Origin of the sequence: Staphylococcus sp. 8AQ (assembly GCF_902506595.1) — a bacterium.
Taxonomy (GTDB): domain Bacteria; phylum Bacillota; class Bacilli; order Staphylococcales; family Staphylococcaceae; genus Staphylococcus; species Staphylococcus pasteuri.
On sequence record NZ_LR733871.1, the window covers coordinates 1 to 461373 of the forward strand.

481 protein-coding genes, 10 tRNA genes, 4 rRNA genes, 1 other RNA gene, 4 pseudogenes, 1 riboswitch and 1 other annotated feature (1 of these 502 only partly in view) are annotated in these 461373 nt (G+C 31.6%); of the genes and pseudogenes, 381 read left to right on the forward strand and 119 right to left on the reverse strand.

Annotated elements, in window-relative coordinates:
• The first annotated feature begins 141 nt into the window (after positions 1 to 141).
• From GVY01_RS00005 to rrf (GVY01_RS00255), 51 genes are all read left to right on the forward strand, one after another.
• Positions 142 to 218: transfer RNA gene (locus GVY01_RS00005), tRNA-Ile, on the forward strand.
• A gap of 139 nt (positions 219 to 357) precedes the next feature.
• Positions 358 to 472, forward strand: a 5S ribosomal RNA gene (gene rrf, locus GVY01_RS00010).
• Between the two features lie 221 nt (positions 473 to 693).
• Complete coding sequence (locus GVY01_RS00015) at positions 694 to 1221, forward strand: GNAT family N-acetyltransferase (protein WP_017638159.1); 528 nt, start codon at positions 694 to 696, stop codon at positions 1219 to 1221.
• 35 nt (positions 1222 to 1256) lie between these two features.
• On the forward strand, positions 1257 to 2594 hold the full coding sequence (locus GVY01_RS00020; RefSeq protein ID WP_108017037.1) for an aminotransferase class V-fold PLP-dependent enzyme: 1338 nt from the start codon (positions 1257 to 1259) through the stop codon (positions 2592 to 2594).
• 2 nt (positions 2595 to 2596) lie between these two features.
• Positions 2597 to 3208: a dTMP kinase gene (tmk, locus tag GVY01_RS00025; protein WP_017638157.1), complete on the forward strand. Its 612-nt coding sequence runs from the start codon at positions 2597 to 2599 to the stop codon at positions 3206 to 3208.
• Positions 3209 to 3242: 34 nt separating this feature from the next.
• The gene (locus GVY01_RS00030; RefSeq protein ID WP_017638156.1) at positions 3243 to 3572 is read left to right on the forward strand and encodes a cyclic-di-AMP receptor; all 330 of its coding nucleotides are present in this window, start codon (positions 3243 to 3245) and stop codon (positions 3570 to 3572) included.
• Positions 3573 to 3750: 178 nt separating this feature from the next.
• The gene (locus GVY01_RS00035; RefSeq protein WP_017638155.1) at positions 3751 to 4677 is read left to right on the forward strand and encodes a DNA polymerase III subunit; all 927 of its coding nucleotides are present in this window, start codon (positions 3751 to 3753) and stop codon (positions 4675 to 4677) included.
• Positions 4678 to 5481 (forward strand): PSP1 domain-containing protein, encoded by an 804-nt coding sequence (locus GVY01_RS00040; protein ID WP_017638154.1) that lies wholly within the window; start codon positions 4678 to 4680, stop codon positions 5479 to 5481.
• Between the two features lie 16 nt (positions 5482 to 5497).
• A complete protein-coding gene (gene yabA, locus GVY01_RS00045; RefSeq protein WP_017638153.1) occupies positions 5498 to 5845 on the forward strand; it encodes a DNA replication initiation control protein YabA in 348 nt (115 codons plus the stop codon).
• Between the two features lie 94 nt (positions 5846 to 5939).
• Positions 5940 to 6665: a tRNA1(Val) (adenine(37)-N6)-methyltransferase gene (locus GVY01_RS00050; protein WP_017638152.1), complete on the forward strand. Its 726-nt coding sequence runs from the start codon at positions 5940 to 5942 to the stop codon at positions 6663 to 6665.
• Positions 6658 to 6906, forward strand: coding sequence for a GIY-YIG nuclease family protein (locus GVY01_RS00055; protein ID WP_017638151.1), 249 nt, complete (start codon positions 6658 to 6660; stop codon positions 6904 to 6906). Before GVY01_RS00050 ends, GVY01_RS00055 begins: the two co-directional genes overlap by 8 nt.
• 1 nt (position 6907) lies before the next feature.
• Positions 6908 to 7747, forward strand: coding sequence for a 16S rRNA (cytidine(1402)-2'-O)-methyltransferase (gene rsmI, locus GVY01_RS00060; RefSeq protein ID WP_017638150.1), 840 nt, complete (start codon positions 6908 to 6910; stop codon positions 7745 to 7747).
• Positions 7748 to 7975: 228 nt separating this feature from the next.
• Entirely contained in the window at positions 7976 to 9946 is a 1971-nt protein-coding gene (gene metG / locus GVY01_RS00065; protein ID WP_017638149.1) for a methionine--tRNA ligase, read from the forward strand.
• A gap of 27 nt (positions 9947 to 9973) precedes the next feature.
• Positions 9974 to 10750: a TatD family hydrolase gene (locus tag GVY01_RS00070; RefSeq protein WP_017638148.1), complete on the forward strand. Its 777-nt coding sequence runs from the start codon at positions 9974 to 9976 to the stop codon at positions 10748 to 10750.
• Between the two features lie 142 nt (positions 10751 to 10892).
• On the forward strand, positions 10893 to 11441 hold the full coding sequence (rnmV, locus tag GVY01_RS00075) for a ribonuclease M5 (RefSeq protein WP_017638147.1): 549 nt from the start codon (positions 10893 to 10895) through the stop codon (positions 11439 to 11441).
• Positions 11442 to 11445: 4 nt separating this feature from the next.
• Positions 11446 to 12336 (forward strand): 16S rRNA (adenine(1518)-N(6)/adenine(1519)-N(6))-dimethyltransferase RsmA, encoded by an 891-nt coding sequence (rsmA, locus tag GVY01_RS00080; protein ID WP_017638146.1) that lies wholly within the window; start codon positions 11446 to 11448, stop codon positions 12334 to 12336.
• 99 nt (positions 12337 to 12435) lie between these two features.
• A complete protein-coding gene (gene veg / locus GVY01_RS00085; RefSeq protein ID WP_002451728.1) occupies positions 12436 to 12699 on the forward strand; it encodes a biofilm formation stimulator Veg in 264 nt (87 codons plus the stop codon).
• Between the two features lie 300 nt (positions 12700 to 12999).
• Positions 13000 to 13848 carry a 4-(cytidine 5'-diphospho)-2-C-methyl-D-erythritol kinase gene (gene ispE / locus GVY01_RS00090; protein WP_017638145.1) on the forward strand — a complete coding sequence of 283 codons (849 nt, stop codon included), beginning with the start codon at positions 13000 to 13002 and terminating at the stop codon, positions 13846 to 13848.
• Positions 13849 to 13861: 13 nt separating this feature from the next.
• Positions 13862 to 14686: a pur operon repressor gene (purR, locus tag GVY01_RS00095; protein ID WP_026083525.1), complete on the forward strand. Its 825-nt coding sequence runs from the start codon at positions 13862 to 13864 to the stop codon at positions 14684 to 14686.
• A 16-nt stretch (positions 14687 to 14702) separates the two neighbouring features.
• The gene (locus GVY01_RS00100) at positions 14703 to 15077 is read left to right on the forward strand and encodes a RidA family protein (RefSeq protein ID WP_017638143.1); all 375 of its coding nucleotides are present in this window, start codon (positions 14703 to 14705) and stop codon (positions 15075 to 15077) included.
• Positions 15078 to 15148: 71 nt separating this feature from the next.
• Positions 15149 to 15451 carry a septation regulator SpoVG gene (gene spoVG / locus GVY01_RS00105; RefSeq protein WP_029056247.1) on the forward strand — a complete coding sequence of 101 codons (303 nt, stop codon included), beginning with the start codon at positions 15149 to 15151 and terminating at the stop codon, positions 15449 to 15451.
• Positions 15452 to 15770: 319 nt separating this feature from the next.
• Positions 15771 to 17135, forward strand: coding sequence for a bifunctional UDP-N-acetylglucosamine diphosphorylase/glucosamine-1-phosphate N-acetyltransferase GlmU (gene glmU / locus GVY01_RS00110; RefSeq protein ID WP_017638141.1), 1365 nt, complete (start codon positions 15771 to 15773; stop codon positions 17133 to 17135).
• A gap of 104 nt (positions 17136 to 17239) precedes the next feature.
• Complete coding sequence (locus GVY01_RS00115) at positions 17240 to 18205, forward strand: ribose-phosphate diphosphokinase (protein WP_017638140.1); 966 nt, start codon at positions 17240 to 17242, stop codon at positions 18203 to 18205.
• A gap of 153 nt (positions 18206 to 18358) precedes the next feature.
• Positions 18359 to 19024 (forward strand): 50S ribosomal protein L25/general stress protein Ctc, encoded by a 666-nt coding sequence (locus GVY01_RS00120; protein WP_017638139.1) that lies wholly within the window; start codon positions 18359 to 18361, stop codon positions 19022 to 19024.
• A 231-nt stretch (positions 19025 to 19255) separates the two neighbouring features.
• Positions 19256 to 19828, forward strand: coding sequence for an aminoacyl-tRNA hydrolase (pth, locus tag GVY01_RS00125; RefSeq protein ID WP_017638138.1), 573 nt, complete (start codon positions 19256 to 19258; stop codon positions 19826 to 19828).
• Positions 19825 to 23334: a transcription-repair coupling factor gene (gene mfd, locus GVY01_RS00130; RefSeq protein WP_017638137.1), complete on the forward strand. Its 3510-nt coding sequence runs from the start codon at positions 19825 to 19827 to the stop codon at positions 23332 to 23334. Before pth ends, mfd begins: the two co-directional genes overlap by 4 nt.
• The gene (locus tag GVY01_RS00135; protein WP_017638136.1) at positions 23324 to 24850 is read left to right on the forward strand and encodes a polysaccharide biosynthesis protein; all 1527 of its coding nucleotides are present in this window, start codon (positions 23324 to 23326) and stop codon (positions 24848 to 24850) included. Before mfd ends, GVY01_RS00135 begins: the two co-directional genes overlap by 11 nt.
• On the forward strand, positions 24850 to 26037 hold the full coding sequence (locus GVY01_RS00140) for a MazG nucleotide pyrophosphohydrolase domain-containing protein (protein WP_029056250.1): 1188 nt from the start codon (positions 24850 to 24852) through the stop codon (positions 26035 to 26037). Before GVY01_RS00135 ends, GVY01_RS00140 begins: the two co-directional genes overlap by 1 nt.
• Positions 26037 to 26303 (forward strand): RNA-binding S4 domain-containing protein, encoded by a 267-nt coding sequence (locus GVY01_RS00145; RefSeq protein WP_017638134.1) that lies wholly within the window; start codon positions 26037 to 26039, stop codon positions 26301 to 26303. The genes GVY01_RS00140 and GVY01_RS00145 overlap by 1 nt, the downstream gene beginning before the upstream one ends.
• Positions 26304 to 26323: 20 nt before the next feature.
• Positions 26324 to 26722, forward strand: coding sequence for a cell division protein DivIC (gene divIC / locus GVY01_RS00150; protein WP_017638133.1), 399 nt, complete (start codon positions 26324 to 26326; stop codon positions 26720 to 26722).
• Between the two features lie 93 nt (positions 26723 to 26815).
• Complete coding sequence (locus GVY01_RS00155; RefSeq protein ID WP_017638132.1) at positions 26816 to 27223, forward strand: S1 domain-containing RNA-binding protein; 408 nt, start codon at positions 26816 to 26818, stop codon at positions 27221 to 27223.
• Positions 27224 to 27380: 157 nt separating this feature from the next.
• Positions 27381 to 28679 (forward strand): tRNA lysidine(34) synthetase TilS, encoded by a 1299-nt coding sequence (gene tilS, locus GVY01_RS00160; protein WP_017638131.1) that lies wholly within the window; start codon positions 27381 to 27383, stop codon positions 28677 to 28679.
• 3 nt (positions 28680 to 28682) lie between these two features.
• Positions 28683 to 29219 carry a hypoxanthine phosphoribosyltransferase gene (gene hpt, locus GVY01_RS00165; protein ID WP_017638130.1) on the forward strand — a complete coding sequence of 179 codons (537 nt, stop codon included), beginning with the start codon at positions 28683 to 28685 and terminating at the stop codon, positions 29217 to 29219.
• Positions 29220 to 29497: 278 nt separating this feature from the next.
• Positions 29498 to 31558 (forward strand): ATP-dependent zinc metalloprotease FtsH, encoded by a 2061-nt coding sequence (gene ftsH, locus GVY01_RS00170; protein WP_017638129.1) that lies wholly within the window; start codon positions 29498 to 29500, stop codon positions 31556 to 31558.
• Between the two features lie 248 nt (positions 31559 to 31806).
• Positions 31807 to 32688: an Hsp33 family molecular chaperone HslO gene (hslO, locus tag GVY01_RS00175; RefSeq protein WP_046467538.1), complete on the forward strand. Its 882-nt coding sequence runs from the start codon at positions 31807 to 31809 to the stop codon at positions 32686 to 32688.
• A gap of 195 nt (positions 32689 to 32883) precedes the next feature.
• Entirely contained in the window at positions 32884 to 33816 is a 933-nt protein-coding gene (gene cysK, locus GVY01_RS00180; RefSeq protein WP_017638127.1) for a cysteine synthase A, read from the forward strand.
• A 197-nt stretch (positions 33817 to 34013) separates the two neighbouring features.
• Positions 34014 to 34817 carry a dihydropteroate synthase gene (folP, locus tag GVY01_RS00185; protein WP_017638126.1) on the forward strand — a complete coding sequence of 268 codons (804 nt, stop codon included), beginning with the start codon at positions 34014 to 34016 and terminating at the stop codon, positions 34815 to 34817.
• Complete coding sequence (folB, locus tag GVY01_RS00190) at positions 34795 to 35160, forward strand: dihydroneopterin aldolase (RefSeq protein ID WP_017638125.1); 366 nt, start codon at positions 34795 to 34797, stop codon at positions 35158 to 35160. Before folP ends, folB begins: the two co-directional genes overlap by 23 nt.
• Positions 35161 to 35640 carry a 2-amino-4-hydroxy-6-hydroxymethyldihydropteridine diphosphokinase gene (gene folK / locus GVY01_RS00195; protein ID WP_017638124.1) on the forward strand — a complete coding sequence of 160 codons (480 nt, stop codon included), beginning with the start codon at positions 35161 to 35163 and terminating at the stop codon, positions 35638 to 35640.
• Positions 35641 to 35933: 293 nt separating this feature from the next.
• Positions 35934 to 37421, forward strand: coding sequence for a lysine--tRNA ligase (gene lysS / locus GVY01_RS00200; RefSeq protein ID WP_017638123.1), 1488 nt, complete (start codon positions 35934 to 35936; stop codon positions 37419 to 37421).
• 382 nt (positions 37422 to 37803) lie between these two features.
• Positions 37804 to 37918: ribosomal RNA gene (rrf, locus tag GVY01_RS00205) — 5S ribosomal RNA — on the forward strand.
• A gap of 11 nt (positions 37919 to 37929) precedes the next feature.
• Positions 37930 to 38005: transfer RNA gene (locus GVY01_RS00210), tRNA-Val, on the forward strand.
• 7 nt (positions 38006 to 38012) lie between these two features.
• Positions 38013 to 38088 (forward strand) — tRNA-Thr (locus GVY01_RS00215).
• Positions 38089 to 38094: 6 nt separating this feature from the next.
• Positions 38095 to 38167: transfer RNA gene (locus GVY01_RS00220), tRNA-Lys, on the forward strand.
• A gap of 35 nt (positions 38168 to 38202) precedes the next feature.
• Positions 38203 to 38277 (forward strand) — tRNA-Gly (locus tag GVY01_RS00225).
• 7 nt (positions 38278 to 38284) lie between these two features.
• Positions 38285 to 38373 (forward strand) — tRNA-Leu (locus GVY01_RS00230).
• 10 nt (positions 38374 to 38383) lie between these two features.
• Positions 38384 to 38460 (forward strand) — tRNA-Arg (locus tag GVY01_RS00235).
• Positions 38461 to 38483: 23 nt separating this feature from the next.
• Positions 38484 to 38557 (forward strand) — tRNA-Pro (locus GVY01_RS00240).
• A gap of 13 nt (positions 38558 to 38570) precedes the next feature.
• Positions 38571 to 38646 (forward strand) — tRNA-Ala (locus tag GVY01_RS00245).
• 249 nt (positions 38647 to 38895) lie between these two features.
• Positions 38896 to 39010: ribosomal RNA gene (gene rrf / locus GVY01_RS00250) — 5S ribosomal RNA — on the forward strand.
• A 362-nt stretch (positions 39011 to 39372) separates the two neighbouring features.
• Positions 39373 to 39487 (forward strand): 5S ribosomal RNA (rrf, locus tag GVY01_RS00255).
• 615 nt (positions 39488 to 40102) lie between these two features.
• Here the strand turns inward: rrf (GVY01_RS00255) and pdxR are convergent.
• Positions 40103 to 41485, reverse strand: a complete 1383-nt coding sequence (gene pdxR / locus GVY01_RS00260) for a MocR-like pyridoxine biosynthesis transcription factor PdxR (RefSeq protein ID WP_017638469.1) — start codon at positions 41483 to 41485, stop codon at positions 40103 to 40105.
• Between the two features lie 96 nt (positions 41486 to 41581).
• Between pdxR and pdxS the strand changes: the two genes are divergently transcribed.
• Together pdxS and pdxT are read left to right on the forward strand one after the other, a co-directional pair.
• A complete protein-coding gene (pdxS, locus tag GVY01_RS00265) occupies positions 41582 to 42469 on the forward strand; it encodes a pyridoxal 5'-phosphate synthase lyase subunit PdxS (RefSeq protein ID WP_017638468.1) in 888 nt (295 codons plus the stop codon).
• 3 nt (positions 42470 to 42472) lie between these two features.
• Positions 42473 to 43030 carry a pyridoxal 5'-phosphate synthase glutaminase subunit PdxT gene (gene pdxT / locus GVY01_RS00270; RefSeq protein WP_017638467.1) on the forward strand — a complete coding sequence of 186 codons (558 nt, stop codon included), beginning with the start codon at positions 42473 to 42475 and terminating at the stop codon, positions 43028 to 43030.
• A 65-nt stretch (positions 43031 to 43095) separates the two neighbouring features.
• Here pdxT and GVY01_RS00275 read toward each other — a convergent pair whose 3' ends face one another.
• Positions 43096 to 44310 (reverse strand): NupC/NupG family nucleoside CNT transporter, encoded by a 1215-nt coding sequence (locus GVY01_RS00275; RefSeq protein ID WP_017638466.1) that lies wholly within the window; start codon positions 44308 to 44310, stop codon positions 43096 to 43098.
• Between the two features lie 158 nt (positions 44311 to 44468).
• Between GVY01_RS00275 and GVY01_RS00280 the strand changes: the two genes are divergently transcribed.
• The 28 genes from GVY01_RS00280 to tuf all read left to right on the forward strand — a co-directional run bounded on the left by GVY01_RS00280 (position 44469) and on the right by tuf (position 75380).
• On the forward strand, positions 44469 to 44930 hold the full coding sequence (locus GVY01_RS00280) for a CtsR family transcriptional regulator (protein WP_002451197.1): 462 nt from the start codon (positions 44469 to 44471) through the stop codon (positions 44928 to 44930).
• 20 nt (positions 44931 to 44950) lie between these two features.
• Positions 44951 to 45505, forward strand: coding sequence for a UvrB/UvrC motif-containing protein (locus GVY01_RS00285; RefSeq protein WP_017638465.1), 555 nt, complete (start codon positions 44951 to 44953; stop codon positions 45503 to 45505).
• Positions 45498 to 46502, forward strand: coding sequence for a protein arginine kinase (locus GVY01_RS00290; RefSeq protein WP_017638464.1), 1005 nt, complete (start codon positions 45498 to 45500; stop codon positions 46500 to 46502). Before GVY01_RS00285 ends, GVY01_RS00290 begins: the two co-directional genes overlap by 8 nt.
• Positions 46503 to 46517: 15 nt before the next feature.
• On the forward strand, positions 46518 to 48971 hold the full coding sequence (locus tag GVY01_RS00295) for an ATP-dependent Clp protease ATP-binding subunit (RefSeq protein WP_017638463.1): 2454 nt from the start codon (positions 46518 to 46520) through the stop codon (positions 48969 to 48971).
• A gap of 351 nt (positions 48972 to 49322) precedes the next feature.
• On the forward strand, positions 49323 to 50687 hold the full coding sequence (radA, locus tag GVY01_RS00300; RefSeq protein ID WP_017638462.1) for a DNA repair protein RadA: 1365 nt from the start codon (positions 49323 to 49325) through the stop codon (positions 50685 to 50687).
• Positions 50688 to 50713: 26 nt separating this feature from the next.
• On the forward strand, positions 50714 to 51787 hold the full coding sequence (locus tag GVY01_RS00305; protein ID WP_017638461.1) for a PIN/TRAM domain-containing protein: 1074 nt from the start codon (positions 50714 to 50716) through the stop codon (positions 51785 to 51787).
• A gap of 284 nt (positions 51788 to 52071) precedes the next feature.
• Positions 52072 to 53526 (forward strand): glutamate--tRNA ligase, encoded by a 1455-nt coding sequence (gene gltX, locus GVY01_RS00310; RefSeq protein WP_017638460.1) that lies wholly within the window; start codon positions 52072 to 52074, stop codon positions 53524 to 53526.
• A gap of 365 nt (positions 53527 to 53891) precedes the next feature.
• Positions 53892 to 54521 carry a serine O-acetyltransferase gene (cysE, locus tag GVY01_RS00315; protein WP_176745279.1) on the forward strand — a complete coding sequence of 210 codons (630 nt, stop codon included), beginning with the start codon at positions 53892 to 53894 and terminating at the stop codon, positions 54519 to 54521.
• Positions 54505 to 55905, forward strand: a complete 1401-nt coding sequence (cysS, locus tag GVY01_RS00320) for a cysteine--tRNA ligase (protein WP_017638458.1) — start codon at positions 54505 to 54507, stop codon at positions 55903 to 55905. The genes cysE and cysS overlap by 17 nt, the downstream gene beginning before the upstream one ends.
• A gap of 1 nt (position 55906) precedes the next feature.
• Entirely contained in the window at positions 55907 to 56296 is a 390-nt protein-coding gene (locus tag GVY01_RS00325; RefSeq protein ID WP_026083540.1) for a Mini-ribonuclease 3, read from the forward strand.
• Positions 56297 to 56300: 4 nt separating this feature from the next.
• The gene (gene rlmB, locus GVY01_RS00330; RefSeq protein WP_017638456.1) at positions 56301 to 57047 is read left to right on the forward strand and encodes a 23S rRNA (guanosine(2251)-2'-O)-methyltransferase RlmB; all 747 of its coding nucleotides are present in this window, start codon (positions 56301 to 56303) and stop codon (positions 57045 to 57047) included.
• The gene (locus GVY01_RS00335; protein WP_017638455.1) at positions 57047 to 57574 is read left to right on the forward strand and encodes an NYN domain-containing protein; all 528 of its coding nucleotides are present in this window, start codon (positions 57047 to 57049) and stop codon (positions 57572 to 57574) included. Before rlmB ends, GVY01_RS00335 begins: the two co-directional genes overlap by 1 nt.
• 70 nt (positions 57575 to 57644) lie before the next feature.
• A complete protein-coding gene (locus GVY01_RS00340; RefSeq protein WP_108017004.1) occupies positions 57645 to 58226 on the forward strand; it encodes a sigma-70 family RNA polymerase sigma factor in 582 nt (193 codons plus the stop codon).
• 118 nt (positions 58227 to 58344) lie between these two features.
• The gene (gene rpmG, locus GVY01_RS00345) at positions 58345 to 58488 is read left to right on the forward strand and encodes a 50S ribosomal protein L33 (protein WP_026083498.1); all 144 of its coding nucleotides are present in this window, start codon (positions 58345 to 58347) and stop codon (positions 58486 to 58488) included.
• 53 nt (positions 58489 to 58541) lie between these two features.
• Positions 58542 to 58724 (forward strand): preprotein translocase subunit SecE, encoded by a 183-nt coding sequence (gene secE / locus GVY01_RS00350; RefSeq protein WP_017637530.1) that lies wholly within the window; start codon positions 58542 to 58544, stop codon positions 58722 to 58724.
• Positions 58725 to 58734: 10 nt separating this feature from the next.
• Positions 58735 to 59283 (forward strand): transcription termination/antitermination protein NusG, encoded by a 549-nt coding sequence (gene nusG / locus GVY01_RS00355; RefSeq protein WP_002451213.1) that lies wholly within the window; start codon positions 58735 to 58737, stop codon positions 59281 to 59283.
• 181 nt (positions 59284 to 59464) lie between these two features.
• Positions 59465 to 59887: a 50S ribosomal protein L11 gene (gene rplK / locus GVY01_RS00360; RefSeq protein WP_017637531.1), complete on the forward strand. Its 423-nt coding sequence runs from the start codon at positions 59465 to 59467 to the stop codon at positions 59885 to 59887.
• Between the two features lie 219 nt (positions 59888 to 60106).
• Positions 60107 to 60802, forward strand: coding sequence for a 50S ribosomal protein L1 (gene rplA, locus GVY01_RS00365; RefSeq protein ID WP_017637532.1), 696 nt, complete (start codon positions 60107 to 60109; stop codon positions 60800 to 60802).
• A 128-nt stretch (positions 60803 to 60930) separates the two neighbouring features.
• Positions 60931 to 61075 (forward strand) — a sequence feature (ribosomal protein L10 leader region).
• A 38-nt stretch (positions 61076 to 61113) separates the two neighbouring features.
• Positions 61114 to 61614 (forward strand): 50S ribosomal protein L10, encoded by a 501-nt coding sequence (rplJ, locus tag GVY01_RS00370; protein ID WP_017637533.1) that lies wholly within the window; start codon positions 61114 to 61116, stop codon positions 61612 to 61614.
• A gap of 39 nt (positions 61615 to 61653) precedes the next feature.
• The gene (gene rplL, locus GVY01_RS00375; protein ID WP_017637534.1) at positions 61654 to 62022 is read left to right on the forward strand and encodes a 50S ribosomal protein L7/L12; all 369 of its coding nucleotides are present in this window, start codon (positions 61654 to 61656) and stop codon (positions 62020 to 62022) included.
• A 157-nt stretch (positions 62023 to 62179) separates the two neighbouring features.
• On the forward strand, positions 62180 to 62788 hold the full coding sequence (locus GVY01_RS00380) for a class I SAM-dependent methyltransferase (protein ID WP_017637535.1): 609 nt from the start codon (positions 62180 to 62182) through the stop codon (positions 62786 to 62788).
• Positions 62789 to 63005: 217 nt separating this feature from the next.
• Entirely contained in the window at positions 63006 to 66557 is a 3552-nt protein-coding gene (rpoB, locus tag GVY01_RS00385) for a DNA-directed RNA polymerase subunit beta (RefSeq protein WP_017637536.1), read from the forward strand.
• Between the two features lie 158 nt (positions 66558 to 66715).
• Positions 66716 to 70312: a DNA-directed RNA polymerase subunit beta' gene (rpoC, locus tag GVY01_RS00390; protein WP_176745280.1), complete on the forward strand. Its 3597-nt coding sequence runs from the start codon at positions 66716 to 66718 to the stop codon at positions 70310 to 70312.
• 145 nt (positions 70313 to 70457) lie between these two features.
• Complete coding sequence (locus GVY01_RS00395) at positions 70458 to 70718, forward strand: ribosomal L7Ae/L30e/S12e/Gadd45 family protein (RefSeq protein WP_017637538.1); 261 nt, start codon at positions 70458 to 70460, stop codon at positions 70716 to 70718.
• 89 nt (positions 70719 to 70807) lie between these two features.
• Complete coding sequence (gene rpsL, locus GVY01_RS00400; RefSeq protein ID WP_002451222.1) at positions 70808 to 71221, forward strand: 30S ribosomal protein S12; 414 nt, start codon at positions 70808 to 70810, stop codon at positions 71219 to 71221.
• Between the two features lie 71 nt (positions 71222 to 71292).
• A complete protein-coding gene (rpsG, locus tag GVY01_RS00405; protein WP_002451223.1) occupies positions 71293 to 71763 on the forward strand; it encodes a 30S ribosomal protein S7 in 471 nt (156 codons plus the stop codon).
• Positions 71764 to 71882: 119 nt separating this feature from the next.
• Entirely contained in the window at positions 71883 to 73964 is a 2082-nt protein-coding gene (gene fusA, locus GVY01_RS00410) for an elongation factor G (RefSeq protein WP_017637540.1), read from the forward strand.
• Between the two features lie 231 nt (positions 73965 to 74195).
• Positions 74196 to 75380 carry an elongation factor Tu gene (gene tuf, locus GVY01_RS00415; RefSeq protein WP_017637541.1) on the forward strand — a complete coding sequence of 395 codons (1185 nt, stop codon included), beginning with the start codon at positions 74196 to 74198 and terminating at the stop codon, positions 75378 to 75380.
• A gap of 252 nt (positions 75381 to 75632) precedes the next feature.
• Here the strand turns inward: tuf and GVY01_RS00420 are convergent, their stop codons facing one another.
• Positions 75633 to 76799 carry a M20 family metallopeptidase gene (locus GVY01_RS00420; RefSeq protein ID WP_108000041.1) on the reverse strand — a complete coding sequence of 389 codons (1167 nt, stop codon included), beginning with the start codon at positions 76797 to 76799 and terminating at the stop codon, positions 75633 to 75635.
• 171 nt (positions 76800 to 76970) lie between these two features.
• Between GVY01_RS00420 and GVY01_RS00425 the strand changes: the two genes are divergently transcribed.
• The 3 genes from GVY01_RS00425 to GVY01_RS00435 all read left to right on the forward strand — a co-directional run bounded on the left by GVY01_RS00425 (position 76971) and on the right by GVY01_RS00435 (position 79950).
• The gene (locus GVY01_RS00425) at positions 76971 to 78158 is read left to right on the forward strand and encodes a glycine C-acetyltransferase (RefSeq protein ID WP_159333599.1); all 1188 of its coding nucleotides are present in this window, start codon (positions 76971 to 76973) and stop codon (positions 78156 to 78158) included.
• 66 nt (positions 78159 to 78224) lie between these two features.
• On the forward strand, positions 78225 to 78743 hold the full coding sequence (locus tag GVY01_RS00430) for a GNAT family N-acetyltransferase (RefSeq protein ID WP_017637544.1): 519 nt from the start codon (positions 78225 to 78227) through the stop codon (positions 78741 to 78743).
• Between the two features lie 259 nt (positions 78744 to 79002).
• Positions 79003 to 79950 carry an ornithine cyclodeaminase family protein gene (locus tag GVY01_RS00435; RefSeq protein ID WP_017637545.1) on the forward strand — a complete coding sequence of 316 codons (948 nt, stop codon included), beginning with the start codon at positions 79003 to 79005 and terminating at the stop codon, positions 79948 to 79950.
• 75 nt (positions 79951 to 80025) lie between these two features.
• Here the strand turns inward: GVY01_RS00435 and GVY01_RS00440 are convergent, their stop codons facing one another.
• From GVY01_RS00440 to GVY01_RS00450, 3 genes are all read right to left on the reverse strand, one after another.
• Positions 80026 to 80796, reverse strand: coding sequence for a DeoR/GlpR family DNA-binding transcription regulator (locus GVY01_RS00440; RefSeq protein WP_017637546.1), 771 nt, complete (start codon positions 80794 to 80796; stop codon positions 80026 to 80028).
• Between the two features lie 157 nt (positions 80797 to 80953).
• The gene (locus GVY01_RS00445) at positions 80954 to 82189 is read right to left on the reverse strand and encodes an MFS transporter (protein WP_017637547.1); all 1236 of its coding nucleotides are present in this window, start codon (positions 82187 to 82189) and stop codon (positions 80954 to 80956) included.
• Between the two features lie 27 nt (positions 82190 to 82216).
• The gene (locus tag GVY01_RS00450) at positions 82217 to 83284 is read right to left on the reverse strand and encodes an alcohol dehydrogenase catalytic domain-containing protein (RefSeq protein WP_017637548.1); all 1068 of its coding nucleotides are present in this window, start codon (positions 83282 to 83284) and stop codon (positions 82217 to 82219) included.
• Positions 83285 to 83495: 211 nt separating this feature from the next.
• Here GVY01_RS00450 and GVY01_RS00455 point away from each other — a divergent pair, with 211 nt between their 5' ends.
• The 5 genes from GVY01_RS00455 to GVY01_RS00475 all read left to right on the forward strand — a co-directional run bounded on the left by GVY01_RS00455 (position 83496) and on the right by GVY01_RS00475 (position 89559).
• Positions 83496 to 85130, forward strand: coding sequence for a ribulokinase (locus GVY01_RS00455; protein WP_017637549.1), 1635 nt, complete (start codon positions 83496 to 83498; stop codon positions 85128 to 85130).
• A gap of 121 nt (positions 85131 to 85251) precedes the next feature.
• Positions 85252 to 86091, forward strand: a complete 840-nt coding sequence (locus GVY01_RS00460; RefSeq protein ID WP_029056357.1) for an SDR family oxidoreductase — start codon at positions 85252 to 85254, stop codon at positions 86089 to 86091.
• A gap of 256 nt (positions 86092 to 86347) precedes the next feature.
• Positions 86348 to 87307 (forward strand): NAD-dependent epimerase/dehydratase family protein, encoded by a 960-nt coding sequence (locus tag GVY01_RS00465; protein ID WP_017637551.1) that lies wholly within the window; start codon positions 86348 to 86350, stop codon positions 87305 to 87307.
• Between the two features lie 252 nt (positions 87308 to 87559).
• Positions 87560 to 88636, forward strand: coding sequence for a branched-chain amino acid aminotransferase (locus GVY01_RS00470; protein WP_017637552.1), 1077 nt, complete (start codon positions 87560 to 87562; stop codon positions 88634 to 88636).
• 224 nt (positions 88637 to 88860) lie between these two features.
• Positions 88861 to 89559 carry an HAD family hydrolase gene (locus GVY01_RS00475; RefSeq protein WP_017637553.1) on the forward strand — a complete coding sequence of 233 codons (699 nt, stop codon included), beginning with the start codon at positions 88861 to 88863 and terminating at the stop codon, positions 89557 to 89559.
• 71 nt (positions 89560 to 89630) lie between these two features.
• Here GVY01_RS00475 and GVY01_RS00480 read toward each other — a convergent pair whose 3' ends face one another.
• Positions 89631 to 90293, reverse strand: coding sequence for a deoxynucleoside kinase (locus GVY01_RS00480; protein ID WP_017637554.1), 663 nt, complete (start codon positions 90291 to 90293; stop codon positions 89631 to 89633).
• Position 90294: 1 nt separating this feature from the next.
• Positions 90295 to 90903, reverse strand: a complete 609-nt coding sequence (locus GVY01_RS00485) for a deoxynucleoside kinase (protein WP_017637555.1) — start codon at positions 90901 to 90903, stop codon at positions 90295 to 90297.
• A 66-nt stretch (positions 90904 to 90969) separates the two neighbouring features.
• Here GVY01_RS00485 and tadA point away from each other — a divergent pair, with 66 nt between their 5' ends.
• The 7 genes and pseudogenes from tadA to GVY01_RS00520 all read left to right on the forward strand — a co-directional run bounded on the left by tadA (position 90970) and on the right by GVY01_RS00520 (position 103908).
• Positions 90970 to 91452, forward strand: coding sequence for a tRNA adenosine(34) deaminase TadA (tadA, locus tag GVY01_RS00490; protein ID WP_017637556.1), 483 nt, complete (start codon positions 90970 to 90972; stop codon positions 91450 to 91452).
• 97 nt (positions 91453 to 91549) lie between these two features.
• Complete coding sequence (locus GVY01_RS00495) at positions 91550 to 92416, forward strand: Cof-type HAD-IIB family hydrolase (protein ID WP_017637557.1); 867 nt, start codon at positions 91550 to 91552, stop codon at positions 92414 to 92416.
• Positions 92417 to 92443: 27 nt separating this feature from the next.
• On the forward strand, positions 92444 to 93010 hold the full coding sequence (locus GVY01_RS00500) for an NADPH-dependent FMN reductase (RefSeq protein WP_017637558.1): 567 nt from the start codon (positions 92444 to 92446) through the stop codon (positions 93008 to 93010).
• A gap of 635 nt (positions 93011 to 93645) precedes the next feature.
• On the forward strand, positions 93646 to 97839 hold the full coding sequence (locus GVY01_RS00505; RefSeq protein WP_159333600.1) for an MSCRAMM family adhesin: 4194 nt from the start codon (positions 93646 to 93648) through the stop codon (positions 97837 to 97839).
• Between the two features lie 696 nt (positions 97840 to 98535).
• Positions 98536 to 101865: pseudogene (locus GVY01_RS00510) on the forward strand (fibrinogen-binding adhesin SdrG C-terminal domain-containing protein); the annotation flags it as partial.
• Positions 101866 to 102038: 173 nt separating this feature from the next.
• Entirely contained in the window at positions 102039 to 103652 is a 1614-nt protein-coding gene (locus GVY01_RS00515; protein WP_108017248.1) for a poly(glycerol-phosphate) alpha-glucosyltransferase, read from the forward strand.
• A 19-nt stretch (positions 103653 to 103671) separates the two neighbouring features.
• Positions 103672 to 103908, forward strand: coding sequence for a hypothetical protein (locus GVY01_RS00520; RefSeq protein WP_029056365.1), 237 nt, complete (start codon positions 103672 to 103674; stop codon positions 103906 to 103908).
• Positions 103909 to 104052: 144 nt separating this feature from the next.
• On the opposite strand, the gene GVY01_RS00525 is transcribed toward GVY01_RS00520, so the two are convergent.
• Positions 104053 to 105003, reverse strand: coding sequence for a glycosyltransferase family 2 protein (locus GVY01_RS00525; RefSeq protein WP_029056366.1), 951 nt, complete (start codon positions 105001 to 105003; stop codon positions 104053 to 104055).
• Positions 105000 to 107066, reverse strand: a complete 2067-nt coding sequence (locus tag GVY01_RS00530; protein WP_159333602.1) for a Mur ligase family protein — start codon at positions 107064 to 107066, stop codon at positions 105000 to 105002. Before GVY01_RS00530 ends, GVY01_RS00525 begins: the two co-directional genes overlap by 4 nt.
• A gap of 246 nt (positions 107067 to 107312) precedes the next feature.
• On the opposite strand from GVY01_RS00530, the gene GVY01_RS00535 reads away from it, so the two are divergent.
• Complete coding sequence (locus tag GVY01_RS00535) at positions 107313 to 108614, forward strand: MFS transporter (RefSeq protein WP_017636403.1); 1302 nt, start codon at positions 107313 to 107315, stop codon at positions 108612 to 108614.
• Positions 108615 to 108708: 94 nt separating this feature from the next.
• On the opposite strand, the gene folE2 is transcribed toward GVY01_RS00535, so the two are convergent.
• The 3 genes from folE2 to GVY01_RS00550 are packed head-to-tail and all read right to left on the reverse strand — an operon-like array spanning position 108709 to position 110642.
• On the reverse strand, positions 108709 to 109587 hold the full coding sequence (gene folE2 / locus GVY01_RS00540) for a GTP cyclohydrolase FolE2 (protein ID WP_017636402.1): 879 nt from the start codon (positions 109585 to 109587) through the stop codon (positions 108709 to 108711).
• A gap of 12 nt (positions 109588 to 109599) precedes the next feature.
• Positions 109600 to 110265, reverse strand: a complete 666-nt coding sequence (gene bshB2 / locus GVY01_RS00545) for a bacillithiol biosynthesis deacetylase BshB2 (RefSeq protein WP_017636401.1) — start codon at positions 110263 to 110265, stop codon at positions 109600 to 109602.
• A gap of 14 nt (positions 110266 to 110279) precedes the next feature.
• The gene (locus GVY01_RS00550; protein ID WP_176745285.1) at positions 110280 to 110642 is read right to left on the reverse strand and encodes a YojF family protein; all 363 of its coding nucleotides are present in this window, start codon (positions 110640 to 110642) and stop codon (positions 110280 to 110282) included.
• Between the two features lie 237 nt (positions 110643 to 110879).
• On the opposite strand from GVY01_RS00550, the gene nagB reads away from it, so the two are divergent.
• The 9 genes from nagB to GVY01_RS00595 all read left to right on the forward strand — a co-directional run bounded on the left by nagB (position 110880) and on the right by GVY01_RS00595 (position 118530).
• Positions 110880 to 111611: a glucosamine-6-phosphate deaminase gene (gene nagB, locus GVY01_RS00555; RefSeq protein WP_017636399.1), complete on the forward strand. Its 732-nt coding sequence runs from the start codon at positions 110880 to 110882 to the stop codon at positions 111609 to 111611.
• Positions 111612 to 111705: 94 nt separating this feature from the next.
• The gene (hxlA, locus tag GVY01_RS00560) at positions 111706 to 112338 is read left to right on the forward strand and encodes a 3-hexulose-6-phosphate synthase (RefSeq protein WP_029056369.1); all 633 of its coding nucleotides are present in this window, start codon (positions 111706 to 111708) and stop codon (positions 112336 to 112338) included.
• Between the two features lie 2 nt (positions 112339 to 112340).
• On the forward strand, positions 112341 to 112889 hold the full coding sequence (gene hxlB / locus GVY01_RS00565) for a 6-phospho-3-hexuloisomerase (protein ID WP_017636397.1): 549 nt from the start codon (positions 112341 to 112343) through the stop codon (positions 112887 to 112889).
• 120 nt (positions 112890 to 113009) lie between these two features.
• On the forward strand, positions 113010 to 113657 hold the full coding sequence (locus tag GVY01_RS00570) for an HAD family hydrolase (protein WP_017636396.1): 648 nt from the start codon (positions 113010 to 113012) through the stop codon (positions 113655 to 113657).
• Positions 113658 to 113812: 155 nt separating this feature from the next.
• Positions 113813 to 115186: an AMP-binding protein gene (locus GVY01_RS00575; RefSeq protein ID WP_159333603.1), complete on the forward strand. Its 1374-nt coding sequence runs from the start codon at positions 113813 to 113815 to the stop codon at positions 115184 to 115186.
• Positions 115186 to 116334, forward strand: coding sequence for a thiolase family protein (locus GVY01_RS00580; RefSeq protein WP_017636394.1), 1149 nt, complete (start codon positions 115186 to 115188; stop codon positions 116332 to 116334). The genes GVY01_RS00575 and GVY01_RS00580 overlap by 1 nt, the downstream gene beginning before the upstream one ends.
• Positions 116300 to 116674: a hypothetical protein gene (locus GVY01_RS00585; RefSeq protein WP_017636393.1), complete on the forward strand. Its 375-nt coding sequence runs from the start codon at positions 116300 to 116302 to the stop codon at positions 116672 to 116674. The genes GVY01_RS00580 and GVY01_RS00585 overlap by 35 nt, the downstream gene beginning before the upstream one ends.
• A gap of 29 nt (positions 116675 to 116703) precedes the next feature.
• Entirely contained in the window at positions 116704 to 116934 is a 231-nt protein-coding gene (locus tag GVY01_RS00590) for a hypothetical protein (protein ID WP_236549861.1), read from the forward strand.
• Between the two features lie 183 nt (positions 116935 to 117117).
• Positions 117118 to 118530 (forward strand): MFS transporter, encoded by a 1413-nt coding sequence (locus tag GVY01_RS00595; RefSeq protein WP_017636391.1) that lies wholly within the window; start codon positions 117118 to 117120, stop codon positions 118528 to 118530.
• Between the two features lie 298 nt (positions 118531 to 118828).
• Here GVY01_RS00595 and vraX read toward each other — a convergent pair whose 3' ends face one another.
• The 3 genes from vraX to GVY01_RS00610 all read right to left on the reverse strand — a co-directional run bounded on the left by vraX (position 118829) and on the right by GVY01_RS00610 (position 121147).
• Complete coding sequence (gene vraX, locus GVY01_RS00600) at positions 118829 to 119002, reverse strand: C1q-binding complement inhibitor VraX (protein WP_017636390.1); 174 nt, start codon at positions 119000 to 119002, stop codon at positions 118829 to 118831.
• Positions 119003 to 119226: 224 nt separating this feature from the next.
• Entirely contained in the window at positions 119227 to 120057 is an 831-nt protein-coding gene (gene thiD, locus GVY01_RS00605; RefSeq protein ID WP_017636389.1) for a bifunctional hydroxymethylpyrimidine kinase/phosphomethylpyrimidine kinase, read from the reverse strand.
• A 109-nt stretch (positions 120058 to 120166) separates the two neighbouring features.
• On the reverse strand, positions 120167 to 121147 hold the full coding sequence (locus GVY01_RS00610; RefSeq protein WP_017636388.1) for a choloylglycine hydrolase family protein: 981 nt from the start codon (positions 121145 to 121147) through the stop codon (positions 120167 to 120169).
• A gap of 149 nt (positions 121148 to 121296) precedes the next feature.
• Here GVY01_RS00610 and GVY01_RS00615 point away from each other — a divergent pair, with 149 nt between their 5' ends.
• The 4 genes from GVY01_RS00615 (at position 121297) to GVY01_RS00630 (ending at position 124335) form a co-directional block, all read left to right on the forward strand.
• A complete protein-coding gene (locus tag GVY01_RS00615; RefSeq protein WP_017636387.1) occupies positions 121297 to 121965 on the forward strand; it encodes a uracil-DNA glycosylase in 669 nt (222 codons plus the stop codon).
• Entirely contained in the window at positions 121958 to 122353 is a 396-nt protein-coding gene (locus GVY01_RS00620; protein ID WP_017636386.1) for a DUF5327 family protein, read from the forward strand. Before GVY01_RS00615 ends, GVY01_RS00620 begins: the two co-directional genes overlap by 8 nt.
• A 24-nt stretch (positions 122354 to 122377) precedes the next feature.
• Positions 122378 to 122746 (forward strand): DUF423 domain-containing protein, encoded by a 369-nt coding sequence (locus tag GVY01_RS00625; RefSeq protein ID WP_096807881.1) that lies wholly within the window; start codon positions 122378 to 122380, stop codon positions 122744 to 122746.
• A 107-nt stretch (positions 122747 to 122853) separates the two neighbouring features.
• Entirely contained in the window at positions 122854 to 124335 is a 1482-nt protein-coding gene (locus GVY01_RS00630; protein WP_017636384.1) for an APC family permease, read from the forward strand.
• A gap of 65 nt (positions 124336 to 124400) precedes the next feature.
• Here GVY01_RS00630 and GVY01_RS00635 read toward each other — a convergent pair whose 3' ends face one another.
• The 3 genes from GVY01_RS00635 to hemQ all read right to left on the reverse strand — a co-directional run bounded on the left by GVY01_RS00635 (position 124401) and on the right by hemQ (position 126881).
• Positions 124401 to 124853: a threonine/serine exporter family protein gene (locus tag GVY01_RS00635; protein ID WP_017636383.1), complete on the reverse strand. Its 453-nt coding sequence runs from the start codon at positions 124851 to 124853 to the stop codon at positions 124401 to 124403.
• A 12-nt stretch (positions 124854 to 124865) separates the two neighbouring features.
• Positions 124866 to 125630 (reverse strand): threonine/serine exporter family protein, encoded by a 765-nt coding sequence (locus GVY01_RS00640; protein ID WP_017636382.1) that lies wholly within the window; start codon positions 125628 to 125630, stop codon positions 124866 to 124868.
• A 501-nt stretch (positions 125631 to 126131) separates the two neighbouring features.
• Positions 126132 to 126881: a hydrogen peroxide-dependent heme synthase gene (gene hemQ / locus GVY01_RS00645; protein ID WP_017636381.1), complete on the reverse strand. Its 750-nt coding sequence runs from the start codon at positions 126879 to 126881 to the stop codon at positions 126132 to 126134.
• 171 nt (positions 126882 to 127052) lie between these two features.
• Between hemQ and pta the strand changes: the two genes are divergently transcribed.
• The 6 genes from pta to GVY01_RS00675 all read left to right on the forward strand — a co-directional run bounded on the left by pta (position 127053) and on the right by GVY01_RS00675 (position 132969).
• The gene (gene pta / locus GVY01_RS00650; RefSeq protein ID WP_017636380.1) at positions 127053 to 128042 is read left to right on the forward strand and encodes a phosphate acetyltransferase; all 990 of its coding nucleotides are present in this window, start codon (positions 127053 to 127055) and stop codon (positions 128040 to 128042) included.
• Positions 128042 to 128884: a lipoate--protein ligase family protein gene (locus GVY01_RS00655; protein ID WP_026083429.1), complete on the forward strand. Its 843-nt coding sequence runs from the start codon at positions 128042 to 128044 to the stop codon at positions 128882 to 128884. The genes pta and GVY01_RS00655 overlap by 1 nt, the downstream gene beginning before the upstream one ends.
• A 498-nt stretch (positions 128885 to 129382) precedes the next feature.
• Positions 129383 to 130303, forward strand: coding sequence for a mevalonate kinase (gene mvk / locus GVY01_RS00660; protein ID WP_017636378.1), 921 nt, complete (start codon positions 129383 to 129385; stop codon positions 130301 to 130303).
• A gap of 4 nt (positions 130304 to 130307) precedes the next feature.
• Positions 130308 to 131291 carry a diphosphomevalonate decarboxylase gene (gene mvaD / locus GVY01_RS00665; RefSeq protein ID WP_017636377.1) on the forward strand — a complete coding sequence of 328 codons (984 nt, stop codon included), beginning with the start codon at positions 130308 to 130310 and terminating at the stop codon, positions 131289 to 131291.
• A gap of 12 nt (positions 131292 to 131303) precedes the next feature.
• Complete coding sequence (locus GVY01_RS00670) at positions 131304 to 132380, forward strand: phosphomevalonate kinase (RefSeq protein WP_017636376.1); 1077 nt, start codon at positions 131304 to 131306, stop codon at positions 132378 to 132380.
• A gap of 247 nt (positions 132381 to 132627) precedes the next feature.
• Positions 132628 to 132969: a DUF1450 domain-containing protein gene (locus GVY01_RS00675; RefSeq protein WP_017636375.1), complete on the forward strand. Its 342-nt coding sequence runs from the start codon at positions 132628 to 132630 to the stop codon at positions 132967 to 132969.
• Between the two features lie 42 nt (positions 132970 to 133011).
• On the opposite strand, the gene merA is transcribed toward GVY01_RS00675, so the two are convergent.
• The 3 genes from merA to GVY01_RS00690 form a co-directional block, all read right to left on the reverse strand.
• A complete protein-coding gene (gene merA, locus GVY01_RS00680) occupies positions 133012 to 134334 on the reverse strand; it encodes a hypothiocyanous acid reductase MerA (protein ID WP_017636374.1) in 1323 nt (440 codons plus the stop codon).
• The gene (gene hypR, locus GVY01_RS00685) at positions 134321 to 134764 is read right to left on the reverse strand and encodes a redox-sensitive transcriptional regulator HypR (RefSeq protein ID WP_017636373.1); all 444 of its coding nucleotides are present in this window, start codon (positions 134762 to 134764) and stop codon (positions 134321 to 134323) included. The genes merA and hypR overlap by 14 nt, the downstream gene beginning before the upstream one ends.
• Before the next feature lie 106 nt (positions 134765 to 134870).
• The gene (locus GVY01_RS00690) at positions 134871 to 135542 is read right to left on the reverse strand and encodes a type 1 glutamine amidotransferase (protein ID WP_017636372.1); all 672 of its coding nucleotides are present in this window, start codon (positions 135540 to 135542) and stop codon (positions 134871 to 134873) included.
• A 121-nt stretch (positions 135543 to 135663) separates the two neighbouring features.
• On the opposite strand from GVY01_RS00690, the gene GVY01_RS00695 reads away from it, so the two are divergent.
• The 5 genes from GVY01_RS00695 (at position 135664) to GVY01_RS00715 (ending at position 140101) form a co-directional block, all read left to right on the forward strand.
• Positions 135664 to 136602: an aldo/keto reductase gene (locus GVY01_RS00695; RefSeq protein WP_017636371.1), complete on the forward strand. Its 939-nt coding sequence runs from the start codon at positions 135664 to 135666 to the stop codon at positions 136600 to 136602.
• 211 nt (positions 136603 to 136813) lie between these two features.
• Complete coding sequence (locus tag GVY01_RS00700) at positions 136814 to 137353, forward strand: flavodoxin family protein (RefSeq protein WP_017636370.1); 540 nt, start codon at positions 136814 to 136816, stop codon at positions 137351 to 137353.
• Positions 137354 to 137601: 248 nt separating this feature from the next.
• Positions 137602 to 138078 (forward strand): GNAT family N-acetyltransferase, encoded by a 477-nt coding sequence (locus GVY01_RS00705; RefSeq protein WP_017636369.1) that lies wholly within the window; start codon positions 137602 to 137604, stop codon positions 138076 to 138078.
• Between the two features lie 143 nt (positions 138079 to 138221).
• Entirely contained in the window at positions 138222 to 139520 is a 1299-nt protein-coding gene (locus GVY01_RS00710; RefSeq protein WP_017636368.1) for an HD domain-containing protein, read from the forward strand.
• Positions 139521 to 139594: 74 nt separating this feature from the next.
• Positions 139595 to 140101: a YwhD family protein gene (locus GVY01_RS00715; RefSeq protein ID WP_017636367.1), complete on the forward strand. Its 507-nt coding sequence runs from the start codon at positions 139595 to 139597 to the stop codon at positions 140099 to 140101.
• A gap of 68 nt (positions 140102 to 140169) precedes the next feature.
• Here GVY01_RS00715 and larC read toward each other — a convergent pair whose 3' ends face one another.
• From larC to larA, 4 genes are read right to left on the reverse strand one after another with little or no spacing between them, the layout of a single operon-like run.
• A complete protein-coding gene (gene larC / locus GVY01_RS00720; protein ID WP_108017120.1) occupies positions 140170 to 141348 on the reverse strand; it encodes a nickel pincer cofactor biosynthesis protein LarC in 1179 nt (392 codons plus the stop codon).
• A 16-nt stretch (positions 141349 to 141364) separates the two neighbouring features.
• Positions 141365 to 142123, reverse strand: a complete 759-nt coding sequence (larB, locus tag GVY01_RS00725) for a nickel pincer cofactor biosynthesis protein LarB (RefSeq protein ID WP_108017119.1) — start codon at positions 142121 to 142123, stop codon at positions 141365 to 141367.
• Positions 142124 to 142157: 34 nt separating this feature from the next.
• Positions 142158 to 142982, reverse strand: coding sequence for an ATP-dependent sacrificial sulfur transferase LarE (gene larE, locus GVY01_RS00730; RefSeq protein ID WP_017636365.1), 825 nt, complete (start codon positions 142980 to 142982; stop codon positions 142158 to 142160).
• A gap of 28 nt (positions 142983 to 143010) precedes the next feature.
• Positions 143011 to 144276 (reverse strand): nickel-dependent lactate racemase, encoded by a 1266-nt coding sequence (larA, locus tag GVY01_RS00735; RefSeq protein ID WP_017636364.1) that lies wholly within the window; start codon positions 144274 to 144276, stop codon positions 143011 to 143013.
• Positions 144277 to 144555: 279 nt separating this feature from the next.
• Between larA and GVY01_RS00740 the strand changes: the two genes are divergently transcribed.
• The 16 genes from GVY01_RS00740 (at position 144556) to GVY01_RS00810 (ending at position 158183) form a co-directional block, all read left to right on the forward strand.
• Entirely contained in the window at positions 144556 to 144795 is a 240-nt protein-coding gene (locus tag GVY01_RS00740) for a hypothetical protein (RefSeq protein WP_017636363.1), read from the forward strand.
• 173 nt (positions 144796 to 144968) lie between these two features.
• Positions 144969 to 145361, forward strand: a complete 393-nt coding sequence (locus GVY01_RS00745) for a hypothetical protein (RefSeq protein ID WP_017636362.1) — start codon at positions 144969 to 144971, stop codon at positions 145359 to 145361.
• 93 nt (positions 145362 to 145454) lie between these two features.
• Positions 145455 to 145580 (forward strand): hypothetical protein, encoded by a 126-nt coding sequence (locus tag GVY01_RS12705; protein WP_017636361.1) that lies wholly within the window; start codon positions 145455 to 145457, stop codon positions 145578 to 145580.
• A 149-nt stretch (positions 145581 to 145729) separates the two neighbouring features.
• On the forward strand, positions 145730 to 146143 hold the full coding sequence (locus tag GVY01_RS00750) for a DUF1934 domain-containing protein (RefSeq protein WP_017636360.1): 414 nt from the start codon (positions 145730 to 145732) through the stop codon (positions 146141 to 146143).
• The gene (gene argS / locus GVY01_RS00755; RefSeq protein ID WP_017636359.1) at positions 146143 to 147804 is read left to right on the forward strand and encodes an arginine--tRNA ligase; all 1662 of its coding nucleotides are present in this window, start codon (positions 146143 to 146145) and stop codon (positions 147802 to 147804) included. Before GVY01_RS00750 ends, argS begins: the two co-directional genes overlap by 1 nt.
• 90 nt (positions 147805 to 147894) lie before the next feature.
• The gene (locus GVY01_RS00760; RefSeq protein WP_017636358.1) at positions 147895 to 148527 is read left to right on the forward strand and encodes an endonuclease III domain-containing protein; all 633 of its coding nucleotides are present in this window, start codon (positions 147895 to 147897) and stop codon (positions 148525 to 148527) included.
• 177 nt (positions 148528 to 148704) lie between these two features.
• Positions 148705 to 149217 (forward strand): DUF805 domain-containing protein, encoded by a 513-nt coding sequence (locus tag GVY01_RS00765; protein ID WP_017636357.1) that lies wholly within the window; start codon positions 148705 to 148707, stop codon positions 149215 to 149217.
• Between the two features lie 2 nt (positions 149218 to 149219).
• Complete coding sequence (locus tag GVY01_RS00770) at positions 149220 to 149729, forward strand: DUF805 domain-containing protein (protein ID WP_017636356.1); 510 nt, start codon at positions 149220 to 149222, stop codon at positions 149727 to 149729.
• Positions 149730 to 149946: 217 nt separating this feature from the next.
• Positions 149947 to 151293 (forward strand): MATE family efflux transporter, encoded by a 1347-nt coding sequence (locus GVY01_RS00775; RefSeq protein WP_017636355.1) that lies wholly within the window; start codon positions 149947 to 149949, stop codon positions 151291 to 151293.
• Between the two features lie 308 nt (positions 151294 to 151601).
• Positions 151602 to 152498 carry an ABC transporter substrate-binding protein gene (locus GVY01_RS00780; protein WP_017636354.1) on the forward strand — a complete coding sequence of 299 codons (897 nt, stop codon included), beginning with the start codon at positions 151602 to 151604 and terminating at the stop codon, positions 152496 to 152498.
• Positions 152499 to 152646: 148 nt separating this feature from the next.
• Positions 152647 to 153597: a FecCD family ABC transporter permease gene (locus GVY01_RS00785; protein ID WP_017636353.1), complete on the forward strand. Its 951-nt coding sequence runs from the start codon at positions 152647 to 152649 to the stop codon at positions 153595 to 153597.
• A gap of 52 nt (positions 153598 to 153649) precedes the next feature.
• Positions 153650 to 154372, forward strand: a complete 723-nt coding sequence (locus tag GVY01_RS00790) for an HAD family hydrolase (protein WP_029056399.1) — start codon at positions 153650 to 153652, stop codon at positions 154370 to 154372.
• Positions 154356 to 155144, forward strand: a complete 789-nt coding sequence (locus tag GVY01_RS00795; protein WP_108017118.1) for an alpha/beta fold hydrolase — start codon at positions 154356 to 154358, stop codon at positions 155142 to 155144. Before GVY01_RS00790 ends, GVY01_RS00795 begins: the two co-directional genes overlap by 17 nt.
• 155 nt (positions 155145 to 155299) lie before the next feature.
• A complete protein-coding gene (locus GVY01_RS00800) occupies positions 155300 to 155806 on the forward strand; it encodes an SA0570 family protein (RefSeq protein WP_159333604.1) in 507 nt (168 codons plus the stop codon).
• Positions 155807 to 156179: 373 nt separating this feature from the next.
• Positions 156180 to 156896 carry a hypothetical protein gene (locus GVY01_RS00805; RefSeq protein ID WP_070452627.1) on the forward strand — a complete coding sequence of 239 codons (717 nt, stop codon included), beginning with the start codon at positions 156180 to 156182 and terminating at the stop codon, positions 156894 to 156896.
• A 483-nt stretch (positions 156897 to 157379) separates the two neighbouring features.
• Complete coding sequence (locus GVY01_RS00810) at positions 157380 to 158183, forward strand: alpha/beta fold hydrolase (RefSeq protein WP_017637323.1); 804 nt, start codon at positions 157380 to 157382, stop codon at positions 158181 to 158183.
• Positions 158184 to 158403: 220 nt separating this feature from the next.
• On the opposite strand, the gene sarA is transcribed toward GVY01_RS00810, so the two are convergent.
• From sarA to sroA, 5 genes are all read right to left on the reverse strand, one after another.
• Positions 158404 to 158778, reverse strand: a complete 375-nt coding sequence (gene sarA / locus GVY01_RS00815) for a global transcriptional regulator SarA (RefSeq protein WP_108000727.1) — start codon at positions 158776 to 158778, stop codon at positions 158404 to 158406.
• Between the two features lie 353 nt (positions 158779 to 159131).
• Positions 159132 to 160085 (reverse strand): hypothetical protein, encoded by a 954-nt coding sequence (locus GVY01_RS00820; RefSeq protein ID WP_017637183.1) that lies wholly within the window; start codon positions 160083 to 160085, stop codon positions 159132 to 159134.
• A gap of 149 nt (positions 160086 to 160234) precedes the next feature.
• Positions 160235 to 161164, reverse strand: coding sequence for a DMT family transporter (locus GVY01_RS00825; protein ID WP_017637184.1), 930 nt, complete (start codon positions 161162 to 161164; stop codon positions 160235 to 160237).
• A gap of 189 nt (positions 161165 to 161353) precedes the next feature.
• Positions 161354 to 161575 (reverse strand): DUF2922 domain-containing protein, encoded by a 222-nt coding sequence (locus GVY01_RS00830; protein ID WP_017637185.1) that lies wholly within the window; start codon positions 161573 to 161575, stop codon positions 161354 to 161356.
• Positions 161576 to 161585: 10 nt separating this feature from the next.
• The gene (gene sroA, locus GVY01_RS00835) at positions 161586 to 161792 is read right to left on the reverse strand and encodes a sigS mRNA-stabilizing protein SroA (RefSeq protein ID WP_017637186.1); all 207 of its coding nucleotides are present in this window, start codon (positions 161790 to 161792) and stop codon (positions 161586 to 161588) included.
• 141 nt (positions 161793 to 161933) lie between these two features.
• Here sroA and GVY01_RS00840 point away from each other — a divergent pair, with 141 nt between their 5' ends.
• The 9 genes from GVY01_RS00840 (at position 161934) to GVY01_RS00880 (ending at position 170943) form a co-directional block, all read left to right on the forward strand.
• Positions 161934 to 162491 carry a tyrosine-type recombinase/integrase gene (locus GVY01_RS00840; protein WP_159333605.1) on the forward strand — a complete coding sequence of 186 codons (558 nt, stop codon included), beginning with the start codon at positions 161934 to 161936 and terminating at the stop codon, positions 162489 to 162491.
• Between the two features lie 19 nt (positions 162492 to 162510).
• Positions 162511 to 164913, forward strand: coding sequence for a Na+/H+ antiporter Mnh2 subunit A (mnhA2, locus tag GVY01_RS00845; protein ID WP_017637188.1), 2403 nt, complete (start codon positions 162511 to 162513; stop codon positions 164911 to 164913).
• Positions 164900 to 165325, forward strand: a complete 426-nt coding sequence (gene mnhB2, locus GVY01_RS00850) for a Na+/H+ antiporter Mnh2 subunit B (RefSeq protein WP_017637189.1) — start codon at positions 164900 to 164902, stop codon at positions 165323 to 165325. The genes mnhA2 and mnhB2 overlap by 14 nt, the downstream gene beginning before the upstream one ends.
• Positions 165322 to 165666, forward strand: coding sequence for a Na+/H+ antiporter Mnh2 subunit C (gene mnhC2, locus GVY01_RS00855; RefSeq protein ID WP_017637190.1), 345 nt, complete (start codon positions 165322 to 165324; stop codon positions 165664 to 165666). Before mnhB2 ends, mnhC2 begins: the two co-directional genes overlap by 4 nt.
• Positions 165656 to 167155: a Na+/H+ antiporter Mnh2 subunit D gene (gene mnhD2 / locus GVY01_RS00860; RefSeq protein WP_156094007.1), complete on the forward strand. Its 1500-nt coding sequence runs from the start codon at positions 165656 to 165658 to the stop codon at positions 167153 to 167155. Before mnhC2 ends, mnhD2 begins: the two co-directional genes overlap by 11 nt.
• Entirely contained in the window at positions 167156 to 167638 is a 483-nt protein-coding gene (gene mnhE2, locus GVY01_RS00865) for a Na+/H+ antiporter Mnh2 subunit E (RefSeq protein WP_029056408.1), read from the forward strand. It abuts the gene before it with no gap.
• Positions 167635 to 167937 (forward strand): Na+/H+ antiporter Mnh2 subunit F, encoded by a 303-nt coding sequence (gene mnhF2 / locus GVY01_RS00870; RefSeq protein ID WP_017637193.1) that lies wholly within the window; start codon positions 167635 to 167637, stop codon positions 167935 to 167937. The genes mnhE2 and mnhF2 overlap by 4 nt, the downstream gene beginning before the upstream one ends.
• Positions 167912 to 168367 carry a Na+/H+ antiporter Mnh2 subunit G gene (gene mnhG2 / locus GVY01_RS00875; protein ID WP_017637194.1) on the forward strand — a complete coding sequence of 152 codons (456 nt, stop codon included), beginning with the start codon at positions 167912 to 167914 and terminating at the stop codon, positions 168365 to 168367. Before mnhF2 ends, mnhG2 begins: the two co-directional genes overlap by 26 nt.
• Positions 168368 to 168900: 533 nt before the next feature.
• On the forward strand, positions 168901 to 170943 hold the full coding sequence (locus tag GVY01_RS00880) for a cation:proton antiporter (RefSeq protein ID WP_017637195.1): 2043 nt from the start codon (positions 168901 to 168903) through the stop codon (positions 170941 to 170943).
• Positions 170944 to 171386: 443 nt separating this feature from the next.
• Here GVY01_RS00880 and mntC read toward each other — a convergent pair whose 3' ends face one another.
• The 3 genes from mntC to GVY01_RS00895 are packed head-to-tail and all read right to left on the reverse strand — an operon-like array spanning position 171387 to position 173893.
• Positions 171387 to 172316: a manganese ABC transporter substrate-binding lipoprotein MntC gene (mntC, locus tag GVY01_RS00885; protein ID WP_017637196.1), complete on the reverse strand. Its 930-nt coding sequence runs from the start codon at positions 172314 to 172316 to the stop codon at positions 171387 to 171389.
• Complete coding sequence (locus GVY01_RS00890; protein WP_017637197.1) at positions 172317 to 173150, reverse strand: metal ABC transporter permease; 834 nt, start codon at positions 173148 to 173150, stop codon at positions 172317 to 172319.
• Positions 173147 to 173893, reverse strand: a complete 747-nt coding sequence (locus tag GVY01_RS00895) for a metal ABC transporter ATP-binding protein (RefSeq protein ID WP_017637198.1) — start codon at positions 173891 to 173893, stop codon at positions 173147 to 173149. The genes GVY01_RS00890 and GVY01_RS00895 overlap by 4 nt, the downstream gene beginning before the upstream one ends.
• Positions 173894 to 174014: 121 nt before the next feature.
• On the opposite strand from GVY01_RS00895, the gene GVY01_RS00900 reads away from it, so the two are divergent.
• A complete protein-coding gene (locus GVY01_RS00900) occupies positions 174015 to 174659 on the forward strand; it encodes a metal-dependent transcriptional regulator (RefSeq protein WP_029056415.1) in 645 nt (214 codons plus the stop codon).
• 114 nt (positions 174660 to 174773) lie between these two features.
• Here the strand turns inward: GVY01_RS00900 and GVY01_RS00905 are convergent, their stop codons facing one another.
• Positions 174774 to 175520 (reverse strand): M50 family metallopeptidase, encoded by a 747-nt coding sequence (locus tag GVY01_RS00905; protein WP_017637200.1) that lies wholly within the window; start codon positions 175518 to 175520, stop codon positions 174774 to 174776.
• A 278-nt stretch (positions 175521 to 175798) separates the two neighbouring features.
• On the opposite strand from GVY01_RS00905, the gene tarA reads away from it, so the two are divergent.
• A complete protein-coding gene (gene tarA / locus GVY01_RS00910) occupies positions 175799 to 176551 on the forward strand; it encodes an N-acetylglucosaminyldiphosphoundecaprenol N-acetyl-beta-D-mannosaminyltransferase TarA (RefSeq protein WP_017637201.1) in 753 nt (250 codons plus the stop codon).
• Between the two features lie 100 nt (positions 176552 to 176651).
• Here tarA and tagH read toward each other — a convergent pair whose 3' ends face one another.
• Positions 176652 to 177446 carry a teichoic acids export ABC transporter ATP-binding subunit TagH gene (gene tagH, locus GVY01_RS00915; RefSeq protein WP_017637202.1) on the reverse strand — a complete coding sequence of 265 codons (795 nt, stop codon included), beginning with the start codon at positions 177444 to 177446 and terminating at the stop codon, positions 176652 to 176654.
• A gap of 482 nt (positions 177447 to 177928) precedes the next feature.
• On the opposite strand from tagH, the gene GVY01_RS00920 reads away from it, so the two are divergent.
• The 4 genes from GVY01_RS00920 (at position 177929) to tagD (ending at position 181580) form a co-directional block, all read left to right on the forward strand.
• Entirely contained in the window at positions 177929 to 178741 is an 813-nt protein-coding gene (locus GVY01_RS00920) for an ABC transporter permease (RefSeq protein WP_017637203.1), read from the forward strand.
• A 155-nt stretch (positions 178742 to 178896) separates the two neighbouring features.
• Positions 178897 to 179991 (forward strand): teichoic acid glycerol-phosphate primase TarB, encoded by a 1095-nt coding sequence (tarB, locus tag GVY01_RS00925; protein WP_026083478.1) that lies wholly within the window; start codon positions 178897 to 178899, stop codon positions 179989 to 179991.
• Positions 179988 to 181055, forward strand: a complete 1068-nt coding sequence (locus GVY01_RS00930; RefSeq protein WP_017637205.1) for a glycosyltransferase family 2 protein — start codon at positions 179988 to 179990, stop codon at positions 181053 to 181055. Before tarB ends, GVY01_RS00930 begins: the two co-directional genes overlap by 4 nt.
• 126 nt (positions 181056 to 181181) lie before the next feature.
• On the forward strand, positions 181182 to 181580 hold the full coding sequence (gene tagD, locus GVY01_RS00935) for a glycerol-3-phosphate cytidylyltransferase (protein WP_002451030.1): 399 nt from the start codon (positions 181182 to 181184) through the stop codon (positions 181578 to 181580).
• A 60-nt stretch (positions 181581 to 181640) separates the two neighbouring features.
• Here the strand turns inward: tagD and pbp4 are convergent, their stop codons facing one another.
• Positions 181641 to 182927: a penicillin-binding protein PBP4 gene (pbp4, locus tag GVY01_RS00940; protein ID WP_017637206.1), complete on the reverse strand. Its 1287-nt coding sequence runs from the start codon at positions 182925 to 182927 to the stop codon at positions 181641 to 181643.
• A gap of 191 nt (positions 182928 to 183118) precedes the next feature.
• Between pbp4 and GVY01_RS00945 the strand changes: the two genes are divergently transcribed.
• From GVY01_RS00945 to GVY01_RS01005, 13 genes and pseudogenes are all read left to right on the forward strand, one after another.
• Positions 183119 to 184846, forward strand: coding sequence for an ABC transporter ATP-binding protein (locus GVY01_RS00945; RefSeq protein WP_159333606.1), 1728 nt, complete (start codon positions 183119 to 183121; stop codon positions 184844 to 184846).
• A gap of 44 nt (positions 184847 to 184890) precedes the next feature.
• Positions 184891 to 185085, forward strand: a pseudogene (locus GVY01_RS12745) (hypothetical protein).
• 310 nt (positions 185086 to 185395) lie between these two features.
• Positions 185396 to 186625, forward strand: a complete 1230-nt coding sequence (locus GVY01_RS00955) for a NupC/NupG family nucleoside CNT transporter (RefSeq protein WP_017637208.1) — start codon at positions 185396 to 185398, stop codon at positions 186623 to 186625.
• A gap of 493 nt (positions 186626 to 187118) precedes the next feature.
• A complete protein-coding gene (locus GVY01_RS00960) occupies positions 187119 to 187952 on the forward strand; it encodes a YitT family protein (RefSeq protein ID WP_017637209.1) in 834 nt (277 codons plus the stop codon).
• Between the two features lie 218 nt (positions 187953 to 188170).
• Positions 188171 to 188971: an ABC transporter ATP-binding protein gene (locus GVY01_RS00965; protein ID WP_017637210.1), complete on the forward strand. Its 801-nt coding sequence runs from the start codon at positions 188171 to 188173 to the stop codon at positions 188969 to 188971.
• A 45-nt stretch (positions 188972 to 189016) separates the two neighbouring features.
• Positions 189017 to 190021, forward strand: coding sequence for a FecCD family ABC transporter permease (locus GVY01_RS00970; protein ID WP_026083479.1), 1005 nt, complete (start codon positions 189017 to 189019; stop codon positions 190019 to 190021).
• Complete coding sequence (locus GVY01_RS00975; protein ID WP_017637212.1) at positions 190018 to 191034, forward strand: FecCD family ABC transporter permease; 1017 nt, start codon at positions 190018 to 190020, stop codon at positions 191032 to 191034. Before GVY01_RS00970 ends, GVY01_RS00975 begins: the two co-directional genes overlap by 4 nt.
• 116 nt (positions 191035 to 191150) lie before the next feature.
• Positions 191151 to 192119, forward strand: coding sequence for a dihydroxyacetone kinase subunit DhaK (dhaK, locus tag GVY01_RS00980; protein ID WP_017637213.1), 969 nt, complete (start codon positions 191151 to 191153; stop codon positions 192117 to 192119).
• Between the two features lie 29 nt (positions 192120 to 192148).
• Positions 192149 to 192727 carry a dihydroxyacetone kinase subunit DhaL gene (gene dhaL / locus GVY01_RS00985; protein ID WP_017637214.1) on the forward strand — a complete coding sequence of 193 codons (579 nt, stop codon included), beginning with the start codon at positions 192149 to 192151 and terminating at the stop codon, positions 192725 to 192727.
• Positions 192727 to 193089 carry a dihydroxyacetone kinase phosphoryl donor subunit DhaM gene (gene dhaM / locus GVY01_RS00990; RefSeq protein WP_017637215.1) on the forward strand — a complete coding sequence of 121 codons (363 nt, stop codon included), beginning with the start codon at positions 192727 to 192729 and terminating at the stop codon, positions 193087 to 193089. The genes dhaL and dhaM overlap by 1 nt, the downstream gene beginning before the upstream one ends.
• Before the next feature lie 115 nt (positions 193090 to 193204).
• Positions 193205 to 193705, forward strand: coding sequence for a hypothetical protein (locus tag GVY01_RS00995; protein ID WP_017637216.1), 501 nt, complete (start codon positions 193205 to 193207; stop codon positions 193703 to 193705).
• Between the two features lie 254 nt (positions 193706 to 193959).
• Entirely contained in the window at positions 193960 to 195027 is a 1068-nt protein-coding gene (locus GVY01_RS01000; protein WP_017637217.1) for a YkvI family membrane protein, read from the forward strand.
• Positions 195028 to 195181: 154 nt separating this feature from the next.
• Entirely contained in the window at positions 195182 to 196231 is a 1050-nt protein-coding gene (locus GVY01_RS01005; RefSeq protein WP_017637218.1) for an alpha/beta hydrolase, read from the forward strand.
• Between the two features lie 130 nt (positions 196232 to 196361).
• On the opposite strand, the gene GVY01_RS01010 is transcribed toward GVY01_RS01005, so the two are convergent.
• On the reverse strand, positions 196362 to 196868 hold the full coding sequence (locus GVY01_RS01010) for a GNAT family N-acetyltransferase (protein WP_017637219.1): 507 nt from the start codon (positions 196866 to 196868) through the stop codon (positions 196362 to 196364).
• Positions 196869 to 196992: 124 nt separating this feature from the next.
• Between GVY01_RS01010 and GVY01_RS01015 the strand changes: the two genes are divergently transcribed.
• From GVY01_RS01015 to GVY01_RS01035, 5 genes are all read left to right on the forward strand, one after another.
• The gene (locus GVY01_RS01015) at positions 196993 to 197916 is read left to right on the forward strand and encodes an NAD-dependent epimerase/dehydratase family protein (RefSeq protein WP_017637220.1); all 924 of its coding nucleotides are present in this window, start codon (positions 196993 to 196995) and stop codon (positions 197914 to 197916) included.
• A gap of 13 nt (positions 197917 to 197929) precedes the next feature.
• Positions 197930 to 198604 (forward strand): response regulator transcription factor GraR/ApsR, encoded by a 675-nt coding sequence (graR, locus tag GVY01_RS01020; RefSeq protein WP_017637221.1) that lies wholly within the window; start codon positions 197930 to 197932, stop codon positions 198602 to 198604.
• Complete coding sequence (locus GVY01_RS01025) at positions 198597 to 199637, forward strand: sensor histidine kinase (protein WP_017637222.1); 1041 nt, start codon at positions 198597 to 198599, stop codon at positions 199635 to 199637. Before graR ends, GVY01_RS01025 begins: the two co-directional genes overlap by 8 nt.
• Before the next feature lie 192 nt (positions 199638 to 199829).
• The gene (locus GVY01_RS01030; RefSeq protein WP_017637223.1) at positions 199830 to 200591 is read left to right on the forward strand and encodes an ABC transporter ATP-binding protein; all 762 of its coding nucleotides are present in this window, start codon (positions 199830 to 199832) and stop codon (positions 200589 to 200591) included.
• Positions 200581 to 202470: an FtsX-like permease family protein gene (locus GVY01_RS01035; RefSeq protein ID WP_017637224.1), complete on the forward strand. Its 1890-nt coding sequence runs from the start codon at positions 200581 to 200583 to the stop codon at positions 202468 to 202470. The genes GVY01_RS01030 and GVY01_RS01035 overlap by 11 nt, the downstream gene beginning before the upstream one ends.
• Before the next feature lie 75 nt (positions 202471 to 202545).
• Here the strand turns inward: GVY01_RS01035 and GVY01_RS01040 are convergent, their stop codons facing one another.
• A complete protein-coding gene (locus tag GVY01_RS01040) occupies positions 202546 to 202935 on the reverse strand; it encodes a DUF1398 domain-containing protein (protein WP_017637225.1) in 390 nt (129 codons plus the stop codon).
• A gap of 429 nt (positions 202936 to 203364) precedes the next feature.
• Here GVY01_RS01040 and GVY01_RS01045 point away from each other — a divergent pair, with 429 nt between their 5' ends.
• Positions 203365 to 203982 carry a DUF47 domain-containing protein gene (locus GVY01_RS01045; protein ID WP_017637226.1) on the forward strand — a complete coding sequence of 206 codons (618 nt, stop codon included), beginning with the start codon at positions 203365 to 203367 and terminating at the stop codon, positions 203980 to 203982.
• Positions 203983 to 203996: 14 nt separating this feature from the next.
• On the forward strand, positions 203997 to 205007 hold the full coding sequence (locus GVY01_RS01050) for an inorganic phosphate transporter (protein ID WP_017637227.1): 1011 nt from the start codon (positions 203997 to 203999) through the stop codon (positions 205005 to 205007).
• A 505-nt stretch (positions 205008 to 205512) separates the two neighbouring features.
• On the opposite strand, the gene GVY01_RS01055 is transcribed toward GVY01_RS01050, so the two are convergent.
• On the reverse strand, positions 205513 to 206337 hold the full coding sequence (locus GVY01_RS01055; RefSeq protein ID WP_159333607.1) for a LysM peptidoglycan-binding domain-containing protein: 825 nt from the start codon (positions 206335 to 206337) through the stop codon (positions 205513 to 205515).
• Between the two features lie 377 nt (positions 206338 to 206714).
• Between GVY01_RS01055 and GVY01_RS01060 the strand changes: the two genes are divergently transcribed.
• The 9 genes from GVY01_RS01060 to GVY01_RS01100 all read left to right on the forward strand — a co-directional run bounded on the left by GVY01_RS01060 (position 206715) and on the right by GVY01_RS01100 (position 215274).
• Positions 206715 to 207359, forward strand: coding sequence for a Bax inhibitor-1/YccA family protein (locus GVY01_RS01060; RefSeq protein WP_017637229.1), 645 nt, complete (start codon positions 206715 to 206717; stop codon positions 207357 to 207359).
• 281 nt (positions 207360 to 207640) lie between these two features.
• A complete protein-coding gene (locus GVY01_RS01065; protein ID WP_159333608.1) occupies positions 207641 to 209824 on the forward strand; it encodes a helix-turn-helix domain-containing protein in 2184 nt (727 codons plus the stop codon).
• Positions 209825 to 209936: 112 nt separating this feature from the next.
• Positions 209937 to 210296 (forward strand): transcriptional regulator, SarA/Rot family, encoded by a 360-nt coding sequence (locus GVY01_RS01070; protein WP_046466428.1) that lies wholly within the window; start codon positions 209937 to 209939, stop codon positions 210294 to 210296.
• A 190-nt stretch (positions 210297 to 210486) separates the two neighbouring features.
• Positions 210487 to 211203 (forward strand): YebC/PmpR family DNA-binding transcriptional regulator, encoded by a 717-nt coding sequence (locus GVY01_RS01075; RefSeq protein ID WP_026083539.1) that lies wholly within the window; start codon positions 210487 to 210489, stop codon positions 211201 to 211203.
• Complete coding sequence (locus GVY01_RS01080; protein WP_017638416.1) at positions 211203 to 211682, forward strand: cupin domain-containing protein; 480 nt, start codon at positions 211203 to 211205, stop codon at positions 211680 to 211682. Before GVY01_RS01075 ends, GVY01_RS01080 begins: the two co-directional genes overlap by 1 nt.
• A gap of 302 nt (positions 211683 to 211984) precedes the next feature.
• The gene (locus tag GVY01_RS01085; RefSeq protein ID WP_017638415.1) at positions 211985 to 212590 is read left to right on the forward strand and encodes a DUF402 domain-containing protein; all 606 of its coding nucleotides are present in this window, start codon (positions 211985 to 211987) and stop codon (positions 212588 to 212590) included.
• An 84-nt stretch (positions 212591 to 212674) separates the two neighbouring features.
• Positions 212675 to 213529 (forward strand): LysR family transcriptional regulator, encoded by an 855-nt coding sequence (locus tag GVY01_RS01090; RefSeq protein WP_017638414.1) that lies wholly within the window; start codon positions 212675 to 212677, stop codon positions 213527 to 213529.
• A 41-nt stretch (positions 213530 to 213570) separates the two neighbouring features.
• Positions 213571 to 214779 carry a sugar efflux transporter gene (locus tag GVY01_RS01095; RefSeq protein WP_159333609.1) on the forward strand — a complete coding sequence of 403 codons (1209 nt, stop codon included), beginning with the start codon at positions 213571 to 213573 and terminating at the stop codon, positions 214777 to 214779.
• Positions 214780 to 214785: 6 nt separating this feature from the next.
• Positions 214786 to 215274, forward strand: coding sequence for a DUF456 domain-containing protein (locus tag GVY01_RS01100; RefSeq protein ID WP_159333610.1), 489 nt, complete (start codon positions 214786 to 214788; stop codon positions 215272 to 215274).
• A gap of 109 nt (positions 215275 to 215383) precedes the next feature.
• Here GVY01_RS01100 and GVY01_RS01105 read toward each other — a convergent pair whose 3' ends face one another.
• Entirely contained in the window at positions 215384 to 216073 is a 690-nt protein-coding gene (locus GVY01_RS01105; RefSeq protein ID WP_017638411.1) for a DUF1129 family protein, read from the reverse strand.
• A 143-nt stretch (positions 216074 to 216216) separates the two neighbouring features.
• Here GVY01_RS01105 and GVY01_RS01110 point away from each other — a divergent pair, with 143 nt between their 5' ends.
• From GVY01_RS01110 to GVY01_RS01125, 4 genes are all read left to right on the forward strand, one after another.
• Entirely contained in the window at positions 216217 to 216645 is a 429-nt protein-coding gene (locus tag GVY01_RS01110; RefSeq protein WP_236549862.1) for a GNAT family N-acetyltransferase, read from the forward strand.
• Between the two features lie 69 nt (positions 216646 to 216714).
• A complete protein-coding gene (locus tag GVY01_RS01115) occupies positions 216715 to 217005 on the forward strand; it encodes an SA0632 family lipoprotein (protein ID WP_017638409.1) in 291 nt (96 codons plus the stop codon).
• Positions 217006 to 217256: 251 nt separating this feature from the next.
• Positions 217257 to 217553, forward strand: a complete 297-nt coding sequence (locus GVY01_RS01120) for a hypothetical protein (protein ID WP_017638408.1) — start codon at positions 217257 to 217259, stop codon at positions 217551 to 217553.
• Between the two features lie 116 nt (positions 217554 to 217669).
• Positions 217670 to 218215: a GNAT family N-acetyltransferase gene (locus GVY01_RS01125; RefSeq protein ID WP_017638407.1), complete on the forward strand. Its 546-nt coding sequence runs from the start codon at positions 217670 to 217672 to the stop codon at positions 218213 to 218215.
• A 72-nt stretch (positions 218216 to 218287) separates the two neighbouring features.
• Here the strand turns inward: GVY01_RS01125 and GVY01_RS01130 are convergent, their stop codons facing one another.
• From GVY01_RS01130 to GVY01_RS01145, 4 genes are all read right to left on the reverse strand, one after another.
• Positions 218288 to 218854 (reverse strand): TIGR00730 family Rossman fold protein, encoded by a 567-nt coding sequence (locus GVY01_RS01130; protein WP_017638406.1) that lies wholly within the window; start codon positions 218852 to 218854, stop codon positions 218288 to 218290.
• A 12-nt stretch (positions 218855 to 218866) separates the two neighbouring features.
• Entirely contained in the window at positions 218867 to 219313 is a 447-nt protein-coding gene (locus GVY01_RS01135; RefSeq protein WP_017638405.1) for a YaiI/YqxD family protein, read from the reverse strand.
• Positions 219314 to 219319: 6 nt separating this feature from the next.
• Entirely contained in the window at positions 219320 to 220003 is a 684-nt protein-coding gene (locus GVY01_RS01140) for a hypothetical protein (RefSeq protein ID WP_017638404.1), read from the reverse strand.
• A gap of 224 nt (positions 220004 to 220227) precedes the next feature.
• Positions 220228 to 221100: an undecaprenyl-diphosphate phosphatase gene (locus tag GVY01_RS01145; RefSeq protein ID WP_017638403.1), complete on the reverse strand. Its 873-nt coding sequence runs from the start codon at positions 221098 to 221100 to the stop codon at positions 220228 to 220230.
• A gap of 218 nt (positions 221101 to 221318) precedes the next feature.
• Between GVY01_RS01145 and GVY01_RS01150 the strand changes: the two genes are divergently transcribed.
• Together GVY01_RS01150 and cydC are read left to right on the forward strand one after the other, a co-directional pair.
• The gene (locus tag GVY01_RS01150; RefSeq protein WP_017638402.1) at positions 221319 to 222956 is read left to right on the forward strand and encodes an ABC transporter ATP-binding protein/permease; all 1638 of its coding nucleotides are present in this window, start codon (positions 221319 to 221321) and stop codon (positions 222954 to 222956) included.
• Complete coding sequence (cydC, locus tag GVY01_RS01155; RefSeq protein WP_017638401.1) at positions 222953 to 224632, forward strand: thiol reductant ABC exporter subunit CydC; 1680 nt, start codon at positions 222953 to 222955, stop codon at positions 224630 to 224632. The genes GVY01_RS01150 and cydC overlap by 4 nt, the downstream gene beginning before the upstream one ends.
• A gap of 133 nt (positions 224633 to 224765) precedes the next feature.
• On the opposite strand, the gene GVY01_RS01160 is transcribed toward cydC, so the two are convergent.
• Positions 224766 to 225209, reverse strand: a complete 444-nt coding sequence (locus tag GVY01_RS01160; protein ID WP_017638400.1) for a MarR family winged helix-turn-helix transcriptional regulator — start codon at positions 225207 to 225209, stop codon at positions 224766 to 224768.
• A gap of 224 nt (positions 225210 to 225433) precedes the next feature.
• On the opposite strand from GVY01_RS01160, the gene GVY01_RS01165 reads away from it, so the two are divergent.
• The 6 genes from GVY01_RS01165 (at position 225434) to GVY01_RS01190 (ending at position 232051) form a co-directional block, all read left to right on the forward strand.
• On the forward strand, positions 225434 to 226360 hold the full coding sequence (locus GVY01_RS01165) for a CobW family GTP-binding protein (protein ID WP_017638399.1): 927 nt from the start codon (positions 225434 to 225436) through the stop codon (positions 226358 to 226360).
• A 63-nt stretch (positions 226361 to 226423) separates the two neighbouring features.
• Entirely contained in the window at positions 226424 to 227332 is a 909-nt protein-coding gene (locus tag GVY01_RS01170) for an aldo/keto reductase (RefSeq protein ID WP_017638398.1), read from the forward strand.
• A 27-nt stretch (positions 227333 to 227359) separates the two neighbouring features.
• Positions 227360 to 227668 carry a hypothetical protein gene (locus GVY01_RS01175; RefSeq protein WP_017638397.1) on the forward strand — a complete coding sequence of 103 codons (309 nt, stop codon included), beginning with the start codon at positions 227360 to 227362 and terminating at the stop codon, positions 227666 to 227668.
• Positions 227669 to 227769: 101 nt separating this feature from the next.
• The gene (gene mdh / locus GVY01_RS01180) at positions 227770 to 228717 is read left to right on the forward strand and encodes a malate dehydrogenase (protein WP_017638396.1); all 948 of its coding nucleotides are present in this window, start codon (positions 227770 to 227772) and stop codon (positions 228715 to 228717) included.
• 181 nt (positions 228718 to 228898) lie between these two features.
• Entirely contained in the window at positions 228899 to 230455 is a 1557-nt protein-coding gene (locus tag GVY01_RS01185) for an SLC13 family permease (protein WP_017638395.1), read from the forward strand.
• Between the two features lie 222 nt (positions 230456 to 230677).
• Positions 230678 to 232051, forward strand: a complete 1374-nt coding sequence (locus GVY01_RS01190; RefSeq protein WP_017638394.1) for a cryptochrome/photolyase family protein — start codon at positions 230678 to 230680, stop codon at positions 232049 to 232051.
• Positions 232052 to 232122: 71 nt separating this feature from the next.
• On the opposite strand, the gene GVY01_RS01195 is transcribed toward GVY01_RS01190, so the two are convergent.
• Positions 232123 to 232401 (reverse strand): hypothetical protein, encoded by a 279-nt coding sequence (locus tag GVY01_RS01195; protein WP_017638393.1) that lies wholly within the window; start codon positions 232399 to 232401, stop codon positions 232123 to 232125.
• Complete coding sequence (locus GVY01_RS01200) at positions 232398 to 233015, reverse strand: DUF1361 domain-containing protein (RefSeq protein ID WP_029056448.1); 618 nt, start codon at positions 233013 to 233015, stop codon at positions 232398 to 232400. Before GVY01_RS01200 ends, GVY01_RS01195 begins: the two co-directional genes overlap by 4 nt.
• A gap of 325 nt (positions 233016 to 233340) precedes the next feature.
• Here GVY01_RS01200 and norA point away from each other — a divergent pair, with 325 nt between their 5' ends.
• From norA to GVY01_RS01250, 10 genes are all read left to right on the forward strand, one after another.
• Positions 233341 to 234501, forward strand: coding sequence for a multidrug efflux MFS transporter NorA (gene norA, locus GVY01_RS01205; RefSeq protein WP_017637345.1), 1161 nt, complete (start codon positions 233341 to 233343; stop codon positions 234499 to 234501).
• A gap of 357 nt (positions 234502 to 234858) precedes the next feature.
• Positions 234859 to 235347, forward strand: a complete 489-nt coding sequence (locus tag GVY01_RS01210; RefSeq protein WP_026083487.1) for a hypothetical protein — start codon at positions 234859 to 234861, stop codon at positions 235345 to 235347.
• 107 nt (positions 235348 to 235454) lie between these two features.
• Entirely contained in the window at positions 235455 to 235937 is a 483-nt protein-coding gene (gene ybaK / locus GVY01_RS01215; protein ID WP_017637343.1) for a Cys-tRNA(Pro) deacylase, read from the forward strand.
• Between the two features lie 185 nt (positions 235938 to 236122).
• Positions 236123 to 236881, forward strand: coding sequence for a DeoR/GlpR family DNA-binding transcription regulator (locus GVY01_RS01220; protein WP_017637342.1), 759 nt, complete (start codon positions 236123 to 236125; stop codon positions 236879 to 236881).
• Positions 236878 to 237798, forward strand: a complete 921-nt coding sequence (gene pfkB, locus GVY01_RS01225; protein ID WP_017637341.1) for a 1-phosphofructokinase — start codon at positions 236878 to 236880, stop codon at positions 237796 to 237798. Before GVY01_RS01220 ends, pfkB begins: the two co-directional genes overlap by 4 nt.
• Positions 237799 to 237803: 5 nt before the next feature.
• Positions 237804 to 239768: a PTS fructose transporter subunit IIABC gene (locus GVY01_RS01230; protein WP_046466440.1), complete on the forward strand. Its 1965-nt coding sequence runs from the start codon at positions 237804 to 237806 to the stop codon at positions 239766 to 239768.
• Positions 239769 to 239907: 139 nt separating this feature from the next.
• Positions 239908 to 241083, forward strand: coding sequence for an N-acetylglucosamine-6-phosphate deacetylase (gene nagA, locus GVY01_RS01235; protein ID WP_026083486.1), 1176 nt, complete (start codon positions 239908 to 239910; stop codon positions 241081 to 241083).
• Between the two features lie 249 nt (positions 241084 to 241332).
• Entirely contained in the window at positions 241333 to 242682 is a 1350-nt protein-coding gene (locus GVY01_RS01240) for a hemolysin family protein (protein ID WP_017637338.1), read from the forward strand.
• Between the two features lie 126 nt (positions 242683 to 242808).
• On the forward strand, positions 242809 to 243651 hold the full coding sequence (locus GVY01_RS01245) for an aldo/keto reductase (protein WP_017637337.1): 843 nt from the start codon (positions 242809 to 242811) through the stop codon (positions 243649 to 243651).
• A gap of 160 nt (positions 243652 to 243811) precedes the next feature.
• Positions 243812 to 244918, forward strand: coding sequence for a glycosyltransferase family 2 protein (locus GVY01_RS01250; protein WP_108000668.1), 1107 nt, complete (start codon positions 243812 to 243814; stop codon positions 244916 to 244918).
• Between the two features lie 119 nt (positions 244919 to 245037).
• Here the strand turns inward: GVY01_RS01250 and GVY01_RS01255 are convergent, their stop codons facing one another.
• The 4 genes from GVY01_RS01255 to queC all read right to left on the reverse strand — a co-directional run bounded on the left by GVY01_RS01255 (position 245038) and on the right by queC (position 247532).
• Complete coding sequence (locus GVY01_RS01255; protein WP_029056457.1) at positions 245038 to 245622, reverse strand: hypothetical protein; 585 nt, start codon at positions 245620 to 245622, stop codon at positions 245038 to 245040.
• A 103-nt stretch (positions 245623 to 245725) separates the two neighbouring features.
• Positions 245726 to 246439, reverse strand: a complete 714-nt coding sequence (gene queE, locus GVY01_RS01260; protein ID WP_017637528.1) for a 7-carboxy-7-deazaguanine synthase QueE — start codon at positions 246437 to 246439, stop codon at positions 245726 to 245728.
• Positions 246439 to 246858 carry a 6-carboxytetrahydropterin synthase QueD gene (queD, locus tag GVY01_RS01265; protein WP_029056459.1) on the reverse strand — a complete coding sequence of 140 codons (420 nt, stop codon included), beginning with the start codon at positions 246856 to 246858 and terminating at the stop codon, positions 246439 to 246441. Before queD ends, queE begins: the two co-directional genes overlap by 1 nt.
• 2 nt (positions 246859 to 246860) lie before the next feature.
• Positions 246861 to 247532: a 7-cyano-7-deazaguanine synthase QueC gene (queC, locus tag GVY01_RS01270; RefSeq protein WP_017637526.1), complete on the reverse strand. Its 672-nt coding sequence runs from the start codon at positions 247530 to 247532 to the stop codon at positions 246861 to 246863.
• A 408-nt stretch (positions 247533 to 247940) separates the two neighbouring features.
• On the opposite strand from queC, the gene GVY01_RS01275 reads away from it, so the two are divergent.
• From GVY01_RS01275 to ltaS, 7 genes are all read left to right on the forward strand, one after another.
• Positions 247941 to 248534, forward strand: a complete 594-nt coding sequence (locus GVY01_RS01275; protein ID WP_017637525.1) for an anthranilate synthase component II — start codon at positions 247941 to 247943, stop codon at positions 248532 to 248534.
• Complete coding sequence (locus GVY01_RS01280) at positions 248518 to 249663, forward strand: chorismate-binding protein (protein ID WP_017637524.1); 1146 nt, start codon at positions 248518 to 248520, stop codon at positions 249661 to 249663. Before GVY01_RS01275 ends, GVY01_RS01280 begins: the two co-directional genes overlap by 17 nt.
• Positions 249663 to 250271 carry an aminotransferase class IV gene (locus GVY01_RS01285; RefSeq protein WP_017637523.1) on the forward strand — a complete coding sequence of 203 codons (609 nt, stop codon included), beginning with the start codon at positions 249663 to 249665 and terminating at the stop codon, positions 250269 to 250271. The genes GVY01_RS01280 and GVY01_RS01285 overlap by 1 nt, the downstream gene beginning before the upstream one ends.
• Before the next feature lie 43 nt (positions 250272 to 250314).
• Positions 250315 to 250521 carry a hypothetical protein gene (locus GVY01_RS01290; protein ID WP_017637522.1) on the forward strand — a complete coding sequence of 69 codons (207 nt, stop codon included), beginning with the start codon at positions 250315 to 250317 and terminating at the stop codon, positions 250519 to 250521.
• A gap of 20 nt (positions 250522 to 250541) precedes the next feature.
• The gene (gene pxpB / locus GVY01_RS01295; protein ID WP_017637521.1) at positions 250542 to 251249 is read left to right on the forward strand and encodes a 5-oxoprolinase subunit PxpB; all 708 of its coding nucleotides are present in this window, start codon (positions 250542 to 250544) and stop codon (positions 251247 to 251249) included.
• On the forward strand, positions 251237 to 252241 hold the full coding sequence (locus tag GVY01_RS01300; protein ID WP_017637520.1) for a biotin-dependent carboxyltransferase family protein: 1005 nt from the start codon (positions 251237 to 251239) through the stop codon (positions 252239 to 252241). The genes pxpB and GVY01_RS01300 overlap by 13 nt, the downstream gene beginning before the upstream one ends.
• 418 nt (positions 252242 to 252659) lie before the next feature.
• Entirely contained in the window at positions 252660 to 254600 is a 1941-nt protein-coding gene (gene ltaS / locus GVY01_RS01305) for a polyglycerol-phosphate lipoteichoic acid synthase LtaS (RefSeq protein ID WP_029056464.1), read from the forward strand.
• Between the two features lie 141 nt (positions 254601 to 254741).
• On the opposite strand, the gene GVY01_RS01310 is transcribed toward ltaS, so the two are convergent.
• Complete coding sequence (locus tag GVY01_RS01310; RefSeq protein ID WP_017637518.1) at positions 254742 to 255557, reverse strand: ZIP family metal transporter; 816 nt, start codon at positions 255555 to 255557, stop codon at positions 254742 to 254744.
• Between the two features lie 102 nt (positions 255558 to 255659).
• Between GVY01_RS01310 and GVY01_RS01315 the strand changes: the two genes are divergently transcribed.
• The 6 genes from GVY01_RS01315 (at position 255660) to GVY01_RS01340 (ending at position 263936) form a co-directional block, all read left to right on the forward strand.
• Positions 255660 to 257549, forward strand: coding sequence for an ABC-F family ATP-binding cassette domain-containing protein (locus GVY01_RS01315; RefSeq protein ID WP_181299852.1), 1890 nt, complete (start codon positions 255660 to 255662; stop codon positions 257547 to 257549).
• Between the two features lie 10 nt (positions 257550 to 257559).
• Positions 257560 to 259341, forward strand: coding sequence for a DNA helicase RecQ (gene recQ / locus GVY01_RS01320; protein ID WP_029056466.1), 1782 nt, complete (start codon positions 257560 to 257562; stop codon positions 259339 to 259341).
• A gap of 241 nt (positions 259342 to 259582) precedes the next feature.
• Positions 259583 to 260548 carry an ABC transporter ATP-binding protein gene (locus tag GVY01_RS01325; RefSeq protein ID WP_017636668.1) on the forward strand — a complete coding sequence of 322 codons (966 nt, stop codon included), beginning with the start codon at positions 259583 to 259585 and terminating at the stop codon, positions 260546 to 260548.
• Complete coding sequence (locus tag GVY01_RS01330; protein WP_017636669.1) at positions 260541 to 262058, forward strand: ABC transporter permease/substrate-binding protein; 1518 nt, start codon at positions 260541 to 260543, stop codon at positions 262056 to 262058. The genes GVY01_RS01325 and GVY01_RS01330 overlap by 8 nt, the downstream gene beginning before the upstream one ends.
• A 195-nt stretch (positions 262059 to 262253) precedes the next feature.
• The gene (gene hisC / locus GVY01_RS01335) at positions 262254 to 263309 is read left to right on the forward strand and encodes a histidinol-phosphate transaminase (RefSeq protein ID WP_017636670.1); all 1056 of its coding nucleotides are present in this window, start codon (positions 262254 to 262256) and stop codon (positions 263307 to 263309) included.
• Positions 263310 to 263399: 90 nt separating this feature from the next.
• Entirely contained in the window at positions 263400 to 263936 is a 537-nt protein-coding gene (locus GVY01_RS01340) for a 5' nucleotidase, NT5C type (protein WP_017636671.1), read from the forward strand.
• A 79-nt stretch (positions 263937 to 264015) separates the two neighbouring features.
• On the opposite strand, the gene GVY01_RS01345 is transcribed toward GVY01_RS01340, so the two are convergent.
• The 4 genes from GVY01_RS01345 to GVY01_RS01360 form a co-directional block, all read right to left on the reverse strand.
• Positions 264016 to 264945 (reverse strand): diacylglycerol/lipid kinase family protein, encoded by a 930-nt coding sequence (locus tag GVY01_RS01345; RefSeq protein WP_017636672.1) that lies wholly within the window; start codon positions 264943 to 264945, stop codon positions 264016 to 264018.
• Between the two features lie 148 nt (positions 264946 to 265093).
• Positions 265094 to 266599: a peptide MFS transporter gene (locus GVY01_RS01350; protein ID WP_159333611.1), complete on the reverse strand. Its 1506-nt coding sequence runs from the start codon at positions 266597 to 266599 to the stop codon at positions 265094 to 265096.
• A gap of 331 nt (positions 266600 to 266930) precedes the next feature.
• On the reverse strand, positions 266931 to 267431 hold the full coding sequence (gene queF / locus GVY01_RS01355) for a preQ(1) synthase (protein ID WP_017636674.1): 501 nt from the start codon (positions 267429 to 267431) through the stop codon (positions 266931 to 266933).
• Positions 267432 to 267448: 17 nt separating this feature from the next.
• Complete coding sequence (locus GVY01_RS01360) at positions 267449 to 268327, reverse strand: DMT family transporter (protein ID WP_017636675.1); 879 nt, start codon at positions 268325 to 268327, stop codon at positions 267449 to 267451.
• An 800-nt stretch (positions 268328 to 269127) separates the two neighbouring features.
• On the opposite strand from GVY01_RS01360, the gene nrdI reads away from it, so the two are divergent.
• The 7 genes from nrdI (at position 269128) to GVY01_RS01395 (ending at position 277005) form a co-directional block, all read left to right on the forward strand.
• The gene (nrdI, locus tag GVY01_RS01365) at positions 269128 to 269526 is read left to right on the forward strand and encodes a class Ib ribonucleoside-diphosphate reductase assembly flavoprotein NrdI (RefSeq protein ID WP_026083473.1); all 399 of its coding nucleotides are present in this window, start codon (positions 269128 to 269130) and stop codon (positions 269524 to 269526) included.
• A complete protein-coding gene (gene nrdE, locus GVY01_RS01370; protein WP_017637113.1) occupies positions 269489 to 271594 on the forward strand; it encodes a class 1b ribonucleoside-diphosphate reductase subunit alpha in 2106 nt (701 codons plus the stop codon). Before nrdI ends, nrdE begins: the two co-directional genes overlap by 38 nt.
• A gap of 390 nt (positions 271595 to 271984) precedes the next feature.
• Positions 271985 to 272959: a class 1b ribonucleoside-diphosphate reductase subunit beta gene (nrdF, locus tag GVY01_RS01375; protein WP_002450939.1), complete on the forward strand. Its 975-nt coding sequence runs from the start codon at positions 271985 to 271987 to the stop codon at positions 272957 to 272959.
• 209 nt (positions 272960 to 273168) lie between these two features.
• Positions 273169 to 274137, forward strand: coding sequence for an ABC transporter permease (locus tag GVY01_RS01380; RefSeq protein ID WP_017637112.1), 969 nt, complete (start codon positions 273169 to 273171; stop codon positions 274135 to 274137).
• Entirely contained in the window at positions 274127 to 275086 is a 960-nt protein-coding gene (locus GVY01_RS01385; protein WP_017637111.1) for an iron chelate uptake ABC transporter family permease subunit, read from the forward strand. Before GVY01_RS01380 ends, GVY01_RS01385 begins: the two co-directional genes overlap by 11 nt.
• Entirely contained in the window at positions 275083 to 275856 is a 774-nt protein-coding gene (locus GVY01_RS01390) for an iron ABC transporter ATP-binding protein (RefSeq protein WP_017637110.1), read from the forward strand. Before GVY01_RS01385 ends, GVY01_RS01390 begins: the two co-directional genes overlap by 4 nt.
• Positions 275857 to 275970: 114 nt before the next feature.
• The gene (locus tag GVY01_RS01395) at positions 275971 to 277005 is read left to right on the forward strand and encodes a ferrated catecholamine ABC transporter substrate-binding lipoprotein SstD (protein ID WP_017637109.1); all 1035 of its coding nucleotides are present in this window, start codon (positions 275971 to 275973) and stop codon (positions 277003 to 277005) included.
• A gap of 62 nt (positions 277006 to 277067) precedes the next feature.
• Here GVY01_RS01395 and GVY01_RS01400 read toward each other — a convergent pair whose 3' ends face one another.
• The 3 genes from GVY01_RS01400 to GVY01_RS01410 form a co-directional block, all read right to left on the reverse strand.
• Positions 277068 to 277382: a CHY zinc finger protein gene (locus GVY01_RS01400; RefSeq protein ID WP_017637108.1), complete on the reverse strand. Its 315-nt coding sequence runs from the start codon at positions 277380 to 277382 to the stop codon at positions 277068 to 277070.
• A gap of 23 nt (positions 277383 to 277405) precedes the next feature.
• Positions 277406 to 278332, reverse strand: coding sequence for a UDP-N-acetylmuramate dehydrogenase (murB, locus tag GVY01_RS01405; RefSeq protein ID WP_026083472.1), 927 nt, complete (start codon positions 278330 to 278332; stop codon positions 277406 to 277408).
• Between the two features lie 233 nt (positions 278333 to 278565).
• On the reverse strand, positions 278566 to 279093 hold the full coding sequence (locus GVY01_RS01410; RefSeq protein WP_017637106.1) for a GrpB family protein: 528 nt from the start codon (positions 279091 to 279093) through the stop codon (positions 278566 to 278568).
• 114 nt (positions 279094 to 279207) lie between these two features.
• Between GVY01_RS01410 and GVY01_RS01415 the strand changes: the two genes are divergently transcribed.
• The 3 genes from GVY01_RS01415 to GVY01_RS01425 all read left to right on the forward strand — a co-directional run bounded on the left by GVY01_RS01415 (position 279208) and on the right by GVY01_RS01425 (position 282059).
• Positions 279208 to 280098, forward strand: a complete 891-nt coding sequence (locus tag GVY01_RS01415; protein ID WP_046466459.1) for an EMYY motif lipoprotein — start codon at positions 279208 to 279210, stop codon at positions 280096 to 280098.
• A 147-nt stretch (positions 280099 to 280245) separates the two neighbouring features.
• On the forward strand, positions 280246 to 280566 hold the full coding sequence (ytxJ, locus tag GVY01_RS01420) for a bacillithiol system redox-active protein YtxJ (RefSeq protein WP_017636805.1): 321 nt from the start codon (positions 280246 to 280248) through the stop codon (positions 280564 to 280566).
• 368 nt (positions 280567 to 280934) lie between these two features.
• Positions 280935 to 282059, forward strand: coding sequence for a glycerate kinase (locus GVY01_RS01425; RefSeq protein ID WP_017636806.1), 1125 nt, complete (start codon positions 280935 to 280937; stop codon positions 282057 to 282059).
• Positions 282060 to 282127: 68 nt separating this feature from the next.
• Here GVY01_RS01425 and pepT read toward each other — a convergent pair whose 3' ends face one another.
• The 4 genes from pepT to gdpS all read right to left on the reverse strand — a co-directional run bounded on the left by pepT (position 282128) and on the right by gdpS (position 285939).
• Positions 282128 to 283357 carry a peptidase T gene (gene pepT, locus GVY01_RS01430; protein ID WP_017636807.1) on the reverse strand — a complete coding sequence of 410 codons (1230 nt, stop codon included), beginning with the start codon at positions 283355 to 283357 and terminating at the stop codon, positions 282128 to 282130.
• A 13-nt stretch (positions 283358 to 283370) separates the two neighbouring features.
• Complete coding sequence (locus GVY01_RS01435; RefSeq protein WP_017636808.1) at positions 283371 to 283865, reverse strand: threonine/serine exporter family protein; 495 nt, start codon at positions 283863 to 283865, stop codon at positions 283371 to 283373.
• Between the two features lie 15 nt (positions 283866 to 283880).
• Positions 283881 to 284642: a threonine/serine exporter family protein gene (locus GVY01_RS01440; protein WP_159333612.1), complete on the reverse strand. Its 762-nt coding sequence runs from the start codon at positions 284640 to 284642 to the stop codon at positions 283881 to 283883.
• A gap of 226 nt (positions 284643 to 284868) precedes the next feature.
• Positions 284869 to 285939, reverse strand: coding sequence for a GGDEF domain-containing protein GdpS (gene gdpS / locus GVY01_RS01445; RefSeq protein ID WP_108017202.1), 1071 nt, complete (start codon positions 285937 to 285939; stop codon positions 284869 to 284871).
• Positions 285940 to 286393: 454 nt separating this feature from the next.
• On the opposite strand from gdpS, the gene GVY01_RS01450 reads away from it, so the two are divergent.
• Positions 286394 to 287473 (forward strand): glycosyltransferase family 4 protein, encoded by a 1080-nt coding sequence (locus GVY01_RS01450; RefSeq protein WP_017638186.1) that lies wholly within the window; start codon positions 286394 to 286396, stop codon positions 287471 to 287473.
• Positions 287474 to 287550: 77 nt separating this feature from the next.
• On the opposite strand, the gene GVY01_RS01455 is transcribed toward GVY01_RS01450, so the two are convergent.
• Complete coding sequence (locus tag GVY01_RS01455) at positions 287551 to 288192, reverse strand: YigZ family protein (protein WP_017638185.1); 642 nt, start codon at positions 288190 to 288192, stop codon at positions 287551 to 287553.
• 138 nt (positions 288193 to 288330) lie between these two features.
• Here GVY01_RS01455 and fakB1 point away from each other — a divergent pair, with 138 nt between their 5' ends.
• From fakB1 to whiA, 19 genes and pseudogenes are all read left to right on the forward strand, one after another.
• The gene (gene fakB1 / locus GVY01_RS01460) at positions 288331 to 289197 is read left to right on the forward strand and encodes a fatty acid kinase binding subunit FakB1 (protein ID WP_017638184.1); all 867 of its coding nucleotides are present in this window, start codon (positions 288331 to 288333) and stop codon (positions 289195 to 289197) included.
• A 22-nt stretch (positions 289198 to 289219) separates the two neighbouring features.
• Positions 289220 to 290557, forward strand: coding sequence for a DEAD/DEAH box helicase family protein (locus tag GVY01_RS01465; protein WP_017638183.1), 1338 nt, complete (start codon positions 289220 to 289222; stop codon positions 290555 to 290557).
• A complete protein-coding gene (locus tag GVY01_RS01470) occupies positions 290558 to 291232 on the forward strand; it encodes a ComF family protein (protein WP_017638182.1) in 675 nt (224 codons plus the stop codon).
• A gap of 62 nt (positions 291233 to 291294) precedes the next feature.
• Positions 291295 to 291870 (forward strand): ribosome hibernation-promoting factor, HPF/YfiA family, encoded by a 576-nt coding sequence (gene hpf / locus GVY01_RS01475; protein ID WP_017638181.1) that lies wholly within the window; start codon positions 291295 to 291297, stop codon positions 291868 to 291870.
• Positions 291871 to 292441: 571 nt separating this feature from the next.
• Positions 292442 to 294976 (forward strand): preprotein translocase subunit SecA, encoded by a 2535-nt coding sequence (gene secA / locus GVY01_RS01480; protein ID WP_017638180.1) that lies wholly within the window; start codon positions 292442 to 292444, stop codon positions 294974 to 294976.
• A 286-nt stretch (positions 294977 to 295262) separates the two neighbouring features.
• A protein-coding gene (prfB, locus tag GVY01_RS01485; protein ID WP_159333613.1) for a peptide chain release factor 2 occupies positions 295263 to 296370 on the forward strand; the annotation gives its coding sequence in 2 pieces (ribosomal slippage) (positions 295263 to 295334 and positions 295336 to 296370; 1107 coding nt in all).
• 402 nt (positions 296371 to 296772) lie between these two features.
• Positions 296773 to 297570, forward strand: a pseudogene (locus GVY01_RS01495) (COG3942 and LysM peptidoglycan-binding domain-containing protein).
• A gap of 202 nt (positions 297571 to 297772) precedes the next feature.
• Entirely contained in the window at positions 297773 to 298414 is a 642-nt protein-coding gene (locus tag GVY01_RS01500) for a YfbR-like 5'-deoxynucleotidase (RefSeq protein ID WP_017638176.1), read from the forward strand.
• A gap of 5 nt (positions 298415 to 298419) precedes the next feature.
• Positions 298420 to 298647, forward strand: a complete 228-nt coding sequence (locus GVY01_RS01505) for a CsbA family protein (protein WP_017638175.1) — start codon at positions 298420 to 298422, stop codon at positions 298645 to 298647.
• A gap of 339 nt (positions 298648 to 298986) precedes the next feature.
• Positions 298987 to 300972, forward strand: coding sequence for an excinuclease ABC subunit UvrB (gene uvrB, locus GVY01_RS01510; protein ID WP_017638174.1), 1986 nt, complete (start codon positions 298987 to 298989; stop codon positions 300970 to 300972).
• 7 nt (positions 300973 to 300979) lie between these two features.
• Positions 300980 to 303820, forward strand: a complete 2841-nt coding sequence (gene uvrA / locus GVY01_RS01515; protein ID WP_017638173.1) for an excinuclease ABC subunit UvrA — start codon at positions 300980 to 300982, stop codon at positions 303818 to 303820.
• Positions 303821 to 304092: 272 nt separating this feature from the next.
• Positions 304093 to 305025: an HPr(Ser) kinase/phosphatase gene (gene hprK / locus GVY01_RS01520; protein ID WP_017638172.1), complete on the forward strand. Its 933-nt coding sequence runs from the start codon at positions 304093 to 304095 to the stop codon at positions 305023 to 305025.
• A 7-nt stretch (positions 305026 to 305032) separates the two neighbouring features.
• Positions 305033 to 305869, forward strand: a complete 837-nt coding sequence (gene lgt, locus GVY01_RS01525; RefSeq protein ID WP_017638171.1) for a prolipoprotein diacylglyceryl transferase — start codon at positions 305033 to 305035, stop codon at positions 305867 to 305869.
• 7 nt (positions 305870 to 305876) lie between these two features.
• Positions 305877 to 306359: an acyltransferase gene (locus GVY01_RS01530; protein WP_017638170.1), complete on the forward strand. Its 483-nt coding sequence runs from the start codon at positions 305877 to 305879 to the stop codon at positions 306357 to 306359.
• 18 nt (positions 306360 to 306377) lie between these two features.
• On the forward strand, positions 306378 to 307817 hold the full coding sequence (locus tag GVY01_RS01535; RefSeq protein ID WP_108017229.1) for a tetratricopeptide repeat protein: 1440 nt from the start codon (positions 306378 to 306380) through the stop codon (positions 307815 to 307817).
• Positions 307818 to 307881: 64 nt separating this feature from the next.
• Positions 307882 to 308823, forward strand: a complete 942-nt coding sequence (gene trxB / locus GVY01_RS01540; protein ID WP_017636951.1) for a thioredoxin-disulfide reductase — start codon at positions 307882 to 307884, stop codon at positions 308821 to 308823.
• A gap of 175 nt (positions 308824 to 308998) precedes the next feature.
• A complete protein-coding gene (rapZ, locus tag GVY01_RS01545; protein ID WP_017636950.1) occupies positions 308999 to 309910 on the forward strand; it encodes an RNase adapter RapZ in 912 nt (303 codons plus the stop codon).
• Positions 309907 to 310902 (forward strand): YvcK family protein, encoded by a 996-nt coding sequence (locus GVY01_RS01550; RefSeq protein ID WP_017636949.1) that lies wholly within the window; start codon positions 309907 to 309909, stop codon positions 310900 to 310902. The genes rapZ and GVY01_RS01550 overlap by 4 nt, the downstream gene beginning before the upstream one ends.
• A gap of 152 nt (positions 310903 to 311054) precedes the next feature.
• A complete protein-coding gene (gene whiA, locus GVY01_RS01555) occupies positions 311055 to 311999 on the forward strand; it encodes a DNA-binding protein WhiA (RefSeq protein ID WP_017636948.1) in 945 nt (314 codons plus the stop codon).
• 134 nt (positions 312000 to 312133) lie between these two features.
• Here whiA and GVY01_RS01560 read toward each other — a convergent pair whose 3' ends face one another.
• From GVY01_RS01560 to GVY01_RS01590, 7 genes are all read right to left on the reverse strand, one after another.
• Positions 312134 to 313171, reverse strand: a complete 1038-nt coding sequence (locus tag GVY01_RS01560; RefSeq protein WP_017636947.1) for a tyrosine-type recombinase/integrase — start codon at positions 313169 to 313171, stop codon at positions 312134 to 312136.
• Between the two features lie 1063 nt (positions 313172 to 314234).
• Positions 314235 to 314495, reverse strand: coding sequence for a transcriptional regulator (locus GVY01_RS01565; protein ID WP_017636944.1), 261 nt, complete (start codon positions 314493 to 314495; stop codon positions 314235 to 314237).
• Positions 314496 to 314668: 173 nt separating this feature from the next.
• The gene (locus GVY01_RS12765; protein WP_371106434.1) at positions 314669 to 314818 is read right to left on the reverse strand and encodes a hypothetical protein; all 150 of its coding nucleotides are present in this window, start codon (positions 314816 to 314818) and stop codon (positions 314669 to 314671) included.
• Positions 314819 to 314880: 62 nt separating this feature from the next.
• Complete coding sequence (locus tag GVY01_RS12770; protein WP_414075530.1) at positions 314881 to 315180, reverse strand: hypothetical protein; 300 nt, start codon at positions 315178 to 315180, stop codon at positions 314881 to 314883.
• Entirely contained in the window at positions 315155 to 315556 is a 402-nt protein-coding gene (locus GVY01_RS01575) for a sporulation protein (protein ID WP_017636942.1), read from the reverse strand. The genes GVY01_RS12770 and GVY01_RS01575 overlap by 26 nt, the downstream gene beginning before the upstream one ends.
• 760 nt (positions 315557 to 316316) lie before the next feature.
• Positions 316317 to 316988 carry an ImmA/IrrE family metallo-endopeptidase gene (locus GVY01_RS01585; protein WP_017636939.1) on the reverse strand — a complete coding sequence of 224 codons (672 nt, stop codon included), beginning with the start codon at positions 316986 to 316988 and terminating at the stop codon, positions 316317 to 316319.
• 13 nt (positions 316989 to 317001) lie between these two features.
• Complete coding sequence (locus GVY01_RS01590) at positions 317002 to 317340, reverse strand: helix-turn-helix domain-containing protein (RefSeq protein WP_017636938.1); 339 nt, start codon at positions 317338 to 317340, stop codon at positions 317002 to 317004.
• Positions 317341 to 317603: 263 nt separating this feature from the next.
• Here GVY01_RS01590 and GVY01_RS01595 point away from each other — a divergent pair, with 263 nt between their 5' ends.
• From GVY01_RS01595 to GVY01_RS01610, 4 genes are all read left to right on the forward strand, one after another.
• Positions 317604 to 317798, forward strand: coding sequence for a helix-turn-helix domain-containing protein (locus GVY01_RS01595; RefSeq protein WP_009382133.1), 195 nt, complete (start codon positions 317604 to 317606; stop codon positions 317796 to 317798).
• Positions 317798 to 318589, forward strand: a complete 792-nt coding sequence (locus tag GVY01_RS01600) for a phage antirepressor Ant (protein WP_017636937.1) — start codon at positions 317798 to 317800, stop codon at positions 318587 to 318589. The genes GVY01_RS01595 and GVY01_RS01600 overlap by 1 nt, the downstream gene beginning before the upstream one ends.
• A gap of 11 nt (positions 318590 to 318600) precedes the next feature.
• Positions 318601 to 318819 carry a type II toxin-antitoxin system antitoxin TscA gene (tscA, locus tag GVY01_RS01605; RefSeq protein ID WP_017636936.1) on the forward strand — a complete coding sequence of 73 codons (219 nt, stop codon included), beginning with the start codon at positions 318601 to 318603 and terminating at the stop codon, positions 318817 to 318819.
• 289 nt (positions 318820 to 319108) lie between these two features.
• Positions 319109 to 319342 carry a hypothetical protein gene (locus tag GVY01_RS01610; protein ID WP_017636934.1) on the forward strand — a complete coding sequence of 78 codons (234 nt, stop codon included), beginning with the start codon at positions 319109 to 319111 and terminating at the stop codon, positions 319340 to 319342.
• Here the strand turns inward: GVY01_RS01610 and GVY01_RS12710 are convergent.
• Positions 319332 to 319454, reverse strand: a complete 123-nt coding sequence (locus GVY01_RS12710; protein WP_017636933.1) for a hypothetical protein — start codon at positions 319452 to 319454, stop codon at positions 319332 to 319334. The two genes, GVY01_RS01610 and GVY01_RS12710, sit on opposite strands and share 11 nt — an antisense overlap.
• A 58-nt stretch (positions 319455 to 319512) precedes the next feature.
• On the opposite strand from GVY01_RS12710, the gene GVY01_RS01615 reads away from it, so the two are divergent.
• Positions 319513 to 319830: a DUF771 domain-containing protein gene (locus tag GVY01_RS01615; RefSeq protein ID WP_017636932.1), complete on the forward strand. Its 318-nt coding sequence runs from the start codon at positions 319513 to 319515 to the stop codon at positions 319828 to 319830.
• Positions 319831 to 319956: 126 nt separating this feature from the next.
• On the opposite strand, the gene GVY01_RS01620 is transcribed toward GVY01_RS01615, so the two are convergent.
• Positions 319957 to 320271: a hypothetical protein gene (locus tag GVY01_RS01620; RefSeq protein ID WP_017636930.1), complete on the reverse strand. Its 315-nt coding sequence runs from the start codon at positions 320269 to 320271 to the stop codon at positions 319957 to 319959.
• A gap of 110 nt (positions 320272 to 320381) precedes the next feature.
• Between GVY01_RS01620 and GVY01_RS12485 the strand changes: the two genes are divergently transcribed.
• From GVY01_RS12485 to GVY01_RS01645, 6 genes are all read left to right on the forward strand, one after another.
• On the forward strand, positions 320382 to 320555 hold the full coding sequence (locus tag GVY01_RS12485; protein ID WP_017636929.1) for a hypothetical protein: 174 nt from the start codon (positions 320382 to 320384) through the stop codon (positions 320553 to 320555).
• A 75-nt stretch (positions 320556 to 320630) separates the two neighbouring features.
• Positions 320631 to 320849, forward strand: coding sequence for a hypothetical protein (locus GVY01_RS01625; protein WP_017636928.1), 219 nt, complete (start codon positions 320631 to 320633; stop codon positions 320847 to 320849).
• Entirely contained in the window at positions 320821 to 321048 is a 228-nt protein-coding gene (locus tag GVY01_RS01630; protein ID WP_017636927.1) for a DUF2483 family protein, read from the forward strand. The genes GVY01_RS01625 and GVY01_RS01630 overlap by 29 nt, the downstream gene beginning before the upstream one ends.
• The gene (locus GVY01_RS01635; RefSeq protein WP_017636926.1) at positions 321041 to 321664 is read left to right on the forward strand and encodes a Sak single strand annealing protein; all 624 of its coding nucleotides are present in this window, start codon (positions 321041 to 321043) and stop codon (positions 321662 to 321664) included. Before GVY01_RS01630 ends, GVY01_RS01635 begins: the two co-directional genes overlap by 8 nt.
• Entirely contained in the window at positions 321664 to 322077 is a 414-nt protein-coding gene (locus tag GVY01_RS01640) for a single-stranded DNA-binding protein (RefSeq protein WP_159333615.1), read from the forward strand. Before GVY01_RS01635 ends, GVY01_RS01640 begins: the two co-directional genes overlap by 1 nt.
• 13 nt (positions 322078 to 322090) lie before the next feature.
• Positions 322091 to 322756, forward strand: a complete 666-nt coding sequence (locus GVY01_RS01645; protein WP_017636924.1) for a putative HNHc nuclease — start codon at positions 322091 to 322093, stop codon at positions 322754 to 322756.
• Between the two features lie 23 nt (positions 322757 to 322779).
• On the opposite strand, the gene GVY01_RS01650 is transcribed toward GVY01_RS01645, so the two are convergent.
• Positions 322780 to 323262 (reverse strand): hypothetical protein, encoded by a 483-nt coding sequence (locus GVY01_RS01650; protein WP_017636923.1) that lies wholly within the window; start codon positions 323260 to 323262, stop codon positions 322780 to 322782.
• A gap of 44 nt (positions 323263 to 323306) precedes the next feature.
• On the opposite strand from GVY01_RS01650, the gene GVY01_RS01655 reads away from it, so the two are divergent.
• The 46 genes from GVY01_RS01655 to GVY01_RS01855 all read left to right on the forward strand — a co-directional run bounded on the left by GVY01_RS01655 (position 323307) and on the right by GVY01_RS01855 (position 355762).
• Positions 323307 to 324053 carry a DnaD domain protein gene (locus GVY01_RS01655; protein ID WP_026083463.1) on the forward strand — a complete coding sequence of 249 codons (747 nt, stop codon included), beginning with the start codon at positions 323307 to 323309 and terminating at the stop codon, positions 324051 to 324053.
• 5 nt (positions 324054 to 324058) lie between these two features.
• Positions 324059 to 324412 carry a hypothetical protein gene (locus GVY01_RS01660; RefSeq protein WP_017636921.1) on the forward strand — a complete coding sequence of 118 codons (354 nt, stop codon included), beginning with the start codon at positions 324059 to 324061 and terminating at the stop codon, positions 324410 to 324412.
• Entirely contained in the window at positions 324402 to 325649 is a 1248-nt protein-coding gene (locus GVY01_RS01665; RefSeq protein ID WP_017636920.1) for a DnaB helicase C-terminal domain-containing protein, read from the forward strand. Before GVY01_RS01660 ends, GVY01_RS01665 begins: the two co-directional genes overlap by 11 nt.
• Complete coding sequence (locus tag GVY01_RS01670; RefSeq protein ID WP_017636919.1) at positions 325646 to 325876, forward strand: hypothetical protein; 231 nt, start codon at positions 325646 to 325648, stop codon at positions 325874 to 325876. Before GVY01_RS01665 ends, GVY01_RS01670 begins: the two co-directional genes overlap by 4 nt.
• Positions 325845 to 326072: a DUF3269 family protein gene (locus GVY01_RS01675; protein ID WP_017636918.1), complete on the forward strand. Its 228-nt coding sequence runs from the start codon at positions 325845 to 325847 to the stop codon at positions 326070 to 326072. Before GVY01_RS01670 ends, GVY01_RS01675 begins: the two co-directional genes overlap by 32 nt.
• Positions 326073 to 326081: 9 nt before the next feature.
• Positions 326082 to 326489: a RusA family crossover junction endodeoxyribonuclease gene (locus GVY01_RS01680; protein WP_017636917.1), complete on the forward strand. Its 408-nt coding sequence runs from the start codon at positions 326082 to 326084 to the stop codon at positions 326487 to 326489.
• On the forward strand, positions 326490 to 326648 hold the full coding sequence (locus tag GVY01_RS12490) for a hypothetical protein (RefSeq protein WP_017636916.1): 159 nt from the start codon (positions 326490 to 326492) through the stop codon (positions 326646 to 326648).
• Positions 326649 to 326659: 11 nt separating this feature from the next.
• A complete protein-coding gene (locus GVY01_RS01685) occupies positions 326660 to 327010 on the forward strand; it encodes a helix-turn-helix domain-containing protein (protein ID WP_017636915.1) in 351 nt (116 codons plus the stop codon).
• 1 nt (position 327011) lies between these two features.
• Positions 327012 to 327269 (forward strand): hypothetical protein, encoded by a 258-nt coding sequence (locus tag GVY01_RS01690; protein WP_017636914.1) that lies wholly within the window; start codon positions 327012 to 327014, stop codon positions 327267 to 327269.
• A gap of 4 nt (positions 327270 to 327273) precedes the next feature.
• Complete coding sequence (locus GVY01_RS01695) at positions 327274 to 327708, forward strand: DUF3310 domain-containing protein (protein WP_017636913.1); 435 nt, start codon at positions 327274 to 327276, stop codon at positions 327706 to 327708.
• A gap of 6 nt (positions 327709 to 327714) precedes the next feature.
• Positions 327715 to 328395: a hypothetical protein gene (locus tag GVY01_RS01700; RefSeq protein ID WP_159333616.1), complete on the forward strand. Its 681-nt coding sequence runs from the start codon at positions 327715 to 327717 to the stop codon at positions 328393 to 328395.
• Positions 328392 to 328592, forward strand: a complete 201-nt coding sequence (locus tag GVY01_RS01705) for a hypothetical protein (protein WP_017636911.1) — start codon at positions 328392 to 328394, stop codon at positions 328590 to 328592. Before GVY01_RS01700 ends, GVY01_RS01705 begins: the two co-directional genes overlap by 4 nt.
• On the forward strand, positions 328589 to 328945 hold the full coding sequence (locus GVY01_RS01710; protein ID WP_017636910.1) for a thermonuclease family protein: 357 nt from the start codon (positions 328589 to 328591) through the stop codon (positions 328943 to 328945). The genes GVY01_RS01705 and GVY01_RS01710 overlap by 4 nt, the downstream gene beginning before the upstream one ends.
• Positions 328946 to 328966: 21 nt before the next feature.
• Positions 328967 to 329287: a MazG-like family protein gene (locus GVY01_RS01715; protein ID WP_017636909.1), complete on the forward strand. Its 321-nt coding sequence runs from the start codon at positions 328967 to 328969 to the stop codon at positions 329285 to 329287.
• Between the two features lie 36 nt (positions 329288 to 329323).
• On the forward strand, positions 329324 to 329581 hold the full coding sequence (locus GVY01_RS01720) for a hypothetical protein (RefSeq protein WP_017636908.1): 258 nt from the start codon (positions 329324 to 329326) through the stop codon (positions 329579 to 329581).
• A 51-nt stretch (positions 329582 to 329632) separates the two neighbouring features.
• Complete coding sequence (locus tag GVY01_RS12775; RefSeq protein WP_422066964.1) at positions 329633 to 329989, forward strand: DUF7448 domain-containing protein; 357 nt, start codon at positions 329633 to 329635, stop codon at positions 329987 to 329989.
• On the forward strand, positions 329989 to 330141 hold the full coding sequence (locus tag GVY01_RS01730) for a DUF1381 domain-containing protein (protein ID WP_017636906.1): 153 nt from the start codon (positions 329989 to 329991) through the stop codon (positions 330139 to 330141). The genes GVY01_RS12775 and GVY01_RS01730 overlap by 1 nt, the downstream gene beginning before the upstream one ends.
• Positions 330134 to 330307 carry a transcriptional activator RinB gene (rinB, locus tag GVY01_RS01735; protein WP_017636905.1) on the forward strand — a complete coding sequence of 58 codons (174 nt, stop codon included), beginning with the start codon at positions 330134 to 330136 and terminating at the stop codon, positions 330305 to 330307. Before GVY01_RS01730 ends, rinB begins: the two co-directional genes overlap by 8 nt.
• Positions 330307 to 330510: a DUF1514 family protein gene (locus tag GVY01_RS01740; RefSeq protein WP_017636904.1), complete on the forward strand. Its 204-nt coding sequence runs from the start codon at positions 330307 to 330309 to the stop codon at positions 330508 to 330510. The genes rinB and GVY01_RS01740 overlap by 1 nt, the downstream gene beginning before the upstream one ends.
• Before the next feature lie 85 nt (positions 330511 to 330595).
• The gene (locus GVY01_RS01745; RefSeq protein WP_017636903.1) at positions 330596 to 330970 is read left to right on the forward strand and encodes an SA1788 family PVL leukocidin-associated protein; all 375 of its coding nucleotides are present in this window, start codon (positions 330596 to 330598) and stop codon (positions 330968 to 330970) included.
• A 108-nt stretch (positions 330971 to 331078) separates the two neighbouring features.
• Complete coding sequence (locus GVY01_RS01750) at positions 331079 to 331510, forward strand: hypothetical protein (protein WP_017636902.1); 432 nt, start codon at positions 331079 to 331081, stop codon at positions 331508 to 331510.
• A gap of 183 nt (positions 331511 to 331693) precedes the next feature.
• Positions 331694 to 331963 (forward strand): HNH endonuclease, encoded by a 270-nt coding sequence (locus GVY01_RS01755; protein WP_225307056.1) that lies wholly within the window; start codon positions 331694 to 331696, stop codon positions 331961 to 331963.
• Between the two features lie 201 nt (positions 331964 to 332164).
• Positions 332165 to 332524, forward strand: a complete 360-nt coding sequence (locus GVY01_RS01760) for a hypothetical protein (protein ID WP_017636900.1) — start codon at positions 332165 to 332167, stop codon at positions 332522 to 332524.
• A complete protein-coding gene (locus GVY01_RS01765) occupies positions 332521 to 334182 on the forward strand; it encodes a terminase TerL endonuclease subunit (protein ID WP_159333617.1) in 1662 nt (553 codons plus the stop codon). Before GVY01_RS01760 ends, GVY01_RS01765 begins: the two co-directional genes overlap by 4 nt.
• A gap of 20 nt (positions 334183 to 334202) precedes the next feature.
• The gene (locus GVY01_RS01770) at positions 334203 to 335369 is read left to right on the forward strand and encodes a phage portal protein (RefSeq protein WP_070452448.1); all 1167 of its coding nucleotides are present in this window, start codon (positions 334203 to 334205) and stop codon (positions 335367 to 335369) included.
• Positions 335350 to 336219: a head maturation protease, ClpP-related gene (locus GVY01_RS01775; RefSeq protein ID WP_017636898.1), complete on the forward strand. Its 870-nt coding sequence runs from the start codon at positions 335350 to 335352 to the stop codon at positions 336217 to 336219. Before GVY01_RS01770 ends, GVY01_RS01775 begins: the two co-directional genes overlap by 20 nt.
• Before the next feature lie 63 nt (positions 336220 to 336282).
• Positions 336283 to 337473: a phage major capsid protein gene (locus GVY01_RS01780; RefSeq protein WP_017636897.1), complete on the forward strand. Its 1191-nt coding sequence runs from the start codon at positions 336283 to 336285 to the stop codon at positions 337471 to 337473.
• A 17-nt stretch (positions 337474 to 337490) separates the two neighbouring features.
• Positions 337491 to 337787, forward strand: coding sequence for a hypothetical protein (locus GVY01_RS01785; protein WP_017636896.1), 297 nt, complete (start codon positions 337491 to 337493; stop codon positions 337785 to 337787).
• Positions 337771 to 338136 carry a hypothetical protein gene (locus GVY01_RS01790; RefSeq protein WP_017636895.1) on the forward strand — a complete coding sequence of 122 codons (366 nt, stop codon included), beginning with the start codon at positions 337771 to 337773 and terminating at the stop codon, positions 338134 to 338136. Before GVY01_RS01785 ends, GVY01_RS01790 begins: the two co-directional genes overlap by 17 nt.
• Complete coding sequence (locus GVY01_RS01795; RefSeq protein ID WP_017636894.1) at positions 338133 to 338534, forward strand: hypothetical protein; 402 nt, start codon at positions 338133 to 338135, stop codon at positions 338532 to 338534. The genes GVY01_RS01790 and GVY01_RS01795 overlap by 4 nt, the downstream gene beginning before the upstream one ends.
• Positions 338531 to 338938 (forward strand): hypothetical protein, encoded by a 408-nt coding sequence (locus GVY01_RS01800; protein WP_017636893.1) that lies wholly within the window; start codon positions 338531 to 338533, stop codon positions 338936 to 338938. Before GVY01_RS01795 ends, GVY01_RS01800 begins: the two co-directional genes overlap by 4 nt.
• Positions 338938 to 339552 (forward strand): major tail protein, encoded by a 615-nt coding sequence (locus tag GVY01_RS01805; protein ID WP_051009442.1) that lies wholly within the window; start codon positions 338938 to 338940, stop codon positions 339550 to 339552. Before GVY01_RS01800 ends, GVY01_RS01805 begins: the two co-directional genes overlap by 1 nt.
• A gap of 73 nt (positions 339553 to 339625) precedes the next feature.
• Positions 339626 to 339793, forward strand: a complete 168-nt coding sequence (locus GVY01_RS12500; RefSeq protein ID WP_017636891.1) for a hypothetical protein — start codon at positions 339626 to 339628, stop codon at positions 339791 to 339793.
• Between the two features lie 13 nt (positions 339794 to 339806).
• The gene (gene gpG, locus GVY01_RS01810) at positions 339807 to 340166 is read left to right on the forward strand and encodes a phage tail assembly chaperone G (protein WP_017636890.1); all 360 of its coding nucleotides are present in this window, start codon (positions 339807 to 339809) and stop codon (positions 340164 to 340166) included.
• A gap of 35 nt (positions 340167 to 340201) precedes the next feature.
• Complete coding sequence (gene gpGT, locus GVY01_RS12505; RefSeq protein WP_017636889.1) at positions 340202 to 340369, forward strand: phage tail assembly chaperone GT; 168 nt, start codon at positions 340202 to 340204, stop codon at positions 340367 to 340369.
• A gap of 90 nt (positions 340370 to 340459) precedes the next feature.
• On the forward strand, positions 340460 to 346954 hold the full coding sequence (locus tag GVY01_RS01815) for a phage tail tape measure protein (RefSeq protein ID WP_443028794.1): 6495 nt from the start codon (positions 340460 to 340462) through the stop codon (positions 346952 to 346954).
• Positions 346954 to 348444, forward strand: coding sequence for a phage distal tail protein (locus GVY01_RS01820; protein ID WP_017636887.1), 1491 nt, complete (start codon positions 346954 to 346956; stop codon positions 348442 to 348444). Before GVY01_RS01815 ends, GVY01_RS01820 begins: the two co-directional genes overlap by 1 nt.
• A 12-nt stretch (positions 348445 to 348456) precedes the next feature.
• Positions 348457 to 351987, forward strand: a complete 3531-nt coding sequence (locus GVY01_RS01825; RefSeq protein WP_159333619.1) for a phage tail spike protein — start codon at positions 348457 to 348459, stop codon at positions 351985 to 351987.
• Positions 351977 to 352123, forward strand: a complete 147-nt coding sequence (locus GVY01_RS12510) for a hypothetical protein (RefSeq protein ID WP_017636885.1) — start codon at positions 351977 to 351979, stop codon at positions 352121 to 352123. Before GVY01_RS01825 ends, GVY01_RS12510 begins: the two co-directional genes overlap by 11 nt.
• Before the next feature lie 43 nt (positions 352124 to 352166).
• On the forward strand, positions 352167 to 352454 hold the full coding sequence (locus GVY01_RS01830; RefSeq protein ID WP_017636884.1) for a hypothetical protein: 288 nt from the start codon (positions 352167 to 352169) through the stop codon (positions 352452 to 352454).
• A 38-nt stretch (positions 352455 to 352492) separates the two neighbouring features.
• The gene (locus GVY01_RS01835; RefSeq protein WP_017636883.1) at positions 352493 to 352909 is read left to right on the forward strand and encodes a hypothetical protein; all 417 of its coding nucleotides are present in this window, start codon (positions 352493 to 352495) and stop codon (positions 352907 to 352909) included.
• A complete protein-coding gene (locus GVY01_RS01840) occupies positions 352896 to 353297 on the forward strand; it encodes a hypothetical protein (protein ID WP_017636882.1) in 402 nt (133 codons plus the stop codon). The genes GVY01_RS01835 and GVY01_RS01840 overlap by 14 nt, the downstream gene beginning before the upstream one ends.
• A 51-nt stretch (positions 353298 to 353348) precedes the next feature.
• Positions 353349 to 353600, forward strand: coding sequence for a phage holin (locus GVY01_RS01845; protein ID WP_017636881.1), 252 nt, complete (start codon positions 353349 to 353351; stop codon positions 353598 to 353600).
• An 11-nt stretch (positions 353601 to 353611) separates the two neighbouring features.
• A complete protein-coding gene (locus GVY01_RS01850) occupies positions 353612 to 355024 on the forward strand; it encodes an N-acetylmuramoyl-L-alanine amidase (protein ID WP_017636880.1) in 1413 nt (470 codons plus the stop codon).
• Between the two features lie 219 nt (positions 355025 to 355243).
• Positions 355244 to 355375 (forward strand): hypothetical protein, encoded by a 132-nt coding sequence (locus GVY01_RS12715; protein WP_017636879.1) that lies wholly within the window; start codon positions 355244 to 355246, stop codon positions 355373 to 355375.
• Positions 355376 to 355564: 189 nt separating this feature from the next.
• A complete protein-coding gene (locus GVY01_RS01855; protein ID WP_017636877.1) occupies positions 355565 to 355762 on the forward strand; it encodes a hypothetical protein in 198 nt (65 codons plus the stop codon).
• Positions 355763 to 356935: 1173 nt separating this feature from the next.
• Here the strand turns inward: GVY01_RS01855 and GVY01_RS01860 are convergent.
• Positions 356936 to 357007: transfer RNA gene (locus GVY01_RS01860), tRNA-Arg, on the reverse strand.
• 189 nt (positions 357008 to 357196) lie between these two features.
• Here GVY01_RS01860 and clpP point away from each other — a divergent pair.
• Positions 357197 to 357787, forward strand: a complete 591-nt coding sequence (gene clpP, locus GVY01_RS01865; RefSeq protein ID WP_017636876.1) for an ATP-dependent Clp endopeptidase proteolytic subunit ClpP — start codon at positions 357197 to 357199, stop codon at positions 357785 to 357787.
• 125 nt (positions 357788 to 357912) lie between these two features.
• On the opposite strand, the gene GVY01_RS01870 is transcribed toward clpP, so the two are convergent.
• Both GVY01_RS01870 and GVY01_RS01875 read right to left on the reverse strand, forming a co-directional pair.
• The gene (locus tag GVY01_RS01870; protein WP_017636875.1) at positions 357913 to 358131 is read right to left on the reverse strand and encodes a hypothetical protein; all 219 of its coding nucleotides are present in this window, start codon (positions 358129 to 358131) and stop codon (positions 357913 to 357915) included.
• 16 nt (positions 358132 to 358147) lie between these two features.
• Positions 358148 to 359047, reverse strand: coding sequence for a TIGR01777 family oxidoreductase (locus GVY01_RS01875; RefSeq protein WP_017636874.1), 900 nt, complete (start codon positions 359045 to 359047; stop codon positions 358148 to 358150).
• A gap of 776 nt (positions 359048 to 359823) precedes the next feature.
• Between GVY01_RS01875 and GVY01_RS01880 the strand changes: the two genes are divergently transcribed.
• A complete protein-coding gene (locus GVY01_RS01880; protein WP_159333620.1) occupies positions 359824 to 360501 on the forward strand; it encodes a DUF4887 domain-containing protein in 678 nt (225 codons plus the stop codon).
• A gap of 107 nt (positions 360502 to 360608) precedes the next feature.
• Here the strand turns inward: GVY01_RS01880 and GVY01_RS01885 are convergent, their stop codons facing one another.
• Positions 360609 to 360830: a hypothetical protein gene (locus GVY01_RS01885; protein WP_017636871.1), complete on the reverse strand. Its 222-nt coding sequence runs from the start codon at positions 360828 to 360830 to the stop codon at positions 360609 to 360611.
• Positions 360831 to 361261: 431 nt separating this feature from the next.
• Here GVY01_RS01885 and GVY01_RS01890 point away from each other — a divergent pair, with 431 nt between their 5' ends.
• From GVY01_RS01890 to GVY01_RS01960, 15 genes and pseudogenes are all read left to right on the forward strand, one after another.
• The gene (locus GVY01_RS01890; RefSeq protein ID WP_159333621.1) at positions 361262 to 362275 is read left to right on the forward strand and encodes a sugar-binding transcriptional regulator; all 1014 of its coding nucleotides are present in this window, start codon (positions 361262 to 361264) and stop codon (positions 362273 to 362275) included.
• A 51-nt stretch (positions 362276 to 362326) separates the two neighbouring features.
• Positions 362327 to 363334, forward strand: coding sequence for a type I glyceraldehyde-3-phosphate dehydrogenase (gap, locus tag GVY01_RS01895; RefSeq protein WP_159333622.1), 1008 nt, complete (start codon positions 362327 to 362329; stop codon positions 363332 to 363334).
• A 134-nt stretch (positions 363335 to 363468) separates the two neighbouring features.
• Positions 363469 to 364659: a phosphoglycerate kinase gene (locus tag GVY01_RS01900; protein WP_017636868.1), complete on the forward strand. Its 1191-nt coding sequence runs from the start codon at positions 363469 to 363471 to the stop codon at positions 364657 to 364659.
• A 104-nt stretch (positions 364660 to 364763) separates the two neighbouring features.
• Positions 364764 to 365525, forward strand: coding sequence for a triose-phosphate isomerase (gene tpiA, locus GVY01_RS01905; protein WP_017636867.1), 762 nt, complete (start codon positions 364764 to 364766; stop codon positions 365523 to 365525).
• Between the two features lie 2 nt (positions 365526 to 365527).
• A complete protein-coding gene (gene gpmI / locus GVY01_RS01910) occupies positions 365528 to 367045 on the forward strand; it encodes a 2,3-bisphosphoglycerate-independent phosphoglycerate mutase (protein ID WP_017636866.1) in 1518 nt (505 codons plus the stop codon).
• 140 nt (positions 367046 to 367185) lie between these two features.
• A complete protein-coding gene (gene eno, locus GVY01_RS01915; protein ID WP_017636865.1) occupies positions 367186 to 368490 on the forward strand; it encodes a surface-displayed alpha-enolase in 1305 nt (434 codons plus the stop codon).
• Between the two features lie 217 nt (positions 368491 to 368707).
• Positions 368708 to 369166 carry a hypothetical protein gene (locus GVY01_RS01920; protein WP_017636864.1) on the forward strand — a complete coding sequence of 153 codons (459 nt, stop codon included), beginning with the start codon at positions 368708 to 368710 and terminating at the stop codon, positions 369164 to 369166.
• 68 nt (positions 369167 to 369234) lie between these two features.
• Entirely contained in the window at positions 369235 to 369468 is a 234-nt protein-coding gene (secG, locus tag GVY01_RS01925; RefSeq protein WP_017636863.1) for a preprotein translocase subunit SecG, read from the forward strand.
• Between the two features lie 173 nt (positions 369469 to 369641).
• Positions 369642 to 370382, forward strand: a complete 741-nt coding sequence (locus tag GVY01_RS01930; RefSeq protein ID WP_017636862.1) for an alpha/beta hydrolase — start codon at positions 369642 to 369644, stop codon at positions 370380 to 370382.
• A 34-nt stretch (positions 370383 to 370416) separates the two neighbouring features.
• Positions 370417 to 372792, forward strand: a complete 2376-nt coding sequence (rnr, locus tag GVY01_RS01935) for a ribonuclease R (RefSeq protein ID WP_159333623.1) — start codon at positions 370417 to 370419, stop codon at positions 372790 to 372792.
• A 21-nt stretch (positions 372793 to 372813) separates the two neighbouring features.
• On the forward strand, positions 372814 to 373278 hold the full coding sequence (smpB, locus tag GVY01_RS01940; RefSeq protein WP_017636860.1) for an SsrA-binding protein SmpB: 465 nt from the start codon (positions 372814 to 372816) through the stop codon (positions 373276 to 373278).
• A gap of 178 nt (positions 373279 to 373456) precedes the next feature.
• Positions 373457 to 373818, forward strand: a transfer-messenger RNA (tmRNA) gene (gene ssrA, locus GVY01_RS01945).
• A 341-nt stretch (positions 373819 to 374159) separates the two neighbouring features.
• A pseudogene (locus GVY01_RS01950) lies at positions 374160 to 374587 on the forward strand (terminase small subunit).
• Between the two features lie 185 nt (positions 374588 to 374772).
• A complete protein-coding gene (locus GVY01_RS01955) occupies positions 374773 to 375795 on the forward strand; it encodes a hypothetical protein (protein ID WP_159333624.1) in 1023 nt (340 codons plus the stop codon).
• 18 nt (positions 375796 to 375813) lie between these two features.
• The gene (locus GVY01_RS01960) at positions 375814 to 376317 is read left to right on the forward strand and encodes a hypothetical protein (RefSeq protein ID WP_236549864.1); all 504 of its coding nucleotides are present in this window, start codon (positions 375814 to 375816) and stop codon (positions 376315 to 376317) included.
• 217 nt (positions 376318 to 376534) lie between these two features.
• On the opposite strand, the gene GVY01_RS01965 is transcribed toward GVY01_RS01960, so the two are convergent.
• Both GVY01_RS01965 and GVY01_RS01970 read right to left on the reverse strand, forming a co-directional pair.
• On the reverse strand, positions 376535 to 377143 hold the full coding sequence (locus tag GVY01_RS01965) for a hypothetical protein (RefSeq protein WP_108168417.1): 609 nt from the start codon (positions 377141 to 377143) through the stop codon (positions 376535 to 376537).
• An 824-nt stretch (positions 377144 to 377967) separates the two neighbouring features.
• Entirely contained in the window at positions 377968 to 378576 is a 609-nt protein-coding gene (locus GVY01_RS01970) for a stage II sporulation protein M (RefSeq protein WP_017637604.1), read from the reverse strand.
• A 149-nt stretch (positions 378577 to 378725) separates the two neighbouring features.
• Between GVY01_RS01970 and GVY01_RS01975 the strand changes: the two genes are divergently transcribed.
• From GVY01_RS01975 to fosB, 3 genes are all read left to right on the forward strand, one after another.
• Positions 378726 to 378893, forward strand: a complete 168-nt coding sequence (locus GVY01_RS01975; RefSeq protein ID WP_017637605.1) for a VraH family peptide resistance protein — start codon at positions 378726 to 378728, stop codon at positions 378891 to 378893.
• Positions 378894 to 379272: 379 nt separating this feature from the next.
• Positions 379273 to 379668, forward strand: a complete 396-nt coding sequence (locus tag GVY01_RS01980; protein WP_026083504.1) for a YjdF family protein — start codon at positions 379273 to 379275, stop codon at positions 379666 to 379668.
• A 30-nt stretch (positions 379669 to 379698) separates the two neighbouring features.
• Entirely contained in the window at positions 379699 to 380118 is a 420-nt protein-coding gene (gene fosB, locus GVY01_RS01985; protein ID WP_017637607.1) for a FosB/FosD family fosfomycin resistance bacillithiol transferase, read from the forward strand.
• Positions 380119 to 380370: 252 nt separating this feature from the next.
• On the opposite strand, the gene GVY01_RS12585 is transcribed toward fosB, so the two are convergent.
• Entirely contained in the window at positions 380371 to 380955 is a 585-nt protein-coding gene (locus tag GVY01_RS12585) for a hypothetical protein (RefSeq protein ID WP_017637608.1), read from the reverse strand.
• Positions 380956 to 381401: 446 nt separating this feature from the next.
• Here GVY01_RS12585 and GVY01_RS01995 point away from each other — a divergent pair, with 446 nt between their 5' ends.
• Positions 381402 to 381572: a VraH family peptide resistance protein gene (locus GVY01_RS01995; protein WP_046466475.1), complete on the forward strand. Its 171-nt coding sequence runs from the start codon at positions 381402 to 381404 to the stop codon at positions 381570 to 381572.
• A 19-nt stretch (positions 381573 to 381591) separates the two neighbouring features.
• A complete protein-coding gene (locus tag GVY01_RS02000; RefSeq protein ID WP_070452414.1) occupies positions 381592 to 382029 on the forward strand; it encodes a GNAT family N-acetyltransferase in 438 nt (145 codons plus the stop codon).
• Between the two features lie 343 nt (positions 382030 to 382372).
• Here GVY01_RS02000 and GVY01_RS02005 read toward each other — a convergent pair whose 3' ends face one another.
• Positions 382373 to 383212, reverse strand: coding sequence for a DegV family protein (locus GVY01_RS02005; protein WP_017637626.1), 840 nt, complete (start codon positions 383210 to 383212; stop codon positions 382373 to 382375).
• Between the two features lie 350 nt (positions 383213 to 383562).
• Here GVY01_RS02005 and GVY01_RS02010 point away from each other — a divergent pair, with 350 nt between their 5' ends.
• Positions 383563 to 384792: a Fic family protein gene (locus GVY01_RS02010; protein ID WP_108017275.1), complete on the forward strand. Its 1230-nt coding sequence runs from the start codon at positions 383563 to 383565 to the stop codon at positions 384790 to 384792.
• A gap of 41 nt (positions 384793 to 384833) precedes the next feature.
• Here GVY01_RS02010 and GVY01_RS02015 read toward each other — a convergent pair whose 3' ends face one another.
• From GVY01_RS02015 to GVY01_RS02030, 4 genes are all read right to left on the reverse strand, one after another.
• Positions 384834 to 385625 carry a DUF1828 domain-containing protein gene (locus tag GVY01_RS02015; RefSeq protein ID WP_108168424.1) on the reverse strand — a complete coding sequence of 264 codons (792 nt, stop codon included), beginning with the start codon at positions 385623 to 385625 and terminating at the stop codon, positions 384834 to 384836.
• Positions 385626 to 385638: 13 nt separating this feature from the next.
• Positions 385639 to 386094, reverse strand: coding sequence for a DUF6978 family protein (locus GVY01_RS02020; protein WP_119477672.1), 456 nt, complete (start codon positions 386092 to 386094; stop codon positions 385639 to 385641).
• A gap of 309 nt (positions 386095 to 386403) precedes the next feature.
• Positions 386404 to 387009: a hypothetical protein gene (locus GVY01_RS02025; protein WP_017637836.1), complete on the reverse strand. Its 606-nt coding sequence runs from the start codon at positions 387007 to 387009 to the stop codon at positions 386404 to 386406.
• 46 nt (positions 387010 to 387055) lie between these two features.
• A complete protein-coding gene (locus tag GVY01_RS02030; protein WP_017637835.1) occupies positions 387056 to 388096 on the reverse strand; it encodes a DUF4352 domain-containing protein in 1041 nt (346 codons plus the stop codon).
• 326 nt (positions 388097 to 388422) lie between these two features.
• On the opposite strand from GVY01_RS02030, the gene GVY01_RS02035 reads away from it, so the two are divergent.
• The 4 genes from GVY01_RS02035 to GVY01_RS02050 all read left to right on the forward strand — a co-directional run bounded on the left by GVY01_RS02035 (position 388423) and on the right by GVY01_RS02050 (position 391708).
• Complete coding sequence (locus GVY01_RS02035; RefSeq protein WP_017637834.1) at positions 388423 to 388980, forward strand: cysteine hydrolase family protein; 558 nt, start codon at positions 388423 to 388425, stop codon at positions 388978 to 388980.
• A 20-nt stretch (positions 388981 to 389000) separates the two neighbouring features.
• On the forward strand, positions 389001 to 390365 hold the full coding sequence (locus GVY01_RS02040; protein ID WP_017637833.1) for an MFS transporter: 1365 nt from the start codon (positions 389001 to 389003) through the stop codon (positions 390363 to 390365).
• A 118-nt stretch (positions 390366 to 390483) separates the two neighbouring features.
• Complete coding sequence (locus GVY01_RS02045) at positions 390484 to 391236, forward strand: amidohydrolase family protein (RefSeq protein ID WP_017637832.1); 753 nt, start codon at positions 390484 to 390486, stop codon at positions 391234 to 391236.
• Positions 391237 to 391507: 271 nt separating this feature from the next.
• The gene (locus tag GVY01_RS02050; RefSeq protein WP_002450876.1) at positions 391508 to 391708 is read left to right on the forward strand and encodes a cold-shock protein; all 201 of its coding nucleotides are present in this window, start codon (positions 391508 to 391510) and stop codon (positions 391706 to 391708) included.
• 218 nt (positions 391709 to 391926) lie between these two features.
• Here GVY01_RS02050 and GVY01_RS02055 read toward each other — a convergent pair whose 3' ends face one another.
• The 5 genes from GVY01_RS02055 to GVY01_RS02075 form a co-directional block, all read right to left on the reverse strand.
• Positions 391927 to 392160 carry a hypothetical protein gene (locus GVY01_RS02055; protein ID WP_017637831.1) on the reverse strand — a complete coding sequence of 78 codons (234 nt, stop codon included), beginning with the start codon at positions 392158 to 392160 and terminating at the stop codon, positions 391927 to 391929.
• 221 nt (positions 392161 to 392381) lie between these two features.
• On the reverse strand, positions 392382 to 392615 hold the full coding sequence (locus tag GVY01_RS02060) for a hypothetical protein (RefSeq protein ID WP_017637830.1): 234 nt from the start codon (positions 392613 to 392615) through the stop codon (positions 392382 to 392384).
• A 483-nt stretch (positions 392616 to 393098) separates the two neighbouring features.
• Complete coding sequence (locus GVY01_RS02065; protein WP_017637829.1) at positions 393099 to 393314, reverse strand: hypothetical protein; 216 nt, start codon at positions 393312 to 393314, stop codon at positions 393099 to 393101.
• A gap of 76 nt (positions 393315 to 393390) precedes the next feature.
• A complete protein-coding gene (locus GVY01_RS02070; RefSeq protein ID WP_017637828.1) occupies positions 393391 to 393675 on the reverse strand; it encodes a hypothetical protein in 285 nt (94 codons plus the stop codon).
• Between the two features lie 88 nt (positions 393676 to 393763).
• A complete protein-coding gene (locus GVY01_RS02075; RefSeq protein WP_017637827.1) occupies positions 393764 to 394513 on the reverse strand; it encodes a poly-gamma-glutamate hydrolase family protein in 750 nt (249 codons plus the stop codon).
• Between the two features lie 234 nt (positions 394514 to 394747).
• On the opposite strand from GVY01_RS02075, the gene GVY01_RS02080 reads away from it, so the two are divergent.
• Positions 394748 to 394981, forward strand: a complete 234-nt coding sequence (locus GVY01_RS02080) for a hypothetical protein (RefSeq protein ID WP_017637826.1) — start codon at positions 394748 to 394750, stop codon at positions 394979 to 394981.
• Positions 394982 to 395040: 59 nt separating this feature from the next.
• Here GVY01_RS02080 and lnsA read toward each other — a convergent pair whose 3' ends face one another.
• From lnsA to tsaA, 3 genes are all read right to left on the reverse strand, one after another.
• Positions 395041 to 395622, reverse strand: coding sequence for a lipoprotein N-acylation protein LnsA (gene lnsA, locus GVY01_RS02085; RefSeq protein WP_017637825.1), 582 nt, complete (start codon positions 395620 to 395622; stop codon positions 395041 to 395043).
• A 96-nt stretch (positions 395623 to 395718) separates the two neighbouring features.
• Entirely contained in the window at positions 395719 to 395904 is a 186-nt protein-coding gene (gene tsaT, locus GVY01_RS02090; protein ID WP_029055618.1) for a type II toxin-antitoxin system toxin TsaT, read from the reverse strand.
• A gap of 18 nt (positions 395905 to 395922) precedes the next feature.
• The gene (gene tsaA / locus GVY01_RS12590; protein ID WP_072291797.1) at positions 395923 to 396180 is read right to left on the reverse strand and encodes a type II toxin-antitoxin system antitoxin TsaA; all 258 of its coding nucleotides are present in this window, start codon (positions 396178 to 396180) and stop codon (positions 395923 to 395925) included.
• A gap of 298 nt (positions 396181 to 396478) precedes the next feature.
• Between tsaA and GVY01_RS02095 the strand changes: the two genes are divergently transcribed.
• On the forward strand, positions 396479 to 396682 hold the full coding sequence (locus GVY01_RS02095; RefSeq protein WP_029055617.1) for a sterile alpha motif-like domain-containing protein: 204 nt from the start codon (positions 396479 to 396481) through the stop codon (positions 396680 to 396682).
• On the opposite strand, the gene GVY01_RS02100 is transcribed toward GVY01_RS02095, so the two are convergent.
• Entirely contained in the window at positions 396683 to 396907 is a 225-nt protein-coding gene (locus GVY01_RS02100; RefSeq protein ID WP_017637487.1) for a hypothetical protein, read from the reverse strand.
• A 171-nt stretch (positions 396908 to 397078) separates the two neighbouring features.
• On the opposite strand from GVY01_RS02100, the gene GVY01_RS02105 reads away from it, so the two are divergent.
• Positions 397079 to 397666, forward strand: a complete 588-nt coding sequence (locus tag GVY01_RS02105) for a histidine phosphatase family protein (protein ID WP_017637486.1) — start codon at positions 397079 to 397081, stop codon at positions 397664 to 397666.
• 158 nt (positions 397667 to 397824) lie between these two features.
• Here the strand turns inward: GVY01_RS02105 and GVY01_RS02110 are convergent, their stop codons facing one another.
• Both GVY01_RS02110 and GVY01_RS02115 read right to left on the reverse strand, forming a co-directional pair.
• The gene (locus GVY01_RS02110; RefSeq protein WP_017637485.1) at positions 397825 to 398316 is read right to left on the reverse strand and encodes a GNAT family N-acetyltransferase; all 492 of its coding nucleotides are present in this window, start codon (positions 398314 to 398316) and stop codon (positions 397825 to 397827) included.
• A 283-nt stretch (positions 398317 to 398599) separates the two neighbouring features.
• A complete protein-coding gene (locus tag GVY01_RS02115; RefSeq protein ID WP_017637484.1) occupies positions 398600 to 399022 on the reverse strand; it encodes an organic hydroperoxide resistance protein in 423 nt (140 codons plus the stop codon).
• Positions 399023 to 399205: 183 nt separating this feature from the next.
• Here GVY01_RS02115 and aroD point away from each other — a divergent pair, with 183 nt between their 5' ends.
• Together aroD and GVY01_RS02125 are read left to right on the forward strand one after the other, a co-directional pair.
• The gene (gene aroD / locus GVY01_RS02120) at positions 399206 to 399922 is read left to right on the forward strand and encodes a type I 3-dehydroquinate dehydratase (RefSeq protein ID WP_017637483.1); all 717 of its coding nucleotides are present in this window, start codon (positions 399206 to 399208) and stop codon (positions 399920 to 399922) included.
• Between the two features lie 79 nt (positions 399923 to 400001).
• Entirely contained in the window at positions 400002 to 400541 is a 540-nt protein-coding gene (locus GVY01_RS02125) for a nitroreductase family protein (protein WP_017637482.1), read from the forward strand.
• A 108-nt stretch (positions 400542 to 400649) separates the two neighbouring features.
• Here GVY01_RS02125 and GVY01_RS02130 read toward each other — a convergent pair whose 3' ends face one another.
• On the reverse strand, positions 400650 to 400973 hold the full coding sequence (locus GVY01_RS02130) for a thioredoxin family protein (protein WP_017637481.1): 324 nt from the start codon (positions 400971 to 400973) through the stop codon (positions 400650 to 400652).
• A gap of 141 nt (positions 400974 to 401114) precedes the next feature.
• Here GVY01_RS02130 and GVY01_RS02135 point away from each other — a divergent pair, with 141 nt between their 5' ends.
• The 7 genes from GVY01_RS02135 (at position 401115) to GVY01_RS02165 (ending at position 406004) form a co-directional block, all read left to right on the forward strand.
• Positions 401115 to 401468, forward strand: coding sequence for an arsenate reductase family protein (locus tag GVY01_RS02135; RefSeq protein ID WP_017637480.1), 354 nt, complete (start codon positions 401115 to 401117; stop codon positions 401466 to 401468).
• Between the two features lie 174 nt (positions 401469 to 401642).
• Positions 401643 to 402023, forward strand: a complete 381-nt coding sequence (gcvH, locus tag GVY01_RS02140) for a glycine cleavage system protein GcvH (protein ID WP_017637479.1) — start codon at positions 401643 to 401645, stop codon at positions 402021 to 402023.
• A 515-nt stretch (positions 402024 to 402538) separates the two neighbouring features.
• Entirely contained in the window at positions 402539 to 402925 is a 387-nt protein-coding gene (locus tag GVY01_RS02145) for a toprim domain-containing protein (RefSeq protein WP_017637478.1), read from the forward strand.
• On the forward strand, positions 402918 to 403214 hold the full coding sequence (locus tag GVY01_RS02150) for a thioredoxin family protein (RefSeq protein WP_017637477.1): 297 nt from the start codon (positions 402918 to 402920) through the stop codon (positions 403212 to 403214). The genes GVY01_RS02145 and GVY01_RS02150 overlap by 8 nt, the downstream gene beginning before the upstream one ends.
• A 57-nt stretch (positions 403215 to 403271) precedes the next feature.
• A riboswitch (SAM riboswitch) is annotated at positions 403272 to 403374 on the forward strand.
• Between the two features lie 88 nt (positions 403375 to 403462).
• Positions 403463 to 404488, forward strand: a complete 1026-nt coding sequence (locus tag GVY01_RS02155; RefSeq protein WP_017637476.1) for a methionine ABC transporter ATP-binding protein — start codon at positions 403463 to 403465, stop codon at positions 404486 to 404488.
• Positions 404481 to 405176: a methionine ABC transporter permease gene (locus GVY01_RS02160; RefSeq protein ID WP_017637475.1), complete on the forward strand. Its 696-nt coding sequence runs from the start codon at positions 404481 to 404483 to the stop codon at positions 405174 to 405176. The genes GVY01_RS02155 and GVY01_RS02160 overlap by 8 nt, the downstream gene beginning before the upstream one ends.
• An 18-nt stretch (positions 405177 to 405194) precedes the next feature.
• Positions 405195 to 406004 (forward strand): MetQ/NlpA family ABC transporter substrate-binding protein, encoded by an 810-nt coding sequence (locus GVY01_RS02165; protein WP_017637474.1) that lies wholly within the window; start codon positions 405195 to 405197, stop codon positions 406002 to 406004.
• Between the two features lie 87 nt (positions 406005 to 406091).
• Here the strand turns inward: GVY01_RS02165 and GVY01_RS02170 are convergent, their stop codons facing one another.
• On the reverse strand, positions 406092 to 406265 hold the full coding sequence (locus tag GVY01_RS02170; protein WP_017637473.1) for a hypothetical protein: 174 nt from the start codon (positions 406263 to 406265) through the stop codon (positions 406092 to 406094).
• Between the two features lie 152 nt (positions 406266 to 406417).
• Here GVY01_RS02170 and GVY01_RS02175 point away from each other — a divergent pair, with 152 nt between their 5' ends.
• Positions 406418 to 406591, forward strand: a complete 174-nt coding sequence (locus tag GVY01_RS02175) for a CsbD family protein (protein WP_017637472.1) — start codon at positions 406418 to 406420, stop codon at positions 406589 to 406591.
• A gap of 65 nt (positions 406592 to 406656) precedes the next feature.
• On the opposite strand, the gene GVY01_RS02180 is transcribed toward GVY01_RS02175, so the two are convergent.
• Complete coding sequence (locus GVY01_RS02180) at positions 406657 to 407517, reverse strand: DUF368 domain-containing protein (protein WP_017637471.1); 861 nt, start codon at positions 407515 to 407517, stop codon at positions 406657 to 406659.
• 320 nt (positions 407518 to 407837) lie between these two features.
• On the opposite strand from GVY01_RS02180, the gene sufC reads away from it, so the two are divergent.
• The 12 genes from sufC to GVY01_RS02240 all read left to right on the forward strand — a co-directional run bounded on the left by sufC (position 407838) and on the right by GVY01_RS02240 (position 420566).
• On the forward strand, positions 407838 to 408599 hold the full coding sequence (gene sufC / locus GVY01_RS02185) for a Fe-S cluster assembly ATPase SufC (RefSeq protein ID WP_017637470.1): 762 nt from the start codon (positions 407838 to 407840) through the stop codon (positions 408597 to 408599).
• A 105-nt stretch (positions 408600 to 408704) separates the two neighbouring features.
• Positions 408705 to 410012 carry a Fe-S cluster assembly protein SufD gene (gene sufD, locus GVY01_RS02190; protein ID WP_017637469.1) on the forward strand — a complete coding sequence of 436 codons (1308 nt, stop codon included), beginning with the start codon at positions 408705 to 408707 and terminating at the stop codon, positions 410010 to 410012.
• Positions 410013 to 410047: 35 nt separating this feature from the next.
• Positions 410048 to 411298: a cysteine desulfurase gene (locus GVY01_RS02195; protein ID WP_176745282.1), complete on the forward strand. Its 1251-nt coding sequence runs from the start codon at positions 410048 to 410050 to the stop codon at positions 411296 to 411298.
• On the forward strand, positions 411288 to 411749 hold the full coding sequence (gene sufU, locus GVY01_RS02200; RefSeq protein WP_017637467.1) for a Fe-S cluster assembly sulfur transfer protein SufU: 462 nt from the start codon (positions 411288 to 411290) through the stop codon (positions 411747 to 411749). The genes GVY01_RS02195 and sufU overlap by 11 nt, the downstream gene beginning before the upstream one ends.
• A 160-nt stretch (positions 411750 to 411909) precedes the next feature.
• A complete protein-coding gene (gene sufB / locus GVY01_RS02205; RefSeq protein ID WP_017637466.1) occupies positions 411910 to 413307 on the forward strand; it encodes a Fe-S cluster assembly protein SufB in 1398 nt (465 codons plus the stop codon).
• Between the two features lie 294 nt (positions 413308 to 413601).
• Complete coding sequence (locus GVY01_RS02210; RefSeq protein WP_017637465.1) at positions 413602 to 414624, forward strand: hemolysin family protein; 1023 nt, start codon at positions 413602 to 413604, stop codon at positions 414622 to 414624.
• Between the two features lie 22 nt (positions 414625 to 414646).
• Positions 414647 to 415723: an NAD(P)H-dependent flavin oxidoreductase gene (locus GVY01_RS02215; RefSeq protein WP_017637464.1), complete on the forward strand. Its 1077-nt coding sequence runs from the start codon at positions 414647 to 414649 to the stop codon at positions 415721 to 415723.
• Positions 415724 to 415941: 218 nt separating this feature from the next.
• Positions 415942 to 416790: a DUF72 domain-containing protein gene (locus GVY01_RS02220; protein WP_017637463.1), complete on the forward strand. Its 849-nt coding sequence runs from the start codon at positions 415942 to 415944 to the stop codon at positions 416788 to 416790.
• Positions 416791 to 416804: 14 nt separating this feature from the next.
• Positions 416805 to 417632 carry a sulfite exporter TauE/SafE family protein gene (locus GVY01_RS02225; RefSeq protein ID WP_017637462.1) on the forward strand — a complete coding sequence of 276 codons (828 nt, stop codon included), beginning with the start codon at positions 416805 to 416807 and terminating at the stop codon, positions 417630 to 417632.
• A gap of 92 nt (positions 417633 to 417724) precedes the next feature.
• The gene (locus tag GVY01_RS02230) at positions 417725 to 419044 is read left to right on the forward strand and encodes a bifunctional metallophosphatase/5'-nucleotidase (protein ID WP_108016877.1); all 1320 of its coding nucleotides are present in this window, start codon (positions 417725 to 417727) and stop codon (positions 419042 to 419044) included.
• 84 nt (positions 419045 to 419128) lie between these two features.
• On the forward strand, positions 419129 to 420046 hold the full coding sequence (lipA, locus tag GVY01_RS02235) for a lipoyl synthase (protein WP_017637461.1): 918 nt from the start codon (positions 419129 to 419131) through the stop codon (positions 420044 to 420046).
• A gap of 145 nt (positions 420047 to 420191) precedes the next feature.
• On the forward strand, positions 420192 to 420566 hold the full coding sequence (locus GVY01_RS02240) for a YutD family protein (protein ID WP_017637460.1): 375 nt from the start codon (positions 420192 to 420194) through the stop codon (positions 420564 to 420566).
• Positions 420567 to 420665: 99 nt separating this feature from the next.
• On the opposite strand, the gene GVY01_RS02245 is transcribed toward GVY01_RS02240, so the two are convergent.
• Positions 420666 to 420932 (reverse strand): DUF3055 domain-containing protein, encoded by a 267-nt coding sequence (locus GVY01_RS02245; RefSeq protein WP_017637459.1) that lies wholly within the window; start codon positions 420930 to 420932, stop codon positions 420666 to 420668.
• A 104-nt stretch (positions 420933 to 421036) separates the two neighbouring features.
• Between GVY01_RS02245 and GVY01_RS02250 the strand changes: the two genes are divergently transcribed.
• The 8 genes from GVY01_RS02250 (at position 421037) to dltD (ending at position 427879) form a co-directional block, all read left to right on the forward strand.
• Positions 421037 to 421471, forward strand: coding sequence for a DUF86 domain-containing protein (locus GVY01_RS02250; RefSeq protein WP_017637458.1), 435 nt, complete (start codon positions 421037 to 421039; stop codon positions 421469 to 421471).
• Positions 421471 to 422250, forward strand: coding sequence for a TIGR01457 family HAD-type hydrolase (locus tag GVY01_RS02255; RefSeq protein ID WP_017637457.1), 780 nt, complete (start codon positions 421471 to 421473; stop codon positions 422248 to 422250). The genes GVY01_RS02250 and GVY01_RS02255 overlap by 1 nt, the downstream gene beginning before the upstream one ends.
• A 22-nt stretch (positions 422251 to 422272) precedes the next feature.
• Entirely contained in the window at positions 422273 to 423235 is a 963-nt protein-coding gene (locus tag GVY01_RS02260; RefSeq protein WP_017637456.1) for a 2-hydroxyacid dehydrogenase, read from the forward strand.
• Positions 423236 to 423599: 364 nt separating this feature from the next.
• Entirely contained in the window at positions 423600 to 423752 is a 153-nt protein-coding gene (locus GVY01_RS02265; RefSeq protein WP_017637455.1) for a teichoic acid D-Ala incorporation-associated protein DltX, read from the forward strand.
• Positions 423753 to 423766: 14 nt separating this feature from the next.
• Positions 423767 to 425224, forward strand: coding sequence for a D-alanine--poly(phosphoribitol) ligase subunit DltA (gene dltA / locus GVY01_RS02270; RefSeq protein ID WP_159333625.1), 1458 nt, complete (start codon positions 423767 to 423769; stop codon positions 425222 to 425224).
• Positions 425221 to 426435 carry a D-alanyl-lipoteichoic acid biosynthesis protein DltB gene (gene dltB, locus GVY01_RS02275; protein ID WP_017637453.1) on the forward strand — a complete coding sequence of 405 codons (1215 nt, stop codon included), beginning with the start codon at positions 425221 to 425223 and terminating at the stop codon, positions 426433 to 426435. The genes dltA and dltB overlap by 4 nt, the downstream gene beginning before the upstream one ends.
• Positions 426436 to 426452: 17 nt before the next feature.
• Entirely contained in the window at positions 426453 to 426689 is a 237-nt protein-coding gene (dltC, locus tag GVY01_RS02280) for a D-alanine--poly(phosphoribitol) ligase subunit 2 (protein WP_017637452.1), read from the forward strand.
• Positions 426686 to 427879, forward strand: coding sequence for a D-alanyl-lipoteichoic acid biosynthesis protein DltD (dltD, locus tag GVY01_RS02285; protein WP_017637451.1), 1194 nt, complete (start codon positions 426686 to 426688; stop codon positions 427877 to 427879). Before dltC ends, dltD begins: the two co-directional genes overlap by 4 nt.
• A gap of 68 nt (positions 427880 to 427947) precedes the next feature.
• Here dltD and GVY01_RS02290 read toward each other — a convergent pair whose 3' ends face one another.
• Positions 427948 to 428940, reverse strand: a complete 993-nt coding sequence (locus GVY01_RS02290) for a YeiH family protein (RefSeq protein WP_017637450.1) — start codon at positions 428938 to 428940, stop codon at positions 427948 to 427950.
• Between the two features lie 134 nt (positions 428941 to 429074).
• Between GVY01_RS02290 and GVY01_RS02295 the strand changes: the two genes are divergently transcribed.
• Positions 429075 to 429929 (forward strand): LysR family transcriptional regulator, encoded by an 855-nt coding sequence (locus GVY01_RS02295; protein ID WP_017637449.1) that lies wholly within the window; start codon positions 429075 to 429077, stop codon positions 429927 to 429929.
• A gap of 170 nt (positions 429930 to 430099) precedes the next feature.
• On the opposite strand, the gene GVY01_RS02300 is transcribed toward GVY01_RS02295, so the two are convergent.
• Entirely contained in the window at positions 430100 to 430342 is a 243-nt protein-coding gene (locus GVY01_RS02300; RefSeq protein WP_002433501.1) for a NifU family protein, read from the reverse strand.
• Between the two features lie 99 nt (positions 430343 to 430441).
• Here GVY01_RS02300 and GVY01_RS02305 point away from each other — a divergent pair, with 99 nt between their 5' ends.
• Positions 430442 to 430762 carry a YuzD family protein gene (locus GVY01_RS02305; protein ID WP_017637448.1) on the forward strand — a complete coding sequence of 107 codons (321 nt, stop codon included), beginning with the start codon at positions 430442 to 430444 and terminating at the stop codon, positions 430760 to 430762.
• Between the two features lie 207 nt (positions 430763 to 430969).
• Here GVY01_RS02305 and GVY01_RS02310 read toward each other — a convergent pair whose 3' ends face one another.
• Positions 430970 to 432034, reverse strand: coding sequence for an NAD(P)/FAD-dependent oxidoreductase (locus GVY01_RS02310; RefSeq protein ID WP_017637447.1), 1065 nt, complete (start codon positions 432032 to 432034; stop codon positions 430970 to 430972).
• Positions 432035 to 432359: 325 nt separating this feature from the next.
• On the opposite strand from GVY01_RS02310, the gene GVY01_RS02315 reads away from it, so the two are divergent.
• The 6 genes from GVY01_RS02315 (at position 432360) to GVY01_RS02340 (ending at position 437979) form a co-directional block, all read left to right on the forward strand.
• Positions 432360 to 432605 carry a YuzB family protein gene (locus GVY01_RS02315; RefSeq protein ID WP_017637446.1) on the forward strand — a complete coding sequence of 82 codons (246 nt, stop codon included), beginning with the start codon at positions 432360 to 432362 and terminating at the stop codon, positions 432603 to 432605.
• 12 nt (positions 432606 to 432617) lie between these two features.
• Complete coding sequence (locus GVY01_RS02320) at positions 432618 to 432977, forward strand: HesB/IscA family protein (protein WP_017637445.1); 360 nt, start codon at positions 432618 to 432620, stop codon at positions 432975 to 432977.
• A 261-nt stretch (positions 432978 to 433238) separates the two neighbouring features.
• A complete protein-coding gene (locus GVY01_RS02325; protein ID WP_017637444.1) occupies positions 433239 to 434447 on the forward strand; it encodes an NAD(P)/FAD-dependent oxidoreductase in 1209 nt (402 codons plus the stop codon).
• Between the two features lie 182 nt (positions 434448 to 434629).
• Positions 434630 to 436114, forward strand: coding sequence for a M17 family metallopeptidase (locus tag GVY01_RS02330; RefSeq protein WP_017637443.1), 1485 nt, complete (start codon positions 434630 to 434632; stop codon positions 436112 to 436114).
• Positions 436115 to 436266: 152 nt separating this feature from the next.
• Positions 436267 to 437583 (forward strand): Na+/H+ antiporter family protein, encoded by a 1317-nt coding sequence (locus GVY01_RS02335; protein WP_017637442.1) that lies wholly within the window; start codon positions 436267 to 436269, stop codon positions 437581 to 437583.
• Between the two features lie 21 nt (positions 437584 to 437604).
• Complete coding sequence (locus tag GVY01_RS02340) at positions 437605 to 437979, forward strand: PaaI family thioesterase (protein ID WP_017637441.1); 375 nt, start codon at positions 437605 to 437607, stop codon at positions 437977 to 437979.
• 81 nt (positions 437980 to 438060) lie between these two features.
• Here GVY01_RS02340 and GVY01_RS02345 read toward each other — a convergent pair whose 3' ends face one another.
• Positions 438061 to 439218: an NAD(P)-binding domain-containing protein gene (locus tag GVY01_RS02345; RefSeq protein WP_017637440.1), complete on the reverse strand. Its 1158-nt coding sequence runs from the start codon at positions 439216 to 439218 to the stop codon at positions 438061 to 438063.
• 218 nt (positions 439219 to 439436) lie between these two features.
• Here GVY01_RS02345 and bioB point away from each other — a divergent pair, with 218 nt between their 5' ends.
• Positions 439437 to 440420 carry a biotin synthase BioB gene (bioB, locus tag GVY01_RS02350; RefSeq protein WP_017637439.1) on the forward strand — a complete coding sequence of 328 codons (984 nt, stop codon included), beginning with the start codon at positions 439437 to 439439 and terminating at the stop codon, positions 440418 to 440420.
• 71 nt (positions 440421 to 440491) lie between these two features.
• Here bioB and mnhG1 read toward each other — a convergent pair whose 3' ends face one another.
• The 8 genes from mnhG1 to kapB all read right to left on the reverse strand — a co-directional run bounded on the left by mnhG1 (position 440492) and on the right by kapB (position 446771).
• Positions 440492 to 440848 (reverse strand): Na+/H+ antiporter Mnh1 subunit G, encoded by a 357-nt coding sequence (mnhG1, locus tag GVY01_RS02355; RefSeq protein WP_017637438.1) that lies wholly within the window; start codon positions 440846 to 440848, stop codon positions 440492 to 440494.
• The gene (gene mnhF1, locus GVY01_RS02360) at positions 440826 to 441119 is read right to left on the reverse strand and encodes a Na+/H+ antiporter Mnh1 subunit F (RefSeq protein WP_017637437.1); all 294 of its coding nucleotides are present in this window, start codon (positions 441117 to 441119) and stop codon (positions 440826 to 440828) included. Before mnhF1 ends, mnhG1 begins: the two co-directional genes overlap by 23 nt.
• Positions 441119 to 441598, reverse strand: a complete 480-nt coding sequence (mnhE1, locus tag GVY01_RS02365; RefSeq protein ID WP_026083494.1) for a Na+/H+ antiporter Mnh1 subunit E — start codon at positions 441596 to 441598, stop codon at positions 441119 to 441121. The genes mnhF1 and mnhE1 overlap by 1 nt, the downstream gene beginning before the upstream one ends.
• A 2-nt stretch (positions 441599 to 441600) precedes the next feature.
• Positions 441601 to 443097, reverse strand: coding sequence for a Na+/H+ antiporter Mnh1 subunit D (mnhD1, locus tag GVY01_RS02370; RefSeq protein WP_017637435.1), 1497 nt, complete (start codon positions 443095 to 443097; stop codon positions 441601 to 441603).
• Positions 443084 to 443431, reverse strand: coding sequence for a Na+/H+ antiporter Mnh1 subunit C (gene mnhC1 / locus GVY01_RS02375; protein ID WP_017637434.1), 348 nt, complete (start codon positions 443429 to 443431; stop codon positions 443084 to 443086). The genes mnhD1 and mnhC1 overlap by 14 nt, the downstream gene beginning before the upstream one ends.
• Complete coding sequence (mnhB1, locus tag GVY01_RS02380; RefSeq protein ID WP_017637433.1) at positions 443431 to 443859, reverse strand: Na+/H+ antiporter Mnh1 subunit B; 429 nt, start codon at positions 443857 to 443859, stop codon at positions 443431 to 443433. The genes mnhC1 and mnhB1 overlap by 1 nt, the downstream gene beginning before the upstream one ends.
• Entirely contained in the window at positions 443840 to 446263 is a 2424-nt protein-coding gene (locus GVY01_RS02385) for a Na+/H+ antiporter subunit A (RefSeq protein ID WP_159333626.1), read from the reverse strand. Before GVY01_RS02385 ends, mnhB1 begins: the two co-directional genes overlap by 20 nt.
• 127 nt (positions 446264 to 446390) lie before the next feature.
• Positions 446391 to 446771, reverse strand: a complete 381-nt coding sequence (kapB, locus tag GVY01_RS02390; RefSeq protein ID WP_017637431.1) for a sporulation phosphorelay system protein KapB — start codon at positions 446769 to 446771, stop codon at positions 446391 to 446393.
• 65 nt (positions 446772 to 446836) lie between these two features.
• Here kapB and GVY01_RS02395 point away from each other — a divergent pair, with 65 nt between their 5' ends.
• From GVY01_RS02395 to GVY01_RS02415, 5 genes are all read left to right on the forward strand, one after another.
• Positions 446837 to 447430, forward strand: a complete 594-nt coding sequence (locus tag GVY01_RS02395) for a peptidylprolyl isomerase (RefSeq protein WP_017637430.1) — start codon at positions 446837 to 446839, stop codon at positions 447428 to 447430.
• Between the two features lie 313 nt (positions 447431 to 447743).
• Positions 447744 to 448124, forward strand: coding sequence for a S1 domain-containing post-transcriptional regulator Ygs (gene ygs / locus GVY01_RS02400; protein ID WP_017637429.1), 381 nt, complete (start codon positions 447744 to 447746; stop codon positions 448122 to 448124).
• A gap of 235 nt (positions 448125 to 448359) precedes the next feature.
• Positions 448360 to 449487 (forward strand): NADH-dependent flavin oxidoreductase, encoded by a 1128-nt coding sequence (locus GVY01_RS02405; protein ID WP_017637428.1) that lies wholly within the window; start codon positions 448360 to 448362, stop codon positions 449485 to 449487.
• A 390-nt stretch (positions 449488 to 449877) separates the two neighbouring features.
• Positions 449878 to 451068: an ornithine--oxo-acid transaminase gene (locus GVY01_RS02410; RefSeq protein WP_017637427.1), complete on the forward strand. Its 1191-nt coding sequence runs from the start codon at positions 449878 to 449880 to the stop codon at positions 451066 to 451068.
• Positions 451069 to 451177: 109 nt separating this feature from the next.
• On the forward strand, positions 451178 to 452422 hold the full coding sequence (locus GVY01_RS02415; protein WP_017637426.1) for a Glu/Leu/Phe/Val family dehydrogenase: 1245 nt from the start codon (positions 451178 to 451180) through the stop codon (positions 452420 to 452422).
• Between the two features lie 75 nt (positions 452423 to 452497).
• On the opposite strand, the gene GVY01_RS02420 is transcribed toward GVY01_RS02415, so the two are convergent.
• The 5 genes from GVY01_RS02420 to GVY01_RS02440 all read right to left on the reverse strand — a co-directional run bounded on the left by GVY01_RS02420 (position 452498) and on the right by GVY01_RS02440 (position 457823).
• Positions 452498 to 452791: a TfoX/Sxy family protein gene (locus GVY01_RS02420; protein WP_017637425.1), complete on the reverse strand. Its 294-nt coding sequence runs from the start codon at positions 452789 to 452791 to the stop codon at positions 452498 to 452500.
• Between the two features lie 62 nt (positions 452792 to 452853).
• Complete coding sequence (locus GVY01_RS02425; protein ID WP_427704023.1) at positions 452854 to 453756, reverse strand: glycerophosphodiester phosphodiesterase; 903 nt, start codon at positions 453754 to 453756, stop codon at positions 452854 to 452856.
• A gap of 381 nt (positions 453757 to 454137) precedes the next feature.
• On the reverse strand, positions 454138 to 455046 hold the full coding sequence (locus GVY01_RS02430; RefSeq protein ID WP_017637422.1) for a glycerophosphodiester phosphodiesterase: 909 nt from the start codon (positions 455044 to 455046) through the stop codon (positions 454138 to 454140).
• 202 nt (positions 455047 to 455248) lie between these two features.
• Positions 455249 to 456628, reverse strand: coding sequence for an argininosuccinate lyase (gene argH / locus GVY01_RS02435; RefSeq protein ID WP_108016850.1), 1380 nt, complete (start codon positions 456626 to 456628; stop codon positions 455249 to 455251).
• On the reverse strand, positions 456621 to 457823 hold the full coding sequence (locus tag GVY01_RS02440) for an argininosuccinate synthase (RefSeq protein WP_046466509.1): 1203 nt from the start codon (positions 457821 to 457823) through the stop codon (positions 456621 to 456623). Before GVY01_RS02440 ends, argH begins: the two co-directional genes overlap by 8 nt.
• A 323-nt stretch (positions 457824 to 458146) precedes the next feature.
• Here GVY01_RS02440 and GVY01_RS02445 point away from each other — a divergent pair, with 323 nt between their 5' ends.
• The 4 genes from GVY01_RS02445 to lepB (GVY01_RS02460) form a co-directional block, all read left to right on the forward strand.
• The gene (locus GVY01_RS02445) at positions 458147 to 459478 is read left to right on the forward strand and encodes a glucose-6-phosphate isomerase (RefSeq protein ID WP_017637419.1); all 1332 of its coding nucleotides are present in this window, start codon (positions 458147 to 458149) and stop codon (positions 459476 to 459478) included.
• Positions 459479 to 459683: 205 nt separating this feature from the next.
• The gene (locus GVY01_RS02450; RefSeq protein WP_159333787.1) at positions 459684 to 460259 is read left to right on the forward strand and encodes a TVP38/TMEM64 family protein; all 576 of its coding nucleotides are present in this window, start codon (positions 459684 to 459686) and stop codon (positions 460257 to 460259) included.
• 4 nt (positions 460260 to 460263) lie between these two features.
• Positions 460264 to 460785, forward strand: a complete 522-nt coding sequence (gene lepB, locus GVY01_RS02455; protein WP_017637417.1) for a signal peptidase I — start codon at positions 460264 to 460266, stop codon at positions 460783 to 460785.
• Between the two features lie 18 nt (positions 460786 to 460803).
• Positions 460804 to 461373 carry the 5' portion of a signal peptidase I gene (gene lepB, locus GVY01_RS02460; protein WP_017637416.1) on the forward strand. It continues 6 nt past the right edge of the window, so 570 of the gene's 576 nt are visible here — the first part of the coding sequence; it begins with the start codon at positions 460804 to 460806; its stop codon lies beyond the right edge, outside the window.

Here is a 461373-nt window from a genome sequence, read left to right on the forward strand (position 1 = left end):
GTAACAAGGTAGCCGTATCGGAAGGTGCGGCTGGATCACCTCCTTTCTAAGGATATATTCGGAACATCTTCGTAGAAGATGAAGGAATAACATTGACATATTGTATTCAGTTTTGAATGTTTATACATCATTCAACGTGATGGGCCTATAGCTCAGCTGGTTAGAGCGCACGCCTGATAAGCGTGAGGTCGGTGGTTCGAGTCCACTTAGGCCCACCATTTCATTATTGTACATTGAAAACTAGATAAGTAAGTAAAATATAGATTTTACCAAGCAAAACCGAGTGAATTAGAGTTTTAAAGCTTGAATTCATAAGAAATAATCGCTAGTGTTCGAAAGAACACTCACAACCATTTGTCTGGTGACAATGGCAAGGAGGTCACACCTGTTCCCATGCCGAACACAGAAGTTAAGCTCCTTAGCGCCGATGGTAGTCGGACTAACGTTCCGCTAGAGTAGGACGTTGCCAGGCAAATAATAGGATGCGATGAGCCGCATTGAGACCGTAAGGTCTCTTTTTTTATGCCTAAAAAAAAGTGCTTTAAATTGTCAACTAGTGAATCATAAACTTAATAGAGTATAATGCCAAAGGAAGTCGAGCAATAAAACGTTGCTTAACTTCCTTTTTTATTATGAAATGATTTACATTTAACATAAAATTCAATAATATCGTACTAAAGGAGTGCTATAGAGATGATTATACGAGCTTTAGAAAAAACAGATTTACAGTATTTACATAACTTGAATAACGAGTATTCAATTATGTCTTATTGGTTTGAGGAACCCTATCAATCATTAAGTGAACTAGAATCACTTTACCAAAAGCATATTTTAGATGAATCTGAAAGACGTTTTGTAATTGAAGAAAACCAACAATCTATCGGTGTTGTTGAGTTATTGGAAATTAATTTTATACATAGAACATGCGAGGTGTTAATTATAGTAGATCCTCAATTTGCGAATAGAGGGTACGCTAAAAAAGCGTTTAAGATGGCAATAGATTATGCATTTTTAGTACTTAATATGCACAAGGTATATCTCTATGTAGATGTTAAAAATGAAAAAGCAGTGCACATATATAAAAGTAACAACTTTGAAATTGAAGGTGAATTAAAAGAGCACTTTTATACAAGGGGCGAATATAGAGATTGTTATGTCATGGGATTGTTAAAAAGAAATTGGGTCAACCAACAAGATGATGATTTATCTCATATAAGATAATCGTATAAATTAATTATAGTGAAAAGAGTGATGATTTGAATCAACCTATTTCCAATCAATTAAAAAATTTAATATCACACCAAAGTATTTCAATGCATGTTCCTGGACATAAAAATATGACAATTGGTCTATTAAAAAACTTAGATTTTAAAATGGATATGACTGAAATAAGTGGATTAGATGATTTACATCATCCAGAAGAAATTATTTTAGATAGCATGGCGCAATTCAATAAACATCAAGATTATAACGCTTATCTATTAATTAATGGTACGACGTCTGGTATTTTGTCTGTAATACAAGCATTAGCGCATCAAAGTGGTGAATATTTAATACCTAGAAACGTACATAAATCTGTTTTTCATGGATTAGAGTTAGCCCATCAAAAAGCTAAATTTACAAAAATGAAAGTAAGTTCGACATCACATCATTACTTGTCTCCACAGTTACAAGATTTAGACTTAAATAATCAGAAATTAGCTATTATGACATATCCTAATTACTATGGTGAAACTTATGATATCCAATCTGACATTGAGCTTCTACATTCAAAACATATTCCAGTATTAATTGATGAAGCACATGGCGCTCATTTCGATTTGAAAGGTTTTCCAACTTCTTCGTTAAATTATGGAGCGGATTATGTAGTCCAGTCATATCATAAAACATTACCAGCACTAACGATGGGATCAATACTTTATATACATAAAGATGCGCCACATAAAGAAGAAATCAAGCAATATTTATCATATTTTCAAACTTCTAGTCCTTCATATCTTGTTATGGCAAGTTTAGAAATGGCACATACATTTTATGAAGAATATCAAAGTGATATCTTTTTTGAAAAGAGAGAATTATTACTGAATACACTAGAAAATAAAGGGTTTATTGTAAATAATGTTGATGATCCATTGAAAATGTTGATTACATATCCTGGTTATTCTGGATATGACATACAAAACTGGTTTGAAAAGGAACATATTTACGTAGAATTAGCCGATGATTACCAAGTTTTATTTGTATTACCACTATGGCATCAAGGAGACGAATATCCATTTAATATATTATTAGAAAAAATAAACAGTATGTTATTACCCGATATTAAGCAAGTGAGCCAATTTTATCCTGAACTTATGACTGAATGCGGAGAGTTTGTTCCTATATTTTATAATGATGTTAAATGGATAGATATTAATGATTCATTAGAATACCGTTTAGCACGTCACATAATACCATATCCACCAGGTGTTCCGATTTTGTTTAAAGGAGAAAAAATCACTGAAAATATGATAAAATTGATGAATCAATATCAACAATCAAATATGAAAGTTGAAGGTATAAAAGATAATCAAATTTTAATTAAGGATGAATAAAAATGTCAGCATTTATAACATTTGAAGGGCCAGAAGGTTCAGGTAAAACTACAGTTATAAAAGAAGTAGCAAAAAAGTTGGCTCAAACTTACGATGTTATTTCAACTCGTGAACCAGGTGGCGTACCAACGGGTGAAGAGATAAGAAAAGTCGTGCTAGAAGGCAACCACATGGATATTCGTACTGAAGCAATGCTTTTTGCAGCATCAAGACGTGAACATCTAGTAGAAAAAGTGATTCCAGCATTAAAAAATAAACAGATTGTTTTGTGTGATAGATATATCGATAGTTCATTAGCTTATCAAGGATATGCTAGAGGTATTGGTATTGAAGAGGTAAAGTCTTTAAATGAATTCGCAATTAATGGATTATATCCAGATTTAACAATATATTTAGATGTTTCTGCCGAAGTAGGTCGGGAAAGAATTTTAAAAAACAGTAGAAGTCAAAATCGTTTGGATCAAGAAGATATTGATTTTCATGAAAAAGTGATTGAGGGCTATCATCAAATAATAGAAAATGAACCACAACGTTTTGTTCAAATAGACGCTGATCAACCTCTCGATGAAGTTGTTGCAGCTACATACAAATCTATCATCAAATATTTAAAATAATTGTGATATAATAATTGAAAGAGGTGTTATAAAAATGAAGATGATTATAGCAATTGTCCAAGACCAAGACAGCCAAGAACTTTCAGACCAACTTGTCAAACATGATTTTAGAGCAACTAAATTAGCAACAACAGGTGGATTTTTAAAAGCTGGAAATACGACGTTTTTATGTGGGGTCAATGATGACCGTGTAGACGACTTATTATCAGTGATTAATAATACATGTGGTAATAGAGAACAACTAGTATCACCAATTACACCAATGGGTGGTAGTGCAGATTCTTACATACCATATCCAGTAGAAGTTGAAGTTGGCGGTGCTACGGTATTTGTAATGCCTATTGAAGCATTCCATCAATTTTAAATCGAACTAATAAAATAGGGGTATGACTATTTACTTTTTATATCATCCCCGAATTAAGCATATGTAGATAATGTTGTGTTTTAATTTTATTTATTAGTTTCAACAAAAAGTATTTAACAATTTGAGACTGCTTTTTTAGCAGTCTTTTTATATAAGAAGATATAGGAGAGATATCTAAATGGATGAACAACAGCAATTAACCAATGCATATGATTCGAATAAATTATCGCATGCTTATCTATTCGAAGGCGATGATGCACAATCTATGCAAAATGTTGCTATGAACTTTGCTAAGATGATTTTATGTAATGATAATGAACAGTGCAAGGTTAAAGTTAGTACATTCAACCATCCTGATTTTTTGTATGTCTCTAGTGAAGAAAGTACTATAAAAAAGGAAGCCATCGAACAACTTGTTCATCATATGAATCAACTACCTATAGAAGGTGAGTATAAAGTTTATATTGTTGAAGATTTTGAAAAATTAACTGTTCAAGGTGAAAATAGTATATTAAAATTCTTGGAGGAACCACCTCAAAATACGATTGCAATATTATTATCTACAAAGCCGGAACAGATTTTAGATACTATACATTCAAGATGCCAACATGTTTATTTTAAACCTATTGATAAAGGACAATTCATTGATTATTTAGTTGAGCAGTCAATATCACGTCCAGTTGCTGAAATGTTAAGTACTTTCACGACTCAAGCAGAAACTGCATTCAATTTAAATGAAGAATATGATCTTGTGAGTTTAAGAAAGAGTATCGTTAGATGGTGTGAATTATTATTATCAAATCGTTCAATGGCCTTGATTGGTATTATTGATTTATTGAAACAGGCTAAAAACCGTAAATTACAGTTATTAACATTAGCTTCAGTGAATGGATTTTTTGAGGATATTATGCATGCAAAAGTAGAAATGAATAGTGAATATATATTTAGCGACCTAAGTGTTGAGATAGAAAAATATGCAAAACATTTAACATATAACCAACTTATATTGATGTACGATCAATTAACAGAAGCACATAAAAAGTTAAATCAAAATGTAAACCCAACACTTGTATTTGAACAAATAGTGATTAAAGGTGTGAGATAGATGCCAGATGTAATAGGAGTACAGTTTCAAAAGGCTGGGAAATTAGAATATTATGCGCCTAAGGATTTACAGATTAAAAAAGATGATTGGGTAGTAGTAGAATCTAAACGTGGTATAGAAATCGGATTGGTTAAAATGCCGACACGATCAGTTGATGAAGGTGATGTAACTCTTCCATTGAAAGAAGTTATGAGAGTAGCTTCACAACAAGATATAGACACATACTATAGTAATGCAGATGATGCCGAAGAGGCATTAGCATTATGTAAAGATGTAGTAAGTCAACAGGGATTGGATATGAGATTAGTAAACTGTGAATACACGTTAGATAAATCAAAAGTTATATTCAATTTCACTGCAGATGATCGTATTGATTTTAGAAAGTTAGTTAAAGTATTAGCACAAAATTTAAAAACGAGAATCGAATTAAGACAAATTGGAGTACGCGACGAAGCTAAATTATTAGGTGGCATAGGTCCGTGTGGTCGTTCTCTTTGTTGTTCTACATTTTTAGGAGATTTTGAACCAGTATCCATAAAAATGGCTAAAGATCAAAACTTATCGTTAAATCCCGCCAAAATATCTGGTGCATGTGGACGTTTAATGTGCTGTTTAAAATATGAGAATGACTATTATGAAGAAGCACGTGCCCAATTACCAGATGTAGGTGATTCAATTGAAACGCCAGACGGTAATGGCCAAGTTGTTGGATTGAATATTTTAGATATATCCATGCAAGTTAAAGTAGAAGGCATGGAGCAACCGTTAGAATATAAAATGGAAGAAATTGAAGCATTTAATTAAGGAGGTTTAACCACCTTTGAATCGGAATGAGTTATTTGAAAAATTGATGCGCTTAGAAACAAATATGAATCAACTTAATGAGGATATGTCTGATTTAAAAGATTTAGCTGTAGCACTTGTTGAAGAAAATGTAGCGCTTCAAGTAGAAAATGATAATTTAAAACAATTAATGGATAAGAGTGAAAGTTCAAATTCAGAAACTGTTAACTCACACCAAACTAAAAATGTAAAAAAACCACTACCTAGTAAAGATAACTTAGCAATGTTATATAAAGAAGGATTTCATATTTGCAAAGGTGAGTTATTTGGTAAACATAGACATGGTGAAGATTGCTTATTATGTTTAAATGTATTAAGTGATTAAACATTTTTGATATTAGAAAGACGATAGGGATGTGTTATGAGTAGACAATGAATTACTACGATATAACAGCGTCCCTTTTTTAGGAGAAAGATAAATGCTAAAGGATAATGAGAGGTTAGATTCACTAATCAAAGAAAACTTAAAAATAATTCAAAATGATGATGTATTTTCCTTTTCAACTGATGCATTGTTACTAGGCGATTTTGCAGAAATTAGGAAAAAAGATAAAGTCATAGATATATGTTCAGGAAATGGCGTAATACCATTACTTCTATCATATAAAGGTAATCAACCTATTGAAGGCATTGAAATTCAACCACAACTTGTAGATATGGCTCAACGAAGTTTTAAATATAATCAACTAGACGATCGACTTTATATGCATCAAATGGATGTCAAAAGTGTATTCCAACATTTTAAACCATCTCAATATTCTGTTGTTACATGTAATCCACCATATTTTAAAGAAAATCAATTACATCAACATCAAAAGGAAGCTCATAAAATTGCTAGACATGAAATCTTATGTAAATTAGAAGATTGCTTAATGGCAGCTAGACATTTATTGAAACAAGGTGGCAGATTATATATGGTTCATAGAGCTGAAAGAATGATGGATGTTCTAACTGAAATGCGACGCGCAAATATTGAACCTAAACGTCTAACATTAGTTTATAGTAAATTGGATAGAGACGCTCAAACCATTTTAGTTGAAGGAAGAAAATCAGGAAATCAAGGTTTGGATATTACACCCCCATTTTATATTTATCAAAAGGATGGGATGTATTCAGAAGAAATGAAGGGTATATATTATGGATAAACATTTTGTTTATATTGTAAAATGTAAAGATGGAAGTCTATATACAGGGTATGCTAAAGATATAAAAGCACGTGTAGCGAAACATAATGAAGGTAAAGGTGCCAAATATACAAAAATAAGACGTCCGGTAGAGTTAGTTTATCAAGAAACATATTCGACCAAATCAGAAGCATTAAAACGTGAATATGAAATTAAGACCTTCACTAGACAAAAGAAATTAAGAATGATTAAAGAGGGATAATATGTCTACATTATATTTAGTCGGAACGCCAATAGGTAATTTAGCTGACATTACTTATCGTGCAATAGATACACTCCATCAAGTAGATTTAATTGCATGTGAAGATACAAGAGTTACACGTAAACTATGTAATCATTATGAGATTAAGACACCTTTGAAATCTTATCATGAACATAATAAAGATCAACAAACTGAATATATGATAGAACAATTATTATCAGGTTTGAATATAGCTTTAGTGTCTGATGCAGGGTTACCGCTAATCAGTGATCCTGGGTATGAATTAGTAGTTGAAGCACGAAAACAGAATATTAAAGTAGAAACCATACCAGGACCGAATGCTGGTTTAACGGCATTAATGGCAAGTGGATTACCATCTTTTACATATACATTTTTAGGCTTTTTACCTAGAAAAGACAAAGATAAAGTTAATATTCTTTCAGAACGTATGTATCAAAATAGTACACTTATTATATATGAATCTCCACACAGAGTGACAGATACATTAAAATCCATTGCTAAAGTTGATAACCATCGCCAAGTTTCACTAGGACGAGAGTTAACTAAAAAATTTGAGGAAATTGTTACAGCAGATGTGGAAACTTTATTGACTAAGGTGCAAAACAATGATATTCCATTAAAGGGAGAATTTGTAATCTTAATTGAGGGCGCTGAAGCTGAAATCTCAACATTATGGTTTGAAGATATGTCTGTCGAGGAACATGTGAATTATTATATAAAAGAAAAAAGTGTTAAAACCAAAGCAGCTATTAAAATGGTTGCAGAAGATCGACAAAGTAAAACAAGCGAAATTTATAATATTTATCATCATATTGATTAAAAGTAGCTCAATATTAAAAAATAGATAGCACATATTATAAACGATTAAATAATAGAGAGTTTCAACACAATAATGCTTTAAATTATGGTATTGTAGTAAAGATAATATTAACCAATTGTTTAGTAACAAATATTTGAAATGAGTAAATAAACGTACTAACGGTACACAATTGAAAAGCAAAATAAATTTAGATATCATTTAATTTGTAAGAAACGAGGAGGACCATTGATGGCTAAAGATACATTTTATATAACAACACCAATTTATTATCCAAGTGGCAACTTGCATATAGGTCACGCATATTCTACTGTAGCAGGTGACGTAATTGCTAGATATAAAAGAATGCAAGGTTACGATGTTCGATATTTAACAGGTACTGACGAGCATGGTCAAAAAATTCAAGAAAAAGCACAAAAAGCCGGCAAAACAGAATTAGAATATTTAGATGAAATGATTGCCGGAATTAAAAACTTATGGGATAAATTAGAAATTTCTAATGATGATTTTATTCGAACTACTGAAGAACGCCACAAACAAGTCGTTGAAAAAGTATTTGAGCGTTTATTAAAACAAGGCGATATTTATCTTGGTGAATATGAAGGTTGGTATTCTGTACCAGATGAAACATATTATACAGAATCACAACTTGTTGAACCAGTATATGAAAACGGTAAAATTGTTGGCGGTAAAAGCCCGGATTCAGGTCATGAAGTAGAATTAGTTAAAGAAGAAAGTTATTTCTTCAATATTAAGAAATATACTGATCGATTACTAGAATTTTATGATCAAAATCCAGACTTTATTCAACCACCTTCAAGAAAGAATGAAATGATTAATAACTTTATTAAACCAGGGTTGGAAGACTTAGCGGTATCACGTACATCATTTAATTGGGGCGTAAGTGTGCCTTCAAATCCAAAACATGTGGTTTATGTATGGATTGATGCACTTGTAAACTATATTTCATCCCTAGGTTATTTATCAGATGATGAAACATTATTTAATAAATATTGGCCAGCTGATATACACTTAATGGCTAAAGAAATTGTAAGATTCCATTCAATTATATGGCCTATTTTACTAATGGCTTTAGACTTACCATTACCTAAAAAGGTATTTGCTCATGGTTGGATTCTAATGAAAGACGGTAAAATGAGTAAATCTAAAGGGAATGTCGTTGATCCTAACGTACTGATTGATCGCTATGGTCTAGATGCTACTCGTTATTATTTAATGAGAGAATTACCATTTGGTTCAGATGGCGTATTCACGCCAGAAGCATTTGTTGAAAGAACAAATTATGATTTAGCTAATGACTTAGGTAACTTAGTTAATCGTACTATTTCTATGATTAATAAATATTTCCAAGGAGAACTACCTGCATATCAAGGCCCTAAACATGAATTAGATGAAGATATGGAAGCAATGGCATTGGAAACAGTTAAAGAATTCCATGAAAATATGGATAGTTTACAATTCTCAGTTGCTTTATCAACAGTTTGGAAATTTATTAGTCGTACTAATAAATATATTGATGAAACAACGCCTTGGGTTTTAGCTAAAGATGAAAGTCAAAAAGACATGCTTGGTAATGTAATGGCACACTTAGTTGAAAATATTCGTTTTGCATCAGTATTATTACGTCCATTCATTACACATGCACCAAAAGAAATATTTAAACAATTAAATATCAATAATCCAGAACTAACTGAATTCTCTAGTTTAGAAACATACGGTGCATTAACTGAACCTATTACTGTTACAGCTAAACCAACACCAATTTTCCCAAGACTAGATACTGAAGCGGAAATCGCATATATTAAAGAATCAATGCAACCACCAAAATCAACAGAACAAGAATCAGTTCCAAGTAAAGATATTATTGATATTAAAGATTTTGATAAAGTAGAAATTAAAGCTGCAACAATTGTTGATGCAGAAAATGTTAAAAAATCAGATAAACTATTAAAAATTCAAATAGATTTAGATAATGAACAAAGACAAATAGTGTCAGGTATTGCTAAATTTTATCGTCCAGAAGATATCATTGGTAAAAAAGTAGCAGTAGTTACTAATTTAAAACCAGCGAAATTAATGGGACAAAAATCAGAAGGTATGATTTTATCAGCTGAAAAAGATGGTGTCTTAACACTTATTAGCTTACCTAATGCTATTCCAAATGGTGCAATCGTTAAGTAAGATATTCTATTAAATAGGGGGATAATCATGTTAATTGATACACACGTTCATTTAAATGATGAACAATATGATGAAGATTTAAAAGATGTCATTACTCGTGCTAGAGAAGATGGTGTTGATCGCATGTTCGTTGTAGGGTTTGATACACCTACAATTGAACGTACGATGGAGTTAATAGACCAATATGAATTCATCTATGGTATTATCGGTTGGCATCCTGTAGACGCAATTGATTGTACAGAAGAAAGATTAGAGTGGATTGAAAACTTAGCAAAACATCCGAAAATAATTGGTATTGGAGAAATGGGTCTAGATTATCATTGGGATAAATCACCTGCCGATGTTCAAAAAGAAGTATTTAGAAAGCAAATTGCTTTAGCTAAACGTGTGAAATTACCAATTATTATTCATAATCGTGAAGCGACACAAGATTGTGTGGATATTTTAATGGAAGAACACGCTGAAGAAGTTGGCGGTATTATGCATAGTTTTAGTGCATCACCAGAAATTGCTGATGTTGTTATCAATAAATTAAATTTCTACGTTTCATTAGGTGGTCCAGTGACATTTAAGAATGCAAAACAACCTAAAGAAGTAGCTCAACACGTGCCTATGGATCGACTATTAGTTGAAACGGATGCACCATATTTATCTCCTCATCCATACAGAGGTAAACGTAATGAACCACAACGCGTGACATTAGTAGCGCAACAAATTGCAGAATTACGCGATATGACTTATGAAGAAGTTTGTAAGCAAACAACTGAAAATGCTGAAAGATTATTTAAGTTAAATAAAGCATAATTGTTAAACTGAGAAAGGTATCATTTCATTGGATATCTTTCTCAGTTTTTATTAAATTAAGACTGAAGGCAGTGTGATTAATCATATTTTGTTAAAATATAAAGAGCTTACAGTTAATTACTTTTGAAGAAGGAATTAAAATATGAAAATAAATGAATTTATAGTAGTAGAAGGCAGGGACGACACACAACGTGTAAAATCTGCAGTTGAATGCGATACAATTGAAACAAATGGTAGCGCAGTAGATGAAGAGGTCATCGCTGTTATTAAACAAGCGCAAGAAACACGCGGTGTGATTATACTAACTGATCCAGATTTTCCTGGGGATAAAATTAGAAACACAATTAAGGACCGTGTCCCTGGAGTAAAACATGCTTATATTGATAGAGAAAAGGCTAAAAATAAAAGAGGCAAAATAGGTGTTGAACATGCTCAAGTTGAGGATATAAGAGAGGCACTCATGTACGTAAGTTCTCCATTTGAAGAAGCTGAAGAATCTATTGATAAAAGTGTGCTCATAGAATTAGGACTAATTATAGGTAAGGATGCACGAAGAAGACGTGAAATCTTAGGCCGAAAATTACATATTGGACATTCGAATGGTAAACAATTATTAAAAAAATTAAATGCCTTTGGGTATAATGAAGATGATGTAAGACAAGCATTAAATGAAGATAAGGGAAGTGAATGATGATATGGATCATAAAGATATAGCAACGCCATCGCGAACAAGAGCATTATTAAATCAATATGGATTTGATTTTAAGAAAAGTTTAGGTCAAAACTTTCTTATCGATGTAAATATAATTAACAAAATTATTGATGCTAGTAATATTGATAAAAGTACAGGCATCATAGAGGTTGGACCTGGAATGGGTTCTCTGACAGAACAATTAGCGAAACATGCTAAGAAAGTCATGTCATTTGAAATTGATCATCGACTTATACCTGTACTCAAAGAGACGTTAGCGCCATATGATAATGTGACGATTATTAACGAAGATATTTTGAAAGCGGATATTGCATCGGCGGTTAGTGAACACTTAAACGATTGTGATAAAATTATGGTCGTTGCTAATTTACCATATTATATAACGACACCTATATTACTTAATTTAATGCAACAAGACATACCTATCGATGGATATGTTGTGATGATGCAAAAAGAAGTCGGCGAACGTTTGAATGCTGAAGTAGGTACTAAAGCATACGGTTCGTTATCTATTGTGACGCAATACTATACAGAAACAAGTAAAGTACTTACAGTTCCTAAAACAGTATTTATGCCACCACCCAATGTAGACTCTATTGTGGTTAAGTTAATGCAAAGAGAAACACCATTGGTTGATGTTGATGATGAAGAAGCATTCTTCAAGCTAGCAAAGGCCGCATTTGCACAACGTCGTAAAACGATTAATAATAATTATCAAAATTTCTTTAAAGATGGTAAACAGCATAAAGAAAGTATATTAAATTGGTTAGAAAAAGCTGGTATCGATCCTAGACGACGCGGAGAAACATTGTCAATTCAAGATTTTGCTATGTTATATAAAGAAATGGATAATTTTCCAGAATTAGTAAATTAAATTGTTGACAAAGCTTTCGTACCTTGATAAAATTTTAGTTTTATTTGACAAAAACGCTACAAACATGGTAATATAACACTTGTAGCGAGGTGGAGCAATATGCCAAAATCAATTTTGGACATCAAAAATTCTATTGATTGTCATTTAGGGAATCGTATTGTACTTAAAGCCAATGGTGGTCGTAAGAAAACAATCGAACGTTCTGGTGTGTTAAAAGAGACATACCCATCAGTATTTGTTGTTGAACTAGACCAAGATAAGCATAACTTCGAAAGAGTATCTTATACATACACTGATGTATTAACAGAGAACGTACAAGTTTCATTTGAAGAAGATAATCATCAAGAAGCAATTGCACACTAAATAGACATAATAATATAGTTGTAGTTATGACTACACTATCATTTTAAGTTTTATATCATATTAAGGTGAGTATTGAGCGAGATGTTCAATACTCTTTTTTTGTTTTAAATCTTAAAATACTTTCTTAAATTTTAAATAAGTGAAGATGAATTATTGATAATCATTGATTTAATTCATTTTTAATATATTCTAAGAATGATTGATATAATTATTTATGAAAAAAATGAACATTAACTATCAAATCTTTTAGTCCTTTATGTTAAAATCATCTTATTAAGATTACGAAGAGAGGGCGGAAAAATGATATATGAAACGGCACCTGCCAAAATAAATTTTACGCTCGATACACTTTTTAAAAGAGAAGATGGCTATCACGAGATTGAGATGATTATGACTACAGTTGATTTAAATGATCGACTTTCTTTTCAAAAGAGAAAAGATAACAAAATTGTGGTTGAAATCGAACATAATTTTGTAACCGATGATCATAAGAATTTAGCATATAAAGCTGCTGAATTAATGACAAGAACATATGATTTGAAACAAGGCGTGACAATTACGATTGATAAAGATATTCCGGTATCAGCTGGCTTAGCAGGTGGTTCAGCAGATGCAGCTGCCACTATGAGAGGTATGAATCGTTTATATAATTTAAATATATCTTTGGATGAGCTGTGTACATTAGGTAACAAAATTGGAACTGATGTTTCATTTTGTATATATAACAAGACTGCTTATTGTACTGGTCGAGGTGAAAAGGTGTCATTTTTAAACAAACCACCTTCTGCCTGGGTTGTATTAGCAAAGCCGAATATTGGCATTTCTTCACCAGATGTATTTAAAGCGTTGGATTTAAATTATAGTCATGAAGTATATACTCAAGATTGTATAGAAGCGTTAAAATTTTCGGACTATGACAAGTTATGTGCCAGTTTATCTAATAGATTAGAACCTATTTCGATGGAGATGCACCCAGAAATTAAAAAGATAAAAGAAAATATGTTGCAATGTGGTGCAGACGGAGCTTTGATGAGTGGTAGTGGACCAACAGTTTATGGTTTAGCACAAAAAGAAAGCCAAGCCAAAAATATTTATAATGCTGTAAACGGATGTTGTAACGAAGTATATTTAGTTAGATTATTAGGATAGAAGGGTTGAAATGATGAGGTATAAAAGAAGTGAACGAATTGTGTTTATGACACAATATTTGATGAACCACCCGAATAAATTGATTCCTTTAACATTTTTCGTAGATAAGTTTGAACAGGCAAAATCTTCAATTAGTGAGGATGTACAAATTATTAAAAGTACATTTCAAAAAGAAGCATTGGGAACAGTTACGACTACAGCAGGAGCAAGTGGAGGCGTAACATATAAACCGATGATGAGTAAGGAAGAAGCGACTGAAGTTGTAAATGAAGTTATTTCATTACTAGATGAGAAAGATAGATTGTTGCCAGGCGGTTATTTATTCTTATCAGACTTAGTCGGAAACCCTACATTATTAAATAAGGTAGGTAAATTGATAGCGAGTATTTATATGAACGAACAACTAGATGCTGTAGTCACGATTGCTACGAAAGGTATATCGCTTGCTAATGCAGTAGCAAACGTATTAAATTTACCTGTAGTAGTTATTAGAAAAGATAATAAAGTAACAGAAGGTTCTACAGTTTCTATCAATTATGTTTCAGGATCGTCTAGAAAAATAGAAACAATGGTATTATCTAAGCGTACATTAGCTGAAAATTCTAATGTACTTGTCGTCGATGATTTTATGAGAGCAGGTGGCTCAATCAACGGTGTTATGAATTTAATGAATGAGTTTAAAGCACACGTAAAAGGGGTATCAGTACTCGTAGAATCGAAAGAAGTAAAACAAAGGTTAATAGAAGATTATACTTCCTTGGTAAGACTATCAGATGTTGACGAATATAATCAGGAATTTAAAGTAGAACCAGGCAATAGCTTGTCTAAATTTTCTTAAAGGAGCGAATTACATCATGGAAATAATTAACACAAATAAAGCACCAGAAGCATTAGGACCTTATTCACATGCTACAGTAGTAAATGGACTTGTTTATACATCAGGTCAAATCCCACTTAATTTAGAGGGAGAAATTGTCAGTGATGATGTAAAAGAACAAACTAAACAAGTTTTAGAAAATTTATCTGTGGTACTTAAAGAAGCAGGTTCAGATTTAGATAATGTTGTTAAAACAACTATTTTTATTTCTGATATGAATAATTTCCAATATATAAATGAGGTATATGGAAGTTATTTCGATAAACATCAACCAGCACGTAGCTGTGTAGAAGTAGCTAGACTACCTAAAGATGTTAAAGTAGAAATAGAATTAATTAGTAAAGTTAAATAAAGGATATAATTTTCTTTTGAGCAATTGTCAAGCTTCTAATAAAACAAAGATATACTAGGGGGGCTCACTACATGAAAGTGACAGATGTTAGACTTAGAAAAATAGATACAGATGGTAGAATGAAGGCGCTTGTTTCTATCACATTAGACGAGGCGTTTGTAATCCATGACTTACGTGTGATTGAAGGAAACTCAGGTCTTTTTGTCGCAATGCCAAGTAAACGTACACCAGATGGTGAATTCCGCGACATCGCGCATCCAATTAACTCAGAAATGAGACAAGAAATTCAAGATGCAGTGATGAAAGTATATGATGAAACTGATGAAGTCATTCCTGATAAAAATGCAACATCAGATGAATCTGACGAAGCTTAAATATAAACATATTTTACAGAGTCAACATATTATACTATGTTGACTCTGTTTTTGTTTTTAGGACTACTTTTAAAATATAACATTTACTTTCAAGTATATTTTGTCCCTCTTCATTAAATGTTTTAATCATTTGAACTTACTTAAAAATTTAAGCATTAAAATCAACACCATAACAACTAACATTAAGTAAATTATTCATGGTTTTGTAAGTGAATAGCACATAATAAGTATTTCATCTAAATAGGTTATATGTTGAAAGAGTGATAGCGGTTAAATTATAATAGTAGAGAAGTGTATATTTTATGGAGGGTTAGCATTCATGCAAAGACATGCGATAATATTGGCAGCAGGCAAGGGCACAAGAATGAAATCAAAAAAATATAAAGTGCTACATGAAATTGCTGGCAAATCAATGATTGAACATGTAGTTAATAATGTTCAACAATCAGGCGTGAACCAGCTTATAACAATCGTTGGACACGGTGCTGAAAGTGTGAAAGAAACATTAGGTAATCAATCATTGTATAGCTATCAAGATCAACAACTTGGTACAGCACATGCAGTGAAAATGGCAGAAGAACATTTAAGAAATAACGAGGGTACAACATTGGTTGTGTGTGGAGATACACCACTTATCACAGCTGAAACACTAAAATCTTTAATCGAACAACATGAATCATCCCAATCCAAAGCTACTGTTTTAACAGCTACAGCTAATGACCCAAAAGGTTATGGAAGAGTAATTAAAGATAACGAAGGGCAATTATTGCGAATCGTAGAGGAAAAAGACGCTAACAACGAAGAAAAAGCAATTACTGAAATTAGTTCAGGTATCTTTGCATTTGATAATAAAACCTTATTTGAAAAATTAGATCAAGTTAAGAATGATAATGTGCAACAAGAATATTATCTACCTGACGTCATTTCTTTAATTATTAAAGATAATGGTAAAGCAAGTACATATCATACAGATGACTTTGAAGAAATTATTGGCGTAAATGATAGAGTCATGCTAAGTCAAGCTGAGAAAGCATTACAAAAGCGCTTAAATCTATTTCATATGAGAAATGGAGTTACAATTATTGATCCAGCAAGTACGTTTATTGGACCTGATGTAAAAATAGGTATGGATACAATAATTGAACCCGGTGTCAGAATTAATGGTAAAACTGTAATTGGTGAAGAAGTTAAGATTGGTCAATATTCAGAAATTAATGACAGTGTCATTGATTCTTATGCAAATATTAAACAATCAGTCATCAATGAGTCTCAAGTAGGCAAATATACGAATGTAGGCCCATTTGCACAATTAAGACCAGGTTCTCAATTAGGTGCAGAAGTTAAAGTAGGTAACTTTGTAGAAGTGAAAAAAGCTGAACTTAAAGATGGTTCTAAAGTGTCACATCTAAGTTATATTGGCGATGCCGAAATAGGCGAACGTACGAATATCGGTTGTGGTTCTATTACCGTTAATTACGATGGCGTGAATAAATTTAAAACGATTATTGGAAAAGATGCCTTTATCGGTTGTAACACCAATTTAGTTGCTCCAGTAACAGTAGGTGATCATTCGTTAATAGCTGCTGGTTCAACGATAACTGATGATATTCCAAATGAAAGTTTAGCATTAGCGAGAGCAAGACAAGTAAATAAAGAGGGCTATTTAAACAACGATAAGAAATAATTGAAATGAATATGTAAACATAGGATTTAGACTTTTGTCATAGTAATCAAGTTTATTTTTCTATATAATAGTAGATGTGTAAGTAAATAATTGGAGGACTATAAATGTTAAATAATGAATATAAGAATTCATCGCTAAAGATTTTTTCACTTAAAGGTAATGAACCTTTAGCACAGGAAGTAGCAGACCATGTAGGTATTGAATTAGGAAAATGTTCTGTAAAACGTTTCAGTGATGGAGAAATTCAAATCAATATAGAAGAAAGTATCCGTGGTTGTGATGTTTTTATTATCCAACCTACTTCATACCCAGTTAATCTACATCTAATGGAATTACTTATTATGATTGATGCTTGTAAACGTGCATCGGCGGCAAATATTAACATCGTAGTACCTTATTACGGTTATGCTCGTCAAGATAGAAAAGCACGTAGTCGTGAACCTATTACTGCTAAATTAGTAGCAAACTTAATCGAAACTGCAGGAGCAAATCGCATGATTGCATTAGATTTACATGCGCCACAAATCCAAGGTTTCTTTGATATTCCAATTGATCATTTAATGGGTGTACCTATTTTAGCGCAACATTTCCAAAATGATCCTGCTATTAATCCAGAAGAATGTGTTGTTGTTTCACCTGACCATGGTGGTGTAACGAGAGCACGTAAATTGGCAGACATTTTAAAAACTCCAATTGCTATTATTGATAAACGTCGTCCAAAACCAAATGTGGCTGAAGTAATGAACATTGTGGGCGATATTGAAGGAAGAACAGCCATCATAATTGATGATATTATTGATACAGCAGGTACAATTACGTTAGCAGCTCAATCACTTAAAGATAAAGGTGCTAAAGAAGTATATGCATGTTGTACACACCCTGTATTATCAGGTCCAGCTAAAGAACGTATCGAAAATTCAGCAATTAAAGAATTAATCGTTACGAACTCAATTCAATTAGAAGAAAGTCGTAAACCAACAAATACGAAAGAACTTTCAGTTGCAGGTTTAATTAGTAAAGCTATTATTCGTGTATATGAAAGAGAATCAGTTAGTGTATTATTCGACTAAAATTGTTAAATGCGTTTGACGAAAATGTTTTAAGCGTGTATAATACATTCGTTCGTGATTATACGAATAAATAAACACTTACAAGCAACGATTGATGTTGATGGGTAAGTGAGGAGCTCATTAAAAGAGCGAAAGATGAAAGGTGGAAATAGAATGACTTCATTAAAGTCAATCATCCGTCAAGGTAAACAAACTCGTTCTGACCTTAAACAACTTAGAAATGCTGGTAAAGTACCTGCAGTTGTATATGGTTACGGAACAAAAAATACTTCAGTTAAAGTTGATGAAGTTGAATTTATCAAAGTTATCCGTGAAGTAGGACGTAACGGTGTTATCGAATTAGGTGTTGGTTCTAAATCAATCAAAGTAATGGTATCAGATTACCAATACGATCCATTGAAAAACCAAATCACTCATATCGACTTCTTAGCTATTAACATGACTGAAGAACGTACTGTAGAAGTACCAGTTCAATTAGTTGGTGAAGCAGTAGGCGCTAAAGAAGGCGGCGTAGTTGAACAACCATTATTCGACTTACAAGTAACTGCTACTCCAGATAATATCCCAGAATCAATCGAAGTTGATATCACTGAATTAAATATCAACGATAGCTATTCTGTAGCTGACATTAAAGTTTCTGGTGACTTCACTATCGAAAACGATCCTGAAGAATCTATCGTAACAGTAGTTCCTCCAACAGATGAACCTACTGAAGAAGAAGTAGAAGCTATGGAAGGCGAAGCAGCTACTGAAGAACCAGAACGCGTTGGCGAAGAAAATGACGACAACGAAGAAGAAGAAAATAAAGAAGAAGAATAAGATTATTATCAATTATAATATCTTATAAAGATTCTTAACTTTATTGACGAGCACTATGCTTATACTAATAAGCATAGTGCTTTTTGTGTTATTATAGGGAATGATTATAAAATTGTGGTATTGATAAATGATATAAAGATTAACTTACGATTGGTTATTTTAATCGGAGACAATATATCATTTGAAGAATAGTCACTAAATGATAAACATTAATTTTGGAGGTAACGACATATGAAATGTATTGTAGGTCTTGGAAATATTGGTAAACGATTTGAACTTACAAGACACAATATTGGCTTCGAAGTCATTGACTATATTTTAGAGCGTCATGGATTTAAATTAGATAAGCAAAAATTTAAAGGTGTATACACTATTGAAAGAATGAATGGTGACAAAGTTTTACTTATTGAACCAATGACAATGATGAATTTATCCGGTGAGGCAGTAGCCCCGTTAATGGATTATTATAATGTAGATGTAGAAGATCTTATTGTATTATATGATGACTTAGATTTAGATCAAGGACATGTGCGTTTGCGTCAAAAAGGCAGCGCTGGTGGTCACAATGGTATGAAGTCTATTATTAAAATGCTAGGTACTGATCAATTTAAAAGAATTCGTATAGGTGTTGGTCGACCTACGAATGGTATGTCTGTTCCTGATTATGTATTACAACGCTTTTCAAAAGAAGAAATGATGACAATGGAGAAAGTCATTGAACATTCAGCAAATGCAGTGGAAGCATTTATAGAAACATCTAGATTTGATAATGTCATGAATGAATATAATGGTGAAATCAATTGAGACAAGTCATTTCTAACTATATAAAAGAAGATAAGCGTTTTCAGGAATTAGACCAAGTGTTTGGCCAAGATAATATTTTAGTTACTGGCCTATCCCCTTCAGCTAAAGCTACATTGATTGCTGAAAAATATTTATCAGACCATAAACAAATGTTATTAGTGACTAATAACTTATATCAAGCAGATAAAATCGAAGCAGATATTTTACAATACGTCAGTGATGAAGAAATTTATAAATATCCAGTCCAAGATATCATGACGGAAGAATTTTCTACGCAAAGCCCTCAGCTCATGAGTGAACGTGTTAGAACCCTAACAGCACTGGCTCATGGAAAGAAAGGGTTATTTATCGTCCCATTAAATGGATTGAAAAAATGGTTAACGCCGGTAGAAATGTGGCGCAATCATCAAATGACATTGAATGTTGGAGATGATATTGAAGTTGATGATTTCTTAAATAAATTAGTCAATATGGGATATCGAAGAGAAAGTGTGGTTTCGCATATTGGGGAATTTTCTCTTAGAGGAGGAATCATTGATATTTATCCTCTAATTGGAGCGCCCGTCCGAATAGAACTATTTGATACAGAAATTGATTCTATTAGAGATTTTGATGTTGAAACTCAGAGATCTAATGATAATTTAGAAAGTATAGAAATCACGACAGCGAGTGATTATATTATTACAGATGAGGTCATCAATCATTTACAAACTCATTTAAAAGAAGCGTATGAAGAAACAAGACCTAAAATAGAAAAATCTGTACGAAATGATTTGAAAGAAACATATGAAAGTTTCAAACTCTTTGAATCTACATTTTTTGACCATCAATTGTTAAGAAGATTAGTGGCATTTATGTATGAACAACCATCTACTATTATTGATTATTTTTCTAAGGATGTAGTCATTGCAGTTGACGAATATAATCGTATTAAAGAAACAGAAGAAACTTTGACTACTGAAGTTGATGATTTTATAAGCAACTTAATCGAAAGTGGTAATGGTTTTATTGGTCAAAGTTTTATGCAGTATGATGGCTTTGAAAATCTTCTACAAGATAATCCGGTTGCTTACTTTACTTTATTTACGTCATCTATGCCTGTTGAATTAGAACATATTATTAAGTTTTCATGTAAGCCAGTTCAACAGTTTTATGGTCAATATGATATTATGCGTTCTGAATTCCAAAGATTTATTCAAAATGAATATGCTGTTATCGTTCTTGTTGAGACAGAAACAAAAGTAGAACGCATACAATCTATGTTGAACGAAATGCATATTCCTGTAGTGACAAATATTGATCAAGCTTCGACAAGTGGTCAAGCTGTTGTCTTAGAAGGTAGCTTATCAGAAGGTTTTGAATTACCTTATATGCAATTAGTTGTGATAACTGAAAGAGAATTATTTAAAACAAAACAGAAAAAGCAACGTAAACGTACGAAAACAATGTCTAATGCTGAAAAAATTAAGTCCTATCAGGATTTAAATGTAGGAGACTATGTCGTCCATGTCCACCACGGTGTAGGACGATATTTAGGCGTAGAAACGCTAGAAGTTGGAGAACAACATAGAGACTATATTAAGTTACAGTACAAGGGCACCGATCAATTATTCGTTCCTGTAGATCAAATGGATCAAGTACAAAAATATGTTGCTTCTGAAGATAAATCGCCACGTTTAAACAAACTTGGTGGCACAGAGTGGAAAAAAACTAAAGCAAAAGTTCAACAAAGTGTTGAGGATATTGCAGACGAATTAATCGATTTATATAAACAAAGAGAAATGTCTGTAGGTTACCAATTTGGCCCAGACACTGCAGAACAATCTACTTTCGAATTGGACTTCCCATATGAACTGACACCCGATCAAAGTAAATCTATTGAAGAAATTAAAGGTGACATGGAAAGAGAACGTCCAATGGATCGCTTATTATGTGGCGATGTAGGTTACGGTAAGACAGAAGTTGCTGTACGAGCTGCATTTAAAGCAGTTATGGAAGGTAAACAAGTTGCATTTTTAGTACCAACTACTATATTAGCGCAACAACACTATGAAACATTAATAGAACGTATGCAAGATTTCCCTGTAGAAATTCAATTAATTAGTCGTTTCCGTTCTACAAAAGAGGTAAAAGAAACAAAAGAAGGACTGAAATCTGGTTACGTAGATATTGTTGTCGGTACCCATAAATTACTTGGAAAAGATATACACTATAAAGATTTAGGATTGCTTATTGTCGATGAAGAACAACGCTTTGGTGTACGTCATAAAGAGAGAATTAAAACATTGAAAAATAATGTGGATGTGTTAACACTTACAGCTACGCCAATACCTAGAACATTGCATATGAGTATGCTTGGTGTACGTGACTTATCTGTTATTGAAACACCACCTGAAAATCGTTTTCCAGTACAGACGTATGTATTAGAACAAAATACGAATTTTATTAAAGAAGCGTTAGAAAGAGAATTATCTCGTGATGGACAAGTATTTTATTTATATAACAAAGTTCAATCAATATATGAAAAGAGAGAACAACTTCAAATGTTGATGCCTGATGCAAATATCGCTGTTGCACACGGTCAAATGACAGAACGAGATTTAGAAGAAACGATGTTGAGTTTTATTAATCACGAATATGATATTTTGGTAACGACTACGATTATCGAAACAGGTGTAGATGTTCCGAATGCCAATACATTAATTATTGAAGAAGCGGATCGATTTGGTCTAAGTCAATTATATCAATTGCGTGGACGTGTAGGACGTTCAAGTAGAATTGGTTATGCTTACTTCCTTCACCCTACAAACAAAGTATTAACTGAAACAGCTGAAGAAAGATTACAAGCTATTAAAGAATTTACTGAACTAGGTTCAGGATTCAAGATTGCTATGCGTGATTTAAATATTCGTGGTGCCGGTAATTTACTTGGTAAGCAGCAACATGGATTTATAGATTCTGTCGGCTTTGATTTATACTCTCAAATGCTTGAAGAAGCAGTTAATGAAAAACGAGGTATTAAAGAAGAAACACCAGATACACCTGAAGTAGAAGTTGAACTCAACTTAGACGCCTATTTACCAGCAGAATACATTCAAAATGAACAAGCTAAAATTGAAATTTATAAGAAACTACGAAAAGTGGAATCAGAAGAACAACTTATGGATATCAAAGATGAATTAATCGATCGTTTTAATGAATATCCAGTAGAAGTTGAACGTTTATTAGATATTGTAGAAATCAAAACGCATGCTTTACATGCAGGTATTACAAAAATTAAAGATTTAGGTAAACAAATTCAAATTTTATTATCAGAGAAATCTACTACTGATATAGATGGCGAAGCATTATTTAAAAATACTCAACCACTTGGTAGATCAATGAAAGTTGGCGTTGAGAATGGCACAATGAAAGTGACACTTACTAAGTCTAAGCAATGGTTAGATAACTTAAAATTCTTAGTTAAATGTATTGAAGAAAGTATGAGTATTCAAGATGAAGCATAAACCCGCATTTAATGGTGTAGTGATACTAACGATTGCATTAATTGTTATTAAAATTTTAAGTGCGATTTATAGAATACCTTATCAAAATATACTTGGTGATGAAGGTTTATATGCATATCAACAAATATACCCCATTGTAGCGCTAGGTATGATTTTGTCTATGAATGCCATTCCAAGTGCTGTGACACAAAATTTAAGAAAAGACCAACATGAACAATACTTTTCAAAAGTATTATTAGTAATACAAAGTGTAGGTTTTGTAATTTGTATTGTGATTTTTAGTAGTGCAAACATGATTTCTAAATTAATGGGTGATGTACATTTAACACCGATGATTAGAATGGCAAGCTTTAGTTTTATTTTTGTAGGTGTATTAGGTGTCCTAAGAGGATATTTTCAATCAAAACAAGAAATGAATATACCCGCCATTTCCCAGGTTATAGAACAATTAATTCGAGTATGTTTAATCATGATAGCTATATTGTTATTTGTGAAACAACATTGGTCTATATATCAAGCTGGAACATTAGCAATTATTGCGTCATCTATAGGATTTTTAGGTTCGACATTGTATTTATTAGCTAAACGACCATTTAAATTAAATTTGAATAATGATAAAGAAAAAATCCGCTGGAAAAACTTACTCATTGCTATACTTATTTTTGCATTAAGTCAGTTGATTGTTATTTTATGGCAAGTAGCAGACAGTTTTACTGTTATTCATACGCTTAAAACAACAGGATTAACGTTTATAGAAGCGATTAAACAAAAAGGTGTATATGATAGAGGTGCTTCATTTATACAAATGGGATTAATTGTTACAACGACATTTAGTTTTGTCTTAATTCCATTATTAACTGATGCAATTCAAAAGAAGCAATCTATACAAATGAACCGATATGCTAACGCCTCATTAAAAATAACTGTCTTAATTAGTTCGGCAGCAGGTGTAGGTATAATTAATGTTTTACCGCTAATGAATCAAGTGTTTTTTAAGACGGATAGTCAAACAAGCACGTTATGTGTTTATATGCTAACAGTAATTGGTGTATCATTAATCATGATGGATATAGCTTTACTACAAGTAATTAATAATACGAAGTCTATTTTAATTGGGTTTATAAGCGGATTATTAATGAAGATTATATTGAATGTTATTTTTATTCATCAATTACAAATATTAGGTGCAAGTATAAGTACAGTATTATCATTAATTATTTTTTGCGCTATATTACATTGGGCAGTCTTAAAATCCTATCATTTTAGTCAAATGGGTAAATTTATTATTAAATTAGTGGTCGGGCTGTTTATAATGTCAGTTGTAGTTCAAATAATAATGTTTGTATTACCATCTAATGGTCGTGTAATTGGATTAATATCTTTAATGATTAGTGCATTGATTGGCGTAGGTGTGTTTATGATATATGTCGGTATTTTTAATGTACTAAGTTATAGAGAACTTAAATTTTTACCTTTAGGAGATAAGCTATATCATTTTAAGAGAGGAAGACGTTAATGACACAAACTATTACTATTATTGGTTTAGGAAACTATGGTATAGAAGATTTGCCATTAGGTATATATCGTTTTATACAAAAACAACCTAAGATATATGCACGTACACTTGAACATCCAGTTATTGAGGACCTTAAAAATGAAATAGAATTTGAAGGTTTCGATGATATTTATGAAAATAATGACCAATTTGAAAAAGTGTATGACGAAATTGTTAAACAATTGATTGATAAAGCACAACAATCAGACATTGTTTATGCAGTTCCAGGGCATCCACGTGTGGCAGAAACGACTACTATGAAATTAATGGAGTATCATGCACAAAATAACGATATAGATGTAAAAGTACTAGGTGGTAAAAGTTTCATCGATGACGTATTTGAAGCTGTGAATGTTGATCCTAATGATGGTTTCACACTACTTGATGCTACATCTTTAAAAGAAGTGCAACTAAATGTGCGTACAAATACACTTATTACGCAAGTTTATAGTGAAATGGTAGCAGCAGATATTAAGCTAACTTTAATGGAAAGATATCCAGATGAACATGAGGTAGCAATTGTGACAGGTGCACGTACTGGTGAAGCACAAGTGACGCAATGTGCATTATATGAACTTGATCATTTTGAAGATGCGTTTAATAACTTAACTAGTGTTTTTGTCCCTCAAGTTATAGAATCAGAGGCACTTTATAATGACTTTGATTTTGCAGAGCAGACGATTGATTTATTAGTTGATGATGAAAAAGGTTGCCCTTGGGACAAAGTTCAAACACATCAAACGCTTAAACGTTATTTACTAGAAGAAACGTTTGAGTTATTTGAAGCTATCGATAATGAAGATGATTGGCACATGGTAGAAGAACTTGGAGATATACTGTTACAAGTGTTACTGCATACAAGCATTGGTAAAAAAGAAGGCTATTTTGATGTTAAAGAAGTGATTGCCAGCTTAAATGCTAAAATGATTCGTCGACATCCTCATATATTTAGTGATGCATCAGCAGAATCAATTGATGATTTAAAATCAATTTGGGCGACGGCTAAATCCAAGGAAGGCAAACAACCACGTGTGAAATTTGAGAAAGTATTTGCAGACCATTTCATGTCATTGTATGATAAAACAAAAAATAAAGATTTTGATGAAGTGGCTCTTAAACAATATTTAGAGCAAGGAGAGAATCATTAATGAGATTAGATAAATTTTTAAAAGTATCTAGATTAATTAAACGTCGTACATTGGCTAAAGAAATTAGTGATCAAAGACGTATTACAATTAATGGCAATGTAGCAAAAGCAGGAACAGATGTTAAAGTTGGAGATGTATTAGTTATTCGCTTCGGACAGAAACTTGTGACTGTTAATGTTACAGGATTAAATGAGCATGCTTCTAAAGAGAATGCTAAAGGTATGTACGAATTAGTTAAAGAAGAGCGTATTAATGAATCTGAATAAACAAAGAGAGGTGACAAGCAATGAATAATAAAGTTGAAAATATTGGTAATCAATATACATCTAAAGAAAACCAAAAGAAACAAAGACAACGCAAAAAGATGCGTGTTGTTCGCCGAAGAATCACTTTATTTGGCGGAATCATGTTAGCAATAATCATCTTATTATGCATTATGCTTGTCGTCCAAAAGCACAGCAATGATAAAGACGCTGTAGAACGAAAACATAAAGAAGAACAATATCAAAAAAAGCAAGATGAAGAGATTGCTTTAAAAGAGAAACTAAACAATTTAAATGATAAAGATTACGTAGAAAAAGTGGCACGAGATGATTATTATTTAAGTAATAAAGGCGAAGTTATTTTTAGGTTGCCAAATGATAATAAATCCTCTAAGTCTAAGTCGTCAGATAGTGATAATTAATTAAAGTAAATCTCATTATAGCATTGTGAAATTGCTTCAACAGGAATATAATAAAGTTAAAATCGAATGAAATCGGGAGGATTTATTTAGAATATGTCAATCGAAGTAGGAAACAAGCTTAAAGGTAAAGTCACTGGTATTAAAAAATTCGGTGCATTCGTTGAGTTACCTGAAGGGAAAAGTGGCTTAGTCCATATTAGTGAAGTGGCTGATAACTACGTTGAAAATGTGGAAGATCATTTATCTTTAGATGATGAAGTAGAAGTAAAAGTACTTTCAATTGCAGATGATGGCAAAATTAGTCTTTCAATTAAAAAGGCTAAAGATCGCCCACAACGTAAACCACATCATAATAATAAATCAAATCAAAGTAAACCAGCGCCAAAAGGTGAAGACTTTGAAAAGAAATTAAGTAACTTCTTAAAAGATAGTGAAGATAAATTAACTTCTATAAAACGTCAAACTGAATCTAGACGAGGCGGTAAAGGTTCAAAACGTTAATTTCATAAATTAAGTCTGTTACAATAATATAACTTTTGTATTGTGAGTTTCTGTAAATGGACAGACAATCTAAGACTGTTTCTTGATGAAGGAGCAGTCTATTTTTATTGTAATGATGATTTGGTATTTGATTAGCTTGTGCGGAGGTGAATAGTTGATGGAAATGAATTCAACAGGTTGGTCAAAAGATGACCATATTGTATTAGCTGTATCAACAGGAATAGATAGCATGTGCCTATTACATCTTTTATTAAATGAATATCAACATACATATCGTAAATTAACATGCATTCATGTTAATCATGGCTTACGACAAGAATCAGCAGAGGAAGAAACGTTCTTTAAAACGTTTTGCGAAAAACACCATATTGACTATTATATTAAACACCTTGATTTAAATAATATCGTAGAAGCGGGAAATAGTATTCAAAACGAATCGCGTCAATATCGCTACGACTGGTTTGATTTTATGATGAAAAAACTTAAGGCTGATGTATTATTAACAGCACATCATCAAGATGATCAAATTGAGACTATATTTTATAGGTTGTTTACAGGGAGATTTACTCGTAGTACTCTGGGCATTGCTTATGAATCAAATCGTCAACATTATAAACTTTGTCGGCCGTTATTAAATATTTCTAAAGATCAAATTAAGAAGTATCAATCGGAATTTCATGTTCCATTTTATGAAGATACATCAAATCACAAAAACGTATATGTAAGAAATGATATACGTAATCGTATTTTACCTGCGATTTTAGACAACGAACAATTAAGTATCGACCACTTATTAAAGTTAAAATCTTGGCATGATCAAGAATTAGAAACACTTCGCAATTTAGCAAGCCAATTTATTGATGAAAAAGCTCTTATAAAGGCGAATCAAACTAAAATTACTATTCCAAGAACTAGCTTTAATCAATTAACAGATAATGTAAAGGTGCATGTACTTGACCAAATATTTGAAAAAATCTCCTTAGCAACTTCAATATCTGATAAAATGTATCAGTCATGGTTCGACCAATTTGCAAGTCAAAAATCACAATTTACGATTGATATTACAGATAAATGGATAATTCAAATTTCATATGATACATTTATAATAATGACTAATACAGAAATGAACGATGTAAGTTCAATAAAAGTCATCGAAACACCTCATACATATCACTTTGGAGATTATGAAATTATCATACAATCAGATTTCCCGTTAGAACAATTACCATTAACTATAAGAACACGTCAAAATGGTGACCGTTTTTTATTAAACGGTAGTGAAAACAAACATAAAAAAGTAAGTCGGTTATTGATTGATTGTAAAATCGATGCTATTGAACGCAATCGTTTACCAATTGTTATTAATGCAGAGGGAAATGTTATCGCTGTGGGTCAGTTATATATCAATAAAAACTATAAACATTATATAAACATTAGAAATATTGGAGATGAATAGCAAATGCATAAGGATATAAAAAATATTGTAATGAGTGAAGAAGAAATTCAAACCATTTGTAAGGACTTAGGAGAACAGTTGACTAAAGATTATCAAGATAAACCACTTGTTTGTATTGGGATTTTAAAAGGATCAGTCATGTTTATGGCGGATTTAATCAAACGTATTGATACACATTTATCGATTGATTTTATGGATGTGTCAAGTTATCACGGTGGTACTGAATCAACTGGTGAAGTTCAAATCATCAAAGATTTAGGTTCTTCTATTGAAAACAAAGATGTCTTAATTATTGAAGATATTTTAGAAACTGGTACAACATTGAAATCAATTACTGAATTATTACAATCAAGAAAAGTAAACTCATTAGAAATTGTTACTTTATTAGATAAACCAAATCGTAGAAAAGCTAATATTGAAGCAAAATACGTAGGTAAAAAAATTCCTGACGAGTTTGTAGTTGGATACGGACTTGATTACGGAGAACATTATAGAAACTTACCTTACATCGGCACTTTAAAACCGGAAGTATATTCATAAAGTAACAAGTTAATTTCGATGTTAAAAAGTTGGGTACGATGTTTTATTACTATGATTAAACATCATTTTAGTGTAGACTCAATTTAAATCACGATGTCTAAATTAAACATGACATTACTTATTTTTAAATCATGATATAACTAAAAATTAAAAATCTATATAGTGGAAGTTGACTAAAATTGAAGAACCAATACTAAAGTTGAAATAGTAGCCTGGTCAAGATGTATTGTGTTACAATTTTTGTTAGTTTTATTATTGGAAGTAGGAGGAAATGACACATGCAGAAAGCGTTTCGCAATGTGCTAGTTATCGCAATTATAGGCGTTATAATATTTGGCCTTTTTTCTTTCCTAAATGGTAATGGAAATATGCCAAAGCAACTTACATATACGCAGTTTGTTAGTAAATTGGATAAAGGCGATTTAAAATCATTAGAAATTCAACCTGAACAAAACGTATACATGGTAAGCGGTAAAACAAAAAAAGGTGAAGATTATTCATCAACAATTTTATTTAACAACGAAAAAGATTTACAAAAAATTACTGATACAGCTCAGAAACAAGATGGATTGAAATTTACAGTTAAAGAAGAAGAAGAACAAAGTGTGTTTGTTAGTATTCTAACAACATTGATTCCTGTTTTAATCATTGCATTATTATTTATTTTCTTCCTTAGCCAAGCTCAAGGTGGCGGTGGCGGCGGTCGTATGATGAACTTTGGTAAATCCAAAGCTAAAATGTACGATAGCAGTAAACGCCGTGTTCGTTTCTCAGATGTTGCAGGTGCAGATGAAGAGAAACAAGAACTTGTAGAAATTGTAGACTTCTTAAAAGATAACAAGAAATTTAAACAAATGGGTTCTAGAATACCAAAAGGTGTTTTACTTGTTGGACCTCCAGGTACTGGTAAAACATTACTTGCACGTGCTGTTGCTGGTGAAGCCGGCGCACCATTCTTCTCAATAAGTGGTTCAGACTTTGTTGAGATGTTTGTCGGTGTTGGTGCAAGTCGTGTACGTGACTTATTTGAAAATGCTAAGAAAAATGCACCATGTATTATCTTTATCGATGAGATTGATGCTGTAGGTCGTCAACGTGGTGCAGGTGTTGGTGGTGGACACGACGAACGTGAACAAACACTTAACCAATTATTAGTTGAAATGGATGGCTTTGGTGAAAATGAAGGTATCATCATGATTGCTGCTACAAACCGTCCTGACATTTTAGACCCAGCGTTATTACGTCCTGGACGTTTTGACAGACAAATTCAAGTTGGTCGTCCCGATGTTAAGGGTCGTGAAGCTATTTTACATGTACATGCTAAAAACAAACCACTTGATGAAACTGTTGATTTAAAAGCTATTTCTCAAAGAACACCAGGTTTCTCTGGTGCTGACTTAGAAAACTTATTAAACGAAGCATCATTAATTGCTGCACGTGAAGGCAAGAACAAAATTGATATGCGTGATATAGAAGAAGCGACAGACCGTGTCATCGCTGGTCCAGCTAAGAAATCACGTGTTATCTCTGATAAAGAAAGAAATATTGTTGCTCACCATGAAGCTGGTCATACTATTATTGGTATGGTACTTGATGAAGCAGAAGTTGTTCACAAAGTGACTATCGTTCCACGTGGACAAGCTGGTGGTTATGCGATGATGTTACCTAAACAAGATCGATTCTTAATGACAGAACCGGAACTATTAGATAAAATTTGTGGTTTACTTGGTGGTCGTGTATCAGAAGATATTAACTTCGGTGAGGTTTCTACTGGTGCTTCAAACGACTTTGAAAGAGCTACACAAATTGCTCGATCAATGGTTACTGAATATGGTATGAGTAAAAAACTCGGACCTTTACAATTCTCTAGTAGCGGTAATGGCCAAGTATTCTTAGGTAAAGATATGCAAGGTGAACCAAATTACTCAGGTCAAATTGCTTATGAAATTGATAAAGAAGTACAACGTATTGTTAAAGAACAATATGAACGTTGTAAAGAAATCTTATTAGAACATCAAGAACAATTAAAACTTATTGCTAAGACATTACTTACTGAGGAAACATTGGTTGCAGAACAAATTCAATCATTATTCCATGAAGGTAAATTACCTGAAGTTGATTATGATTCTGCAGAAGTTGTAACAGAAACTGACTCAGAATTCAAAGACGGTAAATATGGTAAATCATACGAAGATGTTCGAAAAGAACAATCTTTAGATAATAATGACGGTGAAAGTGATCATGATAATGATGAATCAGATACTGAATCAACAGGACATGAACAATCACCAAACATTGATAAACCATATAATCCTAATGATCCAAATCATAGAGAATAATTAGTTCTTAGTTCAATCCCCTTACTGTAATAGTAAGGGGATGTTTTTTATATTAGTAATAGTGAGAGAAGAAAGTTAGCTTAGACTATAGCGAAACTCGATTCTTCTTTTAAAAAGCAAAGTAAATATAATGTGAAACAAATAATTTCATGAAAATAAGCAACAGATGTATAATAGTTATTCGAAAATGATATTCAAAATATGAAATGATAAATAATAGAGAACCTCATTAAAAGGAGAAATAAATAATGACACATGATTATATAGTTAAAGCCCTAGCATTTGATGGAGAAATAAGAGCATATGCTTCATTAACAACTGAATCAGTTCAAGAAGCACAAACAAGACACTATACATGGCCAACAGCCTCAGCAGCAATGGGAAGAACAATGACTGCTACGGTAATGATGGGCGCAATGTTAAAAGGAACTCAAAAATTAACAGTAACAGTTGATGGTCGCGGTCCAATAGGGAAAATTATTGCGGATGCGGATGCAAAAGGTAACGTACGCGCTTACGTAGACCATCCACAAACGCATTTTCCTTTAAATGAACAAGGAAAATTAGATGTAAGAAGAGCAGTTGGGACAGAAGGCTCAATTCAAGTAGTTAAAGATGTAGGTATGAAAGATTACTTTTCTGGATCAAGTCCAATTGTATCAGGTGAATTAGGAGAAGACTTCACTTATTATTATGCTACAAGTGAACAAACACCTTCATCAGTTGGATTAGGTGTACTTGTTAATCCTGATAACACAATTAAAGCAGCCGGTGGATTTATTATACAAGTAATGCCGGGAGCTAAAGAAGAAACTATTAATAAGTTGGAAGAAGCTATTAACCAAATGACACCTGTATCTAAATTAATTGAACAAGGCCTAACACCTGAAGGTATTTTAAATGAAATACTTGGAGAAGATAACGTTCAAATATTGGAAACTTCTCCAGTACAATTCGAATGTAATTGCAGTCATGAAAAATTCTTGAACGCAATCAAAGGATTAGGAGAAGCTGAAATATCCGATATGATTAAAGAAGATCATGGTGCAGAAGCAGTTTGTCACTTCTGTGGTAATAAATACAATTATAGTGAATCCGAATTAAATCAATTATTAGAATCTATGGCTTAAATTAATTAATATATTGGTAGTATTTTGAGTTAACGTTTACTTTAATTTGGTTTAGGGAAGATTTTAAAATGTATAACAATTACTCAATTTCAGTATAAATAAAATATATTTGTATTTTGAGAAAATTCTGATAGAATAAAGATATCCGATAAAAAGACTAAGCTTTATTAATTTCGTTGAAAAGGAGTGTTTTTAATGGCACAAAAACCAGTAGAAAATATTACACAAATAATTGGAAATACACCTGTAGTTAAGTTGAGAAATGTTGTTGATGAAGATGCAGCAGATATTTATGTTAAATTAGAATATCAAAATCCAGGCGGTTCAGTAAAAGACCGTATCGCATTAGCTATGATTGAAAAAGCTGAAAAAGAAGGAAAAATTAAACCTGGTGATACAATTGTAGAACCGACAAGTGGTAACACAGGTATTGGTTTAGCATTTGTCTGTGCAGCAAAAGGTTATAAAGCAGTATTTACTATGCCTGAAACAATGAGTCAGGAACGTCGTAACTTATTAAAAGCATATGGTGCTGAATTAGTATTAACTCCAGGATCAGAAGCTATGAAAGGCGCTATTAAAAAAGCTAAAGAATTAAAAGAAGAACACGGTTATTTTGAACCACAACAATTCGAAAACCAAGCAAACCCTGAAATTCATGAACTTACAACAGGTCCAGAATTAGTAGAACAATTTGAAGGTAAAAAAATTGATGCGTTCTTAGCTGGTGTTGGAACTGGTGGTACACTTTCAGGTGTAGGTAAAGTATTAAGAAAACAATATCCTGAAATTGAAATTGTGGCTATTGAACCAGAAGCATCTCCAGTACTTAGTGGTGGAGAACCAGGACCACATAAATTACAAGGTTTAGGTGCAGGATTTGTTCCAGATACGTTAAATACTGATATTTACGACAGTATTATTAAAGTAGGAAATGAAACAGCAATGGAAATGGCACGTCGTGTTGCTAAAGAAGAAGGTATCTTATCAGGTATTTCTTCAGGTGCAGCTATTCATGCAGCCATTCAAAAAGCAAAAGAATTAGGTAAAGGTAAAACAGTAGTAACAGTATTACCAAGTAATGGTGAACGTTACTTATCTACACCTTTATACTCATTCGATGATTAATTATAATAGATGTATTAGCGGGGTGTGTAACTCCGCTATTTTTTATGTCTTATTGTAAGTGAAATCATTTTATTTACAGATTAATCGATATAATTATCGAACATTCTGATTTTGACACTGAAATTATTATGTGAGTAATGATATCATTATAAGTGAGACTAATGATATTTATATTAATGAAATGAAAAGGTGATTAAATGTCAAAAACAAAAATTATGGGCATACTTAACGTTACGCCAGACTCATTTTCAGATGGTGGAAAATACAATTCAGTTGAAAATGCGGTTGAAAGAGCGAAAGAAATGATAAATGAAGGTGTTGATATTATTGATGTAGGTGGTGTATCAACAAGACCAGGATATAAAGAAATTACGCTTGAGGAAGAGTTAGATAGAGTTGTACCTGTAGTTAAGTCTTTAATAGAACTCGATACACAAATATCAATAGATACATATAGAAGTGAAGTAGCTGAAGCTTGTTTAAAATTAGGCGCTACAATGATTAATGATCAATGGGCTGGATTGTTTGATCCTAAAATATTTGAAGTTGTCGCTAATTACAATGCAGAAATCGTACTTATGCATAATGGTGATGGACAAAGAGATAAACCGGTTGTCGATGAAATGTTAGTAACTTTATTATCGCAAGCTAATAAAGCTGAGATGGCTGGTATTCCTCAAGAAAAAATTTGGCTTGATCCAGGTATAGGTTTTGCGAAAACACGTGAAGAAGAAAATGAAGTGATGGCTCGACTTGATGAATTAGTAGCTACAGAATATCCGGTATTACTTGCGACTAGTCGTAAAAGGTTTATTAAGGAAATGATAGGTAAAGATACCAAACCTTTAGAGAGGGATGAAGCTACAGCATCAACAACTGCCTATGGTATAATGAAGGGCGTTAAAGCTGTCAGAGTTCACCATGTCGAACTCAACGCTCGAATTGCACAAGGTATGGACTTTTTAAAGGAGAATGAAAATGAAAGACATCATATTTCTTAATGGAATGCGTTTTTACGGATATCATGGGGCATTGTCAGCTGAAAATGAAATAGGACAAATATTTGTTGTAGATCTCACTTTAAAAGTTGATTTGAAAGACGCTGGTAAGTCAGATGATGTAAAGGATACAGTCCATTATGGAGAAGTGTTTGAAGATGTAAAATCTATTGTTGAGGGTGAGCCTTCGAATTTACTCGAGCATCTAGCTGAACGTATTGCAAAACGTATAAATTCACACTATAATCGTGTAATGGAAACAAAAGTTAGAATCACTAAAGAGAACCCACCTATACCTGGTCACTACGATGGAGTAGGTATTGAAATAGTGAGGGAGAGTCATTAAATGATTAAAGCATATTTAGGTTTGGGAAGTAATATAGGCGACAGAGAGCAACAATTAAAGCAAGCTATTCAAATCTTAAATCAATACGAAAATATTGATGTTACAGATATATCCCCTATATATGAAACAGATCCAGTAGGGTATACCGATCAGCCTAAATTTTTAAATTTATGTATAGAAATTGAAACAACATTAACAGCAAGACAATTGTTAACATGTTGTTTAGATACAGAACAAGAACTTCATCGTGTTAGAAAAATTAGATGGGGACCTCGTACATTAGATATAGATATATTATTATATGGAAATAACATTATAGAAGAGAATGATTTGGTAGTACCTCATCCTAGAATGGTTGAGCGTGCTTTTGTATTGATTCCATTGAACGACATTGCCTCTAAACAAATTGAACCTCGCTCTAATAAAACGATTGGGTCAATAGTCACTGAGGATAATACAGTTAAAAAGTACAAAGAATAAATTGAAAAAGCATTTATTTTATAATGGATTTAAACTCATGCGTTAGGATAAAGTAAAAATTCCTTTATAACATCTTTATGGTTTAGTAGAATTGAAAGGTAACTATATTGACGTTATGTTATAGAAAAGGGAAATATGCTTTTAGTATCTTAAAAGTGCTAAAATAATTTTTGGAATTAAAAACATTGTATCAAGTATCAATAGAACAACAAATGGTTGCTAATTTATAATATTTCCAACTAGAACGTATAAAATAATTAACTGAAAACAAGAAGCCTAAAGGAGAGAAAGTTATGTCAGAAGAAATGAATGACCAAATGCAGGTCCGTCGACAAAAATTACAAGAATTAAGAGATTTAGGAATTGATCCATTTGGTCAAAGATATGATCGTTCTGCATCAGCATCTGAGCTAAAAACAGATTGGGACGAATTCTCAAAAGAAGAATTACATGAAAAAGAAGAACAAAGCCATGTAGCTATAGCTGGACGCATTATGACTAAACGTGGTAAAGGTAAAGCGGGATTTGCACATGTTCAAGATTTATCAGGGCAAATCCAAATCTATGTAAGAAAAGATCAAGTTGGAGATGAACAATTTGATTTATGGAAAAACGCTGACTTAGGAGACATTGTTGGTGTTGAAGGTGTAATGTTCAAAACTAATACTGGTGAATTATCAGTAAAAGCTAAATCATTTACTTTATTAACTAAAGCTTTAAGACCATTACCTGATAAATTCCATGGATTGCAAGATATTGAGCAACGTTACCGTCAACGTTACTTAGATTTAATCACTAACCAAGATAGTACGCGTACATTTATTAATCGTAGTAAGATTATTCAAGAAATGCGTAATTACTTAAACAAACAAGGTTTCTTAGAAGTAGAAACGCCTATGATGCACCAAATTGCTGGTGGTGCTGCTGCTAGACCATTTGTTACTCATCACAATGCATTAGATGCTACTTTATATATGCGTATTGCTATCGAACTACATTTAAAACGATTAATTGTAGGTGGACTAGAAAAAGTATACGAAATCGGACGTGTATTCCGTAACGAAGGTGTATCTACACGACATAATCCAGAATTCACAATGATTGAATTATATGAGGCATATGCAGATTATCATGACATTATGGACCTAACAGAATCAATGGTTAGACACATTGCACAAGAAGTGCTTGGTTCAGCTAAAGTTCAATATAATGGTACTGAAATCGACTTAGAGTCTTCTTGGACAAGATTGCACATTGTTGATGCAGTTAAAGAAGCTACTGGCGTAAACTTTTATGAAGTTAAATCAGATGAAGAAGCTAAAGCACTAGCTAAAGAACATGGTATTGAAATTACTGAAAACATGAAGTATGGTCACATATTAAATGAATTCTTTGAACAAAAAGTAGAAGAAACATTAATTCAACCAACGTTTATATACGGTCATCCAATTGATATTTCACCGTTGGCTAAAAAGAATCCGGAAGATCCAAGATTTACAGACAGATTCGAGCTATTCATTGTAGGTAGAGAACATGCCAATGCATTCACTGAGTTAAATGATCCTATCGATCAAAAAGAAAGATTTGAAGCTCAATTAGTTGAAAAAGAACAAGGTAATGATGAAGCGCATGAAATGGATGAAGACTATATTGAAGCATTAGAATATGGTATGCCTCCAACAGGTGGTTTAGGAATCGGAATTGATAGATTGGTTATGCTATTAACTGATTCTCCATCAATTAGAGATGTATTATTATTCCCATATATGAGAGAAAAATAAATGATTTCTATATAAGCACTAATCACTCAGGTGGTTAGTGCTTTTGTTTTATTATAAAAATGAAAAATAATGATTAAACAATTTGTTACCTTTAGTTTGAAAAAGTAACAAATTTATTGATGGAAAGTAATAATACCTATAGTTTAGTGAGTAGAGATGTGATAGAATAATTCAAGTGGAAAAGTTGAACGGACTTAATTCTAAGTTTTTTAAAAAACTTGAAACAAACCATTGACTTTATAAAACAAATGAAGTAATATATAAAAGTCGTCAAAAACACAGAGGAAGTAAAGAGAATGTAAAATTCTTTTTAATAAAGTGTAAAATTGACTATTGAAATCAATCAAACAAACGTTTATCATTAATAAAGTAAGTTAATTTGTCTGGTGACAATAGCAAAGAGGTCACACCTGTTCCCATGCCGAACACAGAAGTTAAGCTCTTTAGCGCCGATGGTAGTCGGACTAACGTTCCGCTAGAGTAGGACGTTACCAGGCAATAGATAACAGGAGAATTAGCTCAGCTGGGAGAGCATCTGCCTTACAAGCAGAGGGTCGGCGGTTCGAACCCGTCATTCTCCACCATTTAATTGCCGGCCTAGCTCAACTGGTAGAGCAACTGACTTGTAATCAGTAGGTTGGGGGTTCAAGTCCTCTGGCCGGCACCATCTTTTGAGCCATTAGCTCAGTTGGTAGAGCATCTGACTTTTAATCAGAGGGTCAGAGGTTCGAATCCTCTATGGCTCATTACGATTTTAATTATATTTTTAAAGCAAAATAATGCAGAAGTAGTTCAGCGGTAGAATACGACCTTGCCAAGGTCGGGGTCGCGGGTTCGAATCCCGTCTTCTGCTCCATTATTTTGCCGGGGTGGCGGAACTGGCAGACGCACAGGACTTAAAATCCTGCGGTGAGAGATCACCGTACCGGTTCGATTCCGGTCCTCGGCACCATCTTTAAATAGCGCCCGTAGCTCAACTGGATAGAGCGTTTGACTACGGATCAAGAGGTTATGGGTTCGACTCCTATCGGGCGCGCCATTTTTAAAGTTAATAACTACATACGGGAAGTAGCTCAGCTTGGTAGAGCACTTGGTTTGGGACCAAGGGGTCGCAGGTTCGAATCCTGTCTTCCCGACTTCTTAAATAATGGGGGCTTAGCTCAGATGGGAGAGCGCCTGCTTTGCACGCAGGAGGTCAGCGGTTCGATCCCGCTAGTCTCCACCATGATTTATTACATTAATGAACATTGAAAACTGAATGACAATATGTCAACGTTAATTCCAATAATGTAACGAAAGTTACAACAATTAATTTAGTTTTTATGAGCTAATCAAACATCATAATTTTTTATGGAGAGTTTGATCCTGGCTCAGGATGAACGCTGGCGGCGTGCCTAATACATGCAAGTCGAGCGAACAGATAAGGAGCTTGCTCCTTTGACGTTAGCGGCGGACGGGTGAGTAACNCCATTTGTCTGGTGACAATGGCAAGGAGGTCACACCTGTTCCCATGCCGAACACAGAAGTTAAGCTCCTTAGCGCCGATGGTAGTCGGACTAACGTTCCGCTAGAGTAGGACGTTGCCAGGCAAATACTCACATATTGGCCGTTAGGTCATTTTTTTGTGGAGTATATACGATTTAAAATTAATTATAAAAAGTTGTTGACTTTAAAGTTAATAAAGCGTATAATTAATTCTTGTCGGTAAAGAAATGAACATTGAAAACTGAATGACAATATGTCAACGTTAATTCCAATAATGTAACGAAAGTTACAACAATTAATTTAGTTTTATGAGCTAATCAAACATCATAAATTTTTATGGAGAGTTTGATCCTGGCTCAGGATGAACGCTGGCGGCGTGCCTAATACATGCAAGTCGAGCGAACAGATAAGGAGCTTGCTCCTTTGACGTTAGCGGCGGACGGGTGAGTAACACGTGGTCCATTTGTCTGGTGACAATGGCAAGGAGGTCACACCTGTTCCCATGCCGAACACAGAAGTTAAGCTCCTTAGCGCCGATGGTAGTCGGACTAACGTTCCGCTAGAGTAGGACGTTGCCAGGCAAATGATAGGATGCGATGAGCCGCATTGAGACCGTAAGGTCTCTTTTTTTTTATACATAAAAAGTGAAGTGCTTTAAATCATCAATGAAGAGCGGGGCCCTAACATAGAGGATTTTGGTAGAAAATTCAACAAGCAATGCAAGTTGGGGTAAAGAACGCTACGAGCTTAGTCGAGCTAAGTGAGTAAGAGAGAGACGAAAAAGAAGAAGAATGCGAGCGTTTATCTCGAGTTGAGAAAGCTCCTTAGCGCCGATGGTAGCAGACTAACGTTCTAAAGCAAAACAGCGATTTATAATCGCATTGTTTTACTTACTTAATAGCTTTAGCTATTAAGTACAACTATATATGCCAGGCAAATGATAGGATGCGATGAGCCGCATTGAGACCGTAAGGTCTTTTTTTTATGTCTTAATTTATCTATTTAATAAAAAACTGGACGGATGAAAATTCAAATTTTATCTGTCCAGTTTTTTAATACAATATTTTTGGATGATGAAATCATTTTTAGAATATGCAACTAATATATTAAGGAATGTTTTTGTAAAGTTAATTATGAATACAATAGACTAAAGTCAATTGCATAAGTAACACTAACTTTTTAAATAAAAAGAAGTGTTACTTTATAATTAACGAATTAATAAGGGCTTCTGTATGTGAATTTAATTGTTCTTTTGGAATTCCTCCAAAACCTATAATAAACTTTGGTTTTATTTTTACATCATCATCGAATTGATATGGTGTTAATTTTAATGAGTGATGTTTAGCACGATCTATGCATTCTTCCATACTTAATCCATTTAAAACTGTTAATGTAAAATGCATACCAGTTAAAGCACCATCAACTTTTAGTTGTTCTTCATATGGGGAAAGTGCATTTAAAATATACGTTAATTTTTCTTTATAAATTTTCCTCATTTTATTTAAATGACGTTCAAAACTTCCACTGCTCATGAATTGAGCGATAATTCTTTGTATATGTACTGGAGCAGTGTTTGCTTCACTATAATCATATTGGTGGTATAAATCTAATATTTTAGGAGGTAATACTATATACGCTATTCTACAGCTTGGGTAAATTGATTTAGAGAATGTACTGATGTAAATAATTTTATCTTGTGAATCTAGACTTTGTAATGCGGGTATTGGCTTTCCAAAATATCTAAACTCTGAATCATAATCATCTTCAATAATATATCTGTTAGTTTGATGTTGAGCCCAATTGATAAGCTGTGTTCTTTTTTTCAAATTCATAACGTGTCCTGTTGGAAATTGATGTGATGGAGTAATATAAAGTACGTTATAATTCGAAGAAAAAATGGGTTTAGTTTGTATGCCGCTTTTTTCGACTGGTACTTGTAAATATTTAAATTTCTTTTTATCTAGAACTTGTTTAATAGGTGGATAACTTGGCTTTTCAATAATAAATGATGAAGATTCAAGTATATCAGTTAGCATATTTAATAATTGTTCAGTAGAAGAACCAATAACAATTTGTTGAGGGTGCGCAGTAACACCTCTACTAGTGAATAAGTAATGTGCAATTTGTTGTCTTAACTCGAATTCCCCTTGTTTATTACCTCTTTGTAAAAAATCTAAGTTATGATCTTCAAATACTTCTTTAGCGTATTTCCGGAATAAATGAGATGGGAAATGTTCTGCATCAATTTCTGATAAATTAAAAGAATAATCATAATCATTATGTTCTACATTTAAATCAATTCCATCAATTTGTTCATTTGAAATTGTTACATAGGGGTTAGGAAGAACCGGTAATGATTCAATATCAGATACATAGTATCCAGATCTCGGTTTAGAGTATATAAATCCTTCATCTAGTAGTAATTGATAGGCATGCTCAATCGTTGTGTTACTTAAAGATAAATGTTCGCTTAATTGTCGTTTAGAGGGAAATCTATCGTTGGATTGATATTGTCCTTCTATTATTTGTTTTTTCAGTTTTTCATATAAATCTAAATATAATGAATTAGAATGTCTCATTAAACTGACCGCCTTTATTATGTATAAATTGAACCTTTTTAAATATCAGTTTATCCTTTACAATAAATTTAATCAAGAAGTAAAGGGGTAGATTGTATGTCTAAAATAGTTGGATCTGAAAGAGTTAAACGTGGTATGGCTGAAATGCAAAAAGGCGGCGTCATTATGGACGTAGTTAATGCTGAACAAGCGAAAATTGCTGAAGAAGCTGGTGCTGTAGCAGTAATGGCTTTAGAAAGAGTACCTTCTGATATTAGAGCGGCGGGTGGCGTTGCTCGTAGTGCTAATCCTAAAATTGTTGAAGAAGTAATGAATGCAGTATCAATCCCAGTAATGGCTAAAGCACGAATTGGTCATATTACAGAGGCGCGCGTTTTAGAAGCAATGGGAGTGGACTATATAGATGAATCAGAAGTATTAACTCCAGCAGATGAAGAATACCATTTACGTAAAGATCAATTCACTGTACCTTTCGTTTGTGGTTGTCGTAATCTGGGCGAAGCAGCTCGTCGTATTGGCGAAGGAGCAGCTATGTTACGTACTAAAGGAGAGCCTGGTACAGGTAATATAGTAGAAGCAGTTAGACATATGAGAAGAGTGAATGCTGAAGTAAGTCGTTTGACTGTTATGAATGATGACGAAATCATGACTTTTGCCAAAGATATTGGTGCACCATACGAAGTATTAAAACAAATTAAAGATCATGGTAGATTACCAGTCGTAAACTTTGCAGCTGGTGGTGTTGCTACTCCTCAAGATGCTGCCTTAATGATGGAATTAGGCGCAGATGGAGTATTTGTTGGATCAGGTATTTTTAAATCTGAAGATCCGGAAAAATTTGCTAAAGCTATCGTTCAAGCTACTACTCATTATCAAGACTATGAACTTATCGGTAAACTAGCAGCAGAATTAGGTACAGCTATGAAAGGTTTAGATATTAATCAAATTTCTTTAGAAGAACGTATGCAAGAGCGTGGTTGGTAGTATATGAAAATAGGTGTATTAGCACTGCAAGGAGCAGTTCGAGAACATATTCGACATATAGAGTTAAGTGGTCATGAAGGTATTGCAATCAAAAAAGTAGAACAGTTAGATGATATTGATGGCTTAATATTACCTGGTGGCGAGTCAACAACATTGAGAAGATTAATGGATTTATATGGTTTTAAAGAAAAGTTACAACAATCAGAATTACCTATGTTTGGTACATGTGCAGGGCTAATAGTATTAGCCAGTGATGTTGAAGGAGAAACTGGATATTTAAATAAGTTGGATATTACTGTTGAACGTAATTCATTTGGAAGACAGGTAGATAGTTTTGAATCCGAATTAGAAATAAAAGGTATAGCTACTGATATTGAAGGCGTATTTATTAGAGCACCTCATATAGCAAAAGTTGGAGATAATGTTGAAATCTTAAGCGAAGTAGGCGACAAAATTGTCGCTGTAAAGCAAGATAAATATTTAGGAGTTTCTTTCCATCCAGAATTAACAGATGATTACCGAGTAACTGATTATTTTATTAATCATATGATTCAAAAATAAAAATAAGGCAATGCATGATTGGATTGGTTACAAACTCCAATGTATGCATTGCCTTTTATTTATTATTAGATGAAGAATCCAGCAATTGCTGCTGAAATGAATGATACAAGAGTTGCACCGAATAATAATTTTAATCCGAATCTTGCAACAACATCACCTTTTTTATCATTAAGAGATTTAATAGCACCTGAAATAATTCCAATTGAACTAAAGTTTGCAAATGATACTAAGAATACTGAAGTAACACCTTTAGCATGTTCAGAAATCCCATTTAATTTACCAAGTGCTTGCATTGCCACAAATTCATTTGATAATAGTTTAGTAGCCATCACAGAACCTGATTGAACTGCATCGTTCCATGGAACACCTGCTAAAAATGCAAACGGAGCAAATACAAATCCAATTAAAGTTTGGAAATCCCATTTGATTGCGCCACCACTTGCTAAACTAAAGCCGCCGCTCACTAAACCATTTAGTAATGCGATAATTGCGATATATCCAATTAACATTGCACCAACTATTACTGCAACTTTAAATCCGTCTAAGATATACTCTCCAAGCATTTCAAAGAAAGATTGATTTTTTGTTTCACTTTCAGCAACTAATAATTTATCATCTTCTTCATTAACTTTATATGGATTAATGATAGATGCAATAATGAAGCCACCAAATAAATTTAATACAACAGCTGTTACAACGTATTTTGGTTCAATCAATGTAAAGTAAGCACCAATAATTGAAGCTGATACTGTAGACATTGCTGATGCCGTTAATGTATATAAACGTTGTTTAGGTATGTAAGGTAATTGTTGTTTTAATGAGATAAACACTTCTGATTGACCTAAAATTGCTGCTGCTACAGCATTGTAAGATTCTAATCTACCCATACCATTAATTTTTGAAATAAGAAAACCTAAGACATTAATAATAAGAGGTAAAATTCTTGTATACTGCAAGATACCAATTAATGCTGAAATAAATACAATTGGTAATAAAACGTTAAAGAAAAATGGTGGGTTTTTAGGGTCAATATATTTAAAGCCACCAAAAACAAAATTAACTCCTTCAGCTGCTTTTGACAATAAATAACCAAATCCATTAGATATAGCACCAATGACTGAAATACCAATATTAGTTTTAAGTAAAATAAACGCAAAAATTAATTGAATAACTAGCAATAATCCAACATATTGCCATCGAATATTCTTTCTATCTGAACTAAATAAGTACGCGAGTGCTAAGAAGAAAATGATTCCAATAATCCCAATGAGAATATGCATGTGTTTTTTCATTCCTTTAATTTATTCTATTGTCTATCATACAATAAAATAGAAACGCTAACATCATAAATTTTAAAAATTTAAAGTCAAAATAATTGAAAATGGTCAAAGTTGGTCATATAATATAGTCAAAGAAGGTCAAAAAAGAGGTGATAATCATGCATAATATGTCCGACATCATAGAACAATACATTAAACATTTATTTGAAGAAACCAATGAAGACGTGGTTGAAATTCAAAGAGCAAACATAGCTCAACGTTTTGATTGTGTCCCTTCTCAATTAAACTATGTTATTAAAACACGATTCACAAATGAGCATGGTTACGAAATAGAAAGTAAACGTGGTGGCGGTGGTTACATCCGAATCACAAAAATTGAAAACAAAGATGAGACAGGTTATATTAATCATTTACTTCAGTTAATAGGTCCATCCATATCTCAACAACAAGCACTCTATTTAATAGATGGGTTGTTAGATAAAGGACTAGTTAATGAAAGAGAAGCTAAAATGATTATTGCAGCAATTGATCGAGAAACTCTGAAAATGGATATTGTATCTCGTGATATTATTAGAGCTAATATTCTCAAAAGAATTTTACCAGTTATCAATTATTATTAGGAGAATTGAGGTGTTGCTTTTTGCTTTGTGAAAATTGCCATTTAAATGAGGCTGAAGTTAAATTAACTGTTAAAAGTAAAGATGGTGTGCAAGAAAAATGGGTATGTAGTACTTGCGCACAAGGTGATAATCCATGGACACATCAAGAACAATCATCATATCATCAAGATGATATCGAAGAAGCATTTGTTGTAAAACAAATATTACAACATTTAGCTACTAAGCATGGTATTAATTTTCAAGAAATGGCATTTAAAGAAGAAAAGCGATGTCCAACTTGTCAGATGACTTTAAAAGATATTGCACATGTAGGTAAATTCGGTTGTTCAGATTGTTACGCAACTTTTAAAGATGACATTTTAGATATTGTTAGACGTGTGCAAGGTGGTCAATTTGAACATGTTGGAAAAGTACCTCAGTCTTCTTATCATAAACTTGCACTTAAAAAGAAAATCGAAGAAAAAAATCAATATTTACAAAAGTTAATAGATGAACAAGATTTTGAACAAGCAGCCATTATACGTGATGAAATTAAAGCGCTACGTGAAGAGGGCGAGGTGCAACATGATGAGTGACTTAGAGCCAAATGTAAGTAAATGGATGAAAACAGCAAAGGAAGCACCGGTTGTGATTTCATCAAGAATTCGTTTAGCTAGAAATCTAGAAAATCACGTTCACCCCCTTATGTTCCCAACAGAACAAGATGGATTCAGAGTTATTAATGAAGTACAAGATGCTTTACCTAATATGACTTTAAAAAGACTAGATGTGATGGACCAACAAAATAAAATGAAGTTAGTAGCTAAACATTTAGTAAGTCCAGAATTAATTAAACAACCGGCAGCAGCTGTCATGTTAAAAGATGATGAATCTATCAGTGTAATGATAAATGAAGAAGACCATATAAGAATTCAAGCATTAGGTACTGATTTATCATTGGAAAGATTGTACAAAGAAGCCTCAGCACTTGATGATACAATAGATCAAAAACTTGATATTAGTTATGATGAACATTTAGGTTATTTAACTACTTGTCCTACTAATATAGGTACTGGGATGAGAGCAAGCGTGATGTTGCACTTACCAGGTCTTTCAATTATGAAAAGAATGACAGGCATTTCTCAAACTATAAATAGATTTGGATTTACAATTCGAGGTATTTATGGTGAAGGATCACAAGTATATGGTCATATTTATCAGGTTTCAAACCAATTAACATTGGGGAAAACAGAAGAAGAAATTATTGAAAACTTAACAGAAGTTATTAATCAGATTATAAATGAAGAGCTTCAAATTCGGGAAAGATTAGATGAGCATAAGCAATTAGAAACGTTAGATAGAGTTTATCGTTCGCTAGGAATACTTCAAAATAGCAGACTTATTTCTATGGAAGAAGCATCATACCGGTTGAGTGAAGTTAAATTAGGTATAGATTTAAATTATATTAAACTTGATAATTTTAAATTTAATGAATTAATGGTAGGCATTCAAACTCCATTTTTATTTGATGAAGAAGATGAAACACCAGTCAATGAAAAAAGAGCTAATATTTTGAGAGAACATATAAAATAGGAGGTAACACATTATATGCTATTTGGTAGATTAACAGAACGTGCGCAGCGTGTGTTAGCACATGCACAAGAAGAAGCAATTCGATTGAATCATTCAAATATTGGAACAGAACATCTTTTACTAGGTTTAATGAAAGAACCTGAAGGCATTGCAGCAAAAGTATTAGAAAGTTTTAATATTACAGAGGACAGAGTAGTAGAAGAAGTAGAAAAACTTATTGGACACGGTCAAGAACCAATGGCGACACTTCACTATACGCCTAGAGCTAAAAAAGTTATTGAATTATCAATGGATGAAGCACGAAAATTACATCATAATTTCGTAGGAACAGAACATATACTACTTGGTTTAATTAGAGAAAACGAAGGCGTAGCTGCACGTGTATTTGCAAATCTCGATTTAAATATTACAAAAGCACGTGCTCAAGTCGTTAAAGCTTTAGGTAGTCCAGAAATGAGTAATAAAAATGCTCAAGCAAATAAATCTAATAACACACCAACTTTAGATGGTTTAGCACGTGATTTAACAGTCATTGCTAAAGATGGAACATTAGATCCTGTAGTAGGACGTGATAAAGAAATCACACGTGTTATAGAAGTACTTAGTCGTCGTACTAAAAACAACCCAGTATTAATTGGTGAACCTGGTGTAGGTAAAACAGCGATTGCTGAAGGATTAGCGCAAGCAATTGTAAATAATGAAGTACCAGAAACATTGAAAAACAAACGTGTCATGTCTTTAGATATGGGAACAGTTGTAGCTGGAACTAAATATCGTGGCGAATTCGAAGAACGTTTGAAAAAAGTAATGGAAGAAATTCATCAAGCAGGCAATGTTATTCTATTTATTGATGAATTGCACACATTAGTCGGTGCTGGTGGAGCTGAAGGTGCCATAGATGCTTCTAATATTCTAAAACCTGCTTTAGCTCGTGGAGAATTACAATGCATTGGTGCGACTACTTTAGACGAATATCGCAAAAATATTGAAAAAGACGCAGCATTAGAACGTCGTTTCCAACCTATACAAGTTGATGAACCTTCAGTTGAAGATACTGTTGCAATTTTAAAAGGACTTCGTGACCGTTATGAAGCCCATCATCGTATTAACATTTCAGATGAAGCTTTAGAAGCGGCAGCTAAATTAAGTCATCGTTATGTATCAGATAGATTTTTACCTGATAAAGCAATTGATTTAATTGACGAAGCAAGCTCAAAAGTAAGACTAAAAAGTCATACAACACCTAATAACTTAAAAGAAATTGAACAACAAATTGAAAAAGTTAAAAATGAAAAAGACGCAGCCGTTCACGCTCAAGAATTTGAAAACGCGGCAAATCTTAGAGATAAACAAACTAAATTAGAAAAACAGTTTGAAGAAGTTAAAAATGAATGGAAAAACGCACAAGATGGCGTAAGTACATCATTATCTGAAGAAGATATTGCAGAAGTTATTGCGGGTTGGACAGGTATTCCATTAACAAGAATTAATGAAACTGAATCAGATCGCTTACTTAACTTAGAAGACACATTACATCATCGAGTTATTGGTCAAAAAGATGCTGTGACTTCTATTAGTAAAGCGGTAAGACGTGCAAGAGCAGGATTAAAAGATCCTAAACGTCCAATTGGTAGCTTTATATTCTTAGGTCCTACAGGCGTAGGTAAAACAGAACTAGCTCGTGCTTTAGCTGAATCTATGTTTGGCGAAGATGATGCAATGATTCGTGTTGATATGAGTGAATTTATGGAAAAACACGCTGTCAGTCGTTTAGTTGGTGCCCCTCCTGGCTATGTAGGCCATGATGACGGTGGCCAATTAACTGAAAAAGTTAGACGTAAACCTTATTCAGTTATACTATTCGATGAAATTGAAAAAGCACATCCAGACGTATTTAATATCTTGCTACAAGTATTAGATGATGGTCATTTAACTGATACTAAAGGACGTCAAGTTGACTTCCGTAATACAGTGATTATTATGACTTCAAATGTTGGCGCTCAAGAATTACAAGATCAACGTTTCGCAGGTTTTGGTGGTGCCAATGATGGTCAAGATTATGAATCAATACGTAAAACAATGATGAAAGAACTTAAAAATGCATTCCGTCCAGAATTCTTAAACCGTGTGGATGACATTATTGTTTTCCATAAATTATCTAAAGATGAACTTAAAGAAATCGTAACTATGATGGTTAATAAATTAACACTACGCTTATCAGAACAAAATATAAATATTGAAGTAACTGAAAAAGCTAAAGAAAAAATTGCTGAAGAAGGATATGACCCAGAATATGGTGCAAGACCACTTATCCGCGCAATTCAGAAGACAGTTGAAGATAACCTAAGTGAATTAATATTAGACGGTAATCAATTAGAAGGTAAGAATGTAACTGTTGATCATGATGGTGAAGAATTTAAATATGATATTCAAGATAAAAAAGAAGATAAAGCTTCTACAGAAGCGTAATCAACTTATAGATTGATTATTAATAAAGAGGTAGGGACTAAAATGTCCCTGCCTCTTTATTTAGTAATGTTAAATTAGAATCATTATAAAAAATAAATGAATACTCTATCAAGATGTGCCATAATAATAGACGATGATATCAAAGATTTTTGAAATAATTAGTATGAATTGAAGAGAACGATGAATTGATAACAAGAAGGTGTCGAACAAATAATACAATACAAAAATTGACATAATCATAGTGATTTTGAATTATTTTAAATAATTAATTAAAGTATTAACATTTAATTTGTCATTATGAATTTGTCAGTTTAAAATAGATTTGTTCTTAAATAAAACGGGGGTGCGAATTTGGCCAAGAAAAAAATAATATTTGAATGTATGGCATGTGGCTATCAATCTCCAAAATGGATGGGGAAATGCCCTAACTGTGGTGCATGGAACCAAATGGAAGAAATAGTTGAAAAAGCCGCCAATCCAAAACATGGTGTTAAATCCAAAGAAACTGCAGGAAAAGTACAAACACTGGACAGTATTAAACATGAATCTACACCACGAGTGCTTACAGAATCAAAAGAGTTTAACCGTGTACTTGGTGGAGGCATTGTAAATGGATCGCTTGTCTTAATAGGCGGTGACCCAGGTATTGGGAAGTCAACATTACTTTTACAAATTTGTGCTTCTCTCTCTCAATCTAAAAATGTTTTATACATTACAGGTGAGGAATCAATTAATCAAACAAAACTTCGTGCAGATCGCTTAGAAGAAGACTCAAGCAAGTTACAAGTGTTGGCTGAAACAGATCTAGAAGTAATCTATCAGACAGTTAAAGATATTAATCCAGATTTATTAGTCGTTGACTCAATACAAACAATTTATCACCCAGAAATTAGTTCCGCACCTGGTTCTGTCTCTCAAGTAAGAGAGAGTACACAAAGCTTAATGAATATCGCTAAACAAATGAATATCGCGACATTTATTGTTGGTCATGTTACTAAAGAGGGGCAAATAGCTGGACCTAGATTACTCGAACACATGGTTGATACAGTGCTTTATTTCGAAGGTGATGAACACCATGCCTATAGAATATTAAGAGCCGTTAAAAACCGTTTTGGTTCAACTAATGAGATGGGTATTTTTGAAATGAAACAAAGCGGGTTAAAAGGAGTTATGAATCCTTCCGAAATGTTTTTAGAAGAACGTTCTACTAATGTTCCAGGGTCAACAATAGTATCGACTATGGAAGGAACAAGGCCTTTACTAATTGAAGTTCAGGCTTTAGTAACGCCTACAACATTCAACAACCCACGTCGAATGGCTACAGGCATTGACCACAATCGCTTGAGCTTATTAATGGCAGTGTTAGAGAAAAAAGAAAATTATCTACTACAGCAACAAGATGCATATATTAAAGTAGCTGGAGGAGTGAAATTAACTGAACCAGCAGTTGATCTTAGTATTATAGTTGCTACTGCATCTAGTTTTAAAGATAAAGCAGTAGACGGCTTAGATTGTTTTATTGGCGAAGTTGGTTTGACTGGTGAAGTAAGACGAGTAGCAAGAATTGAACAGCGTGTTCAAGAAGCTGCAAAATTAGGGTTTAAAAGGGTGATTATTCCACAAACTAATATTGGTGGTTGGACATTCCCTGAAGATATTAAAGTTGTCGGTGTATCATCAGTTCATGACGCATTAAAGCATGCATTTAATTCATAAATCATTTAAATGAAAGGAGGTAAAAAATGAATCCATTAAGATTAATTGTAATCGTTATTTATATGGTAGTAGGTGCAACATTAGGCATCATTATAATACCAGAAGTTATAAAAGATTTAGGCTTAGGTAATTATCCTATACTCACTAACTATTATATAGACGGATTAATTGGAATTGTTGTATTTTTTATTGTTTTTGGTTTCTTTATTAAACATATTACATACGCTTTTAAAGAATTAGAACATACAGTAATGAAGAGAAGTGCAGTAGAGATTTTGTTTGCAACTATTGGTTTAATTATCGGACTTTTAATATCCGTTATGATTTCATTTATCTTGGAATTGATTGGTAATTCCATTTTAAATCATTTTATACCAATTATTATTACGATGATTTTATGTTATTTTGGCTTCCAATTTGGTTTGAAAAAGAGAGACGAGATGTTGATGTTCTTACCGGAAAATATTTCACGCTCAATGTCTCAACATTCTTTTAAAGCAGTTCCAAAAATAATTGATACAAGTGCTATTATTGACGGCAGAGTTATCGATATTATGAAATGTGGGTTCATGGACGGAGAAGTACTTATTCCACAAGGTGTAATTAACGAATTACAAATTATAGCGGATGCTAATGATAGTGTAAAGCGTGAAAAAGGACAACGTGGTTTGGATAAGCTCAATCAGATTTATGATTTAGAATATCCAACACGTGTCATTAACCCAACCAAATCACATAGTGATATTGATATGTTATTAATTAAATTAGCAAAACAACATCATGCGCATATTATTACGACGGACTTTAATCTTAATAAAGTATGTCACGTACATGGAATTAGTGCATTGAATGTTAATGATCTTTCAGAGGCAATTAAACCTAATGTACACCAAGGAGATCATTTGAATATTTTATTAACTAAAATGGGTAAAGAGCCGGGTCAGGGTGTCGGCTATCTAGATGATGGAACAATGGTTGTTGTCGATAATGCTAAAAAATTGATTGGACAACACGTGGATTTAGAAGTTATAAGTTTACTACAAACTTCTTCCGGACGTATTGTATTCGCTAAAAATTTAAATGAAACACCAACTGATTAAATGAATTTAATTTAAGCAGGCATTTTCATATAATCTGGAAATATATTACTTGAAAAATAAATGCGAGTAACTTATCAAAGTAGCTGAGAAGTGCTACAATAATTTTTGACACAATTTGTGAGATTAATGATTAATAAATTAGAAGGTAAATGACAAAGTCAATCATTATCAGACTATTGTTTACTGTATAAACATAATCATTCGTTACTTATTCAATAAAAAGTTGAATAAAATTGGTATACACCAATAAAAAATTAATAATTTAAACTACAGGAGTGGATAAAATGAGTGAACGCGTAAGAGTAAGATACGCACCAAGTCCAACAGGTTACTTGCATATTGGTAATGCACGTACTGCTTTATTTAACTATTTATTTGCTAAACATTATGATGGCGATTTTGTAGTACGAATTGAAGATACTGATAAAAAACGTAACTTAGAAGATGGAGAATCTTCACAATTCGATAATTTAAAATGGTTAGGATTAGACTGGGATGAATCAGTAGATAAAGATAAAGGTTATGGACCTTATCGTCAATCTGAACGTGCAGACATCTATAATCCACTTATCAAACAATTATTAGATGAAGATAAAGCTTATAAATGTTATATGACTGAAGAAGAATTAGAAGAAGAACGCGAAGCTCAAATTGCGCGTGGTGAAATGCCAAGATATGGTGGCCAACATGCTCACTTAACTGAAGAACAACGCCAACAATTTGAAGCGGAAGGACGCCAACCATCAATTAGATTCCGTGTACCTAAAGACAAAACGTACGCATTTAACGATATGGTTAAAGGTGAAATTTCATTTGATTCAAATAATATGGGTGACTGGGTAATCGTTAAAAAAGACGGTGTACCAACATATAACTTTGCAGTAGCAATTGATGATCACTTTATGGAAATCACTGATGTTATTCGTGGTGACGATCATGTTTCAAACACACCTAAACAATTAATGATTTATGAAGCATTTGGATGGGAAGCACCAAGATTTGCTCATATGTCACTTATTGTTAATGAAGAGCGTAAAAAATTAAGTAAACGTGATGGCCAAATTTTACAATTTATCGAGCAATATCGTGATTTAGGTTATTTACCAGAAGCTTTATTTAACTTCATTACTTTATTAGGATGGTCACCTGAAGGCGAAGAAGAAATTTATTCTAAAGAAGAATTCATTAAAATCTTTGATGAAAAACGTTTATCTAAATCACCAGCATTCTTTGATAAACAAAAATTAGCTTGGGTAAACAACCAATATATGAAACAAAAAGATACTGAAACAGTATTTGAATTAGCTTTACCACATTTAATCAAAGCTAACTTAATCCCAGAAAATCCATCTGAAGAAGATTTAGATTGGGGACGTAAGCTTGTCGCTTTATATCAAAAAGAAATGAGTTATGCAGGAGAAATCGTACCACTTTCAGAAATGTTCTTTAAAGAAATGCCAGAATTTGGAGAAGAAGAACAAGAAGTGATTAATGGAGAACAAGTTCCTGAATTAATGACTCATTTATATGGTAAATTAGAAGCACTTGAACCATTTGAAGCTACAGAAATTAAAAAAACAATTAAAGAAGTTCAAAAAGAAACTGGTATAAAAGGTAAACAATTATTTATGCCAATTCGTGTAGCTGTAACTGGTCAAATGCATGGTCCTGAATTACCAAATACAATTGAAGTACTTGGTAAAGATAAAGTATTATCTCGTTTGAAACAGTATATTTAAAAAGTGAAATTAAAGTTGAATTAAAATTCACACTTGAAAAATTACAATTTACCACATAATATTAAAAGTAATAAGTGAGTTAATCAAAGGATTAGTAATTAAGTAGTACATGATTCAGAGAGTGTGCGGTTGCTGCGAGCACATCATGGAATTTAATGAATGCACCTTTGATCTATAAAATAAATTCAAATATGGATTAAATGAGAGTAAATCAAATGTTGAGTTAATTGAATTGTGATTTACTAAATGAAGAGTGGAACCGTGCTTTTGCGCCTCTAGCAATTATTGTTAGAGGTGCTTTTTTATTAAATAATTTTAGTTGATAGTCTAATAAGGCTAAGGGGGAGAATGTTTTGTTAAAAAGAATGAGAGACGATATAAAAATGGTATTTGAACAGGATCCAGCAGCACGATCAACTATTGAAGTCGTTACAACTTATGCAGGTCTACATGCGGTATGGAGTCATTTAATTGCACATAAATTATATAATAAACAACGCTATGTAGCTGCAAGAGCAATATCTCAAATCTCAAGGTTTTTTACAGGTATAGAAATACATCCAGGCGCTAAAATAGGAAAACGATTATTTATTGACCATGGCATGGGAGTGGTTATAGGGGAAACATGTACTATTGGTGATAACGTGACAATATATCAAGGTGTTACTTTAGGTGGTACTGGTAAAGAAAAAGGAAAGAGACACCCAGATATTGGTGACAACGTGTTAATTGCAGCCGGCTCAAAAGTGTTAGGTAATATTCAAATTAGCTCTAATGTAAATATAGGTGCTAATTCAGTGGTATTACAATCAGTACCAAGCTACTCAACAGTAGTAGGAATACCGGGTCATATTGTTAAACAAGATGGTAAACGCATTGGTAAAACATTTGATCATCGAAATTTACCAGATCCATTATATGAACAAATTAAACACTTAGAAAGACAACTTGAAAAAACTAGAAACGGGGAGATTCAAGATGATTACATTATATAATACGTTAACGCGTCAAAAAGAGACTTTTGAACCTATAGAACCAGGTAAGGTAAAAATGTATGTTTGTGGGCCTACAGTATACAACTATATTCATATTGGTAATGCAAGACCTGCAATCAACTATGATGTCGTACGTAGATATTTTGAATATAAAGGCTATGAAGTAATATATGTATCAAACTTTACTGATGTGGATGACAAACTAATTAATCGTTCAAAAGAACTTAACGAAAGTGTTCCAGAAATTGCAGATAAATATATAAAAGCATTTTATGAAGATGTTGGTGCGCTTAACGTTAAAAAAGCTACATCAAATCCAAGAGTAATGAATCACATGGATGAAATTATAGATTTCATCAAGAAATTAGTGGATGAAGGCTATGCTTATGAAAGTAACGGAGATGTTTATTTCAGAACACGTCAATTTAAAGATTATGGTAAGTTAAGTCATCAATCGATTGATGACTTAAAAGTAGGTGCTCGTATCGAAACAGGAGACCAAAAAGAAGATGCACTAGACTTTACTTTATGGAAAAAGGCGAAACCTGGCGAAATTAGTTGGGAAAGTCCTTTTGGCGAAGGTCGTCCTGGATGGCATATTGAATGTTCAGTAATGGCATTTCACGAGCTTGGACCAACAATCGATATTCATGCAGGAGGCTCAGATCTACAATTCCCTCACCATGAAAATGAAATTGCACAATCAGAAGCACACAACCATGCACCATTTGCTAATTATTGGATGCATAATGGCTTTATAAATATCGACAATGAAAAAATGAGTAAATCTTTAGGTAACTTTATTTTAGTGCACGATATTATAAAAGAAATTGATCCGGATGTCTTACGTTTCTTCATGATTAGTGTGCATTATCGTAGTCCAATTAACTATAATTTAGAACTTGTAAGTGCAGCTAAAAGTGGTCTAGAACGTATTAGAAATAGTTATCAATTAATTGAAGAAAGAGAAGCAATAGCTACTGATATTGAAAATCAAGAAGAATATATCGACCAAATTAATGATATCTTAGCAAATTTTGAATCAGTGATGGATGATGACTTTAATACAGCTAATGCTGTAACAGCTTGGTATGATTTAGCGAAATTAGCCAATCGATATGTATTAGAAAATGTTACTTCAACTCAAGTTATTCATAGATTTAAAGAAGTTTATCAAATATTTAGTGATGTATTAGGTGTACCATTAAAAGGAAAACAACAAGATGATTTATTAGATGAAGACATTGAAAAATTAATTGAAGAGCGTAATGAAGCTAGAAAAAATAAAGATTTCGCACGTGCTGATGAAATTAGAGACCATTTAAAAGAGAAGAATATTATTTTAGAAGATACTCCTCAAGGTGTTAGATTTAAACGTGGATAATATGAATACGAAATTACTTAATCCTTTAACATTAGCTTATATGGGTGATGCCGTTTTAGATCAGCATGTTCGTGAATATATCGTGCTCAAATTACGCAGTAAACCTAACCGATTACATCAAGTTTCAAAACAATATGTCTCAGCTAAAAGCCAAGCACAAACACTTGAAACGCTTATTGATGAAGGTTGGTTTACTGAAGAAGAACTGGATATATTAAAAAGAGGGCGTAATGCTAAAAGTTATACTAAAGCTAAAAATACAGACATTCAAACTTACCGTAAGAGTTCAGCTATAGAAGCGGTACTTGGTTATTTGTATTTAGAACATAATGAAGAACGATTGAAAGAATTGCTAAATAAAATAATAGAAATAGTTAATGAGAGGTCGTGAGTAAGTGGAAGATATAGTCATTGTTGGTAGACATGCAGTAAAAGAAGCTATTACTTCAGGTCATTCAATAAATAAGATTTTGATACAAGATGGTATAAAAAAACAACAAATCAACGATATTTTAAAAAATGCAAAAGATCAAAAAATCATAGTACAAACAGTGCCAAAATCTAAATTAGATTTTTTATCTACTGCACCCCATCAGGGAGTAGCTGCACTTATTGCACCATATGAATATGCTGATTTCGATCAATTTTTAAAACAACAAAAAGAAAAAGAAGGATTATCTACAGTTATGATATTAGACGGTTTAGAAGACCCTCATAACTTAGGTTCAATTTTAAGAACAGCTGATGCGTCTGGTGTTGATGGCGTCATAATTCCTAAACGACGTTCTGTTTCTTTAACTCAAACCGTTGCTAAGGCTTCTACAGGTGCCATACAGCATGTGCCTGTCATCAGAGTAACAAACTTAGCCAAAACAATTGATGAACTAAAAGATAATGGCTTTTGGGTTGCTGGTACAGAGGCAAATAATGCAACAGACTATAGAGAGTTAGAAGCCGATATGTCTCTAGCAATTGTAATAGGAAGTGAAGGACAAGGCATGAGTCGCTTAGTAAGTGATAAATGTGATTTCTATATTAAAATTCCTATGGTTGGTCATGTAAATAGTTTAAATGCATCAGTTGCTGCAAGTTTAATGATGTACGAGGTATTCCGTAAAAGACATTCGAACGGAGACGAATAATGAAGGAACGTTATTTAATTATTGACGGTTACAATATGATTGGCCAATCAACGACACTGAGTAAAATTGCTAAAGATAACCTTGAAGAAGCAAGAGAACAATTGATTGACGCTATTGCAAACTATAATGCTGTAATCGCCGACGAGATTGTTTGCGTATTCGATGCTTATGAACAATCTGGCATCGAAAGAGAGTATATGTATCACGGAGTTAGAACAGTATTTACTAAGGAAAAAGAAACGGCCGATAGCTTTATTGAGCGCTATGTTTATGAATTGTATAACAAACACACAACGCATATAACAGTTGTGACGAGTGATATGAGCGAACAACATGCTATTTTTGGTTCTGGTGCATATCGAATTTCCTCTAGAGAAATGTGGAGAGAATTAAAAGAAAATCAAATTACTGTTAGTAAATCGTTAGAAGACATCACAGAAAAGAAACCAAGAACTCGAATTCCGTTGTCTAAAGATATACTTGCAGAATTTGAAAAAATAAGAAGGGGTAACCATAAAAAAGATTAATTTCTGCAATATTGCTATTTAAAATAGATATCTTATAAAATAGTCTTAAATTTTTGGAAAGGCTATTTATATGACACAAGAAAAAGGACAACTAGAACAACAACAAATATCGCCAGATTTGCAAAGATTAGAAATGGATTTAAAAAAGGTTATCCACCGATTCAACCCATTAATTATCAAAAGGATTAATTCAATTTCTCAAAATCAATTTGAAAAAGATGATTTATATCAAGAAATCTTGATTAAAATATACAAAGCACTCAAACGGTATAATTACCAATGTGATGAATTATTTGTAAAATACGTATCATGTTTAATTAAATCTGTGAAATGTGATTATTATAGAAAATGTTTCTCTGATCAAAAGCAATTTAAAAATTTGGTTAATGAATATGTCATAGATTATCAAATTAATATACTTAATCGAGACGAGATAGAGGTCAATTTACAGAGAAAAGAAATAATAGAAGCAATCAATGTGATAAAACAATATTTGACACTTCAAGAACAAAAGGTATTTGATTTATATACTAAAGGTTATAAGCCTAAGGAAATCGCTAACCTATTATCTATTAAAGACAAAGTAGTTTACAATGCGATACAACGTTGTAAAATGAAAATAAGACATCATTTAGAATATAAGTTTAAATAGTGATAATAATATGAATGCAAGAAACGATATAACCTTAATATGACGTATACTAGTTTGACATTCATATTTAGATTTATGTATAGTAGACTGGTATATTAATGAGTAAAGGTGAATGAATGTGAAAAAAGTACCCTTGAATTGTGAAGAGTGTGGCAATAGAAATTATAATGTACCCAAAAAAGAAGGCTCTGCTGAAAGATTGACCCTTAAGAAATACTGTTCAAGATGCAATGCTCATACAGTACATAAAGAATCAAAATAAACAATACGCAGAATGTGATAAAGATATTGTTAAAAGATTTGGAGGTTTTATTAGTGGCTAAAAAAGATAGCTTTTTTCAAGGTGTAAAATCTGAAATGGAAAAGACAAGTTGGCCAACTAAAGAGGAATTATTTAAATACACTGTTATAGTTGTTTCGACAGTAATATTCTTCTTAGTCTTTTTCTATGCCTTAGATTTAGGAATTACAGCGTTGAAAAATTTATTATTAGGTTAGGAGTGGCGACATGTCTGAAGAAGTAGGCGCAAAGCGTTGGTATGCAGTGCATACATACTCAGGATATGAAAACAAAGTTAAAAAGAATCTTGAAAAAAGAGTAGAATCAATGAATATGACAGAACAAATCTTTAGAGTTGTCATACCTGAAGAAGAAGAAACACAAGTTAAAGATGGAAAAGCTAAAAAACTTGTGAAAAAAACATTCCCTGGATATGTACTAGTAGAATTAGTAATGACAGATGAATCATGGTATGTAGTAAGAAATACACCAGGTGTAACTGGATTTGTCGGTTCAGCTGGAGCTGGATCAAAACCTAACCCATTATTACCAGAAGAAGTTCGCTTTATTCTTAAACAAATGGGATTAAAGGAAAAAACAATCGATGTCGAATTAGATGTTGGCGAACAAGTACGCATTAAATCTGGGCCATTCGCAAACCAAGTCGGCGAAGTTCAAGAAATTGAAGCGGAAAAATTTAAATTAACAGTGTTAGTTGATATGTTCGGAAGAGAAACACCGGTAGAAGTTGAATTCGATCAAATCGAAAAATTATAGTAAACAAAATTAACATATATAATATATGAAAGTTGAAATTTTACTATTGCTTTCTGAAGTGAAACAGTGTTAAAATAATGTGGTCGCGCTTTTAGAGCGTTCATTTCGTCACGAAATGTTAAGAGTGGGAGGGCAAAACTGAGCCCTGTGACCACATCACGATATCAAGGAGGTGCACATCGTGGCTAAAAAAGTAGAAAAAGTAGTTAAATTACAAATTCCTGCAGGTAAAGCAAACCCAGCACCACCAGTTGGTCCAGCATTAGGTCAAGCAGGTGTGAATATTATGGGATTCTGTAAAGAGTTCAATGCACGTACTCAAGAGCAAGCAGGTTTAATCATTCCGGTAGAAATCAGTGTATATGAAGACCGTTCATTTACATTCATTACAAAAACTCCACCGGCTCCAGTACTACTTAAAAAAGCAGCTGGCGTTGAAAAAGGTTCAGGCGAACCTAACAAAAACAAAGTTGCTTCAGTAACTAAAGATCAAGTACGTCAAATTGCTAATGAAAAAATGCAAGATTTAAATGCTGCAGACGAAGAAGCAGCTATGCGTATTATCGAAGGTACTGCTCGTAGTATGGGTATCACTGTAGAATAATAAACAATCAAATCTAATTTGAAATGAACTGATTCAAACGATAAAAGCAGGTAACAGAATAGGTATAAACAATCCATTTTGTCTATGACATCTTAGCACTCAGTAGCTTGAAAAGGCTGATTCGATTAAGAAACTATCTGTTATCTGCTCTTAACTTGTGGTAGACACAAGTAAATGTGGGAGGAAATTCCGCTAAAACCACTAAAGGAGGAACAATAAATGGCTAAAAAAGGTAAAAAGTATCAAGAAGCAGCTAATAAAGTTGACCGTACACAACACTATAGTGTTGAAGAAGCAGTTAAATTAGCTAAAGAAACAAGCATTGCTAACTTTGACGCATCAGTTGAAGTTGCATTCCGTTTAGGAATTGATACACGTAAAAATGACCAACAAATCCGTGGTGCAGTAGTGCTACCAAACGGAACTGGTAAATCACAACGTGTATTAGTATTCGCAAAAGGTGATAAAATCACTGAAGCTGAAGAAGCAGGCGCAGATTACGTAGGTGAATCTGATTACGTACAAAAAATCCAACAAGGTTGGTTCGACTTTGACGTAGTTGTTGCTACTCCAGACATGATGGGCGAAGTTGGTAAACTTGGTCGTGTATTAGGACCTAAAGGTTTAATGCCAAACCCTAAAACTGGTACTGTAACAATGGATGTTAAAAAAGCAGTTGAAGAAATCAAAGCTGGTAAAGTTGAATACCGTGCTGAAAAAGCTGGTATCGTACATGCTTCTATCGGTAAAGTTTCATTTAGCGATGAAAAATTAGTTGAAAACTTCAAAGCTTTACAAGATGTATTAGCAAAAGCTAAACCATCATCTTCTAAAGGTACTTACTTCAAATCTGTTGCTGTAACTACAACAATGGGTCCTGGAGTTAAAGTTGATACTTCTTCATTCAAATTATAATTAATAAATATAACCTAGGGCTGTTAAAGTCCTAGGTTTAATTTTTAAAAACGAAGAAACTCTAAGCATTAAAATGCTAAGAGTTTCTAAAAAACATATTGACATATTACAATTAAGCAGTTATATTAAATATTGTGATTATTTTACCTAAGACAGTAGGAGTTATTTGATAACTTAAAACATAATCCTACCGAGGCTAAAATTGACTTGAACGTGACTATTAACTTTCAAGCACTTTTTGCCGTGGGTAGAAAGTGCTTTTTTTATTAAACTTAAAAAAAGCACCGAAAAAATTAAATGGAGGTGTCTGAATGTCTGCTATCATTGAAGCTAAAAAACAATTAGTTGATACAATTGCTGATCAACTTAAAAACTCAGTTTCAACAGTGATCGTTGACTACCGTGGTTTAACAGTAGCTGAAGTTACTGAATTACGTAAACAATTACGTGAAGCTGGTGTTGAGTATAAAGTATACAAAAACACAATGGTACGTCGTGCTGCTGAAAAAGCTGGTATCGAAGGCTTAGATGAATTCTTAACAGGTCCTACAGCTATCGCAACTTCAACTGAAGATGTAGTAGCTCCAGCAAAAGTTATTGCAGGATTTGCAAAAGAACATGAAGCGTTAGAAGTTAAAACAGGCGTTATGGAAGGAAATGTTATTTCAGCAGAAGAAGTTAAAACTGTTGGTTCATTACCTTCACACGATGGTCTTGTATCTATGCTTTTATCTGTATTACAAGCTCCAGTACGCAACTTCGCTTATGCGGTTAAAGCTGTTGGAGAACAAAAAGAAGAAAGCGCTGAATAATTGCGCATAAAAAATTAAAAATAACGGAGGAATTATAAAATGGCTAATCAAGAACAAATCATTGAAGCAATTAAAGAAATGTCAGTTTTAGAATTAAACGATTTAGTAAAAGCAATTGAAGAAGAATTTGGTGTAACTGCAGCAGCTCCAGTAGCAGCAGCAGGTGCAGCTGGTGGCGGCGACGCAGCAGCTGAAAAAACTGAATTTGATGTTGAATTAACTTCAGCTGGATCTTCAAAAATCAAAGTTGTTAAAGCAGTTAAAGAAGCAACTGGCTTAGGATTAAAAGACGCTAAAGAATTAGTTGACGGAGCTCCTAAAGTAATCAAAGAAGCTTTACCTAAAGAAGAAGCTGAAAAACTTAAAGAACAATTAGAAGAAGTTGGAGCAACTGTAGAATTAAAATAATTCTAGTTTCCTAACTAAATAATATAGTTACAAATTATATTTGTGACTACATTCTTTGAGAAGTTAAAAACCCCGTTATTGCGATAACGGGGTTTTTAATTCATTTATAATAATTTTTTCAATTAATGTTATACAAAAGACTAATAGAGGTGAAGACATGAGTCATTACTATGATGAAAATCCGGATGTAAAAAGTGATGAAAAACATATCACTTATGAGTGTTATCAACAATCAATAGATTTAATTACAGATAATGGAGTTTTTTCTAGAGATAGAGTTGATTATGGATCTGACTTATTAATTCAAACATTCATAAATAACAATCCACCTGGTCCAAGTAAAACAATTGCTGATGTTGGTTGTGGATATGGTCCAATTGGATTAATGATTGCTAAGGTATCTCCACATCATCATATTACTATGTTAGATGTGAATAGAAGAGCCTTAGAATTAGCTAAAAAGAATAAAAAAAGAAATCACATTGAAAATGCGGATATTTTAGAGAGTGATGGGATGACTCAAGTTGAAGATAACCAATTTGATTTTGTATTAACTAATCCGCCAATCAGAGCGGGCAAAGATGTCGTTCATCGTATTTTTGAAGAAGCTTACCAAAAACTTAAAGTAAGTGGCGAGTTATTTGTCGTCATCCAAAAAAAGCAAGGTATGCCTTCCGCTAAAAAGAAAATGGATGAATTATTTAACAATGTGGAAGTTGTAAATAAAAGTAAAGGGTACTATATATTAAAAAGTTCAAAAGCTTGATTTAAGAGTAGTATTCTGATATAGTTATAAAATGTAAAAATTTATGTTCAATAAGTGTGTACTTTTATGTAAAACAAATAAGTTAAACAAGATAAATAAAGAATAGAAAATGGTGTCATCTGAAGTGTTGCCGTTTTCTTTTTGTCTTTAAATCTTGAGTCTCTCTTTTGTTTTATGAGTAAAAGCAAACCACACAATTTTTGAGGGGTGAATCTGTTTGGCAGGTCAAGTTGTCCAATATGGAAGACATCGTAAACGTAGAAACTACGCGAGAATTTCAGAAGTATTAGAATTACCGAACTTAATAGAAATTCAAACAAAATCTTACGATTGGTTCCTTAAAGAAGGTTTATTAGAAATGTTTAGAGACATTTCTCCGATTGAAGATTTCACAGGTAACCTATCTTTAGAATTTGTAGATTATAGATTAGGTGAACCGAAATACGACTTAGAAGAATCAAAAAACCGTGACGCTACTTATGCTGCACCTCTTCGTGTAAAAGTACGTCTTATTATTAAAGAAACTGGCGAAGTAAAAGAGCAAGAAGTATTCATGGGTGATTTCCCACTAATGACAGATACAGGTACATTTGTTATCAATGGTGCAGAACGTGTTATCGTATCACAATTAGTACGTTCACCATCCGTTTATTTCAATGAAAAACTTGATAAAAACGGCCGTGTAAACTATGATGCAACAATTATTCCTAACCGTGGTGCATGGTTAGAATATGAAACTGATGCAAAAGACGTTGTTTATGTACGTATTGATAGAACACGTAAATTACCATTAACTGTATTACTAAGAGCATTAGGTTTCTCAAGTGATCAAGAAATTGTAGATTTACTAGGTGATAGTGAATACTTACGTAATACATTAGAAAAAGATGGTACTGAAAACACAGAACAAGCATTATTAGAAATTTATGAGCGTTTACGTCCTGGCGAACCACCAACAGTAGAAAATGCTAAAAGCTTATTATATTCACGTTTCTTCGATCCAAAACGTTATGACTTAGCAAGCGTTGGTCGTTACAAAGCAAACAAAAAACTACACTTAAAACACCGTTTATTCAACCAAAAATTAGCAGAACCAATTGTTAATAGTGAAACAGGTGAAATTGTAGTTGAAGAAGGAACAGTTCTTGATCGTCGTAAATTAGACGAAATTATGGACGTTTTAGAATCAAATGCTAATAGTGAAGTATTTGAATTAGAAGGAACAGTTATTGATGAACCAGTTGAAATTCAATCAATCAAAGTATATGTTCCTAATGATGAAGAAGGACGCACAACAACTGTTATTGGTAATGCATTACCAGATTCAGAAGTTAAATGTATTACTCCAGCAGATATCATTTCTTCAATGAGTTATTTCTTTAACTTATTAAGTGGTATCGGTTATACAGATGATATTGACCATTTAGGTAATCGTCGTTTACGTTCAGTAGGCGAATTATTACAAAACCAATTCCGTATTGGTTTATCAAGAATGGAACGTGTAGTTCGAGAAAGAATGTCTATTCAAGATACGGATTCAATTACACCACAACAATTAATCAATATCCGTCCTGTTATTGCATCTATTAAAGAATTCTTTGGTAGTTCACAATTATCACAATTCATGGACCAAGCTAACCCATTAGCAGAATTAACACATAAACGTCGTCTTTCTGCTTTAGGACCTGGTGGTTTAACACGTGAACGTGCACAAATGGAAGTTCGTGACGTACACTATTCTCACTATGGTCGTATGTGTCCAATTGAAACACCAGAGGGTCCAAACATTGGATTAATCAACTCTTTATCTAGTTACGCACGTGTGAATGAATTTGGTTTCATTGAAACACCATATCGTAAAGTAGATTTAGATACGAATGCAATTACTGATCAAATTGACTATTTAACTGCTGATGAAGAAGATAGTTATGTTGTTGCCCAAGCGAACTCTCGATTAGATGAAAATGGCCGTTTCTTAGACGATGAAGTTGTTTGTCGTTTCCGTGGTAATAACACAGTTATGGCTAAAGAAAAAATGGATTACATGGATGTTTCACCTAAACAGGTTGTATCAGCAGCTACAGCATGTATCCCATTCTTAGAAAACGATGACTCTAATCGTGCGTTAATGGGTGCAAACATGCAACGTCAAGCAGTACCATTGATGAACCCTGAAGCTCCATTTGTTGGTACTGGTATGGAACATGTTGCTGCACGTGACTCAGGTGCTGCTATTACAGCAAACCATAGAGGTAGAGTTGAACATGTTGAATCTAATGAAATCTTAGTACGTCGTCTAGTTGAACAAAATGGACAAGAGCACGAAGGTGAATTAGATCGTTATCCATTAGCGAAATTCAAACGTTCTAACTCTGGTACTTGTTATAACCAACGCCCAATTGTTGCTGCTGGTGACATCGTTGAATATAACGAAATACTAGCTGATGGTCCTTCAATGGAATTAGGCGAAATGGCATTAGGCCGTAACGTTGTTGTTGGATTCATGACTTGGGACGGTTATAACTACGAGGATGCTGTAATCATGAGTGAACGTTTAGTTAAAGACGATGTTTACACTTCAATTCATATTGAAGAGTATGAATCAGAAGCTCGTGATACTAAATTAGGACCTGAAGAGATTACACGTGATATTCCTAATGTTTCTGAAAGTGCACTTAAAAACTTAGACGAACGTGGTATCGTTTATGTTGGTGCTGAAGTTAATGATGGAGACATCTTAGTAGGTAAAGTAACACCAAAAGGAGTTACAGAACTTACAGCAGAAGAAAGATTATTACATGCAATCTTTGGTGAAAAAGCACGTGAAGTTCGTGATACATCATTACGTGTGCCACATGGTGCTGGCGGTATCGTTCTAGATGTTAAAGTATTCAATCGTGAAGAAGGCGATGATACATTATCTCCAGGTGTTAACCAATTAGTACGTGTTTATATCGTTCAAAAACGTAAAATTCACGTCGGAGATAAAATGTGTGGTCGACATGGTAACAAAGGTGTCATTTCTAAAATTGTTCCTGAAGAAGATATGCCATATTTACCAGATGGAACTCCAATTGACATCATGTTAAACCCATTAGGTGTACCATCACGTATGAATATCGGACAAGTACTTGAGCTACATTTAGGTATGGCTGCTAAAAACTTAGGTATCCATGTTGCATCTCCAGTATTCGATGGTGCCAACGATGATGACGTTTGGTCAACTATCGAAGAAGCAGGTATGGCTCGTGACGGTAAAACTGTATTATATGATGGTCGTACTGGTGAACCATTCGATAATCGTATTTCAGTTGGTGTTATGTACATGCTTAAACTTGCACACATGGTTGACGATAAATTACATGCGCGTTCAACTGGTCCATACTCATTAGTTACGCAACAACCATTAGGTGGTAAAGCGCAATTCGGTGGACAACGTTTTGGTGAAATGGAGGTATGGGCACTTGAAGCATATGGTGCTGCATACACATTACAAGAAATCTTGACTTATAAATCAGACGATACTGTAGGTCGTGTTAAAACATACGAAGCTATAGTAAAAGGCGAAAATATCTCTAGACCAAGTGTTCCTGAATCATTCCGTGTATTGATGAAAGAATTACAAAGTTTAGGATTAGACGTCAAAGTGATGGATGAGCAAGATAACGAAATCGAAATGGCTGACAACGAAGATGAAGATGTAACTGAACGCAAAGTAGATTTACAACAAAAAGATGCGCCAGAATCACAAAAAGAAACTACTGATTAATATGCACATAGATAACTAGAATATAGGTTGGGGCGACATCAGTGTCGCTCAAACCTTTCTCAAATTCTATATACTATAAATGTAAATCAATCAAATAGCACAGCTAATCTAAATTGAAGGAGGTAGGCTCCTTGATTGATGTAAATAATTTCCATTATATGAAAATAGGATTAGCTTCACCTGAAAAGATTCGTTCATGGTCTTATGGTGAGGTTAAAAAGCCTGAAACAATTAACTATCGTACGTTAAAACCTGAAAAAGATGGTCTTTTCTGTGAAAGAATATTTGGACCTACAAAAGACTGGGAGTGTAGTTGTGGTAAGTACAAACGTGTACGCTACAAAGGCATGGTATGTGATAGATGTGGTGTTGAAGTAACGAAGTCAAAAGTACGTCGTGAAAGAATGGGACACATTGAATTAGCAGCACCAGTTTCACATATTTGGTACTTCAAAGGTATCCCTAGCCGTATGGGTCTATTATTAGATATGTCTCCAAGAGCATTAGAAGAAGTTATTTACTTTGCTTCTTATGTTGTTGTTGACCCAGGTCCAACTGGTTTAGAAAAGAAAACATTATTATCAGAAGCAGAATTTAGAGATTATTATGATAAATATCCAGGTCAATTTGTTGCCAAAATGGGTGCTGAAGGTATCAGAGACTTATTATCAGAAATTGACTTAGATGAAGAACTTAAAACTTTACGTGATGAATTAGAATCTGCAACAGGACAAAGACTTACTCGTGCTATCAAACGTTTAGAGGTAGTTGAATCATTCCGTAATTCAGGTAACAATCCAGCTTGGATGATTTTAGATGTACTTCCAATCATCCCACCAGAAATCCGTCCAATGGTTCAATTAGACGGTGGACGTTTTGCAACAAGTGACTTAAACGATTTATATAGACGTGTTATTAACCGTAACAATCGTTTGAAACGCTTATTAGATCTTGGTGCACCTGGAATCATAGTTCAAAATGAAAAACGTATGTTACAAGAAGCTGTTGATGCTTTAATTGATAATGGTCGTCGTGGCCGTCCTGTTACAGGTCCTGGTAACCGTCCATTAAAATCACTATCACATATGTTAAAAGGTAAACAAGGTCGTTTCCGTCAAAACTTATTAGGTAAACGTGTTGACTATTCAGGTCGTTCCGTTATCGCAGTAGGTCCAAGTCTGAAAATGTATCAATGTGGCTTACCTAAAGAAATGGCACTTGAACTATTTAAACCTTTCGTAATGAAAGAATTAGTTCAACGTGAAATTGCAACAAACATTAAAAATGCGAAGAGTAAAATCGAACGCATGGACGATGAAGTATGGGATGTTTTAGAAGAAGTTATCGTAGAACATCCAGTATTACTAAACCGTGCACCTACACTTCACAGATTAGGTATCCAAGCATTCGAACCAACTTTAGTTGAAGGTCGTGCAATCCGTTTACACCCTCTTGTTACTACAGCATATAACGCTGACTTTGATGGTGACCAAATGGCTGTTCACGTTCCATTATCTAAAGAGGCTCAAGCCGAAGCGCGTATGTTAATGTTAGCTGCGCAAAACATCTTGAACCCTAAAGATGGTAAACCAGTTGTTACACCATCACAGGATATGGTATTAGGTAACTATTACCTAACATTAGAACGTAAAGATGCTGTTAACACTGGGGCAATCTTTAATGATACTAACGAAGTATTAAAAGCATATGCTAATGGCTATGTTCATTTACACACTAGAATTGGTGTACATGCAAGTTCATTCAATAATCCAACATTTACAGATGAGCAAAACAATAAAATTTTAGCTACTTCAGTAGGTAAAATTATCTTTAATGAAATCATTCCTGATTCATTTGCTTATATCAATGAACCAACTCAAGCTAACCTTGAAGGTAAAACACCTGATAAATACTTTGTTGACCCAACAGAGTTAGGTGAAGGTGGATTAAAAGAATTCTTTGAAACTAAAGAATTAACTGAACCATTCAATAAAAAATTCTTAGGTAATATCATTGCTGAAGTATTCAATAGATTTAGTATCACTGATACATCTATGATGCTTGACCGCATGAAAGACCTAGGATTTAAATTCTCATCAAAAGCAGGTATCACTGTTGGTGTATCTGATATCGTGGTATTACCAGATAAAAAAGATATTTTAGATGAGCATGAAAAATTAGTTGATCGTGTAACTAAACAATTCAATCGTGGTTTAATCACTGAAGAAGAACGTTACAATGCTGTCGTTGAAATTTGGACAGATGCTAAGGACCAAATTCAAGGTGAATTAATGCAATCACTTGAAAAAACAAACCCAATCTTCATGATGAGTGACTCTGGTGCCCGTGGTAACGCATCTAACTTTACACAGTTAGCAGGTATGCGTGGATTGATGGCTGCACCATCAGGTAAGATCATCGAACTACCAATCACATCATCATTCCGTGAAGGTTTAACAGTGTTAGAGTACTTCATTTCTACTCATGGTGCGCGTAAAGGTCTTGCCGATACAGCACTTAAAACTGCCGATTCAGGTTATCTTACTCGTCGTCTTGTTGACGTTGCACAAGATGTTATTGTTCGTGAAGAAGATTGTGGTACTGACAGAGGTTTACTTGTTTCAGATATTAGAGAAGGTACAGAAATGATTGAACCATTCATTGAACGTATTGAAGGACGTTACTCAAAAGAAACTATCCGTCATCCTGAAACTGATGAAGTGATTATCCGTCCAGATGAGTTAATCACTGCTGAAATTGCTAAGAAAATTACTGACGCTGGCATTGAACAAATGTACATCCGTTCAGCATTCACTTGTAATACACGTCATGGTGTATGTGAAAAATGTTATGGTAAAAACCTTGCAACAGGTGAAAAAGTTGAAGTGGGTGAAGCAGTTGGTACAATTGCTGCACAATCAATCGGTGAACCAGGTACACAGCTTACAATGCGTACATTCCATACAGGTGGGGTAGCCGGAAGCGATATTACTCAAGGTCTTCCACGTATTCAAGAAATATTTGAAGCACGTAACCCTAAAGGTCAAGCTGTAATCACTGAAATTGAAGGTGTAGTAGAAGATATTAAATTAGCAAAAGACCGTCAACAAGAAATTGTTGTTAAAGGTGAAAATGAAACTAGATCTTATCTAGCTTCAGGAACTTCTAGACTTAAAGTTGAAGTAGGACAATCAGTTGAACGTGGTGAAGTATTAACAGAAGGTTCAATTGAACCTAAAAACTTCTTATCAGTTGCTGGTTTAAATGCTACTGAAAGCTATTTATTAAAAGAAGTTCAAAAAGTTTATCGTATGCAAGGTGTTGAAATTGATGATAAACACGTTGAGGTAATGGTAAGACAAATGTTACGTAAAGTTCGTATCATTGAAGCAGGAGATACTAAGTTATTACCTGGTTCATTAGTTGATATCCACAACTTTACAGATGCTAACAGAGAAGCATTTAAAGAACGTAAACGCCCAGCAACTGCAAAACCAGTATTGCTAGGTATTACAAAAGCTTCTCTTGAAACAGAAAGCTTCTTATCTGCAGCATCATTCCAAGAAACAACTCGTGTACTTACTGATGCAGCTATTAAAGGTAAACGCGATGATTTACTTGGTCTTAAAGAAAATGTAATTATCGGTAAACTTATCCCAGCTGGTACTGGTATGAGACGTTATAGCGATGTTCAATTCGATAAAAACGTAGCTCCAGTTGCTAGTACAGAAGAAGAGGTAGACGTTACCGAATAGTTATTTAATCAAGAGACTAAACGAAAATTTTAGTCTCTTGATTCTTATTTATTTCATAAATGCATGAATAAATATTGACTATTGTAGTCATGTAATGTTACTATATTAAAGGTTGATGCAAGCAGAACTTTGGAGGATATTATAAATGTCTAATGAAAAAGTTGCACGCTTTAACAAACAACAATATGTAGTTGGTCTGAAGGAGACGCTTAAAGCGTTGAATAAAGATCAAGTTACATCATTGATTATTGCTCAAGACGTTGAGGTTCATCTTATGACTCGCGTGTTAAGCCAAATCAATCAAAAAAACATACCATATACACTTTTCTCATCTAAGAAGGATTTAGGAGAATATGTAGGTATTAATGTTAATGCAACAATCGTTGCTATATTGAATGAGAATTAGTAAGTTTTTACTTACTAAATTTTATTTAACCTTAAAATGAACCACCTGGATGTGTGGGATTAAAAAATGAAGAGAGGAGGACATATTCAATGCCAACTATTAACCAATTAGTACGTAAACCAAGACAAAGCAAATCAAAAAAATCTGATTCACCAGCTTTAAACAGAGGTTTTAACAGTAAGAAGAAACAATTCACTGAATTGAATTCTCCACAAAAACGTGGCGTTTGTACTCGTGTGGGTACTATGACACCTAAAAAACCTAACTCAGCGTTACGTAAATATGCACGTGTGCGTTTATCAAATAACATTGAAATCAACGCATACATTCCTGGTATCGGACACAACTTACAAGAACACAGTGTAGTACTTGTACGTGGTGGACGTGTAAAAGACTTACCTGGTGTGCGTTACCATATTGTACGTGGTGCACTTGATACTTCAGGTGTAGACGGACGTAGACAAGGTCGTTCATTATACGGAACTAAAAAACCTAAAAATTAATTTTTAAGATTACGTAAATTTTAAAAATAATGAAACACAATATACTATAATAGGAAGGGAGGATTTACATTATGCCTCGTAAAGGATCAGTACCTAAAAGAGACGTATTACCAGATCCAATTCATAACTCAAAATTAGTTACAAAATTAATTAACAAAATTATGTTAGACGGTAAACGTGGAACAGCTCAAAGAATTCTTTATTCAGCATTCGACCTAGTTGAAGAACGTAGTGGTCGTCAAGCCATTGAAGTATTCGAAGAAGCAATCGAAAACATTATGCCAGTATTAGAAGTTAAAGCTCGTCGTGTGGGTGGTTCAAACTACCAAGTACCTGTTGAGGTACGCCCAGAACGTCGTTCTACTTTAGGATTACGTTGGTTAGTTAACTATGCGCGTCTTCGTGGTGAAAAAACTATGGAAGAACGTTTAGCTAACGAAATCTTAGATGCAGCAAATAATACAGGTGGTGCAGTTAAGAAACGTGAGGACACTCACAAAATGGCTGAAGCTAACAAAGCATTTGCTCACTACCGTTGGTAAGATTGAAGCTTTTACCCTGAGTGTGTTCCAAACGATTGGTTTACCAATAATGGCTCATGCTTAGGGCATCGCCATATCTAAAGTACTTATTCAGTAATAACTGGAAGGAGAAAAAATACATGGCAAGAGAATTTTCTTTGAAAAATACTCGTAATATCGGTATCATGGCTCACATTGATGCTGGTAAAACTACTACGACAGAACGTATTCTTTATTACACAGGTCGTATCCACAAAATTGGTGAAACTCACGAAGGTGCTTCACAAATGGACTGGATGGAACAAGAACAAGATCGTGGTATTACTATCACATCTGCTGCAACAACTGCAGCTTGGGAAGGCCACCGTGTAAATATTATCGATACACCAGGACACGTAGACTTCACAGTTGAAGTTGAACGTTCTTTACGTGTACTTGACGGTGCGGTTACAGTACTTGATGCTCAATCAGGTGTTGAACCTCAAACTGAAACAGTTTGGCGTCAGGCTACAACATACGGTGTTCCTCGTATCGTGTTTATTAACAAAATGGATAAATTAGGAGCAAACTTTGATTATTCTGTAAGCACATTACATGACCGCTTACAAGCTAATGCTGCACCTATCCAATTACCTATTGGTGCTGAAGATGAATTTGAAGCAATCATTGACTTAGTTGAAATGAAATGTTTCAAATACACTAACGACCTAGGTACAGAAATCGATGAAATTGAAATTCCAGATGATCACAAAGAAAGAGCTGAAGAAGCTCGTTCAACATTAATTGAAGCAGTAGCTGAAACTAATGATGAATTAATGGAAAAATATCTTGGTGACGAAGAAATTTCAGTTGAAGAATTAAAAAATGCAATCCGTCAAGCTACAACTGATGTAGAATTCTACCCAGTTCTTTGCGGTACTGCATTCAAAAACAAAGGTGTTCAATTAATGCTTAACGCTGTAATTGATTACCTACCATCTCCTTTAGATGTAAAACCAATCGTTGGTCACCGTGCTAACGATCCTGAAGAAGAAGTAATTGCTAAACCAGACGATTCAGCTGAATTCGCTGCATTAGCATTTAAAGTTATGACTGACCCTTATGTTGGTAAATTAACTTTCTTCCGTGTTTACTCAGGTACTATGAGCTCAGGTTCATATATTAAAAACTCATCTAAAGACAAACGTGAACGTGTAGGTCGTTTATTACAAATGCACGCTAACTCACGTCAAGAGATTGACACTGTTTACTCAGGCGATATCGCTGCTGCGGTAGGTCTTAAAGAAACAGGTACTGGTGATACTTTATGTGGAGAGAAAAACGACATTATCTTGGAATCAATGGAATTCCCAGAACCAGTTATCCACTTATCAGTTGAACCAAAATCTAAAGCTGACCAAGATAAAATGACTCAAGCTTTAGTTAAATTACAAGAAGAAGACCCAACTTTCCATGCACATACTGACGAAGAAACTGGACAAGTTATCATCGGTGGTATGGGTGAGTTACACTTAGATATCTTAGTTGACCGTATGAAGAAAGAATTTAACGTTGAATGTAATGTTGGTGCGCCAATGGTTTCATATCGTGAAACATTCAAGCAATCAGCACAAGTTCAAGGTAAATTCTCTCGTCAATCAGGTGGTCGTGGTCAATATGGTGATGTTCATATTGAATTCACACCTAATGAAACTGGTGGCGGTTTCGAATTCGAAAATGCTATCGTTGGTGGTGTAGTTCCTCGTGAATACATTCCATCAGTAGAAGCTGGTCTTAAAGATGCTATGGAAAATGGTGTTCTTGCTGGTTATCCATTAATTGATGTTAAAGCTAAATTATATGATGGTTCATACCATGATGTCGATTCATCTGAAATGGCCTTCAAAATTGCTGCATCATTAGCACTTAAAGAAGCTGCTAAAAAATGTGATCCAGTTATCTTAGAACCAATGATGAAAGTAACTATCGAAATGCCTGAAGAATACATGGGCGATATCATGGGTGACGTAACATCTCGTCGTGGACGTGTTGATGGTATGGAACCTCGTGGTAATGCACAAGTTGTAAATGCTTATGTACCACTTTCAGAAATGTTCGGTTACGCAACTTCATTACGTTCTAACACTCAAGGTCGCGGTACTTACACTATGTACTTTGACCACTATGCAGAAGTTCCAAAATCAATTTCTGAAGAAATCATTAAGAAAAATAAAGGTGAATAATATAACTTGTTTTTACTAGCTATGCTAGGTTAAAATACAGGTTGAGCTTAGTTATAGGCTAATCACTTTTATGAATTGATTTTTATGGGTAAATGCATTATAAAGGAAGTATGAATTGAGTAATACTTCTTTTAGACTCAACTTAATCAATCATCTTCTCATGATGGTGAGAAACTATCATGAGAGATAAATTTGAAAATAACTTTTATTAAGAATAGGAGAGATTTAATAATGGCAAAAGAAAAATTTGATCGCTCAAAAGAACATGCCAATATTGGTACTATCGGTCACGTTGACCATGGTAAAACTACTTTAACAGCTGCAATCGCAACTGTATTAGCTAAAAACGGTGACACTGTTGCACAATCATATGACATGATTGACAACGCACCAGAAGAAAAAGAACGTGGTATTACAATCAATACTGCACACATCGAATATCAAACTGACAAACGTCACTACGCTCACGTTGACTGCCCAGGACACGCTGACTATGTTAAAAACATGATCACTGGTGCTGCTCAAATGGACGGCGGTATCTTAGTTGTATCTGCAGCTGACGGTCCAATGCCACAAACTCGTGAACACATTCTATTATCTCGTAACGTTGGTGTACCAGCTTTAGTTGTATTCTTAAACAAAGTTGATATGGTAGACGACGAAGAATTATTAGAATTAGTAGAAATGGAAGTTCGTGACTTATTAACTGAATATGACTTCCCAGGTGACGACGTACCTGTAATCGCTGGTTCTGCATTAAAAGCATTAGAAGGCGACGAAAAATACGAAGAAAAAATCTTAGAATTAATGCAAGCAGTTGATGACTACATTCCAACTCCAGAACGTGATTCTGACAAACCATTCATGATGCCAGTTGAGGACGTATTCTCAATCACTGGTCGTGGTACTGTTGCTACAGGCCGTGTTGAACGTGGTCAAATCAAAGTTGGTGAAGAAGTTGAAATCATCGGTTTACATGACACTTCTAAAACAACTGTTACTGGTGTAGAAATGTTCCGTAAATTATTAGACTACGCTGAAGCTGGTGACAACATCGGTGCATTATTACGTGGTGTTGCTCGTGAAGACGTACAACGTGGACAAGTATTAGCTGCTCCAGGTTCAATCACACCTCATACAAAATTCAAAGCGGAAGTTTACGTTTTATCTAAAGATGAAGGTGGACGTCATACTCCATTCTTCAGTAACTACCGCCCACAATTCTATTTCCGTACTACTGACGTAACTGGTGTAGTTAACTTACCAGAAGGTACTGAAATGGTTATGCCTGGTGACAACGTTGAAATGACAGTTGAATTAATCGCTCCAATCGCGATTGAAGACGGTACTCGTTTCTCAATCCGTGAAGGTGGACGTACTGTAGGATCAGGCGTTGTAACTGAAATCCACGAATAATTTATTATTCGATATAATTAAAGGCCCCGTTTAGGGGTCTTTTTTTATTTATAAAATATGTACTTTGAATTTTGCCTATATACCTCGTATTCATCTAATTACGAATTATACATACTCCATAATTAAGTTCAATATTACATATGAAATGTGTTAGCTTTTATATACAAAAACACCTCTAAATGAATGATTATTAATCATTTAGAGATGTTTGTAAGTTCATAATTATTTCAGGATAGATATCGGTTTATATTTTTAAAAAACTTTTTCAATTTCTAATATTTTTAAGAATTCACTTGCTGCATATTTGAATGCTGATTCATCTATATCAAAGTAGGGATTATGATGTGGTGCTGTGATCTGTTTATCTTTATTGCCACAACCTGTTAAGAAGAAAGCCCCAGGTCTCACTTTTAAATAATGTGAAAAATCTTCCCCAATCATCATTAAATCAGATTCATTAAAGCGTAAATGCATATCGTTAGCTGCTTGTTTAACAACTTCATAGGCTTGATCATGATTATGAAGAGGTAAATACCCTTTAATATAGTTAAAATCATATGTGATATCATTTGCTAATGCCAATCCCTGTAGTAATTTATCCATTTTTTGTTTAACATGACTTTGAATTTGTGTATCAAATGTACGCACTGTCCCTTTACAAAATGCACTATCTGGTATAACACTATCTGATGAACCAGCCTGTACCATACCAAATGTTAAAACAGCTTGTTTTACAGGATCTATAGTGCGTGAGATGATTTTTTGAGCACTTAAAATAAACTCAGCCATAATAACAATAGGATCAATAGTTTCTTGTGGTTTAGCGCCGTGGCCGCCTTTACCTTGAATTGTAATACTAAATTCATCTGGTGAAGCCATAATTGGACCTGGTCGTGAATATATGGTTCCTGTTGGATAGCCACTCCAAAGATGCGTACCGTAAATTTTATTTACGTCTTTTAAACAACCATCATTAATCATTTCTTGAGAACCACCAGGCATAATTTCCTCACCATATTGAAAGATAAAAACGACATTACCTTTAAGTAGGTGACGATGCTCATTTACTATTTCAGCAACACCTAATAGTATGGCTGTATGACCATCATGTCCACACGCATGCATACAACCATCGTTTTTAGATTTATAAGACACATCATTTAGTTCTTGAACTGGTAATGCATCAAAATCAGCACGAAATGCGATAGTCGGTCCATTTTCTTTTCCTTTAAAAGTTGCTTTAATTCCGTTTCTACCTACTGGAGTTTGAATGTCACATGACAATTGGCTAAGTTGATTAACTATATAGTCATGTGTTTGCTTCTCTTCAAAAGAAAGTTCAGGATATTGATGTAAATAACGTCGCAGTTGAATCATTCTTTTTTCTTTTTTACTAGCCAATTGAAACCAATCAAACAAAACGATCACTTCTTCCGTATTATTATGATAATTAGTATATCACTATCTAATGTTACAAAATAGTTGAAAATGAATATTTATTTTTTAAAATTACCACGAGTGATAGGGCTTTCATGAAAGGCTAAATTGATGTATTATAAAGACAAATAGAGAAACAAGGGGGATATCGTTGTGGTTCAATCACTACATGATTTTTTAGATGAAAACATTAATTATTTGAAAGAAAATGGTTTATACAATGAAATAGATTCAATTGAAGGTGCTAATGGTCCAGAAATTAAAATTGAAGGTAAAACTTATGTCAATTTAAGTTCAAATAACTATTTAGGATTAGCAACAAATGAAGATTTAAAAGAAGCTGCTAAAGCTGCGATTGATACACATGGTGTTGGTGCTGGTGCTGTACGTTCTATTAACGGTACGTTAGATTTACATGATGAATTAGAAGAAGCATTAGCTAAATTTAAAGGTACAGAAGCTGCAATTGCATACCAATCTGGATTTAATTGTAATATGGCTGCGATTTCAGCTGTAATGAATAAAAATGACGCTATTCTGTCTGATGAATTGAACCACGCTTCAATTATTGATGGTTGTCGTTTATCTAAAGCGAAAATTATTCGTGTGAATCATTCAGATATGGATGATTTAAGAGCAAAAGCTAAAGAAGCTGTAGAATCAGGTCAGTATAATAAAGTAATGTATATCACTGATGGTGTGTTTAGTATGGATGGCGATGTTGCTAAACTGCCTGAAATTGTTAAAATAGCTGAAGAATTTGGTTTATTAACTTATGTAGATGATGCACATGGCTCTGGTGTAATGGGTAAAGGTGCTGGTACGGTTAAACACTTTGGCTTACAAGATAAAATTGATTTCCAAATTGGTACATTATCTAAAGCAATTGGTGTTGTTGGAGGTTATGTTGCAGGAACTAAAGAATTAATTGACTGGTTAAAAGCACAATCTCGTCCATTCTTATTCTCTACATCATTAGCGCCTGGAGATACAAAAGCTATTACAGAAGCAGTTAAAAAATTAATGGCTTCAACTGAATTGCATGATCAATTATGGGAAAATGCTCAATATCTTAAAGATGGTTTAGCAAAACTAGGATTTGATACAGGTGAATCAGAAACACCAATTACACCAGTTATTATTGGTGATGAAAAAGATACGCAAGCATTCAGTAAACGATTAAAAGAAGAAGGTATATATGTTAAGTCAATCGTATTCCCTACAGTGCCAAAAGGTACGGGTAGAGTAAGAAATATGCCTACAGCAGCACATACTAAAGAAATGTTGGATAAAGCTTTAGCTGCTTACGAAAAAGTAGGAAAAGAACTTAACATTATTTAATATAAGAATAATAAATAAAGCACTCATTAACTGTGAGTGCTTTTTTAATACCTTGAGGTGAACATTATGGATGTTGTAGATGAACTACGCCAACTTGATTATAAAGATGAACAATTATTCCTACAATATATTAATGAGTGGTATGAACATAATGAGAAGATTGTACCAAGTAATACAGATATAAAGAAATATACTAGTTTCAAAGATATGGTGGACTATATTAATCAACCTAAACCTAGGGAAGATTGGGTTGAAACCAATACATTTTTTTATTTTAAAAATGGAAAAATTGTAGGAGCAGTTAACATTAGATATGAACTTAACGAACAATTAACTCGTATTGGCGGTCATGTAGGGTATGGTGTAGCAAAATCACAACGTGGTAAAGGCTATGCGACTGTTATGCTAGGAAAAGCGATAGATATTTTAAAAACGTATCAAATAAAAAATGTGCTAATGACGTGTAATCCTAAAAATTTTGCATCACAAAAAGTTATAAAATCATATGGAGGATACGAAATAGAACCATATATCAAAAAGAATGGATTACCAGTTAAAAGATATCATATACCTATTAATAACTAAAAAAAGCCAAAAAAAAATCATTCTCCAGTGTAGGAGAATGAATGTCGTCAAAAGTTAAATTAAATAGTTTTGTTTAGTTAAACAAAATCGCAGAGATAGTTAAGACACAATAATGTCCAACTGTCTCTTTATTTATGTTTTTAAGAATAGCATGAATACAGTTTGAGAACAATATAAACTTTAATTTGCCAACATTTTTTTATAAAATATCGGGTATTAGGTATATAAATGAATAATTAAATTTTATGGAGGAAAAGGAATGCTATATTTAAATGAAAAAGATCAACAACAATTATTAAATATGCGTGAAGTAATAGATGAAGTAGGAGAATCCTTGAAAGCTTTTTCAGAAGGTAAGACTGAAACACCATTACGATATTCAATTCCTTTTAATGATGAAAATAGATATTTAGTTATGCCTGCGTTATCTGATGCCTTAAAAATTGTGGGATTAAAAACAGTTACATTTGCACCTAAAAATCCTGAAAAGGGTAAATCAACTATCAGTGGATCAGTAATTTTGAGTGATTATGAGACAGGTGAAACGTTATCAGTCCTAGATGGAGGCTATTTAACTAAAATTAGAACAGGTGCAATTTCTGGTGTAGCAACAAAATATTTGGCTAGGGAAGATGCACGTACTTTATGTGTAATTGGTGCAGGAGAACAAGCAGAAGGATTAATTGAAGCTGTTTTAGCTGTTAGAGATATTGATACTATTCATTTTGCAAGTAGAACGACGGAAAAAGCTGAGCGTTTAGCAAAACAGTCACAAACAACATATGATGTTAACGTAAAAGTATTTGAAAATGCTGATGAAGCAATAGAAGGTGCAGATATTGTTGTGACAGCTACTAATTCTTCACATCCTGTGTTTAGTCGAACTTTAGAAGCGGGTGTACATCTAAATGCGGTAGGTTCTTTTAAACCAGATATGCAAGAATTACCTTCTGAATCAATGAAAGTAGCAGATAAAATTATTGTTGAATCTACAGAAGCTGCAATGGAAGAAACAGGAGATTTAAAAATTCCTGAACAAGAAGGCATATTATCTCAAGAATCACTTTATGCAGAACTTGGTGACATTGTTGCTGGGAATAAACAAGGACGTATTAATGATAACGAAATCACTTTATTTAAATCAGTAGGCTTAGCAATTGTAGACATTGTAGTTGCCAATTATTTTTATAAAAAAGCTCAACAATAAAAACAAAGTGAGGTGGAAAATGTACTATTTCTACCTCACTTCTTTATTTTTGTATGCGATAGTAAAATTTTTGCTTTATTGATAATCACTTGGATTAATGGAGATCACATTAGGAATTGTTTTTTTGTATTCTTGTAAATCTTCATGATTATCGGTAATCAACGTAGTAATTTTGTTAGTTGGACAAACTTGATAAAATGCTACTTTATTTAACTTTGAACTATCTGTTAACATGTAAACCTCTTTAGACTGATAAACCATTTGGCGTTTAGCATCTACGAATTCTTCGCTGTAGTGCGTCACGCCTTTTAATGCATCCATAGCAGGTGTAGCTAAAAATGCTTTCATAGAATTAAATGATTGCAAGGTTTGAGTAGTAATTAATCCATTTAATACATAATTATTATGATAAAGTGTACCACCAGTGACAATCACTTTATGGTTAGAAGAACGAAGAATAGAAGCAATATGAATGTCATTAGTGATAATAGTTAAATTTTGCTTTTGTAAAATAGCTTTTGCAAATAATAGAGTGGTAGAACCTGAATCAATAATTAATGTATCTCCATCATTTACAAATTCAGCAGCTTTGTATCCTATACCTAATTTTTCATAATAGTAAGAAGTTTGTCTATCATCGAAATTTAATTCACTATAAACATTTTCATTATTTAGTACGACACCACCATGGGTACGTCTGATTTGGTTGTATTGTTCAAGTTTTACTAAGTCACGACGAATCGTTGCATCGTGTACGTTAAATTCTGTTGCTAATGTATGAACAGTAGCAGTTTTATATTTAGTTAAATAAGCAATGATTTTTTGTTCTCTTTCAGCAGGTAACATATAAAACGTCTCCATTCAGTAATTTTGATAATAAAAATGATAAGATTAAGTCGATTTTAATTATAGTATATCAAATACATAATAAAGGCTGTAGATGAAAGTATGACAATGAAATGATCATCATATATTCAGTCTACAGCCTATAAATTATTTAACGTTATTCCGTTTCACCATATTGTTGACTCTTCGGCATTTTAATGAAGAATGTTAGGATTGTACTAATAAAGTATATAATTCCTAAAATCCAAATTACACCTAAATCTCCAAGTGGCTCTAAGAAAATTCTAACTATCATTGGTCCTATGAATACTGGTAAACCAGCACCTAAGTTTAAGATTGAAAGTGTTGCGCCTTTATCTTTTTTAACAAGTGAAGGAATTAATGCAGTTAATGGTACATAAGCTGCAATAAAGATTCCCCAAGCAACGCCAACAATTGTTAATAAAATAATGTTACCGTGTGACCATATTGGGACATAACCCATTAATAGACAAGAAACACCACTACCGATACCACCAAAGATCATTACAGTATTACGCCAACCAATTTTATCTCCAATAATACCCCAAATAAGGTTGAATACGATATTACCGAAGAAGATAGCAGACCAAACAGCTAACCATTTTGAAGTTGGTATTCCGTATGATTCTAGATATAAAGGTAAGAAAATAGGGAATGCAAATTGTGCAGTAGTGTTAATAACACGCACAATACCACCTAATAATACTTTTGGTTCTTCAACTACAATAGTGAAACCTTTCATCATTTCTTTTAATTTAGCTTTAGCATTACTTTTATCTGTAGGTAATTTATCTCTATTTAAGACAATAGCTAAAAAGCCACCTAAAATTACCCAGAATAATGAACTCCATAATGTTCCAATATGACCTAAGTATTTAATCGCATAGATAGAATAAAACGCACCTAATACGTTTAGTCCACCAGTAAATACTAGCCAGAACCAACCAACAGCTGCACCCAATGTGCGTTGTTCTGAACGGTATGAAATCCATACTAAGAATGAATATGCAAATAATGGATAACCTAAACCGCGTAGTGCATAAGCTGGATACATAATTGCTAAGTTTTCAGATGGTAATGCAATACCAACGAAACAAATAGTTCCTATAATGTATAAAATCAAGCCGATAAACATTGTACGTTTACCACCGAATGCTTCAGCAAATACGCCACTAAACCAACTTGCAATTGCGACTGTGATACCATAACAACCAAATAGCCAACTCACTTCATTAGAGCTGAAACCATTATGTTGTAAATAAGGACTTAACCAACCAATTTCTAGGCCGTCTCCCATCATAAATATTAAAATCCCTATGTAACCCCAAACAATTTGTTTGGGCATACCTAAAAATGTTGTCTTATTCATCATTTGTTATCTCCCCTTAGATACAATGGTTTATGACCAGTGATATCTTAAATAAGTTTTTTTCCAACCTTTGTGAGCAGCAGTATCATCCATTGCTTTTTTCAAATCCTCTGTACTATGGATATCATAGTAATCATCAGGGATTAATTTTTTAAGTGCTTGTTGATAGTCTTTATTTTCGAATGAAGCAATTAATTGTTCGAATTCATGTTTAGTACTTCTTGAACTACCTGAAAGTGTTAAACCTTTCTCTAATACGTCACGTGTATTAATACCTACTAAATCTTCTGTTACACCCATTAACACGATTTGACCTTGTCTATCGATTAAGTCAATTGCTTGGTTAATAGCAGATTCAGAGAATTTTCCACCGCAACATTCAAATACAGTATGAACACCTTTATGACTATTGAAATCATAATCATTAACTAGATGTGTAGTTGCAAAGTTTTCAAATGATTTTAATTTTTCTTCAATAGCACCGAAGACAATTAAGTTTTCTTGTTCAATACCATAGATATAATGTAAAGCTGTTGCAGCTAAATATCCAACTGGTCCGTCACCAAATACAGCTACTTGTGGAGAAGATTTAGTTGTGATTTCTTTTAATTGATTGATTGGGAATAATGATACTGAACAAAGTTCAGCTAATAACGCAACATCTTCATCTAATGTATCTGGAATTTTAACGATGTTGTCACCAGGTACTACCATTCTATCTTGGCAAATACCATCATAACCGCTACCCATAAATACGGCATTTTCATCATAGTTATCAAGTAAATCTGTTTCTTCAAAATCACCAGCTCTTAAACGAGAAGGAATATTAGGTACGATAACTACTTTATCTCCTTTTTGATAATCAGGATGTTTAGAATCTTCAATAGTACCGATACCTTCGTGGAATAATGCCATTGGTAATTTTTTCTCTAGTGCTTCTTTACGTCTATTACCTGTGTAATATCTTAGGTCAGCGTGACAGACACTTGCTTTTTCTGGATTAACAATAACATCACCATCTCTAAACTCATGATTTATTGTTGTATATTCAAATTCGCCTGGTTGAATAAGACGATATGCTTTTGATTCAATGCTCATTTCTGTTCATCTCCCTTTAATTTCTGTTCATTTTTATTTATGTAAATAATGGTAAACGCTTACAGTCATTTGTGTCAATGGTTTTTGCACAAAAATGTTTGTTTTGATGCTTTTTTATGTTTTTTTATTGATTTATTGTTCATTTGTGCGTATCATCTAAAGAAAACGCTTACTTAAACAGAGATGCATACAAAGTATGGGGGTATTAGTAATGAGTTATAGTATTGGAGTAGATTATGGAACAGGCTCAGGTAGAGCTTTTTTAGTTGATACTACAAATGGAAAAATTATAGATAAATATATAAAGCCATATACACATGGCACAATCGAAAAAGATTTAAATGGGGTAAAATTGCCACATAGTTTTTCACTTCAAAATGGTAACGATTATATGGAAGTTTTAGAAGAAGGCGTACCTTATTTAATTCAATCTTCAGGTGTGAAACCAGAAGAAATAGTAGGTATAGGAATAGATTTTACTTCATCAACAGTTATGTTTACTGACGAAAATTTAGAACCTATTCATAATTTACCTGGTTTTGAAAATAATCCACATGCATACGTTAAGTTATGGAAACATCATGGTGCTCAAGCTGAAGCGGACCAATTATTCCAAACTGCTTTAGATAATAAGAGTAGATGGTTAGGTTATTACGGATTTAATGTAAGTAGTGAGTGGATGATTCCAAAAATTATGGAAGTTATGAACAAAGCACCAGAAGTGTTAGATAAAACAGCTAATATAATGGAAGCTGGCGACTGGATTGTTAATAAGTTAACAGGTGAAAATGTTCGTTCGAACTGTGGATTAGGATTTAAATCATTCTGGGAAGAAAATGAAGGATTCCATTATGATTTATTTGATAAAGTGAGTGATCAATTATCAGATGTTGTTCGTGATAAAGTGGATGCACCAATAGTTAAAATTGGCGAAACAGTAGGACAATTATCAGAAGAAATGGCCGAAAAACTTGGTCTTTCTACACAGACTAAAGTAAGTCCATTTATTATAGATGCACATTCAAGTCTATTAGGAATTGGTTCACAACAAGACAAACAAATGACTATGGTTATAGGAACGAGTACATGTCATTTAATGTTAAATGAACAACAACATCAAGTACCAGGTATCTCTGGTTCTGTTAAAGGAGCTATTATTCCTGAATTATATGCTTATGAAGCAGGTCAATCCGCAGTCGGTGATTTATTTGAGTATATTGCCAAACAATCATCAAAAGAGTACGTAGATGAAGCAAATGAAAGAGGTATTTCAATTTTTGAATTATTGAATGAAAAAGTAAAAGATCAAATGCCAGGTGAAAGTGGTCTTGTCGTTTTAGATTGGCATAATGGTAACCGAAGTGTATTAAGTGATAGTAATCTTAAAGGATGCGTATTCGGTATGTCACTACAAACAACACATGAAGAATTATATCGTGCATATTTAGAAGCTACTGCATTTGGTACTAAAATGATTATGCAACAATATCAAAGTTGGAATATGGATGTCGAAGATGTATTTGCTTGCGGCGGAATACCTAAGAAAAATCCTTTAATGATGGATATCTATGCAAACGTGCTTAATAAAAAAGTAACTATTATTGATAGTGAATATGCTCCAGCAATTGGTGCAGCAATTCTTGGTTCTGTTTGTGGTGGTGCTCACCAAAGTTTAAATGAAGCAATTGAATCAATGAAAGAACCTGTATTATATGAAGTGACACCTGATCCAGAAAAAGTAAAACGTTATAAAAAATTATTTAGTGCGTATAAAGAGTTACATGATCTTCATGGTTATAAAAAAGCAAGAATTATGCGCAATGTCGGTAAGTTAATGGAAGCATAAAATGATATATATTTAGCAATGGACACTTAGTGAATTGACAATAGTTAATTTACTAAGTGTTTATTTATGATAAAGAAACATCGAATATATTAAAATATATTGGAAAAGGGAGATGAATAAAATGAAGGTCATGTTAACAGGTGCAACAGGTAATTTGGGCACACATATTACTAATCAAGCCATAGAACATAAAATGAAAGAATTTTATATAGGTGTAAGAAATTTAGATAAGGTACCAACAGATTGGAAAGAACATGTTACAGTAAGACACTTAGATTATTTCAATAAAGAAAGTATGGTTAGTGCTTTTCATGATATTGATACAGTTATTTTTATCCCAAGTATTATACACCCATCTATAAAACGTATTCCAGAAGTAGAGAATCTTGTTGATGCAGCTAAAGAAAGCAGCGTAAAACATATTATATATATTGGATATTATGCAGATCAACACGACAATCCATTTCATATGAGTCCATACTTTGGATATGCAGAACGGTTATTAGCTACAAGTGGTATTGATTTTACGTACGTTAGAATGGCAATGTATATGGATCCTTTAAAACCCTATCTTCCAGAATTGATGAATATGCATAAATTGATTTATCCGGTGGGTGATGGTCGAATTAATTATATTTCAAGACATGATATTGCAAGAGGAATTATCGCTATATTAAATAATCCCAATTCATGGGGGAAACGCTACTTATTATCCGGATACAGTTATGATATGTACGAACTTGCAAATATACTTTCGGAAGTATCGGGAACTAAAATTGAATATGATCCGGTTTCTTTAGAGACATTTGCTAAAATGTATGATGAACCAAAAGGATTTGGTGATTTATTAGCATCAATGTATGAAGCTGGAGCAAGAGGACTTTTAGATCAACAGTCTAATGATTTTGAAATGCTAGTAAATGATAAACCGCAGACATTTAAATCATTTTTAATGAAGTAATTGATAGATAGTGATGATGTTAATATAAAAACATCGTCACTTATTTTTATATTGACCATTTTTGTGTGTTTAATAAATGAATACTGGAAGTACTCAAAAATAAAAGTAATGTTATTCAAATTATTTTAAAATATTAACTTTGTACTCACTATATATACAAGAAAGCGCTTTTATATTACAATATAGATGTAAATAGAATGTTTGTACATACAAGAAAGACAATGAATTTTCTATAAACACAAGGGGAGATTTTATAATGAAGAAAATTATGATTACAGGCGCTTTAGGCCAAATAGGTACTGAATTAGTTGTAAAATGTAGAAAAATTTATGGTACAGATAATGTACTTGCAACAGATATTAGAGAACCAGAAGCGGATTCTCCAGTTCAAGATGGTCCATTTGAAATTTTAGACGTGACTGATCGAGATAAAATGTTTGAATTAGTTGAGAATTTTGGAGCAGATACATTAATGCATATGGCTGCTTTATTATCAGCAACTGCTGAGAAGAACCCAATGTTCGCTTGGGATTTAAATATGGGTGGATTAATGAATGCTCTAGAAGCAGCACGAACATATGACTTACATTTCTTCACACCAAGTTCTATTGGTGCATTTGGTGATTCAACACCTAAAGTTAATACACCACAAGTAACCATTCAACAACCTACAACTATGTATGGTGTTAATAAAGTTGCTGGTGAATTGTTATGCCAATATTACTTCACAAAATTTGGCGTAGATACACGTAGCGTGAGATTTCCTGGCTTAATTTCACATGTTAAAGAACCAGGTGGCGGTACTACAGATTATGCTGTTGAAATCTATTTCAAAGCAGTGAGAGAAAATCATTACACAAGCTATATTGATAAAGGTACATTCATGGATATGATGTATATGGATGATGCAATCGATGCTATTATTCAGTTAATGGAAGCGGATGGAGCAAAATTAGAAACTAGAAATGGCTATAACTTAAGTGCGATGAGTATTGATCCAGAAATGGTTAAAGAAGCCATTCAACAATATTATCCAGATTTCACATTAGACTATGATGTAGATCCTGTCAGAGAGAATATCGCTAAGAGTTGGCCTGATAGCATTGATACGAGTTGTTCACGTGGTGAATGGGGATTCGATCCTAAATATGATTTAGAAAGCATGACTAAATTAATGTTAGAAGCTATTGAAAAGAAAGAAAAAGCTACAAAATAACCCGTTCAATATATATAACGATATAAATACTATTTTTACTCCTTCTAATTATTTTTACATTAGAAGGAGTGTTTTTTATGCTTAATCAGTAAGATAACTTGTAAGATGTAGATGATAGTGTTTAACTTAAGATATATTGTATACATAAGTATTTATTTTGAATTTTCGGAAAACTTATTGAATAGTATTATTTCGATTGCTATAATCTAGTATACATATTTATATTGGTAGCAATATTAGGAGGCCGTTATCATGACAGAACAAGTCAATTTTGAAAAAAGAGAAACATTAAAAGAAAAACCAGATAGTTCTAACTTAGGATTTGGTCAATACTTTACAGATTATATGTTGAGTTATGATTATGATGCTGATAAAGGTTGGCATGATTTGAAAATAGTACCATACGCACCTTTTGAAATTTCACCAGCAGCTCAAGGTTTACATTATGGGCAAGCTGTTTTCGAAGGATTAAAAGCATATAAATATAATGGAGAAGTAGTTTTATTCCGTCCAGACCAAAACTTTAAACGTATTAACAATTCTTTAGCTCGTTTAGAAATGCCTGAAGTAGATGAAGATGTATTATTGGAAGGTTTAAAACAATTAGTAGATGTAGAACGTGATTGGATTCCTGAAGGAGAAGGTCAATCATTATACATTCGTCCATTTGTATTTGCGACAGAAGGTATCTTAGGAGTAAGAGCGTCACAAGCTTATAAATTATTAATTATTTTATCACCTTCAGGCGCTTATTATGGTGGAGATACATTAAAATCAACTAAAATTTACGTTGAAGATGAATATGTTCGTGCAGTAAGAGGCGGAGTTGGTTTTGCTAAAGTAGCAGGTAACTATGCAGCAAGTCTATTAGCACAAACGAACGCTAATAAATTAGGTTATGACCAAGTGCTTTGGTTAGATGGTGTTGAACAAAAATATGTAGAAGAAGTAGGAAGTATGAATATCTTCTTCGTTGAAAATGGTAAAGTTGTTACACCAGCATTAAATGGTAGTATTTTACCAGGTATTACACGTAAATCAATTATTGAATTAGCTCAAGATTTAGGATATGAAGTAGAAGAACGTCGTGTATCAATTGATGAGTTATTTGAATCATACGATAAAGGTGAATTAACTGAAGTATTCGGTACAGGTACAGCAGCAGTTATCTCACCAGTTGGTACTTTACGTTATGAAGACCGTGAAATCGTGATTAATAATAATGAACCAGGTGAAGTTACTCAAAAACTATATAATGAATATACTGGTATTCAAAACGGAACACTTGAAGATCGCCATGGTTGGAGATTTGTAGTTCCAAGATATTAAAATATATAGAGTATGAGCTAGAAGCCTTATAATTTAAAGGTTTCTAGCTTTTTTACATGTGAGAAAGTAATATAAATTTTTATATTCTTCAAATTCATATGAAGTAGAAAAAAGTATATATACGCATGTGTTGTATATAAGTGACTTTTCTATTTTTTTAAGTAAGGTTGTACTACAATGGTATATGTTGAAAGAAAATATAAACATGGAGTGTAGAGATATCAATGGAATGGATACTATTCGATAAAGATGGCACATTAATAGAATTTGATAAAAGTTGGGAAAAGATTGGTATACGTCTTGTCGATAAATTACTAGATACATTTCCTGTACATGATAAAGAAGTTGCACATCGACAACTTGGTATAATGGATGACAAAATTGTACCTGATTCAGTTATGGGTTCGGGTTCATTAGGCGAAATGATTAAATCATTTGATAATATTACAGGACAAGATACTTCTGAATGGGCAAGAAATACAAGTCAAGAATTAGTAGATTCAAGGGAACCAGAAAATAATTGGATTGAAGGCGTGTATGACACAATTGTAGAATTACGAGAAAAAGGTTATAAAATAGGAATCGTTACAAGTGATACAAATAAAGGGGCAACTCAATTTTTAGAAGCAACACAATCCACTAGTTTATTTGACTTAGTTATTTCTACAGAAACACATGCTGAAGAAAAGCCTAATCCTAAAGTATTGGATCCATTATTTGACGCTTATAATGTTAAACCTGAACAAGTTGCTATCGTCGGCGATACAGCAAATGATATGAAGACTGCGATAAATGCCCACCTAGGATTAAGTATTGGTGTTTTAACAGGTATTGCTAAAGAAGAAGAACTCCATGAGGCAGATGTTATAGTAGAAAGTGCTAAAGAAGTTAAAAATGTCATTGATCAATTTTCACAAAAATAATTAAAAAGCGCCAATATAGACGTCTTTATCAAAAAGATATCTATATTGGCGTTAAATTTTATATTCCTTTTTTATCTAGGGTCAGTTTCTCTATATGTTTTAATAACATGAGCAATTTTTTCAATAATAGGGTTTAATGAATCTGGGTCATTATGCACATCATAGTCGTTAATGTTAACGCGGACAACAGGACAAGCGTTAAAACTATTGATCCAATTATCATAACGTTTAAATAGTTTTTGCCAGTATTCAGGGTCAGTATTAATTTCAATATCACGACCACGTTCTTTAATTCTCTCTATGACTTCATCATAGTTACATTCCAAATAAATAAGCACATCAGGCTTTGGAAAATAAGGTGTCATAACCATAGCGTTAAATAGTTCAGAGTATGTTTGAAAATCAGCTTCACTCATTGTACCTTGTTCTTCATGCATTTTCGCAAATATATCAACATCTTCATATATTGAACGATCTTGTACAAAACCGCCTCCATATTCAAACATTCGTTTTTGTTCTTTAAAACGTTCTGCTAAAAAATAAATTTGTAGATGAAAACTCCAGCGCTCAAAGTCATTATAGAATTTATCCAAGTAAGGATTGTGTTCTACGTTCTCAAATGAAGTTTTAAAATTTAATTTATCTGCCAAAGCTTGAGTGAGTGTTGATTTACCTACTCCAACTGTACCTGCAATTGTAATAATAGCATTTTGTGGTATGTCAAACGAATTCATTTTATATATCTCCAATCATTGATTTTACTTGTTTTAAAATACCTTGGTAATCATCTTCATTATTAACAAAGTCTAGTTTAGTCGTATCAATGAATAATGTATTTACGTTTGTATTTTGTAAAGACTCATAAAAATTATGATAGTCATGTTTCAAAGCTAATAAGTAATCATCTTCAATTTGGTGCTCAAAACTACGATTACGTTTAGCTATTCTCGCCTTAAGCGTTTCTAATTCTGCATCTAAAAATATAACAGTATCAGGCATCGACAAATCTTCGGTGAGTATGTCATATATACGTGTGAATTTATTAAATTCTTCAGGTTGTAGTGTATTTTTCGCAAAAATTTTATTTTTATAAATATGTGCGTCACTAACAATACCTTTATGTTTAAAGTTGATATCTTGAAATTGTTTATATCTATTACATAAAAAGAACATTTCAGTTTGGAAACTCCATTTTGAAATATCTTCATAAAAATCTGATAAAAAAGGATTTTCATCAACAATTTCTTTTTCTTCATAAAAATCTAATGATTGACTTAATTTGTGTGCAAGGGAAGATTTACCAACACCTATTGGACCTTCAATTGCGATAAATGGTTTATTCATATTCACTTCTCCAAATGTTAAGATAGACAGTGAGTATTGTAACACAAGTGAGGTGTCTGGACACGAATGGAAACTGATGAATATTATATGAAAATTGCAATAGAAGAAGCCCAAAAAGCTGAACAGTTAGGTGAAGTGCCTATCGGTGCTGTTATAGTTAAAAATCATCAAATTATAGCTCGTGCACATAATCTAAGAGAAACTATGCAACAACCCACTGCACACGCTGAACATTTAGCCATTGAGCGTGCCGCTGAAGTTTTAGGAAGTTGGCGTCTTGAAGATTGTACTTTATTTGTAACACTTGAACCATGTGTTATGTGTGCGGGCACTATAGTAATGAGTCGCATTCCTTCTATTAAATATGGTGCTGCAGATCCTAAAGGTGGTTGTTCGGGTAGTTTAATGAATTTATTGAATCAACCGAATTTTAATCACAGAGCACAAGTAGAAAGCGGATTGTTAGAAGCAGAGTGTGGTAATCTACTGAGAAAATTTTTTAAAAATTTAAGAGAAAAGAAAAAATCAGACAAACGGGCTATTCAATAGATACAAAAGAATTTGTTAAAATAGAATAGTAAAGCAAGTGTTTGATTGTAAATAAATTATCTAGATAATAAATAATAGAATGGAACGAGGTTAACGAATGATTAAGTTAATAGCAACAGATATGGATGGTACGTTATTAAATGCATCTCATGAAATTTCTCCAGAGAATCAACAAGCAATTCGATATGCTCAAGAACAAGGTATTACTGTAGTCATCGCAACTGGTAGAGCTTTTTATGAAGCAAATACACCAGTAGCTGATACAGACTTGAAAGTGCCGTATATTTGTTTGAACGGGGCGGAAGTTCGCGATGAAACATTTAATATTATGAGTACCTCTCATCTCAATCATGAATTAGTTAATAAAGTGACTTCAAAATTAAAAGATGAAGGTATATACTACCAAATTTACACTAATAGAGGTATTTATACTGAAAATCCTCAAAAAGACTTAGATATTTATATAGATATTGCTGAACGTGCTGGTCAACAAGCAGATGTTGAAAAGATAAAAGCAGGAATTCAAAAACGTATTGATAATGGAACTTTAAAAGTCGTCGAAAGTTATGATGATATAGAGGATATTCCAGGTGAATTAATCATGAAAGTATTAGCTTTTAATCCAGATTTAGAAAAGATGGACCGTATTGGACAAGAACTTGCGGCATCACCAAACCTTGCTATTTCATCTTCTTCAAGAGGAAATTTAGAAATTACTCATTCAGATGCACAAAAAGGTATTGCATTAGAAACAATTGCTGAACGATTAGGAGTCAAAATGGAAAACGTAATGGCAATTGGCGATAACTTAAACGACGTTTCTATGTTAGAACGAGTGGGATATCCTGTTGCTATGGACAATGCAGCACCAGAAGTAAAAGCTATCGCAAAGTATACAACTGACACTAATGAAAATAGTGGTGTAGGGAAAGCAATCATGAAACTGATTAATGACAATCAATAATATAGCTAAAAAGGAGTTAACAAGATAATGAAAGGACTAGCAATAATAGGAAGTGCACAATTGGGGTCTCATACAAGTGCCTTAGCCCAATATTTACAAGGACAATTTGAAGAACATGATGTCGAATTGGAAATTTTTGATTTAGCTAAAAATCCAATCCATCAATTGGACTTTGCAGGTACAACACAAGCAACTGATGAAATTAAACGAAACGTGGATATGTTACAAAGCAAAGCTATGGAATCAGATTTCTTTATACTAGGAACACCTAATTATCATGGCTCATTTTCAGGTATTTTAAAAAATGCATTAGATCATTTAAATATGGATTATTTTAAAATGAAACCTGTTGGTCTAATTGGTAATAGTGGAGGAATAGTAAGCTCAGAACCACTTTCACAATTACGGATTATCGTTAGAAGCTTATTAGGAATAGCAGTTCCAACACAAATTGCTACACATGATAGCGATTATGCTAAATTGGATGATGGTACTTTATACTTAGAAGATGACGAATTTCAATTACGTGCAAGATTATTTGTCGACCAAATTGTTTCATTCGCTAATAATAGCCCATATGATCATTTGAAATAAACAATTATATAAATTACTAACTTAACTCAAACAAATATTTGATAAGGGTTTGAATTATTCAGAACTCTATCATTATTGTTTGAGTTTTATTATGTTTAAAAAGTAATTTGTTTGTAAATTCTATACATTTTTAGAATTAAGTTATTTAATTTTATGGCATTTTTATGATTGATATTCTTTTAAAAAGATTATAAAATAATGTTATTAAATCATTGGAAGTCATTTCTTGGCTTGCAATATCTAATGAAACGCTACAATTAAATATTAAAAGTACAATTGTAATTAAGCATATAGTATACATATAACGATAATCCTTTTAATTGTTAAATTTTGTGTCCAATTTTTTAGAGAGAAACGATTGAACTTGTAATCACTAACTCTAACTAGACATTGAACAATTGAGAGGATAATTTTTTTGTAATTATTTTGTAAATTAAGTTTACTAAAATTTGAAGTGTTTTTAAATTTTAGTAAATAAAAATAAGAACAATTAAACATAACGAATATATTTGTTTATATACAAAAATAAATAAGCGTTGCAAAACAATATTGTTTATATTATATTTGAGATGACAACGATATGTATAAATATATGGTTGTTACATATAATTTTTAAAAGTAGCTAGGAGGAAAATATGAAAAAAAGACTAGATTTTTTACCTAACAAATTGAACAAATATTCTATCAGAAAATTCACAGTAGGAACCGCATCAATATTAGTAGGAGCTACATTAGTATTTGGTGTTGGAAACCAAGAAGCTAAAGCAGCTGAAAATACTACTGAAGAGTCGTCAGCACAAACAAGTGAAGATACGTCCTCACAAGATGATGCTGTGAAACAAAAAGATGTTGTTCAAACAAACGAACAAACTACAAATAACAATGATCGTCCCGAACAAACAGATCTAACTAAAGAAAATAACGTAACAGAAGAACAATCTACACAAGAAGATTCAAAAGCAAATTCTTCTGAAGAACAAGTAACAAAAGAAGATGCTGCTAAAGAATCTACAACACAAGCAAACACTAAAGAAGAATCAACAACAGAAAGACCAAAAGTAGAAACAACTAAAGAGGAATCAACGACAGAAGACACAAAAGCAGATGCTATTAAAGAAGAACCGACAAAAGAGGCACCAAAAGCAGAAACAACTAAAGAAGAATCAACAACAGAAGACACACAATCAAACACTACTAAAGAACAACCAACACAAGAAGCGCCAAAAGCTGAGACTACTACAGAACAAACCCCAGAATCAAATCAAACTGATTCAAAAGAAACTACTTCAGAAGAAACATCTCAAACAAAAACTCAATCTCAAAATTCACAAAAAACAAATAATTCACAAGACGTTGACACTGTAGTTAACGATGTTCAAAATGCTACAACAACACAAGATAAACAAGATGCTTTAACTAATTATATTGCTGATGCAAATAACACAAGTAAAGCAGATGCTAAAGCACAAGTTGAAAACTTAGATTTAGACTTTAATAATATTGATAAAAATACATTATTAAATGCATTAGCTAAAGATTATTCAAATAAGAAAGAATCAGAAACAACTTATGCTACTGAACGCTCTATAACTTCTACACCAAAAACTGTAAGTCGTTTAGCTGTAAGAAAATTAGCTGCTGCAAAACAAGGTACGAATGTAAATAATAAAGTACATTTTTCTAATATTGATATAGCTATTGATAAAGGTCATACAAATACTCAAACAGGCAATAAAGAATTTTGGGCAACATCAAGTGATGTATTAAAAGTAAAAGCTGATTACACAATAGATGATGATGTACATGAAGGCGATCAAATGACCTTTAAATACGGTCAATATATCCGTCCAGGTTCAGTGACTTTACCTACTACAGAACAAAATTTATATGATGAAAATGGAAGATTAGTTGCTAAGGGAGTTTATGATAGCGCGTCTAATTCGACAACGTATACGTTTACTAACTATGTAGATCAATATAATAATATTAAAGGTAGTTTTGAAAAAGTTGCTTTTGCCAAAAAAGAAAGTGCAACTACAGATAAAACATCTTATCCTATGCAAGTGACATTAGGAAGTGACTCATATTCAAAAAATGTAATTGTAGACTATGGTAATAAAAATGTTCCGATTATTTCTAGTACTAATTATATAGAAAATGATACATTAGCACGTCATATGACTGCATATATTAACCAACCTAAAAGTACATTTACTACTGAGAAATTCAAAACTAATTTAACTGGATTTAAGTTTGATCCTAGTAAAAATAATTTCAAAATTTATGAAGTAACTAATCAAAATCAGTTTGTTGATAGTTTTGCACCTAATACTGCAAACCTTAAAGATGTAACTAGTAATTTTAAAATAAATTATAGTAATAATAATCAAACTGCGACGATTGACTTATTAAATGGAGCTAAAAGTAGTAATAAGCAATATATTATTCAACAAGTAGCTTACCCTCAAGATAGTTCTACAGACACTAATGGTAAAATTGATTATAAATTAGAAACAAATGAAAAATCTTATGGATGGTCAAATTCATATGCTGCTGTAGCAGGTTCTTCTACTGCAACTGGAGATGCCAAAAAATATTCACTAGGCGACTATGTATGGGAAGATACAAATAAAGATGGTAAACAAGATGATACAGAAAAAGGTATTGAAGGTGTATATGTAATTCTTAAAGATAGTAAAGGTCAGGAAATTGACCGTACTACTACAGATGCTTCTGGTAAATATCAATTTGATAACTTACAAAATGGCACATATACAGTTGAGTTTACAACTCCAGATGGTTATACGCCAACAACTGCAAACGCTGGTAACGATGATACCGTGGATTCAGATGGATTAACTGTTACAGGCGTTATTAAAGATGCTAATAACTGGACATTAGATAGTGGTTTCTATAAAACACCTAAATATAGTTTAGGTGATTATGTATGGAAAGATACAAATAAAGATGGCAAACAAGATGATACAGAAAAAGGTATTCCAGGCGTAACTGTAACATTAAAAGATAAAGACGGTAATGTACTTAAAACAACAACTACAGATGAAAATGGTAAATATCGTTTTGATGATTTAGATAGTGGAGATTATATTGTTCATTTTGATAAACCTGAAGGACTTACTCAAACAACTACTAATTCTGGTGAAGACGATAAAGACGCTGATGGTGAAGATGTCCATGTAACTATTACTGATCATGATGATATGACTATAGATAATGGTTACTATGATGATGACTCAGATTCAGACTCCGATGCAGACAGTGATGCGGACTCAGACTCAGATGCGGACAGCGATGCAGATTCAGACTCCGATGCAGACAGTGATGCGGACTCAGACTCAGATGCGGACAGCGATGCAGACTCAGACTCCGACGCGGATAGCGATGCAGACTCAGATGCAGATAGCGATGCGGACTCCGACTCCGATGCAGATAGCGACGCAGATTCAGATTCAGACGCAGACAGCGATGCAGATTCAGACTCCGACGCAGATAGTGATGCGGACTCCGACTCCGATGCAGACAGTGATGCGGACTCAGACTCAGATGCGGACAGCGATGCAGACTCAGACTCCGACGCGGATAGCGATGCAGACTCAGATGCAGATAGCGACGCAGATTCAGACTCCGACGCAGATAGTGATGCGGACTCAGACTCCGACGCGGACAGTGATGCGGACTCAGATTCAGATGCAGATAGTGATGCGGATTCCGACAGCGATGCGGATTCCGACTCAGATGCAGATTCCGACGCAGACAGCGATGCGGATTCAGATTCCGACGCAGACAGCGACGCAGATTCAGACTCAGATGCAGATAGTGATGCCGATGCAGATTCAGACGCAGACAGCGATGCAGATGCAGATTCCGATGCCGACAGCGACGCAGATAGCGATGCCGATTCAGACTCCGATGCAGACAGTGATGCGGACTCAGATTCCGACGCAGATAGCGATGCAGACTCAGATGCTGATTCAGACAGCGATGCCGATGCAGATTCCGACGCAGACAGCGATGCGGACTCCGACTCCGACGCAGACAGTGATTCCGACTCAGATAGCGATTCTGATTCAGACAGCGATTCCGACGCAGATAGCGATTCAGATTCAGATAGCGACTCAGACTCAGATAGCGATTCAGACAGTGACTCCGACTCAGACAGCGATTCGGATTCAGACAGCGATTCAGACAGTGACTCCGACTCAGATAGTGACTCAGATTCAGATAGCGATTCAGACTCAGACAGTGATTCAGACTCAGACAGCGACTCCGATTCAGATAGCGATTCCGACTCAGACAGTGACTCAGACTCAGACAGCGATTCAGATTCAGATAGCGATTCCGACTCAGACAGCGATTCGGATTCAGACAGCGATTCCGACTCAGACAGTGACTCAGATTCCGATAGCGATTCAGATTCAGACAGCGATTCCGACTCAGATAGCGACTCAGATTCAGACAGCGACTCAGATTCAGACAGCGATTCAGACTCAGACAGCGACTCAGACTCGGATAGCGACTCAGATTCAGACAGCGACTCTGATTCAGATAGCGATTCAGACTCAGACAGCGACTCAGATTCAGATAGCGATTCCGACTCAGACAGTGACTCAGACTCAGACAGCGATTCAGATTCCGACGCAGATAGTGATGCGGACTCAGATTCAGACAAAGATCATTCAGATGATAAAGCATTACCAGAAACTGGTGAAGAATCAAATTCAAATAATGCAACATTATTCGGATCTTTATTTGCTGGTTTAGGCTCGCTATTCTTATTTGGTAGTCGACGTAAAAAAGAAGATAAATAAGAAACCCATTTTAAAAGTGCTACTAGTTACCATAAGGAGGTAATTAGTAGCATTTTCATATTTATTCTTATTAAGATAAAGTAATAAAAATAATTGTTATACAACTAATTTCAGTTTTAAAATGAATATGTTTTTGAATTTTTAATGAAATACAAAAATGTTTTAATAAAGTGTAAAAATATTAAGTTTAACTTAATATTTAACGTTGACTAACATTTAAAAAGTTTATATAATTTTAAATGCAAACGATTGAGGTTAATTGGTGAAAGAAATTATGTGAAGTATTTTGTCAATTGATTAAAGAACATAAAATAATTAAATATCTCAAATAACAACTATATAAATCTAGATAATCCTTTTGAATGTTATATTTAGAAAAGATAAATATAAGGCAGATCGGTTACCCAAATATTTATGTCATTTCTAAATAAAAAATAACGTCTATAATAAAGAGGATTATTTTTTTATACATTATAAGCATTTATTTTTTATGTAAAAACAATAAATGGTATGGAATTTTCTGTTTTAAAAGAGAAGTTTTGACCTTGCATTCTTTAATTTAATTATTTATTATAGTATTTTGTGTATATTAAATGTTGTAAAATTTGATTGTTTATATTATTATTTAAAGCGACAGCTACTAATTTTTAAGTGGTTGTTACATACAGTTATTAAGAAGTAAGTAGGAGGAAATATATGAAAAAAAGAATGGATTTTTTACCTAACAAATTGAACAAATATTCTATCAGAAGATTTACAGTAGGGACTGCATCAATATTAGTAGGGGCTACTCTATTATTCGGTCTTGGAAATCAAGAAGCTAAAGCAGCGGAAAATAGTACAGAAGAGACGTCAACACAAGCAAGTGAAGATACACCTTCACAAGATGATGCTGTTAAACAAAAAGGCGACGTTCAAACAAGTGAACAAACTAAAAACAATAGTGATATTCCTGAACAAACGGATGTAACAAACGATAATAATGCATCAGAAGAACAAATTACTCAAGAAGATTCGAAAACAAATAATTCTGAAGAGTCATCAACACAAGAAGACTCAAGAGTAGATACAACTAAAGAAGAACCAACAAAAGAGGTACCAAAAGTAGAAGAAACTGAAGAACAAACAACAACAGAAGATTCAAAAGCAAGTACTACTAAAGAAGAATCAGCAAAAGAAGCACCAAAAGCAGAAACAACTAAAGAGGAATCAACGACAGAAAATTCAAAAGCAAGTACTACTAAAGAAGAATCAGCAAAAGAAGCACCAAAAGCAGAAGAAACTGAAGAACAAACAACAACAGAAGGTTCAAAAGCAAACACTACTAAAGAACAATCAACTGAAGAAGCACCAAAAGCTGAGACTACTGCAGAACAAACTCCTGAATCAACTCAAACTGATTCAAAAGAAACTACTTCAGAAGAAACACCTCAATTAAAAACTCAATCTCAAAATTCACAAAAAACAAATAATTCACAAGACGTTGATACTGTAGTTAACAATGTTCAAAATGCTACAACAACACAAGATAAACAAGATGCTTTAACTAATTATATTGCTGATACTAATAACACAAGCAAAGAAGATGCTAAAGCACAAGTTGAAGACTTAGATTTAGACTATAATAATCTTGATGAAAATACATTATTAAGTGCATTAGCTAAAGATTATTCAAATAAAAAAGAAGCTACATCAACATATGCAAATGCTCGTGCCTCTGAATCTACTGCTAAACCAGTTAAGAAATTTGCTGTAAGAAAATTAGCGGCCGAAGCAACTGGTAAAAATGTAGATAATTTAATTACAGTTACAAATCAAAAAATAACTGAAGGTCAGAATAATGATAAAGTTATAAGATCACATGATGGTGAACATATCATTTATGATTCAGACTTAGCAATAGATGATCAAGTTAATAGTGGAGACACAATGACAATTGATTATGACCCACATACAATACCTTCAGATTTAACAAATGATTATTCAGTTCCAGATATAGTAGATACTGCAGGAGATATAATTGCGACAGGAACTTTCGATGAAAATACTAAGAGAGCTACTTATACATTTACAGATTACGTTGATAATCACAATAATGTTACAGGATCATTATCTTTATCATCTTATATAGATAAGGCAACGGTTCCGAATAGAAATACTGACTTAGATCTAACATTTAAAACTGCTGGTAAATCATATGATGACCAATACAGAGTTGTATATCAAAATCCAATGGTTGAAGGGGATTCTAATATACAAAGTATCTTTTCAAGATTAGACCAAGAAAATAAGACAGTTGAACAAACAGTTTATGTTAATCCATTAAGAAAATCAGCTAGAAATACTGAAGTAATAGTTGATGGTAATGGTATTAGCGGACAAACAATTATTGATGATGATACTGAAATTAAAATATATAGAGTTGGTTCTAACCAAACATTACCAGATAGTAATAAAATATACGACTATAGTAAGTATGAAGATGTTACAGATCAATATCCTATTACAATAACTGGAGACAATAAAGCTTCAATAGCCTTTGGAGATATTAATTCTGCATATATTATTAAAGTAGTAAGTAAATATGAAGAAGAACCTGATGGTAGTGTGAACGCTCAACAAGCAGTTCACATGATTACTGAAAATAAAATTTATGGAACTGATGATACAGCTTCATATGGTAACAATATAACTTTCTCTGAAAGTAATGGTAATGGTGATGGTGACGATACTGATTCTGATGCAGATGCAGACGCAGATAGCGATGCAGACTCAGATTCTGATGCAGATAGCGATGCGGATTCAGACTCAGATGCAGACAGTGATGCGGATTCAGACTCAGATGCAGATAGCGATGCAGACTCAGATTCTGATGCAGATAGCGATGCAGACTCAGACTCAGATGCAGATAGCGATGCAGATTCAGATTCTGATGCCGACAGTGATGCGGATTCAGACTCAGATGCAGACAGTGATGCGGATTCAGACTCAGATGCCGACAGTGATGCGGATTCAGACTCAGATGCAGATAGCGATGCGGACTCAGACTCAGATGCAGATAGCGATGCAGATTCAGATTCTGATGCAGACAGTGATGCGGATTCAGACTCAGATGCAGATAGCGATGCAGACTCAGATTCTGATGCAGATAGCGATGCAGACTCAGATTCTGATGCAGATAGCGATGCGGACTCAGACTCAGATGCAGATAGCGATGCCGATTCAGATTCAGATGCCGACAGTGATGCGGACTCAGATTCAGATGCCGACAGCGATGCCGATTCAGATGCAGATAGCGATGCGGACTCCGACTCCGATGCAGATAGCGACGCAGATTCAGATTCCGACGCAGACAGCGATGCTGATTCAGATTCCGATGCCGACAGCGACGCAGACTCAGACTCAGATGCCGACAGCGATGCAGACTCAGATTCTGACGCAGATAGCGATGCGGACTCAGACTCAGATGCCGACAGCGATGCAGACTCAGATTCAGATGCCGACAGCGATGCAGACTCAGACTCAGATGCCGACAGTGATGCGGACTCAGATTCAGATGCCGACAGCGATGCAGACTCAGATTCAGATGCCGACAGTGATGCGGATTCAGACTCAGATGCAGATAGCGACGCAGACTCAGACTCAGATGCAGATAGCGATGCAGACTCAGATTCTGATGCAGATAGCGATGCGGATTCAGACTCAGATGCAGATAGCGATGCAGACTCAGATTCAGATGCAGATAGCGACGCTGATTCAGACTCCGATGCGGATAGCGATGCTGATTCAGACTCAGATGCCGACAGTGATGCAGACTCGGACGGTTTTATAGAATACGAAGGAGATAGTGATGCCGATGGTGATGCAGATTATGAGTCAGATTCAGATGCAGACTCAGACAATGATAAAGATCATTCAGATGATAAAGCATTACCAGAAACTGGTGAAGAATCAAATTCAAATAATGCAACATTATTCGGATCTTTATTTGCTGGTTTAGGCTCGCTATTCTTATTCGGTAGACGCCGTAAAAAAGATGCAGAAAACAAGTAATAATTAAATATTATTCAAATATTAAGTATGATAAGGAGCCAGGTCAATGAGACCTGGCTTTATTTAAAATAAAAAACAAAATTACATAAAATTAACTAATATTGTTATAATTAAAAGCATAAAGAGTTTAAAGTACGGAGGGTAATATGAATATAGAAAGTAAAATTAAGTATTTAGTAGAATTTATAAAAAATAAAGAAATTATTAAAAAGTATGTTTTTTTGAGTTTGGGGAAACCAAATGTTAAAGCTCAAGTGAAAATTATAAAAAGAACTAATTATTTAGAAAGAGAAATAATTAAAATATGTCAAAAATATAAGAAACAAGCAGGCGAGTTTCCAACTTGGATTAAACTAGATATTGTTACTAATTATGAAACTGTTCTTTTTAAAGACTTAAAAAAAGAAATGATTAATACGAGACGAAATTATATCGATTTTGGAATATCATTAGATAAAAATTGGAATGTTACATTCTTACCTGAAGAAATTAATGTCAATGCATTTGTTAGACCGTCTAAAAAGACAAAGGAGTTTTATTTGTCAGAAGATAATATTAATAACTATATTAGAAAATACACTAATTATAAACGACCATATTCACATGAATTGTATGAATCTAAAGAAGTTATTAAATTTTATACAAAGTCTTATTTTTTGGATGATGATCAAGTATATGAGCTAGAATCAAAGGGTTATAAGAAAGGTCTAAGAAAGATTGATAATTTAAACGATGAAATCGATCAATTAATAAATAGTAGTGCTCATTTTTTAGAAAATATGTTAGAAGATAATGGTAAATTTAAATATGGATATTTTCCACATTTCGATAAAGAGATAGGATTTTATAATATTTTACGACATTCATCATCAACTTATGCATTAATTGAAGGTTTAAATTATATGAATGAATCTCTTGAATCAACAGAAAAAGCTATAGAGTATATTATTGAAAATCATATTTATGAAGTTAATGGAAATGCTTATGTATTTGATAATACTAAAAACGCAAATGAAATTAAACTAGGTCAAAATGCGTCGTTTATTTTTGCTGTTTGTGAATACTTAAAAAAACAACAAAATCCATATTATCTAGAAGCTGCTCAAAAAGTAGCTAAAGGAATTCTGTCTATGATTGATGAAAATACTTGGGATACTACCCATGTTTTAAACTATCCAGATTTATCAGTTAAAGAAAAATTTAGGATCGTTTATTATGATGGAGAAGCAGCATTGGCTTTAATGCGTTTATATCAACAAGATCATAATGAAAAATGGTTGAATACTGTTAAGAGTTTAGTGGATCAATTTATTTCTAAAGATTACTGGAAATATCATGACCATTGGTTAGGTTATTGTACGAATGAACTTGTCCAAATCAGTCCAGAACAAAAATATTTTGAATTTGGTATTAAGAATGTAAGTACACATTTAGATTATATTAAAAATAGAGAGACAACTTTTCCAACATTTCTAGAAATGCTAATGGCTACATATAAATTAGTTCAAAAAGCTAAGGCAGAGGGATATGAAGATTTAGTTAATTCACTCATTGATGAACAAAAATTGATAGATATTATCCACGTAAGAGCTAATTATCAAAGAACTGGATTCTTTTATCCAGAATTAGCAATGTATTTTAAAAATCCTTCAAGAATATTGGGTAGTTTCTTTATCAAACACCATGGTTATAGAGTGAGGATCGATGACATTGAACACTATCTTTCAGGATATGTTCAGTATCAAAATGTTTTTAAATAAAGACCAAGGAGTATAAGTTATGGATAATAAAGAGAACGAAAAAAATATTAATAATGATGATGAAAAATCTGAATTAGATAAAGAAATTGAAGCTGAATTAATTGAATATATGAATAGTGATAAAAAAGAAGAAAAAGAAGAAAAAAAGAAATATAAAACAGCTGGATTTATTGTTGCATTAGTCATTGCAATCTTATATATGGTTAAATTCGCTAAGCATTTTATGTATATTGATTTGCATTCACTAATACATTAAAATGGCTTAGTTATTAAATATATGATTGTACTTATAGTGTTACAAAGAATTAACAAAAATGAGCACTAAGACGGTTTTTTATAAAAACCATCTTAGTGCTTTTTGATTGTTATTATTAATTATATTTGGTTTGGAAATATTTAACTATTGGTACTTGTCATATTTTCCCAAAAATAAATTTTCAATGAATGTAATAGACTTTTCTGAAATGAATGGATTACGTAATAATTTAATTAATGTTTTTTTTGTATGTTTAAATAATCTCATTGGAGCATATTGACCTCGTTGAATCATGTCAACATAACGGTTTAAAAATATAGTAAGCAAATCTTGCTTTCTTTGTTGAGAAATATTATTTTGGTTCACTATAAAATCATACACAGCAGAATATATTTTCACTGCATCTCGAGGAGGCGTAGATGAATTTGACAATGCAACATCATCTTGAGCTTCATAAAAATAATAATCTTTTTCATAGCCTAAAATGGTTATATAATTAACTACACTGTATACTTGCATTAAAAACCAATTATCTTCACGTACTTTTATATCTTTTGGAAAGCGAATATTATAATCCTCGATAATAGATCTTTTAATAAATTTACCTATAACATTTAAACTATTATAAAGTTTAGTATTTTCAAATATTAAATCAGATTTTGTATATTTGCATGAAAAGGCGGATCGACTTATAGGTCTATTGCTATTTATTGCTCTGAAATAAGGCATGCATATCATATCATTATTAGTTGTATTTGCAATTTCCATTGCATCGCTTATAGAATAAGGTGTAATGTAATCATCTGAATCAATAAATAATACCCATTCTCCGTTAGCGTTATCCAGTGCTTTATTACGAGGAACTGAAGCGCCACCTGAGTTCATATTACTTTCTAAAATAATTAGATTAGGTATTAATGATTTAAATTGTTCAACTACTTTTAAAGAGTTATCTGTAGATTTATCATCAGAAATAATAACTTCAATTTTATCTAAATTATAATCTTGTTCAGCAATTTTAGTTAACAGTCTGGCGATTGTGCTTTCTCTATTATATAAAGGAACAATTATGGAAACATCTATTTTATTATTCATTTTACATCTCCTGTATAGTGAAATAATATTTCTTTCGCTTCATTTTCATTTGCAAATGATGTGAAAATGATTGTTTTATTATCTCCACGAATAAATCCACTTTTATATTTTAAACCTATTAAGAAGTAATTGTTGAATTTAAATAAACTATATTTATAATTTTTGTAAATATTGAATAAGTCTCCAACAGTAAAGCTTTGTCTCTCTTTAACTCTGAATCTACCTGTTAAATTGATAGCGATAGAATTACTTAAATTAAATTTATTAATTGCAAAATTTGTATATTTCTTTCTATTTGCAAAATTTTCAAATAAATAATCTACAAGTTCATATGTTTCTGACGGATGTGGCCCTTTAGTCATTGAAGATAGCAAACTAAATACATTTACTTTTTTTCCTTTGAAAAATGTTGAGTTATTAGTTACCCATTCTTGTAACTCTAATTCTTCGTTTTGAGCATTTTCATCAATTGCATTCATGTAATAAAGCAGTGGACCCATGCCTTCAACTGTCATAGAATTTTCTGTATTATATTCGTGTTCGATTTTACTAGTTACATTATCGACAATAATATAACTTTTTCCTGCTTTACTTATTGAAGAAAATAACTCTTCTTCATTTTGTAAATTCATTCTTTTTAATATATGTGGAAGAGTTTTAGCGATTTCAGGAAACTCAGTACCACCACTTGAAGATTTTAATAATGTAATTGAATCTGAATTACATAAATATTTTAAATCATTAATCATTAATTCTTTGTTTGGGTACCATGTAATATTTTTATTATTAATTTTATTAACTACAGGTCTTAAATCATCATCTAAACAAAGAATATGATCAGCATTTGAATTAGTTAAATATGGTATTAATTCCTGATGGATTTCTTTAGACTTATGCCCTAAATCATTAATTTTCCCTATTGCAATAATTTTATTGCCACTAAAGAATTGAGTCTGACTATCAAAAGCTTTTATTGCATTTATCATGGCAGGAAGTGAAGCATTATGAGTATCATCAATTAATGTTAACTGATGAGATTTTGTTATAACTTTTTTCATTTTTAATATTTTAGAGAATGGTTTAAAATCATAAAGATGTTTAGGTTTAATAGGCACATTTAAATTTTTCATGATAAGTAATGCACCTAATGTATTTGAAATCATACCATCACTTATTGTATTGATTTGATACTCATTAATATCATGATTATTTTCAATACCAATTTGAATAGCACCTTTTAAATAATTTATATATGATGGTGCTAGATCAGAAGGTTTAGTATTATCTATTGAATAAGTCTGTACATTTTCTGTGAATTGTGAAGCTTGTTGCTTTAAATAATCTAAGAACATTGTGTCGCCATTAATAATAGCTATGCCGTTTTTATTGAGACCTGCAAAAATTCGAGCTTTTAGCTCAGCGATTTCATGAATACTTTTGAATGTTGAATAATGTGCAGCACCAATTCCAGTAATAACGGCAATATCTGGTTTGAGATATAATGCTGTGTTTTCCCTATGATTGATAGCATTAAGAGAAGTTTCAATTACGGCAAAGTCAGGATTTTTAATCAATTTTAGCATATTAGCATAAATAGCGGCTCTAATATTATTATTCCCTCTATTTTCAAGAACATTATAATCTTGCAGTAAAGAAGAAGTTAGCATTCTAGTTGAACTTTTCCCCATCGATCCTGTAATAGCTATAACTGGATTTTTATATTGGTTTCTTATGTAAGTTGCAAGTTTTTTAATGGCTTTAACAGAATCATGAACGATAAGTTGAGGAATTTTATGTTCCATATTTTCAACGTATTTTTCAGTAATTATTAAGCCAATATTTTCGTTAGATTTATCAATTAAATCATTTCCATCTGGAGCGTTTTTACTTCTCCCAAGTTCTTTCCACCAAGTTTCTTTGTTTGGAGAAAAGTAAGCAGTATTTTTAGATTTGACAAAGCTATAAATAGTTTCAAAATCGTTAATTTCTTTATTTAATTCATTTGGTTCAACATCATACAAAGAGCCTTCTATAATATTTGATATATCTTTAATTGTTAACATAATAATCCCCTTAAACTCCCTACACTTTTTAATAGCATTTTTATTTAAAAATATTAATAAAAATAGGATAACTTAAATTTTAAAATAAATCTTCAATAATTATATCATGATATTGTGTGTGATTTAAGTGATTTATATAATTTAAGGATAATTGTTTTAAAATTCTAACTATTTGTGGTAGCGCTTACAAATAAATGTGTGATAAACTACATACAAGTGTAAATGTTCATGAAGGGGTGGGGCTTAATGAAACGTTATCGTTATTTTATTATTACTATGATTGTGCTTATGACAATGATTAATTACATTGACAGGGGGGCCATTTCATACGCGCAAGAAGATATTATTAAAGAATTTGGATTTGACACGATTGCTTGGGGAACTATTCTTGGCTATTTCGGTTATGGTTATATGTTTGGTTCCCTATTAGGTGGAATTACAGCGGATAAAAAAGGGCCAAAATTTGTTTGGATTGTAGCAGGAACAGCTTGGTCCTTAGTTGAAATTGGAATGGCATTTGCTGGGGAACTAGGTATAGCAGTGTTTGGTGGTTCAGCTTTAGCTGGTTTTGGTATGCTACGCGTTATGTTTGGTATAGCTGAAGGTCCAATATTTTCAACAATCAGTAAAACAAATGCGAACTGGGCAGCACCAAAAGAAAGAGGCTTACTTTCTGCCTTAGGATTAATTGGAGTCCCTCTAGGCGCAGTAATTACAGCTCCAATAGTTTCAGGCTTTTTAACTATTTCAAATTGGCGTCTATTATTTATTTTACTAGGTTTATTAGGTCTTGTTTGGGTAGTTATTTGGGCGAAGGTATTTACAGATTACCCTGAAGATAATAAAAGAATTTCTGAAGAAGAACTTAAATCAATACGTTCTACAGAGGATAGTTTAAATGTTGAAAAGACAGTTGATACTGAAAAATCTAAAGAAAAATGGTATCACTTTTTCACAAGTACAACACTTATTTGTAATATGTTAGGTTATTTTGGTTTCCAATATGTGAACTTCTTGATACTAACTTGGACTCCTAAATACTTACAAGATGAATATCACTTTGAAATACACTCTTTATGGTATTTAGGTATGATTCCTTGGATAGGTGCGGTGTTCACAGCATACTTTGGTGGTCAACTTTCAGATTGGCTTAGAAAGAAAACGGGAAGTTTAAGAATTGCACGATCAGGTTTATCAATAGCTGGTATGATTTGTGCAGGAACATGTTTCGTGATTATTCCATTTACGCATAGTATTGTCGCAGTGATGATATTGATGATGATAGGAAATGCCTTTATCTTCTTACCAAACGCAGTTTATTGGGCAGTTATCATTGATACTACACCAAATAATACTGGTACATTTGGTGGTATCACACATTTCTTTGTTAATACAGCGACAGTTATTGCACCAACATTAACAGGTTACTTAGTAGCATCATATGGTTATTCTTCAATGTTCGTTTCTGCAGTAGTAGCATCATTGATTAGTATTGTTGCAATGTGCTTTGTTAAACCAGGTGAAAAGAAAATGCATATTTCAAAATAAAAATAACCTGAGACTTAATTACAAGTCTCAGGTTAACAAATAAATAATATATTGGCAGTCCATCCGTTATAGAAATATCGGATGGACTGTTTTTTTATTTTCTATATTTTAAGCGAGCAAATGCATCATGTTGGTGTATTGATTCTTCATTTCTGCATTCAATGTCAAATCCCTCAATCCAATCGAATTCAACTAAATCTGCAGCAATCAAACGAATTAAGTCTTCAACAAAACGTGGATTTTCATAGGCACGTTCTGTAACACTTTTTTCGTCTGGGCGTTTCAATATAGGATATAATATTGAACTAGCGTTAGCTTCCATAGCATCTAAAATTTTATCTTTGTAATCATCTATAACTATGTCATCTTTGTTTAGATATGCTTTAACTGTAACAATCCCACGTTGGTTATGCGCAGAGTATTCGCTGATTTCTTTAGAGCAAGGACATAAAGTAGTAACAGCTGCTTGAATAGTTACTTCTTTACGCGTAACTTTAGTACCTTCAATTGCAATACCATAAGTGACATCAGCATTTCCAATCGCTTTGATATTAGTTACAGGGCTAAAACGATCAAAGAACCATTTACCACTAACATCAACACCGGCAGCATTTTGGTTCATTTTTTCTTGCAATGTTCGTAAAACATGGTATAACGTATTAAATTCCAATTCAATACCATTATTGTAATGTTTTTCAACACTTTCTAAAATGCGGCTCATATTTATGCCTTTTTCATCTTTATTTAAACTTGTTGAAAAACTAAATGTACCTGCTGTTTGAAATTGATCAATTAATACAGGATAAGTTAAGTTTTTAATACCAACTTCTTCGATTTCAAATAAGAAGTTTTTGTGCGTACTTTGCAAATCAGTCATTTCATTTTTAGTTGTGGGTTTCGTACCTTCGATAGGGTCAACAGAACCAAAATGTTTCCATCGGCCTTCACGTGTAGATAAATCAAATTCTGTCATTGTTAACCTCCATTAAGATTCGAAATGATAAGTCCAGAATGGTTCAATTTCTAAAAAGCTATGAACTTCTCCACCAACTTGTGGACTTGCTAATTCTTTTAAAAATGGTCCAGTTTGTGAAGCATGTGCTTCAAAGGCTTTAATTTTAATATCCTTATATTTAGAAATATCATTTTGGATGTCAGGTTCACCTAATATATCGGGTGCATCATTACTAAACGCAACTAATGTTAATCTTGGACGTTCATTCTCTGGCATACGACCAACAGTTCTTACTACTGCTTCACCAGTTGCTTCGTGGTCTGGATGAACTGCAAATTTCGGATAAAAAGAAATAATTAATGAAGGATTAGTTTCATCAATCAAATTTTTAACCATATCATCCATTTGATCATGTGGTTCGAATTCAACAGTTTTATCTCTGAGTCCCATTTTTCTTAAATCAGTAATGCCAATCGCTTTAGCGGCATTTTCCAATTCTTTTTCACGAATATCTGGTAATGATTCTCTAGTAGCAAATGGAGGATTACCCAAATTCCTGCCCATTTGGCCTAAAGTTAAACAAGCATATGTTACCGGAACGCCTGCCTCGATATAACTTGCGATTGTTCCCGCAGATGAGAAGGCTTCATCATCTGGATGAGGGAATATAACGAGTACATGTCTTTCATCTGTCATGAATCTTACCTCCTCTATATTGTAAATGGCTTATCGCTAATTTCTAATGTAGCAGCCAATTGTCCTTCATAATTAAATCCAGCTATGAGACATTCATTATTTTGGTTAACTTCATAATGTGTTAGTCCCTGAACATAAACCCAACCTCCGTCGCGAAGTTTTAATCCGATACGGTATGGATCTTTATCTCCACCTTTAAGTTGTGCATGTTCAAATGTTACTTGTATATTTCTCAAAAAAGTACCAGCATTAAATACACGTTCATCAAAATGGTTAGCATAAGCACCATTTGTTGTTTCAACATGTAGGTAAACGGGTTTGTTTTCATAAGAAGTTAATAAATCCATTACTTCTTCATATTTAATAGGTTCCAACACGTTCACTCCTTACACCATTCAATGTGTTTATCAGTCTATTTTACTAAAAACAACTCAATAAATGTACATCTCTGCTCAATTTATTTAATTAATTTTGTAATTATTTCCATATATTAACATTTTCATGAAGGGATATCACTTTATTACGGAAAAATGTTGTGTCGTGTTATAATCCAAAATGTAATTAAGGGGTTGGTTATTATATTGTTTGGTAGTAATTATTTGAGGTGATTTATTATGAAAATTATTAATTTAGGCACTAAAGAATTAGCATCATTTTATGTTGCTTGCGAATTATTTAAACAAATGGATGAATATCCAAATAGTAATTTAGGTTTAGCGACTGGTGGAACTATGACAAATGTTTATGAACATTTAGTTTCGTTATTAAAGAAAAATCAATTAGATGTATCAAAGATAACAACATTTAATTTAGATGAATATGTTGGTTTAGAGCCTGAACACAATCAAAGTTATCATTATTATATGAATCAAATTTTATTTAATCAGTATCCGTATTTCAATCGTCAAAATATTCATATACCAAATGGAGATGTCTCCAACTTAGATGAAGAAGTGAAACGATATAATCAAATCATTGAATCTGAGGGGCCTATCGACGTTCAATTGCTAGGTATTGGAGAAAATGGGCATATAGGATTTAACGAGCCTGGAACAGATTTTGATAGTGAAACTCACGTAGTTGATTTAACTGAAAGTACGATTAAAGCGAATAGTAGATACTTTAATCATGAGTCTGAAGTGCCTAAACAGGCAGTATCTATGGGACTTCAATCCATCATTAAAGCTGAAAGAATTATATTATTGGCATTTGGCGAGAAAAAAAGACAAGCCATAAACAATTTATTAACTCAACCTATATCAGAAGATATTCCATCTACCATTTTAAAAACACATGCTAATGTAGAAATATATGTAGATGATGCAGCTGCACCGGATGTCGATTAGCTTATAAATATACGCTTCGTTTAAAGTAAAAGTTTAAAGGGTAATTCATTCAATGTGAGAGAAAAAACAGTTTAAACTGAAAGGATGAATTATAATGGAATTACAATTAGCAATTGACTTATTAAATAAAGAAGAAGCAGCAGAATTAGCGAAAAAAGTAGAAGAATATGTTGATATTGTTGAAATTGGTACTCCAATCGTTATTAATGAAGGTTTACCTGCAGTACAACATTTAAATGAAAATATTAACAATGCAAAAGTTTTAGCTGACTTAAAAATCATGGACGCAGCGGACTATGAAGTTAGCCAAGCAGTTAAATTTGGTGCAGATGTTGTAACAATTTTAGGTGTAGCTGAAGATGCTTCAATTAAAGCGGCAGTAGAAGAAGCACACAAAAATGATAAACAATTATTAGTAGATATGATTGCAGTGCAAGATTTAGAAAAACGCGCAAAAGAATTAGACGAAATGGGTGCTGACTACATTGCAGTCCATACTGGTTATGATTTACAAGCAGAAGGACAATCTCCATTAGATAGCTTACGTAAAGTTAAATCAGTAATTAAAAATTCTAAAGTAGCTGTAGCTGGCGGTATTAAACCAGATACTATTAAAGATATTGTTGCAGAAGATCCTGACTTAGTTATTGTTGGTGGCGGTATTGCTAACGCTGACGATCCTGTAGAAGCTGCTAAACAATGTCGTGACGCTATTGAAGGTAAGTAATTATGACTAAATTTAATAATTATCAACTCATTTTAGATGAGTTAAAAGGAACTTTATCTCACGTAAAGAATGAAGAATTCGACGGATTTGCTTCTGAAGTAACAGAAGCTTCACGAATCTTCGTTGCAGGTAAGGGTCGTTCTGGATTTGTTGCAAATAGCTTTGCAATGAGATTGAATCAATTAGGCAAGCAAGCATTTGTCATTGGTGAGTCAACGACGCCATCTATACAAAAAGGCGATTTATTCATTGTCATTTCTGGTTCAGGTTCTACAGAACATTTACGCTTATTAGCTGATAAAGCAAAATCAGTGGAAGCAGAAGTTGTACTATTAACTACTAAACTTGATTCTGCAATTGGTGAAATTGCAGACACGGTTGTTGAATTGCCAGCAGGTACTAAACATGATGCTGAAGGTTCAAATCAACCATTAGGTAGTTTATTCGAACAATCGTCTCAAATCTTTTTAGATAGTATTGTGATTGGTTTAATGAACCAACTTAATGTTGACGAAACGACAATGCAAAATAATCATGCAAACTTAGAATAAATAATCAATTTAGGCTGGGACATAGAAAGATGTCTCAGCTTTTATTATGGCATAATATATGTTAATTTTGTTATATAATAAAAAGATAAACCTTAATTTGATATTTTAGAGGTGAATAATTTGAATTTTGATAATTATATTTTTGATTTTGACGGGACATTAGCAGATTCAAAGCAATGTTCAATTGAGGCGACTAAAGAAGCCTTTGCACAATTTGGATTAACAGAGCCAAGTGATTCAGAAATTATTCATTATATGGGAATACCAATTGAAAAGTCATTTATGGAGATGAGTGATCGTTTTTTATCTGAAGAAGCGTTAGATCAACTGATACAACTTTTTAGAGAACAGTATCAACAATTCGAGGCGAGATATTTATGTTCTTATTCTGGAATAGCAGAAACACTAGATCAATTAAGTAGACAAAATAAGCAAATGTTTGTTGTATCTAGTAAAAAAACGAATGTATTACAAAGGAATTTAGAACATTTAGGTTTGAGTCGATTTATTAAAGAAGCTATTGGTTCTGATAAAGTGAAACATTATAAACCCGACCCAGACGGATTACAGTACATTCTTCAAAATCATAACCTTAATCCAGCGAATAGTATATATATCGGGGATGCTATATTTGATATTCAAATGGCTAAAGCAGCTGGAATTAAATCTTGTGCAGTAACTTGGGGTTCACATTCATCAAAAGATTTAATCAGTGAAAATCCAGATTATGTATTAAGTGAAGTGGACGAGATAATTAGAGTTTTATAACTTACAAACATGATAAATAAATAATATATCAATTAAAGTTAGAGTATTAAGTCATTAAAATGACAGTTAAAAATGCTCTAACTTTTTTATTTATCAATGAAACAAATTAAATGTTAATATAATATACAAATAAGTTAACATTAGTAGGTGGGAATATGTCAGAATTAGTTCGACAATTACAACAATATGCTATAACAAAATCAGATCAACCAGCTGTGATTATTGATGATGAAACAGTTACGTACCATGAAATATGTTTATTGATAAACCAAAACAAAAAAACAATGACTTCTATCCCAAAAAGCGTCAGGGTAGCATTATGCCATCATAATGCATTAAAAAATATTATCGACTATTTGACTTTATTGTCTTTAGATTGTGTACCGTGTTTATTGGATAGCAAATGGAGTTTGAAAATGATTAGAGAGCTTATGAATACTTATCATATACCATTTCATAATATGGAAAATGAAATATCGAAAGTCTCAGCAGTTAAACTGACATCAATAAAAGATAATCCAACTAATATCTTACATATTGGTTTTACTTCAGGTACAACTGGTTTACCTAAAGCTTACTATCGTAACGAACCGTCATGGATTGTTTCGTTCGAACAAAATGAAATGCTTATGCAAAGACAAGAAGAAATATTTGTAGCACCTGGCCCTTTATCACACTCTTTGTCACTATATGCTTGTATATACGCTCTTTATACTGGTCGCACGTTTATTGGACAAAATCATTTTAATTCGATACAACTCATTGACAAATTGAACACCATTCAACTTCCTACTGCGAAGTTTTTAGTGCCAACCATGTTACATCAACTATTGTCCAATCATGATATGCCAACATGTTTGTCTAGTATTTTTAGTAGTGGTGCTAAATTAAATAAGCATATGTTCTATAAATTAAAAGAACAGTTATCTCATGTAAATTTAATAGAATTTTTTGGGACATCGGAAGCTAGTTTTATAAGTTATAACTTAAACCAAAGCGCACCCGAATCATCAGTTGGCAAATTATTTTCAAATGTTGATTACCAAATAAAGAACAAAGATGAAGAAGGTATAGGTCGATTATATGTCAGAAGTAATATGACGTTTAGTGGTTATGTGAATGATGAGAACGAATTACATGATTATCAATGGATTAGTACAGGTGATTATGCACATATTGATGAGAAGCAATGTTTGTATTTAAGAGGAAGAGTTGGGTCAAGATTGATTATAGGCGGTAAAAACGTTTATCCAGCTAAAATAGAAAGCGAAGTTACTAAAATCCATGGAATTAATGAAGCTATTGTTATAGGACAGCAACATGATAAATTTGGAGAAATTGCTGTTTTACTATATACAGGCGATATTGAATTAGATTATAGACAATTGAAAACGTATTTAATGAATAAAATAGATAGGTACGAAATTCCTTCTAAGATAAAGAAGGTAACTAAAATGTCGTATACACGAAGCGGCAAAATATCTCGATTTGAAATGGAAAAAAGATGGAATACAGGAGAACTAAAATAATGAAACAACCCGTTATTGTTGCAGCTAAAAGGACAGCATTTGGCAAATATGGAGGTAAATTAAAACATCTAGAACCAGAGGAATTATTAAAATCATTATTTAACTATTATCAAGATAATTATTCAGAAGTGATTGCTAATTTAGATGAAGTTATTTTAGGAAATACAGTAGGAAATGGTGGCAATATTGCACGGAAATCTTTATTAGAGGCTGGCATTGATGATGCGATACCAGGATTAACGATAGATAGACAATGTGGTTCGGGGTTAGAAAGTATCATTTATGCTTGTCGAATGATACAAAGTGAAGCTGGAAAAATTTATCTTGCTGGAGGAGTAGAAAGTACAAGTCGAGCACCATGGAAAATACTACGACCTCAATCTGTATATGAACAACATTTCCCTCAATTTTATGAGAAAGCTTCATTTGCACCAAAGGGACAGGATCCAACTATGATTGAAGCAGCTGAAAACGTTGCTAGAAAATACAACGTATCACGGGAAGACCAAGATCAATTTGCATATCAAAGTCATCAGCGCACAAGATTGAATTATGAAAATGGAAATATAAACCAAGAAATAGTCCCTTTAATAGTAAAAGGTGAAAAATTTGAAGACGATGAAAGTATAAAACCTAATTTAAATTTAAAAACATTATCGCGATTTAAGCCACAATTACCTAATGGTACAGTGACAGTAGGAAATAGTTGTATGAAGAATGATGGAGCTGTATTGGTTTTAATTATGGAACTTGAAACAGCGAAATATTATGGATTTAACAATGGTCTATATTTTAAGGGTGCCATGACAAAAGGTGTAGACCCTAACATACTGGGGATTGGTCCGGTACCTGCTGTACAGAATTTACTTAATTGTTATGAATTAACCATTCATGATATTGATGCAATAGAACTGAATGAGGCATTTAGCGCACAAGTTTTAGCCTCACAAAAATTATTAAATATACCAGATTATAAATTAAATCAATGGGGTGGTGCTTTAGCGTCTGGACATCCATATGGAGCAAGTGGTGCAGCCTTAGTGACACGATTGTTTTATATGAAAGATAATTTTAGAACAATAGCGACTATGGGTATAGGAGGTGGCCTCGGTAATGCAGCTTTATTCGAACGATGGGACACAAAGTGAAATAAGAGAAATTCGATTTAATGAAGAGGAGGTAATGAGATATTGTCAAATTATTGGTGTGGAATATAAGGGTTATGTTCCTGAATTATTTTGTGCCAAGTTATGGCCAGAATTCACATTGTTCCAGGAATTTATAAATGAAAAAATCTATTTGAAAGAAACAAAAGTATACCAAACCAATAAATTAGTTACATGTACAAATTATAAAGCAGAATTACGCAAAAAAGAGGTACTTAAAATCAAAAATTTCATCAAATACACCTACACTTTTAAAATTAATAAAGATAATAATAATTGTATTTATATAGAACAAATATTTATAAAGGTAAATCAGATATGAAGATAAATGAGCAACTAATAAAACACTATTTGGCATGTGTAAACGATAAAAATGAAATCCATGATGATATTGTTCCAGGACAATTAGTTTGTGATATTGTGATGAATAAACTCGATATAACGTGGTCTTCTTATAAAATAAAATACTTTAGAACCATTGGTATTAATGAAGATATTGATTATTCAATGAAAAATAAGGATACGATAATGGTTTGGAATAAAGAAGATGGGGTAAAGTTAATTGTTGTAAAAATTAGATAAAATAGAATTTGTTTTAAATAATTTTTCTTAATGGATGATTTGATTGAATAGATTTTTTTATTTTAACTAATTTTCTGTAAAATGAATAAATTTGTATTTTTGAATTTAAATAAAATTAAATCAATTTGACAACATTAACTATCATAGTATAATTATGTAACATACAAAGGAGTGTTAAATTACATGGATTTCGAAAAAGAAAATATTAACATGGTCGACGCTCAAAAAGCGAAAAAAACCGTTGTCGCAACCGGTATTGGTAATGCCATGGAATGGTTTGACTTTGGTGTTTATGCTTATACGACAGCTTACATAGGAGCGAACTTTTTCTCTCCAGTCGACAATCCTCAAATTCAGCAAATATTTACATTTGCTGCATTAGCGATTGCATTCTTACTTAGACCTATAGGTGGTATCGTATTTGGTATTGTGGGCGACAAATACGGTCGTAAAGTTGTATTAACTACAACAATTATATTAATGGCACTGTCTACATTAACAATTGGTTTACTACCAAATTATGACACGATTGGTATATGGGCACCTATTCTCTTGTTATTAGCGCGTATTTTACAAGGTTTCTCTACTGGTGGGGAATATGCAGGTGCAATGACATATGTTGCAGAGTCTTCACCAGATAAAAAGCGTAATAGCTTAGGTAGTGGATTAGAAATTGGTACATTATCTGGTTATATTGCAGCTTCAATTATGATTGCATTATTAAGTTTCTTCTTAACTCATGATCAAATGCAAGCATGGGGTTGGAGAATTCCATTTATTTTAGGTTTATTCTTAGGTTTATTTGGATTATACTTACGTAGAAAATTGGAAGAATCACCTGTATTTGAAAATGATGTTGCAGAAACTCCGAAAAGAGATACGATTAATTTCTTTGGTATCATTCGTTATTACTACAAAGATATCATCGTTTGTTTCGTAGCAGTAGTATTCTTTAACGTTACGAACTATATGGTGACAGCATACTTACCTACATATTTAGGTCAAGTTGCAAAAGTAGATCAAACGACAACTAGTGTCATCATTACTTGTATCATGGCAATTATGATTCCATTAGCTTTAGGATTCGGTAAATTGGCAGATAAAATAGGTGAAAAGAAAGTATTCTTAATCGGTACTGGTGGATTAACGTTATTAAGTATTGTTGCATTTTCATTATTAGCAACAAAATCATTACCGTTCATTATCATTGGTGTCTTAATTCTAGGATTCTTCTTATCAACTTATGAAGCAACAATGCCAGGATCACTTCCAACGATATTCTATACACATATTAGATATCGTACATTATCAGTAACATTTAACGTATCTGTATCATTATTTGGTGGTACAACACCATTAATTGCTTCATGGTTAGTTGAAGCTACAGGTAATGTATTAGCACCAGCTTATTACTTAACAGCAATTAGTGTTATTGGATTCTTAGTTATTACATTATTACATGCAGCTACAGCAGGTAAGTCACTTAAAGGTTCTTACCCTAACGTAGATAATGAAAAAGATAAAGCTTATTATGAAGCTCACCCTGAAAAAGCATTATGGTGGGTAAAAGAACGACAAGAAAAAGAAGACTTTTAATTAATATGTGAGTCTTGTGGTAATTGTTAAATACAATTGTCATAAGACTCTTTTTTTAATAGAAAAGTGCTAATGTTAAGAAGGTTCAAAGTTTCTCTCTGAACCACCAAAGGGGACAACTTTGGTTAACATTAGCACTTTTTATCGTTATTAAGATGAGTATTTTAGGGATGATGGCATTTAAAGTGTCTGTAGTTAGGGGCCAAGAAACTTTAAAACCATTGTTTGAACGTTTGAAACATGGATCTTTTACCTTTTAAACTTTAAATCTGTAGATTCTTGATGCTGAAAATAACAATCATGCGTGACTGAAATGCATTCTGTCGACGTCATTTTCAAGTAGAGAGAGTAATCGATAGATATCATTTTTATTAAAGGTTTCATCAAACTTAACAGTGATTGATTTGAATTTTTTAGTAATGATTTCGTATTTAGGAATACCGTCTTGGATATCTTGTTTATGAATAATCATGTTGTTATACCTCCTTTATCTCTCTACACTTTATATCATACACGTTCATCAACCATTAGACATGAGGCTTTGGTATAAACTTTAACTCAGTCTATCATTGGATAATCAACTACGACTATATATGTAGGTAGAAGTTAGGTGATTAATAGAATGAAAAAGGCTTACACTATACAAAACATGCGATAGTGTAAGCCTAGTCTATTTAATAAAATCTATGATTATATTTAAACTTCAGTTACTTGAACGTCAATTTGTTCTATACGACGGTTAGCACCATGGTCAACAGGGCCAACAAAGTCGTTCATTTTCCAACCATTTTTAATAGCTGAAGCAACGAATGCTTTTGCTGCAATGACTGCTTCTTTAGGTGATTTACCATTTGCAAGATAAGCTGTTGTCGCAGCTGCAAATGTGCATCCAGCACCATGATTGTAGCTTTGTTGGAACATATCTGTAGTTAATTGATAGAATGTTTTACCATCAAAGTACAAGTCATATGATTTATCTTGATCTAAAGCTTTACCGCCTTTAATAATAACGTGTTGAGCACCTTTGTCATAAATGATTTGAGCTGCTTTTTTCATTTCATCAATAGAAGTTAGTTTACCTAATCCTGATAATTGACCAGCTTCGAATAAATTAGGGGTAACCACTGTTGCTTTAGGTAATAAATATTGAATCATTGCATCAGTATTTCCCGGGTTAAGTACTTCATCTTCACCTTTACAAACCATAACAGGATCGACAACGAAATAGTTAGCGCCAGATTGTTCATAAACTTCACCAGCACGTTTAATGATTTCTTCTGTACCTAGCATACCAGTTTTAATAGCATCTGGACCAATAGAAATAGCAGTTTCAAGTTGTTTTTCAAATACATCCATAGGTAATGGTGTTACATCATGAGACCATGTTTCTTTATCCATAGTTACGATAGAAGTTAAAGCTACCATACCGTATACGTCTAATTCTTGAAAAGTTTTTAAATCAGCTTGCATACCAGCACCTGCACTAGTATCTGAACCAGCAATTGTTAATACTTTTTTTAATGCCATTTGAATTCACTCCCAATGTTTTCTAATACTGTTACCATCATATCACGATTCACATAGTAGCAAAATAAAATAGTGTCATATTATAAAGTTTATTTGTCATGTTATCTAATTAGTTAAGATGAGTTATTTTTAACTGATGATCAATATCGATAAATGTCATATCATTTTTTGATAGTAAGTCTTCATTTAATTGAATTTTAAATATTTGGTTTGTGAAATAAGGTTTTAAAAAATAAGTCCTATTTTTACTATCCATTACTAATTGATATTGCGTGTAGTGTGTTTCCCCAGCATCAATGACGGCACCTTGAGGAATGCTTACAGAATCTAATATTTTAAAACAATTAATCAAATTTTGTTCTTCATCGTTTGATTGTGGTAGTTGATGTCTTAAATAACTTGCTCTTACGAAACGTTCAGGAGAAGTATATCCACCTGGTAATCCATTTGTACCTGCTTCAGCACCCATAGATTTTACTAATAATTTGCCTACTAAATGATTAGTAGACTTTTCAGGCGATAAAAAAGCATAATTTCTTAAATTTTGTATGTGCCATTCTAAATTGGGTGAATTAGTAAGCACATTTATATGATTGTCTTTAACAATAAGCAAACCATTATGTGGTTCTACTGACACAGTATGACCTTCACGGTCAGTTATAATGAAGTGAAGCGGTGGTACAATGTTCAACGTTTCATTCTTCTCATGCATAATATTGACCTTTTTGACTTTTTGCTTTAAGTCTTGAATATTTTTAGTGAAGCCAAGCACCCATATGATAAATTCTTCAGGAGCTAAATTAAAATAACCATAACGTTTATGTTTGCTATAAGATGCTTCGCCAGTAAAATAATGATTTGAAATAGCGATGCCGCATTCATTAACACCATCTCCAAAACGATATCGACCTACCTTTAAATTAGTGCCGACAAAACCGTAAGTGAGTTTCATAGATGGTTCTAAATCAAATTGATAATCAAAATTTCTAGGTACTACAGTTGGTATGCCGTTAAATTCAAAAGCAAAGTCCATAGTTCTAGCTAAATAATGATGTTGCTGTTTTGTGTAAAATGAAAATCCTGTACACATATACGTCTCTCCAAACTTTTAATTCATCTTATTATGAACTATATATAATTCAAGATAATTTGTAAACTTATTTTAAATAAAAGTTTACATTAAACCTAATTATAATTTGAAGGTAGAGATATGTTAAAATATCTTTGAGGTGAAAAAGGATGGAATGGTCTGAAGTTTTTCATAATATTACGTCTAAACATGATTTCAAGGCAATGCATGACTTTCTTGAAAAAGAATATACAACACAAATTGTTTATCCAGATAGAGAAAATATTTATCAAGCCTTTGATTTAACACCGTTTGAAGACATTAAAGTTGTCATATTAGGGCAAGATCCTTATCATGGCCCTAATCAAGCGCATGGGTTAGCTTTTTCAGTACAACCTAATGCTAAATTTCCACCTTCATTAAGAAATATGTACCAAGAATTAGAAGAAGACATAGGTTGTAGACGTCAGTCACCACATTTACAGGATTGGGCAAGAGAAGGTGTGTTACTTCTTAATACAGTATTAACTGTAAGACAGGGTGATGCTCACTCCCATAAAGATATTGGCTGGGAAATATTTACAGATGAAGTGATTCGTACCATTTCAGAGGAAAGAGAAGATGTTGTGTTTATTTTATGGGGAAAACCCGCCCAACAAAAAATAAAATTAATCGATACATCTAAGCATTATATAATAAAGTCACCACATCCAAGTCCATTATCTGCGTATAGAGGGTTCTTCGGCTCTAAACCTTATTCAAAAGCAAATTCATTTTTAGTATCAAAAGGTAAAACGCCTATTCATTGGTGTGAAAGAGAGGATAATAGTCATGGATAAAGACAAAGTGATTCAATTAATAGAACGAGAACTCGTTCAAGCTGACGAATCAACTTCACAACAAGATTTTGAGAAACATATGTATGCGATACATACAATTACAGCACTTTATACATCTTCGGCTACAGACAAAATGAGTATGGGAAAATCTAAAGGTAATGATTTTACGCATACAGAGGTAAGTACAGCGAATAAACCAATGAGTGATAATTATAGTAAATCTGGCTATGATAATGTGACAGTTGAAGAAATTAGAGCAATGGGTGGAAAAGTTTCTAATACGGAAAGTGCAAAATCTCAACCAACCAATACGAATTCAATCTCTAATTCTAATTTAATGACGACTGATGATGAAATAGGCAACGGTGAGTCTATATTTGATTTTTAAACATAAAGGAGAACATAAATTATGATGAAATTATTTATTATATTAGGAGCCTTAAATACAATGATGGCTGTTGGAACTGGTGCATTCGGTGCACATGGTTTAGAAGGTAAGCTATCAGAAAAGTACATGTCTGTTTGGGAAAAAGCGACAATGTATCAAATGTACCATGGACTAGCATTATTAATTATTGGTGTGATTGGCGGAACAACATCAATCAACATTAATTGGGCTGGATGGTTAATATTCTTTGGTATTGTATTCTTTAGTGGTTCATTATATGTATTAGCTTTAACACAAGTGCGAATATTAGGTGCTATTACACCAATTGGTGGCGTATTATTTATTGTCGGCTGGTTAATGTTAATTATTGCAACGTTTAAGTTTTCAGGTTAATAAAACCGTTAGTTCAGTTTTTGAAATAAAATTAATAATAATTCGATATTTAAGTTACATGACTCACCTTTTCGGGTATACACATACATCGAGGTGAGTTTTTAATTATGGAAAATAACGAAAATAAAAAGGTAGATAGAGGCGACCTCAAAAAGAACTTATCAGAAAAGTTTGTTTGGGCGATTGCATATGGTTCATGTATTGGTTGGGGCGCATTTATACTACCAGGGGATTGGATTGGGCAAGCAGGTCCTGTAGCTGCGTCCATTGGTATTGTCATTGGCGCTATACTTATGATTTTAATCGCAGTAAGTTATGGTGCTTTAGTAGAAAAATTCCCCGTTTCTGGTGGGGCATTTGCATTTAGTTTCTTAAGTTTTGGTAGATATGTAAGTTTCTTCTCTTCATGGTTCTTAACCTTTGGTTATGTCTGTGTTGTAGCATTGAATGCCACCGCTTTTAGTTTATTGATTAAATTTTTATTACCAAGTGTACTCAATAACGGAAAAATGTATTCAGTTGCAGGTTGGGATGTCTACATAACTGAAATTATTATTGCAACAGTATTATTACTTGTCTTTATGTTTATAGCTATTAGAGGCGCAAGTGTATCTGGGTCATTACAATATTATTTTTGTGTAGCTATGGTTATTGTAGTATTATTAATGTTCTTTGGTTCATTCTTTGGTAATAACTTTGCCTTAGATAACTTAAAACCATTATCAAATCCACATGAAGGTTGGTTCATGTCTATTATCACTATAGTAGCAATTGCTCCATGGGCTTATGTAGGATTCGATAATATACCACAAACAGCCGAAGAATTTAACTTTGCACCAAACAAAACATTTAAGTTAATTGTGTATAGTTTACTTGCAGCATCTATGACATATGTTGTAATGATTTTATATACAGGATGGTTAAGTACAGATCAAAAAAGTTTAAATGGCCAGTTATGGTTAACAGGTGCAGAAACACAAACAGCATTTGGTTATATTGGTTTAGCTGTATTAGCTATTGCTATTATGATGGGTATCTTTACTGGATTAAATGGATTCTTGATGAGTGCCAGCAGACTACTATTCTCTATGGGACGTTCAGGAATTATGCCAAGAGTATTTAGCCGCATTCATAGTAAATACAAGACACCTTATGTAGCAATTATTTTCTTAGTTGCGGTATCTTTAATAGCACCATGGTTAGGACGTACTGCGTTAACATGGATTGTTGATATGTCTTCAACAGGTGTTTCTGTAGCATACTTTGTGACTTGTTTATCTGCTACTAAGTTATTCAGTTACAATAAACAAAGTAATACGTATGCACCAATTTATAAAACATTCGGTATTATTGGTTCAGTCGTATCATTCATTTTCTTATGTTTATTATTAATACCTGGTACACCAGCATCACTTTCATTACCATCTTATATTGCATTAGGTGTATGGTTAGTATTAGGATTGATTTTCTTTGTCATTCGCTATCCTAAATTGAAAAAAATTGATAACGATGAATTAAGTAGATTAATTTTAAACAGAAGTGAAGATGAGGTAGAAAACATGGTTGATGAACCAGTCAAAAATAAATAATAATTAAAAAGTCATGATGAGAAAAGAGAGAACCTCTTAAATACTCATCATGACTTTTTTTATATTTATAGTTTTTTTCTAGTTATAGCGAACCCAGAAATAATGATTTTTGAAATTTGATCTGCAAACAGTAAACCTAAAGCAATAGCACCTGCAATTAATGTAACTTCAAGCATGGTATTGATTGCTTTATTAAAGTGTAATAAAACTAAGCTTTTAGTAGCATCGTAAGCAAGACCACCAGGAACTAAAGGTATAATTCCAGTTACCATAAAAATAATAGCGGGTTCTTTTTTATATCTAGCCATATAGTGACTTAATAGACCTAATGCAAGACTACCGAAGAAGCTGGAATATATTGTATGAGCTTCTAATCCATTATAGAACAGTGTGTAAACCATCCAACCACAAGCCCCAACAAATCCACAAGATAGATATAATTTTCTAGGAGCATCGAATATGACACAAAAGAACAGAGATGCTAAAAAACTAAATATAAAATTTAATATCCAAAACATATAACAACTCTCCTAGATTAATATTAATATTGAACTTACACCTGCACCTATACCAAATGAAGTGACAAGTGCTTCTAAAGATTTCGTTGTAAACATAAGCATATGGCCACCAAATAAATCTTGAATCGCATTTGTTATCAATACACCAGGAACAATAGGCATGACTGAAGCGATAATAATGGTCGCAAGATTACCTTGAGGTACTAAAGTATGACCAGTTACAGCAATCAAAGCTATAACAACAGAGCCTATAAATTCAGGTATGAACTGAGCATGTAACTTTCTATCTAGTATTTCAACAACTAGATAACCTAAACTACCTGCAAGTAGAGCAGTAATAATATCTACTAGGGAACCACCTTGTAAATATAAAAAACTAACTGCAATGATTGCTGCGGCAAATCCTTTAAAAGGAAGGCTGCTATCTCTTTTAGCGACATAAATTTTTTCTAATTTTTCTTTAGCTTCTTCAAGACCCATCGTCCCTTTAGTAATTAAACGAGAAATTTCATTTGCTTGTGAAATCTTAATTAAATTAGTGTCTCTTGTTTTTATTCTAAACATACGTGGGGTTGCTTCATTATGTAAATGAAATTGAATAACGGTATTTGTAACGAAGCTATTACTTTCTTGATAACCTAATTTTTTAGCGATGCGATTCATTGTATCTTCTACCCGTGTACCTTCAGCACCAGATTCAAGTAAAACACGTGCGGCTAACATAACCACATCTTTGATGAGACGTTCATGCTCGTTTTCATTTACTACTTTTGTCATTTAATCACCAGTTTTTAAAATTTTTAAATTTAGATATATTAATTATAGAGTATGAAAAGAGAAAAAACCATTATATAGCGATAAAGAAAGGCTGTAAAACATTTCAGTTTTAATAACTATATAGAAAAAAGAAGTGAATGACAAAATTGATAAGCAATTTAATTCATGATTTTTCGATAAAATTTAGAAAAATAAAAGGAAAATGTATAAATTGATACTTATATAAACTTATTGCATTTTATATATAACTCAACACTAAAATAATGTTTCAAATATTTCAAAAAGGTTAAATTAATATTAGTTAACTATTACAAAATATATTGGGTAGCGACAATATATTTAATTTAGTTAACTTATACGTAGTAGTGATTAAAGTTCTCCCAAGGATACTACACGTCAGAAGTACACTTTGCTTGCAAAGTGTACTTTTTTAATTGGTTTATAGATATGAAAAGAGAATCCCTATTCATATAAAAATAGGAATTCTCTGATAATCAACTGTTAAATTTTGAAAAATTGATTGAAGTTTTCAGGGTTTAAAATATGACCTATATAGAAACTTCCGAAGTCTCCATAACGTGCAGTAGTTTCATCAAAACGCATTTCATAAACAATTTTTTTGAATTGTAAGACGTCATCTGAGAATAAAGTAACACCCCATTCAAAGTCATCAAAGCCGACAGAACCAGTGATAAATTGTTTGATTTTACCAGCATATTTACGTCCAATCATTCCGTGGTTATACATTAATGATTTTCTTTCTTCCATTGGTAACATATACCAGTTATATGTTTCATTTCTACGTTTATCCATAGGATAGAAACAAATATAATCAGAATGTGGTAGTTCAGGATATAATCTAGCTTTTACATGAGGGTTTTCATATGGATCCTCATCAGATTTACCTGCTAAGTAATTACTTAATTCAATGACTGACACATAAGAGTATGTCGGAATAAAGAAATCAGTTATACGTAATTTGTTAAGTTCATTTTCAATTAAATTAAGGTCTTTCATTTCAGGACGTAAGAACCATAATAATAAATCGGCTTTTTGTCCTGTAATATTATAAATAGCTTGATCTCCTGTATGAGAGCTTCTAGCTTCAGATTTATCGTTCACGAAACTTTCGAATTCAGCAATCATTGATTCGCGTTCTTCTTGAGGGACTAATCTAAAAGTAGCCCAATCAACTGCATAAAATAAATGTAAACTATACCAACCATCCAATGTTTCGGCTGCTTCACTCATATTTATCGCTCCTTTAATTCTATAATATCAATTCACATTAAATTTTATCATAAATAAATAGTCAGCTCCTAAGTAAATGATTACAAAAAAGTGAAATGGAATTCTATTTTAAAATAACGTATAATTAGTTTTGTAAACGTTATTATGAAAAAGAAATTCAAGGAGGACATTATGACTAATCTATTAAATGTATTAGAAAACAAATTATCAGGAAAAAATGTAAATATCGTGTTACCTGAAGGGGAAGACGAACGTGTGTTAACTGCGGCTACACAATTACAAACTACAGATTATGTAACACCAATCGTTTTAGGTAATAAAGAAAAAATTCAATCCTTAGCAGAAGACAAAGGTTTGGATATTGCTAATATAGAAGTCATCGATCCTTCAACAAGTGAATTGAAAGCAGAATTAGTAGACGCATTTGTTGAACGCCGTAAAGGCAAAGCAACACAAGAACAAGCTGAAGAATTATTAGAAAATGTTAATTACTTTGGAACAATGCTTGTATATACTGGTAAAGCAGCAGGCTTAGTAAGTGGAGCAGCGCATTCAACTGGTGATACTGTTCGTCCAGCATTACAAGTTATCAAGACTAAACCTGGTGTATCAAAAACATCTGGTATCTTCTTTATGATGAAAGGCGAAGAACAATATATCTTTGGCGATTGTGCAATTAACCCTGAATTAGATGCACAAGGTCTTGCTGAAATTGCTGTTGAAAGTGCTAAATCTGCACAAAGTTTTGGTATGGAACCTAAAGTAGCTATGTTAAGCTTTTCAACTAAAGGATCTGCTAAATCAGATGACGTGACTAAAGTTCAAGATGCATTGAAATTAGCGCAAGATAAAGTAGCTGAAGAACAATTAGACAATGTTGTTATTGATGGGGAATTCCAATTTGATGCAGCAATCGTACCAAGTGTAGCTGAGAAAAAAGCGCCAGGTGCTAAAATTCAAGGAGATGCAAATGTTTTCATTTTCCCTAGTTTAGAAGCAGGTAATATTGGTTACAAAATAGCTCAAAGATTAGGTGGATATGATGCAGTTGGTCCAGTTTTACAAGGCTTGAATTCTCCTGTAAATGACTTATCTCGTGGATGTTCAATTGAAGATGTCTATAACTTATCAATTATTACTGCTGCACAATCATTACAATAATGGACTTAGCAAATAAATATTTTAATGACATAGAATGGCGATACATTGACCATTCCAGTGGTTTGGAACCTATGCAATCATTTGCTTTTGATGACACGTTTAGCGAAAGTGTAGGTAAAGATTTATCACCTAACGTAGTGAGAACTTGGATTCATCAACATACTGTTATTCTTGGTATTCATGACTCTCGATTACCATTCTTAAAGGATGGTATTGCCTATCTAACAGATGAAATGGGCTATAACGCGATTGTACGTAATTCGGGAGGTCTTGGGGTTGTCTTAGATCAAGGAATATTAAATATTTCATTAATGTTCAAAGGGCAGTCAGAAACGACAATTGATGAAGCATTTACTGTTATGTATTTGCTTGTTGCCAAAATGTTCGAAGACGAAGATGTAGAGATAGATACTCTTGAAATTACACATTCTTATTGCCCAGGAAAATTCGATTTAAGTATTAATGGTAAGAAATTTGCAGGCATTTCACAAAGACGTGTAAGAGGCGGTATTGCAGTTCAAGTCTATCTATGTGTTGAAGGTTCGGGTTCAGAACGTGCATTAATGATGAAACATTTTTATGACCGTGCTTTAAAAGGTGAAACAACTAAGTTTATTTATCCTGATATTGAACCACAATGCATGGCATCCCTTGAAACGCTTTTAAATAAAAAGATTACTGTACAAGACACCATGTTTTTATTACTATATGCCATCAAAGATTTAGGTGGACGCTTAAATATGGACCCAATCACTGACGATGAGTGGCAACGCTATGAAGGTTATTTTGATAAAATGATAGACCGTAATGCAAAAATGATAACTAAAATGAACGAAAAGTAGTATAAATTAGATAACAATGACAATTTAAAATAATTAGCCGTCTTATTTAATATGACTTAGTACCACAATATAATCGATATTGAGGTTTAATGTCTTTAAAATAAGACGGTTTTTTATAGTTTTTGCAGTGATAACGTAGTTTAATAAACTATAAAAATGATGTATTGAGTACATTAAATTTCTTATATTATATATAAATCTGTGTATTCCAAGAATTATTTGTAGTATTATAGTTTAGGTGGAAAAATTTATATAAAAAGAGCAGATTTAAGTTTATAAAATGTAAAAATGTTTACAAAACCTTAGTTAAAGGTAAATATATTCAAGATTTTGTATAGAGGTATAAAATATATAGTTTGTTATTTAAAATCGTAATAATATCATTACATATGATACTCGTTAAAATATTACTCTGTAAAAAACTATATATACAAACATAAACACGTAAAGACAATGAAGAATCAGATTAGTGAAGGTATAATAAAAGGTGATAATAACATGACAAAAAAAGGATACGGGGAGTCTACCGGTAAAATTATTTTGATAGGCGAGCACGCAGTAACTTTTGGCCAACCTGCTATAGCTATTCCATTTAACGCCGGTAAAATTAAAGTGTTAATAGAAAGCCTTGAAAAGGGAAATTATTCAGCCATCGAAAGTGATGTTTATGATGGTCTTCTTTATGATGCGCCAGAGCATTTAAAATCAATCGTGACACGTTTTATCGACAAAACGGGTGTAGAAGAGCCATTATTAATTAAAATTCAAACTAATTTACCACCTTCAAGAGGGTTAGGATCAAGTGCAGCAATAGCTGTTGCTTTTACTAGAGCAAGTTATGATTTTCTAGGAGAAACTTTAAGTGATAAAGAATTAATTGAAGAGGCTAACTGGGCAGAAAAAATTGCTCACGGTAAACCAAGTGGTATTGATACACAAACGATTGTTTCTAATAAACCAGTATGGTTTCAAAATGGTCATGCTGAAACTTTAAAAACACTTCAATTAAATGGCTATATGGTTGTTATTGACACTGGCGTAAAAGGTTCAACAAAACAAGCAGTTGAAGATGTTCACAATTTATGTGAATCACAAGAATACATGAAACATATTGAAAATATTGGGGACTTAGTATACCAAGCAAGTCAGGCAATCGAATATCATAATTTCAAACAATTAGCCAATATTTTTAATGAATGTCAGCAAGATTTAAGAAATTTAACAGTAAGTCATGATAAAATAGAAGAGTTGTTAGAAATAGGAAAATCCCATGGTGCAATTGCAGGTAAATTGACTGGTGGTGGACGTGGCGGAAGCATGTTGTTACTAGCTGAAGATTTACATACTGCAGAAAAAATTGTAGCGGCAGTTGAAAAAGCAGGAGCTGCACATACATGGATTGAGTATTTAGGAGGTTAACCCATTGGCAAAAAGTGGCAAAGCGCGTGCACATACAAATATTGCATTGATTAAATATTGGGGAAAAGCTGACGAAAAGTTAATTATCCCTATGAATAATAGTCTATCTGTATCATTGGAAAAGTTTTATACCGAAACTGAAGTAACGTTTGACAGTGACTATCAAAATGATCAATTTATTTTAAATGGTGAAGAAGCCAATGAAAAAGAAACTAAAAAAATTCAATCTTATATGGATATTGTTAGAGAAGTAGCAGGTACAAATTTACATGCTCGTATTGATAGTCATAATTTTGTGCCGACAGCTGCTGGTTTAGCATCATCTGCAAGTGCATACGCAGCGCTCGCAGCAGCTTGTAACGAAGCTTTACAACTTCGATTAACAGATAAAGATTTATCTCGTTTAGCACGTCGTGGGTCTGGTTCGGCATCTCGAAGCATTTTCGGTGGTTTTGCTGAATGGGAAAAGGGTCATGATGACGAAACATCATATGCTCATCCAGTCGATGCAAATCATTGGGAAGATGATTTGTCTATGATATTCGTCGTTATCAATAATCAATCTAAAAAAGTATCCAGTCGTTCAGGTATGTCATTGACACGTGATACATCTCGCTTTTATCAATATTGGTTAGATCACGTAGATGAGGATATAGCTGAAGTTAAGCGCGCGATGTCATCTAAAGACTTTAAACATCTTGGAGAAGTGATTGAGGCAAATGGTTTACGTATGCATGCTACAAACCTTGGTGCTCAACCGCCATTTACATATTTAGTACAAGAAAGCTATGATGCAATGGCTATTGTTCACAAATGTAGGGAAATGGGATTACCTTGTTATTTCACAATGGATGCTGGTCCAAATGTGAAAGTCCTTGTTGAAAAGAAAAATAAACAAGCAGTGATTGAACAATTTAAAAAACAATTTGATGATTCAAAAATAATTGCAAGTGATATTATCGCTACAGGCGTTGAAATAATTAAGTAAGGAATTGATAGAATGATTCAGGTCAAAGCACCCGGTAAACTTTATATAGCTGGTGAATATGCAGTTACAGAACCAGGATATAAATCTGTGTTAATTGCATTAAATCGCTTTGTTACAGCAACAATCGAACCTTCAAATCAAGTTGAAGGTACAATTCATTCAAAGACATTACATCACGAACCTGTAACATTTTATAGAGATGAAGATAGCATCGTCATTTCTGATCCACAGGCAGCTAAACAATTAAATTATGTTGTTACAGCCATAGAAGTGTTTGAACAGTATGCTAAGAGTTGTGATATCCCTCTAAAACATTTTCATTTAACAATTGATAGTAACTTAGATGATGCTAATGGTAATAAGTATGGTCTTGGTTCAAGTGCCGCTGTGTTAGTGTCAGTTGTTAAAGTACTTAACGAATTTTATGAATTAGAATTATCTAATCTTTATATTTATAAATTAGCAGTTATTTCGAATATGAAATTACAAAGTTTAAGTTCTTGTGGCGACATTGCCGTAAGTGTTTATAGTGGCTGGTTAGCATATAGTACATTCGATCATGACTGGGTTAAGCAGCAAATCGAAACGACTTCAGTAAATACGGTATTAGACAAGAATTGGCCTGGTCTTCATATCGAACCATTACAAGCGCCAGAAAATATGGAAGTATTAATAGGATGGACTGGTTCACCAGCATCTTCACCACACCTAGTTAGCGAAGTTAAAAGACTTAAATCTGATCCCGCTTTTTATGGCGAATTTTTAGATAGTTCACATCAATGTGTTGAAAATTTAATCCATGCATTTAAAACTAACAATATTAAAGGTGTACAAAAGATGATTCGTCAAAATCGTCTTATCATTCGTCAAATGGATAATCAAGCATCAGTAGATATTGAAACAGAGAAATTAAAACATTTGTGTGACATCGCTGAGCAACATGGCGGTGCTGCTAAAACTTCAGGAGCTGGCGGTGGAGATTGTGGTATTGCCATCATTCACCAAAATGCTGACAAACAAAAGATATATGAAGAATGGACGTCTAATGGTATTAAACCTTTACTATTTAAAATATATCATGGGCAATAATGATATGAACCTTTTAAAATGATTGATTTTATCGTCGTTATAACAAATAACTTGATGATAAATATCTAATCTATTTTAGAAGGCTTTTTTATGAACAAAACGTTACATAGTTAAAAAGTAACTTGAATTTTTTGGTAAAAAGAGTAAAATAATTAAAGTTATATATAGATTAGGAAGCACAATTATAAAAATAGATAACTATTAAAAAGTAATAATACAAAAATATAGAAAGGTGGGCGATGACAATATGAAAAATAAATTTTTAATATGCGATGAATGTCAGGCAGTTAACGTTAAAACTTTGCAAAAGAAATTAGAAAAGTTAGACCCTGAAGCTGAAATAGAAATAGGTTGTCAGTCATATTGTGGTCCAGGTAGACGTAAGACTTTTGCATTCGTAAATAATCGTCCACTAGCTGCTTTAACTGAAGAGGAATTAATTGAAAAAGTTACTAAACAACTGAAAAAACCTCGAGATCCTGAAGAAGAAGAACGTCTAAGAAAACGAAATGAAGAACGTAAAAGACGTAAAGAAGAACAAGATAGAAAATTAAAAGAAAAACTTGAAAAGAAAAAAGCATTGAAATAATAGTAGAGAAGCCATCATATTAACGAATGATGGCTTCTTTCTTTATATGTTAAACAAATCGTTGAATGATTCTGTCATTGTTGGATGTGTGTAGATATTATCTCTTAAAACTTGATATGGAACGTTTTGATCCATTGCTAACTTAATTAGGTTAATCATTTCTTCTGATTCTTTACCATATAATGATGCGCCTAAAATTTGATGATTTTCTTTATTAATGACTACTTTAAATAATCCTCGACTGTCATTATTAATTTTATGTCTGGGAATTTGATTGACGGGAAGTAGCTTGTCTATATAATTATAATTTGCTAATTTAGCTTGATCGCTAGTCATTCCAACTCGAGATAATGGTGGATCTATAAACATAGTATAAGGTATGAAACCTCTATTTTTTGTTGTACGATTTCCATCTCCATAAAGATGAGATTGTATAATACGATAATCATCTAATGATATATAAGTAAATTGCATGCCACCTTTAACATCACCAGCTGCATAAATATGTGCTACTGATGTTTGTAGATGTTCGTTCACTGCTATTGAACCATCTTTAGTTAATTGGATATCAGTATTTTCCAATCCTAAATCGACATTTGGTCTACGTCCTGTCGCAAGTAATACAGCATCAGATTCAAAGTCTCCTTGAGTGGTTTTAATAATGGTTTTGTCGACATCATCAATCAATTCAGTCGTATTAACATTAGTTAAAATAGTAACATCCTTATTCTCTAAGTCATTAATAATTGCATTAACGATGTCACTGTCTTCTCTAGGCATTAATTTTGAACCATGTTCTAAGATGGTTACTTTAGTATTTAAATTAGCAAACATAGAGGCAAATTCTAAAGCGATATAACCCCCACCAATGATTACTAAATGTTTAGGTTGATAAGATATATTTAATAAACCAGTGGAATCAAATAGATGTTTAGCATTATTGATACCTTTAATATTAGGAATATTTGCTTTAGCTCCAGTATTAATAATGATACGTGGGGCTGTAATAGTGTTAATGATGTCGTTGTTTTTATCTAATAAATGAACTTCAGTATTTGATTTAAATTGCGCTTTATAATTCAATACGCTTATATTTTCGTCGTTTGCTAAAAGTTGATAGTTTTTTTGATTTAATGCTTGTACAACTTCTTTTTTTCTTGAAAATGCATCCTCAAATTTTGTACCTGTAATTCCGTCATGAACAAGTACTTTTGATGGGATACACCCTATATTAATACAAGTACCGCCATACATAGCAGATGATTGCTCTATCATTGCGACTTGTTGTCCTTGTGCTGCTGCGAATTTTGCTAATGTCTTCCCGGCTTTACCAAATCCAATAATAATTAGATCATATTTGTTCATTGATGTTGTCCTCCTGTTGTATTTGATGAACTATATCTTGGATAGTTATAGAACTATAGTAGTTTAATATATGATTTGCTTCTTGGTTTTGATGGTATGTCATTGTATCGGCAATATGTCTTGCTATGATGCAATGACTTGATTGCTTCCCTGTAAAAATACGTTTTTGATTAGGTTGTTTATCTAACACAAAGTATTGATATAAGTCAGACAGTTTAACATGTTTTGTCATATCATTAGCCTGGTAGCCACCACTTTTTCCACGAATGGTGACAATATAATCGTGATAGGTAAGAAGCGTTGCAACTCGCCGTAATTGAACAGGGTTAATGCAAGTAAGTTCTGCTAATGCTGTACTGTGATATCTTTGATGATTATGTTTTGTTAAGAAAGCGAGCACATGAATCGCAATATTAAACTCTAAGTTCATAACATCCTCCAAAATGTAACTGTTATAGTTACATTAAATAAAAAAATTAATTAATAGTCAAGGAGTATAAATTTGAAGAGATTAAAAGTACGATTTTTAATTAATCTTATGATTGCGTTATGAAATCTAATAATTTAAACATGACTTCTTTATTTTCCTCAGGTACATCATAGTTAATAATCTCTTGAGGCGTTTGATTTAATACTGAATCAACTGCATAAGTATAGTCATTAATAACGATTTCTTTAACGTCGTAAGGCCCTGGTTCAAAATGGAATTGTAATCCAATTACATTTTGATTTAGTAGAAAGCCTTGATTGTTTAAATGCTCACTTGAAAATAATAGCTCGGCATTTTTAGGTATTTGAAACATTTCTTCATGCCAATGTAAAGCCATTAATTCTTTTGGTAAGTATGGAATAGTATCAGTTTCTAGGTAAACTTTATCCCAACCAACTTCTTTCACTGGTGATTTACTTACTGTGTAGCCAATCGCTTTTGTAATTTGTTGTGCACCATAACAAGCTCCAAATATTGGCTTATTCACTTTTAATAAGTCTCTTATAAGTTCTCTTTCTTTATAAATCCATTCATCTGTATCATTAGGACTCATAGGCCCACCTAAGATAATAAGTAAATCTGTTTCGTCTGCAGTTGGTAATACACCGTTATAAAAATAGGGATGATAGATATATAAGTCATGGTTATTTTCTTTTGCCCAATCACCAATAGCTCCTACACCTTCATTTGGTGTATGTTGTAAAACATTAATTCTCATTTAATCAACTCCTTCTCATAGTTACTTTATAATATCAAATATTACTATATGAATGATACGTTTAATTTTAGGGTAAACATAAAGCATTAAAATACAATTCGCTGAAGGAGAGATGAATAGAATGGCTCAAGAAGTAACATTAGGTAAATCAGATGTTAAAGTATTTCCAATCGCACTAGGTACTAATGCTGTAGGTGGACATAATCTTTATCCAAATTTAGATGAAGAACAAGGTAAAGAAGTTGTTAGACAAGCGATTAATAATGGAATTACATTACTAGATACAGCATTTATTTATGGTCCAGAACGTTCTGAAGAATTAGTTGGAGAAGTTGTGAAAGAATATCCAAGAGAACAAGTCAAAATTGCTACGAAAGGCTCTCATTATTTCGATGAAAACAATGATGTACATCAAAATAATGATCCAGAGTTTATTAAACAACAAGTTGAAAACAGTTTAAAACGTCTTCAAACAGATTATATTGATTTATTTTATATTCATTTTCCAGATGATAATACGCCAAAAGATAAAGCAGTTGCAGCATTACAAGAATTAAAAGAAGAAGGAAAAATTAAAGCAATCGGTGTATCTAACTTCACATTAGATCAATTAAAAGAAGCAAATAAAGATGGTTTAGTAGATGTTGTTCAATTAGAATATAATTTATTGCATAGAGAAAATGAAGAAGTGATGGCATACGCTGCTGATAATCAAATTACATTCGTGCCATATTTCCCATTAGCGTCTGGAATTCTAGCGGGTAAATATGATGAAGATACAACATTTGAAGATCATCGTGCGACAAGAAGAGACTTTAAACCTGAGGTATTTAAAGATAATGTACGTCGAGTAAAACAGCTTACAGATATTGCTGAAGCTCATGATACAACTATAGCTAATGTAGTGTTAGCATTTTATCTTACTCGTCCAGCGTTAGATGTTGTAATTCCAGGTGCGAAACGTGCTGAACAAGTGGTAGAAAATATTGAAGCGGCTAACGTAAAATTATCACAAGACGAAATTGATAAAATCGATTCTCTATTTCCAATTAACAAATAAATAAACCAACCTTTTTTAAAATTAATCCCGTAAATAAGCTAAATATTGGCGATTTACGGGATATTTTAAATTTATATAATTCCAATTGATTAGATATAATAGTTAAAATTTTTTCATTCTCTGATACATATTTTTAACTTTAACGGGTAAAAAAACATATTGAATAGTTGAGCAACTTACTTAAAGAATAATAGATAAGGAGGAAAGGGTAATGATTACAGTTTTATTCGGTGGCAGTCGTCCAGAAGGAAACACAGCGCAATTAACGCAATACGCATTAGAAAATGTTGAACACCAATGGATAGACGTTACACAATATCAATTAAATCCAGTAAGAGATGTACGTCATAATGATAAGAAGATAGATTCATATCCAGATGATTATGAACAATTAATCAAAACTGTGCTAGAAAGTGATGTTGTCATTTTTGCGTCGCCAATTTATTGGTATAGTTTATCAGCATCATTAAAAGCGTTTATTGATCATTGGTCAGAAACAATGGTAGATGAAAGATATTCAGATTTTAAAGAAATAATGTCTAAAAAAGACTTTAGATTAATATTAGTAGGTGGAGACTGTCCGAAAGTGAAGTCTAAACCTTGTGTTGATCAAATGAAATATACATTAGAATTTATTGGCGGAGAACTCGCTGGTTACATTATTGGTACAGCTGAAAGACCTGGCGATATCATGAAAGACAATTACGCATTAGAAAGAGCGAGAGAATGGAATCATTTATTCAAACAATAGAATTAATGTAAATAACTTGTAGTACAATATAAGACCCTTCGCTTATGTATTAGTGAAGGGCTTTGTTATGTTTATAGTACTTCTTACAATACGAAGAATACAAAATATGAATTTTTATGAGTTGTTTTCATAGATAATTTTAAAAAATATATAAGTATATAAAATTAAATACGCTGCGTTAAATGAATACGATACATATATGATATAATGCATTTATTAATAACTTGTAATTGTTAGGGGAGACAAAAATGCATAGAGTCAGAGAAGCAACAAGTACAGATGCGATAGCGATTAGAGATGTAGCAACAAAAGCTTGGTATAATACGTATTTAAATATTTATGCTGCTAGCACAATCAATGAATTATTAGCAGCGTCATATAACGAAGAACATTTAAAGAAAAGAATGCAAGAACAATTATTTTTAGTTGCAGAAGAAGATGAAGAAATTGTAGGTTTTGCCAATTTTATTTATGGTGAAGAATTATATTTATCAGCGCATTATGTACATCCTGAGTCTCAACATAAAGGCTATGGTACGTTGTTATTAGAAAAAGGTTTAGAGTCATTTAAAGGGAAGTATGACACGGTTTTCTTAGAAGTTGATAATCAAAATGATGAAGGTATTCATTTCTATAAAGAACAAGGGTTTGAAATTATAAGATCTTATCAACCAGAAATGTATGGTGAAGTCATGAATTTAGCATTAATGAAGAAAGTCTTTTAGATCACAATCATTTTTATTTTAAAGAAAATTACAATGAATATATGCTATCAATGATTATGACTACTAACTAAATTTAATAGAGTTTATAGAGTAAATGTTAGGGGACATAAAAATATATGTCTCCCTTTAAAAGGAGGTATTTCATGACACAATCATCGTATGCAACGACGAAACTTGCAGAGGAAAAGGTATTCAAAGACCCTATACATAGGTATATACATGTTAAAGATCAATTGATTTGGGATTTAGTGAAGACAAGGGAATTTCAAAGATTACGTAGAATTAAGCAACTTGGCACATTATATCTTTCCTTTCATACAGCTGAACATAGTCGATTCGGGCATTCTCTAGGTGTTTATGAAATAGTGCGTCGTATGATAGATGAGACGTTTGAAGGTCGCGATGCATGGAATAATGAAGACCGTCCTCTTGCCTTGTGTGCTGCGTTGTTACATGATTTAGGTCATGGACCGTTTTCACATAGCTTTGAAAAGATTTTTAATACAGATCATGAAGCGTTTACTCAGGAAATTATTACCGGAAATACAGAAGTAAATGAAGTATTGAGTCGTGTTTCAGCTACATTTCCACAACAAGTAGCTGATGTAATTAATAAGACTCACGATAATAAGTTAGTAATATCTATGATTTCATCACAAATTGATGCAGACCGAATGGATTATCTACAACGTGACGCTTACTTTACTGGAGTATCATATGGTGCTTTTGATATGGAACGTATTTTACGTTTGATGAGACCTTCTAAAGATGAAGTTTTAATTAAAGAAAGTGGTATGCATGCAGTTGAAAATTTCATCATGAGTCGTTATCAAATGTATTGGCAAATATATTTCCATCCTGTCAGCAGAGGTGGAGAGGTATTATTAAATAACTGTCTGAAAAGAGCTAAACAACTATATAATGAAGGGTATCAATTTAAGAAATCACCTGAAGATTTTATACCATTTTTCGAAGGGACAATGACAATTCAACAATATGTTGATTTAGACGAAGCAGTTGTTATCTATTATTTGAAAAAATGGGTCGAGGAAGATGACATGATTTTGAGTGATTTATCACGTCGTTTTATTAATCGTGATTTATTTAAATATATTCCGTTTGACGGCTCAATAATAACAATTTCAGAACTTCAAGAGTTATTTGAAGCGGGAGGAATTAATCCTAATTATTACTTTGTGAGCGAGTCGTTTTCAGATTTACCTTACGATTATGATCGACCAGGTTCTAATCGTAAACCCATTCACTTACTAAGAAGAGATGGTTCAATTAGAGAGATTAGTAATCAATCATTAGTCATTAATAGTATTACAGGAATTAATAGAGAAGATTATAAATTATATTATCCAAAAGAATTGATTTTAAATATTAAGGATGAAGAGATAAAAGGTTCTATTATTAATCTTTTAAATGAATTAAATTAATCAATCGATTGATAGAAATTGTTTGCTCATTTAATATAGAATTCAGTTGGAAATTGTCAGAGGAGGTGGCCTACGTGTCAGAAAAGAAAGGTTTTAATTTTAATATTATTAAAAATGATCCCTTAGATGGACATAAAGGTACCAATATTGGTTCAATTACTTTAGATAATATTGCGCCAGTATTTATAGATGTTGCAAATCAAGAAGCTTTTATTGATATTGGTGGCATGCATGCACGTGCTAAAGTTGAAAAAGGTGTTAAATGGATTACCGACAAATCAGAAGTAGAAGGCGAAGAAGCAAAAGAATACTGGCTTTGTTGGGTTACTACTGAAAGAGGAGAACATGGCCCATATTACGCTGGTGTAACGGGATGCTATTTATTAGTAAATAAAAGCATTCGTCGTGGGTATAAAAGTATGCCTGAACATGTGAACATGATGGATAAATCTATGAAACATCAAATTATTATCGATCATATTGGTAAAGAGAATAAAAAAGTACTTAAAGACTTTTTACAAAATCATAATGAAGATATGTGGAATAACTCAAGCAAAGAATTATTTGACGCATTTGAATAAATAATTAATAAACCAACAACTTTCAAAATCATCCTTTGATGATGTGTAGTTGTTGGTTTATTTTTATATTATAAATTGAGTTGTTCAACCATACATTTAGTTATTTGTTGGTAAATAGTTTGGATATTTTGATTATACTTTTTGGCGATTTCTTTGATTTGATCAAATTCTGGTTTGGTTTTGATTAATTCATCATTTTTATAAGCTAATTTAACTGACACATTGCCATAAGGTGTTTCAATATCATGATATTTACGGCTTAGAATACGACGATTAACTTTATAACTTCTAACACCTAACGTTGATGTATGTGTAAGTATGAAATCTTCGATAGTTGATTTATCATTTGGTTTACAAATAACTGTAAGTTGAGTAGCTGGGCGTTGTTTTTTCATAATAATTGGTGTGTAGAATATGTCCAATACCTTTTGATTTAAAGTATTTTCCATTAAATCACCTAACATTTCAGCGGTCATATCATCAATTTGACATTCTATGACCTGTACCTGGTCAGCTTCATTTTGTTGGTCTAGTACTTCAAATTGAATGACTCTTAACACATTTGGAAAGTCGAAATCTTTGGTTCCGGCTCCATAACCAATGTTCTTCATTGTATTTGCAGGAAATGTACCAAACGAAGTTACAAGACTTTTAGCAAAAGCTGCCCCAGTAGGTGTAGTTAATTCACTAGATACATTAAACTGAGCTAAAGGGATTCCTTTTAATATTTCTGCAGTAGCTGGTGCTGGAATTGGATAAATACCATGTGCGATTTTTATTCGACCATTTCCTGTTGGAATAGGTGAACAATAAAGGGTATCTATGTCTAAAAGTTCTAGAGCAATACAGCCTCCAATGATATCAATGATTGAATCCATAGCGCCTACTTCATGAAAATGAACTTCGTCTACTGACATACCATGTATTTTAGCTTCAGCATGTGCAATAACATTGAAAATAGCTTTGCTGCGCGTTTTAACTCTATCATTTAAAGTACTATTATCTATAATGTTATATATATCAGAAGCTTTACGATGATGATGTGATTCTTCAAAATCAATTTTCAGTGACGTGGCTTGTATGCCTTGCTTCATTACTTTATTAAAATGTAATGAAAACGTATCGATGGGTAATTTTTTTAATTCATTTTCAATTTCCTGAGGATTAGCACCTATATCTACAAGTGCGGATAATAGCATGTCACCAGCAATACCGGCATGACAATCTAAATACAATGCATTACTCATATTAGTGTCTCCATTTCTATTTATTTTCCAACATGTTTATAATCATCGAAGCATTATAACCAGCACCAAAACCATTATCTATATTAAGTACACTTGTTCCAGGCGCGCATGAATTTATCATTGATAATAATGTTGTTATCCCATTTAAATTTGCACCGTAACCTACACTAGTAGGCACTGCATAAACAGGATGATCCACTAATCCTCCGACAACACTAGCTAATGCACCCTCCATACCTGCTATAACAATTGAAACATGACCTTTACGTATATTTTGGATATGTTCAAAAAGGCGGTGAATACCTGAAACACCAACATCATAAAATCTTTGAACATTTGTGCCCATGACTTCTGCTGTTAAGGCTGCTTCTTCAGCGATAGGTAAGTCCGAAGTGCCAGCACATAATACTGAAATGTACGCGTTTGATTTAGGTATAGCATCAATTGGACTAGATATGATTTGTGCTAAATCATGATATTGTAATTGTGGATGCTTATTGATAATATATTGCGCTTTGTCATTATTCACTCGAGTTACGAGAATAGTTTGATTGGTATTAAGTAAACTTTCGATAATTTGATCAATTTGTTCTTTAGTTTTACCTTGTCCAAAGATGACTTCAGGGAAACCTTGTCTTTGTGCACGATGTAAATCGATTTTAGCAAAGCCCAATTCGTCGTAATGACGGAGTTGGGCTTTCGCTTCTTCTACAGATATTTGATTGTCGTGAACCTTATTTAGAATTTGTTCTAGTTGTTCGTTGTTATCTTTCATATTTTGACATCCTTATAATTATTAGAATTAATACTTAAAATTCAGATGACTTAGTGTTTATAACTTCATTCATACTGCCTGTACGATAACCTTCTAAATCGATAGTTACGTAGTCAAATCCTAGCTCTTTAAGTCTTAATGTAATATTTGTTTTATTTTGAATAACTGTAGATAACGCATCATCTTCTACTTCAATACGTGCTATATTTTGATGATAACGTACACGAACATTATTAACACCTAAACTAAGAATGTATTTTTCTGCTTCATTAACTTTATTTACTTTTGAAAAGCTTAATGGTTCACCATATGGAATTCTTGAAGCTAAACTACATAATGCTGGTTTATTCCAAACTGGTAAATGATGCTGTTGACTTAAATCACGTACTTCAGATTTGTATAGCTCAGCTTCTTGAAGTACACTTCGAACATTAAATTCTTCTCTAGCTTTTAATCCAGGACGGAAATCTTCTAAGTCATCCATAATCATTCCGTCGATAACATAGTTAAATCCGACTTGTTTTCTGATACCTTCTAAATTGCTATACATCAAACGTTTGCTATAATACCAGCTTTCTGGTGTGTTTTTAATAATATTTTCATCATTCAATTCAGACATTTCAGCTTCTACTACATGAATACCTAAGCTATTACCAAGTTCGATAGCTTGGTCAAATTCTTCATTACGGAAAAGTTCAGATTTGACTACAACAGGCATTACATTTTCAGTTCCTAAATTGTCGATTGCTTTTTTAAGAACGAGACTACTATCTACACCACCAGAAAAGGCGATAACTACACTTCCCATATTGTTTAATAATTGATCTAATTTTTCTTCTTTATTGTTTATATTAGTCATGTTGAATTCCTCCTATAAGTAATTTAAATTATTCATTTTCTACGTATGGAATTGTTAATGGACCTTGAGGCATGACACCAATCGTTAATGGACGACCATACGATTCTTCTAATTCTTGTAATGTTTTTTCGATATCTGATGTAGGATTAAGCATTGAGTCTTTAAGTTGTTGGTCAGTTAACTCTGAATATACATATACATTGGCAAATGTTTGAATACTTGCTTGTTTTTGTACTTGCCATTGGTCAACTTCAGAAAAGTTAGGATCATGTATTAAATCTAAAATACCTTGAGGCGTATCTGCCATTTTGAAAATTTCAGCGAATTTACCATGATCTGGGAAACCATCTGCACATTCAGAAACCATAATAATATTACCGCCTTCTTTAACCACTTTACTTGCAGCACTCATACCTTTAACAGTTTGATAAAGATTTTGGTCAAGTGGATAACCTGAGTTAGAGGCAATAACGACATCGAATCTTTGATCACATTTAAACATGGCATGTTCTTTAACATAGGCACAACCTTGTTTGTGTGCTTCAAAAACTTCTCCGGCAAATGCTGCAGTAATCTCTTTATCTTTGTTTAATGCAACGTTTAACATAAAGTGTGGCTTACACATTTTATTTACTTCACGAGCCATATTTTGGACAGGATTATCATCTAAATTTCCCCAAGTTGAACGAGGGTCGCCAATCATTTGGGCATTATGGAAAGTTTGAATGGTTTCAATTCCAGCAATACCTGGCATAATACCTTTAGGACCACCAGAAAAACCTGCAAAAAAGTGAGGCTCAATAAAACCAGTCACAATTTTAAAATCAGATTCTACATAGTCTTTATTTAAATAAACATCACAACCATATTGACTATGGCCAACTTTTGTTAAGCTTTCTTCTTCATTACAATGATTGTGAACAATTTTAACAGTGTCAACAATGTCTTCGCCTAACATACTTATTAATTCTTCTCGTGTTTGATCTCTATGTGTGCCAGTGCCATTGATAATCACAAAGTTTTCTCGAGGTACATGACTTAACTCTTCCATTAATAACGGTACCAATATATGGTTAGGTGTAGGTCGTGTAATATCACTAATGACAATAGAAACTGTATCACTACTTTTAACCATGTCTTTTAAAGGTTTCGAGTTGGTAGGATGTTGTAATACATCTTTAATCGTTCCCTCTACATTTTCCACTGGATCAATATTTAAGGGTTCTATGACTGTGCTATCGTCAGGAACTTCAACATCTATTTCGGATTTCCCATATAATACTTTTGTTATCAAAATATTCCCCTCCGTTGTAGAAGCATTGAAATCTCTTCTTGTTTTTGTTCTGAATTGTTTGATTATTATAGTTAAATTATATCATAGGTATTGCAAAATTTTAATTTATGAAAGTATATAACTATTACCACCATTGAATTGTTCTTTTATATGTAAATGTAAATTTATGAATTAATATTTTGTTTTCTATATTTATATTGTAAAAAAAGATTAAATAGTATTAACAAATTCATCAAAAAAATGTATATTTAATTTAGATAAACATAAGGAGGGTAAAATATGCCTGAACAACAAAAAGATAATAATGCATTAGTTTTTATAATCCTTGGATGGGTATTTTCTGCTTTATCACTAATAGTATTACCAATTATTTTTGGTCCAGCAGGAATTGTGTTTGGTGCTTTAACAATTAGTAAAGGTAAAAAGACACACGGTATTATCATTATCGTCGCTGCAATAGTATTTGCTATTTTAGGGTTCACTTTAGGATATATTATTGCATCAAATGCAGGTGCATAATTTTACCAATTGCTTTTAAGAAAAATCATATGTAAGTAGAATTATTAAATTTAGTAAGAAAATAAAATACAGCTATAAATTCAGCCATTCATTTTGAAAAAGAATGAATGGCTATTATTATAGGAAAGTTTAATGATTTTTAATGAATTAAAATTGATATAGGGGATGAGACCATGCAATTTAAATTAAAAGAAGATGAACTAATAGATTATTTAGAACTAAAATATCCTGAGTTAAATTTTGTTAAAGGTAGATTTTTAGTAGGACAACATAAGCAAGAAGACTTACATGTGTATTATTTAGGAGAAGATACGTTTGCGTGTGTCACTATTGCATTTAAAACTTTTGAAATTAAAGATGCTGATATTTTAGATTATGCACCTGTTATAGAGATAAGACTTAAAGATGGTATGTTATTTAGAAAAATGCGAATTGTAACTGAAGCGGGTGTATTAAAATATGGCACATCTAAAGTGTTGCTAAGTGACTTTCAAAAAGAAAACTATGACAAGTTTATAGATGGAAATAAAGAAAAAGTGATTTATAAAGAAGGAGCGTTCCAATAGTTATCATTTCAGCATAGGGTATATTTACACATACATATAAAAATGATAATATAAAAATTAAATAATTAATATTATAGAATATGAGGTATAGACATGAATAAATTAATATTCATTACAACATTGAGTTTCGGCATCGTATATTTCTATAAGTATCAAATGGAAAAATATAAGTATCAAAGTGATATTGTTGATATTGAATCAGTAGAAGATTTGATTTAAGTATACTTGTTTTACTTTAAGTGGGTGAACTAATATTAGTTTGCTCATTTTTTTGTTTTTTAAATATTTTAAATAGGCCAATACTACAAGCAATAGGGCAATTATGCTATAATATCATGTATTATTGTGTAGAATAAGGGAGTAGTAAATTGGAAAATAATGTAAAAATTCAAACGAAACAAATTATTAAACAGAACGGCGATAAAGAGAAGTTTGATTTTACTACTGAGGGATCATGGCACAAGCGTCAGTCTCACATCATTAGATATAACGAAAATATAGATGATGCCAAAGTGAATGTAACGATTAAGATAGAGGACGACGGCGTAAAATTGATCCGTAAAGGCGACATTAATATGAACTTTCATTTTGTAGAAGGTGCGGAAACAACGACCCTTTACGATATACCAGCTGGACGTATTCCATTAAATGTTAAAACGTTAAGTATTCTACATTTTGTAACACCAGATGGTGGTAAACTGAAAGTACATTACGAACTATATCAAAATGAAGAAAAAATGGGTTCATACCAATATGAAATAAATTATAAGGAGTTAGGCTAATGAATATTATCGATCAAGTAAAGCAGACGCTTATTCAAGAAATAGAAGCAAGTATTAAAAAAGCTGAATTAGCAGAAGATATTCCAGAAATTAAAATTGAAATACCTAAAGATGTAAAGAATGGAGATTATTCAACAAATATCGCAATGGTATTAACTAAAATTGCTAAACGTAACCCAAGAGACATTGCTCAAGCGATTGTCGACAACTTAGATGCTAGTAAAGCACATGTTAAACAAATTGATATTGCAGGACCTGGATTTATTAATTTCTATCTAGACAATCAATACTTAACTGACATCATTCCAGAAGCAATCCAAAAAGGACATCAATTTGGGAATGCAGAAACATCTAAAAACAAAAATATTTTACTTGAATATGTATCAGCCAACCCAACTGGTGATTTACATATCGGTCATGCACGAAATGCAGCTGTTGGTGACACGCTAGCTAATATTTTAATTGCAGCAGGTTACAATGTCACACGAGAATATTATATTAATGATGCTGGTAATCAAATTTCTAATCTTGCACGCTCTATCGAAACACGTTTCTTTGAGGCGCTAGGTGATAACAGTCATGAAATGCCTGAAGATGGATATAACGGCAAAGATATTATTGAAATTGGTAAAGATTTAGCTGATAAACAACCAGAAATTAAAGATTATAGCGATGAAGAACGTTTGAAGACATTTAGACAGCTAGGTGTCGATTATGAAATGTCTAAATTGAAAAAAGATTTATCAGATTTCCATACTCATTTTGATAGTTGGTTTAGCGAAACATCTCTTTATGAAAAAGGAGAAATTAAAGAAGTATTAGCTAAAATGAATGAATTAGGCTATACCTATGAAGCAGATGGTGCGACTTGGTTACGTACATCTGACTTTAAAGATGACAAAGATAGAGTTTTAATTAAAAAAGATGGCAATTACACTTATTTCTTACCTGACATTGCCTATCATTTTGATAAAGTTCAACGTGGAAATGATATTTTAATCGATTTAATGGGTGCTGACCATCACGGTTATATTAATCGTTTGAAAGCGTCACTTGAAACTTTTGGTGTAGACAGTGACCGATTAGAAATTCAAATCATGCAAATGGTACGTTTAATGCAAAATGGTGAAGAAGTTAAAATGAGTAAACGTACAGGCAACGCGATTACTTTACGCGAAATTATGGATGAAGTTGGTGTGGATGCTGCGCGTTACTTCTTAACTATGCGTAGCCCAGATACACACTTTGATTTTGATATGGAATTAGCAAAAGAACAATCTCAAGACAATCCAGTGTATTATGCACAATATGCGCATGCTCGTATTTGTTCTATCTTGAAACAAGCTAAAGATCAAAGTATTGAGGTTAGTACTGATGTTGATTTTTCAAAAATTACTAATGACAAAGCAATTGAATTATTGAAAAAAGTAGCTGAATTTGAAACTACGATTGAAAGTGCTGCAGAATCAAGAGCACCACATCGTATGACTAATTACATTCAAGATTTAGCTTCTCATTTCCATAAATTCTATAATGCTGAAAAAGTACTTACAGATGACATTGAAAAAACAAAAGCACATGTTGCATTAATAGAAGCGGTAAGAATAACATTAAATAATGCTTTAGCATTAGTTGGTGTGTCAGCTCCAGAAACAATGTAGTAAATAGTATAAAACAAATTGTCTCAAATACCCTTATAGCTGCGGTTATAGGGGTATTTTTAATATAAAGAAATAGAAAGTGGTGAAAAATTGTTACACACACAAGAGTTATATGACATTCTATATCAAAATATGGGGCCTCAACATTGGTGGCCTGCCGCCAGTGAAATAGAAATGATGTTAGGAGCAATACTCGTCCAAAATACAAATTGGAAAAATGCAGACTTAGCCTTAACATCTTTAAAACATGAGACAAATTTTAATCCACAACACATTTTAGATATACCACTAGAAGACTTACAACAAATCATTAAATCGAGTGGATTCTATAAAAATAAAGGGAAGGCTATACATGCTTTATTATCATGGTTAAATGATTATCAATTTAATTATGAGGCTATTGTTTCAAAATTTGGAGACGATTTGAGAAAGGAATTATTAAAAATTAGAGGCGTCGGCAGTGAAACGGCTGACGTATTAATAGTTTACATTTTTGGTGGAATAGAATTTATTCCAGATAGTTATACGAGACGTTTGTATGCCAAATTAGGATATTCTAATACTGATAGTTATGATAAGTTTAAAAAAGAAATTCAATTACCAAGTACTTTTACGAATCAAGATGCTAATGAATTTCATGCTTTGTTAGATAACTTTGGAAAGAACTACTTCAATATTAAAAATGGCACACATTATACCTTTTTAGATCCGTATTTTGAATAAAATATTGTATATAAAGAATTATGATAAGTATTGGTATTCTTTGATTTTGTGAATTTGAATCATATCATAATCATTTTAAAATTCATCATAACTATAAATTACTATTATTTTGAAAACGTTTGAAAAATAATATATAAATTATATAATAGGAAATAAGAAAAAATAGGAGAAATGATTATGATTAATGCATATAAAAAGTTTTGGCAATATGCTTTTACGTGTGAAGGACGGACACGACGCAAAGATTTTTGGTTAGGTGCTTTATTAAATATTATTTGTTTAATAATCATGGCGATTATTGCTGCATTAGTTTTTGCACATATGGAAAATGGTAAAGTTTTATACGATATTGTGTTTTATATATTTTATGTTGTGCTGGCAATACCTATGTTTTCGATATCAGTGAGACGATTTCATGATATAGGTAAAGGAAAAACAATACCAATCATCTATTTGGTTTTAACATTACTATCCCCTATATATCAGATTAGTGAGGATTATAAATGGATTTCTCAAATTTCTGATTCAAATGTAGCATTATTAATAATTATAGCTATTGTCTCAATAATTCTTGCAATAGCATCTATTGTCATTTCAATTATGGCTCTAGTTTACTGTGTTAAGGATAGTGAAGAAGGAACGAATCAGTATGGTCCCAACCCTAAAAAAGTTAAAAATAAAGGAGATTAATTATGATTAATGCATTCAAAAAATCTTGGCAAAACGCCTTGATATTAGAAGGACGAACTCGAAGAAAAGATTTCTGGTGGGCCTTGTTACTTAATACTATTTTAATGGCTATTTTAACATTATTATTTGATTTTTTATCAAATATAACAGGAAGTTTTGGTATTGTTTTCGACATTATAGATTATATAGTGGCTATCATCTTTTATATAGTAATTTTCACATTATCAGTAAGACGATTTCATGATATTGGCAGAGGCATGACGATACCAGTTATTATGCTAGTCACATCAATACTATCTTTAAGTAATGAAATTATAAAAGAATATCACCTAGATAGTCAGTTAGATATAAATAATCATATTTTAATAGGGATAATTAGCCTAATTGCATTAATATATTTCATATTTTTAATTGCTATCTCACTTATTTGTTTAGCTTATTGCATACAAGATAGTGAAAAAGGAACAAACCAATATGGACCTAATCCTAAAGGTGAGACAACTCAATCTTAAATCAAATACTAATTTTTTAAAACTGTGTTACGAGCTTTGTAGCTTATAATACAGTTTTATTTTGTATAAACTCATCAGCAACTATAAATTAGTTCTTAAAAAATGGGACTTATATTTAACAAATTGACATTATCCTAGTGAATAAGTAAGATAAAAAAGTTATAATCAAATGATAATATGAGTCGCTTGTTTAATTACTATGAATGAGGGTGGTTTCATGCCAAGTAATCAAAGAGATTTTACACATGGTAATATATTTAAATCTTTATTCTTTTTCTCAGGACCAATCATGCTTACAAACCTTCTTCAATCTTCGTTTCAGATTATTGCGAGTTTATGGGTAGGTAATTTATTAGGTGCACATGCTTTAGGTGCAGTTGCAATTTCAACGACGATTTTACTTACAATGCTTTCTTTTATTATTGGTCTCAATAACGCAGTATTAACGATATTGTCTCAATTTTTCGGTAAAAAAGATTATCAAGGTTTAAAACAATATTTGAATGCCTTTGTTGTTGTTATGACAACGATGGCAATTATTTTTGGTGCCCTTGGATTTATCTTTTCAAAGCAATTATTATTATTGATGGGAACACCGGAGTCTTTATTAGGACAAGCTAATACCTATTTACAAATAAGCTTTTTAGGTATTTTATTCTTATTCGGATATAATTTTGTAAATACAGTGTCACGTGCGCTTGGAGATAGTAAAACACCGATGCGTATCGTTTTTCTAGCTGTTGTACTCAATGCTTTTTTAGCGCCATTATTTATAGGTGGATTTCAGTTAGGCATAGCGGGTGCGGCACTTTCAACAGTTGTATCTCAAGGTCTAGCGTTTATTTATAGTTTATATCATTCAATGAAACACGAATTAGTTCCTTTCACCATTCCTAAAGTACCATCTATAGAACAAGTGTTATTAATATTAAAATTAGGGATACCAGCCGGTCTACAAATGGCTGTTATTCAAGGCGGTAATGCAGCTATTTTAAGTGTAGTGACTCAATTTGGTGGAGATACTGTAGCTGGTTTTAGTGCATCTCAAAGATTAGATAGTTTAATCATGTTACCGGCAATGGCACTTGGAACGGCGGTAAATAGTATGGCAGGTCAAAATATTGGTGTTGGTGATTGGAAAAGAGTTAGACAAATTGCCAAAGTATCTGCATTATATAATTTCATGATTATGACTACGATTGCATTAATTGTTATTTTAGTTGCAGATGTTGCAATTAGATTCTTTATTCAAGATCCTGAAGCCGTTAATTTTGGTAGTCATTACTTGAGAATTGTAGCGCTTTGTTATCCATTCTTAGGCTTAAATTTTGTGTTTAATGGTATTGTGAGAGCATCAGGAGCCATGTATCAAGTGTTAATTTTAAATATCATCTCATTCTGGATACTAAGATTTCCATTAACTGAGCTTTTTTCAAAAATGTTTGGTCAAAATGGTATTGCTATAGGTATGGGAATTGGTTTTATTATAAGTAGTATCTTTGCAGTCTCATATTATCAATTTGGAAAATGGGATCAAAAAGTCATTACTGAAGAAAATAAGTAATAGATTAAAACAAAGAGGTCGGGACAAAAGCGCTTAGGATTTGAGCAGAACCGAACGATGAGCAAAATTGTTTCTCAAATTTTGTCGAATCGTGAGAGCTTCTGCCGAAAATCCTGCTTTTGGGACGCCGTTAATCGGTTTCCCAGAGCACAAAAACTTTATGTCTCAACCTCATTTTTGTTTAAAATCGATGTAAAAATAAATTATATTTTGAAAAAATGAAAAACCTAATGAAATTTGTATAGAATTTGATATGATTAAAAGAAAGATTATACATATAAAAATTAAACTGAATGGAATGAGAATATATGAAACGTCATTTGTGGATAGTCATGATAGCTACAATTTTAATTCTAGCAGGTTGCAGTCAAGGTAATGATTCTAAATCATCTAATAATAAAGATAAACAAGCTTCTGATGGAAAATCACCATATCATCGAATCGTTTCGCTAATGCCAAGCAACACAGAAATTCTATATGAACTTGGTTTAGGAGACAATGTAGTAGGTGTATCTACAGTAGATGATTATCCTAAAAATGTTAAAAAAGGGAAAAAGCAATTTGATTCAATGAACTTAAATAAAGAAGCGTTATTAAAAGCAAAACCTGATTTAATACTTGCGCACGAATCACAAAAATCATCATCTGGAAAAGTATTAGATTCACTAAAAAAAGACGGGATTAAGGTCGTCTATGTGAAAGATGCTCAATCAATTGATGAAACATACGATACATTTAAATCTATAGGAAAGTTAACGCATAAAGAAAAACAAGCGAATCAATTAGTCAAAGAAACGAAAGACAATGTAAATAAAGTAGTGCAATCTATTCCAAAGCATCATAAAAAACAAAATGTATTTATTGAAGTATCATCAAAACCAGATATTTACACAGCAGGTCAGCATACTTTCTTTAATGATATGTTAAACAAACTTCAAGCTAAAAACAGCTTTAATGATATTGAAGGTTGGAAATCTGTAAGCAAAGAAAGCATTATAAAGCACAATCCAGATATATTTATTTCAACTGAAGGAATGTCACAATCTGATTATAAAAAAATTATCGAAAAACGTGGTGGATTCGATAAAACGAATGGGGTAAAACACAATCGCATTGAAACAGTAAATGGTGACGAAATATCACGACCAGGACCTAGAATTGATGATGGATTAAAAGAATTAAGAGACACTATTTATAAAAAATAATATAAATTTAAAAGTACTAGCAGAAACATGTCAGGCCTATAAGTAAAGTTTTTAGATAGGTAGGTAACTTGAATGGCTAGTACTTTTTTTATTTAAAATTTGTTATGATGAGCACGATATCTATATTGTAAATAGGAAAGAGAATAAAATGAAAAAGTTGAAAACAATTTTAATATGGACATTATTATTAATAGTGATTACTTTAATAAGTTTGGTATGGCAAATTGGTGATTTATCAGATCCATTTAATCAAACTATTTTATTGAAAGTTAGATTACCAAGAGTGATGGAAGCTGTACTTACGGGAGCAACTTTAACTTTAGCAGGTCAAATGTTTCAGACTGTACTTAATAATCCATTAGCTGATAGTTTTACGTTGGGGTTAGCAAGTGGAGCAACATTTGGTTCAGGTTTAGCACTTTTTCTTGGTTTAAGTTTCTTGTGGATTCCTTTTTTCTCTATTGGCTTTAGTCTTATTACACTTGTAATAGTGTTAGGACTAACTATGGCATTATCTCACGGGTATCCTGTGCGAGTTTTAGTACTCATTGGTTTGATGATAGGTGCCTTATTTAATGCTTTATTATATATTTTGGTTTTAATTAAGCCACAAAAATTAAATTCAGTAGCCAACTATTTATTTGGAGGATTTGCCTCTGCTGAAATTGAAAATAATATAGTGATAGCTATCGTATTAATTGTAGCTATTGTATGTTTATCCTTATTAATCCGTTCTATTAAATTATTACAACTGGGTGAATTGAAGGGGCAGTCTTTAGGTTTAAATGTTCAACGTATTACATTTATAGTACTTACTATAGCTTCAATTATAACGGCAGTTGTCGTAGCCTATGTGGGCATTATCGGCTTCATAGGTATGATTGTGCCTCAATTAGTCCGTCGTTATTATTGGCGTTTTGAGTTAGGAATACAGATGATTTTGAATACAATCATTGGGGCTACTGTTATGATAATGGCAGATTTCATAGGAAGTACGGTTATTCATCCAATACAAATACCAGCCAGTATAGTCATGGCATTACTAGGTATACCAGTATTATGTTATATATTATTATCTCAATATAAAGTATTACGCTAATCCTATTCATTTGCTAAAATAGGAATTAATAAACTATGAAGAGGTTACTAAGATGGATTTGAGTCATATAAAAGCAATTGTCTTTGATTTAGAGGGGACATTGCTAGATCGAGTAAAATCACGTGAGAAATTTATAGAAGAACAATATGAAAGATTTCATGATTATTTTGTCCATGTACAGCTCGCTGATTTTAAAAATAAATTTATCGAGTTAGATGATGATGAAGATAATGATAAACCGGATTTGTATAAAGAAATTATAAAGCAATTTCATATTGATAGATTAACTTGGAAAGATTTATTTAATGACTTTGAGATGCATTTCTATCGTTATGTCTTTCCTTATTATGACACGTTATACACTTTGGAGAGATTGTCTAATGCTGACTATCTTATTGGTGTTATAGCTAATGGGAAATCAAAAATAAAGCAATTCAGATTACATTCTTTAGGTATTATGCATGTGATTAATTACTTATCTACTTCTGAAACAGTAGGTTATCGAAAACCCCATCCAAAAATATTTGAAGATATGATTGATCAACTAGATGTTAAAGCAGAGGAGATTATGTATGTCGGAGACGATGCTTTAAATGATGTCGCACCTGCACGTGCCATGGGAATGGTAAGTGTATGGTATAAACAAGAATATGCTGAAATAGAGCCTCTTAAAGAAGAAGTAGATTTTACAATTACAACAATCGAAGAATTATTAGATATATTACCGAAAAACTTTAACTTAGAAGGAGAACAATCTAATGGATTTATTTACTAGAAATGATGGAACAACATTACACTACAATACGTTAGGCGAGGGTTATCCTGTAGTGCTTGTTCATACAGCATACGATAATTATTCTGTTTTTAATAATTTGGCTAAAAAGCTTGCTAAATCATTTCAAGTGGTGTTGATCGATTTAAGAGGGCATGGATACTCTGATAAGCCTAGAAACATAGTATTTAAAGAGTTTTCAGATGACATTATCGCATTATTAGATTACATATACATAGACCAAGCTGCATTTATTGGCCATGAACTAGCTACTATGATTATATCTGATTTGGCTGTAAGATATCCTGACTATGTTTCTTCATTAACTTTAGTTAATCCTACATCTGTTGAGGGAGAATTACCTGAAGAACGATTATTTAGAAAATATGCTCATAAAATACGTAATTGGAATGAAGAGGAACAGTCTAAATTTTTAAATAATAAAAAATATTACAAACCACGTAAAATAAATAAATTTTTAAAACATGTAGAAGATACGAATGCTATTTCAACAAAAGAGGAAATACAAGCTATCGAAGAGGTATTTAAATCTAAGGGTATTGCTGAAGTATTTTCAGAAGTAGAAGCACCGACCCTAATTATTGCTGGAGAATATGGAGAAAGAACAACAACATTAGAAGCGAAAGAAGTATTAGATTTAATAGTACACGGAGAATTTTTAGTGTATAGTGCTTCTAGTTTATATCCATTTGTAGAAGAAGAACATAAGTTTATTGATGATGTATCCACATTTATCAAGCAACACATACGTTGATAAACAATATAAACATTGGTTTAATGAAGGGTTTGTGTAAGACTTTAGAATGAAATCTGTAATGTTTTTGTAATATTATTGTCATTTTAGTAATATTTATAGTATACTAACAGTAAGCACAAGAAAGAGATATTGATAAAAAGGAGCGTGTGCTTATGAAAAAGCTAATGGCATTATTACTTGTTTCAGGTCTAGTTGTCACAGGAGTAAACGTTAATCACGTTGAAGCAGCAACTGGAAATTCACTTCAAACCGTTCAACAAATCACTCAAGGCGATCAATCATTAGAAAATGTTAAAATAGGCGAGTCTATTCAAAGTGTTTTAAATAAATATAGTCATCCAATTTATTCTTATAATGAAAATGGATCAGAACACTATTATGAATTTAGAACACATAAAGGCGTTCTATTAGTTACAGCAGATGGCAAAAAAGATAAAGGTCACGTGACACGTGTATCTATGACTTATAATAAAGCTGACGGACCAACATATAAATCAGTTAAACAAAATGTAAGCCCTAGTGCTGTAAGCCGTGTACATTATAATAAAGTAACTGGTAACTTTGGTTATATCCAAGACAAAAATGCAAGCTATCAATTTAGCTCAAATTCACCTAAAGATAAAAATGTAAAACTTTATAGAGTGGATTTAGGTAAATAAAATAGCGTTTTAAATAGCTAATAACCGATAAACATATTCATAAATGATATACATGTCATAAAGTTAGGAATTTAGTTCAACTTTAAAGGTGTACATCAATATTTTGAATATATGTTTGTCGGTTATTTTGTGTTTTGAATAAATAAAATTAGTTTATTTTATCTAGGATAAACTTAACCATTAGTATAAAATTAAATTTAAGTGTGAAGAAATCATGAAAATATTATGTTACAATGCTATATTGATAGTAATTAAAGCGTGTTTAATAGTTTGAAATTTATGTATAGAGTGAAAATAGTATGCTTAAGTTTTCTTCTTAAGTAGTTTATCGAATAAAATGAACATCAAGAAAGTGTTATTAAAGGAGCTTAAAATGAGGGTAAATGATAAAGTTTTACTTGAAAATATCAATGACTATTTCAGTCATAAAGGTATGTCGCCTAATCTAATTGATGATATAAAAGAAAAGTTTCGTGTAGATATCCAAAAGTCAGAAGCCAAAGACCAAGATTATATAGAATATAGAGGTAAATCTCCAGCACAAATTATATTGATTATTCAACGTAATTTATTTGCTCTTGAACTTAATCCTATTATCTTTTTTATCATTAATTTTATTCTGATTTCTTATTTATATGATAAACAGTATGTTCAATTTCAGGCGATTACTGGTATCAGTCTATTTTATTGTTTAGTTATTTTTCCAATATCAATTTGGATTTATGTCAGAATTAATAAAAAGAACTATCTCTACAGTAACCGGTTTGAAATGATATTTGGATTTATTATAGCAGCAATTGCGATTATACTCATTACGATGCAAGGTTTCCATTTTAATTGGTCGATTATTCCAATATCAATATATGGCCATCAATTTGTTTTCTTTGTCGGAATTGTTTTAGCTATAATTGGAATTTATTTTAGAAAATTAGAATTTACTGGTTTGGGATTGCTAGTTTGTCAAAAAACGATTGATGCTATGGTTTCAAATCCAGATGTTGCACAAATATTCTCATTAGTCATTTGGATTTTATTAGTGATATTAATTATTTACTGCACTATTAAATTATCAGAACGTACAAAAAGTTAATAAATCTATATTAAAGCCTTCATTAAGAAAAAGTCTTATGAAGGCTTTTCTTTATTTTACTTGAACACTAAATGTAGCCTGAGACATTGTTTTATGTCCCAGGCTCGTTCATTTAAATGAAAAAATGTAACAAGAAATTTATAAGGTTAAAGTAAGTTGAATACTATCTAATCATCATTGCGGGGGCAACACTAAGAAATCAGAGATTTCAGAGTTGCGCCCTAAGAAGTTCTAAGTAATAAAATTACTAAGTTGCAGAGGAACGCCTGAGCTAAAGCTCATGCCACGCAGTAGCTGATTGATAACTAAGCATCGTTACACTCGTTAGTTATCTAATCATCATTGCGGGGGCAACACTAAGAAATCAGAGATTTCAGAGTTGCGCCCTAAGAAGTTCTAAACAATAAATTGTTAAGAACTTCTAAATATTGGCGTAAAGATATTTTCAAATGGGTATAGTAATTACTAAAGGGAGGTGCCACTATGGATAAAGTTCAATTAAGCAATGAAATTGAAATTGCTTATCGTGATGTAGGGCAAGGCATTCCCATCGTATTAATTCATGGATTAGATGGCAACTTGGCAGCATTTAAACAATTATCTGAACAATTAAGTGACCGCTATAGAGTCATAACTTATGATGTACGTGGTCATGGGAAATCGTCACGATGTGAAGTGTATGATTTAGAAGATCACATTGAAGACTTATATGTGTTAATGGATCAATTAGACATAAGCTCGGCACATATTTTAGGACATGATATGGGCGGATTAATTGGAAAACGTTTCACCGAAAAATATCCTTTTAAAACTATTTCTTTAACTGCGATTTCTTCTAAAAGGGAGGATATCGCTCATGGTTTTACACAATTGATGGTGGACCATCAAGATTTAGTTGCTGGTTTTAATAAATCCGAAGCGTTGTTATTATTATTTCCATTTCTATTTAAAGAACAAGATAATACAATGAAATGGTTTCAAGATCAAAGAATGTATAGCAGACCTTCAGCAGAAGAAAGTGCTATAGCGATTAGAGCTCTGATATCTTCTAATGCAGAAGAACAAGAAGCTACACAGTTGGTTAACGTACCAACATTAATTATAAATGGTTTCTATGATCCGTTAATTAAAGATAAAATCAATTATTGTGTTGATGATCATTTTGAAAATATTACTAAAATGATATTCAATGAGTCAGGACATGCACCACATATTGAAGAGCCAGAAAAATTTATAAATGTATACTTAGATTTTATAAGTTCAATTGAACATTGGATATCAAAATAGTTTATTTATATAAGCAAAAAAGGTTACTTATCATGCTAAATCATGATAAGTAACCTTTTTAATGTCAGACACATTTTAATCATCTTCCAAACAATTCATCATTAAAAAATACCTATCTTTATCAAGATAGGTAAGCAAAGTAGATACGTACATTAAAGTATATTAAGTTGGTAGCTAAAATATCCGTATCTTTTAATAAAGCTATACTTCAATACGAGACTTATACTTCGTTGTCGTCGTTTGCTTCTGTAATACGATTATTAACACGTTTTAATAATTCATCAATTTTTTTACGTTGTTTAGTATTAACTAAGATTAATACAGTTCTTTCATCATGTTCATTACGTTTTTTATCGAAATAATCTTCTTGTGATAAGTTTTTAACCGCTTTAACAACTTGTGGTTGTTTATAGTTTAAATGGTTAATAATATCTTTAAGGTAATATTCCTCTTCTTTGTGTTCACTAATATAAGTTAAAACTGCGAATTCTTCAAAGCTAATTGAAAATTCTTTTTTGATAATACTTTTTAATTTGTCAGCATAAGTGACCATTGCTAGTAACTCGAAGCAATCATTTATTTTTGAAATAGCCATTACTGAAACCTCCCTATTTATATACACTTACATATACCTTTATAAGTGTCTTTACCCGATTTTATATATTTATATCTCTTTTTTGAAAAATATGAAGTGTCTGCCATAATTTAGTATTAAATTTATTTAAAGAAATATATTTAATGCTATATTATTTAGTTAATTATAACTAAATAAATTTAAGAAGTAAACAAATAAGTGTTTATAAAACTAATTATTGATTATGGTATAACATTTTTTCATATATATAGCATTTTTCAATTACAAATTTATCATAACAAATTCAAATTTTCTGTAATTTAATAAAAAAACAACTGAAAAGTAAAGTTTTTGCAATAATTATTACAAATAAATTATTTATAAGAACTTTGTAGTGACTTTGAAGGTGCTTCAACGACTTTTTCATTTAACATTAACCCTTGTGTAACATTAATCATATTTTTTTGGTCTGTTAATTGATATGTAACTTGTCGTTTAACTAAACGATGACCTAATTGTACAAGTACATATTTATTATCAATTAATGCTGTTCTAGGGACGAGAATATCATTTGAGAAAAGTTTGATTTTAAAGTGTGTACCAATAGCGAAATGTTGTTGAGTTGATATTTCAATTTGGTACGTGGATTGGTTACTTTTAATTTGTTGTGGAATATCTGAGATATATTTTATTTTTCCTATAAAACTTTTTTTATCATTAGAATAGATTGAAATATCTTGATTAATTCTTAATTTATCTTTTTCGGATTCTGATATATTAGCACGAATGATGCGTTCATGGCTATTAATTTGCATTATTTTGTTGTTACTTTTTGAAGGTGATTGAGTAAATAAGTGTACCTTTCCAGAAGTTGGAGAATAAATGGTTGTACGGGTTTCAGATTTATCTTTAACAAATTGTGATGTCATTAAAGTTCTTTCAAGTAATTGTTGTTGTTGTTGAATCGATAACTTGGGAAATGCTTTTTGAATTTGGGAAAGGGTTAAATGTTGTTGTTGCTCAAGTTGTTTTTGTTTAGAGGGATTAAAATATTCGAATAGGGGTGTATCTTTTTTGATACTTGATTGATTTTTAACTAAGAATTGGTTGATGTAACCAAGTTGATCATTATAGTAAATGTTAAAACTTTTGACTGCTTCTTGAGTGCCTATTGTAGATAATAAAAGCTTATGCTTAACCTTTATAGTTTTGAATTGATTGGATTGAGATTGTTGTTGAGAAGAATGATAGAAGTAAAATCCAAAGTAGAGAGAAATAATTAACAATAGAATGGATAAAATAAAAATAGTTAGTTTTTTTAAATTCAATAAGTTCACCTCGTGGAAATAGATGGATATATTATACAATAAAATATTATATTGAGGTATATTGAAATTAAATTAGATTTTAATTTTGCATAAATTTATTGTTAATATGAATAAAATAAATAAAAATCGAGTTCATAGATAGAACTCGATTAGAATAAACGTAATAGTATAATGCCAATTGCGATACAGACTAATCCTATGCATTTACGAAGAGTGATCTTATTTTTAGGTGTACCTAGTAAACCAAAGTGGTCGATAATGACACCCATTAACATTTGACCTAGCATACCTACAATAGTTGTCAGAGCGGCACCTAGAAAAGGCATTAATACGATGTTTGAAGTGACAAATGCCATACCTAATACACCACCGACAAAATAAACAGGTTTAATTTGACCTAATTTTTCATGTGAACGATGTACTTTTAAACTTTTATGGAATATAAGAGTCAAAATCAATAAAGCGATAGTACCTATAGTGAACGAGACGAGGGAAGCAAAGAAAGAAGAATCAACTTCTTTAGCTAACGCACTATTAATTGTAGTTTGTATAGGAGGTGCGCAACCAAAAATAAATCCTACAATTAACCATATATATAAACGAGAATTAGATTTCCCCATTAATTTGTCTTTAGGTATTTGATTCATTAATAATATACCGATGAGTAATAATATAATTCCAACGGCTTTAAAAAGGGTGAATGATTGTTCATTTGCACCAAACAAACCTAACGTATCAATTGTGACACCCATGATAATCTGACCAGCCACAGTAATGACTACTGTAAGCGCAGCACCAAGTCTAGGTAATAATAATAAATTTCCTGTTAAGAAACATACACCTAATAAACCACCGATGAACCAATGATAATTGATGTCTTGATGAGTAAGGAAGCTTGGCGCCAACATTTGAGGATTAATGATTAAATTAAGAATAATTAAACATACTGTGCCAACACCGAAAGAAATTGTTGAAGCATAAAAAGAAGACTTCGTATATTGACTAAGTCTTGAATTCACTGAAGTCTGTATTGGGATTAACATACCTACAAAAATACCTAAAAAGTATAGAAAAGCCATATTGTGTGTCACTCATTTCTTATATAGTGAATTAATTATAACGGAAATAAGGGTTATATAAAATAGATGGCGTTAAATCATATAGAGAAATATGAGGTCATAATATTCATATTCTATGATAATAAAAAAACCGCTTCTTACTGAATCATTGTTCAGTGAGAAGCGGTTTAAATATCAAATTGGCACTATCTATTTGTTTTCAAAAAGAATTTGAGTATTTTTAGTTACGATATACGCTGCATAGATTTTATTAATTGGGCCTTCAGTTGATTTTAAAATATCTAACTTTAATAACTGTTTCATACATTCTTTTGCAATTTGTTCAGTTATAGAGCTGTCATTTTCGGGTATTTGTAACTTAACAGGTTTGTCTAATTGATTTTTGAATACAAGATCTAATGTAGTCTTCATGTTAGTCCTCCTATACTAATGCTTGAGTTCTAATTGCTTCAACTTTATCGAATGATTCTCCAGTTAATCGTTCAATAATAGAAGAAAACGTTTTGATTTGTTCATCTGTAGCAGTGGGCTTTAAATTTGAAAAACGACGTTTGTGTTGAGTTGCTTTACCTTCTGAATCATAAGTGACACGTGTTAAAACAACTACAAGTTGGTTAACTTCATTCATTGTAATGACCTCCTTTCACTTTATATATCGAAAGTAAATTTTAAAAGGGACACTATTTATTAATTTATTTTTAAGCAAACTGCTTTAATGTTACATAAATATGATTTATCATTGAATAAGAAACTTTTTTCAGGAGGACGTATGAATCAAGTAGAACCTATTAGAAATACAGAAGACATACAAAAAATGTACACTATATTGCGATCTCGTTCACAAAGAGATTATTTATTATTTAAATTTGCGATACATACAGGTGTTAAGTTATGTGAATTATTAAATATGAAAGTCCATAGACTAAAGTCAGTTGAAAGTGGAAATATCAAATCAACTTGGATTGACAATGTTGACCCCTCTATACAAATTTTATTGCCCCCAGATTTAAGAAATGAGTTACAAGATTATATTAATCATTATCAAATTCAGGAAGATAAACTTATATTCCAATCATTAAGAACCGGTAAGGGATTATCTAGGCAACAAGCATATCGCATTATTCATAAGGCAGCTGAAGAATCTAATATACCGCATGTTGGGTTAACTACAGTTAGAAAGACATTTGCCTATCACGCTTATCAATCAGGTATTTCTATTTCTATTATTCAAAAATATTTAGGACACCAAACAACGCATGAAACGATGAAGTTTATTGGTATTAAAGATAAAACTCATAATAATACTGTTATTGCGTTGAATTTATAAATTAAAAAGGAGGCTTTTGATGGGCTTGTTAAACCTAATGGTGATATTAGTAGCCATTATGGGTCTAGTGCTATTGTCCATGTTACATCGTAAAATGAATGCGTTGGCAGGTTATATAGCACTATGTGCCCCTATTATTTCATCAATCTATTTTATTGCGAAGATACCACAGATTGTTCAGCAACATATGATTACGTTGCATATTCCATGGATGACTTCGCTAGATATTAACTTTGACTTGAGGCTAGATGGACTCAGTTTAATGTTTGCTTTAATTATTTCACTTATAGGTGTAGCGGTATTTTTCTATGCTACTCAATATTTATCGCCTCATACGGATAACCTACCTAGATTCTTCTTTTATTTATTATTATTTATGTTTAGTATGTTAGGAATTGTGCTTTCAAATAATACCATTTTGATGTATATCTTTTGGGAGTTAACAAGTGTTTCATCATTTTTACTTATATCCTATTGGTATGATAATGGTAATAGTCAGTTGGGAGCTATACAGTCCTTCATGATAACTGTATTTGGTGGATTAGCATTATTGACAGGATTTATTATGTTGTATTTGATGACTGGAACAAATACGATTACAGAGATTATTGCACAACGTCATCATATTATTAATCATCCTTTATTTATGCCAATGATGTTAATGATATTATTAGGTGCCTTTACCAAATCTGCACAATTTCCATTTCATGTATGGCTACCTAAAGCAATGGCTGCACCAACCCCAGTTAGTGCCTATCTTCATTCAGCTACTATGGTAAAAGCGGGTATTTTCTTATTATTCCGTTTTACTCCAGTATTAGGATTAAGTGATGTCTATATTTATATTGTGACATTTGTAGGTTTAATAACTATGTTATTTGGTTCTATTACAGCTTTAAGACAATACGATTTAAAAGGGATTTTAGCGTATTCAACTATTAGTCAATTAGGCATGATGATGTCGATGGTAGGTATTGGCGGCGGTTATGCACAACATCCTTCAGATTCATTATCAGAGTATTATGTTTTAGTGTTATTTGCCGGATTATTTCATTTAATGAATCACGCTATTTTTAAATGTGCGTTATTCATGGGTGTAGGTATAATCGATCATGAAGCTGGAACGAGAGACATACGTTATTTAAATGGAATGCGTAAACTGTTCCCTAAAATGCATATCACAATGTTACTAGCAGCATTATCTATGGCAGGAGTGCCATTTTTAAACGGATTTTTAAGTAAAGAAATGTTTTTTGATTCATTAGTAAAGGCTATACATTTAGACCAATTTGATATTACATTAACGATTATTGTTGTTGCTATAGGTGTAATAGCTAGTATCTTTACCTTTACCTATGCACTTTACATGATTAAAGAAACATTTTGGGGCAAATTTAATAAAGATTATTTTACTAAGAAAAATATTCATGAGCCTGTAGCGTTTAGTTTGCCCGCATTAGTATTAATGATATTAATACCAATTATATTCGTTATTCCAAATCTTTTTGGTCAGCACATCATTTTACCAGCCTTAAGATCAGTTACAGCTAAAGGTACACAAGTGGATAACATCGCACCACATATTTCACAATGGCACGGCATTAATTTACCACTTATTTTAAGTATTATTGTCATCGTTGTAGGTATAGCTTTAGCTTTAATGGTAGATTGGAAATCTTTAACACATAAATTAATCAAACATGCTTCTATAACAGATACTTACATGGCTATTTATAGAAAGTTTGAAGCTTATTCTGGATATAGTATAAGAATGTTGATGAAAAACAAACTTAACCACTACATTATCATTACATTGCTTATCTTTGTTGCCATAATTATGTATGGCTATATTCGTGTAGGCTTTCCACATGTACATGAGTTGCATGTATCTACTTTTGGACCATTAGAAGTGATTTTATCAATTGTTACATTGATTATTGGAATTGTACTTATATTTATTAGACAACGTCTGACAATGGTTGTGTTGAATGGTGTTATAGGATTCGCTGTGACATTATTCTTCATTGCGATGAAAGCACCTGATTTAGCATTGACACAACTAGTAGTTGAAACAATAACGACTATACTATTTATCGTTAGTTTTTCTAGATTACCTAACGTTCCGAGAGCAAAAGCGAATATTAAAAAAGAAACAATCAAAATCATTGTGTCATTGATTACTGCGGTTACTGTTGTTTCACTCATATTCATTACTCAGCAAACTGACGGTATGCCAACAATATCTAAATTCTATGAAAATGCAGATAAATTAACTGGTGGTAAAAATATAGTTAACGCTATCCTAGGAGATTTCAGAGCACTAGATACTTTATTTGAAGGTCTAGTATTGATTATCGCAGGACTTGGGATTTATACATTATTAACTTATAAAGATCGGAGGGGACAAGATGAAAGAGAATGATGTAGTGCTACGAACGGTAACTAAGATTGTTGTGTTTATCTTATTAACATTTGGATTCTATGTGTTCTTTGCGGGACACAATAATCCAGGTGGTGGATTTATTGGTGGCTTGATTTTCAGTTCGGCATTTATTCTTATGTTCCTTGCGTTTGATGTTAAACAGGTACTGATTAGTTTGCCAATTGATTTTAAAAAGTTAATGATTATAGGTTCTTTAGTATCAGTAATGACTGCTATTGTACCAACATTTTTCGGGAAGCCATTTTTATACCAAACTGAAGCGGATATTGCTTTACCTCTAATAGGTCACGTTCATGCGACTACTGTGACTTTATTTGAACTAGGCATATTACTAACCGTTGTTGGTGTTATTGTAACGGTGATGCTATCAATAAGTGGGGGTAAATCATGAATCTCATTTTATTATTAGTAATAGGATTTTTAGTATTTATTGGTACGTATATGATTCTATCGGTTAATTTAATTAGAATTGTTATTGGTATTTCCATATATACGCATGCCGGTAATCTGATTATTATGAGTATGGGTCAATATGGTCCTGGAATGTCTGAAGCACTTATTAAAGGCGGTCATCAACATTTTGTGGATCCACTACTACAAGCAATTGTATTAACAGCGATTGTTATTGGATTTGGTATGACGGCATTTTTACTTGTATTAATTTATAGAACATATCGTGTAACAAAAGAAGATGAAATCAATGTATTAAGGGGTGAAGAAGATAATGAGTAATTTATTAATATTGCCAATGTTACTCCCATTTCTTTGCGCTTTAATACTAGTATTTATAAAAGATAAAAATAAAGTATCGAAATTTCTTTGTATCAATACAATGATAGTGAATACGATTATCTCATTATTATTACTAATTTATGTAATGAATCATCATCCCATCACATTAGACTTTGGGGGTTGGAAAGCGCCATTTGGAATACAGTTTTTAGGTGATTCATTAAGTTTATTAATGGTAACCATAACATCTTTTGTCGTTACTTTAATCATGGCATATGGATTTGGTCGTGGTGAACAACGTGTCAATCGATTTCATTTACCATCATTTATTCTGTTTTTAACTGTAGGTGTCATAGGTGCATTCTTAACTTCTGATTTATTTAATTTATATGTGATGTTTGAAATTATGTTACTTGCATCTTTTGTACTTGTTACGCTAGGTCAATCTGTAGAACAATTACGTGCTGCCATTATTTATGTCGTATTAAATATTATTGGATCATGGTTCTTACTTTTCGCAATTGGCTTATTATATAAGACAGTAGGAACACTTAATTTTTCACATGTTGCATTAAGATTGAGTCATATGCAAGATAATCAAACTGTGACAATGATTTCACTCATATTTCTTGTTGCATTCAGTTCTAAAGCAGCTCTTGTCATATTCATGTGGTTACCTAAAGCATATGCAGTATTAAATACAGAACTAGCAGCACTATTTGCAGCATTAATGACTAAAGTAGGTGCCTATGCATTAATACGTTTCTTTACATTATTCTTCCATCATCATGAAAATGTGACGCATCCATTACTTATTTTTATGTCATGTTTAACGATGATTATAGGCGCTTTTGGTGTATTAGCTTATAAAGATATTAAGAAAATCGCTGCCTACCAAGTTATTTTATCAATTGGATTTGTCATTCTTGGTTTAGGTTCAAACACTTTTTCAGGTGTGAATGGCGCTATTTTCTATCTAGCAAATGATATTATCGTTAAAACGTTATTATTTTTCATTGTAGGTAGCCTAGTTTACATTTCAGGCTATCGTCAATATCACTACTTGAGTGGACTTGCCAAACGTGAGCCATTTTTTGGAATAGCATTTGTCGTTATGATTTTAGCTATTGGCGGTGTACCTCCATTTAGTGGATTCCCAGGGAAAGTACTTATTTTTAAAGGTGCAATTGAAAATGGTAACTACATTGGACTAGGTTTAATGATCGTGACAAGTTTAATCGCTATGTATAGCTTGTTTAGAATATTATTTGTGATGTATTTTGGCGATCAAGATGGTGAAGAAGTAGACTTCAAGAAGATACCTAAACATCGTACAGGTATTCTAGGTATACTCGTTGCAGTCGTTTTATTAATGGGTATTGCGGCATCGCTTGTATTACAAGTGACTGAAAATGCTACATCACTAAATATGGATGAACATAAATTCCATCAAAACGTTAATACACATTTGAAGGAGGGAAGTAACTAGATGAATCAAGTCGTACTAAATATTGTTATTGCATTTTTGTGGGTATTATTCCAAGACGAGGATGAATTCAAGTTTACAACCTTCTTCTCAGGCTATCTCATTGGTATTATCGTGATTTATATTTTACATCGTTTTTTCGGACAAGAATTTTATTTAAGAAAAATATGGGTTGCTTTTAAATTTTTAATGGTTTATTTATATCAATTGATTACAGCTAGTATTAGTACAATTAATTATATTTTATTTAAAACTAAAGATATGAACCCAGGTTTATTAACGTACGAAACGAATTTGAAAAACGACTGGGCAATTACATTTTTAACTATATTGATTATTATCACGCCAGGTTCGACAGTGATACGTATATCGAAAGGCACAAATAAGTTTTTAATTCATAGTATTGATGTGACAGATAAAGATAAGAAGAATTTATTACGTAATATTAAACAATATGAAGATTTAATCTTGGAGGTGACACGATGATACAGGCTTTGACTCAATTTTTTATTATTTCAGCTCTGGTTATATTTGGTATTGCATTATTAATATGTCTGCTTAGGTTAATTAAAGGACCAACCACTGCTGATAGAGTTGTTTCATTCGATGCGACAAGTGCAGTTGTGATGTCGATCGTTGGTGTCATGAGTGTCATTATGGATACTGTATCGTTTCTAGATTCAATTATGTTAATAGCGATTATTTCATTTGTTAGTTCAGTATCCATTTCTAGATTTATTGGAGGAGGTCGCGTTTTCAATGGAAACAATAAAAGAAATCGTTAGCCTCATCTCTGCTATTTTAATTTTTCTAGGTAGTATTATCGCATTGATTAGTGCGATAGGTATTGTGAAATTCCAAGATGTCTTCTTACGTAGTCATGCATCAACGAAAAGTTCTACTTTATCTGTATTATTGACTATCATTGGTGTATTAATCTACTTTACTATGAACGCTGGATTTTTCAGTGTTAGATTATTATTATCACTTGTTTTTATTAATTTAACATCTCCAGTTGGAATGCATTTGGTAGCGCGTGCTGCTTATCGAAATGGTGCCTATATGTATAGAAAAGATGATGTGCCAAGACAGTCTTCGATTTTACTCAGCCAAAATGAATTCAATTCGCCTGAAGAATTAAAAACACGAGCAAAATTGAGAGAAGAAAGAAGAGAAAAATTATATTATAAAGATAAGAAGAAGCTCTATAAATAATTTGTGGAAAAGAAATAAAGCAATTGGACACTTTAAAAAATAAGTGTTTAATTGCTTTTATATTTGTCAGAAAAATATGAGAAATAAAGGTGCGATTTATTTAAGTATTATGTAAAATAATGATAAAATATTGAACAAGGAAAATTGTGAATTTAAGTAGTTATTTATTGGAAAGTGATAAAAATGTTTTATGAGTTTGGAACTTTAAAGTGTGACGTTTGGGCTTTTGATATTGGACGTTATTGTTAACCAGTGCAGTACTTTAACATTCCAAAATCATAAAATTCGTTTAGACTCTATGTGTTTACTTTTCAATTAATATTTATATTATTGATGTATTGATAAAACCAATTTGTGATAACTTAATTGAATTCTTACTGCTTAATTATCAAATGGATTCAATTATGCCGTTATATACGTTTTGCTTTTTATTTAATAATCGCTTCTACTTTATTTAACCCCTGAAGTACATCAATTCCATTATTTTTTACTTAATTTTCATCCCAAAAATAATTTATTAAAGAGGTGAAAGTTTGGAAATATTTGAAACATTACTTATATTTGTCGGCGTTGTTATTATTAGTTCATTTGTTCATACATTTATGCCGAAAGTACCATTAGCATTCATTCAAATTGCTTTAGGTATGCTATTATTTATCACTCCAATTCCTGTTGAGTTTAATTTTGATTCGGAATTATTTATGGTCGCACTTATCGCTCCGCTACTATTTGTAGAAGGCGTTAATGTCTCAAGGGTCCATTTAAGAAAATATATAAAACCAGTTATGATGATGGCGTTAGGTCTTGTTATTACTACTGTAGTGGGCGTAGGATTTTTCATTCATTGGATATGGCCAGAATTACCAACGGGTGCAGCTTTTGCCATAGCAGCAATTTTATGTCCTACTGATGCAGTTGCCGTGCAAGCAATTACAAATGGGAAAGTGTTACCTAAAGGTGCAATGACGATATTAGAAGGTGAGTCATTATTAAATGATGCTGCCGGTATCATTTCATTTAAAATTGCAGTTGGAGTACTTGTAACTGGAACGTTCTCAATAATGGAATCTATTGAGCAATTTCTAGTTGCTTCTATAGGCGGTGCAATTGTAGGATTGCTTATTGGAATGGCATTAGTTCGTTTTAGATTGACGTTAATGCGCCGTGGAATAGAAAACATTAATATGTTTACGTTTATTCAATTATTAACTCCATTCGTTACATATTTAGTGGCAGAATTATTCCATGCTTCTGGTATTATCGCCGCAGTGTTAGCAGGCTTAGTTCACGGCTTTGAACGTGATAGAATTGCACAAACGCGTACAAGATTACAAATGAGTTATAATCATACATGGAATATTTTGGGATATGTCTTAAACGGTTTTGTATTTTCAATATTAGGATTTTTAGTTCCTGAAGTTGTGATTAATATTATTAAAACAGAACCACACAATTTGATCTTTTTAATTGTCATAACTGTTCTCGTAGCATTGGCTGTTTATCTGTTTAGATTTTTATGGGTTTATGTATTATATCCTTATTTTTATTTATCAGTCAGTCCATTCCAAAAAATGATTAGTCAAGACGATGATGGCAATAACACAACAGAAAAGCCACCTAAGCGAAGTTTATATGCTTTGATTATGACTTTATGTGGTGTTCACGGAACAATTTCACTGGCCATTGCGTTGACACTACCGTATTATTTAGCTAATCATCAAGATTTTTCTTATCGTAACGATTTGTTATTTATTGCTTCAGGAATGGTTATTATAAGTTTAGTTGCTGCTCAACTATTATTACCATTTGTAACTGCTAATGCGCCTGAAGTAAAAGTAGGTAGTATGAATTTCAAAGAGGCAAGAATTTACATTTTAGAACATGTTATAGATTACCTAAATCAAAGATCAACTTTTGAAACAAGTTATCGATATGGTAACGTGATTAAGGAATATCATGATAAATTAACATTCTTAAAATCAGTAGAGAAAGATGATGAAAACTCTAAAGAACTTGAAAGACTTCAAAAAATTGCATTTAATGTAGAAACGAAAACATTGGAACAATTAGTTGATGACGGAGATATCACTAATAGTATTTTAGAAAACTATATGCGTTATGCTGAACGTACACAAGTATATCGACAAGCTTCATTAATACGTCGACTCATTGTATTATTTAGAGGTATGCTTTTGAAACGTCGTGTGAAAACAACAATCAATTCAGCATCTTCATTAAGTGTTACTGATAACCTATTAGAACTTGTTAAAATTAACAAGATGGTTCACTATAATGTGGTTAAACGATTAGGACAAGAAGCTACTAATGATAACAAATTAGAAGTAGGTATGATTTGTGATGGTTATTTAATGCGTATAGATAACTTAACACCAAACAATTTCTTTAATTCTGCAAGCGAAAATACGTTAACACGTATAAAACTCAATGCATTGCGTGAACAAAGACGTATACTTAGAGAATTAATAGAAGACGAAGAAGTTACTGAAGGCACTGCATTAAAACTTAGAGAATCTATTAATTACGATGAAATGGTCATCGTTGATAGTATGTCATAGAATCATTATAAAAATAGGGAAGCTCGTGAGGATGAACCTCACGAGCTTTTTTCCTATGTGTACTAGGGATGACTTTATAACATTGACAGTCAGTATACTAGGATTGAAAATTTTCGGGAAAAAACGAACCTATTTTACATAAACTGTCTTATTAAAACTACTGGTAAAGGGGGATGAAATATTACCTTTACCGCATGGGAGATTAAATAATGTTTAAGCCCACTACATAAATGAGATGAGATAGACTAACACCACCATATCGTGCGTGAGAGAACTATTTTATATTTTAGGAGGATAATATAAAATTCACGCACGATATGAGACTATTAGTTATCAAGATATGACTTAATAGGGTGGCTGGGTATTTAAATAACATAATCATTCTATCCCAGCCATCTACTATATTAAGTCGTTGTATATATTGAACAAGTGAATTTAAAATATTATTTCATACTACCATGAATCGTATCTATATTTGATTTCATCATTTTGTAATATGAATCACCCTTTGAACCTTTTTTACCGATAGAATCAGTAAATACGTCGCCATAAATATCTTTATGTGTTTCTTCAGACAAGCTTTGCATTGCTTTTTTATCTACACTAGTTTCTATTAAAAGGTGTTTAATATGGTTATCTTTAACAAATTGAATAGCTTGTTTCATTTGTGATGGAGTACCTTGTTTTTCAGTATTAATTTCCCAAATATATCCTGGTTTAATATCATATTGTTTTGCAAAATATTTGAAAGCACCTTCACTAGTAATCATGGCACGTCGCTCTTTAGGGATGTCATTAAACTTATCTTTGCTGTCTTTGTTTAATTTTTCTAGTTTAGAAAGATATTGATGGCCTTGATCTTTGTAATATTGTTGATTAGTGTTATCATGCTTGATTAAACTATTTTGAATTGTTTTAACATATTTAATACCATTTTCAATACTTAACCAAGCGTGTGGATCTAATTTATCTTTATTGCCTTCTTCACCGTTGAGGTAAATCGGTTTAACATCTTTAGATACAGCAATGACTTTTTTGTCGTCGATAGATTTTCCAGCTTGATTTAATGCTTTTTTAAACCAACCATTTCCAGATTCTAAATTTAATCCATTATAAAATATAACGTCTGCATCGGTTAGCTTTTTAATATCTTTAGGTTTGACTTCATATTCATGAGGATCTTGTCCTACAGGTACGATACTATGGACGTCAACATGTTTTCCGCCAACATTTTTAACCATGTCATATAAAATTGAATTTGTTGTAACTACTTTTAATTTATGATTATCGGCATCCTGTTTGTCATCTTGCGACTGGCCACATCCAGCTAAGATAATAAAGAATGCTAGTAATAAAGGTATTAATTTTTTCATTTAAACAACGCCTCTTTTCTGTTTATTTTTAAGTGTTGTAATACCTAAGGTGATGTTATAAATAGCAAAAGTACAAAGAACGATAGCTGCACCACTAGGTACGTTGTATATGTAACTGAAATAAAGTCCAATAATTGAACTAATAACACCTATAAAACTTGCTACTGCCATCATGCTATATAAATGTTTACATATTAAGAATGCAGTTGAAGCGGGTGTTACTAATAACGCAACTACTAAAATAATGCCTACTGTTTGTATACTCGCAACAGTTACTAGAGCAAGTAACAACATGACAAAATAATGTATAGCTGTCGTATTTAAGCCATTCATTCTACTAAAGGTATTATCGAAAGTAGAAATCATTAAAGGTCGATAAAATATTACAATAAGACATAAAACAAATAGACCAATGATAATCGTTGTCCAGAATGTTGTATGTGTTATTGCTAGTAAATTACCAAATAAAATATGATACAAATCTGTTGTACTGTTAATTAAACTAATTAATATAACACCTAATGCGAGAAATGCGGTGAAACTTATACCAATTGCTGCATCAGGTTTGGTCTTACTTTTAGAAGTAATAAAACCAATTAAAATACTGGCAACCATTCCTGTCACTAATGCGCCAATAAACATAGGTATTCCAAAAAGGAAAGATAATGCCACCCCAGGTAATACTGCATGGCTCATTGCATCACCCATTAATGACAAACCTCTTAAAACAATAAGGCTCCCGACAGTGCCACATACTACGCCAACAATCATCGATGTAATTAAAGCCCTATTTAAAAATTGATAATTTAATATATGAGCTAAAAAGTCATTCACGACTGGGTCACTTCCTTTCGTTCTAAACTTTGACGAGGTGATTGTGACAAAAATGTATCATTTAAAAGGGTGTCATTATTGAGTGCATCCTCAGTACTACCAAAGTATTTTAATGTTTGGTTAAGTAACATGATTCGATCAAAATAATGTGATGCTTTAGATAAATCATGGTGTACGATAAGAATTAATTTACCTTGAGCTTTAAGTTGTCTAATTTTATTTATAATTAAACGTTCACTTTTAAAATCTATTCCAATAAAAGGCTCATCGAATAAATAAAGCATACTTTTAGACATAAGTGCTCTTGCGACTATTACTCGCTGAAGTTGTCCACCACTTAATGCTGAAATTTGTTTATGTCTTAATGACGTTAAATCTAAATCCTCTAATAAATGTTTGAGTTGAACTTTAGTATCATGTCTCGGTCGATTAAACCAACCTATCTCTCCATAGCATCCGGATAAGATAACTTTTTCAACATTAATGGGGAAATCTAAGTCGATATTTGATTTTTGAGGTATGTAAGTCATACGTTTCAATTGGTTATGTATTGGACGTTCATATAATAACTGAGTACCAGATGCATGAAAATCTCCTGTTAATGATTTGAGCATAGAAGATTTACCTGCGCCATTAGGTCCCATAATTCCTATAATTTCTCCGATGATAGGAATTTTAAAATTGATGTCTTTTAAAACATGTTTATTACCTAGAAATAGATTTAAATTCTTAACTTCTAGCAAATATTAACACCTCCTAATTAAAAGTTTAGGTTAACCTAATTTATTTTATAATAAACTGAGAAGTTTTAACATGTCAAGTAGATTCGTGATACAATAAAGTGAATATATGTGAGGTGAAATGATGTTAACTGAAGAAAAAGAGGATTATCTCAAAGCTATATTGACGAATGACGGCGATGTATCTTTCGTATCAAATAAAAAATTATCTCAATTTTTAAATATAAAGCCACCTTCAGTAAGTGAAATGGTAAGTAGACTAGAAAAATCTGGTTATGTAGAAACGAAACCATATAAGGGTGTTAAATTAACAGAAGAAGGGTTAAATCTCACTTTAGATATTATTAAAAGACATCGATTACTCGAGTTATTTTTGATAGAGATTTTAAAATACAATTGGGAAGAAGTGCATCAAGAAGCAGAAATTCTTGAACATAGAATCTCAGATTTATTCGTAGAACGTTTAGACAAAATTTTAGACTACCCTGAGACTTGCCCGCATGGTGGTGTTATACCTAGAGATCACCATTATAAAGAGAAATACACGAAGACAATACTCGAATTTCAGCCAGGTGATATGTTAACTATTAAGCGTGTCAGAGATAAAACTGAATTGTTGGTATACCTTTCAAGTAAAGATATTTCTATTGGAAATGAAGTTGAAGTCGTTTCGAAAGATGATACGAATAAAGTGATTATTATTAAACGAAATGAAGTTATAACTATTTTAAGTTACGAAAATGCAATGAATATTTTTGCTGAAAAATAATATAAAAAACTTGAGTCTAGTACATTATTTTGGTGTTATACACTGAAAATTAGATGTAAAAGTAAGACTCAAGTTTTTTTATATAGTGATGTTGCTAATATTTGTATTTTATTTTTAGAAAAATGATAATTTGATTAATAAATAAACGGCATATAAATTAATAAAAATCCAAACTAGACTATAAAATACTGTTGGGATTTTACTGATTTGTGTTAGTGTACTGCCATCCCAACTAGGTTTAGGTTTTTGGAATGTTAATTTAAAAATAGTCCACGATGATTGTAGTACTTCACCTAACAGTACTCCTAAAATAAAGTGATAACTATAAACCACTATTTGGTGAGTAATCATTAAATCATCGTATTGGAAAAGTATATATAATAATAGTGACATGACTATAATAATAAGAATAGGTGACAGCTTACGAGAAGTTAGAATTAGGAAATAAATAAATATAGCTAAATAAAACATAATAAAAAAGCTAGGATGATTATAATATGCAGTTAAAACACCTAACCATAACATTAACGGGGGCATAATATAACCGCCTAAAGTGGTAATCCATTGTCCTAAATAACCTTTCGATTGCGTAATAGCGTATCCTTGTTGTAATGTCGTTTCTCTTTCAGAAGGAAGCGTAACGATAACTAAATCTTTAGCACGACCACCAGAGAGTTTATTGAAGAGTACATGACCAAATTCGTGTGTGAGTACAGGAATGTAATTAAGTACAATAGCAAAATAACGATAGTAGTGTTTGTAACGATTTTGGTGGACGATGATATAGATAATACTAATAATAAAAATGATAAATATATTTAATTGAATGTGTGTAGTTAAAAATGATTCGATTTTTGACATATTAACGCTCCATTTATAGATAATAACTTGTTTGAGTAAATCTATAAGTATTTGATACTTTAATATTCATTATAATCTATTGTTTAGAAATTGGCTTTTAGACTTAAGACTTAAATTAGAAGAATATATAGGTGTTTAAATAAAATTTTCTAGAATGTTGAGGGATGTGTTAAAATAATCGTACATTTTAGTTAGAATTAAAACAATTTTGATATATAGGATAATACTTGGCAACATTATATAGGGTTATTGACCAAGTAGGATAGGAGATTTCTTTTATGACATTTAAGGGTCAGCAGAATAGTAAAAAGGTTAATATCTTAGGTGTATATTTTGACCATGTAACAATGTCAGAAATGGTTGAAAATATTAAAACATTTTTCACAACACCAACATCTCATAATTTGTTTATAGTTACTGCAAATCCTGAAATTGTAGACTATGCATCAGAACACCAAGATTATCAACAGCTTATTAATAGTGCGGACTATGTTATAGCTGATGGTACAGGTATAGTAAAAGCATCTCATCGATTAAAGCAACCATTACCGCACAGAATTCCAGGAATAGAGTTATTAGAAGAATGTTTAAAAATAGCCAATGCAAATCAACAAAAAGTATTTATCTTAGGTTCGAAAAATGAAATTATTGAAAAAGCAGAACAACAATTAAAGGCTAAATATCCAAGAGTAACTTTTGCGCATCATCATGGTTATATTAATTTAAAAGATGAAACAGTTATTAAAAGGATAGATACTTTTGATCCTGATTATATTTTTGTGGGTATGGGGTATCCAAAACAAGAAAAATGGATTGCCCGACATAGCAAACAATTCCAACACACTGTTATGATGGGAGTAGGCGGTTCTTTTGAAGTATTTAGTGGAGCTAAAAAGCGTGCGCCTAAATTCTTTAGAAAATTCAATATTGAATGGATATATCGTTTATTAATTGATTGGAAACGTCTTGGCAGATTAAAAAGTATTCCCAAATTCATGATAAAAATTGCTAAACAAAAGAGAAAACATTAAAAATTACTTGATATATGAAATACAATAAAGGCAACCAATGTGTTAGTTCGAACACTCATTGGTTGCCTTTAAAAATAGCGATATAAATCTAATGGGTAAATTATTTTACGACAAATCGAGAAGCGTCTAAGTCTCTTCTAAATGCTTTTTGATCATCTTTTGATTTTTTCTTGAATTCTTTTAGGAATTTTTCATATTGTGGTAAAACATCATCTAATTCACCAAATTCTTTAAGTTTGCCGCCTTCAATCCACGCGATTTTTGTACAAAATTCTTTAACTTGGCGTATGTTGTGACTAACAAAGAATATAGTTTTATTAGCTTCTTTAAATTCATAAATTTTATCTAAACATTTCTGTGTGAAAGTCTGATCACCTACAGATAATGCTTCGTCGATTACTAAAATATCAGGATTTACAGTGATGTTGATTGAAAACCCGAGTTTAGCGCGCATACCACTAGAATATTTTTTAACAGGTTGATAAATAAACTCACCTAATTCACTAAAATCAATAACTTGTGGCATTAATTCTTTAATTTCTTTACGTCTGAACCCCATACATAACATTTTGAATTCAATATTTTCTACACCAGTTAATTGACCATTTAAACCAGCGTTGATAGCTATAACGCTAACATCACCTTTACGATCAATATTACCAGAAGTAGGAGATAACGAACCACCAATCATGTTACTTAATGTGGATTTTCCTGAACCATTTATACCAACAAGACCAATGACATCACCTTCATGTGCTTGAAGAGAAACATCATCTAGTGCGAAAAATGTTTTGTTTTTATTTTTCGGTATTAGTGAATCTTTAATACGGTCTTTATTATTTCTATATATACGATATTCTTTAGTTACATGTTCTATATTTACCGATACGCTCATAATTAGTCCTTCCTTAATTGCATTTATATAGATTATAATATACAACACATCAGTTGTTAAATTTATTAACCTAGTGTAAAGTGAACAGAAGATTTTGTTTAATATTTTGTAAATGTCTATAGGAGTTATGTCTTATAATAAAATGACTTAATATACATCAAACAATAATCTTGTAAAATGCTTAATTGTGTTTTATAACTTAAATGATTGTATAATAAGATGAAGATATAATAAACTAATTTCTTACACTGAAATAAATTTGTTTATAATGCTTCATTCGAATAAAACAAAATTCCATATTAAAAACAATGAGTTTGAGATATAACATCATTAATTCTTAAGCGCGTACTTTACATATTTTATGTTAATTAGTATAAGCATTCTTTTAATTTGAGATTACTTTAAGAATTGTCTGATTCATTTTATCTCATTTATCAATTGTATATAAATATATTAAATGTTTGAAAGTGTGGTTTAATTCAATGTCAGCAGTTGTAACTGTATTTAAAGAACACATCAAAAACTTTTATTTAATCCAAAGACTTGCTCAATTCCAAATTAAAATATCTAACCATAGTAACTATTTAGGGATTGCTTGGGAACTTTTAAACCCAGCCTTACAAATAATGGTGTATTGGTTAGTTTTCGGATTGGGAATTAGAAGTAATTCACCTGTACATGGTATACCATTTGTATTTTGGTTACTTGTAGGTATTAGTATGTGGTTCTTTATTAACCAAGGTGTACTCGAGGGTACCAAATCTATATCACAAAAATTTAATCAAGTCGCTAAGATGAATTTTCCTATGTCTATCATTCCTACTTATATAGTAACGAGTAGATTCTATGGACATATTGGCTTGCTTTTAATCATTATTATAGCGTGTATATTTAGAGGTATTTACCCATCTATTCATATTATTCAGTTATTCCTTTATGTACCATTTGCGTTTTTATTAACTGCTTCTGTTGCATTATTTACATCAACGTTAGGTATTTTAGTTAGAGATACTCAAATGGCTATGCAAGCATTAATGAGAATACTATTTTATATGTCTCCAATTTTATGGATACCTAAAGATCACGGTGTGAGTGGTATTGTTCATAAAATTATGATGTTCAATCCAGTGTATTTTATCGCTGAATCATATCGTGCAGCTATTTTATTCCACCAATGGTACTTCATTGATCATTGGAAAATGGCACTATATAACGTCGTGGTTATTTTGGTATTCTTTGTTTTAGGTTCTATCCTTCATAAGAAATATAGAGATCACTTTGCAGATTTCTTATAAGGGAATATCGTAATTTGAAGAATAAAGCAGACTGACTTTAAAGGTTGGTCTGTTTTTTTATGTTAAATGTAAAGAAAGGATAATTATTTTCTATCAAAGTAGGAATCGTTTATAATTTATAAATAACAATAAATCAGTATAAAGACGGTGAAAAGATGAGAGTTTTAATTAAAAAAATATATATGTGCGTTATTGCTATATTTAATTTGCTGTTTAGAGGATTCAAGGTTAAACAGAAAAGCATAGTTGTAATGATGACTTTTCCTAATGATATGTTGCCGATTATAGAGAGATTATGTGCTAAAGGTTATCGTTTAACAGTGATTACTACTGATAAGCACCGTCACCATATTCAAGATTTACCTAATGTCACATATATCAAGGCAGGTAATAAGAATGTTATTGCACACATTAAGGCTTTAAGTACAGCAAAAGTGATTCTAATTGATACGTATTATTTAATGATGGGCGCCTACCATAAAAAGCAAAATCAAACAGTGATTCAGACTTGGCATGCTTCTGGAGCATTAAAAGATTTTGGATTAACCGATCATCAAGTTGATTTAAATAATCCTAGTGTAGTAAACCAATATAAACGTGTGTATAATGCAACAGATTATTATTTGATTGGTGCCGATGAAATGGGGCATTGTTTTAATGAATCATTTGATGCGCAACCTTCTCAGATGTTACGTTTTGGTCTTCCAAGATTATATAAATATTTAAAAACAGATATAAACAAAGCTCAAAAAAGATTGAAAGATCAGTATGGTATTCAAGGTAAATTAGCAGTATACTTGCCGACTTATAGAGAAAATCATCAAGAAAATCGCCAAATTAATAAGGAACATTTCAATAGTCAATTGCCTGAATATACATTAATAAGTCATTTACATCCATCAATTTCTAACCATGGAACAACACAAGACATTGATACTACATCATTGCTTATTATGGCTGATATTATTATTAGTGATTATAGCTCTATTCCGATAGAAGCAAGTTTACTTAATAAACCAACACTATTTTACGTCTATGACGAAACAGAATATGAACGTGTTAGAGGGCTTAATCAATTTTATTATGATATTCCTAATGAATATAAAGTGGCAACAGAGGAAGAATTAATTACTAAAATTCAACAACAAGATAATCAATTAAAGCCGTTATTTAAAAATTGGCATAAATATAATACTAAAGAAACATTGAATCAAGTTATAAATTATATAGATAAGTTGGTGAAAGAATGAAATTAGCTATTATTATACCTGTATATAATGGACAGGATACAATTAGAAGGGCTATTACCTCTATTGATACAGAAGCTGAATTTGAAATTATTTGTGTCAATGATGGCTCTACAGATAACACAAAACAAGTATTAACTGAATTGCAAAAGGAATATCCAAATATTAAGGTAATACATCAAGATAATCAAGGTGCTGCTAGAAGTCGTAACATAGGCTTAGAAGCAATGGATAATGATACAGATGCATTTATGTTTTTAGATGCGGATGATGAGTATTTACCGAGTCGTATTGATGTCATGATAAAAACATTTGAGAATCACAGTGAAACGGATATAGTAATTGGTCAAATTGGACGAGATGTTCATGGTGAATGGAAAGTATTTCCAACACATGAGGAAATTAAAAGAGATGAAGTGGTTACATTAGAACGTAATCCTGAAATTCTACAATCGATTGGACCAGGCGGGAAACTATTCAGTGCTCGCTTTGCTTCACTAAGATTTGATGAAGATGTTGTATTTTGCGAAGAACATACTTTTATGGTGAGAGCATATTCAAAAGCACGTGATATTAATCTCATGTCTATTATTGCATATGGTTATAATGAGCGAGAAGGTTCAGTTACAGATCGTCGTGCAGATACATTTTTACCTTATATGGAAGATGCAATGAAAGTACGTCAACGTGTAATGGAATTGTTATTACTAATGAATGAGAAAACATACTATAGTTATCGAATGGATAATTTAATCGTAAGTTATTTAATTCAAGCGCATTTATTAAAAAATAGCGCTATTACATCATCATTTATCGAAAGTGTGACGCAGTATATTAAATTGATGCAAGAGACACATTATTCTGGAGATGCCATGTTTAGAATAGTAGAAGCGATAGAACAAGGTGCGACACATTGGACTAAGCCTCTATATCATCAATGGAGACGTGCTTTATTAGAGGTGGGAATTGGTAGACCCGGATATATTCGATTTTTGGCTCAAATATTTCCAAAAAAATCAGCATTTTCAAGTAAACAAAAATTAAAACAAATACTAAATAAATCATAAGAAAAGATTATTTAATTTTTAAATAAAGAATTACTTTTTGTTTAATTAATGGTAAGCGTTAATAATTTATGCTACATTAAGAATATAAATTTTCATTAAATATTTAGTTAAGGAGAATCACGTATCATGAAACGAGTAATTACTTATGGTACATATGATTTATTACATTATGGACACATTGAATTATTAAGAAGAGCACGTGAAATGGGAGATTATCTTATCGTGGCTTTATCTACTGATGAATTCAACCAAGTGAAAAATAAAAAATCATATTATGACTATAACCAACGTAAAATGATGTTAGAATCAATCCGTTATGTAGACCTAGTTATACCAGAAGATGGTTGGGGTCAAAAAGAAATTGATGTTGAACGTTTCGATGTCGATGTTTTCGTTATGGGACACGATTGGGAAGGTGAATTTGATTTCTTAAAAGATAAATGTGAAGTGATTTATCTTAACCGTACAGAAGGTATTTCTACAACAAAAATCAAACAAGAATTATATGGAAAAGACGCTAAATAATTTCCTATATAATAAAAAGGACGATTGTCATGGCATTTAGCCAAGACGTCGTCCTTCTTTTTATTTTTTACGAATAGCTTGAAGAATAAGGTGAATTACGATGGCTAGGACAATAACTATACCTAAACCAAAAAGTATTGCAATGATAGGGTGTGTCTTCCATGTACTTTTAGCAACTGTTGTCGCTTCGTGTACAATCGGTTTATGCACTGATACTGAAGGTGGACCATCTTGTTTTGTTATGAATTGACGGTCATAGTCAGCATGTACTTTTCCATTTTTGATTACTAATTTATAATCTTTTTTAGAAAAGTCTTTTGGTAATACATCATAAAGATCTTTTTCTACATAATATGTTTTACCGTTAATTTTTTGTTTTCCTTTTGATAATATTTTTTCATATTTGTATTGATTATATGAACGCTCCATAAGTGCGTTACCCATCATATTTCGTTGTTTTTCTCCGCCTACATGTTTATAGTCCCCAGCACCTAAAATGACTTGATTAATTCTAAAACCATGGCGATTGGTAGTAATTGTATGGTTGTAATCTGCTGTATCACTTGAACCCGTTTTTAAACCATCTGTTCCTGGTAAGCTCATATCAGCACCATCTAATGAATGATTAAATGTATAGTACGTCACACCGTGTGTCGTTGGTGATAGTTGTTTTGTGAAATGTAATATTTTAGGTGTATCTTTAATAACATGTTGATCTAAAATAGCATAATCACGAGCAGTTGTTGTATTATTCTCAGTATCTTTATATTTGGAAGGTGCAAAACTTTTTAAACGTGAATTCTCAGCTCCTGTTGGATTAACATAATGGGTGTCATTCATTCCAAGTTCTTTGGCTTTTTTATTCATTAAATCAGTAAAATCATTTACATTTCCTGATACTTGTTCACCTAAAATTAAAGCAGCCGCATTACTTGAATTGGATACAGTAATTTGAAGTAAATCTGCAATAGTCCATTTCTGACCTGGATAAAGTTTGGTATTACTTAATTCTGGAAGTGTAGACATTTGATATTCGCGATTAGTCATTTTTACTTCATCATTTAGTGATAGTTTTTTATCTTTTACCGCTTCTAAAGTGAGATACATCGTCATCAATTTAGTCATAGAAGCGGGATACCATTTTTTGTCTTTATTATATTCATATAAAATTTGTCCATTTTGACTAACATTAATAGCACTTTCAGGTTGATATACTTCGGTTACATTGTATCCACCTTCGTTTGCAGCTTGAACTGGAGTAATATCATTATTCTCTGCATTAGCAAAAGGTGTTATAATGTGTATTGCGAAGAACATAGTTATAATGAGTATAAAGATTTTTTTCATGATTTCTTTCCTTTATCTGTTATTTTCGACTAACATATTTTATCATACACATTATTTAAGAGGTATATGTATGATTTAAAATTTTTGATATTTGATTATAATTGATAAAGACTGATTATTTGGGATGTCAGAATGTTTTAGTAAGATTGAGCAAAATTTGAAATATGAATTTTAATAGAAGAGGTATTATTATGAAACAAACTAACCCTTTATTCTTTTTATTTAAACGGCTCACTTGGCCAATTGGGTTAATCATAGCGGCAGTTATTATTACTTCATTAGGAAGTTTGAGCGGATTATTAGTTCCTCTATTTACTGGGAGATTAGTAGATAAATTCTCAGTAAGCACTATGAACTGGAATCTCGTAGCCATTTTTGGTGGTATTTTCTTACTTAACGCTATTTTAAGTGGTGTAGGATTATATTTACTAAGTAAAATTGGTGAAAAGATGATTTATGATATCCGTTCATTATTATGGGAACATATCATTCAATTAAAAATGCCATTTTTTGATAAGAACGAAAGTGGTCAACTGATGAGTCGTTTAACAGACGACACAAAGGTGATAAATGAATTTATATCTCAAAAGCTACCTAATTTATTACCTTCTGTATTAACTTTATTAGGATCATTGGTTATGTTATTTATCATGGATTGGAAAATGACGTTATTAACATTTATTACAATTCCGATTTTTGTACTTATTATGATTCCTTTAGGTAAAGTAATGCAGAGAATTTCAACTAATAATCAAACTGAAATTGCTAACTTTAGTGGTTTACTTGGTCGTGTATTAACTGAAATGAGATTAGTTAAAGTGTCTAATACGGAAAGGCTCGAATTAGACAACGCTCATACTAATTTAAATGAAATTTATCGATTAGGTTTAAAACAAGCTAAAATTTCTGCTGTTGTACAACCTATTTCTGGTGTAGTGATGTTGTTAACAATCGCTATTATTCTTGGCTTTGGTGCATTAGAAATCGCGACAGGCGCTATTACTGCCGGAACTTTAATTGCGATGATTTTTTACGTAATACAATTATCTATGCCTCTAATCAATCTATCAACATTAATTACAGATTATAAAAAAGCTGTCGGAGCAAGTCATCGTATTTATGAAATTATGCAAGAACCTATCGAACCAACTGAAGCTCTAGAAGAATCAAAAGATATTGAAATCCATGATGGCGAAATTTCGTTTGATAATGTCAATTTCAAATATGATGTAAAACCTATCTTAGACAACGTTTCATTTAATATTCCTCAAGGGCAGGTAAGTGCATTTGTAGGGCCTTCAGGTTCTGGTAAGAGTACCATTTTTAATTTAATTGAACGCATGTATGACATAGAAAGTGGTGACATTACTTATAATGGAACTAGTATTTTTGATATTCCATTATCTAAATGGCGTACAAAAATTGGTTATGTTATGCAATCTAATTCTATGATGAGTGGTACTATAAGAGACAATATTTTATATGGTGTGAATCGCACTGTAACTGATGAGGAACTTACAAAATACGCCAAATTAGCGAACTGTCATGAATTTATTATGCAGTTTGATGAAGGATATGATACGTTGGTTGGTGAACGAGGACTTAAGCTATCTGGTGGTCAAAGACAACGTATTGATATTGCACGTAGTTTTGTTAAAAATCCAGATATTCTCTTGCTTGATGAGGCTACAGCTAATTTAGATAGTGAGAGCGAGTTGAAAATTCAAGAAGCTTTAGAAACATTGATGGAAGGTCGTACAACAATTGTTATTGCACATAGACTTTCTACAATTAAAAAAGCGGGCCAAATTATCTTTATTGATAAAGGTCAAGTGACAGGTAAAGGTACACATAGTGAATTAATGACATCACATGAAAAATATAAACACTTTGTCACATCTCAGAAGCTTGCTGATTAAGATTAATGAGGCTGGGACATAAATCCTAGAAAAATAGCCAGTAAATGAGTTTATCCAAAAAACTCATTTACTGGCTTCTTTATTTATAATACTTCGTATTATCGGCTCGCTTTCATAGGGGACAGCTTCAGCCTGTAGTCTTCAGCTTGTCCTGTTCCCTCAAGAGTCTCGCCATATATACTACGTATTTATACATTGAAAAACACCTTGAAAAAATAAGGACCTTTCGTGTAATTTAATAAACATCATTAAACTAAATTAAAGAAATTCCGTATGTATAAAAATTTTTATATGACTCAACTTACACTACTATTGGAAACTTCAGTTCTTATTCCTACAAATAATATGTCACGATGTGTTAATAAAATTCAAGTTGATAATGAAAATACTTATTTTAAGTCAATTTTACAAATGGTATAATAAATTCAATAATCTATACTCTGTTTTGGGAGTGACAATTCACTTTGTCATAGAGTTATACATATTTAATAAGTTGTTACTTTAGCAAAAAACGTTTTTTGGAAAATTAAATAAATAGGTGGGTGTCAGATGTTTTTATTGATTAATATCATTGGGTTAATTGTTTTCCTTGGTATAGCAGTATTATTTTCAAGATCACGAAAAAATATACAATGGAAATCAATTATTATTTTAGTCGTATTGAACTTATTCCTAGCTTGGTTCTTTATATACTTCCCATGGGGGAAAACTGGAATTAAAGCAGCAGCAAATGGAATTTCCTGGGTTATACAATCAGCCAATGAAGGCACAGGATTTGCATTTAATAGTTTTGTTTCTAATAAACAAATGGATATGGCAGTAAGTGCTTTATTCCCGATTCTTTTAATTGTACCGCTGTTCGATATATTAATGTATTTTAATATCCTTCCAAAATTAATCGGTGCAATTGGTTGGTTACTCGCTAAAATTACGCGTCAACCTAAATTCGAATCATTCTTTGGAATTGAGATGATGTTTTTAGGTAATACTGAAGCATTAGCTGTGTCTAATGAACAATTGAAACGTATGAGTGAAGTGCGTGTCTTAACTGTAGCTATGATGTCAATGAGTTCAGTCTCAGGTGCGATTGTTGGTGCATATGTTCAAATGATTCCTGGTGAATTAGTATTGACTGCTATTCCTTTAAACATTGTGAATGCAATTATCGTTGCATCAATTCTTAATCCAGTTACTGTGGATGAAAAAGAAGATATTATTTACAGTATTAAAAATGATGAAATTGAAAAACAACCTTTCTTTTCTTTCCTAGGTGATTCTGTATTAGCAGCAGGAAAGTTAGTATTAATTATCATTGCTTTTGTCATTAGTTTCGTAGCATTAGCTGATTTAGCCGATCGTCTTATTAATTTAATTACTGGTGGTATTGGTCATTTAATGGGATTAAAAGGTAGCTTTGGTTTAAACCAAATTCTAGGTGTATTTATGTATCCATTTGCATTATTACTTGGACTTCCTTTTGATGAAGCTTGGTTAGTTGCACAACAAATGGCGAAAAAAATCGTTACAAACGAATTTGTAGTTATGGGTGAAGTGTCTAAAACGATTAACACACTTTCACCACATCATAAAGCAGTCATTTCAACATTTTTAGTTTCATTTGCTAACTTCTCCACAATTGGTATGATTATCGGTACGTTAAAAGGTATCGTAGACAAGAAAACGTCAGATTTTGTATCAAAATATGTTCCTATGATGTTATTAGCAGGTATTTTAGTTTCATTATTAACAGCTGCATTCGTAGGTTTATTTGCTTGGTAAGATAAATTGATAACACCTCCTATTTTGGGATGACTTTCCAAAATGGGAGGTGTATTTTATATCAAATAAAATAAGGAATCATGATAAAAGCCAAGTATAGTAAGTGAGGACACACTTCTTATACTTGGCTTTTATGGGAAATGAATATTAATGTACTTGTAACGGTAAGGACTAGGTACTGTTACAGTACTTCGAGCAAAATTTGTTTTGTTACTATAAACAACACAAAGGAGATAACTTCTTTACTAAAGAAGTTAATGTAAGTATAACAAAGAAATAGTGAAAAGTAAATTAAAAATTCTGAAAATTTAAAATTTAGTTAACACACTCATCTCAGTAATTAAAATGAAGTTTCTTACTTTTAAAAATTATGGTTTTAAACATAAAATACTCAAAATACGAATTATTTAAAGAAGCGGTGTTGTAGGAGGATATGTGCGTGTGCTAACATTTTGTTAATCATAAAAAAAAATAATAATAGGGATGTGGTTGCTTGAAGAGATTAGTAAGAGATTTAATCTTAGTTATAGTTGGATCATTTATTTTTTCAGCAGGCGTCAATGCATTTATCATTTCTGGTAATTTAGGTGAAGGTGGCGTTACTGGTTTAGCTATTGTTTTATATTATGCTTTCCATTTATCTCCAGCCATAGTTAACTTTGTAGTTAATGCAGTTTTAATTGTTGTAGGATATAAGTTTTTAAGTAAACGTAGTATGTATTTGACCATTGTAGCAACTGTCCTAATTTCTGTATTCCTAAGTTTAACTGATTCTTGGCATATTGAAACAGGCAATGTCATTGTCAATGCAGTTTTTGGTGGCTCATGTGTTGGTTTAGGTATTGGAGTAATTGTTTTAGCTGGAGGAACTACGGCTGGAACAACAATTTTAGCTAGAATTGCACATAAATATTTAGATGTGAGTACACCTTATGCTTTATTATTTTTCGATTTAATTGTAGTAGTGATTTCTTTAACTGTTATTTCAATAGATCGTGCACTAGTTACAGTTATTTCACTTTATATAGGTACTAAGGTCATGGAATATGTAATAGAAGGTTTAAATACTAAGAAAGCGATGACGATTATTTCAAGTAAACCAGAAGAAGTGGCTAAAGCGATTGACGAACAAGTTGGTCGTGGATTAACTATTTTAAATGGACATGGATATTATACTCGAGAAGAGAAAGATGTACTTTATGTAGTTATTACTAAGACACAAGTATCACGTGCTAAAAAAATCATTAGAAATATTGATCATCAAGCATTCCTTGTTATTCATGATGTGAGAGATGTGTATGGAAATGGATTCTTGATAGACGAATAAAAAAGTATTTATAAGACCGCTTTAAGTCATTCTAGTTAACTTAAAGTGGTTTTTTTAATTGACAATTTATAATAAATCATGAATTTATTAGTCAAAAAATAGTGGAAATGTTATAATAACCATTATGATAATGATTATCAATTACATTGATATTAAAAATATAAAAGTACAGTTACCTTTTCTGAATATAAAGTAATTTTTTAGAAAGTAGGGGAATTATGAGTCGTTTAAATGGTGAACAAGTAACAATTGGTTATGGCGATACGACTATTATAAATAATCTAGATGTTGAGATTCCTGATGGTAAAGTGACATCAATTATAGGACCAAATGGTTGTGGAAAGTCTACTTTATTAAAAGCACTCTCTCGTTTACTATCCGTAAAAGATGGATCAATTAATTTAGATGGAGAAAGTATTCATTCCCAATCTACGAAAGAAATCGCTAAAAAAATAGCGATTTTACCACAATCACCAGAAGTTGCTGATGGTTTAACAGTAGGCGAATTGGTTTCATATGGCCGATTTCCACATCAAAAAGGCTTTGGTCGTTTATCTGAAGAAGATAAAAAAGAAATTAATTGGGCATTGGATGTTACTGGAACATCAGAATTTAGACATCGTTCAATCAATGACTTAAGTGGTGGTCAAAGACAGCGTGTGTGGATTGCAATGGCTTTAGCACAACGTACTGATATTATCTTCTTAGATGAGCCAACAACTTATTTAGATATCTCTCATCAATTAGAAATATTAGAATTGGTTCAAAAATTAAATGAAGAACAAGGTTGTACCATTATTATGGTGTTACATGACATTAACCAAGCTATCCGTTTCTCAGACCATCTTATTGCTATGAAAAAAGGAGAAATTATAGCTAATGGGGAAACTAATGAAATACTAACTAAAGACATTTTAGAGCAAGTGTTTAACATTGATGTTGTATTAAGTGAAGATCCTAGAACAGGTAAACCACTATTAGTTACTTATGACTTATGTAATAAATCATACTCATCATAAAAAGTAATAGATAAATATAAATCATATAGAAAAGGTATGAATATAATGTCAAATCCAAGCAAAAAGGGCAATGTTAAATTTATCTCTTATTTAATAGGTGGAATAATAGTGCTAGCAATAGCGCTATTTTTATCTATTTTATATGGTGATGCCAAAATTAATATTCCAACTATAATAGATGCAATTTTCAACTATAATCCAAAAAACCAACAACACAATGTAATAAGTGAAATTAGAATACCTAGAGATTTAGGTGCTATATTAGTAGGTATGGCTTTATCCGTTGCAGGTGCAGTTATTCAAGGCGTAACGAAAAATAGTTTGGCAGATCCAAGTTTAATTGGATTAAACTCTGGCGCTTCATTCGGATTAGCACTGACATATGCCTTTTATCCAGAAGCTCCTTTTACATTACTAATGATTGCAGGATTTCTTGGTGCATTATTAGGTGGAACAATTGTATTAATGATTGGCCGTTCAAGAAAAGACGGATTTAATCCTATGCGTATTATTTTAGCTGGTGCAGCTGTAAGTGCTATGTTAACTGCGTTAAGTCAAGGTGTAGCACTCATATTTAGATTAAACCAATCTCTTACATTTTGGAGTGCCGGTGGTGTATCAGGTACAACATGGTCTCAAATTATATGGACTGCGCCTATCATTATAATTGCGTTACTTATTATTCTTACGATGAGTAAACAATTAACGATATTAAACTTGGGAGAATCTTTAGCTAAAGGTTTAGGACAAAATGTAACAGTAATTCGTGTTGTGATATTAGTTTTATCAATGATACTTGCTGGTGTTGCTGTTTCAATGGTAGGACAAATTGCATTTGTAGGTTTAATGGTGCCACATATTGTTAGATTTTTAATTGGAACAGATTATGCTAAAGTGTTACCTTTGACTGCTTTATTAGGTGGTATTTTAATGTTAGTTGCTGATATGTTAGCAAGATATTTAGGTGGCGCGCCTGTAGGTGCAATTATTTCATTTATTGGCGTTCCTTACTTCTTATATTTAGTTAAAAGAGGGGGACGTTCTATATGATAGACAGTAAGTTAAGACGCAAACAAATCATCACGTTTATTACGTTTGTAATATTAGTCTTTTTAGCTTGTACGTGGAGCGTAGCCTCCGGTGAATATAATATACCAGTAAGTAAATTCTTTAAAATATTGACTGGTCAGGGCGACTATACAGATACACTCATTTTGGTGGATTTTAGACTGCCCCGAATGTTGATTACTATTTTAGCAGGAGCTGCTTTAAGTATGAGTGGCGCAATTGTTCAAAGTGTCACGAAAAATCCAATAGCTGAACCAGGTATCTTAGGTATTAATGCTGGTGGTGGTTTTGCTATTGCCTTATTTATTACGATAGGACAAATAAAACCTGACAATTTTGTCTATGTATTACCAATTATTAGTGTCATAGGTGGTGTAGCAACTGCGTTAGTTATATTTATGTTTAGTATTAATCAGCGAAATGGTGTCACACCTTCAAGTATGGTATTAATTGGTGTAGGTATGCAAACTGCATTATATGGCGGTTCAATCACTTTAATGTCAAAATTTGATGAAGATCAATCTGAATTTATTGCTACATGGTTTGCAGGTAATATATGGGGAGATGAATGGATATTCGTCGCTGCCTTTTTACCATGGATTATTGTGATATTACCTTATTTATTTTATAAATCTAATGAACTTAATATTATTAATACACACGAACATGTAGCTAAAGGATTAGGCGTTAAAGTGGGCAAAGAACGTATGGTGTTATTCTTTGTTGCAGTCGTACTTTCCTCAGTAGCTGTTGCAGTGGCTGGTTCTATATCATTTATTGGATTAATGGGACCACACATAGCTAAACGAATCGTTGGTCCACGTCATCAATTATTTTTACCAATAGCAGTACTAGTTGGCGCATTCCTATTAGTATTCTCAGATACTTTTGGTAAAGTTATTTTAGAACCAACTGGCGTACCAGCGGGTATTATAGTCGCTATTATTGGAGCACCTTATTTCTTATATCTTATGTATAAAACTAAAAGTGTATAAATTGTGTGAAAAAGAGTGAAGTCTTTAGGAGGCTTCGCTCTTTTGTTATGTATATTGTTAACGTTTTCTAAAAGGGTTGATTTATAATAGACATGAATGACAAAGGAGGGCTAACAATGAAGAAACTAATTAAAGATAAACAAGACTTTTTAAGTGATATGCTTGATGGATTTTTAATTGCACATCCTGAGCTAGATATTATTGAAGATACAATCATTGTTAAAAAAGATAAAAAGACATCAGGTGTAGCACTCGTTTCAGGTGGAGGGAGCGGTCATGAACCTGCACATGCTGGATATGTTGCACAAGGTATGCTTGATGCTGCGGTATGTGGTGAGGTATTTACTTCTCCAACGCCAGATAAAATTTTAGAAGCTATTAAATATGTTGATACTGGTGATGGCGTATTATTAATTGTTAAAAATTATGCTGGAGATGTAATGAATTTTGAAATGGCTCAAGAAATGGCCGAAATGGAAGATATTAATGTAGATATGGTTGTTGTTAAGGATGATATTGCTGTATCTGATGTAGAACAGCGTCGTGGAGTTGCTGGTACAGTCTTCATTCATAAATATGCGGGTTATTTATCAGAGAATGGCGAGTCGTTAGCGGATATTAAATCTAAAGTTGAAAATATATTACCTACTATTAAAAGTATTGGAATGGCATTAACACCACCAATGGTACCAACAACTGGTAAATATGGATTTGATATAAATGAAAATGATATTGAAATTGGTATTGGTATTCATGGTGAAAAAGGACTACATCGTCAAAAAATGGAGTCTATTGATGACATTGTGAAGCATTTAGGTGATGCATTGTTAAAAGAAGTTGAGACTGAGAATGTTATCGTAATGGTCAATGGTATGGGTGGCACACCATTGTCTGAACTGAACATTACAACGTCATATATCAAAAAATACTTTGAGGCTCAAAATGTAAATGTGAAACATTGGTATGTGGGAGATTATATGACATCATTAGATATGCAAGGATTTTCAATCACAATCGTACCTTATTCTGAAAAACTCCTAGAAGCATTACTTGCACCAACGACTAGTCGATATTTTAACGCTTAATCAATAAAAAATAACAAGGAGGGCTAATAATGGATATTAATACAACGAAACAACACTTATTAGAATTAGAAAATACGTTTAAAGAACAAGAAGATACATTAACAGAACTTGATAGAGCTATTGGTGATGGAGACCATGGTGTAAATATGTTAAGAGGATTCGAAAATTTAAAAGATAAAGTAGACGACAGTTCAATGAAAAATTTATTTAAATCTACTGGCATGACACTAATGTCCAATATTGGCGGTGCCTCAGGTCCCTTATACGGGTTTAGTTTTGTTAAAATGGCAGAAGTCGTTAGTGATGATATTGACCACGATAACTTAGTAACTTTACTTGAAACATTTACCGAAGCTATCGCTAAACGTGGCAAGGTTGAACTAAACGAAAAGACAATGTATGATGTTGTAGCACGAACATTCGAAGCGGTTAAAGCAGACGAAAAAGTTAATTTAGAGCGACTACAAAGTTTTGCAGACGAGACTATTGATATGGTTGCAACAAAGGGACGTGCTTCATATTATAAAGAGGCTTCTAAAGGATATATGGATCCGGGCGCACAAAGTATGGTTTATGTTTTAAATGCATTAATAGGAGATGAAAGATAATGACGACAATTGTAATCATTAGTCATAGTGAAGCTATAGCTAATGGCACTAAAGCATTATTACAACAAATGGCATCAGATGTTAATGTAGTAGCTAATGGTGGTGTAAATGGAGATATTGGTACATCTTTTGATACAGTACAGCAATTAATTAATGGACTAGAAGAAGATGCATTATGCTTTTATGATATTGGATCATCAGAAATGAATATTGATATGGCTATAGATATGTATGATGGGCCATATAAAATTGTTAAAGTAGACGCGCCAATAGTAGAAGGAAGTTTTACAGCAGCAGTTAAATTATCAATAGGTGGAAGTATGTCTGATGCTCTTGATGAAGTAAAACAAACATCATTTTAAATGAAATTATCATTTATTAAGTTGAATTTTATTTTTTGAAATGAAAGTTAAGATTATATGTGATATGATTAATATTAAATGTACGATAAAATCTGGCTAATAGGAGGACATTGCCATGCAACATCTTATAAAAAAACATGTATTGAATGGCGAGTTTGATTTAGTAAGACAATTAATGTCCGAAACAGATTTTATGGAATTTGAAGAAGCATATATTTCAAGTGCACATGAAGTAGAAAGTATGATGTTCTATACTTGTATTTTAGATATGATGAAAGTGGAAGAAACACCTGAAATGCACGATTTAGCATTTTTACTTCTTGTTTATCCACTTAGTGACTATGAAGGTGCTTTACACTCTGCTTATTATCATGCAGATTCATCCATAAAACTTACTGACGGAAATGAAGTTAAAAGCTTATTACAAATGCTGTTACTACATGCAATTCCAGAGCCTGTTATTTCTGATAAAAAGGCTTTTGATATAGCTAAACGAATTCTTAAATTAGATCCAAACAATAATGTGGCTCGTAATGTATTAAAAGATACAGCGAAACGCATGGACAACGTAGTAGTTGATATTAATGAGTTAAATCAACACCGCGATGCTCGTTAAAAATCTAATATTTAGACTTATTTTTGTAAATACCATTGAATTGTGTAAAATCAATTCAGTGGTTTTTTTAATAGTAAATAAATTGTTTGAATGTTTAGAAAATTTAAAATTTGAATTTAGGGAATATCCGAAAATGCTTGATATCAAAGTCTAAATTGGGAATTTAAGATATTTTTAGCTACATGGATTGGGTTGCAATTAAAAAGCAGTACGTTATAATTCAACGTGTGTAAAATGAAGGAGGTTATTTTTTCATGGGGCTGAATAAAGAAGCTGTCAAAATTGGTTTCGCCTATGTCGGCATAGTAGTCGGCGCAGGATTTTCAACCGGTCAAGAAGTAATGCAATTCTTCACACCGTATGGCTTATGGTCATATATTGGTGTATTATTATCAGGTTTAATTTTAGGTTTTATAGGTAGACAAGTAGCTAAAATAGGTACGGCTTTTGAAGCTACAAACCATGAATCAACGCTACAATATGTATTCGGTGAAAAATTCAGTAAAATATTTGATTACATTCTTGTGTTCTTTTTATTTGGAATTGCCGTTACAATGATTGCTGGTTCAGGTTCAACATTCCAGGAAAGCTTTCATATTCCTGTTTGGCTAGGTGCTTTGATAATGACAGTTGTCATTTACGGCACACTATTACTTGATTTCGATAAAATTGTAAGAGCTCTAGGAATTGTTACTCCATTTTTAATTATAATAGTAGTATTAGTAGCAGTGTATTATTTATTTAATGGTTCAGTGCCATTAAGTGATGTTAATCAAACAGTAGATAAACCAAGTGTTATATTTGGTATTTTAAAAGGTATCCAATATGGAGGACTCGCCTTCGCGGTAGGATTTAGTACAGTTGTTGCTATTGGCGGTGATGCATCTAAACGAAAAGTATCAGGTGCTGGAGCATTATTCGGTGGTATTGTATACACAATCTTACTTGCATTGATTAATTTTGCATTACAAGCAGAATATCCAAAAATTAAAGATGCTGCGATACCTACATTAAACTTAGCGAATGCAATTAATCCTTGGATTGGTTTAGTATTAACTATTATTATGCTAGCTGTAATGTACAATACAATCTTAGGTTTATGTTATTCATTTGCTGCACGATTCACAGAACCATATAGTAAGAAATATCATCTATTTATTATTATCATGATGATTGCTGCTTATATTTTAAGTTTCGTAGGATTTGCAGACTTAATTAATTATTTATACAACATCATGGGAATTGTTGGTTTATTTATAGTTGTTGCAGTGCTTGTAAAATATTATAAACGTAAAAGTGATGATAAAGATCATATTGCTTAATTATAAAAAAGTAAATGCACTTTACTATTGAATATGATTGATTTAACCTTAAAAGCAATTCATCTTATTCAATTAAAGATGAATTGCTTTTTTTAAATAAAGTTAAGATTTTAATTTATAATATAAGTAAAGTTTTATGAGGGGACAATCAATCATGAAGGCAAAACATAAATGGTTGTTTATTACGATATGTGTTATTTTAATCGTTAGTGTTTGTATAGGACTACTATTAAAAAAACATTATGATCAAGAACATAATCACCAAAATAAAGAAAAAGTCCAAATAAATAATAAAAATGTTAAATTATTGCAAAATATTTCATACGGCCAAGGTGTTCCAAATAGTAAATTGGATATTATTATGCCATCAGACATGAGTAAAGATAGTAAATTACCTGTTATTTTTTGGATGCACGGTGGTGGCTTTATTGCAGGAGATAAACAATATAAAAATCCTTTATTATCTAAAATTGCTGAACAAGGTTATATTGTTGTCAACGTCAATTACGCTTTAGCACCACAATATAAATATCCAACACCAATTGAACAAATGAATAAGGCTGTTAAATTTATCAAAACTAATGAACATGATTTACCAATTGATTTTGATCAAGTGATTATTGGCGGTGATTCAGCTGGTGCACAATTAACTAGTCAATATGTTGCAATGCAAACAAACAAATCATTAAGAGATGAAATGAAATTTGAACCAGAATTCAAACCTTCACAAATTAAAGCAGCGATATTCTTTGGTGGTTTCTATGATATGAAAACTGTAAAAGCGACAGAATTTCCGAGAATACAATTATTTATGAGAAGTTATACTGGTATGACAAATTGGGAAAGTAATTTTAAAAATTTATCTCAAATGTCCACAATAAATCAAGTGACTAATAAATATCCACCAACTTTCTTATCTGTAGGAGATGCAGATCCTTTTTATAGTCAAAATATTGATTTTTATAAAAAACTTAAAGAAAAAGATGTACCAGTAGATACATTATTTTATAATGGGTCTCACCATTTACATCATCAATACCAATTTCATTTAGAAAAACCTGAGTCAAAAGAAAATATTAAGCGCGTCTTATTATTTTTAAGTAGAAATACTTCTTCTTCAGGTGTTGAACGTAACAATGAATCAAACACAAATGGAAACAATAATATAAACCAAGATGTTCAATTAGATCCATTTAGTGAATAGTTATTATAATGAAAATACCGTTAAAACACTTGAAATATGTGTTTTAACGGTATTTTCTATACATGATGGAATTTTACTTTACGTTGTTTAAATACATTTTATGATAATATTTAATATACAGAGATTAGCATTAATTTAAAATTTTGGCCATCACATATTCATTGTAATATTTATTATTAATAAATAACTTATCCTTTAATTCGCCTTCAATTTGGAACCCAGTACTTTTAAACAAATTGACTGCACTATCGTTTTCTGTCACAACAGTAGCTTCGATACGGCGGATATTGTGGTTGAGTGACCAAGCTTCAATTGCATTAATTAAAGCTTGTCCAACACCATGTTGTTGATAAAGGTTTTTAACACCTAAATAGATGATAGCTTCATGGCGTGTTCTTTCATATGTTTCTGTTCCTACAAATGCATAGCCAACAAGTTGTTCATCACTCTCAGCAACATAAATGGCTTTAGATGAAGAAGTAATATAATCTTCTAATCTTTTAATAACTTCAGAAGTAGTAGGTGCGTATTCACCAGGGTTGTAGAAAGTAAATTCAGATTCATCATAAATTTTGGTAAGTAATTCAATAAAATTATCTACGTCTTTTATACTAATTTCACGAATAGCGTGAGGCATGAAAACACTCCTATATTCATTTAAGTTTCGATTACTTCTATATTATAATATAAATAAGTTAAGATTGCTTTAAATCGTGCAATAATACAGTTGGAGTGTAGATTATACACAAGGGAGTTAAAATATGAAACCAAAAGTACTTTTAGCAGGCGGAACAGGATATATTGGGAAACATTTAAGTTCAGTTATTGAAGAAGATGCTGAATTATATGTATTGTCCAAGTATCCTAAACCAGAACATGAAGCTACGACAAATATGACTTGGCTACAAAGTGATATTTTTAATTATCAAGATGTGGTTGAATCTATGAAAAATATTGATATAGCTATTTTTTATTTAGATCCAACTAAAAACTCTGCAAAATTGACACAAGCGACGGCGCGAGATTTGAATTTAATTGCTGCTGACAATTTTGGAAGGGCAGCAGCAGTAAATCAAGTTAAAAAGCTAGTATATATACCAGGAAGTCGTAATGATAATCAAACGATTGAACGTTTGGGTGCATATGGTGTGCCTGTTGAACGTACACAATTAGAAATAAAACGTCCACATATTAATGTTGAGTTACAAGTTTCAAAGTATGATGATGTCAGAACTGCGACGAAAATAGTACTTCCTAAAAAATGGACGCTCAATCAAGTTGTAGAATACTTTTTTAATTGGCTTGATAAAACGAGAGGTACAATTGTAAAGACTTATAAAAGTAATGATTATTATTATATTTATGTTAAAAATAAAAATAAGCCTTTAGCTATATTAAAAAGAATGATTACTGAAAAAGATTTAATTACATTGCAATTAGTTGGTGGAAGATTAGTTAAATCGAATGCGAAGAAACAAGGGAAATTAGAGTTCCGTCTATTAAAAGGTAATGCAATTGTTTTAGTACATCTATTTGATTACATTCCGAAAATGTTTTGGCCTGTGTATTATTTTGTACAAGCACCATTACAAGGAATGATGATGCGTGGATTTGAAGTAGATTGTCGTATCAAACATTTCCAAGGACGTATTCAATCAGGAGAAAAAATCAAATATACAAAATAATTAGGTGATTCGTATGCAAATTTTATTAGTTGAAGATGATAACACACTGTTTCAAGAATTGAAAAAAGAATTAGAGCAATGGGATTTTAATGTTGTAGGGATAGATGATTTCAGCAATGTTATGGATACTTTTGAAGCATTTAATCCTGAGATAGTAATATTAGACGTACAATTACCGAAATATGATGGTTTTTATTGGTGTAGAAAAATGAGACAAGTATCTAACGTGCCCATTTTATTTTTATCATCTCGTGATAATCCAATGGACCAAGTCATGAGTATGGAATTAGGTGCAGATGATTATATCCAAAAACCATTTTATACTAATGTGCTGATTGCTAAATTACAAGCTGTTTATCGCAGAGTGTATGAATTTGGGGTTGAAGAAAAACGTACTTTAAACTGGCAAGATGCTACCGTTGATTTATCGAAAGATAGTATTCAAAAAGGGGATAAAGTCATTTTCTTATCTAAAACTGAAATGATTATCTTAGAAATGTTAGTTAACAAAAGAAATCAAATTGTCTCACGAGATACATTGATTACTGCTTTATGGGACGATGAAGCCTTTGTTAGTGATAACACATTAACTGTTAATGTAAATAGATTAAGAAAGAAGCTATCAGAAATAGGGATGGATAGTGCTATTGAAACCAAAGTAGGTAAAGGGTATATGGCTCATGAATAACTTTAAATGGTTTTGGTTGTTTTTTAAATCACGTATAAATTGGATTATATGGATTGTATTTATCAATCTTGTTATGCTAGGCATTTCATATATCGATTATGATATTTCTGCTGATAGTGTATGGTATATTGTGGTGCTTAATTTAGGTATGAGTATCATATTTATTATCATTACTTTCTTTAAAGAATCGAGATTGACGAAGCATTTTGAAAAGAACAAAGAAATTGAAGAAATTAAACATAAAGACTTGGCTGAAACACCATTCCAACAACAAATAGTAGATTATTTATATCGTAATATTACTACTCAAAAGGATAAGGTTTTAGAACAACAAGTACAAATCAATAATCACGAACAAAGTATAACTGAATTTGTTCATGATATTAAAACACCTGTTACAGCATTGAAATTAATCATCGACCAAGAACAAGATGCTCAACGTAAACAAGCATTATTATATGAATGGTCGCGTATCAATGAAATGTTAGATAAACAATTATATTTAACACGTTTAGAAACACAAAATAAAGATATGTATTTTGACTACGTTTCTTTAAAAAGAATGGTTATTGACGAAATTCAACTAACACGACATATTAGCCAGATAAAAGGTATAGGTTTTGAATTGAATTTTACTGATGATTTTAACGTTTATACAGATTTGAAATGGTGCCGAATGATGATAAGACAAATCTTATCTAATTCACTGAAATATAGTGAAAATAATATGATTGAAATAAGCGGTAAATTAACTGATAACCATATTACACTAGAAATTAAAGATCATGGACGTGGCATTAGCCAAAAAGATTTGCCTCGTATCTTTGATAGAGGTTATACGTCCACGGCTAATAGAAATGAGACGACGTCATCAGGCATGGGGCTATATTTAGTGGATAGTGTTAAATCACAATTAGGTATTGAAATTAAAGTAGATTCTGTTGTAGGTAAAGGAACTACATTTAGTCTCATATTCCCACAACAAAATGAAGTCATTGAACGCATGTCTGAAGTGACAACATTGTCATTTTAAGAATGCGTTTTGTTATTCATTATTAGTACATTTGTAATAAGGAATCGTTATAATATAAAAGTGAAAATATAAAAGAGGTCGGGGCAAAATCCTGCTTTTGGGTCGTCGTTAATCAAGTTTCCCAGAGCACAAGAACTTTATGTTTCAACCTCATTGCAATGTGATTGAGCAGTGATTATTAGGAGTGTTAACGTGACAATATTAGAAGTAAATCAATTAACTAAAATATATGGAAATCAACATTCTTCTCAAGAAATACTACATGATATTAATTTGTCAGTTGATAAGGGCGAATTTATATCGATTATGGGTCCTTCAGGCTCTGGCAAGACAACGCTATTGAATGTACTTAGCTCTATAGATTATGCTACACAAGGATCAATAAAATTAAATGGTCAAGCGTTGGATAAATTATCTAATAAAGATTTATCTAATATACGTAAAAAGGAAATAGGTTTTATTTTCCAAGATTATAATATCTTACATACATTAACAGTAAAAGAGAATATTATGCTACCGCTATCTGTTAAGAAAATACCCAAACAAGAAATGAAGGAACGGTATGAAAAAGTTGTAGAAGCTTTAAATATTAAGGATGTTAGTGATAAATATCCTTCTGAACTTTCAGGCGGTCAAATTCAAAGAACTTCTGCAGCAAGAGCGTTTATTACAAATCCTTCCATTATATTTGCTGATGAGCCAACAGGAGCGTTAGATTCAAAAAGTACGCAAGACTTATTAAAAAGATTAACTAAGATGAATGAATTATTTAATACAACAATTATTATGGTTACACATGATCCTGTAGCCGCAAGTTATTCGAATCGTGTAGTGATGTTAAAAGATGGAAGGATATTCACAGAAATATTCCAAGGTGAAGATAATAAACAGACATTTTATAATGAGATTATTAGAACACAAAGTGTGCTTGGTGGAGTGAATTATGACCTTTAAAGAAATTGTTTTTAAAAATTTCCAACAAAAATTTTCACATTATGCGATTTATTTATTTTCATTAGTAATTAGCGTAGTCCTTTATTTTAGTTTTATCACTTTAAAATATGCACATCATTTATATGGAAAACAAAATTATCCAATTATTAAAGAAGGATCGCAAATAGGTAGTTATTTTCTTTTTGTACTGATTATCGTATTTATTTTATATGCGAATCTATTGTTTTTAAAGCGACGTGGACGTGAATTTGCGTTGTTTCAAACGATTGGTCTTTCTAGATTTAATATTATGCAAATGATTATGATAGAACAGTTGCTTATATTTATAACTACTTCTATTTTAGGTATTATTATAGGAATCTTTGGATCAAAAATATTGTTAATGATTGTATTAAGATTACTTGGAATTAATATCACCGTTTCAATTATCTTTAGTGTATCGGCTATAATACAAGCACTTCTATTAATTTTAGTTGCGTACATATTGACTGTTAGTCAAAGTTATCTTTATATAAGAAGACGTTCCATTACAGAATTAGCTTCAAATATGACAAAGCGAGAAATTAATCACAATCAGTTTACTATTGGTGATTTAATTTTAGGGATACTAGGTATCATTATGATTCTGTTTGGTTATTATCTATCTACCAGAGTTGTAGAACATTTTAATGGCTTAATTCAACCATTTGTTATTCTAATTTGTACCGTCATTGGTGCATATTTCTTCTATAGAAGTACAGTTTCGTTAATTTTTAAAGCAATTAAAAAGATAAGACAAGATACTGTAAGTATTCATGATGTAATGTTTACTGCTCCAATTATGTATCGTATTAAGAAAAATGCATTTTCTCTTACAGTTATGACTATTATTTCTGCAATAACAGTATCTGTATTGTGTTTTGCAGCTATCAGTAGAGGTACGTTAACGAATGAAGTATTACTAAATTCTCCACATGATGTTACGTTAAAAGATAAAGATAAGGCTAATGAGTTAGCTTATGAGTTAAATAATAAAAATATTAAACATTTTTACAACTATAAGGAAGTTGTATACAGCAAATTATTTAAAGACAAATTGTTCGAAAAAGGGATTGCTAAACCTTATGAAGTAGCAGTAACGAGTGATAAATATATACCTAATGTTGAAGTATCTAAAGGATATACTGATATTATTGCACCTGAAGGTAAAGTCAGCGATATGATGAAATACAAAAAACATGGTGAAACCAAATTAGGTACAAAACAACACTCGATAAAAGTTAAATTATACAAAGAAATTAATCAAATATATTTCATGAGTGATGTAGACTTAGGTGGACCAACTTTAGTTTTGAATGATAAAGACTACCAGTATTTAAGAAATCATACTGAAGCAAAAGATATTGTATCCCAATACGGTTTTGATATTAAGCATAAAAAAGATATGCCGGAATTACAAAATGCTGTTAAAAATGTGGATAAGAATATTGAAACTAGAAGTGAAGCTGCAAGTGAAATTTCAAGCTTAACAGGAGTATTATTATTTGTTACATCATTTTTAGGGGTTACTTTTTTAATTGCTGCCGGATGTATTATCTATATTAAACAAATAGATGAAACTGAAGATGAAATAGAAAATTATTCGATATTACGGAAATTAGGTTTTACTTATCAAGATATGGCAAAAGGTTTAAAACTTAAAGTATTCTTCAACTTTGCTTTACCTTTAGTGATTGCATTATTACATGCTTACTTTGCTTCTCTAGCATTTATGACATTATTAGGTTCTACAAACCAAACACCAATTTTTATTGTCATGGCAGTATATACAGCTATTTATGCTATATTTGCATTGGCAGCATATAACCATTCAAAAAGAACAATCAGGCATTCAATATAGAATATAAAAAAGGATTTCATTAACATCGTTTATAAGACGCTGTATGAAATCCTTTTTTTATAATAATTAATATTGCTATTGAGGTATTTGTTCACTTACAATCGTTTGTTCATTTAAATCAATGTATGAACAAGTACCTGCATTAATATCAATATCCCATTTATATATACCAGCTTGTGCCATTTCTTCACAAAAAGTAGGGAAGTCTGTATCCCCATTTTGGTGACGTTTAAGTATATCTTTGACGCTACTAGAATGAGAAGACGTTGCCACATCATGTGTCGCTTTAACACCATTTGTAGTAATCGTTTGTTTCTCGGTATTAATATATGTTGATGTACCTTGTTGAATGTTAACGATATTTGTTGTCATCCCCATATCTTTAAAAGCTTTAAATAGCTTTGGAAAATCTGGTCCAGTATATTTACTATGTGCATCTTGAATCGCTTTTAATGTAAATTCCATTGTAGTCTCCTTTGGTTAAGTATTGTTATTATAAAATGGTAGGGATATAATAGCAAAATTTATGATCCATAATTAGTTCATGGAAAATAATTGAAAGTCATTATATAAAACGTTAAATTATAAAGTGGAATTGTCATTATACCCGTTTTGGGCATAATGAAGAAGGTATGTAAAATTTTAATTGCGTATTTGTTAAGAATTTGTAAATTGAATTGTAGTTATGTAAATTTTGTGATATTTTCAAGTAGGAACAAAACGCAATTTATTTGAACGCAAACATCATTGCTTATAACTATGATTTACAAAATATTTACATAATGAAAAAGTGAATCTCCTTTTTTCTGAAAATTGTAAATGTGTTCCACATATCTTATGGAGTAAAAATTTATGAATGTGATTGGTAACAATCGCTCAAATGGAGGATTTTGAATGTTTAGTAAGAAAAAAGATAAGTTCATGGTTCAGTTAGAAGAAATGGTTTTCAATCTTGACCGTGCTGCAATCGAGTTTGGAAAAATGGATTTCAACACACACTTAGATTTAAAAGCATATTCTGACAATATCAAAACTTACGAATCTCATGGTGACGAATTAATGCATCAAGTGATTACTGATTTAAACCAGACTTTTATCACGCCAATTGAACGTGAAGATATTTTATCTTTATGTAACGCAATTGATGATGTATTAGATGCTATGGAAGAAACTTCAGGAATGTTTGAAATGTATTCAATTGAATATACAGATGAATTCATGGCTGAATTTGTTGATAATATTCAAAAAGCAGTAGCAGAAATGAAACTTGCTGTAGGTTTATTAGTAGATAAAAAATTATCTCACATGCGTATTCACTCAATTAATATTAAAGAGTTTGAAACGAACTGTGACGGTATCTTAAGACAATCTATAAAACATATCTTCAATAGTGAGACAGATCCAATCACATTAATTAAAATAAAAGATATTTATCAAAGCATGGAAGAAATTGCAGATAAATGCCAAACAGTCGCGAATAATTTTGAAACTATAATCATGAAAAATAGCTAAGGGAGTCCTCACTTATGGAATATATTTTAATCGTCACGATAGCTATAGTTATATTTTCATTAATATTTGACTTTATCAATGGTTTCCATGATACAGCCAATGCTGTAGCTACTGCCGTATCTACCAGAGCATTAACTCCAAGAACAGCCATTTTATTAGCGGCAGTCATGAACTTTATTGGTGCGTTAACATTTACTGGGGTTGCTGGTACAATCACTAAAGATATTGTTGACCCATTTAAATTACAACATGGGTTAGTCGTTGTTTTAGCAGCTATTATCGCAGCAATTGCATGGAACTTAATTACTTGGTTATATGGTATTCCAAGTTCATCATCACACGCATTAATCGGTTCAATTGCAGGTGCAGCGATTGCATCTGAAGGATCATTTGGAGTATTACATTATCAAGGATTTACTAAAATTATTATTGTATTAATTGTGTCTCCAGTTATTGCATTTTGTGTTGGTTTTATTATGTACTCAATTGTTAAAGTAGTATTTAAAAACGCTAACTTAACACGTACTAATCGTAACTTTAGATTTCTTCAAATATTTACAGCAGCGTTACAATCATTTTCACATGGTACAAATGACGCTCAGAAATCAATGGGTATTATTACGTTAGCTTTAATCGTTGCTAATATCCAAAATGGTTCTAATGTTGAACCAGCATTATGGGTTAAAATGGCATGTGCTACAGCAATGGGTCTTGGTACTGCAATAGGTGGTTGGAAAATCATCAAAACTGTTGGTGGTAACATTATGAAAATTAGACCAGCTAATGGTGCAGCAGCTGACTTATCATCTGCCTTAACTATTTTCGTAGCATCATCATTACATTTCCCACTTTCAACAACACACGTTGTTTCTTCATCAATCTTAGGTGTTGGTGCTTCAAACCGTGCAAAAGGTGTTAGATGGAGCACAGCGCAACGTATGATAATTACTTGGGTAATAACATTACCAATTTCAGCTATATTAGCTGCGATTGTATACTTTATTATGCATTTCTTCTTAAAATAATATATAACATAGCGATATTAATCAGAAGGTTGAGATAATCATTAAAATATTTCCAACCTTCTTTTTTGTATACTTGAAAACTACCTATTGAATTAAAATAGTTGAATAGATACTTATAATTTTTAAGAGGTTAGGACAAATGGTATTAGATTTAGAGAAGAAATGAATGATGATTAAGAACTAATATTTATACTATGGGGTAGTAGTTCTTATAAAATGATTTATTCAATGTGGATATTTGTGATGTTTCTTAAATATTGTCGAATTGAGAAGTATGCTCAACTTGCGTTGCTTGCAGCATTTCTCTTTAGAATACTCTATGTTAGGTCTCTTCTAAGGAAACTACTGCTTTTGGAAAACGTTAATTTGATTTCCAAAGCATTAGAACTTTATGTATCAACTTCATAATAATTGTATATCTATTAAGATAAGACAAAAAAACTACCAACAAAAATTAAACTTTGTTGGTAGTTTTATAAATATATATCAATATTTAAGTATTTAATTAATGAATAAATGAATAGCTTGATACTTCTGAAGCTGGAATTGTACGGTAATCTGTATTGTATGGTCCATTAGTATAATTCATTTCTGAAATTAAGATACTACCGTCACCATTAACACGTTCAACATACGCAACATGACCATAAACGCCAGGAACACTTTGCATAATAGCGCCTACTTCAGGTGAATGGTCTACTTGATAACCATCATTAGCTGCATTAGTAGCCCAGTTTTTAGCATCTGACCAGTATGTGCTGATAGGTTTACCGGCTTGAGAACGACGATCGAAGACGTACCAAGTACATTGTCCTTCAGTATATAAGTTTTGGTGATTGAAAGAAGGTGATTGTGTGCTTGTATTGCCTGTAGTAGCAGTAGCACCACCAGATCCAGCGCCAGCGCCACCTGCACCTGAACCACCATTAGGAATTTTTAACGTTTGGTTTGGTGTAATTAAATAACCATTTAAGTTATTCGCTGACATTAATTCATTTACTGATACGCCATATTTATTAGCAATAATGTTTAATGATTCGCCAGATTTTACTGTATGTGTTGAAGGTGAACCAGATTGTGAAGAAGTGTTTGAATTAGAGCTTTGAGAAGCACTTCCACCTACTGATATGACTTGTCCAGGGAATACCATATTATTATCTAAATTGTTATTTTGTTTTATGCTATCAACAGAAGTATTATATTTCTGAGCAATAGTCCATAATGATTCTCCTGACTGAACTTTATGTTGAGTAGAAGCTTCGGCATCTTGATGAGAAAGTGCTGCTGCTGCGCCTGAAGCGGCTGTTACTGCAAAGGCTAACTTTTTCAAAGTGACTCCTCCTTAAATTTGCTTTAATTATTAGCATAGAAATGAATGATTACTATGTATAATTGCTTTTTCGTTTTTTACTACGCTACCCATACTAACAAAAATATAGGGCTTTGTGTGGTTTGTTATTATCTTGTAATATTGTTAACAATTAGAAATTGAATTATTTTTAAACAATAAAGGCTGATACGACAGTTTTGAAGACGATTTTTAAATGAAAATTTTAATATAGAAGTTTGATAAATTGTAACAAAGTGTATAATTAGTATAGAATGTTGACTAATTCTATCGATTTAGTTATTGTAGCGTTTTAAAGATAATTTATAAATGTAAAATCAACGCATTAATGTAAACATTACATGAAGGAGCAAAACCATATGTCACAAACTACACAGCACACAAGTAAAACAAAAGATAAACAACGGTCACATGCATATGCAAAAGTATGGCTATTCTTTATGTATTATTGGATTATCTTCGGAATAGGATGTTATTTCGGACAATACTTACCAATGGAATGGAGAAGACCTTTATCTTTAGCCTTAATGGTCTTAGTGTTAATCACTTTAGTATTCCAACGTGCACGTAAGTATGGCATTGTCATTTCTCATATATATGCTGTTATATTAGGTCTTTTATCATATGCCATGTTCACAAGTTATTTACAAAACCTTGGTCCAGACGTATTTTATAAGAATATTATATTAGCAATTGGTGCATTTATTGCCTTTGGTATTGTTGGTTTCTTTCTAATTAATGATGCTTCTAGTATGGGACGTTATTTATTTGTCACATTATTAGCGCTTATTATTGCAAGTATTATCGGAATATTCATTCATAATCCAATTTTTCACACAGTTATTACAGTAGTAAGCTTATTATTATTTCTACTATATACACTTTATGATTTTAATAGAATGAAACGAGGACAATTTTCTCCAAGGGAAATGGGTTTCAATTTGTTTATTAACTTATTAAATATCATTAAAGATATATTAAGATTGGCAAATCGATTTCGATAAAAAAATACCATTTAAGACAAAGATGTTGACGTGATACTCATTGTTTTGATTCAAAATTATTCCTTTTTATTCTTTAATATGAGTTATAAGGAAATAAACGTCACATCTTTTTTTATTAAATATATTTATATTGCTTTATTACTTAATTATTTATAGATATATAAACAAGTATATTTTTTGTCTGCATGTTATAATTGCGTTAAATTGTTTAGATTAAGAATTTAGAATAATAATTAAGTTTAGAAGATGTATTGGTTTTACTAGAAAAGAGAGGGAGAGTTATGCCAAATTCTTACTTGCGTATACTTTCTAATGTCGAATATCCAACGACAAGGTGCCAGGATGGTATTATTTTATTTTGGCCAATAGAAGGTGATATGCATATTCAAAAATTTCGTAAACAAAAGACGATTAATAACGAGATCTATATTATTAACAATGCTGATGTATTTAGTTTAAATACTAATGGCAAAGTGATTATGCTTTATTTAACCAGTGATTGGTTCGCTGAACAAAATTTTTCATTTTTTGATTTTCAATATACAGCCAATTTGATTAAATCTTCTAATAAACTTAAAGACTTAGTTTTACAGTTAGTACTTAGAAATATTAATGAAGACTATCGAGAGGTACTTGACGAATTAACGACTAAAATAGTTCAGATTATAGGTACAGAAGCAAAAGTTGATAAGAGTATAGCAATCGATCAATATAATTATACGTATTATATTGATTTGAAAGAAGAATTAGAATATATAGATAACCATATTGAACAAAGACTGACATTAAAAGATATTTCTACTGAACTTTTCACATCAAAATCAAATATTTCTTCCCAGTTTCATCAATTAATAGGTATGGGCTTCAAAAGATATGTTGATACTCTGAAAATTAACAAATCAATTGAGTTATTACTAACAACTAATAAAACGATTAGTCATATTAGTGACATTTTAGGATTTAGTAGTATGTCAACATTTTCAAAAATGTTCAAAGGGTACTTAGGTGTGACACCTAACGATTATCGAAAACTTTCAAAATATGATAAGAATATTATGTTTAAGATAAATATAGATACTGATGAAGATTCAGAATCTTTAAAACCTTATATTGAAAAATTAGTAGAACAACATAAGATCGAAAAATATGAAGATATACAATTAGATGAAGGAAAGATAAAGAAAGCTAAATCGTTTCAAAGCGTGATTCAAATTCAAACGATAGAAGAATTAAAATATACCTTCCTTTATAACAAGTTAGATAAATTTGAATTTTCAAGAACAGAAGTTATTTTTTATATCGTTCCTACACTTTCAGAAATCTGTAATGAAATGACGTATGAAGATAAACGAAATATTGTAGAAATTATTATCAAAAAAGGGTTGAGAGTCGCTTTTAATATTGATAGTTATAAAGTTATCGATAGTATAGGTGTTTGTTTTAGCGATGCGCTACTCAAACTTAAGAATAGTAAGCAGGACATACCTTATCCATACGAAGTTATTTCAGTCTTTAATTTGGATGATAAAGAAATTCGTGAAATCTATAAAGATATTATTAAGTTTCAGGATTTAAATATTAATCATGTCATCGGTTTAGATATATCATGTTTAATAGATGATCCAGTGATGCTTAAAGCAATAGAATCTCAAATTAAAAGACTAAAATTTGAATATCTATTTATTGATAATGCGAAACTAACTACCTCTTACTTAACAGAGGGAAATGAAAGATTATTATTAAAAAATGAAATTCAAATAAAAAATCTAAAGGCAATAATAAATGAAGTTGATTTTGTGAAAGAGAAGATGTTTTTATTAAATGTAGAAAATCATCAGTTAATTAATGATAAGCATAATGATTTAAGTAATAGTGCTCCTTTAATCATTGAAACAATATCGTCCTTAACAGAATCTTTTACAGGTTTAGGTTTCAATCTATTTCATAATCCCAATCATTTTAATGCATTGCATTTATTTGATGCAAAAGGTTTTAAGACGACATTTGGATTAATATTTAATGAAATATCTATTTTGTTTAATCGAGATTTTGTGGATGCTAGCTACTATAAGAAAGTAGAGTTAGAAGATCGATATGTATTGTATTTATACGATTGGAGAGTCATCGAAAATGAATCTGCTGACGAAGAGTACGGAGATAGCAATGTATATATCAGTTTCAATGAAATGCCAACATATAAAAACCATTTAATTTTCATAGGAAAGATAAATAGTTATAGCGGCAATCTTAATCATTTAATTTCAAAAGATTTAAGAAATAAGTATGAATGGACGAGTCAATTTTTAGATACAGTTGATTACTACTTTAAACCTAAAATTGAAATTATTGAACATGATTTTACCCAATGTTCACTAGAAATTAACTTAGGCTATAATTCATTTTATATGATTACAATTTTCAAGGAAGAATATAAAGTGAAAAAGACATTGCACAACTCAATTTAAATTTATCGGTAATTTTGACAACAGATTAAAAACAAATAGGAAAGACAGATTTTTAGATATTTAGGATAATGTTGTTATATGTTGTCTGTTTATATTTGGGGGTGCAAGTCTTTTGAATAAAGAAAAGTTAGAAAAGTTATTTGAATTTTATAAACAATATAAAGCATTGTCTGAATATATAGATCAAAAATATAAATTGACTCTTAATGATTTAGCAGTACTAGACTTGGCAGAAAAAAATTGTCAAAAAGATCAAATGTTAATGCAAACATTTTTAAAAATTGCTATTTCAGAATTAGAATTGAGTAGAACTAAATTATTAGTATCAATTCGTAAACTGATTGAAAAAGGTAAGTTAAATAAAGTCAGATCGACAGAAGATGAAAGAAAAATATATTTATATATGAACCAAGACAACATGAAAGAATTTAATGCTTTATTCGATGATGTTGAAGAATATTTAAATATTTAGAATTCTACATATAAGTTAGTTCCTAATTGATAGGAGCTAATTTTTTTATGCTTTATTTTACTTTGTACTTTATGAAGGGGGAGGTTTATTCTTAATGATATATTGATACAATGTAAGAGGTATATTAACGACTAAAAATCATGTATAATATAGAATGTTAATTATAGAGAATGAAAGCGAGATGACCATAATGGGACGTAAGTGGAATAATATTAAAGAAAAAAAGGCTCAAAAAGATAAAAATACAAGTAGAATATATGCCAAATTCGGTAAAGAAATATATGTGGCAGCTAAATCAGGTGAACCCAATCCTGAATCTAACCAAGCCTTACGTTTAGTATTAGAACGTGCTAAAACATATTCAGTACCTAATCACATCATTGATAAAGCAATAGATAAAGCTAAAGGTGCTGGAGAAGAAAACTATGATCAGTTAAGATATGAAGGTTTTGGTCCTAGTGGTTCAATGATTATTGTTGATGCGCTTACAAATAATGTGAATAGAACTGCTTCAGACGTACGAGCTGCCTTTGGTAAAAATGGCGGTAATATGGGTGTATCTGGATCAGTAGCATATATGTTTGACCATACTGCTACTTTCGGTATTGAAGGTAAATCAGCAGACGAAGTATTAGAAGAATTAATGGAACAAGATGTTGATGTTAGAGATGTCATTGATGATGATGGTTTAACAATTGTTTATGCGGAACCAGATCAATTTGCTCAAGTTCAAGATGCATTACGTCAATCTGGTGTTGAAGATTTCAAAGTTGCTGAGTTTGAAATGTTACCTCAAACAGATATTGAATTATCACCAGAAGACCAAGAAACTTTTGAAAAACTTGTAGATGCATTGGAAGACTTGGAAGATGTTCAAAATGTATTCCATAATGTGGATTTAAAATAATGAAAAACGCACAGTATTGGATTGATTCGTTGAATTTAACCCCTCATCCAGAAGGTGGTTATTTCAAAGAAAGTATACGTCAACCATCAACAGAGACAAATAGAGCTGCATTTAGCAGTATATACTTTTTGTTAACACCCAATGATATTTCACATTTCCATCGTATAGATGCAGATGAGGTTTGGTATTATCATGATGGTCAATCATTAACGATTCATATGATTACACCTGATGGTAAATATGAATCTGTGCAGTTAGGACCTAATATAGAAGATGGTGAGGTAATGCAATATACAGTTCCAAAAAGAACAATATTCGCATCTTCACTTGAACATGATGAAGGATTTTGTTTAGTAGGCTGTATGTGTCAGCCGGCATTTGAATATGAACAATTTGAGTTGTTTGAAAGAAATGAATTAAATCAAATGTATCCTGAACATCAAACTGTAATAGATAAATATGCATTAAAACATAAATAATTAAATAATTGCATTCAGTATACCTATGTGAAATAGATTAGTTCACATAGGTATCTTTTTTTATACTTTTAATTAACAAAATATTGTAAACATAAATAATGTAAAATTGATATTTATGTGTAATCATTATATATATTAGGATTCATATTAAATTAAATCATAGTAATTTAGTCGTTTTAAAGTAAATTTTCTCGATATGTAGTAGAATATAGTTAAATGAATTTACGAAAATATGACCTAATTTAGCATATGATGACATAATAGAACCATTTTTATATAATGAAAACAAGGAGTTGGTGACTGTGAAAGTAAAATATATAGACAAACGTCACTGGCGTCGCCTGATCGAGAGAGAATATACAGAGGTTAAAGTTAATAATAATAGATTTAAAGGTATTATAGGCTTGGTCACGATGAAGAAAGTACGTGAACCTTTAGAGGTGACGGTAGTTGGTCAAAATATAATAGTCGCAGATGATAATTATAAATGGTTACAAATATTACCGGAAAAAAAGAGATATAGTTTAACCGTTATGTTTGATGATAAGGGGAATCCATTAGAATACTATTTTGATATCAATATTAAAAATATTACTCAAAAAGGAAATGCACGTACACTAGATTTATGCTTAGATGTATTAGTATTACCAGATGGTTCATACGAGTTAGTTGATGAAGATGATTTATTGTTTGCATTACAAAATGGGCAAATTAGTCAAAAACAATATCATGAAGCATATATTATTGCACATCAATTAATGATTGAAATAGTTGAAAACTTTGATGATGTTCAAAGTAAAGTTATGAAATGTTATCACAAAATAAATCAAAAATATAAGAAAAATAAACACAATCATCCATTTAAAAATAAAAAGCCACAGCGAGTTAAACAACACGATAAAAAATAAGAATGATTTTCTCAAACAAAATAAATATAACAAACATCATTGATTATAGGATTTTACGGAAACGGTATATTTTAGGGGGACACTATGAAAATTGATGATTATCGTTTATTAATAACATTAGACGAAACAAAAACATTACGTAAAGCAGCAGAAATATTATATATTTCACAGCCAGCTGTCACACAACGGTTAAAAGCAATTGAAAGTTCATTTGGTGTAGACGTTTTTATTAGAACGAAAAAGCAACTCATAACAACAACTGAAGGTGCAATGATTATTGAACATGCACGCGATATGTTAAAGAGAGAGCGTTTATTCTTTGATAAAATGCAGGCGCATATTGGGGAAGTTAACGGAACGATCTCTATTGGTTGTTCTTCTTTAATAGGTCAAACACTATTACCAGAAGTATTAAGCTTATATAATACCCAATTTCCTAATGTTGAAATTCAGGTACAAGTTGGGTCTACTGAACAAATTAAGGCAAATCATAGAGACTATCACGTCATGATTACTAGAGGAAACAAAGTCATGAATTTATCCAACACACACTTATTTAATGACGATCATTATTTTATCTATCCTAAAGATAGACGTGAAGAGGTTGGAAAGTTGCCTTTTATAGAATTTCAAGCTGACCCAATTTATATAAATCAAATTAAACAATGGTATAACGATAATTTAGAACAAGACTATCATGCGACCATTACCGTTGACCAAGTTGCCACTTGTAAAGAAATGCTAATTAGTGGTGTGGGTGTAACTATATTACCTGAAATAATGATGAAAAATATTGATAAAAATATGTTTGGATTTGAAAAAGTGACGATTGATAATGATCCACTTATTCGTTCGACTTATATGAGTTATGATCAAAGCATGTTACAGTTACCACAAGTAGATTCATTTGTTAATTTAATGTTGAACTTTATACGTTAAATAAGATGAGTTGATTCATATAATGAATAGAGGTTAGTCATATGTTTAAAGAATTACTATATATAAAGAATTATAAGTTGTTTGTTTTGAACATGTTGTTATTAGGTATGGGTATCGCTGTAACAGTACCCTACCTTGTTTTGTTTGCGACAAAGGATTTAGGTATGACCACCAAACAGTATGGTGTGTTACTAGCATTAGCAGCTATAAGCCAATTTACAGTTAATTCGATTATTGCAAGATTTTCAGATACTCATAACATAAATAGAAAATATCTTATAATTACAGCATTAATGATGGGAGCAATTAGCTTTTCCATTTATTTCTTTGTAAAAGATATCTTATTATTTATAATCCTTTATGCTTTATTCCAAGGTTTATTCGCTCCGGCAATGCCACAACTTTATGCATCTGCGAGAGAATCTATTAACGTTTCAAGTTCGCGTAAAAAGGCTAAATTTGCTAATACAGTATTACGTTCAATGTTCTCACTAGGCTTCTTATTTGGTCCATTTATTGGCGCGCAACTAATTGAATTGAATGGTTACTCAGGTTTATTTGGCGGAACAGTTTCTATTATTTTATTTACATTAATTTTACAAGTGTTCTTCTATAAAAATTTAAACATCAAACAACCTATTACTCAACAACAACACGTTGAGAAGGTAGCGCCTAATATGTTCAAAGATAAGACACTATTGATCCCGTTTTTAGCTTTTATTTTATTACATATTGGACAATGGATGTATACAATGAACATGCCTTTATTCGTAACTGATTATCTTCACGAAAAGGAAGGCTACGTTGGTTATTTAGCAAGTTTATGTGCAGGTTTAGAAGTACCTTTTATGGTCGTTTTAGGCGTATTATCTACAAAACTCCCAACACGTACGTTACTTATTTATGGTGGTATATTCGGCGGGGCTTTCTATTTTAGTATTAGTTTATTTAAAAATTTCTATATGATGTTGATTGGTCAATTATTTTTAGCCTTTTTCTTAGCTATATTATTAGGAATTGGCATAAGCTACTTCCAAGATATTTTACCGGATTTCCCAGGTTATGCTTCAACATTATTTGCCAACGCAATGGTTATTGGGCAGTTATGTGGTAACTTATTAGGTGGTATGATGAGTGGATGGGTTGGCTTGGAAAATGTTTTCTATGTGTCAGCAGGATCATTGTTCTTAGGGATTATATTAATCTTTTTAACGAAAGATCAAAAAATTACTATATCAGATATGGAGTAGTTAATAATGACGGTATTATTATGGAGTTTAATTACAATTGCATTTATTTTAGCTTTTGTCGGTTTAGTTAAACCGGTCATTCCTTCAGTTTTAGTCTTATGGGTAGGTTTTCTTATTTATCAATTTGGATTTCACAACGGAAGGTTATCTTGGGTGTTCTATATCGCAATGGTTATTTTTACCATTTTGATATTCTTAGCTGATTTTCTAATGAATAAATACTTTGTTGGAAAATATGGTGGATCTAAATTTGGTGAATATGGGGCTATTATTGGCGTGATCATTGGATGCTTTGTAGTTCCGCCAATTGGTATTATCATTGTACCGTTTGTATTAGTACTTATTATCGAGTTAATACAAGGGTATGATTTGAAAAAAGCGATTAAAGTAAGTTTTGGATCGATTATTGCGTTTTTAGCCAGTACAATTGCTCAAGCTATTGTGATGTTTATTATGGTGATATGGTTTATTTTAGATGTTTTTATATTAAATTAGTGAGAATAAATAAGAAGGCAATTTCTATAATTATTAGTAGAAATTGCCTTCTTATTTATTTCAAAGATGTTAAATTCAATTAGAAAATGTGGCCATCAATTCGTGAACATTACATAATCGTATTTGAATTTTTATTAAAATAGTGATGATCAATATAAAATGAAATAGGTGTGATAATGGCGGAAATAATAATAAATGACCAATTACTAACATTGATATAAGGACCAAATGCTAAAAAGGATTGAGGTATAAAAAATACATAAAACAATGCGACAATTAATAGCGCAATTACGGCATAAGTTAATAACCATACCCAATTTGAATTATTAAAGCATTGTAACTGAATCGTTTTAAATATCATCCATATAAATAAGAAAATGATAAATAAGCCAACTATCACTGTAATAGGAAATGTATATAGATAAAGATAGTTACTATCTCCACCAATAAAGAAACCTATAAACCCTTTTAAGAAACAGAAAATACCAATTAGTAATACGAAATGTTGATAAATATATTTAAAGATATTCTTTACTGTTTCATTTGGAAGTTCTTTTAATTGCTTTTTGGCATGCATTTTAGGATTATGGTTAAAGAATTCCATAGCTAACATACCTTTACCTTCTGCACTGATTAAGTGTTTTAATATGCGATTCAACATCACTTCTGAATCATGTGGGTTTACACTTAAATCAGAACGAATATATATCATGTAGTTTTCAAAAATTTCTCTATCCGTATTATTTAAACGTAAAGACTTCACATTATTCTCTTTAGCTAATTGAGCTGTAGACTTCATGAGTGCATAAGCGCTCCTTTAAAAATAATTTTAAGTAAGACTTACCAATACATTAAATTGATAATTTTATTATGCTTAATCATACCATAGAAATACAATGATTATAATATGAAATACAGGAGTAAATGATGAGACAGTTGAATTTGAGTAATCAAAAGTTAATTAACGAGGTAGCAACGATACACGAAAAATTATTAGAATCTCAAGAAGCAAATTATAAAGCAACAAGTACATCGATTGCATTAAGAATTGAAATGATTAATGCTAGATTACGGCATTGCCAAGATATGATATTAATCATTGAAGATAATCAAGAACTACAAGCATTAATATGGGGGCATTTTGAAAAACAAACTAAGGTTGTGACAATTGAATTATTGTTTGTATATCCTAAATATCGGCGTCAAGGTTTTGCACGACAATTAAAGTTAGCACTAGAAGATTGGGCCATGAAAGAAGGAGCCCAAACAATACAAAGTACAATAAATACGAAAAATCAAGCTATGTTAAACTTGAATCACCAAATAGGCTATGAAGATACACATATTAAAATGAAGAAAGATTTAAAGTAGAAAAATGATTAAATTATTATTTCATGATAAAATGAATTATATTTATAACTGTTTTTAAAGGAGTTTAACATGAAAAAGTGGATTGTATTATTTTTATCTGCAACGCTAATGTTATCCGCATGTGGCAAAAGTCAGGAGAAAGCGACATTAGAAAAGAGTGTAGATAAATTAGAAAAAGAAAACAAATCATTAAAATCACAAAAGAAAAAGTTAAATAAACAAAAAGACGATTTAAAAGATAAACAAGATAAATTACAAAAAGAAGTTGATAACTCTGCTTCAAGTCAATCAACTAGTTCTGATAATAGTGATGATAAGGATACTAATAAAAGCGAGAAGAATAAAACATCTTCTAATTAAGAACAACATTAAAGAAGTAACAAATTTTAAATCAGGACAGAACCAGCAATAAATCTAATCAAAAGCATCATCTTCAACAGAATAGAATATGATATGATTAAAATATCAACTTAATATCGTCTTGAACGTAAAGTTTGATATACGAAAAAAATGGGTATCGTAATGGATAAATATATATAATAAAAATAAACTATAAAGATTAATATGATTATTGTCATCATTTTCAAAAATGTGAAGAGGAGAGAAGAGCCATGCATGAACAGGATTTTAGTATTTTAGAGGGAAAAGCGCTAACGCTACCAGAATTAGGTAGAGAATTAGAAAATATTACAGGTAGACATGTTGTTGATTCTACAGGTGAAATTAAACGTGTAATTGCGCACTTGCCTAATTTTGAATCAGATACAGATACATTTGTTGCAACATATCACTTAGATCATCAGAATGATTTTATTGATGCTACATTTACAGCACCAAAAAATCAACGTGATCATTTAAAAGAAATTCCAGTTAATATTGAACTTATCAGTTATATAACTAAAAGCTAAATCAAAATTTTAATAAACGAATTATAGCGCGATGTGAATCTTACTGTTTCATAGCGCGTTAATTTTATTATAAAATGTATATAATGATGTATTTACGTAGTAATGGAGTGTAAAAAATGGTTGTTTATATTGAAACTGAGCGCTTGAAATTACGAGATTGGGAAGAAAAAGACTTATTACCTTTTCAAAAAATGAATGCTAACCCACAAGTCAGAAGATACTTCCCAAGTTTATTGAGTTATCGTCGTTCTGAATTAGATATGAAAAAAATGGACCAAATTATTAAAGATTATGGTATTGGTCTATTCTCAGTAGAGCTGAAAGAAACGAATGAATGGCTTGGCTTTATAGGATTAAATTATATTCCTAAAGATAGTGAGTATCCATTTAAAGAATTACCACTTTATGAAATAGGGTGGCGTTTGATTCCTGAAGTTTGGGGAAATGGTATTGCCACTGAAGGTGCAGAAGCGGTACTTAAATTTGCTAAAGAAAAAGACATTTCTAAAGTCTATAGTTTTACTGCTGAAACAAACCTACCTTCAAGAAAAGTCATGGAAAAAATAGGAATGTCATTTTATGATCATTTTGAATTCCCTAACTTGAGTAAGTATCATCCTTTGAAAAGACATGTGAGATATGTGATTGATTTAGATAAATAATTGAAATAACCCCACTCGAAATTATTTTTTGAATAAATTCTAGTGGGGTATTTTGGTTTTAACAGAAATTATTTAATCATAAGTACGAACGCCTAAAGGTTTATAATTGAGTAAACCTTCAAGTAACGCTTCTTTAGTATCGAAGAGTGGAGCGAGTTGACGATATTTTTCATCAATAAATCCTTCTTTAATCATATGATCGATTAACCCTTGTAATGGTTCAAAGAAACCATTGATATTGTATACGCCAATTGGTTTTTGATGAATACCAATTTGAGCCCAACTATACATTTCAAAGAATTCTTCTAGTGAGCCGGCACCACCCGGAGCCATAACAAAAGCATCAGCAAGCTCAGTCATTTTATTTTTTCTTTCATGCATTGAATCCACTAAAATAAGTTCACTTACTTTTTGGCTAGTAATTTCTTTTTCATCAAGCATTTTTGGCATTACACCAATCGCTTTACCACCATGGTCTAAAACGCCATCTTGAATAGCGCCCATAATACCCACAGATCCAGCTCCGAAAACTAATTCGTAACCTTTTTCAGCCATATATTTACCTAGTTCATATGCTTCTTTAACGTATGTGTCATCTTTTCCTTTGCTTGCGCCACAATAAACTGCAATTTTCTTCATTATGTACCTCCATTAAAGTTGATGTAAAAGCTTATTAAATTGTTGTTCAAAGTGTTGTTTATCCTGTTTCGTAAATGGGGGAGGTCCTTTATGTCTGCCTCCTTGCTTACGAATTTGAGCATTAATATAACGTTGGTCTAGCAATTGTTGAATATTATTATTATTAAATATAAATCCTTTATGGTGCATGACATACTTTACTTTGTTGAGTAATAGACTAGCTAGACCATAATCTTGTGTAATAACGATATCTTCTGAAGATGATAATTGGACAATTTTATAGTCTACCGATTCAGGACCATCATCCACATAGACAGTATTTACATGTTTAGGTTCAATTTGATTTGAGAAGTGACTAAAACTACGTATAATTGTAACAAAAATGCCTGTCCCTTGTGTTAAATCAATCACTGAATTAACAACTGGACAAGCATCTCCGTCAATAATAATGCGTGTCATGAAAGATTAAGCCTCATTATTATTTTCTTTATTTTGTTTAACTACACTTTTAGCTGTGTAATCTTTATATTTTTTAAATTCTTTTTTTCTAGATTTGTCGGCTTCTTCACGTAGTTTATCTTCTTCTTTATGGCGTTTTTCGATTTGTTTTTGAAGCTTTTTCTCCATCTTTTTAGCTTCTTTACGATTTTCTTTTTCTAACTTTTCGCCTTTTTTCTCAGTTTTTTCATCAAGCTTACCTGGTGTTAATCCTACTTTTTCTTCGTATTTTTGAGTTTTCTTCATATCTTTAATACGTTGTTTTTCGTTTTCTTCACGTTGTTTATCTTCTTCTTTGTGACGTTTTTCAATATTTTTTTGAAGCTTTTTATCCATTTTGTCTGCTTCTTTGCGATTTTGCTTCGCTAACTTTTCGCCTTTTTTCTCAATATAAGCTGGGTCATTTTCTTTAGCGATTTTTTTCAATTCACGTTTATTATCAAATTCTTGTTTCTTGTCACCAACGTATGTCTTAACGTCAGAAGTCTTGTTAGAAATAGCAGATGTTGTTTTAGATGCTGCTCTAGATGTAGCATCAGTCGCTTTTTTAACATCAGGATGATCTTTTATTTTTTTACGTTCTACGACTAACGGAACGATGATGATAGGTAAAACATTAATTGCTGTTTTTATGAGTTTCTTTTTGTCCATACTCGTTGCCTCCATTAATTTTTACTATTTTTATCCATACCCTATGATACATGAAAATAAACTACTGTTGGTAACAATAATGTACGAAATTTGGTTTGAAAGATAATTTTGTTGAAGGGCGTGATTTAAAATTAACATTGTATTATTTATTAATGTTAAGTAAGAAAAAAACCGTTGAGAAAAGTAACTTGTTCTCAACGGTAATTAGTCTTAAAAATGTTTAATTAGATACCTTTACCTATACCAAAACCGAAATAAAGGATAGCTATGACAACTACTAATATAATTCGATAAATTGCAAAAGGTACTAATTTGATTTTATTAATAAGATGTAAGAATGTTTTAATTGCTATTAAACCTACAATAAATGCAGCTAAGAAACCTAATAAATAAAATGGAATATGCGCTAAATGAATATATTCATAATGTTTCAATAAAGATAATCCGCTTGCTGCAAGCATGATTGGTACTGACATGATAAATGTGAAGTCAGATGCCGCTTTATGGTTCATTTTCATTAAGACACCAGTTGAAATCGTTGAACCAGAACGACTGAACCCTGGCCACATAGCAATGGCTTGAGAAATACCAATAACGAATGCTTGGAAATAATTAATTTGATCTACAGTTTGTGGATGAGTTACTTTTTCAGAATACTTATCAGCGATAATCATGTAGATTGCGCCTAGGAAAAGACCAATCATAACTGTTGGTACACTAAATAAATATTTTTCAATGACATCATCAAATAAGAAACCTAAAATACCAGCTGGAATCATACCTACTAAAACATGCATCAAATTCAATCTTTTTGGTTTTGAACGACGTCCAGTAGTCGCTTGTTGCTCAGGTTGATGTTTCCCAATATGTAATATTTCAAAGAAACGTTCTCTGAACACCCATGCTGCCGCAAATACAGAACCTAATTGAATAACAACTTTAAAAGTGAAAGCTGATTGCTCACCTAAAAATTTAGTGGACTTTAACCACATATCATCAACAAGAATCATATGTCCTGTAGAGGAAACAGGAGCAAATTCAGTTAGACCTTCTACGATACCTAAAATAAGCCCCTTGATTAATTCAAGTAATAACATAATGTACCTACTTTCATATATTAAATGTTTTTTTGACTATTTCAAATTCACCATATAATAATAGCATACTCATTTCAAAGCACGCTACAAATAGTAATAACACTAGACCAAAGTATGAGAAAGATTTGTCGTCATATAATTGTCAAAAGCACTATCGTTGTACATTAATCTTTCAATCTTTAATATAGAGATTATAATAAAAATCAGGTGAATATCTAGTGAAAAAATTAATGCAATTAGTATTTAAGTATAAAATTTATCCTGCATTAATGCTAATAGTATGTATATTGTTAGCATTATTTGTAGTTTTACAGAATATAGCAATAGCAGACTTTTTAAATATAATGTTATTTAAAGTAAAACAATCGCCAATGATTATACTCAGTTTTATTTTTGTAGTATTGATGATACGTGCAACTTTGAATTTTTGTAATCAATTATTAGGTAACCGTTTATCTATTAAAGTTAAACATGACTTGCGTCAACGAGTGATTCACCACCAATCAACACAATCAGTTGGTGAGGAAATGACACTTTTAACAGAGACAATAAATGGTATTGCACCATTTTATCAAAGTTACTTGCCGCAAGTATTTAAGTCAATGATGATTCCTTTAGCTATTATGATTGCGATGTGCTTTGTTCATTTAAACACAGCATTGATAATGATCATAACTGCACCGTTCATTCCATTATTTTATATTATATTTGGGTTGAAAACTCGTGATGAATCTAAGGATCAAATGACTTATTTAAATCAATTTGGACAACGATTTCTCAATATGACACAAGGGTTAATCACTTTGAAATTATTTAACCGAACAAAACAAACGGAAAATAAAATCTATGAAGATAGTACACATTTTAGAGATTTAACAATGAAAATTTTGAGAAGTGCATTTTTATCAAGTTTAATGTTAGAGTTTATCAGCTTATTAGGAATTGGACTTGTAGCATTAGAAGCAGCACTGAGTCTCGTTGTTTTTCATACGATTGATTTTAAAACAGCAGCAATCGCTATTATTTTAGCTCCAGAATTTTATAATGCCATTAAGGATTTAGGACAAGCGTTTCATACGGGCAAACAAAGTGAAGGTGCAAGTGATATTGTATTTGAATATTTAGAAAGTACATCAGAAAATGGTGTACTTATAAATTATTATCATACAAACCAATCCCCACTTATAAGCTTAAGCAATATCATGTTTAAATATAGTAATAAAAAGGGGAATGACTTCTCAATTAAACATGTCACTCTCGATATTAATGAACATGAACACATCGCATTAGTTGGACCAAGTGGGGCAGGTAAAACGACTTTTGCTAAATTAATAAGTCAATCTCTTAAACCTACAGAAGGTCATGTCTCATATAAATATGATCAAATGCAAATAGGTATTTTAAGTCAACGCCCATACATTTTTACTGCCTCAATTAAAGAAAATATTTCAATGTTTAATGACATTAGTGATGACATTATTTTAGAAGCATTAGAGCAAGTGCAATTAAAAGAAAAAGTACAATCTTTAAAAAATGGAATCCATACGCTAATTGGTGATGGTGGAGAAATGCTATCTGGTGGGCAGATGAGAAGAATTGAATTGTGTCGTTTACTTGTAATGGAACCAGACTTAGTCATACTTGATGAACCAGCAACTGGTTTAGATATAGAAACGGAACAAGTGATTCAAAGCGTGATGCATCATCAATTTAAAGCAACGACGCAACTTATAATTGCTCATAGAGACTCCACAATTAGACAAGCAACACGACGTTTATATATACATGATGGTGAGATTATTAAAGATGATAAAAATATTTCAGTTAATGTTAAAGAAAATGGTGATGAATCATGAAGTCACGAATTCAATTTAAAATTGATAAAGATTTAGTAATAGCAATAGCTATAGGTGTCGTGGGGAGTTTAGTTGCTTTAGCGATGTTCTTTCTAAGTGGATATATGGTTACTGAAAGTGCGTTAGGAGCTCCATTATATGCTTTAATGGTGTTAGTTGTTTCGGTTAAACTATTTGGTTTTTTAAGAGCGATATCTCGATATTATGAAAGATTATATTCTCATCGTACGACCTTTACTATGTTAAGAAATGTAAGAACACAATTCTTTAAAGGACTGGTTAGAGTAGTACCAGATGTTTATCGAAAATATAATTCTAGCGATTTAATTTCACGTATGGTAAGTAGAGTAGAAGCATTACAAAACATATACTTAAGAGTTTATTATCCGCCTATTGTCATAGGAATAACTGCATTGATAACGATAGCAGTGTATTTATTCATCTCCCCAGCACATGCAATATTAATTGCAGCGAGTATGATATTGACATTATGGCTTGTTCCATTTTTAAGTGCTAAAAGGGCACGTAAATTGAAGACAGTAGTATCACACCAACAAAGACAATTTTTAACAAGATTTTTTGATTATCGTGAAGGATTTCAAGAATTACAACGCTTTAATAAGGACGAAGATTATAAGAATGATGTATTACAACATTTACAACAATATGATGCATTGCAAAGTAAAGAACAGGGATTTTTAACTGTTTATGATTATTTACTAAATATCATTGCTATGGTATCAATTTTTGCTACATTAGTTTTGGGCGCTATTCAAGTCCATACACACTCTTTAGATGTTGTATATTTAACCAGTATTGTATTAATGATATTAACTTTGTTTGAACAAGCTGTACCAATGAGTAATGTAGCTTTTTATAAAGCAGATACAGATCAATCGTTATCAGAAATTAATGAAGTTATTCAAAACGATGATATATCCAAAGAACATCTATATACAGATTCAGACAAAACTAATGAACATGATTTATATGAAGTAAAAGATGTAACATTTAAATATGACAATCAAGAACTATCAGTATTGAATCATGTTTCATTTCATATTAAAGAAGGTGAACGTGTCGCTATTATCGGTCCATCTGGTAGCGGTAAGAGTACGCTATTACATGTTTTGTTAGGATTATATCAAGTAAGCAGCGGACAGGTAACGTTAAATCAAACAGATGTATTTCAAATTAAAGAGGAAGAAAAATATCATCAAATCAATGCATTACTACAATCACAACAATTATTCGACGGAACCATCAAAGATAATTTACTGACAGATTGTGATGAAGATGATATGTGGCATACGTTAAAAGCGTTAAATTTGAGTCATTTAGCTTTAAATCAAGAAATAACAATGGATGGAAATACTTTATCAGGCGGAGAAATTCAACGATTAAGCATGGCACGTTTATTATTAAAAAATCAAGCTAATATATGGATTTTAGATGAGCCAACTACTGGTCTAGATACTCATCGTACGGATCAATTGATGACATTAATTGATAAACAAGCTAAAACATTAATTGTTGCTACGCATGATTTACGTTTATTACCATATTTTGATAAAATTTTAATTATGATAGATGGTGAAATCAAAGAAGCAGGTAGTTATCATTCACTTATCCAAAATAAAGGATATTTATATAAAATAACTCAATTGAACCAATGAGTAAAAATGTGATTGATAGTTTCTAGAAAAATAAAAATGCTCTAAAGCACTGAGATGTACTTTAGAGCATTTTTATACTTTGAAAGTGTTTGATTCTAACCTTTAACTTTAAATTACCATGACAAAAGCTTAATTAATTATCTTTAGCTTCATTAAATGCATCAATGACTTTACCTAAAAGACGGTTAAGTTCATCCACTTCTTCAAGTGATAATGATGAAGCAGTTGCAACTTTTTCAGAAGCATTGCTAAGTTCGGGTCTAATTTTTTCGCTTTTATCAGTCAAGTGAATAAATACTTCACGTTGATCGACTTCGGAACGTTCACGTTTGATTAAATCAACTTGTTCCATTCGTTTTAATAGTGGGGATACTGTACCAGTATCAAGTGCTAGTTCAGTCACAACCTTTTTAACATTTACGGGAGATTCATCCCATAAAATTGTTAATACAAGGAATTGTGGGTAAGTTAAATTGTACTTTTTAAAGACTTTGTTTGAATAGTAGCGATTTACTTGTCTTTGTGCATTGTACAAACTAAAGCATAGTTGCTCTTTTAAATTATGTTGATCAGACATTAAAGTTCTCCTCCAGACATTCTATCCGTTTTTCTCTCTATTCGGATTGGAATCCGTCTATGTTGTGCGGAATATAATTCACAACACACTGTGATTCAATGTCATGCTAAAATTAAAGTATGTTTAAAGTTTAGAAGATATCTATCGTTAAATCAAGCAAAAAGATAATTAAATATTTATGTTATCATTTTTAAAAATACTTGTAATAGAAAAGGAATTTTACAATGAAAAATAATAAATCTAGAAAAATATCAATTTCTATCATAAGCGGTTTTTTAGGTAGTGGTAAAACTACGTTACTGACACATTATATTAGTGAATTATTAAAAATTGATGAGAAAATTAAAGTGATTATGAATGAATTTGGCTCATTTGATGTAGATAGTCAAAATTTAGATTCAAATATAGAAGTACGATCAATCATTAATGGTTGTGTGTGTTGTGACTTAAAAACTGATTTAATTAACCAAATTCAATCTTTAATTCAAAAAGATGATTGTAATCATATTATTATAGAAGCAACAGGAGTCGCTAATCCTATCGAAATCTTTGCTGCATGTCAAGATCCAACCATAGTTGATAATATAGACATGCCACAAATTATAAGTGTAGTGGATGTTGAAAGATTTTTAAATAGGAATGATTACACTAGTTCCACACAAACGTTAATGGAAGAGCAACTTGAAATGAGTGATTTATTAGTCATTAACAAAATGGATTGCGTTGATTCTGAAGAAATAAATAAAATAGAGAACGAAATAAATAAAATTAATCCGAGTGCACCGCATATTTTGACTACTTATGGAAAGTTTGACATCAGTCAACTTCGAAACCAAACAGATAAAACAACAAAACTTCATCAACATCACCATCATCACGGTATTATTAGTATGAAATATACGTTTACTAGTCCTATTGACCGACAATTATTTTACCAATTTATTATGCAATTACCGAAAAATGTATTGAGATTAAAAGGTTATTTAAAATTTAGAGACAATCCTAATGAAACAATTGAGTTTCAATATTCATATGGTTTGCCAGACTTTGGGGCTATAGCTAAAGAAATGCCATTAACGATAGTGATTATAGGGGAACATATAGATGTAAATCGACTCAGAAATAAATTGGATATGTTACAATTTACTTAATTTAAATTTCAACTGTTCCTAACTGAAGTGAATACATTATAAAAAATAAGGGTCGTGATTATAATGGAAAGAACACAAATTAACCAATATGTTCATTTTTCAAAAATTGTGCAAGGATTTTGGCGGGCTAATGAATGGCAACTATCAGATCAAGCATTAAATCGTTTTATTAATCAACTTGTAGAACGTGGTATTACAACTATGGATCATGCAGATATTTATGGCGATTATCAAAATGAAACGCTTTTTGGTAAAGCATTAAAATTATCACCACAATTGCGTGAACAAATACAAATTGTTTCAAAATGCGGTATTGTTTTACCATCTGAAACTCAAACATTTACAGATGGACACCGATATGATCATAGCCACCAACACATTATTAAGTCAGTAAATCATTCATTAGAACGATTAAATGTAGATTATTTAGATAGTTTATTGATTCATAGACCGTCACCATTAATGAATCCCGATGAAATTACAGATGCTCTAAAAGAATTGGTTAATGAAGGTAAAATTAAATCATTTGGAGTATCTAACTTTAATGAAACGCAATATGATTTATTAAAACAAAGTCTTAATCATGATAAGTTGCACATTAGTATCAATCAACTTGAATTGTCACCATATCAAACAGATATACTACATAATGGTGTAATGGATAAAATGTATCAAAATCAAGTTAAAGTGATGGCTTGGAGTCCTTTTGCGGGAGGTAAGCTGTTTGATACTTCTGACGATAAAAGTAGACGCCTCATGTCAGTCATTGAACCTTTAGCAAATAAATATCAAGTGAACGTTTCTGCTATTATGATAGCTTGGTTAATTAGACATCCTAATGAGGTGATGCCAATATTAGGAACACGATCTATTGAAAAAATTGATGCAGCTACTGCTGGATTAAATGTTGAATTAACTGATCAAGAGTGGTTTGATATATACACTGCGGCATTAGGTCGAGATATTTTATAATTAAATGTTAGGAAGGATTTATAAAGAATGAATAATGAAGATAAACGACAGAAACAACTTAAATTTGAACGTAATTTAATTATGATTCCTTATTTAATATTTGCAGTCATTGTACTATTATGCAATATTTTTTATCCCGAGATATTAGTGACAATGACCTTATTCGGATTGTTATTTGCGTATAATTTAGGACTACTTTTTATTGCATTTATACGTCACTTTAAACGTACACTCATATTAACGCTTGTGTTAACTATATTAAGCGGAGCAGCATTCTTTACGCTGTTATATGTTTTTGGTATAAATCATGAAATTTTTGGTCAAATTAAAAAATAAATTACACATACAACTAAAAAACTCTGATATTTCAATGTTATAATAATATTGAAATATCAGAGTTTTATTTTTTAATATTTAATGATTGGGGAGTGTGCAGGATGAATAAACGAAATAAGGTTTCGATTATTGGTGCAGGGCAAACTGGCTCTACATTGGCTTTTATTTTGGCTCAAAATGAAAGCGCTGACATAGTTGTTGTTGATAGACCACAGTCTGAAAATGTGGTTAAAGGTAAAGCGTTAGATATACTAGAAAGTGCTCCAATATTTAATTTTAATGTAGATATTAAAGGAACTGCTGATTATTCTGAAATACAAGATTCAGATGTTGTAGTCATAACTGCAGGAATTGCTAGAAAACCAGGAATGAGTAGAGATGATTTAATACAAACTAATGAAGATATTGTTCACCTTAGTGTACAACAAATAGCTAAATATTCACCGAATGCCATTATCATAGTATTAACTAATCCTGTAGATGCTATGACATACTCTGCATTAGTTGCTTCTGGATTTTCTAAAAATAAAGTATTAGGACAATCCGGTGTATTAGATAGTGCGCGTTATCAAACATTCATTGCCAAAGAACTTGATGTGTCTGTTGAAGACGTACAGGGCTTAGTATTAGGTGGACATGGCGATACAATGGTGCCATTAATCAATTCTACTCAAGTCAATGGCATTCCAATAACTGAATTATTAGAACAAAATATAATAGAACAGATTGTTGATAGAACACGCAAAGGCGGTGCTGAAATAGTTCAATTGTTAGGAAATGGTTCAGCTTATTATGCTCCTGCTGCAGCGGTTTATGAAATGGTTGAAACAATATTGAAAGATAAGCATCGTATATTAGCAGCAATTACGTATGCTCAAGGTAAATATGGATATGACGATATTTGTTTAGGATTACCTGTGAAATTAGGAAGAAATGGTGTGGAAAATATCGTTGAATTGAATTTAAGTGATTCTGAACGTGAACAATTGGATAAATCAGCATTATCAGTGGAAAAAGTTAAAGAAACACTTAAATACAAAGTAAAATAATTCATTTCCAATTAAATTTAACATAGATTAAAACATTTAATTGAGTGTAGTTTAGTTAGTTGTATAATATTTATTTTGAAAATTGAGTATTGTGTGTCTTTTGTAATTGGTTATATTGGATAAAGCGTTTTCTTGATATAATTTATAGTAACAAGATAATGATAATAAGGAGTAGGTGCACATGTCTAAAGCAAAACAATCCTCCCAGAATGTTCATAACCAACCAGGTAAGAAAGAGAAAAAAGGCTATAAGCCTATATGGATAATTGTAAGCTTTGTTATATTAATTGCCATTATACTTTTACCTACACCAGCTGGGTTGCCTATTATGGCTAAAATGGCTTTAGCCATTTTAGCATTTGCAGTAATTATGTGGGTGACAGAAGCGGTGTCTTACCCTGTTTCAGCGACCTTGATTTTAGGCTTAATCATACTGTTACTAGGGTTTAGTCCAGTTCAAAACTTATCAGAACAATTAGGTAATCCCAAAAATGGTGATGCTATTATAAAAGGTAGTGAGATGTTAGGGACTAATAATGCTTTAACACAAGCGTTTAGTGGTTTCTCTACATCTGCAGTAGCCTTAGTTGCAGCAGCATTATTTTTAGCAGCTGCTATGCAAGAAACGAACTTACACAAACGTTTAGCTTTATTAGTATTATCTATTGTTGGAAATAAAACAAAGAACATTGTTATTGGTGCTATTCTTGTTTCCATAGTACTAGCATTTTTTGTTCCTTCTGCAACTGCAAGAGCAGGAGCTGTAGTACCTATATTATTAGGTATGATCGCAGCATTTAAAGTATCAAAAGAAAGTAAACTTGCTTCACTTTTAATTATTACATCTGTTCAAGCTGTTTCGATTTGGAATATAGGTATTAAAACAGCTGCAGCACAAAATATTGTTGCTATTAATTTTATTAATCAAAATTTAGGTCATGATGTTTCGTGGGGCGAATGGTTCTTATATGCCGCACCATGGTCAATACTAATGTCTATTGCCCTTTATTTTATTATGATAAAAGTCATGCCGCCAGAACGAGAATCTATTGAGGGTGGGAAAGCGCTAATTAAAGAAGAATTAAATCAATTAGGTCCTGTTAAACCTCGTGAATGGCGTTTAATTATTATTTCAGTTTTACTATTACTATTTTGGTCAACTGAAAAGGTATTACATCCTATTGATTCTGCTTCAATTACATTAATAGCATTAGGTATTATGTTGATGCCTAAAGTTGGTGTAATTACTTGGAAAGGCGTAGAAAAGAAAATACCTTGGGGCACAATTATTGTATTTGGTGTTGGTATTTCATTAGGTAATGTATTGTTAAAAACAGGTGCCGCACAATGGTTAAGTGACCAAACATTCGGGTTGATGGGACTTAAAGGATTACCAATTATTGCGACAATAGCACTCATTACATTATTTAATATTTTAATACACTTAGGATTTGCGAGTGCTACTAGTTTATCTTCTGCATTGATTCCTGTCTTTATTTCACTAACATCTACGTTACATTTAGGAGATCAATCTATTGGATTTGTATTAATACAACAATTTGTTATTAGTTTTGGATTCTTATTACCAGTAAGTGCACCTCAAAACATGCTTGCATACGGAACTGACACATTTACTGTTAAAGATTTCTTGAAATCAGGTATTCCATTAACTATTGTTGGATACATTCTTGTTATTATTTTCAGTTTAACTTACTGGAAATGGTTAGGTTTAGTATAAAAATATAGCTATAGGTTTTGTTTTATTTCTTGGAAAATATCAGAGCTATGATTTATAAGAGCTTGAGAGCAACTATTGTTCTCAAGCTTATTTTAATATTTGGATTTTTATTTACTTCATTATTATTGATTGCAGCATATATTTATTATTTTTAAATGTATTAATTAAACTCATAGTAGGGTATTAAACAAACTATAAAAAATAATAGGTGGTAACAATAGAATGAAAATAGGTGTTGTATTAAATCGAGTTTTTAGAATAAATCATAATCCATTATTAGCGTATATTTATCAGTGTTTAGATGATATTGAATCATGTGTGTTTATCATTCCTGTAGAGCAATTTGGAGATCATTCACAATTAAAAGAGACATTTTATAAAGGAACGTTAAAGAAATTTGTAAATGAATTACATAACAATCATATTTCAGTAAATATGATTGATTACGATCAATTAATTGAATTTTGTGAGTCACAAGAGTTGGATAAGGTTGTTATGGCTAGTGATATTATGAGTTATCATAAAGAAGAATATGACTATCCTCATCAAAAACAACATTTCAATAAAGCTTCAATTGAAGTCCAACCCATAAGAGTACAACATTATTTTAATCCGAAGAAAACATTTAATAATCAAGGCGAACCATATAAAGTGTTTACAAGTTTTTATAAAAAATGGCGCCCATACGTCATGCAAAGAAAAATAGATCAATACAAATTAAAAGATATAGCCAATAAAACATCATCGTCTGAAAAGAAATTGAAACTAGATGTTGAAGATAGAGGATTAGCAGAAAAAGACGTTCAGCAACAATGGCAAAGTTTTTTAGAACATGATATTCAAAATTATGATTCAAATAGAGAATATCTTCCTGAAGTGTTGACCAGTCAACTTAGCATTGCTTTGGCATATGGTCTTATTGATATTATTCAAGTATTTAATGATTTACTACAAGGTTATGACATGGATGAATCAAATTATGAAGCTTTTATAAGAGAGTTAATTTTTAGAGAGTTTTATTATGTATTAATGACGCAATATCCAGAAACTGCAAATGTAGCATTTAAAGAAAAATACCAACACATTGATTGGGTAAATAATGAACATCAATTTACAAAATGGAAAAATGGAGAAACAGGTTTTCCAATTATTGATGCTGCAATGGAAGAACTCAATCAAACTGGTTATATGCATAATAGAATGAGAATGGTAACCTCTCAATTTTTAACTAAAGATTTATTAATAGATTGGACATGGGGAGAAGCATATTTTAAAGATAAATTGATTGATTATGATAGTGCGTCTAATGTTCATGGATGGCAATGGTCTGCATCAACTGGTACAGATGCCGTGCCATATTTCAGAATGTTTAATCCGATGAGACAGAGTGAACGTTTTGATTCTAAAGCATTATATATAAAAAGATGGTTACCCGTTTTTAATGATGTCGATGCAAAGTTATTGCATGATACCAAGAAAAATCAAAAGAAATTGAAGCAGCAAGGGATTGAATTAGGTCAAAATTACCCTAAACAAATGGTGAATCATAACGATAGCCGCGAGCGAGTAATGTCATTATTCAAGTCATTGTCATAAAAAAAGTTGTTAATAGTAATATTTTGAAGTGTAATATTCAAAACGTCATTACTATTAACAACCATAAGATTTTATTTAAGCCAAAATAAGCAAACGTACACTGCTACATATTCGAAAAACGTTAAAATATACATATATTTTAACCGTAATTTAACGCCTAATGGAACATTCCAATTAGGGAAACGTCGTTCATAATAAAAAACTTGTAAAATAAACAATCCTATTCCGAGAGGTAAAAACATTAAAATAATACTTTTAGCATAGCTAAACCCAATATCGTGAATAAAATGTCCGATAATGAGCTGTATAATTACAATAATTGCTAATAAGATAAGTAAGTTAAAAATCATTTTTGTAGTCGAACTCCTTTTACAAATAAAATGATTGCTGATTGCATGATGACCATTAATAATACAAATATAAATGTTTTAAGATTAAACACACTTATAACTTCGTAAAATATTTTAAGGGGTTCATTGATTAAATAAACAGTATGAATTCTTAAAAAACGACCCATGTAAATGCCTAAACCATTTAAAAACATAAGAATAATAACTAATGCTCGGTTCAACCAAATATGTGTTGTAAAATGTAAGATTTCCATGAAAATCAAAATCATAACATACATTGCTAAAAAGACACCTAGCATTAAATAAGTAAAGAAAATCCATTCTTTTAAGTTTAATCCAATTAAGAAGTTGAATTGAAATTGGTTTAAATGAATTAAATCAGTAATCATGTAAAAGGTATTTGGAACAAGTAATAAAAAGATCATTCCAAATATGACAAATAATGGCCATTCAAATTTTTTCATAGGTTTAAATAGCTTTAATAATAAACACAATTCAAATGGAATATATGCTAAAAATAAATTTAAAGTCATAAAGTTGAATATTTTTGTTTCGAACAAGGATATAGTAAATAGAATGATAAAATAGATTCTTGCTATATATCGAGGTTGCATGATAAACACTACTTTCATAACATCGTTTTTGAAATTTGATTTAATATTTTTTTCTTTTAAAGCGTAAAAAATATTTGAGTTTTAATAATATCGCTATGAGTAACAGTAATCAACTAAAAGAGTATGAAAGTTAAATATTTATTATAGTAAAATAAGATTGGAATTAAATGATTACATTATTAAAACGCCTTACTGTTAATTTTTTTGAAAATGTATTACAATGAACGGACTTTTAAAACATATCTTTCATGTATAATAAGAATTTATTTAAACGAATCATGTCATATTAAGTAATTTATGCATTGTTAGAGAGGAGGACACCATTATGAGAAAACAATTATTTACACTCTACTTTAATATATTTCTAATATTCTTAGGAATTGGACTGGTTATTCCAGTACTACCTGTTTATCTTAAAGATTTAGGGTTAAAAGGTAGCGATTTAGGTATACTAGTTGCTGTGTTTGCATTAGCGCAAATGATTATTTCACCTTTTGGTGGTGGATTAGCAGATAAATTAGGAAAAAAATTAATTATATGTATAGGTCTAGTCTTATTTTCAATTTCTGAATTTATGTTTGCGATGGGTCATTCATTTTCAATCCTAATTATTTCACGTGTTTTAGGTGGACTAAGTGCTGGTATGGTTATGCCGGGTGTTACTGGTCTTATTGCCGATATTTCACCATCGCAAGATAAAGCAAAAAACTTTGGTTATATGTCTGCGATTATTAATTCCGGTTTTATCTTAGGACCTGGTTTTGGGGGCTTTTTAGCAGAGATTTCACATAGATTACCTTTCTACTTTGCAGGTGGTCTAGGTATTATCGCATTTATTATGTCATTGATTGTTATTCACAATCCGAAAAAAGTTACAACTGCTGGTTTCCCACAATATGATCCAGAATTATTAACTAAAATTAATTGGAAAGTTTTCTTAACACCAGTAATTCTAACGTTAGTGCTTGCATTCGGATTATCAGCATTTGAAACACTATTTTCACTTTATACATCAGACAAAATAGGTTACACACCAAAAGATATTTCAATTGCAATCACAGGTGGCGGTATCTTTGGCGCACTATTCCAAGTTTTCTTCTTTGATAAATTCATGAAGTATACTAGTGAGTTAAACTTTATAGCTTGGTCATTATTATATTCAGCAATCGTTCTAGTGATGCTTATTGTTGCACAAGGTTATTGGACTATAATGCTAATTAGTTTCATTGTTTTTATAGGATTTGACATGATTAGACCGGCTATTACAAATTATTTTTCAAATATAGCAGGTAATCGTCAAGGATTTGCAGGCGGACTCAATTCAACATTTACAAGTATGGGGAATTTTATGGGACCATTAGTAGCTGGTGCCTTATTTGATGTGAACATAGAATTTCCTTTATATATGGCAATAGCTGTATCATTAAGTGGTATTGTCATTATATTTATTGAAAAAGTAGTTAGAAAAAATATCACTCAAAAGTAAATTTTAAAATGATAGCTGTTCATTGTACTTTTTGATGTACGTGAACAGCTTTTTTGATAAATTGGTATTTTTGAAAACATAGCACCTTTTTAAAATAGTAAAACTTTTTAAATTTTTGATATAGTATTCGAACAATTAGAAACTAAAGAAATAAATTTTGATGTAAAAAATAGATTAAAATAAAGAATTAAATCGAGTTATTTCGTTTTTTAATGATTTTATGTAACAAAAATAACAACTTTAGTAATAATACTGTTACAAATATTACAATCTATTTAAATTGTGACCTACATAACTGAAATTGAATATGACTATGTTAAGATAGACAAAAATCAATTAAGAAATGTGGGTAAGGGGATGAATTTGAAAAACTTATTATTGAGTATATTTGCAGTTATTTTGACTATTTGTTTAATTGGTTTAATATTTTTAGCAACGAATCAAAACGCATTAGCTAAAGTACATCAAACCATTTGTACATTTTCAAAAGCAAATAAACTTTCTGTTATAGAGAAAACAACTCAAATAACTGACTTTAAAACAGCCAAAGCTTCTGAAAAAAATGACAATAATAATAATAATAACGATGTAAAACATCAAAAGACTACATATGTAAAAAAAGACAATCATAGATTATCAGAAACTGACTTTACGCCAAGAGAACGCAAAGTTATTGCAATTAATTATGCAAATAAACATTTAGATGAACAATACGATTTAAAACAAGTTAATCAACAACAACAAGATTCAAAGTATTTATATGTGAATCAACAGAAAAATCAACAAACAAATATCTCAGTGAATGGTAATGGTCAAGTAGGGGCAAATCATTCAGACATACAATAGCACGTACTTTTTTAAAAAGAGTATGTGTTATTTTTTGCGTTTACAATATATAACTTATTAGTGGTAAAATGAAATGCGATTAGTAAAGTAATATTAGAGGTGACATAATGAGTAAAACGAAAAAAACGAATGCAATGCGAATGTTAGATAGAGCGAAAGTTAACTATAAAACTAATATATTTGAAGTGACTGCAGAACACCAAACAGGTGAACAAATAGCCAAACTTGTTAATGCTAAAGTAGAAGAAGTATATAAAACACTTGTATTAGAAAATGCCAACCATAATCATTTTGTATTTGTCATACCAGTAAATGAAACGTTAGACATGAAACAAGCTGCCCACGTTGTAAACGAGAAAAAGTTAAATTTGATGCCTTTAGATCAATTGAAGCAAGTTACTGGATATATTCGAGGTGGTTGTTCACCTATAGGAATGAAACATTTATTTCCTACTGTTATAGATCAATCTATACGACAACTCGATAAAGTATACGTAAGTGGTGGACAAAGAGGTATGCAAATGATTATAGGGGTGGAAGACTTAATTTCTATGACAAATGCAAAAGTAGAGCCAATCATCCAAAATTAATAAAAACAAATATAAAATGATAATAATGACACAGAAATATGTTGTAATAAGTTGAATTTTGACGATTACATATATTTCTGTGTTATTTTTGTCACAATATGATTGTTTTTGATTGATTTTGACAATTTATGATTGAAATTTGTAAGCGTACTCATTATAATGATAAGTGAAATGGGGTGGTTACTTTGATATCTGAGAAACGACACAACTTAATTTTACAAGAATTAAAGAATAAAGATTTTCTTACACTCCAAGAATTAATGGATAGAACAGGTTGTAGTTCTTCTACTATTAGAAGAGATTTATCAAAGTTACAACAAGAAGGAAAATTACAACGTATCCACGGTGGTGCGACGATTGGTCATAATCGAATAGTAGAACCAAGATTAAAAGAAAAATTAACGCAAAACTCACAAGAGAAAAAAGAAATTGCTAGACAAGCTGCGCAACAAATTAGTGATAATGACTGTATATTTTTAGATGCAGGTTCAACAACGTTAGAAATGATACCTTACATAGATGCAAAAGAAATCATCGTTGTAACAAATGGTTTAACACACGTTGAACAATTACTTAAAAAAGGCTTTAAAACGTTAATGTTGGGTGGTCAAGTTAAGGCGAATACTTTTGCTACTGTTGGATCTAGCGCTTTAGAAACTTTGAGACGTTATTGCTTTGATAAGTCTTTCATCGGAATGAATGGTATAGATGAGAAATATGGATTAACGACACCTGATGAACAAGAAGCATTAATAAAAGAAACTGCGATGCGACTTTCTAATGAAAGCTTTGTCGTTGTAGATGAAACTAAGTTCAATCAAGTTTATTTTGCTAGGGTTCCAGCACTTGACAATACTCAAATCATTACGTCTAAACGTGGCATTGAAAACCATGTCAATGATGATTTTAGAGAGCAATATCGATTTTTAGGAGGAATTTTATGATATATACAGTTACATTCAATCCATCGATAGACTATGTCATGTTTGTAGATGACTTCCAAATAGATGGATTAAATAGAGCTAAAGATACAAATAAATTTGCAGGTGGCAAAGGTATTAATGTATCTAGAGTATTAAAGACTTTAGATGTTGATTCTACTGCATTAGGTTTTGCAGGTGGATTTCCAGGTGACTTTATCGCTCAGACACTAAAAGATAGTGATATCCAAACTGATTTCGTTCAAGTAGATGAAGATACACGCATTAACGTTAAGTTAAAAACTGGCAAAGAAACAGAAATAAATGCACAAGGACCTAACGTAACAGATGCTCAATTTCAATCACTATTAGATCAAATTAAGAAAACAAACAAAGAAGATATTGTTATCGTAGCAGGAAGTGTACCGAAAAGTATTCCAAGTGACGCCTACGCACAAATTGCGAAAATCACTCAACAAACTGGTGCTCAATTAGTAGTAGATGCAGAAAAAGAATTAGTTGAAACGGTTTTAGAATATAATCCATTATTTATAAAACCGAATAAAGACGAACTTGAAGTTATGTTTAATACTTCAATTAAAAATGACGAGGACGTCATTAAATACGGTAAACAAATTTTAGATAAAGGTGCACAGTCAGTGATTGTTTCACTAGGCGGGGACGGTGCAATTTATGTAGATAGCGAACGTAGTATTAAAGCAGTTAACCCTCAAGGGAAAGTAGTTAATACTGTTGGTTCAGGTGATAGTACTGTTGCTGGGATGGTAGCAGGTTTGGCTACAGGATTATCAATAGAAGATGCATTTAAACAAGCCGTTGCTTCAGGAACAGCTACCGCATTTGACGCAGATTTAGCTACAAAAGATGCAATAGAAAATATAAAATCACAAGTTACGATTTCTGTACTTGATGGGGAGTGAATAATATGAGAATAACAGAATTATTGACAAAAGAAACGATAGCAATGGATTTATCTTCATCAGATAAAAATGGTGTTATTGATGAGTTAGTGAATCAACTAGATAAAGCTGGCAAATTAAGTGATGTACCATCATTTAAAGAAGCCATTCATAATCGTGAATCTCAAAGTACAACAGGAATTGGTGAAGGGATTGCCATTCCACATGCGAAAGTTGCAGCGGTTAAATCGCCAGCAATCGCATTTGGTAAATCTAAGGAAGGCGTGGATTATCAAAGCTTAGATATGCAACCTGCACACCTATTCTTTATGATTGCCGCTCCTGAAGGTGGGGCACAAACGCATTTAGATGCTTTAGCTAAATTGTCTGGTATTTTAATGGATGAAAACGTACGTGAAAAATTAATCAATGCCTCTTCACCAGAAGAAGTATTACAAATTATCGATAATGCTGATGATGAAGCTACAAAAGAAGAAGAAGCAGAAGCACAACAAAATGAAGCTGAAGCGGCTGCAGCAGCTGATGGTTCAACAGAAGATAATGAACCATATGTACTTGCAGTAACAGCTTGTCCAACAGGTATCGCTCATACTTATATGGCTCGTGACGCATTGAAAAAACAAGCTGAGAAAATGGGCATAAAAATTAAAGTTGAAACGAATGGTTCTAGTGGTATTAAAAACCATTTAACTGAAAAAGATATTGAAAAAGCTTCTGGTGTTATTGTAGCAGCAGACGTACATGTTGAAACTGACCGTTTCGATGGTAAAAATGTAGTAGAAGTACCAGTAGCAGATGGTATTAAACGTCCAGAAGAATTAATTAACACAGCATTAGATACTAGTCGTAAACCATTTGTTGCCCGCGGAGATAGATCATCAAGTAACAAAGATGATAATGAAGAAAAATTAAGTCCAGGAAAAGCGTTTTATAAACACTTAATGAATGGTGTTTCTAACATGCTACCATTAGTTATTGCTGGTGGTATCATCATGGCTATCGTGTTTATTATTGGACCTAACTCATTTGATCCAAAGAGCGCTGAACACAATGCTTTTGCAGAACAACTATGGAATATTGGTAAAAACAGTGCCTTTGCTTTAATTATTCCAGTATTAGCAGGTTTCATTGCTCGTAGTATTGCAGATAAGCCAGGATTTGCAGCTGGTTTAGTCGGTGGTATGTTAGCTATTTCAGGTGATTCAGGCTTTATTGGCGGTATTATTGCAGGTTTCTTAGCAGGTTACTTAACACAAGGTATTAAATATATTACACGTAATTTACCTCAAGCATTAGAAGGTTTAAAACCAACGTTAATTTATCCATTACTATCTGTACTTGTAACTGGATTGCTAATGATTTATGTATTTAATCCACCAGCTTCATGGTTGAACAATTTATTATTAAACGGATTAAATGGTCTTTCAGGTTCAAATATTATGTTACTTGGTTTAGTTATTGGTGCAATGATGGCCATCGATATGGGTGGACCTTTCAATAAAGCAGCATATGTATTCGCAACTGCTGCACTTACTGAAGGAAATGCAGCACCGATTACAGCAGCTATGATAGGTGGTATGATTCCACCATTAGCAATTGCAACTGCTATGCTATTATTTAGAAAGAAATTTACTAAAGAACAAAGAGGTTCAATTGTTCCTAACTATGTAATGGGCGCATCATTCATCACTGAAGGCGCTATACCATTTGCAGCAGCTGACCCAATTCGAGTTATTCCATCTATGATGATTGGTTCAGGCATAAGTGGTGCTATAGCATTAGCTTTAGGTTCAAGAATTAATGCCCCACATGGTGGTATCTTTGTTATTGCAACAACTGATTTCAGTCATATTTTACAAACATTATTAGCTATTGTGATTGGTACAATCATTTCTGCTCTAATCTACGGTTTCTTAAAACCAAAATTAACTGAAAATGAAATTGAAGCTTCAAAAGCTATGGATGAATAATAGATTCAAGCCCTTGTCGTTAATTCGACAAGGGTATTTTATTTTTAATAACTTTATTGAACTGTATGATATGAATAAATTTAAAGGTTATAGTAAAATAACAATCGTATTAAATGAATTAGAAAAGAAGGTATTAGTAGTGGAAGAATATATCATTGTGAATGGGCAAATATATACTGAAAGCCAAAAAATTGAACAAGGTTATATACATATTAAAGATGGAAAAATATTAGAAATTGGTTCGAATTATAATATAGAGAGATTAAATGAACTTAAAGGAATATACCCAACAATAGACGCTAAAGGACATCATGTTATTCCAGGATTTATCGATATACACATTCATGGTGGATATGGTGAAGATGCTATGGATGCGTCACAAGAGGGCTTGAAACATCTAGCCGAACAGTTATTATCTGAAGGAACGACGTCATTTTTAGCGACAACGATGACACAATCAGATGAAAGTATTAAACAAGCACTACAAAATATATCTAATTATCATCAAATTCAAGACGTACAACAAGCCGCTGAAATCGTAGGCATACATCTTGAAGGACCATTTATATCTGAACATAAAGTTGGCGCTCAGCATCCCAAATATGTTCAAAGACCAACGGCTGATAAAATAAACCAGTTTCAACAAACTGCAAATCAATTAATTAAAATTATAACCTTTGCACCAGAAGTTGAAGGTGCAATAGACACTTTAAAATCGCTCAATAATGACATTATATTTTCAATGGGACATACTGTGGCGACTTTTGAAGAAGCAAACAATGCTGTTGATTATGGTGCTAAACACATTACACATTTATATAATGCTGCAACTGGTTTTGGTCATAGAGATCCAGGTGTTTTTGGTGCAGCTTGGTTAAATCAAAATTTAAATACTGAAATTATTGTAGATGGTATTCATTCCCATCCTGCTGCAGTAGCATTGGCATATAAAAATAAAGGTAATGAAAATTTATATCTCATTACAGATGCTATGAGAGCAAAAGGTATGCCAGAAGGTGAATACGATTTAGGTGGTCAAAATGTCATTGTACGTAATAGTGAAGCACGACTAGATACAGGTGCACTTGCAGGTAGTATTTTAAAAATGAATGATGGTTTACGTAACATAATGTCATACACTGGCGCTTCAATCAAAGATTTATGGCGAGTAACAAGTTGGAACCAAGCAAAAGCATTAGGAATAGATCGAACAAAAGGTAGTATTAAAGAAGGAAAAGATGCAGATATAGTTATCGTTGACGATAATATCAATGTAAAGACAACAATTAAAAATGGACAACCACATACCTTTTAGTCATAATGAATAACTTGACTAAAAGGGGATATTAGTTTTAAATGTTATGTTGTAAATCTATAAACATAAATCAACAATATATAAAAATTCTATGATAGAATTAAATCAATTACATTTTTTTAGGGGGTGTCGCAATGGGAAGGCCTTAGCATGTAAATATAATTCAAGTCAATTCGAAAATTTTAATTACGTGTTAACCATGTGTGACACATATAATACGGAGGTGAATCCCTAGAAATAGGGAAATAATTGGAAACTACGACCATAATTAGTTTAATAGTATTTTTTCTTTTAATTGCATTAACTACAGTATTTGTCGGATCTGAATTTGCATTAGTTAAAGTAAGATCGACGCGTATTGAACAATTGGCAGAGGAAGGTAATAGTGGTGCTAAAGTCGTTAAAAAGATGATTAGCAACTTAGATTATTATTTATCTGCTTGTCAATTAGGTATAACAGTAACTTCATTAGGATTAGGTTGGTTAGGTGAACCAACATTTGATAAATTATTACATCCATTATTTGAATTAATGCACTTACCTAGTGCTTTAACAACAACAGTTTCATTTGTTATTGCGTTTATAGTAGTAACATATTTACACGTTGTACTGGGTGAACTTGCGCCTAAGTCATTTGCCATTCAGCATACTGAGAAAATGGCTTTACTTTATGCTAGACCATTATATTATTTCGGTAATGTTATGAAACCATTAATTTGGTTAATGAATGGTTCAGCGAGAGTTATCATTAGAATGTTTGGCGTAGATCCTGATGCTCAAACTGATGCAATGTCAGAAGAAGAAATTAAGATTATAATTAATAACAGTTATAATGGTGGAGAAATCAACCAAACAGAGCTTGCATATATGCAAAATATCTTTTCTTTTGATGAAAGACAAGCTAAAGATATTATGGTACCCCGAACTCAAATGATTACATTGAACGAACCATTTAATGTAGATGAGCTTTTAGAAACGATTAAAGAATATCAATTTACACGTTACCCTATCACTGAAGATGGCGATAAAGACCATGTCAAAGGGTTTATAAACGTTAAAGAATTTTTAACTGAATATGCTTCAGGTAAAACGATTAAGATTGCTAACTATATCCATGAATTACCTATGATCTCAGAGACGACGCGCATCAGTGATGCACTAGTAAGAATGCAACGTGAACATGTTCATATTAGTTTAATTATTGATGAATATGGTGGTACGGCAGGTATTTTAACTATGGAAGATATTTTAGAAGAAATCGTCGGTGAAATCAGAGATGAATTTGACGATGATGAAGTAAATGATATCGTTAAATTAGAGGATAATAAATATCAAATTAATGGTCGTGTACTACTAGATGATCTAAATGAAAAATTTGGTATAGAATTCGAAGACTCTGAAGATATTGATACTATAGGCGGATGGTTACAATCTGAAAATACAAACTTACAAAAAGATGACTTTGTTGATACTGAGTATGATCGTTGGATTATTTCTGAAATAGAAAACCACCAAATTATTTGGGTAACTTTAAAGTATGAATATAACCAAGAACGTCCAACTTACGATATCAATTCAGAAGATGAACAATCTGAATAATAATATAAATAATCAAAAGACGCTTAAACTTCAATGTTTAAGCGTCTTTACTTACGTGTAATATATTATGGTATACAAATTCTTACTAACGTGAACAACTAGATTAAGAGAAAGAGTGGGATATTAATGACAATTAATGATACGCAATACTTAAATAATGGTTATCCTATGCCTTCAATTGGATTAGGTGTGTATAAAATAACTGATGACGAAATGAATGAAGTGGTCAATTCAGCAATTGAAGCAGGCTATCGTGCTTTTGATACGGCATATTTCTATGGTAACGAGCAAGCGCTCGGCCGTGCACTTAGTCAAACTGATGTTGACAGAGAAGATTTATTTATTACCTCTAAATTATGGAATGATTACCAAGGTTATGACAGTACGATTCAATATTTTAACAAATCGTTAGAAAATCTAGGATTAGATTATTTAGATTTGTTTTTAATTCATTGGCCTTGCGAAGACAATGGCTTGTTCATTGAATCTTATAAAGCATTAGAAACGTTATACCATGAAGGAAAAGTCAAAGCAATTGGTGTTTGTAATTTTAAACAACATCATTTAGAAAAATTAATGCAGGAAACTGATATTACACCTCAAATTAATCAAATCGAATTACATCCGTATTTTAACCAACATGAATTACAACAATATTGTGATGATCACGATATTAAAGTCACTGCGTGGATGCCATTAATGAGAAATAGAGGTTTATTAGATGATCCAGTAATTTTAGATATGGCTAAAAGATATAAGAAAACACCTGCACAAATTGTGCTTCGTTGGCATTTAGCACATAATCGAATGATTATTCCTAAGTCTAAGACGCCAAGTCGTATTAAAGAAAACTATGATATCTTAGATTTTAATCTTGAACTTACAGATGTAGCTCAAATCGATAGCTTAAACCAAAATGCTAGACAAGGTAAAGATCCAGATGAAGTAGCTATAGGAGATTTAAAATAAATGTATTGAGTTTTAAGTAAAAATTTAATGATAGAAAGAGAGTATGAGTAACATTAAGGCGATATTAAGATTTTGTAAATACAAGGGCTTTAACTAGATTATCTTATTTACTACTTGATAAACTTATACTAAACCATTTTGTAGAAAAGGATGTCGTTGAATGAAGATAAGGGTCATCATTCCTTGTTTTAACGAAGGAGAAGTCGTATTAAAGACATATGAAAAATTGACTGAAATAATGAAACAAGACAGCGTGGATAAGCAGTATGAATACGATTTGCTATTCATAGATGATGGCAGTAAAGATTCAACTATTGATCATCTACAAAGTCTGGCACTTGAAGATCATCAAGTAAAATATATTTCGTTTAGTAGAAATTTTGGTAAGGAAGCTGCTATGATTGCTGGTTATCAACACAGTCATAGTTGTGACGCAGTTATAATGATAGATGCAGACCTTCAACATCCACCTCAATTTATTCCACAAATGATTGAAGGGTATAACGAAGGTTATGATCAAGTAATTGCTAAGCGTGATCGTAAAGGTGAAAATTTTGCGAGAAAATCAATGACTCGCATGTACTATAAGTTAATTAACACCTTTGTAGAAGATGTCCAATTTGAAGATGGTGTAGGAGACTTTAGGCTATTAAGTAAACGTGCAGTACAGTCACTTACATCTATGGATGAATATAATCGTTTTTCAAAAGGGTTATTTGAATGGATTGGTTATAATACGAAAGTGTTCACATATCAAAATGTAGAACGTGAAGCAGGTGAATCAAAATGGTCATTTGCTAAATTACTTAACTACGGAATTGATGGTTTAATTTCATTTAATAATAAACCATTGAGAATGATGATTTATCTTGGAATGTTCACATTTTCTTTAAGTGTTCTTTATATCGTATATTTACTAATCAATATAATGATTTCTGGTGTTAATATACCTGGTTACTTCACTACTATTGCAGCGATTTTACTATTAGGTGGTATTCAGTTGATGTCGATTGGTGTCATTGGTGAATATATAGGACGTATCTACTATGAAGTGAAACGCCGACCTAAATATATAGTTCAAGCTACTAATATAGAACCTGATCAAGAATCAGAAGCACATAACACAAATGATAATTTAAAAACTACTGAAGCTAAAAAAGAACAAACACATCACTATAATCAAATTAAAAGATTAGATTTAAATAGACAACAAACGTCATACCAATCTTCACAAAATAACGAAAAATATAAAGAGCATGTACATTAAATAAACTCACAAGTATAGGGATATCACTTATACTTGTGAGTTTTTAATATTGTGGCTGAGACTTTAATGATTTTATAATTGAATAAATAAAAAAAGTAACATTTATAAGTTGATAAATGTTACTTAAATATATGTTGCCAGATGATAAACAACATGAATAGTACATATATAATAGTAAATACATACCAAAATGGTGTAAGTATCATCATAGCAATAAACGCAATCATAATTATAATTGTACCAATTGTAAGTGGGTATTTAATAGATTTTAAAAATGGTAAATATTCAAGTTCTGATGATTCGAACGTACCTACAAATAATAAAATGGCACCAATAAGAAAAATTGCAGGTGCTAAATATGGTAATGACATGTAGAGTGACTGTTCACTTGATATATTTGTAATAAACTGAGATAAACTCACTACAATTGCAAATATCATTGCGATAAATTTTTGATCTTTTATGATAAAAGGATGAATTTTTTTGTTTAAATAGAGTTGTAATAATGCCCATGCAATTAACAAAATCATCGTATAGATTGATATGAAATTATATTTTGACACGATAAACAAATCAATAATGGCATTAAGAGAAATAGCTATTAATATGGAGCTAAATCTAAGTTGTTTAAATTGGTGAAAATATAAATCAAGTCCGACTATGAGCAATACTACGGCAATATTAATTAATAAATATAGAATCATGATGTGCTCCTATCCGCAATATTTCATTCAATTATTATATCAATTAATATAAAGTTAATCATTATATAACACTCGAAAATGTTAAAGTTATATTAACTAAATTTTAAACACCCTTCATATTACTCCATAATAAAGTATGCAATTGAGGTAATACGTAAACATTGTTCATATCACTACTTGTCATTACACGGTCTACTAAACTTTCATAGCGTTGTAGTAATTTGGCAGTATGGTTATCAACATTATCATCTAAATACGGGTTGCCTACTTGTAAATAGAAAGGAATAGTAGGGTAACGATGATGAATCATTTTAGCAAAATCAAAATCATCTTCCTCAAAGATGACCACTTTTAAATTTAATGATTCAGGTACGCATTGCTCAATAACGCTATCTAAAATATCTAAATTAGGTTTCATTTTTGAACTTGGTGGTTTAGGGCTGATAGTTAAATCATTGATTTGAGTCATCCAAGGTTGGAATTTACTACCTTGAGTTTCTAGAGCAGTTTGAATATGATGTGTTTCGAATAGATCAACCAATTCTTGAATTCCTTTTATAAGAGCGGGATTACCACCAGAAATTGTTACATGGTTAAAGTTATCTCCACCAACTTCACGTAATTTGGCATATATTTCTTCAGCAGTCATTAATTGAATATCTTCTTTTGCGCTTCCATCCCAAGTAAAGGCTGAATCACACCAACTACAACGATAATCACAACCTGCAGTGCGTACAAACATTGTTTTTCTACCTATAACACGACCCTCTCCTTGAATGGTTGGACCAAAGACTTCTAATACAGGTATTTTAGCCATTATTGCTCATCCTTAGGACGAAATACGACATAACTTGTAGGCGTCTCGCGCAAGTATACTTGAACGCACTTAGGATTATTATCTTGTTCATTAAGGTATGATTGAACCATTTGATAAATTGTTTGAGCGACAATTTCAGTAGAAGGACTTTTGCCTTTGAACTCTACTAAATCATTAAGTAAATAATGGTCGAACTGTCCATGAATCAATTGTTTTAAATCGCTGAAATTCACTAAAAAGCCATTGTGATCTAATTCATCTCCAACGATAGTAATATTTACAAAATACGTATGACCATGGGTACGCATACATTTTCCAGCATCTTCGCTTGGAATATAATGAGCTGCTGAAAAGTTAAAATCTTTATTAAGTTCGAATTGATATGGGTGACTAACACTAGGATAAATTTGTTGTAGCATACTTATTTTACTCCTTTTTGTTCAAGATATTGTTCAAGCCCTCGTGATCTAAGTTGACAGGCAGGACATTCGCCACAGCCATCTCCAATAATACCGTTATAACATGTTAATGTATTTTCACGAATGTAATCTAACACACCAAGGTTATCAGCAAGTTCCCATGTTTGTGCTTTATCTAACCACATTAAAGGCGTGTGAATAACGAAATCACGATCCATTGATAAACTTAAAGTCACATTCATTGATTTAATAAAACTATCACGACAATCAGGATAACCAGAGAAATCAGTTTCACAAACTCCGGTAATAATATGTTTAGCTTTAATTTGATAAGCTAATGCGCCAGCAAATGATAAGAATAATAAATTACGTGCTGGTACAAAGGTGTTTGGAATACCATCTTCTGTCTCTTCGATTTTTAAATCATGTTGTGTTAAGGCATTAGGTGTTAGCTGAGATAAAAGTGACATATCTAAAATGTGATGTTCTACATTTTGCTCTTGTGCAATTTTTTTAGCCACTTCAATTTCAGTATCATGTCTTTGACCATAATTGAATGTAACAAGTACAACTTCCTTAAAATGTTTTTTTGCATAGAATAAACACGTCGTACTGTCTTGACCACCACTGAAAACGACGATAGCTTTGTTATTATCTAATTTGTCTTGAACCATTCATATTTCCCCCAGTTTATCTTTGGTTATTAGATCCGAAATTTTAAGCATAAAAAAAGCCTATCTCTATAAAAAAGATAGACGAAAGATTATGAATACACATATAATTTTAATATAAAAAGTTAAAAAGATATGTCTATTTATAATTTGAAATTAAATTCAGTGTCTAGTTTTTTATAGAGGGTTTCGGCTAGGAACCTCTGATAAATATATTTTGTACGCACCATAGAATAAACTAATTCATATGTAAAATCAAGAGAATTTTTGTGATAATAGTGTTAAAGATATATATAAGTCAGTTACAATAAGTAGTTTAATAGCAAGCATGACACGTTTTTACAATAAGTCATGCACCTAACTGTGATTTAATGAAATGATTGAATAATATTAATTAAATGGAGCGAAATTATGATAGTAGTGATAGATAATAAAGATTCATTTACATATAATTTAATAAACTATTTTAAAATAGCTACTAAGGAACCAATTAAAGTCATTGACATAGATGATTTAATATTAGAAGAGTTAGTTGCATTTAACCCCAATGCCATTGTTATTTCACCAGGCCCTGGAAGACCAAGTGATTACCCCAAATTGTTTAAGGTGATTGAAACATTTTATCAACAAGTTCCTATATTAGGAGTGTGTCTAGGTTTTCAAGTTGTTTATGAATATTTTGGTGGTAAGATTGTACATCGCAATAATCCGATACATGGTCATACTACAAAACTCAGTCATCAACAATTAGGTATTTTCAAGGGTATACCTCATTCGTTCAATGTTATGCTGTACCATTCTCTTATGGCAGATAAAGAAACGTTACCAAATGAATTAAAAGTCACAGCAATAGGCGAAGATGGTGTTATTATGGGCTTGCAACATCAACAGTATTCAATCTTTGCAGTACAGTATCATCCTGAATCAATTTTAAGTGAGCATGGTTATAATCAAATTCAAAATTTCCTTGAAATCGTAGGTGAGAACAGTGAATATAGAATTTAATTATCGCTATTATATAGATGAAGACAAATATGAAACCTATCACATTCAATTAAATGATTATCACAAGAAATGTATTGCTACTCAGTTAAGTGAAGTTGGCAAAGTTGTACAATTTGCTGAAACACAACAGCAACAAGGTTATTTTGTGGCTTTATATTTAACATATGAAGCGGCACGTTATTTTAATCCTCAAATGGCTGTATGTGAAATAGAAGATAAAGATATATTAGCGGTTGCCTATAGTTTCAATTCAGCAAAAGAATTACAATATAAATCACCCAATAGTACACCATACGATAATCAACATGATTTTCAATTTGTAGAATCTAAACATCAAATGAAAGAGAAAATTCGACATATCCAACAAGCTATTGTTGAAGGCGATACATATCAAGTTAATTATACGTCACGTTTAACTGACAATATTTATTATCCTATTGAAAAGTTATATGAACAATTAACAGCAACAGGAAATGGTAATTATACGGTGCTACTAGATACGGATGAAGTCAGTGTCGCATCCATTTCTCCGGAATTATTCTTTCAAAAAGGTCATTTTAAAAATGAAGATAATATCATTGTTAGTAAGCCCATGAAAGGGACTATACCAAGAGGAGATAATGATAAAGAGGATTATAATAACTATCTTCAATTACAACAATCAGATAAGGATAAAGCGGAAAATGTGATGATTGTCGATTTACTAAGGAATGATATATCTCGAATTGCAGAAACAGGTTCTATTATAGTTTATAAATTATTTTTTATAGAAACGTATCACACTGTATATCAAATGACGAGTATGGTAGCTGGAAAGTTATCTACTAATGTGACACTTAAATCAATATTAGGAGCTATTTTCCCTTGTGGCTCTATTACTGGTGCACCCAAAATTAATACAATGCGATTTATTAAAGAATTAGAACAAAGACCAAGGTATATATACTGTGGAACAATAGGATTGTTAATGCCAAATGACAAAATGATTTTTAATATACCAATTCGTACAATTGAATACCGACATCAACAAGCTATTTATGGTGTTGGTGCTGGAATTACAATTAACTCCAATCCTGATTCAGAAGTTCAAGAATTCCAAGATAAAACTAAAATATTGGAGAGATTATAATGTATTTGTTTGAAACGATGAAATTGGAAAAAGGCCAAATCTCACGTTTAATATATCATGAAGACAGAATACAACGATCTAGTAAAATGCTTAATATCCCATTTGATCAATCTAAATGGGATGACTTGATTCAAACTATTCAACATCAATATAATCAAGGTATTTATCGCTTAAAAGTAATGTTAGAAGAAAATGGAGAATTAGAATATGTAGTAGCCCCTTTATCTTCTAAGTCTCAATTTACTGCAACAATAGTACCTGAACATAATGGTAGTTCTCATTTAACTAAAATCAATAAGACATCTAATCGTAATCATGTAACGTATCGTTTAGATACAGACTTAGCTCTTATATATAATAAAAATGGAAAGATTTTAGAATTTGATATCGGCAATATAATGATTAAGGAAAATGGTAACTATTATACACCGCAATATAATGAAGATTTTTTATTAGGATGTATGCGTCAGTATTTAATTGACCATGGTAAATTGAAAGAGAAAAATTATTATATTGATGATTTTATAAAGAAAGTAAAAGGTAACGAAATAGAAGTATTTTTGTTGAATAGCCTTCGAGAGGTTGCCGATGTAACAATTTATCTTTAAAATTAATTTTAAGAATAGTAAATCATAATAAACGGAGAAAATAATGGCATTAGTATGGATAGTAATATTAGTAGTTGTAACGGTTGTTAATAAAGTGATTATTGATCGATTAATACACAAAAATTCATATGTATTAGCACGTATTGTTGCAACGATTACTACTATATGTGCCATTATATTAGTTTATTTTTTGATTAAATCACTTATGCCTATTGTTATTGAACGTATGAACGTATTTTATCATCAATAAAGACTTTTTGAGGTGAAGGTATGAAAATTTATAGTCAAGGCGATCAAGCCATCGTAGTATCTATAGAGAAAAAGGTGTCTAAGGATCTTACAGAAGATTTATTAGCCTTGAGAACATATTTAAATGAAAGAAACTATCCGTTCATCACAGAAATAGTTCCAACAGAATCGGATATGATGATTATATATGATGCACGAGATATGATTAAACATCACCATATACAATCACCTTTCTTATATATGAAAGCACTAATAGAATCGATTCAATTAGAAATATCACATAATGATCAAAATAAAGAGCCTATTCAAATCCCTATAGTATACGGAGATGAGTACGGACCAGATTTAGACGCTTTATTAAAACATTTTAAAATCGATAAATCTCAATTTATACAACTTCATTCAGGAAGTGAATATTTTGTATCAATGATGGGCTACTCACCAGGATTTCCATATTTAACGGGTATGAATAAAAAATTATATGTAAATCATACTAGTACTAAAAAGAAATTTATCCCAGCAGGTTCTGTTGTTATAGAAGGAAAGAAATGTGGCATCGTCACAACTGATACCTACAATGATTGGTTAGTTATAGGCTACACACCATTACAACTTTTCTTCCCTAATAAAACGGATTTTGCCCTTTTAAAATTAGGCGACAATGTTCAATTTATTGCAAAAGAGAAAAACGATTTGAATTTAGGAGACTTGAAGACATGTCAATCATAATAGAAAATAGTGGTCTTTTTAGTAGTTTTCATGATTTTGGGAGACACGGCTATGAACATAATGGAGTAATTCCTGGTGGTGCACTAGATAGTTTATCGCATGAAATCGCTAATCGCTTAGTTGCTAATGATAAAAATGAAGCAACATTAGAAATGACTCAAAAAATGCCGAAGATTAGATTTACTGAACCTACTTTAATTGCTTTGGCAGGTGGAAATTTTAAAGCTGAAACGAAAAATATGAAAATTTACCCATATAAGCTTTATTTAATGAAAAAAGATGATGTTTTGAGATTTGAAGAAACGAGTCGAACATCACGTGTATATTTAGCTGTTGGTGGAGGTTTTAATTTAGAAGAATGGTTAGGTTCAACTTCTACAGATTTTAACGTGAAAATGGGAGGATATGAAGGTAGACAATTAAAAGATGGTGATCAAATCGAAATGAAACGACAATATAGCGATCGTCATCAAAAACTATTTGAGAATCTCTCAGACAAACGACAAACAGATTGGGGCGTTGACGGTTACGCGCTATCTTTTAATTATATGTCTGATGTATTTCATGTTATTAGAAACAAAGGTTCAGAAGATTTTAAAGAGAATGTATTGCAACGTTTTACTTTGAATAATTACAAAGTATCAAGCAAAGCTAATAGAATGGGAATGATATTAGAAGGACAAAAAGTGAAAGCTTATTATGAAGATATGCCAGCGCATCAATCTGTTAAACGAGGAACAATCCAAGTTAAAAGGGATGGAACACCAATCATTTTATTAAATGATCACTATACATTAGGTAGCTATCCTCAAATTGGGACAATTGCGAGCTACCATTTAACAAAATTAGCACAGAAACCAACAGGTTCTAAACTGAAATTTCAATTTATTGATATTGAAACAGCAGAAAAAAATTTAATAAAATACAGTAATTGGTTAAATCAACTGTTCCATGGTATAGAATATCGAATGCAATTGGAAATGCTAAAATAAATTATATAGTAAAAAAGTTCATGCTTAAGACTGATGTCTATCAATATAATCAATAATTAAAATATATGAATAAACGAATTGATGAGTATGATAATGAGAGTAAACATTTCTAAAAGTGTGTTTTTACTTGATATTTGGGTTGACTTCCTTTATATTAATATATTGAGCTATGTATTTTGTTACAATATGATTACATTCGTCATATTAATCTTAATAAAAAATTAACATCAATTATATAGTAGCTAGTTAATAAATTAATCTACTAGCTATTTTTAACGTCAAAATAAAATGTTTAGTGAATTTTTAAAATTATAGATTGTTTTAAATCATTGAAGATAACTTATAAATAAGTTGGAAATGGCATTGTTTAGAGTTTCTGATATTGATGATTTATTAACAATTAACGGAGGAAACAAACATGAGTTCTCACAAAAAGAAGATAAGTCTTTTTGCGTTTTTCCTGATGATGGTATTTACTATCACCTTGAAGACGTATTTTTCCTATTATGTTGATTTTTCTTTAGGTGTTAAAGGGTTAGTACAAAACTTAATATTACTGATGAATCCATACAGTTTAGTTGCACTCATACTAAGTGTGTTCCTATTCTTTAAAGGTAAAAAGGCTTTCTGGTTCATTTTTGTTGGAGGATTCTTATTAACGTTTTTACTATATGCTAACGTTGTATATTTCAGATTTTTCTCTGACTTTTTAACATTTAGTACATTGAATCAAGCAGGTAACGTTGAATCAATGGGCGGTGCATTAGGTGCTTCATTTAAATGGTATGACTTTGTATATTTCATTGATACAATTATTTACCTATTTATTCTGATTTTTAAACGTCAATGGTTAAGTACAAAAGCGTTTAGCAAAAAGTTTGTGCCAGTTGTTATGGCTGTATCAGTCGCACTATTCTTTTTAAACTTAGCTTTTGCGGAAACAGATCGTCCAGAACTATTAACTCGTACATTCGACCATAAATACTTAGTTAAGTATTTAGGACCATTTAACTTCACTGTATATGATGGTGTCAAAACGATTGAAAACAATCAGCAAAAGGCATTAGCATCAGAAGATGACTTAACTAAAGTGTTGAATTACACGAAACAAAAACGAACAGAGCCAAACCAAGAATATTATGGTGCAGCTAAAAAGAAAAATATCATCAAAATTCATTTGGAAAGTTTCCAAACTTTCTTAATTAATAAGAAAGTAAATGGTAAAGAAGTAACACCATTCTTGAATAAGTTATCAAGTGGTAAACAAGATTTCACATACTTCCCTAACTTCTTCCATCAAACTGGTCAAGGTAAAACGTCTGACGCAGAGTTGACAATGGATAATAGTATATATGGGTTACCACAAGGTTCAGCCTATTCATTAAAAGGTGACAACACTTACCAATCATTACCTGCTATTTTAGATCAAAAGCAAGGTTATACTTCAAATGTTATGCATGGTGACTACAAAACATTCTGGAACCGTGATCAAATTTATAAACATTTTGGTATAGATAAGTTCTATGATGCAACATATTATGATATGTCAGATGACAACGTTGTTAACTTAGGTTTAAAAGATAAAGTATTCTTCCATGATTCAGCGAATTATCAAGCTAAAATGAAAAAACCATTCTATTCACATCTAATTACATTGACTAACCATTATCCATTTACATTAGATGAGAAAGACGCTTCAATTGATAAACCTAATACAGGTGATTCAACTGTAGATGGATATATTCAAACAGCACACTATTTAGACCAAGCGTTAGAAGAATATGTAACTGATCTGAAGAAAAAAGGTCTATATGATGATTCAGTAATTATGATTTATGGTGACCACTATGGTATTTCTGAAAATCATAATAATGCTATGGAAAAATTATTAGGTGAGAAGATTACACCAGCTAAATTTACTGATTTAAACCGTACTGGTTTCTGGTTGAAAATTCCAGGTAAATCTGGCGGCATTAATAAAGAATATGCAGGTCAAACAGATGTAATGCCAACAATTTTACATCTTGCTGGTATCGATACTAAGAACTATATTATGTTTGGTACTGATTTATTCTCTAAACAACATAACGATGTAGTACCATTCAGAAATGGTGATTTCATTACTAAAGACTACAAATATGTTAATGGTAAGTTATATTCTAATAAGGATAATGAATTATTAACTAAAAAACCAAAAGACTTCGAGAAGAATAAAAAACAAGTTGAAAAAGACTTAGAAATGAATGATAGTTTACTTAATGGAGATTTATTCAGATTCTATAAAAATCCAGATTTCAAAAAAGTAAATCCATCGAAGTATGAATATAAAACAGGACCTAAAGGTAATGAGAAAAAGTAATTGATATAAATTAAAATCCGAATTGAGCGTATTTGCTCAATTCGGATTTTTTGTTCTATTTGCCTTCGTTTTAAAACTCTATTTATAGGAATTTTTATATGGAAATTGCATATTTAATGATTAGAAAAGAACCAATGATGATTAGCCTAATGCAACGTCTAATATCATCATAATGGCAAATCCAAGCATTAAACTTAATGTAGCTAAATCTGTGTTATTACCTGATTGAGAGTCAGGAATAAGCTCTTCAACGACAACAAATATCATTGCACCTGCAGCAAAAGCAAGCGCATAAGGAAGCATTGGTGTGATAATTAGTACCGCACCTGCACCAATCATAGCAAATATTGGTTCTACAATTGCTGAAGCTTGTCCGTAGTTGAACGCTCGCCAACTTGAAGAACCCGCTGCTTTAATTGGCATTGATAGCGCTGCACCTTCAGGAATGTTTTGGATACCAATTCCAATAGCTAAGCCAATTGCTCCTAAAAATGTAGCAGTACCATTACCTGATACGACACCACCAAATGCTACCCCGATTGATAAACCTTCAGGAATATTGTGTAATGTAATGGCTAAAACGAGAAGCGCATTTTTACTCAATGATGTTTGAATACCTTCTTGTTGTTGATTTTTATCTTTAGCATTTCTGTGAATATGTGGTATGACAAAATCTAAACCACGAATAAAGAAACCACCGAATAAGAAACCAATTGCGGCTGGTAGCCAAGGTACGGCCGAATCTTTACTAAATTCAATTGAGGGTTGTAGTAGAGACCAAAAACTCGCAGCAATCATAATACCTGCGGCGAACCCTTGCATAGAGTTCAACACTTTGTCATTTACAGATTTAAAAATAAAAACAGAAGCTGCACCAAGTGCTGTTAATAACCATGTAATGATTCCTGCAATTAAAGCTTGAAAATGAGGAGGCAAATTTTCGAAGAATTCTGCCATAACTAGGTCTCCTTATATCATTTAAGCTTAAAAAGGTGTATAATATATAGAACTGATTTAATCTTAACAAATTTATATTGAAAATTCGATAGTAAAAGGAAGATAAGCATGGAAGCATATAAAATTGAACATTTAAATAAATCCTATGCAGATAAAGTGATATTCGATGATTTAAATTTATCAATATCTGAGCATGAAAAGATTGGTATCGTTGGGATTAATGGTACAGGTAAAAGTACTTTGCTAAAAGTTATAGGTAATCTAGACGAAGATTTTACAGCCGATATCACTCATCCTAATAATTATCGAATTCGCTATTCATCTCAAAAACAAGATTTAGATGGTGAAATGACTGTTTTTGAAGCAGTACTAAGTTCTGATACACCAACTTTAAAAATTATTAAAGAGTATGAACAAGCTGTAAATCAATATTCAAAAGATCAAACTGACAAACAATTTCAAGTCATGATGAATGCACAAGAAATGATGGATCGCAAAGATGCATGGGATTATAATGCAGAAATTAAAACCATCCTATCTAAACTAGGAATCAATGAGACGAATAAACTCGTTAAAGAATTATCAGGTGGTCAACAAAAACGTGTTGTATTAGCTAAGACTTTAATTGAACAACCTGATTTATTATTGTTAGATGAACCTACAAACCATTTGGATTTTGAATCAATTAATTGGCTTATCAATTACGTGAAACAATATCCCTATACAGTATTATTCGTAACTCATGATAGATACTTTTTAAATGAAGTATCATCTAGAATTATTGAATTAGACAGAGGTAAATTAAAAACTTATCCAGGTAATTATGAAGATTACATCGCAATGCGAGCTGAAAATGAAGAAATTGAACAAAAACAACAAGCAAAGCAAAAGGCACTATATAAACAAGAGTTAGCATGGATGAGAGCAGGGGCTAAAGCAAGAACAACGAAACAACAAGCTCGTATTAATCGATTTAGCGATTTAGAATCTGAAGTAAAACAACAAACTAAACAAGATAAAGCACAGTTAAATTTGGCTTACTCTAGACTTGGTAAACAAGTTTATGAATTAGAGCATGTGTCTAAATCTATCAATGGCAAGATGCTATTCAAAGATATTACTGAAATAATACAAAATGGGCAGAAAATTGGAATTGTAGGACCTAATGGTGCAGGTAAAACGACACTATTAAATATTCTAGCTTCTGAAGAACAATCGTTCGAAGGTACTTTAAAGGTAGGGCAAACAGTTAAAGTTGCCTATTTTAAACAAACTGAAGAAACTTTAGACAGAGATATTAGAATGATTGATTATCTTCGAGAAGAAAGTGAAGTTGCAATGGAAAAAGATGGCACTTCCGTTTCGGTAACACAATTACTCGAACGATTTCTTTTCCCTAGTTCAACACATGGTAAAAAAGTATATAAATTATCAGGTGGAGAACAAAAGCGTCTTTATCTATTACGATTACTAGTACATAAGCCTAATGTTTTATTATTAGATGAACCTACTAATGATTTAGATACTGAGACATTAACAATATTAGAAGATTATATAGATGAATTTGGTGGATCAGTTATAACTGTTAGCCATGATAGATATTTCCTTAATAAAGTCGCGCAGGAATATTGGTATATCCATGATGGAATAATGGAAAAAATTATTGGCTCATTTGAAGATTACGAAGCCTATAAAAAATCTCAAGATAAACAAGTAGCAATCGAGAAACAAGCTACAAATCAATCAAAGACTAAGCCACAAACACGTAAAAAATCAGGTCTATCATATAAAGAACAACGTGAATATGAAGCACTGTTGAAACGAATTGATCAAACTGAAACTAGGTTAGTTGAAATTGATGAAGAAATGGTAGAAGCTAGTGTTGATTATGCAAAAATTAAAGAATTAAACGAAGAAAAAGAACAATTAGAAACAACGTATGATGCTGACATCAATAGATGGAGTGAACTCGAAGAATTAAAAGAACAATAAGGGGAATTTAATCATGCAAGAAACTTTATCGCATTATTTTGGCTACGATACATTTCGACCCGGACAAGAAGAAATTATATCGAAAATTATGGATCATAGAAATGTATTAGGTGTATTACCAACAGGTGGTGGTAAATCTATATGTTATCAAGTGCCTGGATTGATGTTAGGTGGGACTACAATTGTTATTAGTCCATTAATATCTTTAATGAAAGACCAAGTAGACCAATTAAAAGCAATGGGGATTAATGCAGCATTTATTAACAGTAGTTTGACTCAAAAGCAGCAAAAAGAAATTGAACAAAAGTTAATCAATGGGCAAATTCAATTTTTATATGTAGCACCAGAACGTTTTGAAAATCAATATTTCTTGAGTCAATTACGAAAAGTAAATATTCATTTAGTAGCTTTTGATGAAGCACACTGTATCTCTAAGTGGGGACATGATTTTAGACCTAGTTACCAAAGCGTTATTCAGAAAGTGTTCACTCTCCCTCAAGATTTTGCAATTGTTGCATTAACAGCTACAGCAACAGCAGAAGTACAACAAGACATCATGGAAAAGTTAAACATTAACAGTCAAGATGAAGTCAAAACAAGTACGAAACGTCGTAATTTAATTTTCAAAGTTAATCCAACTTATCAACGCCAAAAATTTGTCGTAGATTATGTAACAGATCACGATGAAGAAGCGGGTATTATTTATTGTTCAACACGAAAACAAGTAGAAGAATTACAAGAGGTGCTTGATAGTCATAAAGTAAAATGTACTATTTATCATGCTGGTTTAACGAATAAGGAGAGAGAAGCGGCACAAAATGACTTTCTATACGATCGTGTAAATGTTGTTATTGCTACAAATGCATTTGGTATGGGTATTGATAAATCTAACGTTAGGTTCGTCATTCACTATAATATGCCAGGAGATTTGGAATCATATTATCAAGAAGCAGGTCGTGCTGGACGTGATGGATTGAAAAGTGAATGTATTTTATTATTCAGTGAACGCGATAGAGGGCTACATGAATACTTTATAACAGTATCTCAAGCAGATGATGATTATAAAGAAAAAATGGGCGAAAAATTAACTAAAATGATCCAATATACCAAAACGAAAAAATGTTTAGAAGCAACAATTGTGCATTATTTTGAACCTAATGAAAAGTTAGAAGAATGCAAACAATGTAGTAATTGTATTCAAGAAAATAAAACATATGATATGACTAGAGAAGCAAAGATGATTATTAGTTGTGTGGCACGTATGCGACAACAAGAAAGTTATAGTGTTATTATCCAAGTCCTACGTGGGGAAATAACAGATTACATTAAATATAATGATTATAATCAATTAACAACTCACGGTATCATGAAATCGTACACAACATCTGAATTAAGTCATTTAATTGATGAATTAAGATTTAAAGGATTTTTAAACGAAAATGATGAAATACTTATTTGCGATAAATCAGTTAAAAAGTTATTAAATAATGATACAAAAGTCTTTACTACACCGTTTAAACAAAAATCTAAAGAAAAAGTTTATATCAATACAGTAGAGGGTGTAGATAGAGCATTATTTAGTGAATTAGTTAAAGTTAGAAAGCAATTAAGTGATAAACTAGGTATAGCGCCGGTAAGTATTTTCTCAGACTATACATTAGAAGAATTTGCTAAACGAAAGCCAGAATCAAAACAAGATATGATTAATATTGATGGAGTAGGAAGTTATAAACTAAAACATTATTGTCCTCAATTTTTGGAAAGAATACAGTCTTATAAAACAAGTATTTAACAGAATCTATACTGAATAAAATTGAATATAATCAATCCACTCGATAAATTTTAAGGAACATACATAAAATTTATCGAGTTTTTATATTTATTTAAAAAACTAACGAAATAAGAATTTATGTTATAGATTTATTTGATTTACAAAATACAAAAAAGTTAATTATTTTTAATTGTGTTTAAGTATAGAAAAAGGGTATAGTAAACGAAAATGTCTATTAGGTTAGATTAAAGAAGGTGAAGTTGTGATTGAATTTAAGAACGTAACGAAACGATACGGCAATCATGTAGCTGTAGATGATGTGAGTTTTAATATAAAAGAAGGAGAATTTTTCGTATTAATTGGACCTTCAGGTTGTGGGAAAACGACGACTTTAAAAATGATTAACCGATTAATACCGTTAAGTGAAGGATATATTTATTTTAATAATAAACCCATCAGTGATTATCCTGTATATGAAATGAGATGGGATATTGGGTATGTGTTACAACAGATTGCATTATTTCCACATATGACTATTAAAGAGAATATAGCTCAAGTACCTCAAATGAAGAAATGGAAAGATAAAGATATCGATGCAAGAGTTGATGAATTATTAAAAATGGTTGGATTAGAACCGGAAACTTATAAAAATAGAATGCCAGATGAACTGTCAGGTGGACAACGACAACGTGTTGGTGTAGTACGTGCATTAGCAGCAGATCCACCGGTTATTATTATGGATGAACCATTTAGTGCGTTAGATCCAATTAGTAGAGAAAAGCTCCAAGATGACTTAATTGAGCTACAAACAAAAATCAAAAAGACGATTGTATTTGTAACACATGACATTCAAGAAGCAATGAAATTGGGAGATCGTATTTGCTTACTAAATGATGGTCATGTTGAACAAATTGATACACCTTTAGGTTTTCAGCAACAACCACAAAGTGAATTTGTAAAACAATTTATGGGTAACCATTTAAATAGACATAAATCCAAAGTGCAATTAAAAGAATTGAGTATTGATCGTCCACTAGATGAAGTTTCAGTAATGAATAATTATCCTGAAATAAGTAATCAGCAATATTTAGAGGATATTTATCAAACATTGATAGCTAATGAAGCTGTTATAGTTGTTGATGAACAATCACAACAAAAAAACTTGTTAAAGAGAGAAGACGTGTTTGAGTATTTGTCTGTAACAAAGGAGGGTAACGATAATGCATGAATTTTGGCAAACTTTAGGTGAACGTAAAGGACAGTTACTCTCAACGATTATTGAACATATTCAAATTTCGTTTATTGCATTATTAATTGCTACTATTATAGCAGTACCATTAGGTATTTTATTAACTAAAACTAAAAAGACATCAGAGATAGTAATGAATATTGCTGCTGTATTGCAAACTATTCCTTCACTCGCATTATTAGGTTTAATGATTCCATTATTCGGAATAGGAAGAGTACCAGCTATTATCGCACTTGTTGTATATGCGCTTCTACCAATTTTACGTAATACATATACTGGTATAAATGAAGTAGACCCATCATTAGTTGAAGCGGCTAAAGGTATTGGTATGAAACCTATAAGACGCTTAACGAAGGTGGAACTTCCCATTGCAATGCCAGTGATTATGGCAGGGATTAGAACTGCTATGGTATTAATTATCGGTACAGCAACGTTAGCAGCATTAATTGGTGCTGGTGGCCTAGGTGACTTAATTTTACTAGGGATAGACCGTAATGATGCGTCATTAATTTTAATAGGTGCGATTCCGGCAGCATTATTAGCCATTTTATTTGATGTTGTATTAAGATTTATGGAAAAGTTATCGTACAAAAAGCTAATGATTGTTTTAGGTACAATGGTTGTTATTATTATGATTGCAATTATAGCACCGCTATTTGCTCAAAAAGGCGATAAAATTACGCTTGCAGGAAAATTAGGTTCAGAACCTTCTGTTATTACAAACATGTATAAAATTTTAATTGAACAAGATACGGATGATACAGTTGAAGTAAAAGATGGCATGGGCAAGACAGCCTTCTTATTTAATGCTTTAAAATCAGATGATATCGATGGTTATTTAGAATTTACAGGTACTGTTTTAGGTGAATTGACAAAAGAGGATTTAAAATCTAAAAAAGAACCACAAGTATATCAACAAGCTAAGCAAAGTCTTGAGAAAAAATTTGATATGACTATGCTGAAACCAATGAAATATAATAATACTTATGCCTTAGCAGTCAAACGTGATTTTGCTAAGAAACATAACATTAAAACAATTGGTGACTTATCTAAAGTAGAAGATCAATTGAAGCCAGGATTTACTTTAGAATTTAATGATAGACCAGATGGTTTTAAAGCTGTTAAAAAATCTTATGGACTAAACATATCTAATGTAAAAACAATGGAACCTAAACTACGTTATACAGCAGTGAATAAAGGAGACATCAATTTAATTGATGCATATTCTACAGATGCCGAATTAAAACAATATGATATGGTCGTGTTAAAAGATGATAAACATGTATTCCCACCATACCAAGGTGCACCAATGTTTAAAGAGAAATTCTTAAAAGACCATCCAGAAGTGAAAAAACCACTTAACAAACTAGCTGGAAAAATTTCTGATGAAGATATGCAAGAAATGAACTATAAAGTAACAGTGAAGAAAAAAGATCCTTATCAAGTAGCAAAAGATTATTTAGAAAAAGAAGGGCTTTTGAAAAAATAAGCATAACTTAAGTATAACCTTAACGCTAACATGTAATGCATGTTGACGTTAAGGTTTTTTAATTAATGATCAAGATACGTTTTTTGAATTGAAAAGGGCAAACAATCGTACATAGTTTGATTTATGACATTCGATTTGTTTATAATTAACATTAAGATTTTGAAATTTCAGTCAATTCAAGGAGGCAACGAGATTATGAAAAAACAACTTGATCAACTATCTGCATACCAACCAGGTTTATCTCCTAGGGCACTTAAAGAAACCTATGGAATTAAAGGAGATCTATTTAAATTAGCCTCAAATGAAAGTTTATATGGTCCTTCCCCGAGAGTTAAAGATGCTATAACCAAACATTTAGATGAATTGCATTATTATCCTGAAACAGGTTCACCATTACTTAGGGAAGCAATTAGTAAGCATCTTGGTGTAGATGAATCACGAGTATTATTTGGTGCTGGTTTAGACGAAGTGATATTAATGATTTCAAGAGCAATCCTAACACCAGGAGATAACATTGTTACTAGTGAAGCAACATTTGGTCAATACTATCACAATGCAATTGTAGAAGCTGCATCAGTAGTACAAGTACCTTTAAAAAATGGCACGTTTGATTTAGAAGGTATTTTAGATGAAGTAGACGATGATACATCACTTGTATGGCTATGTAATCCTAATAACCCCACAGGAACATATTTCACTCACGATGAACTTTATAGCTTTTTAGCAAGAGTACCTAGCCATGTACCAGTACTTATTGATGAAGCTTATTTTGAATTTGTCACTGCGGATGATTTTCCTGATACGCTAAAATTACAGGAAACGTTTGATAATGCATTTTTATTAAGAACATTTTCAAAAGCATATGGTTTAGCAGGATTACGCGTAGGTTACGTAGTAGCCACTAATGAAGCTATTGAAAAATGGAATATAATTAGACCACCATTTAATGTGACACGTTTATCTGAATATGCAGCTGTAGCGGCTTTAAATGATCAAGCTTATTTAAAAGATATAACTCAAAAAAATGCCTTTGAACGTCAAAAGTTCTATCAAATACCTCAAAGTGAACATTTTTTACCGAGTCAAACTAACTTTGTGTTTGTTAAAACATCTAAAAGTAAAGAACTATATGAAGCTTTATTAAATGTTGGTTGTATTACCAGACTGTTTCCTAACGGTGTCAGAATTACGATAGGGTTCCCAGAACAAAATGATAAAATGATTGAAGTTTTACAGCAATTTGATTACTAAAAAGACGTAATGTCATAACAGTAAAACCTTTTGTCTGGAACATGCATTTGCTATACTTTAGAAATACACTACATTTGAGGAGTAGATTTAATGTCTCGTAAGAAAATTGCAATAGATATGGATGAAGTGTTGGCTGATACGTTAGGTGCGATTATTGATGCAGTTAATGAAAGAGCTAACCTAGGTATTACTGTAGAATCTTTAAATGGTCAAAAATTAAAACATGTTATTCCAGAGCATGATGGTTTAGTGACTGAAATACTTAGAGAACCAGGATTCTTCCGACATTTAAAAGTGATGCCAAATGCACAAGAAGTAGTTGAAAAATTAAACCAACAATATGATGTTTATATAGCAACTGCAGCTATGGATGTACCGACATCATTTCATGATAAATATGAATGGTTATTAGAACATTTTCCATTCTTAGACCCTCAACATTTTGTATTTTGTGGACGTAAAAATATTATAAATGCAGATTATTTAATCGATGACAATCCTAGACAACTTGCTATATTCGAAGGTGAATCAATTATGTATACTGCAGTTCACAATGTTAATAATGATAATTATCGTCGTGTAAATGGTTGGAAAGAAGTAGAAGATTTATTCTTAAATGAAAAATAAAAAACAGGAAGTGGCATATATTCATTTTTTTTTAATGAATGGGAGCCATTTCCTGTTTTATTTTATATTAGAAAGCATATTATTGATTATTATTTTGGTTAGGGAATGTGAGTAATTTGATTGCATCAGGTAATACTTCAAGTTCAATAGGTGTTTCTAAGGCAATTTCACCATCGATATCAATTTTCATAGTAGGTTCAGTTGATAGTTTGATTTTCTGACCTGAAATATGATCGATCCCTTGTGTAATTTCATTCCAGTTCATACTGTCACGTTTTTTGAAAATATCATTAAGTATGCTAAAACTTTGATCATCAAAGATAAATGTATTGAGTTTGCCATCTTGAGGAGATAGGTCAGTTAAAGGAATTCTACTACCACCAATATTTGGACCATTTGCTACTAAAATCATTGATGTATTTCCAGTTTTTTCTTTGCCATCTATATTTAAATTAAAATCAAATTTGCTAGGATCCATTAAAGTTTTTACTGTTGAACCAATATAACTTAGTTTTCCGAAGATATCTTTAGAACCATCTTGAACATTTTCAGCATTTTGAACAATTAAGCCTAAACCAACAAAATTTAGAGCATACATATCATTTACTTTAATAACATCGTAAGTTTGAATATGTGAAGATAACAACTGTTGACTAGCTAGCGTATGATTTGGGTTAAGATTTAGTGTTTTAGTGAAATCATTGAATGTTCCTCCAGGGATGATACCAATAGGTAAATCTAAATCATTTTCCATAACACCATTGATTAATTCATTTACAGTACCATCGCCACCTAAAATAAACAGTACATCTATTTGGTTTCCATAATGACCATCTTTAATTGATTGGCAGTAACGTTTAATGTCACCTTCATTTTCGCTTAATTGAATTGAAAAATGTTTACACATAGAACTTAAAGACTTTGTTACTTCACCTAAACCTTGGTAGATATCTTTTAAGCCGCTATGTTCATGATAAAATAACACACCATGATTATATTTATTTGTCATTATACATACCTACTTTCCTTAAGTTCTTATTAATATATTTCAATACCCTAAATTGATGGGCAATAATGGTAAATTTATAGCATTTTTCATTATAAACTAAAAAAGCTATAAGCCGAATTATTTCGACTTATAGCAAATATTGTTTAAATTATCTAATACCTCTCATTGCTTTAACAATTTTTGGTGAGAAGGCTAAAATAATTAAAGTAATGACTATAGCTGAAGTACCTAGGAAAATGAAGTAGTTCGTTTGACCTAATGGATCAATGAGTTTTACCAAAGTACCATTAAATGCTTGAGCAGAAGCATTAGTTAATAACCATAAACTCATCATTTGAGCATTGAATGCTTTTGGTGCTAACTTAACTGCCGCACTGTTACCAGTTGGTGATAAACATAATTCACCGATTACACAAATGATGTAAGACAGAATAACCCAGTTTACTGAGAAATGCGCACTTCCATATAAGTTACCGATTAATCCCATTAAGATATATGAAAAACCAGCTAATCCAGCACCAATGACAAATTTAATAGGTAGACTTGGTTGACGTTTACCTAATTTTTGCCAAATCATTGAAATGACTGGTGCAAATAATAAGATGAATAATGGATTAATAGATTGGAAAATAGTTTCTCCGAAGTTTGTTTTCCATCCTAAAAGATTCAATTTCATATCTGAATGTTCAATACCATAAATGTTTAATACGTTTGATCCTTGCTCTTGGATAGCCCAGAATACCATACCTAAAATAAATAATGGTATAAATGCTTTAGTTCTTGAACGTTCGACCTCAGTGACATCTTTACTACGAATCATAACTGTGAAATAAGAAATTGGTAATACAATACCTAATACTAAAACAGTATTACTTACTAAATCGAATGATAATGTATTAGTCATATATGTAACGATTAATACAATGATGATAATTGCTACGATAGCACCAACAATAGCAGAATATTTTTTCTTTTCTGAAGGTGAAAGTGGGTTTGTTGGAGACATACCAACACGACCTAAATTTTTACGATTAAATAATATATACCATACTAACCCAAGTGCCATACCGATAGCTGCAATTAAGAAACCACCGTGGAAGTTTTTAACATCTAAAAATTGTTGCAAGATAATTGGTGAAATTAAAGCACCGAAGTTAACTGACATATAGAAAATTACAAATCCAGCATCCATACGAGTGTCATCTTTAGTATATAATCTACCAACTATATTAGAGATATTTGGTTTCATCATACCTGAACCTATAATGATGAAAAACATTGATGCGAATAAACCAACCATTGAGAATGGTAAGCTTAAGCAAATATGTCCGATAATAATGAGCACAGCACCAATTAGTGTCGCACCTCTAGTACCTGTAATTCTGTCAGCAATCCAACCACCTGGAATACAAGACATGTAAATTAAAGCACCGTAAACAGACATAATAGACATCGCAGTCGTTCTATCAATTCCTAATCCATGATTAGAAACTGAGTAGTACATATAGAATAAGAGCATTGCACGCATGCCGTAATAACTAAATCTCTCCCAAAATTCTACGAAAAATAATACACCCAATCCTCTTGGATGCCCGAAGAATCCTGTTTGTGGTATTTCTTGTATTGCTTGTTCATGGGAATTATTGGCTTTCATATATTTATCCCATCCTTTCTTTTCCCGTAACGCTAACGTTAAGTCGTTTTTAAAAATTGTACTATTGAAATTAAGAAGTTGCAATAATATTCAAAAAATTATAAAAAAGAAAATTCAGTCAATTTACTTGTGATTATTTTATGTATAATTCATACAAAGTAATTAATCATTAACTTCTTAAGATTTAGTACTAGTACTATATAAAATACGCTTTAACTCAATAAAGTGCAAGAGTTTTTTGAAAATTAAATAAAAAACTTTAGCACTAAATGAAACATCTTGCGAGGATATTTCAAAGTACTAAAGTTTTAACAATAAAATAATTAAGGTATTAACGATTGTCTACATTTTCTGGATACATATCATGGTTCATCATTCTATGTTCAGCCATTTGTTCATATTTTGAATTTGGACGACCATAATTTGTATATGGATCAATTGAAATACCGCCACGAGGTGTGAATTTACCCCATACTTCAATGTAATGGGGATCCATCAAATCAATTAAATCATTCATAATAATATTCATACAATCCTCATGAAAGTCTCCGTGGTTTCTAAAACTAAATAAATATAATTTTAATGATTTAGATTCTACCATTTTGATGTTAGGAATATATGAAATATAAATTGTAGCAAAGTCAGGTTGACCAGTAATAGGGCAAAGAGATGTGAATTCTGGACAATTAAATTTAACAAAGTAATCTCTGCCTTGGTGTTTATTCTCAAAAGTTTCTAAAACATCAGGTCTATAATCAAAATCGTAAGTATTATTTTGATTGCCTAGTAATGTAATATCTTGTAATTCATCTTTTTGACGTCCTTGTGCCAAAAGAATCACTCCTTTAATTAAGATTTAGATTGTTGTTGAGTTACGTTTGATTCTCGTCTAGCTTTTTCAAACATATAATAACTTGCGCCAATAATTACGACATATCCAAGTGTAGCTAATAAATCAGGTGATTCTCCGAATAATATGAATCCGAACAATGCCGTAAATATAATAGAAGCATAAGTAAATATAGAAATATCTTTAGCTGCTGCGAAACTATAAGCTAATGTGATACCAATTTGACCTACTGCAGCTGATAATCCAGCTCCAAATAAATATAGTAATTGTAAATTACTCATAGGCTCATAAGTAAATATTGTAAATGGTATAAGTACTATTACAGAAAATAAAGAAAAGTAAAAAACAATAGTATAAGGTGCTTCTCTAGTACTTAAAGCACGTACACAAGTGTAGGCTGAAGCGGCAAAGATACCTGAGAATAGTCCAATAAGTGATGGTATGATTGAAGAAGAAAATTCAGGTTTTACTATTAATAGCATCCCTAATATTGCTACAACCATCGCTGTAATTTGATATTTACGAATTTTTTCATTTAAGAAAATCAAACTGAATAAGATTGTCCAAAAAGGATTGAGCTTCATTAAAGTATCAGCATCACTGAGCACCATATGGTCAATTGCGTATATATTGAACAATACGCCAATCAATCCAAGTGCGGATCTTGAAATAAGTAATGGTTGACTACTTAACTTTCCGAACATAGGCTGCTTATATTTATATATGAAGAATAATGGTATAAACATAGCAACTAAATTTCTAGCTAAAGACTTTTGAAAAACAGGTAAATCACCTGATAATCTGAAAAATACAGACATAAAGCTGAAGCCTACTGCAGAAATTAGGATTGCAATAATACCTTTAATTTTAGGATTCAATACTATCGCCTCATTTATAAAAATTTAACGTTACTATAGTAGCATAAATGATAGGGTTATGCATAAAAGACTTGATATTTTGGAACAAAGATTATACAATATCAATACGAACATACGTTCTGTAAAGTTTGCTTTGATTGATGGCATTAAACATTTTTAATATCCCTAAAAAATTGTATATAACTGAAAACGATTGCAATTCAATTCTATTGCTTTATAGGTTGTATACGTTGTAATGATAGGATTTTCGTTAATGTATTGGAATGATGGTTATGTATATTTTCTTAAAAAAAGCAAGTGATTTTAACTGAAAAATTTTTTTATTTTTATTGAGGTAAGACTAATGGTGTAGTGGTGCATGTTCAAAAGAAAAGACGAACATTAGACATAAAACTTTAACTTTAAATAAGTATAGCTATTATGTATAATGAAACACAGAATATAGTACCGATATTAATAAACAGACACAATATATTGTGTTTTGAAACGGTACTAATAAAATGAATAATCTTATTATAAATGCAAAATGACACTGATAATTTAAGAAAAAACTCTTATTAACAGTGTTTAGGCACAAAATGTTTAATTATACTATATAGATCTAAATTCGAAACTAACCACTATATCTTGTGTTTTGAAAAATAAAATCACATATTAATATAAGGTCATATAGTTTTTATAAACGTTTCGTTTAGTGACTCATTTCATTCTACAACACAATGTTTTGTAGGAAGCTTTCCTTAACAATAAAGGAGAACTTCTTTTTTAATTTTTTTAAATTGGTGAAAGAAGGCGATCCAATGAAAGTAGTATATTTTTCATTTTCAGGCAATGTACGTCGATTCATTAAACGTGCTGAAATCGAAAATGCGATGGAAATTACATCTGACAACTGTACAGAAACTATTAATGAACCCTACATTTTAGTTACAGGAACCATAGGGTTTGGTGAGGTTCCTCAACAGGTTCAGGCTTTTTTAGATGTTAATCATTCAAATATTAAGGCTGTGGCTGCAAGTGGAAATAGAAACTGGGGTCAGAACTTTGCTAAAGCAGGGCGTACTATATCTGAAAAATATGATATTCCGTTGTTAATGAAGTTTGAAGTGCAGGGAACAAACAAAGACGTTATCGAATTTAAAAACAAGGTGGGTAATTTTAATGAAAACTATGGACGAGAAGAAGTACAATCATATTGAATTAAATAACGAAGTTACAAAAAGAAAAGATAATGGTTTTTTTAATTTAGAAAAAGACCAAGAGGCACTTAAAGTATACTTGGAAGAAATCCACGATAAAACAATTTATTTCGATAGCGAAATCGAAAGATTACATTATCTTGTAGACAATAACTTTTATTTCAATGTCTTTGAAAAATATAATGAGGCAGATTTAATTGAAATTACAGAATATGCAAAATCAATTAATTTCCAATTCGCAAGTTATATGTCAGCAAGTAAATTTTATAAAGACTATGCACTTAAAACCAATGATAAACAACAATTTTTAGAAGATTATAATCAACACGTTGCTATCGTATCAATGTACTTAGCTAATGGTGATAAAAACCAAGCGAAACAATTTATTTCATCCATGGTTGAACAACGTTACCAACCAGCAACACCAACGTTTTTAAATGCTGGTAGAGCACGACGTGGAGAATTAGTGTCATGTTTCTTATTAGAAGTAGATGATAGTTTAAATTCTATTAACTTTATTGATTCAACTGCGAAACAACTAAGTAAAATTGGTGGCGGCGTTGCTATCAATTTATCAAAATTACGTGCACGTGGTGAAGCAATCAAAGGTATTAAAGGTGTAGCTAAAGGTGTATTACCTGTTGCTAAATCTTTAGAAGGTGGATTTAGTTATGCTGACCAATTAGGACAAAGACCTGGTGCAGGCGCAGTTTATTTAAACATCTTCCATTATGATGTTGAAGAATTTTTAGATACTAAAAAGGTAAATGCTGATGAAGATTTACGCTTATCTACTATTTCAACTGGTTTAATTGTCCCTTCTAAATTCTTTGATTTAGCTAAAGAAGGTAAAGACTTCTATATGTTTGCGCCACATACTGTAAAACAGGAATATGGTGTGACTTTAGATGACATCGATTTAGATAAATATTATGACGACATGGTTGCAAATCCAAACGTTGAGAAAAAGAAAAAAGATGCTCGTGAAATGTTAAATACGATTGCACAAACACAATTACAATCAGGTTATCCTTACTTAATGTTTAAAGATAATGCGAATAAAGTACATGCTAATTCTAATATTGGTCAAATTAAAATGAGTAACTTATGTACTGAAATTTTCCAATTACAAGAAACATCTGTAATAAATGATTACGGCACTGAAGATGACATTAAAAGAGATATTTCATGTAACCTAGGATCATTAAATATTGTTAATGTAATGGAATCTGGAAAATTCAGAGACTCAGTTCATACTGGTATGGATGCATTAACTGTGGTTAGTGATGAAGCTAATATTCAAAACGCACCTGGTGTTAAAAAAGCAAACAGTGAGTTACATTCTGTTGGTCTAGGAGTTATGAATTTACACGGTTACTTAGCTAAAAATAAAATAGGTTATGAATCAGAAGAAGCTAAAGATTTTGCTAATATCTTCTTTATGATGATGAATTATTATTCTATTGAACGTTCTATGCAAATTGCTAAAGAACGTGGAGAAAAATATCTTGATTTTGAGAAATCTGACTATGCAAATGGAAAATATTTCGAATTCTACACATCTCAAGAATTTGAACCACAATTTGAAAAGGTACGTGAATTATTCGAAGGATTAGATATCCCAACTGCTGAAGATTGGAAAGCACTACAAAAAGACGTTGAACAATATGGTTTATATCACGCATATCGATTAGCTATTGCACCAACTCAAAGTATTTCATATGTGCAAAATGCTACAAGTTCAGTGATGCCTATTGTTGACCAAATTGAAAGACGTACTTATGGTAATGCAGAAACGTTTTATCCAATGCCATTTTTATCACCAGAAACAATGTGGTATTACAAATCAGCATTTAACACTGATCAAATGAAATTAATTGATTTGGTATCAACTATTCAAACTCATGTTGACCAAGGTATTTCAACAATACTATATGTTAATTCAGAAATTTCTACTCGAGAACTTTCTAGATTATATGTATATGCGCATCATAAAGGTTTGAAATCTCTATACTATACTCGTAATAAATTATTAAGTGTAGAAGAATGTACAAGTTGTGCTATCTAAAATCATAAACAAATATAATAGAACATTAAGCTTAATCTAATTGAATTTATGATTTAGAGTATCTAAAAGAATAAAGAAAAGTGGTTGAGACATAAAGTCTTTGTGCTCTGGGAAACTGATTAACGGCGTCCCAAAAGCAGGATTTTCGGCAGAAGGGACCCAACACAGAGAATTTCACAAAGAAATTCTACAAGTAATGCAAGTTGGGCAAACTCACACGATTCGACAAAATTTGAGAAACAATTTTGCTCATCGTCTGGTTCTGCTCAAATCCTAAGCGCTTTTGTCCCGACCTCTGTTAATACATAACCTTAATAAGGGATTAGGTAGTTTAATTGAAAGTTAGTGGTTATCTGTCACCTTAATTAAAGGATAGGAGGATTATTATTCATGAAGGCCGTCAATTGGAATACCCAAGAAGATATGACTAATATGTTTTGGCGTCAAAATATATCTCAAATGTGGGTAGAAACAGAATTTAAAGTATCAAAGGATATCGCAAGTTGGAAAACGTTATCTGAAGCTGAAAAGAATACATTTAAAAAAGCGTTAGCAGGTTTAACAGGTTTAGACACACACCAAGCAGACGATGGTATGCCATTAATAATGCTTCATACTACTGATTTAAGAAAAAAAGCAGTATATTCATTTATGGCAATGATGGAACAAATTCATGCTAAAAGTTATTCTCATATTTTCACTACATTATTACCTTCTAGTGAAACAAACTATTTATTAGATACGTGGGTTATTGAAGAACCTCATTTAAAATATAAATCAGATAAAATCATCGAAAACTATCATAAATTATGGGGTAAAGAAGCTTCCATTTTCGACCAGTACATTGCTAGAGTATCAAGTGTTTTCTTAGAAACATTTTTATTCTATTCAGGTTTTTACTATCCACTATATCTAGCTGGTCAAGGAAAGATGACAACATCTGGAGAAATTATTCGTAAAATATTATTGGATGAATCTATTCATGGTGTCTTTACTGGACTAGATGCACAAAGCTTAAGAAATGAACTTTCTGAAAGTGAAAAGCAACGAGCTGATCAAGAAATGTATAAATTATTAAAAGAGTTATATGATAATGAAGTATCATATACACATCTATTATATGATGACATTGGATTAGCAGAAGATGTACTGAATTACGTTAAATATAATGGTAATAAAGCATTATCAAATCTTGGTTTTGAACCATATTTTGAAGAACGTGAATTCAACCCTATTATTGAAAATGCCTTAGACACTACAACTAAAAATCATGATTTCTTCTCTGTAAAAGGTGACGGTTATACACTGGCTCTAAATGTTGAAGCTTTAAGAGATGAAGATTTTATATTCGATGACGAGAAATAAATAATAAACAGTCTTAATTTTAATCGCTATGAGATTAAAATTAAGACTTTTTTTATGTTTTTAACTTAAATATTAAAATTAATCAAATTTACAGCAATATTTTTCGAAAACCTATTGAATATTACCAATAAATTCTGTAACATTTTAAATGATAACGATTATCATTATCGTCAGAAATAATAAGAATTTCTATTCAAGGAGAAAGTGTTATGAAGTTTTTACTTAAGGGATATGTTTTACTCATCTTTCTCGTTGCGTTTACGGTTCTTTCTTTATTTGTTGGTGTTAGCCAAATATCGATTACTGATATTTTCCATCTTAATAGCGACCAATTAAATATTATTTTATCGAGTCGTATTCCTCGAACAGTTAGTATTCTCATATCAGGTAGTACATTGGGTATCGCTGGTTTAATTATGCAACAAATGATGCAAAATAAATTTGTAAGTCCAACGACAGCAGGTACGATGGAATGGGCAAAATTAGGTATTTTATTATCTTTAATTTTCTTTCCTAAAGGACATATACTTATCAAATTAATTTTTGCTGTTATATGCAGTGTAGTTGGAACTTATTTCTTTGTTAAATTAGTTCAACTTATTAAGGTGAAAGATGTCATCTTTATTCCGTTGTTAGGTATTATGCTTGGTGGCATAGTCTCTAGTTTTACGACATTTATTGCGTTACGTACAAATGCAGTTCAAAGCATAGGTAATTGGTTGAATGGTAATTTTGCCATTATTACTAGTGGTCGTTACGAAGTATTATATTTAAGTATTCCGTTTTTAATAATTACATATATATTTGCGAACCATTTTACGATTGCGGGTATGGGCAAAGACTTCAGCCATAACTTAGGAGTTAACTATGAAAAAATAATTAACATCGCTTTATTTATAACTGCAACAATTACTGCGCTTGTTGTTGTCACTGTTGGTACATTACCATTTCTAGGGTTAATTGTTCCTAATATCATTTCAATTTATAGAGGAGACCATTTAAAACATGCTTTACCTCATACAATGATGTTAGGTGCGGTCTTTGTGCTGTTTTCAGACATTATAGGTCGACTAATCGTGTACCCATACGAAATTAACATCGGTTTAACTATAGGTGTGTTTGGAACTATTATATTCCTTATCTTATTGATGAAAGGTAGGGGTAATTATGCTAACTAAACACAATAAGAAAGTATTGTTACTAACCTTAATCACACTAATTATAGGTGTTTTATATTTATTGTTAGGTATTGATTTTGAAATATTTGATTATCAAATCCAAAGTCGTTTAAGAAAATTCATATTAATTATTTTAGTTGGCGGTGCTATAGGTACTTCCGTTGTTATTTTCCAAGCTATTACGACAAATCGGTTACTGACACCATCAATCATTGGTCTTGATTCCGTATACTTATTTGTGAAAATTTTACCTGTGTTTATATTAGGAACTCAATCCACATTAGTTACTAATGTTTATATTAATTTTGTCATTACATTATTAGCAATGGTATTATTTGCGCTTTTCTTATTCCAAGTTTTATTTAAAATAGGCCATTTTTCTGTTTATTTCATACTTTTAGTTGGCGTCGTACTTGGAACATTTTTTAGAAGTATTACAGGTTTTATCCAATTAGTTATGGATCCAGAATCATTTTTAGCTGTTCAAAGTACAATGTTTGCTAACTTTGACGCTTCTAATTCAAAACTTGTTGGATTTTCAGCTATCGTATTAGCCGTGTTAATCGTCATTACTATTATCTCGCTTCCATATTTAGATGTCTTATTGCTCGGTAGAGAACAAGCAATTAATTTAGGCGTCAATTATGAAAAAGTAACAAGATTATTTCTCATTGTTGTTGCTATTTTAGTATCTGTTTCAACAGCTTTAGTAGGTCCAATTACATTTTTAGGACTATTAACTGTCAATTTAGCACATGAATTTATCAAGACTTATGAGCATAAATATATACTACCTGCTACATTATGTTTTAGTTGGATAAGTTTATTTATAGCGCAATGGGTTGTTGAACATCTTTTTGAAGCGACTACTGAAGTAAGTATAATTATTGACCTTATAGGTGGAAGTTACTTTATATACTTATTAGTTAGAGGGAGAAATGCCAATTGATCCAAATTCAAAGTTTAAATAAATCCATTCAGAAGAAGAAAATTTTAAAAGATATTAATGTTGATATTGAAAAAGGAAAAATCACATCACTTATTGGTCCAAACGGTGCAGGAAAAAGTACTTTATTATCAACAATCACAAAGTTGATTCAGATTGATAGTGGCACTGTCAAAATTGAAGATAAGTGTATGGATGATTACAAAACAGATGAATTAGCTAAAAAAATTTCAATATTAAAACAAACTAATCATACTGAAATGAATATTACTGTTGAACAATTAGTTAATTTTGGAAGATTTCCTTATTGCAAAGGACACTTAAAACAAGAAGATAAAGAACAAGTACAATATGCCTTAGATTTATTACAGTTAAATGAAATAAAGGATAGAAATATCAAAACACTGTCAGGAGGACAACGTCAACGCGCTTATATAGCGATGACGATCGCACAAAATACTGAATACATTTTATTAGATGAACCACTAAATAATCTAGATATGAAACATTCAGTACAAATTATGCAAACTTTGCGTACATTAGCAAAAACATTAAATAAAACAATCGTTATTGTATTACATGATATTAATTTTGCATCCTGTTATTCAGATAATATTATTGCTTTAAAAAATGGTGAACTTGTTCGTTCTGGTAGTAATCAAACTGTTATTCAAAGCAATGTATTAAGAGAATTATATGAAATGGATGTCAAAGTTGAAAATGTAAATGGTCAACGTATTTGTCTATATTATGATGAATTGATATTGAATTAACACTAGTTTTATTAGACCTTTAAAGGAGTGATGCTTATAGTATATGGATAAATCAATCTATTCAAACATGTTCCTTTCAGCCAACCGATAAAATTAAAAAGGAGTTATTACATAATGAAAAAATCTATTTTAGTCTTATTATTATCTTTAGTATTAGTTTTAGCAGCGTGTGGTAACAACTCTAACAACGATGATTCAGGTTCTAAATCTGAAAAAAGTGGTTCAAAAGACACTGTTAAAATCGAAAATAATTATGAAGCACAAGGAAAAGAAAAAGACGGTAGCGATGCTAAAAAGGTAAAAGAAACAGTGGAAGTACCTAAAAATCCTAAAAATGCTGTCGTATTAGATTACGGTGCTTTAAACGATTTAAAAGAAATGGGTCTTTCAAGCAAAGTAAAAGCTTTACCTAAAGGTGAAGGCGGTAAATCATTACCAGATTTCTTAGATGATTTTAAATCTGATAAATATTTAAATACTGGTAACCTAAAACAAGTTAATTTCGATAAAGTTGCTGAAGCAAAACCAGAAGTGATTTTTATTTCAGGTAGAACAGCTAATCAGAAAAATTTAGATGAATTTAAAAAAGCAGCACCTAAAGCTAAAATTGTTTACATGGGTACAGATGATAAACATTATCTAAAATCTATGAAAGAAAATACAGAAAAATTAGGTAAAATTTACGATAAAGAAGATAAAGCGAAATCATTAACTAAGAAACTAGATAAAAAAGTTGATGCAATGAAAGATAAAACATCTAAATTTGATAAAAAAGTAATGTATTTATTAGTCAATGAAGGTGAATTATCTACATTTGGTCCAGGATCTCGTTTTGGTGGTTTAGTATTTGATACACTTGGATTTAAACCAGTCGATAAACATGTAACTAAAGGACCACATGGTCAAAATGTTAATAACGAATATATTAATAAAGAAAATCCAGATGTGATTTTAGCAATGGATAGAGGACAAGTTGTTTCTAATAATGCGACTGCTAAGAAAACATTAAATAATGATGTATTGAAAAACGTAAAAGCCGTTAAAGATCATAAAATTTATGAACTTGATCCTAAATTATGGTATTTTGCTTCTGGTTCAACAACAACTACTATGAAACAAATTGATGAATTAGAAGAAGTTGTAAAATAATAAATAATAAGCGCTAATAGCCTCATTGTGAGAGCCATTAGCGCTTTTATCATTTTAAATTATTAAACTTCGAAATAAAGATGGTAATGGAATTTACATCTATGATTAAAGTGAGATTGACATTTCGGACAAGATTCAACCATCATGTATTCGTTGATTGTCATTTCATTTTTACAGACACCACACATAATGGCATACTCGTTAAATTCATCTTCACTCCAGCGTTTGATAGGATGTGTCTCATGGTCGTTGTGACATTGATAACAAGGATAATATTTATTACAGCATTTGAATTTAATTGCTATAATATCCAAAAATGACTGATAATGTATGCATCTTGTTTCATTATCAACAATTGAACCGTAAACTTTCGGCAAAGAAACAAACCTCCTATAACCAATTAATCTGCGTCCGGATGTTCTCCTATAATACGTACCTCTGTATTTAATTCAACATCAAATTTATCTTTAACTGTTTTTTGAACATGATGGATTAAATCTTCATAATCTGTCGCCGTACCTTTATCTACATTAACCATAAAACCAGCATGTTTAGTTGAAACTTCAACACCACCAATACGATGACCTTGTAGATTAGAATCTTGAATTAATTTACCAGCAAAATGGCCTGGTGGTCTTTGGAAGACACTTCCACATGATGGATATTCGAGTGGTTGTTTAGTTTCACGGCGTTCAGTTAAGTCGTCCATTTTGGCTTGAATTTCTTTTAAGTTACCAGGTTCTAATGTAAATGCAGCTTCTAAAACTACGAGATGTTTTTTCTGTACGATACTATTTCTGTAGTCTAGTTCTAATTCTTGAGTTGTTAATTTAAGTAAATCACCATTTTCATTAACACATAGTGCATAGTCAATACAATCTTTCACTTCGCCACCATAAGCGCCAGCATTCATAAATACTGCACCGCCAATTGATCCTGGTATGCCGCATGCAAATTCTAAACCAGTTAGTGCGTAGTCTCTTGCTACACGTGAAACATCAATAATGGCTGCACCGCTACCCGCGATAATTGCATCATCTGATACATCAATATGCTTTAATGATAATAGGCTCAATACAATACCTCTAATGCCGCCTTCTCGGATAATAATATTCGAACCATTTCCTAAATAAGTGACTGGAATATTATTTTGGTTTGCATATTTAACAATCGCTTGTACTTCCTCATTTTTAGTAGGTGAAAGATAAAAATCAGCTTTACCGCCAGTTTCAGTGTAAGTGTATTTTTTTAAAGGTTCATCTACTTCAATAATGTCGTTTGGAATAATTTCTTGCAAACCTTTTAATATATCGTTTTTATTCACTATCCGTACGTCCTTTCTTTATTCAATACTAATATTATTATTATATCAATTTTATTTGCTATTTGCGAAATAAGAAGATATTATACGCAAAGTAAATCGACTAAGATGTGCATAATACATTATTATTTTATTTTGATTTATATGCTATATAATTATGATATGTTGAACATTTATAATGAGATTTTTAATATCGTAAATATAAATTTATATAATGATTGTAGATTATATGTTTCTCTTTATTTTAAGTGACCATATTGTTTGTATATATTTTCAAATATAGATTGCTTTTGGCTTTCATACGTTCTTATTGATTCAACATTGTTTAATAATTGTTTCTTTTTTTGAGCGAATTCATTTGCGATATCTATATTATTATTTAATATGTGATCGACAGTTTGATATTGTTCAAATAATTGAGTGTTTAATTGAACGATGTGTAAACGAACTTCTTGCTTTAATTCTCTAAGATTATTAAACTTTGCCATCATTACTTTCTTTTTATAAGCGTGATGTAATCGATAAAATCCAGCATAATTGAGACGCTTTTCATCTAATGATGTAATATCATGTAAATTATCTACACCGATAAGCAAATCAAGTATGGGTTCAGTCTCATAATTAAAATGCTTCGTTCCACCAATATGCTGTGTATATTTAATTGGTGAATCTAGTAAATTATACAATAGAGCGCTTGTTTTTTGATATAAATGGTTGTAATGGTCATCTGCTTGATATTTAATGAGAGGTTGAACATGCCCGTACATGGTTTTACTCCTTTGTTATAAATTGGTAAGCTATAAAGTCTGAGATACTATAACATAATTTATTTTCTTAATAAATACGTTTCTGTATAATGTTCTATGGTAAGGGGTGCAAATATGAAAAAAATAATACTTATCCCAGTGATTTTCCTCATTATTATCTCGTTAACAGCATGTAGTAATAAAACTAATTCAGATTTAAATCATTTTGAAAGCAAATTAGATGAAGTGAATCATAAACAAGATAAATTAAAAAAAGTTATGAAAAAAATAAATCTTAAAGAATTAGATCATTTAAGTAAAACAGACACTACTGATAAAAACAGAAAAGAGTTTATTAAACTTCAAGATGATATTGATCAACAATTAATACCTGCATTTAAAGAATACGAAAAATCTGCAAAACAATTGCCTGCTGAAACAAAAGAGGTTAAAGAGTTAAAATCTGAGTATCTTAAAACTGTTAAAGATAAAAAAAGTTCAATATATGATTTGAAAGATTTTGTAGACTTGTGTAACGATTCAATCAAAGATAATGAAGATATTTTAGATTATACTAAATTATTTGAGAAGAACCGCTCTCAAGTTGAAAAGAAAATAAATAATGCTTCTAATAAAGAAGATGCAAATCAATTAACATCAAAATTAGAAAGTAATAATAAAGATTTAAAACAAACTGCCAAAAAATATTTAGATACGTCTACAAGTGATGCAAAAACAGCCAAAAAAGCAATTGAAAATCATATTTCTCCTTTAATTGAGAAACAAATTAAAGATATAAATCAAACTAATATTTCTGATACAAATGTCGATAATGCCCGTAAGAACGCGATTGAAATGTACTATAGTTTAGAGAATTATTATGATACTCGTATTGATACTATAGAAGTTGGTGAAAAAATATCTAAAATAGATGTCGATAAGTTGCCAAAAGAGGGTAAAGATATAGATAAGAAAGATAAGGAATTTAATTCGAAATTAAAAAAGGTAAAACAAAAAAACAATTAATTTTGATTAGAATTAAATAAATTAAATAACCATGGTTAACATTGCTAAGTAAAATGTGTATAATTGTACCCACTGATATTATTTTCGGGATATGAATATCACGCATATGCTCAGAAAATGTGATAAATACTTTTAGAGGTGAATAGAATGGCTATAAAGCTGAGTTCAATTGACCAGTTTGAACAAGTGCTAAATGAAAATAAATATTTATTTGTTTTAAAACATAGCGAAACTTGTCCAATTTCTGCAAATGCGTATGATCAGTTTAATAAATTTTTATATGAACGCGATATGGATGGTTACTATTTAATAGTACAGCAGGAGCGTAAGTTATCGGACTATATTGCTGAAAAAACAAATGTAAAACATGAATCACCACAAGCATTTTACTTCGTCAATGGTGAAATGAAATGGAATGCTTCACATAGTGATATCAATGTTTCATCATTAGCTCAAGCAGAAGAATAATTTTTTCAGATAAGTGAACAAATAATTGAGTAATGAACGTAAATTTAAATTAATTCTATGTTCATTTAAAAGATAAAAGTCATTTTATTACTATGATGTAGTAGTGAAATGGCTTTTTTAGTTATTAAAACGAAATATGGTTTATCATTTATGGTTTGCTGATGAATAAGATATAATAAATCAATATTCAAAATGTAATTGTTTTAATATAATTTGTAATAGCTTTTATTGTGAAATACGCAGCATTCATATGTATAATATGTTAGTGTAAAATATTAATTATACGATGAATCTATAAATTATATTTAAAACATCATATAAATGATTTTAATAAGTAACACTATATATAAAACAAGGTGGTTAAGGCGATGAAAGTTTTAGTAGCCATGGATGAATTTAATGGTATTATTTCTAGTTATCAAGCAAATAGATATGTAGAAGAAGCGGTTGCTAGTCAAATTGAAAAGGCAGATATAGTGCAAGTGCCATTATTTAATGGCCGCCATGAATTAATGGATTCTGTCTTTTTATGGCAGTCTGGTAGTAAATATCGAGTTGCCGCTCACGATGCAGATATGAATGAAGTAGAGGCAATATATGGTCAAACTGATAGTGGAATGACAATTATAGAAGGTAATTTATTTTTAAACGGTCAAAAACCAATTCAACAAAGAACTAGTTATGGTTTAGGAGAAATATTAAACGCAGCACTAGACAACGATGCCAAACATATTATTATTTCATTAGGTGTAATTGGCAGTTTCGATGGTGGAGCAGGGATGTTACAAGCCTTAGGTGCTAAATTCTATGATGATGAAGCAAATATTGTTGATGTGACAAAAGGTGCCCATGTCATTAAATATATTAGACGCTTAGATTTTTCAGAAATTCATCCGAAATTAGCTGAAGCTAATATTCAAGTGATGTCAGATTTTTCTAGTAGATTATATGGTAAGCAAAGTGAAATTATGCAAATGTATTCTACGCTAGGGATGACTCAAAATGAAGCAGCAGAAATAGATAATTTAGTATGGTATTTTAGTGAATTATTTAAAAGTGAGTTAAAAGTGACGATTGGACCTATCGAGCGTGGTGGTGCTGGTGGCGGTATTGCTGCAGTATTAAAAGGATTATATCAAGCAGAAATTTTAACTAGTCATGAGCTTGTAGATCAAATTACACATTTAGAAGATTTGGTACAACAAGCAGATTTAATTATTTTCGGTGAAGGGTTAAATGAACGAGACCAATTGTTGGAAACTACGACATTACGTATTGCAGATTTAACCGAAAAGCATAATAAAACATCAATTGCTATTTGTGCTACTGACGATAAATTTGATTTATTCGAAGGTAAAGGTGTGACGGCAATGTTTAATACATTTATCGACATGCCTGAAACTTACACTGATTTTAAAATGGGTATTCAAATTAGACATTATACTGTTCAAGCATTAAAACTATTAAAAACACAATTTGATGTTAATCAATAAAATAAACTAAATAACACGCCTTGGTTGTCATTTTGTATAAGACAATCAAGGCGTGTTTATTATTGTATTTATTTATTTGAATTGGCTACTTCTTCAGCTATACCTACCATAACGTGGATAGCTTTTTCCATTACATTAATAGAAGCATATTCATAAGGACCATGGAAATTGCCACAACCTGTAAAAATATTTGGTGTTGGTAAGCCCATAAATGAAAGTTGTGAACCATCTGTACCACCGCGAATTGGATCGGTATTTGGTTTAATATCTAATTGATTGAATACTTTAGTTGGAATATCAATAATATGTTGATGTGGTTTTATTTTTTCAGCCATATTATAGTATTGATCTTCAACATCGACTTTAACAGGATAATTTTCGAAATGTGAGTTAATATCGTCACGAATTTCCATAAGTCGTTTTTTACGTAAATCGAATTTCTTTTTATCATGATCTCGAATAATATATTGTAATGTTGCTTTTTCAACGTTACCTTCAAAGTTCATTAAATGATAGAAACCTTGATAACCTTCAGTACGTTCAGGAACTTCATTTGGAGGTAACAAACTATTAAATTGTTGTCCAAGTGAAATGGCATTAATCATAGCATTTTTGGCAGAACCAGGATGTACGTTCACACCATGACAAGTAATAGTAGCTGCTGCAGCATTAAAGCTCTCGTATTGTAGCTCACCAAGTTGACTACCATCCATTGTATATGCGAAATCAGCATTAAAACGTTCAACATCAAATTGATGAGGACCGCGACCAATTTCTTCATCTGGAGTAAAGCCAACACGGATTTTACCATGTTTAATTTCGGGATGTTCAATAAGGTATATTAGACCTTCCATAATTTCAACTACACCGGCTTTATCGTCAGCACCTAATAATGATGTACCATCAGTAATCATTAGCGTATCACCGATGACATGTTTAAGTTCAGGGAAGACTTTAGTATCTAAAATTCGGTTTGTTTGTCCTAGTTGAATTGGTTTTCCATCATATTTTTCAATGATTTGCGGATTAACACCAGTCGCATTAAAGTCAGGTGATGTATCAACATGTGCTAAAAATCCAACAGTTGGTACGTCCGCATCTATGTTGCTTTCTAATGTAGCAAACAGATAACCATGATCATCCATATCTGTTTCAAGGCCCAAATCTTTTAATTCTTTCTCCAATAGATTTAGTAAATCCCATTGTTTAGTTGTAGAAGGCGTAACATTAGAATTTGGATCTGATTGTGTATCAATTTTTACATATCTTGTTAATCTATCAATTATTTGTTCTTTCATGTTAGACATCCCCTTAAACTCTGTTATTCATATTATAAGATTTCTTATAAGATTTACCTTTAATCTTACCATAATACTGTTTGATACGTGTGTAGATATAATAGATAATTTCTGCAACAAGAATACCAAATGAAATCGCACCAGATATTAGTGTAACTTCTAAAAAAGTATTTACTGCATTTGTATAATTATTTGAAACTAAATAACGTGTAGCTTCATAAGCTGCGCCACCAGGTACAAGTGGGATAATTCCAGGAACAATGAAAATGATAACAGGTCTTTTGTAACGTCTGCTCATCGTATGGCTTAATAATCCTAATATTAAGCTACCTAAAAAGGAAGCACCTACTTTACCAAATTGCATGTCTACAGTGAATTGATAAATAGTCCACGCTACCGCACCGACAAACCCACAAGCTAACAATAGTCGACGAGGCGCATTAAAAATGATGGAGAATAGGACTGTGGAAATGAAACTGATTGTAAAGTGAAATAAATAAAATAACAATATGAACAGCCTCTCTTAAAAAATTAGTAATACAATTGCAACACCGGCACCAATAGCAAATGCAGTTAACGCTGCTTCAACACCTCTAGACATACCTGCTAATAGTTCTCCTGCAAGCAAATCTCGAATTGCGTTGGTAATTAGAATACCAGGCACAAGAGGCATTACACTAGCAATAGTAATAATATTTTGATTGGTCGCTAAGCCAATTTTAGAACTTGCAACTGCTATTGATATAACGACTGAAGCAGCAACAAATTCTGAGAAAAATTTAATTTGGATATAACGTTGAACTAGACTAAAGGTTAAAAATGCAGCGCCTCCAGCTATCGCAGCTATCCAACAATCTGATGCGACACCACCAAACATAAATAAGAAAAATCCGCATGCAATGGCTGCTGCAAATAAATTAATTAAAAAAGAATATTGCAACGAAGCACTTCTAAGGTGGATTAATTCAGACTTAGTTTCATCTATTGTAAGTTGATTGTTAGAAATTTTACGAGATAAGCTATTTGTTAAAGCTATTTTTTCCAAATCTGTCGTTCTCTCTCTGATTCGTATCAGTCTTGTACTTGTTCGATCATTTAATGAAAAAATGATAGCGGTAGAAGTTACAAAACTATATGTATCATATAAGCCATAGCTATGTGCAATTCTATTCATTGTATCTTCAACTCGGTATGTTTCAGCACCCGCTTCAAGTAATATTCTTCCAGCAATCAATACAACATCAATCACTTTATTTTCATCAATGATAGTGATTGAGTCAGACATGAACAACCACCTCCTAGTTAATTTATTGATATGAATAATTGAAGTGTACAACTTGCGCTAACAACTTTCAATAGAGGAAGGCAGATTGAAAAGATTATGTAATGAAGAAAGTAGAAGGGGAGAATAAAAATAAAAGCAAAAAGAAGACTTAATTTAGTTGTCTTCTTTTTGCTTCTAATGTTGGAATTTATTTCCTAGGTTATGACTACCGTTTAAAAATAGGTCATTATAATTTGATAATTGGATTAAACATTACCTTATTTCTACCTTCGCTTTTCGCGACATGGACCATGTCATCTGCATCTTTAAATACGCGTCTTTGAGATTTACGATCATCTCTCGTTAAATATCCTACACCGATAGAGACTGAAAGTTTGATGACTTCCTTATTAGGTAAATGGAATGACGATTTTTCTACACCTTGTCTAATGTTTTCAGCGAGTTTTACACTTTGATCTAATGTGTAATCATTAATGACAACTGAAAATTCTTCTCCACCATTTCTAAAAATTGAAAATTGTTTGGGAACATAATTTTTTAGTAATTGAGACATTTGTTTTAATACAGCGTCACCTGCTAGGTGAGTATATGTATCATTAACATCTTTAAAACCATCAATATCAATAAGTAATAAACCTAAACTTTCTTTATGTTCTTCAGTATATTTTGATAATTGATTTAAATGTCTATCAAATTCTTTAACATTTCCAAGTCCAGTTAAATAATCATATTTATCTTCGTTTTCATAACGATTAACTAATGAGAAGAAATGCCATATGTCTACGAAAGTAATTGCAGAGGCAATTGTAATGATAAATGAAATAGGAATTAAGATAGCAATCTCAATCAAATCATATATCGGACTAAATAAAGCTAAAATAAATAAGATGATAATACTAATCGTATTTAAAATAAGTAAAGATACGATGTCGTTTTGTTTCAAAAATGGACCTACAGCACTAACGACACCAGCAATAACAATTAGAGTAATACCATAGATAATTGAATTATCGAAAATAAGTACATCTACTAGTGCTACAATAATAGCAGAAGTAAGTGTATAAATCATATTGGTATAACGCCCTAAAAATAATAAAGGAACAAATGTTAAATGTACTAAGTATTCTAAACGGAATGGTATAGGATAAGCAGCTAATAATAGTGCTACAAGCGTCATTAAAACAGTGACATATTCTTTTGAAAAGACCATTCTTTTATTTTCAGAGTATTGCAGTCTATGAAATAAATAAATACCTGCAACCATGACTGAAATATTATATATAATTGCTTCAAACATAGTTTTACCGACTCCTTTATTGACCAATAGTTATTGTAAGTGAAAACTTACAATTTGTCATTAGTCAGACTAAAATTTTCCTATACATAATAGAGATTAATGTTAAAATATAAATTTAAGTGATATGATGAAAAAAATGAGTTTCGTCGTAAGAGATTTTTTGTTTCATTGTAGATAATACATAGTATTAATATTGTTATTATATGGGATGTTTTGTAAGACTAATAACTATTTTTACAAGGGAATTGTTTATATGGAATACTGATTCCAACAATACGTGTATAATATATAATTAGAAATAAGCGCTTTTAAGTATAAAAGGTAACGTTTAATGAAAATGTAGAAATACGAAGGATATTTTAATTTATAATAAATAAAGGAAGTAAAATGGTTGGATTTCTTAATATTTTTCTTTAATGATAGAAACTAACTTAAATTTGATGAAGGTGAACTGATGTATACATTATTACTTATTGCATTTACTATGATAGTCAGTTTAATAATAACCCCCATTATTATTGCGATATCTAAAAAATTAAATTTAGTAGATAAACCCAACTTTCGTAAAGTACATACAAAGCCAATTTCAGTAATGGGTGGTACGGTTATTTTATTTTCATTTTTAGTTGGAATGTGGCTCGGACATCCAATTGAAAGAGAAGTAAAACCATTAGTCATTGGCGCTATTTTAATGTACGTTGTTGGATTAATTGATGATATTTATGATTTAAAACCATACTTAAAATTAGCTGGCCAAATCATAGCAGCTTTAGTTGTTGCGTTTTATGGAGTCACAGTCGATTTTATTTCACTACCAATGGGACCAACGATTCATTTCGGTATTTTAAGTATTCCTATAACAGTGATTTGGATTGTAGCTATAACTAATGCGATTAATTTAATCGATGGTTTAGACGGATTAGCATCTGGCGTGTCAGCGATTGCTTTGATGACAATAGCATTTATTGCAATTTTACAGGCGAATGTTTTTATTATAATGATTTGTTGTGTATTAATCGGATCATTATTAGGTTTCTTATTCTATAATTCTCACCCAGCTAAAATATTTTTAGGTGACAGTGGGGCACTGATGATAGGATTTATAATTGGATTTGTATCATTGTTAGGTTTTAAAAATATTACATTTATAGCTTTATTTTTCCCAATCGTTATTTTAGCGGTACCGTTTATAGACACAATTTTTGCTATGATACGCCGAATGAAAAAAGGTCAACATATTATGCAAGCAGATAAATCCCATTTGCATCATAAATTATTAGAACTTGGTTATACTCATCGCCAAACTGTACTATTAATTTATTCAATTGCGATATTATTTAGTTTATCAAGTATTATACTTTATCTATCACAACCACTCGGTGCTTTAATGATGTTTATTTTAATTCTATTAACTATTGAACTTATTGTTGAATTTACTGGTTTAATTGATGATAATTATAAACCAATATTAAAACTCATTACTAAAAGAGATAATCGTCCGCAACATCAATACGAAGAAAAACATGATCACTAAACGAGATAAAGCTATCAAAAAATGACATATGAGCATTTACTATTAATAAATGCATGTCGTTTTTTTGATAGCTTTTTTTAGTCTGTAGAGATATCGAAAGGTAGCATTTTGCTATCTTCAGTTTGGATTTCATAATTCCCAGCGGTTGTTTTATTTAAGAACTCGATAAACTTATCGTACTCTGTTTGAACTACATCTATTTCATAACTTACTTTGTCAGTATAGCTTTGATTTCTAAGCATAAAAGTAGTTGATTCTAATTCGTATTCAAATTTGCCAGTTTGATCGTAACTTAAAGTGACTGTCACTGGTATAGCTGATCTCAATTCTACACGGCCAATGTCGTAAATCACATCTCGGACAGCACCACTATATGCTCTAATAAGTCCGCCACCACCGAGTTTAATTCCACCAAAGTAACGAGTGACAACAACACAAGCATCATGAATATCTAGTTTTTTTAATATTTCTAACATCGGTACACCTGCTGTGCCACTTGGTTCACCGTCGTCGTTTGCTTTTTGAATATTCATTTCAGGACCTACTGTATAGGCTGAACAATTATGCGTTGCATCTTTATGTTGAGTTTTAACTTCATTGATAAATGATTTAGCTTCTTCTTCAGAAGTCACCGGTTTAATATGAGCAATAAAACGTGATTTATTAATAACATTTTCAAATGTATGTTCTTTTTTTACAGTGATGATTGGTTTTGACATCGTTTCACTTCCAAATCTATAATTTTCATATTAATATTATACACTCTGTAAATACTTAAAATAAAATGTTTAAATGGCAATTTCTTTTTTTGATAAAATATTGTATTATTACTATGAGTATAATTGAGGAGGACTACTATGAAGATTGCTGTAATGACTGATTCTACTAGCTATCTATCTCAAAATTTAATCGATAAATATGATATTCCAGTTGCACCATTAAGTGTGACGTTTGATGATGGTGTAAGCTATACAGAAAGTACAGATGTAGATATTGATCGTTTTTATGAAAAAATGGCAACGTCTGCGACAATACCTACTACAAGTCAACCTGCTGTAGGTGAATGGATTCAACGATATGAAAACTTAAGAGATAAAGGCTATACAGATGTAATAGTTGTATTCTTATCTAGTGGAATTAGTGGGAGCTATCAATCTGGTAAGCAAGCTGGTGAAATAGTAGAAGGCATTAATGTATATGCATTTGATAGTAAGCTTGCGGCTATGATGGAAGGTTGTTACGTATTACGTGCAATTGAAATGGTGGAACAAGGTTATAAGCCAAATGATATCATAGCAGAATTAACAGATATGAGAGAACATACAGGCGCTTATTTAATAGTAGATGATTTAAAAAATCTACAAAAAAGCGGACGAATCACAGGTGCACAAGCTTGGGTTGGGACATTGTTAAAAATGAAACCAGTACTTAAATTTGATGACGGTAAGATAGTTCCTGAAGAGAAGGTACGTACGAAAAAAAGAGCACTTAAAGCATTAGAAGAAAAAGTGTTAAACCAAGTTAAGGACTTTGATGAAGTAACGATATTTGTGATTAATGGTGATAAGACTGAAGATGGTAAAGCATTACTAGACTCTGTTAAAGAAAATGCACCGTCACATAGTCAAGTTGCTTATTCAGAATTCGGACCGGTAATCGCTGCCCATTTAGGTTCAGGTGGATTAGGTTTAGGTTACACTGCCCGTAAAGTAAGACTTGATTAATATTTATAGAGGACATATTGGATTGTACATCAACAATCTAGTATGTCTTTTTATTTTGGAGGAAAATAAAATATTACAATATGGAAAAATCATTCAACCAGATGTGACAATAACTAATGAACAGATCGCAAATATAAGTAAAGGCGTCATATTGAAAAATAATCGATGGCATTGTGTTCAATGTGAAACGAATAAACAAATATATTTTCATAGTTACTATTCTGATTATAATGAGAAGGAAATTGTTTATTGTAGAAAATGTATTCAATTAGGTCGTATGGATAGTCAGACTGATTATAGAATATTGCAGAGTAAACAAAAGGTTTCAGAATGTAATTATCAATTAGACTTCAATCTTTCTGAACAACAAAACTATGCTTCAAAACAAATTGTAGATGCTATAAAAGAGAAAAGAAAGATACTGCTTTATGCAGTAACCGGAGCAGGAAAGACAGAAATGATTTTCGAAGGTATAAAAGTAGCTAGAAATAAAGGTGATAACATAGCCATTATATCACCACGAGTTGATGTAGTTGTAGAAATAAGTCAACGTATTAAAGATGCTTTTTCTCAAGAAAACATAGATGTGTTACACCAAAATTCACCACAACAATTTGATGGACATTTTATCATTTCAACCGTGCATCAATTATATAGATTTAAAAATCATTTTGACATCATTATTATTGATGAAGTAGATGCTTTTCCGCTTTCTATGGACGATGATCTAATTAGTGTGATTCATTCAGCCTCTAAACATTCAGCATGTCAAATTTTCATGACAGCAACACCACCGAGAAAACTATTATCTTCCATAGAAAAAGACAATGTAATTAAACTGCCTGCAAGATTTCATAGACAACCTTTACCAGTTCCAATTTTCCAATATTTAAAATTCAACTCTCGAAAAATTCAATTTAAGTTATTAAATATTCTGATAGAACAAATACAATGCCAACGTTATACATTAGTATTTTTCAATCATATTAATAGCATGATTGAAGCCTATGAGCACTATCAATCACATATTCCAAATTTAATCTATATTCATAGCGAAGATGATGAGCGGTTTGAAAAGGTTAATTCCCTAAGAGAAGGTAAGCATCCAATAGTTTTCACAACAACCATTCTCGAAAGAGGGTTCACCATGGAAAAATTAGATGTAGTCGTTACAGAAGCGGATCAATTTTCAAAGGAGGCATTGATTCAGATAGCAGGTCGTGTAGGAAGAAAGAAACAAGCGCCAACAGGAAAAGTAATTTATTTGCATAATGGTGTATCAATGGCAATGATTTTAGCAAAGAAGGATATTAAAGACATGAATAAATTAGCTATTAGGAAAGGCTGGCTAGATATATAAATGCAACGATGTTTACAATGTTTAAATCCAATCAACGAAGCTATAACGATTATTAATTTTTATAAACCTCCAAGTGTTATATGTGAAAAGTGTTCTGAATTGTGGCAGAGAATAAGTTTAAAAGACGAATTTAAAAGGTGTACCCGCTGTTTAAAAGCTTTAGATAAAGATGAACAAAATTGTGAGGATTGCTTATTTTTAAAACAACATTTTAATATTGATTACCAATTAATATGTGATTATAAATACGAAGGAATTATGAAAGATATGATACATCAATATAAATTCTTGAAAGATCAATATTTAAGTAAGGTCATTGCTGAAATGATTAACGTACCAAAAGTGGATTATGATTATATCATTCCTATACCATCTCCCCATGAACGTAATATAATGAGAACTTTTAATCCAGTTGTAGAAGTATTAAAAGCTAAAAATGTGACTTACGATAATATATTGTCAATGAAATTAAGACCTAAACAAGCAAACTTAAATAAAAGATTACGCATAAAGGAAAGTAATCCATTTTATATTAATGAAGAAGTTGATTTAACTAATAAAGCAATATTACTCATAGATGATATTTATACAACAGGATTAACTATTAACCATGCAATGTGTAAATTATCCGAATTAAATGTCAGAAAATTCAATGTGTTTGCGTTTGCAAGATAAGTGCGACGTGGTAAAATATAATTAAGCATTACCAATATAAGAGGTTAAAGGAGAGATTGACTATGATTAGATTTGAAATTCATGGAGATAACCTCACTATCACAGATGCAATTCGCAACTATATTGAGGAAAAAATTGGTAAGTTAGAGCGTTACTTTAATAATGTGCCAAATGCAGTTGCACACGTTAAAGTTAAAACTTATTCAAATTCAACTACTAAAGTTGAAGTAACAATCCCTCTTAAAGATGTTACTTTAAGAGCTGAAGAAAGACACGATGATTTATATGCAGGTGTTGATTTAATTACGAATAAACTTGAACGTCAAGTTAGAAAATATAAAACTCGTGTAAATCGTAAGCACCGTGATCGTGGTGATCAAGAAGTATTTGTTGCTGAAGTTCAAGAAGCACCACCTGAAGAAATTAGTGGCGCAGAAGAAAGTACAGACAATGATATTGAAATCATCCGTTCTAAACAATTTAGTTTAAAACCAATGGATTCTGAAGAAGCAGTTTTACAAATGAACTTACTAGGTCATGATTTCTATATCTTTACTGATCGTGAAACAGATGGCACTAGTATTGTATATCGTAGAAAAGATGGAAAATACGGTTTAATCGAAACATCTGAACAATAAAACTTAGATAAAGCTTATCTTAATTGAAATAAGCAAATTTGTTTTTATAATTAAATGGACAGATAGATATGGGGGAGTGAGATTAGGGATTCATATAGGAATTCCTTCTCACTTCCTTTTTATATTTAAAGCTACTTGATAGATTAATGAATGAAAATTTATGGTTTAATAGAGGGTAAATAATGCTTATTTATATATAGTCTCACATATCATACAACGTTAACCATTATTGAAAATAACGAATTTCATATACCGTATAATAAATTTCGTAATTTATGCGAAGTTTATTTATTTGAGACGAGAAATAATACATAGTAACATGTTAGAATTAACTTGTTGACAATTCATTAGATTCAACATAAACATAGCATCATGCTAACTTAAATTTAGATGTTTGAATTTATGAAGAAAATAGCGTAAAGTATGTAAGCCTTAAAGACAAAAAATATTTACGTCATTGATAAAGGATAATTAGATATCCGAATGAGTATTTAAGTATAATTCTAAATGTATAAATGGTAAGATAAATTGTTGAAAGCCAAACAGTTTTTTAGCTAAAGGAGCGAACAGAATGGGATTTTTATCAAAAATTGTTGACGGCAATAAAAAAGAAACGAAAAAACTAGGGAAATTAGCTGACAAAGTACTCGCATTAGAAGAAGATACAGCTATTTTAACTGATGAAGAGATACGTAATAAAACGAAAGAATTTCAAGAAGAACTTTCTAAAATTGAAGATGTAAAAAAACAAAATGATTATTTAGATAAAATATTACCTGAAGCATATGCGCTTGTAAGAGAAGGTTCAAAACGTGTATTTAATATGATTCCTTACAAGGTTCAGGTAATGGGTGGTATTGCGATTCATAATGGTGATATTGCCGAAATGAGAACTGGGGAAGGTAAAACATTAACTGCAACAATGCCTACATATTTAAATGCATTAGCAGGTCGTGGTGTGCATGTTATCACTGTCAATGAATACTTATCTAGTTTCCAAAGTCAAGAAATGGCTGAATTGTATGAGTTCCTAGGTTTAACAGTTGGTTTAAACTTAAACAGTAAAACAACGACAGAAAAACGTGAAGCATACGCTCAAGACATCACATATAGTACTAATAATGAATTAGGCTTTGATTATTTAAGAGATAACATGGTAAATTATGCTGAAGAACGTGTAATGCGACCACTTCATTTTGCTATCATCGATGAGGTCGATTCTATTTTAATTGATGAAGCAAGAACACCATTAATTATTTCTGGAGAAGCTGAAAAATCAACATCTTTATATACTCAAGCAAATGTATTCGCTAAAATGCTTAAAGCGGATGAAGATTATAAATATGATGAAAAAACTAAATCTGTAAACTTAACAGAACAGGGTGCCGACAAAGCTGAACGTATGTTCAAAATTGATAATCTATATGATGTACAAAACGTAGATATTATTAGTCACATTACAACAGCATTAAGAGCTCATGTTACGTTACAACGTGACGTTGACTATATGGTTGTTGATGGAGAAGTACTTATCGTAGACCAATTCACAGGTCGTACAATGCCTGGTAGACGTTTCTCTGAAGGTTTACACCAAGCGATAGAAGCTAAAGAAGGCGTTCAAATTCAAAATGAATCTAAGACAATGGCATCTATCACATTCCAAAACTATTTCAGAATGTACAATAAATTAGCTGGTATGACTGGTACAGCTAAAACAGAAGAAGAAGAGTTCAGAAATATATATAATATGACAGTAACTCAAATTCCTACTAATAAACCAGTTCAACGTGTCGATAAATCAGACTTAATTTATATTAGTCAAAAAGGTAAATTTGATGCAGTTGTAGAAGATGTAGTTGAAAAACACAAAAAAGGTCAACCAGTTCTATTAGGTACTGTAGCTGTTGAAACGTCAGAATATATTTCAAACTTATTGAAAAAACGAGGCGTTCGACACGACGTTTTAAACGCTAAAAACCATGAACGTGAAGCAGAAATCGTAGCAGGAGCAGGTCAAAAAGGCGCTGTAACGATTGCCACAAACATGGCAGGTCGTGGTACAGATATTAAACTAGGTGACGGCGTTGAAGAAATCGGTGGTTTAGCGGTTATAGGTACAGAACGTCATGAATCACGACGTATTGATGACCAATTACGTGGTCGTTCTGGTCGTCAAGGTGATAATGGTGATAGCCGATTCTATCTTTCACTACAAGATGAACTAATGGTACGTTTTGGTTCAGAACGTTTACAAAAAATGATGAACCGACTAGGTATGGATGATTCTACACCTATTGAATCTAAAATGGTTTCAAGAGCTGTAGAATCCGCACAAAAACGTGTTGAAGGTAATAACTTTGATGCACGTAAACGTATCCTAGAATATGATGAAGTGTTACGTAAACAACGTGAGATTATTTATAAAGAAAGAAACGATATCATTGATAACGAAGATAGCTCACAAGTTGTAGATGCAATGTTATGTTCAACATTACAACGAGGCATTAACTATCATATTAACGAAGAAGAAGAAAACTTAGATTATCAACCATTTATTAACTATATAAATGATGTTTTCTTACAAGAAGGCGAATTAAAAGAATCAGAAATTAAAGGTAAAGATTCTGAAGATATTTTCGAAGTGGTATGGGCTAAAATTGAAAAAGCTTATGCTGAACAAAAAGAAACACTTGGCGATCAAATGAACGAATTCGAACGAATGATTTTATTACGTTCAATTGACAGTCATTGGACAGATCACATTGATACAATGGATCAATTACGTCAAGGTATTCATTTACGTTCATATGCACAACAAAATCCATTACGTGATTATCAAAATGAAGGACATGAATTATTCGATATAATGATGCAAAATATCGAAGAAGATACATGTAAATTTATTTTGAAATCAGTAGTACAAGTTGAAGATGACATTGAACGTGATAAAACAACTGATTTTGGTGAAGCAAAACATGCATCAGCTGAAGATGGTAAAGAAAAAGTTAAACAAAAACCTATAGTTAAAGGTGAAGAAATAGGTCGTAATGACCCTTGTCCTTGTGGAAGTGGCAAGAAATATAAAAATTGCCATGGTCAAGCATAATTTTGTGTAAAACAATGACAATAATATTTGATAGCCTGGGGCATAATTGTCTCAGGCTTTCACTTTTTGTAGAATTTAAAAAAACGGAGTTTAAAGAAGAGTTAAATGCTGTTAGCAAGCATTCATCTCTTTGATGACACGTTTATTTATCATACACTGCACTTAATCTTGAATATGATAGAATATAAATGTATAAAAATGATGTATCTGTTTATTTAAGATTAATTAAAAATAATATTTATGTTAAAACAATAAATCAAACTACAAGTGAAATAGGAGAGACATTATGGAATTATCAGAAATCAAACGAAATATAGATTCGTATCAAGACAATTTAAGTCAAATTAGGTGGTCTCTTTGACTTAGAAAATAAAGAGACTAATATACAGGAATATGAAGAAATGATGACTGAACCTAATTTTTGGGACAATCAAAATAAAGCACAAGATATTATAGATAAAAATAACACTTTGAAATCTATCGTTAATGGTTATTATAAATTAGACGAAGCTGTTGAAGATATGTCAGCAACTGTTGAACTTTTACAAGAAGATTATGACGAAGACTTGAAACAAGAATTAGAAAATGACGTCGTTGCATTTAAAGAAGATATTGATCGTTTCGAATTACAATTACTGTTAGACGGTCCATATGATGCGAATAATGCTATTTTAGAGCTACATCCTGGCGCAGGTGGCACTGAATCACAAGATTGGGTGAGTATGTTATTAAGAATGTACCAACGCTATTGTGAACAGAGTGGTTTCAAAGTAGAAACAGTTGACTATTTACCTGGTGATGAAGCAGGAGTGAAAAGTGTGACATTATTAATTAAAGGTCATAACGCTTATGGTTATTTAAAAGCTGAAAAAGGTGTGCATAGGTTAGTTAGAATTTCACCTTTTGATTCGTCAGGTCGACGTCATACATCATTCGCATCTTGTGACGTTATTCCAGACTTTGATAACGATGAAATTGAAATCGAAATTAATTCTGATGACATTACAGTTGATACATTTAGAGCATCTGGTGCAGGTGGACAACATATTAATAAAACAGAATCAGCAATTAGAATTACCCACCATCCTACTGGTATTGTTGTTAATAATCAAAATGAACGTTCACAAATTAAAAACCGTGAAGCAGCTATGAAAATGTTGAAATCAAAATTATATCAACTTAAATTAGAGGAACAAGCACAAGAAATGGCAGAAATTCGTGGAGAACAAAAAGAAATAGGATGGGGAAGTCAAATTCGTTCATATGTATTCCATCCTTATTCAATGGTAAAAGATCATCGTACCAATGAAGAAACTGGTAAAGTAGATGCTGTAATGGATGGAGATATTGGTCCATTTATTGAATCGTATTTAAGATGGCAAATGGATAAATAAGTTATAAGTTAAATAGGCAACAATTGGAATAATATTTTGAAAGGTGCTTACGTGATAAGCGCCTTTTTAATTTATAATTTTTTAAGTATGTAGTAGTTAAATGTTTTGAAATCCATTTTAATAACGCAAATACGTATATTTGAAAAAGACTATAACTAAATAACTCTATGCAATTAGTAGTTTGTAATATTACTCAGTAATATTTTGACTAGGTGTAAAAATAGCCTAAAAAATTAATGGGATGACTGATACTAATGAATTTGTAATGAAATATATATGGCAAGTTTATATTATTGTGTATAAATATTATATTACATCAATTTAACATTACTCATTTTAAAATAATATTGTGGTATATTAAATTCATCAAATTAGAATTTACAACAAAGGAATGACATATTAATGAAGAAGACGTTTTTAGTATCATTATCATCAGCAGCTGCATTTATTGCATTAAGTAATGTTTCAGACGCTCAAGAACAAACATCTATATCTAATGTTAATGCATCTCAGAATGTAGCAGCAGTTGAAGCTGACAGCACGAGCTAATATATCGTCAAATCAGGTGATACGTTGTATCAAATCGCTTTAGATCATGATATTACTTTAGACGAATTGTATAAACTTAATCCTGGAGTAACACCATTAATTTTCCCTGGAGATATTATTGTAGTATCGCCAACAGGATTAGCAAACCAAGTTCAAAATACATCATATAGCTCTAATCAATTCGAAGCTGAAGAACCAATTCCATCAGCAAGTACACAATATAATAATGTGCCACAAGTATCAGCACCTCAAGTACAATATACAGCAGAACCATCGTATGAAGGTTCAAATGGTTTACATTCAATAAGTAATTCTGGGAACTTATATGCATTTGGTAATTGTACTTATTATGCATTTAATAGACGTGCTGAATTAGGCAAACCAATTGGTAGCCTTTGGGGTAATGCTGCTGACTGGGCTACTAGCGCTAGAAATGCAGGTTTCACAGTAAACAATACTCCAGTTGCAGGAGCAGTATTCCAATCTAATCCAGGTACTAATGGTGCTGGAGGATATGGGCATGTAGGTGTTGTTGAAAAGGTAAATAGTAATGGTACACTTACAGTTTCTGAAATGAACTGGAACGGTGGATTTAATGTTAAATCATATAGAACAATCACAAATCCAGGAAGTTATAATTATATACACTAATCTTTAACATTTAATAGGATTAAAATAGCAGTAATACAATGATTTAAAATTATTGTATTGCTGCTCATTTTTTATCAATATTTTGTGTACTAAGTGAAGGTTTTGAAAACGATATTAGGATATTACTTTTAATCATAACGATGATTGGTATAATAAAAAATAAGTCTTCATCTATGATTAAATATAAAGGAGGCATCACACAATGGGCATTCATCAATATTATAAAAGATTATCTGATTTGGAAAAGCTTATTAGGTTGCCTGGCAAATTTAAATATTTTGAACATAACGTAGCTGCGCATTCATTTAAAGTAACTAAAATAGCACAATATTTAGGTACTGTAGAAGAATATAATGGTAATGTCATTGACTGGAAAAGTTTGTATGAAAAAGCTTTGAACCATGATTTTGCAGAAGTGTTTACTGGAGATATCAAGACCCCTGTAAAATATGCTAGTAGAGAGTTGAAAATGCTTTTTTCTCAAGTTGAAGAAGAAATGGTAGAGAATTTTATCGAAGAGGAAATTCCTTCTCAATATCGTGATATTTATAGATTGAGACTACAAGAAGGTAAAGATGACTCTATAGAAGGTCAAATACTAGCTGTAGCAGATAAAATTGATTTACTTTATGAAACGTTTGGAGAAATACAAAAACGTAATCCCGAACCATTATTTTTCGAAATATATGAAATGAGTTTAGAAACGATTATGCAATTCGATCATTTAGCTTCTGTTCAAGATTTTATTGATAATGTAATTCCTGAAATGTTAACTGAAAACTTTATCCCAAGAACAGAATTACGTGAAACGACAATGACAATACTTAATAAAAGAAACAGGTGAAATAAATGATTTGGTATGCATGTGCTGCATTTTTTCCTTGTATATTAATCGTTCTCTTTAGTGTAGTTACTAAAAATAAATGGATTGGTACTTCCGTAACTTTAATATTAATAGCTACGTCAATTTATAAAGGCTTTTTCCACAATGAATGGATTATCTTTATAGATGTTGTATCATTGCTAGCCGGATATTTAATCATAGATCAATTAGAATTTCACAAAAGAGAAGAATAACAGAAACAATACACTGAATTAACCATCATGATAAATAAATATTAGTTTAGAAAGCAAGCATAGTTCGTTAACTATGTTTGTTTTTTGTTTATCATATAATATAAAAAAATTAGCGAACAAATGTTTGTATTTCGTGATAAAAATTTGTTAAAATAGATAATAAATTATGAATAAATAATCCCATGTATACTTATAAGAACAGACTGATGCATGACTAATAAATAATAAGGGAAATAGATTAATAAATTCGTATAGTAGGAGTAACACTCTTTCAAAGATACTCAATTAACAATAAGTAATAGATTTTAGATGTAAACAACATAGGAGGCGTATGTCGTAATGGTCGAACATTATCCATTCAAATTAAATTCAGAGTTTGATCCACAAGGTGACCAACCTGAAGCTATAAAGAAAATTGTAAAGGGTGTTGAAGAAGGTAAAAGACATCAAACATTACTTGGTGCAACTGGTACGGGTAAAACATTTACAATGAGTAATGTGATTCAACAAGTGGGTAAACCTACATTGATAATCGCACATAACAAAACATTAGCTGGCCAATTATATAGTGAATTCAAAGAATTTTTCCCTGAAAATAGAGTGGAATATTTCGTTAGTTATTATGATTACTATCAACCTGAAGCATATGTACCATCTACGGATACTTTTATAGAAAAAGATGCTTCTATTAATGATGAAATTGATCAATTAAGACACTCTGCGACAAGTGCATTGTTTGAGAGAGACGATGTTATCATCATTGCTAGTGTAAGTTGTATTTATGGTTTAGGTAACCCAGAAGAATATAAAGATTTAGTTGTTAGCGTCCGCGTTGGTATGGAAATGGAACGCAGCGAATTACTAAGAAAATTAGTAGATGTACAATATACTAGAAATGATATAGATTTCCAAAGGGGTACATTTAGAGTCCGCGGTGATGTGGTAGAAATTTTCCCAGCATCTAGAGAAGAAATGTGTATTCGAGTGGAATTTTTCGGAGATGAAGTAGATCGAATTAGAGAGGTTAACTATTTAACTGGCGAAGTTATTAGAGAACGTGAGCATTTTGCTATATTCCCAGCATCTCACTTCGTTACTCGTGAAGAAAAAATGAAAGTAGCAATCGAACGTATTGAAAAAGAATTGGAAGAACGATTAAAAGAATTAAGAGATGAAAATAAATTACTTGAAGCCCAAAGATTAGAACAACGTACAAATTATGATTTAGAAATGATGCGGGAAATGGGCTTCTGTTCAGGTATCGAAAACTATTCAGTTCATTTAACATTACGACCATTAGGTTCTACACCTTATACATTATTAGATTACTTTGGTGATGATTGGTTAATTATGATCGATGAATCTCACGTAACATTGCCTCAGGTTAGAGGGATGTATAATGGTGACAGAGCGCGTAAACAAGTTTTAGTTGATCATGGTTTCAGATTGCCAAGTGCTTTAGATAACAGACCACTAAAATTTGAAGAATTTGAAGAAAAAACAAATCAATTAGTATATGTATCAGCAACGCCAGGACCATACGAACTAGAACATACTGATGAAATGGTCGAACAAATTATTAGACCTACAGGATTACTAGATCCGAAAATTGATGTACGTCCAACAGAAAACCAAATTGATGATTTGTTAAGTGAAATTCAAGATAGAATTGATAAGAATGAAAGAGTACTTGTTACAACGTTGACGAAAAAAATGAGTGAGGACTTAACTACCTATATGAAAGAAGCGGGTGTTAAAGTAAATTATCTTCATTCAGAAATTAAAACGCTTGAAAGAATAGAAATTATTCGAGATTTAAGAATGGGTACATATGATGCCATCGTTGGTATTAATTTACTAAGAGAGGGTATAGATATTCCTGAAGTTTCTTTAGTAGTCATTTTAGACGCGGATAAAGAAGGATTTTTACGTTCTAATCGCTCATTAATTCAAACAATTGGACGAGCAGCACGTAATGATCGAGGCGAAGTAATCATGTATGCTGATAAAATTACAGATTCTATGAGATACGCCATTGATGAAACACAAAGACGTCGTGAAATACAAACAGCGCATAACGAAAAATATGGTATTACGCCTAAAACAATTAATAAGAAAATTCATGATGTTATTAGTGCCACTGTTGAAAATGACGAAACAAATGAAAATAAACAAACTGAACTACCTAAGAAAATGACTAAAAAAGAACGACAAAAAACGATAGAAAATATAGAAAAAGAAATGAAAAAAGCAGCTAAAGATTTAGACTTTGAAAAAGCAACAGAACTAAGAGATATGTTATTTGAATTAAAATCAGAAGGGTGACAATTAAATGAGAGAACCATCCATAGTAGTGAAAGGTGCAAGAGCGCATAATTTAAAAGGTGTCGATATTGAATTACCTAAAGACAAATTAATTGTAATGACAGGTATTTCAGGTTCAGGTAAGTCTTCATTAGCCTTTGACACTATTTATGCAGAAGGCCAAAGAAGATATGTAGAATCATTAAGTGCATACGCACGACAATTTTTAGGTCAAATGGATAAACCAGATGTAGATACTATTGAAGGATTATCACCGGCTATTTCCATTGATCAAAAGACAACAAGTAAGAACCCACGATCTACAGTTGCAACCGTAACTGAAATTTACGATTATATCAGATTATTATATGCTCGAGTGGGTAAACCTTATTGTCCAAACCATAATATTGAAATAGAGTCACAGACTGTTCAACAAATGGTAGATAGAATATTAGAATTAGAAACGCGAACAAAAATTCAATTGTTAGCTCCTGTGGTTTCACATCGTAAAGGAAGTCATGAAAAGCTAATCGAAGATATTGGCAAAAAAGGTTATGTACGTTTACGAGTAGACGGAGAAATTGTTGATGTTAATGAAGTGCCAGATTTAGATAAAAACAAAAACCATACTATAGAAGTTGTTGTTGATAGACTAGTCATTAAAGAAGGAATTGAAACAAGACTAGCAGATTCTATAGAAACAGCACTTGAATTATCTGAAGGAAGTTTAACAGTTGATGTAATTGATGGAGAAGACCTAAAGTTCTCTGAAAATCATGCATGTCCTATTTGTGGATTCTCAATTGGCGAATTAGAACCACGAATGTTTAGTTTTAACAGCCCATTTGGTGCTTGTCCTACTTGTGATGGGTTAGGTCAAAGATTAACAGTCGATATGGATTTAGTTATACCTGACCCAAACAAAACACTAAACGAAGGTGCCATTGAACCTTGGGAGCCAACAAGTTCAGATTTTTATCCAACTTTACTAAAACGTGTCTGTGAAGTTTATAAAATTAATATGGATAAACCTTATAAAAAACTTACCGATAGACAGAAAAATATATTAATGCATGGCTCAGGCGATAAAGAAATTGAATTTACATTTAACCAACGATTTGGTGGCGGCAAACGTAAAAGAAAAATGGTCTTTGAAGGTGTTCTTAATAATATTGATCGTCGATATCATGAATCACCATCAGAATATACTCGTGAAATGATGAGTAGATACATGACCGAGTTACCTTGTGAGACTTGTCATGGCAAGCGTTTAAGTAAAGAAGCATTGTCTGTTTATGTTGGTGGATACAATATAGGCGAAGTTGTTCAAGATTCGATTAAAGAAGCATTGAAATATTATCAAAACATTGAACTATCAGAACAAGACCAAGCAATAGCAAATCAAATTCTTAAGGAAATTATTTCACGTCTAGCTTTCTTAAATAATGTTGGGCTTGAATACCTTACATTAAACCGTGCTTCTGGAACATTATCTGGTGGTGAAGCACAACGAATTCGATTAGCAACACAAATTGGGTCTCGTTTAACAGGTGTACTTTATGTTTTAGACGAACCTTCAATAGGTTTACATCAGCGTGATAATGATCGTCTAATTAACACACTTAAAGAAATGCGGGATTTAGGCAATACATTGATTGTTGTAGAACATGATGATGATACGATGCGTTCTGCAGATTATTTAGTGGATGTAGGTCCAGGTGCTGGTAGTCACGGTGGTGAAATTGTTGCACAAGGTACACCAAAACAAGTGATGAAAGATAAAAACTCATTAACTGGACAATATTTAAGTGGTAAGAAGAAAATTGATGTACCTGAATATCGTCGGGAAGTTACGAAAAAGAAAATTAGTATTAAAGGTGCTAAAAGCAATAACTTAAAAAATGTAGATGTTGATTTCCCTCTATCAGTAATGACTGTAGTGACAGGTGTATCAGGCTCAGGTAAAAGTTCATTAGTTAATGAAGTGTTATATAAATCACTAGCACAAAAAATTAATAAATCTAAGGTGAAACCTGGAGAATATGATTCTATTAAAGGCATAGATCAATTAGATAAAATTATCGATATTGATCAATCACCGATTGGTAGAACACCACGTTCAAATCCAGCAACTTATACAGGCGTGTTTGATGATATAAGAGATGTTTTTGCTCAAACCAATGAAGCTAAAATACGTGGCTATCAAAAAGGTCGTTTTAGTTTTAATGTTAAAGGCGGACGTTGTGAAGCTTGTAAAGGTGACGGTATTATTAAAATAGAAATGCATTTCTTACCAGATGTTTATGTTCCTTGTGAGGTATGTGACGGTAAACGCTATAATAGAGAAACACTTGAAGTCAAATATAAAGGTAAAAATATTGCTGATGTTTTAGAAATGACTGCTGAAGATGCAACTCATTTCTTTGAAAATATACCTAAGATTAAACGTAAACTACAGACATTAGTAGATGTTGGTTTAGGATATGTCACATTAGGACAGCAAGCAACAACTTTATCTGGTGGGGAAGCACAACGTGTTAAACTCGCATCAGAATTGCATAAACGCTCTACAGGACGTTCCATTTACATTTTAGACGAACCAACAACTGGTTTACATGTAGATGATATTAGCAGATTATTAAAGGTATTAAATCGTCTTGTTGAAAATGGTGATACTGTTGTGATTATTGAACATAACTTAGATGTCATTAAAACTGCAGATCATATTATTGATTTAGGCCCAGAAGGTGGCGATGGTGGTGGAACGATCGTTGCTACTGGTACGCCTGAAGACATTGCGAATGTAGAAAACTCTTATACAGGACAATATTTAAAAACTGTATTAGAAAGAGATAGAAATAAAGATTAATCATAAAAGAATGATGTTATAATTTATATTAAGGTGATTTCAGAGTATACTGGAATCATCTTTTTTAAATGTAGATATTTATCATCCAAATTAAAAAGAATACACATTTTTCAAAAACAATATACATAATAAAGTATTCAATAAGGCTTAATTTATAGAGCGTATTTTCTAAATATTAAATAAGCGTAACTTTTTGATATAGAAAGTAGTTTGATTTTTGATATGATTAAAGAAAGCGAAATTGTAGTAACATTTCAAATAGAGGTGAACACATGTTAACAACTGAAAGATTAGTTGAATTATTAAAATTAGAATTAATAGCTGGGGAAGAAGGATTAAATAAACCAATTAAAAACACAGATATCTCTAGACCTGGTTTAGAAATGGCTGGTTACTTCTCACATTACGCTTCAGACAGAATACAATTATTAGGTACGACTGAGTTATCATTTTATAATTTACTTCCAGATGATGAACGTCAAGGAAGAATGAGAAAATTATGTCGACCAGATACACCTGCAATTATAGTAACAAGAGGATTAGAGCCTCCTGAAGAATTAGTTGAATCAGCAAAAGAATTAAATACACCACTTATTGTTGCTAAAGATGCAACGACAAGTTTAATGAGTAGATTAACTACATTTTTAGAACATGAACTAGCAAAAACAACATCATTACATGGCGTACTAGTTGATGTTTATGGTGTAGGTGTTCTCATAACTGGTGACTCTGGTATCGGTAAAAGTGAAACAGCATTAGAATTAGTTAAAAGAGGACATAGATTAGTTGCTGATGACAATGTTGAGATAAGAGAAATTACTAAAGATGAATTAATAGGTAAACCACCAAAATTAATAGAACATTTATTAGAAATACGTGGTTTAGGAATCATTAATGTGATGACATTATTTGGGGCGGGCTCAATTTTAACTGAAAAACAAATCCGTTTAAATATTAATTTAGAAAACTGGGATAAAGAAAAGTTATACGATAGAGTCGGCTTAAACGAAGAGACTTTACGTATTTTAGATACTGAAATCACGAAAAAAACAATTCCTGTAAGACCTGGACGAAACGTTGCAGTTATTATTGAAGTTGCTGCTATGAACTATCGTTTAAATATTATGGGAATAAATACAGCAGAAGAATTTAGCGAACGACTTAATGATGAAATTGTTCGTAACAGTCATAAAAGTGAGGAGTAATTAGTTTATGGATTTAACTTTGAGTTATATTGATCCTGTCGCATTTCACCTAGGTCCATTACAAATACGATGGTATGGAATTATAATTGCTTGTGGTATCTTAATAGGGTATTTTGTAGCACAAGAAGCTTTGAAGAGAGTTGGTCTACATAAAGACACATTAGTAGATGTTATCTTTTATTGTGCCATATTTGGTTTTATTGTAGCTCGTATATATTTTGTAATATTCCAATGGCCATATTACATGCAAAATCCAGGAGAAATACCTAAAATATGGCATGGCGGTATAGCTATCCATGGAGGATTAATAGGTGGCTTTATTACAGGAGTTATCGTATGTAAATTAAAAAATTTAAACCCATTCCAAATTGGAGACATTGTCGCACCGAGTATTATTTTAGCTCAAGGTATTGGACGATGGGGCAATTTCATGAACCATGAAGCACACGGCGGTATAGTATCTAAAACATTCTTGGAACAACTTCATATACCTCGATTTATTATTAATAATATGTATATTGATGGTCATTATTATCATCCAACATTTTTATACGAATCAGTATGGGATGTGTTAGGATTTATCTTATTAATTTCGATTAGAAAGCATTTGAAACTAGGAGAAACATTCTTCTTATATCTAATTTGGTATTCAATAGGTCGTTTCTTTGTTGAAGGACTTAGAACAGACAGCTTGATGTTGACAAGTCATATAAGAGTGGCACAATTAGTATCGGTTATACTTATCATTATTAGTATTATTTTAATTATTTATAGACGATATAAATTTCAACCACCTGTTTATAAAAATGCTGGTCCATTAAGTTGGCCAAAGCAAAAGGTGTAGATTTTCAATGAGAAAACTCCAAACACATGATAGATATCAAAAATCATCGATTAATCCATTATGGCAAATATATCGACTAATACGTTTTCCAAAAGTGTTTAAACAAACATTAATAATTGAAATTTGTCGAGTAATGCCAAATTTAAAATTAAAAAATGTTATCTATCGTAAGTATTTAAAAATGAATATTGGCAAACAAACTGTATTCGCATATAAAGTAGTACCAGATTTGTTTTATCCCGAATTAATAACTGTTGGCAACAATAGTGTGATTGGTTATAATACTACAATATTAACGCACGAAATTTTAGTGGATGAATTTAAATATGGTAAAGTTCAAATAGGTCATAATACATTAATAGGTGCTAATGTGACAATACTTCCTGGAGTAACTATTGGAAGTCATGTCACCATTGGTGCAGGAACAGTTGTCTCAAAAGATGTGCCAGATTGCGCATATGCGATTGGTAATCCTATAAAAATAAATTAAAGATGGAGGTGACAATCTTTGGCAGATAAAAACAATAAAATTATTTCAATGGCTTTTGATGAACCGTTTTATCGTAAAATGGCTAATCAGAAGTGGAAGCAACAAGATTATAAAAAAGCAGTCGATTATTACGGTAAAGTGCTAGAATTGTCACCTGAGGATTTTGATATTCAATTAAACTATGCTCAATGTTTACTAAAACTAGGTTTTGGAAGCCAAGCTGAAAAGGTATTTTATGAAAATATTATAAATGATAGACGTAAGGCAGATAGTTTTTATGAGTTGAGTCAGTTAAACATTGAATTAAATGAACCAAACAAGGCATTCTTGTTTGGTATTAATTATGTATTAATTACAGATGATCAAGATTTCCGAGATGAGCTTGAACAAACATTCGATGTGTCGTATTCAAACGAACATCAAATAGAAATCGAAGCACAACTATTTGCAGTACAACTATTATTTCAATTTTTATTTTCACAGGGACGTTTAGAAGAAGCGAGAACTTATATTTTAAATCAAGATGAAGATATTCAAAATCATCGAGTGATAAAAAATTTATTAGCGATGTGTTATTTATATTTAGGCGAATATGATATAGCAAAGGACATGTTTGAAGAGTTACTAAATGAAGATAATTCAGATGTTCATGCACTGTGTCATTATACGTTACTACTTTACAATACAAATGATATGGATAAATATAAGCGTTACTTAAATATTTTAAACAAAGTCATGCCAATGAATGACGATGAAAGTTTTAAATTAGGTATTGTCTTAAGTTATTTGAAACAATATCATGCTTCTCAAAAATTATTGCTTCCTTTATATAAAAAAGGGAAATTTGCTTCTATTCAAATGTTTAATGCCTTAAGCTACAATTATTATTACCTAGGAAATAAAGATGAAAGTATTCAATTTTGGAACAAGTTATTACAAATTTCTAAAGTTGATGTAGGTTTTCCACCATGGGTAATTGAAGAAAGTAAACATGTATTTGATCAACGTATTTTACCTTTATTAATGGACGACGATAGTCATTATAGATTATATGGTATATTCTTGTTGAATCAATTGAATGGTAAAGAAATATTGATTACAGAAGAAATTTGGGCCGTATTAGAAACGATGAATGATTATGAGAAACTATATTTAACATACTTAGTTCAAGGTTTGACACTAAATAAATTAGATTTCATACATCGTGGCATGGTCAAATTATATCAATTTGATGAATTTAGAAATGATACATCTTTATTTGTTCAATGGATAGATCAAGCTGAATCAATTATTGCAGATCAAGCTGATTTAACAGAATTAGATAGATATTTAGGTGCGTTCTTATATTTGTATTATCAACATACCAACCAAAAATTGACTAAAAAGCAAATAAAAGAATGGTTTGATATTAGTAATTATAAACTTGATAAAACGATAACTTATATTCTGAGCATATAAATTTATGAAATACTTATTTTGATATATAATGCGTTTAATGATTATTAAGTAGGAGGGCAAGTAAATGACTGAAGTAGATTTTGATGTAGCAATTATAGGTGCAGGCCCTGCTGGTATGACGGCTGCAGTTTATGCATCACGTGCAAATTTAAACACTGTTATGATTGAACGTGGTATGGCAGGTGGCCAAATGGCAAATACAGAAGAGGTAGAAAACTTTCCAGGATTTGAAATGATTACTGGACCAGATTTATCTACAAAAATGTTTGAACATGCGAAAAAATTTGGCGCTACTTATCAATATGGTGATATTAAATCAATAGAAGATAAAGGCGACTATAAAGTAGTTAATTTAGGAAACAAAGAAATTACTGCACATGCAGTTATTATTTCAACTGGTGCTGAATATAAAAAAATAGGCGTACCAGGTGAACAAGAATTAGGCGGACGTGGCGTAAGTTATTGTGCAGTATGTGATGGTGCATTCTTCAAAAATAAACGTTTATTTGTTATCGGCGGTGGTGACTCAGCAGTTGAAGAAGGTACATTCTTAACAAAATTTGCTGATAAAGTGACGATTGTCCACAGAAGAGACGAATTACGCGCACAAAGTATTTTACAAGATCGTGCATTTAAAAATGATAAAGTTGATTTTATTTGGAGCCATACATTAAAAACAATAAATGACAAAGATGGCAAAGTAGGATCAGTAACTTTAGAGTCAACTAAAGATGGTTCAGAAGTAACATACGATGCAGATGGCGTATTTATTTATATTGGTATGAAACCATTAACTGCACCATTCACTGATTTAGGTATTACAAATGAAAATGGTTATATTGTAACTCAAGCTGATATGAGTACAGATGTACCTGGTATCTATGCTGCAGGCGACGTAAGAGATAAAGGTTTACGTCAAATTGTAACAGCAACAGGTGATGGTAGTATTGCGGCACAAAGTGCGGCTGATTATATTGAAAGTATTAAAGATAAATTAGAAGCTTAAATATCGTTTATAACAAGAAATAAAGCTAGAGCAATAGGAGGATTATAACAATGATAATCCATTTGTTGTTCTAGCTTTTTTATAAGTATTGATTACATTCCTTTGTGAAAATGAGTGTGGTATGATGAACCTATTAATATATGAATATCAACTGAACTGGCGGTGAACCGATAAAATGGTAAATTCTGAAAAAGAAATTGGGAAAAGTGAATTACTTGTTGTCACTGGATTATCTGGTGCAGGAAAATCTTTAGTGATTCAAAGTCTAGAAGATATAGGTTATTTTTGTGTAGATAACTTACCACCCGTACTATTACCTAAATTTGTTGAATTGATGGAACAAGGTAATCCATCATTACAAAAAGTGGCTATTGCAATAGACTTAAGAGGTAAAGAACTGTTTAAATCATTGGTTAAGGAAATTGATTTAATTAAAAGTAGAAATGACGTTATTGTAGACGTCATGTTTTTAGAAGCAACAACTGAAAAATTAATTTCAAGATATAAAGAATCTAGAAGAGCACATCCTTTAAATGAAAAGGGACAACGTTCACTTATTGATGCTATTAATGAAGAACGTCAACATCTTTCACGAATTAGAAGTATTGCAAATTATGTCATAGACACAAGTCAACTTAAACCTAAAGAATTAAAAGCTAGAGTAGTTAATTACTATGAAGATGAAAACTTTGAAACATTTACAATAAACGTCACTAGCTTTGGTTTTAAACACGGTATACAAATGGATGCAGATTTAGTATTTGATGTTCGATTTTTACCAAACCCATACTATGTTGAAGAACTACGTCCATTAACAGGCATGGACGAAGAAGTTTATACGTACGTTATGAAATGGAAAGAAACCGAAATCTTCTTTGATAAATTAACTGACTTATTGAAATTTATGATTCCTGGTTATAAAAAAGAAGGCAAGTCACAGTTAGTCATAGCAATTGGCTGTACTGGAGGTCAACATCGCTCAGTAGCATTAACTAAACGTTTAGGAGAATATCTTAACGACGTTTTCGATTATAAAGTATATGTTCATCATAGAGATGCACATATTGAAAGTGGAGAACAACAATGAGAAGAATGAAAGTAGTTTTAATTGGCGGAGGGACTGGTTTATCTGTATTGGCAAGGGGTCTAAGAGAGTTTCCTATAAATATTACTGCCATAGTTACTGTTGCTGATGATGGTGGAAGTACGGGTAAAATTCGTAATGAAATGGATATTCCAGCACCTGGGGATATAAGAAATGTGATTGCTGCACTGAGCGACTCGGAGTCTGTACTAACTCAATTATTCCAATATAGATTTGAAGAAAATCAAATTAGTGGTCATTCTTTAGGAAATTTATTAATTGCGGGGATGACAAATATTACTAATGACTTTGGACATGCTATTAGAGAACTAAGTAAAGTTTTAAATATTAAAGGTAAAGTAATTCCATCTACCAATACAAGCGTTCAGTTAAATGCTATTATGGAAAATGGTGAAATCGTATATGGCGAATCAAAAATTCCGAAGAAACAAGAAAAAATAGAAAAAGTCTTTTTAGAGCCAGATGATGTAGAACCTATGGAAGAAGCGGTTGAAGCGTTAGAAGAAGCTGACTTGATTGTATTAGGTCCTGGATCACTATACACGAGTGTTATTTCTAATCTTTGTGTCAAAGGGATTTCTAAAGCCTTAATTAATTCATCTGCACCTAAATTATATGTAGCTAATGTTATGACTCAACCTGGTGAAACAGACGGCTATACCGTGAAAGAACATATTAATGCATTGCATCGCCAAACAGGTCAATCATTTGTAGATTATGTTATTTGCTGTACCGATCAATTCAATGAGAATGTTTTAAGAAAATATAAAGAGAAAAATTCTGATCCTGTTGATGTAAATGTTGAAGAATTAAAGCAAGATGGAATAGAAGTCATTACGGCTTCAAATCTAGTCGAAATATCTGATGAACATTTTGTAAGACATAATACAAAAGTGTTATCAACATTAATTTATGAAAAAGCATTAGATCTTATTAGTACAATTCAATTTGATCCAAATGATAATCGTAAATAATATTTTAGTTATTGGATACAGATGAAACTTGATTTTTTATTGAAAGATAAAAAATTGAGATGAGACATTTAATCCATTTTGAAATAAAATTAAAAAATGTAGTTATTATCACATAAATCAAAAGGGCAATGTTAGAAAGGAATGAATGTTCTATGAGCTTTGCATCAGATATGAAAAATGAATTAACTCGTATAGATGTAGATGAAGCTAATGCAAAAGCAGAGCTCAGTGCATTAATTCGTATGAATGGGGCATTAAGTCTATCCAATCAACAGTTTGTGATTAATGTTCAAACTGAGAATGCAACTACCGCAAGAAGGATATATTCCCTGATCAAACGTATTTTTAATGTAGAAGTAGAAATATTAGTACGTAAAAAAATGAAATTAAAGAAAAATAATATTTATATTTGTCGTACAAAAATGCGAGCAAGAGAAATTCTTGATGAGCTAGGTATATTAAAAAACGGTGTATTTACACATGAAATAGATCCAGATATGATTCAAGACGATGAAATGAGACGTAGTTATTTACGTGGCGCATTTTTAGCGGGTGGATCAGTCAATAACCCAGAAACGTCATCATACCATTTAGAAATATTTTCTCAATTTGAAAATCATTCTGAAGGTTTAACGAAGTTGATGAATAGTTACGAATTAAATGCGAAACATCTTGAGCGTAAAAAAGGTAGCATTGTTTATTTAAAAGAAGCAGAAAAAATTTCTGACTTCCTTAGTTTAATTGGTGGTTACCAAGCGCTGTTGAAATTTGAAGATGTAAGAATCGTCCGTGATATGAGAAATTCAGTAAACCGATTAGTGAATTGTGAAACAGCAAATTTAAATAAAACAGTAAGCGCTGCAATGAAACAGGTTGAAAGCATTCAATTAATAGATCAAGAAATAGGTTTAGATAATTTACCAGATCGTTTAAGAGAGGTTGCCAAGTTAAGAGTTGAGCACCAAGAAATTTCCTTAAAGGAATTAGGGGAAATGATATCAACTGGCCCCATATCAAAATCAGGTATGAACCATCGTTTAAGAAAATTAAATGAATTAGCTGACAAAATTCGAAATGGTGAGAAAATAGAATTGTAAAAAAGAACCCCATTAACGTGGGATTCTTTTTTGTAAATATATAATAGTTGCTTATTTTAGCCCCCTCGAAGGAGATTTATAAATGCTATAACTATGGTGATTAAAGCATTTGAAGTCCCTACAGAGTCCCTAAACTACATCTTTTCTAAAATATTAGTCGTTTTTGTTTCTTCTTCACTGTATTTTTCTTCTAATAAATGTGAGTAAACAGATGTAGTAATTGCTATATTTTTATGACCTAACCGTTTTGAAATATAGTAAATAGAAATACCTTTGGCTAATAAATATGAACAATGTGTATGTCTAATAGCATGTGATGTAATGATAGGTATTTCATTTACTTCACATGCTTTTTTTAATGTTTTGTTTATTGCATTCACAGTAATAATACTACCAGTATCTTTAAAAATGTAACCATCATAACTGATGATTAAATTATTTATCATATCTAAAATATGTTTCATATCTGATTTGGCTACACTTACATATCTAGGAGAAGTATCTGTTTTATGTTCGTTAATATATATTTGATTTTTCAACTGGTTTATATATTCTAATTTCATATATCTAACACCGCTGATTCGACAACCAGTACAAATCATGATAAATAAAGCTAATGCTGATCTACTATTTATAGTTTTTAAATATGCTTTTAACTTTTCATAATCGTTTAAAGATATATATTTTTCTTTTTCTGGCTTAGTCGGATTGCCAGCTTTATAATTCACTTTGTAAGTTGGATTTTTGTGTATTAACCCATCATAAACTGCGTCTTCTAAAGCAGAACGAATAGCACCGTTTGTTTTTCTTATCGTTTCTTTAGCGTGTTCTTTAGAAAAGTCATTTATAAACTTTTGATAGACTTGTTTGTTAATTTTTGATAATTCCGTGTTACCAATTTTATGATCCTGAATATGCTTTAAAGTAAAACGATAATGACGATAAGTGTTTTCATTAACAACTGGTTGTTTATATGTTTTAATCCAGTTCTCAAAGTATGCTTTTAATGTAATATTGTGGTCTGTATTAAAGCCATTTCGCAACTCATTAAGTTTATCCATTCCTGCAGAATTTGCCTCTCGTTTTGTCCTAAAACCTTTTTTGCGATATCGTTTACCTTCATATTTAAACTCATATTGCCACTTTTCACCATCATAACGTCGTGTTTGCATACTATCTCTCCTCAAAAAGGTAAAAATAATAAGGGTAAGTATATTACCCTTTTAAAATATTCTCAAATTAAACCTTTAAAAATAAGTAATAATATTATTAGAATTACAAAATAAATTAATATGTATATTAAATACCCTTTTATTGTCATTTTCTTTTCTTGAATACGTAGAATTAGATAAAAAGAATGTAAAAACAACATAACGATTATGATGATAGTACTAAAAAGGAAATAAAACATAATAAGAAATAGTCCTTTCTCACATAAGAAATATTAGCTGTTGTTGATTTTGTCGTTGTTGTGATTTACATCTCTTTAATGTATCAATTATTTGAGTTATGATCTAATTTACTTTCGACATTTTTAAGCACTTTTCGTACTTTATAATTAGAAATATTTTTAGGTAAAGCGTATTTAAAATATTTATTTTTATTTGTTTGTACTTCATAAATTACTTCACTTAATTTTATTTTACAATTTAAAATTTTCAAAATTAGTCTCCTTACCAATAGAATCTTAATTTAGTACAAAAAGTCATAAAGCATAATTGCAATAATAAAGATGCACAATGCATATAATATAGTCCATATAGCGTAAGTTCTTTTTAAAATTCCCATTTTTATTTTAAGAAACATATATGCATTGTATACAAATAATAGTATACATATACCACATAAAATAAAAAGCCAATTTATAACTAGAGTCATTTCTACACCTCGAAACTATACTGCTATACTGAATTACTTTTGTTTATATATAAAACCATCACTAGATACAGAATAAATAATAGGGGTAGGTGAACTACCCGGTTATTTATTCTTGAAATAGTAATCAATGTAACTTATAATATATTTAAGATAACTCGAGAAGGATTAGCTCTGGGTCCCCGAATGGGGGTAGGCGTAAGCTGAGAATTCCTATGACCCTGGGGTTATCTTTTTTTTATTTGCTTTTTTAATGTTATCTATCCCCATGATAAATGCTTCTTGACATTTAAGTAATAAACGCTCTTTCAAGTTTTCTTTCTCCATCCCTCAACTTCCTTTGGAAGCATTACATTATCTTTACTTATTAATCCCTCTTATTTCAACATCATATAATTCTTTGTATCTTTGTCTCATTTTACTATCTAAGAATTCTTCGTATGAAGAATTAAAGAAATCAGCAAGAATTAGTGCGTCCTTCATTTTAGGGTCTTTTTGATGATTTTCCCACTCCCATAAATGATGTGGTTCATAATCAGTACCGTAAATTTTATTGAGTTTGTTTGTTAATTCATCGATTTCTAAATTATTCTTTTTACGTAAATTATATAAAGTGTTCATCTTATATTTCTCCTTTATTATATTTATATTAAAGCGCCGCTAGGACGCTGTTAATCAATTTGATGTAGTTCATATACTCTTAACGGCTCAAACGTAATAGAGTAAAATAAAAGGGTACTAAGTACCCAATAAATTATTTGCCTGTTGCGTCTATATAAGTATCTCCATTTGAATCAGTTTTTTTGTGTACCCACTGGAACATCACTTTTACCAAACGCTGATGGGTGACCACCAGAATGGTTTTGTGGCACTTGTTCCATTTGTGACTCGTTATGCGTAGTAGGTTTTGCTCTATTCCATTCATCAATTTCAGCTTGTGTCATATAACCTTTATTGTTTTGTGGATTTTGATTGTTGTTACTTTGTTGCTGATTATTTTGTTGTGTTACTTGAGCTTGTTTACCTTCTGTGCGTTCATTATTACCGTTGTTGTCTTGTGCTTTGCCATTGTCGTTTTTAGATGTGCTTTGCCATTGTCGTTTTTAGATGTGCTTTCAGATTCATTGTTAGCAGTATCATTATAACTATCATCTGAACTAGCTTGTTGTTTATCGTCGCTAAAAGTGTCGTTTGATTTTTCTTTGCTATCTGCTTTTTTATCTTTCTTTGAATCATTAGGTTTCTTGTTTGATTTGCTTTCAGACTTCTTATTATCACCTTTATTTAAAAAATATCTTATCTTCATCGTAAGCATCTACAGAATTTGCAATGTATACTCGTGTTTTTAAAATTAAATAATCTTGATTTCTTTTAAAACTAACTTCAGGAAGATTGAATTTAAATTCTTCACTTCTTTGTTCCTCTTTATTAATATTTATGTTTTTGTGTAAAATAAGGGTTTCTAATTCGTTTTCTAATACAGGTATCTGACTGCGTTCATCAGGGTTGTCATACCTTTCTATTAAAGATAGTTCAATTTTATTAACAATTTGAGTTGTATTTCCACCATATAAGTTTATTATTCCTGACAATGAATCGTTAGGTGAAATGTATTCAGATTTGACTAAAGTGTCTACTTTAAGAGAATTAATACCTATAGAAGTTAATAAATTTTCGAACATGATATTTCCTCCTTTAAATCTATTCAGATAATAAAATAACCAAGTGACCTATGAAAGAAAAGAAACCTAATAACAAAAAAGCTAAGGCTATAGTCCTGCAAGTCCTTTTATAGGTAAGCCCTTCCGTCTGCGATAAAAAGAAACTGAAAATAAATAAAAAAATACTAATTAAAAACAAACCGATAATCACATAGATCAATGTATTCATCCCCTTAGATTAAGTTTATTTCATCTTGATCATATGCAGTAACTAAATGTGAATTATATAATTATAAAAAAATAAAATTATATAGTATTATCACGATAATAGAGATAAAAACTATAGTTAATACCGTCCACATGGTATAAGCTCTTTTAGAAATTTGTTCGTTCGCTTTTATAAGTTTATAAATATTGATGATTAACAAAATAACATTTACAATTAGTAAAATTAATAGGCATTCAATAACGAATGTCATCATCTACGCCTCCTTTGGACTTACTGTCTTTTTTTATCAATTTCTCTGGCGTATTTTTGTAATTTTCTGCGTGTTTTTATAATACTTTCCTTTTTAGGACGTGACTTCCTAAAAACATTACCTCTGTTAGTTCTCACGGTATAAAAAATTTTCCTCAGTTTAACTTGATAATTAATTATTTTCATTATATTTCTCCTTTATAAATTTATATTATAGCGTCAGTAGGACAGAGTTAATCAACTCTATGCAATTTGTACACTTTCAACGGCTCAAACGTAATAGAGTAATTACCGTAGTGAGTTTTAATAACCGTATTCAGTTCTCATTATGTGATTATATTCTGCCAACTGCTCTCCTAACATTTCTTCAAGAAATGACATATAAGTTTCCATGTGCCTATGTTCAAACATTGAAATATGATATTCTAATCCACTGTCCATGTGTTCATCAAAGATATCTAATGCAACTTTTGCAGCTTGATAACTAATTTTGAATAGATCTGCCGCATCACCTACACTCAATACATTACGATATTTGTATCTAACATTAAGAGGGAATAGGAGGCATGAGGCAAACGAGTTAGCTTCATATTCCTCTAAATGAGTACGTTGAGAATCTTGGAATATAGGTGTTTTCTCGTAGCTCATACCATCATGTTCCATGATATAGTGACCATATTCATGAGCTAGAGTAAAACGTAATCTTCTATTATATATATTGTCGTTATAAATAATGGCGAATTTATTTCCCTTTTTAATATGAAAAGCCTCATCAGAACCACCGTATGTTTGTAATTCATTTAAAGTGTATCCAGTCATATTACAAAAATCTTCAAACGTAAATAATTCCACATTACTATCATTCTCTATTATTTCTTTAATAGGTAAAGGGAATCTATCTATATAATTAGTTTCAATTAATGCACTTACAGCTCGTGCTGCTTTTAAAAATGAATTTTGATATACAAAATGCAAAATAAAATCCCCTTTATTTGTCTTTAGTGTATTCGTCCCAATTATCGAAGAAAGTTTCAAACATTTTTAATGCTTTTTCTCTATCTTCTTTAGTCATGTTTTTTACGCCACGATGCATAATACGAATTTCTTCATCTTCTTGCTCGCCAGCGTATTCATCTTTTTCTCTTCCTAATAAGTAGTCAACAGATACGTCGAAGTAGTCGGCTACTTTTTGAATTTTATCAATTCCTGGTTTAGTTTTTTTCCATCTTCTTATTTGTCCGTTAGAAAAACCTAAAATCCTCTCTAATTCAGCAAAAGTCAAGCTTTGTGAGTTACATAAGTTGCGTATTCTTTGTACTAAATTCATAAAATTCTCCTATCACAGTTAACTTATTTGTTATTTTAGTTTGAAAAATAGCATATAAGTTATTATACTGTATTTAAGCTTTAAATTTAGCCATTAAACAAATAACAAATATTCGTTAGGGAACGAGTGACAGCAACCGATTTAACAGTGCTTAATTGCGTTGTTATAGGTTTATTAAGCTATGCTTAAATATTAGCACAAAAGTTATTTTAATTCAATGGATAATTTATATGCTTAGTAAAAAAGTTAATGGAGGTGTAATCATGGCAACAACAGAATTCGGCATGAAAGTAAGAATGGAATTACTTAAACGTAACATCACGAATAAGCAACTAGCAGATATGTTAGGTATTTCAAGTGCTTACTTATCAGATATCTTACGTGGACGTAGAGATGCATTTGAACAAAAGAAACGAATTGCGAAAATCTTAGAAATCAAAGAAGAGGTGAAAAGTTAATGAATGAAATTCAACAGCTATTCAATTTAAAACGTAATGAAGATGGAACAGTTGCAGTAAGTGGTCGTGAATTACACAAAGGATTAGAAATCGGAACTCAATATGATAAATGGATGGAACGGATGATTGCATACGGTTTTGAAGAAAATATCGACTATATCATTCAAAGTGTAAAAGTACAAAGTCAAAAAAGACTACGTACTTATGAACAACTCGACCACATCATGACACTAGACATGGCGAAAGAAATTTCAATGATACAACGTAGTGAAATTGGAAGAAAAATCAGAGGTTACTTCATCAAAGTAGAAAGACAACATAATGAGTTAGCGAGTGCATACGGAATTACTTCATTAGATGATATGAACCAACTTATTGAACAATTAGTTAGTGACAAACTCGATTACTTAATTTCAACAGGAAAAGTAAGTAATCAGAAATTAGAAGAATTAAACGAAAAATTCGAAGGCGAATATGTAACGCCACAAGACATTGACGCTATCAAATTTGCTATCAAGTCTAAAGCTGAACAAATTCTAGGTAAAGCTGGTATTCAAGTAACGATAGATGAATTCCTAATCGGAGATGTATATGAACAAGCATTAGCAAACAGGAAAGCTAAAGAAGAGTATCGTCATCAATTAGGAAAAGTTAAATCTAAATTATTAGTTAAGTCTAAAAAAAATCTTGGTATGAAAGGTAACGCACCTAACAACCACATCAAACGTAAAGACGTAGACCTAATAATTCAATTCATCAAAGATGTTAGACCATCTGCGATTGAAATATAGGAGGAATCATGATGACACCAGAACAAAGAAACATACTTACGATTGTTCATTATTACTTACAAATGGATAGTAACGATGAATCAGAAACATACGAACACACTATAGAAGAAGCAGGCAAGATAGAAACAATAGAAGTAAGCAGAGAACAACACTTAGAAGAAGTAATGCGTTGGGCAGCACAAGAATTAGAAAAACACTTCGAACTATTACCAGAACCCAAAAATGATTAATACCCACAATCGAACAAACAACTTAAAGGAGTGAATGGAATGCGAGAAGAAAATAAAAAATCTCGATGTAGTGACAACCACATCAAGATTACTGGTTGGGAAATAGTTGATATTAACAGAAAACTAAACTTCTTTAATTACTTACTAATAATTTTAATAGTGCTAGAAGCATTCCAAATACTCCTGTTATAGAAGGGATTAAGACTTTAAAAGTCGTTTTCCAGAAAGCTTTTCTACCAACGGTGATTATACCAAACAATCGAACAAACAATTTAAAGGAGGAAATGGAATGAAATATTTAAATCTAATCAAAAAAGCACTCTTAATAGCAACTACTGCAATAGTTACTAAAAAGGTGCTTGATAGAAAAAGACCTAAACTTATTCATCAATTAAACATTAACGGAAAAGATTTAGAAATTAAAAAATTAAAAATAAACAAAGCTATTAGAGAATTAGAAAAATCTAAAAACACGATTGATGAATTAATTGATGAAGGTATACCATTCGAGACTACTTTCTAACAAAATCGAGTTTACATCTTGGACATTTATTGTGTTTCTTCTTGGTTGTAATTTTCATACGTTTACCACAATTAGGACAAGATGTCTCGATGGTCATATGATCCTTAGCCATAGGCAACACCTCCCTTCACAAAGGGATAACAACATTATACACGAAAGGAGCACCTAAGATGACGCAAACACTTAGCGTAACCGTCCCAATTCCCGACACACATGTACTCATCGCAAAAGATGAATACGATGAATTGTTAAATTACTCACTTGATCCAGTTTGGGACTTAAAAGAGTTAAAACGCAAATTGAAAATGTCATCTGATGACACTATCAAAGACAGATTATTATTCAATCCTAAATTTGAAAAGTTACTTAAACAACAAGGAATCGCACATTATCCAGATGAAAGTTTAAATCGTTGGAGATTCAACGCAAGAAAGATGAATAAATTCATTGATGAACATTTCGAAGAAATACACAGAAAGGGGAGATGAATATGAAGATACTACAACTCATTAAAATAGCACTCCTAACAGCAATTTTGGTAGAGGAAGTTAGGAATGCTAAGAGAATTAAGAATAGATTAAATTACTTAGATTCTGAAATAACGAAATTAAGAGTTATTGATCTTCGGGTGCCAAACTAACCGCAGAAATCTTTTCGTAACAAACAAAAAGATGAGTCAAATTAATTTGAGTATTACCTGAATATAACATTACTTCTTTTAAGTTAAAACCAATTTCCAAATCATGATAATTTTGTGCGTCATCACTTAAATTTTGGAGTTGGCTTATAAAATTATCATCTTTATTTTCAGAAGTATAAGGTTTCCCAATAACCAAATTACCATCGAGTACAATCATCATTTTGAAATTGTTATCTAAAGCATTCGATAGATATTGACGTACTAAATCTATTTTTACTTCGTTCTCCATATTTCTCACCATCCTTTCACGTTAGATAAAAGGATTATAGCACGAAAATATGGAGCGAAAATTAATTGCAGTAAAGATATACAAGTATACAACAGAAAGGAGTGTTACCAATGAACAAATCATTCTTAATCGCATTATTAGCATGGGTAGTGTTCTCGCTGTTCTTCACTTTTGCAGGAATAAACTTCATCACTGCAGTAGGAGTTGCAAATGTTATTAGTATTGGAGTGTTTATATTCTTCGAATACATCTACTTCGACAACAAAAAAAAGACTGAATGCTAGTCGAATAGCATTCAGTAAAAAAAGTAAAAGTTTAGAAAAAAGGCACAAATAAATTATAAAACTAGGAGAGGTATTATGCAAGAGCAATTATTGGAATTACTCAAAATCGCATGGCAGAACGAATGGCGACTTAAATCTCAACTAGCTGAACGTGATGAAGAATTAGAGCGTCAACGACGAATTATGCAATCAGAAATCAATATGTATAAAGAACAAAAAGAAATGTACAAAAGAGCATTCAAAATTTTAAAAGGAGAATGTGCAGATGAAAGAAACAGTGACTTATCTCATTAAACGTAAAGACATTGACGATGAATTATATATTACTAATCGCCCTAGTGAAAACTTTCCAGATATCAAATACTCAACTAATAGACGAGACGCAAAAGACTTCGACGGTATGGATAACTCAGTAATTGACATGACTAAACACAAAGCTATTAAAAAAATCGTTAAAGAAACAACTGAATATGAGGAGGTTGAGTATGACTGAACAAACATTATTCAATCAATTAAACAGTAAAGATGTAAATGAACATGTAGAAAAGAAAAACGGTTTAACTTATCTTGCGTGGTCTTATGCACATCAAGAACTAAAGAAAATAGATAGCAATTACACAGTTAAAACACATGAATTCCCACACCCAGATATACCTTTAGAAAACTATTTTGTACCATATTTAGCTACACCAGAGGGTTATTTTGTACAAGTGTCAGTGACTGTTAAAGGTCAGACTGAAACAGAGTGGTTACCAGTATTGGACTTCAAAAATAAGTCACTACCTAAAGGTAACGCAACAACATTTGATATAAACAAAGCTCAAAAGCGTTGTTTCGTGAAAGCTGCAGCACTTCATGGATTAGGTCTTTATATCTATAACGGCGAAGAAGTACCAAGTGCAAGCGACAATGCAATTACTGAGTTAGAAGATAAAATAAATCAATTTGTAACTTTATCACAAGAAAAAGGTAGAGACGCAACATTAGATAAAACAATGCGTTGGCTAGGCATTAGTAACATAAACAAAGTGAATCAAAAAGAAATCGCACAAGTATATCAAAAATTAGATGCAGGACTAAAACAGTTAGATAAAAAGGAGACTGAATAATGAACACAGTAAATCTAATCGGAAATATAGTAGCTAATCCAGAACTAAAAGGTCAAAACAGTAATGTGGTTAATTTCAGAATTGCAGTCCAACGACAATTTAAGAATAAACAAACGAATGAATACGAAACAGACTTCATCAATTGTGTTGCGTTTGGTAAGACTGCAGAAATTATCGCTAATAACTTTACAAAAAGTAATAAAATCGGCGTTACTGGTTCTATTCAAACTGGTAGTTATGAGAATAAGCAGGGGCAGAAAGTGTTCACTACAGACGTTGCAGTTAACAACGTAACTTTTATTGAACGAAAGAATAACAATCAATCTAACAACCAACCACAACAGCAAAGTGGTAATAATCCATTCAATAATGACAACAACGTAAATATAGATAATGACGATTTACCATTCTGATTGGACTGATTAAATGGCTTTAATCAAAAATTACATCACTGAAGATGATGGCACAACAACCGTCGTCATCTCTGGTGTTGAATTAGGAAACAAAGAAACGTTACTACTCGATAACGGTTTAGAAGTCGAGGTCGATGTGCAGGTCGTAGATCCGTTCAAAATCACTGGTAAACAACGTAGAAAGATATTTGCACTTGTAAAGGACATAGAGGCTCATACAGGCTCGTCAATGGATTACATGAGGCATTTATTCATCGAATACGTAAGGACTTACTACGGCTACGACAACCGCATTTCATTAAGTGACTGTACACGTACACAAGCAGGCCAAGTTATAGAAGTAACGTTGGACTGGATATTCCACAACGATATACCACTTAACTATAAAACAAGCGACCTACTAAAAAATGATAGATCATTTCTTTACTGGTCGACGGTCAATCGTAACTGTGTCATATGTGGCAAACCACATGCAGAACTTGCACATTATCAAGCAGTAGGACGAGGACGTAACAGACGCAAGATTAATCATATAGACAACAAAGTATTAGCTTTGTGTTCAAGTCATCATCGAGAACAGCACAACATAGGCATGGACAGTTTTAATGAGAAATACAAATTACATGACAGTTGGGTGGACGTAGATGAACGACTCAATAGAATGCTTAAAGGAAGGTGAATGTATGAAAAAACGTGATCATATCATTTATCTATCGATACTGATCCTAAGTTTAATAGCGATTGTTCTTTCAATTGTTTCTCTTTGTATTTAGTAATATAAACACCTTTACTAGTGTAAATTTCAAAATTGTAAGCATTCAAAATTTTTTCTAAATCAAAAACAATAAATATCTTATGAGAAGCATAGGCATTTAGGTTAATTGGTAACAAACTGCTTTCATTTCTAATGTGTTTAGTTTTAGTTAATAACACTTTGTTTTGAATACATTCAAATTTTGAGCTTTTATCTTCATCTATTAAGACTATTTTAGTGATAGAAACTGGATTTTTAGTTTCATTTATTACATTCAATTCAAATACATTCCTTTCATAAGAGACAAAATGATTTTTTAAATCTACTGAAATTTTCAATTGATTTTCTTTGTAGTCATGCCAGTACTTATAAGCTGTTAAACATAAAGAAATTATTGAAACTATTAACGCAATTAAAGAAATCCAATTCATTTTTTAACACCTCAAAAATATTATATCAAAAAGGAGTTGAGTGGATGAACAACTTGTTGATTGACGATTATCCAATACTCGTACTGCCTAAGTTAGCAACTGAGATAGGACTTAACGAGGCAATCATATTACAACAAATTCATTACTGGTTAAATACCAGCAAGCACCATCATAATGGTAAAAAATGGATTTACAATTCTTACCCTGAATGGCAAAAGCAATTTACGTTTTGGAGTGAAAGGACTATCAAGCGTACATTTGGAAGTTTAGAAAAACAAAATTTATTACATGTTGGCAACTATAACAAAGCTGGCTTTGACCGTACAAAATGGTATTCAGTTAATTATGAAACGTTAAACAAACTAGTGGAACGACCATCGGGACAAAATGACCCGACGATGAGGTCAAATTGGCACGATGGAATGGGTCAAAATGACCCGACCAATACCAGAGACTACACAGAGACTTCTTCAGAGAGAGACAAGGACGTCGTGTCACATGTATTTCAATACATTAGTAATAATTTAGAAATTATACAAAGTCCATTAAAAGCACAACAACTAGAAGAGACTATAAATGACTTTAAAGATAACAAACTAGACATCGTTACTGTAGCTACTGATTACTGTAAAGAAAACAACAAAGGTATTAACTACCTTATCAAAGTATTAGAGAACTGGAATAAAGACGGTGTCGATACTAAAGAAAAAGCAATAGCTAAGGTTACACCTAAACAACCTAAAGAAGATGATTACTTAGCTAGGAAGAAACAAGAAATATTAGGAGGTTAGACATTATGCCAATGACTAAGGCTGAAGCATTCGAAATCATAGAGCTAGTTAATAATGTCTACGATATGAAGTTTAATGATACCAAGTTTGACTTGTGGTTAGAACAAATCATGAATTATGGCGACTACGACAGAACCTTACACAAAACTAAGAAATACATTAGGGAAAGCCGTTATAAACCTACAATTGCACAAATTATTGATCGTAAACCACCAGAAATGGAAAGTGCAGTGATACCAGAAGAACAAACTGATAAATATAGAATGCAGCATGATAAAGAATTCAGAAAGAACCGACAACAGTTAAGAGAACAATGGCAAAAGATGAAAGAAGATTGGGGGTTAGATGATGACTATTGATGTATTGAACACCGAAGAGTCGATAATTTCTAATCTTATGCGTAACCCAGAGTTACTAGGCAAATTCAGATTAAAACCAGAGATGTTTACTGACAAGAAGTTAAAAGGGTTTCTGGAATATGTACTCGAACAAGGCAAAGTTGATGTTAATCAAATTTATTTTAAAAGTCGTGATGACAACGAATTTATATCTACTGAGAGACTAGGTCGAATATACAACTCAGAGGGAACTGACAAGGTATTTTTTATGGATGACCAATTGAACCTATTACAAGAATACGTCTTGTCACAGGCTCGTGAGAAAGTCTCAGAGTATCAATCAATGCCAACTAAGAATAATTTTAATTATTTGGTCGAGGAATTAGAAAAATTAAAGGGCATGACGATTAAAAAAGCTGACGCTACTGATAGTTTTTTAGCTGAGGTTGTCGAAAACATATTATCTGATGAACCGAAACAATTTATTAAAACAGGGGTTTCATCTATAGACAATAAAATTATTGGTTTTGAACCAGGTCAACTCAATGTGTTAGGTGCTAGACCGTCGTTAGGTAAAACGGCACTTGCTTTAACAATGATGTGGAATATTGCAAGACGAGGTTATCCAACAACGTTTTTCAGTTTAGAGACAGGTGGCAACAACATTGTCGAGAGATTAGTAGCGTCTATTACAAACATACCACTTACCAAAATTAAACAAGGTAATGGACTTGATGACAATGAAGTTTCAAATGTTATGAAAGCAATTGACCAAATCAAGAAGTGCAAGTCATTAAAGATTGAAGACCAAGCACAAATGACACCACAAGACGTTAGGGAAGTAGCGTCTCAAAAGTCAGATAAACCTCATGTCATCTTTATTGATTACCTAACACTTATGCAATCAGACGTACCTCAAAGAGATAGAAGGTTAGAAGTCGAAAAGATATCTCGTGATTTAAAAATCATCGCAAAAGAAACAGGTTGTATCATCATCGCATTATCGCAGTTAAGTCGTGGTGTTGAATCTCGTAATGATAAACGCCCTATGATGTCTGATTTACGAGAGGCAGGCGGTATTGAACAAGACGCTAACATGATTTTCTTTCTTTATCGTGATGATTATTACGATAAAGATCAAGTTGATGTGGATACTGGTAAGTCTGATATTGAGTTTATCATATCGAAAAATAAAGACGGAGAAACTGGCGTGGCACATATAGAATTTTATAAAAAAACGCAGAGGTTTATTGGATGAAAGTATACGAATATCAAAAATTACTAGGCATTATGTATCGAGAAGATTATCAAAACGACTCACTCATCGCTAAAACACTATTAGAGGTTGGGTGGGCGTTAGATAGATTGTTAAAAGCTGGCACAATAACACCATTTAATCAGTACGAAGACGTCCAGGAGTTAATCATGAACGAGACGAAATGGAGAGATAAAGATGGGAATTATCGAAAGGTACTACCTATATAGAGAAGATGGCACGGAAGATATTAAAGTCATCAAGTATGAAGATGATACAAATGAGGTTTATTCGCTCACAGGAGCTCATTTTAGCGACGAAAAGAAAATCATGACAGATAGTGAGCTAAAACGATTTAAGGGCGTGTATGACCTCAGATACGAAAAAGAACTAGGGTTACAAGCAAACTTATTTGAATTTTTGTAGAGGTGGCACATGGAAATAGAAATTAAATTTAATGAAACATATAAAGCACCTATTGGATCACCTCGCCCAAGGTTTCGTAATGCAGGTAAATTTGTTCAAACTTATATGCCAACATCATACACAAAGCACAAGACGTATATACAGGGACAAATGCCGAAATTATTAACAGATAAGAATTTGAAAGTGTCGTTGTACTTTTATTTTGAACCACCGAAAAGTTGGTCCAAGAAACGAAAGTTAATTGCAATAGGCACATATAAACGTACTAAGCCAGATGTAGATAATTTGATTAAGACAGTATTAGACGCTGCAAATAAACATGTGTGGCAAGACGATAATCAAGTAGTGCATATAGATAGTTACAAGATGTATGCCGAAGAATCGAAAATCGTCATGGTCATAAAGGAAGTGGATTAAATGCCAGAAGAAACAGTAAACGCGGAAGTCACAATCAAGGTGATTATACAAGAAGAAACAAATAATAAAGAACAATTAATCAAAGATATAAAAGATAGTCCGTCAGATGTATTTCAGGGCTATCACAGAGTAACTGGGGTATCTATAGAAGAATTTTAGGAGTGGAGTAAATGAAAGTAATCAAATGTGCAATAAAGCGAGAAGAATTAGATAGGATTTTAAATGAAAGAAATATGACATATACACAGTTCGCAAGTGAAATATACATTGATCAAACCTATCTATCTAGATTAGTAAACGGAGAAAGATATATCTCGGATAATGTAAGACGAAATATACAAAATTATTTGAAAGTAGAGTTTGACGATTTATTCGAACAAGTCGAAATAAATAAATCTAATGGTTACAAACAAATCCCAGAATTGATTTTAACTAAGAAAGAAATAAATGAATTAGTTGAAACAGGTAGTAAAGAATTGTTAATTAGTGGCAAAAAAATAAATTTAAAGGTGGTTAATTAAGATGATTGAACAAGTTCCAGAATTCTATAAAGGCGATGGGTTGAATTCAAAGCAATTGTACGAAATCCAAAGAGCAGAGATGAGACACGAAAAAGAATTAAAACGTAAACGTAGAGAAGAAAGATTAGCTAGAGCCAAACGTTCATTGGAATTATTGAAAAAGAACAGAGTTGATAGTAGTTATTTTAGAAATCTAGAAAGAAATAATTTAATCGCAACAATCAAAACTGATTCATACGGCAGAGTGCAAAGGGGATAGAGAGATGAGGATAAAAGATTTAAATGCTGGAGATTGGGTGCAATTTATAGGAGATAATGGACAGTCGCAATATGGTAAGTATACTCAACGTTGCAAAAATTTAGTGACTGGTGAGGATTTTACCGACTTGATTATGCATAATGGACAAACCTACAGACTAACTGATAATGATGATTTTGTTGTGGTAGACTTACCGTTTACACAAAAGCTAGATGAAGTAGTGGGCGTATCTAATAGAACACCGAAACATTATCAAGGTAGTGACGGGATAGACGTGATTGAATTCTTATATCAACAACTTTCATTTGAAGAATTCAAAGGCTATATGAAGGGCAATATGATTAAATACCCTGTGCGTAGTGGCAGAAAAGACAATGAAAAAGAAGATATCAAAAAAGCGTATGACTATGCAGGAAGATTACTTGAAAAAATGGAGTGATTAATCATGATCTATATGTATGAACCATTTGCACATACTATCACTAAAACAACTGTTAAGCATTTAAGTTATATTACTGGTATTCCAGAAATGACAATATACCAACAGAAACACAAAGGTCAGTTTAACTATAAACTAAATTGTTTCTTTACAGACAAACTACCACGTATAAAAAAGAAACAAGAAATCAATGAGCTTATAAAAGTAAGTGATAAAGTTTGGAAGTTCAATGAACATTATCAATTGTATGTAAGTAATCTAGGTAGATTTAAGACATTAGACGGACAATTTAAATTTGCTAATAACAACAAAGGTTCATTGAACATCATTTACAAAAATAAACATCATCGAGCTAGCGACATAGTATTTAAAACTTTTATTGCAGGTATTCAGAATGGTATGCACGCGTATCCTAAAAATAGAATTTACAACGACATCACCGCAGATAATTTATTTGCAACGTCATTCAAGAAATATAGATTGTACAGAATAAATAAAGGTTGTTCTAAAGCGGTATATCTAATCGATTCTAATAACAACATTGTTGAAGAGTATTCAAGCACTAGAGAGGCTAGTAAGCATATGAATTTAGATAGAACGAATGTATCAAGGAAATGTAATAGAAACCACGTTGAAGATGGATTAATGTTCATGTGGGTAACTGATTACAAAGAGGCAGCACAATGACAACTAACACATTAGAACTCTCATCAACGATCAACCAACGTTATAAATACGATACAGCAGGCAAGACACCAACTCAGATACAAAGTGAATTGCGTAAAAAAGGCGTACAAGGTTTTGTGGTTAAGGTGGCTGGAAGTAAAGTCACGATGAAAGTATTAGAAGAACACATTAAAAGTAATAGGGAGTGTATGAGATGAACATCAAAAAACAACTATACACATTTAAAGCAACATGTACCAATGTTGTTGACGGGGACACGTTAGACATTGATTTAGATTTAGGGTTTGAAACATTTGCTAAAAGGCGTGTCAGGTTACTCAATGTTGATACGCCAGAGAGAGGTCAAGAAAATTATAGTAAAGCTACTAACTTTACTAAGCAATGTGTAGAGAATAAGAAAATATATGTTCAGACGTATAAAGATGATGCTTTCGGCAGATATTTAGCCAATGTCTTTTATGATACAGGTGATGAGATACGTTCGTTGAATGATGATCTGCACATTAATCAATTAATTAAACCTAATTCGAAATGGAATGAATCAAAATAATCAATTCGGAGGACAACGATAATGACTAATCAATTAGATCAATTAGTAAAAGCAGTAGAAGAGTGGAGTATCGATAAAGGACTTGATAAAGGTAATAGCTTTACACAGTATGCTAAATCAAGCGAAGAAATGGGTGAGGTTGCTGCTGCACTATGCAGAGACAACACAGACGCTCTCAGAGACGGTATAGGAGACGTTGTTGTTACTTTAGTGATTTTGGCCCAACAAAATAATATGACGTTACGGGAGTGTTTAGAACAAGCTTATGGAGAGATTAAAGACAGAACAGGAGTCATGTCAAAAGACGGGAGCTTCATCAAATCAGAAGACATCGAAAGATAAAGATATTCTGACTAAAATTCGGGAGGTGTTGGGGAAGTGAACGACTTATTCTTATTAGGTTTATTAGCGATAGGTGTATTCGCTGTGTTGTATGTATTAACAATTATTGTAGCTCTAGCGTTATATAACAAAAATAAAAAAGAGTATGAAGAATTCAGAGATAAAGTAAATAAAGAACGCCGTGAATTTGAAGCTATGGCTTATAAGAGAATGGAAGAACAACGTAAAGAAATGAATCAATCAAGAGTAATATCCCATGTTAATAAAGAATTAGATAAACATTTTAAGGAGTGAGTGGGAATGTATGGTATTAATTACAAAAGCTTTTAAGAAATAAAAGAACAAATATTATATAAAAAAGTAACTGCTTGGACCGATGAAACATTAACGCTAGATGATGGAACAGTAATTGAAATAGTTGAAAGTGAACAAGACTGCTGTGCACACGCTGGGGGAACATGGACGAATGTAAAGCTAGACGCAGTTATTACTAACGTGAAAATAGAAGACGAAATTACACGTCCTCAAATTGAGGATTATCCATATGAAGAAAGTGAAAGTCTTGCTACTGTAGTTCTGTATCATAATCAAAATCCGATTGCACAAGGTGAATGTTATGCGGATGCAGGTAATGGTGACTTTTATTACAGTGTTTGCTCATTAAAAATTAAAGACGTTCATTATCCAGTGGTTGAACATTAATGACACAATACCTAATCACAACATTCACAGATTCAACAGGACGCAAACACAACCACGTTACACAGTCGAGAGATAATCAAACATTTACGGTGGTTGAGGCAGAGAGTAAGGAAGAGGCGTTGAAAAAATATGAGGAGGCAGACAATGATTAAACATATTTTAAAATTACTATTCACATTAGCAATGTATGAGCTAGGTAAGTACGTTACTAATGCAGTAATTGAACACTACAGATATAGAGAAGATGAAGTTGATAAACCACCACAAGACTTTAACCAACATGATCATATCCATTTAAACGCTGAGGTGAGTAACTAATGTGGATAATCATATCAATCATACTTGCAGTTATTATATTATTCCTTGTTGGAAATAATGGTATGTTACGTAATGAAAACAACGGTTTGAGATACACTAACGTATACTTATTTACTCGTTTTGTTAAAGATAATGGTGAAGAAGGGATTAGAGAGTTACAAGAGGAAATGGAAAAGGTAGCTAACAAGTTTAATAAAAATTAATAATTTTTTAAAAAGTAGGGTAGCTCAATACCATGATTTGATATAAAATGAAAAACACTATACAAACAATCTGGAGATGTTTTAAATGTTAAAGACTACCATTAAAGTTAAAAATGAAAAAAGAGAGCTAACTAACTTGGAACTACAAAAGATGCAAGATAATGCTTTAGATCATGGTATTGTTAGTAACAGAATAAGGGATAATTGGACTGAAGAAGAAGTGTTTAACGTACCTAAAGGTATGAGCCGTACTCAATATGCTGAGTATAAATCTTTAAAAAATTTAGAAATTGCTAATAAAAATGATAAAAGTAACGACACACGAAATACTCTAAAGAAACCATGGCTATATAAAGTAAGACAATTACATGGGCGTTCAGAGTATGTACAAAGTCAAATGGATAACAATTCTTTTGTCAAACTGAAAAAGGATTGCTATGGAAGAATGCAAAGAGTTTAAAATTAATTATATATATATTTAAGGTAAAGGTACTAATTTACTCTAGTACCTTTATAATTTATACTATTATTAGTACCTGGTACTAAATGTAGGTAACGGAGGTAGTAGATGTATACACGTGACGAAGTAAGAAACATGATAGACAATTATAAGTGGATGCGTAATATTATTGAAGCACAGGTATATGATGCAGATAGTACATCTACTGCACAGTATGGTATAGAAGCAGTAATGCCTAAAGCTAAAGGTGGTACAGGTGATAAGGTATTAGTCAAAGTGTTAGATAGGAATAGAGAGTATCGACGTAACATTAAGATACTACAGAAGATGGAGTTCATAGATAAGTATGAGGACTACATCACAGATGAAAAGAACTATCACATATTACAGATGCTAAAGCTAGGAGTTAAGCATAAGACTATTAAGGACTTAATGGAGATTAATAGTGACTCTAAGTTCTATGCATGTATCAATGAGATAGTCAGTGTGTATATGGATGCACAACGTGGACACTATGATGAGAAGACATCGAAGAGATAGAAGAGATAGAAGACATCGAAGGTTATGTGCATTAGTTATATTAATAACATTATAATATAGTCATACGATAAGAATATAAGAGGCACATCACATAGTGGTGTGTCTTTTGTTATGCACAAGGTGATTATAGTGAGCAAGTTTAGTGAGTATATAGATATAAGGAACAATAACCGTAAGTTCTACATGAGAGCCAAATGGAGAAAGACAAGACAGCAAGTATTGGCACGAGATCATTATGAATGCGTGAGATGTAAAGAAAAAGGTAAGCTAACAATCAATCAACATCAGTCATTAGAAGTTGACCATATTCTTGAATTAGAAACTCATCCAGAACTTGCTTATGAATTAGATAACTTACAAACCTTATGCAAATATCATCATAATAAAAAACATGGTAGATTTGAATTTAATCCAAACAGAAAAGAAATAAAATTTAATGACGAACAATGGTAAAAACATTTATATAATTAAATTATACAATACAAATAAAATTGTAAAATCCCCCCCCCGGTTTCAAGAATCCCATACCTAAAGGATTTGTCGGAAACCGGCGCTTGGGTCAATTATCCGAGTTTAAAGCTTTAATAGATACATTAGGGGATTGACAATTAAAAATATTATCTAATTCAAATAAATATGAAAGGGGGAGGGCAAATGAAAAATGACGAATATTTAAAAGATAAGTTAACACCTAATCAAATTAAAAAGATAAATAACTCAGAAGACTTTCTAATGTCACAAATTGACACCAATAATAATGTTGAAGTCGAAAAAGTAGAACGTTATATCAACTTATTAAAACTTTTCTATGCATTAGATGTATATATTGAACAGTCAGGTCCAATTACAATTGTTAAAAACGCAAGTCAAGAATTTGTTAAGGCTAACCCTGCTATTGCAGAGAAGAATAAAGTCAGTGGCTCATTACTTGCATTGGAAAAATCATTCCAATTAGATAAGAAGGCAGAGCAAAAACGATTAGAAGAAGCTGCGAAAGGACCTGATTTAACATGAAGATACCTAAATACGTTACAGACTATATAGAAAAAGGTAAATTAGGTAAAGCTTTATTTAATAAAGAACGTCATAAGTTAATATCTTTTTTAGAAGATAACATTTTGCAACGTGACGATCTTTACTTTGACACACAACGAATTGAAGACTACATCAAGTTTAGTGAAAAATGGTTTTTCCCACTACAAGATTTTCAAAAATTTATATCATGTTTTGTATTTTTGTATGAAGAAGATACAATGACACCTTACTTCTCTGAGTTCTTTATTTCAATGGCACGTGGTGGAGGTAAAAATGGTTATATTAGCACATTAGGTGCTTTTTTTATGACACCTTTACATGGCATACCTAAATACAATATGTCAGTGGTTGCTAATAGTGAAAAGCAAGCACAGGTTAGCTTTAGAGAAATATATGAAATGATTGAGGGCAATGATTTATATGTAACTGCTGAAAGACCTAATAACCCTTTTTACTTAAGTAAGGTCTATGTAGAAGGGCTATCAACTAAATCGCAATTTCTTTTTGATACTTCTAATGAAAAAACAAAAGACGGTGCACGTGAGGGTTGCATTTTCTTTGATGAGATTCATGGGTATGAGAAAGATTCTGTTATCAATATTAAACGAAGTGGTTTAGGTAAGGTTGCGCATCCTAGAACGTTCTATATCGGTACAGATGGATATGTTCGAGAAGGCTTTTTAGATAGATTGAAAGAACGTGCAGATAATGTATTGAAAGGTATTAGCCCTGAAGATAGATTATTCCCATTCATTTGTAAGATTGATGATAAGGATGAACTTGATCAACCTGAAAAATGGGAAAAAGCGAATCCCATGTTCGAAGAGCCTACAAGTGATTACGGTAAACAACTTTTCAAAGAAGTACATCAACAGTATTTAGGACTTAAGTTTAATCCATCTAATAGACCAGAGTTTATGACAAAGCGTATGAATATGCCTGAAACTGATTCACAAAGTGTTGTAGCACCTTGGGACGACATCATGGCGACTAATCGACCTATACCGCCCTTAGAAAATAATGAATGTATCGGTGGTTTAGACTATGCAAGTTTAAAAGACTTTGCAGCAGTTGGATTATTGTTCCGTTCAGGCGAAGATTACATTTGGAAGACTCACTCATTTGCAAGAAAAGAATTTTTAGATACTTATAAGTTAAAGCCACCTATTAAAGAATGGGAAGAAAGAGGCTTATTAACAATTGTAGATGAGCCAACAATAAGCCCTAAACATATTATTGATTGGTTTAGTGAAGCACAAAGAAACTATGGGCTAAAAAAAGTAATAGCTGATAACTTCAGAATGGATTTATTAAGACCCTTATTTGAAGATGCAGGTATTGAATATGAAGTAATTAAAAATACTAGAGCGATTCAGTCGTTGTTAGCACCACGTGTTGAGGACATGTTTGCACAACGTCATTTAATATTTGGAGATAATCCTCTCATGCGTTGGTATACACAGAATGTTGCCGTTAAGATTCGTAAAGACGGCAACAAAGAGTATGAAAAGAAAAAGCCTATCCGACGTAAAACTGATGGTTTTCAAGCGCTTATACATGCGTTATATAGAGCAGATGAGTTAAAAGATTCTAACTTAGATGATGAGATAGACTTGTTACGTGGTTTAAGGTTCTAAAGAAGGGAGGTCCAAATTAAATGGGATTATTTGATACTGTATTTAAACGGCATTCTGAATTGTCGTGGATGTATGATCTTGAGTTTCTTCAAGATAAAAGTAAAAAAGCTTATTTAAAACAAATTGCTTTAAATACGGTTATTGAAATGGTTGCAAGAACTATATCTCAAAGTGAGTTTCGTGTAATGACAGGTAATAAGCGAGAAAAAGACGACTTGCATTATAAATTAAATGTACAACCGAACAAAAATCAAAATGCAGTCGATTTTTGGCAAAAGTTTATTTACAAATTAATCATAGATAATGAGGTACTTGTCGTAAAAAATGATGACGGGTACTTTTTTGTTGCTGATGATTTTGTAAAAGATGATGATATGGGGCTATACCCTCACAAATTCATAAATGTTATGGTTAACAACTTTGAATTTAAACGTTTCTTTTCAATGGATGATGTTATTTATTTAACTTATAGTAATCAAAAACTTGAGGACTTTTCGATAGGCTTATTTGAGGATTATGGCGAGATATTTGGTCGCATGATTGACTTGCAACTGATGAATAATCAAGTTAGAGGCGTCTTAAACATAGATACCACTCAATTTAAGGCTGAAGATGGAAGAGCAAAACTACAAGGCTATATAGATATGATGTTTGAGGCATTTAAAAACAACTCTATAGCTATAGCACCATTAACAAAAGGCCTAGAATATGAAGAACATTCTAGTAAAGGCGCTTCACAAGGTACTCAAGAGTTTAAAGAGCTAGAAGAATTAAAGCGCACTATACTTACAGATATAGCAAGAATGATAGGCGTACCACCATCGTTAGTCATTGGCGAAATGGCAGACCTAGAAAAACAAATTGATTCATATTTGAAGTTTTGTATTAATCCTTTATTACGAAAAATCGAATCTGAATTAAATTCAAAATTTTTCTATGAACAAGAATATTTAAATGAAGATAAACATATTAAAGTCGTAGGTATCGATAAGCGAGACCCACTACAAATGTCAGAATCTATTGATAAGTTAGTTTCATCTGGTACATTTACTCGAAATCAAGTACGAATCATGACGGGCGAAGACCCTGCCGATGACCCAGAATTAGATAAATTTATCATCACGAAAAACCTTCAAACTGCAGATGCATTTAAAGGAGGTGAGACTAATGCAAGTGGACAAGAGTAAAGGCTTTTTCAATGTTAAAAAAACGTCACCTACATCAGCTAGCATAGATATGTATGGCGAAATTGTAGATGAACGTATGAACGATATTGAAACAAGTGCCACATCGTTTAATCAAGCTTTAAAAGACTTAGGAGATGTAGAGAATATTACTTTAAATATTAATTCTCCAGGTGGTTCAGTATTTAGCGGAATAGCTATTTACAATATGATTAAAAGCCATAAGTCACATATTACGGCAAATGTACAAGGCTTAGCTGCAAGTATAGCGACAGTTATTGCTATGGGAGCAGATAAAGTTGTTATGCCATCTAATAGTATGATGATGATTCATAATGCATGGACTATTGCGATGGGCAATGCAAATGACTTAAGAAAACAAGCCGATGATTTGGATAAAATTAATAGTACAGTATTTAATAGCTATGTTGCTAAAAACCCTGATATTGATCATGCGCTTCTTCAAAAGATGTTAGACGAAGAAACATGGTTAAGCGCCGAAGAATGCAAAAACTTAGGACTTATTGATGAAATTCAGAATGCAACACCTATAGCAGCAAAAATCTCACCGGAAATGGAGGCGCAGTTTAAGAACATGCCAAATAAATTTAAACATTACAACGCGGACAACTTACCGCAAGAACAAGACACACCGCCACAAGAAGAAAAGAAACCTGAAGAAAAAGATATTGATTTAAAAGTTGTAAATGATAAGTTAGATGACATCTTTACTTTGTTAAAAGATGTTGCTAAAAGTGTGGTTAAGGATGATTCAAAACAAGAACATGAAGATAATCCACCTAAGCCACCAGAACAACCACAAAATAAAAAATTCAATCGTTTCACATTTTAACTAGCTTCTCGTGAGTAACGGGAGGCTATTTTTAATGTTCAAAATTAAGGAGGAAATAAAAATATGGCTGATATGAAACAAAATGAGCAAAAGCTCAAAAATTATCATGAGCACAAGCAAAAATTTGCTAACTTAGTGCAAAATGGTGCAAGTGATGAAGAACAATCAAAAGCATTTGGTGCTATGTTTGACGCTTTATCAAATGACTTACAAGAAGAAATCGAGGATAGAGTTAACAACCGTGTTGTTGACAATGGTATTTTAGCGAAACGTTCTCAAGACCCATTAACTTCTGAAGAACGTAAATTCTTTAACGAAATTAATTATGAAGTAGGCTATACAGATGACAAAATCTTACCAGAGACTGTTGTTGAACGTGTGTTTGATGATTTACAAAAAGAACATCCGTTATTATCTAAAATTAATTTCCAAAATGCAGGTATTAAAACTCGTGTAATCAAAGCAGACCCAGCAGGTCAAGCGGTATGGGGTAAAATCTTTGGCGAAATTAAAGGTCAATTAGACGCTGCATTCCGTGAAGAAGATTTCACACAATACAAATTAACTTGCTTTGTAGTATTACCAGATGATTTATCAATCTTTGGTCCTAACTGGATTGAACGTTTCGTACGTACGCAAATTCAAGAAGCTATCTCAGTAGCATTAGAAGCAGCAGTTATCAATGGTGGGGGTGCCTCTAAATTACAACCTGTTGGTTTAATGAAAGATATTAACTCAGATAATGGTGCAGTAACTGATAAACAATCGTTAGGTACTTTAACATTTGCTGATGCAGATACAACTGTATTAGAACTTAAAGATGTATTGAAGAACTTATCAGTAGACGCAAGAGGCAAGAAATTAAAAATTGACGGTAAAGTAACATTAGTTGTAAATCCTCAAGATGAATGGGATATTCAAGCACGTTACACATACTTAACTGCTAATGGTGGTTTTGTCACTGTGTTACCTTATAATGTTTCTGTTGTTGCGTCTGAATTTGTTCCTGAGAAAAAATTAGTCGCTTTTGTAACTGATCGTTACGATGCAGTTCGCGGTGGCGGATTAACAGTTAAGAAATTTAATGAAACTTTAGCTTTAGAAGACGCAGTATTATTCACTGCTAAAACATTTGCGTATGGTCAACCAGCAGATAATAAAGCTTCTGCAGTTTATGATTTAAATATCGCTACTGGACCTAAATCACAAACAGCAGCAGGTGGTACAACTGACGGTAAAACGCCAACTGCATAAGGATTGAGGTGATGTAAATGGAGCGCATCACAGATGATTTGTTAGATGAGTTTAAAGACTATACCAAAATCTCACATGACACAGAAGACGAGTATTTAAAAAATCTTTTGAAGAAGTCATACAGTAATCTTGTGTCGAGATTTGGTGAGTTTAACATCTATGAGAATTTAGAAGGCCAAGACCTAGTCTTTGCAAGATCACGTTATGCATATGAAGATTTGCTTGAGTATTTCAATGATAATTACCAAGATGATTTGATTAACTTTGGTTTGAATAATGTGACTGGAAGTGGTACACATGAGAACACCATTTAAGAAGCCATTCATAACAACTAAAAAGTTAAATACTAGAGTTCATTTTTATGAGTATCAAGCAAATAAAGGTCCAGAGGCAGGCGTTAAACGTAAGAAAATTTTATACAGTTGTTGGGCATACGTCCCACAATGGAAGATGACAGAGTTACAAAATGCTATTGCTAATGGCACAGAGCATGACGTAAAAGTATTTATAAGAGACACTCATGGACAATATATACCATCAGAAAGGCACTATATTAATGTGGAATCGCCTTACATTACGCAAGACTTAAACATTAAATTAGTACAACCCGATGTTGAGAATGAAGATTTCTTAATGATTTTGGGTGGTGTGACAACATCATGAGTATAAAATTTGATGAAAAAGTAGTGATGAAAGAACTTGAGAAAAAGTTCAATAAGACGAGAATGCGAAAGATATACGATGAGGCTTTAATTGCAGCAGGTAAAGTGATACTTGAAGCGGTTAAAGCTAATATTCGTTATTTTAGAGATACAGGTGCTGAGTATGGTGAAGTAAAACTATCTAAACCAATGTGGGAAAATGGTACACGATCCATTCGCTTGTATTGGGAAGGTGAAAAACACAGATATGCTATTGTTCATTTAAACGAAAAAGGTTTTCACAATAAAAGTGGCAAGTTTATTAAGCCGAAAGGTATGGGAGCGATAGATAAGGCTATCAGAAGTGCAAGAAACACTTTTTACAAAGTCATTCAAGAAGAGGTGGAAAAAGCGTTATGATTGATATACTAAATGTTATATATGAAAAGCTAATTAGTAATGACGCTTTGATGCGACTTGTAGATAAAGATAACATTAAGTTTAATGATTACCCTGATGTACAAGACATCATAAAGCCCTATATTGTGTTAGATGACTTTGACGACCCTATACCTGAAACGTATATTGATGGAGACAGATATGCTTATAGCTATATCGTTCAAATCGATGTGTTTGTCAAATACTCTGATAATTACAATGCAAGACTAAGAAGAAACGAAATATCGCAATTGATTAGTGATTTATTATGGAAAGAATTAAAAGCTAGCCAAGTAACAAACTTAGGCAATGAATATAATAAGGACTTTAGCCTGTATCGTTCAACGAGACGATATGAGGCTATTTTTTATAAGGAGGAAAATTAATTATGGTCAAACAAGCAAAAACGCCACGTTCATATATTAATATTAAGGATTTAGGGTTCGCAGTATTAACTACAGATGAAGTAGATAATATGGTTTACGAAAAAGTAACTCAAACAAGAGGTTTACAAGAAGTTTCTGTTGAATCTGGTGGAGAAATCGTTAACGCTTATGCAGACGGCGGTATCATTGAATCAGGTACAACTGATGGTGAAGCTTCAATTAACTTAACTATGCATGCATTCCCACAAGAAATTAGAGAAATTATCTTCAATGAAGTTTACGACGAAAATGGTATCTATGAAGAATTAAAAGGTAAACAAAGTAACTATGTTGCTGTTTGGTTTAAACGTGAACGTCGTGATGGTTCATTCCAACGTGTCGGTTTAACTAAAGTTATGTTCTCTGAACCGAAAATGGAAGGTCAAACTGCAGAAGATAAATGGGAATTCTCTCAAGAAGAAGTTGAAGGTACTGCAATGCATCGTATCGGCGACGACAAACGTAAAATCATTTTTGATTCTAAGTCTAAAGATGATGATGAGTCAGAATTCTTCAAACGTTTATTACTAGGTGCTTATGATTCTAAAACAGAAGTATCAACACCAACTGCATAATTAATGATTTAAGGCGACTGTCAAAGGTCGCCTATTTTTGTATACAAAAATAAAACTCTTGAGGAGTGATTAAATGGCCAAATTTAAAGTTTTATCTGATTGTAAAGATAAAAGAACGGACAGATTATACAAACAAAATGAAGAAGTAGAAGCAACAGTAAAAGAAATTAATGATTTTGAAAAGCGTTTAGAAAAAGCAGGACATGAAACACCATTTTTTGAAAGATTAGATAACAAATAAGGAGAGAAATAAAATGGCTAAATTAAAACGTAACTACATTCAATTAGTAGAAAACCCAAAAGCTGAAGAAATTAAAATGGAGACTTTCTTAACACCACACTTTATTCCAATGGATGTGCTTTATGAAGCAACAGACATCATGGCAGAGTTAGAACGTGTGGAATCAGGAGAAGTTGAAATGAGTTTTAAAGAACAATTAGATAAATTAATCGATGTTGTTGTTAAAATTTACGGTGGTCAATTCACTGCAAAAGACGTAAAAGCTCGATTACATGCACCAGATGCAGTAACTGCTTTACAAAGACAAGTTGAATTCATCGCAAATGGACAACAAGACGAAGAAACAAAAAAGTTTATTCAGAGCATCAGTTAAACCAATTAGATGAAGATGATTTAACTTACTCAAGTATGTTAAATCATTTAGATATTGTTGTCAGAGATTTAGTAAAGGAAGGAAAAGATGTTAATAAAGTGTTAAAGATGCCTTATCACTATGTATTACAAATACTAGATGAACGTAACACTAATAAAGTCACTTCCGATGCTAAAGCAGATGCAATATTTGCAAATTTCTAGCCTTAGCATAATTGCTAGGGCTTTATTTTTTTATCCTATTTTAAGAAAGGGGGACAATGAGTGGCAGATATTAAAGGTTTATCCATATTAATGAATATGAAAGATGTTGGGGTTGAGCGTTCTCTCAAACAAATCAAAGCTCAATTCAAAACATTAAGTAGTGAGATGACAAGATCTAATGCAGATTTTAAAAATACTGAACGTTCAATGAGTAACTTAAATACTAGAACTAAAGAGTTAAGAAAAGGTATTGATGTTACTGAAAACAGTATGAAAGACATTGCCAATCAATTGAAAAAAATGTCTACAGAAGAACAACGTTCAAGTGTAGAAGCGGAAAAGTTAAGATTGGAGTATAGTCGTCAAAATAGAGCCTTAAATATGTATCAAAGACAGTTAAATCAAACAGAAACAGAATTAAATCAGTTCGGTCAATCAACAAAACGAACTGTATTTTCTATGGAGAAGATAGATAATGTTTTGGGTACGATGAGACGTCAATTAAATATTACAAATATGGCTTTTGAACGCGGAGAGAAGTCTACAAAAGGCTACGAAAGCTATTTAAACAGCTTAAATGTCGTAATAGAAAAGCATAAACGTACAATCCAAACGCTTGAAACAAGATATCGTAATGTAGCAAGACAACAAGGTGTGAATAGCCAAGAGGCTTTACAGTTAAGACAAAAGATACTTCAAGAAAAGCAATCCTTAGACACTTTAGAGGTACAATACCGTCAAACTTCAGCTCAAGCACAACGGTTTGCAATGGAACAAAAGTCTGCAACGATGTCTATGACTCAAATTAGACAAAAGATTACACAAGTAGCACAATCTTTACGTATTAGTGCTAATAATTTTAAGTTGTCAGGCCAAACGGCAAGTGCCTATAAAGCGAAAATTGAATCGCTAAATAATGGCATGAAACAACAACAACTCATTGTTCAGAATTTAGCGAAACAATATGATTACGCTAAGCATCAGTATGGTGCAACAAGTAAAGAGGCTCAAGAGCTAGGTGTTCAATTAAGTGAAGAGAGACTTAAACTTAAAAACTTAGGTGTTGAATTAAATAGTACAACTCAAGCTCATAGACGTTTGAAAATGGAACAACAACAAGGTATTTCTTCCATGTCTCAAATTCGTAATAAAATGACAGATTTGAATAACACTTTAACTTTATCTAGAAGTAATTTTTCTAAAGCAGGAGAAAGTGTAAATAGTTATAAAAATCATTTGATTACGTTAAAGAACAACATGACACAACAAAAGACAGTTTTAAGAGAATTAACCGCTCAATACAATTTTGTAGCAAATGCTCAAGGTAAAAACAGTCAAGAGGCACGTGAACTTGCAAGTGCAATTGTCCAACAAAAAGTGAAAATGAATGAACTTGAATCTGAGATACGTCAAACAGGACAAGCTTATAATGAGTTATCGCAAAAGCAACGTAATGCACAGGCTTTAAGTGCAAGTGGTTTTGGTAGATCAATACAAAGTGTCAACAAATATAGAGATTCAATTAACAGTGCAGGAATGGCTATGAGAAATATAGGCTCTAATATGTCAATGTATATTTCTTTACCAGTGGTTGCAGGATTTGGTGCTGCAATTAAAAAAGGCATGGACTTTGAATCTCAAATGGCTAAGGTTGGTGCTATTGCAGGAGCAAGTAAGGGTCAATTAAAAGCAATGACTGATCAAGCTATTGACTTAGGTGCTAAGTCTGTATTTAGTGCGTCTGAAGTTGGTAATGGTATGAAAGAATTATCAGCATTGGGCTTTAACGCTAAACAAACAATGTCTGCGATTCCAGGTGTTATTGATGCAGCAGCAGCAAGTGGTGCAGACATGTCTACTACTGCAACTATTATGGCGTCTACAATGAACTCATTTGGTTTAGAAGCGTCTAAATCGGGTCATATCGCCGATGTATTAGCTATGAGTGCGAATAAATCTGCCGCAGATGTAAGCTACATGGGAGAAGCATTGAAATATGCAGGAACTCCTGCTCATTCATTAGGTATGAGTCTTGAAGATACATCTAGTGCTATTATGGCAATGAGCAATGCAGGTTTAAAAGGTGAGCAAGCAGGTACAACATTACGAGCTTCATTAATTCGATTAGCTAAACCTACCAAAGCGTCACAAAAAGCAATGGACGAACTAGGTATTTCCCTTACAGATTCTAAAGGTAAGTTTGTTGGTATGCCTGCTTTAGTAGGACAATTCCAAAAAGGATTGCAAGGTATGACGAAAGAACAAAAACTTGCAGCAGTGTCTCAAATTGTTGGTACTGAATCGGCTAGTGGTTTCTTAGCAATGATTGATGCAGGTCCTGATAAAATAGGAAAGTATAGTAAATCACTTAAGAATTCAGACGGTGCAAGTAAAGAAGCAGCAGACAAGATGAACAATACACTTAAAGGTGCCGTTGAACAACTTGGTGGTGCGTTTGAATCATTAGCAATTAAGATCACTCAAAGTAATGGCGGACCTTTAACAGGTTTGATACATGTATTGACTGGTATAATTGGTGCCATTACTAAATTACCTGGACCTGTGATACAAGTTATCACAGTTTTTGCGGGATTGGTTGCAGCAATAGGACCGTTGCTTATAATGACTGGTGCGGTTGCTAATGGAATTACAGGAATAGCAGGAGCTATGACATTACTGAATGAACTAGGTGCAGGCGAAGGTATCATGGCAGGCTTCAGAAATGGCATATCTAAAGCTTTAGGACCAATAAGAACAATGATTGGTTTATTAAGAGCTCAAGCAGTTGCTGCATGGGCGTCATTAGGACCTTATGCATTAATTGCAGGGGCTATTGCAGCCGTTGGAGCGGCGTTTTATGTAGCTTACAAGAAATCTGAGACCTTTAGAAACATAGTTAACGCTGTCATCACACCTGTAAAGAATGGCTTTATCGCTTTATGGAATGTCATTAAACAGTTCGGTAGTGCTATTAAATCAGTCTTTAGTGGCGACACTGCAGGTGGCTTTAACATTCTTAAAAAAATACTACCTGAAGAAGCGGCAAGACAATTTACGTCTACTCTCGTGATGTTGCGAGGTGCGTACACACAATTTATTTCATTTGTTCGTTCTACTGCAGTAGCTATTGGTTCGTTCTTCAGAGCTTTTTGGCAAGAGAATGGTTCGACAATTATAAATGCATTTAACGCAGTTAAAAGTGCAGTAGGTTTAGTATTGAGCACATTATTCAATGTGGTTATCAAACCTATACTTAATGGTATTAGAAGCGCGTTCAGTATTGTGTTCGGTGGCATCAAAGCCATTGTTATCAATGTGTTTACTGGTATTAGAATGATTGTACAAGGTAGCTTAACTGCTATTAGTGGTGTCATTAAACTGTTCAAAGGTATTTTCACTGGCGATTTTGGTTTAATGTGGCAAGGTATTAAACAAATATTCAGTGGCGCATTAATGGCAATTGGTGGATTAGTTCGAATGACATTTGGCAATCTACTTATATTCTTAAGAACAATAGGTCTGTTATTCATCAACGCAGTACGCACTGTTTGGAATGTAATTAAAAATGTAATTATTAGTTCAGTTCGAATTTCTGTTAACGTAGCTAAAGCACTCATGGGTGGATTGCGCAACTCATTTGTAGCTATATGGAATGGTATTAAAACTGTCAGTATAGTAATTTGGAACGGAATCAAAAATGCAATAGTTGGTATAATACGATTAATGATTGCTATTGGTAAGCGTGTAATAGGTGGATTAAGATCTTTTATCGTTAGTGCTTGGAATTTCATTAAAGCAGTTTCTATTCGCGTTTGGAATGCAATTAAAAACGGTGTTGTTGGAGCTATACGAGGTTTATCTAACGGAGTACGTAAAATTATTACCACTTTACGCGGTTGGATTGTTTCGGTTTGGAACTACATCAAAAACAAAGTCATTGCTTTAGCCAAAGCTTTAAGTACTGGTGTAAAACGTGCGTTTAATAATCTTTGGGGAACAATTAAAAAGATATTTGGTGCTATCCGTAATTTTACAATCAAAGTATGGACTTATATTAAGAATAAGGTTATTGCTTTAGCAAAAGGCCTTTATAATGGTGTAAAACGTGCTTTTACTGGTACATGGAACTTTGTAAAGCGTGTATTTAATAATATAAAAAACTTTTCTGTTAAAGTATGGGGTTATATAAAAAATAAAGTTGTTAATTTTGCAAAAGGTTTATTTAACGGTGTAAAAAGATACTATAATAATTTATGGAACAATACTAAAACGGTATTTGGTAAATTACGTGGTTGGCTTACTAAAACTTGGAAAAATATCAAAAATTCTGTAATAAATTACGCTAAAAACCTTTGGAGTGGCGTTAAAAATACATGGAACCGTTTAAAAAGCGGTACAAGTAGCATATTCGGTAGAGTAAAAAGTGATACCATTTCTAAATGGAAAGGTATAAAAAATTCTGTAACTGGTCTTGCAAAAAGTTTATGGAGCAGTGTTAGAAATACATTTAGAAATATGGCCAGTGGATTAAAAACATTGATTGGTAGAATCAAAGGTCATATTGGTGGCATGGTTAGTGGAGTTAAAGGCGGATTAAACAAATTAATCAAAGGTGTTAACTGGGTAGCCGGTAAATTAAGTATGGATAAATTGCCATACATTAAATTACACACTGGTACTGAATCTACTCATACTCAAAATGTTGTAACTAATGGAAAAATTAATCGTGATACATTTGCTACAGTTGGAGATAAAGGTCGAGGAAATGGTCCAGGTGGTTTCAGACATGAAATGATTCGTTACCCTAATGGAAAAACTGCTATCACACCTAATAGAGATACAACAGCTTTCTTACCTAAAGGATCATCAGTTTTAAATGGTGCTCAAACACATAGTATTTTAAATAGTAATCCTCAATTTTCTAAAGGATCATTACCTAGATTTGCACGTGGTACTGGTTTTAATTTGCTTGGTGGAGGTAAGAAACCTAAAAAACATAAACACGGCGATAGTGTTGTCGGCGATGTTATAGGAAATGCTAAAAAAACTGCAGGAAACGTTGGTAAACAAGCCAGTGCGATCACAGGTAAGGTTGTTAAAAGCGGGAAAGCTATTGTAGATAAAACACTAGAAACTGCAGGTAAAGGTAAAGATTGGCTTAAAAAATCTGTTGGTGATGTGTTGGACTACATTGAACATCCAGGGAAATTACTTAATAAAGTCCTTCAAGGTTTTGGTATTAGTAAGGATAGTTTCGGTATAAGTAAGGCCGCCGAACTACCATACAATATGATGACTGGTATGTTTAAAAAACTTAAAGAAGCTGCTACTAAAAAAATTGGAGAATGGCTAGAAGATAGTGGTGGGGGCGACGGTGGTTACATTGACTTATCCAAAGGTATCAACTTTGGATTTGCAAGAACTGCTGCTGAAGCTGCAAGAGCAGGTTATCCATTCCCTCGACCGCATCACGGTTTAGATATTAACTATAAACACGACAAAGTTTATTCGACGATGTCAGGTACTGCTCGAGCCTTCAAAGGTTGGAGTGGTGGTTTTGGTAATCATATGGAAGTAACCAATGGTAATGTTAAGTCTATCTATGGTCACTTGCACAAACTAGCATTTACAGGTAGTAAAAAAGTACATCCAGGAACATTCTTAGGTATTTCTGGTGGTGACCCTGGTGAAGACGGACAAGGTGCAGGTAGCTCTACTGGACTTCATTTACACTATGAAATGCAATGGGGTGGAGTAGCAAAAGACCCTACAAGTTGGTTGAAAAAACATAATGGGGGCGGCGGTGGAGGTCAAAATAAGGCTGCTTCCAAATGGAGAGGTGATATTCGACGTGCCGCTAAACGCATGAAAGTAAACCTTTCAGGAAGAGAATTGAATGGTATCATCGCTCAAATTCAACGTGAGTCAAACGGTAATGCAGGGGTTACACAAGGTAACATCGGAGATATAAACAACTTGCGTGGTACGCCTGCACAAGGGTTACTTCAGTATGTGCCTAGTACATTCAGAAGTTATGCAGTAAGAGGTCATAAAAATATCAAAAATGGTTACGATCAATTATTAGCATTCTTCAATAACTCAAATTGGCGTAGAGATTTACCTTACGGACGTTCAGGTTGGGGTCCTAGTGGACATCGTAGATTTGCTACAGGCGGATTAATCAAAAATGCAGGTTGGTATAACATCGCAGAAGGTGGCTATCCTGAATGGATAATTCCAACAGACCCATCACGACGTGGAGACGCAATGAAGATGTTGGCTTTAGCCGCTCAAGATATTCAAAGAGGTCGTTCTAACACAAGTAGTAATAAACGTCCTAACCAACTACCTAATATTAATAGTAGTAGTGATGATAGCTCTATACTTATGCAAATGGTTGCACAACAGCAAGAACAAATAGCATTACTTACACAGTTAGTTACTAGCAATCAAACTATTGCAGATAAGGATTTTGAGCCTACGATTGACCAGTTTACTCATGAACAACAAGTATTCAGCTCTATTGATAAATACAATAGACAGAAACAAAGAAAATCAAGATTTAAACCAGGGGAGGTTAGATAATGCTTGATACAATCAAAGTAAATAACAAAAAACTTCCATGGTTAATAGTTGAAAGAGGGTTTAAGATACCCTCTTTTAATTTTGCATTAGAAACCGAAGAAGTTGCAGGTCGTCCAGGAAGTATTGTTAAGAATAGAAACTTAAAAGAAATTAAATTTGATTTGCCTTTAATCGTTCATAATGACTATTTATCTCATGGTGGGGTTAAAACACATGATGATGTGTTAAATGAATTAGTTCGATTTTTTAATTATGAAGAATCAGTTCCACTGCAATTTACTTCACAAGATTGGTACTGGAATGCATATTTTGAAGGCCCTATAGAATTAAAAAAAGACAAATATGGATTTTATTCTTTTACCATTTCTGTTGTCTTAGCAGACCCATACAAATATGCAGTAGAAGGTACGAAAAATACTGCTATATCAGACCAAGTCAGTGTGGTTAGTACAGGCACTGCAGATAGCCCAGTTATCGTGCAAGCAACTGCATTACAAAATGCAAGTTACTATATGATCACTAAAAATGATGAAGATTACTTCATGATTGGTGATGATGACTTGGATAAACCAGTCGAAGATTACACGCCAACGCTTTGGGATAATGAAATGCGTAATTTTAAAGGTTGGACAAAACAAACAGCAGGTACAAATATAGATGGATATACAGGAGGCACAACGGGTGGAGGTATGGAGCTTGCAAGTTCTAAAGATTCATTTGTATTGAAACAAGATACAATCACTGCCACATCAGGTTGGAACGGTGCAGAATATAAACACAGTTTCGGTAAATCGGCACAAGATTTTGTTTCTACCATTAAATTGCATGTGAATCAAAAGAAAAAAGGTTCAACACATTGTGCGCAGTATTTATACGATACAGATAATCGCTTAATCGCAAGCATTGGCTATCGGAATACTCGTTCTAGTCAAGCAATTGGTAGCATTGTAATTACATTATTCGACCAATTAGGACAACAAAAGAAGATTTATGAATATGGTAATTTACCTATGTTCTATAAGTGGGATGATTTAGTATTGTATATCCGTTTAGAACGTTCAGGTACAACATTTAAAATTAAAACTTGGAAATATAAAGAAGTTGAGTATCCTAAACGTGTCATTCCGGTTGATGTGCATGAGAAACAATGGGAAGACAGTGGCAAGTTCTACCAACGTCCTATTGCAGCAGTTAGTGTATATACTGCAAAGAATGGTACGAACTACCACATGCCAACTTACATTTTAGGTAGCTACACTCATGAAAAGTTACCTAAACCACCTAAAGCACGTGACATGATTATTAAAAAAGGCGATGTGATAAACATCAATATGCAAGACAAAACAGTAACAATTAATGAAGATCCGTCACTTGATTTAAAAACGTTTGGTAGTGATTTCTTTAATATCAATAGTGGTTATAATGAATGTATTATTTATCCAGAAAAAACTTTTGACACTACTGTTTATTGGCAAGATAGATACTTATAAGGAGGTGACGAGTTGAAACATACAGGCGTTCATATTTTAGACTTCAATGACAAAGTCATTGATTATATTAGTCGTGATGACGGCGCATTATTAAATGCAGTGATGAGTACCAACGCTGAAGAAAAATCAGAAACATTCGATTTCACAATGTTAAATGAACGTGCTGAACATTTGCGTGAACGTAATCGTATTATTGCACAAGATAATAATGGTGTTTATCGTGAGTTCATTATTTCTCATGTGGTGGATAACTTTGATGGTACAACTGATGTAGAAAGTAATGCATCATATTTAGAAGATATCGATAAATCACGACCTATAAAACCTGGTAAATATAGTGCTTATAGCACATCTCAAGCCTTGAATGAGACATTACGTAACACTGGTTGGGAAATGTCAGATGACACTGAACATGGTGGTATGAGAACAACATCATGGACTGCTTATTCAACGCCGTATGAAGTTATTAACATGTTATGCACAACGTATAGTATGGTTGCAGATTATTCAATAGAACTCGGCTCACATACAGTTGAACATAGATATGTAACACTTAAGAAACCAGTTAGCTTATTTAAAGGTAAAGAGATTACTAAAGGTAAAGACTTAACTGGTATGACACGTACCGTTGATATGTCAGAAGTACGGACTGCATTATATGCCATTGGTCCCGAAAGCGACACTGGACAAAGATTAGAAAAAATAGTTACAGATGACGACGCTCAGGCACAGTTTGGATTGCCTGGGCGTTACTTATGGAGTGTGTATGAACCTGAATCAGACGATAGCAATATGACTGATGAACGTTTAACTACACTCGCTAAAACGGAACTCAACAAACGTAATAAATCGGCAATCAGTTATGAAATAACTTCTACAGATATACACAAACACTATCCAGAAATGGTTGTATCCCTGTACGACACAGTACGTATTAAGGATAGAGATTTCAGACCACCACTTTATATTGAAGCAGAAGTTATTGGTGTTGATTATGACTTATTACAAGATGAAAGCACTTATAAATTTGGTAATGTGGTTGAATATGACGAAAGCAATTTAAGAGATATATTCACTAAAAAACTTGCAGATATTAGTAAGAAAATGAACGACAATGTGAATAACGTTAATACGATTGTTAATGATGTTGTTGCAGGTCAATTAGAATATTTTGAACGTAAGATATTTAAAGGTGCTACATCTCCCGATAATCCAGTCAATGATATGCTTTGGTATGACACAAGCAATCCTAATGTTGCAGTATTAAGAAGATACTGGAATGGTGAATGGATTAATGAAACGGCACAAAATGTAAAACAATTAGGTGGAATGAGTAGAGAAGAAACGTTATATAATGCGTTGACTAATACATTCCAAAATTTAAGTATTCAACATGCCCAGTTAATCGAAAATGTGTCTGCATTACAAAACAATGAATATTTAACTGATGAGGATTTAAAAAGTCAGTTAGATATTAAATCTAATGCCGTTATAAATGTATATCAACATATTAAATCAAACCTTGATGGTATGACTGCTGAAACAGCAACTATAGGTAATTTGATTGATACACAAGCATTATTTCTTGATTATCGTGAACAATTACAAGATTTATATAAAGCTATGCGTGACGCTCAAGTTTCGGCAGATAAACGATTACAATTACTACAATCTCAATATACTGATGAGAAATTTAAAAATGCATTGCTTAATGTAGCTGATAAATTCGGATTAGTTGTTAATGAAAATAATCAATTAGTCGGAACACCAAATGCAGTTGAACAAGCCATTCAAGCAGCACGTGAAGATACACAAGAACAGTTAAAGTCTTATGTGAGAAGTATTGATTACGAAAGTGACCAAAAAGGCATTGTAGAACGTTTGGATACATCAGAAACGGAAAGAAAACAATTAAGTAATCAAATTTTAGATAGAGTCACAAAAGAAGAATACGACAACGAAACAACTAAAAGATTATCAACTACTAAAGCTGAAACATTAACTGAAAGTGAACAAATATCTCAACGTGTTTCTAAAGATGTATTTGATGAAAGTAGCAAAACTTTAAATAGTGTTGTTTCACAAATCATTAACAATACAACATCAGGTATTACTCTTTCTTATGACGATAACGGTAATATCCAGTCAAGTACTATTGGTCCAAACGGTATTAATTTAAAAGGCGATAAAGTCGACATCACAGTTAACAAAGATTTTAAAGTTGTCACGCAGAATTTAAATAATAAAGTTGGTAAAGACGAGGTTGTTAACCGATTAAACCTTTCTAATGAAGGTTTAGATATCAATGTAAACAACATGGGCATACGTGGTGGTAACAGTTCAGAATATATAGATATTCGTAATACGTCGATTCTTTCTTACGGCTCATTTACTCGAACATGGGCAAATATCACGGATACCGCAAAACTTAAACTAGGTATGAATAAAGGTACGATACAAGTGTCTAATATCAATACTGGATATAATCTATATCTAACAGAAAAAGGCCTCTCTACTATGTTAGCAGGTGCTGGAGATGAAACTGCCGGTACATTAGAATTCCATTCACAACGATACAATGAAATTTCACGTGGTGTGACATTACATTCCACATATGGTGCGGTTGCATTAGCGAGTGATAACAGTCGTGTTATTTTAGATTCAAACTTAACTGTTAACATAGAAAGTCAAACAAGTTCAGTTTATATCAGACCGATGAAAGATAACCGAACAGGTACAAACGAATTTAGATTTTGGGTTAAAAATAATGATACAGGCGCAGATACCGACGGTGTTTTATCGTACGGTTTAATTACGGGTACAAATAACAGTCCTTATGATTTTGGTTCAGGTATACGTTTTGATAAGTCACCAAAATCTAACTACGTATATGCGACTGATAAAGACGGTAACATTGGTACTGGTGACTTTTATGGTCGTAATTTATTAGGAGATTGGTTTGCTAAAGGCGATAACTGTTATGCAAAAGTAGATAATGAAGTTAGAATTACTGACAAACTTGGATATAATAACGGAAACTATAATTTAAAAGGACTTGCAGCAAACGAAATTAGAGCAGGATCTATTCGCACAGTTAGTGGTAATTTCTATATTGGCGTTTCCACCAATGAATTACGAGTAACGAATAACTTACTTTATAACGGTGGAAATATAGGATATAAAGATGTTCATTGTTATGATGTTATTTCAGAAGGTACTGTATATTACACTAAAGGTTGGGAGAAAAAATCATCTGAAAAATATAAAGAAAATATTGAAAGATGGAATTTCAATGCTATAGCTGCTTTAAAAGAAACTGAATTATACAGTTTTAACTATAAATATGATGAAGATAAAACTTTGCAACACGGTGTAGTAATCGAACGAGAAACACCAGATTTGTTTGTTTCAGATAGTAAAAATTCAGTAAAAAATGATGAGATAATGTATACGACATTAAAAGCAGTAAAAGAATTAATAGAAAAGAACGAAAGTTTAGAAAATAAAATTAAAACATTGGAGGAACAAATCAATGGAAAATAATAATCAAGGATTACAAGCTAATCCACAACTTACAATTAATTATCTTACACAGGAAGTAGCAAAACTTACACAAGAAAATGCAATGTTAAAAGCAATCATACAAGAACAAAATTCAGAAAGTGCCGAAGAAGAGTAATCTTTGGCACTATTTTTATACACAAATATAGGAGGAATCGATCATGACAAACGAAGTAGTAAATAAAAAAGAAAATTATATTTTAGTACAAGTAGATAGTGAAGGTGTGGAGAATGCACTCAGTATTGATTATCGTGGGCAATTCTTCCCAAGCACTAACACATCAGCAGCATATAAACTTGATGAGCAAGAGAAAGCAGAAAAGCTCGCTCAACGTCTTAATAGTTTAAATGAATTGAATTATGAATTTGGTATCGCAAAAGAGTTGTTAACTATTAAAGTAGCAAAGCAAGTTGTTGACGTTACTTATACAGAGGAACCACAAGTTTAATACTTGTGGTTTTATATTGAATAAAATGAGGTGCTAGATTGAAAAAAACATATTTTGATTATATCCACAAAGTGATTCTGTATATGGGGTTTGGAATACTTATGTTCGAAAGAGGCTTCTTTTGGGCAAAAGAACAGGAAGATGTGCTTGATGATTCGCAATTCTATATAGCACTTCATAACATCATGCCTATTTGGGTATGGGGGATTCTTGGTATGGTATTTAGTTTAATGTTGATCATCGCTCCTTTCTTCTTACCTAAAAGAGAAATGAATAATGTATTTAATTATTTAATTTTAATTGGCGGTGCAGGTAATGGTTTGTTTTACTTTTTAATGACATCGGCAAGTATATTTCATGCTATTAATTGGCTTACACCACTGCAATTTTCCACATTGGCAGTGGTAAACATTATGGTTTCTGTACTTGGAGTGATTGGTATTGTCCGAAAATAATGAAAAGTATGTATTACGTCATGAGTGGGAGCGTAATACAGGTAAGATATATGAAAGAATCAACGAGAACGACAGAAAACACACAGAGGCAATTAGTAGCTTAAATAACAAAGTAGATAAACAAACATTAATACAAAAACAAACCTATGAATCACAGAAGAAACAAGAAAGTCATTTAGAAAAGATTAGTGATAAAATGACAGATTTCGTATCAGAAGTTAATGACTTGAGGTATGAAGTTAAAGGTCACGATGAACAAATAAAAAGTTTCAGTCAAATATTGACTAAAAAACAAACTTTTAATGTAGGTATAGCTACTGCAATTGTAACAGGTATATTTGGTTTATTATCTGCTGCCGTTGGACTAGCACCTATATTATTTAAGTAAAGTCGTCGCAATGCGTTGGCTTTTTATTTTACACAAAAGGAGCATAAATAAATGACTGCAGATAAATTAAAACAATATATTGGATTATTTGGTGGTATGTTAGGGGCTTTATACCTTGCATTAAAAGCAAGTGGTATCGAGGTTCCTTTTTTAATGCCCGAAAAGTTAGACGCATGGCAAAATTTCGCTACGTCAATAGTGCCTTTTGTAATTGCAGTATACGGTGTCTATAAAAACACGTATGTAATTCACTCGCATTCAAAAGCACAAGAAGAATATTTAAAAGAAAATAATTTAAAATAGGAGTGTTATTAATGGCTACAGAGAATTGGAAAGGTGTTAAAGTAAGATATCAATTACTAACAAAAGGCACGCGACGTTATGGTGAAAAAATGGACGGTGGTAAACCGCAATTCATCGTTGCGCATGATACAGGTAATATCAACACAACTGCACAATCAAATGTAACTTACTATGAGAATACTTATAATATACCTTGGAATAACGTAGCTAGTGCTCATATATTCGTTGACGATAAAGAATGTATCATTTGTATACCAACAACAGAGAAAGCTTGGCATGTACTCTATGACGCGCCTACAGATAACATTTGGTACAACAGAGACGCTAATGATGTAGCGATAGGTGTTGAAATATGTTATTTCAGTGATAGAGAACGTAGTAGAAAAGCGTTAGACAATGGTGCTAGAGTATTAGCATATCTTGCAGAGTATTGGCATATTGATTACAAAACTAGAATGCCAGGACATCAAGATATTCAAGCAGATAAACAAGATCCAGGAAACGCATTAGAAGCGTCTGGTTATGGCAGAAATACATCAAATCTTGATAAGTTAGTCGCTAAATACTACAAACAAAATGTAAAGGTTAAAGCTACACCAGTGAAAGTAGAAAAAGGTGCGACATCATTTACACGTGATGAATTCGTAAAATGGTTAAAATCTACAGTAGATAAACAATATGATTATGATTTATACGCAGCTTTTCAATGTGTCGATTACGCAAATGTAGGTTGGGATAAATTATTTGGTCATGGACTTAAAGGTAATGGAGCGAAAGACATTCCTTTTAATGCTTACAATAAAGATAAATTTAAAAGTGAGGCTACAGTATTCAAAAACACGCCTAGCTTTTTAGCTAAACCAGGTGATTTAGTCGTTTGGGGAGAACAAATGGGCAATGGTTGGGGTCACGTTGCTTGGGTCGTTGAAGCAACGCTTGATTACATCGTTGTACTTGAACAAAACTGGCTCGGTGGTGGTTGGACAAGTGGACCAATCAATAATGGAACCGGTTGGGAAACGGTCACACGTCGTAAACACGAATACGACACGCAAATGTGGTTTATACGTCCTAAATTTAGTAAAAAGAAAACAGAATCTAAATTACTCAAGAAATCGAAAGAGAAAAAGAAAGAAAAACAGATCACATGGAATTGGAAAGGTAGATTTACTACTAATACAACAATCAAAGTAAGACGTAGTCCAAGCGTGAAAGGTTCTGTCGTACCTAGTTCTGATTGGTTGTTATCCAATCAATGGGTAGACTTTGTGAGTATTACTAAAAAAGACGGTTATTGGTGGGCGAAGTTCAAATATCCTACTAATCCATCATCAGGATATTTCTATTGTGCGTTATGTAAAATAACAGACAAACAAGAAAAAATTAAAAATGAGAAGTATTGGGGTTCCATAAACTGGAAATAATATGTTAATATAAATATATAGTTCTGATTAATATAATCACAAAGAACTTTAAAAGTAATTTAACACATTTCCTTTCAATCAAGGGTAGTCCTAGCGACTGCCCTATTTTTTTATGTAAAAATTTAAATAAAACACTTGTAACATAAACAACTGTGCAGTATAATTGTATTTGTAAGTTAGTTAATGACTTACAAACCACCATGAGAGGAGGTGGTTGATTTGGACGACATCATAAAAATGCTGATGCTCATCGTACTTGCTACAGTACAAAGAACACCAGCAATTATAAAACAACTAAGAAAATGGCATCTAGATTATCTTAAAGCCAAGAAAGATAATCAGAAAAAATGATTAATCCAACAGGGGCAAAAGCCCCTACCTCTTTTCATGGTTATTATATTACAGATAGGTGATGAATTCAAATGAATATCATTTTTAAAGTAATGCTTTTAATATTTATTTTATTATTGCCCGAGATAATTAAGTTTGCAAGAATCCAACATATGAAAAAATTAGGGTATAGATATGAAGGTGAAGAACTTGTCAGAATACAAGAAAAAAATAATTGAATTGATTGAAAGTGATATAACAGGATATAAAATATATAAAGCTACTGGTGTATCACAATATGTACTATCACAATTAAGGCAAGGCAAACGTGATGTAGATAATTTAACCTTAAACACTACTGAAAAGCTATACGAATATCAAATTAAAATAGAGGAAAATAATCAGTAATATGCTATAATATAACTAATAACGATAACGTCTTTATGACGGTACTATATTCTATTGCCACATTCTAAATGAATGTGGTTTTTTTATGAATTTAATCGAAAAAAAGACAATTTAGGGTTTCTTCACTGTTAAATAAGTGATACATTTAATTTGTGGTATAATTCCCCAATTATCCACACTCATAAAATCACCATTTTAAACGATTATTATCTTTTCTTTATGCTGGGTAGCCCGAAAGGCTACCTTTTTTATTGTACGTATTCAAAAACAAGCTATAATGAGTGTAGGGATTATTTCAATTTGCATTTAAGGTGGTCAATAGACCGCCTTATTTTTTATACATAAATTTAATGTGTACATAAAAAATATTGTGTGATATATTGGAATAGTGTTTTCTTTAGAATATATAACTGTATAAACAACCAACTAATATACTTCGTGTTGTTTTTTTGCATTATATTATTAATTGTTGTATTATATAATATGCATGTATAACCTCATATACTTTGCATTAAAGAGATAATTGTTTTAATTATCTCTTTTTTTTATGTTATTATTTTTTTACATGCAAAGAACTTAGCCTTACGATAATCCCTTTGTAAAACTCAAGCATGTCACTGAGTGTTATTTTCCATGCATTTTAGTAATGCAAAATTTGCGAAATACTCGTAGCCTTTAAGGTGCGAGTATTTTATTTTGCGAATTAATTACCAAAAAACAGTATTTTTATAATGTATTGTCAAAAGTAAAAATATCGTGTATATTAATATTTGAACATTCCAATGTAATTGTAGTGTTCGACTTTAAAGTGTTCTCATAAAATTCTGTTCGTTTAAAGATGCAGTCCAAGGGACTGCTCTTTTTTATATTCAATTATATACATTAATTTTAGATTACTATATTCTATTTCTAGTTAAATTATAAATGTTTTTTTATTCTCAATGTGTTATAATTATTTTCGGAGTTTCAATACTCCATCTCTCACAATAGATCTTCTGTTTAATTTATTTTAACCATACCCTTTTTGGGTGTGGTTTTTTTATTTGGAACTTGGGTCCCTAAAAAGTCCCTAAAAATCTGTTTTATATAGTGTGTTATTAGACGGCAAAATAATAAGAACCCCGTCATTACGGGATTCTTATTTTCAAAAAGTGTTTAATTTTTCGTTATTAGCCCCCTCGAAGGGAATCGAACCCCTATTCTAAGAACCGGAATCTTATGTGTTATCCATTACACTACGAGGGGTAAAGATATAAAGCTTATTTCTGTACTAAATCAATTAAAATAAGTACAATCAAAAATAGTTATTTCTAGTGTACAAAAGTATTTAACTTAACGTCAATGAACAAGTTAAGCTAAAGAGCTTTATTTTTGACCATTTTTGACTTTTAGTTTAAAATTAGGATTAACAGTTATTACAAGGAGGAAATATAAATGAATTTAATTCCTACAGTTATTGAAACAACAAACCGCGGTGAACGTGCGTATGATATTTATTCACGTTTATTAAAAGACCGAATTATTATGTTAGGATCACAAATTGATGATAATGTAGCAAACTCTATCGTGTCACAATTATTATTCTTACAAGCACAAGACTCAGAGAAAGATATTTACTTATATATCAATTCACCAGGTGGTAGTGTAACAGCTGGTTTTGCGATTTATGATACAATCCAACACATCAAACCAGATGTACAAACTATTTGTATTGGTATGGCTGCATCAATGGGTTCATTCCTATTAGCTGCAGGTGCTAAAGGTAAACGTTTTGCTTTACCTAACGCTGAAGTAATGATTCACCAACCATTAGGTGGCGCACAAGGTCAAGCAACTGAAATTGAAATCGCTGCTAACCATATCTTAAAAACACGTGAAAAATTAAACCGTATTTTAGCTGAAAGAACTGGTCAATCTATTGAAAAAATTCAACAAGATACAGATCGTGATAACTTCTTAACTGCAGAAGAAGCTAAAGAATATGGTTTAGTTGATGAAGTAATGGAACCAGAAGGTAAACAATAATTCATTACACAATAACTTTTTAACAAATGATATTCTAAAAGGTGTCAGGACAAATTCAATTGTTCTGACACCTTTTTTAATTAAAAAATACTCAATCAAAGTGCGACTTTGATTGAGTGTCAATTTTATTTATTATAACGTGCTTTGTTGTTGGATTTCTTTGTTTCATTTTTCAATCCACGAATTGAAAAATATAAAACACCTATACCTATAATCATAAAAAGTAAAGAGAGTGATATCATAATAATCGAATGGTCAAACGCAAGTACGCCGTTAATTATACAAATAACGCCTGCTATAATGAGTAAAATATATGTTAATCGATTGTTTTGAGAGTTCTTCATAGATGTACCTCTTATCTTATTTACTAACTAAATCATCAAGTGCACTTTTAAGATTATTATACATGAAATTAAAACCTAGTGCTTGTAGTTTATTTGGTAATACCTTTTGTGTATCTAATACTACAGTTGACATTTCACCTAAAACTAATCTCATAGCAAAACCTGGCACCCATGTTTCATGAGGTTTGTGCATAGCTCGACCTAATGTATAGCCAAATAGATTTTGACGTTCAGGAATTGGGGCAGTTAAATTAAATGGTCCATATGCTTTTTCATTACCAATAGTAAATAGAATAGCACGTGTTAAATCATCGATATGAATCCAAGAATACCATTGATATCCAGAACCAAGTTTACCGCCTACATAGAACTGATAGGGTAATTTCATAGTTTGAAGTGCACCACCATCATTAGATAAAATCATACCAAATCGACCTAATACAACTCTAGTTCCAAAGGATTCAAATTGTTGAGCAAATCTTTCCCATTGATAGACGATATCTGATAAAAAGTCGAAAGGTAGCGTTTTAAATAATTCAGTATAACTATGATGATAGTCAGGAGGGTAATAACCCATTGCACTCGCGTTAAATAATACTTCTGGTTTATGTTTTCTTTCTTTAAACAAATCAACTAGCGCTTGAGTAGATTGAATTCTACTTAACATCAAAGTCTGTTTATAATCTTCAGTCCATCGTTTATTAAGTGTAGCGCCTGCTAAGTTAATGACAATATCTACATCGGGAACGTTATTTTCCCAACCTTCTTTAGCCCAATTTACATAAGAAACCTTAGTATCATTAGATTGTTCATCATGTCTAGTTAAAATTGTTATATGGGCATTTGACTTTTTAATTTCGTTTACTAAATGCGAACCAACCATACCAGTTCCGCCAGTTATTAAATAATTTTTCATTATTTCACCTCAACTTGAAAATTGTAATTCATAAATTACTTAAAGTGATTCTAGTTATTCAAAATTTATCCATTTTTTAGCCAACAATATGTCAAAGACTTTTTTATAATCGTATTTAAAAATTTTTATGTTAAGTTATAATAAATTTGTACCTTCGGAAATTAATTAAACATCTCTTAATTAGTATGAGTATACCCCATAATATACTAGCGAAGGTAAATTTTGACTCCCTTTAGTAGTGGCCCATGCGAGCAGCGTATGGGTCTTTTTCTACCTTCAATCCTATTCTAAATGATAATTACATCTTTTTACAGAAATTAACTTAAAAACGAAAAATATATTATGCAATATAAAAAGACATTTTGAAATTACTAATTAAAAATCCATATAAAGCTAAATAATAGCAACAGGATAATGATATAAAAAAAGCTTTCACGTAGTTTAGGAACATGATCTTGATTATTATCATTTGATATGAGCATCTTTTTTAATGTTATTTTTTGTTTTTCTTCTTTATCAAATTCCAGTGAATCATCAAGTATTTTCTTCATTATTATCACAAACCGTTCTTATTAAATTTATATTAAAATGGTTAAAATTGATGTTTCTTATTCATTATGATGTTATCATAAGTAAGATAAGTTTAAGTATAAATTTATTTGCTAAACTTAATGAACATTTTAACTTATGTTTTTAACGATTGAATCAATTCATCAACTTAAGATAAAGATTTATTTAATATTATAGAATATTCCATGTTTAAAGTGAGGGAGAATATGTCAAAGCAAGATTTTAATGATTATGAAAATCGAGGCAAAAAAGGTATGAGCGGAATCGCTAAAATAATAAGTATTATTATTGTTTTATTACTATTATTTGGACTAGCATTTGCTATATTTTCATTTGTAGATCATTCTAAAAAAGCAAATGAGCGCCTTAATAACGAGACAAAGCAAGAGCAGAAAGACAAAAAAGACAAAGACGATAAAGATAAAAAAGAAAAATCTTCTGACGATAAGTCTAAAGAAAATCAAAATACTCAACAACAGACTCAACAAACTCAGCAAACTCAACAAAATACACGTCAACAAACAACACAACAACCTTCAACTCAACAAAGAACGCAACAGCAAAAAACGCAACAAAAATCAAAAGTAGATAATAAAACAAAAGAAAAACAAAGCACACAAGAAAAACAAAGTACAGAAGAGAAGCCAAGTACGCAAGAGAAACAAAGTACTGAAGAAAAGCCAAGTACTCAGGAAAAACCAAGTACCCAAGAAAAGCCAAGTACTCAGGAGAAACAAAGTACTCAAGCTAAACCTAGCACACAACAATCATCACAGAGTAATAACTCAAGCAATAATACGCAACGTAGTAACACACAACAATCTAGTAATTCTCAAAGTTCACAAAGTCAAAGCAGTTCATCTAAAAGTGAATCAGACGATTAAATAAAAAGCCGATTAAGTATGTAGAGCATTTACTATATGTAAACAACTCTATGACTTAATCGGTTTTTTTCTATTAACAAATTCTATTATGAAAATTACCAAACTTATTAAAATAGCCAATAAATTATCATTGTAATAATGAAAGAAATAAACATTAAAGTACCACAACCCATTGTGCAACCACAACCTGTGTGTGTACATCCATATGAATATGTTTGATATCTTTTTTTAGAGTCATCTTGTATATTTTGATGAAAATGTTCTTCATCTTTATAACGAGGGTCAGTTGGGTCGATGACCTCAACATTATTTTCTTCATTATTGTTCATTATGGAACAAGCCTTCTTCCTAGTTTAGAAATTGATTTAATTAGATTATAAATTAAAGTGTTAGAAATAGAAATGAATGTCGAATATCGTAGAATATCACCGAATGGTTAGTACACAATATAAAGGGTAATATTATAAATATATTGTTTATTAAAGTAAATCCACTGAATGACATAACAAACTTTCAAAAAAGGATAAATTATTGTAACCAAGTGATTAAATTCACGTAACTGTAGGTACAACGAATGAAATCGCTTTACACAATATTTGGAAAATTTTGAGCGGATTTACTTGCATTTTAATTCGCATAATAGTACTATTGCAATTGTAAAGAGGTTAGATTTTGTCCCACGTGGGACTTTAAACGTCAACCCTCTATGATTCAACAAAATTGACTCATCCTTTAGAAATATATTGAGGAGGAACGAGTAGTGAAAGATTTGATCGAAACTCAACAACAACTTATTCCAGATTTGGTCGAAAAGATGTATCGTCGTTTTTCAATCTTAACTACTATTTCTCAAAATGAGCCAGTTGGACGACGCAGCTTAAGTGAACATATGGATTTGACGGAAAGAGTTCTACGTTCTGAAACAGATTTATTAAAAAAACAAGAACTAATCAATGTTAAATCAACAGGTATGGAAATCACTGAAAAGGGTAAAGAAGTAATCAAACAATTGAATGACTACTTTAACCACTATTCAGATGACCATAAAATGGCAATAGCTATTAAAGAAAAGTACAACATAAAAGAAGTACATGTTGTCCCTGGTGATTCTGACGAGAAACAAACAGTTAAGAGAGAAATGGGGAGACAAGCTGGTCAGTTATTAGAAAGCATATTGTATGAAGATGCAATTGTTTCTGTAACAGGTGGTTCTACAATGGCTTATGTAAGTGAATCCATTCATTTATTACCATTTAATGTATTCTTTGTACCTGCTAGAGGCGGACTTGGTGAGAACATGGTTTATCAAGCAAACACTATCGCATCAAGCATGGCGCAACAAGCAGGTGGTTACTACACAACATTGTATGTACCAGATAATGTAAGTGAATCTACATATAATACATTAATGTTAGAACCTTCAGTTAGTCACACACTCGATAAAATAAAACAAGCAAATGTAACCATACACGGTATCGGTGATGCGCTGAAGATGGCGTATCGACGACAATCACATACAGATGTGATAGAAAAACTTCAACATCACCACGCCGTAGGTGAAGCATTTGGATATTATTTTGATGCTCAAGGGAATGTAGTTCATAAAGTGAAAACGATTGGATTACAATTAGAAGATCTTGAGTCCAAAGACTTTATATTTGCAGTAGCAGGTGGTCAATCTAAAGGAGAAGCAATTAAAGCTTATCTTTCTATTGCACCTGAGAATACAGTGTTAATCACTGACGAAGTTGCGGCGAAAGTAATATTAAATTAGGAATAAAAAGTTCAAAGCTTTTTAAATATCATTTTAAAGGAGGCCATTATAATGGCAGTAAAAGTAGCAATTAATGGTTTTGGAAGAATTGGTCGTTTAGCATTTAGAAGAATTCAAGACGTTGAAGGTTTAGAAGTAGTAGCAGTAAACGACTTAACTGATGACGATATGTTAGCTCATTTATTAAAATATGATACTATGCAAGGACGCTTCACTGGTGAAGTAGAAGTTATCGACGGTGGATTCCGCGTTAACGGTAAAGAAGTTAAATCATTCGACGAACCAGATGCAAGCAAATTACCTTGGAAAGACTTAGATATCGACGTAATATTAGAATGTACTGGTTTCTATACTGATAAAGATAAAGCACAAGCTCACGTTGACGCAGGTGCTAAAAAAGTATTAATCTCAGCTCCAGCTACAGGCGATTTAAAAACAATCGTTTACAACACTAACCACCAAGAATTAGACGGTTCTGAAACAGTAGTTTCTGGTGCTTCATGTACTACAAACTCATTAGCTCCAGTAGCTAAAGTATTAAATGATGAATTTGGTTTAGTTGAAGGTTTAATGACAACTATCCACGCATACACTGGTGACCAAAATACTCAAGATGCTCCACACAGAAAAGGCGACAAACGTCGTGCTCGTGCTGCAGCAGAAAACATCATCCCTAACTCAACTGGTGCTGCAAAAGCAATCGGTAAAGTTATTCCTGAAATCGACGGAAAATTAGACGGTGGTGCACAACGTGTTCCAGTTGCAACTGGTTCATTAACTGAATTAACAGTAGTATTAGAAAAAGACGTATCAGTAGAAGACGTTAACAAAGCTATGAAACAAGCTTCTGACGAATCATTCGGTTACACTGAAGATGAAATCGTTTCTTCTGACGTTGTAGGTATGACTTACGGTTCATTATTCGATGCAACTCAAACTCGTGTAATGTCAGTTGGCGATCGTCAATTAGTTAAAGTAGCTGCTTGGTATGACAATGAAATGTCTTACACTTCTCAATTAGTACGTACTTTAAACAAATTAGCTGAGTTATCTAAATAATTAAAGCATAGTTAATTTAACTAGTGCTCTTAACTGTTAAAATTTATAATAAAGCTTATGAGTAAGCGGGGAGCACAAACGCTTCTCCGCTTATTTTTTAATATATGTTTTCCTAATTAAAGGAGGAAATGAAAATGGCTAAAAAAATAGTTTCTGATTTAGAACTTAAAGACAAAACGGTATTAGTTCGTGCTGACTTTAACGTACCTTTAAAAGATGGTGAAATTACAAACGACAACCGTATTGTTCAAGCATTATCAACAATCAAATACATCATCGAACAAGGTGGTAAGGTAGTATTATTCTCACACTTAGGTAAAGTGAAAGAAGAAAGCGACAAAGAATCATTAACTTTAAAACCTGTTGCTGATGATTTATCTAAAAAATTAAACAAAGACGTAGTATTCGTACCTGAAACTCGTGGAGAAAAATTAGAATCTTCAATTAAAGATTTAAAAGCTGGCGATGTTTTATTAGTACAAAACACTCGTTTTGAAGATTTAGATGGTAAAAAAGAATCTAAAAATGACCCAGAATTAGGTAAATATTGGGCTTCATTAGGTGACGTATTTGTCAATGATGCTTTCGGTACTGCTCACCGTGAACATGCTTCTAACGTAGGTATTTCTACTCATTTAGAAACTGCAGCAGGTTTCTTAATGGAAAAAGAAATTAAATTCATCGGTGGCGTAGTTAATGATCCACACAAACCAGTAGTAGCAATCCTTGGTGGTGCTAAAGTATCTGATAAAATTGGTGTAATCAAAAACTTATTAAATATTGCTGATAAAATTCTTATCGGTGGTGGAATGGCTTATACTTTCCTTAAAGCACAAGGTAAAGAAATTGGTTTATCTCTATTAGAAGAAGATAAAATTGACTTTGCTAAAGAATTATTAGAAAGCAATGGAGACCAAATCGTATTACCTATTGATGCTAAAGTAGCTAAAGAATTTTCAAATGATGCTGAAATTACTGAAGTATCAATTGATGAAATTCCAAAAGATCAAGAATCAATGGATATTGGTCCTAAAACAGTTGAATTATTCAACAAAGAATTACAAGGTGCGCATACAGTAGTATGGAATGGACCTATGGGTGTATTCGAATTTAGTAATTTTGCTAAAGGTACTATTGGTGTATGTAAATCAATCGCTAACTTACAAGATGCTGTAACAATTATCGGTGGTGGTGATTCTGCAGCTGCAGCAATCTCACTTGGATTCGAAGATGACTTCTCTCACATCTCTACAGGTGGCGGTGCATCATTAGAATACCTAGAAGGTAAAGAATTACCAGGTATTAAAGCAATCAATGATAAATAATATAAATGTAACTCTGTGTTTTTCTCGAATATATTTGGGAAAATAAAACACGAAAGACATTTTAAGAATTTTAATAAACATTAAATTATTAAGGAGTGTAATGAATGAGAACACCAATTATCGCAGGTAACTGGAAAATGAACAAAACAGTTCAAGAAGCTAAAGATTTCGTTAACGAATTATCAACATTACCTGATCCAAAAGAAGTTGAATCAGTAATTTGTGCACCAACAATCCAATTAGACGCATTAATTACAGCAGTTAAAGATGGCAAAGCTAAAGGCTTACAAATCGGTGCTCAAAATGCATATTTTGAAGATAATGGTGCTTTCACAGGTGAAACATCTCCTGTAGCATTAGCTGATTTAGGCGTAAAATATGTTGTTATCGGACACTCTGAACGTCGTGATTTATTCCACGAAACTGACGAAGAAGTTAACAAAAAAGCACATGCTATCTTCAATCATGGTATGACACCAATTATTTGTGTTGGTGAATCAGATGAAGAACGTGAAAGTGGAAAAGCAAATGAAGTTGTAGGTAACCAAGTTAAGAAAGCTGTTGAAGGTTTATCAGACGAACAACTTAAACAAGTTGTTATCGCATATGAACCAATTTGGGCTATCGGTACAGGTAAATCATCTACATCTGAAGATGCTAATGAAATGTGTGCACACGTACGTAAAACACTTGCAGACGTTTCAAGTCAAGATGTAGCTGATGCAACTCGTATTCAATATGGTGGTAGTGTTAAACCTAACAACATTAAAGAATACATGGCTCAATCAGACATCGATGGCGCATTAGTAGGCGGCGCTTCATTAAAAGTAGAAGATTTTGAACAATTGTTAGAAGGTGCAAAATAATTATGGCAAAACAACCAACTGCCCTAATCATTTTAGATGGTTTTGCAAATCGTGAAAGTGAACACGGTAACGCTGTGAAATTAGCTAATAAACCTAATTTCGATCGTTATTATAGTAAATATCCAACTACACAAATCGAAGCTAGTGGTTTAGATGTAGGTCTTCCTGAAGGCCAAATGGGTAACTCAGAAGTAGGTCATATGAACATTGGTGCTGGGCGTGTTGTTTATCAAAGTTTAACTCGTATTAACAAATCAATCGAAGATGGAGATTTCTTTGAAAATGATGTGTTAAACAACGCAGTTAAACATGTTAAAGATAATAACTCAGCATTACATGTTTTTGGTTTACTTTCTGATGGTGGTGTTCACAGTCATTATCAACACTTGTTCGCTATTTTAGAATTAGCTAAAAAACAAGGTCTTGAAAAAGTATATGTACATGCATTTTTAGATGGACGTGACGTTGATCAAAAATCTGCAATTAAATATATCGAAGACACTGAAGCTAAATTTAAAGAGCTAGGTGTTGGTCAATTCGCTTCTGTTTCAGGTCGTTATTATGCAATGGACCGTGACAAACGTTGGGATCGCGAGCAAAAAGCTTATAATGCCATCCGTAATTTTGAAGGTCCAACGTTCTCTACAGCTAAAGAAGGTGTAGAAGCGAACTATGCTAAAGACTTAACTGACGAATTTGTTGAGCCATTTATCGTTGAAGGACAAAATGAAGGTGTTAATGACGGAGATGCAGTTATTTTCTATAACTTCCGTCCTGATAGAGCAGCTCAACTATCTGAAATATTCACTAATAAAGCATTCGAAGGTTTCAAAGTAGAACGTGTGAATGATTTATTCTATGCTACATTCACAAAATACAATGATGATGTTGATGCAGAAGTTGTATTTGAAAAAGTAGACCTTAAAAACACTATCGGTGAAGTAGCTCAAGACAATAATCTTAAACAATTACGTATAGCTGAAACTGAAAAATTCCCACATGTTACGTATTTCATGAGTGGGGGTCGTAATGCTGAATTCGAAGGCGAACGTAGACGACTAATTGATTCACCTAAAGTTGCAACTTACGACTTGAAACCAGAAATGAGTGCATATGAAGTCAAAGATGCTTTATTAGAAGAATTAGACAAAGGTGATTTAGATTTAATCTTATTAAACTTTGCTAATCCTGATATGGTTGGTCACAGTGGTATGTTAGAACCAACAATCAAAGCGATTGAAGCAGTTGACGAATGTTTAGGTGAAGTTGTAGATAAAATTATCGATATGGGTGGTCATGCGATTATCACTGCAGACCATGGCAACTCTGACCAAGTCCTAACAGATGATGATCAACCTATGACAACTCATACAACTAACCCAGTTCCAGTTATTGTTACTAAAGAAGGCGTAACATTAAGAGAAACAGGACGTTTAGGAGATTTAGCTCCAACATTATTAGATTTATTAAATGTTCAACAACCAGAAGATATGACTGGAGAATCTTTAATTAATCATTAATGTTAGGAAAGTTGTTACAAATAAGGGGAAAACACTCCTTATTTGTTAACTTTTCGTTAACGACATGTATTATTATTTTATTAATCAAATAAATAAAGCTATAATAGCTTTAAATCATATATTTAAAGGAGAAATTAAACATGCCAATTATTACAGATGTTTACGCTCGCGAAGTCTTAGACTCACGTGGTAACCCAACAGTTGAGGTAGAAGTATTAACTGAAAGTGGCGCTTTCGGCCGTGCATTAGTACCATCAGGTGCTTCTACAGGTGAACACGAAGCAGTAGAATTACGTGACGGTGATAAATCACGTTACTTAGGTAAAGGTGTTACTAAAGCTGTTGAAAACGTGAATGAAATTATCGCACCAGAAATCGTTGAAGGTGAATTTTCAGTATTAGATCAAGTATCTATCGACAAAATGATGATTCAATTAGACGGTACTTCAAATAAAGGTAAATTAGGTGCTAACGCTATTTTAGGTGTATCAATCGCTGTAGCTAGAGCAGCTGCTGACTTATTAGGTCAACCTTTATACAAATATTTAGGCGGATTTAATGGTAAACAATTACCAGTACCTATGATGAACATCGTTAATGGTGGTTCACACTCAGATGCACCAATCGCATTCCAAGAATTCATGATTTTACCAGTAGGTGCTGAATCATTTAAAGAATCATTACGTTGGGGCGCTGAAATCTTCCACAACTTAAAATCAATTTTAAGTAAACGTGGATTAGAAACTGCAGTAGGTGACGAAGGTGGTTTCGCTCCTAAATTTGAAGGTACAGAAGATGCTGTAGAAACTATCATTCAAGCTATTGAAGCTGCTGGATATAAACCAGGCGAAGAAGTATTCTTAGGATTTGACTGTGCTTCATCAGAATTCTACGAAGATGGCGTATATGACTACACTAAATTCGAAGGTGAACATGGTGCTAAACGTAGTGCAGCTGAACAAGTTGACTACTTAGAACAATTAATTAACAAATATCCAATCATCACAATTGAAGATGGTATGGACGAAAACGACTGGGACGGTTGGAAACAACTTACAGATCGTATCGGCGATAAAGTACAATTAGTAGGTGACGATTTATTCGTAACTAACACTGAAATTCTAAATAAAGGTATCGAACAAGGTATCGGTAACTCAATCTTAATTAAAGTTAACCAAATCGGTACATTAACTGAAACATTTGATGCTATCGAAATGGCTCAAAAAGCTGGTTACACTGCAGTAGTTTCTCACCGTTCAGGTGAAACAGAAGATACTACAATCTCTGATATTGCTGTAGCAACTAATGCTGGTCAAATCAAAACTGGTTCATTATCAAGAACTGACCGTATTGCTAAATACAATCAATTATTACGTATTGAAGATGAATTATATGAAACAGCTAAATTTGATGGAATCAAATCATTCTACAATTTAGACAAATAAGTTTGACTTAAATGTTGAGTTTACGCAATAAAGTTCACGCTAAATATCTAGGAAGCGCATTCTAGATGATAACCCGTTACAGAGTTGAGGCTGTAACGGGTTTTTTATATTTAAAAATACATTTAATATTAGAATGTCATTTAAATTAGTATGATTTAACTTATACATTGAAACTGGTATAATAATAAAAGTATTCAATTTCAAAAGGAGAACTAAAATGGCTGAAACTACGAGACGAGAAGTTGTTACAGGTAATGTAATTGCTATCAGTTCACTTATATTTTTTATCCTGTTAATCATTCATAACTTTTTCGTGTTAGATACAACGACTGTGAAATCACTATTATCATTAGCAGGTCAGAAGACAACAACACACTCTGTGAATCAAGTATTAAATAGTTTTAGATTTGATGGTATTATGTATTTATTAGCATATTTAGCAGGCGTTATTGCTTATTGGAATCGCCATCCTTACTTATGGTGGTTTATGTTTGCTGTTTATATTTCTAATGCATTTTTCACTCTTGTTAACCTCTATATGGTCGTACAAGGTATATTAGAAGCTAAAAATGTCATTGCTGCATTTCCAATTTTAATTGTAGTAATTGGGTCACTTATTTTAGCTGCTTATATGTTAATCGTTTCAATTAAACGCAAAAGTACATTCAATCGATAGAAGATTGATAATTAATACGAAGATGTGTTATAATTCGTTTCGTATATAATGAATGGAGGACAATTTTTATGCATACATTTTTCATCGTGTTATTAATAATAGATTGTATTGCATTAGTGACTGTTGTATTACTCCAAGAAGGAAAAAGTAATGGACTTTCAGGTGCTATCAGTGGTGGCGCAGAACAGTTATTTGGTAAACAAAAACAACGTGGCGTCGATTTATTCTTGCATAGATTAACAATAATTTTATCTGTAATATTCTTTTTACTTATGATTGGCATAAGTTATCTTGGTATATAAGGTCCGACGATGTTCATGTCGGGCTTTTTTATTTATAATTATACTTGCAAAATAAATGATATAAAAAGCAATGAAGTTCAAATAATACACTTAGAGTTCAAAATAATACTTAATGTAATTTAAAACTCATATTTAAATAAATCTTATAAATTTTTGGAAGAGGGATGAACATAATGCAAATCAAACTACCTAAGCCTTTCTTTTTTGAAGAAGGTAAACGTGCAGTATTGTTATTACATGGTTTTACTGGTAATTCTTCAGATGTAAGACAATTAGGTCGTTTCTTACAGAAAAAAGGCTATACGTCTTATGCGCCACAATATGAAGGACATGCTGCGCCACCAGAAGAAATTTTGAAATCGAGTCCTTATGTATGGTTTAAAGATGTTTTAGATGGATATGAATATTTAGTAGACCAAGGATATGACGAAATAGCAGTTGCTGGTTTATCATTAGGTGGTGTTTTTGCATTAAAATTAAGCTTAAACAGAGATGTTAAGGGTATTATAACAATGTGTGCGCCAATGGATGATAAATCATCAAGCACGATTTATGAAGGATTTTTAGAATACGCTAGAAATTTTAAGAAATATGAGGGTAAAGACCAAGCAACGATTGATTATGAAATGGAACATTTTCATCCTACAGAAACACTTGAAGAATTAAGTGCTACGATGAAAGGTGTCAAAAATCAAGTTGATGAAGTGATGGACCCAATATTTGTTGTCCAAGCAGAACAAGATAAAATGATTGATCCTCAGTCAGCAAATTATATATATGAAACTGTAGAATCTGATGATAAAGATATCAAATGGTATGCGAATTCAGGACATGTGATTACGATTGATAAAGAAAAAGAACAAGTCTTTGAAGATATATACGATTTTTTAGAATCATTAGATTGGTCAGAATAAAAAATAAACAAGATAGATAGAAAGGAGGGGCATAATGAATTTAAAACAATCCATCGAAGAAATGATTAAACAACCTGATTATGAACCCATGTCAGTATCAGATTTTCAAGATGCATTAGGTTTAAATAGTGCCGACTCATTCAGAGATTTAATAAAGGTGCTTGTTGAACTAGAGCAAACTGGTTTAATAGAACGTACTAAGACAGATAGATATCAAAGAAAGCAATCTAATAAAACAAATTCAAAATTGGTAAGAGGAACATTAAGCCAGAATAAAAAAGGATTTGCTTTTCTTAGACCGGAAGAAGAAGGTGTAGATGACATCTTTATTCCACCAACAAAAATTAATAGAGCATTAGATGGCGATACAGTTATCGTAGAAGTTCATAAAGGTAGAGGCGACTTTAAAGGTAAAACAGAAGGTGAAGTAAAATCTATTGAAAAACATTCTGTCACTCAAGTCGTAGGAACTTATAGTGAAGCGAAACATTTTGGTTTTGTGATTCCAGATGATAAACGTATCATGCAAGATATTTTTATTCCTAAAGGTCAAAGTTTAGGAGCAGTAGATGGACATAAAGTATTAGTCCAAATTACAAAATATGCAGATGGTACAGATAATCCAGAAGGACATATTTCAGCTATCTTAGGTCATAAAAATGATCCAGGCGTAGATATTTTATCAATCATCTACCAACATGGTATAGAAATAGAATTTCCTGACAACGTACTTAAAGAAGCAGAAAATGTTCCTGAAGAAATCAAGCCTTCAGAAATAGAAGGACGTCATGACTTAAGAGATGAATTAACTATTACAATTGATGGCGCAGATGCTAAAGATTTAGACGATGCTATCAGTGTTAAAAAGTTAAAAAACGGTAATACTGAGCTTACTGTAAGTATTGCAGATGTCAGCTATTATGTGACCGAAGATTCTGCATTAGATAAAGAAGCATATGACAGAGCAACAAGTGTGTATTTAGTTGACAGAGTGATTCCAATGATACCGCATAGATTAAGTAACGGTATTTGTTCATTAAATCCAGAGGTTGATCGTTTAACGCTAAGTTGTCGTATGGAAATCAACGCTCGTGGTGAAGTAGTCAATCATGAAATTTTCGACAGTGTTATCCATTCTAATTACAGAATGACGTATGATGCGGTCAATCAAATCATCACTGATCAAAACCCAGATGTACGTCGTCAATACAGTGAAATTACTGACATGTTAGATTTAGCTCAAGGTTTATCTAACCGTTTAGTAAATATGCGTAGACGTCGTGGTGAAATAGACTTTGATATTAGTGAAGCTAAAGTTTTAGTTAATAATGAAGGTATTCCAACTGATGTTCAAATTCGTGAACGTGGTGAAGGTGAACGACTAATAGAATCATTCATGTTAGCAGCTAATGAAACCGTTGCTGAGCACTTTAATAAGTTGGAAGTACCATTTATATATCGTGTCCATGAACAACCTAAATCAGACCGTTTAAGACAGTTCTTTGACTTTATTACGAACTTCGGCATTATGATTAAAGGTACTGGAGAAGACATCCATCCAACAACGCTTCAAAGTATTCAAGAAGAAGTTGAAGGTCGTCCAGAACAAATGGTTATTTCTACAATGATGCTTCGTTCTATGCAACAAGCACATTATGATGATGTGAACTTAGGTCACTTTGGTTTATCAGCAGAGTACTATACTCATTTCACATCACCAATTCGTCGTTATCCAGATTTAACTGTCCACCGTTTAATTCGTAAGTATCTAATTGAACATTCAATGGATAAGAAAGAACAACGCAAATGGGAAGATAAACTTCCAGAACTTGCAGAGCATACGTCTCAACGTGAACGTCGAGCAATCGAGGCAGAACGTGATACAGATGATCTGAAAAAATCTGAATACATGGTACAACATATTGATGAAGAATTTGAGGGTATCATTAGTTCAGTAGCTAACTTCGGTATGTTTGTAGAATTACCAAACACGATTGAAGGTATGGTTCATATGTCTAATATGACAGATGATTATTATCGTTTTGATGAACGTCAAATGGCTTTAATTGGTGAACGTCAAGCTAAAGTATTCCGCATTGGTGATGCTGTTAAAGTGAAAGTCACTCACGTTGATGTAGACGAACGCATGATTGATTTCCAAATCGTTGGTATGCCATTACCTAAAAATGATAGAAGTCAAAGACCAGCACGTGGTAAAACAATCCAAGCAAAGACACGTGGTAAATCATTAGATAAATCAAAATCTGATGATAAAGGTAACGGTAAGAATAAGCGTAAACAACGTAAAGGTAAAAATGCGCGCCAACAAGATAAAAAAGGAAATACAAAGCATAAACCATTTTACAAAGATAAAAGTGTAAAGAAAAAATCACGTAAAAAGAAAAAATAAGCAGCAAAGAGGTGAGACAGAATGGCTAAGAAAAAATCACCGGGCACACTAGCTGAAAATCGCAAAGCAAGACATGATTATAATATTGAAGATACGATTGAAGCGGGTATTGTGTTACAAGGTACAGAAATTAAATCTATACGTAGAGGTAGTGCCAATTTAAAAGATAGTTATGCTCAAGTTAAACGTGGCGAAATCTATTTAAATAATATGCATATTGCACCTTATGAAGAAGGTAACCGTTTCAATCATGATCCATTACGTTCTCGTAAGTTGCTATTGCATAAGCGTGAAATTTTAAAACTAGGTGACCGTACACGTGAAATTGGTTATTCAATCATTCCGTTAAAATTATATTTGAAGCATGGTCAATGTAAAGTATTACTAGGCATTGCTCGAGGTAAGAAAAAATATGACAAACGACAAGCTTTAAAAGAAAAAGCAGTTAAACGTGATATGGATCGAGCTGTAAAAGCCCGTTATTAAGCAATACTATTGCTTACACGGGCTACATTTGATATATTAATAAGTGCTTTGTTAGAAAAGTGAATGTATTTTAGTTCATAAATTTGGTTCGCGACTTAAATGACTTGATGTTGTTTGAGATCGAGATGTTATTGACTGAAAGATGAGTTTGAATTCTACAAAGTACACTTTTTATTACGGGGACGTTTATGGATTCGACAGGGGTCCCCAGAGCTTATTAAGCGTGTCGGAGGGTTGTCTCCGTCACTAACACACTCAGTTTATAATAACTGGCAAATCAAACAATAATTTCGCAGTAGCTGCGTAATAGCACTCTGCATCGCCTAACAGCATTTCCTATGTGCTGTTAACGCGATTCAACCTTAATAGGATATGCTAAACACTGCCGTTTGAAGTCTGTTTAGATGAAACTTAATCAAACTAGCATAATGTTGGTTGTTTATCACCTCTCATTATGCGAAATTCAATGATAAACTACACACGTAGAAAAATTTGTATCAGGACCTCTGGACGCGGGTTCAAATCCCGCCGTCTCCATTATTAAGCCTGCAACCCATGTGGTTGTGGGCTTTTTTGTTTTTTGAGAAGAAAAAAAGTGTACAAGATAGTGAAGTAATAAGTTCCAGAATAAATAGTAACTTATTACTTCACTAAATCATTTGATTAATCAAACAACTAATTTTATTATTTCTGTTTTTATAAAAGCGACAATACTGAGATAGAGATGAAAATATCGTATGCTGAATGAGTTGGGATCCGAAGACTCCAGGATATGCAATATGCTAATGCCATTGAATGGTGTAATTTCCAAGCAATAACTTATTAACAACAAATATATAAGTTGGACACAAATGTATGTATTACATTAGTGATAAATATAAATAAAGACACTCAATGTTACTCAAAGGGTTATAGAGGCAGTACATAGCTCGAATAGTGCTCACGTAACAGGTATTAAGTTACTACGCAAAGAAAAAGCGGACCAATAGATTCAAAGTAAGAAAGTTGAGATTATGGACGATACCATTTTATCTGCCAAAGAAACATTGTTTCTATTAACACAATCAGCAGTAGGCGATGAAACGGAAACAAAAGAAGTTGTAGTTAAAAAAAGTTAATCCAGATACAGGAGGATGAACCTCGTATACAACGAACATGTGGAAACAGTTGAAGTACCTATTAAAACAAGTGATCGTTTGAAAGCTCGTGATTTGCTCGGCATGTTACGGATAAGGTAGATGTGAATATGCCATTACCAGTGTTTATTAATAGTATAGGTCAAGAAGATGAAAAGAACGAGAGAGATTAAGAAAAGTTAAATAAACAATATCCGAATGCAGATTTTTATATTGATGATATTAGGTAGGTTTGAGGAGTAGGATAAATAAACAGTACTAGGTACTAAAATATAATATAATGATATTGTGTAGTTGCTTTTTTCATATATAATCTTTTTATTTTGTAGATTTAAATATATAATGTATAAAACTACACATGAAAGAGGTTAAGGGGAAAGTGGATAAAGATATTAAAATTAAAATTATTAAAATTACTACTCCTATTGAATTTAACGAAAGTGAAAGAAATATTACACATGTAGGAGATTTCTTTGATTTTAATAGATTTAATTACTGCATTAAAGAAAAAATGAAACTAGTTGAAAAAGAAAGACTTAAAACATATAAAAAAACAGAAAGTTTTTATATTGAAAATTATAATGAAGATTTTAGCCAAGATTTTGCAGTTGGAAATTTCATTTCTTTAAAACATGGCTTTATATCAGATAATTTAAACATTACTGAATTTAAAGTAACAAGACAAAATGAAGAAGATGATGCTATTAAAAATAAAGTCAGTTTCTTAATTGATAAAAAGAGTGGATATTTTTATATTGTTAACGACGAGTTATATGTTATCAGTATTGAAAGATTAAGAAATTACTTTTTTATAAAAAAACCTAAAAGAATGAAATATATAAATAAATTTAATGAAGAAAATCCTAAAGCATTTATAGATGAAAATAATAATAAGCTTTATATGACAGAATTATTAGAACCTTTACCATTTCTTGAGAAAATTAGTAAGTTAAAAACAGTTAAAAGTATTAAAATTAATCCTTCAAAAACAATAATTGACGATGAAAAAGATAATAATATCTTTGCTGATTTAAAACAAAATTTAGATAAAAATAATGTTGGAGAATATCAGACAGAAATTAAGCTTACCAAATTTAAAAATAAAAAACTTACTGACGAATTAAAAAATTTTATTGAATATTTAGCGAAAAGTAAAAAATATAAAGATATTGCTGTGGAAGGAAATGTAAGTAATAATTATCCTAAAAAAATCACTGAAGATTCAACAACTAGAGATTTTTATGTAAAAAATGAAGTTGATATAAAGGGGTTCCCAATAGAACAACAATTATTTCAAAATATTCAAAGCATAATTGAAGAAGAGAATCAATTGAATATTGATAACTCTCAATATAGAGGTATTAAAGGGGTAGAATTATAGAGGAATGGAGTAGTAATTATGAGTAGAAGAATAAATAATTTAGACAATACTAGTTCTAAAACAAAGAAGAGAAGTTTTTTTTATACATGTAATTTTTTTAAAGATTTTAAAAAAGGATTTAATAAGTTAGATTTATTTATACTTATTATATTATTTATAATTATTCTTTGCTTCGCTTTTGAAATTATAGAATGTAATCTTGACCCAGAATTAGATGTTTTAAAAAAATTTATTCCTCTTTTGTTAACTTATTATTCAATTACTATTGGCTTTACCCTATCTTCTCTAACCTTCATGGCTGGAAATATTGAAAAATATAACGGCCAGGCTAAGAAGCTTTTTAAAAATATAATAACATTTTGTATATTTTATATTGTTCTTTCTTTAATTACTATCATATTTTATTTAAACTTATTTCTAGTTATGCATTATTTTAATTTTAAAGGTGCGAATTATTGGGTTAAGTTATCTATATATTATTTATCGTTAATTTTACCTATAATTTCGATATATATTTATTAAAATAACTTTAATCATTTATCTTTTCTCTCTAAATCTATCTACAAATAATAAAAAATAATTAAAAGCGTATACGAACAATTTAATAAAATGTAACTATAGAAACGTCTTGTGTTGCTGTGAGGAATGAGTTTGTGTAACCTACGGTAAGTTATATAATAAAGGATGTCGTGTTATACAACATCCTTTATTAATTGTGCTCTATAAAAATTAACTCGACTTAAGTAAAGAATAAATTTTTAATTGTTAATACTATACCTAAAATAGTAGCAATAAAAGAGAAAAAGCCTATGAGTAAGCTTTTTATGAAAGAAAGCTTAAATTTAATTAATTCATCTCGTTGTTGACTTTCATCGCTAAATATCCAATTGTAAATAGAACTAATTATCTTTCTGAAAGTTTGTATTAGCCAGTAAGAAATAAGAACTGAAGTAATAATAATAAAGTAGTTATCAAAATGAGTGAGATGTTCTATATCCTTTTTAATAAATATGTATAAATGAAAAGACATAATAATTATTAGAATAGTTACTTTAACAAGTTTTAATAATGAATTTTTATCTTTGAAGTATACTATATAAAACATCATTAAATACAATGCAAATACCCAAAATATAAGGATTAAAGAAACAGCGCTTGATAAAGCTTCAATTAATGATTTATTCATAAATGTAACCTTGCATGCTAAAATAAATGCATAAGTTATTAATGTAAAAGGACTTAAAAAGAAAGCGCCAATAATATTTTGTAAAAACGTTTCAGTCTCTAAACTTTTTAAGTAGTTATAAATACGATGAAATTGTTTTTGTTTTTTATCTGAAAGTTTCACAAATCGCACCTACCCTTAATATATTATTAAATTTATATTGAAACTATAAAAACATTATCACAACTAATCTTTTTAATACAATATTATTTCGGAAATTCCTAAAGTGCACAAATTTCTTTTTGTTTTTTCAATTTTAACATTTTACACACAACTGACTAAACAATATAAACATTGTTATGACAATGCTTTTAGCGATTTTAACATGAATAGATACACGCTTTAATGAACACTCTCGCCGTCTCCATTATTAAGCCTGCAACCTATGTAGTTGTGGGCTTTTTGTTTTTGAGTTCACAAAAAGTGAATAGATGTTAAATAACATGAATTTTAATATAAACAGAGTTTATAACTTCACTAGATTATTTGATTAACTGAATAGGTGAATTTAATATTCTTGTATTTATAAAAGTGACAATAATTGAGATAGATAAACAATATAAGGATAGATATTAATAAATATTTGAATCCTACTACTGTTTGGATTAGCATTGTACAATGTTATCAAATGTTAAGTTTATACATTTATCAAAATGTACCTGTATATAAATTTTTAATAGTAGTTGAAAAGAGAATTAAAGGGAGTTTAGTTAAGGATATCTTGACAAGAGAAGAAAGAGTCGCGTAAACAATGAACATCTGGAAACGATTGAAGTAATTGATAAAACGGATAATTGATAAGAAGTTTGTGATCTACTCGAAATGTAATAACATTATATATACAGATAATGAAAATGTGAGCATGACATTACTTATATTTGTAGATGATACAGGTGAATTTTTGCGATAGAAACCAGCCCACTATTACTGATAATGGGCTGATTATTTTAGGTTAGTAAGTCAAATATTAATTTCGATAAATAATTTTCAAAAAAAGCTGCTATTACATATAAAGGTAAAGCAATAAATATATATATTTTCAATAAATTGATTATAGACAATTTAAAGGATATATTTTCTTTTTTAATCTTTCTAAATAAGTTAGTGAATTTTCTACATATAGATTGGTTAACTTTAACAAGTCCACTAGCAACAACGCAAAATGCTAATATTTCAACGAAGAAATGAGGAATCGAAGATATAGTTATCATACTTCCTTTATAAATATCAAAATTAATTACAAAGCCAAGAGCTATAGCAGGCGGTATTGCAGTGTGTATAATATTTAAGTAATACAAAAAAGGGATTGGAATGATAGCTAGTATTAGCATTTGAAAAGGAACTTTAAAACCATTATTTATTATGTATTCCCAAACTTTTTGTAAACCTACTGCATTGGCAACATTATCGGGGATACCTTTGGATAAATTTTTTATGGTTTCAGTTGAAGGGCTAAATATAATGGCTAAGATAAAAGTAAATAAAATAATTATTAATGTTATAACTAAAAATCTTATAGTTCTTTTAATATAAGCATCATCATGAATTTTAAACATAATTACCTCCAAAATATATAATTATCAAATATCTAATTTTACATTATCAAATATAGAAAATTAATAAAAGTTAGTTTTATAAAAATATAAAATATGATATATGTATTAATAATTACTTTATTGATGAAACATAAAAAGGTGGTTATTCTATGAGCTTAAAAGAAATGTGGAAATACTTAATAAATAAAAAGTGGGATGCAGAAGATGTATTATTTTTGATTACATATATGATCATAGCAAGCATTTTCACAACACCACTATTTGGAATTCCAATAGGCATCATAGTTTATTTATTGATGGATTTATACGATGATTAAAACATGTTAATTTCCACTTGTTCAGGAATATATTTGAACTGATGAATATTTTATATTTCAGTTAGAAATGAGTTTACTCAAATATGATGTAAATACTAAAAATAACATCATGAGTCGATACTGTATTTCAAATCATCTGTTTTACAAGAATTAGTAAATTATATACTGCTAAATATTATAGAAGTCGTATTTTTAGATTTTGACATAAATTGGGTACTCTATTGAAATTTTTGTGATTTATTTTAAACTATATGTAGAAATGTAAAAACACAATTGGGTTGGTAGTCCCAATGCAGATAATAATATCTGTCAGTAACCTTCCTCCTCAGGTCGTCCATCATTTCTGAATAATTAAGAGGAGGGATAGCGTGGAGCTACTATATTTCATGACGGACAATTTTTTATTGGTTTAGTCGAATATAAAATAGGAAATAAATCTAAATTTGCAAAATTTACCTTTGGTACAGAACCGAATGAGGAAGAAATTCTTTATTTCATTGAAAATTATTTATCGTTACTAATTGAAAATACTAAAACAAGTGTTAGAACCAAAGAGAAAAAACGAAAAATTAATCCTAAAAGATTGCAACGACAAGTGGCTAAAGAACAAAAAAAGCCTAAAGACATTACTAAAGCTCAAATAGCTATAAAAGAAGAGCAAGAGTTGAATAAAAAGTTATCCAAGAAGAGCAGTAAGGCGAAAAAAGAACTCATTAAAGAAAGAAAAAGGGAAATAAAGAAAGATAAAGCTAAAGAAAAGCATAAAGGACATTAGCGTTTAAAATTTGTGAATAGGAGTAATTATATGATTCAATCCGTAAATCACGTTACTTATTCAGTCTCAAATATTAAAAGGTCTATTGAATTCTATAAGAATATACTGAAAGCTAAAATATTATTAGAAAACGAAAAGACAGCTTACTTTACAATAGGTGGTTTGTGGTTAGCTTTAAACGAAGAAAGAGAAATACCAAGAAATGAACTTCATTACTCATATACTCATATGGCTTTTTCAATTAATGAGAAGGATTTTGATGAATGGTATGACTGGTTAAAACAAAATCATGTAAATATATTAGAAGGTCGTCCAAGAGATGTCAGAGATAAAAAATCAGTATATTTTACTGATCCAGACGGTCATAAATTAGAATTACACACAGGTTCATTACAAGATAGAATAAATTATTATAAAGATGAAAAGTCTCATATAAAATTTTATGAATAGGTAAATAATAGTTTGTATCTAATTTATATGAGTGAACAAATCTCTTTTGTTTTTGATTATAACATTTTATACATGACTGATTAGATAATGTAGACATTGATATGACAATAGTTATAGCAGTTTTTAAACGAATAGATAAACGTTTTAATGAACTCACTTCGTTTTCATTAAAACGCTCGCAATCCATGTGTTTGCGGGCTTTTTAAATATATATAATAAAAGTAAGAGTACTACCTCAATATCATAAAAATATTAGTGTTTATCAGCATATGCTTGTGCTTCAGCTAATTCTGCATCAGTAAATTCACTGGCACCTTTACCGGTATCTTCTTTAATTTCAATTAACGAACGTGGTGAATTTGATGAATTTGCTTCAGATTGACTACTAGATGAATTATCTTCTTCAGAGTCAATTAAACCATAGTCAGTACCACCTTTGATGTTTTGTCTATCCCATTCTGCTATTTCTTCTTTAGTGGGTTCTTTACTATTTGCTTGTTGGTTTTGAGCAGTTTGTTGTTGAGGCTGTTGAGCTTGTTGATTGTTCTGATTTGAATTATTCTGTGTATTGTTTTGTTGTGTTTGTTGTTCGTTATTTTGTTCATTAGATTGTTCATTTTGCTGATTATCTTTACTTGATTGTTGTTTGTCCTTGTTATTGTCTTTCTTTTTATTGTCATCTGACTTCTTATTTTTCTTTGGATCGTTTGATTTCTTATCTGATTTACTTTCAGATTTTTTGTCATCGTCCTTTTTAGAATGGTCTTCACTTTGACCACATGCAGTTAAAACTAACGCTGATGATAATATTGCCGTTCCTAATAATTTGAATTTCATTTCGATTTGGCTCCTTAATATACAATTTAATTTAATAATACATTTAAATTTTAATTATTAATATTAACTATAGGTTATTGATAGCTATAATGTTTTGTTATTGTAAAAAATATACCTATAATTAAAAGCATATTTAAAAATGATTGCTATTACACTTAGTTGTTATGTTTACAAAACATTAAAATATGATATATGTATAGTAGGTGAAAAAGGAGAATTATATGATTATTTTACTATCTATATTACTGATTATTTCGCTATTTGAAACATTTTACCTTTTGATTAAAATAAGAAATTTGAAGAAAAGAAATGCCTCGGATCGTGAATACGAAAAAATGGTAAATAAGTATTCACCTATAGGAACTATAACGTTAATTATCTCTATCATTTTATTAGTCATAGCTTTTGTTATTCTGTAATAGAATTTTTTGAAAGGACTATATCATATGAGCTTAAAACAAATATGGAACTATTTATTAAACAAAAAGTGGAATATTGAAGATATAATATTTTTAGCTTTATTCATATTTTTAGGAAGTATATTTACTACACCCATATTAGGAGTTCCTATCGGTGTTATTGCATATTTATTTTTAATGGCTGATGATTTTGATTGAGTTAACTTAGGAGAATATTATGATATTAAAGAAAACTAAATTAAATGAAAAAGATTATGATAAAGCTTTAAAAATTTGGGAAAGATCTGTAATAGAAACACACGATTTTCTTAAAGATGAAGATAGAATAGCGTTAAAACATGAAATTCCAACTTACTTTAAATATGTAGAAGGATATTTATGGTGGAATGACATTGAAGTGATAGGTTTTTCGGGAACAAATGATCAAAATTTAGAAATGTTATTTATAGACCCTCAATATTTTAATAAAGGTTATGGTACACAAATTGTACAGACCCTTATTAAAGACAAGAAAATACAATACGTTGATGTTAACAAAGACAATGAAAATGCTATTCAATTTTATAAGAAGAATGGATTTATAAAATACGATGAATCTGAACAGGATGGACAAGGAAGAGACTATCCTATTTTACATCTTAAGTTATCTAATTAAATATGTATGGAGGACGAACATATGGAATTATTAGGTAAGATCATAAATTTCACAATGGAAACTGTTTCAAATTGGTTAGGTAGTAGTTCATTATTTGATGATATTAAGAAATTATTTAAGAAAAAGAAAGATAATTAACATCTAATTGTATACATTATGCAATACAGTATATAGGTTTTGATATAACGCTTATTGTCAAAGATATTTATATATTTTATTAGAATTCTATTTTCTGTATAGCAAACCTGCAACCCATGTGGTTGTGGGCTTTTTTGTTATGTTATTACAGATATGTCATAGCATATAAAAAGACACTCTTTATTAGAGTGTCATTAAAAATAAATTATACATTGATCCATCCTATTGCAACTGTGCCATATCCTGTATGAACTGCTCCAACATTTATAAGTGGATTTTTTTCTATAATTTTATTTGGAAATTTCTCTTTTAAAAAATTGATAATTGAATCAGCAGTTTCATGTTCTCCTGTGTATGAAACACCAACTTTTGATGGATTATCTCTTGTAATTTCATCTTTTAGCTTATTAATTAAATAATGAAAGGCTTTCTTTTTAGTACGTAATTTATCGGCTAATACAATTTTTCCTTTTTGAAATTCAATAATAATTTGTATATTGAGAATTCCCGCAATAAGTGCTTTTGAACGACTTAAACGACCACTATTTTTAACTTGATTTAAATTTTTAGGATAAAAAATTAAAGTGGAAGCGTTTTGTAAATCGTTCACTTTATCAATAATGGCTTGATAACTTTCATTATTATTTTTGGCTTTGATACCTTCTTCAACCATTCTTCGGAGCGGGTAATCTCCAGTCATAGAATCTATAATAGTTGATTCAATATCAAAATCACGACTTACAGATTTTGATTGTTCACACGCTCCAGTTAATGCACTCGTTGCATGAATAGCTATAACGTGAGTATAACCATCATCGATGACTTTTTGATAAGTATCTATAAATGATTGTGGTGTAGGTTGAAATGTAGTTGCTCCATTTTCATATTGCTTTAATAATTCAAAAAATTCTTGTGAGTTGATATCAACCATATCTGTATAATCTTTATTATTAATTCTTGTTCCCATAGGTACTACGTAGACATCTGAATACTCATGTAAACCGATACCAGATGAACTATCAGTAATAAATGCAATTTTATTCAAATGATCTCCCCCTTAAAAATGCAAAATTTATTTAATTATTATACTATGTACCCTAAAAGTTATATTATAGTCAATTAAATTAAGCAAAACGCAATGGTCATTATTTAAAATAAACTATAAATTATTTGTATCACTATATCACTAATACATTCAATAAAATATTTCTGCATCACATCAAAGATATAGTATCATTAGTTATTTTGAATTATGTAATAATAAGAAGCATTAACACTAAAATATTAGGTCTATTTTTAATTCCTTAATTTAATAATTTTATAGTATAATAATTCATATTAAATATGCTTAAACGCCAAAATGGAAGAAAAGGAGAATAAGAGGTGATTTTATAGATGGCTTATAAAACGTTAAAAACAATTTTTCACATGAGTGATGAACAAAACTTTGAAAAAGAGTACCAACAACGATTAAATAATTTCACGACTTATGTCACAGATATTGAAATAAATCCAATTAGAAAGCAGATACAAATTAAAAGTATGATGTTCCCTTTATTTTTTTGTCCAACTAAAACCATAATTATTAAAGCGGAAAAAATATTGATCAATTCAAGTGAAATTAATAAATTGATTAACAGCCAACCAATAGTCGCTACAACATCATATCTAAAAAAGTTACTAATTAACGAAATGCAAAGTACAAATGAAAAAGAAAATGTAAGGAGTACTAAAAAAGAATTAGCAGATGCGTTAAATAATAATAACTTAAAAAGTAATAAAAGATTTAGAGGATTAGTTTATCAATATAGTTTATTACTTAGTGATGAAGATTTTACATTAAATGAAATATCTGATTTTAGAAAGGCTTATGATTTATTGTTATCTAACGAAATAGCAGATGAAGATTTACCAGATGGTTTAATGTTTAGAAAACAAGGTGTAGGCGTTCGTGATACTTCTAAAGAAAAATGGGTACATAGAAATGAGTATTCTGAATATGAAATTGTTGATTTTTTAAATAAAATGTTAAATTTTATTAGTCACTATGAAGCACCAATACTTCTGAAAATATTAGCTAGTCATTTTATGTTTGAGTATTTACATCCTTTTTATGATGGTAATGCAAGATTAGGACGTTATATTATAGCAAAACTTTTGAAAGATAATTTAGAACATGTTACTGCATTAACTTTTTCTTATGCTGTGAATAGAAATAAAAATAAATACGATAAAGCATTTGCTAGTACTTCTCATTTTCTTAATAAAGGGGAAATGACTTACTTTATAGATGTCATGTTGGATTTAATCATTGAGGGTCAAGAAACTGCAATTGAACAATTTAAAGAAAATATTGCGATGATTGAAACGTTGTATGGAAGACTAGAGAATTTAAACTTGAAAGAGCATGAAAAAAATGTGTTGTTTATATTGCTCCAAGATAAAGTATTTGGTAATGAATATACAAGAATTAGTCTTCGAGAATTAGTTGAATTCTTGCCTTTTGGACGAAAGAAATTAGATAGTATTATCAAGAAACATGAAGATAAATTACATAAAGTTAAGCAAAGACCAACAGTATATGAAATTAAAGATGAATTTATTGGTGATTTGATGAGGGGATAACTAATCTAACTAAAAATAAGGGTATTAAACTACCCTTATTTTTATGAAGTTAGTAACTCTATTCGATTTTCTATGTTACTATATTCAATCGTATTAATATCATTTTCTTGAAGAAAAGTTTTATTTTGAATATTAATCTCTTTGTTTCTATCATTTAAAATGAATATAAATTCATTAGGACGCTGTCTTTTAATTTTTTTAGCTTGTATAACATCTGTTAATTTAGATTTTATAATCATCGCATTGTTAGGGTTTGATATGGCATTAATAAACTTTTCTTTTTGATTTTTTTTAGCACTAATAAAAAAATCAAAATTATGAACTACACCGCTTGAACCCACAATAGGTAAATCTCTACCATATGAAATATTATGTTCATCTAGTTTGGTAGCTACATCATCAGAAAATATATTTTGGACTTTTGGTTTTGAAAGAACATACATATCATTGATGAAAATTAAACATTGCAATAGATTATGTTTGGATTTATTAAAATTTGCGAAATTAGTTTTTATATAAATTTCACCTGTTTTATCATTGAATTTAATACCATATGCAGCAAGGTGTTCTTCAAACATATTCTTACGTTTTTTTGATTGATTTATAAAGATGCCATTATTTTCTAGACCAAATATTGTATATCCATCATCAGTTAGAGTAATAATGTCATCAATTTGATTATATAATGCGTATATAATTAAATTATCTAACGAACTATCTTTAAAGGGAAAGTCTATTCTTACTATATTCTTACTGAGATTAGAAAAGGTTAATTCTTGTTTATACCAATCTAAATATTCATTTTTTAACTTCTCTGCGTCTAATATAGTCATACTTATCCCTCCTTTATTTTGTTTCACTAATATTATTATAAGCTAAAAATGATTTATAAACACTGTATATATCATTAAGAATTGGAAAATCTTTTAAATTGATTTCATAAGCAAATCTATCTTTTTTCTCATATGCATTATTATAAATATGAATATGGCTATTTGGAGCTGATGATCCATCTGGATTAAAATGAATGCCACCTCTAATATCAATTCTAACTAAAGTATGGTAGGTTTCTTCAAAAATTATAGAAATAGAAAACCTATCAATTTCTACATTACCTCTATTTATAATAACAATGTATTTTACCCCTAATTTAAAACTTATTACTTTTTGTCTTTGTTTAATTTTTGTAGCAATTAATTTCTTTAATTCACTTTCATTTATATAAGAGTCTGTATATTTTAATTCATTTATTAGTTCTTTAACTTGTCCGTCATCCAAATCGTTTAAATCAAATTTGTTCAATATTGTTCTCCTTATTATAAAATTTATTTCTTCTATAAATTATTGCTATTGATAAAAGAGGTATAAATTATATTATACATTTTTTATGTATAAGTTACACTTTTAGAATGGTGAATTAAAATTATTTTTTTAACTATAAATCTCGAAATGTATGGCGGAAAAATCTAGTTATAATATAAATAAAGTGCATTTAGAGGGAGGGTTAGGATCTTAAGTGGATAAAAAAACTACTAAATCTAAAATGAAAACAAAATAGATTTAGTAGCAATTAAAATAATAATGCAGTTGTTGTTAAGAAATAATACTTAATTAATTTTTATATTGGTCATACTCGCCGTTTTGGATTTTTTGTTCTTCATTTTGAATCTTTTGATAAACTTGATCCGCATTATTGCCATCGTAATACCCTTTTTCGATTGCAGTTTTAGTTTGTAATTCGGCTGATGAAAGACCGCCATGATATTTTTTGCGTAATGCATTATAGTATTCATCTTCCGTTTGTGCAGCATTAATTTCTGAATTAACATCTTTTGTTGTTGATTGATCATCATTAGATTGAGATTCGTCACTAACATCTTTAGGGTTAATCAAACCAGCATCAGTTCCAGGCTTTTCTTGTTTTTGATTATTTATATTCTGCTGATTTTGTTGTTCTGTACTTTGTTGTGTATTAGTATTTTGTCCATTATTTTGTGCAGTTTGTTGATTATCTTCGTTAGATTGTTTGTTATTTTCTTTTTCTTTTTTCTTCTTATCTTCTGATTTTTTATCTTTTTTAGAATCATTGGATTTTTTGTCAGATTTACTTTCTGACTTTTTATCGTCTGTCTTTTTAGAATTATCATCATTTTGCCCACACGCTGTTAATATTAGAGCAGAAGATAATAAAATTGTTCCTAATAATTTGATTTTCATTTGTATAAACTCCCGTATAATTATTAATTATATATATATCTAATTTCTATTTTTCTGCATTACTGCTATCACTTGATGAATTTGAAGATGTGCTACTTGATGATGTACTTTCAGCTGGTTTAGCGGCATTATCATTGTTAGTTACTTCTGGCTTCGTTTCTTGTGGTTCACTTTCTTTTGGTGTAGTAGTTGGTGATTTGTCTGCTTTTTCAGCTTGTGAATCATTGCTAGAATTGTTACTTGAACTACTATTACCATTACTATTAGTACTATGGCTCGAATTATTTGATGCATTTGAACTTGAAGAAGATGTACTTTCATTATTAGATGGTGTTGTTGAACCACTTGAACTTGTGTCAGTAGAGGATTCACTATCATCACTATCTGATTCGTCATCATCTTTATTAGAAGTTTTAGCATCAGATAAATCTACAGTAATACTTTTTACGCTAAACAAGCTTGATGTAATTTCTAATTTTTTATCTTTAGTATTTGCTACTTTTTCAGAAACATCGAATACAATTTTTCCTTCTGCAGTACTATCGGGATTAATTTGTTCTAAAAAGAATGAGTTTGTAACACTGCCATCATCACTTTGGTTAGCAGATAGAGATCCAGTAGCATCGGCATCAAATGATTTATTACCAGATTTAAGTTTAAACATTTGGGTGTCGATAGTTAATGATTTGTTGCCTTTATTTTTTACAGAAACGTCTGCTACGACATAAGTGTCTTTAGCATTTGTAGGTGCGATAGACGGGCCAACTGATGTTGTATTTTCAACAGATTTAACTTTTACTTCTAAATCTCCATTTTTGATCGTATCTCCGATTTTATAGTTTTTAGTACCATTAGAATAACTTTTGAAATTATCTTTGATACCACCATTAAAAATCATGGATAGGGCTATAATGCCAATAATAAATAAGATAAAAAACACTAAACAGCCGCTACAGCCCCAAAGCCACCATTTCTTAGTATTAGATTGATTAGATTTTGCTTGTTCTTGTTTGGCTTGTTGTCTTTGAAATTCTTGAAATTGCTCCCATTGTTTCCTTTGTTGTTCCTCATTAAAGTTTTCTTCCATTAAACATATCTCCTTTAAATGTAATTTACATATATATTAATAATACTGTGGTGCCAGGCTAATGAGTAATCATATTATGTTATCAATAATGATAATTAAAATGAAATTTATAAAAGTTATTTTCAAAACAAATTGTCATACAACTAAAAATTCAAAATAAAATATAGTTTAGCATGATTTTAACTTTATTCTTGCAGTTAAAGATTATTAAATAAAAATTGTAAACTTTATCCAATGAAGTATTGATAAACCAATCATTATGAATAAGAACCTTGATGTGGTACGATTTTTGAATGTAAAAAACTAAATTGGAAGTAGGTATAAATATGAATGATAATAAAGCGTTATTAGTAATGGATATGCAAAATGGGATTATTAGCTCATTATCTGATACAAAAGATTTAATTGATAAAACAAATGAAGCAATTACTACAGCTAGACAAATGGAACTACCCATTATCTTTGTAAGAGTTGCTTTTTCGAAAAATTTTATGGAAATTTCATCTAATAACAAGATGTTTAGTAGAATCAAAGAAAGTGGACAACCAATGACAGTTAAGGATAAATCGACTCAAATTATAGATGAGCTTCATATGGATGATGATGACTTATTAGTTACTAAACAACGAATTAGCGCATTTACTGGGAGTAATTTAGAAGTATTGTTAAGAAGTTTACAAATTGATCACTTAGTTTTAACGGGGATAGCCACAAGTGGCGTTGTCCTATCAACAGGAGTAGAAGCTTTTGATAAAGATTTTAAATTAACATTTTTACAAGATGCAATGGCTGATAGATCCTCTGAGACGCACGAATTTTTAACAAATCATATTTTAACTAGATATGGAGATGTATTAACAGTTGCAGACTGGCAAAAACAATAGAATAGTCAAGGGTGACATTTATGTCGAAAAAAGCTATTAGCAATACTTTTAATAAAAAATTATATACACCTATGATTTTAGGTTCGATTTTAAATCCAATTAATTCTTCAATGTTGGCTGTAGCGCTTATCCCAATTGCTCAGGCATTTGGTGTGCCTTTTTATCAAACTGCTTGGCTTGTGTCGTCTTTATATTTGGCTACAAGTATTGGACAACCGGTAATAGGAAAGTTAATTGATATTTTTGGTCCAAGAGGTTTATTTTTATTTGCCACGAGTTTAGTTGGATTAGCTAGTATGATTGCGTTAGTGACACCATCGTTTTATGGATTAATTTTAGCCAGGTTTTTAATAGGTATTGGAACATGTGCCGGATACCCTTCAGCAATGTTTTTAATTAATTATGAAGCTGAACGTACAGGTGAAGATAGTCCGAGTAAAATATTGACAATTCTATCTATTAGCAATCAAGTTATTGCAGTTATTGGGCCGACTTTAGGAGGGATTTTAGTCGCTAGTGGTGGGTGGCAATCCATTTTTATAGTTAATTTACCAATGTCTATCTTGGCATTTACTTTTGGTTATTTATATTTTCCTAAGACAGCCACTAAAGATAAATTACAGTTATTAAAACAACGAGTTGATTTTGTAGGAATTATATTATTCTCGATAAGTTTAAGTTCTTGGATGATTTTCTTTATGGAAGCCAAGCCATCATATTGGTATTTATTTTTAATTGGGTTTATAAGTTTAATCGTATTTATTTTATACGAATTAAAATCTGCTAAACCATTTATAGATTTGAAAATTTTGAGTCATAATATATCGATGAATAATACGTATCTACGTACTTTTTTATCAATGCTCATTTCTTACAGTGTGCTATATGGTTATGTGCAGTGGTTAGAAGAGGTGAAAGGTTTATCACCCATGCATGCAGGAATGATAATGTTACCACAGTTTATTGTGGGTATCTTTTCTGCGCAGTTAATGGGACCACGATTAAATATAAGAACTAAGTTATATATTGGAACAATTGGTGCCTTAATCACAATGATAGGATTTCAAATGATTTCAAGTGATACATCAATTTTTTATTTAATTTTCTTATCAGCCATATTTGGATTGCCACAAGGATTATTGAATCTTGCAAATCAAAATGCGCTATATCATCAAACTCCAAAATCAATGATAGGAATGTCTTCTGGTTTATTAAGAACTGCAGGATATTTAGGTGCAATTGTTTCTTCAACACTGATTGGAATATTATTTAAAGGTTCTGATTTAACTACAGCAGTGCATGAACTTGGTTTTGCAGCAACAATTATAGCTATTGTTATTTTATTGCTAACAATGACAGGTGGTAAAAATTTATCAGAAAAGTAACCAATAGTTATGCTAAAAAACAATTATATCTCTTGCATATTGGTATTAACATTAGAAAAAGTTAAAATGAATTTGAAAATATTTATAAGGATAATCATTAAACAAAGGGGACATTGATATGAAAATGTTCGATTCGCATTTGCATATTATCAACTATGATTTTGAAATAAAAGAAAATAATGGTTACTTACCACCATCATACGGTATTGAGGATTATCAAAAAGATGTAAAAGAATTAGATATATTAGGTGGTGCGATTGTGTCTGGGTCATTTCAAGGATATGATCAAAACTATTTAATTGATGCTCTAGACAAATTAGATGGTAAGTTTGTAGGTGTTACACAACTTCCTTATACTGTAAAAGATGATGAATTAATAATGTTGAATAACTGTGGCGTCAGAGGTTTAAGGTTCAATGTAAAACGTGGTGGTTCTGAAGATTTATCTAAACTAGAATATTTGGCTAAAAGAGTATATGAAGTAGTTGGATGGCATACTGAATTATATATAGATTCGAAAAATTTACCTGAAATCTCAACTACAATTAAAAAATTACCTGCAGTATCTATTGATCATTTAGGTTTATCGCAAGAAGGATTATCTGATTTATTAGAATTAGTAGATAGAAATGTTCGAGTTAAAGCTACAGGGTTTAGTAGAGGCAATTTAGATATTGCAAAAACATTGAAAGAAATATATCAACTAAATCCTAATGCTTTGATGTTTGGTACTGACTTACCATCTACAAGAGCGCCTCAAAGATTTACTAAAGACGATATTAAAATAATAGAACAACATTTTGATGAGACAGAATGTGAAAAGATATTTTATAAAAATGCTATGAATTGGTATAGGATTCAAGACAATTAATCTATATTTATAATGTATATTTTTATGATAATTACATTTAATAGATATTTTAAAGGTGATTTCAATAAAAGTTGAAAATTTTATTTTGTTAATTATAATAAATTTGAAAGAATTTGGCTAAAAGGGTTTACTTTTCTCAAATATAGCGTATAGTAGTATTTAAGTAATCAAGTACGTGAAGTTAATTGCGAGTTATTATTAAGAATATTCTCCCTTTGATTTATGGATTTGTTACAAATATTATGTGCAAAAGCACGCGGAGGTATTCGATATGAATAACGGTACAGTTAAATGGTTTAATTCAGAAAAAGGTTTTGGTTTCATCGAAAGAGAAGATGGAAGCGACGTATTCGTACATTTCTCAGCAATCGCTGAAGAAGGATACAAATCATTAGAAGAAGGACAAAAAGTTGAATTCGACATCGTTGAAGGCGATCGTGGAGAACAAGCAGCTAATGTCGTAAAAATGTAATAACATTTTCAAAGCAACCTTAATGGTTGCTTTTTTTTATGCTTAAATTTAGTTTATTTTGATAAATGAGATAGATAAGAAACAGATTTCTAAATATTTTATACATAAAAAAAGCACTTACAGATTCAATATGAATCCGTAAGTGCAATATCAATATAATATATAGTATATAAAACATAAATCTATCAAAAATTAATACTGTCTAATAGACATTGATACTAAAATTTTGCGTTTTGCATTACATTTAAATTAAACACTTTAGTTTGACCACAGTTCTCACAAACAGTAGCAAAACCTTCAAGATCGTTTGTTTCATTTCCAGCTGTTGGAATATGAACGATATCTTCTAAGAATGTTAGTTTTGGGTTTGAACAACAAACAGAACGTCTTCTTGAATTATAAAATTGTTTGATTGTTTCTAATTCTTTTTCATTAAATTTTGTGTTTTTCATGTTTCACACATCCTTTCATTTGATATGTATATAAATAAAAATGTTATCAATAAGATGTTGCAACATGGTTAACGCAAAATATCAATTGTCTATCTATCAGTTTGCAAATTTGATATTAAATAGAGTTTAATATAATTGAGCGAAATTTTGTTGAATATTGCTTAACTGTTTGAAAAAACAGCTTAAATGTAAGATACATCTAAGCTGTTAATCATTATTTATTACTTATTGGCTTTGTCGCCGTCAACACGTTCTTTATTTCCTTTGTCATCTTGTGACTTAGGATTGTCTTTCTTTTTAGCACTATTTTTTACTTTTTTGACAGTTTTATTGTCATTACTCTTAGAATCTTTTTGCGTTGATTTACTGTCATTTTGTTTTGAATCGTCACTACTATGACTACAAGCACCTAAAACTAAAAAGCTAGATAAGATCAACCAAAATACTTTTTTCATTCTATCTCTCCTAAGATATGTCATTATCTTAAGTTTACTACATATAAATGTTATTTTACATCTATTTCTTTTTAAAAATTGTGAATATTTTTATTAATATTAATAAGTAAAAGTAATTTAAAAAGAAAAGTAGTTAAAAGTAAAAAGAGGGGGATATTAAAAAAGCGCCAACATTAACTTTAATAATGACGAAAATTAAAGTTAAGCTGACGCTAACAAGAAGTAATGTTAAACACTCACAAAGTTTAACAAATTTAGAGTACCACAAAGTTAAGTTTTTTACCACTTTATTATATTGATAATTAGCAAATGAAAATTAAAGTTTAAGTTAAATTATTTTTATAGTTGAAAGAAAAATAAATAAACAAGAATTTTGGTTATGAAAAATATAATAGTTTAAAACATTTAATGCTGAAATACTTTATAATTCGCTATATCAAGTATTTTAAATGACACCCTCTAGTAGCATAAGGTTTTGAAAAGTTATAATCTATCAAAGATATTTAATTCTTTATTATTTGCATCAAAAGAAATATATAAATCATCATCGAATACTTCTGAATTATTATTTTGAATGTCTAGTTCAGCTAGTATTTTAAAACTTCCATTGTTTTGTGGTTCAACTATTGAAATTTCATTAGCATTACGTTGTATAGCAAAGTGACGATTTGAATGATTATTGATTTTCCAATCTTCCATAATTAATAATCCTCCCAAGCGCTAAATACATTCATGCCTATATAAGGGGAATGTTTTAAGGTATTGCTCATCATTTCTAACCAAAGCTTTTTTCAATTTCTGTAAATGCTTTAGTAGTTAATTTAATATGATTAACTTTGTCATCTTCAATATCACCGTTAATATAATCATTATTAATCAGTACTTTCAAATTTTCTAAAAAGTCATCGTACTCACGATCACAAAAATAGTCATCTTGTGTAGTAACAGAATCTTTGAAATCATTCGCTTCTTGTTCTGATTGACCTTCATTAGAACTTTCCATATATAATTTGTAAAATTTAGCAACGGTATATTTTTGTTCTTTAGTTAATTCGTCCATCTTACTTTCCTCCCTAATTCACATTACATATGTATTACCCTTTATTTTTAAATTGCAAAACAATTTATTAGAGTAATTACTGACAAAACTATGACTTTTGAGTATTTTTTACACCTTCTTGTACAGCTTTAGCAAATTTATAGAATGTTTTCGTATAATTATCTGGATTTGAGCGGATTTTTTGATTAAATTGGCGTCCTTTAAAAAATTGTTTTCTCAATCGCGTAGTTAGTTCCAACTGTACCCCTGAGTCGCTTTCGTTATCATTAACAAAGTTTTTTGATGATTTAGCATCAATTTCTGTTGGGCTTTCTTTAACGGAAAAGCCTTTTCGACGTAGCGATTTAGCAATTGATTTTGACATTTTTTTATCTTTACCTCCGACAAAGACAATAGGATCATCACCTGAAAAACCATGAATTGAAATAGTTTTTTTCGTTGTTTTAAGCATATTACGTAACTTTGGTTCATCGTAATTGGTAGATGTAATGTGAAGTTGATCATTGTTTTTGGAGCGTAAACCTTCAAAAGTGTAAAAATCATATTCTCCAATATTTGAAATACGGCGAGCAAGTTCAGTCGTGCCAGGTTCAATACCTCCGCCATGAATTGCTGTTACTAAAATATCATGGTGATTACGATTTTTTGTAATAACACGCCAATCTTTATTTTCTTTAGTATTTGTTTTAAGTTCTTGAAAATTATTATATCGGTCATTTGAATGATTCATATTTTTTCTTGTATTATAAAAAATTAAAGCCACAATGATGATGGCGATAACAATTAATAGAATTGAAAAATAATATAATTTTGTATACAGACTTGTATGCTTTTTCATATATTCTCCTAAAAGTTTTTTTATCTATAAATCATATCAATTTATTAATACTATCAACAAGCATTTCCCTTTTATTTAGTATATTAATTTAAAATATTATAAGTAATAAATGAAAAGTTTTGGTTAGATTGAAAAGATGAGTATAAATAAAAAGTAGAAAATCACTTTAAATATTACAAATTAACAATTCCTTAATATTACTTTGGTAAAATGTAATTAAAGGGATGTGATGATATGGATAAAGAATTATTAAGAAAATATTTAAATGACGATGGTTTTAAAGCAGTAGGGGTAATTTTTGGGAATAAACGTATTATTTTAGAAAGTGATATCCATGTTGATTATGAACACGAAGTTATTATTTATCCTATGAAAAATAGCACAAGAATCATTCCGTTTAATGCGATTAGTTACCTTGATCTATTAGATAAGAACGATCAGTACATCAATTATTTTAAAGAAGTATAATTAAATTTAAAAAACGCCTTACTATTCATATTAAATATGACTTATATGAAGTAGGGCGTTTAATAAATTTTGACAAGTTTTAAACGGTATTCATTTGTGAAATTATCTTTCAATGCATAAGGTGAAATAATATATAATCCATGGTCGCTTACAGCATTTTTGCTTACGCCTTCCTTATATGCTTGGTAGATAATTTTAGTACAGTATGTAAATCGTTTACTTTTTAAGTTTAAAGTCACTAAATATCTATTGTCTGTATTTTCATAGTTTTCTTTTGTCCACTGTGCGGCCTTTTTACCAGCTCCTGGTTTTACGCAGCGATAAATTTTAATCCAGTCATCTTGGCCTTCTCCAAATCGTGATTTGAATGATTCAAATGATTCTGTGATTGGTTTATCACCAGGTCCTTCAATTTGTAAAACAGTATTATGATCAATGGCAATACTAGAATGACCAAAAAAACCATATAAAACTGGTCCTTTCGTAATAATGATATCTCCAGGTTGTAATTGGAAATCTTTATTAGATGCTGAATATGTATGTTCCTGTGACTCTGCGTTTAAATGGTTGGGAGGGAATATACAAGTACTTATCATAAAGAACATAATAGTTATTAATATGTATAATAAAATTTTACGCAATTATCAAAAACTCCTTTAAATAATGTAAGAAGCATAAATATAAGTATTAAAATAAAACGTTCAGCTACTAAAGCAACTGAACGTATTTGTGATGTGTTACAAACCGAATATTAATGTATAAATTAACATGGCTAAACCAAATATAAAGAATACAATTGTGAAGCCAAGATAAGATTCTTTTTTAGATTCTTTTTTAGTTTTAAGCATAGTAACAAGAACGATTGTACCTGCAATTAAAAATATAATTGATAACCAAAAAAGAATAGTGAAATGTAAGCTCATTTTTTAACCTCCCATCTTTTAAAGAAAATCGTAAAAAATTGGATAAATGTAATATAGGGTAAGAATGATATTAATAAAAAAGAGAATTTCACTTAATAAATCCTTATTAGAAATAGCTATAAATAAGCTTATAATAATAATCAAACCACATACTATTAATCCGGGCACTAACCATAAGGTGTCATCTAGGTTGGTGTTATTTGTAATGACGATATTAAAAATTACAAACAATATCGTTAATAAAATATTAATTACGTGTAGAAAATATAATTTCATAGGTGATTCACCTCTGGAAAATGCTTCTTTAGTAAAAAAATCCTTATGTATATCATATCATTTATTATCACTTGGTAAATAATTAAATAGAAGTATATAGCTATAAATTGTGAATAAAAAGAAACGACATTTTAAGCGAACATCCCATTTTTTTGAATAAGTAAATAAAATTGTGAATAAATTTAAAAAAATACAATAAAAATGTGCAAAATTTACACTTTGCACATTTACAATCTCGAGTTTTCTGATAAGATTAATTACAACTTAAATAAAGATAAAATATAAGGGGAATATTGTGATGACATTTTATGATTTTATAATAGGTTTTATAAATGACGATACACCGTTTGGAAATTTAGCTAATTACATCAATAAAGATCATAAATTCCCAAAAAATGAAAAGAATAAGTTTGTAATTCGTACTTATGTTTTATCGAATTATGATGATTCTCAACTCATTGAAAGTGCCAATAGAGCCATTAGTTTATATCAACTAACTTAGTTAGTACCAATTTTGTTGATTCAACGCATACCATACATCTTTTGTTCTAAAATTAATATCATTATTTTTAACACTAAATGGCTTTATAATATCTTTGTCTAACCAAGTATTGATTAACTCATTTGGTACGCCATCTAATAACATATCGCTTTTACTTACAACAAAGCATTCCCATTCAAGTGTTACATTATTCGGATTCACATAACTGTGATCATGAGATTCCATATTGATTAACACTCCTTTAACAAATGTAAACTTAGTGTTAAGTTATACCCACTAAGACAATATATTAATCATCTGTTTATATTATTTTTCATTGATTTGTTGATTTACTATTACTATGTCTAATGATTTAATGTTAGTTATGAGCTTTATATAAGTAATAGAGGTGGAAATATGGCAAAAACTTTATATTTAATGAGACACGGACAAACAGTTTTTAATTTAAAAGGCAAAATTCAGGGCGCTAGTGATTCGCCTTTAACATTATTAGGTGTAGAACAAGCAAAAGCTGCAGCTCGATATTTTGAACATAATCAAATTGAATTTGATAGTTTGTTTTCTTCTTCTCAAGAAAGAGCGTGTGATACTCTAGAAAATGCAGTACCAAACCATCAAAATAGATATATTCGCTCAAAAGGATTAAAAGAGTGGCGTTTTGGTTTGTTTGAAGGCGAAAGTATTGAATTACTTAAACAAATTAAACAACCTAAAACGCTTTACGGTGATTATGTTGTACCTTTTGGGGGAGAATCACGTGAAGATGTAGAAAATAGAATGGTAGAAACATTAACTGATATTATGGAAAATTATAGTCGTCATACAACACTAGCTGTAAGCCATGGAAGTACAATTGGTTTATTTATTAGATACTGCTTAGGCTATGAAGAGGGTAGTACATTTAATATTGGAAATTGTAATATACTAAAATTTAGTTACGACAAAGGGAAATTTACTTTCATAGAATTAATTGACCCTATGTAAAAGAAAGCTCAACCTTGCTATAAATACAAGGTTGAGCTTTTATCATTATATTAGCTTTATCGTTAAATTGAATTAGAGGTCAGATGTTAATGAAATATATAAAATTACTTTGGATGTAATCTTAATCCATTTTTTTCTAACTTAAATATGATAATAACTTAATTTTTTAAATTATAAGTTAACCAATGTTCATCAAAATAATCTTCACCGATTTTAGTAGCATTTTTCTCGAAACCTAGATTTTCAAAACCTAGAGAAGTGAAGAATACTTTTGCACTAATATTATTTGAAGTGACAGAAGTGAGAATGGTTTCTAAATCTTTCTGGCTAGCAATTTCAATAATATAATTGATTAATTCACGATTTATTACTTCATCATTATCTTTAACAAAGTTATTGTTGATGACAGCTTTATGTTGTTTACCTACTTGTCTCATTTGACTTAAGGTTGCAGTAGCTACTAGAACGTCATTTTCAAAGGCACCATATACATTGATGAAAGGGAATTCGGAAGATAAAAGTTTTGTCAAAATGTCATCAGAAACGTGGTCTAAATAATAACGATCCCACGAATAAGTATGATGTTCCCCTGATAATAGTGATTTGTAAATTTCTAAATCATCTAGAGTTAATAAACGGATGTTGTTCATAGTGACCTCCTAATTCAAATCATTAATTGTGTGTCGTTGCTGGGTAAATACATATTAAAATATTTAATAAAAATAATCAATGATTATTTAATAATAAGCAAAAACGTTTTTGAAAAAATAGTTAAAATATATATTTAATTGTATGTATATAATAACTCTTCATATACATTATAACAGAAACTCGATTTTAAAGGTCGGAAATATGAGGTAATTATGTGAACAAAAAAAGAGACCCATTCAATAGAGAATGGGTCATATAAATATATAATATTGTATTTATAACTTAGTCAACAACTTCAACATTTAATTTAACATCTATGTTTCCTCTAGTTGCTTTAGAGTATGGACAGAAGTCATGTGCATCTTGTAAATATTTTTCAGCGTCTTCTTGAGATAATACATTTTTCACTTTAGCATCGATATCTACGCTTAATTTTGGACTTTCAGCGTCTGGATCATCTTCAAGACGTACTGTTAAAGTTACTTCTGGTTCAGCATCTCTAACTTTGTTTTGTTTTAAAATTAAATCAAATGCACCATTAAAACATGAAGCATATCCTGCTGCGAATAATTGTTCAGGATTAGTAGCATTTCCGTCCGCTTGTTGTGGTGGTAATACATCTACATTGATTGCTTTATCGTCAGTTTGAACGTGTCCTTTACGTCCACCTACGTTTGTCGCTTTAGTTTCATATTGAACTGCCATAATTATTACCTCCTAATTAATCATATATATAAAGTGTACCCGTAAATTTTTAGTTCAATCATTCATAATAATTTTTTGGCTATTGATTCAATAAAGGCGATTGGTAGTAATGTATATTTTAGTTTAAAATAAAAGAAAATATACACGTATATAGTTTAAATAGAGACAGGAAAGAGGGATAGTATGTCAAATGTAAATATAGCTGTTACGATTGCACCTGAAAACACGATAGCAGATGATTTATTTAAAGACATAGAGTTCTATCAAGATAGTATTGATATTATAGAGCTTAGAGTAGATCAGTGGGATAAATTAGATAGACTCAATCAAGTCATTGAAGAATTAAATCAGTTAACGTTTGATTTTAAAATTTTAATTACATTTCGATCTGCTTCTCAAGGTGGTAAACGTAATGTGAATGAATCCGAATATCTGAATGTGATAGAACATCTAATTAATACAGACGGATATAATATGTTAGATATTGAATGGGATGAGCAAAAGAATAAAGATGATTATTTAAATTTAATCAATTTAGCTCAACAAAAAGGATTAGAAGTAGTATTATCACATCACAATTTTGATGAAACACCTACGTTTGAAGAAATGAAATTCACTTATTATAAAATGAGTCAATTTAACTCGAATTATATAAAGCTAGCAGTTATGCCCCATGATATAAAAGATGTATTGCATTTATTAGAAGCAATGAATGAATCAGCTAATACATTAAATCAAAAAGTGATTGGAATTTCGATGTCTAAAATAGGGGTCATTAGTCGCACGGCACAAGGTGTTTTTGGTGGTGTAGTATCTTATGGATGTTTAGGTGAACCCCAAGCACCTGGTCAAATTCATGTCGAAGAATTAAAAAAGCAAATTGACTTTTATGAGAAATGATTAGAAGGTTTGAACAATAGTAGATTGTGTCTTATAATTGATAAAGATTATCAACGAAATAATAAAGGGAGCGATAGGATTGGAACTACAAGAAGCAATCTCGAATAGAAGAAGTGTTAAAAAGTTTAAGCACGATATGACAATTGATGATAAAGCTTTATATGAAGCTATTGAAAAAGCTACAGATGCTCCTAACCATGGCATGAGAGAACCATGGAGAGTTGTCCATGTTGCTAAAGATAGATTAGGAAATATGAGCGAAGATATTACACGATTTGCTTTTCCAGATAGTCCTGAAAAGCGAGCAGATCATTATGATAAAGTTACTAAACTAGGTGGCATGTTAGTATTAGTTTTAAAAGCTGATCCAAGACAACGTCAAAATAGAGAAAATTACTTTGCATTTGGAGCATTCGCGCAAAATTTAATGTTGTTATTATATGAAGCAGGTATAGGTTCATGTTGGAAATCTCCAGCATATATTTTTGAACCTAAAATACGAAAAGCTTTAAACATTGAAGATGATGAAATTTTAGCAGGTTTCTTATATTTAACTGATTTAGAAGAGCCAATGACAAAAGCCAAACGTAAGAATAGACATCTTATCTCAGAATACTAAATAATTAATCACAAAATGATAGATATTAAATAAGGTCGAGGTAACAAATAAGAAATAAGCCATTGAATGGTACTCAAATTTCTTTACTTGTATCTCGACCTTTTAATATTATTTGCTAAATGTTTCGTCTAAAAATGATTCAACTTGTTCTGGTGATTTAGCATTAGCTGAATGTAAATGTGCTAATTTATCACCATTTTTAAATACTAAAATACTTGGAATTCCCATTACGTCATTTTCAGCAGTAACGTCTTCTAATTCATCACGGTTAACTGTATACCAATCATAATCTTTATATTTTTCGACGATTGGGTCAATCCACATATCCATAGCTTTACAATCTGGACACCAACCAGCTTCGAATTTAACGATGACAGGTTTGTCATTTTGAACTGTGTTATTAAATTGTTCTGTAGTATTAATACTTTCCATTACAAAAGCCCCTTTTCATTTAATTAGTAAATTTATTATAACGAATGAAATTTCTTAAATAAAAAAATAAGCTTAAAAAGTAGAGCGTTTTATAAAATAACATGATATATTTGTGATAAGAGACAAAGGAGGCAAAACTCTATGATTAAATTTTATCAATATGCAAATTGTACTACTTGTAAAAAAGCAGCAAAATTTTTAGATGAGTATGGTGTTAGTTATGAACCAATCGATATCGTTCAACATACACCTACAAAAAACGAGTTTAAAGAAATTGTTGAAAAAACAGGTGTTGATACTAAAAAATTATTTAATACACATGGTGCTAAATACCGTGAATTAGATTTAAAAAATAAATTAGACGACCTAACAGATGATGAACGTTTTGAATTACTTTCATCAGACGGTATGTTAGTTAAACGTCCATTAGCTATATCTGGAAATAAAATCACATTAGGTTTTAAAGAAGAAGAATATAAAAACACTTGGTTGTAACACTTTTTTGAAGTTTATAGAAAGTGAACATTCATAATTATCAAAGACTAAAAAATATTAATTACATATTTAAAGCCGAATTTTAAAAGGTTTAAAATTTTTATATAATAGTTGATTGATAATAGTGGGTATGGCATCATTAAAATGTACTTAAAAATTAGGAGGGGATTTATCGTGGCAGTACCAAACGAATTTAAATACTCTAAAGAACATGAATGGGTTAAAGTTGAAGGAAACGTTGCAACAATCGGTATTACTGAATATGCACAAAACGAATTAGGCGATATCGTATTCGTTGAATTACCTGAAACTGATGATGAATTAAATGAAGGCGACACTTTCGGTAGTGTTGAATCTGTAAAAACTGTATCTGAATTATACGCTCCAATTAATGGTAAAGTATTAGAAGTAAATGAAGAATTAGAAGACAGTCCTGAATTTGTAAATGAATCACCATACGAAAAAGCATGGATGGTTAAAGTTGAAATCAGCGACGAAAGTCAACTTGATGAATTATTATCAGCAGACCAATACTCAGAAATGATTGGTGAATAATAACAATGAACTCCTCGATCTCGTATCAAGGAGTTTTTTTAGTTCCACTTCTAATTTTCAATTAGATTAGTGGAACTTATGCACTAGCAAAAGCTAGTGCGAACCGAAAAAAGAAAAATCTTTAGATTTTAGAAGCACTTATGCACTAGTGAAAGCTAGGGCGATCCGCAATCCACTTCTAATTTTCAATTAGATTAGTGGAACTTATGCACTAGCAAAAGCTAGTGCGAACCGAAAAAAGAAAAATCTTTAGATTTTAGAAGCACTTATGCACTAGAGAAAACTAGTGCTACCCAATAATGATTGGTATCTATGCCTATAAATTAAAACTTGAAATAAAGTAAAAGTGTTACTTAATTAAAAACTAATAACACAGTAATACATAAAGTTAGTTTTAATTATGTAAGGAAAATATTAAGAGAAATTAAAGTTTAATGATATATGTTTGATAAATAACACTACAGTGGAAATATATAGTGATAGCTAATTATTGATTTTTCAAAGGGTGAATCATTATGACTATTGTGAATAAGGTAATTATTGTTGAAGGTAAATCAGATAAGAAAAGATTACAACAAGTCATTGCAGAACCAGTTAACATTATTTGTACGCATGGTACTATGAGTATTGATAAAATTGATGATATGATAGAGTCACTTTATGGCAAGCAAGTTTTCGTTTTAGCCGATTCCGATGATGAAGGTGATCGTATTAGAAAATGGTTTAAGCGATACTTGAGTGAGTGTGAACATATATTTGTAGATAAAACCTATTGTGAAGTAGCTAATTGTCCTAAAAATTATTTAGCAAATGTACTTACTAAACATGGTTTTAACTGTAAAAAAGAAAAGCCCCTCATGTCTAATTTAAAAACTGAAAGGTTAGTTTTAGTAAATGAATAAAGCAATAGAAGTAGATGATGTAACTGAAAATTTTGGTGAGGAAAAACATTTGATATTTGGATATACCCCAACTTGTGGGACTTGTAAAGTATCAGAAAGAATGCTGGATATCGCTAATGAAATATTAAATCTTCCAGTTAAAAAAATCGATTTGAATTTTCATCCGAAATTTAGTGAAGACCACCAAATTATGTCAGTACCAGTATTAATGTTAATGAATAAGGATAAAGAATCGAAAAGAATATATGCTTTTAGATCAGTTCCTTATTTGTTAGAAAATTTAAAATAATGATTGACGAATTTCTACCTGGATGGTAGGATTAAATCAAATTAAATAATGCTTACACTCTTATCGAGAGAGGTGGAGGGATGTGCCCTACGAAGCCCGGCAACCGTCTAATATAGAAATGGTGCCAATTCACATAAAGTCAAACTTTAGAAGATGAGAGAAAGATATTTTCCAATGCTTTCTCTAACACCTTAAAGTTTAGAGAAAGCATTTTTTAATTGGTAGAAGTTAAACAAGGAGGCATTAACGTGATTGAGTTAAAACAATTAGTTAAACAATATCATACGAAAAACAAAGACGTACTTGCTGTAGATCACGTTGATTTAAATATTGAATCTGGTTCGATATTTGGCGTTGTCGGTTTTTCTGGAGCAGGAAAAAGTACATTGATTAGAATGTTTAATAATTTAGAAACTCCAACCTCAGGTGATGTTATTATCGATGGCGACAGTATTAGTAATTTAACTAAATCAGATTTACGTAAAAAGCGTCAAAAAGTGAGCATGATTTTCCAACACTTTAATTTATTATGGTCAAGAACCGTACTAAAAAATATCACATTTCCTTTAGAAATTGCTGGCGTTTCAAAAGGCGAAGCAAAAAGGAAGGCTAACGAACTTATTGAACTTGTAGGTTTAAAAGGCCGAGAAAATGCATATCCTTCTGAATTATCTGGAGGTCAAAAGCAAAGAGTAGGTATCGCTAGAGCATTAGCAAACGATCCAACTGTTTTACTTTGTGATGAGGCTACAAGTGCATTGGACCCTCAAACAACAGATGAGATACTTGATTTATTATTAAAAATACGAGAACGACAAAATTTAACTATCGTCTTAATCACACATGAAATGCATGTAATACGACGTATTTGTGATGAAGTTGCAGTAATGGAAAACGGACGTGTTATCGAGCAAGGCCAAGTAAGTCAAGTGTTTGAAAACCCACAACATGAAGTTACTAAACGTTTTGTTAAAGATGATTTAAACGATGATTTTGAAGAATCATTGGATGATTTAGAACCACTTAGTGAAGATTCTTACATAGTTAGATTAAACTTCAATGGCGAGAATACAACACAACCGATTGTTTCATATATTACTAAAAAACATAATGTTGATTTGAATATTTTAGAAGCTGATATCAAAAACACAAGAAATGGTACTTTAGGTTTCTTAGTCGTCCACATACCGCATATAAGTTCTGAAAATTTCGAAGATTTTAAATCTAATCTTGGTGAACAACATGTAAATGTGGAGGTGTTAAGACATGGATAATTCATTTAGTGATATTTTAAAAGAAATGGTCACAATGCCTAATGTGCAATGGCCAGATGTTTGGCAAGCCATAGTTGAAACACTTTATATGACTGTAGTATCAACTATTTTCGCATTTATTTTTGGATTAATTTTAGGTGTATTACTATTTTTATCAGCTAAGAGCGAATCTAAAACAGCAAGAGTCTTTTATTCAATTGTTTCATTCATAGTGAACTTATTTAGAGCAATTCCATTTATCATCTTAATCTTGTTATTAATACCATTTACAAGTGTAGTACTAGGAACTATTAGTGGACCAACGGGTGCATTACCTGCATTAATAATTGGTTCAGCACCATTCTATGCAAGATTAGTAGAAATAGCTTTTAAAGAAATAGACAAAGGGGTTATTGAAGCGGCTTGGTCAATGGGGGCAAATACTTGGACTGTAGTTAGAAAGGTATTACTTCCAGAAGCGATGCCAGCATTAGTATCTGGAATTACAGTAACAGCGATTGCTTTAGTAGGATCTACTGCAATTGCAGGTGTTATTGGAGCCGGTGGTTTAGGTAACTTAGCTTATTTAACTGGTTTTACTCGAAATCAAAATGATGTCATTTTAGTTTCAACAGTATTTATTTTAATTATTGTATTCATCATCCAATTTATTGGTGATTGGGTTACAAATAAAATTGATAAACGCTAAAGAAAAGGGGCAAATTCAATGAAGAAAATTTTAGGGATTTTATTATTATTATCATTAACAGTTGCACTTGCAGCATGTGGAGGAAAAGATGATGATAAAACAATTAGAGTCGGTGCATCTCCAGCACCTCATTCAGAAATTCTAGAAAAAGCTAAACCATTATTAGAGAAAAAAGGTTATAAATTAGATATCAAAACAATTAATGATTATACAACACCAAACAAATTATTAGATAAAGGTGAATTGGATGCCAACTTCTTCCAACACACACCTTACCTTAAAACTGAAAGTAAAGAAAAAGGCTATAAAATTGAATCAGCAGGTAACGTTGAGTTAGAACCAATGGCTGTTTATTCTAAAAAATATAAAAGCTTAAAAGATTTACCAAAAGGGGCAACAGTTTACGTTTCTAACAACCCAGCAGAACAAGGACGTTTCTTAAAATTCTTCGTAGATGAAGGTTTAATTAAAATTAAAAAAGGCGTTAAAATTGAAGATGCTAAATTTAGTGACATAACTGAAAATAAAAAAGATATTAAATTTAACAACAAACAATCAGCAGAATTTTTACCTAAAATTTATCAAAAACAAGATGCTGACGCTGTTATCATCAATTCAAACTATGCACTTGATCAAAAATTAAATCCTAAAAAGGATTCAATCGCATATGAAAAAGCAAAAGACAATCCATATGCTAACTTAATTGCAGTTAAAGATGGACATAAAGACGATAAGAAAATCAAAGCTTTAATGGAAGTATTACAATCTAAAGAAATTAGAGATTACATTAATAAAGAGTACGATGGTGCGGTTGTACCAGCAAAATAATTAGCATAATAATAAATCCTCAAGTCACTTTGACTTGAGGATTTTTGTGTGAATAAGAATTTAAAGATAGACCTAAACTCTTATTTACTATAAACGCATTAAGCCATTGATAAGCAGAATTAATGAAGCAATTAATAATAAAATAGAAGGTACGAATGTACTTTTGTTTTTGGAGTGGCGAGATAGTTGGGCTCTAATAATTAAAATAATAGCGATCAAAATTAAAATAACACTAATACCATAAATGAAAATAGAAAACACTACAGATACCTCCTCGCCAATAGCGTAACATAACTATATATTTAATATACTCATATAATAAGTTGATAAAAAATAAAAGTATGTTTAATTTTTATAGGTCGTGGTATTTAATAATCATAACAATTGATAAATATTTCAAGGAGGAATTCAAAATGGCTGAAGATAAATTCGAACAAGCAAAAGGTAATGTAAAAGAAACTGTAGGTAACGTTACTGACAATGAAAACCTTGAAAAAGAAGGTAAAGAAGATAAAGCTTCTGGTAAAGTGAAAGAAACAGTTAACAACGTTATTGATAAAGTTAAAGGTAATAAAGAAGATAAATAGATAATATTAAGGCTCTCTTACACATGATGTGTTTGAGAGCCTTTTTTGTTTTAATACTTTTTTGCCTATATACTTTCTTCGTTTTTAGCAGTTATCTGACCAAGAATGTAACTAACGATAAAACCTATAATTAACGTTAGTATAGAGATTATCCATGTTACCAATGATGTTGGTATTCCAGGAAATACAGCATAAATTGATCCGATAACAAATCCAATTATTAATGCGAATGTTACGGTTGTATGATGATGTAATAAATACTGGATGAGTTTACTAGAAATTAAAAATCCAGACAATATACCTAAACCTACTATTAAAAGTATTGGTAAAGCATCGAAATTAAATTTTACTAGTTCTGATATAGCAAACATAACCGTCCCGTATGCTCCGAAAATAAGTAACATAAATGACCCTGATATACCTGGAAGAAGCATTGCACTAGAAGCACATATACCTGCAATATAATATTTAATAATAAGACTAGTATTTAAAGATAATGTCTCTCCTGCGTGTTTGTCTCCACTATTTAATAAGGTCATGATGACTAGTAATGCGATGCCTATTAAAACGACAATATAATGTTTCGTTTTAAAAGTTGTTTTGAAATGTGACACTTTAAGAAGGTAGGGAATGATGCCAATAATTAAACCAGTAAAAAAGAACATAGTAGGAACTTCGTGCGCACTTAAAAGGTAGTTGAATAAATTACTTAAAATACCTATAGCTAATAGCATACCAATTACAATAGGTAATAAAAATTTAAAGCTAGGCCAAAATCTTTTCGAAAATAAACCACTTATTGAACTGATAAAGCCATCATAAATACCTAGCAAAAGTGCAATCGTTCCACCACTGACTCCTGGCACTAAATCACTTGTACCCATGCCAAATCCTTTAATCAAATTTATCCATTTGAAGTTTTTCATTAATGACTCCTTTCTTAACCTGTAAGGTTAAAGTGAATCATATCATAATTATTGATTTAAAGTTAAATAAATATACTATTTGTCTAAAAAATGGCTATTGAGAAATTAACGGTTTTCGTTATCATTTGAAATAACATTAAACTATAGATAAAAATAATTTTTTTAAAAGAATTACTCTAATTTATCGGTTTAAAAAGTTTATATTAACCTGTAAGTACGTTATAATATAGTAGATTGAAAATTCCAAAGGCTTTTTGACTATAGATTAAAATTATTATAAACTAGTTAAGAAAACTTTATATTTTATGGAGGGAATATAAATGTCATCAACATTAGAAATTAAAGACCTACACGTGTCTATTGAAGATAAAGAAATTTTAAAAGGCGTTAATTTAACAATTAATACTGGGGAAATTCATGCCATTATGGGACCAAATGGTACAGGTAAATCAACATTATCATCTGCAATTATGGGTCATCCAAGCTATGAAGTAACAAAAGGTGAAGTGTTACTTGATGGTGTTAATATTTTAGAACTTGAAGTTGATGAAAGAGCAAAAGCTGGATTATTCCTAGCAATGCAATATCCTTCAGAAATCACTGGTGTAACAAACGCCGATTTCATGCGTTCAGCAATTAATGCAAAACGTGAAGAAGGTCAAGAAATTAACTTAATGCAATTCATCAAAAAATTAGATAAAGAAATGGATTTCTTAGACATTGATCAAGACATGGCTCAACGTTACTTAAATGAAGGTTTCTCAGGCGGAGAGAAAAAACGTAATGAAATCTTACAATTAATGATGTTAGAACCTAAATTTGCTATTTTAGATGAAATTGACTCAGGTTTAGATATTGACGCTTTAAAAGTAGTGTCTAAAGGTATCAATCAAATGCGCGGAGAAGACTTCGGTGCATTAATGATTACGCACTATCAACGTTTATTAAACTACATCACACCTGACAAAGTACATGTTATGTATGGTGGTAAAGTTGTTAAATCTGGTGGACCAGAATTAGCAAAACGCCTTGAAGAAGAAGGTTATGAATGGGTTAAAGAAGAATTTGGTGCTACTGAATAGTCGAGATTAATCTATCGATTTAAAGCTCGTTGAGATGTTCGTATAAATGATGAAACTGAACATTGAATTATTAATACTATTTCATCAAGTGGGAGGATAAGAGTTATGACAACTGAAACTTTGAACATTTCTGAAGAACAACTTGTTGATTATTCAAAAGCGCACAATGAACCTTCTTGGATGACTGAACTACGTAAAGAAGCGTTGAAATTAACAGAAACTTTAGAAATGCCAAAACCTGACAAAACTAAATTAAGAAAATGGGACTTTGATACGTTTAAACAACATCACACAGAAGGTAATGTTTATCAAAGTTTATCAGAATTACCAGAATCAGTTAAAAAAATTATCGATGTTGAAAACACTGAGAATTTAATTATTCAACATAATAATGATTTAGCATACACACAAGTTTCTGAACAAGCCAAAAATGATGGTGTCATCATTGAAGGTTTATCAGAAGCACTTGTTAATCATAGTGAATTAGTACAAAAATATTATATGAAAGATGCTGTAAATGTAGATGAACATCGTATTACAGCATTACACACTGCATTAATGAATGGTGGCGTATTTGTATACGTTCCTAAAAATGTCGTAGTTGAACATCCAGTTCAATATGTTGTTTTACATGACGATGAAAATGCAAGTTTTTATAATCATGTTATTATTGCCACTGAACAAAGTGCTGAAGTAACTTATGTAGAAAACTATTTATCTAATGCAAGTGGTGAAGGAAATCAAATTAATATTGTTTCAGAAGTAATTGCTGGGGCAAATTCTAATATCACATATGGTTCTGTAGATTATTTAGATAAAGGTTTCACTGGACATATCATTAGAAGAGGTACTACTGAAGCAGACGCTGCCATCAATTGGGCATTAGGTTTAATGAACGAAGGTAGCCAAATTATTGATAATACAACTAACTTAATAGGTGATCGTTCTACAAGTGAATTAAAATCAGTTGTAGTCGGTACAGGTGATCAAAAAATCAACTTAACTTCTAAAATTGTTCAATATGGTAAAGAAACAGATGGTTATATTTTAAAACATGGTGTAATGAAAGAAAATGCATCATCAGTATTTAATGGTATCGGTCATATCAAACATGGTGGTACTAAATCAATTGCTAACCAAGAGTCTCGTGTATTAATGTTATCAGAAAATGCTCGTGGAGATGCGAACCCTATTTTACTAATCGATGAAGACGACGTAGAAGCAGGTCACGCAGCATCTGTTGGACGTGTTGATCCAGAACAACTTTACTATTTAATGAGCCGTGGTATTTCTAGAAGAGAAGCTGAACGTTTAGTTATACATGGTTTCTTAGATCCAGTAGTAAGAGAATTACCAATTGAAGACGTAAAACGTCAATTAAGAGAAGTTATCGAACTTAAAGTTTCTAAATAGATTTAAAGTAAGAGATTTTTAATTAAAGAAGGGTCGTGAATAAAGTGGCCGAACATTCATTTGACGTTAATGAAATAATCAAAGATTTTCCGATTTTAGAACAACAAGTTAATGGCAAACGTTTAGCATATCTTGATTCAACAGCGACAAGCCAAACACCAGTACAAGTTTTAAATGTGTTAGATGATTACTATAAACGCTATAACTCTAACGTTCATAGAGGTGTTCATACGTTGGGTTCATTAGCAACTGACGGATATGAAAGTGCACGTGAAACAGTTAGACGTTTTATTAATGCTAAATATTTTGAGGAAATCATTTTTACAAGAGGAACTACGGCTTCTATTAATATTGTTGCACATAGTTATGGTGATGCTAATGTCGATGAAGGCGATGAAATTGTTGTTACTGAGATGGAACATCACGCTAATATTGTTCCATGGCAACAGTTAGCTAAACGTAAAAACGCATCATTAAAATTCATCCCTATGACAGAACAAGGTGAATTAAATATCGAGGACATTAAAGCCACAATTAACGACAAAACTAAAATTGTAGCTATTGCCCATGTATCTAACGTTCTAGGTACAATCAATGATGTAAAAACCATAGCCGAAATTGCTCACCAACATGGTGCGGTAATTAGTGTAGATGGTGCTCAAGCAGCTCCTCACATGGCTCTAGATATGCAAGATATTGACGCTGACTTTTATAGCTTTAGTGGGCATAAAATGTTAGGGCCTACAGGTATCGGTGTTTTATATGGCAAACGTGATTTATTAAAAGATATGGAACCCGTCGAGTTTGGTGGAGATATGATTGATTTTGTAAGTAAATATGATGCTACTTGGGCTGATTTACCAACAAAATTTGAAGCTGGTACACCATTAATTGCACAAGCAATTGGTTTAGCTGAAGCAATTCGTTATATTCAACAATTAGGATTCGAAGCAATTCATCAACATGAAAAAGAATTAACAGAATACGCCTACGAACAAATGTCTAATATTGAAGGCTTAGATATTTATGGGCCACCTAAAGATCGACGTGCAGGTGTCATTACGTTTAATCTAACAGACATTCACCCACACGATGTAGCAACAGCAGTTGATACTGAAGGTGTAGCAGTGAGAGCTGGACATCATTGTGCACAACCATTAATGAAATGGTTAGGCGTTTCTTCTACAGCTAGAGCAAGTTTTTATATTTATAATAATAAGCAAGACATCGACCAATTAGTATATGCATTGAAACAAACGAAGGAGTTTTTCTCATATGAATTTTAATAATTTAGATCAACTTTATCGATCTGTAATTATGGATCATTATAAAAATCCTAGAAACAAAGGCGTATTAGATAATGGCTCGATGACTGTTGATATGAATAACCCTACTTGTGGTGATCGTATTCGACTTACATTTGATATAGAAGATGGCGTTATAAATGATGCTAAATTTGAAGGCGAAGGTTGTTCAATTTCTATGTCTAGTGCTTCTATGATGACTGAAGCAGTAAAAGGTCATACGTTAGCTGAAGCTATGCAAATGAGTCAAGAATTTACTAAGATGATGCTAGGTGAAGATTACGAAATTACTGAAGAAATGGGAGACATTGAAGCATTACAAGGTGTTTCTCAATTCCCTGCAAGAATAAAATGTGCCACTTTAGCTTGGAAAGCACTCGAAAAAGGAACAGTCGAAAAAGAAGGTAAGACAGAAGGGACAACAGAAGATTAATAGTTATGTTTCTTAATGACATAACGGGTAAACAATAACTAGATATCAATGATGTTGGCTTTTTACTTTCGATAATCATTGTTATAATATGATGACAATTTTATACTTGTAATTAAAAATCTCGCGCATGACGTTTAAATATATATAAGGAGTGATTGAAATGGCTAAAAAAGCACCTGATGTTGGGGATTATAAATATGGTTTCCACGACGAAGATGTTTCCATTTTCAGATCAGAACGAGGTCTAACTGAAAATATAGTTAGAGAAATTTCTAAAATGAAAGATGAACCAGAATGGATGTTAGATTTCCGTCTGAAAGCTTTAAAATTATTCTATAAAATGCCAATGCCTCAATGGGGTGGTGACTTATCAGAATTAAACTTTGATGATATTACTTATTATGTAAAACCATCAGAACACACTGAGCGTTCATGGGATGAAGTACCTGAAGAAATCAAACGTACATTTGATAAATTAGGTATTCCTGAAGCTGAGCAAAAATATTTAGCAGGTGTTTCTGCACAATATGAATCAGAAGTTGTTTACCATAATATGGAAAAAGAATTAGAAGAAAAAGGAATTATCTTCAAAGATACTGACAGTGCATTACGTGAAAACGAAGACTTATTCCGTGAATACTTTGCTTCTGTTATTCCAGCTGCAGATAATAAATTTGCGGCGTTAAACTCAGCTGTATGGTCAGGTGGATCATTCATTTACGTTCCTAAAAACGTTAAATTAGATACACCATTACAAGCATACTTCCGTATTAACTCTGAAAATATGGGTCAATTCGAACGTACTTTAATCATTGCTGATGAAGGTGCTTCAGTAAACTACGTTGAAGGTTGTACTGCACCAGTTTATACAACAAGTTCATTACACTCAGCTGTAGTTGAAATTATTGTCCATAAAGATGCACACGTCCGTTATACTACAATTCAAAACTGGGCAAACAATGTTTATAACTTAGTTACTAAACGTACATTTGTTCATGAGAATGGTAATATGGAATGGGTTGATGGTAACTTAGGTTCTAAATTAACTATGAAATACCCTAACTGTGTATTATTAGGTGAAGGTGCAAAAGGTAGTACATTATCTATCGCATTTGCTGGTAAAGGACAAGTACAAGACGCTGGAGCTAAAATGATTCATAAAGCACCAAATACGTCTTCAACAATTGTTTCTAAATCTATTTCTAAAAACGGTGGTAAAGTAATCTATCGTGGTATTGTTCATTTTGGACGTAAAGCTAAAGGTGCACGTTCAAACATTGAATGTGACACATTAATTTTAGATAATGAATCAACTTCAGATACAATCCCTTATAATGAAGTATTTAACGACAATATTTCATTAGAGCACGAAGCTAAAGTATCTAAAGTTTCAGAAGAACAATTATTCTACTTAATGAGTCGTGGTATCTCAGAAGAAGAAGCGACTGAAATGATTGTTATGGGATTCATTGAACCATTCACTAAAGAACTACCAATGGAATATGCGGTAGAAATGAATAGATTAATTAAATTCGAAATGGAAGGCAGTATCGGCTAACTTCCTCTACTAACATCAAGCTATTTTACGTATAGGTATAATAGCTTGGTGTTTTTTTAGTTACTAATTTATGATTTGTTTAAATTTAGTATGAAATTAAATAGCAAATAGAAGTGGATAATAAATTGACTAAACTCTATTTATTGTCCACTTTTTATGATTCATGGTTACTCACAGAAGTTGAATATTATATTAATTAAAGCAGCATATTGTAATAGTTTACAAAAGTTTGTTCAGGGGAATAAATTTATAATTCAATATTTATATAACTATTATGAACGGGGAGCATGCTTCATGATTATAGCTATCATATTTTTAATTTTATTATCATTTTTCTTTTCAGGAAGTGAAACTGCATTAACTGCAGCAAATAGAACAAAATTTCAAGCTGAAGCCAAAAATGGAGATAAAAAATCACAGGGATTATCCCGACTATTAGATAAACCAACTGAATTTATTACTACTATATTGATAGGTAATAATGTTGCAAATATCATTTTACCTACATTAGTAACGATTTTAGCAATTAACATTGGCGTCAATGTGGGTATAGCATCTGCTGTAATTACTGTTGTCATTATTTTGGTATCTGAAGTTATTCCTAAATCAATCGCAGCAACATTTCCAGATAAAATATCAAGATTGGTTTATCCAGTTATTAATATTTTAGTTATTATACTTAAACCAATAACTAAAATATTAAATGCTATTACAGATAGTATTAATAAATTATTGTCAAAAGGACAAAAGGAACAAAGTAAGTATTCTAAAGAAGAAATAAGAACAATGTTAATGATTGCAGGACGTGAGGGTGCATTCAATGAAACAGAACAAAATCGACTCAAAGGTGTACTAGATTTTGAAAACTTAAAGGTCAAAGATGTTGATACGACACCTAGAGTGAATGTCGTTGCATTTCCCAAAACTACGTCATTTGATGAGGCATATGAAACGGTAATGAATGAACCATATACAAGGTATCCAATATATGATGAAGATATAGATGATATTGTAGGCGTATTCCATTCTAAGTACTTATTAGCATGGAGTAAGAAAAAATATGAATCAATCACAAAATTTTCATCAAAACCATTATTCGTGAATGAACATAATAAAGCTGAATGGGTACTTAGAAAAATGACAGTATCAAGAAAGCATTTAGCTATAGTATTAGATGAATTTGGTGGTACTGATGGCATAGTATCTCATGAAGATTTAATAGAGACATTGCTAGGTATGGAAATAGAAGATGAGTTAGATAAAGAGGAAGAAGAAAAGTTAAAGAAACAAACATTTCCAAATAGAAATAGAAAATAATTAGTAAGAGTTGGTGAATCAAATGTGGAATAATAATCAATTAACGAGAACATTACAGGTTCAATATCCTATTATTCAAGCTGGTATGGCAGGTAGTACGACCCCATCTTTAGTAGCAACTGTTAGTGAAAAAGGTGGATTAGGAACGATTGGTGCGGGTTATTTTAGTATTGAAAAGTTAGAAAGTGAAATTCAAACAGTTAAATCATTAACAAAACAACCATTTGGTGTGAATCTATTTGTACCTAAAGAAAACACAGGTGTCAACCCAGACCAAATTGAACATATGAATGCATGGTTGAAACCATATAGAAGAGCGTTTCATTTAGAAGAACCTGTGGTTAATATTGAGGAAAGCCAAAAATTTAAAGATGCTGTAAATAAAGTTATTGAATATAAAGTTCCAGTATGTAGCTTTACCTTTGGAATTCCTGATCATCAAATTATCGAGAAACTAAAAGAAAATAATGTAATATTAATTGGTACAGCTACAACAGTAGAAGAAGCTATAGAAAATGAAAAAGCTGGTATGGATATTGTTATAGCCCAAGGTAGTGAAGCGGGAGGACATCGAGGATCATTTTTACGTTTAGGGGATAGTGAAGAGCCAATGATTGGAACGATGTCATTGGTACCTCAAGTTGTTGATCACGTGTCGATACCTGTAGTTGCTGCAGGAGGTATAATGGATGAAAGAGGTCTATTAGCAAGTATTATGTTAGGTGCTCAAGGTGCACAAATGGGTACGGCCTTCTTAACTTCTAATGAAAGCGGAGCTAATGATTTACTAAAAGAAGCCATATTAAATAGTAAAGAAACAGATACCATCGTAACCAATGTGTTTAGCGGTAAAAATGCACGTGGTATTAATAATCAATTCGTTAAAGAAATGAGTCAATATCAAGGTGAAATTCCTGAATATCCAATACAAAATCAACTGACAAATCAAATTCGTAAAACTGCAGTACAGCAAGGCGAAAGTGAATTAACTCATATATGGAGTGGACAATCACCACGTCTAGCTAAAAAACAAAAAGCAGAAGAATTAATGGATCGTATAATTAATCAAATAAACCTAATAGCAAAGAACTTAAAATAAAATATCACTACGATTTTATAAGTCTAGTGACATATACACGTTAAGTTAAGCTAGGTTGTTCTACCGATTATAGCCTGAGACATACATCATTGTCGCAGGCTATTTAATTTTCGATTGTAATTTTATTATGGTACACCAATTAATAAGAATCTGTAAATTTCGTATTGATAAAGTGAATTGCGAATTTATTCTGTGGTATCATAAGTTTGGTGATATAAATGATAAATATAGGTCTAACTGGTTGGGGAGATCATGATACGTTATACGAAGATTTAGAGAGAAAAACCGATAAACTTAAAACATATGCAAGTCACTTTCCAATAGTTGAACTAGATGCATCTTATTATGCAATTCAACCAGAAAGAAATATTCAAAAATGGATAAATGAAACACCAAAACGATTTCAATTTGTAGTTAAAATTCATCAAGCATTAACATTGCATGCAGATTTTAGAGATTTTGCAGAAACACGTCAAGAATTGTTTGATAAGTTTAAAGAAATGTTAAAGCCGTTGCAAGAAAATGACAAATTAGCTATGGTATTGGTGCAATTTCCACCTTGGTTCGATTGTTCAAGTCAAAACATTAAATATATTTTATATGTGAAACAACAATTAAAAGATTTTCCTATATGTGTTGAATTTAGACATCAATCTTGGTTTAATGAAAGATTTAAAGAAGAGACATTAACATTTTTGACTGAACATCAAATTATTCATGCTGTTGTTGATGAACCACAAGTCAAAGATGGAAGTATCCCATTAGTAAATAGAATAACTAGCGATATTGCTTTTGTAAGATATCATGGTAGGAACGTACATGGTTGGACTAAAAAAGATATGACAGATCAAGAATGGCGAGATGTAAGATACTTATATAATTATAATGACCAAGAATTATATGACTTAGCACAAAAGGTTAAAATTTTAGAACAAAAAGCTAAAAAGGTTTATGTTGTTTTTAATAACAATTCAGGTGGTCATGCCGCACAAAATGCAAAAACATATCAAGATATGCTTGGCATTGACTATGAAGGTTTAGCACCACAACAATTAAAACTATTTTAAGAGGCGAAACAAGTATGTTATTGACAATTATTTTATTAATTATTATTGGTGGTCTATCTGCTATTATTGGTTCAATTGTAGGTATTGGTGGCGGAATCATTATTGTTCCTACACTTGTCTATTTAGGAGTAGATCATAATATTTTACACGGTATTACTACTCAAATAGCAATAGGTACTTCTTCGGTTATACTTATTGTTACAGGTTTATCATCTTCTTTAGGCTATTTAAAAACTAAACAAGTAGATATTAAAAATGGCTCTATTTTTTTATTTGGTTTATTACCAGGTTCATTATTAGGTTCTTTTTTGAGTCAGTTTTTAACATTAAAATCATTTAACCTTTATTTTGGGATATTTATGATTTTGGTTGCTATTTTATTAATAGTAAGAAACAAAATTAAACCTTTTAAAGTTTTTAATAAGCCACAATATGAAAAGACCTATATTGATGCAGAAGGTAAAACCTATCATTATAGTGTTCCACCTTTAATAGCATTTGTCGCAACTTTATTCATAGGTATCCTTACTGGACTATTTGGTATTGGTGGTGGTGCATTAATGACTCCGTTAATGTTAATTGTTTTTAGATTTCCACCACATGTTGCTGTTGGTACAAGTATGATGATGATATTTTTCTCAAGTGTCATGAGTTCAATCGGACATATTATACAAGGACATGTTGCTTGGGATTATTCAATAGTATTAATTATTTCAAGTTATATAGGTGCTAAAATAGGTGTTAAGGTAAATCATTCAATCAAGTCTGATACAGTGGTAACATTATTACGTACAGTGATGTTATTAATAGGTGCTTACTTAATCATCAAATCAATTATTTAAATTAATTGTTAATAGCATAATCTACTATAAAAGTTATTACTCGATAGATTACGTATAGACTTATCAAAACAAATAGAAAAGGGGGAAGTACTGTGAAGTTAACTATTTATCATACAAATGATATTCATAGTCATCTTAATGAATATGCACGTATCCAATCTTATATTGCAGAACATCGTTCCCAACTTCAACATCCCTCACTATATTTAGATATAGGTGATCATGTTGATTTATCAGCACCGATTACCCAAGCTACATTAGGTAAAAAGAATATAGAACTTCTTAATGAGGCGCAATGTGATATTGCGACAATTGGAAACAACGAAGGCATGACCATTTCGCATGAAGCCTTACAAAATTTATATACCGATGCTCAATTTAAAGTAATTTGTGCAAATTTATTTGATGAAGAAGGACATTTACCTAACCACATGTCTTCATCTTATATAAAGGAAATCAACGGAGTACGAATTTTATTTGTTGCTGCTACAGCTCCATTTACGCCGTTTTATAGAGCATTAGATTGGGTAGTAACTGATCCATTAGAAGCTATTAAAGATGAAATTAATGATCATAAAGATCAATATGATATTTTGATAGTGATGAGCCACGTTGGTGTGTTCTTTGATGAAAAATTATGTCAGGAAATACCTGAAATAGATTTAATACTTGGAAGTCACACGCATCACTATTTTGAACATGGAGAAATGAATAATGGAGTATTAATGGCTGCAGCAGGTAAATATGGACATTTTTTAGGTGAAGTAAATTTAGATATTGAAGATAAAAAGGTAACTAGTAAGACGGCTTGTTTGCATCCATTAGAACAATTGCCTCAAGTTGAAACAGATTTTGATAGTGAAGGCAAAGCATTAATGAGTAAACCAGTAGTCAACCATCCTATCAAATTAGAAAATAAAACAGATGTTATCACAAAAACGTCTTATTTATTAGCTGAAAGTGTCTATGAATTTACGAATGCAGATTGTACAATTATAAATGCTGGTTTAATAGTTAAAGGACTAGATTCTGATGAAATTACCGAATTTGATATTCATCAAATGTTACCTCATCCTATTAATGTGGTTAGAGTTAAATTAACAGGTGAAGAATTAAAAAAAGTAATTATTAAAAGTCAGAAACAAGAATACATGCATGAACATGCACAGGGACTTGGATTCCGAGGGGATATCTTTGGAGGATATGTATTATATAATATAGGTTTTATTGAATCAGAAGATCGCTACTTTATAAATGGAAAAGAAATTCAAGATAATCAATCATACGTATTAGGTACAGTTGATATGTACACGTTTGGTAGATATTTTCCAATGTTAAAAGGGCTTCCAACAGAATATATAATGCCAGAATTTTTAAGAGATATATTCGAACAAAAGTTACTACAATTTTAAAATAACTGTAGATTAGATTTTAATTTATGATTAATTTCGTTATAATAACATAAAGAGAGATTAAACAGGAGGGTATGCGTTGTTATGGCTACTAAAAATGAGGAAATACTACGAAAACCGGATTGGTTGAAAATTAAGCTGAACACGAACGAGAATTATACTGGCCTTAAGAAAATGATGCGTGAAAAGAATTTACACACTGTTTGCGAAGAAGCAAAGTGTCCAAATATACATGAGTGTTGGGGAGAAAGACGTACAGCTACATTTATGATTTTAGGTGCTGTATGTACACGTGCATGTCGTTTCTGTGCAGTTAAAACTGGTTTACCTAATGAATTAGATTTAAATGAACCAGAACGTGTAGCAGAATCAGTTGAATTAATGAATTTAAAACACGTTGTTATTACAGCAGTTGCACGTGATGATTTACGTGATGCAGGTTCAAACGTTTATGCTGAAACAGTTAGAAAAGTTAGAGCAAGAAACCCATTCACTACAATTGAAATTTTACCTTCAGACATGGGTGGGGATTATGAAGCATTAGAAACATTAATGGCTTCTAAACCTGATATCTTAAATCATAATATTGAAACAGTTCGTCGTTTGACACCAAGAGTTCGTGCTCGTGCAACTTATGATAGAACATTAGAATTCTTACGTCGTTCTAAAGAATTACAGCCAGATATTCCTACAAAATCAAGTTTAATGGTTGGCTTAGGGGAAACAATGGAAGAAATTTATGAAACAATGGATGATTTACGTGCCAATGATGTAGATATTTTAACAATTGGTCAATATTTACAACCATCTCGTAAACATTTAAAAGTTGAAAAATACTACACACCATTAGAATTCGGTAAAATGAGAAAAGTAGCTATGGATAAAGGCTTCAAACATTGTCAAGCTGGACCGTTAGTACGTAGTTCTTACCATGCAGATGAACAAGTTAACGAAGCTGCCAAAGAAAGACAACGTCAAGGTGAAGAGCAATTAAATAGTTAATAATATACAATCTGTAGAGCCACTTTTTTATGAAAATAAATAAAGTGGTTCTTATTTTTACTAAATAGTTTAAAGATTTGAATGAAAATATATAGTGTTGTTAAAATAGCGATATAATATATCGTGAAATAGATTAGGTGAAATTATGATAAAAGTAGAGCAACAGTATTTTGAATTAATAGAAGATTATAGAGATTGTTTTGATGAAGAAATATTCGCAAATAGATACTCTGATATTTTAGATAAATATGACTATGTAGTAGGAGATTTTGGTTATGACCAATTAAGATTAAAAGGTTTCTTTAAGGATACTAATAAAAAAGCAGAAATTAGTAAAAGATTCTCTAGTATACAAGATTATTTATTAGAATATTGTAATTTTGGATGTCCTTATTTTGTAGTTAAACATTTATCAGAAAATGAAGTGAAACAACAAGCAGAAGACTTAACCGTTATTGATCAAGATGATAAATTACATGATGTCAAAATACAACCAACTATCCAAGATACTGAAAAGTGATTTATCAATTTTAATTTATAATAATAAATATAAAAAATCTCCCTTCAAATACATTAACGTACATGGAGGGAGATTTACTTTTTATTTATATCAAAATTATTATTGAATCACTTCATTAAGGTATTCAATGATTTCATCGCCTTCTTCTTCAGATACACCTAAAATATGAGCGATATAACCTTCTTCTTCAATATCATCAGATCCAATAATACCAAATTTATTAGTTTGCATATTTAATACCAAAGTTTTACCATAATGTCGATCGGTTTGAACGAGCATTAAGTCATATCGACTATGTTCACCAACAAATCCAACAAATTGAACTTGGCTTTGTTCTTCATCATCATATAAATACATATCAATCATTTGTAGAACCCCTTTAAACGAAATATACTACGCCTAAGTATAACGACAAATGAAGTGTACTGCAAAATTATGATATTATAAAGTTAATAAGAGGTGATTAGGAAATGTATTTTGTAGATAAAGATAAACTTTCAGAAAAACTAAATTACTTAAGACAATTAACAGAGGATTATACTCAAAACAAAGATAATCATTATGCTTTTGAAAGAATCGCACAAATGTTAATTGAATCATCAGTAGATATTGGAAATATGATTATTGATGGATTTATTCTAAGAGATCCAGGTAACTATAAAGACGTGATTGATATTTTAGAATTAGAAAATGTTATTTCTAAAGAAACTCAAGAAAATATTAATAAAACTGTAGATGTAAGAAAGCAATTTGCACATAACTATATTCAACTTGATACTAATGAAATTGAACCGTTATTTGATCAAGCAATACCTTACTACAAACAATTTATTGATGAAGTTATTCAATTTTTAAATAATGAAAATGTTCCAATTACTGCATTTGGCAAAGGAGAGAACAAATAGTGAAGCAATACAAGGCATATTTAATAGATTTAGATGGGACGATGTATAAAGGAACTGATGAAATTGATGGTGCAAGTCAATTTATCGATTATTTAAATGAACATCAAATTCCACATCTATATGTAACAAATAATTCTACCAAGACGCCAGATCAAGTTGCAGATAAATTGCATGAAATGAATATCGACGCAACACCTGATGAAATTGTTACATCAGCTTTAGCAACAGCAGATTATATTTCTGAACAATCTCCAGGTGCATCTGTCTATATGTTAGGCGGTGAAGGTCTACATTCTGCATTGACTGAAGCGGGTCTAGTAGTTAAAAATGATGAAAATGTTGATTATGTTGTTATCGGACTTGATGAAAATGTTACTTATGAAAAGCTTGCTATAGCAACACTTGCTGTCAGAAAAGGAGCAACATTTATTTCAACAAATCCTGATGTTTCTATACCAAAAGAAAGAGGTTTCTTACCAGGTAATGGTGCAATTACAAGTGTGGTATCAGTATCTACAGGAGTACAACCACAGTTTATTGGTAAACCAGAAACGATAATTATGAATAAATCTTTAGAACTATTGCAACTTAATAAAGAAGAAGTGGCCATGGTTGGAGACTTGTATGATACAGATATTATGTCTGGTATAAACGTTGGTATCGATACTATTCATGTTCAAACAGGTGTGACTACACTAGAAGAAATTCAGACAAAAGATATTCCACCAACATATTCTTTTAAAGATTTAAATGAAACAATTGTTGAATTAACAAATTAACTTGGTGAGAGGGGCTCAAAGATTGAACAAAATTGTTGTAACACGTCAAATTCCTCAAAAGTTTATAGCACAGTTAGAAGAAATTGCAGAAGTCGAAGTATGGAATGAAGAATTTATACCCATGCCTAGAGAAAAATTCTTATTATCTATCAAAGATGCAACAGCTTGTTTTGTTACTTTAAGTGAAAAAATTGATGAAATCTGCTTAAATGAAGCACCAAATTTAAAGGTAGTAGCCAATATGGCTGTTGGTTTCGATAATATAGATATTGATGTTGCCAAACAAAAAGGTGTCACTGTGACTAATACACCAGAAGTTTTAACTGAAACGACTGCGGAATTAGGTTTTACACTTATGTTAGCAACTGCTCGTCGCATTGTAGAAGCTGAACAATATATTCAAGAAGGACAATGGAAAAGTTGGGGACCATATTTACTATCTGGTAAAGACGTATATGGTTCAACTGTTGGTATTTTTGGTATGGGAGACATTGGTAAGGCTTTTGCTAAACGTTTGAAAGGCTTTAATACTAAAATTTTATATCATAATCGTTCAAGACAAGAAGCGACTGAAAACGAATTGGGTGCTACATGGGTTTCATTTGATGAATTACTTGAAGAAAGTGACTTTGTGGTATGTACTGCACCTTTAACAGATGAAACCAAACATAAATTTAATGCATCCGCATTTGAAAAAATGAAATCTGATTCAATATTTATCAATATTGGTAGAGGTGCCGTTGTAAATGAAGAAGATTTAGTAAATGCTTTAAACACAGGACAGTTATTAGCATGCGGTTTAGACGTGTTAGAACAAGAACCAATTGATATGGATCATCCACTATTAAAAATGCCTAATGCTGTGATTCTTCCACACATTGGTAGTGCATCTGAAAATACACGGAATGATATGATTCAATTATGCGTGGATAATATTAAAGCAGTATTAAATGATAAACCTGCAATTACCCCAGTAAATTCATAGTTTTAATTATAATTTAAGCTTATCTATTTAGTTTAATTAAATAGATAGGCTTTTTATTATGTTTAAAATAGCTCAATCTAACAATTTTGTTATACCGTCTGTAATTGTTTAATTACAACGTAAGATTTAAAATAATATTATTCAATAAGTAATATGCTCATACTATATTTATAGCTTACGCAACTTGGAGTAATTAACTTAAATTTTTATGCTAAAAATAATTTTGAATTTTATTCGAAACATGAGTATAATGAATTGTAAAAACAAAATATAAAACATCTATTATATATTAAAATTATTTACATTGAATACAGACGATTAAGAACTTTGGTTTATGATAAGTAAATTTTAGGAGAGTTGCCCAATGAAAACTAAAGGTAAGGAACCTACGAATAAATATTACCTAGCAATGAAGCCGTATCTTTTAACTTTATTATATTTAGCAATATTTATCGCTTTATATTTAATATATGGTAGTGGAGATACACATAATAACTTCATTTATAATGAATTTTAATGAGGGAGAAAACTATGACAGATATTATTAATATTCTCAGTCAACTGAGTAAAGAACAACCAGATGTAGTAGCAGTTAGACATACGACTGATGAAATAACATATAAGCAATTAGATGAAGTTTCTAGTAAGCTTGCACATCAATTACAAGGCAGTCAACAACCTATGATTTTATTTGGTCATATGTCGCCTTATATGATTGTAGGTATGATTGGTGCGATTAAAGCAGGTTGCGGCTATGTGCCTATCGATACATCTGTACCAGAAGAGCGAGTGAAGATGATAATCGATAAAGTTCAACCAGAATATATTTTTAACACAACCGATTATGAATTAGATCATCAACATGTACAGATGATTACGATTGAAGATGTTGTTAATTCACAAGACTCAATTATTTTTGATAGTCAAATGAAGGATAATGATGTTGTATATACTATTTTCACATCAGGTTCTACAGGTGAGCCGAAAGGTGTTCAGATCGAATACGCTAGTCTTGTTGAATTTGCTGAATGGATGAATTCATTGAATCAATTAGGTAATGGGAAAGAATGGTTGAACCAAGCGCCATTTTCATTTGATTTATCAGTTATGGCAATTTACCCATGTTTAGTTTCTGGTGGCACTTTAAATCTTGTTGATAAAGACATGATTAAAAAACCAAAACTATTAAATGATATGTTATTAGCTACGCCGATTAACATATGGGTTTCTACGCCATCATTTATTGAAATGTGCTTATTACTACCAACATTAAATGAAGAACAATATGGTAGTTTAAATCATTTCTTCTTCTGTGGAGAAATTCTTGGACACAGAACAGCTAAAGCATTAGTTGATAGATTCCCTAATGGTGTTATATACAATACTTATGGTCCTACGGAAGCTACTGTAGCGGTGACTAGTATACAAATTACGCCAGAGATTCTTAAGCAATATAATCCACTTCCAGTAGGTGTTTCAAGACCTGGCACTAAATTAACGACAACTGATGAAGGTGAATTAGTCATTCAAGGTCAAAGTGTAAGTGTTGGTTACCTAAAAAATGAAGAAAAAACAGCTGCCGTGTTTAACTTTGAAGATAGAGTGAGAACATATCACACAGGAGATAAAGCTAAAGAAGAAGATGGTTTATGGTTTATTCAAGGTCGTATAGACTTCCAAATCAAATTGAATGGTTACCGTATGGAATTGGAAGAGATAGAATCACAATTACGAGATTCTGAACTAATTAGAGAAGCTATTGTAGTTCCTGTTTATAAAAATGACAAAGTAACTCATCTTATAGGAGCTGTTGTTGCAACTGAAAAAGTAGAAGATGACAGAAAAATGACAAAGAACATCAAAGATGAACTTAAAACGCGCTTACCAGAATATATGATTCCTCAAAAGTTTGTTTGGATGGAGCAATTACCACTTACATCTAATGGTAAACTAGATCGTAAGAAGATTGCAGAGGTTGTTAACGGATGATACCTTATGGCACGTTTACATTCTTCTTAATTTCATTCATTGTACTAATTCCTGTTATAATTCTTGGCTTTTTAGGTAAGCGAAGCTATATATATAACGGTATTACGACAGCAATAATGGTTATACTGATATTTTCATCAGATAAACATAATTTGTTTGGTCAAAAGTATTTAAGTGTTCAATTAATCAGTTTTATCATATATGTTATTTGGCAAGTTGGCTTAATCATGTTTTATTATAAATCTAGACAAAAGAATAATACTTTTTCAAAATTTGTGATTATCATGGTTCTGTCAATATTGCCATTAGCACTAGTTAAAGTATTACAAAGTACATGGTTAGGTGGGCATCAAATTCATTTCCATGAAAGTAAATTAATTGAATTTGTTGGTTTCTTAGGTATTTCATACGTTACTTTCAAGAGTGTTCAATTAATTATGGAAATCAGAGACGGTTCAATTAAAGAAATTAAAATTGGCAAATTAATTCAATTTATCTCATTCTTCCCAACTATCTCATCTGGGCCAATTGATAGATATAAACGTTTTGTTAAAGATGACAAAAAGGTACCAACTGGTGGGGAATATAGAGAATTAGTTTTAAAAGCAATTCACATGATTATGTTAGGTTTCTTGTATAAATATATCATTGCTTACTTCATTCAAGTATATGCGATCAATCCACTACAAATGAATTTACCTGGATTTACTCATATGTGGTTATATATGTATGCATACAGTTTCTATCTATTCTTTGATTTTGCAGGTTATAGTTTATTTGCCATAGCACTCAGTTATTTATATGGTATTAAAACACCACCAAACTTTAATAAACCTTTCCAATCTAAAAATATTAAAGATTTCTGGAATAGATGGCATATGACTTTATCATTTTGGTTTAGAGACTGTATTTATATGAGATCATTATTTTATATGTCTCGTAAGAAGATGTTTAAGAGTCAATTGGCTATGTCAAACATGGCTTTCTTCCTTAATTTCTTTATCATGGGAGTTTGGCACGGATTAGAAGTTTATTATATTATTTATGGCTTATACCATGCAGCATTATTTATAGGTTATGGTTATTATGAAAAATGGAGAAAAAATCATCCTCCACGTTGGCAAAATAAATGGACTAACGCGTTAAGTGTTGTCATCACATTCCATTTTGTAACGTTCGGCTTTTTAATTTTCTCAGGTAAATTTATTTAATAAAGGAGTAATTAATTATGGAATTTAGAGAACAAGTATTAGACTTATTAGCAGAGGTTGCAGAAAACGATATTGTAAAAGAAAATCCAGATGTAGAAATTTTCGAAGAAGGTATTATTGATTCTTTCCAAACAGTAGGTTTATTATTAGAAATTCAAAATAAATTAGATATCGAAGTTTCTATTATGGACTTTGATCGTGATGAGTGGGCTACACCAAATAAAATTGTGGAAGCATTAGAAGAACTACGATGAAATTAAAACCTTTTTTACCCATTCTAATTAGCGGCGTTATATTTATTATATTTGTTCTGTTACCCGCACAATTATTTACAGGGCTAATTAATGATAAAACGCTTGCTAATAATAGAATTTCATTAACAGATCAAGTATTAAAAGGCACGCTCATTCAAAATCAACTATATAAGTCGGATAAATATTATCCAGTTTATGGTTCAAGTGAATTAGGTAAAGATGATCCATTTAATCCAGCAATTGCGTTAAATAAGCACAATTCAGATAAACCAGTATTTTTACTAGGCACTGGTGGGTCAACAGATTTAATTAATGCAGTAGAACTTGCATCTCAGTATGATTATTTAAAAGGTAAAAAATTAACTTTTATTATCTCACCACAATGGTTTACTAATCATGGATTAACAAACCAAAACTTTGATGCTCGTATGTCTCAAAATCAAATTAACACGATGTTTAATCAAAAAAATATGCCTGCTGAATTGAAACAACGTTATGCCAAACGTTTATTGCAATTCCCGCATGTACATAACAAAGCGTATTTAAGAAAAGTTGCTAAAGATCCACATAATGTATCAGGTCACTATATTTCAGCATTTAAAGAAAATCAATTAATTAAGATTGAAGCAATTAAATCATTATTCTCTATCACTAAACCACCTTTATCTCATGTTAAACCTGCAACTGATGAAAAAGCATCATGGGGCCAAATGAAAGACAAAGCAGAAGTAATTGGTAAAAATAATACCAAAACTAATGATTATCATATTAGAGACCCATATTGGAAACTGATCAAAGAAAATAAACGTAAAATAAATCGTGATTATGAATTTAACGTTAATTCTCCAGAGTTCCAAGATTTAAAATTACTTGTTCAAACAATGAATAAAGCTGGCGCAGATGTACAATATGTAAGTATCCCATCAAATGGTAAATGGTATGATCATATTGGTATCGGTAGTGATAGACGCCAAGCAGTGTACAAAAAAATTCATTCAACTGTCGTTGATAATGGCGGTAAAATATACGATATGACTGATAAAGATTATGAAAAATATGTCATTAGTGACGCGGTTCATATTGGTTGGAAAGGTTGGGTCTATGTAGATCAACAAATTGCCAAACATATGAATGACAAAAAACAACCTCAAGTTGATAAAGACAAACACAAACAAAAAGAATCAAATTAATAATTAACGCCTTTCAAGAATCTAAGATGACAAATAGTTCATCGAAGTATACTTGAAAGGCGTATTTTTTAGAATAAAGAAGTAGAAATAAAATAGCTTATAATTGATAAACAAATAGATACAAAAATAATTATGAATAACGGTTTTAAAGCTTTTGATTTTAAATCTTTGAATGATACATTTAATCCTAATGCAACCATTGCCATTAATAAGAAAATATTAGTTACTACCTCTATTATTTTTAATAATGCGTGAGGGATAGGAATATATGTATTGATTAATGCCATTAATATAAATCCAATTAAAAAATACGGAAAATCAATATGGTGTGCTTGTTTATCATTTTTATTCTTAAATTTCACAATAAAAATAAATATTAATATAACTGGAATTAATAAAAATACACGTCCTAATTTTGCTAATAAAGCTATTTTAAGAGATTCTACCCCAGCATAATTACCAGCCAAAACAACTTGTGCAATTTCATGAAGGCTAGTTCCAGACCAAATACCAAAATGTACAGGGGAGATATGAATGATTGAATAAATAAATGTATAAATTAATGAGAAGACAGTCCCTACTAATGCAATGATGCCGACACTAATAGCTGTATCTTTGTCTCTTGATTTTATAATTGGTGCTATTGCTGCGATAGCGGCTGCACCACAGATACCAGTACCAACGCCTAATAATGTTGTTATTGAAGTATCTGCTTTTACTATGCGACTAATAAAATAGGTGAATAGGATACTGAAAACAATAACGCACGCATCCATTAATAATAATTGACCACCATGTCCTAATATTTCATCGATATTTAATTTGAGACCATAAAAGACAATCGCAATTTTTAATAAGTATTTAGATGAAAATGTTATTCCACTTTTATAATCTTCTGGATATCCTTTGAAATGTCGATAAAGTATAGCAATAAGAATTGCGATTGATAAACCGCCAATTTGACTAAGGACAGGTAATTTAGATAATACAAGACTTATGATTGCGATGATAAATGTAAATAAGATACCTATAATAAAGTGCTTATCCTTAATTTTATTCATGACATGTTCCTCCTTTACGAAAAGTTTAGCATTACATAATTATATCGTTAAATAAATATTTAACATACTATCTATATCAAATTTGTTATAATCATATTAAAAATATAAATGAGTATAGAACAAGGAGAAAGTACATGGATCCTTACAAAGTATTAATAGAAGTGGTCAAAACAGCTAATTTTACTAAAGCGGCCGAGAATCTATATACATCTCAACCATCGATTAGTCGAGATATTAAAAGATTAGAAGCAAAATATAATGTTAAAATTTTTGAGTTTACTCGGCCAACAATATGTTTAACATCAGATGGAGAAAAGATTCTACGTTATGCGTTGCAACGTGAAAATATTGAACAAGAGTTATGGCATGATCTAAAAAATGACCTTAATATTATTGCTGGATCAATATCGATAGGTAGTAGTTACACATACGGCGAACAATATTTATCTGAAAAATTAATTAAAGTTGCTAATGAATATCCAGACTTACATGTTAATGCTTATTTAATGAATTCAGATACGGTCATAGATAATGTAAAACATAATATTGTTGATATTGGCATTATTGAACGTGAAATTCAAGATAACACACTTGATTTAGCATGTATTTCCCAAGATGAAATGGTTTTAATTTATAATAGGCAAATAGGCTTTGATAAGAATCAAGTATGTTATGTGAGAGAACAAGGATCTGGAACAAGGGTGTATCAGGAAATTGGATTAACTAGATTAGAATTGCATCCTTATTTGGTGGAAATTAATTCAAATCAAGTGATAGTAGATATGGTAAAAGCAGGTAAGGGATTTACAGTAATTTCTAAATCAGTATTAGAAAAAGAACCAAAAGAAGTGCTTGCTTCTATCGAGTTAGACGTGTTTCGTAATTTCTACCTTACTAAGCACAAAGATAAATACGTGGACAATAATTTAAAAGCCATCATAGATCTATTCGAATGCCATTATTATAATGATGAAACAAAAAAAGAATGATTTTATTAACTTTAATAAAAATAAAACAAATCCAAAATTTCAGAGACATAAAAATACCACTCAAATGATTGAATTCAATCCATCTGAGTGGTTACTATGTCTTAAATATCTATAATATATGAAGATTTTCATAATTTGTAAAACAAAGTAAATAATTACTTGTAAACAAATTAGAATACTTGTTCAACTTCGATAACACCAGGTACTTCTTCGTGTAAAGCACGTTCAATACCAGCTTTTAAAGTAATTGTAGAACTTGGGCATGTACCACAAGCACCATGTAGTTGTAATTTAACAATTCCGTCTTCAACGTCAACTAATGTACAGTCGCCGCCATCACGTAATAAAAATGGACGTAAACGTTCTATAACTTCAGCTACTTGATCAAACATTGTCGCATTCTCAGTAGGCATGAGATATGTCTCCTTTCAAGTATATTATTTCATTATCATTATTAGTACATTATAATAGATTAAGAACGAAAAATCTATAAATCAAAACGAGGGATTTCAATGACTAAAATAAGTGTTGTTGTTTATGGGGCAGATATTGTATGTGCGAGTTGTGTTAATGCACCGACATCAAAAGATACATTCGATTGGTTACAACCATTACTTAAGCGAAAATTTCCACAACATCAATTTGAATTTACATATATCGATATTGAAAAAGATACAGAAAATTTAACAGATCATGATCAACAATTTATTGAACGTATTCAAGAAGATGAATTATTTTATCCATTAATTACTATGAACGATGAGTATGTGGCAGATGGATATATTCAAACAAAACAAATAACACAATTTGTGGAGCAACATTTTAAATATTAAAATGTCTAATTTTTATCTATAGAAAAAGAGGGAGTGGGACAGAAATAACATTTTTCCAAAATTTATTTCGTTGTCCCACCCCGGCAAGGTTGACTAGAATTGAAAAAAGCTTGATACAAGTGCATTTTCAAATCAGTCAACTACTGCCAATTTAAAATTTTAGCCTGAGACATTGATTTATGTCCCAGGCTGTCTTAATTTATATTTTTAACCATTATGATATTTATATAACCAAAGTACGCCTGATTTAAGGATGGAAGCAAGTCTACCTGTAACGGTACGATCCATGATATAAGCGAATCCTTGTTTATCACCAAGTGAACCTAAGAAGCCTTGAACTTTAAGTTCTGGCATTTTTTCAGGTAATGGCTCATTATTCCATTGTTTTTTCATGACATCAGCAATTTGTTCACCTTGTAACTCTGCTAATTGAGCACTTGGTGCATGCGGTAAATCTGCACAATCCCCAACTACATAAACGTTTTTGTATGTTGGAATTTGATGATACTGATTTAAAATAACACGACCATTATTGTTAATATCAATTGGTAAATTTCTAACAACTTCAACTGGTTGAATACCTGCTGTCCACACAACTAAATCTACATCTTCAGGAACACCATTATTATATATTTTACCTGGTTCAACTTTATCAATAACTGAGTTAGGTACAACTGTTACATTATGTTTAGAGAACCATTTTGCAATATAATTACTTAATTTTTCTGGGAAGTTTCTTAGGATTCGAGACCCTCTATCGTATAATAAAATTTCCAAATCAGCACGGCTTTCCCTTAGCTCACTTGCTAACTCAATGCCGCTTAAACCAGCACCGACAATAGCAACTTTAGCCCCATTAGGTAATTCACTAATACTATGGAATGTTTCGCGAGCCTTTGATAGTGTCTGAATACTATGTGTGAATGTATCAGCACCTGGAACGTTGTGATATTTATCTTCACAACCTAAACCAATCACTAACTCATCATAATCGACTTTTGAATTACCTACTGAAATAATTTGTTCATCTAAATTAATCTCATTAATTTCCCCATAGACAGTATTCATTTTAGAATCTCCAGGAAATTCCATACGAACATCTTTGTCAGATTTTGTTCCAGCAGCTAGTGCATAAAATTCAGGTTTTAAGCCATGAAATGGCATACGATCGATTAATGTTAACCTATAACCATCTGGTAATGAATTAGGCAATATACGAGACATGATGCGCATATTACCGTAACCCCCGCCTAATAAAACAATATTTTTCATTTTAGTATACCCCTTTATCCTAAAAATCTTGTTATAAATAAGTGTGCAATTGATTTAGAAAGACACTTATTTAATGTCATTTTATGCAATTATGCCCCTTAAAATGATGAAAAGAATAACCCCTTAACATCTTATTTTATAGACTATGTATTTATATGATTATTATATCGGTTTTTCAAATTGACTACAAACATATATCGAATGAAATTGAATATATTGTTTTATTTGTAAAAATTTCTATTTTTAACATTTTAAGCTCAAAGATAGTCATAACAACTGGTAGTTTGTTATAATATTATAACTATTATTTTAGAGAGGGTGTCGTATGTTTCCGTTAGTTGAATTCTGCATTTCCAATATGGCTAAAGGTGGGGATGTAGTTTATGAAAAATTAGAAAATGATCCTGATATAGATGTTTTAGAATATGGATGTTTACAAAACTGCGGTATATGTTCCGACGGCTTGTACGCACTTGTCGATGGTGATATTGTTGAAGGAGATACACCGGACGATTTGTTAAATAATATATATAAACATATAGAAGAAAATGATTTCACGAACTTATTATAGGAGGTTATGATTATGCAAACAGTTATATTAACTGAAGCAGCAGCTTATGAAGTTAAAGATATGTTACAAAGTAATGATATGCCCGATGGCTATTTAAAAATTAAAGTTAATGGTGGCGGATGTACGGGTTTAACATATGGCATGTCAGCAGAAGCTGAACCAGGCGAAAATGATGAAATATTAGAATTCTTTGGTTTAAAAGTGTTAGTAGATAAACATGATGCCCCAGTATTAAATGGTACGACAATCGATTTTAAGCAATCATTAATGGGCGGCGGTTTCCAAATTGATAATCCAAACGCTATTGCTTCATGTGGTTGTGGTAGTTCATTTAGAACAGCTAAAGTTGCAGGAAACCCGGAAGATTGTTAAAGCGATATACAGCAATTAATTTAATAAATTAAATTTTTCACAAAGTGCACTATTGTCGCTTGAAAATATTGTACAAAAGCTATAGAATTAAACTTGGATTTAATATTGTCTTTTCTGTGAACTTCACGAGAAATAGCTTGATGAAAAAGACGTAATAATTATTGTGTGTCGTAGTTTTAAAATGTGTTACTTATTTAAGTTTAATCATTTTTAGTTATGCTACACTAGAGTTAAAATATTATGAAAGCTTAGGTGAAAATAATGGCTCAAGAACGTAAAAAAGTATTAGTTTTAGGTGCAGGTTATGCAGGTTTACAAGCTGTTACTAAATTACAAAAAGAAGTTTCTGCAGAAGAAGCAGAAATTACTTTAATCAACAAAAATGATTATCACTACGAAGCAACTTGGTTACATGAAGCTTCAGCAGGTACAATTAATTATGAAGATTTATTATACCCAGTTGAAAGTGTATTGAAAAAAGACAAAGTTAACTTTGTAAAAGCAGAAGTTACTAAAATTGACCGTAATGCTAAAAAAGTAGAAACTGACAAAGGTATCTATGACTTCGACATTTTAGTTGTAGCATTAGGATTTGTTAGTGAAACATTTGGTATTGATGGTATGAAAGATTACGCTTTCCAAATCGAAAACGTTTTAACTACACGTCAATTATCTCGTCATATCGAAGATAAATTTGCTAATTATGCAGCTTCTAAAGAGAAAGATGAAAATGATTTATCAATCTTAGTTGGTGGTGCAGGATTCACTGGAATCGAATTCTTAGGTGAATTAACTGACAGAATCCCTGAATTATGTAGCAAATATGGTATCGATCAAAGCAAAGTTAAAGTAACTTGTGTTGAAGCGGCACCTAAAATGTTACCAATGTTCTCAGATGACTTAGTTAATCATGCAGTAAACTACTTAGAAAACCGTGGCGTTGAATTCAAAATCGCTACACCAATCGTTGCATGTAATGAAAAAGGATTTGTTGTTGAAATCAATGGTGAAAAACAACAATTAGAAGCAGGCACTTCAGTTTGGGCTGCAGGTGTACGTGGAAGCCACTTAATGGAAGAATCTTTCGAAGGCGTTAAACGTGGTCGTATTGTTACTAACCAAGATCTTACAATTGCAGGTCATGACGATATCTTTGTTATTGGTGACTGTTCTGCATTCGTTCCTGCTGGTGAAGAACGTCCATTACCAACAACAGCACAAATTGCAATGCAACAAGGTGAACATGTTGCTAAAAACATCAAACATATCTTAAATGGTGAAGCTAAAGAAGAATTTGAATATGTTGACCGTGGTACAGTATGTTCATTAGGTTCACATGACGGTGTAGGTATTGTTTACGGTAAAGATATTACTGGTAAAAAAGCAGCGTTCATGAAAAAAGTTATCGACACTCGTGCCGTATTCAAAATCGGTGGCATAGGTCTAGCATTCAAAAAAGGTAAATTCTAACTTTTTATAATAATGTAAGCCTCCTTACTTAATAGTTTGGAGGCTTTTTTGTATGCTTATTAAGAAAAGATGATTTGTAAGTAAAATACTCAATAGTCATTTCAATAATAATCATTTTTTATATTTTGAAATGATATAAAATGATTTATAAATGAATTAAAATAAATAAGGAGGACGCACTTATGAAAATTCACGTTAATTCGACAGCGCACAACGATATACATAATATTATCGTTGGGATCCCTGAACATATAAATCAATTAGAAAATATAAATTATAATGGTCAATCATTAATTGAAGATTTACAAACATTAAAGCAAAATCATATTATCCAAGGTAGCATTGGAAAAATTGCGACTTCAATCATATATATTCAAGAACAACCTAAAAGATTAATAACAGTAGGCTTAGGTAATATCAAACAATTGAATTATGCGGATTTTTTAAAAATATGGGGAAATTTATTTCAATATTTAAAACAAGAATTTATTACTGAAGCGGAGTTAATATTATCATCATTTTTAAATAAGTATATTGATGACAGTATTATAGCTAAAACACTGGGATTACAAAGTGAACAATCTATTTATCAATTTGATAATTATAGATCTGATAAACGCTCACCATATCAACCTAATTTATATATAAGCGTAAATCAAAGACATGAAGACATAGAATCAATGATAAAAGAAGGTAAAATTTTAGGTGAATCAATTAATATAGCACGTGACTTTAGCCAAATACCACCTAATATTTTAACTCCACAATATTTTGCCGAAAGTGTTGAACAGCTTTTTAAAGATACATCAGTTCGTGTTGAGATTAAAGATGGACAAACTATACAAGATGAAGGATTTGGATTATTACATGCAGTAGGAAAAGGTTCTATTCATAGTCCAAGACTCATTACGTTAAGTTATCAAGGTCGTCAAGATGATGCAGATCCAATCGCATTAGTTGGTAAGGGAATTACTTATGATTCCGGTGGTTATAGCATTAAAAGTAAAACAGGCATGCAAACAATGAAATACGATATGTGTGGTGCAGCTAATGTTGTTGCAATGATAAAGGTTGCTCATCAATTAGCACTTCCTATCAATATTATTGGTGTAATTGCTTCAGCTGAAAACATGATAAATGAAAAAGCTATGAAACCTGATGATGTATACACAGCGTTTAATGGTGAAACCGTTGAAGTTCTAAATACCGATGCAGAAGGGCGACTAGTTTTGGGTGATGCTGTAGCCTTTGCTACCCAATTTAAGCCACAAGTTATATTAGATTTTGCAACATTAACAGGTGCAGCTATTGTAGCCTTAGGTGAAGATAAAGCTGCTGCATTTGAATCACATGCTTCTAATCAGCTACAAGAAATTTTAAAATTGGCTAAAAATGTTGATGAACAAGTATTTGAGCTGCCTATTACTCAAACTGAAAGACAATTAATAAAAAATAGCGACGTAGCTGATTTAGTTAATCATACGAATGGACAAGGAAAAGCTTTATTTGCAGCATCCTTTATTAGTCATTTTAGTGGATCAATTCCGCATATGCATTTTGATATCGCAGGACCAGCTACTATAAATAAAATGTCTTATAAAGGACCAAAGGGACCAACCGGTTATATGATTCCTACTATTATAGAATGGTTGAAAACAATGAATTAGTTTATTAAGGGAGGAGGTTTGAACCTCCTTTCTTGTTGTTAATTATAATATGCAATTGGTTTTATTTTTATATTGACTTTATATTATTGAATTGCTATGATATTATCCATAAACGCTTTAGTTCGATAGAGTGATAAAGGATGGTTTTGCTTATGGTAAATGCAGTAGTTATAGCTGTTATATTAATGATTATCTTATGCTTGTGTAGATTGAATGTCGTTATAAGTTTATTTATTAGTGCACTTGTTGGCGGCATACTGTCTGGTATGAGTGTTGAAAAAGTTATAAGTATATTTGGGAAGAATATTGTTGACGGTGCTGAAGTCGCATTGAGCTACTCATTATTAGGAGGATTTGCTGCATTAATTTCCTATAGTGGTATTACAGACTATTTAGTTGGAAAAATAATTAATGCAATTCACTCTGAAAATAGTCGACTTTCAAGAATTAAAGTAAAAATAATTATTATCGTTGCGTTACTAGCAATGAGTATTATGAGTCAGAATTTAATACCTGTACATATTGCATTTATTCCAATTGTTATCCCACCATTATTAAGTTTATTCAATGATTTAAATATTGATAGAAGAGTCATTGGTTTAGTCATTGGATTTGGATTATGTTGGCCTTATGTTTTAATACCTTATGGTTTTGGTCAAATATATCATCAAATTATTCAAAGTGGTTTTCAAAAAGCACACCATCCTATCGAGTTTAATATGATTTGGAAAGCGATGATAATTCCTTCAATGGGCTATATCGTTGGTTTAATTTTAGGTTTAATTGTTTACCGCAAACCAAGAAAATATGAAGAGCGAAATATTAATGATAGAGCAACCGTAACTGAAGTAAAACCATATATTTTAGTTGTTACTATCATTGCGATTTTAGCAACTTTTATTGTTCAAACATTAACAGATTCAATGATTTTTGGTGCTTTAGCAGGTGTTCTTGTATTCTTCATTTCACGTGCATATAGTTGGCACGAATTAGACGAACAATTTGTAGATGGTATCAAAATTATGGCATATATTGGTGTTGTAATATTGACGGCTAATGGTTTTGCTGGTGTCATGAATGCTACTGGAGATATAGATAACTTAGTAAAAAGTTTAACAAGTATTACAGGAGATCATAAATTACTAAGTATAGTAATTATGTATATTATAGGCTTAATCGTTACGCTAGGTATCGGTTCATCATTTGCGACGATACCAATTATTGCTTCATTATTTATTCCATTTGGTTCTTCAATTGGTTTAGATACAATGGCTTTAATTGCATTGATAGGTACAGCTAGTGCATTAGGTGATTCAGGTTCACCAGCTAGTGATTCAACTTTAGGTCCAACAGCAGGACTTAATATGGATGGACAACATGACCATATTAGAGATACATGTATTCCAAACTTTTTATTCTATAATATACCATTGATTATTTTTGGTACGATAGCAGTCATGGTATTATAGTATAAAAAGAGGTGTTCTAAGTTGACCAATTTGTTAGAAACTTTTGAAATGAATGTTGAAATTGAAGAAGAAGGCAAAGTAGTTATTTCAATGCCAGTTACAGATAAAGTGAAACAACCATTTGGATATTTACATGGCGGTGCGAGTTTGGCCTTAGGAGAAACTGCCTGTTCACTTGGAGCAGCGAATTTAATAGATACGACTCAGTATATTCCATTAGGTTTAGAAATGAATGCTAACCATGTCCATTCAGTAAAAGAAGGAAAGGTTATTGCAATAGCTACTATTATCCACCAAGGTAAATCAACACAAGTTTGGAATATTGAAATTAAAGATGAAAACGATAACCTAATTAGTATTATGAGAGGGACAATGGCAATTAAAGCTTTGAAGTAAAATATATCTCATAAATTTATAAATAATATATACCCCTATAGTTGAAATATAATTTCAATTATAGGGGTAATTTGTTGTTTATTAGGATACTTTTTCTTTTAGTATGCGATTATATGCATGACAGATTCTTTCAGAAGCTTCTCGACCGCCCATAATATTTCTACCAAAGGGACCAAGTTCTAAATCTGCTAGTCCACCAGCTACAAATAAATTAGGTAACCATTCTAACTCATATGATATGTTAGGAAAACCACATTTTGTTAATGGAGCGTTCAATTGAGTAATTAAATCTTGGATAATAGGTTGATTCATGACAGTATTTTCAAATCCAGTAGCTAATAAAATATGGTCATAATAAATCGATTTGTGAGTTGTAATGATATGATGATCTTTAATATCTTTAATTTCATTTTTATGAAGAACTAAACGACCATTATTTACATGTTTTTTAATACGAAGATATAGTTCGTGAGGCATTGATCCTTTATGACGTTCTGCCTTAATAATTCTCATTCGTTCCTGTGAAGATTCGATATTTAAGAAATGTTTCATATTCTTAGGACCAAGCCAACCTGGGTCGGCGTCAAAATCATGAATTTCAATATCTTTATTTAACCATAAATGAATTGTTCTTTGATGATTAGTATTAATTAATTTAAGTGTCAAATGTGCGGCTGATATTCCGCTTCCCACGACATGAGAAGTTTGATTAATATTTATTTGCGATTCCGCTTCGTTGAAAATATGCTGGACATCGGATTGTTGCTGAAACATAGGTGGAATATTCGCGCGATGGTTACAACCATGTGCAATAATTAAAAATTCTGTTTGAATGGTTTGACCGTTTGCCAATTCTAACTGCCATTGATGTTGCTTTCGATTTATATGTTTAACAAATCCTTGTATGTGATTCTCATTTAAATGATATTGATGGATAAGTTCATGAGTATGATGCATAAACATATCACGCTGTGGTCGTTTATAAGGACCGTATGTAGCACCTGTATATTGATTAAATTTAGCATATTGTTTTAAATGAAATGGCTCAGGGTGAATATGATGTACAAATGGAGATCTTAAAAATGGCATACTAATACGTTGAGTATAAGTATTAAATTGTTCACATAATGAAGGATAAGGGTCTATTATTGTCAATTCGTTAGATGATAAGCCGGCTTGTCTTAGTTTTAAAGCTATTGTTGTACCTTGAATGCCACCACCAATAATTGTCCAGTGCATGTTATCAACTCGCTTTCTAATTTACTATATAAAACGTAATCATTACGATTTAAAAATTATAGCACATTTCTACTTCTAATACAATTTCATGAAAATAATAACCCATAGCTATAATGTAAACTTTTAAAATGAATTAGTTTACATTATAATAGAATAGTATTTAGATTCTCATATATACATAAAGAAGATTTATTTTATGATAATAGGGGGAAAATTGAATGAAATTATCAGAAAGAGTTATGAAAGAAGACAATTTTACTAAAAAAGAATGGCTAAGTATCTTCGAAAGCGACAGAATAGATACATTGGAGTTATTACATGAAGCATATATCGTTAGAAAACATTACTATGGTAAAAAAGTAAAATTAAATATGATACTTAATGCTAAAAGTGGTATATGTCCTGAAGATTGTGGTTATTGTGGGCAATCTAGAGAAATGAAACAAAAGCAAAGATATGGTTTAGTTGATAAGGAGAAAATAAAAGCAGGGGCAAAAGTGGCTTATGAAAATCAGATAGGAACGTATTGTATTGTTATGAGTGGTAGAGGTCCTAGTGATAAAGAAGTTAAACATATTTGTGATACCGTACAAGAAATTAAAACTATACATCCACAACTTAAAATATGTGCATGCTTAGGTTTAACCAATGAAGAGCAAGCTTCACAATTAAAAGAAGCAGGCGTAGACCGCTATAATCACAATATTAATACAAGTGAACGTTATCATGATAACGTGGTAACTACACATACATATGAAGATCGAGTTAATACTATTGAGGTTATGAAAGCAAACCAGATTTCACCTTGTTCTGGAGTTATATGCGGTATGGGTGAAACGAATGAGGATATTATAGATATGGCTTTAGCACTCAAAGCGATTGATGCAGATAGTATTCCCATAAATTTTTTACATCCAATAAAGGGAACTAAATTTGGAAATATGGACGAATTAACACCAATGAAATGTTTGCGTATCATTTCAATGTTTAGATTAATTAATCCAACTAAAGAAATACGAATTGCAGGTGGAAGAGAAGTTAACTTACGTTCATTACAGCCATTAGCGTTACAAGCTGCTAATTCTATATTTGTAGGTGATTACTTAATAACAGGTGGTCAACCTAATCAATTAGATTATGATATGTTAAAGGATTTAGGATTCGATATAGATGTAGTGAATGATAAAGTTACCCAAATCTAGAATAGTATCAATGATTATTAAAAAGACCAATCGAAGTATGATTTTATCGATTGGTCCTTTTCAAATAATATTTATAATTTTTTATCTTTTAAATCTTCTTTAATTTCGTCAACTTTAGTATTTTTACTATAAGGTGTATTTGTATTATAAGCTGCTTTCATTATCATGTGACTTGATAGGGGGCCAGTAATTAAGACGAAGATAATACCAATGATTAATTGCATATTTGTATAACCTTCAGTACCAATAAAATATAAAAATGCTCCCATTAATAAACTCATTGCTCCCAATGTAGCAGCTTTACCAGCAGCGTGTGCACGAGAATAGATATCTTCAAGTCTTAATAAACCAATAGCAGCTACAGCACTGATGATTGCTCCAATAATGATTAAGATAAGAGAAATACTAATGACTATCGTTTCTATCATGTTCTATCACCTTACCTTTATCCATGAATTTTGAGAAAACGGCTGTACCTAAGAAGGCTAAAATACCTACTAATAAAATAACTACAATCATATATTTAATATTCATTAAAATACTAAAGAGTGCAATAACGGCCATTAGTTGTAGACCCAAGGCATCTAATGCAACTACTCTATCTGCTAGAGAGGGTCCTAAAATAACTCTAACTAGCATAGCCAACATTGATAAAACGACTATGACTAATGCAATAATAATTATTGTTTTAATTGTCATTATTCTTCGCCCACCTCTCTAACAACTTTTTCTAAAGAAGATTTTATTCCTTCAACTTCTTCTTCGGTTGTACTAAAGTCAATAGCATGTATATAGATTTTGGTACGATCATCACTAATACCAAGAACTACAGTCCCAGGTGTTAATGTAATTAAATTGGAAAGTAACACTATTTGCCAGTCTGTCTTCAAATCTGTTGGATATACAAAGAATCCCGGCTTATTAGTGATTTGTGGCTTTAAGATGATTTTTAAGACATCTAGATTAGCTTTTATTAATTCTAATAAGAAAATAAAGACTAATCGAATCATTCTATATATACGAATTAAGTAAAACTTTCCTGGCATTACGCGATGAAGGAGATAAACCAATATGAGACCAAATAAATAACCTAATACGAAATTGTTTAATGTATAGCTATCTGAAATGAGTAACCACACAATTGAAACTAATAAATTAACAACAATTTGGACTGCCATCATTATTTACCTCCCAATACACTATTAATATATACGCTTGGATCATAGAATGTTTCTGCGCCATCTTTAATAATTGGGTATAGGACATCCGCTGATAATCCAAATAATACAGTAATGGCAACAGCAATCACTGAAACAGTAATTAAACCATAACTATTTACTTTAGTTGATATATCATATCCTTTAGGTGTTCCGAAGAATCCTTTTAAGAAGATTCTTATAACAGAATATAAAACCACTAAACTAGAGATTAATACTATGATACCTGTTAAATAAAATCCTTTTTCAAATGTAGCTTTTACGATATACAATTTACCGTAAAAACCACTAAGTGGCGGTATACCTGCCAAACTTAACGAAGCTATAAAGAATGTCCACCCAAGAACAGGATATCGTTTAATTAGTCCACCAAATTGACGTAAATCCGTAGTTTTTGTAATTTTATACATGACACCTATTAAGAAGAAAAGGGATGTTTTAACTAACATATCATGAATAGTGTAGTAAATAGCACCAATCATGCCCGTTTCATTCATCATAGCAACACCGACTAAAATAACGCCTACTGCAATCATGATATTATATAAAATGATTTTTTTCGTATCATAGTAGGATACTGCGCCAACACAACCAAAAATAATTGTTAATAACGCTAAGAATAATATGACATAGTTAGAAAAACCTACTGAACTATTAAAGAATAAACTTAATGTTCTGGCAATGGCATATACGCCTACTTTTGTAAGTAAAGCACCAAAGAATGCCATAATAGCAAACGGTGGTGCATAGTAAGCACCAGGTAACCATACATACATTGGGAAGACGCCAGCTTTAGTAGCAAAGACGAAAATGAATAGTATAAATACAATATTTACTAAACCACTTTCATGTGCTGATAATTCATTCAAACGTTGACTGATGTGTGCCAAGTTTAAAGTTCCGACAACGGAATATAAAATAGCGACACCCATAACAAAGAATGATGAAGAAACAACATTAACTAATACATATTTAATCGTTTCTTGTAGTTGTATTTTTGTAGTGCCAATAACTAAAAGGCAATATGAAGACATTAAGAATACTTCAAAAAATACAAATAAGTTAAATATATCTCCTGTTGTAAAGGCACCAATAATACCTATAAGCATGAACATTACAGAGAAATAATAATAGAATCTTTCTCGGTCAACACCAATCGAATTATAAGAATATAGAATGATGAGTGCAGTAATAATAATACTTGTAATGATTAGTAATGCACTAAAAGTATCTAATACAAATACAATACTGTAAGGTGCTTTCCATGAGCCTAATTCCAATTTAATAGGTCCATTTTTAAATACATTATACAAATTAATAATAGATATAACTAAAGTAATCATTGTACCTGCTAAAGCGACATAACGTTTTATATATGTTCGTTTTCCAATAAAGACGAGTAATATTGCCGTTAGAATAGGTACAACTAAAGTAAGGGCTAGCATATTACTCTCTGACATCTTCTGGAACTCCTTTCATACTTTCCACGTTATCAGTACCTAACTCTTTGTATGTTCTAAAGGCTAGTACTAAAAAGAAAGCCGTAGTAGCAAATGCGATAACGATAGCTGTTAATATAAGTGCTTGAGGGATTGGATCAACATAGCTATGAATTCCTTTTTCGTGGATAGGTGATGCGCCATGTTTTAATCCACCCATAGTAATTAGAAATAAATTTGCTGCGTGTGTTAGTAGCGTAGTTCCCATAATGATTCGTATCAAACTTTTAGATAAAACGAGATAGACGCTGATTGCTGTAAGTATGCCACTAACAAATATCATAATAATCTCCACTATTCGTTCTCTCCAATCGATAAAATAATAGTCATTACAGTTCCTACGACTGCACATAAAACACCAAAGTCAAAGAATACAGCGGTTGTCATATGCATTGGTTGTAACAATGGAAGCGGAATATCAAAAGTAACATGTGTGAAAAAGTTATTAGACATAAACCAACTAGCCATTGGTGTACCAACACAAAATAATAACCCAATACCTATAAGTATTTTAAAATCTATAGGGAAAATTTTTCGCATCGTTTTAATATCAAATGCGATAGTAATGATAACTAAGGCACTAGAAAATAATAAACCACCGACAAAGCCGCCACCAGGAGTATAATGACCTGCAAGGAATAAAGAAAAACCAAACATCATAATCATGAAGAAAATAATGACAGCTGTATATTGAAACATTAAATCATTTTTCTGTCTGTTCATGACGTTTCACCTCACTCGTTTCTGTATGACGTTGATGCTTTTTGCGCAGTTTAATCATTGTATAAATGCCTAATCCTGCAATACCTAATACTGATGATTCAAATAACGTATCCATACCACGGAAATCGACTAATATGACATTGACCATATTCTTACCAGAAGCAAGATCATAGACATGGTCTTGATAGTAATGAGTAATAGATTCAAAGTGTCGGTTACCATATGCAATTAATCCTAAAATAATCACGACAAGTCCAATTCCTGCTGAGATTAATGCATTTGTTACTTTAAATGAACGTGTTTCGTTGTAACGGTTAAGATTAGGTAAGAAATAAAAACATAGTAAAAATAATGCAGTAGAAATTGATTCTACGACAAATTGTGTAAGGGCTAAGTCAGGTGCTTTAAAGAATATGAATAGCACAGATACTGAATAACCCACTGCACTTAACATAATAATGCTAAACAAACGAGATTTAGCAAATATAATTAAAAATGCTGCTATAACAAGTAAAGCGATAATTCCAACTTCAAAAATTCTAATATGACTAACATTTTTGAAATTAATAGTAAATGGCACGCTAAGTAATACAACAGTTGTTAATAATATTAATAAGCCAAAGATAATGACCAGATTATTTCTAGCAGAGCCAGTCACATAACTATTAGTCATATTTTTAGAATAAGTTGGGATATATTTTCCTAAACCGTCGTACCAATAATTAAAAGTAATTTGTTTAGGTTGTGCCTGTAATAATTTAATCCAATAAGCAAACGTTAAAATTAATAAAATTCCTACGATATAAATACAAATTGTAGTGATAAATGCTGGAGTTATACCATGGAATAAATGGAACTCAGCACTCACTTGAGAAGTTTGACTCATTGAAGCTGTTGCTGGTTCTATGATTGATTGTGTTAAAATTCCTGGGAATAAACCAAATACAATAACTAATATTGCTAATATAGCAGGCGAAATAAGCATTAATATCGATGCTTCATGAGCTTTATGAGGTAATTGATTTGGTTTATATTGTCCAAAGAATATATGCATAATAAATTTAATTGAATATACAAAAGTAAAGATACTACCAACAATAGCTAATATTGGAAAGATAATACCTATTGTATTTAAACTCATGGTATTTGCATGCGTTAATTCAATAACGGATTCAATGAATTTTTCTTTTGATAAAAAGCCATTGAATGGGGGTATGCCAGCCATACTTAAAGAAGTAATCACTGTAATTGTGAATGAAATTGGCATAATCGTTAATAAACCGCCTAATTTTCTAACATCACGAGTACCCGTACTATGGTCGACTGCACCAGTTATCATAAACAATGCACCTTTAAACGTCGCATGGTTAATTAAGTGAAATGCAGCTGCTGTGAAAGCCGCGATATATAATTGACTATCCTGACCTTCAAAGTGATAGCTAACAGCACCAATACCTAGCATAGACATAATCATTCCCAGTTGTGACACAGTAGAAAATGCTAAAATCCCTTTGAGATCTTGCTGTTTCGTAGCGTTTAATGATGCCCAAAACAAGGTAATTAATCCAACTAGAGTAACTGTCCAAACCCATCCTTGTGACACTGCGAAAATAGGAGTCATTCTAGCTATTAAATATAAACCAGCTTTTACCATCGTTGCAGAATGTAAATAAGCACTTACAGGTGTAGGTGCTTCCATTGCATCTGGTAACCATATGTAAAAGGGAACTTGTGCTGATTTAGTAAACGCACCAATTAGTACAAAAATCATTGCTAAGATAAAGAAAGGACTACTTTGTATATCAGCTACATGCTGAATAATATAACGAATACTTAGCGAATCTGCAGAAATAGAAAGTAAAATAATACCGCCTAGTAAACTTAGTCCTCCAAAAACAGTAATGATTAAAGACTTTTGAGCGCCATAAATGGAAGCTTGCTTGTCTCTCCAAAATGAAATAAGTAAAAAACTTGAAAACGAAGTTAACTCCCAGAATAAATATAAAACGATAAGGTTATCTGAAAGTACAACGCCTAACATTGCACCCATGAAAAGTAATAAATAACAGTAAAAATTCCCTAATTGTTCTGATTGGCTTAAATAACCAATGGAGTATAAGACAACTAAACTGCCGACACCTGTTATCAGTAAACTAAATAATAATCCTAATCCATCTACATAAAGGTTAAAATTCATACCGACATGTGGCATCCACTTAAAAATTTTCATTACGGTATTACCTGACATAGTAGTCGTAATAAAAGTTAAGAAATATATAAATAAGACGACGGGGACAGGTAACACGAACCAACCTATGTGAATTCTTTTAAAGAATCTATATAAGATTGGGATAATGAGTGCAAATATTAACGGTAATAGTACCGCAATATGTAACAAACTCACTAAATTGTCCTCCTTTAAAAATGTTTATGATATTTATTATACATGAATCATATCATTCTGAAAAACGTGATACTGCTTGAAATCACTGTATTTCAATCGCTTTTAAATATGAAGAAACACGTCATTTTTAATAAAATTTTTGTTTGTATTGAATTGAATAATCATGTTTAAGTTGCTCTAAATTTTGCAATGAACGTTTCGCGTGGGCATCATTCTTTTCTTTAAGTTGTTCTTCTAAATTGGAAATGGCTTGTTGTAATGATTCCTCATATGACATTTTTTCAACATTAAAGTCACGTAATTGTGAACGCTTAGCATATCTCTTTTCAAAGTGACTTAATGCTCTACGTTCATGAAAGAATACACCTTCTGATTCATTTGGTGAATGTAAATCACCCTGTTTAGGATGTTTGATCACTTGTTCGACTTGAACTAAGACTTGATCATCATCTTCCTCTTTTATGGAAACGCCATAACTTCCAGTCTTGTGAGAAAATCGATATAACATTCTATATTACTTCCTTTCAAATATGTTAATATATACATATATCATAACATGAATGGAGAATTTTAATGACGAACTATCCTCAGTTAAATAAAGAGATTCAAGAAGATGAAATTAAAATTGTAATGCATACTAATAAAGGTGATATGACATTTAAGTTATTCCCTAACATTGCACCTAAAACAGTTGAAAACTTTGTTACACATGCTAAAAATGGTTACTACAATGGTGTGACTTTCCACCGTGTCATCAATGACTTTATGGTACAAGGCGGTGACCCAACAGCAACTGGTATGGGTGGAGAAAGTATTTATGGCGGTGCATTCGAAGACGAGTTTTCATTAGAAGCATTTAACCTTTATGGTGCTTTATCAATGGCAAATGCTGGTCCAAATACAAATGGATCACAATTTTTCATTGTTCAAATGAAAGAAGTTCCTCAAAATATGTTAAGTCAACTAGCTGATGGTGGTTGGCCAGAACCTATCGTTAAAGCATATGGTGAAAATGGTGGAACACCATGGTTGGACCAAAAACATACAGTATTCGGACAAATTATTGAAGGGGAATCTACGTTAGAAGATATTGCTAACACTAAAGTAGGTCCACAAGATAAACCAGTTCACGATGTAGTTATTGAATCTATAGACGTTGAAGAATAAAAATTAATACGAGATACTTCTTATTGTTTTTTTGAAAAAGTCAAAAAGTATCGCGTGAGAATTAAATATAAATTAAAAATCACGATAGTAGGTTGATTACCTGTTATCGTGATTTTTTAATAGTTATTCTTAGGAGTTAAACGATATTAAAAATTCTGAGGGATAATTTGTTTTACTATGTGAAAAGCTATTGATTTATATTTTGTTATATTTATTGCAAAATAATTCAAAAAATTCAACGTTATAGTTAGTCCCTTAATTTGTTTTATGCTATGATAATAGTGTTAAGAAAACGAAATAAGGGGTTATCAAGTTGAATAATCACTATAAAGAAGGTCAACATATTAAGGTACGTGTGACTGGTATTCAACCGTATGGCGCATTTGTTGAGGCCCCTGACCATACTGAAGGACTTATCCATATTTCAGAAATCATGGATGATTATGTCCATAACTTGAAGAAATTTCTATCTGAGGGACAAGTAGTAAAAGCAAAGATTTTATCTATTGATAATGAAGGCAAACTTAACTTGTCACTTAAAGATAACGATTACTTTAAAAATTATGAACGTAAGAAAGAAAAACAGTCGGTGCTAGATGAGATAAAAGAAACAGAAAAGTATGGGTTTCAAACACTTGAAGAACGCTTACCGGTCTGGATCAAACGGTCTAAACGTACTATACGTCAAGATTAAATTGACGTAATTTAAATTCTTTATATTTCAAAAGTATAGAGAACTTATAGAAACGATAATTTCCAATAAATATTGGAAGTTATCGTTTTTATTTTATATTTGATAAATAGTACAACTTAAAAATCATAGTATGAATAAACTGAAAAGTTTTGTGTATGACTGTAAGCAAAAAAATAGAGCGTACATATATTTCGTGATATAGTCGCATGTATTATTAAATGTGGAGGTTAAATATATGAACAGTAAATATAATCGATTGTTTGAGAGTGTAACATTACGTAATGGTGTAGAACTAAAAAATCGTTTTGTTTTAGCGCCATTAACACATGTTTCTTCAAACGATGATGGAACCATTTCTGATGTTGAATTACCTTATATTGAAAAACGTTCTAAAGATGTAGGACTTGCAATTAATGCAGCTAGTAATGTAAATGATGTGGGTAAAGCATTCCCTGGACAACCTTCAGTAGCACATGACTCTGATATTGAAGGACTAAAACAATTAGCACAAGCAATGAAAAAGAATGGTGCAAAAGCATTAGTTCAAATACATCATGGTGGTGCACAAGCTTTGCCTAATTTAACACCTAATGGTGATGTCGTTGCACCAAGCCCAATCTCATTAAAAAGTTTTGGACAACAAGAAGAACATGACGCGAGAGAAATGAGCGCTGAGGAAATTGAACAAACTATTAAGGATTTCGGTGAAGCAACAAGACGTGTTATTGAAGCAGGATTTGATGGTGTGGAAATACATGGTGCTAACCACTATTTAATTCATCAATTCGTTTCTCCTTACTATAATAGAAGAAACGATGTTTGGGCAGAAAACTTAAAATTCCCTAATGCTGTTATTGATGAAGTTTTAAAAGCTAAAAAAGAACATGCTTCAGATGACTTTATCGTAGGTTATCGCTTATCACCAGAAGAAGCAGAATCTCCTGGTATTACAATGGATATCACAGAAGAATTAATTAATTCAATTACTAAAAAAGATATTGATTATATACATGTATCTCTTATGGACGTTTATTCTAAAACACGTGAAGGTCAATACGAAGGACAAAATAGACTTAAATTAATTCATAAATGGATTAATGGACGTATGCCTTTAATAGGAATAGGTTCAGTATTTACAGCAGATGATGCTTTAAATGCTATTGAAGATGTAGGTGTAGAATTAGTTGCACTAGGTCGTGAGATACTTCTAGATTATAACTTTGTAAGTAAAATTGAAGAAGGTCGAGAATCTGAAATTATTAATAACTTTGATCCTGAACGTGAAGATAATCATGAATTACCACCAAATTTATGGGAACAATTTAATAAAGGCTTTTATCCATTACCAAGAAAAGATAAATAATATTTAAATGACTAGGATGATATCAAAAACCAATTGATATCATCCTAGTTTTTTATATAGAAACAAAAAGAAAATTATCATAATTTTTCAGATGAAAAATATACTAATAATACTGATATCACAATGTTTTTAAAACTTAAAATTATATATAATGATGAATTTTTAAACTTTTACTTGTACAACATAGTAGGCTTGTGTCATTATATTTGTAAGGGATTTCAAAGCTAAAAGTTGATCCTATTTTCTTGAGCATTTTAATAGAAAATCTCAACTAATCTTTATAATTAGAAAATTTTGAAATATATTTGTATAAACAGTTTGAGAGCCGGTAAAAATCAGTTATGATATTGGTAATTAGCTTTAATATTTATTAAACAAAGGGGAGATATTATGACTAAGTCAGAAGAAATCATTGAATTAACAAATCATTATGGAGCTCACAACTATGTGCCACTGCCGATTGTAATTTCAGAAGCGGAAGGTGTATGGGTGACAGATCCTGAAGGTAATAAATACATGGACATGTTATCTGCTTATTCAGCAGTAAACCAAGGTCATAGACATCCTAAAATTATTCAAGCACTTAAAGACCAAGCTGAAAAGGTCACTTTAGTATCACGTGCTTTTCACAGTGATAATTTAGGCGAATGGTATAAGAAAATTTGTGAATTATCAGGTAAAGAAAAGGCATTACCAATGAACACAGGTGCTGAAGCTGTTGAAACAGCATTAAAAGCAGCACGTCGTTGGGCTTACGATGTAAAAGGTATCGAACCAAACCAAGCTGAAATTATTGCATTTAATGGTAATTTCCATGGTCGTACAATGGCTCCAGTATCATTATCATCTGAAGCAGAATATCAAAGAGGATATGGTCCATTACTTGATGGTTTCCGCAAAGTTGATTTTGGTGATGTTGAAAAATTAAAAGCAGCTATTACTGACAATACTGCAGCTATTTTAGTTGAACCAATTCAAGGTGAAGCTGGTATTAATGTTCCTCCAGAAGGTTATTTAAAAGCTATAAGAGAACTTTGTGATGAACACAATATTTTATTTATTGCCGACGAAATTCAAGCTGGCTTAGGTCGTTCTGGTAAACTATTTGCTACTGATTGGGATAATGTTAAACCAGATGTTTATATTTTAGGGAAAGCATTAGGCGGCGGTGTATTACCAATCTCTGTTGTATTAGCTGACAAAGAAGTGTTAGATGTATTTACACCAGGTTCTCACGGATCAACATTCGGTGGTAATCCATTAGCATGTGCTGTGTCATTAGCAGCTTTAGATGTCATTGTAGATGAAGACTTACCTGGTCGTTCATTAGAACTAGGTGAATACTTTAAATCAGAATTACAAAAAATTGAACATCCATCTATTAAAGAAGTACGCGGACGTGGATTATTTATCGGAATCGAGTTAACTGAAAATGCAAGACCATACTGTGAATCATTGAAAGAATTAGGTTTATTATGTAAAGAAACACATGAAACAGTTATTCGATTTGCACCACCACTTGTGATTACTAAAGAAGAATTAGACATTGCTATTGAAAAAATTAAACAAGTATTTCAATAAGTTCAAAAAGTTGTAACAATCATTTTGTAACCCCTTTAAAAAGGATAAAGTTGTGTTACAATAATGAATGAAAGCGAAATCATTAGTTAAAAAAGAGGCGAAAAGGATCATGACTGAGAATAATAATTTAGTGACTTCTACTCAAGGAATTATTAAAGAAGCTTTGCATAAATTAGGTTTTGATGAGGGTATGTACGACCTTATCAAAGAACCACTAAGAATGTTACAAGTACGTATACCAGTTCGTATGGACGATGGAACTGTTCAAACATTTACTGGATATCGTGCACAACACAATGATGCTGTAGGTCCAACTAAAGGGGGCGTACGTTTCCACCCAGATGTTGATGAAGAAGAAGTTAAAGCTTTATCAATGTGGATGACATTAAAATGCGGTATTGTTAATTTACCATACGGCGGTGGTAAAGGCGGAATCGTTTGTGACCCTCGTCAAATGAGTATTCACGAAGTAGAACGCTTATCACGCGGCTATGTTAGAGCTATCTCACAATTTGTAGGGCCGAACAAAGATATTCCAGCACCAGACGTATTTACAAACTCACAAATTATGGCTTGGATGATGGATGAATATAGTGCGTTAGATAAATTCAATTCACCTGGATTTATCACTGGTAAACCAATTGTATTAGGTGGCTCTGAAGGTCGTGACCGCTCAACTGCATTAGGCGTAGTTATAGCTATCGAACAAGCAGCTAAACGTAAAGGTATGGATATTAAAGATGCTAAAGTTGTTATCCAAGGTTTTGGTAATGCTGGTAGTTTCTTAGCAAAATTCTTATATGATTTAGGTGCTAAAGTAGTAGGTATTTCAGATGCTTATGGCGCGCTACATGACCCTAATGGTTTAGATATAGATTATCTATTAGATAGAAGAGATAGTTTCGGTACTGTTACTAATCTATTTGAAGAAACAATCTCAAATAAAGAATTATTTGAATTAGATTGCGATATTTTAGTTCCAGCTGCAATTTCAAACCAAATTACTGAAGATAATGCTAATGACATTAAACCAAGTATCGTAGTTGAAGCAGCAAATGGTCCAACTACTCCAGAAGCAACACGTATTTTAACTGAACGTGGTGTATTATTAGTACCAGACGTGTTAGCAAGTGCTGGTGGTGTAACAGTTTCTTACTTCGAATGGGTTCAAAATAATCAAGGTTATTACTGGACAGAAGAAGAAGTTAATGAAAAATTACGTGAAAAATTAATCACAGCATTTGATACTATTTATGAATTATCACAAAATAGAAAAATTGATATGCGTTTAGCAGCCTATATCGTTGGTATTAAACGTACTGCTGAAGCTGCACGTTACCGTGGTTGGGCATAAACACAAATTGTTATAATTTTAAATTAAATTAAAACATTCACTCAAAGACAATTGAGTGAATGTTTTTTTGATTAATTATGTTAAATCCTTTTTAATTTGGGATAAAACTTTTAAAATCATATCGCTATCTTCCGTAAAAGGATAATGTATCATTTTTTTGGCATTAGGATAAGGCTCTACTAATTCATAATTAGGTAATGTACTTAGTGAAGAATTTGTAGCTTTAACTAGTAAACGATTGTCATACAAACCGCCAACGACTGCCTTATCATAATATATAATATGTTCTCCCATCATTTTACGAGTAGTAATATGATCGTCTTTTAAATGATCCAAAAATTGATTTAATGTTTCTTCGCTTGTTGCCATTTTTTCACTGCCTTTTTAATATATGAATATTATTAATATATACCCTATATTCTTCATATATTTCATTCGTGACTTATATTTTTATATTTATCAGCATAGTTGGTAAACACACCATCAACACCATAATCATTTAGACGTTGCATATCTGTTTCGTTATTAACAGTAAATGGATGAATGAGGAAACCTAAATCTTTTAAATGTTTTGTATTGTTTTCGTTTAAATCTGTATATTCTGGTCCTACACCAATAGCATATGATTTGATTCGTTTTAAGTCTGATTCAGTTTGAGATGTTAGTTCTCCTTTATCTAATAAACGAATTAATGGGATATTAGGACTTAATTGTTTCATTTTTTGTAAACTCGGTTCAGAAAATGATTGAACTATGACGTGACCATTTTTAAGGGATTGATTTGTCAGCATACCATGTTTATTTAATGATTGAATTAATTGATTTTCCATACCTGGATAGACATCTGGTGATTTTGTTTCTATATAATAATTAGCATTTTTACCATAGCGACTTAAAATTTCATCTAAAGTAGGAACTTTAGCATTTTTATACTCTGATTTAGCTAAATTAGGGTGTTGTTTATTGAACCAACTACCAGCATCAAGTTTCTTTAATTCGTCTAAAGTATAATCTTCAACACGACCATGTCCATTTGTAGTACGATCAACAGTTTCATCATGCATAGCTACAAGATGCCCATCTTTCGTTCTTTGTAAATCAATTTCTATGTATGAAGCACCTAATTCTCTATGACTTTTATCATATGAATTGAATGTATGTTCGGGTGCATATCCGCTTGCACCTCTATGCGCAATTGTAGTATGTGCTTCTCCGGTTAGGTTTTTTTGCCAATTTGTTGATTGATTTTGATTTGAAGAGGACTGTGTGGATTGCTGATCATATTGACCATTATTAGTTTGTCCATTACCGCTTGCATATACAGGATTAGCCATACCTAATAAAGATACAGTTGCAACACTTGCGAAAACCCATTTGTTTATTTTCATCGTAATAACATCCTTTCAATAAGTGTGTTATCACTATCATGACAATATTTCCAAATACTAGAAATAGAATTTACTGAATAATTAATTAACTCTAAAAAAATTAATACATTCTTCAAAATATCATTAAAGTTTAACTGTAATTTTACATAAAAACAGCCTGGGACATAAATCAATGTCTCAGGCTACAATTATATATAGGCAGTAGTTGACTGAATTGAAAATGCACTTGTATCAAGCTTTTTTCAACTCTAGTCAACCTTGCCGGGGTGGGACAACGAAATAAATTTTGAGAAAATATTATTTCTGTCCCGCTCCCTTTGTAATAAATTAATGTGATACCTTTTTGTATTTATCTGGATAATTGGTGAAAACACCGTCAATACCATAGCCATTTAATCTTTTCATATCTGCAGTTTCATTAACAGTAAATGGGTGGATAAGAAATCCTAAATCTTTGATGTGAGAAGTATTAAAACGAGTTAAGTCACTGAATTCAGGACTAATTACAGTTGCATAACTTTTAATATGTTTAAGATCTTTATCTGTTAAATGTTGTAGCTGATGCTTTTTGATTAATCTAACTAGGGGAACATTTTGATTAGACTTGTGTATTTTTGTCAAACTTTCTTCAGAAAATGATTGAATCATAACGTGACCGTTTTTTAAAGATGTCTTGGATAATAAACCATGCTGTTTAAGTGTTTGTAATAGTTGAGATTCCATTCCAGGATAAACATCAGGAGATTTTGTTTCGATGTAATAATTTGCTTTGTTACCATAGCGAGTAAGTATCTCATTTAAAGTAGGGACTTTGGCATTTATATATTCTGATTTAGCTAATTTAGGATTTGCTTTATTAAACCAACTTCCAGCATCTAATTGCTTTATTTGAGATAAGTTTAAATTTTTTACTTTACCATACCCATTGGTTGTACGATCTACTGAGTCATCATGCATAGCTATAAGTTGTCCATCTTTCGTTCTTTGTAAATCAATTTCGATATATGAAGCACCAATTTCTTTATGGCTTTTATCGTAAGAATTAAAAGTATGTTCAGGTGCATAACCACTTGCACCTCTATGAGCGATAGTTACAAATTTTTCGTTTGTAGGGTTGGATAACCAATGTTTTTTAGAACTTTTTGCATCAATTGTTGGTTGAAACTTTGAATAAATAAATACACAAATTGTAGATACTAAAATAAATAATAAGACAGCTTTTAGAAATTTATACATAATATGACCTTTCCAATAATTTTAAAATACTTATCAATTATACTATAAGTTGTATAACAATATAATGTTTATTTTTAAAAGTTGGTAAACTATTAAGTATAAATATAAAAAAAGTGGTGTCTACGCAAAATGAAAAAGCCTAAAACAAAGCAATGTCTCAGGCTAAAACTTTATAATTCTGAACGACTTCCTACAAAATAACTTATGATTTTAATAATTTTTCAGCAACTGATAGTTGATGTTTAACTGCATCTTGACCAGTCGAACCATAACTTTTACGTCGTTTTAAACAATTTTCTGGTTTTAGATAATCATAAATATCAGATTCTATACTCTGGTGATAGGATTGATAATCTGTTAAAGGCACATCGAGTAAATAAATACCGTTATTAATACAATCTAATACAATTTTTCCAACAATCTCATGTGCAGTTCTAAATGGTACATTTTTACTTACAAGATAATCAGCTAATTCTGTTGCATTTGAAAAGTCTTTTGTAACTGTTTCATTAAGACGATCAGTATTAACAGTCATCGTATCTAACATGCCATCGAAAATTTTGAGTGAACCTTTAATTGTATGGATAGCATCGAATAAACCTTCTTTATCTTCTTGCATATCCTTATTATAAGCTAATGGTAGGCCTTTAAGTGTAACTAACATACTCATTAAATGACCTGTTGTACGACCCACCTTACCTCTAATTAATTCTGCCATATCTGGATTTTTCTTTTGAGGCATAATAGACGAACCAGTAGAAAAAGCGTCTGATAACGTAATGAATTTTGCTTCATCAGTGGACCAGAAAATAATTTCTTCAGAAAATCTTGATAAATGAACCATAGTTAATGAAATATTATGCAGTGTTTCGACAATATAGTCACGATCACTGACAGCATCTAAACTATTTTCATATATAGCACTAAAATTAAGCAGTGATTGTGTTTCGTGACGATCAATAGGATGTGTTGTTCCGCTTAATGCTGCAGCACCAAGAGGGGAGATGTCGATTCTTTTGATGCTATCTTGGAATCGAGATTTATCACGCTCTAACATCCAAAAATAAGTCATAATATGATGCGCGAAAGATATCGGCTGAGCACGTTGTAAGTGCGTATAACCTGGCATAATTGTGTCTATATGGGTATTAGCAATTTTTAATATCGTTTGCTGCAATGATTTAATTAATTCAATAATTTCTAGAACTTCTTCTTTAGTGTATAAATGCATATCAGTAGCGACTTGATCATTTCTGCTTCTACCAGTATGAAGTTTACCGCCAACTTCTCCTACACGTTGAATTAGCTCATGTTCAATGTTTAAATGAATGTCTTCTAGCGATGCTTTAAATTCAATTTTATTTTGATGCGCATCTACTTGGATTTCTTTTAAGCCTTCTATAATGGTTTTGGCATCATCTTGACTAATAATATGTTGATTAGCGAGCATTGTTGCATGTGCAATGCTACCTTGAATATCTTGGTCTATTAAATTTTTGTCGAAATCAATTGATGCATTAAAGTCATCAACCCAATCTTCTGGTTGAGCTTCGAATCTTCCTCCCCAAGCTTTTTTACTCATTACTGTAGCCTCCATGTAACATAGAATTAACTTGCGTTGGTAAACCATAAATATCGATAAATCCGACAGCTGCTTCTTGATTAAACGCATCTTCTTTTGTATAAGTAGCTAACTTTTCATCGTATAAAGTATAAGGTGATTGTCTACCATTTACGATAGCATTGCCTTTGAATAATTTAACTCTTACATCTCCTTCGACATATTGTTGTGTACTGTCAATAAATTGTTTTAGGCTATCAGTTAAAGGTGAGAACCATAAACCATTATATACTTGTTCAGAAAATTGCTTTTCAATCACTGGTTTAAAGTGTGCAACGTCTTTAGTTAAAGTAATTGTTTCAAGTGCTTTATGAGCTTTTAAAATCACTTCTGCACCAGGTGTTTCATAAATCTCTCTTGATTTTATGCCGACTAATCTATTTTCAACATGGTCAATTCTACCAATACCATGTTTACCAGCTAATTGATTTAAATAAAGGATTAAATCGTCTAAATCATAATCTTTGCCATCTATTTGAACAGGTATACCATTTTTAAATGAAAGAATAATTTCGTCGGATTCATCAGGTGTATTTTCAAGTGCATTCGTTAAATCAAATGCATCTTCAGGTGGGGCAGCATAAGGATCTTCTAAGATACCGCACTCGTTAGCTCTACCCCATAAATTTTGATCAATTGAGTAAGGAGAATCATGATTAATTGATACTGGAATATTATGTTTGATTGCATAATCAATTTCTTCTTCACGACTCCATGCCCATTCTCTTACAGGTGCAAATGCTTTTAGTTTTGGATTAAGTGCTTTAATTGCGACTTCGAAACGTACTTGGTCATTACCTTTACCAGTACATCCATGAGCAATACCGACTGAATTTGTTTTTTCAGCAATTTCTACTAACTTTTTAGAAATTAGTGGACGTGATAATGCTGATACTAATGGATATGCATTTTCATACATTAAATTACCTTTAATAGCATAACTTACATAATCATCACTAAATTCCTTTGTAGCATCAATAATATGACATTCTACTGCGCCCATTTTTAACGCTTTTTCATGTACAACATCTAAGTCTTTTCCTTCTCCAACATCTAAACAACATGCTACAACATCGTAACCCTTATCTATTAACCATTGTACTGCTACGCTTGTGTCTAATCCTCCAGAATATGCTAAAACAATTTTCTCTTTCATATTTACACCTCAAATTATTTTCAGAATTTTAATATAAATTCATCATAACAGACTGCTAATGAAAAATAAACCATAAAACTACATAAATATACATTTAATAGATGAGGTGTTTTCAATATTATCTTTAATATATACTGATATAAAAGAATTTTTAAAGTTATTAAATTTTTAGAAAAATGCATATTGTATTGATAAGAGATTACATTTGGAAACTGAAATGACACTGAAAGTTCATTTTTAATAGTAAAAAGGAGACTTGTGAATTGAATAGCAAATATAAACTTAGTAGAATTAAAGTAGTAAAAACATAGGAGGCTTTTTAGATGACTCATATTCAATTAGATTATGGTAAGACTTTAGAATTTTTTGGAGAACATGAATTAGAACAACAAAAAGATATCGTGAAAACATTACACAAAACGATACATGAAGGTACTGGCGCTGGAAAAGATTTCCTTGGTTGGGTTGATCTTCCTGTTGATTATGATAAAGAAGAGTTTTCAAGAATTGTAGAAGCTTCTAAACGTATTAAAGCCAATGCTGATGTATTAGTTGTTATTGGTATCGGTGGTTCTTATTTAGGTGCACGTGCCGCTATTGAAATGCTTACTTCTTCATTCAGAACAAATAATGACTATCCTGAAATTGTATTTGTAGGTAATCACTTATCTTCTAGTTATACAAAAGAATTAGTTGATTATTTAGCAGATAAAGATTTTTCTGTAAACGTCATTTCAAAATCAGGAACAACAACTGAACCAGCAGTTGCTTTCCGTTTATTTAAACAATTAGTAGAAAATAAATATGGTAAAGAAGAAGCTAAAAAACGTATTTTCGCTACTACTGATAAGAAAAAAGGTGCTTTAAAACAATTAGCTACAAATGAAGGTTATGAAACATTTGTAGTACCAGACGATGTTGGTGGACGTTATTCAGTATTAACAGCCGTTGGTTTATTACCAATTGCAGCTGCAGGTATTAATATTGAGGCAATGATGATTGGTGCAGCAAAAGCACGTGAAGAATTATCTTCAGATAAATTAGAAGAGAATATTGCTTATCAATATGCTACAATCCGTAACCTTTTATATAGCAAAGGCTACACTACTGAAATGTTAATTAACTATGAACCTTCTATGCAATATTTCAATGAATGGTGGAAACAATTATTCGGTGAATCTGAAGGTAAAGACTTTAAAGGCATTTATCCTTCAAGCGCGAACTATACTACAGATTTACATTCATTAGGACAATATGTTCAAGAAGGCCGTCGCTTCTTATTTGAAACAGTTGTTAAAGTTAATAATCCTAAACATGATCTTACAATTGAAGAAGATAGTGATGATTTAGATGGATTAAATTATCTTGCTGGTAAAACAATTGATGAGGTAAATACTAAAGCATTTGAAGGTACATTATTAGCACATACTGATGGTGGAGTTCCTAATATCGTTGTTAATATTCCTCGATTAGATGAAGAAACATTTGGATATGTTGTTTACTTCTTCGAATTAGCTTGTGCTATGAGTGGATATCAATTAGGCGTAAATCCATTTAATCAACCTGGTGTTGAAGCTTATAAACAAAACATGTTTGCATTATTAGGTAAACCAGGATTTGAAGAAATGAAAAAAGATCTTGAAGCACGTCTATAATCTATAAAAAATATATTTTATAATGAATAAATGTTATAATTATAAGGCTAGGACTAACTTGTCCTAGCCTTTCATGTTGTAAAGTGGTTTTGTTTTCTCAAACTTCAGATGTATTTATTGCTTTAAAAGAAGATTGCTATTTCAAAATACTATAATTACAACTATAATAAATAAGGTAATGTTTACCAAGAAAGGATTTGATGTTTTGTCGTTTGAACAATTAGAAGAATGGTTTGATTTATTTCGGCAATTCGGATATATTCCTGGGTTTGTGCTAATATATTTTAGAGCAATCATCCCCATTTTACCCTTAACGCTTTATGTCATTTTAATTATGCATACATATGGTGCGGTCGTAGGCATTATAATTTGTTGGCTAGGCATTGTAGCAGGTACATTTACAATGTTTTTAATCTTTAAAAGGTTAGTCAATACTAAAAAAATGAAACAATTCAAAACTAAAAAGTCAGTACAAAGATTAATTAGTTTTATAGATAGACAAGGCTTAATACCACTATTTATTTTATTATGTTTTCCATTTACGCCAAATACATTGATTAATGTGGTAGCAAGTCTTTCACATATTAAAACAAAGTATTATTTTATCGTTTTAAAATTATCTAAATTGATTTCCATAACTGTATTAGGGATAATGGGTCGAGAGGTAACGACGATTTTCACTAATCCGATAAGAGCTATTGTGACGTTATTATTATTTGTCTTACTTTGGTTTGTAAGTAAAAAGGTAGAAAAACATTTTATGGGCTCTACTAAGGAGTGAAAAGTTGAAAACTGTTATTAAATATTTGATTTCCTTAATATTTGCGATTATTATTGTAATGTTCATTCAAACATTTATCATCAGAGGTGCTGTTGTACAGGATCAAAGTATGGCACCTACATTAAATGAAGGTGACCGATTGATTGTTAATAAAATTAAAGTCACATTTAATTTATTAGATACTGGTGACATAGTGATGTATAAAGATAATGGACGAATCCATTTTAGTAGAATAATTGGGAAACCAGGACAATCTATTGAAATTAGAAATAACAAGCTTTATCGAGACGATAGAGTAGTTCAAGATAAGTACGCTAAAAATAGAGATTTGAATAATGTTTCGTTAAGAAATATGAAACATTCAGATGGAGATATCATTTCACCCAAACACTATTTTGTATTAAATGATAACGATAGTGTAAAATCAGACTCAAGACGTTATGGTCTAATTGATAAAAGTAATATTATTGGTGATGTAAGTGTAAAATATTATCCGTTTGATGCATTTACGACAGACTTTAAATGAATATAAGAGGTGTGTAATTTGAAAAAGGAAATTATAGAATGGATTGTCGCCATCGCAATAGCAGTTTTGCTTGTATGGTTTATAAAGGATTTTGTTGGTCAACCTTATACAATTAAAGGTGACTCAATGGATCCAACATTAAAAGATGGGGAACGTGTTGGCGTAAACATTATGGGTTATAAAATTGGCGATGTGAAAAAAGGTAACGTCATTGTTTTCCATGCTAATAAAAAAGATGACTACGTTAAACGTGTTATTGGTACTCCAGGAGATAAGGTAGAATATAAAAAAGACCAATTATATATAAATGGTAAGAAACAGGATGAACCTTATTTAAATTATAATGAGAAACGAAAACAGATTGAATATATTACTGGTACTTTCCAAGTGAAAGATTTACCTAATGCTAACCCTAAATCAAATGTCATCCCTAAAGGTAAATACTTAGTATTAGGGGACAATCGTGAAGTAAGTAAAGATAGTCGTTCATTTGGTTTGATTAATAAAGATCAAATTGTTGGTAAAGTTTCATTCAGATTCTGGCCATTAAATGAATTTAAAGCTAACTTTAATCCAGATAATACTAAA

What these genes read in the sequence shown, in the direction of transcription:
- GVY01_RS00145 (WP_017638134.1), top strand. Translation starts at nt 26,037, where the DNA reads ATGAGATTAGATAAATTTTTAAAAGTATCTAGATTAATTAAACGTCGT.
- GVY01_RS01885 (WP_017636871.1), bottom strand. Translation starts at nt 360,830, where the DNA reads ATGAACAATAATGAAGAAAATAATGTTGAGGTCATCGACCCAACTGAC.
- GVY01_RS00140 (WP_029056250.1), top strand. Translation starts at nt 24,850, where the DNA reads ATGACACAAACTATTACTATTATTGGTTTAGGAAACTATGGTATAGAA.
- GVY01_RS00900 (WP_029056415.1), top strand. Translation starts at nt 174,015, where the DNA reads ATGTTAACTGAAGAAAAAGAGGATTATCTCAAAGCTATATTGACGAAT.
- nrdI (WP_026083473.1), top strand. Translation starts at nt 269,128, where the DNA reads ATGAAAGTAGTATATTTTTCATTTTCAGGCAATGTACGTCGATTCATT.
- GVY01_RS00475 (WP_017637553.1), top strand. Translation starts at nt 88,861, where the DNA reads ATGGAATGGATACTATTCGATAAAGATGGCACATTAATAGAATTTGAT.
- ftsH (WP_017638129.1), top strand. Translation starts at nt 29,498, where the DNA reads ATGCAGAAAGCGTTTCGCAATGTGCTAGTTATCGCAATTATAGGCGTT.
- merA (WP_017636374.1), bottom strand. Translation starts at nt 134,334, where the DNA reads ATGAACAAATATGATCTAATTATTATTGGATTTGGTAAAGCCGGGAAG.
- GVY01_RS00500 (WP_017637558.1), top strand. Translation starts at nt 92,444, where the DNA reads ATGAAAGGACTAGCAATAATAGGAAGTGCACAATTGGGGTCTCATACA.
- tilS (WP_017638131.1), top strand. Translation starts at nt 27,381, where the DNA reads ATGGAAATGAATTCAACAGGTTGGTCAAAAGATGACCATATTGTATTA.
- GVY01_RS12765 (WP_371106434.1), bottom strand. Translation starts at nt 314,818, where the DNA reads ATGACACAAGCTGAAATTGATGAATGGAATAGAGCAAAACCTACTACG.
- pepT (WP_017636807.1), bottom strand. Translation starts at nt 283,357, where the DNA reads ATGAAAGAACAAATAATTGATAGATTAACAAGATATGTAAAAATTGAT.
- GVY01_RS02320 (WP_017637445.1), top strand. Translation starts at nt 432,618, where the DNA reads ATGCAAACAGTTATATTAACTGAAGCAGCAGCTTATGAAGTTAAAGAT.
- GVY01_RS02080 (WP_017637826.1), top strand. Translation starts at nt 394,748, where the DNA reads ATGGATAAAGAATTATTAAGAAAATATTTAAATGACGATGGTTTTAAA.
- rpoC (WP_176745280.1), top strand. Translation starts at nt 66,716, where the DNA reads ATGAAAATAGGATTAGCTTCACCTGAAAAGATTCGTTCATGGTCTTAT.
- mnhA2 (WP_017637188.1), top strand. Translation starts at nt 162,511, where the DNA reads ATGGGCTTGTTAAACCTAATGGTGATATTAGTAGCCATTATGGGTCTA.
- eno (WP_017636865.1), top strand. Translation starts at nt 367,186, where the DNA reads ATGCCAATTATTACAGATGTTTACGCTCGCGAAGTCTTAGACTCACGT.
- lgt (WP_017638171.1), top strand. Translation starts at nt 305,033, where the DNA reads ATGGATTTAACTTTGAGTTATATTGATCCTGTCGCATTTCACCTAGGT.
- GVY01_RS01785 (WP_017636896.1), top strand. Translation starts at nt 337,491, where the DNA reads ATGGAGCGCATCACAGATGATTTGTTAGATGAGTTTAAAGACTATACC.
- GVY01_RS01875 (WP_017636874.1), bottom strand. Translation starts at nt 359,047, where the DNA reads ATGAAAAATTATTTAATAACTGGCGGAACTGGTATGGTTGGTTCGCAT.
- GVY01_RS01625 (WP_017636928.1), top strand. Translation starts at nt 320,631, where the DNA reads ATGCAAGAGCAATTATTGGAATTACTCAAAATCGCATGGCAGAACGAA.
- pdxR (WP_017638469.1), bottom strand. Translation starts at nt 41,485, where the DNA reads ATGAGACATTCTAATTCATTATATTTAGATTTATATGAAAAACTGAAA.
- gpGT (WP_017636889.1), top strand. Translation starts at nt 340,202, where the DNA reads ATGTTAAATCATTTAGATATTGTTGTCAGAGATTTAGTAAAGGAAGGA.
- GVY01_RS02030 (WP_017637835.1), bottom strand. Translation starts at nt 388,096, where the DNA reads ATGGAAGAAAACTTTAATGAGGAACAACAAAGGAAACAATGGGAGCAA.
- GVY01_RS01080 (WP_017638416.1), top strand. Translation starts at nt 211,203, where the DNA reads ATGAAAAACGCACAGTATTGGATTGATTCGTTGAATTTAACCCCTCAT.
- mnhB1 (WP_017637433.1), bottom strand. Translation starts at nt 443,859, where the DNA reads ATGAACAGACAGAAAAATGATTTAATGTTTCAATATACAGCTGTCATT.
- nrdF (WP_002450939.1), top strand. Translation starts at nt 271,985, where the DNA reads ATGAAGGCCGTCAATTGGAATACCCAAGAAGATATGACTAATATGTTT.
- larC (WP_108017120.1), bottom strand. Translation starts at nt 141,348, where the DNA reads ATGAGTAATGCATTGTATTTAGATTGTCATGCCGGTATTGCTGGTGAC.
- cysE (WP_176745279.1), top strand. Translation starts at nt 53,892, where the DNA reads ATGAGAGACGATATAAAAATGGTATTTGAACAGGATCCAGCAGCACGA.
- ybaK (WP_017637343.1), top strand. Translation starts at nt 235,455, where the DNA reads ATGAGTAAAACGAAAAAAACGAATGCAATGCGAATGTTAGATAGAGCG.
- GVY01_RS02290 (WP_017637450.1), bottom strand. Translation starts at nt 428,940, where the DNA reads ATGAATAAAATTAAGGATAAGCACTTTATTATAGGTATCTTATTTACA.
- GVY01_RS02345 (WP_017637440.1), bottom strand. Translation starts at nt 439,218, where the DNA reads ATGCACTGGACAATTATTGGTGGTGGCATTCAAGGTACAACAATAGCT.
- tagH (WP_017637202.1), bottom strand. Translation starts at nt 177,446, where the DNA reads ATGAGCGTATCGGTAAATATAGAACATGTAACTAAAGAATATCGTATA.
- GVY01_RS00040 (WP_017638154.1), top strand. Translation starts at nt 4,678, where the DNA reads ATGCCAGATGTAATAGGAGTACAGTTTCAAAAGGCTGGGAAATTAGAA.
- GVY01_RS01195 (WP_017638393.1), bottom strand. Translation starts at nt 232,401, where the DNA reads ATGATTTTTAACTTACTTATCTTATTAGCAATTATTGTAATTATACAG.
- GVY01_RS00635 (WP_017636383.1), bottom strand. Translation starts at nt 124,853, where the DNA reads ATGTTTTGGATATTAAATTTTATATTTAGTTTTTTAGCATCTCTGTTC.
- mntC (WP_017637196.1), bottom strand. Translation starts at nt 172,316, where the DNA reads ATGAAAAAATTAATACCTTTATTACTAGCATTCTTTATTATCTTAGCT.
- GVY01_RS00430 (WP_017637544.1), top strand. Translation starts at nt 78,225, where the DNA reads ATGGATGTTGTAGATGAACTACGCCAACTTGATTATAAAGATGAACAA.
- GVY01_RS01415 (WP_046466459.1), top strand. Translation starts at nt 279,208, where the DNA reads ATGAAAAAAATAATACTTATCCCAGTGATTTTCCTCATTATTATCTCG.
- GVY01_RS01350 (WP_159333611.1), bottom strand. Translation starts at nt 266,599, where the DNA reads ATGAAAGCCAATAATTCCCATGAACAAGCAATACAAGAAATACCACAA.
- GVY01_RS00535 (WP_017636403.1), top strand. Translation starts at nt 107,313, where the DNA reads ATGAAACGTTATCGTTATTTTATTATTACTATGATTGTGCTTATGACA.
- GVY01_RS01715 (WP_017636909.1), top strand. Translation starts at nt 328,967, where the DNA reads ATGACTAATCAATTAGATCAATTAGTAAAAGCAGTAGAAGAGTGGAGT.
- sufB (WP_017637466.1), top strand. Translation starts at nt 411,910, where the DNA reads ATGGCTAAAAAAGCACCTGATGTTGGGGATTATAAATATGGTTTCCAC.
- GVY01_RS01770 (WP_070452448.1), top strand. Translation starts at nt 334,203, where the DNA reads ATGGGATTATTTGATACTGTATTTAAACGGCATTCTGAATTGTCGTGG.
- GVY01_RS02245 (WP_017637459.1), bottom strand. Translation starts at nt 420,932, where the DNA reads ATGATTGATATGTATTTATATGATGATGAAGAACAAAGCCAAGTTCAA.
- pdxT (WP_017638467.1), top strand. Translation starts at nt 42,473, where the DNA reads ATGAAAATAGGTGTATTAGCACTGCAAGGAGCAGTTCGAGAACATATT.
- GVY01_RS00840 (WP_159333605.1), top strand. Translation starts at nt 161,934, where the DNA reads ATGAATCAAGTAGAACCTATTAGAAATACAGAAGACATACAAAAAATG.
- gltX (WP_017638460.1), top strand. Translation starts at nt 52,072, where the DNA reads ATGAGTGAACGCGTAAGAGTAAGATACGCACCAAGTCCAACAGGTTAC.
- GVY01_RS01410 (WP_017637106.1), bottom strand. Translation starts at nt 279,093, where the DNA reads ATGTACGGGCATGTTCAACCTCTCATTAAATATCAAGCAGATGACCAT.
- GVY01_RS01340 (WP_017636671.1), top strand. Translation starts at nt 263,400, where the DNA reads ATGTCTCGTAAGAAAATTGCAATAGATATGGATGAAGTGTTGGCTGAT.
- GVY01_RS00380 (WP_017637535.1), top strand. Translation starts at nt 62,180, where the DNA reads ATGAGTCATTACTATGATGAAAATCCGGATGTAAAAAGTGATGAAAAA.
- pfkB (WP_017637341.1), top strand. Translation starts at nt 236,878, where the DNA reads ATGATATATACAGTTACATTCAATCCATCGATAGACTATGTCATGTTT.
- secA (WP_017638180.1), top strand. Translation starts at nt 292,442, where the DNA reads ATGGGATTTTTATCAAAAATTGTTGACGGCAATAAAAAAGAAACGAAA.
- GVY01_RS01610 (WP_017636934.1), top strand. Translation starts at nt 319,109, where the DNA reads ATGAAATATTTAAATCTAATCAAAAAAGCACTCTTAATAGCAACTACT.
- GVY01_RS12510 (WP_017636885.1), top strand. Translation starts at nt 351,977, where the DNA reads ATGGAAAATAATAATCAAGGATTACAAGCTAATCCACAACTTACAATT.
- GVY01_RS01845 (WP_017636881.1), top strand. Translation starts at nt 353,349, where the DNA reads ATGACTGCAGATAAATTAAAACAATATATTGGATTATTTGGTGGTATG.
- GVY01_RS00135 (WP_017638136.1), top strand. Translation starts at nt 23,324, where the DNA reads ATGAAGCATAAACCCGCATTTAATGGTGTAGTGATACTAACGATTGCA.
- tuf (WP_017637541.1), top strand. Translation starts at nt 74,196, where the DNA reads ATGGCAAAAGAAAAATTTGATCGCTCAAAAGAACATGCCAATATTGGT.
- GVY01_RS01685 (WP_017636915.1), top strand. Translation starts at nt 326,660, where the DNA reads ATGAAAGTAATCAAATGTGCAATAAAGCGAGAAGAATTAGATAGGATT.
- GVY01_RS01130 (WP_017638406.1), bottom strand. Translation starts at nt 218,854, where the DNA reads ATGAAGAAAATTGCAGTTTATTGTGGCGCAAGCAAAGGAAAAGATGAC.
- GVY01_RS00495 (WP_017637557.1), top strand. Translation starts at nt 91,550, where the DNA reads ATGATTAAGTTAATAGCAACAGATATGGATGGTACGTTATTAAATGCA.
- GVY01_RS01190 (WP_017638394.1), top strand. Translation starts at nt 230,678, where the DNA reads ATGAAAATAGGTGTTGTATTAAATCGAGTTTTTAGAATAAATCATAAT.
- GVY01_RS02430 (WP_017637422.1), bottom strand. Translation starts at nt 455,046, where the DNA reads ATGTATAAATTTCTAAAAGCTGTCTTATTATTTATTTTAGTATCTACA.
- folK (WP_017638124.1), top strand. Translation starts at nt 35,161, where the DNA reads ATGATTAAAGCATATTTAGGTTTGGGAAGTAATATAGGCGACAGAGAG.
- GVY01_RS00030 (WP_017638156.1), top strand. Translation starts at nt 3,243, where the DNA reads ATGAAGATGATTATAGCAATTGTCCAAGACCAAGACAGCCAAGAACTT.
- mnhB2 (WP_017637189.1), top strand. Translation starts at nt 164,900, where the DNA reads ATGAAAGAGAATGATGTAGTGCTACGAACGGTAACTAAGATTGTTGTG.
- GVY01_RS02210 (WP_017637465.1), top strand. Translation starts at nt 413,602, where the DNA reads ATGATTATAGCTATCATATTTTTAATTTTATTATCATTTTTCTTTTCA.
- GVY01_RS00070 (WP_017638148.1), top strand. Translation starts at nt 9,974, where the DNA reads ATGTTAATTGATACACACGTTCATTTAAATGATGAACAATATGATGAA.
- GVY01_RS01630 (WP_017636927.1), top strand. Translation starts at nt 320,821, where the DNA reads ATGAAAGAAACAGTGACTTATCTCATTAAACGTAAAGACATTGACGAT.
- gdpS (WP_108017202.1), bottom strand. Translation starts at nt 285,939, where the DNA reads ATGTTTGAAGCAATTATATATAATATTTCAGTCATGGTTGCAGGTATT.
- GVY01_RS01010 (WP_017637219.1), bottom strand. Translation starts at nt 196,868, where the DNA reads ATGCCTCACGCTATTCGTGAAATTAGTATAAAAGACGTAGATAATTTT.
- GVY01_RS02440 (WP_046466509.1), bottom strand. Translation starts at nt 457,823, where the DNA reads ATGAAAGAGAAAATTGTTTTAGCATATTCTGGAGGATTAGACACAAGC.
- GVY01_RS00585 (WP_017636393.1), top strand. Translation starts at nt 116,300, where the DNA reads ATGCAGCTTTATTCGAACGATGGGACACAAAGTGAAATAAGAGAAATT.
- GVY01_RS01675 (WP_017636918.1), top strand. Translation starts at nt 325,845, where the DNA reads ATGGGAATTATCGAAAGGTACTACCTATATAGAGAAGATGGCACGGAA.
- rplA (WP_017637532.1), top strand. Translation starts at nt 60,107, where the DNA reads ATGGCTAAAAAAGGTAAAAAGTATCAAGAAGCAGCTAATAAAGTTGAC.
- GVY01_RS00520 (WP_029056365.1), top strand. Translation starts at nt 103,672, where the DNA reads ATGGATAATAAAGAGAACGAAAAAAATATTAATAATGATGATGAAAAA.
- GVY01_RS02220 (WP_017637463.1), top strand. Translation starts at nt 415,942, where the DNA reads ATGATAAATATAGGTCTAACTGGTTGGGGAGATCATGATACGTTATAC.
- GVY01_RS01425 (WP_017636806.1), top strand. Translation starts at nt 280,935, where the DNA reads ATGAAAGTTTTAGTAGCCATGGATGAATTTAATGGTATTATTTCTAGT.
- GVY01_RS02000 (WP_070452414.1), top strand. Translation starts at nt 381,592, where the DNA reads ATGATATTAAAGAAAACTAAATTAAATGAAAAAGATTATGATAAAGCT.
- GVY01_RS00770 (WP_017636356.1), top strand. Translation starts at nt 149,220, where the DNA reads ATGATTAATGCATTCAAAAAATCTTGGCAAAACGCCTTGATATTAGAA.
- GVY01_RS01230 (WP_046466440.1), top strand. Translation starts at nt 237,804, where the DNA reads ATGAGAATAACAGAATTATTGACAAAAGAAACGATAGCAATGGATTTA.
- pxpB (WP_017637521.1), top strand. Translation starts at nt 250,542, where the DNA reads ATGAAAATTTATAGTCAAGGCGATCAAGCCATCGTAGTATCTATAGAG.
- GVY01_RS01975 (WP_017637605.1), top strand. Translation starts at nt 378,726, where the DNA reads ATGAGCTTAAAAGAAATGTGGAAATACTTAATAAATAAAAAGTGGGAT.
- tmk (WP_017638157.1), top strand. Translation starts at nt 2,597, where the DNA reads ATGTCAGCATTTATAACATTTGAAGGGCCAGAAGGTTCAGGTAAAACT.
- rsmI (WP_017638150.1), top strand. Translation starts at nt 6,908, where the DNA reads ATGTCTACATTATATTTAGTCGGAACGCCAATAGGTAATTTAGCTGAC.
- GVY01_RS02225 (WP_017637462.1), top strand. Translation starts at nt 416,805, where the DNA reads ATGTTATTGACAATTATTTTATTAATTATTATTGGTGGTCTATCTGCT.
- GVY01_RS02135 (WP_017637480.1), top strand. Translation starts at nt 401,115, where the DNA reads ATGATTAAATTTTATCAATATGCAAATTGTACTACTTGTAAAAAAGCA.
- GVY01_RS02300 (WP_002433501.1), bottom strand. Translation starts at nt 430,342, where the DNA reads ATGCCTACTGAGAATGCGACAATGTTTGATCAAGTAGCTGAAGTTATA.
- GVY01_RS00615 (WP_017636387.1), top strand. Translation starts at nt 121,297, where the DNA reads ATGGAATGGTCTGAAGTTTTTCATAATATTACGTCTAAACATGATTTC.
- folB (WP_017638125.1), top strand. Translation starts at nt 34,795, where the DNA reads ATGAAAGACATCATATTTCTTAATGGAATGCGTTTTTACGGATATCAT.
- GVY01_RS00305 (WP_017638461.1), top strand. Translation starts at nt 50,714, where the DNA reads ATGAATCCATTAAGATTAATTGTAATCGTTATTTATATGGTAGTAGGT.
- argH (WP_108016850.1), bottom strand. Translation starts at nt 456,628, where the DNA reads ATGAGTAAAAAAGCTTGGGGAGGAAGATTCGAAGCTCAACCAGAAGAT.
- GVY01_RS12710 (WP_017636933.1), bottom strand. Translation starts at nt 319,454, where the DNA reads ATGGCTAAGGATCATATGACCATCGAGACATCTTGTCCTAATTGTGGT.
- bshB2 (WP_017636401.1), bottom strand. Translation starts at nt 110,265, where the DNA reads ATGACAGATGAAAGACATGTACTCGTTATATTCCCTCATCCAGATGAT.
- GVY01_RS00675 (WP_017636375.1), top strand. Translation starts at nt 132,628, where the DNA reads ATGAAAAATAAATTTTTAATATGCGATGAATGTCAGGCAGTTAACGTT.
- GVY01_RS01750 (WP_017636902.1), top strand. Translation starts at nt 331,079, where the DNA reads ATGTATACACGTGACGAAGTAAGAAACATGATAGACAATTATAAGTGG.
- larB (WP_108017119.1), bottom strand. Translation starts at nt 142,123, where the DNA reads ATGAAAGATAACAACGAACAACTAGAACAAATTCTAAATAAGGTTCAC.
- GVY01_RS01015 (WP_017637220.1), top strand. Translation starts at nt 196,993, where the DNA reads ATGAAACCAAAAGTACTTTTAGCAGGCGGAACAGGATATATTGGGAAA.
- tagD (WP_002451030.1), top strand. Translation starts at nt 181,182, where the DNA reads ATGAAACGAGTAATTACTTATGGTACATATGATTTATTACATTATGGA.
- aroD (WP_017637483.1), top strand. Translation starts at nt 399,206, where the DNA reads ATGTCAAATGTAAATATAGCTGTTACGATTGCACCTGAAAACACGATA.
- GVY01_RS01700 (WP_159333616.1), top strand. Translation starts at nt 327,715, where the DNA reads ATGATCTATATGTATGAACCATTTGCACATACTATCACTAAAACAACT.
- GVY01_RS00970 (WP_026083479.1), top strand. Translation starts at nt 189,017, where the DNA reads ATGTCAAATCCAAGCAAAAAGGGCAATGTTAAATTTATCTCTTATTTA.
- GVY01_RS01065 (WP_159333608.1), top strand. Translation starts at nt 207,641, where the DNA reads ATGCCAAATTCTTACTTGCGTATACTTTCTAATGTCGAATATCCAACG.
- tscA (WP_017636936.1), top strand. Translation starts at nt 318,601, where the DNA reads ATGACACCAGAACAAAGAAACATACTTACGATTGTTCATTATTACTTA.
- GVY01_RS02110 (WP_017637485.1), bottom strand. Translation starts at nt 398,316, where the DNA reads ATGAACAACATCCGTTTATTAACTCTAGATGATTTAGAAATTTACAAA.
- GVY01_RS00465 (WP_017637551.1), top strand. Translation starts at nt 86,348, where the DNA reads ATGAAGAAAATTATGATTACAGGCGCTTTAGGCCAAATAGGTACTGAA.
- rplL (WP_017637534.1), top strand. Translation starts at nt 61,654, where the DNA reads ATGGCTAATCAAGAACAAATCATTGAAGCAATTAAAGAAATGTCAGTT.
- GVY01_RS01200 (WP_029056448.1), bottom strand. Translation starts at nt 233,015, where the DNA reads ATGCAACCTCGATATATAGCAAGAATCTATTTTATCATTCTATTTACT.
- GVY01_RS00995 (WP_017637216.1), top strand. Translation starts at nt 193,205, where the DNA reads ATGCAACATCTTATAAAAAAACATGTATTGAATGGCGAGTTTGATTTA.
- GVY01_RS01775 (WP_017636898.1), top strand. Translation starts at nt 335,350, where the DNA reads ATGCAAGTGGACAAGAGTAAAGGCTTTTTCAATGTTAAAAAAACGTCA.
- GVY01_RS02025 (WP_017637836.1), bottom strand. Translation starts at nt 387,009, where the DNA reads ATGAAAATCAAATTATTAGGAACAATTTTATTATCTTCTGCTCTAATA.
- metG (WP_017638149.1), top strand. Translation starts at nt 7,976, where the DNA reads ATGGCTAAAGATACATTTTATATAACAACACCAATTTATTATCCAAGT.
- pbp4 (WP_017637206.1), bottom strand. Translation starts at nt 182,927, where the DNA reads ATGAAAAAAATCTTTATACTCATTATAACTATGTTCTTCGCAATACAC.
- GVY01_RS01470 (WP_017638182.1), top strand. Translation starts at nt 290,558, where the DNA reads ATGCAACGATGTTTACAATGTTTAAATCCAATCAACGAAGCTATAACG.
- GVY01_RS01440 (WP_159333612.1), bottom strand. Translation starts at nt 284,642, where the DNA reads ATGTCTGACTCAATCACTATCATTGATGAAAATAAAGTGATTGATGTT.
- GVY01_RS02040 (WP_017637833.1), top strand. Translation starts at nt 389,001, where the DNA reads ATGTCGAAAAAAGCTATTAGCAATACTTTTAATAAAAAATTATATACA.
- spoVG (WP_029056247.1), top strand. Translation starts at nt 15,149, where the DNA reads ATGAAAGTGACAGATGTTAGACTTAGAAAAATAGATACAGATGGTAGA.
- hpf (WP_017638181.1), top strand. Translation starts at nt 291,295, where the DNA reads ATGATTAGATTTGAAATTCATGGAGATAACCTCACTATCACAGATGCA.
- lysS (WP_017638123.1), top strand. Translation starts at nt 35,934, where the DNA reads ATGTCAGAAGAAATGAATGACCAAATGCAGGTCCGTCGACAAAAATTA.
- GVY01_RS00035 (WP_017638155.1), top strand. Translation starts at nt 3,751, where the DNA reads ATGGATGAACAACAGCAATTAACCAATGCATATGATTCGAATAAATTA.
- ltaS (WP_029056464.1), top strand. Translation starts at nt 252,660, where the DNA reads ATGAGTTCTCACAAAAAGAAGATAAGTCTTTTTGCGTTTTTCCTGATG.
- GVY01_RS01730 (WP_017636906.1), top strand. Translation starts at nt 329,989, where the DNA reads ATGACACAATACCTAATCACAACATTCACAGATTCAACAGGACGCAAA.
- tarB (WP_026083478.1), top strand. Translation starts at nt 178,897, where the DNA reads ATGAGAGTTTTAATTAAAAAAATATATATGTGCGTTATTGCTATATTT.
- GVY01_RS00575 (WP_159333603.1), top strand. Translation starts at nt 113,813, where the DNA reads ATGTCAGAATTAGTTCGACAATTACAACAATATGCTATAACAAAATCA.
- GVY01_RS00485 (WP_017637555.1), bottom strand. Translation starts at nt 90,903, where the DNA reads ATGAATAAACCATTTATCGCAATTGAAGGTCCAATAGGTGTTGGTAAA.
- GVY01_RS00790 (WP_029056399.1), top strand. Translation starts at nt 153,650, where the DNA reads ATGGATTTGAGTCATATAAAAGCAATTGTCTTTGATTTAGAGGGGACA.
- GVY01_RS02415 (WP_017637426.1), top strand. Translation starts at nt 451,178, where the DNA reads ATGACTGAGAATAATAATTTAGTGACTTCTACTCAAGGAATTATTAAA.
- GVY01_RS02050 (WP_002450876.1), top strand. Translation starts at nt 391,508, where the DNA reads ATGAATAACGGTACAGTTAAATGGTTTAATTCAGAAAAAGGTTTTGGT.
- GVY01_RS02335 (WP_017637442.1), top strand. Translation starts at nt 436,267, where the DNA reads ATGGTAAATGCAGTAGTTATAGCTGTTATATTAATGATTATCTTATGC.
- GVY01_RS01125 (WP_017638407.1), top strand. Translation starts at nt 217,670, where the DNA reads ATGGTTGTTTATATTGAAACTGAGCGCTTGAAATTACGAGATTGGGAA.
- GVY01_RS00280 (WP_002451197.1), top strand. Translation starts at nt 44,469, where the DNA reads ATGCATAATATGTCCGACATCATAGAACAATACATTAAACATTTATTT.
- mnhE1 (WP_026083494.1), bottom strand. Translation starts at nt 441,598, where the DNA reads ATGGCAGTCCAAATTGTTGTTAATTTATTAGTTTCAATTGTGTGGTTA.
- GVY01_RS01000 (WP_017637217.1), top strand. Translation starts at nt 193,960, where the DNA reads ATGGGGCTGAATAAAGAAGCTGTCAAAATTGGTTTCGCCTATGTCGGC.
- GVY01_RS01045 (WP_017637226.1), top strand. Translation starts at nt 203,365, where the DNA reads ATGTTTAGTAAGAAAAAAGATAAGTTCATGGTTCAGTTAGAAGAAATG.
- GVY01_RS01635 (WP_017636926.1), top strand. Translation starts at nt 321,041, where the DNA reads ATGACTGAACAAACATTATTCAATCAATTAAACAGTAAAGATGTAAAT.
- GVY01_RS00745 (WP_017636362.1), top strand. Translation starts at nt 144,969, where the DNA reads ATGCAATTTAAATTAAAAGAAGATGAACTAATAGATTATTTAGAACTA.
- GVY01_RS02305 (WP_017637448.1), top strand. Translation starts at nt 430,442, where the DNA reads ATGACTAAAATAAGTGTTGTTGTTTATGGGGCAGATATTGTATGTGCG.
- GVY01_RS01560 (WP_017636947.1), bottom strand. Translation starts at nt 313,171, where the DNA reads ATGCAAACACGACGTTATGATGGTGAAAAGTGGCAATATGAGTTTAAA.
- GVY01_RS02010 (WP_108017275.1), top strand. Translation starts at nt 383,563, where the DNA reads ATGGCTTATAAAACGTTAAAAACAATTTTTCACATGAGTGATGAACAA.
- GVY01_RS00610 (WP_017636388.1), bottom strand. Translation starts at nt 121,147, where the DNA reads ATGTGTACAGGATTTTCATTTTACACAAAACAGCAACATCATTATTTA.
- hprK (WP_017638172.1), top strand. Translation starts at nt 304,093, where the DNA reads ATGTTAACAACTGAAAGATTAGTTGAATTATTAAAATTAGAATTAATA.
- divIC (WP_017638133.1), top strand. Translation starts at nt 26,324, where the DNA reads ATGAATAATAAAGTTGAAAATATTGGTAATCAATATACATCTAAAGAA.
- mnhG2 (WP_017637194.1), top strand. Translation starts at nt 167,912, where the DNA reads ATGGAAACAATAAAAGAAATCGTTAGCCTCATCTCTGCTATTTTAATT.
- GVY01_RS00830 (WP_017637185.1), bottom strand. Translation starts at nt 161,575, where the DNA reads ATGAAGACTACATTAGATCTTGTATTCAAAAATCAATTAGACAAACCT.
- sroA (WP_017637186.1), bottom strand. Translation starts at nt 161,792, where the DNA reads ATGAATGAAGTTAACCAACTTGTAGTTGTTTTAACACGTGTCACTTAT.
- rpsL (WP_002451222.1), top strand. Translation starts at nt 70,808, where the DNA reads ATGCCAACTATTAACCAATTAGTACGTAAACCAAGACAAAGCAAATCA.
- tsaA (WP_072291797.1), bottom strand. Translation starts at nt 396,180, where the DNA reads ATGAAATTATATTTTCTACACGTAATTAATATTTTATTAACGATATTG.
- GVY01_RS01105 (WP_017638411.1), bottom strand. Translation starts at nt 216,073, where the DNA reads ATGAAGTCTACAGCTCAATTAGCTAAAGAGAATAATGTGAAGTCTTTA.
- GVY01_RS02070 (WP_017637828.1), bottom strand. Translation starts at nt 393,675, where the DNA reads ATGGACGAATTAACTAAAGAACAAAAATATACCGTTGCTAAATTTTAC.
- nagB (WP_017636399.1), top strand. Translation starts at nt 110,880, where the DNA reads ATGAAAATTATTAATTTAGGCACTAAAGAATTAGCATCATTTTATGTT.
- mdh (WP_017638396.1), top strand. Translation starts at nt 227,770, where the DNA reads ATGAATAAACGAAATAAGGTTTCGATTATTGGTGCAGGGCAAACTGGC.
- GVY01_RS01695 (WP_017636913.1), top strand. Translation starts at nt 327,274, where the DNA reads ATGAGGATAAAAGATTTAAATGCTGGAGATTGGGTGCAATTTATAGGA.
- GVY01_RS01100 (WP_159333610.1), top strand. Translation starts at nt 214,786, where the DNA reads ATGACGGTATTATTATGGAGTTTAATTACAATTGCATTTATTTTAGCT.
- GVY01_RS01705 (WP_017636911.1), top strand. Translation starts at nt 328,392, where the DNA reads ATGACAACTAACACATTAGAACTCTCATCAACGATCAACCAACGTTAT.
- hxlB (WP_017636397.1), top strand. Translation starts at nt 112,341, where the DNA reads ATGACTAAATTTAATAATTATCAACTCATTTTAGATGAGTTAAAAGGA.
- GVY01_RS00690 (WP_017636372.1), bottom strand. Translation starts at nt 135,542, where the DNA reads ATGAGAATTAATGTTTTACAACATACACCAAATGAAGGTGTAGGAGCT.
- GVY01_RS01780 (WP_017636897.1), top strand. Translation starts at nt 336,283, where the DNA reads ATGGCTGATATGAAACAAAATGAGCAAAAGCTCAAAAATTATCATGAG.
- GVY01_RS00640 (WP_017636382.1), bottom strand. Translation starts at nt 125,630, where the DNA reads ATGACAAAAGTAGTAAATGAAAACGAGCATGAACGTCTCATCAAAGAT.
- whiA (WP_017636948.1), top strand. Translation starts at nt 311,055, where the DNA reads ATGAGCTTTGCATCAGATATGAAAAATGAATTAACTCGTATAGATGTA.
- GVY01_RS01455 (WP_017638185.1), bottom strand. Translation starts at nt 288,192, where the DNA reads ATGTCAAAACCAATCATCACTGTAAAAAAAGAACATACATTTGAAAAT.
- sufD (WP_017637469.1), top strand. Translation starts at nt 408,705, where the DNA reads ATGACAACTGAAACTTTGAACATTTCTGAAGAACAACTTGTTGATTAT.
- GVY01_RS01095 (WP_159333609.1), top strand. Translation starts at nt 213,571, where the DNA reads ATGTTTAAAGAATTACTATATATAAAGAATTATAAGTTGTTTGTTTTG.
- GVY01_RS01765 (WP_159333617.1), top strand. Translation starts at nt 332,521, where the DNA reads ATGAAGATACCTAAATACGTTACAGACTATATAGAAAAAGGTAAATTA.
- mnhG1 (WP_017637438.1), bottom strand. Translation starts at nt 440,848, where the DNA reads ATGATAGAAACGATAGTCATTAGTATTTCTCTTATCTTAATCATTATT.
- GVY01_RS12585 (WP_017637608.1), bottom strand. Translation starts at nt 380,955, where the DNA reads ATGAAATTCAAATTATTAGGAACGGCAATATTATCATCAGCGTTAGTT.
- GVY01_RS00525 (WP_029056366.1), bottom strand. Translation starts at nt 105,003, where the DNA reads ATGAATAATAAAATAGATGTTTCCATAATTGTTCCTTTATATAATAGA.
- GVY01_RS01655 (WP_026083463.1), top strand. Translation starts at nt 323,307, where the DNA reads ATGAACAACTTGTTGATTGACGATTATCCAATACTCGTACTGCCTAAG.
- GVY01_RS01310 (WP_017637518.1), bottom strand. Translation starts at nt 255,557, where the DNA reads ATGGCAGAATTCTTCGAAAATTTGCCTCCTCATTTTCAAGCTTTAATT.
- dhaL (WP_017637214.1), top strand. Translation starts at nt 192,149, where the DNA reads ATGGATATTAATACAACGAAACAACACTTATTAGAATTAGAAAATACG.
- GVY01_RS00630 (WP_017636384.1), top strand. Translation starts at nt 122,854, where the DNA reads ATGGAAAATAACGAAAATAAAAAGGTAGATAGAGGCGACCTCAAAAAG.
- GVY01_RS00295 (WP_017638463.1), top strand. Translation starts at nt 46,518, where the DNA reads ATGCTATTTGGTAGATTAACAGAACGTGCGCAGCGTGTGTTAGCACAT.
- GVY01_RS01380 (WP_017637112.1), top strand. Translation starts at nt 273,169, where the DNA reads ATGAAGTTTTTACTTAAGGGATATGTTTTACTCATCTTTCTCGTTGCG.
- argS (WP_017636359.1), top strand. Translation starts at nt 146,143, where the DNA reads ATGAATATTATCGATCAAGTAAAGCAGACGCTTATTCAAGAAATAGAA.
- cysK (WP_017638127.1), top strand. Translation starts at nt 32,884, where the DNA reads ATGGCACAAAAACCAGTAGAAAATATTACACAAATAATTGGAAATACA.
- GVY01_RS01135 (WP_017638405.1), bottom strand. Translation starts at nt 219,313, where the DNA reads ATGACACGCATTATTATTGACGGAGATGCTTGTCCAGTTGTTAATTCA.
- GVY01_RS00655 (WP_026083429.1), top strand. Translation starts at nt 128,042, where the DNA reads ATGGACTTAGCAAATAAATATTTTAATGACATAGAATGGCGATACATT.
- secG (WP_017636863.1), top strand. Translation starts at nt 369,235, where the DNA reads ATGCATACATTTTTCATCGTGTTATTAATAATAGATTGTATTGCATTA.
- GVY01_RS01245 (WP_017637337.1), top strand. Translation starts at nt 242,809, where the DNA reads ATGACAATTAATGATACGCAATACTTAAATAATGGTTATCCTATGCCT.
- GVY01_RS02330 (WP_017637443.1), top strand. Translation starts at nt 434,630, where the DNA reads ATGAAAATTCACGTTAATTCGACAGCGCACAACGATATACATAATATT.
- GVY01_RS00825 (WP_017637184.1), bottom strand. Translation starts at nt 161,164, where the DNA reads ATGGCTTTTCTATACTTTTTAGGTATTTTTGTAGGTATGTTAATCCCA.
- gpmI (WP_017636866.1), top strand. Translation starts at nt 365,528, where the DNA reads ATGGCAAAACAACCAACTGCCCTAATCATTTTAGATGGTTTTGCAAAT.
- GVY01_RS00325 (WP_026083540.1), top strand. Translation starts at nt 55,907, where the DNA reads ATGAATACGAAATTACTTAATCCTTTAACATTAGCTTATATGGGTGAT.
- GVY01_RS01275 (WP_017637525.1), top strand. Translation starts at nt 247,941, where the DNA reads ATGATAGTAGTGATAGATAATAAAGATTCATTTACATATAATTTAATA.
- GVY01_RS12705 (WP_017636361.1), top strand. Translation starts at nt 145,455, where the DNA reads ATGAATAAATTAATATTCATTACAACATTGAGTTTCGGCATCGTATAT.
- GVY01_RS02315 (WP_017637446.1), top strand. Translation starts at nt 432,360, where the DNA reads ATGTTTCCGTTAGTTGAATTCTGCATTTCCAATATGGCTAAAGGTGGG.
- GVY01_RS01550 (WP_017636949.1), top strand. Translation starts at nt 309,907, where the DNA reads ATGAGAAGAATGAAAGTAGTTTTAATTGGCGGAGGGACTGGTTTATCT.
- GVY01_RS00695 (WP_017636371.1), top strand. Translation starts at nt 135,664, where the DNA reads ATGGCTCAAGAAGTAACATTAGGTAAATCAGATGTTAAAGTATTTCCA.
- GVY01_RS01755 (WP_225307056.1), top strand. Translation starts at nt 331,694, where the DNA reads ATGAGAGCCAAATGGAGAAAGACAAGACAGCAAGTATTGGCACGAGAT.
- mnhF1 (WP_017637437.1), bottom strand. Translation starts at nt 441,119, where the DNA reads ATGACAATTAAAACAATAATTATTATTGCATTAGTCATAGTCGTTTTA.
- GVY01_RS00460 (WP_029056357.1), top strand. Translation starts at nt 85,252, where the DNA reads ATGAAGGTCATGTTAACAGGTGCAACAGGTAATTTGGGCACACATATT.
- GVY01_RS00100 (WP_017638143.1), top strand. Translation starts at nt 14,703, where the DNA reads ATGGAAATAATTAACACAAATAAAGCACCAGAAGCATTAGGACCTTAT.
- ispE (WP_017638145.1), top strand. Translation starts at nt 13,000, where the DNA reads ATGATATATGAAACGGCACCTGCCAAAATAAATTTTACGCTCGATACA.
- GVY01_RS01050 (WP_017637227.1), top strand. Translation starts at nt 203,997, where the DNA reads ATGGAATATATTTTAATCGTCACGATAGCTATAGTTATATTTTCATTA.
- cydC (WP_017638401.1), top strand. Translation starts at nt 222,953, where the DNA reads ATGAAGTCACGAATTCAATTTAAAATTGATAAAGATTTAGTAATAGCA.
- GVY01_RS00435 (WP_017637545.1), top strand. Translation starts at nt 79,003, where the DNA reads ATGCTATATTTAAATGAAAAAGATCAACAACAATTATTAAATATGCGT.
- GVY01_RS00780 (WP_017636354.1), top strand. Translation starts at nt 151,602, where the DNA reads ATGAAACGTCATTTGTGGATAGTCATGATAGCTACAATTTTAATTCTA.
- GVY01_RS00335 (WP_017638455.1), top strand. Translation starts at nt 57,047, where the DNA reads ATGAAGGAACGTTATTTAATTATTGACGGTTACAATATGATTGGCCAA.
- pta (WP_017636380.1), top strand. Translation starts at nt 127,053, where the DNA reads ATGACTAATCTATTAAATGTATTAGAAAACAAATTATCAGGAAAAAAT.
- larE (WP_017636365.1), bottom strand. Translation starts at nt 142,982, where the DNA reads ATGACTAATATAAACAATAAAGAAGAAAAATTAGATCAATTATTAAAC.
- GVY01_RS01680 (WP_017636917.1), top strand. Translation starts at nt 326,082, where the DNA reads ATGGAAATAGAAATTAAATTTAATGAAACATATAAAGCACCTATTGGA.
- nusG (WP_002451213.1), top strand. Translation starts at nt 58,735, where the DNA reads ATGTCTGAAGAAGTAGGCGCAAAGCGTTGGTATGCAGTGCATACATAC.
- GVY01_RS00595 (WP_017636391.1), top strand. Translation starts at nt 117,118, where the DNA reads ATGGATTTCGAAAAAGAAAATATTAACATGGTCGACGCTCAAAAAGCG.
- GVY01_RS02405 (WP_017637428.1), top strand. Translation starts at nt 448,360, where the DNA reads ATGAACAGTAAATATAATCGATTGTTTGAGAGTGTAACATTACGTAAT.
- GVY01_RS02150 (WP_017637477.1), top strand. Translation starts at nt 402,918, where the DNA reads ATGAATAAAGCAATAGAAGTAGATGATGTAACTGAAAATTTTGGTGAG.
- GVY01_RS01595 (WP_009382133.1), top strand. Translation starts at nt 317,604, where the DNA reads ATGGCAACAACAGAATTCGGCATGAAAGTAAGAATGGAATTACTTAAA.
- rinB (WP_017636905.1), top strand. Translation starts at nt 330,134, where the DNA reads ATGATTAAACATATTTTAAAATTACTATTCACATTAGCAATGTATGAG.
- GVY01_RS02445 (WP_017637419.1), top strand. Translation starts at nt 458,147, where the DNA reads ATGACTCATATTCAATTAGATTATGGTAAGACTTTAGAATTTTTTGGA.
- GVY01_RS00340 (WP_108017004.1), top strand. Translation starts at nt 57,645, where the DNA reads ATGACACAAGAAAAAGGACAACTAGAACAACAACAAATATCGCCAGAT.
- GVY01_RS02115 (WP_017637484.1), bottom strand. Translation starts at nt 399,022, where the DNA reads ATGGCAGTTCAATATGAAACTAAAGCGACAAACGTAGGTGGACGTAAA.
- tpiA (WP_017636867.1), top strand. Translation starts at nt 364,764, where the DNA reads ATGAGAACACCAATTATCGCAGGTAACTGGAAAATGAACAAAACAGTT.
- GVY01_RS02240 (WP_017637460.1), top strand. Translation starts at nt 420,192, where the DNA reads ATGATAAAAGTAGAGCAACAGTATTTTGAATTAATAGAAGATTATAGA.
- hpt (WP_017638130.1), top strand. Translation starts at nt 28,683, where the DNA reads ATGCATAAGGATATAAAAAATATTGTAATGAGTGAAGAAGAAATTCAA.
- fakB1 (WP_017638184.1), top strand. Translation starts at nt 288,331, where the DNA reads ATGAAGATTGCTGTAATGACTGATTCTACTAGCTATCTATCTCAAAAT.
- GVY01_RS00530 (WP_159333602.1), bottom strand. Translation starts at nt 107,066, where the DNA reads ATGTTAACAATTAAAGATATATCAAATATTATAGAAGGCTCTTTGTAT.
- glmU (WP_017638141.1), top strand. Translation starts at nt 15,771, where the DNA reads ATGCAAAGACATGCGATAATATTGGCAGCAGGCAAGGGCACAAGAATG.
- queC (WP_017637526.1), bottom strand. Translation starts at nt 247,532, where the DNA reads ATGGTTCAAGACAAATTAGATAATAACAAAGCTATCGTCGTTTTCAGT.
- GVY01_RS00155 (WP_017638132.1), top strand. Translation starts at nt 26,816, where the DNA reads ATGTCAATCGAAGTAGGAAACAAGCTTAAAGGTAAAGTCACTGGTATT.
- GVY01_RS02420 (WP_017637425.1), bottom strand. Translation starts at nt 452,791, where the DNA reads ATGGCAACAAGCGAAGAAACATTAAATCAATTTTTGGATCATTTAAAA.
- GVY01_RS02425 (WP_427704023.1), bottom strand. Translation starts at nt 453,756, where the DNA reads ATGGCTAATCCTGTATATGCAAGCGGTAATGGACAAACTAATAATGGT.
- GVY01_RS01165 (WP_017638399.1), top strand. Translation starts at nt 225,434, where the DNA reads ATGAAAAATAATAAATCTAGAAAAATATCAATTTCTATCATAAGCGGT.
- GVY01_RS01060 (WP_017637229.1), top strand. Translation starts at nt 206,715, where the DNA reads ATGTCACAAACTACACAGCACACAAGTAAAACAAAAGATAAACAACGG.
- GVY01_RS01160 (WP_017638400.1), bottom strand. Translation starts at nt 225,209, where the DNA reads ATGTCTGATCAACATAATTTAAAAGAGCAACTATGCTTTAGTTTGTAC.
- GVY01_RS01920 (WP_017636864.1), top strand. Translation starts at nt 368,708, where the DNA reads ATGGCTGAAACTACGAGACGAGAAGTTGTTACAGGTAATGTAATTGCT.
- GVY01_RS02095 (WP_029055617.1), top strand. Translation starts at nt 396,479, where the DNA reads ATGACATTTTATGATTTTATAATAGGTTTTATAAATGACGATACACCG.
- cysS (WP_017638458.1), top strand. Translation starts at nt 54,505, where the DNA reads ATGATTACATTATATAATACGTTAACGCGTCAAAAAGAGACTTTTGAA.
- GVY01_RS02215 (WP_017637464.1), top strand. Translation starts at nt 414,647, where the DNA reads ATGTGGAATAATAATCAATTAACGAGAACATTACAGGTTCAATATCCT.
- GVY01_RS01500 (WP_017638176.1), top strand. Translation starts at nt 297,773, where the DNA reads ATGGGCATTCATCAATATTATAAAAGATTATCTGATTTGGAAAAGCTT.
- gpG (WP_017636890.1), top strand. Translation starts at nt 339,807, where the DNA reads ATGGCTAAATTAAAACGTAACTACATTCAATTAGTAGAAAACCCAAAA.
- mnhD1 (WP_017637435.1), bottom strand. Translation starts at nt 443,097, where the DNA reads ATGTCAGAGAGTAATATGCTAGCCCTTACTTTAGTTGTACCTATTCTA.
- GVY01_RS01640 (WP_159333615.1), top strand. Translation starts at nt 321,664, where the DNA reads ATGAACACAGTAAATCTAATCGGAAATATAGTAGCTAATCCAGAACTA.
- GVY01_RS00800 (WP_159333604.1), top strand. Translation starts at nt 155,300, where the DNA reads ATGAAAAAGCTAATGGCATTATTACTTGTTTCAGGTCTAGTTGTCACA.
- rpsG (WP_002451223.1), top strand. Translation starts at nt 71,293, where the DNA reads ATGCCTCGTAAAGGATCAGTACCTAAAAGAGACGTATTACCAGATCCA.
- sufU (WP_017637467.1), top strand. Translation starts at nt 411,288, where the DNA reads ATGAATTTTAATAATTTAGATCAACTTTATCGATCTGTAATTATGGAT.
- GVY01_RS00795 (WP_108017118.1), top strand. Translation starts at nt 154,356, where the DNA reads ATGGATTTATTTACTAGAAATGATGGAACAACATTACACTACAATACG.
- GVY01_RS00705 (WP_017636369.1), top strand. Translation starts at nt 137,602, where the DNA reads ATGCATAGAGTCAGAGAAGCAACAAGTACAGATGCGATAGCGATTAGA.
- GVY01_RS01300 (WP_017637520.1), top strand. Translation starts at nt 251,237, where the DNA reads ATGTCAATCATAATAGAAAATAGTGGTCTTTTTAGTAGTTTTCATGAT.
- GVY01_RS01210 (WP_026083487.1), top strand. Translation starts at nt 234,859, where the DNA reads ATGAATTTGAAAAACTTATTATTGAGTATATTTGCAGTTATTTTGACT.
- hemQ (WP_017636381.1), bottom strand. Translation starts at nt 126,881, where the DNA reads ATGAGTGAAGCAGCCGAAACATTGGATGGTTGGTATAGTTTACATTTA.
- GVY01_RS01590 (WP_017636938.1), bottom strand. Translation starts at nt 317,340, where the DNA reads ATGAATTTAGTACAAAGAATACGCAACTTATGTAACTCACAAAGCTTG.
- GVY01_RS01615 (WP_017636932.1), top strand. Translation starts at nt 319,513, where the DNA reads ATGACGCAAACACTTAGCGTAACCGTCCCAATTCCCGACACACATGTA.
- GVY01_RS01600 (WP_017636937.1), top strand. Translation starts at nt 317,798, where the DNA reads ATGAATGAAATTCAACAGCTATTCAATTTAAAACGTAATGAAGATGGA.
- GVY01_RS12490 (WP_017636916.1), top strand. Translation starts at nt 326,490, where the DNA reads ATGCCAGAAGAAACAGTAAACGCGGAAGTCACAATCAAGGTGATTATA.
- bioB (WP_017637439.1), top strand. Translation starts at nt 439,437, where the DNA reads ATGAAATTATCAGAAAGAGTTATGAAAGAAGACAATTTTACTAAAAAA.
- GVY01_RS00120 (WP_017638139.1), top strand. Translation starts at nt 18,359, where the DNA reads ATGACTTCATTAAAGTCAATCATCCGTCAAGGTAAACAAACTCGTTCT.
- GVY01_RS01815 (WP_443028794.1), top strand. Translation starts at nt 340,460, where the DNA reads ATGAATATGAAAGATGTTGGGGTTGAGCGTTCTCTCAAACAAATCAAA.
- GVY01_RS00805 (WP_070452627.1), top strand. Translation starts at nt 156,180, where the DNA reads ATGAGGGTAAATGATAAAGTTTTACTTGAAAATATCAATGACTATTTC.
- rplJ (WP_017637533.1), top strand. Translation starts at nt 61,114, where the DNA reads ATGTCTGCTATCATTGAAGCTAAAAAACAATTAGTTGATACAATTGCT.
- GVY01_RS01960 (WP_236549864.1), top strand. Translation starts at nt 375,814, where the DNA reads ATGAGTAGAAGAATAAATAATTTAGACAATACTAGTTCTAAAACAAAG.
- tadA (WP_017637556.1), top strand. Translation starts at nt 90,970, where the DNA reads ATGGAAACTGATGAATATTATATGAAAATTGCAATAGAAGAAGCCCAA.
- GVY01_RS02060 (WP_017637830.1), bottom strand. Translation starts at nt 392,615, where the DNA reads ATGAAAAAAGTATTTTGGTTGATCTTATCTAGCTTTTTAGTTTTAGGT.
- graR (WP_017637221.1), top strand. Translation starts at nt 197,930, where the DNA reads ATGCAAATTTTATTAGTTGAAGATGATAACACACTGTTTCAAGAATTG.
- GVY01_RS12500 (WP_017636891.1), top strand. Translation starts at nt 339,626, where the DNA reads ATGGCCAAATTTAAAGTTTTATCTGATTGTAAAGATAAAAGAACGGAC.
- GVY01_RS01800 (WP_017636893.1), top strand. Translation starts at nt 338,531, where the DNA reads ATGATTGATATACTAAATGTTATATATGAAAAGCTAATTAGTAATGAC.
- mnhC2 (WP_017637190.1), top strand. Translation starts at nt 165,322, where the DNA reads ATGAATCTCATTTTATTATTAGTAATAGGATTTTTAGTATTTATTGGT.
- GVY01_RS02065 (WP_017637829.1), bottom strand. Translation starts at nt 393,314, where the DNA reads ATGGAAGATTGGAAAATCAATAATCATTCAAATCGTCACTTTGCTATA.
- GVY01_RS02295 (WP_017637449.1), top strand. Translation starts at nt 429,075, where the DNA reads ATGGATCCTTACAAAGTATTAATAGAAGTGGTCAAAACAGCTAATTTT.
- GVY01_RS02055 (WP_017637831.1), bottom strand. Translation starts at nt 392,160, where the DNA reads ATGAAAAACACAAAATTTAATGAAAAAGAATTAGAAACAATCAAACAA.
- GVY01_RS00115 (WP_017638140.1), top strand. Translation starts at nt 17,240, where the DNA reads ATGTTAAATAATGAATATAAGAATTCATCGCTAAAGATTTTTTCACTT.
- GVY01_RS00975 (WP_017637212.1), top strand. Translation starts at nt 190,018, where the DNA reads ATGATAGACAGTAAGTTAAGACGCAAACAAATCATCACGTTTATTACG.
- GVY01_RS00740 (WP_017636363.1), top strand. Translation starts at nt 144,556, where the DNA reads ATGCCTGAACAACAAAAAGATAATAATGCATTAGTTTTTATAATCCTT.
- uvrB (WP_017638174.1), top strand. Translation starts at nt 298,987, where the DNA reads ATGGTCGAACATTATCCATTCAAATTAAATTCAGAGTTTGATCCACAA.
- GVY01_RS02410 (WP_017637427.1), top strand. Translation starts at nt 449,878, where the DNA reads ATGACTAAGTCAGAAGAAATCATTGAATTAACAAATCATTATGGAGCT.
- GVY01_RS01900 (WP_017636868.1), top strand. Translation starts at nt 363,469, where the DNA reads ATGGCTAAAAAAATAGTTTCTGATTTAGAACTTAAAGACAAAACGGTA.
- GVY01_RS01870 (WP_017636875.1), bottom strand. Translation starts at nt 358,131, where the DNA reads ATGAAGAACTCTCAAAACAATCGATTAACATATATTTTACTCATTATA.
- uvrA (WP_017638173.1), top strand. Translation starts at nt 300,980, where the DNA reads ATGAGAGAACCATCCATAGTAGTGAAAGGTGCAAGAGCGCATAATTTA.
- pdxS (WP_017638468.1), top strand. Translation starts at nt 41,582, where the DNA reads ATGTCTAAAATAGTTGGATCTGAAAGAGTTAAACGTGGTATGGCTGAA.
- rsmA (WP_017638146.1), top strand. Translation starts at nt 11,446, where the DNA reads ATGGATCATAAAGATATAGCAACGCCATCGCGAACAAGAGCATTATTA.
- GVY01_RS01250 (WP_108000668.1), top strand. Translation starts at nt 243,812, where the DNA reads ATGAAGATAAGGGTCATCATTCCTTGTTTTAACGAAGGAGAAGTCGTA.
- GVY01_RS01880 (WP_159333620.1), top strand. Translation starts at nt 359,824, where the DNA reads ATGTCAAAGCAAGATTTTAATGATTATGAAAATCGAGGCAAAAAAGGT.
- GVY01_RS02045 (WP_017637832.1), top strand. Translation starts at nt 390,484, where the DNA reads ATGAAAATGTTCGATTCGCATTTGCATATTATCAACTATGATTTTGAA.
- GVY01_RS01670 (WP_017636919.1), top strand. Translation starts at nt 325,646, where the DNA reads ATGAAAGTATACGAATATCAAAAATTACTAGGCATTATGTATCGAGAA.
- GVY01_RS01395 (WP_017637109.1), top strand. Translation starts at nt 275,971, where the DNA reads ATGAAAAAATCTATTTTAGTCTTATTATTATCTTTAGTATTAGTTTTA.
- GVY01_RS01385 (WP_017637111.1), top strand. Translation starts at nt 274,127, where the DNA reads ATGCTAACTAAACACAATAAGAAAGTATTGTTACTAACCTTAATCACA.
- GVY01_RS02325 (WP_017637444.1), top strand. Translation starts at nt 433,239, where the DNA reads ATGGCTCAAGAACGTAAAAAAGTATTAGTTTTAGGTGCAGGTTATGCA.
- GVY01_RS01255 (WP_029056457.1), bottom strand. Translation starts at nt 245,622, where the DNA reads ATGATTCTATATTTATTAATTAATATTGCCGTAGTATTGCTCATAGTC.
- GVY01_RS01330 (WP_017636669.1), top strand. Translation starts at nt 260,541, where the DNA reads ATGCATGAATTTTGGCAAACTTTAGGTGAACGTAAAGGACAGTTACTC.
- mnhF2 (WP_017637193.1), top strand. Translation starts at nt 167,635, where the DNA reads ATGATACAGGCTTTGACTCAATTTTTTATTATTTCAGCTCTGGTTATA.
- pth (WP_017638138.1), top strand. Translation starts at nt 19,256, where the DNA reads ATGAAATGTATTGTAGGTCTTGGAAATATTGGTAAACGATTTGAACTT.
- GVY01_RS01795 (WP_017636894.1), top strand. Translation starts at nt 338,133, where the DNA reads ATGAGTATAAAATTTGATGAAAAAGTAGTGATGAAAGAACTTGAGAAA.
- purR (WP_026083525.1), top strand. Translation starts at nt 13,862, where the DNA reads ATGAGGTATAAAAGAAGTGAACGAATTGTGTTTATGACACAATATTTG.
- hslO (WP_046467538.1), top strand. Translation starts at nt 31,807, where the DNA reads ATGACACATGATTATATAGTTAAAGCCCTAGCATTTGATGGAGAAATA.
- smpB (WP_017636860.1), top strand. Translation starts at nt 372,814, where the DNA reads ATGGCTAAGAAAAAATCACCGGGCACACTAGCTGAAAATCGCAAAGCA.
- GVY01_RS00445 (WP_017637547.1), bottom strand. Translation starts at nt 82,189, where the DNA reads ATGATGAATAAGACAACATTTTTAGGTATGCCCAAACAAATTGTTTGG.
- GVY01_RS00470 (WP_017637552.1), top strand. Translation starts at nt 87,560, where the DNA reads ATGACAGAACAAGTCAATTTTGAAAAAAGAGAAACATTAAAAGAAAAA.
- GVY01_RS01970 (WP_017637604.1), bottom strand. Translation starts at nt 378,576, where the DNA reads ATGTTTAAAATTCATGATGATGCTTATATTAAAAGAACTATAAGATTT.
- GVY01_RS01565 (WP_017636944.1), bottom strand. Translation starts at nt 314,495, where the DNA reads ATGAACACTTTATATAATTTACGTAAAAAGAATAATTTAGAAATCGAT.
- GVY01_RS00015 (WP_017638159.1), top strand. Translation starts at nt 694, where the DNA reads ATGATTATACGAGCTTTAGAAAAAACAGATTTACAGTATTTACATAAC.
- GVY01_RS01035 (WP_017637224.1), top strand. Translation starts at nt 200,581, where the DNA reads ATGACCTTTAAAGAAATTGTTTTTAAAAATTTCCAACAAAAATTTTCA.
- GVY01_RS01955 (WP_159333624.1), top strand. Translation starts at nt 374,773, where the DNA reads ATGAAAGAGGTTAAGGGGAAAGTGGATAAAGATATTAAAATTAAAATT.
- GVY01_RS01690 (WP_017636914.1), top strand. Translation starts at nt 327,012, where the DNA reads ATGATTGAACAAGTTCCAGAATTCTATAAAGGCGATGGGTTGAATTCA.
- thiD (WP_017636389.1), bottom strand. Translation starts at nt 120,057, where the DNA reads ATGGCATTAAAAAAAGTATTAACAATTGCTGGTTCAGATACTAGTGCA.
- GVY01_RS01740 (WP_017636904.1), top strand. Translation starts at nt 330,307, where the DNA reads ATGTGGATAATCATATCAATCATACTTGCAGTTATTATATTATTCCTT.
- kapB (WP_017637431.1), bottom strand. Translation starts at nt 446,771, where the DNA reads ATGTTATATCGATTTTCTCACAAGACTGGAAGTTATGGCGTTTCCATA.
- fusA (WP_017637540.1), top strand. Translation starts at nt 71,883, where the DNA reads ATGGCAAGAGAATTTTCTTTGAAAAATACTCGTAATATCGGTATCATG.
- GVY01_RS01345 (WP_017636672.1), bottom strand. Translation starts at nt 264,945, where the DNA reads ATGACAAATAAATATAATCATGGTGTGTTATTTTATCATGAACATAGC.
- GVY01_RS00700 (WP_017636370.1), top strand. Translation starts at nt 136,814, where the DNA reads ATGATTACAGTTTTATTCGGTGGCAGTCGTCCAGAAGGAAACACAGCG.
- GVY01_RS12770 (WP_414075530.1), bottom strand. Translation starts at nt 315,180, where the DNA reads ATGAAGATAAGATATTTTTTAAATAAAGGTGATAATAAGAAGTCTGAA.
- GVY01_RS00515 (WP_108017248.1), top strand. Translation starts at nt 102,039, where the DNA reads ATGAATATAGAAAGTAAAATTAAGTATTTAGTAGAATTTATAAAAAAT.
- GVY01_RS01790 (WP_017636895.1), top strand. Translation starts at nt 337,771, where the DNA reads ATGAGAACACCATTTAAGAAGCCATTCATAACAACTAAAAAGTTAAAT.
- hypR (WP_017636373.1), bottom strand. Translation starts at nt 134,764, where the DNA reads ATGAACTTAGAGTTTAATATTGCGATTCATGTGCTCGCTTTCTTAACA.
- GVY01_RS00810 (WP_017637323.1), top strand. Translation starts at nt 157,380, where the DNA reads ATGGATAAAGTTCAATTAAGCAATGAAATTGAAATTGCTTATCGTGAT.
- GVY01_RS00930 (WP_017637205.1), top strand. Translation starts at nt 179,988, where the DNA reads ATGAAATTAGCTATTATTATACCTGTATATAATGGACAGGATACAATT.
- GVY01_RS00920 (WP_017637203.1), top strand. Translation starts at nt 177,929, where the DNA reads ATGTCAGCAGTTGTAACTGTATTTAAAGAACACATCAAAAACTTTTAT.
- tarA (WP_017637201.1), top strand. Translation starts at nt 175,799, where the DNA reads ATGACATTTAAGGGTCAGCAGAATAGTAAAAAGGTTAATATCTTAGGT.
- GVY01_RS02165 (WP_017637474.1), top strand. Translation starts at nt 405,195, where the DNA reads ATGAAGAAAATTTTAGGGATTTTATTATTATTATCATTAACAGTTGCA.
- gap (WP_159333622.1), top strand. Translation starts at nt 362,327, where the DNA reads ATGGCAGTAAAAGTAGCAATTAATGGTTTTGGAAGAATTGGTCGTTTA.
- GVY01_RS01025 (WP_017637222.1), top strand. Translation starts at nt 198,597, where the DNA reads ATGAATAACTTTAAATGGTTTTGGTTGTTTTTTAAATCACGTATAAAT.
- dltB (WP_017637453.1), top strand. Translation starts at nt 425,221, where the DNA reads ATGATACCTTATGGCACGTTTACATTCTTCTTAATTTCATTCATTGTA.
- GVY01_RS01040 (WP_017637225.1), bottom strand. Translation starts at nt 202,935, where the DNA reads ATGGAATTTACATTAAAAGCGATTCAAGATGCACATAGTAAATATACT.
- dltA (WP_159333625.1), top strand. Translation starts at nt 423,767, where the DNA reads ATGACAGATATTATTAATATTCTCAGTCAACTGAGTAAAGAACAACCA.
- GVY01_RS00050 (WP_017638152.1), top strand. Translation starts at nt 5,940, where the DNA reads ATGCTAAAGGATAATGAGAGGTTAGATTCACTAATCAAAGAAAACTTA.
- GVY01_RS00765 (WP_017636357.1), top strand. Translation starts at nt 148,705, where the DNA reads ATGATTAATGCATATAAAAAGTTTTGGCAATATGCTTTTACGTGTGAA.
- GVY01_RS00450 (WP_017637548.1), bottom strand. Translation starts at nt 83,284, where the DNA reads ATGAGCATTGAATCAAAAGCATATCGTCTTATTCAACCAGGCGAATTT.
- GVY01_RS01285 (WP_017637523.1), top strand. Translation starts at nt 249,663, where the DNA reads ATGTATTTGTTTGAAACGATGAAATTGGAAAAAGGCCAAATCTCACGT.
- GVY01_RS02395 (WP_017637430.1), top strand. Translation starts at nt 446,837, where the DNA reads ATGACGAACTATCCTCAGTTAAATAAAGAGATTCAAGAAGATGAAATT.
- GVY01_RS00625 (WP_096807881.1), top strand. Translation starts at nt 122,378, where the DNA reads ATGAAATTATTTATTATATTAGGAGCCTTAAATACAATGATGGCTGTT.
- GVY01_RS02145 (WP_017637478.1), top strand. Translation starts at nt 402,539, where the DNA reads ATGACTATTGTGAATAAGGTAATTATTGTTGAAGGTAAATCAGATAAG.
- sarA (WP_108000727.1), bottom strand. Translation starts at nt 158,778, where the DNA reads ATGGCTATTTCAAAAATAAATGATTGCTTCGAGTTACTAGCAATGGTC.
- GVY01_RS01710 (WP_017636910.1), top strand. Translation starts at nt 328,589, where the DNA reads ATGAACATCAAAAAACAACTATACACATTTAAAGCAACATGTACCAAT.
- GVY01_RS01665 (WP_017636920.1), top strand. Translation starts at nt 324,402, where the DNA reads ATGACTATTGATGTATTGAACACCGAAGAGTCGATAATTTCTAATCTT.
- vraX (WP_017636390.1), bottom strand. Translation starts at nt 119,002, where the DNA reads ATGATTATTCATAAACAAGATATCCAAGACGGTATTCCTAAATACGAA.
- GVY01_RS02130 (WP_017637481.1), bottom strand. Translation starts at nt 400,973, where the DNA reads ATGGAAAGTATTAATACTACAGAACAATTTAATAACACAGTTCAAAAT.
- GVY01_RS02180 (WP_017637471.1), bottom strand. Translation starts at nt 407,517, where the DNA reads ATGAAAAACTTCAAATGGATAAATTTGATTAAAGGATTTGGCATGGGT.
- GVY01_RS01745 (WP_017636903.1), top strand. Translation starts at nt 330,596, where the DNA reads ATGTTAAAGACTACCATTAAAGTTAAAAATGAAAAAAGAGAGCTAACT.
- GVY01_RS01650 (WP_017636923.1), bottom strand. Translation starts at nt 323,262, where the DNA reads ATGAATTGGATTTCTTTAATTGCGTTAATAGTTTCAATAATTTCTTTA.
- GVY01_RS00275 (WP_017638466.1), bottom strand. Translation starts at nt 44,310, where the DNA reads ATGCATATTCTCATTGGGATTATTGGAATCATTTTCTTCTTAGCACTC.
- GVY01_RS00505 (WP_159333600.1), top strand. Translation starts at nt 93,646, where the DNA reads ATGAAAAAAAGACTAGATTTTTTACCTAACAAATTGAACAAATATTCT.
- GVY01_RS01995 (WP_046466475.1), top strand. Translation starts at nt 381,402, where the DNA reads ATGAGCTTAAAACAAATATGGAACTATTTATTAAACAAAAAGTGGAAT.
- dhaK (WP_017637213.1), top strand. Translation starts at nt 191,151, where the DNA reads ATGAAGAAACTAATTAAAGATAAACAAGACTTTTTAAGTGATATGCTT.
- dhaM (WP_017637215.1), top strand. Translation starts at nt 192,727, where the DNA reads ATGACGACAATTGTAATCATTAGTCATAGTGAAGCTATAGCTAATGGC.
- GVY01_RS01505 (WP_017638175.1), top strand. Translation starts at nt 298,420, where the DNA reads ATGATTTGGTATGCATGTGCTGCATTTTTTCCTTGTATATTAATCGTT.
- GVY01_RS00055 (WP_017638151.1), top strand. Translation starts at nt 6,658, where the DNA reads ATGGATAAACATTTTGTTTATATTGTAAAATGTAAAGATGGAAGTCTA.
- GVY01_RS00455 (WP_017637549.1), top strand. Translation starts at nt 83,496, where the DNA reads ATGAGTTATAGTATTGGAGTAGATTATGGAACAGGCTCAGGTAGAGCT.
- GVY01_RS02015 (WP_108168424.1), bottom strand. Translation starts at nt 385,625, where the DNA reads ATGACTATATTAGACGCAGAGAAGTTAAAAAATGAATATTTAGATTGG.
- GVY01_RS01760 (WP_017636900.1), top strand. Translation starts at nt 332,165, where the DNA reads ATGAAAAATGACGAATATTTAAAAGATAAGTTAACACCTAATCAAATT.
- GVY01_RS01075 (WP_026083539.1), top strand. Translation starts at nt 210,487, where the DNA reads ATGGGACGTAAGTGGAATAATATTAAAGAAAAAAAGGCTCAAAAAGAT.
- GVY01_RS01140 (WP_017638404.1), bottom strand. Translation starts at nt 220,003, where the DNA reads ATGGACAAAAAGAAACTCATAAAAACAGCAATTAATGTTTTACCTATC.
- mvk (WP_017636378.1), top strand. Translation starts at nt 129,383, where the DNA reads ATGACAAAAAAAGGATACGGGGAGTCTACCGGTAAAATTATTTTGATA.
- GVY01_RS01185 (WP_017638395.1), top strand. Translation starts at nt 228,899, where the DNA reads ATGTCTAAAGCAAAACAATCCTCCCAGAATGTTCATAACCAACCAGGT.
- GVY01_RS00395 (WP_017637538.1), top strand. Translation starts at nt 70,458, where the DNA reads ATGTCTAATGAAAAAGTTGCACGCTTTAACAAACAACAATATGTAGTT.
- GVY01_RS00670 (WP_017636376.1), top strand. Translation starts at nt 131,304, where the DNA reads ATGATTCAGGTCAAAGCACCCGGTAAACTTTATATAGCTGGTGAATAT.
- GVY01_RS00290 (WP_017638464.1), top strand. Translation starts at nt 45,498, where the DNA reads ATGAGTGACTTAGAGCCAAATGTAAGTAAATGGATGAAAACAGCAAAG.
- ytxJ (WP_017636805.1), top strand. Translation starts at nt 280,246, where the DNA reads ATGGCTATAAAGCTGAGTTCAATTGACCAGTTTGAACAAGTGCTAAAT.
- GVY01_RS00965 (WP_017637210.1), top strand. Translation starts at nt 188,171, where the DNA reads ATGAGTCGTTTAAATGGTGAACAAGTAACAATTGGTTATGGCGATACG.
- GVY01_RS02160 (WP_017637475.1), top strand. Translation starts at nt 404,481, where the DNA reads ATGGATAATTCATTTAGTGATATTTTAAAAGAAATGGTCACAATGCCT.
- GVY01_RS00775 (WP_017636355.1), top strand. Translation starts at nt 149,947, where the DNA reads ATGCCAAGTAATCAAAGAGATTTTACACATGGTAATATATTTAAATCT.
- GVY01_RS00710 (WP_017636368.1), top strand. Translation starts at nt 138,222, where the DNA reads ATGACACAATCATCGTATGCAACGACGAAACTTGCAGAGGAAAAGGTA.
- folE2 (WP_017636402.1), bottom strand. Translation starts at nt 109,587, where the DNA reads ATGACAGAATTTGATTTATCTACACGTGAAGGCCGATGGAAACATTTT.
- rapZ (WP_017636950.1), top strand. Translation starts at nt 308,999, where the DNA reads ATGGTAAATTCTGAAAAAGAAATTGGGAAAAGTGAATTACTTGTTGTC.
- hisC (WP_017636670.1), top strand. Translation starts at nt 262,254, where the DNA reads ATGAAAAAACAACTTGATCAACTATCTGCATACCAACCAGGTTTATCT.
- GVY01_RS02105 (WP_017637486.1), top strand. Translation starts at nt 397,079, where the DNA reads ATGGCAAAAACTTTATATTTAATGAGACACGGACAAACAGTTTTTAAT.
- GVY01_RS01575 (WP_017636942.1), bottom strand. Translation starts at nt 315,556, where the DNA reads ATGTTCGAAAATTTATTAACTTCTATAGGTATTAATTCTCTTAAAGTA.
- GVY01_RS01820 (WP_017636887.1), top strand. Translation starts at nt 346,954, where the DNA reads ATGCTTGATACAATCAAAGTAAATAACAAAAAACTTCCATGGTTAATA.
- GVY01_RS01645 (WP_017636924.1), top strand. Translation starts at nt 322,091, where the DNA reads ATGGCTTTAATCAAAAATTACATCACTGAAGATGATGGCACAACAACC.
- GVY01_RS02265 (WP_017637455.1), top strand. Translation starts at nt 423,600, where the DNA reads ATGAAAACTAAAGGTAAGGAACCTACGAATAAATATTACCTAGCAATG.
- GVY01_RS02175 (WP_017637472.1), top strand. Translation starts at nt 406,418, where the DNA reads ATGGCTGAAGATAAATTCGAACAAGCAAAAGGTAATGTAAAAGAAACT.
- rnmV (WP_017638147.1), top strand. Translation starts at nt 10,893, where the DNA reads ATGAAAATAAATGAATTTATAGTAGTAGAAGGCAGGGACGACACACAA.
- GVY01_RS02100 (WP_017637487.1), bottom strand. Translation starts at nt 396,907, where the DNA reads ATGGAATCTCATGATCACAGTTATGTGAATCCGAATAATGTAACACTT.
- GVY01_RS00945 (WP_159333606.1), top strand. Translation starts at nt 183,119, where the DNA reads ATGAAACAAACTAACCCTTTATTCTTTTTATTTAAACGGCTCACTTGG.
- GVY01_RS01120 (WP_017638408.1), top strand. Translation starts at nt 217,257, where the DNA reads ATGCATGAACAGGATTTTAGTATTTTAGAGGGAAAAGCGCTAACGCTA.
- mnhE2 (WP_029056408.1), top strand. Translation starts at nt 167,156, where the DNA reads ATGAATCAAGTCGTACTAAATATTGTTATTGCATTTTTGTGGGTATTA.
- GVY01_RS01830 (WP_017636884.1), top strand. Translation starts at nt 352,167, where the DNA reads ATGACAAACGAAGTAGTAAATAAAAAAGAAAATTATATTTTAGTACAA.
- GVY01_RS00580 (WP_017636394.1), top strand. Translation starts at nt 115,186, where the DNA reads ATGAAACAACCCGTTATTGTTGCAGCTAAAAGGACAGCATTTGGCAAA.
- norA (WP_017637345.1), top strand. Translation starts at nt 233,341, where the DNA reads ATGAGAAAACAATTATTTACACTCTACTTTAATATATTTCTAATATTC.
- GVY01_RS00785 (WP_017636353.1), top strand. Translation starts at nt 152,647, where the DNA reads ATGAAAAAGTTGAAAACAATTTTAATATGGACATTATTATTAATAGTG.
- GVY01_RS01930 (WP_017636862.1), top strand. Translation starts at nt 369,642, where the DNA reads ATGCAAATCAAACTACCTAAGCCTTTCTTTTTTGAAGAAGGTAAACGT.
- GVY01_RS00480 (WP_017637554.1), bottom strand. Translation starts at nt 90,293, where the DNA reads ATGAATTCGTTTGACATACCACAAAATGCTATTATTACAATTGCAGGT.
- GVY01_RS00440 (WP_017637546.1), bottom strand. Translation starts at nt 80,796, where the DNA reads ATGTTACCTGCTGAAAGAGAACAAAAAATCATTGCTTATTTAACTAAA.
- tsaT (WP_029055618.1), bottom strand. Translation starts at nt 395,904, where the DNA reads ATGAGCTTACATTTCACTATTCTTTTTTGGTTATCAATTATATTTTTA.
- GVY01_RS02035 (WP_017637834.1), top strand. Translation starts at nt 388,423, where the DNA reads ATGAATGATAATAAAGCGTTATTAGTAATGGATATGCAAAATGGGATT.
- GVY01_RS01145 (WP_017638403.1), bottom strand. Translation starts at nt 221,100, where the DNA reads ATGTTATTACTTGAATTAATCAAGGGGCTTATTTTAGGTATCGTAGAA.
- GVY01_RS02250 (WP_017637458.1), top strand. Translation starts at nt 421,037, where the DNA reads ATGTATTTTGTAGATAAAGATAAACTTTCAGAAAAACTAAATTACTTA.
- veg (WP_002451728.1), top strand. Translation starts at nt 12,436, where the DNA reads ATGCCAAAATCAATTTTGGACATCAAAAATTCTATTGATTGTCATTTA.
- queD (WP_029056459.1), bottom strand. Translation starts at nt 246,858, where the DNA reads ATGCTACAACAAATTTATCCTAGTGTTAGTCACCCATATCAATTCGAA.
- GVY01_RS01170 (WP_017638398.1), top strand. Translation starts at nt 226,424, where the DNA reads ATGGAAAGAACACAAATTAACCAATATGTTCATTTTTCAAAAATTGTG.
- GVY01_RS01660 (WP_017636921.1), top strand. Translation starts at nt 324,059, where the DNA reads ATGCCAATGACTAAGGCTGAAGCATTCGAAATCATAGAGCTAGTTAAT.
- queE (WP_017637528.1), bottom strand. Translation starts at nt 246,439, where the DNA reads ATGGCTAAAATACCTGTATTAGAAGTCTTTGGTCCAACCATTCAAGGA.
- GVY01_RS00905 (WP_017637200.1), bottom strand. Translation starts at nt 175,520, where the DNA reads ATGTCAAAAATCGAATCATTTTTAACTACACACATTCAATTAAATATA.
- dltD (WP_017637451.1), top strand. Translation starts at nt 426,686, where the DNA reads ATGAAATTAAAACCTTTTTTACCCATTCTAATTAGCGGCGTTATATTT.
- GVY01_RS01850 (WP_017636880.1), top strand. Translation starts at nt 353,612, where the DNA reads ATGGCTACAGAGAATTGGAAAGGTGTTAAAGTAAGATATCAATTACTA.
- clpP (WP_017636876.1), top strand. Translation starts at nt 357,197, where the DNA reads ATGAATTTAATTCCTACAGTTATTGAAACAACAAACCGCGGTGAACGT.
- GVY01_RS01620 (WP_017636930.1), bottom strand. Translation starts at nt 320,271, where the DNA reads ATGGAGAACGAAGTAAAAATAGATTTAGTACGTCAATATCTATCGAAT.
- GVY01_RS02075 (WP_017637827.1), bottom strand. Translation starts at nt 394,513, where the DNA reads ATGAAAAAGCATACAAGTCTGTATACAAAATTATATTATTTTTCAATT.
- rnr (WP_159333623.1), top strand. Translation starts at nt 370,417, where the DNA reads ATGAATTTAAAACAATCCATCGAAGAAATGATTAAACAACCTGATTAT.
- GVY01_RS12485 (WP_017636929.1), top strand. Translation starts at nt 320,382, where the DNA reads ATGAACAAATCATTCTTAATCGCATTATTAGCATGGGTAGTGTTCTCG.
- GVY01_RS00620 (WP_017636386.1), top strand. Translation starts at nt 121,958, where the DNA reads ATGGATAAAGACAAAGTGATTCAATTAATAGAACGAGAACTCGTTCAA.
- GVY01_RS01530 (WP_017638170.1), top strand. Translation starts at nt 305,877, where the DNA reads ATGAGAAAACTCCAAACACATGATAGATATCAAAAATCATCGATTAAT.
- fosB (WP_017637607.1), top strand. Translation starts at nt 379,699, where the DNA reads ATGATTCAATCCGTAAATCACGTTACTTATTCAGTCTCAAATATTAAA.
- GVY01_RS02310 (WP_017637447.1), bottom strand. Translation starts at nt 432,034, where the DNA reads ATGAAAAATATTGTTTTATTAGGCGGGGGTTACGGTAATATGCGCATC.
- nrdE (WP_017637113.1), top strand. Translation starts at nt 269,489, where the DNA reads ATGAAAACTATGGACGAGAAGAAGTACAATCATATTGAATTAAATAAC.
- folP (WP_017638126.1), top strand. Translation starts at nt 34,014, where the DNA reads ATGTCAAAAACAAAAATTATGGGCATACTTAACGTTACGCCAGACTCA.
- GVY01_RS01450 (WP_017638186.1), top strand. Translation starts at nt 286,394, where the DNA reads ATGTATACATTATTACTTATTGCATTTACTATGATAGTCAGTTTAATA.
- sufC (WP_017637470.1), top strand. Translation starts at nt 407,838, where the DNA reads ATGTCATCAACATTAGAAATTAAAGACCTACACGTGTCTATTGAAGAT.
- GVY01_RS01005 (WP_017637218.1), top strand. Translation starts at nt 195,182, where the DNA reads ATGAAGGCAAAACATAAATGGTTGTTTATTACGATATGTGTTATTTTA.
- hxlA (WP_029056369.1), top strand. Translation starts at nt 111,706, where the DNA reads ATGGAATTACAATTAGCAATTGACTTATTAAATAAAGAAGAAGCAGCA.
- GVY01_RS01175 (WP_017638397.1), top strand. Translation starts at nt 227,360, where the DNA reads ATGAATAATGAAGATAAACGACAGAAACAACTTAAATTTGAACGTAAT.
- lipA (WP_017637461.1), top strand. Translation starts at nt 419,129, where the DNA reads ATGGCTACTAAAAATGAGGAAATACTACGAAAACCGGATTGGTTGAAA.
- GVY01_RS01290 (WP_017637522.1), top strand. Translation starts at nt 250,315, where the DNA reads ATGGCATTAGTATGGATAGTAATATTAGTAGTTGTAACGGTTGTTAAT.
- GVY01_RS01115 (WP_017638409.1), top strand. Translation starts at nt 216,715, where the DNA reads ATGAAAAAGTGGATTGTATTATTTTTATCTGCAACGCTAATGTTATCC.
- dltC (WP_017637452.1), top strand. Translation starts at nt 426,453, where the DNA reads ATGGAATTTAGAGAACAAGTATTAGACTTATTAGCAGAGGTTGCAGAA.
- GVY01_RS00955 (WP_017637208.1), top strand. Translation starts at nt 185,396, where the DNA reads ATGTTTTTATTGATTAATATCATTGGGTTAATTGTTTTCCTTGGTATA.
- GVY01_RS01090 (WP_017638414.1), top strand. Translation starts at nt 212,675, where the DNA reads ATGAAAATTGATGATTATCGTTTATTAATAACATTAGACGAAACAAAA.
- trxB (WP_017636951.1), top strand. Translation starts at nt 307,882, where the DNA reads ATGACTGAAGTAGATTTTGATGTAGCAATTATAGGTGCAGGCCCTGCT.